396 protein-coding genes and 4 tRNA genes (2 of these 400 cut by a window edge) are annotated in these 461,373 nt (G+C 66.2%); 233 read left to right on the forward strand and 167 right to left on the reverse strand.

The genetic code is table 11. The features are described 5' to 3' along the window. From C8J44_RS13800 to C8J44_RS13840, 8 genes are all read left to right on the forward strand, one after another. A protein-coding gene (locus C8J44_RS13800; protein WP_133029726.1) for a TnsA endonuclease N-terminal domain-containing protein crosses the window boundary here: on the forward strand, positions 1–279 show its 3' portion. 489 nt of this gene lie to the left of the window's left edge; 279 of the gene's 768 nt are visible here — the last part of the coding sequence; its start codon lies beyond the left edge, outside the window; the stop codon is at positions 277–279. A 133-nt stretch (positions 280–412) separates the two neighbouring features. Then, a complete protein-coding gene (locus C8J44_RS13805; RefSeq protein ID WP_121904980.1) occupies positions 413–2,587 on the forward strand; it encodes a DDE-type integrase/transposase/recombinase in 2,175 nt (724 codons plus the stop codon). Then, entirely contained in the window at positions 2,584–3,531 is a 948-nt protein-coding gene (locus C8J44_RS13810; protein WP_121904981.1) for a TniB family NTP-binding protein, read from the forward strand. The genes C8J44_RS13805 and C8J44_RS13810 overlap by 4 nt, the downstream gene beginning before the upstream one ends. Beyond that, entirely contained in the window at positions 3,528–5,375 is a 1,848-nt protein-coding gene (locus tag C8J44_RS13815; protein ID WP_121904982.1) for a TniQ family protein, read from the forward strand. Before C8J44_RS13810 ends, C8J44_RS13815 begins: the two co-directional genes overlap by 4 nt. Before the next feature lie 281 nt (positions 5,376–5,656). Further along, on the forward strand, positions 5,657–6,241 hold the full coding sequence (locus C8J44_RS13820; RefSeq protein ID WP_121904983.1) for a recombinase family protein: 585 nt from the start codon (positions 5,657–5,659) through the stop codon (positions 6,239–6,241). Between the two features lie 576 nt (positions 6,242–6,817). Continuing rightward, the gene (locus tag C8J44_RS13830; RefSeq protein ID WP_121904985.1) at positions 6,818–8,389 is read left to right on the forward strand and encodes a recombinase family protein; all 1,572 of its coding nucleotides are present in this window, start codon (positions 6,818–6,820) and stop codon (positions 8,387–8,389) included. Then, a complete protein-coding gene (locus tag C8J44_RS13835; protein ID WP_121905462.1) occupies positions 8,386–9,285 on the forward strand; it encodes a plasmid partitioning protein RepB C-terminal domain-containing protein in 900 nt (299 codons plus the stop codon). The genes C8J44_RS13830 and C8J44_RS13835 overlap by 4 nt, the downstream gene beginning before the upstream one ends. Positions 9,286–9,359: 74 nt before the next feature. After that, positions 9,360–10,175 carry a plasmid partitioning protein RepB C-terminal domain-containing protein gene (locus C8J44_RS13840; protein WP_259466869.1) on the forward strand — a complete coding sequence of 272 codons (816 nt, stop codon included), beginning with the start codon at positions 9,360–9,362 and terminating at the stop codon, positions 10,173–10,175. Between the two features lie 1,559 nt (positions 10,176–11,734). Here the strand turns inward: C8J44_RS13840 and C8J44_RS13845 are convergent. Further along, positions 11,735–13,036: a UDP-glucose/GDP-mannose dehydrogenase family protein gene (locus tag C8J44_RS13845; protein ID WP_121904986.1), complete on the reverse strand. Its 1,302-nt coding sequence runs from the start codon at positions 13,034–13,036 to the stop codon at positions 11,735–11,737. Between the two features lie 268 nt (positions 13,037–13,304). Here C8J44_RS13845 and C8J44_RS13850 point away from each other — a divergent pair, with 268 nt between their 5' ends. The 4 genes from C8J44_RS13850 to C8J44_RS13865 all read left to right on the forward strand — a co-directional run bounded on the left by C8J44_RS13850 (position 13,305) and on the right by C8J44_RS13865 (position 23,370). Next, positions 13,305–18,413, forward strand: coding sequence for a hypothetical protein (locus C8J44_RS13850; RefSeq protein ID WP_147453209.1), 5,109 nt, complete (start codon positions 13,305–13,307; stop codon positions 18,411–18,413). 184 nt (positions 18,414–18,597) lie between these two features. Beyond that, positions 18,598–20,733 (forward strand): type I secretion system permease/ATPase, encoded by a 2,136-nt coding sequence (locus C8J44_RS13855; RefSeq protein WP_121904988.1) that lies wholly within the window; start codon positions 18,598–18,600, stop codon positions 20,731–20,733. Next, positions 20,730–22,121 carry an HlyD family type I secretion periplasmic adaptor subunit gene (locus C8J44_RS13860; protein ID WP_121885784.1) on the forward strand — a complete coding sequence of 464 codons (1,392 nt, stop codon included), beginning with the start codon at positions 20,730–20,732 and terminating at the stop codon, positions 22,119–22,121. The genes C8J44_RS13855 and C8J44_RS13860 overlap by 4 nt, the downstream gene beginning before the upstream one ends. Positions 22,122–22,299: 178 nt before the next feature. Continuing rightward, positions 22,300–23,370, forward strand: coding sequence for an acyltransferase family protein (locus C8J44_RS13865; RefSeq protein ID WP_060526174.1), 1,071 nt, complete (start codon positions 22,300–22,302; stop codon positions 23,368–23,370). Here C8J44_RS13865 and C8J44_RS13870 read toward each other — a convergent pair. After that, positions 23,363–24,688 carry a hypothetical protein gene (locus C8J44_RS13870; protein WP_060526175.1) on the reverse strand — a complete coding sequence of 442 codons (1,326 nt, stop codon included), beginning with the start codon at positions 24,686–24,688 and terminating at the stop codon, positions 23,363–23,365. The two genes, C8J44_RS13865 and C8J44_RS13870, sit on opposite strands and share 8 nt — an antisense overlap. Further along, on the reverse strand, positions 24,688–25,824 hold the full coding sequence (locus C8J44_RS13875) for an acyltransferase (protein ID WP_121904989.1): 1,137 nt from the start codon (positions 25,822–25,824) through the stop codon (positions 24,688–24,690). The genes C8J44_RS13870 and C8J44_RS13875 overlap by 1 nt, the downstream gene beginning before the upstream one ends. A gap of 285 nt (positions 25,825–26,109) precedes the next feature. On the opposite strand from C8J44_RS13875, the gene C8J44_RS13880 reads away from it, so the two are divergent. The 5 genes from C8J44_RS13880 (at position 26,110) to C8J44_RS13900 (ending at position 30,994) form a co-directional block, all read left to right on the forward strand. Then, entirely contained in the window at positions 26,110–27,426 is a 1,317-nt protein-coding gene (locus C8J44_RS13880; protein ID WP_147453210.1) for a lipopolysaccharide biosynthesis protein, read from the forward strand. After that, on the forward strand, positions 27,423–27,986 hold the full coding sequence (locus C8J44_RS18630) for a serine O-acetyltransferase (protein WP_220683119.1): 564 nt from the start codon (positions 27,423–27,425) through the stop codon (positions 27,984–27,986). Before C8J44_RS13880 ends, C8J44_RS18630 begins: the two co-directional genes overlap by 4 nt. Then, the gene (locus C8J44_RS13890; protein WP_121904991.1) at positions 27,983–29,221 is read left to right on the forward strand and encodes a glycosyltransferase; all 1,239 of its coding nucleotides are present in this window, start codon (positions 27,983–27,985) and stop codon (positions 29,219–29,221) included. Before C8J44_RS18630 ends, C8J44_RS13890 begins: the two co-directional genes overlap by 4 nt. A gap of 31 nt (positions 29,222–29,252) precedes the next feature. Further along, positions 29,253–30,401 carry an acyltransferase gene (locus tag C8J44_RS13895; RefSeq protein ID WP_183128788.1) on the forward strand — a complete coding sequence of 383 codons (1,149 nt, stop codon included), beginning with the start codon at positions 29,253–29,255 and terminating at the stop codon, positions 30,399–30,401. A gap of 125 nt (positions 30,402–30,526) precedes the next feature. Next, the gene (locus tag C8J44_RS13900) at positions 30,527–30,994 is read left to right on the forward strand and encodes a PilZ domain-containing protein (RefSeq protein ID WP_183128789.1); all 468 of its coding nucleotides are present in this window, start codon (positions 30,527–30,529) and stop codon (positions 30,992–30,994) included. Between the two features lie 77 nt (positions 30,995–31,071). On the opposite strand, the gene C8J44_RS13905 is transcribed toward C8J44_RS13900, so the two are convergent. Beyond that, positions 31,072–32,475 carry a cellulase family glycosylhydrolase gene (locus C8J44_RS13905; RefSeq protein ID WP_121904993.1) on the reverse strand — a complete coding sequence of 468 codons (1,404 nt, stop codon included), beginning with the start codon at positions 32,473–32,475 and terminating at the stop codon, positions 31,072–31,074. Between the two features lie 52 nt (positions 32,476–32,527). After that, positions 32,528–33,829: an exopolysaccharide biosynthesis polyprenyl glycosylphosphotransferase gene (locus tag C8J44_RS13910; RefSeq protein ID WP_259466870.1), complete on the reverse strand. Its 1,302-nt coding sequence runs from the start codon at positions 33,827–33,829 to the stop codon at positions 32,528–32,530. Between the two features lie 331 nt (positions 33,830–34,160). On the opposite strand from C8J44_RS13910, the gene C8J44_RS13915 reads away from it, so the two are divergent. Continuing rightward, positions 34,161–35,225 (forward strand): glycosyltransferase family 1 protein, encoded by a 1,065-nt coding sequence (locus C8J44_RS13915; RefSeq protein ID WP_183128790.1) that lies wholly within the window; start codon positions 34,161–34,163, stop codon positions 35,223–35,225. 21 nt (positions 35,226–35,246) lie between these two features. Here C8J44_RS13915 and C8J44_RS13920 read toward each other — a convergent pair whose 3' ends face one another. Further along, positions 35,247–36,452 (reverse strand): glycosyltransferase family 4 protein, encoded by a 1,206-nt coding sequence (locus tag C8J44_RS13920; RefSeq protein ID WP_121904996.1) that lies wholly within the window; start codon positions 36,450–36,452, stop codon positions 35,247–35,249. Between the two features lie 393 nt (positions 36,453–36,845). Here C8J44_RS13920 and C8J44_RS13925 point away from each other — a divergent pair, with 393 nt between their 5' ends. Further along, positions 36,846–37,403, forward strand: a complete 558-nt coding sequence (locus C8J44_RS13925; RefSeq protein ID WP_121904997.1) for a serine acetyltransferase — start codon at positions 36,846–36,848, stop codon at positions 37,401–37,403. Positions 37,404–37,446: 43 nt separating this feature from the next. Next, complete coding sequence (locus C8J44_RS13930) at positions 37,447–38,664, forward strand: glycosyltransferase family 4 protein (protein ID WP_056054080.1); 1,218 nt, start codon at positions 37,447–37,449, stop codon at positions 38,662–38,664. Positions 38,665–38,695: 31 nt separating this feature from the next. On the opposite strand, the gene C8J44_RS13935 is transcribed toward C8J44_RS13930, so the two are convergent. Next, positions 38,696–40,072: a hypothetical protein gene (locus tag C8J44_RS13935; protein WP_147453211.1), complete on the reverse strand. Its 1,377-nt coding sequence runs from the start codon at positions 40,070–40,072 to the stop codon at positions 38,696–38,698. A gap of 307 nt (positions 40,073–40,379) precedes the next feature. Between C8J44_RS13935 and C8J44_RS13940 the strand changes: the two genes are divergently transcribed. Genes C8J44_RS13940 through C8J44_RS13965 form a run of 6 tightly spaced genes read left to right on the forward strand, consistent with a single transcriptional unit; the run spans position 40,380 to position 47,055 of the window. Further along, entirely contained in the window at positions 40,380–41,603 is a 1,224-nt protein-coding gene (locus C8J44_RS13940) for an outer membrane beta-barrel protein (protein WP_183128791.1), read from the forward strand. A 19-nt stretch (positions 41,604–41,622) separates the two neighbouring features. After that, positions 41,623–42,465 (forward strand): polysaccharide biosynthesis/export family protein, encoded by an 843-nt coding sequence (locus tag C8J44_RS13945; RefSeq protein WP_121905000.1) that lies wholly within the window; start codon positions 41,623–41,625, stop codon positions 42,463–42,465. A 43-nt stretch (positions 42,466–42,508) separates the two neighbouring features. After that, positions 42,509–43,903, forward strand: a complete 1,395-nt coding sequence (locus C8J44_RS13950; protein WP_121905001.1) for an ATP-binding protein — start codon at positions 42,509–42,511, stop codon at positions 43,901–43,903. After that, positions 43,900–45,267 (forward strand): GNVR domain-containing protein, encoded by a 1,368-nt coding sequence (locus C8J44_RS13955; protein WP_060526192.1) that lies wholly within the window; start codon positions 43,900–43,902, stop codon positions 45,265–45,267. The genes C8J44_RS13950 and C8J44_RS13955 overlap by 4 nt, the downstream gene beginning before the upstream one ends. Continuing rightward, entirely contained in the window at positions 45,264–45,932 is a 669-nt protein-coding gene (locus C8J44_RS13960; RefSeq protein WP_056054098.1) for a hypothetical protein, read from the forward strand. Before C8J44_RS13955 ends, C8J44_RS13960 begins: the two co-directional genes overlap by 4 nt. A 10-nt stretch (positions 45,933–45,942) precedes the next feature. Next, positions 45,943–47,055 carry a glycosyltransferase gene (locus tag C8J44_RS13965; protein WP_183128792.1) on the forward strand — a complete coding sequence of 371 codons (1,113 nt, stop codon included), beginning with the start codon at positions 45,943–45,945 and terminating at the stop codon, positions 47,053–47,055. Positions 47,056–47,071: 16 nt separating this feature from the next. Here the strand turns inward: C8J44_RS13965 and C8J44_RS13970 are convergent, their stop codons facing one another. Beyond that, positions 47,072–47,713 carry a TlpA disulfide reductase family protein gene (locus tag C8J44_RS13970; protein WP_259466871.1) on the reverse strand — a complete coding sequence of 214 codons (642 nt, stop codon included), beginning with the start codon at positions 47,711–47,713 and terminating at the stop codon, positions 47,072–47,074. 16 nt (positions 47,714–47,729) lie between these two features. Here C8J44_RS13970 and argH point away from each other — a divergent pair, with 16 nt between their 5' ends. Genes argH through C8J44_RS13995 form a run of 5 tightly spaced genes read left to right on the forward strand, consistent with a single transcriptional unit; the run spans position 47,730 to position 52,423 of the window. Further along, positions 47,730–49,097: an argininosuccinate lyase gene (argH, locus tag C8J44_RS13975; RefSeq protein WP_121905003.1), complete on the forward strand. Its 1,368-nt coding sequence runs from the start codon at positions 47,730–47,732 to the stop codon at positions 49,095–49,097. Then, positions 49,094–49,336 (forward strand): hypothetical protein, encoded by a 243-nt coding sequence (locus C8J44_RS13980; protein ID WP_056054108.1) that lies wholly within the window; start codon positions 49,094–49,096, stop codon positions 49,334–49,336. Before argH ends, C8J44_RS13980 begins: the two co-directional genes overlap by 4 nt. A gap of 11 nt (positions 49,337–49,347) precedes the next feature. Then, the gene (gene lysA / locus C8J44_RS13985; protein WP_121905004.1) at positions 49,348–50,610 is read left to right on the forward strand and encodes a diaminopimelate decarboxylase; all 1,263 of its coding nucleotides are present in this window, start codon (positions 49,348–49,350) and stop codon (positions 50,608–50,610) included. After that, positions 50,607–51,473 (forward strand): bifunctional precorrin-2 dehydrogenase/sirohydrochlorin ferrochelatase, encoded by an 867-nt coding sequence (locus tag C8J44_RS13990; RefSeq protein WP_259466873.1) that lies wholly within the window; start codon positions 50,607–50,609, stop codon positions 51,471–51,473. Before lysA ends, C8J44_RS13990 begins: the two co-directional genes overlap by 4 nt. Beyond that, positions 51,470–52,423, forward strand: a complete 954-nt coding sequence (locus C8J44_RS13995; protein WP_121905006.1) for a zinc transporter ZntB — start codon at positions 51,470–51,472, stop codon at positions 52,421–52,423. Before C8J44_RS13990 ends, C8J44_RS13995 begins: the two co-directional genes overlap by 4 nt. Positions 52,424–52,437: 14 nt before the next feature. Here C8J44_RS13995 and C8J44_RS14000 read toward each other — a convergent pair whose 3' ends face one another. From C8J44_RS14000 to C8J44_RS14085, 18 genes are all read right to left on the reverse strand, one after another. Continuing rightward, positions 52,438–52,836 carry a flagellar protein FliS gene (locus C8J44_RS14000; protein ID WP_056054118.1) on the reverse strand — a complete coding sequence of 133 codons (399 nt, stop codon included), beginning with the start codon at positions 52,834–52,836 and terminating at the stop codon, positions 52,438–52,440. Next, positions 52,833–54,281, reverse strand: coding sequence for a flagellar filament capping protein FliD (fliD, locus tag C8J44_RS14005; RefSeq protein WP_121905007.1), 1,449 nt, complete (start codon positions 54,279–54,281; stop codon positions 52,833–52,835). Before fliD ends, C8J44_RS14000 begins: the two co-directional genes overlap by 4 nt. 58 nt (positions 54,282–54,339) lie before the next feature. After that, a complete protein-coding gene (gene flhB, locus C8J44_RS14010; protein ID WP_056054124.1) occupies positions 54,340–55,494 on the reverse strand; it encodes a flagellar type III secretion system protein FlhB in 1,155 nt (384 codons plus the stop codon). A 15-nt stretch (positions 55,495–55,509) separates the two neighbouring features. Continuing rightward, positions 55,510–56,283, reverse strand: coding sequence for a flagellar biosynthetic protein FliR (gene fliR, locus C8J44_RS14015; RefSeq protein ID WP_121885885.1), 774 nt, complete (start codon positions 56,281–56,283; stop codon positions 55,510–55,512). 226 nt (positions 56,284–56,509) lie between these two features. Continuing rightward, a complete protein-coding gene (gene fliQ, locus C8J44_RS14020; RefSeq protein ID WP_055874447.1) occupies positions 56,510–56,779 on the reverse strand; it encodes a flagellar biosynthesis protein FliQ in 270 nt (89 codons plus the stop codon). Positions 56,780–56,901: 122 nt separating this feature from the next. After that, positions 56,902–57,648, reverse strand: a complete 747-nt coding sequence (gene fliP, locus C8J44_RS14025; RefSeq protein ID WP_183128832.1) for a flagellar type III secretion system pore protein FliP — start codon at positions 57,646–57,648, stop codon at positions 56,902–56,904. A 200-nt stretch (positions 57,649–57,848) separates the two neighbouring features. Then, positions 57,849–58,103 (reverse strand): flagellar biosynthetic protein FliO, encoded by a 255-nt coding sequence (locus tag C8J44_RS14030; protein ID WP_056054129.1) that lies wholly within the window; start codon positions 58,101–58,103, stop codon positions 57,849–57,851. 5 nt (positions 58,104–58,108) lie between these two features. Then, positions 58,109–58,399 (reverse strand): flagellar motor switch protein FliN, encoded by a 291-nt coding sequence (gene fliN, locus C8J44_RS14035; RefSeq protein ID WP_056054132.1) that lies wholly within the window; start codon positions 58,397–58,399, stop codon positions 58,109–58,111. Next, on the reverse strand, positions 58,396–59,358 hold the full coding sequence (locus tag C8J44_RS14040; RefSeq protein WP_121905008.1) for a flagellar motor switch protein FliM: 963 nt from the start codon (positions 59,356–59,358) through the stop codon (positions 58,396–58,398). The genes fliN and C8J44_RS14040 overlap by 4 nt, the downstream gene beginning before the upstream one ends. A 3-nt stretch (positions 59,359–59,361) precedes the next feature. Beyond that, positions 59,362–59,988 (reverse strand): flagellar basal body-associated protein FliL, encoded by a 627-nt coding sequence (fliL, locus tag C8J44_RS14045; RefSeq protein WP_121905009.1) that lies wholly within the window; start codon positions 59,986–59,988, stop codon positions 59,362–59,364. A gap of 16 nt (positions 59,989–60,004) precedes the next feature. Continuing rightward, complete coding sequence (locus tag C8J44_RS14050; protein ID WP_121905010.1) at positions 60,005–61,819, reverse strand: flagellar hook-length control protein FliK; 1,815 nt, start codon at positions 61,817–61,819, stop codon at positions 60,005–60,007. A gap of 46 nt (positions 61,820–61,865) precedes the next feature. Further along, the gene (locus C8J44_RS14055) at positions 61,866–62,291 is read right to left on the reverse strand and encodes a hypothetical protein (protein ID WP_121905011.1); all 426 of its coding nucleotides are present in this window, start codon (positions 62,289–62,291) and stop codon (positions 61,866–61,868) included. A 1-nt stretch (position 62,292) separates the two neighbouring features. Beyond that, positions 62,293–63,618: a FliI/YscN family ATPase gene (locus C8J44_RS14060; protein WP_121905012.1), complete on the reverse strand. Its 1,326-nt coding sequence runs from the start codon at positions 63,616–63,618 to the stop codon at positions 62,293–62,295. Next, entirely contained in the window at positions 63,612–64,373 is a 762-nt protein-coding gene (locus C8J44_RS14065; RefSeq protein WP_121905013.1) for a FliH/SctL family protein, read from the reverse strand. Before C8J44_RS14065 ends, C8J44_RS14060 begins: the two co-directional genes overlap by 7 nt. Then, positions 64,366–65,376 carry a flagellar motor switch protein FliG gene (fliG, locus tag C8J44_RS14070; protein WP_056054156.1) on the reverse strand — a complete coding sequence of 337 codons (1,011 nt, stop codon included), beginning with the start codon at positions 65,374–65,376 and terminating at the stop codon, positions 64,366–64,368. The genes C8J44_RS14065 and fliG overlap by 8 nt, the downstream gene beginning before the upstream one ends. After that, positions 65,373–67,046: a flagellar basal-body MS-ring/collar protein FliF gene (gene fliF / locus C8J44_RS14075; RefSeq protein ID WP_056054159.1), complete on the reverse strand. Its 1,674-nt coding sequence runs from the start codon at positions 67,044–67,046 to the stop codon at positions 65,373–65,375. The genes fliG and fliF overlap by 4 nt, the downstream gene beginning before the upstream one ends. 1 nt (position 67,047) lies before the next feature. Next, positions 67,048–67,410, reverse strand: a complete 363-nt coding sequence (fliE, locus tag C8J44_RS14080; protein ID WP_056054162.1) for a flagellar hook-basal body complex protein FliE — start codon at positions 67,408–67,410, stop codon at positions 67,048–67,050. Then, positions 67,407–68,732 carry a sigma-54-dependent Fis family transcriptional regulator gene (locus tag C8J44_RS14085; protein ID WP_121905014.1) on the reverse strand — a complete coding sequence of 442 codons (1,326 nt, stop codon included), beginning with the start codon at positions 68,730–68,732 and terminating at the stop codon, positions 67,407–67,409. The genes fliE and C8J44_RS14085 overlap by 4 nt, the downstream gene beginning before the upstream one ends. A gap of 313 nt (positions 68,733–69,045) precedes the next feature. Here C8J44_RS14085 and C8J44_RS14090 point away from each other — a divergent pair, with 313 nt between their 5' ends. From C8J44_RS14090 to C8J44_RS14100, 3 genes are all read left to right on the forward strand, one after another. Next, a complete protein-coding gene (locus tag C8J44_RS14090) occupies positions 69,046–69,867 on the forward strand; it encodes a flagellin (protein ID WP_056054167.1) in 822 nt (273 codons plus the stop codon). 204 nt (positions 69,868–70,071) lie between these two features. Further along, complete coding sequence (locus C8J44_RS14095; RefSeq protein WP_147453212.1) at positions 70,072–70,710, forward strand: GNAT family N-acetyltransferase; 639 nt, start codon at positions 70,072–70,074, stop codon at positions 70,708–70,710. A gap of 120 nt (positions 70,711–70,830) precedes the next feature. Further along, entirely contained in the window at positions 70,831–74,145 is a 3,315-nt protein-coding gene (locus C8J44_RS14100) for a PAS domain-containing hybrid sensor histidine kinase/response regulator (RefSeq protein WP_259466874.1), read from the forward strand. Positions 74,146–74,403: 258 nt separating this feature from the next. Here the strand turns inward: C8J44_RS14100 and C8J44_RS14105 are convergent, their stop codons facing one another. Together C8J44_RS14105 and acs are read right to left on the reverse strand one after the other, a co-directional pair. After that, positions 74,404–75,027 (reverse strand): response regulator transcription factor, encoded by a 624-nt coding sequence (locus tag C8J44_RS14105; RefSeq protein WP_121905016.1) that lies wholly within the window; start codon positions 75,025–75,027, stop codon positions 74,404–74,406. After that, complete coding sequence (gene acs, locus C8J44_RS14110; protein ID WP_121905467.1) at positions 75,024–76,979, reverse strand: acetate--CoA ligase; 1,956 nt, start codon at positions 76,977–76,979, stop codon at positions 75,024–75,026. Before acs ends, C8J44_RS14105 begins: the two co-directional genes overlap by 4 nt. 164 nt (positions 76,980–77,143) lie before the next feature. Between acs and C8J44_RS14115 the strand changes: the two genes are divergently transcribed. Next, entirely contained in the window at positions 77,144–78,577 is a 1,434-nt protein-coding gene (locus tag C8J44_RS14115; protein WP_183128793.1) for a DcaP family trimeric outer membrane transporter, read from the forward strand. A 49-nt stretch (positions 78,578–78,626) separates the two neighbouring features. Further along, complete coding sequence (locus C8J44_RS14120; protein WP_121905018.1) at positions 78,627–80,294, forward strand: MFS transporter; 1,668 nt, start codon at positions 78,627–78,629, stop codon at positions 80,292–80,294. A gap of 44 nt (positions 80,295–80,338) precedes the next feature. Here the strand turns inward: C8J44_RS14120 and C8J44_RS14125 are convergent, their stop codons facing one another. The 9 genes from C8J44_RS14125 to C8J44_RS14170 all read right to left on the reverse strand — a co-directional run bounded on the left by C8J44_RS14125 (position 80,339) and on the right by C8J44_RS14170 (position 87,203). Further along, positions 80,339–80,866: an AAA family ATPase gene (locus C8J44_RS14125; RefSeq protein WP_121905019.1), complete on the reverse strand. Its 528-nt coding sequence runs from the start codon at positions 80,864–80,866 to the stop codon at positions 80,339–80,341. A 39-nt stretch (positions 80,867–80,905) separates the two neighbouring features. Further along, entirely contained in the window at positions 80,906–81,658 is a 753-nt protein-coding gene (locus C8J44_RS14130; protein ID WP_121905020.1) for a FliA/WhiG family RNA polymerase sigma factor, read from the reverse strand. After that, positions 81,655–83,715, reverse strand: a complete 2,061-nt coding sequence (flhA, locus tag C8J44_RS14135; protein WP_056054189.1) for a flagellar biosynthesis protein FlhA — start codon at positions 83,713–83,715, stop codon at positions 81,655–81,657. Before flhA ends, C8J44_RS14130 begins: the two co-directional genes overlap by 4 nt. 3 nt (positions 83,716–83,718) lie before the next feature. Further along, a complete protein-coding gene (locus C8J44_RS14140; RefSeq protein ID WP_121905021.1) occupies positions 83,719–84,564 on the reverse strand; it encodes a lytic transglycosylase domain-containing protein in 846 nt (281 codons plus the stop codon). A gap of 214 nt (positions 84,565–84,778) precedes the next feature. After that, positions 84,779–85,096 (reverse strand): flagellar protein FlgN, encoded by a 318-nt coding sequence (locus tag C8J44_RS14150; RefSeq protein WP_121885744.1) that lies wholly within the window; start codon positions 85,094–85,096, stop codon positions 84,779–84,781. Continuing rightward, positions 85,083–85,397, reverse strand: a complete 315-nt coding sequence (gene flgM, locus C8J44_RS14155) for a flagellar biosynthesis anti-sigma factor FlgM (RefSeq protein WP_121905023.1) — start codon at positions 85,395–85,397, stop codon at positions 85,083–85,085. Before flgM ends, C8J44_RS14150 begins: the two co-directional genes overlap by 14 nt. Positions 85,398–85,495: 98 nt before the next feature. Then, the gene (locus tag C8J44_RS14160; protein WP_121905024.1) at positions 85,496–85,990 is read right to left on the reverse strand and encodes a flagella basal body P-ring formation protein FlgA; all 495 of its coding nucleotides are present in this window, start codon (positions 85,988–85,990) and stop codon (positions 85,496–85,498) included. After that, positions 85,987–86,523 (reverse strand): hypothetical protein, encoded by a 537-nt coding sequence (locus tag C8J44_RS14165; RefSeq protein WP_259466875.1) that lies wholly within the window; start codon positions 86,521–86,523, stop codon positions 85,987–85,989. Before C8J44_RS14165 ends, C8J44_RS14160 begins: the two co-directional genes overlap by 4 nt. Continuing rightward, positions 86,520–87,203 carry a motility protein A gene (locus C8J44_RS14170; RefSeq protein ID WP_121905025.1) on the reverse strand — a complete coding sequence of 228 codons (684 nt, stop codon included), beginning with the start codon at positions 87,201–87,203 and terminating at the stop codon, positions 86,520–86,522. Before C8J44_RS14170 ends, C8J44_RS14165 begins: the two co-directional genes overlap by 4 nt. Positions 87,204–87,998: 795 nt before the next feature. Between C8J44_RS14170 and C8J44_RS14175 the strand changes: the two genes are divergently transcribed. From C8J44_RS14175 to C8J44_RS14235, 13 genes are all read left to right on the forward strand, one after another. Further along, positions 87,999–88,277, forward strand: a complete 279-nt coding sequence (locus tag C8J44_RS14175) for a flagellar basal body protein (protein WP_060526221.1) — start codon at positions 87,999–88,001, stop codon at positions 88,275–88,277. Between the two features lie 18 nt (positions 88,278–88,295). Further along, positions 88,296–88,691 (forward strand): flagellar basal body rod protein FlgC, encoded by a 396-nt coding sequence (gene flgC, locus C8J44_RS14180; RefSeq protein WP_056054208.1) that lies wholly within the window; start codon positions 88,296–88,298, stop codon positions 88,689–88,691. 2 nt (positions 88,692–88,693) lie between these two features. Next, positions 88,694–89,377, forward strand: a complete 684-nt coding sequence (locus C8J44_RS14185; protein ID WP_056054212.1) for a flagellar hook assembly protein FlgD — start codon at positions 88,694–88,696, stop codon at positions 89,375–89,377. A 31-nt stretch (positions 89,378–89,408) separates the two neighbouring features. Next, positions 89,409–90,689 (forward strand): flagellar hook protein FlgE, encoded by a 1,281-nt coding sequence (locus C8J44_RS14190; RefSeq protein WP_121905027.1) that lies wholly within the window; start codon positions 89,409–89,411, stop codon positions 90,687–90,689. A gap of 26 nt (positions 90,690–90,715) precedes the next feature. Next, a complete protein-coding gene (gene flgF, locus C8J44_RS14195) occupies positions 90,716–91,468 on the forward strand; it encodes a flagellar basal-body rod protein FlgF (protein WP_056054217.1) in 753 nt (250 codons plus the stop codon). Positions 91,469–91,481: 13 nt separating this feature from the next. Beyond that, positions 91,482–92,270, forward strand: coding sequence for a flagellar basal-body rod protein FlgG (flgG, locus tag C8J44_RS14200; protein WP_056054219.1), 789 nt, complete (start codon positions 91,482–91,484; stop codon positions 92,268–92,270). A gap of 2 nt (positions 92,271–92,272) precedes the next feature. Next, positions 92,273–92,968: a flagellar basal body L-ring protein FlgH gene (locus tag C8J44_RS14205; RefSeq protein ID WP_404969214.1), complete on the forward strand. Its 696-nt coding sequence runs from the start codon at positions 92,273–92,275 to the stop codon at positions 92,966–92,968. A gap of 10 nt (positions 92,969–92,978) precedes the next feature. Continuing rightward, entirely contained in the window at positions 92,979–94,070 is a 1,092-nt protein-coding gene (locus C8J44_RS14210) for a flagellar basal body P-ring protein FlgI (RefSeq protein WP_056054822.1), read from the forward strand. Beyond that, a complete protein-coding gene (locus C8J44_RS14215) occupies positions 94,067–94,402 on the forward strand; it encodes a rod-binding protein (protein WP_235529792.1) in 336 nt (111 codons plus the stop codon). Before C8J44_RS14210 ends, C8J44_RS14215 begins: the two co-directional genes overlap by 4 nt. Beyond that, positions 94,399–95,745, forward strand: coding sequence for a flagellar hook-associated protein FlgK (flgK, locus tag C8J44_RS14220; protein ID WP_121905028.1), 1,347 nt, complete (start codon positions 94,399–94,401; stop codon positions 95,743–95,745). The genes C8J44_RS14215 and flgK overlap by 4 nt, the downstream gene beginning before the upstream one ends. A 5-nt stretch (positions 95,746–95,750) precedes the next feature. Beyond that, positions 95,751–96,671 carry a flagellin gene (locus C8J44_RS14225; RefSeq protein ID WP_121905029.1) on the forward strand — a complete coding sequence of 307 codons (921 nt, stop codon included), beginning with the start codon at positions 95,751–95,753 and terminating at the stop codon, positions 96,669–96,671. Between the two features lie 92 nt (positions 96,672–96,763). Continuing rightward, a complete protein-coding gene (motA, locus tag C8J44_RS14230; protein ID WP_056054231.1) occupies positions 96,764–97,627 on the forward strand; it encodes a flagellar motor stator protein MotA in 864 nt (287 codons plus the stop codon). 15 nt (positions 97,628–97,642) lie between these two features. Continuing rightward, entirely contained in the window at positions 97,643–98,545 is a 903-nt protein-coding gene (locus C8J44_RS14235; RefSeq protein ID WP_121905030.1) for a flagellar motor protein MotB, read from the forward strand. A 104-nt stretch (positions 98,546–98,649) separates the two neighbouring features. Here C8J44_RS14235 and C8J44_RS14240 read toward each other — a convergent pair whose 3' ends face one another. Next, a complete protein-coding gene (locus C8J44_RS14240; RefSeq protein WP_121905031.1) occupies positions 98,650–99,141 on the reverse strand; it encodes a MucR family transcriptional regulator in 492 nt (163 codons plus the stop codon). A gap of 221 nt (positions 99,142–99,362) precedes the next feature. Next, the gene (locus C8J44_RS14245) at positions 99,363–99,932 is read right to left on the reverse strand and encodes a TetR/AcrR family transcriptional regulator (RefSeq protein ID WP_121905032.1); all 570 of its coding nucleotides are present in this window, start codon (positions 99,930–99,932) and stop codon (positions 99,363–99,365) included. 57 nt (positions 99,933–99,989) lie between these two features. Between C8J44_RS14245 and C8J44_RS14250 the strand changes: the two genes are divergently transcribed. Beyond that, positions 99,990–100,454: a monooxygenase family protein gene (locus C8J44_RS14250; RefSeq protein ID WP_121905033.1), complete on the forward strand. Its 465-nt coding sequence runs from the start codon at positions 99,990–99,992 to the stop codon at positions 100,452–100,454. 38 nt (positions 100,455–100,492) lie between these two features. On the opposite strand, the gene C8J44_RS14255 is transcribed toward C8J44_RS14250, so the two are convergent. From C8J44_RS14255 to C8J44_RS14275, 5 genes are all read right to left on the reverse strand, one after another. Then, positions 100,493–101,188: a hypothetical protein gene (locus tag C8J44_RS14255; protein ID WP_121905034.1), complete on the reverse strand. Its 696-nt coding sequence runs from the start codon at positions 101,186–101,188 to the stop codon at positions 100,493–100,495. Between the two features lie 75 nt (positions 101,189–101,263). Then, entirely contained in the window at positions 101,264–102,643 is a 1,380-nt protein-coding gene (locus tag C8J44_RS14260; RefSeq protein WP_183128795.1) for an MFS transporter, read from the reverse strand. A 253-nt stretch (positions 102,644–102,896) separates the two neighbouring features. Continuing rightward, complete coding sequence (locus C8J44_RS14265; protein WP_121905036.1) at positions 102,897–103,208, reverse strand: hypothetical protein; 312 nt, start codon at positions 103,206–103,208, stop codon at positions 102,897–102,899. Continuing rightward, positions 103,205–104,293, reverse strand: a complete 1,089-nt coding sequence (locus tag C8J44_RS14270) for a hypothetical protein (RefSeq protein WP_220683120.1) — start codon at positions 104,291–104,293, stop codon at positions 103,205–103,207. The genes C8J44_RS14265 and C8J44_RS14270 overlap by 4 nt, the downstream gene beginning before the upstream one ends. A gap of 114 nt (positions 104,294–104,407) precedes the next feature. Continuing rightward, positions 104,408–104,494 (reverse strand) — tRNA-Leu (locus C8J44_RS14275). Positions 104,495–104,606: 112 nt separating this feature from the next. Between C8J44_RS14275 and C8J44_RS14280 the strand changes: the two genes are divergently transcribed. From C8J44_RS14280 to C8J44_RS14310, 7 genes are all read left to right on the forward strand, one after another. Further along, positions 104,607–105,560, forward strand: a complete 954-nt coding sequence (locus tag C8J44_RS14280; RefSeq protein WP_121905038.1) for a complex I NDUFA9 subunit family protein — start codon at positions 104,607–104,609, stop codon at positions 105,558–105,560. A 60-nt stretch (positions 105,561–105,620) separates the two neighbouring features. Beyond that, positions 105,621–106,430 (forward strand): undecaprenyl-diphosphate phosphatase, encoded by an 810-nt coding sequence (locus C8J44_RS14285; RefSeq protein WP_121905039.1) that lies wholly within the window; start codon positions 105,621–105,623, stop codon positions 106,428–106,430. Between the two features lie 151 nt (positions 106,431–106,581). Next, positions 106,582–108,024, forward strand: a complete 1,443-nt coding sequence (locus tag C8J44_RS14290) for an NAD(P)-dependent oxidoreductase (protein WP_121905040.1) — start codon at positions 106,582–106,584, stop codon at positions 108,022–108,024. Further along, on the forward strand, positions 108,021–108,602 hold the full coding sequence (locus tag C8J44_RS14295) for a DUF2059 domain-containing protein (RefSeq protein ID WP_183128796.1): 582 nt from the start codon (positions 108,021–108,023) through the stop codon (positions 108,600–108,602). The genes C8J44_RS14290 and C8J44_RS14295 overlap by 4 nt, the downstream gene beginning before the upstream one ends. A 2-nt stretch (positions 108,603–108,604) precedes the next feature. After that, positions 108,605–113,119 carry a glutamate synthase large subunit gene (gene gltB / locus C8J44_RS14300; RefSeq protein WP_121905469.1) on the forward strand — a complete coding sequence of 1,505 codons (4,515 nt, stop codon included), beginning with the start codon at positions 108,605–108,607 and terminating at the stop codon, positions 113,117–113,119. 343 nt (positions 113,120–113,462) lie between these two features. Beyond that, positions 113,463–114,137, forward strand: a complete 675-nt coding sequence (locus C8J44_RS14305) for a glutathione S-transferase family protein (protein WP_121905042.1) — start codon at positions 113,463–113,465, stop codon at positions 114,135–114,137. Next, positions 114,124–114,471 carry a tRNA-binding protein gene (locus tag C8J44_RS14310; RefSeq protein ID WP_121905043.1) on the forward strand — a complete coding sequence of 116 codons (348 nt, stop codon included), beginning with the start codon at positions 114,124–114,126 and terminating at the stop codon, positions 114,469–114,471. Before C8J44_RS14305 ends, C8J44_RS14310 begins: the two co-directional genes overlap by 14 nt. 177 nt (positions 114,472–114,648) lie before the next feature. Here the strand turns inward: C8J44_RS14310 and C8J44_RS14315 are convergent, their stop codons facing one another. After that, a complete protein-coding gene (locus tag C8J44_RS14315) occupies positions 114,649–115,323 on the reverse strand; it encodes an OmpA family protein (RefSeq protein WP_121905044.1) in 675 nt (224 codons plus the stop codon). A gap of 183 nt (positions 115,324–115,506) precedes the next feature. Between C8J44_RS14315 and C8J44_RS14320 the strand changes: the two genes are divergently transcribed. Next, positions 115,507–116,808, forward strand: coding sequence for a hemolysin family protein (locus C8J44_RS14320; protein WP_121905045.1), 1,302 nt, complete (start codon positions 115,507–115,509; stop codon positions 116,806–116,808). A 55-nt stretch (positions 116,809–116,863) separates the two neighbouring features. Continuing rightward, the gene (locus C8J44_RS14325) at positions 116,864–118,396 is read left to right on the forward strand and encodes a hypothetical protein (RefSeq protein ID WP_259466876.1); all 1,533 of its coding nucleotides are present in this window, start codon (positions 116,864–116,866) and stop codon (positions 118,394–118,396) included. Between the two features lie 28 nt (positions 118,397–118,424). Here C8J44_RS14325 and C8J44_RS14330 read toward each other — a convergent pair whose 3' ends face one another. Next, complete coding sequence (locus C8J44_RS14330) at positions 118,425–119,195, reverse strand: hypothetical protein (protein ID WP_121905046.1); 771 nt, start codon at positions 119,193–119,195, stop codon at positions 118,425–118,427. A gap of 228 nt (positions 119,196–119,423) precedes the next feature. Then, positions 119,424–120,689, reverse strand: a complete 1,266-nt coding sequence (gene purD / locus C8J44_RS14335) for a phosphoribosylamine--glycine ligase (RefSeq protein ID WP_121905047.1) — start codon at positions 120,687–120,689, stop codon at positions 119,424–119,426. Here purD and xseA point away from each other — a divergent pair. The 3 genes from xseA to C8J44_RS14350 are packed head-to-tail and all read left to right on the forward strand — an operon-like array spanning position 120,688 to position 123,182. Continuing rightward, positions 120,688–122,112: an exodeoxyribonuclease VII large subunit gene (gene xseA / locus C8J44_RS14340; protein WP_121905048.1), complete on the forward strand. Its 1,425-nt coding sequence runs from the start codon at positions 120,688–120,690 to the stop codon at positions 122,110–122,112. The two genes, purD and xseA, sit on opposite strands and share 2 nt — an antisense overlap. A gap of 12 nt (positions 122,113–122,124) precedes the next feature. Continuing rightward, on the forward strand, positions 122,125–122,325 hold the full coding sequence (locus C8J44_RS14345) for a DUF2093 domain-containing protein (RefSeq protein WP_055881745.1): 201 nt from the start codon (positions 122,125–122,127) through the stop codon (positions 122,323–122,325). Beyond that, positions 122,322–123,182, forward strand: a complete 861-nt coding sequence (locus C8J44_RS14350; RefSeq protein ID WP_121905049.1) for a M23 family metallopeptidase — start codon at positions 122,322–122,324, stop codon at positions 123,180–123,182. Before C8J44_RS14345 ends, C8J44_RS14350 begins: the two co-directional genes overlap by 4 nt. Here the strand turns inward: C8J44_RS14350 and C8J44_RS14355 are convergent. Continuing rightward, entirely contained in the window at positions 123,179–123,700 is a 522-nt protein-coding gene (locus C8J44_RS14355; protein ID WP_121905050.1) for a hypothetical protein, read from the reverse strand. The genes C8J44_RS14350 and C8J44_RS14355 overlap by 4 nt on opposite strands. 281 nt (positions 123,701–123,981) lie before the next feature. Between C8J44_RS14355 and C8J44_RS14360 the strand changes: the two genes are divergently transcribed. Then, on the forward strand, positions 123,982–127,110 hold the full coding sequence (locus C8J44_RS14360) for a TonB-dependent receptor domain-containing protein (RefSeq protein WP_121905051.1): 3,129 nt from the start codon (positions 123,982–123,984) through the stop codon (positions 127,108–127,110). Between the two features lie 76 nt (positions 127,111–127,186). Here the strand turns inward: C8J44_RS14360 and clpB are convergent, their stop codons facing one another. Then, complete coding sequence (gene clpB, locus C8J44_RS14365; RefSeq protein WP_121905052.1) at positions 127,187–129,766, reverse strand: ATP-dependent chaperone ClpB; 2,580 nt, start codon at positions 129,764–129,766, stop codon at positions 127,187–127,189. Between the two features lie 180 nt (positions 129,767–129,946). On the opposite strand from clpB, the gene C8J44_RS14370 reads away from it, so the two are divergent. Further along, positions 129,947–130,363, forward strand: coding sequence for a thioesterase family protein (locus C8J44_RS14370; RefSeq protein WP_121905471.1), 417 nt, complete (start codon positions 129,947–129,949; stop codon positions 130,361–130,363). 115 nt (positions 130,364–130,478) lie between these two features. Here the strand turns inward: C8J44_RS14370 and C8J44_RS14375 are convergent, their stop codons facing one another. Beyond that, positions 130,479–131,873, reverse strand: coding sequence for a short-chain fatty acyl-CoA regulator family protein (locus tag C8J44_RS14375; protein ID WP_121905053.1), 1,395 nt, complete (start codon positions 131,871–131,873; stop codon positions 130,479–130,481). A 100-nt stretch (positions 131,874–131,973) separates the two neighbouring features. Between C8J44_RS14375 and C8J44_RS14380 the strand changes: the two genes are divergently transcribed. From C8J44_RS14380 to C8J44_RS14435, 12 genes are all read left to right on the forward strand, one after another. Beyond that, the gene (locus C8J44_RS14380; RefSeq protein WP_121905054.1) at positions 131,974–133,500 is read left to right on the forward strand and encodes an acyl-CoA carboxylase subunit beta; all 1,527 of its coding nucleotides are present in this window, start codon (positions 131,974–131,976) and stop codon (positions 133,498–133,500) included. A 25-nt stretch (positions 133,501–133,525) separates the two neighbouring features. Next, the gene (locus C8J44_RS14385) at positions 133,526–134,095 is read left to right on the forward strand and encodes a hypothetical protein (protein WP_121905055.1); all 570 of its coding nucleotides are present in this window, start codon (positions 133,526–133,528) and stop codon (positions 134,093–134,095) included. Next, a complete protein-coding gene (locus tag C8J44_RS14390; protein ID WP_121905056.1) occupies positions 134,095–134,604 on the forward strand; it encodes a hypothetical protein in 510 nt (169 codons plus the stop codon). The genes C8J44_RS14385 and C8J44_RS14390 overlap by 1 nt, the downstream gene beginning before the upstream one ends. Positions 134,605–134,658: 54 nt before the next feature. Then, positions 134,659–134,967, forward strand: coding sequence for a hypothetical protein (locus tag C8J44_RS14395; protein ID WP_121905057.1), 309 nt, complete (start codon positions 134,659–134,661; stop codon positions 134,965–134,967). After that, complete coding sequence (locus tag C8J44_RS14400) at positions 134,964–135,185, forward strand: hypothetical protein (RefSeq protein WP_121905058.1); 222 nt, start codon at positions 134,964–134,966, stop codon at positions 135,183–135,185. The genes C8J44_RS14395 and C8J44_RS14400 overlap by 4 nt, the downstream gene beginning before the upstream one ends. After that, positions 135,182–135,613: a methylmalonyl-CoA epimerase gene (mce, locus tag C8J44_RS14405; RefSeq protein ID WP_121905059.1), complete on the forward strand. Its 432-nt coding sequence runs from the start codon at positions 135,182–135,184 to the stop codon at positions 135,611–135,613. The genes C8J44_RS14400 and mce overlap by 4 nt, the downstream gene beginning before the upstream one ends. Before the next feature lie 10 nt (positions 135,614–135,623). Further along, positions 135,624–136,409 (forward strand): enoyl-CoA hydratase-related protein, encoded by a 786-nt coding sequence (locus C8J44_RS14410; protein ID WP_121905060.1) that lies wholly within the window; start codon positions 135,624–135,626, stop codon positions 136,407–136,409. 129 nt (positions 136,410–136,538) lie between these two features. Continuing rightward, positions 136,539–138,683, forward strand: a complete 2,145-nt coding sequence (scpA, locus tag C8J44_RS14415) for a methylmalonyl-CoA mutase (protein ID WP_121905061.1) — start codon at positions 136,539–136,541, stop codon at positions 138,681–138,683. Next, positions 138,680–139,762, forward strand: a complete 1,083-nt coding sequence (bioB, locus tag C8J44_RS14420) for a biotin synthase BioB (protein ID WP_121905062.1) — start codon at positions 138,680–138,682, stop codon at positions 139,760–139,762. Before scpA ends, bioB begins: the two co-directional genes overlap by 4 nt. A gap of 38 nt (positions 139,763–139,800) precedes the next feature. Then, positions 139,801–140,142 (forward strand): lysozyme inhibitor LprI family protein, encoded by a 342-nt coding sequence (locus C8J44_RS14425; RefSeq protein WP_121905063.1) that lies wholly within the window; start codon positions 139,801–139,803, stop codon positions 140,140–140,142. Further along, positions 140,139–142,226 carry an acetyl/propionyl/methylcrotonyl-CoA carboxylase subunit alpha gene (locus C8J44_RS14430; protein WP_121905064.1) on the forward strand — a complete coding sequence of 696 codons (2,088 nt, stop codon included), beginning with the start codon at positions 140,139–140,141 and terminating at the stop codon, positions 142,224–142,226. Before C8J44_RS14425 ends, C8J44_RS14430 begins: the two co-directional genes overlap by 4 nt. 543 nt (positions 142,227–142,769) lie before the next feature. After that, positions 142,770–145,196: a DUF3772 domain-containing protein gene (locus tag C8J44_RS14435; protein ID WP_121905065.1), complete on the forward strand. Its 2,427-nt coding sequence runs from the start codon at positions 142,770–142,772 to the stop codon at positions 145,194–145,196. On the opposite strand, the gene C8J44_RS14440 is transcribed toward C8J44_RS14435, so the two are convergent. Continuing rightward, the gene (locus C8J44_RS14440) at positions 145,181–146,218 is read right to left on the reverse strand and encodes a protein CsuE (protein WP_147453213.1); all 1,038 of its coding nucleotides are present in this window, start codon (positions 146,216–146,218) and stop codon (positions 145,181–145,183) included. The two genes, C8J44_RS14435 and C8J44_RS14440, sit on opposite strands and share 16 nt — an antisense overlap. 76 nt (positions 146,219–146,294) lie before the next feature. On the opposite strand from C8J44_RS14440, the gene C8J44_RS14445 reads away from it, so the two are divergent. Together C8J44_RS14445 and C8J44_RS14450 are read left to right on the forward strand one after the other, a co-directional pair. Continuing rightward, a complete protein-coding gene (locus C8J44_RS14445) occupies positions 146,295–147,710 on the forward strand; it encodes a sugar porter family MFS transporter (RefSeq protein ID WP_259466877.1) in 1,416 nt (471 codons plus the stop codon). Positions 147,711–147,785: 75 nt separating this feature from the next. Continuing rightward, positions 147,786–150,503, forward strand: a complete 2,718-nt coding sequence (locus C8J44_RS14450; protein ID WP_121905066.1) for a TonB-dependent receptor plug domain-containing protein — start codon at positions 147,786–147,788, stop codon at positions 150,501–150,503. Between the two features lie 182 nt (positions 150,504–150,685). On the opposite strand, the gene C8J44_RS14455 is transcribed toward C8J44_RS14450, so the two are convergent. Continuing rightward, positions 150,686–152,224, reverse strand: a complete 1,539-nt coding sequence (locus C8J44_RS14455) for an ABC transporter permease/substrate-binding protein (protein ID WP_121905067.1) — start codon at positions 152,222–152,224, stop codon at positions 150,686–150,688. Next, positions 152,221–152,982 (reverse strand): ABC transporter ATP-binding protein, encoded by a 762-nt coding sequence (locus tag C8J44_RS14460; protein ID WP_121905473.1) that lies wholly within the window; start codon positions 152,980–152,982, stop codon positions 152,221–152,223. Before C8J44_RS14460 ends, C8J44_RS14455 begins: the two co-directional genes overlap by 4 nt. Positions 152,983–153,049: 67 nt before the next feature. On the opposite strand from C8J44_RS14460, the gene C8J44_RS14465 reads away from it, so the two are divergent. Then, positions 153,050–153,841, forward strand: a complete 792-nt coding sequence (locus C8J44_RS14465; RefSeq protein ID WP_121905068.1) for an SDR family oxidoreductase — start codon at positions 153,050–153,052, stop codon at positions 153,839–153,841. A gap of 153 nt (positions 153,842–153,994) precedes the next feature. On the opposite strand, the gene C8J44_RS14470 is transcribed toward C8J44_RS14465, so the two are convergent. After that, positions 153,995–154,291 carry a 4a-hydroxytetrahydrobiopterin dehydratase gene (locus tag C8J44_RS14470; protein WP_056054351.1) on the reverse strand — a complete coding sequence of 99 codons (297 nt, stop codon included), beginning with the start codon at positions 154,289–154,291 and terminating at the stop codon, positions 153,995–153,997. A gap of 48 nt (positions 154,292–154,339) precedes the next feature. On the opposite strand from C8J44_RS14470, the gene C8J44_RS14475 reads away from it, so the two are divergent. The 3 genes from C8J44_RS14475 to C8J44_RS14485 are packed head-to-tail and all read left to right on the forward strand — an operon-like array spanning position 154,340 to position 155,995. Further along, positions 154,340–154,765 (forward strand): metallopeptidase family protein, encoded by a 426-nt coding sequence (locus C8J44_RS14475; RefSeq protein WP_404969215.1) that lies wholly within the window; start codon positions 154,340–154,342, stop codon positions 154,763–154,765. 19 nt (positions 154,766–154,784) lie between these two features. Then, positions 154,785–155,357, forward strand: coding sequence for a heme ABC exporter ATP-binding protein CcmA (gene ccmA, locus C8J44_RS14480; protein WP_121905070.1), 573 nt, complete (start codon positions 154,785–154,787; stop codon positions 155,355–155,357). Next, complete coding sequence (locus C8J44_RS14485; protein WP_121905071.1) at positions 155,354–155,995, forward strand: heme exporter protein CcmB; 642 nt, start codon at positions 155,354–155,356, stop codon at positions 155,993–155,995. Before ccmA ends, C8J44_RS14485 begins: the two co-directional genes overlap by 4 nt. Positions 155,996–156,011: 16 nt before the next feature. Here the strand turns inward: C8J44_RS14485 and C8J44_RS18805 are convergent, their stop codons facing one another. Beyond that, on the reverse strand, positions 156,012–156,137 hold the full coding sequence (locus C8J44_RS18805; RefSeq protein WP_259466878.1) for a hypothetical protein: 126 nt from the start codon (positions 156,135–156,137) through the stop codon (positions 156,012–156,014). Between the two features lie 66 nt (positions 156,138–156,203). Next, a complete protein-coding gene (locus C8J44_RS14490) occupies positions 156,204–156,641 on the reverse strand; it encodes a DUF1810 domain-containing protein (RefSeq protein ID WP_404969216.1) in 438 nt (145 codons plus the stop codon). Positions 156,642–156,717: 76 nt separating this feature from the next. Between C8J44_RS14490 and C8J44_RS14495 the strand changes: the two genes are divergently transcribed. Together C8J44_RS14495 and C8J44_RS14500 are read left to right on the forward strand one after the other, a co-directional pair. After that, complete coding sequence (locus C8J44_RS14495; protein ID WP_259466879.1) at positions 156,718–157,266, forward strand: hypothetical protein; 549 nt, start codon at positions 156,718–156,720, stop codon at positions 157,264–157,266. Between the two features lie 4 nt (positions 157,267–157,270). Next, positions 157,271–157,891 (forward strand): YbhB/YbcL family Raf kinase inhibitor-like protein, encoded by a 621-nt coding sequence (locus C8J44_RS14500; RefSeq protein ID WP_121905072.1) that lies wholly within the window; start codon positions 157,271–157,273, stop codon positions 157,889–157,891. Positions 157,892–158,232: 341 nt separating this feature from the next. Here C8J44_RS14500 and C8J44_RS14505 read toward each other — a convergent pair whose 3' ends face one another. Together C8J44_RS14505 and C8J44_RS14510 are read right to left on the reverse strand one after the other, a co-directional pair. Further along, on the reverse strand, positions 158,233–159,288 hold the full coding sequence (locus C8J44_RS14505; RefSeq protein ID WP_121905073.1) for a GGDEF domain-containing protein: 1,056 nt from the start codon (positions 159,286–159,288) through the stop codon (positions 158,233–158,235). Positions 159,289–159,356: 68 nt separating this feature from the next. After that, complete coding sequence (locus tag C8J44_RS14510; RefSeq protein WP_121905074.1) at positions 159,357–159,893, reverse strand: peroxiredoxin; 537 nt, start codon at positions 159,891–159,893, stop codon at positions 159,357–159,359. Between the two features lie 90 nt (positions 159,894–159,983). On the opposite strand from C8J44_RS14510, the gene C8J44_RS14515 reads away from it, so the two are divergent. Continuing rightward, positions 159,984–160,817: an inositol monophosphatase family protein gene (locus C8J44_RS14515; RefSeq protein ID WP_121905075.1), complete on the forward strand. Its 834-nt coding sequence runs from the start codon at positions 159,984–159,986 to the stop codon at positions 160,815–160,817. Positions 160,818–161,311: 494 nt separating this feature from the next. Here the strand turns inward: C8J44_RS14515 and C8J44_RS14520 are convergent, their stop codons facing one another. Continuing rightward, positions 161,312–163,447 carry an AsmA family protein gene (locus tag C8J44_RS14520; protein ID WP_183128797.1) on the reverse strand — a complete coding sequence of 712 codons (2,136 nt, stop codon included), beginning with the start codon at positions 163,445–163,447 and terminating at the stop codon, positions 161,312–161,314. A 168-nt stretch (positions 163,448–163,615) separates the two neighbouring features. On the opposite strand from C8J44_RS14520, the gene rpmI reads away from it, so the two are divergent. The 7 genes from rpmI (at position 163,616) to C8J44_RS14555 (ending at position 171,335) form a co-directional block, all read left to right on the forward strand. Continuing rightward, positions 163,616–163,819 (forward strand): 50S ribosomal protein L35, encoded by a 204-nt coding sequence (gene rpmI, locus C8J44_RS14525; protein ID WP_031395289.1) that lies wholly within the window; start codon positions 163,616–163,618, stop codon positions 163,817–163,819. A 19-nt stretch (positions 163,820–163,838) separates the two neighbouring features. Further along, positions 163,839–164,204, forward strand: coding sequence for a 50S ribosomal protein L20 (gene rplT / locus C8J44_RS14530; protein WP_056054375.1), 366 nt, complete (start codon positions 163,839–163,841; stop codon positions 164,202–164,204). A gap of 209 nt (positions 164,205–164,413) precedes the next feature. Beyond that, on the forward strand, positions 164,414–164,743 hold the full coding sequence (locus tag C8J44_RS14535) for a GIY-YIG nuclease family protein (protein WP_121905076.1): 330 nt from the start codon (positions 164,414–164,416) through the stop codon (positions 164,741–164,743). A gap of 125 nt (positions 164,744–164,868) precedes the next feature. Beyond that, positions 164,869–165,963 (forward strand): phenylalanine--tRNA ligase subunit alpha, encoded by a 1,095-nt coding sequence (gene pheS, locus C8J44_RS14540; RefSeq protein WP_183128833.1) that lies wholly within the window; start codon positions 164,869–164,871, stop codon positions 165,961–165,963. Then, positions 165,960–168,374, forward strand: coding sequence for a phenylalanine--tRNA ligase subunit beta (gene pheT / locus C8J44_RS14545; RefSeq protein ID WP_121905078.1), 2,415 nt, complete (start codon positions 165,960–165,962; stop codon positions 168,372–168,374). Before pheS ends, pheT begins: the two co-directional genes overlap by 4 nt. 186 nt (positions 168,375–168,560) lie before the next feature. Further along, positions 168,561–169,442 carry an aldose 1-epimerase family protein gene (locus C8J44_RS14550; protein ID WP_121905079.1) on the forward strand — a complete coding sequence of 294 codons (882 nt, stop codon included), beginning with the start codon at positions 168,561–168,563 and terminating at the stop codon, positions 169,440–169,442. Positions 169,443–169,766: 324 nt separating this feature from the next. Next, positions 169,767–171,335: a peptide chain release factor 3 gene (locus tag C8J44_RS14555; RefSeq protein ID WP_121905080.1), complete on the forward strand. Its 1,569-nt coding sequence runs from the start codon at positions 169,767–169,769 to the stop codon at positions 171,333–171,335. A gap of 127 nt (positions 171,336–171,462) precedes the next feature. Here C8J44_RS14555 and C8J44_RS14560 read toward each other — a convergent pair whose 3' ends face one another. From C8J44_RS14560 to rpmF, 5 genes are all read right to left on the reverse strand, one after another. Beyond that, positions 171,463–171,849, reverse strand: a complete 387-nt coding sequence (locus C8J44_RS14560) for a MerR family transcriptional regulator (protein WP_121905081.1) — start codon at positions 171,847–171,849, stop codon at positions 171,463–171,465. A gap of 8 nt (positions 171,850–171,857) precedes the next feature. Continuing rightward, on the reverse strand, positions 171,858–172,160 hold the full coding sequence (locus C8J44_RS14565) for an integration host factor subunit alpha (protein ID WP_404969217.1): 303 nt from the start codon (positions 172,158–172,160) through the stop codon (positions 171,858–171,860). Positions 172,161–172,252: 92 nt separating this feature from the next. Further along, on the reverse strand, positions 172,253–173,221 hold the full coding sequence (locus tag C8J44_RS14570) for a beta-ketoacyl-ACP synthase III (protein WP_121905082.1): 969 nt from the start codon (positions 173,219–173,221) through the stop codon (positions 172,253–172,255). Beyond that, positions 173,218–174,246: a phosphate acyltransferase PlsX gene (gene plsX, locus C8J44_RS14575; RefSeq protein ID WP_121905083.1), complete on the reverse strand. Its 1,029-nt coding sequence runs from the start codon at positions 174,244–174,246 to the stop codon at positions 173,218–173,220. The genes C8J44_RS14570 and plsX overlap by 4 nt, the downstream gene beginning before the upstream one ends. 41 nt (positions 174,247–174,287) lie before the next feature. Then, complete coding sequence (gene rpmF / locus C8J44_RS14580) at positions 174,288–174,467, reverse strand: 50S ribosomal protein L32 (RefSeq protein WP_056054400.1); 180 nt, start codon at positions 174,465–174,467, stop codon at positions 174,288–174,290. 237 nt (positions 174,468–174,704) lie between these two features. Here rpmF and C8J44_RS14585 point away from each other — a divergent pair, with 237 nt between their 5' ends. Next, a complete protein-coding gene (locus tag C8J44_RS14585; RefSeq protein ID WP_056054403.1) occupies positions 174,705–175,148 on the forward strand; it encodes an MAPEG family protein in 444 nt (147 codons plus the stop codon). Next, a complete protein-coding gene (locus C8J44_RS14590) occupies positions 175,145–176,770 on the forward strand; it encodes a M28 family metallopeptidase (RefSeq protein WP_121905084.1) in 1,626 nt (541 codons plus the stop codon). Before C8J44_RS14585 ends, C8J44_RS14590 begins: the two co-directional genes overlap by 4 nt. 256 nt (positions 176,771–177,026) lie before the next feature. Here the strand turns inward: C8J44_RS14590 and C8J44_RS14595 are convergent, their stop codons facing one another. Next, on the reverse strand, positions 177,027–177,686 hold the full coding sequence (locus tag C8J44_RS14595; RefSeq protein ID WP_121905085.1) for an MBL fold metallo-hydrolase: 660 nt from the start codon (positions 177,684–177,686) through the stop codon (positions 177,027–177,029). An 80-nt stretch (positions 177,687–177,766) separates the two neighbouring features. On the opposite strand from C8J44_RS14595, the gene pabB reads away from it, so the two are divergent. From pabB to msrA, 4 genes are all read left to right on the forward strand, one after another. Continuing rightward, the gene (gene pabB / locus C8J44_RS14600; protein ID WP_183128834.1) at positions 177,767–179,527 is read left to right on the forward strand and encodes an aminodeoxychorismate synthase component I; all 1,761 of its coding nucleotides are present in this window, start codon (positions 177,767–177,769) and stop codon (positions 179,525–179,527) included. 50 nt (positions 179,528–179,577) lie between these two features. Next, complete coding sequence (locus C8J44_RS14605) at positions 179,578–180,777, forward strand: pyridoxal phosphate-dependent aminotransferase (RefSeq protein WP_121905087.1); 1,200 nt, start codon at positions 179,578–179,580, stop codon at positions 180,775–180,777. A gap of 211 nt (positions 180,778–180,988) precedes the next feature. Beyond that, positions 180,989–181,138: a hypothetical protein gene (locus C8J44_RS18520; RefSeq protein WP_167397741.1), complete on the forward strand. Its 150-nt coding sequence runs from the start codon at positions 180,989–180,991 to the stop codon at positions 181,136–181,138. A 63-nt stretch (positions 181,139–181,201) separates the two neighbouring features. Next, the gene (gene msrA / locus C8J44_RS14610) at positions 181,202–181,861 is read left to right on the forward strand and encodes a peptide-methionine (S)-S-oxide reductase MsrA (RefSeq protein WP_121905088.1); all 660 of its coding nucleotides are present in this window, start codon (positions 181,202–181,204) and stop codon (positions 181,859–181,861) included. Positions 181,862–182,017: 156 nt separating this feature from the next. Here the strand turns inward: msrA and pdeM are convergent, their stop codons facing one another. After that, positions 182,018–182,680 carry a ligase-associated DNA damage response endonuclease PdeM gene (gene pdeM / locus C8J44_RS14615; protein ID WP_121905089.1) on the reverse strand — a complete coding sequence of 221 codons (663 nt, stop codon included), beginning with the start codon at positions 182,678–182,680 and terminating at the stop codon, positions 182,018–182,020. Between the two features lie 124 nt (positions 182,681–182,804). Here pdeM and C8J44_RS14620 point away from each other — a divergent pair, with 124 nt between their 5' ends. Continuing rightward, a complete protein-coding gene (locus C8J44_RS14620) occupies positions 182,805–184,778 on the forward strand; it encodes a potassium transporter Kup (protein ID WP_121905090.1) in 1,974 nt (657 codons plus the stop codon). Between the two features lie 199 nt (positions 184,779–184,977). Here the strand turns inward: C8J44_RS14620 and C8J44_RS14625 are convergent, their stop codons facing one another. The 3 genes from C8J44_RS14625 to C8J44_RS14635 form a co-directional block, all read right to left on the reverse strand. Further along, positions 184,978–186,375 (reverse strand): M20/M25/M40 family metallo-hydrolase, encoded by a 1,398-nt coding sequence (locus C8J44_RS14625; protein ID WP_121905476.1) that lies wholly within the window; start codon positions 186,373–186,375, stop codon positions 184,978–184,980. A gap of 59 nt (positions 186,376–186,434) precedes the next feature. Continuing rightward, positions 186,435–187,259 carry a retroviral-like aspartic protease family protein gene (locus C8J44_RS14630; RefSeq protein ID WP_259466880.1) on the reverse strand — a complete coding sequence of 275 codons (825 nt, stop codon included), beginning with the start codon at positions 187,257–187,259 and terminating at the stop codon, positions 186,435–186,437. Between the two features lie 366 nt (positions 187,260–187,625). Next, positions 187,626–190,049, reverse strand: coding sequence for a ligase-associated DNA damage response DEXH box helicase (locus C8J44_RS14635; protein WP_121905477.1), 2,424 nt, complete (start codon positions 190,047–190,049; stop codon positions 187,626–187,628). A 92-nt stretch (positions 190,050–190,141) separates the two neighbouring features. On the opposite strand from C8J44_RS14635, the gene C8J44_RS14640 reads away from it, so the two are divergent. Together C8J44_RS14640 and C8J44_RS14645 are read left to right on the forward strand one after the other, a co-directional pair. After that, positions 190,142–190,747, forward strand: a complete 606-nt coding sequence (locus C8J44_RS14640) for a hypothetical protein (RefSeq protein WP_121905092.1) — start codon at positions 190,142–190,144, stop codon at positions 190,745–190,747. 246 nt (positions 190,748–190,993) lie between these two features. Beyond that, the gene (locus C8J44_RS14645) at positions 190,994–191,992 is read left to right on the forward strand and encodes a ligase-associated DNA damage response exonuclease (protein WP_121905093.1); all 999 of its coding nucleotides are present in this window, start codon (positions 190,994–190,996) and stop codon (positions 191,990–191,992) included. 278 nt (positions 191,993–192,270) lie between these two features. Here the strand turns inward: C8J44_RS14645 and rpoN are convergent, their stop codons facing one another. The 5 genes from rpoN to C8J44_RS14670 form a co-directional block, all read right to left on the reverse strand. Then, positions 192,271–193,767, reverse strand: coding sequence for an RNA polymerase factor sigma-54 (rpoN, locus tag C8J44_RS14650; RefSeq protein ID WP_121905094.1), 1,497 nt, complete (start codon positions 193,765–193,767; stop codon positions 192,271–192,273). A 102-nt stretch (positions 193,768–193,869) separates the two neighbouring features. Continuing rightward, complete coding sequence (gene lptB / locus C8J44_RS14655) at positions 193,870–194,652, reverse strand: LPS export ABC transporter ATP-binding protein (RefSeq protein ID WP_056054439.1); 783 nt, start codon at positions 194,650–194,652, stop codon at positions 193,870–193,872. Between the two features lie 111 nt (positions 194,653–194,763). Continuing rightward, on the reverse strand, positions 194,764–195,321 hold the full coding sequence (locus C8J44_RS14660; protein WP_056054443.1) for an LptA/OstA family protein: 558 nt from the start codon (positions 195,319–195,321) through the stop codon (positions 194,764–194,766). Between the two features lie 5 nt (positions 195,322–195,326). Further along, positions 195,327–195,995: an LPS export ABC transporter periplasmic protein LptC gene (lptC, locus tag C8J44_RS14665; RefSeq protein WP_060527571.1), complete on the reverse strand. Its 669-nt coding sequence runs from the start codon at positions 195,993–195,995 to the stop codon at positions 195,327–195,329. Beyond that, entirely contained in the window at positions 195,995–196,615 is a 621-nt protein-coding gene (locus C8J44_RS14670; protein ID WP_056054449.1) for a ribonuclease D, read from the reverse strand. Before C8J44_RS14670 ends, lptC begins: the two co-directional genes overlap by 1 nt. Before the next feature lie 303 nt (positions 196,616–196,918). Between C8J44_RS14670 and C8J44_RS18875 the strand changes: the two genes are divergently transcribed. Beyond that, complete coding sequence (locus C8J44_RS18875) at positions 196,919–197,782, forward strand: cold-shock protein (protein WP_121905095.1); 864 nt, start codon at positions 196,919–196,921, stop codon at positions 197,780–197,782. Positions 197,783–197,830: 48 nt separating this feature from the next. Then, on the forward strand, positions 197,831–198,637 hold the full coding sequence (locus C8J44_RS14680) for a glutaminyl-peptide cyclotransferase (RefSeq protein ID WP_121905096.1): 807 nt from the start codon (positions 197,831–197,833) through the stop codon (positions 198,635–198,637). 274 nt (positions 198,638–198,911) lie between these two features. On the opposite strand, the gene C8J44_RS14685 is transcribed toward C8J44_RS14680, so the two are convergent. The 5 genes from C8J44_RS14685 to C8J44_RS14705 all read right to left on the reverse strand — a co-directional run bounded on the left by C8J44_RS14685 (position 198,912) and on the right by C8J44_RS14705 (position 202,613). Next, positions 198,912–199,661: an AcvB/VirJ family lysyl-phosphatidylglycerol hydrolase gene (locus tag C8J44_RS14685; protein WP_121905478.1), complete on the reverse strand. Its 750-nt coding sequence runs from the start codon at positions 199,659–199,661 to the stop codon at positions 198,912–198,914. Positions 199,662–199,771: 110 nt separating this feature from the next. Beyond that, positions 199,772–201,364: a cisplatin damage response ATP-dependent DNA ligase gene (locus C8J44_RS14690; RefSeq protein ID WP_121905097.1), complete on the reverse strand. Its 1,593-nt coding sequence runs from the start codon at positions 201,362–201,364 to the stop codon at positions 199,772–199,774. A 101-nt stretch (positions 201,365–201,465) separates the two neighbouring features. Then, positions 201,466–201,651, reverse strand: coding sequence for a DUF1328 domain-containing protein (locus C8J44_RS14695; RefSeq protein ID WP_056018000.1), 186 nt, complete (start codon positions 201,649–201,651; stop codon positions 201,466–201,468). A gap of 89 nt (positions 201,652–201,740) precedes the next feature. Beyond that, the gene (locus tag C8J44_RS14700) at positions 201,741–202,307 is read right to left on the reverse strand and encodes a TMEM165/GDT1 family protein (protein ID WP_121905098.1); all 567 of its coding nucleotides are present in this window, start codon (positions 202,305–202,307) and stop codon (positions 201,741–201,743) included. Between the two features lie 3 nt (positions 202,308–202,310). After that, positions 202,311–202,613 (reverse strand): hypothetical protein, encoded by a 303-nt coding sequence (locus tag C8J44_RS14705; RefSeq protein ID WP_259466881.1) that lies wholly within the window; start codon positions 202,611–202,613, stop codon positions 202,311–202,313. Between the two features lie 243 nt (positions 202,614–202,856). On the opposite strand from C8J44_RS14705, the gene rpmG reads away from it, so the two are divergent. After that, entirely contained in the window at positions 202,857–203,024 is a 168-nt protein-coding gene (gene rpmG / locus C8J44_RS14710) for a 50S ribosomal protein L33 (protein ID WP_055881863.1), read from the forward strand. Positions 203,025–203,355: 331 nt separating this feature from the next. Here the strand turns inward: rpmG and C8J44_RS14715 are convergent, their stop codons facing one another. Further along, complete coding sequence (locus C8J44_RS14715; RefSeq protein ID WP_121905100.1) at positions 203,356–203,718, reverse strand: response regulator; 363 nt, start codon at positions 203,716–203,718, stop codon at positions 203,356–203,358. A 36-nt stretch (positions 203,719–203,754) separates the two neighbouring features. Here C8J44_RS14715 and C8J44_RS14720 point away from each other — a divergent pair, with 36 nt between their 5' ends. The 4 genes from C8J44_RS14720 to C8J44_RS14735 all read left to right on the forward strand — a co-directional run bounded on the left by C8J44_RS14720 (position 203,755) and on the right by C8J44_RS14735 (position 206,504). Beyond that, entirely contained in the window at positions 203,755–204,024 is a 270-nt protein-coding gene (locus C8J44_RS14720) for a DUF3572 domain-containing protein (RefSeq protein WP_056490061.1), read from the forward strand. After that, positions 204,021–204,647, forward strand: a complete 627-nt coding sequence (locus C8J44_RS14725) for an HAD family hydrolase (RefSeq protein WP_121905101.1) — start codon at positions 204,021–204,023, stop codon at positions 204,645–204,647. Before C8J44_RS14720 ends, C8J44_RS14725 begins: the two co-directional genes overlap by 4 nt. A gap of 201 nt (positions 204,648–204,848) precedes the next feature. Continuing rightward, positions 204,849–205,313 carry a RidA family protein gene (locus C8J44_RS14730; RefSeq protein ID WP_121905102.1) on the forward strand — a complete coding sequence of 155 codons (465 nt, stop codon included), beginning with the start codon at positions 204,849–204,851 and terminating at the stop codon, positions 205,311–205,313. A 42-nt stretch (positions 205,314–205,355) separates the two neighbouring features. Beyond that, entirely contained in the window at positions 205,356–206,504 is a 1,149-nt protein-coding gene (locus tag C8J44_RS14735) for a GNAT family N-acetyltransferase (protein WP_121905103.1), read from the forward strand. Here the strand turns inward: C8J44_RS14735 and C8J44_RS14740 are convergent. Continuing rightward, a complete protein-coding gene (locus tag C8J44_RS14740; protein ID WP_183128798.1) occupies positions 206,464–208,044 on the reverse strand; it encodes a hypothetical protein in 1,581 nt (526 codons plus the stop codon). The two genes, C8J44_RS14735 and C8J44_RS14740, sit on opposite strands and share 41 nt — an antisense overlap. A 36-nt stretch (positions 208,045–208,080) precedes the next feature. Next, positions 208,081–209,871, reverse strand: coding sequence for a hypothetical protein (locus C8J44_RS14745; protein WP_121905104.1), 1,791 nt, complete (start codon positions 209,869–209,871; stop codon positions 208,081–208,083). Between the two features lie 98 nt (positions 209,872–209,969). Between C8J44_RS14745 and C8J44_RS14750 the strand changes: the two genes are divergently transcribed. Beyond that, positions 209,970–211,187: a glycosyltransferase family 2 protein gene (locus C8J44_RS14750; protein ID WP_121905105.1), complete on the forward strand. Its 1,218-nt coding sequence runs from the start codon at positions 209,970–209,972 to the stop codon at positions 211,185–211,187. A gap of 96 nt (positions 211,188–211,283) precedes the next feature. Here C8J44_RS14750 and C8J44_RS14755 read toward each other — a convergent pair whose 3' ends face one another. Next, a complete protein-coding gene (locus C8J44_RS14755) occupies positions 211,284–211,874 on the reverse strand; it encodes a bifunctional 2-polyprenyl-6-hydroxyphenol methylase/3-demethylubiquinol 3-O-methyltransferase UbiG (RefSeq protein ID WP_056054492.1) in 591 nt (196 codons plus the stop codon). Positions 211,875–211,965: 91 nt separating this feature from the next. Further along, positions 211,966–213,207 carry an argininosuccinate synthase gene (locus C8J44_RS14760; RefSeq protein WP_259466882.1) on the reverse strand — a complete coding sequence of 414 codons (1,242 nt, stop codon included), beginning with the start codon at positions 213,205–213,207 and terminating at the stop codon, positions 211,966–211,968. Positions 213,208–213,354: 147 nt separating this feature from the next. Here C8J44_RS14760 and C8J44_RS14765 point away from each other — a divergent pair, with 147 nt between their 5' ends. Then, positions 213,355–213,744 carry an EF-hand domain-containing protein gene (locus tag C8J44_RS14765; RefSeq protein ID WP_060527588.1) on the forward strand — a complete coding sequence of 130 codons (390 nt, stop codon included), beginning with the start codon at positions 213,355–213,357 and terminating at the stop codon, positions 213,742–213,744. A 123-nt stretch (positions 213,745–213,867) separates the two neighbouring features. Here C8J44_RS14765 and C8J44_RS14770 read toward each other — a convergent pair whose 3' ends face one another. Genes C8J44_RS14770 through C8J44_RS14780 form a run of 3 tightly spaced genes read right to left on the reverse strand, consistent with a single transcriptional unit; the run spans position 213,868 to position 216,649 of the window. Further along, positions 213,868–215,094: a cyclopropane-fatty-acyl-phospholipid synthase family protein gene (locus C8J44_RS14770; protein WP_121905106.1), complete on the reverse strand. Its 1,227-nt coding sequence runs from the start codon at positions 215,092–215,094 to the stop codon at positions 213,868–213,870. 50 nt (positions 215,095–215,144) lie between these two features. Then, positions 215,145–215,906, reverse strand: coding sequence for a molybdopterin-dependent oxidoreductase (locus C8J44_RS14775; protein WP_056054501.1), 762 nt, complete (start codon positions 215,904–215,906; stop codon positions 215,145–215,147). Continuing rightward, positions 215,903–216,649, reverse strand: coding sequence for a cytochrome b/b6 domain-containing protein (locus tag C8J44_RS14780; RefSeq protein ID WP_121905107.1), 747 nt, complete (start codon positions 216,647–216,649; stop codon positions 215,903–215,905). The genes C8J44_RS14775 and C8J44_RS14780 overlap by 4 nt, the downstream gene beginning before the upstream one ends. 51 nt (positions 216,650–216,700) lie before the next feature. Between C8J44_RS14780 and C8J44_RS14785 the strand changes: the two genes are divergently transcribed. Next, the gene (locus C8J44_RS14785) at positions 216,701–217,318 is read left to right on the forward strand and encodes a flavin reductase family protein (RefSeq protein WP_121905108.1); all 618 of its coding nucleotides are present in this window, start codon (positions 216,701–216,703) and stop codon (positions 217,316–217,318) included. 73 nt (positions 217,319–217,391) lie between these two features. Here the strand turns inward: C8J44_RS14785 and C8J44_RS14790 are convergent, their stop codons facing one another. The 4 genes from C8J44_RS14790 to C8J44_RS14805 form a co-directional block, all read right to left on the reverse strand. After that, positions 217,392–218,150: a sulfite exporter TauE/SafE family protein gene (locus tag C8J44_RS14790; RefSeq protein WP_310886169.1), complete on the reverse strand. Its 759-nt coding sequence runs from the start codon at positions 218,148–218,150 to the stop codon at positions 217,392–217,394. After that, positions 218,143–219,351: a 23S rRNA (adenine(2503)-C(2))-methyltransferase RlmN gene (rlmN, locus tag C8J44_RS14795; RefSeq protein ID WP_183128799.1), complete on the reverse strand. Its 1,209-nt coding sequence runs from the start codon at positions 219,349–219,351 to the stop codon at positions 218,143–218,145. The genes C8J44_RS14790 and rlmN overlap by 8 nt, the downstream gene beginning before the upstream one ends. A gap of 243 nt (positions 219,352–219,594) precedes the next feature. Beyond that, positions 219,595–220,047, reverse strand: coding sequence for an invasion associated locus B family protein (locus tag C8J44_RS14800; protein WP_121905110.1), 453 nt, complete (start codon positions 220,045–220,047; stop codon positions 219,595–219,597). A gap of 185 nt (positions 220,048–220,232) precedes the next feature. Then, positions 220,233–220,916, reverse strand: coding sequence for a histidine phosphatase family protein (locus C8J44_RS14805; protein ID WP_121905111.1), 684 nt, complete (start codon positions 220,914–220,916; stop codon positions 220,233–220,235). A gap of 140 nt (positions 220,917–221,056) precedes the next feature. Between C8J44_RS14805 and C8J44_RS14810 the strand changes: the two genes are divergently transcribed. From C8J44_RS14810 to C8J44_RS14850, 9 genes are all read left to right on the forward strand, one after another. Then, the gene (locus tag C8J44_RS14810; RefSeq protein ID WP_121905112.1) at positions 221,057–221,710 is read left to right on the forward strand and encodes an outer membrane protein; all 654 of its coding nucleotides are present in this window, start codon (positions 221,057–221,059) and stop codon (positions 221,708–221,710) included. Positions 221,711–221,854: 144 nt separating this feature from the next. After that, positions 221,855–222,973, forward strand: coding sequence for a DNA polymerase III subunit beta (gene dnaN, locus C8J44_RS14815; RefSeq protein WP_056017955.1), 1,119 nt, complete (start codon positions 221,855–221,857; stop codon positions 222,971–222,973). A 54-nt stretch (positions 222,974–223,027) separates the two neighbouring features. Further along, positions 223,028–223,279 (forward strand): type II toxin-antitoxin system Phd/YefM family antitoxin, encoded by a 252-nt coding sequence (locus C8J44_RS14820; RefSeq protein ID WP_121905113.1) that lies wholly within the window; start codon positions 223,028–223,030, stop codon positions 223,277–223,279. Further along, positions 223,276–223,704, forward strand: coding sequence for a type II toxin-antitoxin system VapC family toxin (locus tag C8J44_RS14825; RefSeq protein ID WP_121905114.1), 429 nt, complete (start codon positions 223,276–223,278; stop codon positions 223,702–223,704). Before C8J44_RS14820 ends, C8J44_RS14825 begins: the two co-directional genes overlap by 4 nt. A 52-nt stretch (positions 223,705–223,756) precedes the next feature. Beyond that, entirely contained in the window at positions 223,757–224,566 is an 810-nt protein-coding gene (locus tag C8J44_RS14830) for a Coq4 family protein (protein ID WP_121905115.1), read from the forward strand. A 180-nt stretch (positions 224,567–224,746) separates the two neighbouring features. Beyond that, on the forward strand, positions 224,747–225,967 hold the full coding sequence (locus C8J44_RS14835) for a DNA replication/repair protein RecF (RefSeq protein ID WP_121905116.1): 1,221 nt from the start codon (positions 224,747–224,749) through the stop codon (positions 225,965–225,967). 87 nt (positions 225,968–226,054) lie between these two features. Then, complete coding sequence (locus C8J44_RS14840) at positions 226,055–226,870, forward strand: OmpA family protein (protein WP_259466883.1); 816 nt, start codon at positions 226,055–226,057, stop codon at positions 226,868–226,870. A gap of 519 nt (positions 226,871–227,389) precedes the next feature. Next, positions 227,390–229,921, forward strand: coding sequence for a DNA topoisomerase (ATP-hydrolyzing) subunit B (gene gyrB, locus C8J44_RS14845; RefSeq protein ID WP_121905118.1), 2,532 nt, complete (start codon positions 227,390–227,392; stop codon positions 229,919–229,921). A gap of 85 nt (positions 229,922–230,006) precedes the next feature. Next, positions 230,007–230,252, forward strand: coding sequence for a DUF1488 family protein (locus C8J44_RS14850; protein ID WP_259466884.1), 246 nt, complete (start codon positions 230,007–230,009; stop codon positions 230,250–230,252). On the opposite strand, the gene C8J44_RS14855 is transcribed toward C8J44_RS14850, so the two are convergent. The 3 genes from C8J44_RS14855 to C8J44_RS14865 are packed head-to-tail and all read right to left on the reverse strand — an operon-like array spanning position 230,230 to position 231,906. Next, positions 230,230–230,838, reverse strand: coding sequence for a DedA family protein (locus tag C8J44_RS14855; protein ID WP_121905120.1), 609 nt, complete (start codon positions 230,836–230,838; stop codon positions 230,230–230,232). The two genes, C8J44_RS14850 and C8J44_RS14855, sit on opposite strands and share 23 nt — an antisense overlap. Before the next feature lie 42 nt (positions 230,839–230,880). Next, positions 230,881–231,381 carry a DUF1993 family protein gene (locus tag C8J44_RS14860; protein WP_121905121.1) on the reverse strand — a complete coding sequence of 167 codons (501 nt, stop codon included), beginning with the start codon at positions 231,379–231,381 and terminating at the stop codon, positions 230,881–230,883. Between the two features lie 18 nt (positions 231,382–231,399). After that, complete coding sequence (locus tag C8J44_RS14865; protein WP_121905122.1) at positions 231,400–231,906, reverse strand: DNA-deoxyinosine glycosylase; 507 nt, start codon at positions 231,904–231,906, stop codon at positions 231,400–231,402. Between the two features lie 275 nt (positions 231,907–232,181). Between C8J44_RS14865 and C8J44_RS14870 the strand changes: the two genes are divergently transcribed. After that, positions 232,182–234,215 (forward strand): S9 family peptidase, encoded by a 2,034-nt coding sequence (locus tag C8J44_RS14870; protein ID WP_121905123.1) that lies wholly within the window; start codon positions 232,182–232,184, stop codon positions 234,213–234,215. A gap of 265 nt (positions 234,216–234,480) precedes the next feature. Here C8J44_RS14870 and C8J44_RS14875 read toward each other — a convergent pair whose 3' ends face one another. Continuing rightward, positions 234,481–235,416 (reverse strand): DUF808 domain-containing protein, encoded by a 936-nt coding sequence (locus tag C8J44_RS14875; protein WP_121905124.1) that lies wholly within the window; start codon positions 235,414–235,416, stop codon positions 234,481–234,483. 133 nt (positions 235,417–235,549) lie between these two features. Between C8J44_RS14875 and C8J44_RS14880 the strand changes: the two genes are divergently transcribed. The 4 genes from C8J44_RS14880 to C8J44_RS14895 all read left to right on the forward strand — a co-directional run bounded on the left by C8J44_RS14880 (position 235,550) and on the right by C8J44_RS14895 (position 241,082). Further along, the gene (locus C8J44_RS14880; RefSeq protein ID WP_121905481.1) at positions 235,550–236,560 is read left to right on the forward strand and encodes an adenosine deaminase; all 1,011 of its coding nucleotides are present in this window, start codon (positions 235,550–235,552) and stop codon (positions 236,558–236,560) included. Continuing rightward, positions 236,557–237,525, forward strand: coding sequence for a bile acid:sodium symporter family protein (locus tag C8J44_RS14885; protein ID WP_121905125.1), 969 nt, complete (start codon positions 236,557–236,559; stop codon positions 237,523–237,525). The genes C8J44_RS14880 and C8J44_RS14885 overlap by 4 nt, the downstream gene beginning before the upstream one ends. 87 nt (positions 237,526–237,612) lie before the next feature. Next, positions 237,613–239,772 (forward strand): histidine kinase dimerization/phosphoacceptor domain -containing protein, encoded by a 2,160-nt coding sequence (locus C8J44_RS14890; RefSeq protein WP_121905126.1) that lies wholly within the window; start codon positions 237,613–237,615, stop codon positions 239,770–239,772. A 98-nt stretch (positions 239,773–239,870) separates the two neighbouring features. Then, complete coding sequence (locus tag C8J44_RS14895; RefSeq protein WP_121905127.1) at positions 239,871–241,082, forward strand: MFS transporter; 1,212 nt, start codon at positions 239,871–239,873, stop codon at positions 241,080–241,082. Between the two features lie 290 nt (positions 241,083–241,372). Here C8J44_RS14895 and C8J44_RS14900 read toward each other — a convergent pair whose 3' ends face one another. Then, the gene (locus C8J44_RS14900) at positions 241,373–242,704 is read right to left on the reverse strand and encodes an MFS transporter (RefSeq protein ID WP_121905128.1); all 1,332 of its coding nucleotides are present in this window, start codon (positions 242,702–242,704) and stop codon (positions 241,373–241,375) included. Between the two features lie 213 nt (positions 242,705–242,917). Here C8J44_RS14900 and C8J44_RS14905 point away from each other — a divergent pair, with 213 nt between their 5' ends. From C8J44_RS14905 to C8J44_RS14955, 11 genes are all read left to right on the forward strand, one after another. Further along, positions 242,918–244,138: a ubiquinol oxidase subunit II gene (locus tag C8J44_RS14905; protein ID WP_121905129.1), complete on the forward strand. Its 1,221-nt coding sequence runs from the start codon at positions 242,918–242,920 to the stop codon at positions 244,136–244,138. 10 nt (positions 244,139–244,148) lie between these two features. Next, positions 244,149–246,149, forward strand: coding sequence for a cytochrome o ubiquinol oxidase subunit I (cyoB, locus tag C8J44_RS14910; RefSeq protein ID WP_060527632.1), 2,001 nt, complete (start codon positions 244,149–244,151; stop codon positions 246,147–246,149). Positions 246,150–246,153: 4 nt separating this feature from the next. After that, on the forward strand, positions 246,154–246,792 hold the full coding sequence (gene cyoC, locus C8J44_RS14915; protein ID WP_060527634.1) for a cytochrome o ubiquinol oxidase subunit III: 639 nt from the start codon (positions 246,154–246,156) through the stop codon (positions 246,790–246,792). Further along, complete coding sequence (cyoD, locus tag C8J44_RS14920) at positions 246,789–247,172, forward strand: cytochrome o ubiquinol oxidase subunit IV (protein WP_056063531.1); 384 nt, start codon at positions 246,789–246,791, stop codon at positions 247,170–247,172. The genes cyoC and cyoD overlap by 4 nt, the downstream gene beginning before the upstream one ends. Continuing rightward, the gene (locus C8J44_RS14925) at positions 247,172–247,888 is read left to right on the forward strand and encodes an SURF1 family protein (RefSeq protein ID WP_121905131.1); all 717 of its coding nucleotides are present in this window, start codon (positions 247,172–247,174) and stop codon (positions 247,886–247,888) included. Before cyoD ends, C8J44_RS14925 begins: the two co-directional genes overlap by 1 nt. Then, on the forward strand, positions 247,885–249,198 hold the full coding sequence (locus C8J44_RS14930; RefSeq protein WP_121905132.1) for an ATP-binding protein: 1,314 nt from the start codon (positions 247,885–247,887) through the stop codon (positions 249,196–249,198). The genes C8J44_RS14925 and C8J44_RS14930 overlap by 4 nt, the downstream gene beginning before the upstream one ends. A gap of 8 nt (positions 249,199–249,206) precedes the next feature. Beyond that, a complete protein-coding gene (locus C8J44_RS14935) occupies positions 249,207–249,740 on the forward strand; it encodes a response regulator transcription factor (RefSeq protein WP_056490014.1) in 534 nt (177 codons plus the stop codon). Positions 249,741–249,776: 36 nt separating this feature from the next. Further along, positions 249,777–250,835: a spore photoproduct lyase family protein gene (locus C8J44_RS14940; RefSeq protein WP_121905133.1), complete on the forward strand. Its 1,059-nt coding sequence runs from the start codon at positions 249,777–249,779 to the stop codon at positions 250,833–250,835. Positions 250,836–250,911: 76 nt separating this feature from the next. Continuing rightward, complete coding sequence (locus C8J44_RS14945; protein ID WP_121905134.1) at positions 250,912–251,706, forward strand: class III extradiol ring-cleavage dioxygenase; 795 nt, start codon at positions 250,912–250,914, stop codon at positions 251,704–251,706. A 10-nt stretch (positions 251,707–251,716) separates the two neighbouring features. Further along, positions 251,717–252,289 carry an NADPH-dependent FMN reductase gene (locus C8J44_RS14950; protein WP_121905135.1) on the forward strand — a complete coding sequence of 191 codons (573 nt, stop codon included), beginning with the start codon at positions 251,717–251,719 and terminating at the stop codon, positions 252,287–252,289. Position 252,290: 1 nt separating this feature from the next. Then, a complete protein-coding gene (locus C8J44_RS14955) occupies positions 252,291–253,145 on the forward strand; it encodes a pirin family protein (protein ID WP_121905136.1) in 855 nt (284 codons plus the stop codon). Here C8J44_RS14955 and C8J44_RS14960 read toward each other — a convergent pair. Further along, positions 253,142–253,999, reverse strand: a complete 858-nt coding sequence (locus tag C8J44_RS14960) for a peptidylprolyl isomerase (RefSeq protein WP_121905137.1) — start codon at positions 253,997–253,999, stop codon at positions 253,142–253,144. The genes C8J44_RS14955 and C8J44_RS14960 overlap by 4 nt on opposite strands. Before the next feature lie 88 nt (positions 254,000–254,087). On the opposite strand from C8J44_RS14960, the gene C8J44_RS14965 reads away from it, so the two are divergent. The 8 genes from C8J44_RS14965 to C8J44_RS15000 all read left to right on the forward strand — a co-directional run bounded on the left by C8J44_RS14965 (position 254,088) and on the right by C8J44_RS15000 (position 263,152). Further along, positions 254,088–254,178 (forward strand) — tRNA-Ser (locus C8J44_RS14965). Between the two features lie 1,062 nt (positions 254,179–255,240). Beyond that, complete coding sequence (locus C8J44_RS14970; RefSeq protein WP_220683121.1) at positions 255,241–256,212, forward strand: GTP-binding protein; 972 nt, start codon at positions 255,241–255,243, stop codon at positions 256,210–256,212. Continuing rightward, positions 256,212–257,240: a WD40 repeat domain-containing protein gene (locus C8J44_RS14975; RefSeq protein ID WP_121905138.1), complete on the forward strand. Its 1,029-nt coding sequence runs from the start codon at positions 256,212–256,214 to the stop codon at positions 257,238–257,240. The genes C8J44_RS14970 and C8J44_RS14975 overlap by 1 nt, the downstream gene beginning before the upstream one ends. Further along, positions 257,237–257,479, forward strand: a complete 243-nt coding sequence (locus C8J44_RS14980; RefSeq protein WP_121885637.1) for a DUF1289 domain-containing protein — start codon at positions 257,237–257,239, stop codon at positions 257,477–257,479. Before C8J44_RS14975 ends, C8J44_RS14980 begins: the two co-directional genes overlap by 4 nt. Further along, positions 257,476–258,312 (forward strand): nickel permease, encoded by an 837-nt coding sequence (locus C8J44_RS14985; RefSeq protein ID WP_121905139.1) that lies wholly within the window; start codon positions 257,476–257,478, stop codon positions 258,310–258,312. The genes C8J44_RS14980 and C8J44_RS14985 overlap by 4 nt, the downstream gene beginning before the upstream one ends. Then, positions 258,309–259,475 (forward strand): GTP-binding protein, encoded by a 1,167-nt coding sequence (locus C8J44_RS14990; RefSeq protein WP_121905140.1) that lies wholly within the window; start codon positions 258,309–258,311, stop codon positions 259,473–259,475. The genes C8J44_RS14985 and C8J44_RS14990 overlap by 4 nt, the downstream gene beginning before the upstream one ends. 52 nt (positions 259,476–259,527) lie before the next feature. After that, entirely contained in the window at positions 259,528–261,717 is a 2,190-nt protein-coding gene (locus tag C8J44_RS14995; RefSeq protein ID WP_259466885.1) for a TonB-dependent siderophore receptor, read from the forward strand. Next, on the forward strand, positions 261,704–263,152 hold the full coding sequence (locus C8J44_RS15000) for a PepSY-associated TM helix domain-containing protein (protein ID WP_259466886.1): 1,449 nt from the start codon (positions 261,704–261,706) through the stop codon (positions 263,150–263,152). Before C8J44_RS14995 ends, C8J44_RS15000 begins: the two co-directional genes overlap by 14 nt. Before the next feature lie 115 nt (positions 263,153–263,267). Here the strand turns inward: C8J44_RS15000 and C8J44_RS15005 are convergent, their stop codons facing one another. The 3 genes from C8J44_RS15005 to C8J44_RS15015 form a co-directional block, all read right to left on the reverse strand. Continuing rightward, positions 263,268–264,296, reverse strand: coding sequence for a cache domain-containing protein (locus C8J44_RS15005; RefSeq protein WP_121905143.1), 1,029 nt, complete (start codon positions 264,294–264,296; stop codon positions 263,268–263,270). Between the two features lie 493 nt (positions 264,297–264,789). Further along, positions 264,790–267,780, reverse strand: coding sequence for a TonB-dependent siderophore receptor (locus tag C8J44_RS15010; protein WP_121905144.1), 2,991 nt, complete (start codon positions 267,778–267,780; stop codon positions 264,790–264,792). A 209-nt stretch (positions 267,781–267,989) separates the two neighbouring features. Next, a complete protein-coding gene (locus C8J44_RS15015) occupies positions 267,990–271,046 on the reverse strand; it encodes a glycosyl hydrolase family 28-related protein (RefSeq protein WP_121905145.1) in 3,057 nt (1,018 codons plus the stop codon). 215 nt (positions 271,047–271,261) lie between these two features. On the opposite strand from C8J44_RS15015, the gene C8J44_RS15020 reads away from it, so the two are divergent. Further along, complete coding sequence (locus C8J44_RS15020) at positions 271,262–271,771, forward strand: gluconokinase (protein WP_121905483.1); 510 nt, start codon at positions 271,262–271,264, stop codon at positions 271,769–271,771. Between the two features lie 20 nt (positions 271,772–271,791). Here the strand turns inward: C8J44_RS15020 and C8J44_RS15025 are convergent, their stop codons facing one another. Together C8J44_RS15025 and C8J44_RS15030 are read right to left on the reverse strand one after the other, a co-directional pair. Further along, a complete protein-coding gene (locus C8J44_RS15025) occupies positions 271,792–272,490 on the reverse strand; it encodes a FadR/GntR family transcriptional regulator (RefSeq protein WP_121905146.1) in 699 nt (232 codons plus the stop codon). After that, positions 272,480–273,826 carry a GntP family permease gene (locus C8J44_RS15030; RefSeq protein ID WP_121905147.1) on the reverse strand — a complete coding sequence of 449 codons (1,347 nt, stop codon included), beginning with the start codon at positions 273,824–273,826 and terminating at the stop codon, positions 272,480–272,482. Before C8J44_RS15030 ends, C8J44_RS15025 begins: the two co-directional genes overlap by 11 nt. 255 nt (positions 273,827–274,081) lie before the next feature. On the opposite strand from C8J44_RS15030, the gene C8J44_RS15035 reads away from it, so the two are divergent. Continuing rightward, positions 274,082–274,339, forward strand: coding sequence for a helix-turn-helix transcriptional regulator (locus tag C8J44_RS15035; protein WP_056055970.1), 258 nt, complete (start codon positions 274,082–274,084; stop codon positions 274,337–274,339). A 54-nt stretch (positions 274,340–274,393) separates the two neighbouring features. Further along, positions 274,394–277,393, forward strand: a complete 3,000-nt coding sequence (locus C8J44_RS15040) for a glycosyl hydrolase family 28-related protein (RefSeq protein ID WP_183128800.1) — start codon at positions 274,394–274,396, stop codon at positions 277,391–277,393. Here the strand turns inward: C8J44_RS15040 and C8J44_RS15045 are convergent. Both C8J44_RS15045 and C8J44_RS15050 read right to left on the reverse strand, forming a co-directional pair. Beyond that, positions 277,385–278,782, reverse strand: coding sequence for a sensor histidine kinase (locus tag C8J44_RS15045; RefSeq protein WP_121905148.1), 1,398 nt, complete (start codon positions 278,780–278,782; stop codon positions 277,385–277,387). The genes C8J44_RS15040 and C8J44_RS15045 overlap by 9 nt on opposite strands. Beyond that, positions 278,772–279,437: a response regulator transcription factor gene (locus tag C8J44_RS15050; protein WP_259466887.1), complete on the reverse strand. Its 666-nt coding sequence runs from the start codon at positions 279,435–279,437 to the stop codon at positions 278,772–278,774. The genes C8J44_RS15045 and C8J44_RS15050 overlap by 11 nt, the downstream gene beginning before the upstream one ends. Positions 279,438–279,547: 110 nt before the next feature. On the opposite strand from C8J44_RS15050, the gene C8J44_RS15055 reads away from it, so the two are divergent. The 9 genes from C8J44_RS15055 (at position 279,548) to C8J44_RS15095 (ending at position 294,819) form a co-directional block, all read left to right on the forward strand. After that, on the forward strand, positions 279,548–280,633 hold the full coding sequence (locus tag C8J44_RS15055; RefSeq protein ID WP_121905149.1) for an ABC transporter substrate-binding protein: 1,086 nt from the start codon (positions 279,548–279,550) through the stop codon (positions 280,631–280,633). Next, entirely contained in the window at positions 280,630–282,117 is a 1,488-nt protein-coding gene (locus C8J44_RS15060) for an OprO/OprP family phosphate-selective porin (protein WP_121905150.1), read from the forward strand. Before C8J44_RS15055 ends, C8J44_RS15060 begins: the two co-directional genes overlap by 4 nt. A gap of 218 nt (positions 282,118–282,335) precedes the next feature. Next, positions 282,336–283,637 carry a CitMHS family transporter gene (locus C8J44_RS15065; RefSeq protein WP_121905151.1) on the forward strand — a complete coding sequence of 434 codons (1,302 nt, stop codon included), beginning with the start codon at positions 282,336–282,338 and terminating at the stop codon, positions 283,635–283,637. A gap of 40 nt (positions 283,638–283,677) precedes the next feature. Beyond that, the gene (locus C8J44_RS15070; protein ID WP_259466888.1) at positions 283,678–284,337 is read left to right on the forward strand and encodes an alpha/beta fold hydrolase; all 660 of its coding nucleotides are present in this window, start codon (positions 283,678–283,680) and stop codon (positions 284,335–284,337) included. 32 nt (positions 284,338–284,369) lie between these two features. Beyond that, on the forward strand, positions 284,370–285,776 hold the full coding sequence (locus C8J44_RS15075; RefSeq protein ID WP_121905152.1) for an L-serine ammonia-lyase: 1,407 nt from the start codon (positions 284,370–284,372) through the stop codon (positions 285,774–285,776). Between the two features lie 10 nt (positions 285,777–285,786). Next, entirely contained in the window at positions 285,787–287,823 is a 2,037-nt protein-coding gene (locus C8J44_RS15080) for a M3 family metallopeptidase (RefSeq protein ID WP_121905153.1), read from the forward strand. Further along, positions 287,820–288,881 carry a PLP-dependent cysteine synthase family protein gene (locus C8J44_RS15085; RefSeq protein ID WP_121905154.1) on the forward strand — a complete coding sequence of 354 codons (1,062 nt, stop codon included), beginning with the start codon at positions 287,820–287,822 and terminating at the stop codon, positions 288,879–288,881. The genes C8J44_RS15080 and C8J44_RS15085 overlap by 4 nt, the downstream gene beginning before the upstream one ends. A gap of 7 nt (positions 288,882–288,888) precedes the next feature. After that, positions 288,889–292,428 (forward strand): hydantoinase B/oxoprolinase family protein, encoded by a 3,540-nt coding sequence (locus tag C8J44_RS15090; RefSeq protein ID WP_121905155.1) that lies wholly within the window; start codon positions 288,889–288,891, stop codon positions 292,426–292,428. Positions 292,429–292,515: 87 nt separating this feature from the next. Then, positions 292,516–294,819 (forward strand): glycoside hydrolase family 3 C-terminal domain-containing protein, encoded by a 2,304-nt coding sequence (locus C8J44_RS15095; RefSeq protein WP_121905156.1) that lies wholly within the window; start codon positions 292,516–292,518, stop codon positions 294,817–294,819. 178 nt (positions 294,820–294,997) lie between these two features. Here the strand turns inward: C8J44_RS15095 and C8J44_RS15100 are convergent, their stop codons facing one another. The 3 genes from C8J44_RS15100 to C8J44_RS15110 all read right to left on the reverse strand — a co-directional run bounded on the left by C8J44_RS15100 (position 294,998) and on the right by C8J44_RS15110 (position 299,399). Next, the gene (locus C8J44_RS15100; protein ID WP_259466889.1) at positions 294,998–296,083 is read right to left on the reverse strand and encodes an exo-alpha-sialidase; all 1,086 of its coding nucleotides are present in this window, start codon (positions 296,081–296,083) and stop codon (positions 294,998–295,000) included. A 6-nt stretch (positions 296,084–296,089) separates the two neighbouring features. Continuing rightward, positions 296,090–297,904, reverse strand: coding sequence for a DUF885 family protein (locus C8J44_RS15105; protein WP_121905488.1), 1,815 nt, complete (start codon positions 297,902–297,904; stop codon positions 296,090–296,092). Between the two features lie 412 nt (positions 297,905–298,316). Beyond that, positions 298,317–299,399: a mannose-1-phosphate guanylyltransferase/mannose-6-phosphate isomerase gene (locus C8J44_RS15110; RefSeq protein ID WP_121905157.1), complete on the reverse strand. Its 1,083-nt coding sequence runs from the start codon at positions 299,397–299,399 to the stop codon at positions 298,317–298,319. 161 nt (positions 299,400–299,560) lie between these two features. On the opposite strand from C8J44_RS15110, the gene C8J44_RS15115 reads away from it, so the two are divergent. The 5 genes from C8J44_RS15115 to C8J44_RS15135 are packed head-to-tail and all read left to right on the forward strand — an operon-like array spanning position 299,561 to position 307,124. Then, positions 299,561–300,949 carry a TIGR03013 family XrtA/PEP-CTERM system glycosyltransferase gene (locus C8J44_RS15115; RefSeq protein ID WP_121905158.1) on the forward strand — a complete coding sequence of 463 codons (1,389 nt, stop codon included), beginning with the start codon at positions 299,561–299,563 and terminating at the stop codon, positions 300,947–300,949. A gap of 19 nt (positions 300,950–300,968) precedes the next feature. Continuing rightward, the gene (gene prsK / locus C8J44_RS15120) at positions 300,969–303,026 is read left to right on the forward strand and encodes an XrtA/PEP-CTERM system histidine kinase PrsK (protein WP_121905159.1); all 2,058 of its coding nucleotides are present in this window, start codon (positions 300,969–300,971) and stop codon (positions 303,024–303,026) included. Continuing rightward, positions 303,023–304,402, forward strand: a complete 1,380-nt coding sequence (gene prsR, locus C8J44_RS15125) for a PEP-CTERM-box response regulator transcription factor (RefSeq protein ID WP_121905160.1) — start codon at positions 303,023–303,025, stop codon at positions 304,400–304,402. The genes prsK and prsR overlap by 4 nt, the downstream gene beginning before the upstream one ends. After that, positions 304,395–306,281, forward strand: coding sequence for a tetratricopeptide repeat protein (locus C8J44_RS15130; protein ID WP_121905161.1), 1,887 nt, complete (start codon positions 304,395–304,397; stop codon positions 306,279–306,281). The genes prsR and C8J44_RS15130 overlap by 8 nt, the downstream gene beginning before the upstream one ends. Before the next feature lie 39 nt (positions 306,282–306,320). Next, complete coding sequence (locus tag C8J44_RS15135) at positions 306,321–307,124, forward strand: ATP-binding protein (protein ID WP_121905162.1); 804 nt, start codon at positions 306,321–306,323, stop codon at positions 307,122–307,124. A gap of 1 nt (position 307,125) precedes the next feature. Here the strand turns inward: C8J44_RS15135 and C8J44_RS15140 are convergent, their stop codons facing one another. Beyond that, positions 307,126–308,907, reverse strand: a complete 1,782-nt coding sequence (locus C8J44_RS15140) for an ABC-F family ATP-binding cassette domain-containing protein (RefSeq protein WP_121905163.1) — start codon at positions 308,905–308,907, stop codon at positions 307,126–307,128. 121 nt (positions 308,908–309,028) lie between these two features. On the opposite strand from C8J44_RS15140, the gene C8J44_RS15145 reads away from it, so the two are divergent. The 3 genes from C8J44_RS15145 (at position 309,029) to C8J44_RS15155 (ending at position 311,436) form a co-directional block, all read left to right on the forward strand. Next, positions 309,029–309,340: a hypothetical protein gene (locus tag C8J44_RS15145; protein WP_121905489.1), complete on the forward strand. Its 312-nt coding sequence runs from the start codon at positions 309,029–309,031 to the stop codon at positions 309,338–309,340. 22 nt (positions 309,341–309,362) lie between these two features. Beyond that, the gene (locus tag C8J44_RS15150) at positions 309,363–310,028 is read left to right on the forward strand and encodes a response regulator transcription factor (protein ID WP_056054968.1); all 666 of its coding nucleotides are present in this window, start codon (positions 309,363–309,365) and stop codon (positions 310,026–310,028) included. A gap of 97 nt (positions 310,029–310,125) precedes the next feature. Beyond that, positions 310,126–311,436, forward strand: a complete 1,311-nt coding sequence (locus C8J44_RS15155) for a HAMP domain-containing sensor histidine kinase (protein ID WP_056055981.1) — start codon at positions 310,126–310,128, stop codon at positions 311,434–311,436. Between the two features lie 147 nt (positions 311,437–311,583). Here C8J44_RS15155 and C8J44_RS15160 read toward each other — a convergent pair whose 3' ends face one another. Continuing rightward, positions 311,584–312,486: a prephenate dehydratase gene (locus C8J44_RS15160; protein ID WP_121905164.1), complete on the reverse strand. Its 903-nt coding sequence runs from the start codon at positions 312,484–312,486 to the stop codon at positions 311,584–311,586. 104 nt (positions 312,487–312,590) lie between these two features. Here C8J44_RS15160 and C8J44_RS15165 point away from each other — a divergent pair, with 104 nt between their 5' ends. Beyond that, positions 312,591–313,307, forward strand: a complete 717-nt coding sequence (locus C8J44_RS15165) for a cytochrome c family protein (protein WP_121905490.1) — start codon at positions 312,591–312,593, stop codon at positions 313,305–313,307. A gap of 140 nt (positions 313,308–313,447) precedes the next feature. Here C8J44_RS15165 and C8J44_RS15170 read toward each other — a convergent pair whose 3' ends face one another. After that, positions 313,448–314,332, reverse strand: a complete 885-nt coding sequence (locus C8J44_RS15170) for a TIGR00730 family Rossman fold protein (protein WP_121905165.1) — start codon at positions 314,330–314,332, stop codon at positions 313,448–313,450. 46 nt (positions 314,333–314,378) lie between these two features. Beyond that, positions 314,379–315,032 carry an extensin family protein gene (locus tag C8J44_RS15175; RefSeq protein WP_183128801.1) on the reverse strand — a complete coding sequence of 218 codons (654 nt, stop codon included), beginning with the start codon at positions 315,030–315,032 and terminating at the stop codon, positions 314,379–314,381. A gap of 211 nt (positions 315,033–315,243) precedes the next feature. On the opposite strand from C8J44_RS15175, the gene C8J44_RS15180 reads away from it, so the two are divergent. The 5 genes from C8J44_RS15180 (at position 315,244) to C8J44_RS15200 (ending at position 321,076) form a co-directional block, all read left to right on the forward strand. Next, the gene (locus C8J44_RS15180) at positions 315,244–316,398 is read left to right on the forward strand and encodes a phosphoserine transaminase (RefSeq protein WP_121905166.1); all 1,155 of its coding nucleotides are present in this window, start codon (positions 315,244–315,246) and stop codon (positions 316,396–316,398) included. A gap of 205 nt (positions 316,399–316,603) precedes the next feature. Continuing rightward, positions 316,604–318,181, forward strand: a complete 1,578-nt coding sequence (gene serA, locus C8J44_RS15185; protein WP_056061130.1) for a phosphoglycerate dehydrogenase — start codon at positions 316,604–316,606, stop codon at positions 318,179–318,181. 125 nt (positions 318,182–318,306) lie between these two features. Further along, positions 318,307–318,660, forward strand: a complete 354-nt coding sequence (locus tag C8J44_RS15190; protein WP_259466890.1) for an endonuclease domain-containing protein — start codon at positions 318,307–318,309, stop codon at positions 318,658–318,660. After that, positions 318,657–319,757 carry an ATP phosphoribosyltransferase regulatory subunit gene (locus tag C8J44_RS15195; RefSeq protein ID WP_056054984.1) on the forward strand — a complete coding sequence of 367 codons (1,101 nt, stop codon included), beginning with the start codon at positions 318,657–318,659 and terminating at the stop codon, positions 319,755–319,757. The genes C8J44_RS15190 and C8J44_RS15195 overlap by 4 nt, the downstream gene beginning before the upstream one ends. A 29-nt stretch (positions 319,758–319,786) precedes the next feature. Further along, on the forward strand, positions 319,787–321,076 hold the full coding sequence (locus C8J44_RS15200; RefSeq protein ID WP_121905168.1) for an adenylosuccinate synthase: 1,290 nt from the start codon (positions 319,787–319,789) through the stop codon (positions 321,074–321,076). A gap of 62 nt (positions 321,077–321,138) precedes the next feature. Here the strand turns inward: C8J44_RS15200 and C8J44_RS15205 are convergent, their stop codons facing one another. The 11 genes from C8J44_RS15205 to C8J44_RS15255 all read right to left on the reverse strand — a co-directional run bounded on the left by C8J44_RS15205 (position 321,139) and on the right by C8J44_RS15255 (position 333,739). Further along, positions 321,139–321,585 (reverse strand): hypothetical protein, encoded by a 447-nt coding sequence (locus tag C8J44_RS15205; protein ID WP_121905169.1) that lies wholly within the window; start codon positions 321,583–321,585, stop codon positions 321,139–321,141. Between the two features lie 56 nt (positions 321,586–321,641). Then, positions 321,642–322,709, reverse strand: a complete 1,068-nt coding sequence (gene aroC / locus C8J44_RS15210) for a chorismate synthase (protein ID WP_121905170.1) — start codon at positions 322,707–322,709, stop codon at positions 321,642–321,644. Then, complete coding sequence (locus C8J44_RS15215; protein WP_121905171.1) at positions 322,706–323,059, reverse strand: DUF2442 domain-containing protein; 354 nt, start codon at positions 323,057–323,059, stop codon at positions 322,706–322,708. Before C8J44_RS15215 ends, aroC begins: the two co-directional genes overlap by 4 nt. Next, positions 323,043–323,291 (reverse strand): DUF4160 domain-containing protein, encoded by a 249-nt coding sequence (locus tag C8J44_RS15220; protein ID WP_121905172.1) that lies wholly within the window; start codon positions 323,289–323,291, stop codon positions 323,043–323,045. Before C8J44_RS15220 ends, C8J44_RS15215 begins: the two co-directional genes overlap by 17 nt. Further along, positions 323,291–324,094, reverse strand: a complete 804-nt coding sequence (fabI, locus tag C8J44_RS15225) for an enoyl-ACP reductase FabI (RefSeq protein ID WP_107964572.1) — start codon at positions 324,092–324,094, stop codon at positions 323,291–323,293. Before fabI ends, C8J44_RS15220 begins: the two co-directional genes overlap by 1 nt. 11 nt (positions 324,095–324,105) lie before the next feature. Beyond that, positions 324,106–324,981 carry a YihY/virulence factor BrkB family protein gene (locus tag C8J44_RS15230; RefSeq protein WP_231420838.1) on the reverse strand — a complete coding sequence of 292 codons (876 nt, stop codon included), beginning with the start codon at positions 324,979–324,981 and terminating at the stop codon, positions 324,106–324,108. 82 nt (positions 324,982–325,063) lie between these two features. Then, positions 325,064–326,002, reverse strand: a complete 939-nt coding sequence (locus C8J44_RS15235) for a DnaJ C-terminal domain-containing protein (RefSeq protein WP_082471017.1) — start codon at positions 326,000–326,002, stop codon at positions 325,064–325,066. Between the two features lie 319 nt (positions 326,003–326,321). After that, complete coding sequence (locus tag C8J44_RS15240; RefSeq protein ID WP_056055002.1) at positions 326,322–327,224, reverse strand: transglutaminase family protein; 903 nt, start codon at positions 327,222–327,224, stop codon at positions 326,322–326,324. Between the two features lie 151 nt (positions 327,225–327,375). Further along, positions 327,376–329,814 (reverse strand): circularly permuted type 2 ATP-grasp protein, encoded by a 2,439-nt coding sequence (locus C8J44_RS15245; protein ID WP_121905492.1) that lies wholly within the window; start codon positions 329,812–329,814, stop codon positions 327,376–327,378. 322 nt (positions 329,815–330,136) lie between these two features. Further along, complete coding sequence (gene ligD / locus C8J44_RS15250) at positions 330,137–332,668, reverse strand: DNA ligase D (protein WP_121905173.1); 2,532 nt, start codon at positions 332,666–332,668, stop codon at positions 330,137–330,139. 192 nt (positions 332,669–332,860) lie between these two features. Then, positions 332,861–333,739: a Ku protein gene (locus C8J44_RS15255; protein WP_121905174.1), complete on the reverse strand. Its 879-nt coding sequence runs from the start codon at positions 333,737–333,739 to the stop codon at positions 332,861–332,863. Between the two features lie 109 nt (positions 333,740–333,848). Here C8J44_RS15255 and pdxH point away from each other — a divergent pair, with 109 nt between their 5' ends. The 3 genes from pdxH to C8J44_RS15270 are packed head-to-tail and all read left to right on the forward strand — an operon-like array spanning position 333,849 to position 336,202. Next, positions 333,849–334,427, forward strand: coding sequence for a pyridoxamine 5'-phosphate oxidase (gene pdxH / locus C8J44_RS15260; protein WP_121905175.1), 579 nt, complete (start codon positions 333,849–333,851; stop codon positions 334,425–334,427). Beyond that, a complete protein-coding gene (locus C8J44_RS15265) occupies positions 334,424–335,371 on the forward strand; it encodes a cation diffusion facilitator family transporter (protein WP_056055013.1) in 948 nt (315 codons plus the stop codon). The genes pdxH and C8J44_RS15265 overlap by 4 nt, the downstream gene beginning before the upstream one ends. Positions 335,372–335,410: 39 nt before the next feature. Beyond that, positions 335,411–336,202: a PhzF family phenazine biosynthesis protein gene (locus C8J44_RS15270; RefSeq protein ID WP_121905176.1), complete on the forward strand. Its 792-nt coding sequence runs from the start codon at positions 335,411–335,413 to the stop codon at positions 336,200–336,202. Positions 336,203–336,309: 107 nt separating this feature from the next. Here the strand turns inward: C8J44_RS15270 and C8J44_RS15275 are convergent, their stop codons facing one another. Together C8J44_RS15275 and mnmA are read right to left on the reverse strand one after the other, a co-directional pair. Next, complete coding sequence (locus tag C8J44_RS15275) at positions 336,310–336,558, reverse strand: UvrB/UvrC motif-containing protein (protein WP_121905177.1); 249 nt, start codon at positions 336,556–336,558, stop codon at positions 336,310–336,312. Between the two features lie 36 nt (positions 336,559–336,594). Next, the gene (gene mnmA / locus C8J44_RS15280; protein ID WP_121905493.1) at positions 336,595–337,704 is read right to left on the reverse strand and encodes a tRNA 2-thiouridine(34) synthase MnmA; all 1,110 of its coding nucleotides are present in this window, start codon (positions 337,702–337,704) and stop codon (positions 336,595–336,597) included. A 183-nt stretch (positions 337,705–337,887) separates the two neighbouring features. Between mnmA and C8J44_RS15285 the strand changes: the two genes are divergently transcribed. From C8J44_RS15285 to C8J44_RS15295, 3 genes are all read left to right on the forward strand, one after another. Next, a complete protein-coding gene (locus tag C8J44_RS15285; protein WP_231420839.1) occupies positions 337,888–338,127 on the forward strand; it encodes a hypothetical protein in 240 nt (79 codons plus the stop codon). 103 nt (positions 338,128–338,230) lie between these two features. After that, the gene (locus C8J44_RS15290; protein WP_056055024.1) at positions 338,231–338,530 is read left to right on the forward strand and encodes a DUF1153 domain-containing protein; all 300 of its coding nucleotides are present in this window, start codon (positions 338,231–338,233) and stop codon (positions 338,528–338,530) included. Positions 338,531–338,623: 93 nt separating this feature from the next. Next, positions 338,624–338,881 (forward strand): GlsB/YeaQ/YmgE family stress response membrane protein, encoded by a 258-nt coding sequence (locus tag C8J44_RS15295; RefSeq protein ID WP_056055026.1) that lies wholly within the window; start codon positions 338,624–338,626, stop codon positions 338,879–338,881. 125 nt (positions 338,882–339,006) lie between these two features. Here the strand turns inward: C8J44_RS15295 and C8J44_RS15300 are convergent, their stop codons facing one another. Continuing rightward, the gene (locus C8J44_RS15300; RefSeq protein WP_121905178.1) at positions 339,007–339,753 is read right to left on the reverse strand and encodes an SIMPL domain-containing protein; all 747 of its coding nucleotides are present in this window, start codon (positions 339,751–339,753) and stop codon (positions 339,007–339,009) included. 244 nt (positions 339,754–339,997) lie between these two features. Between C8J44_RS15300 and C8J44_RS15305 the strand changes: the two genes are divergently transcribed. The 4 genes from C8J44_RS15305 (at position 339,998) to C8J44_RS15320 (ending at position 348,515) form a co-directional block, all read left to right on the forward strand. Next, complete coding sequence (locus C8J44_RS15305) at positions 339,998–341,188, forward strand: efflux RND transporter periplasmic adaptor subunit (protein WP_060527282.1); 1,191 nt, start codon at positions 339,998–340,000, stop codon at positions 341,186–341,188. 4 nt (positions 341,189–341,192) lie between these two features. After that, complete coding sequence (locus tag C8J44_RS15310; protein WP_121905179.1) at positions 341,193–344,450, forward strand: efflux RND transporter permease subunit; 3,258 nt, start codon at positions 341,193–341,195, stop codon at positions 344,448–344,450. Between the two features lie 177 nt (positions 344,451–344,627). After that, positions 344,628–345,896, forward strand: a complete 1,269-nt coding sequence (locus C8J44_RS15315) for a DUF445 domain-containing protein (protein WP_259466891.1) — start codon at positions 344,628–344,630, stop codon at positions 345,894–345,896. A gap of 411 nt (positions 345,897–346,307) precedes the next feature. Then, entirely contained in the window at positions 346,308–348,515 is a 2,208-nt protein-coding gene (locus C8J44_RS15320) for a P-loop NTPase fold protein (RefSeq protein ID WP_121905180.1), read from the forward strand. A 183-nt stretch (positions 348,516–348,698) separates the two neighbouring features. Here C8J44_RS15320 and C8J44_RS15325 read toward each other — a convergent pair whose 3' ends face one another. Further along, positions 348,699–349,517, reverse strand: coding sequence for an HAD family phosphatase (locus tag C8J44_RS15325; RefSeq protein WP_259466892.1), 819 nt, complete (start codon positions 349,515–349,517; stop codon positions 348,699–348,701). 62 nt (positions 349,518–349,579) lie between these two features. On the opposite strand from C8J44_RS15325, the gene C8J44_RS15335 reads away from it, so the two are divergent. The 5 genes from C8J44_RS15335 (at position 349,580) to C8J44_RS15355 (ending at position 353,496) form a co-directional block, all read left to right on the forward strand. After that, positions 349,580–350,689 carry an ABC transporter permease gene (locus C8J44_RS15335; RefSeq protein WP_121905183.1) on the forward strand — a complete coding sequence of 370 codons (1,110 nt, stop codon included), beginning with the start codon at positions 349,580–349,582 and terminating at the stop codon, positions 350,687–350,689. Then, positions 350,689–351,585, forward strand: coding sequence for an ABC transporter ATP-binding protein (locus C8J44_RS15340; RefSeq protein WP_056055043.1), 897 nt, complete (start codon positions 350,689–350,691; stop codon positions 351,583–351,585). The genes C8J44_RS15335 and C8J44_RS15340 overlap by 1 nt, the downstream gene beginning before the upstream one ends. Then, positions 351,585–352,550, forward strand: a complete 966-nt coding sequence (locus C8J44_RS15345) for an MlaD family protein (protein ID WP_056055046.1) — start codon at positions 351,585–351,587, stop codon at positions 352,548–352,550. Before C8J44_RS15340 ends, C8J44_RS15345 begins: the two co-directional genes overlap by 1 nt. An 8-nt stretch (positions 352,551–352,558) precedes the next feature. Then, complete coding sequence (locus C8J44_RS15350; RefSeq protein WP_121905184.1) at positions 352,559–353,140, forward strand: ABC-type transport auxiliary lipoprotein family protein; 582 nt, start codon at positions 352,559–352,561, stop codon at positions 353,138–353,140. 65 nt (positions 353,141–353,205) lie between these two features. Beyond that, entirely contained in the window at positions 353,206–353,496 is a 291-nt protein-coding gene (locus tag C8J44_RS15355) for a hypothetical protein (protein ID WP_060527274.1), read from the forward strand. A gap of 140 nt (positions 353,497–353,636) precedes the next feature. On the opposite strand, the gene C8J44_RS15360 is transcribed toward C8J44_RS15355, so the two are convergent. The 8 genes from C8J44_RS15360 to C8J44_RS15400 all read right to left on the reverse strand — a co-directional run bounded on the left by C8J44_RS15360 (position 353,637) and on the right by C8J44_RS15400 (position 365,456). Further along, entirely contained in the window at positions 353,637–354,473 is an 837-nt protein-coding gene (locus tag C8J44_RS15360) for a CoA ester lyase (RefSeq protein ID WP_060527273.1), read from the reverse strand. Beyond that, positions 354,470–355,999, reverse strand: a complete 1,530-nt coding sequence (gene treA, locus C8J44_RS15365) for an alpha,alpha-trehalase TreA (protein ID WP_200912583.1) — start codon at positions 355,997–355,999, stop codon at positions 354,470–354,472. Before treA ends, C8J44_RS15360 begins: the two co-directional genes overlap by 4 nt. Next, the gene (locus tag C8J44_RS15370) at positions 355,999–357,624 is read right to left on the reverse strand and encodes an alpha-D-glucose phosphate-specific phosphoglucomutase (protein WP_121905185.1); all 1,626 of its coding nucleotides are present in this window, start codon (positions 357,622–357,624) and stop codon (positions 355,999–356,001) included. The genes treA and C8J44_RS15370 overlap by 1 nt, the downstream gene beginning before the upstream one ends. Continuing rightward, positions 357,621–359,066: a glycogen synthase GlgA gene (gene glgA / locus C8J44_RS15375; RefSeq protein WP_121905186.1), complete on the reverse strand. Its 1,446-nt coding sequence runs from the start codon at positions 359,064–359,066 to the stop codon at positions 357,621–357,623. Before glgA ends, C8J44_RS15370 begins: the two co-directional genes overlap by 4 nt. Before the next feature lie 211 nt (positions 359,067–359,277). Next, positions 359,278–360,540 (reverse strand): glucose-1-phosphate adenylyltransferase, encoded by a 1,263-nt coding sequence (gene glgC, locus C8J44_RS15385; RefSeq protein ID WP_082471019.1) that lies wholly within the window; start codon positions 360,538–360,540, stop codon positions 359,278–359,280. Between the two features lie 87 nt (positions 360,541–360,627). Continuing rightward, positions 360,628–362,790: a 1,4-alpha-glucan branching protein GlgB gene (gene glgB, locus C8J44_RS15390; RefSeq protein WP_121905188.1), complete on the reverse strand. Its 2,163-nt coding sequence runs from the start codon at positions 362,788–362,790 to the stop codon at positions 360,628–360,630. After that, on the reverse strand, positions 362,787–365,183 hold the full coding sequence (locus C8J44_RS15395) for a glycogen/starch/alpha-glucan phosphorylase (RefSeq protein ID WP_220683131.1): 2,397 nt from the start codon (positions 365,181–365,183) through the stop codon (positions 362,787–362,789). Before C8J44_RS15395 ends, glgB begins: the two co-directional genes overlap by 4 nt. A 186-nt stretch (positions 365,184–365,369) precedes the next feature. Beyond that, positions 365,370–365,456 (reverse strand) — tRNA-Tyr (locus C8J44_RS15400). Between the two features lie 161 nt (positions 365,457–365,617). Between C8J44_RS15400 and rlmB the strand changes: the two genes are divergently transcribed. After that, complete coding sequence (gene rlmB / locus C8J44_RS15405) at positions 365,618–366,361, forward strand: 23S rRNA (guanosine(2251)-2'-O)-methyltransferase RlmB (protein WP_056055070.1); 744 nt, start codon at positions 365,618–365,620, stop codon at positions 366,359–366,361. Positions 366,362–366,526: 165 nt separating this feature from the next. On the opposite strand, the gene C8J44_RS15410 is transcribed toward rlmB, so the two are convergent. Next, positions 366,527–366,844: a 2Fe-2S iron-sulfur cluster-binding protein gene (locus C8J44_RS15410; protein ID WP_121905190.1), complete on the reverse strand. Its 318-nt coding sequence runs from the start codon at positions 366,842–366,844 to the stop codon at positions 366,527–366,529. Between the two features lie 60 nt (positions 366,845–366,904). Between C8J44_RS15410 and C8J44_RS15415 the strand changes: the two genes are divergently transcribed. Both C8J44_RS15415 and C8J44_RS15420 read left to right on the forward strand, forming a co-directional pair. Then, positions 366,905–367,528 (forward strand): DNA-3-methyladenine glycosylase, encoded by a 624-nt coding sequence (locus C8J44_RS15415; RefSeq protein WP_121905191.1) that lies wholly within the window; start codon positions 366,905–366,907, stop codon positions 367,526–367,528. Between the two features lie 314 nt (positions 367,529–367,842). Then, a complete protein-coding gene (locus C8J44_RS15420) occupies positions 367,843–369,159 on the forward strand; it encodes an Nramp family divalent metal transporter (protein WP_121905192.1) in 1,317 nt (438 codons plus the stop codon). Here C8J44_RS15420 and C8J44_RS15425 read toward each other — a convergent pair. From C8J44_RS15425 to C8J44_RS15440, 4 genes are all read right to left on the reverse strand, one after another. After that, complete coding sequence (locus C8J44_RS15425; protein ID WP_121905193.1) at positions 369,156–370,673, reverse strand: lipopolysaccharide biosynthesis protein; 1,518 nt, start codon at positions 370,671–370,673, stop codon at positions 369,156–369,158. The two genes, C8J44_RS15420 and C8J44_RS15425, sit on opposite strands and share 4 nt — an antisense overlap. Positions 370,674–370,791: 118 nt before the next feature. Then, positions 370,792–373,566, reverse strand: coding sequence for a DNA polymerase I (gene polA / locus C8J44_RS15430; RefSeq protein WP_121905194.1), 2,775 nt, complete (start codon positions 373,564–373,566; stop codon positions 370,792–370,794). A gap of 277 nt (positions 373,567–373,843) precedes the next feature. After that, entirely contained in the window at positions 373,844–374,800 is a 957-nt protein-coding gene (locus C8J44_RS15435) for an isopenicillin N synthase family oxygenase (RefSeq protein ID WP_121905195.1), read from the reverse strand. 116 nt (positions 374,801–374,916) lie between these two features. Next, positions 374,917–375,414: a hypothetical protein gene (locus C8J44_RS15440; RefSeq protein WP_121905196.1), complete on the reverse strand. Its 498-nt coding sequence runs from the start codon at positions 375,412–375,414 to the stop codon at positions 374,917–374,919. Positions 375,415–375,542: 128 nt separating this feature from the next. Between C8J44_RS15440 and C8J44_RS15445 the strand changes: the two genes are divergently transcribed. Both C8J44_RS15445 and C8J44_RS15450 read left to right on the forward strand, forming a co-directional pair. Beyond that, complete coding sequence (locus C8J44_RS15445; protein ID WP_121905197.1) at positions 375,543–376,802, forward strand: multidrug effflux MFS transporter; 1,260 nt, start codon at positions 375,543–375,545, stop codon at positions 376,800–376,802. Between the two features lie 79 nt (positions 376,803–376,881). Further along, positions 376,882–377,226 (forward strand): DNA primase, encoded by a 345-nt coding sequence (locus C8J44_RS15450; protein ID WP_121905198.1) that lies wholly within the window; start codon positions 376,882–376,884, stop codon positions 377,224–377,226. Between the two features lie 45 nt (positions 377,227–377,271). Here the strand turns inward: C8J44_RS15450 and C8J44_RS15455 are convergent, their stop codons facing one another. Next, positions 377,272–377,499 (reverse strand): hypothetical protein, encoded by a 228-nt coding sequence (locus C8J44_RS15455; protein ID WP_121905199.1) that lies wholly within the window; start codon positions 377,497–377,499, stop codon positions 377,272–377,274. A gap of 285 nt (positions 377,500–377,784) precedes the next feature. Here C8J44_RS15455 and C8J44_RS15460 point away from each other — a divergent pair, with 285 nt between their 5' ends. Together C8J44_RS15460 and C8J44_RS18820 are read left to right on the forward strand one after the other, a co-directional pair. Continuing rightward, positions 377,785–378,456, forward strand: coding sequence for a hypothetical protein (locus C8J44_RS15460; RefSeq protein WP_060527258.1), 672 nt, complete (start codon positions 377,785–377,787; stop codon positions 378,454–378,456). Between the two features lie 836 nt (positions 378,457–379,292). Further along, positions 379,293–380,081 carry a thermonuclease family protein gene (locus C8J44_RS18820; protein WP_259466893.1) on the forward strand — a complete coding sequence of 263 codons (789 nt, stop codon included), beginning with the start codon at positions 379,293–379,295 and terminating at the stop codon, positions 380,079–380,081. Here the strand turns inward: C8J44_RS18820 and C8J44_RS15470 are convergent. From C8J44_RS15470 to C8J44_RS15485, 5 genes are all read right to left on the reverse strand, one after another. Then, positions 380,068–380,532 (reverse strand): hypothetical protein, encoded by a 465-nt coding sequence (locus tag C8J44_RS15470; RefSeq protein WP_147453215.1) that lies wholly within the window; start codon positions 380,530–380,532, stop codon positions 380,068–380,070. The genes C8J44_RS18820 and C8J44_RS15470 overlap by 14 nt on opposite strands. A 4-nt stretch (positions 380,533–380,536) precedes the next feature. Continuing rightward, entirely contained in the window at positions 380,537–381,085 is a 549-nt protein-coding gene (locus tag C8J44_RS15475; RefSeq protein WP_121905201.1) for a hypothetical protein, read from the reverse strand. A 244-nt stretch (positions 381,086–381,329) separates the two neighbouring features. Further along, positions 381,330–381,881: a hypothetical protein gene (locus C8J44_RS18325; protein ID WP_147453216.1), complete on the reverse strand. Its 552-nt coding sequence runs from the start codon at positions 381,879–381,881 to the stop codon at positions 381,330–381,332. A gap of 4 nt (positions 381,882–381,885) precedes the next feature. Beyond that, positions 381,886–382,938, reverse strand: a complete 1,053-nt coding sequence (locus tag C8J44_RS15480) for a ribonucleotide-diphosphate reductase subunit beta (RefSeq protein ID WP_056060836.1) — start codon at positions 382,936–382,938, stop codon at positions 381,886–381,888. A 60-nt stretch (positions 382,939–382,998) separates the two neighbouring features. Beyond that, complete coding sequence (locus tag C8J44_RS15485; protein ID WP_121905202.1) at positions 382,999–383,202, reverse strand: hypothetical protein; 204 nt, start codon at positions 383,200–383,202, stop codon at positions 382,999–383,001. Positions 383,203–383,258: 56 nt separating this feature from the next. Here C8J44_RS15485 and C8J44_RS15490 point away from each other — a divergent pair, with 56 nt between their 5' ends. Beyond that, positions 383,259–383,519: a DUF2171 domain-containing protein gene (locus C8J44_RS15490; protein ID WP_056055125.1), complete on the forward strand. Its 261-nt coding sequence runs from the start codon at positions 383,259–383,261 to the stop codon at positions 383,517–383,519. Positions 383,520–383,658: 139 nt separating this feature from the next. Here the strand turns inward: C8J44_RS15490 and C8J44_RS15495 are convergent, their stop codons facing one another. The 3 genes from C8J44_RS15495 to C8J44_RS15505 form a co-directional block, all read right to left on the reverse strand. Continuing rightward, a complete protein-coding gene (locus tag C8J44_RS15495; protein WP_056055128.1) occupies positions 383,659–385,578 on the reverse strand; it encodes a ribonucleoside-diphosphate reductase subunit alpha in 1,920 nt (639 codons plus the stop codon). Between the two features lie 410 nt (positions 385,579–385,988). Beyond that, positions 385,989–386,705 (reverse strand): haloacid dehalogenase type II, encoded by a 717-nt coding sequence (locus C8J44_RS15500; RefSeq protein WP_056055130.1) that lies wholly within the window; start codon positions 386,703–386,705, stop codon positions 385,989–385,991. 225 nt (positions 386,706–386,930) lie between these two features. Then, complete coding sequence (locus C8J44_RS15505; protein ID WP_183128802.1) at positions 386,931–389,582, reverse strand: EAL domain-containing protein; 2,652 nt, start codon at positions 389,580–389,582, stop codon at positions 386,931–386,933. A gap of 170 nt (positions 389,583–389,752) precedes the next feature. Between C8J44_RS15505 and C8J44_RS15510 the strand changes: the two genes are divergently transcribed. Continuing rightward, entirely contained in the window at positions 389,753–390,892 is a 1,140-nt protein-coding gene (locus C8J44_RS15510) for a Gfo/Idh/MocA family protein (RefSeq protein WP_121905203.1), read from the forward strand. A gap of 5 nt (positions 390,893–390,897) precedes the next feature. Beyond that, positions 390,898–391,482 carry a transcriptional regulator gene (locus tag C8J44_RS15515; protein ID WP_121905204.1) on the forward strand — a complete coding sequence of 195 codons (585 nt, stop codon included), beginning with the start codon at positions 390,898–390,900 and terminating at the stop codon, positions 391,480–391,482. Positions 391,483–391,742: 260 nt separating this feature from the next. Here the strand turns inward: C8J44_RS15515 and C8J44_RS15520 are convergent, their stop codons facing one another. Genes C8J44_RS15520 through C8J44_RS15530 form a run of 3 tightly spaced genes read right to left on the reverse strand, consistent with a single transcriptional unit; the run spans position 391,743 to position 397,876 of the window. Continuing rightward, entirely contained in the window at positions 391,743–393,350 is a 1,608-nt protein-coding gene (locus C8J44_RS15520) for an efflux transporter outer membrane subunit (RefSeq protein WP_121905205.1), read from the reverse strand. Next, the gene (locus C8J44_RS15525) at positions 393,347–396,643 is read right to left on the reverse strand and encodes a multidrug efflux RND transporter permease subunit (RefSeq protein ID WP_121905206.1); all 3,297 of its coding nucleotides are present in this window, start codon (positions 396,641–396,643) and stop codon (positions 393,347–393,349) included. Before C8J44_RS15525 ends, C8J44_RS15520 begins: the two co-directional genes overlap by 4 nt. Positions 396,644–396,649: 6 nt before the next feature. Further along, on the reverse strand, positions 396,650–397,876 hold the full coding sequence (locus tag C8J44_RS15530; protein WP_259466894.1) for an efflux RND transporter periplasmic adaptor subunit: 1,227 nt from the start codon (positions 397,874–397,876) through the stop codon (positions 396,650–396,652). Between the two features lie 532 nt (positions 397,877–398,408). On the opposite strand from C8J44_RS15530, the gene rpiA reads away from it, so the two are divergent. From rpiA to C8J44_RS15605, 15 genes are all read left to right on the forward strand, one after another. Next, complete coding sequence (gene rpiA / locus C8J44_RS15535) at positions 398,409–399,083, forward strand: ribose-5-phosphate isomerase RpiA (protein WP_121905207.1); 675 nt, start codon at positions 398,409–398,411, stop codon at positions 399,081–399,083. A 69-nt stretch (positions 399,084–399,152) separates the two neighbouring features. Continuing rightward, complete coding sequence (tkt, locus tag C8J44_RS15540) at positions 399,153–401,243, forward strand: transketolase (RefSeq protein ID WP_121905208.1); 2,091 nt, start codon at positions 399,153–399,155, stop codon at positions 401,241–401,243. Next, positions 401,243–402,367, forward strand: a complete 1,125-nt coding sequence (gene tal / locus C8J44_RS15545; protein ID WP_056055156.1) for a transaldolase — start codon at positions 401,243–401,245, stop codon at positions 402,365–402,367. The genes tkt and tal overlap by 1 nt, the downstream gene beginning before the upstream one ends. Before the next feature lie 128 nt (positions 402,368–402,495). Then, a complete protein-coding gene (gnd, locus tag C8J44_RS15550; RefSeq protein WP_056060803.1) occupies positions 402,496–403,479 on the forward strand; it encodes a phosphogluconate dehydrogenase (NAD(+)-dependent, decarboxylating) in 984 nt (327 codons plus the stop codon). Positions 403,480–403,487: 8 nt separating this feature from the next. Continuing rightward, on the forward strand, positions 403,488–404,303 hold the full coding sequence (locus tag C8J44_RS15555; protein WP_121905209.1) for a Cof-type HAD-IIB family hydrolase: 816 nt from the start codon (positions 403,488–403,490) through the stop codon (positions 404,301–404,303). After that, positions 404,300–405,043, forward strand: coding sequence for an HAD-IIB family hydrolase (locus C8J44_RS15560; RefSeq protein WP_056055166.1), 744 nt, complete (start codon positions 404,300–404,302; stop codon positions 405,041–405,043). Before C8J44_RS15555 ends, C8J44_RS15560 begins: the two co-directional genes overlap by 4 nt. A 4-nt stretch (positions 405,044–405,047) precedes the next feature. Further along, on the forward strand, positions 405,048–405,515 hold the full coding sequence (locus tag C8J44_RS15565; protein ID WP_121905210.1) for a GreA/GreB family elongation factor: 468 nt from the start codon (positions 405,048–405,050) through the stop codon (positions 405,513–405,515). Beyond that, positions 405,515–405,697: a hypothetical protein gene (locus tag C8J44_RS15570; protein ID WP_055881387.1), complete on the forward strand. Its 183-nt coding sequence runs from the start codon at positions 405,515–405,517 to the stop codon at positions 405,695–405,697. The genes C8J44_RS15565 and C8J44_RS15570 overlap by 1 nt, the downstream gene beginning before the upstream one ends. A gap of 517 nt (positions 405,698–406,214) precedes the next feature. Next, a complete protein-coding gene (locus C8J44_RS15575; RefSeq protein WP_259466895.1) occupies positions 406,215–407,387 on the forward strand; it encodes an NAD(P)/FAD-dependent oxidoreductase in 1,173 nt (390 codons plus the stop codon). Between the two features lie 56 nt (positions 407,388–407,443). Then, a complete protein-coding gene (locus C8J44_RS15580; protein ID WP_121905211.1) occupies positions 407,444–409,213 on the forward strand; it encodes a DEAD/DEAH box helicase in 1,770 nt (589 codons plus the stop codon). 167 nt (positions 409,214–409,380) lie between these two features. Beyond that, complete coding sequence (locus C8J44_RS15585) at positions 409,381–409,848, forward strand: YaiI/YqxD family protein (RefSeq protein WP_404969218.1); 468 nt, start codon at positions 409,381–409,383, stop codon at positions 409,846–409,848. 54 nt (positions 409,849–409,902) lie between these two features. Beyond that, the gene (locus C8J44_RS15590) at positions 409,903–413,157 is read left to right on the forward strand and encodes a PAS domain-containing protein (RefSeq protein ID WP_121905212.1); all 3,255 of its coding nucleotides are present in this window, start codon (positions 409,903–409,905) and stop codon (positions 413,155–413,157) included. A gap of 289 nt (positions 413,158–413,446) precedes the next feature. After that, entirely contained in the window at positions 413,447–414,739 is a 1,293-nt protein-coding gene (locus C8J44_RS15595) for an Hsp70 family protein (RefSeq protein ID WP_121905501.1), read from the forward strand. Beyond that, a complete protein-coding gene (locus tag C8J44_RS15600; RefSeq protein WP_121905213.1) occupies positions 414,736–415,398 on the forward strand; it encodes a spermidine synthase in 663 nt (220 codons plus the stop codon). Before C8J44_RS15595 ends, C8J44_RS15600 begins: the two co-directional genes overlap by 4 nt. After that, on the forward strand, positions 415,395–416,453 hold the full coding sequence (locus C8J44_RS15605; protein WP_121905214.1) for an AbrB family transcriptional regulator: 1,059 nt from the start codon (positions 415,395–415,397) through the stop codon (positions 416,451–416,453). The genes C8J44_RS15600 and C8J44_RS15605 overlap by 4 nt, the downstream gene beginning before the upstream one ends. Before the next feature lie 159 nt (positions 416,454–416,612). Here C8J44_RS15605 and C8J44_RS15610 read toward each other — a convergent pair whose 3' ends face one another. Both C8J44_RS15610 and C8J44_RS15615 read right to left on the reverse strand, forming a co-directional pair. After that, positions 416,613–417,938: a sigma-54 dependent transcriptional regulator gene (locus C8J44_RS15610; RefSeq protein WP_121905215.1), complete on the reverse strand. Its 1,326-nt coding sequence runs from the start codon at positions 417,936–417,938 to the stop codon at positions 416,613–416,615. After that, positions 417,935–419,719, reverse strand: coding sequence for an ATP-binding protein (locus C8J44_RS15615; RefSeq protein ID WP_220683122.1), 1,785 nt, complete (start codon positions 419,717–419,719; stop codon positions 417,935–417,937). The genes C8J44_RS15610 and C8J44_RS15615 overlap by 4 nt, the downstream gene beginning before the upstream one ends. A 207-nt stretch (positions 419,720–419,926) precedes the next feature. Between C8J44_RS15615 and C8J44_RS15620 the strand changes: the two genes are divergently transcribed. The 4 genes from C8J44_RS15620 to C8J44_RS15635 all read left to right on the forward strand — a co-directional run bounded on the left by C8J44_RS15620 (position 419,927) and on the right by C8J44_RS15635 (position 425,366). Continuing rightward, a complete protein-coding gene (locus C8J44_RS15620; RefSeq protein WP_404969219.1) occupies positions 419,927–421,270 on the forward strand; it encodes a dicarboxylate/amino acid:cation symporter in 1,344 nt (447 codons plus the stop codon). Positions 421,271–421,331: 61 nt separating this feature from the next. Then, on the forward strand, positions 421,332–422,861 hold the full coding sequence (locus C8J44_RS15625; protein ID WP_404969227.1) for an alginate export family protein: 1,530 nt from the start codon (positions 421,332–421,334) through the stop codon (positions 422,859–422,861). Positions 422,862–423,082: 221 nt separating this feature from the next. Beyond that, complete coding sequence (locus tag C8J44_RS15630) at positions 423,083–424,279, forward strand: acyl-CoA dehydrogenase family protein (protein WP_121905505.1); 1,197 nt, start codon at positions 423,083–423,085, stop codon at positions 424,277–424,279. Between the two features lie 4 nt (positions 424,280–424,283). Beyond that, positions 424,284–425,366, forward strand: a complete 1,083-nt coding sequence (locus C8J44_RS15635) for an acyl-CoA dehydrogenase family protein (RefSeq protein WP_121905216.1) — start codon at positions 424,284–424,286, stop codon at positions 425,364–425,366. A gap of 122 nt (positions 425,367–425,488) precedes the next feature. Here the strand turns inward: C8J44_RS15635 and C8J44_RS15640 are convergent, their stop codons facing one another. After that, positions 425,489–425,806 (reverse strand): hypothetical protein, encoded by a 318-nt coding sequence (locus C8J44_RS15640; protein ID WP_056055194.1) that lies wholly within the window; start codon positions 425,804–425,806, stop codon positions 425,489–425,491. Between the two features lie 49 nt (positions 425,807–425,855). Further along, positions 425,856–426,773: a LysR family transcriptional regulator gene (locus tag C8J44_RS15645; RefSeq protein ID WP_121905217.1), complete on the reverse strand. Its 918-nt coding sequence runs from the start codon at positions 426,771–426,773 to the stop codon at positions 425,856–425,858. Between the two features lie 107 nt (positions 426,774–426,880). Here C8J44_RS15645 and C8J44_RS15650 point away from each other — a divergent pair, with 107 nt between their 5' ends. After that, positions 426,881–428,407 (forward strand): CoA-acylating methylmalonate-semialdehyde dehydrogenase, encoded by a 1,527-nt coding sequence (locus C8J44_RS15650; protein ID WP_121905218.1) that lies wholly within the window; start codon positions 426,881–426,883, stop codon positions 428,405–428,407. Positions 428,408–428,500: 93 nt separating this feature from the next. Here C8J44_RS15650 and C8J44_RS15655 read toward each other — a convergent pair whose 3' ends face one another. Continuing rightward, entirely contained in the window at positions 428,501–428,845 is a 345-nt protein-coding gene (locus C8J44_RS15655) for a GIY-YIG nuclease family protein (protein ID WP_183128803.1), read from the reverse strand. An 89-nt stretch (positions 428,846–428,934) separates the two neighbouring features. On the opposite strand from C8J44_RS15655, the gene C8J44_RS15660 reads away from it, so the two are divergent. From C8J44_RS15660 to mmsB, 4 genes are all read left to right on the forward strand, one after another. Beyond that, positions 428,935–430,080: an acyl-CoA dehydrogenase family protein gene (locus C8J44_RS15660; RefSeq protein ID WP_121905219.1), complete on the forward strand. Its 1,146-nt coding sequence runs from the start codon at positions 428,935–428,937 to the stop codon at positions 430,078–430,080. Between the two features lie 107 nt (positions 430,081–430,187). Continuing rightward, the gene (locus C8J44_RS15665; protein WP_121905220.1) at positions 430,188–431,231 is read left to right on the forward strand and encodes an enoyl-CoA hydratase/isomerase family protein; all 1,044 of its coding nucleotides are present in this window, start codon (positions 430,188–430,190) and stop codon (positions 431,229–431,231) included. A 103-nt stretch (positions 431,232–431,334) separates the two neighbouring features. Further along, positions 431,335–432,111, forward strand: a complete 777-nt coding sequence (locus C8J44_RS15670; RefSeq protein WP_121905221.1) for an enoyl-CoA hydratase — start codon at positions 431,335–431,337, stop codon at positions 432,109–432,111. After that, the gene (mmsB, locus tag C8J44_RS15675) at positions 432,108–433,121 is read left to right on the forward strand and encodes a 3-hydroxyisobutyrate dehydrogenase (RefSeq protein ID WP_404969220.1); all 1,014 of its coding nucleotides are present in this window, start codon (positions 432,108–432,110) and stop codon (positions 433,119–433,121) included. The genes C8J44_RS15670 and mmsB overlap by 4 nt, the downstream gene beginning before the upstream one ends. A gap of 3 nt (positions 433,122–433,124) precedes the next feature. Here the strand turns inward: mmsB and C8J44_RS15680 are convergent, their stop codons facing one another. From C8J44_RS15680 to C8J44_RS15710, 7 genes are all read right to left on the reverse strand, one after another. Then, positions 433,125–433,520, reverse strand: coding sequence for an MAPEG family protein (locus C8J44_RS15680; RefSeq protein ID WP_121905223.1), 396 nt, complete (start codon positions 433,518–433,520; stop codon positions 433,125–433,127). Between the two features lie 36 nt (positions 433,521–433,556). Beyond that, on the reverse strand, positions 433,557–433,775 hold the full coding sequence (locus tag C8J44_RS15685) for a hypothetical protein (RefSeq protein WP_056055220.1): 219 nt from the start codon (positions 433,773–433,775) through the stop codon (positions 433,557–433,559). Between the two features lie 85 nt (positions 433,776–433,860). Beyond that, positions 433,861–435,234, reverse strand: coding sequence for an MATE family efflux transporter (locus C8J44_RS15690; RefSeq protein ID WP_121905224.1), 1,374 nt, complete (start codon positions 435,232–435,234; stop codon positions 433,861–433,863). Positions 435,235–435,575: 341 nt separating this feature from the next. Continuing rightward, a complete protein-coding gene (locus tag C8J44_RS15695; RefSeq protein WP_183128804.1) occupies positions 435,576–436,664 on the reverse strand; it encodes a PHB depolymerase family esterase in 1,089 nt (362 codons plus the stop codon). Between the two features lie 122 nt (positions 436,665–436,786). Beyond that, entirely contained in the window at positions 436,787–438,046 is a 1,260-nt protein-coding gene (locus C8J44_RS15700; protein ID WP_056055227.1) for an adenosylmethionine--8-amino-7-oxononanoate transaminase, read from the reverse strand. Beyond that, the gene (gene bioD / locus C8J44_RS15705) at positions 438,043–438,660 is read right to left on the reverse strand and encodes a dethiobiotin synthase (RefSeq protein ID WP_056055229.1); all 618 of its coding nucleotides are present in this window, start codon (positions 438,658–438,660) and stop codon (positions 438,043–438,045) included. Before bioD ends, C8J44_RS15700 begins: the two co-directional genes overlap by 4 nt. After that, positions 438,657–439,778, reverse strand: a complete 1,122-nt coding sequence (locus C8J44_RS15710; protein WP_056055231.1) for an 8-amino-7-oxononanoate synthase — start codon at positions 439,776–439,778, stop codon at positions 438,657–438,659. Before C8J44_RS15710 ends, bioD begins: the two co-directional genes overlap by 4 nt. Positions 439,779–439,898: 120 nt before the next feature. Here C8J44_RS15710 and galA point away from each other — a divergent pair, with 120 nt between their 5' ends. Both galA and C8J44_RS15720 read left to right on the forward strand, forming a co-directional pair. Beyond that, positions 439,899–442,400 (forward strand): beta-galactosidase GalA, encoded by a 2,502-nt coding sequence (galA, locus tag C8J44_RS15715; RefSeq protein ID WP_220683123.1) that lies wholly within the window; start codon positions 439,899–439,901, stop codon positions 442,398–442,400. After that, positions 442,400–443,527 carry a glycosyl hydrolase 53 family protein gene (locus C8J44_RS15720; RefSeq protein ID WP_121905226.1) on the forward strand — a complete coding sequence of 376 codons (1,128 nt, stop codon included), beginning with the start codon at positions 442,400–442,402 and terminating at the stop codon, positions 443,525–443,527. The genes galA and C8J44_RS15720 overlap by 1 nt, the downstream gene beginning before the upstream one ends. Before the next feature lie 206 nt (positions 443,528–443,733). On the opposite strand, the gene C8J44_RS15725 is transcribed toward C8J44_RS15720, so the two are convergent. Continuing rightward, on the reverse strand, positions 443,734–444,369 hold the full coding sequence (locus C8J44_RS15725; protein WP_121905227.1) for a 2-dehydro-3-deoxy-6-phosphogalactonate aldolase: 636 nt from the start codon (positions 444,367–444,369) through the stop codon (positions 443,734–443,736). Then, entirely contained in the window at positions 444,366–445,229 is an 864-nt protein-coding gene (locus tag C8J44_RS15730; RefSeq protein WP_121905228.1) for a 2-dehydro-3-deoxygalactonokinase, read from the reverse strand. The genes C8J44_RS15725 and C8J44_RS15730 overlap by 4 nt, the downstream gene beginning before the upstream one ends. Before the next feature lie 141 nt (positions 445,230–445,370). Here C8J44_RS15730 and C8J44_RS15735 point away from each other — a divergent pair, with 141 nt between their 5' ends. From C8J44_RS15735 to C8J44_RS15745, 3 genes are all read left to right on the forward strand, one after another. Beyond that, positions 445,371–446,084 carry a FadR/GntR family transcriptional regulator gene (locus C8J44_RS15735; RefSeq protein WP_121905229.1) on the forward strand — a complete coding sequence of 238 codons (714 nt, stop codon included), beginning with the start codon at positions 445,371–445,373 and terminating at the stop codon, positions 446,082–446,084. Positions 446,085–446,580: 496 nt separating this feature from the next. After that, positions 446,581–447,537, forward strand: a complete 957-nt coding sequence (locus tag C8J44_RS15740) for a Gfo/Idh/MocA family protein (protein WP_121905230.1) — start codon at positions 446,581–446,583, stop codon at positions 447,535–447,537. A gap of 147 nt (positions 447,538–447,684) precedes the next feature. Beyond that, on the forward strand, positions 447,685–450,870 hold the full coding sequence (locus C8J44_RS15745) for a TRCF domain-containing protein (RefSeq protein ID WP_310886170.1): 3,186 nt from the start codon (positions 447,685–447,687) through the stop codon (positions 450,868–450,870). A gap of 5 nt (positions 450,871–450,875) precedes the next feature. Here the strand turns inward: C8J44_RS15745 and C8J44_RS15750 are convergent, their stop codons facing one another. Then, positions 450,876–451,736 carry an N-formylglutamate amidohydrolase gene (locus tag C8J44_RS15750; protein WP_121905231.1) on the reverse strand — a complete coding sequence of 287 codons (861 nt, stop codon included), beginning with the start codon at positions 451,734–451,736 and terminating at the stop codon, positions 450,876–450,878. A 110-nt stretch (positions 451,737–451,846) separates the two neighbouring features. On the opposite strand from C8J44_RS15750, the gene cpdR reads away from it, so the two are divergent. From cpdR to C8J44_RS15765, 3 genes are all read left to right on the forward strand, one after another. Continuing rightward, positions 451,847–452,224, forward strand: coding sequence for a cell cycle two-component system response regulator CpdR (gene cpdR, locus C8J44_RS15755; protein ID WP_056055250.1), 378 nt, complete (start codon positions 451,847–451,849; stop codon positions 452,222–452,224). 44 nt (positions 452,225–452,268) lie between these two features. After that, positions 452,269–452,343: transfer RNA gene (locus C8J44_RS15760), tRNA-Val, on the forward strand. A 217-nt stretch (positions 452,344–452,560) separates the two neighbouring features. Next, positions 452,561–452,803, forward strand: a complete 243-nt coding sequence (locus C8J44_RS15765) for a hypothetical protein (RefSeq protein ID WP_121885528.1) — start codon at positions 452,561–452,563, stop codon at positions 452,801–452,803. Between the two features lie 595 nt (positions 452,804–453,398). Here the strand turns inward: C8J44_RS15765 and C8J44_RS18525 are convergent. Then, on the reverse strand, positions 453,399–453,566 hold the full coding sequence (locus C8J44_RS18525; protein ID WP_183128805.1) for a hypothetical protein: 168 nt from the start codon (positions 453,564–453,566) through the stop codon (positions 453,399–453,401). Positions 453,567–453,811: 245 nt separating this feature from the next. On the opposite strand from C8J44_RS18525, the gene C8J44_RS15775 reads away from it, so the two are divergent. The 6 genes from C8J44_RS15775 to kdpC all read left to right on the forward strand — a co-directional run. Then, positions 453,812–454,411: an AbiV family abortive infection protein gene (locus C8J44_RS15775; RefSeq protein ID WP_121905232.1), complete on the forward strand. Its 600-nt coding sequence runs from the start codon at positions 453,812–453,814 to the stop codon at positions 454,409–454,411. Positions 454,412–455,115: 704 nt separating this feature from the next. Beyond that, on the forward strand, positions 455,116–456,825 hold the full coding sequence (locus C8J44_RS15780) for an outer membrane beta-barrel protein (protein ID WP_121905233.1): 1,710 nt from the start codon (positions 455,116–455,118) through the stop codon (positions 456,823–456,825). Positions 456,826–456,944: 119 nt separating this feature from the next. Continuing rightward, positions 456,945–457,034 carry a K(+)-transporting ATPase subunit F gene (kdpF, locus tag C8J44_RS15785; RefSeq protein WP_022685962.1) on the forward strand — a complete coding sequence of 30 codons (90 nt, stop codon included), beginning with the start codon at positions 456,945–456,947 and terminating at the stop codon, positions 457,032–457,034. Positions 457,035–457,047: 13 nt separating this feature from the next. After that, positions 457,048–458,751: a potassium-transporting ATPase subunit KdpA gene (kdpA, locus tag C8J44_RS15790; protein WP_056055252.1), complete on the forward strand. Its 1,704-nt coding sequence runs from the start codon at positions 457,048–457,050 to the stop codon at positions 458,749–458,751. A 13-nt stretch (positions 458,752–458,764) separates the two neighbouring features. Further along, the gene (gene kdpB, locus C8J44_RS15795; protein WP_056055255.1) at positions 458,765–460,816 is read left to right on the forward strand and encodes a potassium-transporting ATPase subunit KdpB; all 2,052 of its coding nucleotides are present in this window, start codon (positions 458,765–458,767) and stop codon (positions 460,814–460,816) included. A gap of 10 nt (positions 460,817–460,826) precedes the next feature. After that, on the forward strand, positions 460,827–461,373 hold the 5' portion of the coding sequence (gene kdpC, locus C8J44_RS15800; RefSeq protein ID WP_121905509.1) for a potassium-transporting ATPase subunit KdpC. Its footprint extends 23 nt past the window's final position; the window shows 547 of its 570 coding nt (coding positions 1–547); the start codon lies at positions 460,827–460,829; the stop codon falls past the right edge of the window.

The following is a 461,373-nucleotide window of genomic DNA, read 5'->3' on the forward strand; positions in this document are numbered from 1 at the left end:
CTCCGCCACCAGATCTGGGACAGCCTCGTTCATCGTCGCAATGTAATGCTGTTTTGTTCACGCAGGTTCGTGACGATCCTACCGGAGCATTTGGAGCGTCTGGAAGCTCACGAACGGCTGGTGGGCACGAATGCTACCTTCGGAAGCGCCGCCAAAGCGATCGCGCCTAACTGCCCACGCACTGGCGAAGCCGTGCTTCAGGCGCTGACGGTTGCTCGGCGCATTGAAATCGACCTTACCCGTTCGCTCTTGGATACTACGCCGGTGACCATTCACTGAGGCGGCGGTGTCTGCCCGGGATCCGATCACCTCAATGGTCTGGGCCACTATCCATTCTAGATCCGAAGCGCCTGTCGCCGGCATCATCTCGATGCCGACCACCTACCGGCGCGTTCCAAAAGGTTAGAATTCCATGGCGCACATCCGCTTTTCTCCCGGCGCGATCGTCGACGTTCGCGGAGCCGAATATCATCCTGCCTATGCTCACGGCCGGGTCCAGCTTACCCACCTGATCACGGGCGAGATCCTCAAGTACGAGCAGAAGGACGGATCGCTCGAACTGCCGACCGTCGAGCAATTCCAGCTTATGCAGCACGGTGGAGATGCTGTGACTCGAACGCCGCGTTCATCCGACACAATCCGCAATTACAACGATAGCGCAGAATGGACCCGCGATCAGGCGGGCGCGATCTCTGCCCGCGCTTTGCGTATGGCGACCGCTTGCCAAATGCTGGACGAACGGGGCGTTCCGCAAGGCACTGGTGCCATCAAAGCCGCCCTCGACGACTGCTGGACGCCCGAGTTGGCCCATCGATTTGGACAAAAACCTTCCGCATCGTCGGTGAAGAATTGGCGAAAGAACCGCGGCAGCATCGGAAATCGCCATCCTCGTCACATGGTCCCGCTGTCCGGCAGGCGCATCGTGCATTCGCCGAACGGCAGCATCGATCAGCAGCTCCTCTGGACATGCGTGCTCGAGGGCAGGAAGGCGGGGCGCCACGTCGCGGACATCCATGCCGATTACGCCTATCGGCTCAATCTGGTGAATGACGGGCGTCACCCGTCCATCGACAAGCCGCACGAGCCTTTTGAGGTCTGCTCAGAGCGCACCGTGCGACGCCGTTTCAACGAACTAGAGTCGGACAAGACCTTGGCCACCTCCATAGAGGTAGAGGCCGTCAAGCAGGATTGGTCAGGAGCGGGCAAGCCGCTCGCGGCTGATTTCGTCATGCAGTATGTGATAGTGGATCACACTTGGCTCGACGTACATGTCGTATGTCCGGCCCTGCAGATGGTTCTTGGACGACCGTGGCTGACACTCGCTATCGACGTCAAAAGTCGCGCCATCGTCGGCCATCTGATAACCTTCCAAGATCCGTGCCGATGGTCGGTCAGCGAGATATTGCGGCGCATCGTTCTGCCCAAACGTCCCCCGCCGGCCATGACAAGCCGATATCCGGTTCTTGCGATGCTTTGCGGCAAGCCGGGCTGCCTGATCCTCGATAACGCCGTCGAATTTCGTAGCCACACGCTCGAAGCGGCAGCGCGGGATGCGGGATTTTCCGTTCGGTTCTGCCCGATCAAGCAGCCAACCTACCGAGCGATTGGCGAGCGTGCGATCAAAACTCTGAATGATCAGACAACCCGTCTGCTGCCAGGGCGAGCATTGACGCTGAACGATGCCAGACGTTGGGGTTACGACGCCGAGGCTCAAGCCATCGTCATGCTCGATGAGCTGGAGGCGATCGCGAACCAGATCATAGCATCCTACAATGTCGAGCCGCATGACGGCCTGGGTAGCCAGCAGCCTGCGCTTGTATTCGAACGTGATATCAATCGCTTCGGCATCAATGACTTCGCGGACTTTGCATCGTTTGCGCGCGACGTGATGGAGGTGCGCTCCGGCGCGCAGCTTTCCCCCTCCGGCATTCGTGCCTTCAACCTGCGCTATCATGAGATTCAGGCGGTGCCGGAACTGTTGCGCGACCTTGTACCCATCGAGCCGCGCCGCCAGCGGCGCAGCGATGCCACCGCGACCGTCGAGTTCCGCTACGACAGTATGGATATCAGTCGCATCCATGTCTGGAACCGCAAGACCCGGAAATATGTCGAACTGATGTGCGCCGACGAGAGATACAGCAGCGGCATGCCCTTGTGGCTGCACGAGCAGATCGAACGCGAGGCGCAAAAGCAGGGGTTGGCGTTCAATACGCAGGAGGAGCGGATGAACGCCCGCGGGCATCTCATTGACGCTATCCGTAACATCAGCCCTGGCGACCTTGCAGCTTCACGAAAGCGCCTGGCCACCCTCATCGAAGTGCCACGCATAAGGCAAACTACAGGAAACATCGTTGATCTGGTCCACACGACGCCCTCTTCGGTAACGCTTGGTGATTTCATCGCCAATGACCGCGCAAGGTTGACCTCGCTCGACCAGGACATCCTCTCATCACGACCTGATCCGCGTACCAAACCGGCCAAATCGGCGCTCGAAGGTCGCCGCGAGCATGCCGCGACGGGGCAAATCGAACTCGACGCCCCGGCTCGCAAGCGCCGGCTGCCTATGACCAAGGGGGGGTACCAATGACCGAACGGTTCAGCTCTGCCCCCGAGCAGGAGACGACCGCCAGCGCAGCCACCCGCGTCGGCAAGGCCAAGGCGCGGTTTGATGCCATTCGCGTAGATTACCCACCTCAGACGGCGGTTGTTGCAGCGCTTGATGAGATGCGCATTGCAGCGATAGGCCGCCCGGCACATGCTCCTTGCGGTGGAGCCATGCTTGTCGCGCCCCATGGTTGCGGCAAAACCGAGTCCATCGTTGCACTTCGCCGTCTCCTGGAAGTATCGGCCGACGAGGGCTGCAAACCGTTGCTCCATGTCGAGACAGCTGGGGCAGGGACGACCGACTCCCTGCCAACCTCAATCCTGCAGGCTCTCGGAGCAGCTAGGCCGGATGTTGGCACCGAAAAGGCGCGCTGGCCCAGAGCGATCGCGGAGATGCGGCGCTGCGGTGTGCAGATCGTCGTCTTCGATGAGTTCAACCGCGCCGCACGTAGACCTCGAATGAGCCGTTCGATCGCCACGGCGATCCGCGAAAAGATCATGGACGCTGGTATCGCGCCGGTAGCCTTTGTCGGCTCGGAAGATGCCGGTTCGGTCCTGGCCCAAGTACCCGAATTAATGGAGCGGCTTGACGATGACATCGATCTGTCGCCGCTACGCTGGGACACGAAAGGGGACCGCGCCCTCTTCGTAAGCTTCCTGGCCGATCTGGACGATGCGATGGTGGATGCAGGCATTCTGGCTTGCCTGTCGGGTCTTACGCACGAGGGTATTGCGCGACCGCTTTGGGAAGCATCGGCGGGCAGGGTGCGGCGCATCTGCAAGATCGTGCGTGCCGCCATGGCGGTTGCCCTGCACGATGGCCGGGGCTCTATCGATCGGAACGATTTGGCAGAGGCAGTCGATAGCTACTGCATCCCGCGTGATTTCTGCCTGGGCAACCCGTTTCTCAGGCAGTCTGGGCAATGAGCGCCGCTCTTTCGTCTTGGCGCGTAACGCGCGTTCTTCCGATAATCCCGGGGGAATCGTTGGATGGCTATGTCGCGCGCGTTGCGGCGGCTCATCACATGCCGCGAATGGCGAAGATCACCGAGGTCACGGGTGACATTCAGTCGGACCGCCCTCATGCCTCCTTCTGCGACGATACGGGTCTGGAAATCCTTGCCGACTGTCTGGGGGTCAGTCCTGAAATTACCCGGCTGCATTCCCCGCTATGGTCACCCGATGCAAGAATGCTCAATCTCTTCGGGACGGCCGTACCTCGGGAGTTTCTGCAATTTTCCTACAGGCGCTTTTCACCCAAGGCATTGTCGATGTCCGCGCATCATCGTGGCCTATGGCAGGTCCGCCAACTCCCGATCTGCACTGAAACATGGGAGTATCTTGAAGAGCATTGTCCGAACCCGTGCTGCCGTCGCCGTCAGATCTGGCGACGCACGGCAGGCATCGACCTATGTGATTATTGCGCAGAACCACTTACGCGGGCCCAGGCAATACCAGTGCCCGAAAACCTGCGTGAATGCCTCGGGATGCTCGTCGGCTTGATACACCATGACCCGGACAGGCGACGGATCGCCCGGTGTCATCTGCCACCCGATTTGGCCGAGTTGAACGGTGGACATTTGCTCGAACTCGCTTGCACGCTCGCTCCAGTCGTCGACCGGCGGGTGACTTCCTTGTTCGGCGACAGATCGCTTTGTCTCGACAGTGCTCGGAACCATGTCGTTCCGGCCCTTGCAGCGACATGGCCCTTTCTGGCTGGCTGGCCCGGCGCGATCGAGCAGCATGTCGCCGAAAAGCTTAACGTCGGTGGTCGCGAGAAAGGTGGTAGTACCCGCAAAGCATTTTATCAGGTGCTGTGCGATCGCGATGATCCGCGACTATCGCCTGTCGTCCAGAAGGTTCTCTCCCAACTCGTTGAGCGATGCCGGGCTGCACGCTTAAGTGGCGTTACCATCGCTGAAATGACGAAATTGACCGGTGCGGACCGGCCAACCCTTTTGGAAATGCGCAAGGCGGGCAAGTTGCCTTCGTTCCTGGCGCTTGACGGGATCAGGTTGCAGGTTCTCGTCGATCGAGAAGCGGTGGCGCCAATGCTCACACCCAAAAAGCCTCGCCTGCGTTTAGTTCATGCTGCCGAGATGCTCGGTACGCCGACGTACGCTATCCGCGAATTGGCTCATCTCGGCTTGGTAGCAGTTGCATCCGTACCGCCGGGCCGTGGAGACTCTCAGCAGCTCGCCGTGTGCCGAGACAGTTTGGAGGCTTTCCACGGCAAGTTGTCTCGCCGTTTAATCCCGTCAAAAGGGGGATATCCAATTAGGCTTACCGAGGCAATGCGGGGGATTGGCGGGTATTCAAAGCCTTGGGCGAGAGTGCTTGAAGCGATTGCGGAGGGCGACTTGGCGGCAAGCTCGGTTGATGGGGATGAGCCATTGGCGCAACGTATAACGGTTAGATCTGAGGGCATTCTCTCACTCGAATGTTTTCAGCAGACCAAAGGGATGGATTGGAGCGGCTGCATGGTAACAAAATCCGACCTTGCTGAAATTATGAACATCAGCCCCCCTCATTTTAGTCGCCATTCCGAGTTCCTGCTTGGACCAGGCCCCGCTTTTCGGGAGATAACTATGGATACAGCTCATGAATTAGCCCGAAGGTATATCAGCACGAGTGAGATGAGCCGAAAATTACGCTTGTACCGGCGCGCAGTTGGCAATTTCGCTAGGATCCATGGAGTTAAACCTCAGGCTTCGGGCCTGTTCAGCCGTACTGAGGCCGAACAGCTTTTACCGGGTCTGCTCGTTAGCTGACACTGTGGTAGGAACCACAGCGGCATGATCGTTGCAGCCATTCGTCGCTTGTCCTGATTTTCGCGACATCTGTGCGAGAAACCGCGCTGTGAAACGTCGATAACGATTGGCGTATATTGCGGGCACTAGATGCTATCCGACGTGATGACGGGAAACACATGATAGGCGACACCCCGGCGCCCGCTTTTGCTAAACCCTAGCCGCTCTTAGTTCATAACAGGCGACAAACCCTGTCGCTTTGTTAGTTTGTTCGGAAACATACGTTAGAGGGTTTGTCGTACATGCTGGTCGGATACATGCGGGTGTCGTCGGTCGACGATCGCCAGACGGTTGATCTCCAGCGCGATGCGCTGGTCGCAGCTGGCGTCGATCATCGCCATCTTCATACCGACAAAGCATCAGGCGCGCGGGACGATCGACCGGGGCTCAAAGCCTGTCTCGACTATCTGAATGCAGGCGACACGTTGGTCGTTTGGAAGCTCGACCGGCTCGGACGCTCGCTACCCCACCTTTTGGCGATCGTCACAGACCTGAAGGGGCGGGGCATCGCCTTCCGGTCCCTGACTGAGCAGATGGATACAACAACACCCCACGGCGAGCTACTGTTCTCTCTGTTCGGCGCATTGGCACAATACGAGCGTGCGCTGACGCGCGAACGGGTGATGGCGGGACTATCTGCGGCCAAACGCCGGGGACGCCAAGGCGGCCGCCCGCCGATGATCGACGTTGAAACTCTTGAACGGATTACGGCCGCGTTGGATGGCGGGGCTAGTAAGGCGTCTGTCTGCCGAACCTTCAAAGTGCCGCGCTCGACACTACTGGGGACGCTCGGACGGATCGGCTGGACCGCGCCGGCGAAAACTTGAGTTCGTGATCAGCATTGAGTTCTTCTCGTACGGGCATCTCGCAGCGTAGCCTCTAAAAGGCCCGTGTTCTGATCAGGCGGTTCGATATCAAACCGTGGTATCGATTCCGATGCAGAAGTCGGATGCGATAAAACAGGCTACCGCGTTCCGAGAGCTCGCTGTCGTCTCAGTACCTCAAATGCTCCGCTCGCCTTGGCGAGCGCAACCTCAACGGCATGCAGATCACGTGCAAGCCCCAGCTCAGGTCGCCCGGCCATTGTGAGCACGGCGGAGAGCACGGCATCGGACTCGCGCGCCAGCCTCACTAAATGATGTCCGCTCGGTCCGACATTTCCGTTTAGCCAGTTCCGCGCCGTCCGATCGGACGCTTCCGTCCATCGCTGGATCTGCTTCGCTGCACCGGCGCCTGTTCCGATCTCCGTCCGCAAGGCTTCGCTGATCGCAGCGATATAAGCAGCCTCCGTCAGTCTTCCTCCCTCGTTTTGAAATCTCTTGCCGGTTTTCGGAAACATGTTGCCGCCCCTTTCAGGATAGTGGCGGCTGTGGGCGCGTACGCCCCTTGGTCAGAGGCCGCCGATGGTTATCAACTGGAACACACCGGAGAACGACAAGCCACCGGATCCGCCACGGGTACGAGCTGCCGAATATGTCCGCATGTCGACCGAGCATCAGCAATACTCGACCGACAACCAGGCGATCGCGATCCGGCGCTTTGCCGACATGCACGGCTACGAGATCGTCCACACCTACAAGGACGATGGGAAGAGCGGCCTTAATCTCTCGGGCCGCTCAGGGCTAAAGCTGCTACTCGCCGACATCGAGGCGGGCCGCACCGACTTCCAAGCACTCCTCGTATACGACGTTAGCCGGCTCGGCCGCTTTCAGGATCCGGACGAGGCCGCCACGCACGAATTGCGCATTCGTGCTGCCGGCATCCAAGTCGAATATTGCGCCGAGCAGTTCCGCAACGACGGCAGCATCAGCTCGTCGATCATCAAGACAGTCAAGCGCACCATGGCGGCCGAGTACAGCCGTGAGTTATCGGTAAAGGTGTTCGCGGGGCAGGCCAATCTCATCCGGCGCGGCTACCGCCAAGGCGGTCCCGCCGGCTTCGGGCTGCGCCGGTTGCTCGTCGACATGAATGGCGAACCCAAGGGTGAGCTCGGCCGTGGTGAGCACAAGAGCATTGCGACCGATCGCGTCATCCTTGTGCCGGGGCCGCCAGAAGAGGTGGCGGTGGTCCGAGAAATCTATCGACTGTTTACCGATGCGGGGAAATCGGAGCGCGACATCGCTAACCTGCTCAATACGCGCGGGCTCGTCACCGATCACGGACGTGCCTGGACCAGAGGTACCGTCCACCAGCTGCTCATCAATGAAAAGTATGTCGGCGACAACGTGTGGGCGCGCACATCCTTCAAGCTGAAGCGGCAGCACGTCCTGAACTCCGAAGACGAGTGGATCAGGGCCGAGGGCGCGTTCGCACCCGTTGTCGACCGCGCAGTTTTCGCCCGAACACGCGCCATCATCGACGCGCGCTCGGCAAGGCTAAGCGATGAGTCAATGCTCGCGTTGCTGGCAACTATCTTCAGCACCAAGGGCATGCTTACCGGCCTCATCATTGACGAAGCCGAGGATGCACCGTCGAGCAGCGCCTATCGCAGCCGCTTCGGCAGCTTGCTGCGCGCCTATGAGTTGGTCGGATTCGCTCCCGATCGCGACTATCGCTACTTAGAAATCAATCGAAAGCTGCGGCAGCTCCATCCCGGGATTGTTGCCGATACGAAGGCCGCGCTGGAGCAGGCTGGTGGCACAGTTGTATGCGACGCCGACACCGACCTACTTTCCGTCAACGGCGAGTTCACCGCCTCGCTAGTGGTAGTGCGCTGTGTTCAGACCACGGCAGGTGCACTCCGCTGGAAAGTCAGGCTCGATACCGCGCTCAAACCCGACCTGACGGTTGCGGTACGCATGGCACCAGGTAACGAGCTTCCCCGCGACTACTATCTACTGCCCCGGCTCGACATGGGCGACGCCGTATTGCGCCTATGTGAGCACAACGGCCTATCGCTCGACGCGTATCGGTTCGATGATCTGGCCCCCTTCCACCGCATGGCGGCGCGCCGCTCATGGAAGGCTGCCGCATGAACACTGCCCGCCCCGCTCAACGTGTGGAATGGATTCCGCTCGAGCGGATTACCGTCGTCAACCCGCGTGTCCGCAACAAGCGCATGTTCAGGGAGATTGTCGACAACATCGCTCAAGTCGGCCTCAAGCGCCCGATCACTGTCACACGCCGAGTGGAGGCAGACGGTCCCTTCTACGATCTCGTTTGCGGTCAGGGACGCCTTGAGGCGTACCAAGCACTTGGGCAGGCCGAGGTGCCTGCCCTTGTCGTATCAGCCGATCCTGAGGATTGCTTGATTGCCAGTTTGGTCGAGAACTGCGCCCGGCGTCAGCACAGCGCGACGGACCTGCTCCAAGATATTGGCGGCATGCGAGAGCGCGGCCACAGCCTACCCCAGATTGCCCGCAAGACGGGCCTCACGCTCGAATATGTCAGCGGCGTTGCTCGCCTCCTCGAAAAAGGTGAGCAGCGCCTGCTACGTTCCGTTGAGGCGCGCACTATCCCGCTTAGCGTTGCCGTCGATATCGCTGAAGCGGAAGATCACGACGTGCAGCGCGCACTTCAACTAGCTTACGAAAAGGGGACGCTGCGCGGACGCAAGCTGCTGGCGGCAAAACGCATTGTCGAGGAACGGCGCCGGCGCGGTAAACATCTGAGAAAGCAGACCGGTAAGCCTCCAGCTGGTCAGAAGCTGTCTTCGGCAGCGCTGATCCGAACATACCAGGAAGACGTCGAGCGCAAGCGCGGCCTAATACGGCGTGCTGACGTTGCACGTGACCGGCTTCTCCTTATCACCGAGGCGCTGCGCCGGCTTAAGTTAAGCGAACAGTTTACGGCCCTAATCGAGGATGAGGGGCTCGGGACCATGCCCGAGAACCTTGCATTGCACCTTGATCGCATGGAAGCCTCGTCGTGAGCGGTCGGCACCCGGCCATGCCTGTCAAGTTGGCTTTTGAGGAGGCGAGCCTTCGCATTCCTATCGACTGCATCATGCCGCTTCGCACGATCTCCGCGGCGGTGAAGAAGTCGGTAAAGTACGGCCAGATCGCCGCCTCCATCGCAGAGGTCGGTATCATCGAGCCGCCCGTGGTCGCTCGGGATGCAACCGATTCCGGGCGCTACCACCTGCTTGATGGACATCTGCGTGTTGAGATCGTGCGGGAGCGCGGCGACGCTGAGCTCGTATGCCTGGTTGCAACCGATGACGAGGCCTTCACCTATAACAAGCGTGTCAGCCGGATCGCGACCATTCAGGAGCATCGGATGATTCTGAACGCGGTCAAGAAGGGGGTATCTGAGGAGAGGCTCGCACGAGCGCTGAACGTCGATATTGCCAGCATTCGCAAGAAGCGGAACCTGTTGGTCGGGATTTGCCCCGAGGCGGCGGAGCTTCTCAAAGACCGGCACGTGCCCATCCACGTATTCACCGAGCTTCGTTTCATGAAGCCCGTCCGCCAAGTCGAAGCCGCCATGGCTATGGTCACTATGAACCGGTTCTCGGTAAGCTATGCCCGTTCGCTAGTCGCCTCCACACCCGATGATCAACTCGTCGCCGGCAAGCCGCGGCGCATGCCCGGCCTCACCGAGGATCAGGTGGCGACGATGCAGCGCGAAAGCGAGAACGTCGACCGGCAGCTGCGCGCGATTGAGCAGACGTACAGCTCCGATCAGTTCGACCTGATGCTCGCGGCCGGCTACGTGAACCGGCTGCTCGGTAACGCCCGCATAGTCCGCTACTTGGCGCAGCATCACGCCGATATTCTCGCAGAGTTTCAAAAGTTGAGCGATCTGCAGAAGGCAGCGTAGCCGAAGCCTCGCCTTTCATAGCGGAGTTAAGAGAGGGGGCGACAGCTTCGAGCTGCACCGGCCTTGCATAGGCGAGCGTCATGCCGGGGATGGTAAGGGCGGCACTCGACGCGGCCATCGGGCGACCATCAGGATGATACGGGTCCGTGTCATGCTATCAGCATGCTCCGGCGGACGATCGGAATGGCAAGTGCGATCAGGTGCCGGGCATCAGCTACGGGCTTCAACCTCGGTCAGCCCATGGATCGCGGCGCTGCTATTGTCAGTGAGCGAGAGTACATCGGGGTTCGAAGCCGCCGGGTCGTGTAAGTGTCACCACGCCGCTCGTACCCGGCGCTAACTGCCACTGCTTCGATCCAATAATCCGCCAATCCGGCACGCGGGATGCCGGAGGGCAGGGGCTTAGGTGATTGTCTAGGACAAAACCTTGTCAAAAATTTGCTTGATCGGTCAACAACTCTGTCAGCTGGTTTTGACAGATCACGTTATGTTCTGACGTGAGCGGTCGGGTTTATGTGTCAAAGGACACGATCCTTTTGAAATCGTCGTGTGCTACCGGTGGTGATCGTCGATTGTCGCCTGCTGCTCGAGTGGGGGCGTTTCGATTGCCCAGTCGCGAATCTCGCTTGCGGCTGGTGGCGAACCGCTCCGTGTCGTCCATGACGACATTGCGCTCCTGATCGGGGCGGGGCTCCGTGGCCGATATTTGGTCGGTAATGTCGCCTTAGCCGATAGCGAGCGCTGACGATCGTTCAGCCATGCTTGGCGCATGCGAAGCATCTGCTGCTGATTATCCGCTACGCTTCGAGGCGTGGCATACCGCGTCGGTTCGGCCAGCGGGTCGCGGATAAAATCTATCGGACGTGCTTCGGCGCTGGTCACGTTGAACCACCCGCCGCGCGGGCAGGGGCAGGCGCTGCTACGCGTTCAGGCTCGACACGTGAGCAATGCGCAATCGCAAACGACCACCCGCGGAAATACCGCGGCCGAATCTCAGATCCGGTGGCCGTGTATCACATTCGGTTTGTCACGGGTGCGAAACGACTCGGCGTGGATCTGTGGATCGATTAATGAAGGACGACGAAGCCGATCGCGATCGCCCAACAGGCGGACGACATCGACAATAGTACCAAGGCGCCCTTTGCCTTGCGCGCGTCCCAGGTCGAGCTCAAATGCATCATCTCTCTCCAGCGGCGATTAGCGCCGTCTTGGTAAAAATGTTCTATTGTGAGACAAACATCAAGATATTTTTAGTCATAAAACCGTAACGGCGCGCGATTGTTATCGTCCCTCGGCGGCACCCGAGTTCGGCACGCCCGCGGAACGGGCAAAAGACGGTTTCGTGGGCGGAAAAACCGGCAGGATATCTGGCTCGAAATCCGCGGTGCCGGGCACGCGAAAGGCCCCGCAATACCGGCGAGACAGTGCGAGCGGCCAAATCGGGAGGCGCGTTTGCGCCAAGCCTAAACAGGTTTCACTCTAGTCCGCGATGGGCAATTGTCGGCGGCCCTTCGCGGTAACGCGACCCGGCCGCGGATGTGGCCGGGTCGTTGCAGCGATCAGCGACCGACCGCGATGTATTTGAAGCCGGCGGTCTCGACGACATCGCGCGGATAGATGTTGCGGAGATCGATCAGGATCGGCTCCGACAGCAATGCCTTGACCCGCTTCAGGTCGAGCGCACGGAACGCGTCCCATTCGGTCACGATCACGAGCGCATCGGCGCCTTCGATCGTCGCATAGGTGTCGGGCTTGAAATCGACGTTCTGGAGCAGCTTGGCGGCCTGTTCCATGCCCTCGGGGTCATAGGCCTGGACGCGCGCGCCGGCGTCCTGGAGCAACTGGATCACCGCGATCGCGGGGCTGTCGCGCATGTCGTCGGTATTCGGCTTGAACGTCAACCCGAGCACCGCGACGGTCTTGCCGCGGACGTCCTCGCCCATCGCGGCGATGACCTTGCGGCCCATCGCGCGCTTGCGGTTCTCGTTCACTGCGACCACCGCCTCGACGATTCGCTGCGGCGCTTCGTAATCCTGGCTGGTCTTGAGCAGCGCCAGCGTGTCCTTGGGGAAGCACGAGCCGCCATAGCCCGGCCCCGCATTGAGGAACTTCGACCCGATCCGCTTGTCCAGACCGATGCCGCGCGCGACCTCCTGGACGTCGGCGCCGACCTTTTCGCACAGGTCGGCGATCTCGTTGATGAAGGTAATCTTGGTCGCGAGGAACGCGTTGCCGGCATATTTGGTCAGCTCGGCGCCGCGCCGCGACATCTCGATCACCGGCGAGCTGTTGAGGCTCAGCGGGCGATAGATTTCGCGCATCACGGCCATCGCACGCTCGTCATGGCCGCCGATGACGACTCGGTCGGGGCGTTTGAAGTCGTCGATAGCGGCGCCCTCGCGGAGGAATTCGGGGTTCGAGACGACCGCGAATTCCGCGTCGGGATTGTTCTCGCGCAGGATCCGCTCGACCTCGTCGCCGGTGCCGACCGGAACGGTCGACTTGGTGATGACGACGGTGAAGCCGCTCACCGCGGTGGCGACTTCGGCAGCGGCGGCAAAGACATAGCCGAGATCGGCATGACCATCGCCGCGCCGTGAGGGCGTGCCGACCGCGATGAAGACCGCCTCGGCACCCTTGACGCCTTCGGTCAGGTCGGTGGTGAAGCCGAGGCGACCTGCCTTGACGTTGGTCTCGACCAATGCCTGGAGGCCCGGCTCGAAGATCGGGATGCGACCCGCGTGCAATGCCTCGATCTTGCTCTCGTCCTTGTCGACGCAAATGACGTCATGACCGAAGTCGGCGAAGCAAGCCCCCGACACGAGTCCGACATATCCCGTTCCGATTACTGCGATCCGCATGGTCGTTTACTCACATCTTGCGAAGCCCGCGCGCGGGCGGGCAATCTATGCTGCAAGGCAGCGTGCAGACAGTGCTGGTGCCGCGTCCGGCCGATTTTGGCAAGTGGCGCACAGGGTTCCGTCGTCCGCATGGCGCCGTTCAACGCGTTGCTGCAGCGCGAAACGTTTTTGTAAATATAATACGGTTAATCGGAATTTAACGGCCTTGCTTAGGGTTGGTTGCAGGACTTTCTGCGATTGCACGAGTGACGTCATGGAGATGCAAACCGTGCCCACCACACCCGCTTCCGCTACATCCTTCCTGTCCACGCTGGGCGTCAATGCGCATTCCGGGAACGCCAACAACGCGTACGGCAATGCGAGCTTGACGATCAACAGCCTGAATTATCTCGGCATTGGCACCGTGCGCGACACGTTGCCTGGGTCCGGGATCGGTAACGCCGTCGTCAACGCGATGGCGGCGGCGGGCGTCAAATTCGACTTCGTCACGTCATCGGCGCTGCCCGCGACGGGCGCGTCGGGGCTGGCGAGCTATGTCGCGACGCTGGCGGATTTCCAGACGCGGCATGCCGGCAGCATCGTCGCGGTCGAGGGCTTGAACGAGGTCAACACGCAGCCGTTCAGCTATAATGGCAGCGGTTCGCTGGCGGCAGCGGTCGACTACCAGAAGGCGCTGTATACCGCGGTCAAGGGCAGCACCGGCCTGTCCGGCGTGTCGGTCATCAACCTGTCGGTCGCGTTGGAAAGCCCGTCGGCCTATGCGGCGATCGGCGATCTCGGCGCGTATTCCGATTATGCCAACGCGCATGCCTATACCGCGTCGGGCAGCACCTCCGACAAGGTGATGGAAGCGTCGATGGCGCGCGCGGGCGCGGCGTCGAAGGGCGACAAGGTGGTCATCACCGAAACCGGTTATACCACGCTGTCGAGCGACCCCGGCCTTGGCGTCAACGAAAGCGCGCAGGCCAAGCTGACGGTCAATGCGCTGCTCACCGCGTTCGAGAACGGATCGAGCCAGACGTTCCTGTACGAACTGTTCGACAGCAGCCTCGATCCGAGCGGTGCGGAAAAGGAATTCCACTTCGGTCTGTTCAATGCGGACGGGACGCCCAAGATGGCGGCGACCGCGGTCCACAACCTGACCAGCCTGCTGTCCTATGTCGATGCCGGCACCGGCACCGCGGCGTCTGCCGCGACCGCCTATTCGCTGGGTGGCATGCCCGCGGACGGCCATTCGCTGACGCTGACCAAGGCCAATGGTGCCTATGACATCCTGCTGTGGCGCGATGCCAATCTGTGGAACACCGCGACCCAGTCCGAAACGACGCTGGCGGCAAAGACCGTGACGGTCGATCTCGGTGGCCTGCAGAAGACGGTCTATGTCTATGATCCGCTGAAGGGCAGCACGCCGATCGCGACCTATACCAATGTCAGCCAGATCACGCTGGCGGTCGGCGATCATGCGCTGGTCGTCGAAGTGGGGTCGAAATCGGCCTATACCGATACGGCGACGGCGGTTCCGGCGGCGTTGAGCACGACTGCCGACGGCCTCGTCGCGCAGATCGACAAGCTGGCGGCATCGACCGGGCTGCAGACGATCGCGTTGAGCGACAGCGCGGTGCTGAGCGTCGCGTCGGTATCGACGATGCGGTACATGATCGCGAACTACGGTTCGACGCTCGCGAAGGTGTCGGGCGGCTATTCGTTCCTGGTGACGCAGACCGGCGATGGCTGGAAGGAAGACCAGTCGTTCGACGCGAAGGGCGTCCTCGTGTCGACCGCCGACTACGGCTATGTCGGCGGTGTCGTCTCGAACATCCACACCGAATTCGCGGGTGGCGTGGTCAGCGATCAGAGCTTCACCACCGGCAAGCTGTCGGCGACGATCGTCAACGATCCGAAACTCGGTCGCACCGTCACCAGCTACGACATCACCACCGGCAAGCCGACGACGATGACCGTCACCAACATCGACGGCAGCAGCGCGGCGACGGTATACAAGAACGGGATCGTCTCCACCTACACGGCGATCGCGGCGAACGGCGCCAGGATCACCGACACCTTCGATGCGACGGGCGCGCGGGTCAGCGAAGTGCAGGTCGACACCGGCAACGTGTGGACGACGTTGCAATACGACGCGAACGGCGCGGTCGCGCGCAAGTTCGTCCAGCGCCCGGACGGCAGCAGCGAGAGCTATGGCTATAATCTGACCGGTCTCGCCTATGCGACCGAGCATCAGGTGATGAACGCCAAGGGCGTGGTGACTCTGGTCGAACGGTCGCGCGCCGACGGCACGCTGGTGACCACCGCGCAGGTCCTGGCCGATGGCGGCAAGGTCTCGAGCAGCTTCGGACCCAAGGGTCAATTGCTGACCAGGGTCACCAATGCGGCCGACGGAACGATGACCTCGCTCACCTACGACGCGACCACGGCCAAGCTGGCGTCCAGCGTCGTGCAGACCTCGGCCGGCGCGACGACCACGATCAACTATGTCGCAGGCGTGATGTCCGATCGCACGCTGGTCCGCGCCGATGCCAGCCGCACGGCCGAAACCTTCGACACGACCGGGATGAAGACGCGGCAGGTCGATGTCGACACCGCCAAGACCTACACCACGCAGGTCTTCGACGCGACGACCGGCAAGCCGCAGCGCACCTATGTGCAATATGCCGACGGTCGCAGCATCGTCACCAGCTACAACGTCACCGGCAAATCCTACGTCACCGAGACGCAGACCACCGACAAGGCGGGCAAGGTCGTGTCGGTCGTGCGCAGCCATGCCGACGGCACGCCCGATTATACCGACTCGTACGCGAGCGACGGTGTCCGGACGACGACCGCCTACGACGCCACCGGGCACCGGCTCAACCAGACCATCACCGCGGTCAGCGGCGCGCGGGTGATCACGACCTACGATACGGCGACCGGCGGACTGAAGAGCCGCATCGAACAGGCCGCCAACGGCGCGATCATCAGCAACCAGACCTACAGCGGCGGCGGTCTGGCGAACGAGGAGGTCGCGAGCGATCAGGGCAAGGTCAGCTATACCTATAACAGCGCGGGCGCGAAGCTCTCGCAGGTGCAGACCGCCACCGACGGCACCAAGACCACGACGCTGTACGACGCGACGACGGGCGCGGTCACGAAGGTCTATCTGGCCAATCCGGACGGCAGCAGCGAAACCCGCGCCTATGGCCTGACCGGGCTCGCCTGGACGACGGAAGTCCAGGTCGCCGACGCGGCGGGCAAGCTGGTGTCGCTCACCCGCAGCGCAGACGGTGGACGGCTGGTGTCGACCGATATCGTCCAGGGCACCTCGCGGGTGACGACCGCCTACGACTCGCAGGGACGCCGCCAGATCGAGACGACGGCGACGGGCGACGTGACCAAGGACGGCACGCGGACGATACTGACCTATGATCCGGCGAGCGCGACATTGGTGTCTCGCGTGTTTCAGTCGGCGGCCGGCGGGACGGTCACGACCAGCTTCAAGGCCGGGATCGTCGCACAGATCGTCTCGGTCCTGCCCGACGGCAGCCGTTCGACGATGACCTATGACGCCGCCGGCAAGAAGACCAACGAAGTGACGGTCGATGCCGCCGGGACCTGGACCACGACGGTGCTCGACGCCACGGGGGCTGCGTCGAGGCGCTACATCCAGAACGCCGACGGCAGCGGCGAAACGCAGCTGTTCGGTATCACCGGTCAGGCCTGGACCACCCAGCGCAGCGTGTTCGACGCCAAGGGCAAGGTCACTTTGGTCGTGCGCAGCCACGCCGATGGCAGCGCGGCGTATCAGGAGGCGAATGCCGCCGACGGATCGCGTCTGCTCCAGACCTACGACGCGACCGGCAAGCTCGTTCAGTCGGTGACGATCGCGGTCGGTGGCGAAACGCATACGCAACAGTTCGATGCGACCACCGGGCTGATCACGCGCGATATCGGCCAGCTGGTCAATGGCGACGTCGCGACCTCGCTCTACACCGACGGGAAACTCGCCAGCCGTCGTACGCAACTCGCGGCAGGCGGCAGGATCGTCGAGGCGTACAACACCGACGGATCGCGCACCGCGGACACCTATACCGCTGCGGGACTGCGCACGACGGCGGTGATCGTCGATGCGGCGGGCACCTGGAGCACGACCCTGTATGACGCGGCTGGCAAGCAGACGAGCAACTTCGTCGAACGCGCTGACGGCACCGCCGAGAACACGTTGTATAACCTGACGGGCAAATCCTACGTCACGCAGACGCAGCAGGTCGATGCGAAGGGCGCGGTCGTTTCGGTCGTGCGCTCGCATGGCGACGGCACGCTCGACTACACCGAAACGCGCGATCCCGACGGTACCCGCACGCTGACCTATTACGATGCGAAGGGGCGGAAGACGCAGGCTGCGACTGTCAGTGGGAACACGACGCAGACCAATGAGTACGACGCGGCGACGGGCAATTTGCTGACTCGTACCGAACAGGGCGGCGGCATCACGCACAGCCGCGGGTTCGACTCCGCCGGGTTGCTCACCAAGGACGTCACCGTCACCGCGACGGGGCAGTGGACGACTCTGCTGTACGATCAGTCGGGGGCAGTCACGCGCCGCTATGTGACGGCGCCGGACGGCTCGGCGGTCAACACCGTCTACATGCCCGCGGGCTCCGACTATGCGGTGGGCGTGATCAAGACCGATGCGACCGGCAAGACGATCTCGGTCGATCGCACCCGCGCCGACGGCAGCCGCGCCTATGCCGAGGTGAGCGACGCGACCGGCCAGACGCAGCAATATTTCGACGTCGCCGGCCGCGAGCAGGGCAAGGTAGTGACCGACGCCGGCGGACGTACGACGATGAACTTCGATACCGCGAAGGATCAGCTCTACGCGAGCAAGACCGAGCTGGCCGGCGGGGGCAGCATCGCCCGCAGCTACACCGCGGGCGTCATGACCGGGCGTACGACGACCACCGCGGCAGGCGTCGCGACGACCGAGAGCTTTGCGACCGCGGGGCATGCGATCGCCGATGCCCGCAGTGCGGCGAGCGGCTATGACGCGATCCTGGTCGGCGGTGCGGGCGGGGTCAGCGGATCGGTGGCGGACGAACTGCTGCTGGTCGATCGCAGCGGTGCAACCGTCGCGGGCGGCGGTGGCAACGATCGCTTCCTCGTCACGCTGGGTACCTCGGCGACGATCGCCGATTTCGGTGCGGGTCACGACCTGCTCGATCTCTCGGCGTTCGCCAAATCGGGGTATCAACCGATGATGGAGATTTCGGGCAGCGACCTGACCGTGAAATACGATCAGGGGGCGACGATCACGCTGACCGGGGCGGCGGCACACAAGCTCGTCCAGACCTCGGCGAGCAGCGGCGTTTACGCCTTCGGCTGACGCTTTGCGGCGCGCGTACCGGTTTAAGCGGTGAAGCGCGCCGCACCGCAACATCCGATTAGGATTTAGGGCTTAACCATAAACAACACCGAATCGGTTTTGTGGAAGATGTTATGACCCCAGTCCGTATTCCCGCCGCCCATGCGCCGGCCGGCCGTGTTTCCGCTACGGCCCGGCCTGGCGCATGAAGTATCAGGCGATCCAGGACGATAGCGGGCTGGTCGCGCTGACCGCGGTGCTGGCGATCCACCGCATCGCGGTCGACGCGGATCAGCTGCGCCACGGTCTCGGCCATTTCCATTCGCTCGACGCCGATGCGCTCGTCCGGCTGGCGGGGGGCATCGACGGTGTTCGTGCCAAGACGCGGACCGCCAAGCCCGAGGATCTCGCCCGCCTGCCGCTGCCGGCGCTGGCGGATGGGCCCGAGGGCTGGTTCCTGATCGGCCGGATGCAGGGCGACGAGGTGCTGATCCAGCGCGCGCACCAGCCGGTCGAAAAGATCGATCTCGCGACGCTCGCGACCTTGTGGTCGGGCACGCTCGTGCTGGTCACCACGCGCGAGAGCGCGGCGTTGGCGAGCAAGGGGTTCGACTTCTCGTGGTTCATCCCGCAGATCGTCCGTTACCGGCGGCTGATCGGCGAGGTGCTGCTGATCACGCTGGCGCTCAACCTGCTCGGTCTCGCCGCGCCGCTGTTCTTCCAAAGCGTGGTCGACAAGGTGCTGGTCCACGGCACGCTGTCGACGCTGTCGGTGCTGACGATCGGCTTCGTCGCGGTGTCGTTCTGGGAGACGGCGTTCGGTTGGCTGCGCACGCGGCTCTATTCGGAAACGAGCCAGAAGATCGACGTAGAGCTCGGCGCACGGCTGTTCCGCCACCTGCTGCGGCTGCCGCTGAGCTATTTCGAATCGCGCCGCGTCGGCGACACCGCGATGCGCGTCCGCCAGCTCGAGACGATCCGCGAATTCCTCACCAACGCCTCGCTGACCGTGCTGATCGATCCAGTGTTCGCGGTCGTCTTCCTCGCGGTGATGGCGCTGTATTCGGTCAAGCTGTTCTTCGTCGCGGTACTCGCGATCCCCGCCTATCTCGCGGTCGCTCTGCTCGTGACGGGGCCGCTGCGCAGCCGCCTCGACGACAAGTTCGAACGCGGTGCGGCCAACAACGCATTGCTGGTCGAGAGCATCGCCGGGATCCAGACGGTCAAGGCAGCCGCGGTCGAACCGCAGTGGCAGGACGCCTGGGAGCGCCGGCTCGCGGGCTATTCCGCCGCCAACCAGCGCGTCATCGACCTCGGCAATACCGGCAACAACGCGATCCAACTGATCTCCAAGCTCAACATGGCGGCGATCCTGTATTTCGGCGCGCAGGCGGTGATCGCGCACGACCTGACCGTCGGCGGGCTGGTCGCGTTCAACATGTTCGCGCAGCGCGTGTCGGGCCCGGTGATCCGCATGGCGCAGCTCTGGCAGGAGTTCCAGCAGGTCCGGATCGCGGTCGAGCGGCTCGGCGACGTCCTCAACCACCGCGTCGAACCCGGCGCCGGCAGCCAGACCGCGCTGCCCGCGATCCGCGGCAGCGTGACGTTCGAGAACGTCCGCTTCCGCTATGCCGAGGACGGGCCTTGGACGCTCGACGACATCGACCTAGTCGTCCCGGCGGGCTCGACGCTCGGCATCGTCGGCTCGTCGGGATCGGGCAAGTCGACGCTGACCAAGCTGCTCCAGCGGCTCTACGTCCCCGCCAACGGCCGCGTGCTGGTCGACGGGGTGGACGTCGCGCAGATCGATCCGGCGTGGCTGCGGCGTCAGATCGGCGTCGTGCTGCAGGAGAACGTGCTGTTCAACCGCACGGTGCGCGAGAACATCGCGCTCGCCAACCCCGCGCTGCCGATCGACAAGGTCATGGCCGCCGCCGAGATGGCGGGCGCGCACGAGTTCATCAGCCGGATGCCGCAAGGCTATGACACGATGATCGAGGAGCGTGGCGCCAACCTGTCGGGTGGCCAGCGCCAGCGCCTCGCGATCGCCCGCGCGCTCGTCACGCAGCCGCGCATCCTGATCTTCGACGAGGCGACCTCCGCGCTCGATGCCGAGAGCGAGGAGATCATCCAGACCAACCTCAAGCAGATGGCGGTCGGCCGCACCGTCATCATCATCGCCCACCGCCTGTCCGCGATCCGCCAGTGCGACCGCATCGTCGCGCTCGAGAAGGGGCGTCTCGTCGAACAGGGCTCGCACGACGAACTGCTCAGCCACGGCGGCCGCTATGCCGACCTCTACCGACGCCAGATGGGCGTCCTGTACGGAATCGCCTCATGACCGCGCTCACCCATCACCTGTCACTCGTCCGTCGCGCCTGGATCGAGGACCGCGCCACCCGCCGCGACCGCCGCATCCCGCTCGAGACCGCGTTCCTGCCCGCCGCGCTCGAGGTGATCGAGCGCCCGGTGTCGCCGACCGCGCGGATCACCGCATGGCTGCTGCTCGGCGGGATGGCGGCGAGTGGGCTGTGGCTCACGCTCGGCCATGTCGACATCGTCGCGACCGCGGAGGGGCGGACGATCCCCGCCGACAGCGTCAAGCTGGTCCAGTCGGTCAGCGGCGGTCTGGTCCGGCGAATCTGGGTGCATGACGGCGACGTCGTCAAGCGCGGCCAGCCGCTCGTCGATCTCGATCCCACCCTGTCGTCGGCTGACGAAGCGCAGGCGCGTCAGGCGTTGCTCACCGCCGAGATCGACGTCGCGCGCAACGCCGCGATCGTCGACGGGCTGAGCGGCGGGCGCGGCGTCTTCACGGCGCCGCCCGGCACGCCCGCCGACGTGCTCGACACGCAACGCCGACTGGTCGCGGCGCAACTCGGCAGCGCCCGCGCCGCCGATGCCGGGCTCGCCGCCGCACGGCGCTCCGCGCTCGCCGATGCGGCAGGGGCGGGGGACCAGATGCGCGCGCTCGACGCCAATCGGCCGCTGATGGAGCGCCAGGTCAAGGCGATCGAGACGCTGGCCGCGCGCGGCTATGCCAGTGGCCTGCGCGTGCTCGACATGCAGCGCCAGCGACACAGCGAGATGGGCAGCCGCGACGTCGCCGCCCAACAGCGCACGCGCGGGCTGTCGGAGGCGCAGCGGTTCGGCGAGGAACTCAATCATTCGCGTGAGACGGCGCGGCAGACCGCGCTGGGCGATCTCGCCAAGGCGCAGTCGGATGCGATGCAGCGTCGCCAGGATCTCGCCAAGGCCAGCCAGCAGAGCCGGATGCAGCGGCTGGTCGCGCCGGTCGACGGCACCGTCCAGCAGCTCGCGATCCACACCGTCGGCGGCGTCGTCGAGCCGGTCCGCGCGCTGATGGTGGTGGTCCCCGACGGCAAGCTGACCGTCGAGGCCAAGCTGCTCAACCGCGACGCGGGCTTCGTCCACGCCGGCCAGCCGGTCGCGCTCAAGCTCGAGGCGTATCCGTTCACGCGCTTCGGCACCGTGCCGGGCCGGATCGTCTCGGTCAGCCGCGACGCGGTCCAGGACGAGAAGGGGCCGTCCTATTACATGGCGCGGATCGCGATGGACCAGCGCACGGTCACCGCGGACGGGCGACAGATGATCCTGACCCCCGGCCTCGCGGTCACCGCGGACATCCGCACCGGCCGCCGCCGCCTGCTCGACTATATGCTCGACCCGGTATCGCGCGATGTCTCCGAAGCAGCGCGAGAGCGGTAGGGGTGGGCGCATCCGAACCGGATGTGCCGCATCATCTTGCGCCCATGCTGCAAGATGACCTAGAGGGCCCGCGGCGCGATATCGCGGGCCAGGCCTCTTGGTCCATCGACCGAACGCGGGTTTCCCACAGTCCGTTTCGATCGACTTCGGATGCAACGGGCGAGGCGGATCGGAACGAATGCAGATGACGGATAAGCCCGGAACGGTAGTTCGGCGAGAGCGCGACGTCGCCGCCGATATCTTGCGCGGGTTGGCGATCGTGCTGGTCGTCTATGGCCATCACGCGCGTGGCGTCATGAAGAATCCCGATGCCTCGGGTATGCTGCAGGTGCTCCAGGCGATCGATTTCGCGATCTACACGACGCACATGCCGGTGTTCTTCCTGGTCGCGGGCTACAACGCGTTCTTCTCGATCCGCAAGGTCGCGGCCGGGCACTATCTCCGGTCGCGGGGATGGGCGATCGTCTATCCCTATGTGCTGTGGTCTGCCCTGTTCTGGGCGAGCATGACGGCGGCGCGGCTGATCATCCACGTCAACGGCGACCTCCCTCTCGATGCGCTGCTGCATATCGCGACGCACCCGATCGGCATCTTCTGGTTCCTGTACGCGCTGCTGCTCATGCAATTGGCGGCCTTGCTGTTCGCCGGGCGCGCCACGGTTGCCGCCGGTGCCGCCGCGCTCGCGTTGCTGGCCTTCACGTTTCTGTCCGACGCGCCGCCGACCGACGTCGTGCCGCAGATGATCGTTCACGCGCCGTATTTCGTGGCGGGTCTATGGCTGGCGCAGCATGGCCGCAAACTGATGCACCCGATCCGTTCGCCGATCGGCATCGCCCTCGCCGCGATCCTGTTCGTCGCGGCTGCGCTGGCCTTATGGCGGCGTGGCGATGTCGTGGCGGTCAGCCTGTGGACGATCCCGGTGTCGATGCTGGGTCTGTCGCTGATGATGACGCTGGCCTGTGCGCTGGCACCCGCCGGGCGCGCCGGTCGTCATCTGGCCTGGCTCGGGATGGTATCTCTGCCGATCTACCTGATGCACGTCATCTTCCTGCCGACGGCGCCGCGGCTTCTCGCGACGCTGCATCTGCGTAGCGTTCCGCTCGATCTGGCGTTCGGCACCGCCGTCGGGCTGTATGTTCCGGTCGCCGTCTTCATGCTGGCCGAGCGGCTCGGCATGGCGGACTGGGCCGCGCTGACCGGCAAGTCGCCGTTCAAACGGCACCGGCCGGCCCCGTCACCAATCAGGTAGAGACTGCGGCATCGGTTTCGGCCGAGCGGAGCGCGCGCCGCTGCCAGGGCTTGCCGCGCAGGAACATGTCCGAAAACGCATAGCCGATCGAGATCGTCGCGAACGACGGACCGTAGCACTGCACCGTGATCGTGTAGATGTTGAGGATGAAGATCATCACCAGCTTCGACCGGATCTTGGTGCGGAACGGCGCGATCGCCATGCCGACCATGAAGACCAGCCACGGAACCCCCATCATCAGGTACGTGCTGAGATAGAAATTATCGACCGGTACGGTGTATCCCGACATATCCGTATAGGCCATCGGATAGGAGAAGCAGCCGAGCCCGCAGCCGACGAACAGGCCGGCGGGAAAGAGATCCGACAGGTAGGTGAAAGGTAGCTGCCAGCTGTTGTTGATTCGGTCCTGGAGACTGAACAGGGACGAACTCATCTCGGACAGGTCGACGCCGCCGAGAACCGCGATCAGCACGAACGGAATCGGCACGCACAGGAACGACCATTTGGCGAGATTGCGCTCGATGTCGTATTTCTTCAACGACGGCATCAGGATCTCGGTGGCGAGATAATAGAGCGCGAAGCAGACCGCGACCAGCATCGCCGACCGGCTGGTGCTGATATGGATCGCCCAGTAGATCACCGGCCACAATGCCAGATTGAGCCACTTGGGAATCCGGTGGAACAGCATCAGATACGGAAAGACGACCATGTACGCGGCCATCGTGCTGTCGCCGGCCAGCCCGCCGTATCGCACGACGCCGTCGATCCACCAGACCCGGCCGACTTCCTTGCTGTTGCCGAAATTCTCGAACTCCGCGCCCGTCCAGGGATAATCGAAATAGGGCGCGGCGATCAGGCCGACGATCGAGGCGATCATCAGCCCGATCATCATATACCGCACGAACTTGTACTGCGTGATGTCGCTGCCGCAGAGCGCCAGACCGACGTAGAACGGAAAGAACAGCTTGAGCGACGAGATCAGCGCAAACGGCGATTCGGACATGAAGACATAGCCGACCATCGCCGCAGTGATCGTGTTGAGGACCAGCAGAATGGCGAAGGGCGAGCGGTTTCGAAACGCGATATGCCAGGCGAAATAGCCGAAGGCGCCGATCGAGAGCAGGTCGGGGATGAACCACACCGGCGACAGATGCGTCAGCGCAAGCGCCCAGCGCAGCACCGCGGTCAGCGTATCGCGAAACGCGAACATCAGGAACAGACCAGCCAGCAGCTTGTTGGCCAGTTCCTGGTTCATGCTCGTCGACCAGTTCCGCTGGACCGTCGTCCGGGCGGGAAATGCATCGATCGTGGTAGCCATCAGCGAGTTTCCGGTTCTTCAGTGACGATGACGCCGGCGCGGCCGGGCGCGGGCTGGCCGTCGCCCATACCAGTGCTGCCGAAGCGACTCCAGCGGCGGCTGAGAAACGCGAGCATCGGCTTTTCGATGAAGCGGTGGACGATGACGGCGCCGATCACCGCGCCGACGAACACGAGCGGCAGCAGCAGTTCCGGTGCGCGGTCCAGGATGCCGAGCTTCTGCGCGATCACCTGGGCCAGCTTGATCGCGATCGGATGCGACAGGTACAGCGCGTAGGACGCGTCGCCACCCGCGACCAGCAGACGGGTCAGGCCGGTGGGGGCGACCTGGCGTCCGCCGACCGGCTCCAGCCCGAGGACGGCCGCTGCCATGATCAACGTGGCGGGGATACCGCCGGTGACGATCCGGCCGATCGTGTCGTAGGCGTCGGTCTGATACCCGATCACCGCGAGCACCAGCGCGAACGGGATCGTCGCGAGCGCGATCGGGCGGGGAATGCGGACGCCCTTCAGGAACAGGTGCGCGAGCCCGATCCCCGCGAGGAACTCACCGGTCAGCGGATAGCCCCAGAAATGCAGCATCCGCCAGTCGGCTGGGGCAAGATGCGCGACGGCCATCAGCCCGAGGATCGCGGCGACGATGATCGCGATGCCGGTGGCGCGACGGAACGGCAGCGCGATCGCGAACACGGCGTAGAACATCATTTCGTAGTTCAGCGTCCAGCCCAGCGTGAACACCGGAAAACAATAGTCGCCGCACACCGGCCCCGGCAGGAACAGGTACGAGAACACGATGTTCAGCGCGCCGGGTCGCGGCGCGCCGGTCGCGACCAGTACGGCCAGCGCAAGCGTGGTGAACAGCCAGTAGAGCGGCGCGACCCGGATCAGACGGCGGCGCAGGAAGTCGGCGGCGGCGCCTGCCTTCCCGAACCGGTCGTGCATCATGTAGTACATCACGAAGCCCGAGATCACGAAGAAGACGTCGACCCCCAGTCCCCAGTCGAGCGGAACGAAGCTCCAGTATCCGGCGCGTGCGCCGAGATGATCGACCAGCGCGTGCTGGCTATGCCCGCAGAGTACGAGAAAGGCCGCTAGGAAACGCAGGATCTGGAGGCTGTCTATCCGGCCTAGACGCATCGGGAAAACCTTAGGTTGGGAATCTACTCACTGCTGAATGCACCCTGCAACGTCAATTGCGGAAAATTACGGTGCGGTGCAGCACGCCCCGAAACGAGGCAGGTCTGCCGCCCGAACCGATCGTTTTTCGCGGTCCGCCGGTCGGGAGTAGGGTCGGGTGGGATCGGCGTGGGTGGACGTGCGGGACCGAAATCGCCTAGTGGCATGCTGTAGTGCAGTATGACCCGGCAGTCGGCCGGCGATCGGGTTCTGTGCCGATGTCCTAGCGGAGAGACCGCCCACATCATGTCTGTCTTACTGACACGATTGATCCGCGGTGGCGCGCCGAACATGGTTCTGCGTGGTTCGACGCTGTTCCTTCGATTCGCGCTGTCCTTTTACATCGTCAGCCAGCTCGGTCTGGCGGCGGCGGGCGTCTATGGCCTGGCGATCGGTGCGATCGGCATCGTCCCCGCGACGGTCGGCTGGGGCCTGAACTATTTCGTGTCGCGCGAAGTGGTCGGGCATACCCCCGCGACCGCCGCGCCGCTGATCCGCGACCGGTTGATCATCACTTTCGCGTCGTTGCTTGCGGGGACGCTGATCGCGGTGCCGGTGCTGGTCTGGCAGACCGGCGGGATCACGCAGACGCAGGTGCTGATCCTGATCCTGCTGTGGCTCGAGACGGTCGCGCTCGACATCTACATGCCGATGATCGGGCTCGAACTCGCGCTGTTCGCCAACGTCCTCGTGTTCGTCCGCTCGGCCTTGTGGATCCCGATCGTCGTCGCGATCGGGTTCGCGCTGCCGACGCTGAAGACGCTCGACATGATCTTTATCGGCTGGATTCTCAGTCATGTGCTCGCGATCGCGATGCTGTTCGTCTATCTGCGTCGCTGGCCGATGAAGGCGAGCCTGCGCGAGGAGAAGAAGCTGAGCGTGCTCGTCACGCGGGCCCGCCGCGCCTGGTACATCTATTTCAGCGACCTCGGCATCGTCGGGCTGGGCTATGCTGATCGCTTCATCCTGAACGCGCTGCTCGGGCTGGTCGCGACGGGTATCTACAGCTTCTATTTCTCGATCACCAACGCGCTCCAGACCCTGATCTCAACCGCCGTCGTGCAGCTCGCGCTGCCGCGGATGGTGCGTGCGTTCCGCGGCGGCGATCCGGTCGAGTGGCAGGCCGAACTGCGCCGCCAGATGATGAAGACGATGACCTTCGCCGCGGTGTTCAGCGTCGGCATCTTCCTCGCGACCGAGATGATTTTCTACTTCGCGCCAGCGGGGCGCTTCCCGGTGTTTCGCGTGCTGCTCGCGATCATGCTGCTCGCTGCGACGATCCGTTCGGGCTCAGACCTGCTCAACGTGTCGATCACCAGCATGGGGCGCGACCGGATGTACGCGGTCAACAACGTCGCCGGCGTGATCGTCGCGATCGCGTTCGGCACCGGGTTCATGTATTTCTTCGGGCTGATCGGTGCGGGGCTGTCGGCCGCGGCCACCGCCAGCACGCTGTTCATCGTCCGTTTGCTCTATCTGCGGCATGTGCTCCGCAAGATGAAGCAGCCCGAGCCTTTCTCGCAAACGGGGGGCGGCTCGGCAACGGAGATGCCCCTGCCATGACAGACACGCGTAAGCCCCCTGCTTGGGCTACATTCGCCGAGCATCTTCGCGGCGATCTGGTGCGCGTCGCCAAGGTCGGCGGGCAGCGGCCGGGCGGTGCGTTCCTGGTCTATGCGTGGCTGTTCCTGCCGGGGTTCCGCTTTATCCTGCAGCACCGGATCCAGCGCCTGCTCGCGTCGCTGCCGGTGGTTGGACGGGTCGTCGCGCGGCTCTATTGGGCGCGGACCTGTCGGCGATCGGGATCCGAGATCGCCGCGATCGCGACTGTTGGCCCCGGCTGCTACATGCCGCACCCTTATGCGATCGTGCTCGGCGACTGCACGCTCGGCCGCAACGTCGCGGTCCTGCAATGCGTGACGATCGGCAAGCGCGGCGACGATGCGCCGCGCGGGCCGATCATCGGCGACGACGTCGAGATCGGCGCGGGCGCGACCATCCTCGGCCCGATCACGATCGGTCGCGGGGCCAAGATCGGCGCGAACTCGGTGGTGCTGAAGGACGTGCCCGCGGGCGCGGTCGCCGCCGGATCGCCGGCGCGCATTCTCGGCGGCGCGCGATGAAGGAGACTGCGGCGTCCGGTCGCCGAGCGCTGCAAGTCTTCTATATCGGTGCCGGCGATCCGGTCGATCCGCGCTCGGGCATGGACGTCGTCGCGCGCGCGCACATCGCCGAGCTGGCCGCCTCACCCGCGATCGACCTGACCGGCGTCTTCACGACGTTGCCCGCCGACACCCCGCCGCCCGCGTTCGGCGGCGTTACCGGCTACCGCGCGGATACGAAGACTCCGTCCAAGGCGCGCAAGCTCGCGCATCTGTTGTCGGGTAAGCTGCTGATGAGCATCGGCTTCGTTTCGACTCCGGCGCGGCGCGCGATCCGCGCGGGACTGGCGGCGAAACCCGATCTGATCGTGGTCGACCATATCCAGGCGCTCGCGAACGTGTCGCTGTGGCGGCTCGTGCTAGGGCGCACGCCCTTCGTCTTCATCGCACACAACGTTACGCCGGATACGCTGGTCGACGGCGCGCGGCTGCGGAAATCGCGCGCGGCGGCGGCGTTCCTGCGAGTCGAGGCGGTGCAGGCGTGGTTGATAGAGGCGTTGCTGTTGCGGCGTGCGACGCGGACCGTGTTCATTTCCGACAGCGACGCGCGCCACTATCGCGGGCTGACCGGCGCGAAGGGCGTCGCGCTGTGCCCGGTGATCGAGCGCGCGCCGGTTTCGGCGGTAAAGGCGATCGCGCCGGCATCCAACGACATCGACCACCGCCGCGTCCTGTTCATCGGCAGTCCCGGCTTCCCCCCCAATCGCGCCGCGATCGACTGGATCACGCGGTCGCTCGCGCCGGCGTTGCTGGCACTCGACGCCCCCGCGATCGTGACGTTCATCGGCAAGGGCACGCGCGAGCATATCGGTACGCCCGCCGCCAATGTCGAAACGCTGGGCTTCGTCGCCGACGACGAGATGGAACGGCTGCTCGGCGCGTCGCTGTGCATGCTGAGCCCGGTCGTCCACGGCAGTGGGTTGAAGATCAAGATGCTCGAGGCGTTCGCTGCGGGTGCGCCGGTGATGGCGACGCCGCTGTCGCTCCAGGGCTTCGAATTCATGGGCGTGCCCGCGCTGCTCGATCTCGACCGGCCGGAGACCGCCGCCCGCCACATCCTCGGGCTCGCACAGGACCCGGCAGCGGTCGAGGCGGCACGCACGCACGTCCGCGAGCGCTGGGCCGCGCACAGCCGGCAGCGCGAGGGCGCCTTGGTCGATACGCTGATCGGAGCGCGCGCAGGACGGGCCGGATGATGGCGCCCAAGACGGACAAGGAGCGGGCATCGTGAGCGAGCCGCAGACGCGCACCGAATCGACCGGTCCTTTCGCGACGAAGGTCAGAGTGCTCGATCCCAATTTGTCGATCTATCTCGATCTGCTGCGCCTCGTCGCGGCGTTCGAGGTGGTGCTCGGCCATGCCAGGCATTTCGTCATGCCCCGGCTGCCCGGGTTCATCTCGGGCCACACCGGCGAAGCGGTCGCGGTGTTCTTCGTGCTGTCGGGGTTCGTCATCGCCTTCGTCGCGGAGGAGAAGGAGCACAGCCTTCGCGCCTATGCAACCGCTCGCCTGTCGCGGCTCTATTCGGTGTGCCTGATCGCGCTGCTGGCGGGGTTCGTCTGCGACATGATCACGCAGCGATATGGCGTGGTATCGCTCAGCGATCACCCGTTCTACGATCCCGCCTATCTCACCAACCTGCCGTTCGCGCTGACCTTCACCAATGAACTCTGGTTCAGCCACCGCGTGTTCGGCAGCAACGAGCCCTATTGGTCGCTCGGGTTCGAGGCGGCGTATTACGTCATCTTCGCCGCATTCTTCTATCTCGGGCGGGTGCGGGGCGCGGTGATCGGTGTCCTTCTGATGCTCGCGTTCGGGCCGAAGGTCGTCGCGTACATGCCGATCTGGCTGTTCGGGCTGCTCGCCTATCGTCATGTGCGCGCCGGCCGCGTGACGATGCCGAAGCGGCTGGCACTCGCCGCGTTCGTCGCGACCTTGCTCGTTTATTTCGTCGTCAAGCGGACGCTCGAGCATTGGGCCTGGCCGATGTACGACCAAGCCGACCTTGCGCAGCTAGCGAAGAGCTTCGTCTATTTCGCGCTCGTCGGCGGGCTGATCACCGTCAACATCATCGCGTTCCGGCGTGCGACCGAGGGGCGGACGATCTTTCCCGCCGGCATCGCCCGCGCGATCCGCTGGCTGGCCGGGGCAAGCTTCACGTTGTACCTCGTCCACCAGCCGTTCTTCCTCATGCTGGCATCGGTGTTCCCGAAGCTGCGCGCGAGTGCGCTTGGTGGACCGGTAGCAATCGTCGCCGCGGTAATCCTCGCACTACTGATCGCCGAAGTGTCGGAGCGTCGCAAGCGTGTGTTCCAGCGCGCGTTCGGCAGGCTGCTCGGCACCGGGTCGCCGTCCCGGTCGAAGGTCGTCTTGTAATAATCTTCGGTGCAAAACAAATATTAGTTAAGATCGAAGAAACTATAGAATAACAGCAATTTTTCATTGCATGCCACCTAGATAGAGCGAGGGTTCAGGGTTTCGCCCGCACTAGGGAACAGATGGTGGCAACGGTACACAACGCAGCATTTTTCGCGGATCCAGCCGAACGTCGCGCCGACACGCGAGTGGCGTTGGCGCGTACCGGTACGCTGCGCCTGCATGACGAGACGACGTCGCGCGAGATCCGGATCGCCGATCTCAACCGCGACGGGTGCCGGATCGAATCGGTACTGCCGTTGCTGCTCGATCAGAATGTCGTGGTCGGCATTCCCGGCGTAGGCCAGCGTGAGGCGCAGATCACCTGGGCCGGCGCACGCGATTATGGTTGCCAGTTCGACCTGCCGCTCCCCGCCGGCAGCATCACCGCGGCGATGACCGACAATGTTTATGGTTTGAATACCATCACCGGCGCGATCCGTGCGCCCGCCACCTTCAAATGGCAGCCGCGCGGGCGGTTGTTGCTGCTCGGCGTGATCAGCCTGGCAGGATGGACCGCGATCACCTTGGTGGTCGAGCGTTTGCTAGGCTGACAGTCCGCTAGCTTCGGAGACGTGCGCTGGCCGCCCCTTCCACTCGCGGGAGGGGGCGGCCAGCATTTTTTGTGCGCCTACAGCATGCGGTAGCGTATTCCCGCGCCGCTGCCCGACAGCGACACCACGACCGGCCGCGACCCGACCGGGATCGTCGTGTCGCGCGGGCCGGCGGGCGAACAGATTGGCCGGTAGGGCGTCGGCGCGCCGCCGATTTGCAGCTCAGCCTTCTGCGCGGCACGATCCGTCCACGCGATCAACGTACGCGACTGCCCGTCGTTCATTCTAGCAACGGTCAGGCCAGGCTGCGGCCGATCGATCCGCCAGCTTTTCGCGCGGCCGATCAGGCGGCTGACATCGCGCATCATGCAGGCGGCGGGCTTGGGTTTGTAATCGTAGGTGAACAGCCCGAAATTGGCCTCGTTGTCGGTGGGATCCTGGGCCTGGTCCTTCAACTGATAGATCCAGACGCCGCGCATCCACGGCGTCGCCGCGGACCACAGCAGGAACTGGGCGATGTTATTGCCCGAATCGTTGCGCGCGATATCGCATGGCCCGCCCTGCGTGGTCGGCCAACCGATCTCGGTGACGTAGATCGGCATCGCCCGACCGCCGCGGATCCGCATCTTCGTGGCGAGCGCCTGCATCCGCGTGATCGCTTCGGCAGCAGTCCGGTTATCGGGGCGTTCGCAGTGGTTATAATAATGTACCGACAGGCCGTCGGCGCCCTTCAGCCCGCCGCCGCCGGCCACCGCGTGCACCCACTGCCAGCCGTCATCCGTCCCCGCCGCACCAGCCAGGACGGTGGCGTTCGGTTGGCTCGCGCGAATCGCGGCGGTCGCCTTGGCCGCCAGTCGGGCATAGGCGTCGCCGCCGCGCGGATCGCCGGGCGCGGCGCGTCCGATCAGCTTGCCCATCGCTGGCGCGGCGTTGAGGTTCCACTCGTTCCAGATCTCATAGATCGGGCGTCGGCCTGCGGTCTGGCGTGCGGCCTCGCCGGCAAAGTTCGCAAACGCCGCACGACCCGCATCGGTAACCGGCACGCCGTCGCCGCCGATCGCCGGATTGGGATGATCCAGGATGAACAGCGGCCGCGCCTTGGTCGCGGCCAGGAACGCCGCCAGGCGGGGCCGCATGCTGCCCGGCGCGTTCATGCCCGCGCCCTTGAAGCCCGGCCAGGTCAGGTCGTCGCGGAACGACGATGCACCGACCGTGTCGATCGCCTGCGCCGTCCGGGCGGGGTCATAGCCATATTCGCCACCGATCCCGAAATGCACGCCGACGCCGATGATCAACGGCGCGGCGCGTGGCGTCAGCGGTCCATCGGGCAGCGGCCGCAACGGGCCGGGCGACGACGACGGCATCGGCGCCATCGAGGCGAGCGCGACGGCACCCCCGACCAGGCCGGTCAGCGCCAGCCCGGCACGGGCCACGATCTTCCCGGCCGTCAGGCTGGATTTCGGGGATCGAATAGATGGCATTGGCTTCTCCTCAACCCCCGGAATCGCGCCCTACCGCCCCCGCGGCGCGGGCTCAATAGGCGTTGCTGTGGACGAGAACGGTCATCGTCCGGAACAGGATCTTGACGTCGCGCATCAGGCTCCAGTCATGGAGATATTCGAGATCGGCCTGCAGCCGGTTCTTGAGATCGACGTCGCGGTGGGTCGCGCCGCGGAACCCGCGAACCTGTGCAAGGCCGGTGATTCCCGGCTTCAGCGCATGGCGATGCCAATATTCGCGGTCGACTTCCCAGAACAGCTGGTTGCCCGCGAGCGAGCCGAGCGCGTGCGGGCGCGGCCCGACTAGGCTCATGTCGCCGAGCAGGACGTTCAGGAACTGCGGGATCTCGTCGAGGCTGGTCTTGCGGATGAACGCGCCGACGCGGGTGATGCGCTTGTCGTCGCGCTGCGTCGAGGTTGCGCCCTTGGCGTCGAGGCTTTCGACGCGCATCGAGCGGAACTTGAGGATGTTGAAGATGCGGTTGCCGCGCCCGATCCGCTCCTGGCGGAACAGCACCGGACCGGGCGAATCGAGCTTCACCGCGAGCGCGATCAGCACGAGCGCCGGAGAAATCGCGAACAGCACGATCAGCGTCACGATGATGTCGAGCGCGCGCTTCTTGGCCATGTCGGTATAGCTCAGCGGCCCGCGTGCAACGAGCAGCGTCTGGCGGCCCTTGAAGTTCTGCAGGCCCAGCACGCCGAGCTTGCCGAAACCGGCCGACAGGATCTCGCCGTCGACATTGGCGCCGCGCAGCAGCAGCGACCAGTCGAGCTGGCGATCCACCGGGCAGTGCACCACGACGCGCTCGTACTTGCTGACCATCTGGCCGAATCGATTGAGCATGTGCGGATTGCCCATGTCCGGCTCGATCCCGGCCTCGCCGGCGAAGATCGTGTCGCAGAGCTTCGGCTCGTGCCATTGCGCGCGCGGCACGTCGTCGACGATCAGCAGTTCGGCGACCAGCTTCGGCGCAACCGTGCGCCGGACGACGATGACGATGATCATCCGGAACGTCGCCATCAGGATCGTGGTGCCGCCGAAACCGATCGCGAACGCGACGCGGGAGATGTCGTTACCCGCCTGGACGAAGAAGATCAGCGTCAGCAGCGCGAACCCGGTGATCGCCAGCGGCACGATCGCGCGCATCATCGATTCGGTGCCGCTGGTGATCGCGGGCCGGGAATACGCCTTGTTGTTGAAGGCGATAAGGAAATAGATCGGCAGGACCGGATAGGCGAGATCGATCCCGCTCAGCGACAGCCAATTGTCGCCGCGGACGAAGCTGCCGATCGCGAATCCGATTGCGATCGCGAACAGGTCGGTCGCGATCAACAGGCAATATAGCCGTAGGCGCAGGTTCCGTCGGTGGAGGGCGCCGGCCAACGAAACTTCGCCGAGATGGTCCATGGCTACTTCCATCGCGTGACTTTATCCTTAGAAAATCGGCCCCTGGCCACCCGACCGGTTTTCGCTGCGCTGCAACAGTGATAGCGGGTGGGCCATCGTGGAGCAATCACGGCGATATAACCTTACGATGCAGGATCTAACCTGAACGAAACACTCGAATCAGTTTAGTTCGCCACCCATGGCGGCGCATAGCAGCCTTGCAACAATATGGCGTCACACCGTGCCTATCCCCGGATGGAATTGGAAAATAGAGACAATGATCGCAGTTAATGGTCGTTTTCTGGGACGCTCGGTCACCGGTGTCGAGCGGTTCGCGCGTATGTTGCTGGGGCAGGTTCACGATCGCATCGTGGCGGGCGTCGAGCCACCCCGCTGGACGCTGTTGCTGCCCCCCGGCGTTGCTGCACCGCCAGAATGGCCGCGGTTTTCGGCACGCACCGTCGGTCGCGGCGGTGGTCACGCCTGGGAGCAGATCCATCTGCCGCGGGCGGTACACGGGTCGACGCTTCTCAACCTGTGCAACTCCGGGCCGATCGCACCGCGCCGGTCGCTGACCGTGATCCACGACGCGCTGGTCTACGATCTGCCGGAGAATTTCTCGCGACCGTATCGGACGATGCATCGGACGCTCGGGCATCTCATCGCGCGTCGCTCGCAGATCGCGACCGTCTCGAGCTTTTCACGCGATCGTCTGGCCGCAGTGCTCAAGCTCGACCCCGCCAGGATCCCCGTGATCCCGAACGCAGCGGACCATGTCGATGCGATCGTCCCCGATACCGACATCGTCGCCCAACTGGGCCTGTTTCCGGGACGATTCCTGCTGTTCGTCGGATCTTTCGCACCAAACAAGAACCTCCCACGCGCGCTCGAGGCGTTCGCGCGGGTCGCGCGGCCCGACGATCGGCTCGTGCTGGTCGGCGCGGCGGTCAAATCGTTCGCGCAGAACGGCATCGACGACGTGCCGCCGGGCGTGATCCTGCCGGGCCGGATCAGCGACGAGGCGTTGATGGGGCTGTACCGCGCCGCCCGCGCGCTGGTGTTTCCCAGCCTGTACGAAGGCTTCGGCATCCCACCGCTCGAGATGATGCAGTTCGGCCGTCCGGTGCTTGCCGGCGATATCCCTCCGGTGCGCGAAGTGTGCGGCGATGCGGCGCTGTACGTCGATCCGACCTCGATCGACTCGATCGCGGCGGGGCTGGAGCGGATCCTGCGCGACGACATTTTGGTCGACGATCTGGCGGCACGCACTGCGGCGCGCGCCGACGCCTATAGCTGGTCGGCGAGCACCGACGATCTGATCGCCGCGCTCGCTGCGATCTGAATAGTGAGCAAAAAACGCGGATCAGACCGGGCGGTCGGCGTCGCTGGCGTAGAGTGCGATATAGCGGCCCGCGACCGCCGCTTCGGAGAATTGCTCGAGCAATGCCGGATCGGCGGTGCGGCGCGCGCGCCAGATCGCCGGGTCGTCGAGCGCAAGGCGGATTTGCGAGGCGAGCGCCTCGGGATCGTCCTTGGCGTACATCGCCGACAGCGGCGCCATATGGCCGATCTCGGGCGTGCCGCCGGCGTCCGAATACAAGGTCGGCGTGCCGCGCGCGAGGCTTTCGATCATGGTACGCGGCAGCGGTTCGGGCCAGGTCGAGCCGATGATCAGGACGTCGATGCTGTCGTAGAACGCATCGGCCTCGACAAACCCCATCCAGTCGATCCGCGGATCCGGATGGCGCGCCTTCAGTCCGTCGATATAGTCGGTCTGGCCACCGCCAGCGATGCGCAGTCGCCAGTCGCCTTCGACGCTGGTGATCGCCGCGAGCACCACTTCGATGCCCTTTTCGGGTTCGACCCGGCCGATCACGCCGAACACCAGGCCGGGGGCGTCCTCGCGCCCCGGTCGTTCCGCGCTGGACACCACCGCGTTCACATCGGCGATGTTGAAGATCACGCGGCTCGGCGTATCGTCGAAGAACCCGTGACGCTCGTGCGTATCGATCACGTACTGACTGTTCGAGGCGACCGCATCGACGAGCGGCGTATTGCGCTTCTTGCGGTCGGTCAGCAGCCGGCAATCGGCGCAGCGCTCGACGCAATCCTTGCGGTCGCGGTATAGCGCGGCACGCGCGCACATAAGGCTGTAGTCGCGCAGCGTGTGGACGATCCGGATGTCGTTGGCGCGCGCCCAGTGCCAGATCTCGGTCGAGAACCCCTGTAGATTGTTGGTGTGCAGCACGTCGGGCTTGATCCGCTTGGCAAGCGCGATCAGGTCGCGGGTCGCCCGCCGATTCTTCCGGTCGCGCAGGTGCCACATCAGGCGCACGGGCTTCGACGGACGATGACCGGGGCGGAACGGCCAATAGATGTTGCGGAGCGGCAGGCGGTGCACCGTGACGGGGCCGTCGCGTTCCTCGATGATCCTATCGCCGTCGTGCAGCGACGCGACGTGAACCTCGTGACCGCGCGCGCCGACCGCCCGGCCGAGCAGCGCGACCGACCGCTCGGCGCCACCGACGAGGGAGGGGGGATACAACGTGTTCACGATCAGAATGCGCATGCTACCCTATCAATTCGTCTTTTGCGTATCAGCCGCGACCCAAATACCGCGGAGGAGGCGCACCATGGAATTCAAGGCGGCGTAATTCTTGGGCGACATCCACCCGTTCTGGTCGATCGTTACTGTCGTCGCGATCAAATCCAATGCGGATACTACGCCATCGAACGTTCATCCCGCGTCTGCGATATCGTGACCTCAGCATCTTTCGCAACCGTGAACTTGTGACGGCAAGGGCAGGCACGTGGCCTCGACAGACGATATTTTTACAAAAAACGATACGAGTTCACCGTTATGGCTTTGCGTGACGTCACAATTGCCGCAATGCACAAAAAATTTCTTTATACCATTTTCACCATGCCAAATGGCAGTCTCCAGCAGAGGTAGTGTCCGCCCATGACCAATACGGAATCAGGCGAAGCCGCCGGTTTCCGCGCGGCGGTTCGGCGTGATCTCGCGTTGTTCGCCCATCACGAATCGACCATCGTAACCGCGGGCTTCGCCTTGCGGATGATCCTGGTGACGCAAGGGTTCCAGTTCGTGCTGGCGCGGCGAATCCAGGATCTGTTGGCGCGCATTCCCGTGATTGGTCGTCCGATGCGGCGTATCTGGTGGTGGGGGACGTGCCGCTCGTTCGGTTCGGAAATCGCGATCGGCTGTACGGTTTCGCCGGGACTGTACATTCCTCATCCGTACGGGATCGTCGTGGGCGTCTGCACCTTGGGCGAAAACGTCGCGATCCTGCAGAACGTCACGATCGGCTCGCGCCACTCGCACAGCCCTGGTCATGCACGGATCGGCCGAAACGCCTATCTGTCGGCAGGGGCGGCAATTATAGGCGCGATCTCAATCGGGGAGGGAGCCATGATCGGCGCCAATGCCGTAGTGTTGCGTGATGTGCCGAGCGGTGCGGTCGCGGTTGGCGTGCCGGCCCGGATCGTCGCCGCGTCATGATGCTGCGCGAACTCTCGTCCTATAGCCATTGGAGCGGCACGCGATGCGCATCCTAAGCATTTCCGCCTATTATCCGCCTTATGTGATCGGTGGCGCGGAACTGTGCGCGCACAGTCTGACCTACTGGTTCGCGGCCAATGGCCACGAGGCGGCGGTGTTGACCGCGGCGCCGATGGCCGAGCATGAGAGCTGGGCGACGCCGCAGGACGGCTACACGCTGTACCGGGTCGGCACGCCGCATATTTATCCGGTGTTCAAGACCAGCCAGGCGCCAAGCTGGAAGAAGCCGATCTGGCATGCGCAGGATCATTACGATCCGCGCAACGAGGCTATGTTCGAGCAGGTCATCGCCGATTTCAAACCCGATTTCATCCATATCCACTGGATATCGGGGCTGGGCTATAACGGGTTGAAGGCGATCGGCCGTCACGACATCCCGACCGCGATCACGTTGCACGACCTTGCCTATACCTGCCTGCGTACGACGATGTTCCGCGGCAGCGACGAGTGCGTCGGCCAGTGTACGAGTTGCCGCGTGAGTTCGAAGGTCAAGATGGGGTTCCTGCGTGAGATCCCGCGGCTCGGCTTCATTTCGCCGTCGCAGTCCAACCTCGATACGGTGTCGTCGTTCCTGCCGATCGAGGACTATCCGCGCTTCCACATTCTCAACCCCAACCGCTATCCCACCCCGCGCACCACGCACGTGCCGTCGGATACGGTGCGACTGGTGTTCGTCGGACGGCTGGAAAAGACCAAGGGGATCAATTTCCTCCTCGAATTGCTCGATCCGCTTGCCGCGCAGTATAAGTTCCATCTCACCGTGCTCGGCAAGGGGCCGGAAGATCAGGCGTTGCGCGCGGCGTATGGCGATCGTCCATGGCTGACGATGCAGGGCCATGTGCCGCAGCAGAACGTCTCCGATCTGATGGCCGAAAGCGATATGCTGATCGTTCCGTCGCTATGGGCCGAAAATTCGCCGGGCGTCGTGTTCCAGGCGCTGGTCAACGCGGTGCCGGTGATGGGCAGCGACAAGGGCGGACTGCCCGAACTGATCGAGCCGGGTGTCAACGGCATGCTGGTCCCCCCCGGCGACACCGAGCGCTGGCGCGCGGCGATCGTCGATGTGTTGGAGAATCCCGAGCAATTGCTGGTCCTGCGCGAGCAGGCCGCCAAGCAGACCGACCGGTACGACTATGACGTGCTCGCCAAACAGATGCTCGACGCGTTCGACCAGATCGCGGCCGGCAGCGGAAACCGCTGACCGGCGCGGGGTTCGCGATTTGTCCGGCAGCCTAGAGCAGGCGGGCGTTGACCCCAAGTCGGCTGGCGTTGGGCATGTCGATCACCACCGGCATCTCGCCGATCGTGAGGGTGCGGTCGGAGGCGGCGGCAGCGGTGGCCTGGCAGAGGGTGCGGGTGGTGTACGCGGCGGTGCCGCCGACCGTGATCCGCCCCTGCCGGCCGGCCACCGCGCTCCACGCGACGATCGCCAGACCGCGCGAGGTCGTGACGCGGATCACCGTCAGGCCGTTGTCGACGCTCTGCACCGCCATCGCCTTCGCATCGGCGATCACCGCGCTGGCATCGGCGAACGCGCACTGCGCCGACTTCGCCGCGTAATTGGCGTCGTACAGACCGAAATTATGCTGGATATTGGTCGGATCGACGCCCGAATCCTTGGTCTCGTAATACCAGGACCCCGCCACCCAGGGCAGCGCGGCGGTGTGCAGCAGGAACTGCGGCACGTTTGTCGCGATCTTCGCCGCGCTCACCGCACAGACGTTGGTACCCGCCGGCCAGCCCCATTCGGTGACATACAATGGCAGGTCGCGCCCGCCATTGGCGCCGGCAATCTTCGAATGCAGCAGCGTCAGCCGGCCCAGCGCCTCGGACGCGGTGCGATTGGCGGTACTGGCGCAGTGATTGTAGATGTGCGCGGAGACGCCGTCGGCCTGTGCCGCGGCCCCGCGGGCGAGGACGTCGAGCGTCCATTGCCAGTCGGGATCGTCGCCCGCCGCGCCCACCAAGACCTTCGCAGTCGGTGCGACCTGCTTGATCGCGCTGGTCGCGCGCGCAGCGAGCGGCGCGTAGTAGAGCGACGCGCGATAGTCCGACGCATCGCCCGGACCGACCATCACCGGCTTGTCGCGGACGACGTTGCGGTTCCATTCGTTCCAGATCTCGTAGATCGCATCGCGGCCCGCGGTCGCGGCGACCGCGCGCTGCGCATAGGCGGCGAACGCGGTCTGTCCGGCATCGGCGACCGGCGGCGACGCGCCCGGAATGAACGCGTTGCCGTTGTTCAGGATATACAGTGGTCGTGCGGTGGTCTTGCCGAGGAAGGTCACGAGCGGCTGCGGCAGGTGCGCGCCGTTGACGTCCCAGTCGGGTGCGAGCGCGTTCCAGTAGAGATCCTCGCGGAACGCCCGGATGCCGCTATCGGTAAACCGCTGCGCGACGCTGTCGGGATCGTAACCGGCGAGCGCCGCATAGGAGAAGTGCGTGGCCGCGCCGACGATATAGGGCGACGTGCGCACCGGCAGGTCCGATGCGGCGAATATGATCGCGGTGGCGCCGGCTTCAGTGGGCAGCGCACTGGCGTCGGCGACGGTCGGCGTGGCGGCCGGCGAGGGCGTCGGCGACGGCACTGCAGCAGGAACGGTCGTCACGGCTTCTGTCGAGGCGGAACTGCCGTCCCCGCCGCCGCAGGATGCGAGCAAAATGCTGAATAGTGGCAAAAAACGGCGAACCATGACGGACCCTCGATGAGGACTCATGCTTAATTCGCAGGGTTTTACATGCGGTTAATGAAGGGGACATATAGGAACACTTATGCGGCAGCGCAGCGTGATCGAAGGTGAGTTCGCCTTTTACATCGGTTAGGAGCGTCTTGACGCCGTGGATACGAGAAGGCACGCAGACTCCATGTTCGGTTGTTATTCCTCACCGGTTCGCCGCTCCATGTTGCATTGCAGCATGAATCGCGCGCGAGTCTTCAGCGTCCTTGCCCAGGCAATGGGGGCCGCTGCCTTCGTCGTTCCGCAGGTCGCCGTCGCGCAGTCCGAGCAGCTGGGGAATCCGTTGCTGCCGATCCCGCTGATCGGCGTAACGACGATCGATCAGCCCGGTCTGAGCGTGACGCCGTCGGGGGAGGTCGCCTATGACGACAACATCTTCCGAACCAGCGAAAACCGCGCGGCGCCGGTCGACGACATCATCGTCACGCCCGCCGTGCGCGCGACCTATCAGCGGCAGGTCGGGCATAACGACCTGCGCGTCGACGGCGATTTCGCCTATAGTTTCTATACCCGGAACACCGATCGCAGCCGTGCGCGCGCGGATATAGAGGGGACCGGTACGATCCGAGTCGCCGGCATCTGCCAGATCCAGCCGGATCTGCGATTCGCGCGGCAGCAGGCCGATTACGGCGACATCAACGGCCCGGTCGACAATTTCCAGACGTTCTCGACGGTGGCGGTCAAGGCCAGCTGCCCTCGCGCCGTGGGGTTCTTCCCGCTGGCCGAAGTGTCGCGGCGGACCACGCGCAACACGACGCAGTTCGATTTCGCGGATCAGACGCTGGTCTCCGCGGCGGGCGGAATCGGCTATGCGCGTCCCAGCCTGGGACAGGTGGCACTGTTTTATCGCTATTCGCGCGCAGATCGTCCGACGATCGGCGTCGTCAATCGCATCGACGAGGCGGGTGTGACGTTCAATCGCGCGGTCGTGAGCCGGGTCGAGCTGAACGTCGATCTGCATTACCTCCAGGCGCGAAGCGAGGGGGCCAACGTGCGCCCCTATCATGGCCCCGGCTGGGACGTGGACCTCGTGTTCCGGCCTATTCCGCGGATCATGTTCAAGGGTGAGGCGGGTCGGCGCATCGTCAACGATTCGCTGGTGCCGTCCGGGTTCACCGTCCAGTCCGATTACGCGCTGAACACCGAATGGCGGTTTGCCGAGCGGACGACGCTGCGCGGCGGCGCGATTCTTGGGCGGCGACAGTTCCGCGGCGATCCGCTTGTGATCGCGTCGCCTTTTTCCAGCGATCGTTTTTCCAGCCTGACTTTGGGGCTGACCCGTGCGATGGGCGAGCGCCTCAATCTGACGTTGGATGGCCAGCGCACGTCGCGGCGTACCAATACGGGGTTAAACGATTATGATGCCAACCGCGCCGCGGCCGGCGTATCGTACAGGTTCTGACACAATGACGAGGCACATCATGACAGTTAGCTGGCACTTCGTACGCCTGGCTGGCGCAGTGGCGTTGTCCGCGGTGCCGCTCGTGCAGGCGCAGGCGCAGGTCGCCAATGCACCCGTTGGTCAGACAGGCGTCGGCCAGACAGGCGTGGGTCAGGGACCCGTCACGCCGGCAAGCTCGTACGTGCTCGGGCCCAACGACGAGATTTCGGTCACCGTGTTCGGGCAAGATTCGATGTCGTCGAAGACCCGGATCCGCGCCGACGGCACGATCACCGCGCCGTTCCTCGGCGTTGTCCAGGCGGCGGGCAAGACGACCGCGCAGCTCGGCACCGAATTGTCGCAGGCGTATGTCCGCGGTGGCTATCTGAGCAAGCCCTCGATCAACGTCGAGATCACCGCCTATGCCAGCAAGACCGCGACCGTGCTGGGTGCGGTGCCCAATTCGGGTCTCTATCCGATCGATCGTCCCTATACCGTCTCGGCGATGGTCGCGCGCGCGGGCGGGCCGCGGATCGACGGCGCCAACGCCGTGATCCTGACCCCGGTCGGTGGCCAGCCGGTCCGCATCTCGCTCGCCGATCTGGTAGGCGGCGCGTCGCGCATGGTCCAGCCGGGCGATACGCTGTTCGTGCCGACCGCCGAATCGGTCTATGTCTACGGCGAAGTCAACAAGGGCGGCGCCTATCCGATCCAGCCCGGCATGACCTTCCGCCAGGCGCTGGCGCTCGCCGGCGGGCCGACGCTGGCCGGTTCGGTCAAGCGGATCGAAGTGCGGCGCGGCGGTCAGAAGATCGACAAGCCCGATCTCGACATGGTGGTCCAGCCCGAAGACGTGCTGGTCATCAAGGAAAAGTGGTTCTGATCGTGATGATCCCGTTCCTGATCGAAACGCGGGGGAGCCACGCGTGAGCTTCTTCGCACGCCTCCGTGACTGGCTGTCCGGTCTGCTCGATCCCGAGCCTCCGATGTCGAGCCTGCCCGACCTGCGTATCGCGGTCGGCACGCCCGTTCAGGAAGCCTCTGCAACGGTGCGTCCAGGTGCGCGTCCGGGGTCGGCGACGCAACCGATTCCCGGTGCGGTATCGCAACCAGCGCGCGCGAACGCGGGCATCATGGCGATCAGCTCGCAGCGGACTCGTATCCATGCGGCGTTCGATGCCGGGATGCCGGTCGAGCACCGCGCCGGTCTGGCCGGGCGCGCGCGCGAGCTCGACCGGCTCGTCGAGGCGGTCCTCGAGCATGGCAAGCACGGCATCGTGTTCGGCGCACGCGGGTCGGGCAAGACGTCGCTGTCGCGCGTGTTCGGCGATCTGGCGGACGAGGCCGGGGCGACGGTCCTGTACAACCTGGCCGGTGGCGACATCGATTTCTCCGAGCTGTGCCGTCCGTACCTCGTCGAGCTGATGTCGATCCCCGGCGAGGGCGTGCGGCGGATCGATATCCAGCCGCTGCTCAACGCGCCGTTCGACGCGCGACAGGTGGCCAGCATCCTTGCGGAAAAGGTTCGCCGGCCGACGATCCTCGTGCTCGACGAGTTCGACCGGATCGAGAACCTGGCGACCAAGACCGAGATGGCGACGCTGATGAAGCTGCTGTCCGACATGCGCTCGCCGGTGCGGATCGTCGCGGTCGGCATCGCCGCCAATCTCGAGGACCTGATCGAGGGGCATCCGTCGCTCCGCCGGCATATCGTGTCGGTGCCGATCGGCGGGATCGAGACCGAGCAGCTCAAGGCGCTGCTGCTGCGCTGCTGCGAGACCGCGGGCATGACGATCGACGACGCTGCCGCCACCAGGATCTCGCGGTCCGCGGTTGGGTCGCCCTATCATCTGCGGTTGTTCGGATCGAATTGCGCGATAGCGGCAAGCCGCGCAGGTCAGGATCATATCGACGACGCGGTGGTCCAGCAGGGTCTGGTCGACGCCTATGCCGAGTGGAGTGCGCTGAGCCCGCGCGCCGCCGCGGTGGTCGCCGATATCCAGCGCCTGCCGAAGCAGATCGCGACGGCGGCCGCGGTCATCTGCCTCGCGGCGGCGATGCGGACCCGGATCGAACGCACCGAGGTGGTCCTGGTGCTCGACGAAGACGGCCATGACGATGCGACGATCGCAGCGGCGTTCGCCGCGTTGAGCCCGATCCTGCATGCCAGCGCGATCGAAGGCAGCTATTATTTCGACGATACGCTGGCGCCGCAATTCTATCTGCTTGTGTATAATCGCAGGATCGATCCGACCCGGATCAAGACCCCCGGGCTCGACGATCTGCGAACTGTTCTGGAACGGGGAGTGCGTGATCTGTGATCGGTTTCACTGACTTGGTAAGCGCGATCCGGTATAGGCTCCGGCTTGTCCTGATCGTGGGCGGCCTGGTGTTTCTCGCCATCGCCGTGCTCGGCTTCACGCGTCCCCGCGCCTACACCGCGTCGTCGTCGGTGCTGGTCGATCTGACCCAGCGCGATCCGGTCAGCGCCAACAGCGTGACGGGTTCCGACAATAGTTCGGTGCTCGAATCGGTGATCGGCACGCAGGAGGACATCATCCGCAGCGATGCCGTGCTCGGCGAGGTCATTCGCCGCAGCCCGCAGTTCCAGAGCGCGAAGCTGGGCGATACGCCGGCAGAGCGGACCCAGAACGGCCTTGTCATGCTGCGCCGCGATCTCGCGATCAGCAACGAGAAGGGCAGCAACGTGATCCGGCTCAGCCTGACCGCGAACACGCCCGAGCAGGCGGCCAAGACGCTGAACCTGATCGTCGACACGTTCCTGACCAAGCAGGTGACGCTGCGCAGCGGCAGCGCGCAGGGTAACGCCAAATGGTACGACGCGCGGACTCGCGACGTCCGTGACCGGCTCGAAGCGGCGCAGTCGCGCTTGTCCAACTTCCAGCGTCAGCACGGCATCGTCGGCATGAACCGGATGGACGTCGAGGCCGACCGCGTCCGCAACCTGTCGACCGAGCTGGTCTCCGCACAGGCCGCCGCGGCGGTCGCGCAGTCCAAATCGGGGTCGACCGCGCAGCCCGAGGTCGCGCAGTCGACGATCGTCCAGGACCTTCAGCGCGAGAGCGGTATGCAGGCGGGCAAGGTCGCCGAACTGTCGAAGACGCTTGGTCCGAATCACCCCGACATGCTGGCCGCCAACGCGCAGCTGGCGGCGCTGCGCAGCCAGCTCGAATCGGCGCGATCGATCCAGGCGCAGGCGTTGACCGCCTCGAGCTCGGCAGCGGGCCGGCGCGAGTCGCAGATCCGTGCCGATCTGGCGGCACAGCAGACGCGCATGCTCGCGCTGTCGGGTGTGCAGGACCAGCTGAACGTGCTGCAGCGCGACGTCGATGCGGCGCGGGCGACCTACGACACGGTGCGCCAGCGCTACAACGAGGCGACGCTGCAATCCGAGGTGTCGCAGGCCAATGCGAGCCGTCTCGATCGCGCAGTGGCGCCGACGCTGCCGTCCAAGCCGAACCTGATCCTGTGGGTGATCGCGGCGATCGTGCTGGGTGCGGGTGCCGGGCTCGCCTCGGCGATCGGGCAGGAAATGCTCACGCCGCGGCTGCGGACCCCGTCGGGGACCGCGCGTGCGCTCGATCTCGACGTGATCGCCGACATGACCGACATCGAAAGCGGGACAACGGGCTGGCGAGCCCCGCGCAAGGAGGCAATAGCGTGAGGCTTCGTTCGACCACTGGTCCCGCATCGTTTCGTTCCGACGGCGACGATACCGGATCGTCCCATGTCGCCCCCGGCAGCGTCGATCCGCTGGTCGTCGCGGCCTATGCGGCCGACACGCCCTATGTGGTGGCGGCGCGCGCGATCCGCAGCTCGATCCTGCAGAGCTACGGCGAGACCGATCGCCGGTCGCGCGCGTGTGCGCTGATCGGCGTCGATTGCGACGAGGCGCTCGCCGTGCTGGCCGCCAATATCGGCGTGGTGATGGCGCAGGCCGGATCGCACACGCTGATCGTCGACACCAATCGTGCGCATCCGCGGATCGCGAGCCTGTTCCAGCTGGCCGATCATGCCGATCACCAGGGCACCGCGATCCCGGGCCTGCTGGTGCAGGGGACCGGATCGGATGGCGGCAGCGGCGAGCCGATCGAGCGTCGGTCGCTGCTCGAACAGCATGATGCGGTCGCGACCTCGAGCGGCCAGATGCTGGCCGTCGCCGCGATCCATTCGACCAACGGTGCGACCAGCATCGCCGATGCGATCAGCGGTTTCGACGCGGCGGTGATCGTCGTCCGCAAACACCGGACCAAGCGCAGCGACGTGCGCGGGCTGATCGAAGTGCTCGACCAACACGGCATTCCGATCACCGGCACCGTCCTCGTCTGATCGCATGGCCGTGTCGACCGGACCGCGCGGGGATGGCGCCGCGCCCCGCGTGCTGCATGTGTGCGACAGCATCATCGGCGGGACGGGGAGCTTTCTCGCCGAACTGCTGACCCCGCAGGCAGAGCTTTACGGCCCCGCCGCGCTGACGCTGCTGATGCCCGAGCAGCACCGCGACCATATCGAGCCGCGGCTGCGCGACAGCGAGATCCGGTTCGAATTCTTCGATCGGCCCAACCGGCTGCGCGGGATGGCGAAACTGTTCTTCGCGTATCGACGCGTGCGGCGTGCGACGCGTCCGGACATCGTCCACGCGCATTCGTTCGGCGCGGGCGTGATCACGCGGATCATGCGCTTCGGGCGTCGCCCTCGCGTGCTGTTCTGTCCGCATGGTTGGGCGTTCAGCATGCAGGTCTCGCCGAACGTGCGGCGCTTCATCGTCGCGGTCGAGCGTTATCTGGCAAGGGCGGCGGACCGCATCATCCTGATCTCGCCGCACGAACGTGACGTCGCGGTCGAGGCCGGCTTGCCCGAGCGCAAGCTGGTAACGATCAACAACGCGATCGCCGCGGCTCCGCCCGCGGTCGCGCCGGCGCGCTGGGACGACTCCCGGATCAAGCTGTTGTTCGTCGGGCGGCTCGACCGGCAGAAGGGGCTCGATCTGCTCCTGGAGGCGATCGCCGGACTCGGTGATCGCTATGCGCTGCGAATCGTCGGGCAGGCGGTGCTGTCGACGGATACGAGCAGCCCGAAACCCGATTTCGTCGACTATGTCGGGTGGCGCGACCGCAATGGCGTGGTCGCCGAGATGATGGCGGCGGATGCGATCATCGTGCCGTCGCGCTGGGAGGGCTTCGGTCTGGTCGCGATCGAGGCGATGCGAGTCCGCCGCGCGGTGATCGCGTCGACCGCGGGCGGGCTGAACGACATTCTCGACGGCGGACGCTACGGCGTGAGCTTCCCGGCAAACGATGCGGCCGCGCTGCGCCGGACATTGGAAGCGCTGGACCCTGCCACGTTGCCCGAATGGGGCGAGCGGGGCCATGCGCGCTTCATCGCCGAATATACCGCGGAGAAGATGGTTGATGCGGTCGACCGGGTATATAGGTCCGCGCTCGACGACTGACGCGGCCGCGACCCGATCAGGACGCTTCGGCGATCAGCTTGGCGGCAGCGAGCGTGTTCCATTCGTAGCCGCCGGTCATCCGCCACACTTCCTTGCCCGCCGAATCGTACAGGATCGTGGTCGGCAGGTTCGCCTGATAGGCAAGGCTGAGGCCGAGCTTCGGATCAAGATACGGCTTCAGCGTCGTGAACTTCTTCGCCGCGAAGAACGGCGTCACCTTCTCCGCGCCCTGCATGTCCTGGCTGACCGCGATCACTTGCACCTTGCCGGCGAGCGACTTCGCCGCGGAGTCGAGCGTCGGCATTTCCGCGACGCACGGCGCACACCAGGTCGCCCACATGTTGAGGAGCAACGGCTTGCCCTTGAACGTGGCGAGCGTGACCGACTTGCCGTCCGGCGCGGTGAAGGCGGCGGTCGGGCCGGTCTCGCCCTTGTGGCTGCGGTCGAGCTTTTCGGCGGGGGTGGCGGGGCCGGTCGCCTCGTCGGGGGCAGGGCCGGACGCGACCTCGTCGGCGGACGCCGTGTTCGCCGCAACGACGTTTGCTTGCTCCGGCGCGGGCGATTTCCTATCGCAGCCGGCGACCAGCAGGCCCATCCCCATCACGGCGGCGATCGGCCCAGACTTTAACAGCGAATTGAACACAGGATTCGAGAACATGGACGGTTCCAATTCGATGTGGGGCGGGCGGTTCGCCGAAGGACCGGCAGCGGTCATGCGCGAGATAAACGCCTCCATTCCCTTCGACAAGCGGCTCTGGCAGCAGGATATTGCCGGTTCGAAGGCGCATGTCGCCATGCTCGGCAAGCAGGGCATCGTTTCGGCGGAGGACGCCGCGACGATCTCGGCGGGGCTCGACACGGTAGCGGCGCATTATGCCGAGCACGGCGTCGAGGAGGATCTGGTCCTTGAGGATATCCACATGCAGACCGAGGCGCGGCTGGCCGATGCGATCGGTCCGGTCGCCGGGCGGCTACATACCGCGCGGTCGCGCAACGACCAGGTCGCGACCGATTTCCGGCTGTGGGTGCGCGATGCGATCGACCAGGCGCTGGCGGCGCTCGCCGGGTTCCAGGCGGCACTGCTCGCGCGGGCGGAAGAGCATGCGGCGAGTGTTATGCCAGGCTTTACGCACCTCCAGTCCGCGCAGCCGGTGACGCTGGGGCATCACCTGATGGCGTATCACGCGATGATTTCGCGTGATGTCGGGCGGTTTGCCGATGCGCGCGCAAGGATGAACCGGTCGCCGCTGGGCTCGGCGGCGCTGGCGGGGACGGGCTTTCCGATCGACCGCGCGATGACCGCCGAGGCGCTTGGCTTCGACGGCCCGATGACCAATTCGCTCGACGGGGTGAGCGACCGCGACTTCGCGATCGAGTATCTCACCGCCGCGACGCAGACCTCGCTGCACCTATCGCGCCTCGCCGAGGAGTTCGTGCTGTGGGCGTCGCAGCCGTTCGGGTTCGTCGCGCTCAGCGATCAATGGTCGACCGGCAGCTCGATCATGCCGCAGAAGCGCAATCCCGATGCGGCCGAACTGGTGCGCGGGCATGCCGGGCGGATCCTGGGCTGCATGACCGCGCTGATGGTGACGATGAAGGGCCTGCCGCTCGCCTATTCGAAGGACATGCAGGACGACAAGCCGCCGGTGTTCGAGGCGCACGACCTGCTCGCGCTGTCGATCGCGGCGATGACCGGGATGGTCGAGAGCGCGACGTTCCGCACCGATCGGATGCGTGGGCTGGCGGAGAGCGGCTTTGCGACCGCGACCGATCTCGCCGACTGGCTGGTGCGCGAGGCCGGGCTTCCGTTCCGCGAGGCGCATCACGTGACCGGGCGCGCGGTGAAGCTGGCCGAGGAGCGGAAAGTCGCGCTCGATGCGCTGCCGATCGAGGACCTGAAGGCAATCGATGCGCGGATCGACGAACGCGTGTACGGCGTGCTCTCGGTCGATGCGTCGGTCGCCAGCCGGACCAGCTTCGGCGGCACCGCGCCCGACAATGTACGTGCCGCGATCCGCGCGGCTCGGGGAGAGACGGCATGAAGCGGTGTGTTGGATTGGCGGGACTGGCGTTGGCCTTGTCCGGGTGCGGTGCGGCGGACGGCTTGAAACCGGCCGAGGGCAAGATGCTGCCAGTCGCGCCCTATGGTGCGAAGACCCGGCCGACGCCGGCGCAGTTGCTGACGCCCACCACGCAGCAACGCCCCAAGCGCAGCGACGAGCTGCTGACCCAATCCGACGAGCGGCGTAGCGACGAGTTCGACCTGCCGCCGCCCAATTGAAGACCTGATTCATGGACCATTTCGCCTATCGTGACGGTATCATGCACGCCGAGGACGTCGCCCTGCCGGCGATCGCCGAGGCTGTCGGCACGCCCGTCTACGTCTATTCGACCGCCACCTTCCGCCGCCACGCGCAGGTGTTTCGCGATGCGCTGAAGGGCGCCGGGCGCGTGCATCTGGCCTATGCGATCAAGGCCAATCCCAACGTCGCGGTGCTGCGCGTACTGGCCGACGAGGGCTATGGTGCCGATGTCGTCTCGGCCGGCGAGATGCAACGCGCGCTGGCGGCGGGAATACCAGCGTCGGACATCGTGTTCTCGGGCGTCGGCAAGACGCGGCGCGAACTGGCGCAGGCGCTCGATGCGGGTATCGGCCAGTTCAATCTGGAGCTGGAGGAGGAGGGCGAAGTCCTTGCCGCGCTCGCCCACGCCCGCGGCGAACGCGCGCCGGCGGTGCTTCGCGTGAACCCCGACGTCGACGCCGGCACGCACGCGAAGATTTCGACGGGGCGCAAGGAGAACAAGTTCGGCGTCGCGATCGATCAGGCGGTCGCCATGTTCGATCGCCTGTCGAAGCATGACGGCCTGAACTTGCGCGGCGTCGCGATCCACATCGGCAGCCAGCTCGCTGATCTCGCGCCGCTCGAAGCCGCCTATGCGCGGATCGGCGAGCTGGTCGCGGAGCTGCGTGCTGCCGGTCACACGATCAGCCGCGTCGATCTCGGCGGCGGGCTCGGCGTACCGTACAAGCCCGGCGACGTGCTGCCGAGCCCTGCCGAGTACGGCGCGATGGTCGCGCGCGCGACCGCCGACTGGGACGTCGAACTGATGTTCGAACCGGGGCGCGTGATCGCGGGCAATGCCGGCGTGCTGCTCACCGAGGTGATCTGGGTGAAGCCCGGCGTCGTGAACCCGTACGTGATCGTCGATGCGGCGATGAACGACCTCGCGCGCGTCGCGATGTACGACGCGTATCACGACTTCGTCGCGGTCGCGCCGAGCGGGGAGCGGATGACCGCCAACATCGCCGGGCCGGTGTGCGAGACCGGCGACACCTTCGCGATGGGGCGCGATATCGACGCGGTGAAGTCGGGCGATCTCGGCATCTTCCGTACCGCGGGCGCGTACGGTGCGACGATGGCGTCGACCTACAACAGCCGTGCGCTGGTGCCCGAGGTGCTGGTCGATGGCGACCGGTTCGCGGTGGTCGCCGACCGCATCCACCCCGAGACGATCCTCGCTGCCGAGCGCGTGCCGGAATGGCTCAAGCGGTGACGGCTTCCGTCCCGCTACAGAGCCTGCCGCTGTTCGTCAGGCTGGCGGGTCGCCCGGTGATCCTGCTGGGCGAGGGCGAGGCGGCGGATGCGAAACGGCGGTTGCTCGATCGCGCGGGGGCCGATGTGGTCGGCGAGGATGCTGCGGCATCGCTCGCGATCGTCGCGATCGACGATGAGGATGAAGCACTGGCGGCGGTGGCGCGGCTGAAGGCGCGCGGCATCCTGGTCAACGCGGTCGATCGTTCGGCGCTGTGCGACTTCACGCTGCCGGCGATCGTCGACCGCGCGCCGGTGTTGATCGCGATTGGGACGAGCGGGGTGTCGGCGGGCCTCGCGGCGGCGGTGCGGCAGCGGCTGGAAGCGATCGTGCCCGCCGATCTCGGCAAACTCGCGCTGGCGTTGCAGGCGGCGCGCGGCGCGTTGCGCAAGCGCTGGCCCGACATGGGCGAGCGTCGCCGGGCGCTCGCGACCGCGATGGGGGTGGGCGGTGCGCTTGATCCACTCTCACCAACACACGACGTCGACGCATGGCTGGCCACACCAGACTCCCCTCCCTGGAAGGGAGGGGCAGGGGGTGGGTCGGCCGCTGATGCACGCGCCGACTCCCAACTGGCCTACCCACCCCCAACCCCTCCCTTTCAGGGAGGGGAGCAGGTTGCGATCCGCCTCACCTCCACCGATCCGGACGACCTGACGTTGCGCCAAGCGCGTGCGCTGGCGAGCGCCGACCGGGTCTATCATAGCCCTGACGTGCCCGCGGCGATCCTCGATCGCGCGCGTGCCGATGCGGCGCGGCACTGCGCGGCAATGCCCGCCGATCCTGGCACTGGCCTGTCGGTCGCGATCGAGATGGCGCGATGAGCGGCTTCGGATTTCGCATCACCAATGGCGAAGCGACGCGCGTCGATGTCAAGGAAGCGCTCGACTGCATCGCCGACCTCGTCTGGGTGCATCTGTCGACCACTGCCGAGCATGCGCAGACTTGGCTGCGCGACGAAGCCAAGCTGCTCGACTATGTCGTCGATGCGCTGACCGCGACCGAGACGCGGCCGCGCTGCGAGGCGGTCGGCGACGGCGCGTTCGTCAATCTGCGCGGGCGATCGAAGGAGGAGCTCGACACCTCCGACCTGCTCGCCTCGGTGCGGATCTGGGCGGTGAAGGGCCGCGTGTACTCGGTCACGCGGAAGCCGCTGATCGCGGTCGCCGAGGTCGAAAAGATGGTCGAGCGCGGCGAGATCCGCGATCCGGGCGATCTGATCGCCGCGTTCGCCACCGCGATCACCACCGATCTCGATCCCGACGTGGCGACGCTCGGCGATGAACTCGACGATTGCGAGGAGCAGCTCGACGCCAACCGCGTGTTCGAGCTGCGCCGCACGGTCAGCAAGGTGCGCGTGGCGGCGATCGGCTACAAACGCTTCCTCAATCCGCAGCGTGCGGCGCTGGAGAGGCTGGCGGCGCTGCCCGGTGATTGGCTCGCCGACGACGATCGCCTGCATCTGGCGGCGGCGGCGGATCGTGCGGCGCGGATGGCGGAGGAGCTCGAATCGATCCGCGAGCGCTCGGCGCTGGTCCACGAGACGCTGACCGATCTGCGCGCCGAGCAGATCGACAATCGCTCGCTGATCATCTCGATCGCGGCAATGGTGTTCCTGCCGCTCACCTTCCTGACCGGGCTGTACGGGATGAACGTTAAAGGGCTGCCCTATGCCGAGGAACCCTGGGCGTTCGACGCGATCGCAGTGGCGTGCCTGGTGATCGCGGTCGGCGTCGTGGGATATTTCTCCGCCCGCCACTGGTTCCGGCGGTAGGATAATCCTCGAGCCTACGCCGCGCTGACGGTCCGCCAGGCCTGCGCGATCTCGTCGAGCATGTCGGCCGAATCGCGGAACGGGCGGGGATCGAGGCCGATCGAGGCGTTGATGATGGTTTTCCGCGCGCCGCCGTACAGCCGCGCCAGCGTTTCGGCGACCGCGCCGCCATTTTCGAAATCGAGACCCGATTCGAGCGCGAACAGGATCGCGGTGGCGCGCGTGACCCGCTCGCTCTTGATCGCGAGCTTGCCCTTTTCGGCGGCCCAGGCGGCGGCCCGCAACGCGGCGACCAGCTCCTTGTACAGCAGCTGGACGAGCGCCGGGCCGTCCGCGGTCGCGGTGCGGCCGACCGCATCGATCTGGCGATAGGTCGCGAACGGGTCGCGGGTCAGGGTCGTTGCGTAGGTCACGAGTCGCTCTTGTTCCACTGGGCGATCTGGCCGGCGAGGAAGGTCTGCGTCGACTTGTACGCCGACACGCGCGAATTCATGCTGGCATATTGCTGGGTCAGGCGGGTGTTCATCTGGGCCGACTGGTCGGTGACCTTGTCTTGCTGGTCGGTGACGACGGACTGTGCCGCGGTGTAGCGCAGCGCCGACGCACCGAGCCCCGTCAGCGTGCTGGTCGCGCCGGTCGTCAGCGCGGTCAGCGTCGCGGACAGGCCGAGCGCATTGGTCCCCGACGGCGCGAACATCGATTCGATCGTGTCGGGGTTCGCCGCGATCTGTTTGGCGAGCAACACCGCATCGACGCGCAACGTGCCGTCGGTGCTGGTCGCGACGCCGATCTCCGACAGCGTGCGCGGGATACCCGAGACCGCACCGCCGACGAGCGCCTTGGACGACAGCGCCTTGAACGATCGCAGCAGGCTGGTCGCGGCGGGATCGGAGCGGAGATTGCCGGTGATCGGATCGGTCTGTGCGGTGATCGCGGCGAGCACCTGGTTGTAGGTGTCGACGACATCGTTGACCGCCTGAGTCAGCGCGTCGGTCGGCGGGGTGCTGCCCAGCGTGACCGGGACCGTCGAGACGGCGTTGAGCTGCAGCTTCACGCCATCAACCAGATCGCTGATGGTGTTGCTCGGCCGCTCCACGGCGATGCCGTCGACCGTCAGCTGCGCGTTCTGCGCGGTCGAGACGAGGCTGGTTTTCGTCGCGCCGCCGCCGATGTCGACCGCATCGCCGGTGGCGCCCTTCAGCGTGAACGCCTGCGCGTCGCCGGTGCCGCCCTTGACCGACAGATAGGCGCCGCCGTTCGCATCGGTGACGACCGAGGCAGTGACGCCGGTCTTCGCGGCGTTGATTGCCGATGCGATCGAATCGATGCTGCCGTTGCCGACGGCGATCGATACCGGGGTTCCGCCGCCGATCGTCAACGTCAGCGCGCCGGTGCCGAGGTCGGCGGTGCGATCCGCGACCGCGGTCGTCGTCCGCGCGACCTGCGCAGTGGCGAGGCGCGTGACGGTAACGCTGGCCGCCAGCGCCGATAGTTTCGCGCCGGGCAGTGCGGTTGCGGACAGGATTGTGGTGTTCGAGCTGCTCGGTTGCGTCTGGAGACTGCCGCTCTTCACCAGATTGGCGAGCGCGGTAGAAAACCCGGTGATCGCGCTTTTGATCGTACCGATTCCCGAGATCTGCGCGGTGAGCGTGTCGGCCTTCGCCTTCAACGTCGCGGTCTTGGTCGCGAATTGCGCGTTGACCAGCGCAGGGACCAGCGTGGAAGTATCGATCCCGGAGCCGGTGTTGAGCGACGTCAGCAGCGCCTGGGTCGCCGACTGGATGACGCTCGTCGCGCTCGGCGTGGGGGTCGCAGTGGGCGTCGGCGTGGCCGTCGTGCTGGTGGTCGAAGTTACCATGGCGAAATCCCTGCACTGCGCACGCTTACGATCAGTAACGGCCGGGCCGCCGCGATGTTTAGGCCTGTTTCATCCCGTTTTCGTCGAATCGCGCGTCCTTCGGCACGGTGACGAACGGCTGGACCGGCGCGGCTGCCCCGCCCCCGGTACCGCCAGCTGCGACGTTGAGCCCGAACACGAACGCGAGCACGGTTGCGATCGCCATGTAGAGGTCGTCGCGGACCTCCTGGTTTTCCTTGCTGGTATAATAGATCGCCCGCGCCAGCATCGGATATTCGAGTACCGGCACGCGGCCCTCCGCGGCGAGTTCGCGGATCGCCAGCGCGGTTGCGCCGCGGCCTTTTGCGACCACCACCGGCACCTGATCCTTGCCGCGATCGTAGCGCAGCGCCACCGCGAAGTGCGTCGGGTTGGTCAGCACGACATGCGCCTCCGCGACCGACTTGCGTAAGCCCCCGCTCGCCATCGCGCGCATCTTGGCGCGCATCTGGCCCTTCGCCTCGCCATTGCCCTCGGTAGACTTGTGCTCGTCCTTCACCTCCTGCTTCGACATCCGCATCTTGCCGAGGCGGCGGATGATCTGGATCGGCAGGTCGATTCCGGCGATCGCGCACAGCCCGAACGCCATCGCGATCAGGATCGCCTTGAACGTGCCGCCGAGCGACGACAGCGCCTGGTTGAGATCGGCGGACGAGGCGAGCCCCATCGTCGTATGCGCCGCCTTCCACAGCATCCAGCCGCCGATCGTGCCGAGCAGGATCACCTTCAGCAGCGACTTGCCAAGCTCGATCCAGCCGTTCGATCCGAAGATCCGCTTGAGACCCGCGGCGGGATCGACCCGGCTGTATTTGGGCGCCATCAGCTTGCCGTTGAAGCCGAGCGAGCCGAGCCCTGCCTGGCTGAGGATCGCGGCGGCGATGGTGACGACGAACAGGCTGATCAGCGACGGCGCGAGCTTGCCGCCGGCGTCCATCAGCGGCCGCCACGGCGAGAAATCCTCGACGTCGGCGTGGGTGAACTGGAAGCTCGATGCCATCACCTGCTTGCAGGCGGTGATCAGCGTCGGGCCGGCGTAGATCAGCCAGCCGACACCCGCGACCATGCTGAGCGCGGTGGCGAAATCGCGCGATCGGAGGATGTCGCCCTTCTCGACCGCATCCTTCTTGCGCTTGGCGGTTGGCGATTCGGTCTTTTCACCGCTGTCCTCAGACATGGGCCGCCGCCGCCATCAGCCGAGCACCAGGTTTTCGGTCGCCGATAGCCCTTCGCGGACGATGACGAGCATGTAGTCGCCCATCGTCGGGAACGCGATCGCCAGCGTGATGACGCCGACCGCGAGGCTGGCGGGGAGGCCGACCGCGAACAGGTTGAGCGCGGGCGCGGCGCGGCTCAGCATGCCGACGACGATGTTGAGGCAGAGCAGCAGGAAGCCGACCGGGAGCGCAAGCAGCAGGCCGGCGAGAAACGCATAGCCGCCGAAGAACGCGATCGCCTTCAGCCGCTCGACGCCGATCCACGCGGCCCCCGGGGGGAGAACGTCGTAGCTGCGGACGATCAGGTCGATCAGGATCAGATGGCCGTCGACCGACAGGAACAACAGCGTCAGCATGATCGAGAAGAACTGGCCGAGCGCGGGGCTCGACTTGCCGTTCTGCGGGTCGATCGAGGAGGCGAAGCCGAGCCCCATCGCGCCGCCGATGACTTCCGCCGCGATCATCGGCGCGGCAAAGGCGATCTGGAGCACGAAGCCGAGCGCGAGCCCGACCAGCGCTTCGGCGGCGGCGGACAGCATCGTCGGAACGCTGAAGATGTTTTCCGGGGGCACGATCGGGTGCGCCGCGAGCACGAGGAACCCGATCGCGCCCGACAGCGTGACGCGCACGGTGACGGGCACCGAGACGTTGCCGAACACAGGCGCGGCGATGAACGTCGCGCCGATCCGGATCATCACGAAGAAGAGCGCCCAGAGCTGGGGCTCGATGCTGAGCCCGAAGCCTAGCATGGCGCAGACCGCGAGAGCGCGCACGCTGCGCGCCACGCGGGTAAGCCCGGCCGGCCTCGGCAGGGCCGAGGACCGACGACGCGGCTTTGCCGTGGCGCAATGCTGTTCGAATTCCTGTTCAGATTATGTGCCACGCCGCGGCAAAGCCGCGTCGTCGGACGGGAGCTTTGCCCCGCCGGCCGGGCTTGCGCTAGCAGCGCGGGCGTGGCCGCGCTGGCGCTGCGCCTCACTTCACCAGATCCGGGATGCGCTCGAAGATCCCGATCGTGAAATCGCTCAGCAACCCCAGGATCAAGCTCCCGAAGATCAGGATCGACACCGCGACCACCACCAGTTTCGGCACGAACGACAGCGTCTGCTCGTTGATCGACGTCGCCGCCTGGATCATGCCGAGGATCAGCCCCGCGAGCAGCGCCGGAATCAGGATCGGTGCACTGGCGAGCGCCAGCACCCACATCGTCTGGTTCGCGACGGTCAGGAAATATTGCGCGTCCATGGCTTACAAAACTGCCCTTCGTGCTGAGCGAAGTCGAAGCACAGGAGTCTCAGGCCCTTCGACTTCGCTCAGGGCGAACGGTAGGTGTGGGGCGAACAGGAGTGCAGGACGGTTCATCGGCTCTACGTCGCGAACGAGTTGGCGAGGCTGCCCATCGTCAGCGCCCAGCCGTCGACCAGCACGAACAGCAGCAACTTGAACGGCATCGAGATGATCGTCGGCGAGAGCATCGCCATGCCGAGCGACATCAGCACGGTCGCGACGACCAGATCGATGACGATGAAGGGGAGGAAGATCAGGAAGCCGATCTGGAACGCGGTCTTCAGTTCGGACGTGACGAACGCGGGGAGCAGCACGGAGAAGGGGATGTCGAGCGATGACGCGTAGGGGCCGGACTTGGCCATCTGCGCGAACATCGTGACGTCCTTGACGCGGGTCTGCTTGACCATGAACGCGTGCAAGGGCACGCCTGCGGTAGTGATCATCTGCGTGCCCGCGAGCTTCCCCGCAGCATAGGGCTGGATCGCGGTCGTGTTGATCTGGTTGATCGTCGGCGCCATGATGAAGAACGACAGGAACAGCGAAAGCCCGAGCAGCACCTGGTTCGGCGGCGTCTGCTGGAGGCCGAGCGCCTGGCGCAGGATCGCGAGCACGATGATGATCCGCGTGAAGCTGGTCATCATCAGCAGAATGCCCGGCAGGATCGTCAGCAGCCCCATGATGATGAGGACTTGCAGCGAGAGCGACAGCGAGCCGCTCTGGCCGGTATTGCCCGCGGCCTGGCCACCGAGCTGGCCGAGCGCGCGATCGACCGCGTCGCCGACGGCGGGATTGGTCGGGGCGGGGACGCCTTGCGCGAAGGCCGGCATCGCGAGGAACAGTGCGAGGAGGACGGCGAGGCCTATCCACACTAAACTGTTTCCCCGCGAACGCGGGGATCCAGGGTTACGGATCGCGCCGTTCGTGGCTCCTGGATTCCCGCGTTCGCGGGAAAACGGGGAGCGCTTCGGCGCGGTAAACAGGGCAGGGCCCGAGCCTTTCCGCGTAACCGTCGGACGAGCGACCGCGCTCATGCGTCGACCTTGTCGATCAGGTGCACGCCGCCGCGGCCGACCGAGACGAGCAACCGGCGGCCTTCGAAATCGATCACCGCCAGGCGCAGGCCCGGCGAGATCATCATCGTTTCCTTGACGCCGATCAGCCGAGTCGATGGCTTGCCCGGGATCCGGCTCTCGAACTTGCGCCACAGATACAGGCAGCCGAACATCAGGCCGCACACCAGTGGCAGCAGGATGACGAGCTTGAGAATATAGGTCCAAAGCATCGGGTTCAGCCGCGCTTGTCGGGCGACACGAGCTCGGTCATCCGCACGCCGAAGCGCTCGCCGACCGTCACCACTTCGCCGCGGCCGATCAGGGTGCCGTTGACGAATACATCGAGGAGTTCGTTGGCCTGGCGATCGAGTTCGATCACGCTGGATTCGCCGAGCGCGAGCAGTTCGCGCAGCGTCAGGCTGGTCGAGCCGATCTCGACGGTCAGCTTGACGTCGACATCCTGGAGCAGCCGGAAATTGGCGGCCACGGCGGCGTCGACTGGGAAGCCTCCGGTCATGTCGTTCATGCTGCAAATCCTTCGTCGAAACTGGTAATCGAGGTGAGCTGGATGGCGGCGAAGCCGTTCGATGTGCCGACCGTGCCGCAGCCGAGCCGGTTGTTGCCGACCATCACCGGCACGTCGCCCGAGATGGTGATCGGGATCACGTCGCCGGGCTTCAGGTCCATCAGCATCGTCAGCTTGACGACCGGCTCGGCGAGCACCGAGCGGATCGGGAAGCGCACGTTCATCGCGGCCCGCGTCAGCTCGGTGCGCCAAGCTGGATCGGGCTCGGCCGACTTGCCGACGACCTTGGCGGTCAGCGACGGCGCGTGCGGCTTCAGCGCGGAAACGGGATAGACGAGATCGAGGAACACCGGCTTGGCGGCGCCCGCGGCGATGCCGAAGCGCGTGACGATCATCGCATCCTCGCCATCGAGATCGGCGATCATCGCCGGGTTCACCTCGACCCGCGTCGGCAGGAAGTCGAACCGCGCCATCGGCTCCCACGCGGTCTTGAGTGGCGCGGCGATCATCTGGCCGATCCGCGCGACCATCGCCTCGGCGGCGGGCGAGAATTCGGTCGGCAACGTGTGCGGCGCTGCACCGGTACCGCCGAAGAACATGTCGAGCATCTCGAGCACGAACTTGCCGTCCATGATGCACAGCGCCTGCGCCATCCCCGGCGTCATGATCAACGGCAACCACGCGGTCAGCGCATCGCTGCGCTCGGCGCGGTAATCGGTGAAGCGCTGGACCACCAAAGGCTCGGCCCAGCAGCGGACCTCCTGACGCAACAACGGCTCGAACACCCCGCGCAAACCGCGCGCGAACCGTGCCGAGAGATGCTGCAACGAATGCAGGTCGCCGAACGGATTGAGCTTGGCCCCGCCGAGCACGCCTTGATGCAGCACGCCCCCTTGGGGCGCCGTGGAGCGATCCCGGTCGCGTCGCTCGCGTGTCTTTGCTGGGGCCTCGTTAACCATGCCTCACTGAACAACGAAACTGGTAAAGTAAACGTTACCGATGCCGCCGAAGCCTTCCTTCTGCTTGAGCGTATCGTTGATCGCTTTCGCCAAGCGGACCTGCAACTGGCGCTTGCCGTCGCTGCTCATGACCTGCTCCTCGGTGGTGTCGCCGAGCGCCATCAGGATCGCCGAACGGACCGCGATATCGTTGGTTTTCAGGTTGGTGATGACGGTGTCGTCATACGGCGTGGCGACCGCGATGCCGACCTGGACGAAGTGCGACGAGTCCTGGAGATTCGAGGTGAATTCCTTCTCCATCGGGTAATAGGTCGACGCGTATTTGTCGCCGCCCTCTCCTGCGGGGGGCTTCATCCCGTGATTTTCGGGTGCGGCTTCGTCGCCACCGTGACCGCCGCCTTCACCGCCTTCGGTGGGATGCTTCTGCTCGCTTTTGGGGACGAGTTTGGGCTTGCCGTCGTCGGCCGCCGCGGCGTGACCGCCGCCGAGCAGGCCGGCGTTCGACGCATACACGCCCGCGCCGACGCCGCCGCCGACCAGCACGATCAGCGCGACGCCGCCGATCAGGATCGTCTTCATCTTGCCCTTTTTCTTGGGCGTGGCGTCGGCAATATCTTTCTTGTCGCTCATATCAGGGTCCTTCGGGTCAAGCGATTCGGGTATCTTCGGGTGCGTCGACGGCGACCGTGGTGGTCGCGGTCGTCGGGCGATTCGGCGTGTGCGGCGCGGTGGGGGTGCGCTGCTGGCTGGAGCTGGCATTGCCGTCACTGACCATGCCTTGGCCGAGCTTCAGCCCGCGTGCTTCGGCGAGTTCGACGAGACGCGGCTGTGCGTCGTGCAACAGCGTGCGCGTCGCGGCCTGTTCGGCGGTGAAATGGACGTGGACGGTATCGCCGTCCTTGCGCATCGAGACGTCGATCGCGCCGAGCGCGTCGGGGATCAGGCGGATCCGCGTATCGGTTGCATCGGCGGCGTCGCGCAGGATTTCGATCCGCTCGATCATCGCATGCGGCCAGCGCTCCTGCCGCATGTCGAGCGGGGCCTGCTGTGCCTCGGCGGTCTTGATCGCCAGCGGCGATACCGGCGCGCTAGCGGCGATCGACGGCGCGGTCGGATCGGTCGCATCACGCTCGTCGCGTGCCTTGGCGGCCCGGATCGCGGCGCCGAACACCTGGCTGGCCGAGGCGACGGTGCCGGGTTGCGGCTGGACCGCAGCGGGCTGCGCGAGCGCGAGCGCGACGGGGGTGGTCGCCTCGGTCGCGGTCCAGCGCGGCGCGGCCGGCGCGGTGTCGGCGGCCGGTGCTGGCACCGACGATTGCGCGGTCGAGCCGGGTTCGCTCGCAAGACCGAGTGGGGGACTCACGCTTGAGATTTGTGGCGCGACGGGCACGGTCGCCGCTAGCGCTACGATCTGCAACGGCGGAGTCGCGACGGCCGTGGTGGTGACCGAGGTGGCGGGCGTCAGGGCGACCGGCGCGACTTCCCGCTGTAAGATCTTGCTACGATCTACCACCTCTACCGCAGGTCGCGGCGAGGCTGTCGCGACGGGCAGGGCGCTGGGCTGCGCGACTGGGCGTGGCCCGATCGGGATTTGCAGAATTGCGGGTGGCGCGACGGGGATCGCCGTTGGCACAGCCGGTTCGGCCTGTGTGAGCTTCGTCGCGTTGCGGGATTGCCGTGGGGCCGGGGCAATCGAGGTCGTGAGGTCCGGTCCCGCCGCCACGAGAGGCTTTGCGTCTGCCGCCCCCGTAGCGAAAGGCTTCGCGGAACCGATCACCGATCCGGCTGGGGCGACGGCAATCTCGGCCAGGATCATCTTGGTGGCTTCGGGGGGCAGCGCAGTTGCGGGGGACGCGACGAGCGGGATGTCCGGGTTTGCCTGCGCAAGGGGCGGAACGAGCGTGGTCTGCGCGATCATGGGCTGAGCGGGCAGCGCCGCTTGATCGGCGGGCGTCGCGTCGGCGGTGTCGTCCGATGGGGTCGTCGGGGTGTCGTTCTTGGCCTTGCCGCCGCGGGGCGCGATCGCGAACGCCGCGGGCCGCGCTGCATTAGGGCTTGGACGCGGGGCGATGGTGCTTTTGGCGACCTCAGGCGTCGCGGGCTCCGGAGTTGCCGGGATTGGCGGCTGCACCAGCGTTAGCGATGTCGGGCGCGGGCCTGCCGCGAGCGGTTCGGCGAGAAGGGTGACGATCGCCGGGACGATCGGCTGTGCGGCCTCCGTCACGATCGGGGTCGGCAAGGTGTTGCCGGTCGCGGCGGCGTCCTGCCGGACGATCGTGCCGGGCGACAGCGGCGGGATCGCGACGATCGAAGCCGGTGTCGTCGGCGCACACTCCGCGGTAGCGTCGTCGTTCGCCTGCGCGAAGGAGCCCGCGAAATCGCCCGGCGTCCGCCCGTTCTGCACGGTCGTCGACCGCGCCGGGGTCGGCAGCGTGGGAGATAGGGTCGCGGTCGGGATCATGCAGGATACTCGTTCGGGCGGCGGCACGGCGCCGGTCCGCTAGCGCTCAGCAAGGATCGTGCCGAACCTTACGGAAGGCGGGCGATTCTTCCATCGCGCGGATCGCTTTCAGCACCGCGTCGGCGTCGGCACGCGCGAGCAGCTTTTCGACAGCACTCTGGTCTCGCTTGGCGGCGCGGGTCGCTTCGGCAGCGCGGCCGACATGATGTTCGGCGGCCTGCATCCGCTCGACCGCGGCATCGGCGGATTTCTGCAGGCGTTCGCGGTAATGCGCGGCGGCGCCGAGCGACACCGCGACCTGTGTCTCGTGGACCGGCGCGACCGCCTCGACGAGCAGCGCGATACGCCCGGACAGGACCTGCTCGCTGGCAAACTTGTCGTGGGCGCGCGCTTCGTCGGCGCGGGTCAGGCCGAGCTGGAGCGTGCGGACGCGGTGGATGCGCGCCAGCGTCTTGCCGCGAGCATCCGCCATGTCAGCCGCCGAAGACGCCGGTCAGTTCGGCGACGGCATCGTCGAGCGAGACGTTTTCGTCGGCGTCCTGGCGGATATATTCCATGACCGCCGGGTGGCAGGCGATCGCGGCGTCGATCGCGGGATCGGCGCCGTGGCGATACGCGCCCATCAGCACGAGATCGCGGTTCTCCTCGTAGGTGGCGAGGTGGCGGCGGAGCGTCCGCGCGGCCGCGGCATGAGGGGCGTCGACGATGTCGGTCATCACGCGGCTGACCGACGGGCCGATGTCGATCGCCGGGTACACGCCGCGCTCGGCGAGCTGGCGGTTGAGGACGATATGGCCGTCGAGGATCGAGCGGGCGGAATCGACTACCGGGTCGTTGCCGTCGTCGCCGTCCGCGAGCACCGTGTAGATCGCGGTGATCGAGCCCCCGGTGTGGACGTCGACGCCCGCGCGCTCGATCAGGTTCGGCAGCATCGCGATCGCGCTGGGCGGATAGCCGCGCGCGGACGCGGGTTCGCCGAGCGCGAGGCCGATCTCGCGACCGGCATGCGCGACGCGGGTCAGCGAATCCATGATGAGCAGGACCTTCTTGCCCTCGTCGCGGAAGGCTTCGGCGATCGCGTGCGCGCGGAGTGCACCGCGGATGCGGAGGACGGGCGAATGGTTGGCGGGGACCGCCACGACGACCGAGCGCTTGCGCGCTTCGCCGGCCACTTTGGTCTCGAGGAAGTCGGCGACTTCGCGGCTGCGCTCGCCGATCAGGCCGATCACGATGACGTCGGCCTGCGCGGCGCGAACGATCATGCCGAGCAGCACCGACTTGCCGACGCCCGAGCCGGCCATGATGCCGACGCGCTGGCCCTGGCCGATCGTCAGCAGGCCGTTGATCGCGCGCACGCCGACGTCGAGTGGTTCGCGCACGCGACCACGATCGAGCGGCGACTGTAGTTTCCCCGCGAGCGGCCAGCGCGCCGCGCCGCGGATCGGGCCGAGCCCGTCGATCGGCTTGCCGGCACCGTCGACGACGCGACCAAGCAACGCAGGTCCGACCTCGGCCTCGCCGGGCGCACCGATCGGCTTGACTGGCGCCCGCGGCAGCAGCGCGGCGGCGCCGCCGAGGTTCATCATCAACGTGCGGCCGTTGCGGAAGCCGATGACCTCGGCCTCCACGCTCGCAGCACCTTCGCCGACCTGGCAAACGGTGCCGACGGGCAACGTCAGCCCGACCGCTTCCATCAGCAGGCCGTCGAACGAGGCTAGGCGGCCCGATACCTTGGGCTTGGCGACGAAATCGGCGTTGGAGAGGGTTTCGAGATAATCGGCGGTGAAGCGGTTCAACATTTGGGCACCGGCACGCGGTCGATCGCCAGTGCCAGCTGATCGAGCCACAATTCCGGACCGTCCTCGACGATTGTCGAGGCGCTTTCGAGGACGAAGCTGCCGCGCGCGACGCCGGGGTCGCCGGCCGCGAAGATCGATTTCGGCAAACGGCCCTCGAGCAGCGCGACGTCGTCGGGGTGGACACGGAGCAACGCCGATTCGGCACCGTCGGCGAGCAGTTCGGCGGCGTTTTCGATCCGACCGGCGAGCACGTCGGGTGCGATCCCGACTTCGCCGACGACCTTCGACACGAGGAACAGGACGGTCTGGCGGAGCTGTCCGGCGATCCGCTCGCGGTCGATCCGATCGGCGCCCAGCGCGGTGGCGAGATCGCCGAGCAACGTCGCGTCCCGCGCCCCGGAATCGCGCGCGGCTGCCGCAGCGGCGGCAAGCCCCTCCTCGTAGCCGGCGGCATGCGCGGCCGCGAGCGGGTCGATGAACGATGATTCGCTGACCGGATCGAGCGGATCCCAGCCGGCGGTCGGGTTCACGTCCTTGTCGGCCGGGCTGAAATGACGGGGTGCGCCGGCATCCCCCGCGGTGTCGCGAACGGATTCGGCGGTGAACGCGTGCCCGAAATCATTGGCAGGCCGTATCGTCGCGCGCGCGCGGATATCCGCCGCGGCGAACCCCGAAGGCGGCGCGAACGCGCTGGCGAGGACGTTGGCCGCGGTGGTGTGGCGCGACGCGAAGCCCGCGGTGAACCCGTTAGACATAATCGTCCTCGCCTCCGCCCATCTGGATCGTGCCGTCCTTCGCGAGCCCGCGGGCGATTGCGATCATCGCCTTTTGCGCTTCGAGCACCTCGGCGAGCTTCATCGGCCCGCGTGCCTCCATCTCGTCGCGGATGCCGTCGGCGGCGCGCGCCGACATGCAGCCGAGGAAGCGGTTGCGGATCGTCTCGTCGACGCCCTTCAGCGACTTGGTCAGGATCTCGCTGTCGACGTTGCGGATCAGCGTCCCCAGATTCTTGTCGTCGAGATCGAGCAGATTGTCGAAGATGAACATCGCCTCCTCGATCGCCTTGGCGACGTCGCGGTCGATCTTGAACAGCTTCGGCATGACGCGCTGTTCGGTCGCCTTCCGCGCGCCCGAGAGAATCTTGGCGGCTTCGCGCGTGCCGCCGAGCGTGACGCCGGCGCCCGCCGACGACGTGCTGGTGCGGTTGGCGAGCAAGGTGCGCAGCGTATCGACTGCCTCGGGCGTGATCGGCCCGAGCCGCGCGATACGGTGGAGGATATCGGGCTGGACCGCGTCGGGCAGCAGTTCGAGGACCTGGCCGCCGATCGACGCATCAAGATTGGCGATCAGTACCGCGGCGATCTGCGGATGCTCCTTCTCGATCATCGCGGCGATCTCGGGCGCATCAAGCCAGTCGAGCAGTTCGAGTTCGCACGCGGCCTCGGCCGGCGTGATCCGCGCGAGTACGCTCTCGGCTTTTTCGCGGCCGAGCGCGCGGTTCATCACCGCCTCGATCTTGGGCCGCGGGTCGAAGCCGATCGCGGTGCGTTCGCGGGCATGCCCGACGAAATCGTCGAGCACGTCCTCGACTTCCTGCTCCGACACGTCGGCGACCTTGAACATCGCCGCGCCAAGCTGACGCACTTCCTCGGGCTCGAGCTTCTGGAGGATGGCCGCAGCCTCTTCCTCACCGACCAGCATCATCAGGACCGCTGCGCGCTCGACGCCGGTGTAGGTTCTGATGGCGACTTCGCTCACTTCGCGTCCGCCTTGATCATGTCGCGTACCGCCAGCGCGGCGCGGGTCGGATTGTCGCGGGTGAAACCGCGCACCGCGCCGATCCGGTCGTCATAGCCACGCGTGTTCTCGAGCTGGTCGAGGCTGACGGGGGCGGCCACGCCGATCCCGGCAGGCGCGCCGTCGCCATCGACCTCGCCGATCGGCTGGCCGAAGGCGGGACGCGTCGTGGCATCCTCGCGCTTCTTCATCAGTGCCTTGGCGATCGGGCGGACGCCGAGCAGCAGCACCAGCAGCGCGATGACGATCGCGGTGCCGTTGCGTGCGAGCACCGGCAGCCAGGCGTTGTCGTACCAAGCGGGGCCGCTCGTCGCGGACGCATCGGCGCCGGCGAACTTGCGGCTGATCACCGTGACGTTGTCGTTGCGCGCCGCATCGAAGCCGACCGCGCTCTTCACGAGATCGCTGATCTGGGTGATCTCCATCGCGGTGCGGCGGGTCTTGTCGGGATCGCGGAGCAGGACGGCGACCGACAGGCGCTTGACCCCGCCCGGCGTCGCGCGCGTGACCGAGACTTCGCGGCCGAGATCGTAGGCGCGCTGATACTGGTCGGACTGCTTCATCGGATCCGGGGCCGGACCGCCCGCGACCGGAGGGCCGGGGTTGCCGTTCTGCGCCTGCGGGGTCGACAAGGTGCTCGCCGAGGGCGGGGTGTTGCTGAGTGCGCCGGGAATACCGCCTGGGCCAGCGGCGGCACCTTCCTTCTGGTTACCCGTCCAGTTGCCCGTCTCGGCGCGCAATACGCCCTGCTTCTCGTAGCTTTCACGCGTCGCCTGGCTCTCGTCGAGATTGACGTCGGCCTGGACCTCGGCGGTGAAGTTGCCCGCGCCGACTAGCGGCGTGAGCAGCGCGATCAGCTGGGTGCGATACTTGTCCTCGATCCGGCGCTGGATATCGATCCGGGCGTCGCTTGCGGCGCCGGCACCATCGCCGCCACCGCTCTTGGTCAGCAACGCGCCCATCTGGTCGACGATCGTCACCGCCTCGGGCTTCATCCCCGGCACCGACGAGGCGACGAGGTTGATGATCGAGCTGACCTGAGCATCGCTCAGCGAACGGCCGCCCTGCAATTTCAGGATCACCGACGCCGACGGTGCGGCGTTGTCGCGGACGAACACCGATGCTTCCGGCATCGCGAGATGCACGCGCGCCTCGGCGACCGCATCGATCTCCTCGATCGACTTGGCGAGCTCGGATTCGCGCGCCTGACGAAGGCGTTCGCCCTCGACCGCACGGCTCACGCCCATCGGCAGCTGGTCGAGGATCGCATAACCGCCGGGCGCCGCCTTGGGCAGGCCCTGGCCCGCGAGCAGCATCTTCGCGCGGCTATAGTCCTCTTCGGACACCGTCAGCGCGCCGGTACCGTCGTCGATATGGCTCTTGATGTTGGCGGTGGTCAGCGCGGAGGTGACCGCGGCCTTGTCCGAATCCGGCAGCCCGCTGAACAGCGTCTTCTGTGTCGGCGTCGACAGGCTCATCCACGCAAGCGCGGCGGCCGCGATGAGTCCGACCATCAGCGCCATCGGCAGCGAACGGCGGACCGCCGGCTGCGCGAACGCGCTCTTGATCTGCTGGAGAGGGTTGGCGAACCGTTCTGTGCCGCCGGGCGATGGGATGAGTGCGGTGCTCATGTCAGACCGGCATGCTCATGATATCCTTGTAGGCGGACAGCAGCTTGTTGCGGACCTGCAACGTCGCCTCGAAACCGACCGACGCCTGCTGGCGAGCGAGCATCACTTTCGCGATGTCGACCGTCTCGCCGCGCTCATAGCTTTCGCTGACCTTGGCGGCCTGGGTCTGGCCTTCGTTGACGCTTTTGAGCGCCGATTCCATCGTGTCGACGAAGCTGACCGGCTTGACCGCTTCGGTCGGCGCGGCGTTGCCGGTGGCGCCGGCACGCGACAGCGCCTGGTTGCGTTCGAGGATCTGCGACCGCAGCGCCATCACGCGGTCGACGCTCATCGCGCCGCCACCAATGCCCGAGACGCCGCTCATGCCGAGGCCGCCCAGTTATGGACGCTGCCGATATCGTCACCCTGCTCGCGCGCCTTGGCGAGGCGGTAGCGCAGCGTGCGTTCGGAGATGCCGAGACGCTTGGCGGTCTCGATCCGGCTGCCGTTGCACGCCTTCAGCGTCTCGCGGATCGCGGCGAACTCGCTCATCTGGACGATGTTGCCCAGGGTGTCGGGGCTGCCCCGGGTTTCGGGCTCGGCCGGTGCGACGACCGCGGCCGGGATGATCGACGCCATCGGCACGCTGCGCTGGAAGGTCAGCGACACCGGACGATCGAACACGATGTGGTTCGCCTCGATCGTGTCGCCGCCGCAGAACAGCAACGCGCGCTGGATCACGTTCTCGAGCTCGCGGACGTTGCCCGGCCAGTCATGGTGCATCAGCTGTTCGATCGCGGCGTGGCTCGGCCAGGGAATGAGCGTGCGGTTGCCGGCGTGGCGCAGGATCAGCGTGGCGGCGAGCGCGGGAATATCGTGCGGGCGGTCGGCCAGCGGCTTGGTCGCGAGCGGGAACACCGCGAGACGGTAATAGAGATCGGCGCGGAACCGGCCGGCAGCGACTTCGGCGTGAAGATCGCGGTTGGCACACGCGATCACGCGGACGTCGATCGGCTGCGGCACCGAGGCACCGAGCGGCACGACCTCGCGCTCCTGCAACACGCGCAGCAGCTTCGCCTGCAACTGGAGCGGCATCTCGGCGATCTCGTCCAGCAGGATCGTGCCGCCATTCGCTGCACGGAAGAAGCCGTCGCCACCGCTCGACGCGCCGGTGAACGCGCCCTTCTGGTGGCCGAACAGCAGCGCCTCGAGCATCGATTCGGGGAGCGCGGCGCAGTTGATCGCGATGAACGGCTTGTCTTTCCGCGCGGAGCCGTTGTGGATGGCACGCGCGAGCACTTCCTTGCCGGTGCCGGTCGGGCCGTTGATCAGCACGGTGATGTCGGCGGCGGCGACGCGCTCGGCAAGCGCAAGCAGCGCGAGTGATTCGGGGTCGGCGGCGGTCGGCATCTCGGGCCCACCGATCAGCGCGCGCGCGAAGCCGTTGCCGACTGCGGCGTCCTCGGCGGTGAAGCTGATCCGGGCCGGCGTGCCGTCACGCGACGGGGTCACCTGACGCCCCTCGCAGCCGATCACCACGGTACGGGCAGGGGCGGTGATGCCCTCGCCATCCGCCACCAGGAACAGGTCGTTCGCGCCGGGCTGGCCGGTTTCGAACGAGCCCACGCCGAAGCCCTGCGCGCGCAGCGACGAGACCAGCGCATATTTTCGCGAAGTGACTGCGGCTGATGGAAAAATCGATCGCATGGTGTTCCCCTTGGACGAGTCGGGGAATGCCGCATTGCTGGTAAACTACTGGTTAAATGCTGCCGCCTGCCGGCAGAATATTTCCGGGCGTGGCTGCGCGGACACGTGCGACCGCGTTCGCGCGCGTGCGCCCGCGTAGAAGGCTTGGGCGGACGGCGGTCGGGACGGCGTGATTGCCGATTCGATCCCGCTGTAATTTCCGGCGCGATTTTTTTCTAAAGCCCGCGCGGACCCGGCCGTTACTCATTTCGATAGATCGGCACTTCGCCACGGGGGCGGCGCGGATCGTCTGAAAATTTACGGAGATTTCGCAATGACTGTCATCGGTACCAACATCTCGGCCATGCGCGCCGCGAACGCTTCGAACGCCGCCAGCATGGCGCTGTCGACCTCGATGGAGCGCCTGTCGACCGGCAAGAGCATCAACTCGGCCAAGGACAACGCAGCCGGCATGGCGATCAAGACGTCGATGACGTCGCAGATCAAGGGCATGAACCAGGGCATCCGCAACGCCAATGACGGCATCTCGATGGCGCAGACCGCTGAAGGCGCGCTCGACGAGGTCACCAACAACCTGCAGCGTATGCGCGAACTCGAAGTTCAGAAGGGCAACGGCACGTATTCGGCCAGCGACATCCTGAACATCAAGGCCGAGCAGGACGCGCTGTCGACCCAGATCACGAACGTCCTGACGAACACCAAGTTCAACGGCGTGGCGCTGTTCGACGGTTCGGCGGGTACCGGCGGCACGGTGAAGATCCAGGCCGGTGCGAACTCGACCGACGCGATCGATCTCGCTCTCGGCGGCGACCTCAAGGCTGCGGGCACGGGCCTCGGCACGGTCGTGACGGCAACCGGTTCGGCCGGCACGCTGTCCGACTACGACACGGCGATCTCGAACGTCTCGAACCGTCGTGCGAACCTTGGTGCGGCGCAGAACCAGCTGCAGTCGGCGGTCAACAACCTGACCTCGAACTCGACCAACCTGTCGGACGCCAAGAGCCGGATCGAAGACACCGACTTCTCGTCGGAGACGACCGCCCTCGCCAAGGCACAGATCCTGAGCCAGGCATCGACCGCGATGCTCAGCCAGGCCAACCAGAGCCAGCAGAGCGTCCTGAAGCTGCTTCAGTAATCCGAAACGGCACCGGCACCGCCCCCCCAAAAGGGTGTCGGTGCCGATCGGACCCGTCCGCCGATGCGGACGGACAGAACCCCGGTGGCTTCGGCCGCCGGGGTTTTGCGGCGTTCGCGGTCGGCGCCTGTATAGAGTGTGACGTCTTGTCAGGCCACCGTCCGCCTTCGATACCGGCGTGCAGCTGTTGCAACGCGAGTGACGATGAACACCAGAGGCGTCGATCCCGACAGTGTGTATGCGTGGCTTTGCGGCCGGTCGCTGGCGCGCGTGGTGCCGCAGCCTGTTGCCGACCAGGGCGGCTTCCGGGTCGATACCGGCACCGAGGCGGAGATCAGCCGCTGGGTGTTTCCGATGGTCGGGCCAGGATTGGTGGCGCTTGCCCGCGGTCTTCAGGATCCCCGCTACTTGCTGAAGCTGTGTGGAGAGGCCGACGAACTCCGATCGATCCTCCCCGGCGGCTGGCAGGTCGAAGGTGGCAATTTCTTCATGCAAAGCAGCGGCGCGCGCTTCGAGGCCGCCCCGGTCGACGCCTACGCGATCGACGTCGTGCGCAATGATGCGGTGATCGCGGTGCGGATATTGGCGGAGGATGGCACGCTGGCGGCGAGCGGCTACGCGGGCGAAACACCCGACGCCTTCGCCTATGACCGGATCGCGACCGCGCCCGCGCATCGTCGGCAGGGGTTGGGCCGCGCGGTGATGGCGGCGCTTCAGGGTGCGCGGCGCTATCCCGGTACGCCCGAACGGCTGGTCGCGACCGAAGCGGGGCGCGCGCTGTACGAACGCCTGGGATGGCGGACGCTCTCGGCCTATTCGACGGCGACGTTCGTGCGGCCGTAAGATCGCTCGCTGGCGTGCATCTGCCGTCATGTTGCATTGCAACAGCAGGGCGAACGCGTAGGCTGATTCTTCCACGACGATATCGAGCAGACCGGGAGCGGGGCCATCAGCGGGCCGAATGTGATCTTTGCGATCATCGCCTATTGCGCGGTGCTGTTCGGCATCGCCTGGGTGGTCGATCGGCGAGGCCTGTCGCAGCGGCTCGGGCGGATCGCCTATCCGCTGTCGCTCGCGGTCTATTGCAGCAGCTGGACGTTCTTCGGCGGGGTCGGCACCGCCGCCACGCGCGGGTGGGATTACCTCGCCATCTATCTCGGGCCGGCGTTGGTGTTCCTGCTCGCGCCGAAGTTTCTCGCGCGGCTGGTGAAGCTCGCGCGCGACGAGGGATCGAGTTCGATCGCGGACTTCATCTCGGCGCGGTACGGGCGCAGTCGCAGCACCGCGGCGATCGTCGCGGGCACGGCCTTGCTAGCATCGGTGCCGTATATCGCGCTCCAGCTGCGGTCGGTGACGCTGAGTTTCGGCGCGATCGCGGGCGTCGGCAGTTCGGCGGAGGTCGGCACGTTCGTCGCGCTGCTGCTGGCGGTGTTCGCGATCGTCTTTGGCGCGCGGCGGTATGAGGTGGCGGGGCGCAATCCCGGCGTGATCGCGGCGATCGCGGCGGAGTCGCTGATCAAGCTGCTCTGTTTCGTCGTGCTCGGCGTGGTGACGATGGCGTTGCTCGTCGACGTACCGGCAGCGACGCTGGCGCCGTCCTTGGCGCGGCTCCGGGCGGGCTTTACCTGGGGGGCGCTGTCGTCGGATTTCTGGGTGCGGACATTGCTGTCGGCGCTCGCGATCCTGTGTCTGCCGCGGCAATTCTATGTCGGGGTGATCGAGGCGCGCCGACCCGACGCGGTCGCCCGGGCGCGGGGACCGTTCATCGCGTACATGGTGGTGATCTCGCTGCTCGTGCTACCGCTGGCGCTCGCGGGCATGACGCTGTTGCCGGGCGATGCCGAGCCCGATCTGTACGTGCTCGCGGTGCCGTTGCAGCAGGGTCAGCACGTCGTTGCGTTGCTCGCGTTCCTGGGCGGGTTCTCGGCGGCGACGGCGATGGTGGTGGTCGAGACGATCGCGCTGTCGACGATGGCGACCAACGATCTGCTCGCACCGCTGCTGCTCCGGCGGCACGGCGAGGCGGGCGAAGGCGAGCTCGGGCGGCGGATGCTGCGCGTGCGGCGCCTCATCATCGCGGCGATCGTCGCGGTCGCGCTGGTGTATGGACGGAGCCTCGGTGCGGACCTGCCGCTCGCGTCGATCGGGCTGATCGCGTTCGCCGGCGTCGCGCAGTTCGCGCCCGCGCTGATCGCGACGGTCGGCTGGAACTTCGCCAACCACACCGCCGCGCGCGCGGGGCTGGTCGGTGGCGTTATCGTCTGGATCTACTGCCTGTTGCTGCCGTCGATCGGCGAGGGCGTCGGGTCGGCGCTGGCGCAGTTCACGCGCGGGTGGCTCGATCCCGATGCGCTGCTCGGCTGGCGGATCGGTTCGCCGCTGGTCAACGGTACGGTGTGGAGCCTCGGCGTCAACGTCGCGCTGATGGCGGGTTTGCACGTCCGCGAACGCCAGCGCGGCAACAGCGCGCTCGATCACGTCACGACGCTCGGCGAGTTGAAGTCGCTCGTGGCTAGGTTCGTCGGCGATACCGAGGCGCTGGCGCTGGATCTGGTGTCCGCCGATCCGCGCGCGCCGATCGACGGCCCCGCCGCGCGCACCGCCGAGCGGTTGATCGCGGGCGTGATCGGCGCGCCGTCGGCACGGAAGATCGTCGCGTCGAGCATTGCCGGGTCGGCGATCGACGTCAGCGACGTGGTCCGGCTGCTTGACCAGCGCGGGCGCTCGCTGCGGTTCTCGCGCACGCTATTGTCCGCGACGCTGGAGACGATCGATCCGGGCGTCAGCGTGATCGACGCGGACCTGCGGCTGGTCGCGTGGAATCCGCGCTATGTCGAGATGTTCGACTATCCGGAGGGGTATGTCGTTGTTGGGCGCTCGATCGCCGACCTGATCCGCTACAATGCCGAGCGTGAAGGTATCGCCGGCGATATCGCGGCGCATGTCGGTCGGCGGGTGGCGCACCTCGCGCGCGGCACGCCGCACAGTTTCGAACGGCAACGGCCGTCGGGGCGGTGGATCAAGATGGTCGGGCGGCCGATGCCGGGTGGCGGCTACGTTCAGAGTTTTACCGACATCACCGCGGAGAAGGAGGCGCAGGCCGATCTCGAGGCGCGGGTCGCGGCGCGGACGCAGGACCTCGCGCGGTCGAACCACATGCTCGACGAGGCGCGCGCGATCGCCGAGACCGCGACGCGCGACAAGACGCGGTTCCTGGCGGCGGCGAGCCATGACCTGTTGCAGCCGTTGCATGCGGCGCGGCTGTTCTGCGCAGCGCTGGCCGAAGACAGGGCGCCGCATCAGGCGGAACTGGTGCGCGCGATCGATGGCGCGATCGGGTCGGCGGACACGTTGCTGCGTGCGCTGCTTGATGTGTCGCGGCTCGATGCCGGGGGCGTGGTCCCAAAGGTCGAGCGGTTTGCGCTGGGGGCGTTGATCGAGGAACTGGCGGTGCAGTTCCGGCCGTTGGCGGGGGAGCGCGGGCTGGTGCTGGCGGCGCATCCGGGGGCGTTCAGCGTGGCGACGGATCGGTCGTTGCTGCGGTCGATCCTGCAGAATTTCCTGTCGAATGCGGTGCGCTATTCGGCGGATGGGCGGGTCTGGATCGGGGCGCGGCGGCGTGGCGACGATGTGCTGATCGAGGTGCGCGACAACGGACCGGGGATTGCTGCGGCGGACCGCGAGCGGATCTTCGAGGAGTTCGAGCGGTTGGAGAGCAAGGGCAGCGCGGGGGGCGGCGTCGGGCTCGGGCTGGCGATCGTGCGGCGGATTGCGCGGTTGCTTGGCGTGGCGGTGGAGTTGCGGTCGGACTTGGGGCGGGGGACGACGTTTGCGGTGCGGGTTCCGCTTGCGCCTGCCGGGTTGGACGTGGCGTTGCCGACGCCCTTGGCGACGCGCGCGCTGGTGCCGGGGTTGCGGGTGCTGTGTCTCGATAACGATGCGACGATCCTGGCGGCGCTCGATGCGGCGTTGCGCGCTCGGCGGTGCGTGCCGTTGCTAGCCGCGACGATCGCCGAGGCGATGGAGCTGGCGGCGGACGAGGAGCCGGATGTGGCGCTGGTCGACTTTCATCTGGACGAGGCGGAGGATGGGCTGGATGTCGTGGCACGGCTGCGGGCGATGGTGCCGGCGCCGGCGATTGCGCTGGTGACGGCGGATCGTACGGTTGTGGATGATGTGCGGTGTGTTGGGCTTGTCGTGCTGACGAAGCCGGTGGTGCCGGCGGATTTGTGGCGGTTTATCGAGGATGCGTCCGCGGCGGCGGCGCTGGGAAGTTGAGCCTGCTTGATCCTCCCCCGCCAGGGGGGGGCAGGCGCTTGCCTGACGGAGGGGGAGGAAAGGAGGAACTGCTGTTGCGTGTTCCTCCCCCTCCGTCGCCTCCGGCGTCACCTCCCCTTGCGGGGGAGGATTGGGGGCACGGGCACACTTCGTCATCCTGACGAAAGTCAGGATCCAGAGCCACGATCGGGGTGGGTGGTATCCTGGGTCCTGACTTTCGTCAGGATGACGGTTGGGGGAGGGGGAGCCGGCGCGCGGCTAATCGGCGAAGTGGATGTCCATTGCCCGTGCCGCGAGGACGGCTTGCGTGCGGTTCTGGACGCCGAGTTTGCGGAGGATGGCGGTCATGTGGCCCTTCACGGTGCCTTCGGAGATGCCGAGGTCGAAGGCGACTTGCTTGTTGAGGCGACCGGCCAGCACGCCGAGCAGGACTTTGAGTTCGGTCGGGGTGAGGCTCGCAACCCGCGTCGCCATGTCATCGACGGAGGCGCCTTCGATCGGTGCGTCGCGTTCGCCGGCGAGGGCTCGGGCAACCGCGTTTTCCAGCGTGGCGAGGTCGGCAGTCTTGGAAACGAAGCCTATCGCGCCATACGCCCTCGCACGCGGTGCCGCCTCGGCTTCGTCGGCCGAGGAGATCACCATGATCGGCGTGTCGGGGCGTTCGGCGTGGAGCAGCGCCACGCCCGCAAAACCTTCCGAGCCCGGCATGCGCAGGTCGAGCAGGATCAGGTCGAGACGCTCCGCCGCGCGCACCGCGTCGACCGCCTCGCAGAGTTGCCCCGCCTCGATCACCACCGCGTCGGGCGCGGCGCGGCTGACCGCCAGTTTGAGCGCCTGGCGGAACAGCGGGTGATCGTCGGCGATGAGGATCGTGCGCGTCATGCCGGTACGGGGATAGCCTCCTCGCGGCCGGCGATCAGCGCGTCGACCACCGCGGGATCGGCGAGCGTCGAGGTATCGCCGAGCTGGTCGAGCTGGTTCTCCGCGATCTTGCGCAGGATGCGGCGCATGATCTTCCCCGAGCGCGTCTTGGGCAGCGCGGGCGCGAACTGGAGGATGTCGGGGGTCGCGATCGGGCCGATCTCGCGGCGGACCCATTGGACCAGTTCCTTGCGCAGTTCCTCGCTCGGCTCGGCGTTCGCGTTCAAGGTGACGTAGGCGTAGATGCCCTGGCCCTTCACGTCGTGCGGCATGCCGACGACCGCGGCCTCGGCGACCTTCGAGTGCGCGACGAGCGCGCTCTCGACTTCGGCGGTGCCCATCCGGTGGCCGCTGACGTTGATGACGTCGTCGACGCGGCCGGTGATCCAGTAATAGCCGTCCTCGTCGCGGCGGCAGCCGTCGCCGGTGAAATACTTGCCCGGATAGGTCGAGAAATACGTCTGGAAGAAGCGCTCGTGATCGTTCCACACGGTCCGCATCTGGCCCGGCCAGCTGTCGGCGATGACGAGATTACCCTCGACCGCGCCGTCCAGCACCTTACCGTCGGCATCGACCAGTTCGGGCATCACGCCGAACAGGGGTTTCGTTGCGCTGCCGGGCTTGAGTGCGGTGGCGCCGGGCAAAGGCGAGATCATGTGCCCCCCCGTTTCGGTCTGCCACCAGGTGTCGACGATCGGGCAGCGGCCGTCGCCGACGACGTTGTGATACCAGTTCCACGCCTCGGGATTGATCGGTTCGCCGACCGAGCCGAGCAGGCGCAGCGACTTGCGACTAGTGCGCGTCACCCAGTCGTCGCCCTCGCGCATCAGCGACCGGAGCGCGGTCGGTGCGGTGTAGAGGATGTTGACCTGGTATTTGTCGACGATTCTCCAGAAGCGGCTGTGATCGGGGTAGTTCGGCACGCCCTCGAACATCACGGTGGTCGCGCCGTTGGCGAGCGCGCCGTACAGCGAATAGGTGTGGCCGGTGACCCAGCCGACGTCTGCCGCGCACCAGAAGATCTCGCCGGGGCGGTAGTTGAAGACGTATTCGTGCGTCATCGACGCCCATACCAGATACCCGCCGGTCGAGTGGAGCACGCCCTTGGGCTGGCCCGTGGAGCCGCTGGTGTAGAGGATGAACAGCGGGTCCTCGGCGTTCATCGGTTCGGGCGCGCAATCGGTCGACTGGCCTTCGACGCACTCCGAATACCAGCAGTCGCGGCCTTCGGTCATCGTGACCTTGCCGCCGGTGCGGCGGACGACGATGACGGTCTCGACCGCGAGATCGCCGTGGTCGAGCGCGGCGTCGACGTTTGCCTTCAACGGGACGGTCTTGCCGCCACGCAGACCCTCGTCAGCGGTGATGACGATGCGGCTGTCGCAGTCGTGGATACGATTGCACAGGCTCTCGGGCGAGAAGCCGCCGAACACCACCGAATGAATTGCACCGATCCGCGCGCACGCGAGCATCGCGAACGCCGCCTCGGGGATCATCGGCAGGTAGATCGTGACGCGGTCGCCCTTCTTGACGCCCTTCGCCTTCAGCGCATTGCCGAGTTTCGACACCTCGTCGCGCAGTTCGGCATAGCTGATCTTGCGGTCGTCGGCGGGGTCGTCGCCTTCCCACAGGATCGCGGTCGCGTCGGGGCGCGTCTCGGCGTGGCGATCGACGCAGTTCGCGGCGACGTTGAGCTGGCCGTCCTCGAACCAGCGGATGTGGAAGTCGCTCTCGTCGAACGACGTGTCCTTGATCTTGGTCGGCGGCACGATCCAGTCGAGGCGCTTGGCCTCCTTAGCCCAGAACGCGTCGGCATCGGTCGCGGCCTCGGCATACATCCGGTCATAGGCGGCGGCGTCGATCAGGGCGTCCTTCGCCCATGCCGCGGGGACGGGATAGCTTGCCTCGGTCATCTGGCTCTCCTTTTGCCGCGCTGTACGCGGTCGTGTCGGCACGATCATCCCTAACCAAAGTAAGGGATGTGTGCGTCGTCGCAATCCGTCATGGTGGCAACGATCCTATAGTAGAACGTCGAATAGACGAACTGGGACGGAGACGGGTGGGGATGGAAACGGGCATGAAGCGATTGGCTTTCAGGACGCTGCTGGTGAGTAGTGCGTTGGCGGGCTTGGTGCCGACTGCGGCGCAGGCGCAGACCGCGCGCGAAGTCGAGCTCGAGACACGGTTGAAGGCGCTCGAAGCCGCGGTGCAGGATCTGCGCGGCGAGCTAACCGCGGCGCGGGCGACGGCCGCAGCGCCGATCGCCCCGACCCCCATGAACACCAATCCTATGACCGCGTCGTCGATGAGCGTGGCATCCGAGTCGCCAGGCCGATCGCCCGGCGCGACCAACGTGGCCCAGGCCAAGCCTGTCGCGACAAATTCGGCACCGACCGACGGTTTTCGCGTCGGCAACACGACGGTCAAGCTGGGCGGCTTTGTTCGCCTCAACGTCATTGCCAGCCGCTACAGCGATGGCGAAGCCGCGGTCGGGGGGCTGGGCAAGGAGTTCTTCCTGCCGCAGCAGATTCCGGTCGGCGGCGGGTTCTCCACACAGGATCTGCTGCTCTCCGCGCGCCAGACCCGCCTGCAGTTCAGCACGTCGACCCCGATGAACGGCACCGACATCAAGACGCTGGTGGAGTTCGATTTCGCGCTCGCGACGGCACCGGTCGGCGCGCAGCGCGCCACCAATCCCTACACGCCCACCTTCCGTCGCGGCTTCATCGAATATGGCAATTTGCTGGTCGGGCAGGAATGGTCGACCTTCCAGAACATCGCCGTACTGCCGGAGACGACGGACTTCGTTGGACCGCTGGACGGCACCGTGTTCAACCGCCAGGCTCAGGTCCGCTACACCATCCCGTTGCGATCCGGGCTGACGTTGCAGATCGCGGCCGAGAACCCCGAAACGGAAACGGCATCGCCGGCCAACGCCGCGCTGGTCGACACGGATGACGATCGCCTGCCCGACGTGGTGGCACGCGTGAACTGGAAGCCGAAATTCGGCGATTTCGCGCTCGCCGGCCTCGCGCGCGAGTTGCGCACCGATACGCTGGGCAGCGGCGATACCGCCTTCGGCTGGGGCGTTTCCGGGTCCGGCAAGATTCCCATCGGCAAGCGTCACGACCTGCGCTTCATGGCGACCTACGGGCAGGGCATCGGCCGGTACCTGGGATTGGGATACGTCCCCGACGCGATCTACGGCGGCGGCGCGACCCAGCTCGAGCGGATCGACAATTTCGCGGGCTTCGCGGCGCTGCGAATCGGCTGGACCGATGCGATCCATTCGACGCTCATGGGCAGCTACCAGTCGGCCAATTATCCGGCCGGGGTGATCGTCACGGGACTGGCCAACGCCAAGTCCTATGGCGGCGCAGGCAACCTGTTCTGGTCGCCGGGCAAGGGCTTCGACATCGGGGTGGAATATCGCCACGCGGTCCGCGAGCTCGTCTCGGGTGACACCGGCGCGCTCGACCGCCTCGAATTCGCATTCAAATACGGCTTCTGACGGCCCAACGCCGCAGAATCCCCACCCACCCATCTGAGAGGATACCGCCATGGCGACGATAACAGGGGATGCTTCGCCCCTTGGGCACGTGAAGCAGAGCCAGCCGCTGATCATCATCGCGTCGTCGCTCGGCGCGGTGTTCGAATGGTATGATTTCTACCTCTACGGCCTGCTCGCGACGATCATCACCGCGCAGTTCTTCTCGGGCGTCAACGAGACCACCGGGTTCATCTTCGCGCTCGCGGCGTTCGCGGCCGGGTTCGCGGTGCGGCCGTTCGGTGCGCTGGTGTTCGGGCGGATCGGCGATGTCGTCGGCCGCAAGAATACGTTCCTCGTGACGATGGCGATCATGGGCCTGTCGACCTTCCTGGTCGGCCTGCTGCCAAGCTACGCGTCGGTCGGCGTCGCCGCGCCGATCGCGCTGGTCGTGCTGCGCCTGTTGCAGGGCCTCGCGCTCGGCGGCGAATATGGTGGTGCCGCGACCTATGTCGCAGAGCACGCGCCCGACAAGAAGCGCGGGCTGTTCACCAGCTTCATCCAGACGACCGCTTCCCTCGGGCTGTTCGCGGCGCTGTTGATCGTCATCGGCGTGCGGACTCTGGTCGGCGAAGAGGCATTCGCGGCATGGGGCTGGCGTATCCCGTTCATCGTCTCGATCGCGTTGCTCGCCGTGTCGCTCTGGATCCGCATGCAGCTCGAAGAGAGCCCGGTGTTCCAGAAGATGAAGGACGAGGGCAAGACCTCGAAGGCGCCGCTGACCGAGGCGTTCGGGCAGTGGAGCAATCTGAAGGTCGTGCTGATCGCGCTGTTCGGTGCGGTCGTCGGCCAGGGCGTCGTGTTCTACACGAGCCAGTTCTACGCATTGTTCTTCCTCGAGAAGAATTTGCGCGTCGACGGGCCGACCACCAACATCCTGATCGCGATCGCGCTGTTGATCGCCACGCCGGCGTTCATCTTCTTCGGCTGGCTGTCGGACAAGATCGGGCGGAAGTACATCATCCTGACCGGCTGCGCGCTCGCGGCACTGACGTATATGCCTCTGTTCCACGCACTGTCGAAGGCCGCCAACCCGGCACTCTATGCGGCGCAGGCCAACTCGCCGGTGACGGTGGTGGCCAACCCCGACGAGTGTTCGGTGCAGTTCGATCCGGTCGGCAAGAACAAGTTCGACAGCAGCTCGTGCGACATCGCCAAGGCGTATCTGGCGAAGGCCGGCATCTCCTATGCCAACGTGATCGCACCTGCAGGCACCGTCGCGCAGATCCATATCGGCGGCGCGACCATCCCGGTCGTCAACCCCGCGGTCGTTACCGGTCCTGACAAGGCGGCGGCGATCAAGGCGTTCGGTGCGGAAGTAAAGACCGCACTGACCGCGGTCGGCTACCCTGAAAAGGCGGACCCGGCGCAGATCAACAAGCCGATGGTCGTCGCGATCCTCGTCCTGCTCGTGCTGTACGTGACGATGGTCTACGGGCCGATCGCCGCGTTGCTGGTCGAGCTGTTCCCGACGCGGATCCGCTACACCTCGATGTCGCTGCCCTATCATATCGGCAATGGCTGGTTCGGCGGGTTCTTGCCGACCGCGGCGTTCGCGATGGTCGCGGCGACCGGGGATATCTATTACGGGCTCTGGTACCCGATCCTTGCCTGCGCGGTGACGGCGCTGGTGGGTCTCGTGTTCCTGCCCGAGACGTTCCGCCGGTCGCTGCACGGCTGACCGAATGGTCCGGACCCCTCAGGATACGGGGTCCGGATCGACGTTCAGCGGCGCAAATCGTTCGACCGGTAGAAGGCGGCAAGCGCGCCGGTCGACTTCAGCGCCACCTTCGGCAGGTGGATCTGCTCGAACATCCGCGCATAGCGGGCGCGGTTCGCCCTGGTGGCGATCGTGATGTGGCGGATCATCGCCCATTTGACCGTGTCGCGACCGCCCTCGAGCGCGCCGCGGCGATCATAATCGAACCAGCAGCGTTTCAGATAGCGATAGAGGCTGACCGCGGTGGGCACATCGAGCAGGATGACCCCGGTGGCGCGCTCCAGCCGACGCGGGAGAAGCCGTGAATAATTGCCGTCCATCACCCAGCATGCGCCCAGGATCGCAGCGTCATGCAACGCGGCGAATTCGTCTGCGGGCCGCGGGACCCAGTCGGTATGCGGCAGATGGTGAAGCTGGTCGAGGTGGATCGCGGTGAGCCTTCGCGCCTGCGATAGGGCGTCCGCCAGCGTGGACTTGCCGCTGTTGGATGGCCCCATGATGCAGATGCGCGGTCCGAGGTCGTCCAACGTCATCCGCGCCGATTACTCTTCCACGCGCTGAAGAAACAGGGCTCAGGCGATCTGGCGAGCCAGTGCCTTCTTCAACTTCGCATGCGCGGACGCCTTGATCTGGCAGACGCGCGCGGAGCCTACGCCGAAGACTTCGCCGATCTCCTCGAGGTTGAGTTCCTCGACATAATAAAGCTGGATCACCTGCGCCTCGCGTTCGGGCAGCGCGGTGATCGCCTTGATCAAGGCCTCGCGCATGTCGCTGTCGGCGAGCTGTTCGAACGCATCGGGCGTGTCGTCGGCGAACCACGGCAGGTCGTCCGCATACATCTCGTCGATCGAGTCGAAGCGGATCGAGTCGGCGGTGACGTAGTCGGTGCGGAGTTTTTCGATCGTCACGCCGATATGCTCTGCGATCATGTCTTCTCCTGGGGCTTTCCCGGTGCGGGCGGTGAGCGTCGAGATCGCCTCGGCATATTGGCGACGGCGACGCATCGCGCCTCGCGTCGACGTCGCCTGGCGGCGGAGTTCGTCGATCATGCTGCCGCGTAACCGCGTGATCAGGTAGGTCTTGAACGGAAGCCCACGCTCGTCGAAATTCGCGGCGGCCTCGACCAGCGCGACCAGGCCGACCTGTATCAGGTCCTCGACCTCGACGCTGCTGCTCATGCTGCCGTGGACGTGCCAGGCGATCCGGCGGACGAGCGGGAGATGCTGTTTGACGAGCTGGTCCGCGTCGCCGCCAGGGCGCTGGTGCGGACGGTACGTCAAAGGCTGGGCGTCTTCGAATGCGCCACGCATCGGGAGCGCGCTCATGCCGCCAGCGCCTGTTGAGAGGCGCCGATGACCGCGACGACTTCGACGGCCTTCTCCTCAGGCACTTCGAAGAACGACATGACCGGGGTGTCGGGCAGGCACGTCCGCACGAGCTTGCGGATGGCGATGCGGATGGTCGGCTGGACGACCAGCGCGAACGGTTTCGCCTCGGCGATCAGCGGTTCGGCGGCGCGTTGCAGCGCCTCAACGATGCGGCGGCCGAGATCGGGTTCGATGACGTGGCGGCGCGATTGATCGGCGCGCATCGCCTGGCCGAGCAGACCTTCCAATTGACCCTCCAACGTCATGACGCGCAGCGGTTCGCGCACGCCGCACAGTTTCTGGATGATGAGCGCGCCGAGCTCGGGACGGATCGTCTCGATGATTTCCTCGGCGTCCTGCGTGCGCTGCGCCGCGACCGCGATCGCGCCGGCGATGCGGCGGAATTCCTTGAGCGGCACGTTCTCCGCGAGCAGGCCTTTCAGGACCTGCGTCAGCGTCGTGATAGGCAGCGGTGCGAGTGCTGCCACCAGTTGCGCGGCGCGCTCCTTGAGGCCGTCGAGCAGCGCCTGCACTTCGTCCTGGCCGAGCAGCTCGGACGCGTTCTGGCCGAGCAGGTGGTTGAGATGCGTCGCCATCACCGTGCCGGGATCGACCACGAGATAGCCTGCACCGGTCGCGGCATCGGCATCGCCCGCATCGACCCAGGTCGCGTCGAGCCCGAAGGTCGGATCCTTGACCTTCTTGCCGAACAGGTCGCCGAACGCCTGCCCCGTGTCGAGCGCGAGCATCTCGTCAGGCGACACGGTGTCCTCGCCGACGACGACGCCGTTGACGAGGATGCGGTAGACGTACGGCGCGAGGTTGATGTCGTCGCGGACGCGGACCTGCGGCACGACGAAGCCCAGTTCCTTCGACAGCTGGCGGCGCACGCCGGTGATCCGCCCCATCAGCGGCGACCCGCGACGCTCGTCGGCGAGCGGCACCAGGCCGTAGCCGATGTCGAGATTGACCTGCATCCCGTCGGTGACTTCCTCCCAGCCGATCTTCGACTGGTCGATCGTCTCGACGGGGACGACGACGACGGGGGCAGGGCGGCGCTCGATCTGGCGCAGCTTCCACGCGGCGAACCCGGCGATGGCCGCTGCCGGCAGGATCACCATGTGCGGCATGCCGGGCAGGATGCCGAGCAGCGCGAGGATCACCGCGACCGGCGTCCAGGTGCGCGGGCTCCCGAACTGGCCGCCGATCTGGCCGGCGAGATCCTTGTCGGAGGTGACGCGGGTGACGATCGACGCGGCGGCGATCGACAGCATCAGGCTCGGCAGCTGCGCGACGAGCGCGTCGCCGATCGCGAGCAGGATGTAATTGTGCGCGGCGTCGGCGATCGTCATGCCGTGGCTGACGGGGCCGAGGATCAGGCCGCCGATGATGTTGGCGGCGAGGATCAGCATCGCCGCGACCGCATCGCCCTTCACGAACTTCGACGAGCCATCCATCGAGCCGTAGAAATCGGCTTCGGTGGAGACTTCGACGCGGCGTGCTTTGGCTTCGTCGGGGGTGATGAGGCCGGCGTTGAGATCGGCGTCGATCGCCATCTGCTTGCCGGGGAGCGCGTCGAGTGTGAAGCGCGCGCTGACTTCGGAGACGCGGCCGGCACCCTTGGTGACGACGATCATGTTGATGATCATCAGGATCGCGAAGACGAAGATGCCGACGACGTAATCGCCGCCGATCAGGAACGTGCCGAACGCCTCGATGACGTGACCCGCCGCGCTCTCTCCCTCGTGGCCGTGGACCAGCACGATGCGCGTGGAGGCGACGTTGAGGCCGAGACGGAACAGCGTGGCGAACAGCAGCACGGTCGGGAAGGCGGAGAAGTCGAGCGGCTTCTGTGCGTTCAAGGCGACCATCAGCACCGCGAGGCTGATCGCGATGTTCGCCACGAAGAAGATGTCGAGCATGAACGCCGGGATCGGCACGACCATGACGAGCACGAGCAACAGGATCGCGAGCGGCAGGACCGACGCGCGGGCGTTGGAGAGGATGCGGTTCATCGCTTAGCCGCCCAGCCGTGCGAGCATCATGTACGCGAGCCGCGCGGTATCGGGCGTCGGGCGCAGGATGCTCGCGGCGGCCTGCGTCGTCTTGCCGGTGAACCTGCCCATCGCGGTAGTCGCCCAGGCGAGCGCGTCGTCGGCGCTTTCGTTGTTGCCGGTGATGACGGTGCTGCCGTTCATGTCGAGCGCCTGCGCGGCGTAGTTGGCGGGCGTGGCGGTCGCGCTTGCCCCGGCGGCGGCACTGCCGAGCTTGTCGGCGAACCGGTCGTAGATCGCCGACAGCGTGCGCGGCTGGTTGTTCGAATCGTAGAAGACGTTGTGGTTCGCGCGGGCCGCGGCCGGAAATAGTGCCGCGCCGCTCGCCTGCGGGTTGGACTGCATCGTCTTGAGGAACTTGGTCGCGCCACCGAGCCCCATGAAGTGCGCCATATACAGGTCGGTGCCCGACGCCGGGCGGTTCAGCGTGCCTTCGAGCGAGGCCTTGTTGTCCGACGCGTATTCGGCGGCCATCAGCGAGGCGGCATTGGGATCGTTGCGCAGCGCGAGGATCGCAGCCTTGGTGCCGGCATCGCCGACCGAGAGGCGGCCGCTCGACGACTGGCCGATGCTGTTCGCGGCCCAGGCCATGCCGTGCTCCGCGCCGTGCTTCTTGACGACGGAGAGCCAGCTCTGTTCGATGAACTGGTAGAGGCCCGATGCGCTCGACGTGCCGGCCTTGGCATTGGCGTTCAGCCCGCTCTCGAGCTTCGCCTGGCCCAGCAGATAGTCGAAATCCACGCCCGTCTTGCTGCTCGCAAGCGCGATCGCGGACTGGATCCGGCCGGTAGTGATAGGATTGACGGTCATGCCCGTGTGCGGTGCCCCTGATTCAGGGGATACTCAGCAAGGGGCGTGCCAGTTTTGGCGTTTGGTTCCACCGCCAATCGTCATTCCCGCGGAGGCGGGAACCCATACTGGCTAGCCGTGCGGTAGAATCGCATGCGCTGGAGGATATGGATCCCCGCCTGCGCGGGGATGACGAAGCTGAGATGGCGGAGGTTAGGAAGAGTGGGCGCGCTACTTAAGCGTATGCCGCGCGCAGGCCTGGGCGATACCCGGCAACGGCACCGTCGCCGGTCAGGGTTTGCAGGCGGCGGCGGACATTTGCCGCCATCAGATTGGTGTAGATCCGGCACGTCTCGTTGAGCCGGTTCGCCTCGTCGGCCAGCTCGCGGATCTCGGTGCCGGCGGGGCCGGTGCCCAGCAACGCGACCTGTTCGATCCCGGCGAGCTTGTCGGCGGTCGCGCGCTCGAGGCTGGCGACGTCGTTCGACTTCAGCGCGGCGATCTCGGCATGCAGCGAGTCGATCACGCGGATCAGGGCTTCACGCCGCTTCATTGGAATTCCAGGCGAGGCTGAGCGCCATCAGCCGGTCGGCGATGGTCGCGGGAAGGATGGGGAAGGTGCCGCTGGCGATCGCCTTCTTGATCTCGGCGACGCGCGTCGCGTTGACCGGGGGCGACGAGGCCATCGTCTTCGCCAGTGCCAACGAGTCCGAGAGGACCGAGGGCTGGGCCGATGCCGACGACGATGCCTGCTGTACCGGCGTCTGAACGGCCGTCGTCGGCGTCGCGGCGGCGACGCGCGCGACGGAGCGATCTCCTGCTACTGACGGCCTCGCGCCGATCGAATCCACCATGTCCGCATCCTTTGGTTTGCGCTGACATCAGGAGATACGACCGCACGCTCGAAAGCTTTAGCAAAATTAAACCGTTCGAAAATCCGGGTCGACCGGGCTCAGTTCGACCAGCCGGGCAGCGTGGCGTGGCCAGCCTCGACCGCGATCGCCTGGACCGGCGTGCGGGTGTCGTCGACCTTGACCATGAACCGGCCGCCCGGCGCGGCATCGCCCATCGCGACGCCCTCGCGGCTGATCGAAAAGCCGTCGGTGCCGGCCTCGATCACGATCGGATCGCCGCGCTTGATCACCGGCGGGGCCTTGGCGACGGAAACGAACGACGCCGCGATGGCTGCGGGTGCGCTTGCCGGCCGGATGACGGGGACGAAGATCCGCCATGCCGGTCCGCCGCACGAGACGACCACCGCATCATGCTGTTCGGAGCGCCACGACAGCGAGACGGTCGGGCAGGTCGCGAGCCGCAGCCGCGCGTCGACCGGCGTGCGCGCGCCACCCTCGGCGCCGGTCGGGCGGCCGGTGAATGCCGCGACCGAGGCGTCTAGCGTGGTGGTGTCCTGGAAGCTCGCGGCGACGAGCAGGAGGGGAAGAATCATGGCATGGTCCTCATCGGAGCGGTCTTCTGCGGCTCGCCGACGAAGGCGAGCGAGACGATGGCGGCACGGCGGCCGGGTTTGGTCGTGGTGACGATCGTCACGCGCGATGGCGCGACCGCCGAGAGCGCGGCGGCGACGGTGCGGGCGCGGTCGGCGGCGAGGATCGCGGCGCTGCCGGTGGTGGGGTCGACATCGGCGGGGGTGCCGTCAGTCGAGCCGGTGACGGTCAGCATCATGCGCGGATCGCGCCCGGCCTCGCGCGCCCAGGCGACGAGCGCGCCGGGGCTGGTTGGCATGATCGCCGAGCCGGGCGCGAAATCGAGCATGCCCGCCGCGGCGACCGGCATCGGCGTCGGTTCGGCGACGGTCGCGCCGAAACCCTTGCGGATGCCCTTCGCCAGATCGCGCGCACCGAGATGCTGGCTCGCCTGGACGAGCACGAGGAAGCCCACGAGCAGCAGCGCGAGATCGGCGAGCGTCATCAGCCACAGCGGCTTGCCGGGCGGCGTCTCGGGATAGTCGCTCGTGGTCATGCCGCCGAGACCGCCGGGACCAAGGTCGGCAGCGGGCTTGGTGCGACATAGCCGCGCGGCGTCTCGCGCTCGGCGAGCGCCACCAGCGGCGCTTCGATCCGTGCGCGTTCGAACGCCTCGGTGCGGCCTTGCGCACGGAGGCGGTTGGCGATCGGCATGAACACCAGATTGGCGAGCAGCGCACCATACAGCGTCGCGAGCAGCGCGACCGCCATCGCGCCGCCGATCGCGTCGGGATTGTTCATCGTCGCGAACATCTGCGCGAGGCCGATCAGCGTGCCGACCATGCCCATCGCCGGCGCGGCCTCGGCGGCGCCCGCCCAGACATCGGCGGCGGCGACGTGGCGCTCGATCCGTGCGCGACGACGATGCTGGACGAGAGTCGCGACGCTGTTGGCCGTCCCGCCATCAACGATCGCGGCAATCCCGGCGGCGACGTCATTGTCGGTGATAACCGAGCGATCCAGCGCCATCACGCCGTGGCGCTTGGCGATCCGCGACAGCGCGGTGATCTGTTGCAGCAACGGATCGGCGTCGAACCGGGCGCGACCCAGGATGGTGACCGCGGCGAGCGCGCGGCCGAGGTCGCGGGCGGGCGTGCGCAGGACGACGGCGAGCGCGGTGCCGCCACCGACGATGGCGAGCGCGACGGGATCGAACAGGAGGTCGGGGGTGATCATACGCGCGATCTCTGCAAGGTGTGGGCCAGTTTGTGGGGGGTGTTGTGCTGCGCTTCTTTGTGAAGGGAGGTGCTGGACGCGTTTGTTGCGAGCTGCGGTGCTTGCCAAGCGGCCTACCCACCCCCGGCCCCTCCCTTCATCAGGGAGGGGGGAAGTAAGGTGTGGGTTGATGGGGGTGGGGCCCAATCCTTCCCTAAGCCACCACCCCGGCGAAGGCCGGGGCCCAATTGGGAAACGTCGCTAACTTAGGGCGCGTTTCGTTACTGCGACCTTGCCAATTGGGCCCCGGCCTTCGCCGGGGTGGTGAAACTGACTGGCTGGCGTATCCGCTAGGGGTGGGGATGGGAGCGGGGTGGCTCCTCGTTGTTCTCCCGCGAAGGCGGGAGTCCAGTCTGGGTCCCCGCCTTCGCGGGGAAACATTGGGTGTAGCGGGATGTTCGCCGAAGCCTTCTCCCCCCCCCTCGTGAAGGGAGGGGCTGGGGGTGGGTGGGCTGCTTGGCTGCCGTTCCCGCCGAACATTCTCTAACCCCTTCACAAACTGGGTAAGCTGCGAACCGGCAACCGCGTTGCCGCCCGCCACTGCCGCACCGGCAAGCCGTTGCCGTTCGCCCTGCCGCTTGCTTGCCGCCCGCCTGCCGTCGACCGGCAAAGCCACATCCTCCACCCATACCGCAAAAACTGGCACGGGCATTGCTTATGTCCGGTTGCGCAACGGTTGCGCCAGGAGACGGGTCTGTGTCAGGCGACACGCTTTTCGGAGTTCATGGGGCGGCACTCGAGGTGCGCTCGCAGCGCATGGGCGTGCTCGCGTCGAACATCGCCAACGCGTCGACGCCGGGCTTCAAGGCGCGCGACATCGATTTCAACGCGGCGCTCGCGTCGGTCGAGAACGACGGGAGCACGAGTGCCGCGACCAAATACCGCGTCGCGACGCAGACCTCGCTCGATGGCAACACCGTCGAGCTGAGCCACGAGCAGACCGCGTTCGCCGAGAACGCCGTCCAGTATCAGACGACGCTGTCGTTCCTGAACGGGCGGATCAGCACGATAACCCGCGCGCTGAAGGGGGAATAAGACGTGTCCAACCAGCCCATGACGATCTTCCAGGTGGCCGGCCGCGCGATGTCCGCGCAGCTCGTCCGGATGAACACGACCGCGTCCAACCTCGCCAACGCCGGCGGCACGACCGGATCGGCCGAGACCGCGTACAAGTCGATGCGGCCGGTGTTCCGCACCAGCTTCGACGCGGCGAGCGGAATGTCGACGGTCGACGTCGAGCGCGTCGTCAGTGCCGGCGAAGCGCCGACCAAGCGCTACGATCCCGACAATCCGATGGCCGACAAGGATGGCAACATCTTCGAGGCGTCGGTCGATGAAACCCGCGAGATGGTCGACATGATGGAGACCGCCCGCAGCTACCAGAACAACGTCGAAGTGATGAACACGGCCAAGTCGCTCATCATCGATACCCTCAAGCTAGGCCGCTGATCATGGCGACATCTTTCGATTCCACGCTGAACAGTCTCGGTATCGCGCGCACCTCGACGGCGGCGGCCAAGACGGCGACCCCATCGGGCTCGTCGAACCTCGGCCAGTCCGATTTCCTGAAGCTGATGACCGCGCAGATGCAGAACCAGGACCCGTTCAACCCGGTCGACAACACCCAGATGGTCGCGCAGATGGCGCAGATCTCGACCACCTCGGGTATCTCCGAGATGAATTCGACGATGAAGGCGATCGCCGACAAGCTAGGCGTCACCAGCACCAGCGAAGCGATGGGCTATGTCGGCAAGACCGTGCTGACCGCCGGCACGACCGCCTATGGCCGGACCGGCGGCGGGATCGCCGGGTCGGTCGAGCTGGCCGCCGCGGCGTCGGGCGTCAACGTGACGATCAGCGACGCGAGCGGCGCCGCGCTCAAGACGATGGCGCTCGGGCCGCAGGCCAAGGGCACGGTGGGCTACGACTGGGACGGCAAGAATGCCGCCGGGGTCGATGCCGGCAATGGCCCCTTCACGATCAGCGTCGCGGCACAGAGCGGCGGCGCCGCGGTCGGCGCGACCAACCTGGTCTGGGCGCCGGTCCAGTCGGTCTCGACCACCACCGGTTCCGCCGTCCTTACTCTCCCCGGCATCGGCGAAGTGCCGGCCAGCGCCATCCGCCAGATCGGCTGATCGCATCCCCTAATTTCAAGGAGTTCACCGCATGTCTTTCTATACCTCGCTTTCCGGTCTCCAGGCTTCGCAGGCCGAAATGGCGACGATCTCGCACAATCTGGCGAACGTCTCGACCAACGGCTTCAAGAAGAGCCGCACCGATTTCGCCGACGTGATCGCCTCGAGCGTGTCGGTCGCGCCGTCGCAGCAGGTCGGCTCGGGCGTCATGGTCAAGGGCAACCGCCAGCAGTTCGGGCAGGGCAATCTGCTCCAGTCGGCGAGCGCGCTCGACCTCGCCGTGTCGGGCGACGGTTTCTTCGCGGTCAAGCCCGATCCGAGCTCGGCGACGGTCAACTACACGCGCAACGGCTCGTTCCTGGTCGACGCCAACAACAACGTGACCGACGCGAACGGCAATTTCCTCCAGGTCTATCCGGTCGACGGTTCTGGCAACGTCATCCAGGCGAGCATGAACACGCTGCAGAACCTGACGCTGCCCGCGACCAGCGGCGCGCTGAAGGCGACGCAGGACGTCAAGCTGGGCGTCAACCTGAACGCCAACACCGCGCAGCCGGCCAATGCGACGTTCAACCGCCTCGACGTGTCGTCGTACAACCAGGCGACGACGACCTCGGTCTATGACTCGCAGGGCAATCCGATGGCGATGACGAGCTATTACGTCCGCGATACGGCACCGATCGCAACGCCCCAGGGCGGCACCGCCGACCTGTCGTCGACCTGGTCGGTCTACAGCTTCGTCGGCGACAAGCCGATGACGGCAGGCGGCAGCGACAGCGTGAAATTGCAGTTCGGCAGCACCGGGCAGCTGACCGCTCCGGCGGCCAAGACCACGTTCGACGCGTTCACCCCGGCCAGCGGGTCGGCGCAGGCGATCAGCCTCGACCTGACCGCGAGCACGCAGAGCGCGGCGTCGTTCAAGGTCGCCACGCAGACGCAGGACGGCCTTGCGGTCGGCCAGTTGCAGGGCGTGACCGTCGACGATGCCGGGATCGTCAAGGCGAGCTTCTCGAACGGCGACGTCAAGGCGCTGGGCCAGGTGGCGCTCGTCAACTTCTCGAACCCGTCGGGTCTGCGCCAGCTCGGCGACAGCGGCTGGGCATCGACCGGCGTCTCGGGCAGCCCGATCGCCGGCACTGCCGGTCAGCGTGGCCTCGGTAACCTGATGTCGGGGACGATCGAGCGGTCGAACGTCGACATCACCGAGGAGCTGGTCAATTTGATCGCGGCACAGCGCAATTTCCAGGCGAATTCGAAGGCCCTGGATACCGCCAGCCAGATTTCGCAGACCATCTTCAACATCCGCAGCTGACCGAAAAAGCGCGCAGGGGACCCTGAATGGACAAGCTGGTCTACACCGCGGCGTCGGGCCTGCGTGCGCACATGGCGGCGCAGGCGGCGATCGCCAACAACATGGCGAACGCGTCGACGACCGGGTTCCGCGCCGATCGCGTGGTGTTCGACCGGATGAACCTGAAGGGCGACGGCACCACGCTGGAAGCGCGCGCGCCGACCTCCGAGGAGGTCACCGACGCGGACCGGTCGCCGGGGGCGATCCAGCAGACCGGGCGGCCGCTCGACGTCGCGATCACCGGCACCACCGCGTGGCTGGCGGTGCAGGCGTCGGACGGCTCCGAGGCGTACACTCGCCGCGGCGATCTGGAGGTCGCGCCATCGGGCGTGCTGCAGACCGGCGACGGGCATCCGGTGATCGGCTCGGGGGGGCCGATCACCCTGCCGCCCTACCAGTCGTTGTCGATCGCTGGCGACGGGACGATCTCGATCGTGCCGCAGGGTGGCGACGCGAAGAACCCGCAGGTCATCGACAAGCTCAAGCTCGCCGACACCAAGGGGTCGGAGACGGTCAAGGGCCTCGACAACCTGCTGCGCGTCAAGGGCGGGGGGACGCTGCCCGAGGATCTCGATGCGAAGGTGCAGGGCGGGGCGATCGAGGGATCGAACGTCAACATGACGCAGGCGCTGGTCGACATGATCGAGAACCAGCGCAGTTACGAAGTCCAGGCCAATATGTTGAAGTCCGCCAAGGACATGGATGAAAGCGGCGCATCCGTGATGCGCCTGCCGAGCTAGAAGGAACCGACGAATGTCATCCGCAGCCATGCATATCGCGCGTACCGGGCTCGACGCCCAGGATATGCGCATGCGCGTCATCTCGAACAATCTCGCCAACGTGAACACGACGGGCTTCAAGAAAGACCGCGCCGCGTTCGAGACGCTCGCCTACCAGGTCGTGACGACGCCGGGCGCCCAGAGCACGTCCGAGACCAAATACGCGACCGGGCTCAATCTCGGCACCGGCGTCAAGATCCAGGGCACCGCGCGCGTCGATACGCAGGGCGCGATGCAGACGACCGGCAACAGCCTCGATCTCGCGCTCGACGGCGACGGGTATTTCCAGGTGCAGATGCCCGGCGGGACGCTCGGCTATACGCGCTCGGGCAATTTCTCGCGCTCGGCCGAAGGCTTGCTGGTCACCAGCGAGGGCTATCAGGTGCAGCCCGGCATCACCGTGCCGCAGGGCACGACCGCGATCACGATCGGGTCGGACGGCACCGTGTCGGCGACCGTCCCCGGCCAGACCGAAGCGACGCAGCTCGGCCAGATCCAGGTGGCGAACTTTCCGAACGGCGCCGGCCTTCAGGCGACCGGCGACAATTACCTGGTCGAGACCGCGGCAAGCGGCGCGGCCAATGTCGGCGTCGCGGGCCAGGACGGACGCGGCAACATCAAGCAGGGCATGCTCGAGGCATCGAACGTCAACGTCGTCGAGGAACTCGTCGACATGATCGAGACGCAGCGCGCGTACGAGGTGAATTCGAAGATGATCTCGGCGACCGACGACATGCTCAAATACGTCAACCAGAACATCTGATCATGACCCGCACCGCTTCCCATTCCGTCGTCGTGATGACCGCGATCGCGCTCGCCGGGTTCGCTTCGTCCGCGGCCGATGCCGGTATCTTCGGCAAGAAGCTGCCGCCCGAGGATTTTTCGGTCGCGCGGCCTCTTCCGGTGGTGCCAGTGCCGGTCGTCGCGACCGGCTCGATCTTCCAGGCGCAGGACGGCTACGCAGCGCTGTACGAAGGCTGGCGCGCGCGGAAAGTCGGCGATCCGCTGACGATCGTGCTGGTCGAGCGGACCGCCGCGTCGAAGACGTCGGGGTCGAAGCTCGACAGCAATGGCGGCGCGAGCATCACGCCGCCGACCACCGGCGCGCTCAACCTGTTCAACAAGAGCGATGCGGCGATCAGCGGCGGGCGCAATTTCAACGGCACCGGTGCCGCCGACCAGACGAACTCGCTGTCGGGCGAAGTCAGCGTGACGGTCGCGCAGGTCTATCCCAACGGCACGATGCTGGTGCAGGGCCAGAAGCGCGTGACGCTCAACCGCGGCGACGAGTTCCTGAAGATCAAGGGCCTGGTCCGCACCGCCGATGTCGACGCCAACAACCGCGTGCTGTCGACCCGCGTGGCCGACGCGCAGATCTCGTACACCGGCAAGGGCGACGTCGCCCGCGCCGGCCGCCAGGGGTGGCTCGGCCGCTTCTTCTCCGTCGTCAGCCCGTTCTAAGGCCGTGACCATGCGCTTCCTGCTCGCCCTTTTCGCATCGCTCCTGATCGCAGGCCCGGCCTCGGCCGACCGGATCAAGGATCTGGGCGGGTTCCAGGGGATCCGATCGAACCAGCTGACCGGCTACGGCATCGTCGTCGGCCTGCCCGGCACCGGTGACGACAATCTCGAATACACCGTGCAGTCGCTGAAGGCGGTCGCGTCGCGCTTCGGCCTGCAGCTGCCGCCGACCGCGAACCCGGGGATGAAGAACGCGGCGGTCGTGATGATCACCGCCGAACTGCCGCCGTTCGCCAAGCCCGGCCAGCGCCTCGACATCACGGTCGCGTCGATGGGCAAGGCGAAGTCGCTCCGCGGTGGCAGCCTGATCATGACGCCGCTGCTCGGTGCGGATAATCAGATCTATGCGATGGCGCAGGGCAACCTCGCGGTCGGCGGGCTCGGTGCAGAGGGCGCGGATGGGTCGAAGATCGTCGTCAACGTGCCGTCGACCGGTCGCATCCCCGAGGGGGCGACGGTCGAACGTGCGGTCGCGACCGGGTTCGACAGCGCGCCGATGCTCACCTTCAACCTCGCGCGCGCCGATTTCACGACCGCGCAGAACGTCGCGGGTGCGATCAATTCCAAGCTCGGCTTCGGCAGCGCGCAGGCGATCGACGCGGTGTCGGTCTCGGTGCGTGCGCCGATCGGCGCGGATGTCCGCGCCACGCTGATGTCGACGATCGAGAATCTCGACGTCGTGTCTGCCGAACCCTCGGCCAAGGTGATCGTCAACGCGCGTACCGGCACCGTCGTGATCAACTCGGCGGTCCGGGTCGGCCCGGCGGCGATCACGCACGGCAAGATGACGGTGCGGATCGATGAGAAGCCGCAGGTCAGCCAGCCCGCCCCGTTCAGCCAGGGCCAGACCGCGATCACCCCGAACAGCCGCGTCGCGGTCGAGGAGGAGCGTCGGCCGATGTTCCTGCTCGCACCCGGCCCCAAGCTCGCCGACATCGTCAAGGCGGTCAACGCGATCGGCGCATCGCCGGCCGATCTGGTCGCGATCCTCGAGGCGCTGAAGGAAGCCGGCGCACTCAAGGCCGAGTTGATCGTCCTGTGAGCGCGATCACCACACCCACGCTCGCGACGACCGCGACCACCGGGATCTCGACCGATACGAGCCGGCTCAAGTCGAAGGACAATCTCGACAAGGCCGGGCAGAAGTTCGAGGCGGTCTTCACCGGCATGATGTTGAAGAGCATGCGGCAGGCGAAACTGGCCGATCCGATCTTCGATTCGAAGGCGATCGATACCTTCACCGACATGCAGGACGGGCTGATCGCGAAGTCGATGGCAGAGCACACGCCGCTTGGCATCGGCAAGGCGATGACCGATTTTCTCAGCAAATCTCAATCGGATATTAACCCGGCGGCGACAGACTCACCGCCATGAGCGATCTCCTTTCGATCGGCGCGTCGGGCGTCCGCGCGTACCAGACCGCGTTGTCCACGGTATCCGAGAACATCGCGAACACCGGCACCGCGGGCTATACCCGGCGGACGACGACGCTTGGCGAAGTGGCGTCGATCGGTGGCGGGATCGCCGCGCGGACGTCGTCGAACGGCAGCGGGGTGGTCGTCGTCGGCATCGGTCGCAGCGCCAATGCCTATCGCTCGCAGGCGGTGCGCAGTGCCGGCACCGATCTCGCCAAGACCGAAACCAGCATTGCCTGGATGAGCCGGATCGAGACGTCGCTGGGCGACAACAAGCTCGGCGACCGGCTCACCAGCTTCTTCGGCGCGGCGCAGACGCTGTCGGCCGATCCCACCTCGATTCCGGCCCGTGCGGCGATGCTCGAATCGGCCGGCAGTGCCGCCGCCGCCTTCGCGACCACCGGCAAGGCGCTCGATACCGCGACCGCCGAACTCGATGCGACCACCTCGCAGGCGGTCGATTCGCTCAATTCGCTCGGCACCGCGCTCGCCAAGATCAATGACGGTATCGCGCGGTCGCAGCCGGGTTCGTCGAGCGCGGCGCAGCTCGCCGACCAGCGCGACCAGGTGCTCGACCAGATGAGCACGCTGACCGACGTGAGCACGTCGTTCGACGGTCTCGGCCGCGCGACGGTGCGGCTCGGCGGTGCGGCCGGACCGGCGTTCGTCGTCGGTTCCGACAGTGGCCAGGCGGCGTACGCCCGCAACGACGAAGGCGCGGTGCAGTTCACGGTCACGCAAGGCGGCGCCACCTCGACGCTGTCGCCGTCGGGCGGCGCGCTCGCTGGGTTCGCCGACGGAGCGCAGCGGCTCGTCGCGGCCCGCGACGGGCTGAACGCGATCGCCAAGGATTTCACCGCGCAGGTCAATGCGGTCCAGGCACAGGGCCGCGATCTCGATGGCAAGGCCGGTGCCGCGCTGTTCGTGACCGGCGATACGCCGACCGACATCTCGGTGGCACTGACCGACCCGCGCGGGATCGCCGCCGCGGGTGCGAACGGCAGCATGCGCGATGCGTCGAACCTGGCCGCGTTGCAGACGGTCCGGTCGAGCGGCGGGTTCGAGACGCGCACGGTCAACCTGATCGCCGGCAATGCCGCCGCACTCCAGCAGCGCACGACCGTGGCCGATGCGCAGAGCGCGATCCGCGACGGCGCGGTCAGCGCGCTCGCGTCGGCGTCGGGGGTCGATCTCGATAGCGAAGCGGTCGATCTGCTGCGCTTCCAGCAGGCCTATCAGGCGTCGAGCCGGGTGATCCAGACCGCGCGCGACACCTTCCAGTCCATCCTCGAGATTCGGTAACGCCCATGCAGATCCCGACGAGCCTTTTCTACGACCGGTCGTCGGCGGCTATGACGTCGCTGTCCAGCAAGGCGGATGCACTCAATGCGCAGATCTCGACCGGCAAGCGGTTCACCGCGCCGTCGCAGGACAGCGTCGCGTATCAGCGGCTGGCCGGGCTCGCGCGCGATACCGCCAACGACAAGGCCTATGCCGCCAATCTCGGCACCGCCGAATCGGTGTTGAAGCAGGGCGATACCAGTCTCAGCGCGATGTCCGATCAGTTGCAGAACGCGACGGTGCTGGTGACGCAGGCGAAGAACGGGACGCTGAGTGCGCTGGACCGCAAGGCGATCGGCGAGCAGATCGCCGGGATCGTCGCCTCGCTGACGAATATCGCCAACGCGAAGGACGCGCGCGGACAGCCGCTGTTCGGCGGGTCGGACGGGGCGGCGGCGGTCGCGACCGATGGCAGCTACGCGCTGGCGTCGAAGCCGGTCACCGGAATCCCGATCGGCGACGGCCAGAGCGTGCAGGCCAACGAGACCGCCGCACGGATCTTCACCGTCGGCGGAAAGGCCAACGCGGATGGCAGCGTCGGCGGGGGCACCAACACGCTGGCGATGCTGTCGGCGATCGCGACCGCGCTGCAATCGGACGATTTCAAGACGAGTTCGCTTGATACGTCGCTGGCCGATATCAGCGCGGCCTCCGATCAGGTGTCGACCGTGCAGGCCTCGCTCGGCGCACGCGCGGCGCGAGTCGATCTGGAGAGTTCGCGGCTGACCGATGTCGCCGCGGACCGCGAGGAGACCCGCTCCGGACTCGAGGACACCGATGCCACGACCACGTTCATCGAGCTGCAAAAAACGATGACGATCCTGTCGGCGACACAGGCGAGCTTTACGAAGCTGTCGGCGTTGTCATTGTTCGATTATCTTCGCTGACGGCTGCGTTCGGTAACCGGATGGCTACGAAATCCGGTTAATTCCCTGGCTACGCACTTGCCATCGTCGGCCCAGAGGGAATTTCCAGCACCATGTTTCCGGTAATCGGCATCGTCGTCCTGCTCGTTATGGTGTTTGGCGGATTCGCCTTTACGGGCGGCGCGCTCGGCCCCGTCCTGGAGGCGATCCCGCATGAGATGCTGATTATCGGCGGCGCCGCCGCCGGCGCGCTGATCATCGGCAATTCCGGCAAGGAACTCAAAGCGCTCGGCGCCGGGCTGGGCAAGGTCTTCAAGGGCCCGAAATACAAGAAGCAGGATTATCTCGACGTCATCTTCCTCGTCAGCAAGCTGATGAAGATGCTGCGGATGGACGGCCCGATCGCGCTCGAGCCGCATGTGGAGGATCCGCAGTCGTCGGCGGTGTTCGCCGAATATCCCAAGCTCCTGAAGAACCACGCGCTCGTCAACCTGATCGCCGATACGCTGCGCCTCGTCGTCGTGTCGTCGGGCACGCTCGACGTGCACGCGGTCGAGGAGGTGATGGACCAGTCGATCAAGACGCATCACCACGAGGAGGAGAGCGCGCATGGGACGCTGACCAGCCTTGCCGACGCGTTGCCCGCGCTCGGCATCGTCGCGGCGGTGCTCGGCGTGGTCAAGACGATGGGGTCGATCGACAAGCCGCCGTCGATCCTCGGCTCGATGATCGGCTCGGCGCTGGTCGGCACGTTCATGGGCGTGCTGCTGGCATACGGCATGGTCGCGCCGCTCGCCAACCGGTTGCGCCAGGTGCTCGATGCCGACGCGGCGATCTACGGCGTGGTCAAGCAGATCATCATCGCCTCGCTCCATGGTCATCCGCAGCCGCTGGTGATCGAGGCCGCACGCTCGGGGATCGCGCACAAGAACCAGCCGGGCTTCGCCGAAGTCTTCGACGGGCTTCGCGGCAAGTAGAGCGGCGACAGACACATGGCCCGCGCCCCTCACGGCAACATCCAGCCGCCGAAAATCATCGTCAAGAAGATCTATATCGAAGGTCATGGCGGGCATCACGGTGGCGCCTGGAAGGTCGCCTATGCCGATTTCGTGACCGCGATGATGGCGTTCTTCCTGCTGCTGTGGATTCTTGGCGCGACCACCGAGAAGCAGCGCAAGGGGATCGCGGATTACTTCGCGCCGACGCTGCTCGATACGCGCTCGCTCGGGATCGGCGGCGGCGCGCTGTTCGGCGGTGAATCGATCCTCGACAAGAACAAGATCGGACCCAAGGCGGGCCAGACCAGCATGCCGCAGATCGCGGTACCCGATGCGGGGAAGGGCGGCGCCTCGACCGGCACCGGCGAGCAGGGCACGATCAAGAACCGCCAGGCGCTCGCCAACGAAGATCGGAAGAACTTCGAAGCGATGCGCAAGCGGGTGCTGAGCCAGATCGCCGCCTCGCCCAAGCTGTCGCGGCTCGCGAGCCATGTCCGCTTCGTCCCGACGCAGGACGGCATGCGGATCGATCTGGTCGACGATGCGGATTATTCGATGTTCGCGCTCGGCACGACCGCGCTCGATCCGCAGGCGGGCGACCTGATCGGGATGATCGCGAAAACGATCGAGGGGATGAAGAACCCGATCATGATCCGCGGCCATACCGACAGTGTGCCGTATGGCGACCCGCGCGCGATGAACAACTGGATGCTCTCGTCGGGCCGCGCCGAGGCGACGCGTCGCCGGCTGCTGATCGGCGGCACGCCCGAGGCGCGGTTCGAGCGGATCGAAGGCGTTGCCGACCGCGAACCGCTGATCGTCAAGGATCCGAGCGATCCGCGCAACCGCCGCGTTGCGATCACGTTGCTCTACCGGCGCGGCGTGTTCGGCAAGTAATCGCGGACGGGCACTGAGTAACATGAAAAAGGCCCGGCATCGCGTGATGCCGGGCCTTTTTCATATTGGTCGAGGCTGCATGACAGCGCCGATGATCGTGGCGATTACTCGGCGCCAGCGGTGTCCGATTTGCGCTTGCGCGGGGCGGCCGGCGCGGCTTCGGGCTTGCGGGCGCCGGGCTTGCGACCCAGACCGATCTTCTTCGCCATCGCGCGGCGGCTCTCCGAATAGTTCTCGGCGACCATCGGATAGTCGGGCTTCAGGCCGTAGCGCTCGCGATATTCGGCGGGCGTCATGCCGTGGGTGGCGAGATGGCGACGCAGCGTCTTGTAAGACTTGCCGTCGATCATCGAGATGATGTGATCCTTCGACGCGAGCGATTTGCGCGCGGTTACTGCCGGCGTGTATTCGGTCGCGGTTTCGACCGGAGTCGTATCGGTCGTACCACCAAGCAGCATAGAGACGGTCTCGTGCATCTTTCCCAGAAATGCCGGAACGTCTTCGGCCGAGCTGCGCGTGTTCGGGTTGCCCAGCCACGCGATCGTCAGTTCGGTCGCGAGCTCTACAGCATTCAGGTCGGTGGTATCTTCGGCCATGCTACACTCCATTGTCTATTGCTCCCGTAACGAGCTTCGACAACGTATTCAACCACATGGGACGTAATTGGGCCGTTTAATCTAGGATAGTCTAAATGGGAAGTCGTCGCACGACGAGATAAGTCCATTTTGATTGCTTCAGATCAGGCTGGCGTTGCGCACGAAGGCCGGCCGTCGCGTTGCGCCGATTTGCCTATCCGTAACGCACGGGTAGGAAACAGTTATCCGGAATCGAGTCCATCGCTGTCGACTTTTGACCCAGCGAGGCCGGTCACGACTAGGGTAAGTGCCGCGCGCTCGTGGGGCGAGCCGCCGGCGGGCAGGCCGCCGTCGAGCACCAGCGTGGCCATGCCGTGGACGGCCGCCCAACAGGCGAGCGTCGCCACCTCCGGATCGGCGGGCGCGAGGTCGTGCACCCGCCGGACCATCACCCCATAGGCGTTGTCCTCGACCGGCGGCGGACCATCGTCGTGACCCGCGAACATCAACCGGAACAGCGCCGGGCGCTGGCGGGCAAAGGCGATATACGCCTCGCCCTGCGCGATCAGCGCGGCCCGCGCATCCGGCTGGGCGTCGGCTGTCAGCAGCGCGGTTCGCAGATCGTCGAAACCCGCCATCGCCACGGCGCCCAGCAGGGCGGCCTTGTCGCGGAAATGACGGTACGGCGCCATCGCCGACACGCCGGCGGCGCGCGCGACTGCGCGCAGGCCGACGTCCTCGCCGCGCTCCAGCGCCGCCAACGCAGCGGCGATCAGGCGCGCGCGTAGATCGAGCGTATTTTCATCAGCCATGTTTACATCGTACACCAAACGTCTAGGTTTACGATGTAAGCAGAAAAGGACTCGACGATGCAACCTCCTATCGATCGCCGGTCGGTCGACCTGTCCGCCTATCCCGATCTCGTGATGATCATGCTCGGCTTTCGCATGAAGGGGTGGCGCGGGGTGCTCGCGATGCACCGGATCGGGGTTGGGCTCGCCGAGATCGCCCGCCACGAGCCCGAGGGCCTGCTGGCGCACGAAGGCATGATGTTCAGCCTGACGCATTTCGGCTTCCGGCAATATTGGCGCGATCTCGAAGCACTCGAGCGGTTCACGCGCAGCGAGCCGCATGCCGACTGGTGGCGCCGCGTCCGCGAGCTGTCCGCGGGGGCGGGCTTCTGGCACGAGACCTATCACGCCAGGGGCGGCGTCGAGGCGCTGTACGTCGCGATGCCCGATCCGGTCGGGCTGCAGCGGTTCGCGCCCGAGCGACGGCCGGTCGGACCGTTCATGTCCGCCAGAGCGCGCATCCAGGGCGCGCCGGCGGGTTGATCGCCCGCACCCACGTTCAGGTCCGCCTGTCTCCGTGTTCAGTCCTGGCGGGCGGGCGGCGCGAACGCGAGCACCTCGCGCGTGTAGGTTTCGACCACTTCGCTGATCGGGGTTCCGGCGGCGGTGACCAGTAGGGCGCGGTTCTCGATGACATGCGGGGGAATGTCCAACGCCGGCGCCCCGCGCGGGATCGGCGCGTCGGCATCCCAGCCGGCCGGCAGCGGCGACCACAGCAGCCGCGCCGACACGGTTTGGCGACGGAAATGGAGCGGCTGCACCACGCGACCGAACGGCGTGTCGCTGCCGTCGAGTGCGGCATTCATCTGCGGGGTCAGTCGCGACGGGACGTACCAGTTGTCCGCCTCCGACAGGACATGCGACCCGCACCGCAGCCGCACCCGTCGATAGCGGATCGGCTCGTCGTCGCTGACGCCCAGGCGGCGGCGTTGCTCGGCGGTCGGCGTCTTCGTGATCGTCGGATTGCGGTCGGCGACGATCTTGCTGCCCGGCGCGGCAAGGTGATGGTCGGCGCACCAGTCGTCGAGCACCAGCGTCGCACTGTCGCGGGTGAGCAGCAGGATCTCGAGCGACTGGAGCGCGGCGAGACTTTCCGCCCGGCCGATGATGTCCCCCGGCCAGATGTGTGAGCGGGGTTGTTCTGACGGACTCCCGGCGGTCGAAACAACCGACGCGAGCGTCGGGGCAAACACTGGGGCGAATACGGGGGCGATCATGCAATCCTCCACGAAAAATACGATGCGCCGGGTACGTCGGCGCGTCCGATCGGCTCGGCGAGAAGCGAGACGTCTTCAGGCAGCGATGTCTTCCAGGGCGCGATTGGCCGTGGCGGGTCCGAACACGCCGATCGCCCCGATCACGACGATGTACGCGGCGGCGATGAAGCCGAACACGCCCGCGACGCCGCCCTGTCGCAGGACGAAGGCGATCAGAAACGCGTTGAGCATCGCCGAGATCCGGCTGAACGCATAGACGAAGCCGATCGCCTTGGCGCGGATCCGCGTCGGAAAGATCTCGGCCTGGTAGGCGTGATACGCGAACGAGATCGTGTTGCCGGCCACAGTCAGCACAATACCGAGCAGGATCAGCAGTACCGGGCTGGCGGAGGCGGCGAACAGCCCGCCCGCCGACACGACCGTCGCCGCGCCGGCAACGATGATCCACTTGCGTTCGAACCGATCGCCGATCGCGAGGCCGAGCATCGGCCCGACCGGGGCGGCGAGCGCGATGATCGCGGTATACGCCATGCTCTTGGTGACCGGGATGCCGTGCTCGATCAGCAAGGTCGGAACCCAGTTGGTGAACCCGAAATAGCCGATCGTCTGGAAGACGTTGAAGACGATCATCATGATCGTCCGGCGGCGATAGGGCGCACGAAACATCTCGCCGAACTGTCCGTCCCGCACCACCGGGCGCTCGGCGGAGGGGGCAGGAAGCGATGCGCCGCTCTCCAGCTCGATGCGCCGTTCGAGCGCGGCGACGATCGCCTCGGCTTCGACCAGCCGCCCCTGCTGCACCAGCCAGCGCGGGCTCTCGGGCAGGCGCCGGCGGATATACCACACCGCGACCGCGCTGCTCGCGCCGATCAGCACGACCCAGCGCCAGCCCTCCAGTCCGAGCGGCGTCAGCGGGACGAGTATCCAGGACAGCAGCGCGACGACCGGGACTGCGACGAAGCCGATCGTCTGGCTGAGCGCGATCGCCCGCCCCCGGACATGCCCGGGGACGAGCTCGCAGATGAAGGTGTCGATCGTGATCATCTCGACGCCGAGCCCGACCCCTGCGCAAAACCGCAGCGCGTTGATCGCCATCGCGCTCGACTGGAACGCCATCGCCACCGATGCGGCCGAATAGCCCAGCAACGCCCAGGTGAAGACCGCACGTCGCCCGAAGCGATCGTTGAACGCGCCCGCGATCATCGTACCGACCGTCAGTCCGGCGAACAGCGCCGCGATGAACGACGCGATACCCTGGGTGCCGAAAAGACCCGCGGTCGTCGTGGTAAAGAGGCCGCTGCTCACCAGGCCGGGTGCGATATAGCCCGACAGCAGCATGTCGTAGAGTTCGAAGAAGAACGCCAGGCCGAGCAGCGCGACGATCGTCCATACCGTCCGCGTGGCCGGCAGCCGGTCGAGCCGGGCGGACACATCACCGCTGGTTGCGATGGTCATTGTTCGTAAGGGTGGCAGCACATCGCTCTCCGATCGCGAACGCATGAGACGCTCGAACCGTGCCGGATACCGACCTCACATGTCGATAGAATGACGACGCGCAAACGCCACGACTGGCCGCGAATACAGGTCGGCGCTGTGCAGGCTCCGGTCTGGAGCAGGTGTTTGGGTCCGCGCTCGATGGGCGCTCTAAGGACGCTGATTACGTGGCGTGGGATTCGCTGATCGATACGTGCGCTGGCATTCCCAGCACTCAATCCCTCGCGTCGCGTAACGCCTCCAACTCCGCCAGTCTCACCGGATCGTCGGCGGCCAGTTCCTCTTCGAGATAGAAGCTATGTGCGATATCACGCACCAATTCCTGCGCTTCGCCGCTAAATTCCAGAGCGATCACCGGAAAAGCGTCGACCAGCTCGCGAAGAAATGGCTTGTCCAAAGACTCGAGGCCGTCTGCCAAATCCTGCATTGCATCGACCGAGGCATCGACATCGAGCAAATCCTCGTCGGTGAGATTGAGGAAAACCATAAAATGCGCAATGATACGCGCGACTTGTATGGCTATCATGGCTTTACCACCCTGACCTTGATGTTGGTGACGTTCATCTTCTTGAACAACTTCAGGGTTTTGGCCCTTTGGGCAGGTGTAGGGACCTCCCATGTTCCGAAGAGACGGTGTTGATCCAATACCTGGGATTGTCGCAAGAGCTGAGCGCGAGCATGTGGCGCATCAACGACTTTCGATTTCCTGTCGATTACGAAATCGCCTTGAACGCCGTCGAACTTCACCGGCCTCTTCGAGCCGTCGGCCATGGTGCGTATTAACGTCGGCGCTTGGCCGGGCCGCGACCCCGTTGCCGAATCATTGTATCGCTTCGCCGGACTGTCGCGACCCAGATTTTCCTTCACCCAGCCGATCTGCGGCGGATCATAGGTCGTGCGTGGGCTCGCCATGCGTAGGCTGCGAAACGCGGAGACCTTGGAGAGCGCCGCCCCAGGCGCGACTGCCAGCGCAACATTCCCTGCGACCGATCCCGTGGCTCGACCGATATCCCTCGCCGAGGCTTTGGAGACGGCCGCTGCTGCACGCGGAATCTGTACGCGCGCGGGCGTATCCTCGGCAGCGATCGCAGTGTCGATCATGCTCGCTATCCCGCGGCCGGCGTCGCGAACGGTGGTGACCGGATTTGTCGTCAGCGCAGCACGGACCCCCGCCACCGTTTCTTCCCCGACGTCGTACAGTCCCTGGCCGACGCCACCGACGAATTCGGCGACGGGGTTCGGCTGATCATCGGGCCGCAGTCCCGGAATGCGCGTGGATTGCGCCTTGGCCGACCTGCGCTCTACCGACTTTCGGTCGTCGCCCGCGAGCGGTCGGGCGCGCGGCACTTCCGCTTTCGGCGGTGTCGAGGTCCGCGACGTATCACGATTCCCGACGCTTGGAGCGCGATCGTTCCTGGCGCTAGTGGTATCGGCCTCGCTCGATCCCTCACGGCGTCCCGCGCCTGCGAAGGTAAACCGGCCGTCCGCCGGATCATGCCATGGATTGAATTTGAGTTCGAGACCGTCAGGACCCAGCGCCGATGGCACCTTACCCGTTCGCAGCCACCGTGAAAACGCGTTCCGCTCACTGCTGCCAGATGTCTGGACCATTGCCATCCCCCGCCTGTCATTGCGGTGAGAACATCTGAGCAACATTATCCTACAAGTCAAGCGCTACGCGAGCGGATCCTGAAATCCGCCTCGCCCTAACGCGCTTCTGTAGTGTGGTGCCCGGAAGAGGACTCGAACCTCCACGACCTTGCGATCGCCAGCACCTGAAGCTGGTGCGTCTACCAATTCCGCCATCCGGGCACGGGGTAGGAGGGCGCCTCTAGGGGAGGGTCGCGATGCTTGTCAACACGCCTCTTGCTGGGGCAAGGGGTTATTCGTGATTGGCAGGCAAAACAAAGTGGACGGACGCGCGATGAACGACAAACTGGTGACGCTGATCGGGGGCGGCGGTTTCGTCGGCCGCTATGTCGCACAGGCGCTGCTGGCGACGGGCGCACGCGTCCGCATCGCACAGCGCGATCCGCGGCAGGCGTTCTTCCTGAAACCGCTTGGCGGGCTCGGCCAGACGCAGTTCGTCGGTGCCGACGTTACCAAGCCCGAGACGATCGCGCATGCGGTGCGTGGCTCGGACGTGGTGGTGAACCTGGTCGGCGTTCTCGCGGGCGATTTTCAACGCGTCCAAGCGCTCGGCGCGCAGACGGTGGCGCAGGCTGCGGCGAAGGCCGGCGTCGGTGCGCTCGTGCATGTGTCGGCGATCGGCGCAGATCCTGAGTCCGCGTCGGCATACGGCAAGTCGAAGGGGCAGGGCGAGGCAGCGGTGCTCGAGGCGTTCCCGAACGCGACGATCCTGCGACCATCGATCGTGTTCGGCCAGGAAGACCAGTTCGTGAACCGCTTTGCGGGCATGATCGCCAAGGCGCCGGTCGTGCCCGTGCTGCGCGCCGGGGCGAAGTTCCAGCCGGTGTTCGTCGGCAACGTTGCCGATGCGGTGGTCGCCGCAGCGTCGGACCCCGAGACGTTTGGCGGCCGGACGCTCGAGCTGGGCGGCCCCGACATCATCACGATGGGCAATCTGATCCGCTGGATAGCCAGCACGATCGGCCGTAACCCTTCGATCGTCGAGCTTCCCGATTTCGCCGGTTCGCTGATCGCCAAAGCAGGCTTCCTGCCGGGCGCGCCGATCACCAAGGATCAGTGGACCATGTTGCAGAGCGACAATATCGTCACCGGCATTGATGGGCTAGCGGCCTTCGGGATCGAGGCGACGCCGCTGTCGACCGTTGCGCCGGGCTGGCTGGTGCGCTTTCGCAAGGCCGGGCGGTTCGGTCGTCGCGCCGAAACGCGTGCGGATACGAGGACGGCCTGACATTTACGCGCTAAAGGCGTGCTGACGTACCGACCCTGACCTACCGCGCCGGAGCCTCGCTTGACCGATCTTCTCACCGTCATCCTCCTCGGCATCGTCGAGGGGATCACCGAATTCCTGCCCGTGTCGTCGACCGGGCATCTGATCCTCGCAACGCGGCTGCTCGGCTATGACGCGGGGCGCTGGGAGGTGTTCAACGTCGTGATCCAGCTCGGTGCGATCCTCGCGATCGTGGTGCTGTACTGGCGCACGTTCTGGGCGGTCGGCATGGGGCTGGTCCGCCGCGAGCCGAAATCGTGGCTGTTCCTGCGCAACCTGATCGTCGCGTTCATCCCGGCGGCGGTGATCGGCTTGGCGCTGCACAAATATATCGAGGCGCTGCTCGGTAACGCTGAGGTCGTCGCGATTGCGCTGATCGTCGGCGGCTTCGCGATCCTTGCAGTCGAGCGGTTCGCACCGCGCAGCGACATCAGCGGCGTCGCGGACATTCCGCTGAAGACCGTGATCGGCATCGGCTTCCTTCAGTGCCTGGCGATGGTGCCGGGCGTCAGCCGGTCGGGCGCGACGATCCTCGGCGCGCTGGCATTGGGCGTCGACCGACGCACCGCCGCGGAGTTCAGCTTCTTCCTCGCGATTCCGACGATGCTGGGCGCGAGCGCACTCGAACTGCTCAAGAATCGCGACGCGATCGCGAGCGGTGGGGGCGTCGGGCTGGGCGCGATCGCGATCGGCGCGGCGGTGTCGTTCGTCGTCGCCTTGCTGGTGGTGAAGTGGTTCGTCGGGATCGTTACCAAGCACGGGTTCGTGCCGTTCGCGTTGTACCGCGTCGTTGCCGGGTCGGCTGCGCTGATCTGGCTGCTTAGCAAGTAAGACCGAATCGGACTCAATAAGCTTAGTTGAGAATGGCTCTCACGAAATCGAGCTTCAAGTCTACGTTAATATGGCAGTCTAGCTGACTTATTTGCTGATTTGGTCGTGACAAGCCTTCGATCGCGCAATAACGCGGCTGTCGGAGGCTATCATGGCGAACGATTCGATGCTCAAATTTGTCGGCCGGGAGCAATCCTATCCCGACAAGCGCACCGCAGATGAGCGGCAGGACGATTTTCGCGAGATCGCACAGCGATACGCGGTCGAGCCCGCCGAGGAACAGGCCGGACGCTGTTCGCAGTGCGGCGTTCCGTATTGCTCGGTCCATTGCCCACTGCATAACCATATTCCCGACTGGCTCCGGCTGACAGCGGAAGGGCGGCTGCGCGAGGCGTATGAGCTGAGCAACGCGACCTCGACCATGCCCGAGATCTGCGGCCGGATCTGCCCGCAGGATCGGCTGTGCGAAGGCAATTGCGTCATCGAATTCACCGGGCACGGCGCGGTCACGATCGGTTCGGTCGAGAAGTTCATCACCGATACCGCCTGGGAAAATGGCTGGGTCGAACCGCTGGTGCCGGGCAAATCGCGCGGCCAGTCGGTCGGCGTGATCGGTGCGGGGCCGGCTGGTCTCACCGCGGCGGAATATCTGCGCGGGCATGGCTACGACGTCCACGTCTATGACCGCTACGACCGCGCGGGCGGGTTGCTCACCTATGGCATCCCCGGCTTCAAGCTCGAAAAGCCGATCGTCATGCGTCGCGTAGAGCGCCTCAAGGCCGCTGGTATCGTCTTCCACGAAGGCTTTGCGGTCGGTCACGATGCGAGCCTCGACGATCTGCGCCAACGCCACGACGCGATCCTGGTCGCGACCGGCGTCTACAAGGCGCGTGCGATGGACCTGCCGGGTGGCGGATCGAAGGGGGTGGTGCCGGCGCTCGACTTCCTCGTCGCGTCGAACCGCAAGGGCTTCGGCGACGCGGTCCCGGCGTTCGACGACGGCAGCCTCAATGCCGAGGGCAAGGACGTCGTCGTGATCGGCGGCGGTGACACCGCGATGGACTGCGTCCGCACCGCGATCCGCCAGGGCGCCAAGTCGGTGAAGTGCCTCTACCGTCGCGACCGCGCCAACATGCCGGGATCGCAGCGCGAAGTCGCCAATGCCGAGGAGGAGGGCGTCGAGTTCGTCTGGCTTTCCGGACCGCAGAGTTTCGACGGCGGCGACGTGGTGTCGAGCGTCAAGGTCCGGAAGATGCGTCTCGGCGCCCCCGATGCGAGCGGCCGCCGCGCCCCCGAACCCGATCCCGCCGGCGACTATTCGGTCGACGCCGATCTCGTAATCAAGGCGCTCGGCTTCGACGCCGAGGACCTGCCGACCTTGTTCGCAACGCCGGAACTGGGCGTGAGCCGCTGGGGCACCGTATTGGTCGACGGCAAGACGCTGATGACCTCGCTCGACGGCGTGTTCGCAGCGGGCGACATCGTCCGCGGTGCGAGCCTCGTAGTCTGGGCGATCCGCGACGGCCGCGACGTCGCCGCGACGATGCACAAATGGCTGAAGACCAAGGCGCAGACTGCAAAGGTCGCGGCATGAGGCACGGGTTTCTCGGGGCAGTGCTGCTGGCGGGCGCGATGTTGCCGTCGGCGGTGCATGCGCAGGCATCGCCAGTCGCCGTCACGGCCCCCGATCCGGCCCGCCTCGCGGCAGCGCGCGAGCTGATTAACGTGCTGATGCCGCCCGAATCGCGTGAACGGATGATCGAGAGCATGATCGCGCCGATGCTCGGCAATCTGCAGCAGGGCATGGCGCAGAGCCCGATGTTCAGCAGCGCGATGGCGGACCATCCGGAGATGCAGACGCGGTTTGCCACCTTTCTGGAACGGCAGCAGGCGCGCACGATGACGCTGATGCGCGACGGATTGCCGGGCATGGTCGAGGCGATGGCGCGCGCCTATGCGCGCCGCTTCGATGTCGCTCAATGCCGTGACATCAAGGCGTTCTTCGCGACGCCGAGCGGTCGCGCGTACATGCAGCAATCGCTGACGATCATGGCCGACCCAGACGTCGCCGCCTGGCAGCGGTCGATGATGCAATCCTCGATGGCGCACATGCAGGCCGATGTCGCCGAATTCGCCAAGCAGGCGGCTACGCCCGAAGAGAAGAAGAAGTGACGATGACCGATTTCATCACCGATCAACGCGCCCGTCTCGCCGAGCACGGCATGTACCGCCCCGAATTCGAGGGCGACGCGTGCGGCGTGGGCCTCGTCGCCGCCACTGATGGCCGCGCGTCGCGCCGCGTCGTGCAGTCCGCGGTCGATGCGCTGAAAGCCGTGTGGCACCGCGGCGCGGTCGATGCCGACGGCAAGACGGGAGATGGCGCAGGGCTGCACATCGACCTGCCGCTGCGCTTCTTCGACGACGCGGTCGCGGCCTCGGGCCACAAGGTGCGCCCGAACCGCCTGGCCGTCGGCATGATCTTCCTCCCGCGCACCGATCTCGGCGCGCAGGAGGATTGCCGGACGATCGTCGAGAGCGCGATCATCGAGGCCGGGTACACCATTTATGGTTGGCGGCAGGTGCCGGTCGACGTGTCGGTGATCGGCCAGAAGGCGCAGGCGACGCGCCCCGAGATCGAGCAGATCATGATCGCCGGGCCCTTGCCCGAGGAGCAGGACGCCGCCGAGTTCGAGAAGACGCTGTACCTCGTCCGCCGCCGGATCGAGAAGCGCGTCATCGCGGCGCAGATCCAGGGCTTCTACATCTGCTCGCTGTCGTGCCGCTCGATCATCTACAAGGGGCTGTTCCTCGCCGAATCGCTGTCGGTGTTCTACCCGGACCTGTGCGACCAACGCTTCGAGAGCCGCGTCGCGATCTTTCATCAGCGCTATTCGACCAACACCTTCCCGCAATGGTGGCTGGCGCAGCCGTTCCGCTGCCTCGCGCATAACGGCGAGATCAACACGATCCGCGGCAACAAGAACTGGATGCTCAGCCACGAGATCCGGATGGCGAGCCTCGCGTTCGGCGACAATTCGGAGGACATCAAGCCGGTGATCCCCGCCGGCGCGTCCGATACCGCTGCGTTGGACGCGGTATTCGAGGCGATCTGCCGCTCGGGCCGCGATGCGCCGACCGCCAAGCTGATGCTCGTCCCCGAAGCCGCCAGCCCGGACATGCCGCCCGAGCATACCGCGATGTACCAGTATCTCGCGTCGGTGATGGAGCCGTGGGACGGCCCCGCCGCGCTGGCGATGACCGATGGCCGCTGGGCGGTCGCGGGCATGGACCGCAACGCGCTGCGTCCGCTTCGCTACACGCTGACCTCCGACGGCCTGCTGATCGTCGGCTCCGAGAGCGGCATGGTCGTCGTTCCCGAATCGACGATCGTCGCCAAGGGCCGGCTCGGGCCGGGCGAGATGATCGCAGTCGACCTCGACGAAGGTCGCCTGCTCCAGGATCGCGAAGTGAAGGATCGCATCTCGGGGGAGGCGGATTACGCCGCGATGATCGGCGAATTCCATACGCTCGCCGACCTGCCCTCGGTCGAGGACGCGATCGTCCGCTACGACCGTGCCGAACTCGCGCGCCGTCAGGTCGCGGCGGGGCAGACGATGGAGGACATGGAGCTGATCCTGTCGCCGATGGTCGAATCCGCGAAGGAAGCGATCGGGTCGATGGGCGACGACACGCCGCTCGCGGTCATCTCGGACAAGCCGCGGCTAATCAGCCAGTTCTTCCGCCAGAACTTCTCGCAGGTCACCAACCCGCCGATCGATCCGTTGCGCGAGCGCCACGTGATGTCGCTCAAGACGCGGTTCGGCAATCTCGCCAACATCCTCGACGTGCGCGACCAGCGCGAGCGCGTCCTCGTGCTCGATTCGCCGGTCCTGACGGGCGAGCATTGGTCGCGGTTGAAGGCGCATTTCGGTAACGCGGTCGCCGAGATCGACTGCACGTTCGACGTCGGCGGCGGCCCCGAGAAGCTCCGGGCAGCGATCCAGCGGATCCGCAACGAAGCGGAGCAAGCCGTCCGCCAGGGCAAGAGCGAGATATTCCTCACCGACGAGGCGATCAGCGAAGACCGCGTCGGCATCGCCGGCGTGCTCGCGGTCGCCGCCGTCCACACGCACCTCGTCCGCCGCGGCCTGCGCTCCTATGCGTCGATCAACGTCCGCTCGGCCGAGTGCCTCGACACGCATTATTACGCGGTGCTGATCGGCGTCGGCGCGACCACTGTGAACGCCTATCTCGCCGAAGCCGCGATCGTCGATCGCCAGTCGCGCGGGCTGTTCGGCGATCTCGACCTCGCCGAATGCCTCCGCCGCCACCGCGTCGCGGTCGAGGAGGGGCTGCTCAAGATCATGTCGAAGATGGGCATCGCGGTCATCTCGTCGTACCGTGGCGGCTATAATTTCGAGGCGGTCGGTCTGTCGCGGAGCCTCGTCAACGACCTGTTCCCCGGCATGCCCGCTAAGATCAGCGGCGAGGGCTATGCCTCGCTCCACGTCAACGCGACCGACCGGCACGAAGCGGCGTTCGACCCGGCGGTGGCGACGCTGCCGATCGGCGGCTTCTATCGCCAGCGGCATACCGGCGAGACGCACGCCTATTCCGCGCAGCTGATGCATCTGCTCCAAACCGCGGTCGCGACCGACAGCTATACGAGCTACCTGCAATTCTCGCGCGGCGTGTCCGATCTGCCGCCGGTGTATCTGCGCGATCTGCTCCAGTTCAACTTCCCCGCGGAGGGCGTTCCGGTCGACCAGGTCGAGGCGATCACCGAGATCCGCAAGCGCTTCGTGACGCCCGGCATGTCGCTCGGCGCACTGTCGCCCGAGGCGCACGAGACGCTGGCGATCGCGATGAACCGGATCGGCGCAAAGGCCGTGTCGGGCGAGGGCGGCGAGGACAAGTCGCGCTTCGTGCCGTATGCCAACGGCGACAACGCCAACTCGTCGATCAAGCAGGTCGCGAGCGGCCGGTTCGGCGTCACCGCGGAATATCTAAACGCGTGCGAGGAGATCGAGGTCAAGGTCGCACAAGGCGCCAAGCCCGGCGAGGGCGGCCAGTTGCCCGGCTTCAAGGTCACCGAGTTCATCGCCAAGCTGCGCCATGCGACGCCCGGCGTGACGCTGATCTCGCCGCCGCCGCATCACGACATCTACTCGATCGAGGATCTCGCGCAGCTCATCTACGACCTGAAGCAGATCAATCCGCGCGCCCGTGTGTGCGTGAAGCTCGTCTCGTCGGCGGGGATCGGCACGGTCGCGGCGGGCGTGGCGAAGGCGCATGCCGACGTGATCCTGATCGCCGGCCATGTCGGCGGCACCGGCGCGTCGCCCCAGACCTCGATCAAGTACGCCGGCACGCCGTGGGAAATGGGCCTGTCGGAGGTCAACCAGGTGCTGACGCTCAACGGCCTGCGTGGGCGCGTGCGGCTGCGCACCGATGGCGGGCTGAAGACCGGGCGCGACATCGTCATCGCCGCGATCCTGGGCGCGGAGGAGTTCGGGATCGGCACGCTGTCGCTGGTGGCGATGGGCTGCATCATGGTGCGGCAATGCCATTCGAACACGTGCCCGGTCGGCATCTGCACGCAGAACGACGCGCTCCGCCAGAAGTTCGTCGGCACGCCCGAGAAGGTGATCAACCTGATGACCTTCATCGCCGAGGAGGTCCGCGACATCCTCGCGCGGCTCGGCGTGAAGAGCCTCGACGACGTGATCGGCCGCACCGAACTGCTGCGTCAGGTCAGCCGCGGGGCGGAGCATCTCGACGATCTCGATCTCAACCCGATCCTGGCGAAGGTCGATGCCGACGATTCGCAGCGCCGGTTCAGCCTGTCGACCTTCCGCAACGAAGTCCCCGACAGCCTCGACGCGCAGATCATCAAGGACGCGTCCGCGGTGTTCTCGCGCGGCGAGAAGATGCAGCTGACCTATTCGGTGCGCAACACGCACCGCGCGGTCGGCACGCGGCTGTCGAGCGAGATCACGCGGAAGTTCGGGATGTCGACGCTGGCGGACAACCACGTGACGATCCGTCTGCGGGGGTCGGCTGGGCAGTCGCTCGGCGCGTTCCTGTGCAAGGGCATCACCTTGGAAGTGTTCGGTGATTCGAACGACTATGTCGGCAAGGGGCTCTCGGGCGGCACGATCATCGTCCGCCCGGCGGTGAGTTCGCCGCTCGCGTCGCAGGACAACACGATCATCGGCAACACCGTGCTCTATGGCGCGACCTCGGGCCGGCTGTTCGCGGCGGGGCAGGCGGGCGAACGTTTCGCGGTCCGCAACTCGGGCGCGATCGTGGTCGTCGAAGGCTGCGGCGCGAACGGGTGCGAATACATGACCAACGGCATCGCCGCGGTGCTCGGTGCGGTCGGCGCGAACTTCGGCGCGGGCATGACCGGCGGCATGGCGTTCGTCTACGATCCCGACGGCGTCTTCGCGAAGCGCGCCAACCCGGAGAACATCACCTGGGATCGCGTGAAGTCGCTCCACTGGGCTGACGTCTTGCTCGACCTGGTGCGCGATCATGCGGATCACACCGACAGCAAATGGTCGAAGGGCCTGCTGGAGGACTGGGACCGGGTGGCCGGCCATTTCTGGCAGATCGTGCCAAAGGAAATGCTCACCCGTCTGAGCCACCCGCTCGACGACAGCGCGGAGTTGGTGGCTGCAGAGTAGCCTCGGCTGCAATGTACCACCCCGGCGAAGGCCGGGGCCCAATTGGCAAGGTCACAATAACGGAGCGCCGTCCTTCGTTAGCGACGTCCCCCAATTGGGCCCCGGCCTTCGCCGGGGTGGTGTAGTAAGTTGGTTTCGCGCAGAGGCGCAGAGGCGCGGAGGGGGTTTCGCCCAGAACGGTTGCTTGCACTCCAACGCGCGTTGCAGAAATGCGGGCTTCGCAACAAGCGCAACACCTCCGCGCTCTCTGCGCCTCTGCGCGAACAAATCTTATCGCCACAAACGCCACGCCACCCAACCGGCGCTAGTGACACACCCGCCCCCCACAGCCTAAACGGATGGCATGTGGCAGCTTTATCAATTCCCCCTGTGTCCCTTCTCGCGAAAGGTGCGCCTGCTGCTGGGCGAGAAGGGGATCGGTTACGAACTCGTCCGCGAATCGCCCTGGGATCGCCGCGACGAGTTCATGGACATGAACCCCGCCGGCCAGACCCCGGTGATGGTCGACGCGTCGCGCGGCGTCGCTCCCCTCATCGATTCGATGGCGATCTGCGAATTCTTCGAGGAAACCGTCGAGAAGGCGGCGATGATCAACGGCACCGCGACCAACCGCGCCGAAATCCGCCGGCTGGTCACGTGGTTCGACACGCATTTCTACCGCGACGTCACCGGACCGCTGCTTCACGAACGCATGGTCAAGCGCCTCGCCCACCGTACCGCACCTGATGCCAAGGGGCTCCGTGAAGCGATGAAGGCCGCGGTCGGGCACCTCGATTATATGGATTACCTGCTCGATCACCGGAACTGGCTCGGCGGCGCGACGATGAGCCTAGCCGATCTTGCGGCTGCCGCGCAGATCTCGGTCACCGATTATCTCGGCGGGATCGACTGGAAGGGCCACGACCAGACCGCGCGCTGGTATCGCGGCTTCAAGAGCCGTCCGAGCTTCCGCCCGCTGCTGTCCGAACGGATGGAGCTGATCTCACCCCCGGCGCACTACGACAATGTCGATTTCTGAAGTGATCGCGTTTGCGGACTTCGAGAAGGTCGACATCCGCGTCGGCACGATCGTCGAGGCCGAACCCTTCCCCGAGGCGCGCAAACCCGCGATCAAGCTGCGGATCGATTTCGGCGATGAGATCGGCGTGAAGCGCTCGTCCGCGCAGATCACCGAGCATTACACGCCTGAGACTTTGGTCGGGCGGCAAGTCGCCGCGGTCGTCAACTTCCCGCCGCGCCAGATCGGCCCGATGATGTCCGAAGTCCTGACGCTCGGCTTCCCCGATGCGGATGGGAAGGTCGTGCTGATCTCGCCGACCGGACCGGTCCCGAACGGCGGGCGACTGTTCTGACCGCGGCGTCTTTCGCGCTCTACTCACCCGTCATCCCCGCGCAGGCGGGGACCCATACTGGCTAGCCTGTCGGCTAGAACCGCTGACCGCCGAGGATATGGATCCCCGCCTGCGCGGGGATGACGATGTGTGGGGAGGGCCGACGGACCTAAAACGCCCGCAGCCCCCTAAAGCCCCTTACTGGCGCAGGTCGTTCTGCGTGATCGGCACGATCTTGACCTCGACGCGACGGTTCGCAGCCCGGCCCGCATCGGTATCGTTCGACGCGATCGGCTGCGTCTTGCCGTAACCACGCGTACCGATACGTGCCGCCTGTACGCCGTGGCCCGACAGATAATCCGCGACCGACCGCGCACGACGCTCCGACAGCGTCTGGTTGTACGCATCGCTGCCGGTCGAATCGGTGTGGCCGTACACGTCGACATAGGTCTGGTTGTACTGCGCCAGCGTATCCGCGACCTGGTCGAGCGTCCGCTGGAACTGCGGCTGCACGTTGGCGCTGTCATACGCGAAGGTGATGCCCGACGGGATGTTGAGCACCAGATCGTCGCCCTGACGGATGACCTGCACGTCGGTGCCCGCGGTGCGCGCGCGCAGATCGCGCTCCTGCTTGTCCATGTACGCGCCGATGCCCGCACCCGCGAGACCACCGATGCCTGCGCCGAGCAGCTTCTCGGTCCGATCATGCCGCCCGCCGACCACGTCGCCGAGCAGATAGCCGCCGAGCGCGCCGCCGATACCGCCCAGGGCTGTCTTCGAGATGGTTTGGCGACCGGTCTCCGGATCGGTGGTGCAGCCGCTGGTGGCGATCAGCGCGGCGAGTGCAGCGCCTGCGAACATCTTGGTTTTCATCGATAAACTCCCTGAGACATGACGAATGACGGCCTAATGCCCGATACGGCCGATAACCCGGTGTCGCGACGATTGTTCCGCCTGCGCACCGAACCGAGCCAGATCATCTTCGGCGCGTAATGTCGAGCATGCGCAAGGACGGTTGTGCGACGGACCGTTGTCCTGCAAAGAGCGCGTGAGCCAATGGCACCGCTTCCCCCCTTCCCCTGGATCGACGTCGCGATCATTCTCGCGCTCGTCGCGTTGAACGGCGTGTTCGCGATGAGCGAACTCGCGATCGTCTCCGCGCGGAAAGCGCGGCTCGAGGCGATGGCGCGCCAAGGCAAGAAAGGCGCGCGCGCCGCGCTGGTGCTTGCCGCCGACCCGGGCAAGTTCCTCTCGACCGTCCAGATCGGCATCACGCTGATCGGCATCCTCGCGGGTGCGTATTCGGGCTCAAGCCTCGGCATGCCGACCGCCGCACGGTTGCAGGCCTGGGGTCTGTCCGCCTCGACCGCGGAAACCGCCGGGTTCGCGATCGTCATCGGCCTGACGACCTATGCGTCGCTGATCATCGGCGAGCTCGTGCCGAAACAGTTCGCGTTGCGCGCGCCCGAGGCGATCGCGTCGTTCATGGCGCCCGTCATGCGCTGGCTCGCGATCGGCACCGCGCCGATCGTGCTGGTGCTCGATTCGACCAGCGCGCTCATCTTTCGCGCGCTTCGGCTCAACCGCGAATCGGAAGAGCACGTCACCGCCGAAGAACTCCACATGATCGTCGCCGAGGCGTCGAAATCGGGGATCATCGAGGAGCACGAGCGCTCGATCATCTCGGGCGTCGTCCGCCTTGCGGATCGCCCGGTGCGCGAAGTGATGACGCCGCGTACCGAGATCGACTGGCTCGACTGCGACTGGGGGCCCGACGAGATCCGCGAGACGCTGCTCGCCTCGCAGCACACTCGCCTACCTGTCGGCGAAGGCTCGATCGACGCGGTGAAGGGCGTCGTCCAGGCGCGCGACATCGCCGCGGCGCTGTTTCGCGGCGAGCCGATCGACCTGCGCGCGCTGATGCGCAAAGCGCCCGTCGTGATCGACCAGATCGACGCGATGGACGCGTTGCTCGCGCTGCGCGAGGCCGAAGTGCCGATGGCGCTGATCCACGACGAGTACGGCCATTTCGAAGGCATCGTCACGCCGGCCGACCTGCTCGCGGCGATCGCCGGCGAGTTCAAGTCGGACTCGGATCCGGACGACGCGCCTTCGGTCGTGGTGCGCGACGACGGCTCTTTGCTGGTGGCAGGCACGATGGCGGCGGATTCGCTCGCCGACCGGCTCGGTATCGACCTTCCCGAGGATCGCGACTACGCGACCGTCGCGGGCCTCGCGCTGTCGGTGTTCCGTCACCTGCCGGGCGAGGGCGAAAGCTTCGTCGAACAGGGCTGGAAGTTCGAGATCGTCGACCTCGACGGCCGCCGCATCGACAAGTTGTTGGTGAGTCAGACCTGACCTGTTGGCGCGCCCTGGCGCCGTCGGCGGGCGGCGGCGTCTGCGCGATCGAACCTTGAGCACCGGTATGGCAGAGCTGTCGGCAACCAAGCGGGCGCCAGCGATGGCGTACCGTCTCGCGATCCTCGTCGCGGTGGCGATCGCGACGCGGTTGATTACGCTCGGCAACCCGATCCTGTATACCGACGAGGAATTCTACTTCGCCGCGGGCCGCGCGATGATCGACGGCGCGCTGCCGTTCGTCGACATCTGGGATCGCAAGCCGATCGGCGTATTCCTGCTCTACGCGGTACCGGGCGCGCTGCCCTTTGCTGCGGGGATCTGGCTGTACCAGGCGATGGCGCTCGCCTGCGCCGCCGCCACCGCGGTGATCGTCGCACGGCTCGCCGACGTCGCGGGCTGGACACGCGGCGGGACGCTCGCGGGGATCGCCTATCTCGTCTGGATCACGATCGCCGGGGGGCAGGGCGGGCAGACGCCGGTCTTCTACAATCTGGCGATGGCGCTTGCCGTCTGGCTGATCGTCGATCGGCGCGGCGCCACGTTCTGGCGCGCGGCGGTCGCCATGCTGCTGGTCGGACTGGCGATCCAGATCAAATACACCGTTGCGCTCGAGGGGATGTATTTCGGGCTATGGCTGATGCTCGACGATTGGCGACGTACGCGAGAGACCCCCGTGCCGAAGATTGGGGCACGAAAGATCGGTGCCGTTCTCGGTCGCGGCGCAGTGCTCGCAGGTCTGGCGGTGCTGCCGACGATCGTCGCCGTCGCCGTCTATGCGCATCTCGGCGCGCTAGCCGCCTTCACCTTCGCGAACTTCGAATCGATCTTCGCCCGCAAGCCGGATCCGATCGCGGCCGAGTTGGCCAACCTGGCGAAGGCCGCCGTGATCTTGTTCCCGTTGCTGGCGATGGCGGCGGTAGGGCTGGCGACGGCAAAATCCCCGACGGCGCCTGCCGAGCGCATCGCCGGGTCGCGCGTTTTCCTGACCGGATGGCTGCTCGCCGCGCTGCTGGCGTTCGCGCTGCTGCCGCCGTGGACCGATCATTATACGTTGCCCGTGATGCTGCCCGCGTCGGTGATCGCGGCAGGGCTGCTCGCCCACCCGCGCGGTCGCGTCGTCGGGATCGTGCTCATCCTGATCGCCGCGGTGGCGGGGCAGGCGTCCTTGGTGATCGATCGCCAGCGCCGCGGCACGCCCGCCCAGTTTGCCGCGCTCGTCCGCGCAGTCGGTCGCGGGCCCGGCTGCCTCTACGTCTATTCGTCGTCGAGCATGCTGTATCCCGCGACGGGGCGATGCGCGGTCTCGCGCTACGTCTTCCCCAGCCACCTGACGCGCACGCGCGAAACCGGCGCGATCGGCGTGGATCAGGGGGCGGAACTCGTCCGGATTTTCGCTCGCGCGCCCGAGATCGTCGTGATGGGGCCGGCTTATGACGGCGAACGACCCGATATCCGCGCCGCCGCGGTTGCGCGTCTCGTACGCGACTATCGATTGGCCGCGCAGATGCCGCTCGGGCGCAAGCGGGTCGCGGTCTATCGGCGTCGCACGCCGTCGGCGCCCGGATACCGCCTACGCTTCGACTGAGGTGCGTGCGCCTGGTGCGGCGGCGCGATCAGAGCTTGCCGAACTTCGCCTCGAACCCGGCCTTGTCGCCCGCAGCGAGCAGGCGCGCCTGTTCGATCCACCGATCGCGGTGCATCCGGCCGGTGAAGTTGCCGAGCTGGGCGTCGATCGACTGAGCCTCGCTCTCGGTCAACGCCGCCATCTGGTCGATCGTGGACACGCCGAGTTCGCCCAGCCGCGCCGCGACCTTGGGGCCGAGCCCCTTCAGCTGCGTCACCGGATCGCCGCCATAGGAGTGGGCCGGGTCCGGTGCGCGCGTCTCGACCGGAGCGTCTTCGACCGGCGGCACCGCCGCCGGCAAGGGTTCCACAGCCGGGCTCGCGTCCAACGGCGGCGAGGCGGGCGTCGGGTCGGCGGCCGGACGGTCGGGCGTCTTCGGCAGGTCGTCGGCGCGCGCGACCGGGGTCGGCTCGGGGGCGCGACGTGCTGGCGACGCCGGTTCGGGCGGCGCGGCAACGCGAACGGGCTCAACCGGCTGCGCCTGCTTCTGCGTCTGCGTTTGGGAGGGTTCGGCGTCGCGCGCTTCGACCGCAGGGTTCGCCGAGACGGGCTCGGGGGGAACGCCCGCCTCTTCGGCGTTGGCGATCACGTCGTGTGCGGCCTTGGTGCGGCTGCGCTTGGCGCGGATGCCCCAGATCAGCCCGATCACCACGAGGATCGCTACCACGGCGATGATCGTGAAGTGGATCGCGGTCAGCGTGGCGATGCCATCGGGCAACAGGCTCAGGCCCGAGGCGGAGGTCGCGGAAGTTTCGTTCATTCCCATACCGTAGCGATGCGAGCGGAGGGCGGCGAGACCTAATTGGCGGACGGATAGCGACCCTGTCCGGTTCTCTCCTTCGATCACCCAACTCTTCGTCATCCCCGCGCAGGCGGGGATCCATACACTTGGAATCTTGCGATCTTAGGGTGAGGTTCGCCAGTATGGCTTCCCGCCTGCGCGGGAATGACGGGTAGGAGCGCTGTCTCGCTGATCAGCGTTCTACCCTCAAGCCCCGCGCGCGATCTCGCGCCAGCCGATGTCGCGGCGGTAAAAGCCTTCCGCGAAATCGATCGCTTCGACCGCGCGGTAGGCGTTCGCCTGTGCCGTCGCGACGTCGTCGCCGGTCGCCGTCACGGCGAGCACGCGCCCGCCCGAGGCTACGAGCCCGCCATCTTCCAGCCGCGTGCCGGCATGGAACACCGTGCCCCCCGCAGCCCGCGCGGAATCCAGCCCGACGATCGCGCCGCCAGCCTTGGGAGTCCCTGGATAGCCCTCTGCCGCCATCACCACCGTCAACGCGGTCTCATCGCTGAACTGCGCCGCCGGCATCTCGCCAAGCCGACCTTCCGCCACCGCCAGCATCGTTGCCAGCAGGTCGCCGTGGAAGCGCATCATGAGCACCTGCGTCTCGGGATCGCCGAACCGCGCGTTGTACTCGATCAGCTTCGGCCCTTGCGGCGTCAGCATCAGCCCTGCGTACAGCACGCCGGAGAACGGCATGCCCTCCGCTGCCATCGCCGCCACGGTCGGCGCGACGATCTCGTCGATCGCGCGCTTCTCCAAGGCGGGCGTCAGGACGAGCGCAGGGCTGTACGCGCCCATACCGCCGGTGTTCGGCCCGGTATCGCCTTCGCCGACGCGCTTGTGGTCCTGCGCGGAGCCGAACGGCATCAGCGACACGCCGTCGGTCAGCACGAAGAGGCTCACCTCCTCGCCTTCGAGGAATTCCTCGATCACCGCCTCGGCTTCGCCGTCGGCGAACAGCGCGTCGAGCGCGGCATCGGCTTCGGCCGCGCTGAATGCGATGACGACGCCCTTGCCTGCCGCGAGGCCGTCCGCCTTGATGACCACCGGCAGCGAGAAGGTGCGGGCAAGCGCGATATCCGCCTCTTCGCGGCTCTTCACCCGGACATAGCCCGCGGTCGGGATGTTCGCGCGGAAACACAGATCCTTGGTGAAGCCCTTCGACCCCTCCAGCTGCGCCGCCGCCTTCGAAGGCCCGAACACGGGGACGTCCGCTGCGCGCAGCGAGTCCGCCAGTCCGTCGACCAGCGGCGCCTCGGGGCCGATCACGACCAGCCCGACCTCATGCTCGCGGACGAACGCCACCACCGCGCTATGATCCGTCGCATCGAGCGGCACGAGCGTCGCAACGCGCGCGATCCCGGGGTTGCCCGGCGCGGCATACAGCGTATCGAGGCCGCGAGATTGCACCAGCTTCCACGCGAGCGCATGTTCGCGACCCCCCGAGCCCAGCAGCAGGACGTTCATGCCCGATCCCTTTTCCGATGATGTGTCCAGCGACATGGGGCGGCTGGTAGCCGAGCCGGTCGCCGGCGACAACGCACTCGCCATGTCGGTCGGCGAACTCGCCTTCAAGCTGAAGCGGATGGTCGAGGGCGAATTCGGCCATGTCCGCCTGCGCGGCGAGATATCGGGCTGGAAGCGCGTCGCCTCCGGGCATTGCTACATGTCGCTCAAGGACGACCAGGCGGTGATCGACGGCGTCATCTGGAAGGGCAATGCGTCGAGCCTCGCCTTCGTGCCGCAGGACGGCATCGAGGTGATCGCGACCGGCAAGCTCACGACCTATCCGGGCCGCTCGAAATACCAGATCGTCATCGAACGGATGGAGCTGGCGGGCGCGGGCGCGCTGATGGCGCTGCTTGAGAAATTGAAGGCTAAGCTCGCCGGCGAGGGGCTGTTCGACGGCACGCGGAAGAAGCGCCTGCCGTTCATGCCGAAGGTGATCGGCGTCGTCACCTCGGGCACCGGCGCGGTGATCCGCGACATCCTCCACCGGCTTGAGGATCGCTGCCCGACGCACGTCATCGTCTGGCCGGTCAAGGTGCAGGGCGAGGGTTCCGCCGCCGAGATCGCCGCCGCCGTCCGCGGGTTCGACGCGATCGTCCCTGGCGGCCCGGTGCCACGCCCCGACCTCGTGATCGTCGCGCGCGGGGGCGGTTCGGTCGAGGATCTGTGGTCGTTCAACGAGGAGGTCGTGGTCCGCGCGGTTGCCGCCTGCACGATCCCGATCATCTCCGCCGTGGGGCATGAGACCGATACGACCTTGTGCGATTTCGCCGCCGACCTGCGCGCACCGACGCCGACCGCCGCGGCCGAGATCGCGGTGCCGGTGCTCGCCGACCTGCGGCTGACGATCGACAGCCACCGCAACCGCACCGAGCGGTGTGCGCGGCGTCACGTCGAGCGTGGCCGCGAACGGCTAGACGCGCTGGCGCGGTTGCTGCCGAAGCGCGACCAGTTGCTCGGGCCGCAGCGCCAGCGCGCCGACGACTTCGGCCAGCGTCTCGACCGCGGTCTCGAACGTCGGCTGACCCTCGCGCGCGGCAGTCTCGATCGGTCGGGCGCAGCGCTCCGTCCCGCTACGCTGGAACGCAAGCTCGAAGCCAAGCGCGCGCAACTCGATGCGACGTGGCGCTTGGTCCAGTCGCTCAACCCTGACGCGATCCTCGACCGCGGCTATGCCCGCGTCACCGCCCGCCCCGGCGGCGAGACGCTCGCCTCGGCCACATCGGCGCGCGATGCGGGGACGCTGACGCTTCACTTCCGCGATGGCGTGGTGGACGCGGTAACGGACACCGGCCTTGAGCGCCCCGCCGCCAAAACCTATGCTGCCGCCAAGGCGAAGGCCGCGCCCGATCCGGCGCCGCGCCAGCCGACCCTGCTGTAGAGAAGACCCGCCATGCTGATGTCCAACTCCGATCGCGCCGCGCGCCTGCATTATATGGCGAACGGTTTCCGCGTGCTCAGCCCCGGCGACCACGTCGCCTGCGCCGCCACCGGCCACCGTATCGCGCTCGAGGATCTGCGCTACTGGAGCGTCGCGCGCCAGGAAGCCTACGCCACCGCCGCCGCCGCCAGCGAAGCGATGGCGCCACGATGATCCGCGCGGCGGCGCTTATTTTGCTGGCAGCAACGACCGCGACCGCCCAGCAAGCGCCGCCCCTAAATACCGCAAGCCAATCCACATTCCGCTGGACCGGCACGCTCAGCCAAGGCGGGCTGATCCTTGGCACCGCCCCCGCCGGCGTGCGCACCGTCACGTTGAACGGCAAGCCGGTCGCGCTGGCCCCAGACGGTCGCTTCGTCGCCGGCTTTGATCGCGATGCGGGGCCACAAGCGTCACTCACGGCAACCTTGGCCGACGGTCGCATCGTTACGCAAAGTCTCACGATCGCGCCCAGAGCCTGGCGGATCGAACGGCTCGACACGCTCCCCAAATTCCCTGCACCGGACCCCGTGTTCGCCAAGCTCCGCCCGCCCGAACTCGCGCAGATCGTCGCCGCCCGCGCGCGTACCACCGACGCGCAAGGCTGGCGACAGTCCTTCGTCTGGCCAGCGACCGGCCGCATCTCGGGCTTGTTCGGATCGCAGCGCGTCTACAAGGGCGAACCTGGCAGCTATCATTCGGGCACCGACGTCGCGATCCCGACCGGCACGATCGTCACCGCGCCCGCCGACGGCGTCGTCATCCTCGCGGCCGATCACCCGTTCACGCTGGAGGGCAATTTGCTGATGATCGACCACGGCATGGGCCTCAACAGCGCTTTCCTGCACCTGTCACGGATCGACGTCAGGCCCGGCGACCATGTCCGCCAAGGCCAGCCGATCGGCGCCTCCGGCATGACCGGCCGCGCCACCGGCCCGCACCTTCACTGGGCGCTACGCTGGAACGACGCCAAGCTCGACCCGATGCTGGTAACGGGGCCGATGCTGGTAACAGGCCCGATGCGCCCTTAGTTCTGGCGCTTGGCCTTCACGCCGGGTTGGCCGCCGACGCTCAAGCGGAAGCTGCCGAGCGCGGCGCGCTTGATGATCACCTTGTCGTTCGCGCGCGGGCGGCGGGCGATGATATTGTCGTCGGTCTGGGTCCAGCGCGCGCCGTCCGCCATGACGAAGCTCCAATGCCCCGCGCCATCGTCCGCAGCGCTTGTCAGCGTCGTTTCGATCTGCGGCAAATCGTCGCTGCCGAACAGGCCGAGGTTCGGAAGGCTGATCCCGAACAGGTTTCGTTTCGTCTCGCGGACCTGTTGCTGGTCGACCACGACGACCGCCTGGCTACGCTCGGCGACGTCCAGCGCAGCGACCGATGCGTCGAAGCATTTCAGTCGCGCGGCGGATTCTGCAATTGCGCGACACTGCGTTACCGCCACCAACAGCGGCGCGCGCTCGGTCTTGCGCGACTTTGCCCCCGCCGCTGCCGGTCCAGCCGACGTGACCAACAGTCCCGATGCCACCACAATCGCCGCGATCCGCATATCTACTCATTCCCCTTGCCTGCCTCGGAATAGGCCGGCGCGGGGAGGGCGGCAAGGACGCGCCGACGCTCCCGCTGTCGTACGCCAATGCAGCATCGGAGCGGGTTGTTGCTATTTGGTGACATCCGCCGCGCAATGCGACGCATCGAGGCCCATTTGTAACTTTCTTTTGGACAACGGGGTCCGGTCTTGCGACATCGCGCGCAGCGGCGACCACGCGGTCGCACAATGGATCGTATCGGGCGGAAACATTCGCCGATTCAAAAGGGATCAAGATAACCATGCGCAACCACATGTTCCGCGACTGCCTGATGGCGTCGACGATGATCGCAGGCGCGATCGTCGCTCTGCCAGCCTTCGCGCAGACCACGCCGGCACCGGCTCCCGCGCCGCAGGGCACCAGCAGCGACGACGGTGCCGCCGCGACGACCCCGGCAGTCTCCAACACGCCGAGCCAGGACCCCGCCGCTGCGGGTACCGCGGCGGGCGGCGACATCGTCGTGACCGGTTCGCGCATCTCCAACCCGAACCTGACCTCGGCGAGCCCGATCACCGTCGTCAACGCAGCAGACATCAAGCTGCGCGGCGCGACGCGTATCGAAGACGTGCTGAACAGCCTGCCGTCGGCCTTCGCGTCGCAGACCTCGTCGGTGTCGAACGGTTCGACCGGGACCGCGACGATCAACCTTCGTAACCTCGGTGAATCGCGCACGCTGGTGCTGGTCAACGGTCGCCGTCTGATGCCGGGCAACCCGTCGTCGAGCAGCACGGCCAGCGCGGCCGCCGACGTCAACATGATCCCGACGTCGCTGCTCAAGCGCGTCGACGTGCTGACCGGCGGCGCTGGTACGGTCTATGGTTCGGACGCAATCGCCGGCGTCGTCAACTTCGTGCTCGATACCGATTACGAGGGTTTCAGCATCGATACCTCGGGCGGCATCTACAACCACAATAACGACAGCGCGCGCTTCAAGGCGCTGAACACCGCACGCGGCTATCCGGCGCCGACCGGTCAGTCGTTCGACGGCACGCAGTTCGACATCAACTTCAAGGTCGGTGCGGGTACCAGCGACGGTCGCGGCCATGTCGTCGGCTACGGCGGCTACCGCAAGATCGGTGCGATCCTGCAGGGTTCGCGCGACTACAGCTCGTGCGGTTTCAATACCCCGGGCGCCGGTGGCAACGACTATGTCTGCGGCGGTTCGACCACGGCAGCGCCAGCGAACTTCTCGCTCGGCGATTCGGTCGTCAACGGCGCAGCAAGCGGCCTGCAGCAGCAGTACACGCTGAACGGCGCAGGTGCGCTGACCCCCGGTCGTACGCTCTACAACGCCAACCCGCTGAACTATTACCAGCGTCCCGATACGCGTTACACCGCGGGCTTCCTGGCCAACTACGAAGTCAGCAGCGCGTTCAAGCCGTACGCCGAGTTCATGTTCATGGACGATCGCTCTGTTGCGCAGATCGCCCCGTCGGGTGACTTCAGCAACACTGACACCCTGAACAGCAATAACCCGTTCCTGTCGGCGGCGCAGCAGGCGACCTTCTTCCGCAACACGAACCTCAAGCGGGATGCCAACGGCAACGTCATCAACCTGACCAACCCCGACGGCACGCAGTATCAGCAGGCGAACGTCACGATCGGTCGTCGCAACGTCGAAGGCGGCGGTCGCCAGGCGGATCTCCGTCACACGCAGTACCGTTACGTCCTCGGCGCCCGCGGCGACATCGACAAGGGCATCTCGTACGAGGCGTACGGCCAGTTCGGCAGCACCGTGTTCAACCAGGTGTACCGCAACGAATTCTCGATCGCGCGGACCACGCGTGCGCTCGATGCGATCACCGACACTCGTCCCGGCTCGGCGACGCTCGGTCAGGCGGTCTGCCGCTCGGTCGTCGACGGTACCGATCCGAGCTGCGTCCCGCTGAACATCTTCGGCGCGGCAGGCATCACGCCGGCGGCACTGGGCTACGTCCAGACCCCTGGTTTCCAGTCGGGCGAGAACAAGGAAAAGGTCGTCAACGCGTCGATGACCTTCAGGGGCGGTGAGTACGGCGTCCAGTCGCCGTACGCGAGCGAAGGCATCGCGCTGAACGTCGGTGGCGAGTACCGCAAGGAGTCGCTGAGCCTCGAAGTCGACAACGGCTTCCTGAGCGGCGATCTCGCCGGCCAGGGCGGCGCGACGTTGCCGATCCGTGGCAGCTACGACGTCAAGGAAGCGTTCAGCGAACTCATCGTCCCGCTCGTCAGCGGTCGCCCGTTCTTCAACGAACTGACCGTCAGCGGCGGTTACCGCTATGCGAGCTACAGCACCGCAGGGTCGGCAAGCTCGTACAAGGGTGAACTGGTCTGGGCGCCGATCTCGGACATCCGCTTCCGTGGCGGCTACAACCGTGCGGTTCGTGCGCCGAACACGCAGGAATTGTTTGCGCAGCAGTCGGTGCAGATCGACGGTGCGACCGATCCTTGCGCAGGTCTGGCCGTCAACGGTCTGGTCAACGGCAACACGGCGGCACAGTGCGCCCGCGCAGGTGTCCCTGCAAACCGCTTCGGTCTGGTCCAGGACAACCCCTCGGAGCAGTATAACGGCCTGGTCGGCGGCAACCCGAACCTGAAGCCCGAAAAGGCCGACACGGTCACCATCGGCGCCATCCTGCGTCCGTCGTTCCTGCCGGGCTTCAACCTGTCGGTCGATGGCTTCCGGATCAAACTGAACGATCGCATCGGTACCATCGGTGCCGACACGATCATCGCACAGTGCATCGCGACGGGTCAGCAGAGCTTCTGCGGGGCGATCAACCGCGACGCCAACGGCACGCTGTTCCAGGGCACGAACGGGTTCATCGTCGATACCAACGTCAATGCCGGTTCGCTGTTGACGCAGGGCATCGAGACGTCGGCTGGCTACACCTTCCGTTCGGACAGCATCGGCACGATCGGGCTCTCGTTCAACGGCACGTATGTCGACAAGTTCACCTCCGACAAGGCTGGGGCGAAGTTCGATTGCGCAGGTCTGTTCGGCGCTCAGTGCGGCTATCCGATGTCCAAGTGGCGTCACCAGGCGCGCATCTCGCTGAACACCCCGAACGGCATCGGCTTCTCGGGTAACTGGCGTTACCTGTCGGCGACGAAGTTCGAGCGCACCAGCAGCGATTCCGATCTCAGCGGTCCGTTCTTCGTCCGTGATGCCCGCGTGAAGGCCCAGAGCTACTTCGATCTCGCCGCAACGGTGCGTGTCGAGGACAAGTTCACCTTCCGCATGGGTGCCAACAACGTGTTCGACAAGACGCCGCCGATCCTCAGCGCGACGGCATCGCCGATCGGTTCGTTCGGTAACGGCAACACCTATCCCGGCATCTACGACGCTGTCGGTCGCTACCTGTTCGTTGGTCTGACCATCGACATGTAAGCGATCCTTCGGGACCAGGAAAAAGGGGCGGCAGATCATCGATCTGCCGCCCCTTTTTTTGTCGGGCGAAGACGGCTCAGGCGACCTGGAGCACGAGCTTGCCATCGCCTTCGTCAATCTTCACGGTCGCGCCGTCCTTCACCTCGCCGCGTAGGATCATGTCGGCGAGCGGGTCCTGCAGATACCGCTGGACCGCGCGCTTCAGCGGCCGTGCGCCGTAGACCGGATCATAGCCGACGCGGCCGAGCCACGCGCGCGCCGCATCGGTCAGGTCGAGCACGATCTTGCGGTCAGCGAGCAGCTTGTCGACGCGCGACACCTGGATGTCGACGATCGGCGCCATGTGCGCCTGACCGAGGCGGTGGAACAGGATCACCTCGTCGAGCCGGTTGAGGAATTCCGGCCGGAAGTGCGACCGGACGATCTCCATCACCTGCGGCTCGACCGACGACACGTCGTCGCCCTCCGCCATGTTCGCGAGATACTGGCTGCCGAGGTTCGACGTCAGAATGATCAGCGTGTTGCTGAAATCCACCGTGCGGCCCTGGCCATCGGTCAGCCGCCCGTCATCGAGCACCTGCAACAGCACGTTGAACACGTCGCCGTGTGCCTTCTCGACCTCGTCGAACAGGATCACCTGGTACGGACGCCTGCGCACCGCCTCGGTCAGCACGCCGCCCTCCTCGTAACCGACATAGCCCGGAGGCGCGCCGATCAGCCGCGCGACCGCGTGCTTCTCCATGAACTCGCTCATGTCGATGCGGACCATCGCCGACGGATCGTCGAACAGGAATTCGGCGAGCGCCTTGGTCAGCTCGGTCTTGCCGACGCCGGTCGGCCCGAGGAACAGGAACGACCCCAGCGGCCGGTTCGGATCCTGCAACCCCGCACGCGCCCGCCGCACTGCGGTCGAGACCGCCTTCACAGCATGCGCTTGGCCGATCACGCGCTTGCCGATCGTCGCTTCCATCGCCAGCAGCTTGTCGCGCTCGCCTTGCAACATCCGCTCGACAGGGATGCCGGTCCAGCGGCTGACTACCCCGGCGATATCATCCGCGGTCACTTCCTCGCGCAGCATCGCGCCCTTGGTCGCCCCCGCCGCCTCGTCGAGCTGGCGCTGCAACCCCGGAATCGTCCCGTAGGAAAGCTCGCCCGCCTTGGCGAGATCACCAGACCGCTGCGCCTGCTCCAGCTCCAGCCGCGCGGCATCGAGCTGTTCCTTGACCCGCGCCTCGGCGTTGATCTTGTCCTTCTCGCCCTTCCACCGCGTCGTCAGTTCGGCGGATTGCTCCTCCAGGTTGACGAGTTCGCCCTCCAGCGTGTCGAGCCGGTCGACCGACGCATCGTCGGTCTCGCGCTTCAACGCCTCGCGCTCGATCTTCAGCTGGATGATCCGCCGGTCGAGATTTTCGATCGCCTCGGGCTTCGATTCGACTTCCATGCGGATCCGCGACGCGGCCTCGTCCATCAGGTCGATCGCCTTGTCGGGGAGGAAGCGGTCGGTGATGTAGCGGTTCGACAGCGTCGAGGCGGCGACGATCGCGCCGTCGGTGATCCGCACGCCGTGGTGGAGCTCGTACTTCTCCTTTAGCCCGCGCAGGATCGAGATCGTGTCCTCGACGGTCGGTTCGCCGACCATCACCGGCTGGAACCGCCGCTGCAACGCGGGGTCCTTCTCGACGTATTTGCGGTATTCGTCGAGCGTGGTCGCGCCGACGCAGTGCAATTCGCCGCGTGCGAGGGCTGGCTTGAGCAGGTTGCCGGCGTCCATCGCGCCCTCGGATTTGCCCGCGCCGATCAGCTGGTGCATCTCGTCGATGAACAGGATGATGTCGCCCTCGGCGGCCTTCACCTCGTCGAGCACGCCCTTCAGCCGCTCCTCGAACTCGCCGCGATATTTCGCCCCTGCGATCAGTGAGCCGAGGTCGAGCGACATCAGCCGGCGATCCTTGAGCGTGTCGGGCACGTCGCCATTGGCGATGCGCAGGGCGAGGCCCTCGGCGATCGCGGTCTTGCCGACGCCGGGTTCGCCGATCAGCGCGGGGTTGTTCTTGGTGCGGCGCGCGAGGATCTGGATCGTGCGACGAATTTCCTCGTCGCGACCGATGACGGGATCGAGCTTGCCGTCGCGTGCTGCCTGGGTGAGGTCGCGCGCGAACTTCTTGAGCGCATCATAGCGGTCCTCGGCGCCCGCGGTGTCGGCAGTGCGGCCTTGGCGCAGACCGTTTATCGCGGTGTTGAGCCCCTCGGGCGTCACGCCGCCGGCCTTCAAGGCCTTGCCCGCTGCGGTGTTGAGCGACAGCGCGAGCGCGACCAGCAGTCGTTCGACGGTGACGAAGCTGTCACCCGCCTTGCTCGCGATCTGCTCGGCCTGGTCGAGCACGCGCACCGCGTCGTTGTCGATCCCCGGCGTGGTCTGCGCGCCTGAGCCCGACACGACCGGGATCTTCGCGAGCGCGAGATCGGTCTCGGACGTCGCGCGCTTGGCGTCGCCACCAGCGGCTGCAATCAGACCGGCGGCCATGCCCTGCTCGTCTTCCAGCAGCGCCTTCAACAGATGCTCGGGGGCGATCCGCTGATGGTTCATGCGGATCGCGACGGTCTGCGCGGATTGCAGGAAGCCCTTCGCGCGGTCGGTGAATTTGTCGATGTTCATGACGAATTCCTGTGGGATTGGTTCGGTGTTGGCCGAAAGATGGTGTTGTATTTGGGCAACACAAGAGGCGGGCGCAGGTGGATGCTAGGGCCGGCGCGGCACGACTGGAATAGCGTTTATTGTCGGTATCGAAGCGCCGCCGTCATCGCTATGTTCAGGTTCGCATGCTATATATCACGCGTGACAACAGCGATTCCCCATACCTACGCCATCGGCATCGAGCCGGCCGACATCGACTTCATGGGTCACGTCAACAACGCGAACTATCTGAAGTGGGTACAGGCCGCGGTGATCGACCACTGGCAGCGCCTTGCGCCCGCCGAGGCGGTGGCCGGGCACCTGTGGGTCGCATTGAAACACGAGATTACTTACCGCAAGCCCGCGTTCCTCGACGACGACGTCATCGCGACCGTTCTGCTCGAGAAGGTTCAGGGCGCGCGCGCGTTCTACGAGACGATCATCAAGCGCGGCGAGGACGTGCTTGCCGAGGTGAAGTCGAGCTGGTGCTGTTTGGATGCGGAAACGCTGCGGCCGTCGCGGTTGGCGAACAGCGTGGTCGAGCATTTCTTCCCGAAGGACCCGGCGGCGGCTACCTAGTTCGTCATTCCCGCGGAGGCGGGAACCCATATTGGCTGACGTTTGCGATCGTCAGGACCGTCCGAGGGTATGGATCCCCGCCTGCGCGGGGATGACGGATTTAGGGGTGCGAAGGTTAGATGACCTCGTACGGCACTGCTCCACGCCTATCTGGATCGACTCGTATCCCGCTTGCCGCCGGCGGAAACGCCCGCTGGTCGCAATCCGTCCGCAGACAGACGCGGCACGAAGACCCGATCGGCGTCGCGATCCCGCCCGTTCCCAGCGCATCGGCATAGATGAACTCCGACGCGTTCGCCTCTTCGCACCCGAGCGCCACCGCATAGCGCCGCGCCGGCCGCGTGTACGTCTCGGACGGCTTCACCAACCCCTTCGCCATCGAGACGTAGCGGATGCCGTCGGTGGTCTCGATCAACTGCGTCAGGATCCGGTCGGGGATCGCCACCGCCTCGTGGACGATCCACAAAGGACACGCCCCCCCGAACCGTGCGAACTGGAGCCGCGTGGCGGAGTGACGCTTGGTGATGTTCCCGGCCATGTCGACGCGGCAGAAGAAGAACGGAATGCCCAGCGCGCCCGGCCTCTGCAACGTCGAGAGCCGGTGGCAGGTTTGCTCGAAACTCGTCCCGAAGATCCGCCGCAACCGGTCGATGTCATGGCGGACACTCCGAGCCTCGGTGCGGAAGCGCGTATAGGGCATGACGATCGCCCCGGCCGCGTAGTTGGTCAGCCCCGCGGTCAGCAGCGCGCGCGCCGTTTCCGACGCCATTTCCGACGCCGCGACGATCCCGCCGATGACGTCGCCGAACTCGTGCCGCGCGACTTGGTGCGCGAGCGAGAACAGGGTAGTCTCGCCCGGTTGCGATCCATCAAGCCGCAAGGTCGCGCCGTCGTAATCGCGCAACGGAGCGGCGAGCGCGCCGGAGATCGCCACCGATACGCCACGCGCCGCAAGCCGCGCTTCAAGTGTCGCAACCCGGTCCGCGCCGAGTGTCTCGCCGATCTCCTCCGCCCGCCGATCGAGCGCATCGACATAATTCCCCGCCGCATGAAACCAGTCGCGCACATCCTCCCACGGCAGCAACCCCGGCGCCCCCGATCCCGCCACCAGCCGGTCGTCCAGCGCGCGCAACTGCTCCTGCGCGCGCCGATACGCGTCGTGCATCGCGACGAGACGCTGCGCCAGCAACGGCTGGTGCTTCACCGCGCGCCGCACCGCCGTCTCGTCCAGCGCAGGCGCCTCCACACTCGTATCCGACACCGCCTCCAGCGTCGCGATCAGCAACGCAGTATCATCCGCCGCATCGATGCTCCCCCAATCCGCCGGAAACTCGCGCGCGAGCGTGATCAGCACACCCTCGGTCACCGGCCGATCGCCATTCTCGATCTGCGAGAGATAGCTCACCGACAGCCCGATCCGCGCGGCCATCGCCGCCTGGCTGATCCCGAGGACGCGGCGCAGGTCGCGCAGGCGGTGTCCGACGAAGAGGCGACGTGCGGGGAGGGTCATGCCTCCGTCTAGTTTGCAAACATCACGTCAGCAAGTTTGCAATATTGCATTTGCGCATCGCATCCCGCTCTGTGAAGGCCAGCAACAGGACGGAGAGACGATGTCATCGACGATCGAAGAGCTTGAACGCCGCCGCGAAGCCGCCAGAGTCGGCGGGGGCCTCAAGCGGATCGCAGCGCAGCACGCCAAGGGTAAGCTCACCGCGAGGGAGCGCCTTGACGTGCTGCTGGACGAGGGTTCGTTCGAGGAGCTCGACATGTACGTCGAGCACAATTGCGTCGATTTCGGCATGCAGGACCAGGTGATCCCCGGCGACGGCGTGGTCACCGGCTCGGGCACGATCAACGGCCGCCTCGTCTTCGTCTTCAGCCAGGACTTCACCGTCTTCGGCGGCTCCCTGAGCGAACGTCATGCGCAGAAGATCTGCAAGGTGATGGACAGCGCGATGAAGGTCGGCGCGCCGATCATCGGCCTCAACGACAGCGGCGGTGCACGCATCCAGGAGGGTGTCGCCTCGCTCGGCGGCTATGCAGAGGTGTTCCAGCGCAACGCGCTCGCGTCCGGCGTCGTGCCGCAGCTTTCGCTCATCATGGGACCGTGCGCAGGCGGCGCGGTCTACAGCCCCGCGATGACCGACTTCATCTTCATGGTGAAGGATTCGAGCTACATGTTCGTCACCGGCCCCGACGTGGTCAAGACGGTGACCAACGAGGTCGTGACGCAGGAGGCGCTCGGCGGCGCGGTGACGCACACCACCAAGACGTCGGTCGCCGACAACGCGTTCGAGAACGACATCGAGGCGTTGCTCGCGGCGCGCGATTTCTTCGATTTCCTGCCCGCGTCGAACCGTGACGGCGTTCCCGAACGCCCGACCGCCGACGAGTGGGACCGGATCGAGGAGAGCCTCGACACGCTGATCCCGGCGTCGGCGAACCAGCCCTACGACATGCACGAGCTGATCCGGAAGACCGTCGACGAAGGCGATTTCTTCGAGACTCAGCCGGCGCACGCAGCCAACATCATCACCGGCTTCGGTCGTATCGAAGGCCGCACGGTCGGTTTCGTCGCGAACCAGCCGATGGTGCTCGCCGGTGTGCTCGACATCAATTCGTCGAAGAAGGCGGCGCGGTTCGTGCGGTTCTGCGACGCGTTCGAGATCCCGATCGTGACCTTCGTCGACGTCCCCGGCTTCCTGCCCGGCACCGCGCAGGAGCATAACGGCATCATCAAGCACGGCGCGAAATTGCTGTTCGCCTATGCCGAGGCGACCGTGCCCAAGATCACCGTCATCACGCGGAAGGCGTATGGCGGCGCGTACGACGTGATGGCCTCGAAGCACCTGCGCGGCGACCTCAACTATGCATGGCCGACCGCCGAGATCGCGGTGATGGGCGCGAAGGGCGCGGTCGAGATCATCTTCCGCGGCAAGACGCCGGAAGAGATCGCGGAACGGACGGCAGAATACGAGGCGCGGTTCGCCAACCCGTTCGTCGCCGCGTCGAAGGGCTTCATCGACGAAGTGATCCAGCCCCACTCGACCCGCCGCCGCATCGCGCTCGGCCTACGGAAACTCCGCGGCAAGGCGCTGGAGAATCCGTGGAAGAAGCATGATAACATCCCGCTGTGACGATCCAGTCGCTCGGGAGGCGATCTTGAAGAAACTGCCACTGTCGAAACAGCTCATATTCGTCGGCATCGTCTTCGGCGTGGCGATGCTCACGTCGTTCGTGCTGGCCTTCTTCGCAGCCGCCGCGGCAGGACGAAGCGGTCAGCCGCTGCCGTCGCCGATCATCGGTCTCTCGCTGGGTGTGGTAGCCGGAGCCATCTATCTCGGGCTTGCCGGCAACAGGCGTGTTGCGCTTGCGAGCGGCACTGCTCGGCAAGCGGCGCTGGCCCCAGTGGTCGATGGTTCGGCGCGATTGATCGTCTTCCGCCGCGGCTTTGTCGGCAAGCTGGCTGGTGTCGACGTGTATCTCGACGGCGAGGTGCGGACGCAGCTCAAGAGCCCGCGCTTCGCCGCGCTCACCGTGACGCCGGGCGTTCATGCGCTGGAGACCAGGATGCACAACAAACCTTCCGCTTCGCTCACCGTCGAGGCGATCGCCAACGCGACGACGATCATCGAGGTCGAGGTCGCCATGAAGCAGGCGACGCCCGTCCAGCGCGGTGACGATGCCGATCTTCGGGCGGTGCTGGCCGGTACGCCGATGGTGGTCGCGTGATGCTCGGTCTACTTCTGCTCCAGGCAGCGATCGTCGCACCCGCGCCGGTCTGGAAGCTCGCCGACCGTGCCAACCCGGCGAGCGTGCGCAGCATTTCGGCCTCGGTCACCGGCAATGACGGGCTCTCGCGGTTTGTCGTGAAATGCGATGTCGCGTCCGAACCGATCGTGTCGATCCAGTTCATCCAGCCGCAGCCGCTCGGGTCGGGCGCGGATAAGCCGGTCGCGGTGCGCTTCGATGGCGGCCCCGCATTCACCTATAATTGGCAGTTCCCGGGGACAGGTACGTACATCGCCGATCCCGCCGCGATCACCAAGCTGACCAGTTTTCTAGTGAAATCGAAGACGGTGCGGGTCGAGACGACCAACGGCGCCAACTTCGCGGTGCAGGCAAACTTCGTCGCGCCGACCGGGGATGCGATGATCCGGCAGGTGCTCGGCGTCTGTGGCTATACACTCGGCGTCGTCCCGCCGGTGCCGGCCAAGCCCGCCGCGGAGCCAGCGGAATGACGCGTTGTATCACGATCGTCCGCACATTATCATGTCATGATAAGGAGTCGTGACATGCAGACTGAACGCGTGACGTTTTTGACCTCGCCCGATCATAAGGCAGCGCTTGATGCCTTTGCTGCCAGCAATGGTAAATCCGTCGGCCATGTCCTCCGGGAAGCTTCGACGCGATATATCGCGGTAGAGGATCGCGCCGACGGGGAGGATGAGAAGGCGTTTGCGCTGATCCTGCCGGAGATCGAGGCGATGCTGCCGCAATGGCATGCGAAGATCGATTCGATGGAACAGTCGATCGACCGCGCGCTGGAAGCGATCGATCGTGCGCTGGCGGGCGATCCAGTCCCGATGAGCCACGCCGCATGAGCGCGACCGAAAAGGCGTTCGGCGTCGTCAAGGCGTTGCTGACGTATCAGGAGCGGCTCGATGGGCTCGACGCGAAACTCACGGGGCTGAGTGCGGGGCTCGCGCGTCTTGCCGACAGCCACGTCGCCTTGCGCGAACGCGTCAGCCGCATCGAAGGCCTGATCGAGGGCGCGGCCATGGCGCGCCGTGCGCCTGACAGCCCGAGGATCGAAGGATGACCGCGACGCTGGGCCGCCTCAACCATGTCGGGGTCGCGACACCGTCGATCGCGAAGTCGGTCGAGACGTATCGCCTGCTGCTCGGCGCCACCGCGATCGGCGAGCCGTTCGACCTGCCCGCGCAGGGCGTCAAAGTGTGCTTCGTCGATGCGCCGAACACGCAGATCGAGTTGATCGAGCCGTATGACGAGCGTTCGCCGATCGCGGGATTCCTGCGGAAAAATCCGGCCGGCGGGCAGCATCATGTCTGCTTCGAGGTGGCCGATATCGCCGCCGCGGTCGCCGACCTGAAGGCGAAGGGCGCGACCGTGTTGGGCGAACCGCGGATCGGCGCGCATGGCACGCCGATCGTGTTCGTGCACCCGAAGGACTTTGGCGGCATGCTGGTCGAGTTGATGGAGACGCCGGGCGATACCGGCGCGCACTAGGAGAGATCTGATGGCCGCGTACGAGCATATCCTGAGCGAGCGGCGCGGCGACGTGTTGGTGCTGACGCTGAACCGGCCCGACCGGCTGAACGCCGCGCCACCGGCGATGTTCGAGGAGTTGCGCGCGGCGCTGAGCGATCTGGATGGTGCGCGCGCGGTGCTGATCGCCGGTGTTGGCCGCGCGTTCTGCTCGGGGGCGGACGTCGGGGGCGGCGCGCTCGGCTCGGACAATCCGGGCGAGGCGACGTTCGCGGCGCTGACCGGCAGCTATAACCCGACGATGGCGGCGATCGCCGAGCTGTCTGTGCCGGTAGTGAGCGCAGTGCGCGGACCGGCGGCGGGGATCGGGTGCAGCCTCGCGCTCGCCACCGATTTCTGTGTCGCCAGCGAGAGCGCGTATTTCCTCCAGGCGTTCGTGAACATTGGGCTGGTGCCGGATGGCGGCGCGTCGTGGATGCTGCCGCGGCTGATCGGCAAGGCGCGGGCGACCGAGATGATGATGCTCGGCGAGCGGGTTCCGGCGGCGAAGGCGCTCGACTGGGGAATGGTGCATAAGGTCGTGGCGGACGACGCGCTGGATGCCGAAGCGTTCGCGCTGGCCGAGCGGCTGGCGGCGATGCCGACGGTCGCGCTGGGGTTGATGCGGCGGGCGATTACGGCTGCGTACGAGACAGATTACGCAACCGCGATGCAGGCCGAGGCAGCCAACCAGCGAGACGCGCGCGGGTCTGCGGACTCGATCGAAGGCGGTCGCGCGTTCCTGGAAAAGCGCAAGCCGGTGTTCACGGGGAAATGACTTTCTTGGAAGGCACCACCCCGGCGAAGGCCGGGGCCCAGTTGGGCAACGGTCGATTGGCTGGTGCCGCGCTGCCTTACCTCGACCTTTCCAACTGGGCCCCGGCCTCCGCCGGGGTGGTGCAAACTTATGACTGACAAACCGAACCCCACTCTCGCCGATTGGCAGGCGCTCGCCGCCAAGGAAGTCAAAGGCGCCGACCTCACCTGGCCAACCCCCGAAGGCATCGACGTCAAGCCGCTCTACACCGCGGAAGACGTGCGCGAAGACCCCGGCCTCCCAGGTTTTGCGCCCTTCACCCGCGGTGTCCGCGCGTCCATGTACGCCGGCCGCCCGTGGACGATCCGCCAGTACGCCGGCTTCTCCACCGCAGAAGCCTCGAACGCGTTCTACCGCCGCAACCTCGCCGCCGGCCAGAAGGGCCTGAGCGTTGCGTTCGATCTCGCCACGCACCGCGGCTACGACAGCGACCACCCCCGCGTCACCGGCGACGTCGGCAAGGCAGGCGTCGCGATCGACTCGGTCGAGGACATGAAGATCCTCTTCGACGGCATCCCGCTCGACAAGATGTCGGTCAGCATGACCATGAACGGCGCGGTGATTCCAATCCTCGCCTTCTTCATCGTCGCCGGCGAGGAGCAGGGCGTCGACCGAAAACTGCTCGACGGGACCATCCAGAACGACATCCTCAAGGAGTTCATGGTCCGCAACACCTACATCTACCCGCCCGAGCCGAGCATGCGGATCATCTCGGATATCTTCGGCTACACCAGCCGCGAGATGCCCAAGTTCAACAGCATCTCGATCAGCGGCTATCACATGCAGGAGGCGGGGGCGACGCAGCTCCACGAGCTCGCCTTCACGATCGCCGACGGCATGGAATATGTGAAATACGGCGTCGCGTCCGGGCTCGACATCGACAAGTTCGCCGGGCGTCTGTCGTTCTTCTTCGCGATCGGCATGAACTTCTTCATGGAAATCGCCAAGCTCCGCGCCGCCCGCGTCCTCTGGCATCGCGCGATGACGCAGCTCGGCGCGCAGGACGAGCGCTCGAAGATGCTGCGTACGCATTGCCAGACCAGCGGCGTCTCGCTCACCGAGCAGGATCCGTACAACAACGTCATGCGCACGACGATCGAGGCGATGGCGGCGATGCTGGGCGGCACGCAGTCGCTCCACACCAACGCGCTCGACGAGGCGATCGCGCTGCCGACCGACTTCTCGGCACGGATCGCGCGCAACACGCAGATCGTGATCCAGGAAGAGACGGGGATGACCAAGGTCGTCGATCCGCTCGGTGGCAGCTATTATATCGAGAGCCTGACGCAGTCGCTGGTCGACGGCGCATGGGCGCTGATCGAGCGGATCCAGTCCGAAGGCGGCATGGCGAAGGCGGTCGCCGCAGGCTGGCCCAAGGCGATGATCGAGGAAGCCGCCGCCGGCCGCCAGGCGCGCGTCGATCGCGGCGAGGACGTCATCGTCGGCGTCAACAAGTACAAGCTCGCCGAACAGGACGCGATCGAGATCCTCGACGTGGACAACGTCGCGGTGAGGGCGGGCCAGATCGAACGAATCAACCGCGTAAAGGCCACGCGCGACGAGGCGGCGTGCCGGGCTGCGCTCGATGCTTTGCGTGAAGGGGCGAAGGGCTCCGACAACCTTCTCGCGCTCGCCGTGGAATGCGCCCGAGCCCGCGCTACGCTCGGCGAAATCTCCTCCGCGATGGAGGACGTGTTCGGCCGCTATGGCACGCAACCCACCCCCGTCTCCGGCATCTACGGCGGCGCCTACGAGGACGACGCGCGCTGGACCCGCCTCACCGATGGCGTCGAGGCGACCGAGCGCCGGATGGGTCGCAAACCGCGCATGCTCGTCGCCAAGATGGGCCAGGACGGCCATGATCGCGGCGCCAATCTCGTCTCGTCGATGTTCGGCGACCTGGGCTTCGAGATCGTCCCCGGCCCGCTGTTCCAGACCCCCGCCGAAGCCGCCGCGCTCGCGCTGGAGAAGGATGTCGACATCGTCGGCGCCTCGTCGCTCGCCGCCGGCCACAAGACGCTGATCCCCGAGCTGATCGGCTATCTCCGCGAGGCGGGCCGCGCGGATATCAAGGTGATCGCGGGTGGCGTTATCCCGGCACAGGACTATCAGGCGCTGCGCGATGCCGGGGTCCAGGCGATCTTCGGCCCCGGCACCAACCTGATCCAGGCCGCCGAGGAGGTGCTGAAACTCCTCGGCCACAACATGGGCCCGCAAGAGGAAGCCGCCGAATGACCGATACCCTTCTCCGTTCTCCTGCGCACGCAGGAGCCCAGTGTTCAGAGCGGAGCGTTCGCGACCCTGGGCTCCTGCGTGCGCAGGAGAACACGCGGATCGACTGGACCCGTCCGGAAATCGCCGCGCTGTTCGATCTCCCCTTCGACGAACTCATGTTCCGCGCGCAGACCGTCCACCGCGCGCACCACGCGGTCAGCGAGGTCCAGTTGTGCACGTTGCTCTCGATCAAGACCGGCGGCTGCCCCGAGGATTGCGGCTATTGCTCGCAGTCCGCGTCGTCCGACTCCGGCCTGAAGGCGGAAAAGCTGATGGACGTCGATGCCGTCCTTGCCGATGCCGCGCAGGCCAAGGCCGCCGGCTCGCAGCGTTTCTGCATGGGCGCCGCGTGGCGCAACCCCAAGCCGCGCGACATGCCGAAGGTCGTCGCGATGGTCGAAGGCGTCCGCGCAATGGGGCTCGAGACGTGCATGACGCTCGGCATGCTCGACGCGGATCAGGCCAAGCAGCTCGCCGACGCTGGCCTCGATTACTACAACCACAACATCGACACCTCGCCCGAGAATTACGGCAACGTCATCACCACGCGTACCTTCGGCGATAGGCTGGAGACGCTGGCGAACGTGCGCGATGCAGGGATCTCGGTCTGCTGCGGTGGGATCGTCGGGATGGGCGAGACGCGCAGCGACCGTGTCGGCTTCGTCCACGCACTCGCCACGCTGCCGCGCCACCCCGAGAGCGTGCCCGTCAACGCGCTGGTCCCGGTCAAGGGCACGCCACTCGGCGACATGCTCGCCGGCACGCCGATGGCGCAGATCGACGACATCGAGTTCGTCCGGACGGTCGCCGTCGCGCGGATCACGATGCCGCTGAGCATGGTGCGATTGTCTGCGGGCCGCGAGAGCATGTCCGAGGCGACCCAGGCGCTGTGCTTCATGGCGGGCGCGAACTCGATCTTCACCGGCGACAAGCTGCTGACCACCGGCAACGCCGGCGACAGCGCGGATGCGACGCTGCTAGCGAAGCTGGGAATGAAACCGATGGTCGGCCCCGAGCCGATGCGGGCCGCGGCGGAGTGATAGGAGTCGTCGCGATCGTTCTGGCGCAGGTTGGGGGAATGCCTCCCAACACCTGTGCGAACCCGCTCGATCAATCGACGATGACGCGGTGCGCGTACGAGGATTACTATAAGGCTGATGCGCAACTGAACGCTCAGTGGCGCAGAACTTTGGCCCGGCGGCGTGATCTCGACAAAGCGAACCCGATGGATGGTGTGACGACCTATGTGGCGGCGTTGACCGCCGCCCAGCGCGCCTGGATTGCGTATCGCGATGCGCAATGCGCCGTCGAAGGCCAGGAAATGAGGGGCGGATCCGGTGAACCGATGATCGCCGGGCAGTGTCTTGCACGCCTCACCCGCGAACGGACTGCATATTTAAAGCGAGTGGAACACGAGTGATGTTCAAGAAAATCCTGGTCGCCAATCGTGGCGAGATCGCATGCCGCGTCATGCGGACCGCCAAGGCGATGGGCATCAAGACCGTCGCGGTCTATTCCGACGCCGACGCGCGCGCGCCGCATGTGCTGATGGCCGACGAGTCCGTCCGGCTCGGGCCGGCACCCGCCGCCGAAAGCTATCTCAAGGCCGAGCTTATATTGCTCGCGGCCAAGGAAACCGGCGCGGACTGCATCCATCCGGGCTACGGCTTCCTCTCCGAGCGCGAGAGTTTTGCGCTGGCGTGCGCCGAGGCCGGGATCGCATTCGTCGGCCCGCCGCCGGGCGCGATCGCCGCGATGGGCGACAAGATCGAGTCGAAGAAGCTCGCCAAGGCCGCGGGCGTCAACGTCGTCCCGGGGTATCTCGGCGAAATCGACAGCACCGATCACGCGGTCGAGATCGCCGGCGGCATCGGCTATCCGGTGATGATGAAGGCGTCGGCCGGCGGCGGCGGCAAGGGCATGCGGCTGGCGTACAGCGAACAGGACGTCCGCGAAGGCTTCGAGGCGACCAAGCGCGAGGGGCTCGCCAGCTTCGGCGACGACCGCGTGTTTATCGAGAAGTTCATCGAGAGCCCGCGCCATATCGAGATCCAGCTGATCGGCGACCAGCACGGCAACATCGTCTATCTTAACGAGCGCGAATGCTCGATCCAGCGGCGTCACCAGAAGGTCGTCGAGGAGGCGCCGTCGCCGTTCGTCACGCCGAAGATGCGTAAAGCGATGGGCGAGCAGGCGGTCGCTCTCGCGCAGGCTGTGGGCTATTATTCGGCGGGAACGGTCGAGCTGATCGTCTCGGGCGCGGATACGACGGGGGAGGGGTTCTACTTCCTCGAGATGAACACCCGGCTTCAGGTCGAGCATCCCGTGACGGAGGAGATTACCGGGCTCGATCTCGTCGAACTAATGATCCGTGTCGCTGCGGGTGAACCGCTCGGGTTCACGCAGGATGACGTGAAGCTCAACGGCTGGTCGATCGAGAACCGTGTGTATGCGGAGGACCCGTATCGTGGGTTCCTGCCGTCGATCGGTCGCTTGGTCCGTTACAATCCGCCCCTTCCGTTCGCCCTGAGCGAAGTCGAAGGGTATGCCCCGAGCGGAGGTGCTTCGACTTCGCTCAGCACGAACGGGGAAGGGGTGGCGGAGTCCGCGGAACCCCGAGTCCGTGTCGACGACGGCGTCCGCGAGGGCGGCGAGGTCAGCATGTTCTACGACCCGATGATCGCCAAGCTCATCACCTGGGCGCCCACCCGCGAGGGCGCGATCGCCGCGCAGATCGCCGCGCTCGACGCGTTCGAGCTGGAAGGTCCGGGCAACAACATCGATTTCCTCTCGGCGATCATGCAGCACCCGCGCTTCCAGTCGGGTGCGCTCACCACCGGCTTCATCGCCGAGGAATATCCCGACGGCTTCCACGGCGCCCCCGCGGATGCCGAACTGCTGAAGACGCTCGCCGCGGTTGCCGCCTTCGCCGCGACTGCGGAGGCCGACCGCGCCCGCCGCATCGATGGCCAGCTCGGCAAGCGCCTCCGCCCGCCCGCCGACTGGGTAGTGACGATCGACAAGATCGACCATGCGGTGACAGTCTCGACCGACGGCATCGCGGTAGACGCCGAGGACCTCGACCTGTCGCTCGAATATACGCCCGGCGATCGCATGGTGGTCGCCGATGGTCATGGAGCCGATGGCGACGAGCATCTCACGATTCGCATCGCCAAGGCCCGCGCCGGCTTCAAGCTTACCGCGCGAGGGGCGAGCCATGTCGCCCGCGTGCTCCCCGCTCGCGTCGCGCCCTACACCGCGCACCTGATCGAGAAGGTCGCGCCCGATCTGTCGAAGTTCCTGATCTGCCCGATGCCGGGGTTGCTGGTGCGGCTCGACGTCGCGGCGGGCGACAAGGTCGAGGCGGGGCAGGCGCTCGCGGTGGTCGAGGCGATGAAGATGGAGAACATCCTGCGTGCCGAGAAAACGGGCACGGTGAAGTCGGTTGCGGCAAAGACGGGGGATAGCTTGGCGGTGGATCAGGTTATCCTCGAGCTGGACTGAGCGAGGCGCCGTCCAGTTCTGCTCCAGCTAGTACCCCTCCCATCCCGTCATGCCGGACTCGTTCCGGCATCCACCGTTCCGCATATCCGATAAAACTGAGTATGCGGGTCGGTGGGCCCCGGCCTCCGCCGGGGTGACGGACTAGGGTGGAGGGCGCGTTCCTGATCGTGACCACGTGGCCATGGACGGCGCCGTGGTTTCCCCGCGAAGGCGGGGACCCAGTCTGGGCCCCCGCCTTCGCGGGAGAACAAGGGTGCACGGGTGACGATCGTATGCGCGCGCTTGCGTTCCCCTAACTCCACCCCGGCGAAGGCCGGGGTGGAGTTAGGAGCGGCCGGTGATCGAGGACGCCGCTCTGTTACTGCGACCTCTCTAACTGGACCCCGGCCTTCGCCGGGGTGGTATATCTCTTCGTTGAGTTGGGCGTGTGATGGGCAAGCGCTCATCCTGAGCCACTCCCGAAAACAGCGGCGGCCGTGCTGCGTCCCAACCCGATCTCTGCACCCCTCCCGTTTCCCGCCCCATCGCTGTACAGCACCCCGGATGACCCTCCTCCGTTACCTCGCCGCACTCCTCCTCCTGATAACCGCGCTCCCCGCGATCGCGCAGGACGAGCCCAAGGTCGCGACCGTCGCTGCCAGCCTGACGCAAGCCTCGGCCGAGCTCCAGGCGATCGACGACGCCACGCCCGCGGCGCGTGACGACAAGGCGCGGCAGGCGTTGCGGGATCGCGCGCAGGCGGTCCAGGCGACCGCCGCCGACGCGGTCCGCACGCTCACCCCGGAGATGGCGCTGGTCCAGGCGCGCGTGACCGAACTCGGCGCCGCCACCCCCGGCGTCGTCGAAGCGCCCGAGATCCGCCAGCAACGCAAGCTCCTCGCGCAGAGCCAGTCGGCGATCGACTCGGCGATCAAGCGCGCGCGCCTCATCGGGATCGAAGCCAAGCAGCAGATCGACGACATCGGTGCTGCCGAGGCGGAGGAACTCGGCCAGCAATTGTCCGAAAACACCGGCTCGCCGCTGTCGCCGACCTTGTGGGCGGCGATCGTCGATCACCTGCCGCGTGATTCCGCGCGGCTGATGCGGTTCGTCAATACCGAGGTGCGTCAGTTCTCGTCGCGGTTCGGCATGCACGCCGTGACCGGCCTGCTGGTCGGGATCCTCACCGCTTTGGTGCTGGTCGTGCCGCTGCGGGGCTGGTTGCACCGTGTCGGCCGCCGCTACGCGACCAACCATGCGCCCGGCGGTCGCCTGCGACGCTCGGCCTATGCGTTGTGGCTGGTGGTGATCGGCACCGCTTTACCCGGTCTCGCCGCCTGGGCAATCGTCGCGTCGCTACGCTGGGGCGGACTGGTCTCGCCCGCCTGGAGCCGGTTCGGCGCGATCTTCGTCGGCCTGGCGTGGTTCTGCGCGTTCGTGTCGTCGCTCGGCGGCGCGCTGCTGTTGCGCGGTCAGTCGACGTGGCGGTTGCTGCCGATCGGCGATGCCGCGGCGCAGGCGCTTCGGCCGTATAGCTGGATGGCGGCGGCGCTGATCTTCTTCGGGCAGTTGCTGATCGCGACCAACCTGCTGATCGGCATCAGCGCGCCCGCGTCGAGTGCGGCCAACGCGGCCGTCGCGCTGCTCCATATCATGGTGCTCGGCGCAATCCTGGTGACGCTCGGCCGGTTGCGCGCCGCGGCGTTGCCCGACCCGACCAAGCCCGCGCGCAACACACTGCTCGCGATCGTCGCGACGCTGGTCTGGCTGGTCCTGCTCGTGACGCTGATCGCCGGCCTGATCGGCTACGTGAATTTCGCGTTCAAGGTTGCGACGTGGCTGCTGTGGGGGGCGATCGTCGGTGCGACGCTGTACCTGATGATGACCTTCACCGACGATGCGTGCCGGACGTTGCTGTCGAGCGGCAACCGTCTCGGGCGCTCGGCGAACAGCGGGTTCGGGGTCGACAACAAGACCGTCGACCAGATCGGCGTGCTGCTGTCGGCGGTGCTGCGGCTGTTGCTGATCCTGCTTGCGGTCGGCGCGGTGATGGCGCCGTTCGGGGCGGGCGTCGGCTCGGCGTTCGAGCTGTTCGGGACGGTCGCGAACGGTATCACGGTCGGCCAGGTCACGATCTCGCCGGGCGCGGTGTTGCGCTCGCTGGTCGTGCTGTTCGTCGCGCTGGCGATCATGCGCGGGCTGCAGCACTGGCTGGTGAACAGCTATCTGCCGACCACCGCGATGGACGCGGGCGCGCAGAATTCGGTGACGATGGTCGCGCGCTATGCGGGAATCATCGCCGCGGTGCTGTGGTCGCTCGGCGCGCTCGGGATCGGCATGGAGAAGCTGGCCGTCGTGCTTGGCGCGCTGTCGGTCGGGATCGGCTTCGGTCTTCAGGCGATCACGCAGAACTTCGTCTCGGGGCTGATCCTGCTCGCCGAGCGCCCGGTCAAGATCGGCGATCTCGTCCGGATCGGCAACATGGAGGGCGACGTGAAGCGGATCAACGTGCGCTCTACCGAGATCCAGGTGGCGGATCGCTCGACATTGATCGTGCCGAATTCGGAACTGATCACCAAGACGATCCAGAACATGACGCTGGCCGCGCCGATCGGCCGGATCCAGCTGCAATTCTCGGTACCGCTCGAGGAGGATCTCGATGCGGTGCGGGCGATGCTGTTCGCCGCATTCGCCGAGAAGCACGAGGTGCTCGACGATCCCGAAGCCAAGGTCTTCATCGATTCGATCGATGCGGGGCGCGCCAAGTTCAACTGCTTCGCGTATGTGGCGAGCCCGCGCGATGCCTATCCGATCCGCAGCGAGTTGTTGTTCACGCTGCTCCGCCAGTTCCGCGAGGCGGGGATCGAGGTCGGGACGACCGCGACCAAGATGGAACTGGTCGGGTCGCTGCCGTCGATCGTCGGGACCGATCCTGCGGCGCCGCAACCCGATCAGACGGCGGATCAGGCAGGGGTTCAGAACAGGACGTAGGGCAGCGACACGCTGAAGCTCGATCCCGCCGCCATCGTCCCGCGTGGGCGAACGCGGACGTTGGTGACCGCCTTCGGCGTCGTGGTCGGATCGTAGGTCCAGCTGGTGCCGCCGTTCTCCGAGAAATCGACATCGTCGGTGGTGCTCGCAGGCGTGCTATAGGTGACGGCGAGCGACGAGGCGGGCGATCCCTCGGCAGTCTTGACGAAGGTGGGCGACGCGGTGCCGTCGCCGTCGAGCGCCACGGCGCCGCGGTTCGGCGTCGGCAGGACGATGTTGAGCGAATTGGCATCGATCGCGATGATATCGGGGTTGGTGAGCGTGATCGTCGTACGCTGTTTGCTGCCTGGGATCGCGCGCGGGTTGCCGGTCGTGGATTGGGGATCCCATGTCGTGTGCGTGACGATCGACACGGTGAACGGCTTGGCCGTGACGATCATCGTCACCGCCACGTTGGCGACGGGAATCGTCGTGGGACTGGCGTCGAGAGTGCCGACACAGAGTCCCAGCGCGCCGAGCAGATCGCAGAAGCGCCATTCCCAGGCGATCTTGAAATTGCCCTTGTAGGTGCCCGGCGCGACCGCGGCGGCGGACGATGGACGGACATAGACCTTCACGTTGCGCGCCGATCCGCCGAGCAGCCCGAGCAGGTTGACGAGCGTACCGTTCATGTAGACGAACGGGGTTCCCGCGGTGAACGGGTTCGCGCCCGCGCCATCCGCGGCAATGACGTATTTCGCGGTGACCGTATTCAGGGGGTTGGTCGAGGTCAGCTTGAAGCCGTCCGCGCTCGTGACGGTCGCGCGCAGGAAGTTACCGGACAGCAGCGAGATCGTCGTGGCGGGGCAGTCGAACCCTCCCAGTACCGGTACATAGGGTGGCGCGCCGCCGAGCAGCGCATTGGGCGAAAAGGTGCCGAGCGCGGTCGAGGCGGGATCGGCGACCGTGCAGGCTGCCCATGCCGACGACGGCATCGCGAACGCCGCCGTGGCGATCAGCAATCTGGTGAACCCGGTCCTCAATGTCGCGCCCTTTCCGCTAGTTACGCGACGGGGCTAGGCCGGCATTCGTTAATGCGTTTTGAAGAACCTGAATCGGGTGTTTTCGCGTGTCGAAACGGCGTGCATCGGCCTTGCCGCGATCGGCGAAGTGTTCGACACGGGGATCATGACGCCAACGACCCGACCGCCGCGCACGAGCGCCTCCGCCTCTTCCTCGCCGCATACCGTCCTGATCGCCAGCGTCGCCACCGCCGCGCTCGCCGGGCTGTTGTTCGGTTTCGACACCGCGGTCATCGCCGGTGTCACCGGGGCGTTGAAGGCGAAGTTCGCGCTCAGCGAAGCGTGGCTGGGCTTCACCGTGTCGTCGGCGCTGTGGGGGACGTTGATCGGCGCGATGTTCGTCGGCACGCTCGGCGATCGCTACGGCAGTCGCAACGTGCTGCGGATGCTGGCCTTCCTCTACATCGTCACCGCGCTGGGCTGCGCGCTGGCGTGGGACTGGTACAGCTTCATCGGCTTCCGCTTCGTCATCGGCATCGCGATCGGTGGGTCGTCGGTGTTGGCGCCCGCCTATATCGCCGAGCTCGCCCCGCCTGCGCAGCGCGGGAAGATGGTCGGCGGGTTCCAGTTCGCGGTGATCCTCGGCATCCTGCTCGCCTATGTCTCGAACGCAGTGATCGGCGCGCTCGATCTCGGCGATACCGAATGGCGGTGGAAGCTCGGGATCGTCGCGTTGCCGTCGCTGGTGTTCTTCGCGCTGCTGTTCCGCATCCCCAACTCGCCGCGCTGGCTCCTGACCAAGGGGCGCGATGCGGAGGCGAAGGACGTGCTCGCGACGATCGGCATGAGTCCGGACGTCGCCAAGGCCGAACTCGATGTGCCGAAGGGCGACGGGCACTTGTCGTGGACGCGGCACCGCAAGCCGATCACGCTCGCCTTCCTGGTGGCGATGTTCAACCAGTTCAGCGGGATCAACGCGTTCCTCTATTACCTCAACGACATCTTCAAGGCGTCGGGCGGGAGCCTCTCGCCCGATCTGCAGGCGGTGATGATCGGTGTCGCCAACATGGTGTTCACGCTGCTCGGGATGCTACTGATCGACCGGATCGGTCGGCGCACGCTGCTGCTCTGGGGCTCGGCCGGGATGACCGCCGCGTTGACGGTCGGGGGGCTTGCATTGCTCGGCGTGCTGCCGAGCTGGCTGCTGTTGCCGTCGCTGATCGTGTTCATCATGTTCTTCGCGCCCGGCTCCGGCGCGGTGATCTGGGTCTATATCTCCGAAGTGTTCCCGCAGAACGTCCGTGCGCGCGGGTCGAGCATCGGCTCGTCGAGCCATTGGGGCTGGAACGCGGTGATCGCGCAGGCCTTCCCGATCGCCGCGGCATGGTCGGCCGGCGTGCCGTTCCTGGTGTTCGCGGCGATGATGGCGGTGCAGTTCGTCACGGTGTTGCTCTATTTCCCCGAGACCAAGGGAATCGCGCTCGAAGACATGGACGCGCACATGACGCGCTGAGCCGGCATATTCCTGCGACAATTGGCGGCTAGGCGCTGCATGCGATCAGTCGATCGGTCGAAGGGGTGTGACGGTATGCGTATTATGGGTCTGATGCTGGCGGCGAGCATGCCCACGCTGGCGATGGCGCAACAGGCACCCGCGCCTGACGCGCCCGCATTGACGTCAACGGCTGCGGTGCCGACCGCGGCACAGTCTGCTCCGCCACAATCTGTTGCGCCCCAATCTGTTGCGCCAGCGCCTGCTGCTGCCGAGGCGCAGGCGGCGGAACAGGACGAGGCGGCCGATTCGGAAGAGATCGTCGTCACCGGATCGCGCAAGCCACGCGGGTCGGTGATCGGCGATATCCCGCCCGACCAGACGATCGGCCAGTCCGAGATCCGCTCCTACGGCGTCAGCTCGATCTCCGACCTGTTGAGCGAACTCAGCCCGCAGACGACCAGCGGACGCGGCAGCGGCGGCGCGCCGGTCGTGCTGCTCAACGGTCGCCGCATCTCGAGCTTCTCCGAGATCCGCGACATTCCGACCGAGGCGATCCAGCGCGTCGAGATCCTGCCCGAGGAAGTCGCGCTCAAATACGGCTATCGCGCCGATCAGAAGGTCGTGAACTTCGTCCTGCGCCGCCGCTTCCGCGCGGTCACCGTCGAGGGCGTCGACACGATGCCGACCGAGGGGGGCAGCAATTCGCCCGACGGCAAGCTCGACCTGCTCAGCATCGCGCGCGATCGCCGGGTCAACCTGCACGCCGAATACACCTCGTCGTCGGCCCTGACCGAAGCCGAGCGCGATATCGTTCCGACGTCGACCGGCACAGGCAGCACCGCGGTCGGCGCCAACGGTGCAGTCGTCGACCCGACCCCGTATCGCACGCTGCAAGCCGCGACGAACACCTTCACCGCGAACAGCGTCTATGCGCGCAACATCTTCGGTAACGTCGGCGCGACGATCAACGCCCGGCTCGAATCGACCGACAGCCGCGGCCTCAACGGGCTGCCCATAGCCAGGCTCACGCTCGCCGACGGCACGACCGTCAACCGGGCGCTCGACGACGAAGGCTTCCTGCCGCTCGCGCAACGCGTCTCGTCGATCTCGGCGCATCTCGGCACCACGCTCAACGGCGACCTCGGCACGTGGCGCTGGAACGTCACGGGCAATTACGATCGCAGCGATACGCAGACCTTCACCGATACGGGCGTCGATTCGAGCGCATTCCAGGCGCGACTGAACGCCGGCGATCCGACCGGCAACCCGTTCGCACGACTGTCGGCGAGCGACATCGGCGCCGCGCCCGGCAATCGTGCCTATGCGACGCAGAACACCGGCGAGATCGACGCGGTGCTCAACGGCACGGTGTTCAACCTGCCCGCGGGGGCCGTCTCGACGACGATCAAGCTCGGCGGCCAGACCGCGGACTTCGACAGCCGCTCCTACCGCGCCGGCCTCGCGCAGCGCGGGCAGGTGTCGCGCGACACCGTTGATGGCCAGGTCAACATCGACGTGCCGATCTCGAGCCGCGGCAAGGATGTGCTGCCGTTCCTCGGGACGTTGTCGGCGAACTTCAATCTGGCGGAGGACCATCTGTCGGACCTCGGGACGCTGACGACGCTCGGCTATGGTGCGAACTGGTCGCCGATCGATGGCGTGCGGCTGATCGCGTCGGTCACCGATACCGACGAGGCACCGACTGCGCAGCAGCTCGGCAATCCGTCGATCACGACGCCCAACGTCCGCATCTTCGATTACGTCCGCGGCACCACCGCGACGGTCACGACGATCAGTGGCGGCAATCCGGCGCTGGTCTCGGACAACAACCACGTCCGCAAGCTCGGCCTGACGCTGAAGCCGTGGAGCAAGAAGGACCTCACCTTCACCGCGAACTATGTCTCGAGCCGCGTCGACAATCCGATCGCCGCGTTCCCGAGCGCGACCGCATCGATCGAGGCGGCGTTCCCCGATCGCTTTACCCGCGATGCGAGCGGCAATCTGCTCCAGGTCGATAGTCGTCCGATCAATTTCGCGCGCAGCGAACGCTCCGAATTGCGCTGGGGGATCAATTTCTCCGCGCCGCTCAAATCGAAGATCCAGAGGGAGCTGGAGGCGTATCGCGCCGGCACCGGCCCCAATCCGTTCGAGGGTCTGCAGCCCCCCGGCGGCTTTCGTCGACCCGATGGCGCGGGCGGCGATGGCACGCGAGGCGCCGGACCCCGCGAAGGTGGCCGTGGCGGCGGCCCCGGTGGTGGCGGGCCCGGTGGCGGCGGTCCTGGTGGTGGTGGCCGTTTCGGTGGCGGCGGGCGCGGGCAGGCGGGCGGGCGACTGCAATTCGCGTTCTACCACACCTGGCATTTCACCGACCGGGTGCTCGTCGCGGATGGCGGACCGAGCCTGAACCTGCTCAACGGCGATGCGATCGGCAGCAGCGGTGGCCAGTCGCGCCACGAACTCGAGGCGCAGGCCGGCTACAGCAACAACGGCGTCGGCGTCCGGCTGTCGGCGCAATATGCGAGCGGGACGCGCGTCAACGGCGGCACGCTGGCCGCACCCGAGACGCTCAACTTCGGCGGGCTCGCGACCGCCAACGCACGGCTGTTCGCGGATCTCGGGCAGCGTCTCGAATGGGTAAAGGTGCATCCGTGGCTGCGCGGCATGCGCGTGAGCCTTGCGGTCACCAATATCCTCAACACCCGCCAGCGCGTCACCGACGCGACCGGCGCGACGCCGAACAGCTATCAGCCGGATTACCTCGATCCGCTAGGCCGCACGGTAAGGCTCAGCATCCGCAAGCTGTTCTTCTGATCTGGCGGGGGTGAAGCTCTGCGCCCGGTCATTCCAACCAACCCCGTCATCCCCGCGGAGGCGGGGACCCATATACTCAGGTGCTCGCGAGTATTCAGGACCACCAGCCAGTATGGATCCCCGCCTTCGCGGGGATGACGGTGGTGTGATTCGAAGTTGCGATGTCAAAGTGGGGCGGCCTTTTAAAGCCCGACCTTCGCCGCCAGACACCGTGCCGCGGCTTCGGGCGTCTGCTTGTCCACATCGCGGTCGACCTGATAATTCGCCGTCCGCATCGCTTCGACCGGAATCCGCCCGACCAGCGGCGTCAGCGCGGCGAGGAACTTCGCATCCCCCGCCCGCTTCGGCGCCACCATCAGGATCGCGTCGTATCCCGGTATCGCGTGCCGCGGATCGCTCAGCACGGTCAGCCGATCCGCCGCGATCCGCCCATCGGACGAGAACGCCGAGATCACGTCGACATTCCCGCTTTCGAGCGCGCGGTACATGAAGGTCGGGCTGTACGGCGTCGTCTTGGCGAACCGCAGCGGATAGGCGCGCTTCACCGCCGCCCATTCGGGCCGCTCGAGAAACTCCAGGTCGCTGCCTAGCGTCATCGTCGGCGCCGCCCTGACCAGATCGTCGAGGCTGGCGATCCCCTTCGCCTTGGCCGCATCCGACTTCATCGCGAACGCATAGGCATTCTCGAACCCGAGCGACCCGACCAGGCCGACCCCATGCTCGCGCTTGGCCCAGGCCCCGATCGCCGCGACCATCGGCCGACGCTCGGGCACGTCGTGCCGCTTCATCTCGTTCGCCCAGATCGTCCCGGCGTAATCGACATACACATCGATATCCCCGGTCGAGAGCGCCCCGAACACCACCGCCGAGCCCAGCCCGTCGCGGTACTGCACGGTATATCCCGCATGCTCCAACCGGTCGCCGATCAGCCGCGCGAGGATATATTGCTCGGAGAAATTCTTCGCCCCGACCACCACCGTCCGGTCGCCGCCGCTCTTCGGCCATAGCGGCGCGGTCGCCACGGCGGTCCCCGCGACCAGCATCGCGGTGCACGCGATCCACAGCCAGCGCCGCCGCGCGCGGATGCCGTATTCGATCCCGCCGATCAGCGCATCGACCGCCAGCGCCAGCGCCGCCGCCGACACGCAGCCGGCCAGCACCAGCGCCCAGTTCTGCGTCTGCAACCCCGCGAAGATCATGTCGCCCAGGCTCGGCTGGCCGACCGTCGTCGACAGCGTCGCGGCACCGATCGTCCACACCGCCGCAGTGCGAATGCCCGCGATCAGCACCGGCGCGACCAGCGGCGCCTCGACCAGCCGCAGCTTTTGCGCGGGCGTCATCCCGACCGCATCCGCCGCCTGGATCACCGCGGGATCGAGCCCGTGCAAACCCGCCACCGCGTTGCGCAGGATCGGCAGCAGCGCATACAGCGTCAACGCGATCAGCGACGGCAGGAAGCCGAGCGCGGGAATGCCGCCGCCGACGAGCGCGGACAGGCTCAGCAACAGCGGGTAGAACAGCGCGAGCAAGGCGAGGCTCGGGATCGTCTGGACGAGGCTCGCGAACCCGAGCGACACGCGCGCGACGGTGGCGTTGCGCGCCGACCAGATCCCCAGCGGCAGGCTGATCGCGATCCCCAGCAGCAGCGCCGACGCCGACAGCAGGACATGCGCAGCGAGCAACGGCGGCACGCGGCCGAGCGCATCGAGAAACGCGCTCACGAAACCAACGCCTGCAAGCGTTCGGCTTGCGCGCGCGGCACCTGCACCAGCGCCTGCGCGTCGTCGCCGCCCTTGCCCGACACCAGCTCGCGCGGGGTCGCGTCGGCGACGATCCGCCCGGCCTTCATCACCAGCACGCGGTCCGCGAGCAACAGCGCCTCCGCCATGTCGTGAGTCACCAGGATCGTCGTCAGCCCGAGCCGGTCGTGCAACTCGCGGATCCGCGTCCCCAGCGCATCGCGCGTGACCGGATCGAGCGCGCCGAACGCCTCGTCGAGCAACAGCAGCTTCGCCCCCGGCGCGAGCGCGCGGGCGATCCCGACGCGTTGGCGCTGCCCGCCCGACAGCGCGTCGGGCATCCGCCCGGCGATATCGCGCGGCAGGTCGACCAGGTCGAGCAGCTCGCCGACCTTGGCCTCGTCGCGTCGTCCCGCGATCCGCAGCCCGATCGCGATATTCTCGGCGATCGTCATGTGCGGGAACAGGCCGATATTCTGGAACACATAGCCGATCCGCCGGCGGAGCTCCGGCGCAGGCTCGCCCGTGACGTCGGCACCGTCGATCGTCACGCGGCCTTCGCTCGGCTCGACCAGCCGGTTGATCGTCTTGAGCAACGTCGACTTACCCGATCCCGACGTCCCGACCAGCGCGACGAAGGCGCGGGGAGCGATCTCGAGCGAGACATGATCGACGGCGACCGTCGACCCGTACCGCTTGGTGACGTGTTCGAAAGTGAGCGCTGGCAAATTGTCTGGCATCTGCGCGCAGGATGCGGGAAACATACCGTAAAATCAAATGACCAAAAATAATAAGGGGAGCGATGTCATGACGCAGCAGAGCATTTTCATCACCGGCGGCGGATCGGGGATCGGCCGTGCGACCGCGGTGCTGTTCGCGCGGAAGGGCTGGCGGGTCGGGCTCGCCGACGTCAACGTCGCGGGGCTTGCCGAGACCGCGGCATCGCTGCCCGACGGCATGGTGAGCACCTACCGGATGGACGTGCGCGACCGTGATGCATGGACAGCCTCGCTCGACGCGTTCGTCGCGACCACCGGCGGCCGGCTCGACGTGCTGTTCAACAATGCCGGGGTGGGCTCGGGCGGACCGCTGGCGGAGACCGATTTCGCCGAGATCGACCGGGTGATCGCGATCAACCTGGTCGGCGCGTTGAACGGCGCGCGGATCGGCTATGCCTATCTCAAGCGGACGCCGGGCTCGTGCCTGCTCAACACCGCGTCGGCGTCGGCGATCTACGGCTCGTCGGGGCTTGCGCCGTACTCGGCGACCAAGTTCGGCATCCGCGCGATCACCGAAGCGCTCGACGGCGAATGGGCGGCGGACGGCATCAAGGTTCGGTCGATCGTGCCGAGCTTCATCGACACGCCGTTGCTCGATTCGGCGGCGGGGAACAGCAATCACTCGATCCGCGAGACGGTGACGGGCGCCGGGCTCGAACTGACCGGAGTCGACAAGGTCGCCGACGCCGCGTGGGAGGCGGTCCACGGCGACAAGGTCCACACCTATGTCGGCAAGACCGCGCACCGCATGGCGTTCGCGGCACGGTGGATGCCGGGCAGCCTGCGCAAACGGATGCGCCGCAGCATGACACGAGGCTGAGTCCGATCCTCCCCCGTCAGGGGGAGGTGGCTGGCGCTTGCCAGACGGAGGGGGAGGAAAGGGGTAACCGCCGTTCCGTGTCCCCCCTCCGTCACCTTCGGTGCCACCTCCCCCTTGCGGGGGAGGATTGATTGGACGCCGTTGTGCAGCCGATCAGGCGTCGCCGACGATCGCGTCGATCGCTTCGGCCATCTCGATATCCCGCGGGCTTAAGCCCCCCGCGTCATGCGTGGTAAGCAGGATTTCCACCCGGTTCCAGACGTTCTTCCACTCCGGATGATGGTTCGCGCGCTCGGCGATCAGCGCGACCTGCGTCATGAACCCGAATGCTTCGACGAAATCGGCGAACACGATCGTCCGCGTGATCGCGTCGCGCGCATCGTCGTAATCCCACTCGTCCAGCCCATCGAGCGCCTCGGCCCGCTCGGTTTCGTTCAGCGCTTCGACCATCCGCGTATCCCTTGCCGCTATCGTTGCCCACCGCGTATGGCTGCTCGCATGAGCGGGCAAGCGACATTCTCCGGCCAGGCACCAGATGCCGACGCGATCGAGGCGATCGCGCGGGCGACGATCGCCAGGCTTCCCGTGCAGTTCGCCGCGCATCTCGGCGACATCGTCTTCGCGGTCGAGGAGTTCGCCGACGACGAGACGCTGGCCGCGCTCGGGCTCGAGCATCCGCTCGACCTGTCCGGGCTCTATCACGGCCGCCCCCTCGGCGAGAAATCATCGATGGACTCAGGCACCATGCCCGACCGCATCGTGCTCTACCGTCGCGCGATCCTCGAGGAATGGATCGAGACCGGCGTTCGCCTCGACGACCTCGTCGCGCATGTCACGATCCACGAGATCGGCCATCATTTCGGTCTCAGCGACGATGACATGCACGCGCTGGAAGAGTCCGTGCCCGACGATAGCGGTTCATGAGCGCGACCGGGCGGGCGGCATGACGCTCGTCTTCGACGCGGTGGCGTGCGTGCGCGGCGGGCGGCCGCTGTTCGCCGACGTGTCGTTCGCGCTCGCGCCGGGCGATGCGGTGGTCGTCACCGGGCCCAACGGGATCGGCAAGTCTAGCCTGATCCGCATCGCCGCGGGCCTGCTCGCGCCGTCAGAAGGCACGGTGTCGTGCTATGCTGGGATCGCGTTGCTGACCGAGGCAAGCGCGCTCGACGTCGACCAGACATTGAGCGCGGCGCTGCGGTTCTGGGCGATGCTCGACCGGACGCCCGATCCCGCCGGCCGCGTCGCGCGTGCGATCGCCGCGCTCGACCTGACCGCGCTGTCGGACATCCCGGTACGCCTCCTGTCGACGGGCCAGCGCCGCCGTGCCGCGCTGGCACGCGTCGCGGCGAGCGGCGCGCCGGTGTGGTTGCTCGACGAACCCGCCAACGGGCTCGATGCCGAGTCGATCGCACGGCTGCGGGCATTGCTCGCCGAGCACCGCGCGCAAGGCGGCATCGCGCTGATCGCCACGCACGTCGCGCTCGACCTGCCGCATGCCGCCGAGGTGGCGTTGTGATCGCGCTGATCCGCCGGGATCTGCGCCGCAGTGTGGCGAGTGGTGGCGCCGTCCTGGTGGTCGCGTTCTTCCTGCTGGTGGCGATCCTGTTCCCGCTCGCGATCGGCCCGGACGGTGCGCTGCTGGCGCGGATCGGTGGCGGCGTGATCTGGACCGCGGCGCTGCTGGCGGCGTTGCTACCGGTCGAGCGGCTGATCGCGCCGGATCTCGACGCGGGCGTGTTCGATCAGCTTGCCGTGCGCGGGCTGTCGATGGCCGCGGTCGCGACCGCCAAGACTATCGCGCACTGGCTGAGCTTCGGTCCGCCGCTGATGCTGGCGGCGGTGATCGCCACGGGTTTGTTCGACCTGTCGCTCGATACGCTGGTCCGCGTCGAGCTTGGGTTGCTGATCGGGACGCCCGGCTTGGCCGCGCTCGCCGTCGCGACGAGCGCGCTGGTCGCAGCGGTGCGCGGCAGCGGCGCGGTGGTCGGGCTGGCGATGCTGCCGCTCGCTGTCCCGCTGTTGATCTTCGGGGCGGGCGCGCTCGATCCCGCAGGCGGGGCCGGCGCGATGAAACTGCTCGCTGCGGTCAGCCTTGTGCTGGTCGCAGGCGCGCCGTTCATCGCTGCCGCCGCCATTCGTGCCGCGCTGGACTAGCGCCGCACGCCGCAGGTTAGTTGAGCGTGGTCATTTCCACGGCCTTGCCCTTGCTGGTCGGGTTCGACGCATTGGCTTTCGGCGCCTTTTCGGCCTTGGGCTTGCGGACTTCCTTGTTCGACTTCTTCTGGCTCTTCGCCATGACGACACCTCAGGGAGCGGAACGCCCCGCCGTCATGGTACACGGTTACTGCGTCATGCGCCCGTCTTATCGCGCCTGGTCCTGGTCGAGCAACGCGATCGTCGCGGGATCCTCGGCCCCGCCGAAGAACCGGTCGAGCGCGGCGCGAAACGGCGTCGGATCGTCGGCGACGCGCGCGAACAGCGTCATCGACGAGCGCAGCTTCACGGCATCGATGCAGCCGAGGATCGTTTCCGCCGAACCACGCGCGCGCGTCACCGTTTCGGTCGCATCGATCAGGCGAGGCCCGAGCACGGGATGCGCAAGATAGCCGCGTGCCTCGGCCGCCGAGGCGATCGCATAGGTCCGCGCCATCGCGCTGTGGCCGAGCCCGGCGATCTGCGGAAAGACGAACCACATCCAGTGGCTGCGTTTCGCACCCGCGCGCAGTTCGGCGAGCGCCTGTGGGTAGATGCCGTCTTGCGCCACGACGAACCGTTCGAAATTCTGTACCATGTGGAGCATGGTGGTCTTCGGAGGCTCCGACCGCAACCGGTTTGCCCGCAAGCGCGTTGGATGCGTAACGAACGAGGACAATGCCATGACGATGCCCATCAAGACGGTGATCGCGGTCGCACTTTTCGCGACGCCGCTCCTGCTGGGGGCGTGCGGCAAGAACGACGATGCGGCGAACGCGCCCGCGCCGAGCGGCTTCACACCACCCGAGACGCGCGCACCGACGCCGATTCCGGGGCAGGCGCAGACCACGCCGATCACCGCCTATGTCGGCAAATATCCGCACGATGCCGTCGACGGCGTCGGGTTCTTCGACCGCACCGAGGTCGCGACCGGGCTGGTCGAAGCGGTCGGCGATGCCAAGCTGCGCGAGACAATCCGTGGCCGGACGGGTCCCGAGACGCCGATCTTCACGATCAAGCGCGCCGGCACCACCGGCGACGGGACACGGATCGCCGCCTGGGGATGCGAGGAGCATAATTGCAGCGATCGCAACTGGACGGTGCTGGTCGACCCCAAGGGCGGCAAGACCCAGGTCTGCTATCACGACGCCGACAAGATGGGCGCGAAAAGCGAATGGTACGCAGGCGGCGCCCCCGAGCGGCGCGACGACACCTGTCCTTCGGAGGGCTGAACCGATGCTCGAACATATCCCTGCATGGCTGGGTCAGGCGATGAGCGGTCTGCGCGCCGGCGAGGATAAGCTGGCCGTCTCGCAGGTCTGCGGCGACACGCCGGCGTCGATCGACCTTTCCAGCCCGGCGTTCGCGCATGGATCCCGCCTGCCGCCGCGCTTCACGCTGGACGGCGAGGGCGTGTCGCCGCCGCTCGTCTGGAGCGACCCGCCGGCCGGGACGGCAACGATGGTGCTGATCGTCGAGGATCCCGACGCCCCGGCGCCGCAGCCTTTGGTCCACGCTATCGTCTGGGATCTCGATGCGGATGCTGGCCGTCTCGCGGAAGGCGCGATCGTCGCCGATGGCGCGGGGGAACCGGGGGGACGCGATGTGGGCCGCAATTCCTATCTCCGCGAAGGCTGGTTGCCGCCCGATCCGCCGAGCGGGCACGGTGAGCATCGCTATGTCTTCCAGCTGTTCGCGGTGGGTGAAGGCGCGGGCGATCCTGGAGCGACTCCGGGACGGTCTGCGGTGATCGAGGCTATCACGGGCCATGTGCTGGCGGCGGGGGTGTTGATCGGGACCTATTCGCGCGATCAGGCGGCGCCGGTCGGACCGATCGGGGATGCGGCGGTGGCGTGAACGACGTCTCGTTCTGCGCACGCGTCTCGCGGTCGAGGAATAGACGTAATCGCGATCAGGCGATCGGGATAATCGGTGCGGCGGTGGTGATCGCGACGGCGGCGAAGAACAGTGCGCCGACGAACGAGATGGCGATACGCTGAGCGGTTTCGAAACGGAGCGACATGGGGATTTCCTTCGGTTTTTCGGGGAGCCGGACCATCCGGCCTCCGATACCGAAAGCTTTGCATGCACCATGCCAGTTTCTTAAGTCATTGCGCTGGCTGGAGTTTTTCTAGAGCGACCCACGCCATTGGGAAATCGCACCAGATCGCGTGCGCAAAACACGCCATTTTACGGGATCAGGCGGCGCAGATCCGATCGCGGCCCTGTTCCTTGGCCGTATAGAGCAGGCGGTCGGCACGCGAGAACGCGATTCCCGACGTTTCTTCAATATGGATCGCGGTGATGCCCGCCGAAAAGGTGATGCTTCCCAGCGGCGCGTCGGTCTCACGGTTGCGGTATCGCTTCGCCGCCACCGTCGCGCGAACGCGATCGAGCAACTTGGCCGCATCCGACAGGGTTTTGCCCTTGATCAGCAGCGCAAACTCCTCGCCACCGTGGCGGACCACCAGATGCGGTGCGCATTCGCTCGACAACGCCTGTCCGATCGCGATAAGAACGCGGTCGCCGACGCCGTGCCCGTGGAGGTCGTTGACGCCCTTGAACCGGTCGATGTCGCACACCGCCAGGCAATAGGGTCCGGCATCGAGGTCGCGCTCGGCGAACGCCTCCTCGAACGCGCGGCGGTTGGGCAGGCCGGTCAGCATATCGCGCCGGGCGATGTCGTGCGCCTCGACCAGCTTGGTGCGCAGGATATCGGCTTCGGCGGTGGCGGCGGCGAGTCGCACTTCGCTGTCGTGGATCCGACCGATCATCATGGTGGTGATCTGCGTGATCTCGTCGATCTCGGCGATCTGCTTGATCGCAGCGGCGCTCTTGGCGAGATCGCGGCCGAAGCCCCGCGTTTCGTCCTGCATCGTCCGCATGATCTGCGTGAAGTCTTCGACATGGTGCTGCGTTTCGACGACCAGCGAAATCGCGCTGTCGACGCCGGTTTCCGCGGCGACGTCCGACGCCTGGACGGAGGCGGGGCGGTGCGCCGCCGGGGCGCCGGCGACGACCTGACCGCCGAGTCGCTCGATATCGTTGCGACTCAGGCGGACCCCGCCATCGGTCAGCCGCGCGACCGCGATCGCCAGCGGCTGGTCGGGCGCCGATAGAACGGCATGCGCGAAGTGGTAATGCGCGGGGTCGGGGCTCAGGCGATGCTCGTCAAGGAACCTCCCGATACGCTCGTACAGCGAGTTTCTTGGGTCTGCCCCCGATACCGGCTTGGCCGCTTGCGCGTCCCCCATGACTTCCTCCGCATCCCCACCAAAGGCATAGACCCGAAAGCGTTAGCATATTGTCACCAGAACGGCAGCTATTTGCCGGTCAGCTTTTCCACTGCCGCCAACGTCGTCGCGACATGCTGGGCGGGGTTCATGTCGTCATGCACGAACGCGACCCGGCCGTCCTTGGCGATCACGTAGCTGGTGCGCTTGGTCACCGTGCGACCCATCACCGGCTTGCCGAGTGCGACGTCATAGCCCTTGACCACGTTAGGCCCTGCGCTCGCGACCGCGAACTTGCCCGCGCACTTCTCGGCCGAGAACTTGCTGAGCGTCTCCACGTTGTCGGCCGACATGCCGATCACCGTCGCGCCGGCTTTGGTGAACGCAGGGATCGCCTCGGCGAACGCGTGCGCCTCGGCGTTGCAACCGCCGGTGTAGGCGGCGGGGAAGAAGTACAGCACGACGGGGCCCTTCTTGAGCTGTTCGGCGAGATGCACGGTGAAGATCTTGCCGGCGATCGCCCCGCGAGTCGTGAAGTCGGGCGCCTTGGCGCCTGGCGCGAGTGCGGCGAACGCCGGCGTTGCGACGAGCAGGGCGGCGGCGGCAAGGGTCTGGACGAGGCGCATGGACGTTACTCCGGTTGGATTGCAGCGACCTACGCGCACGCGGATGATCCGTCCATTGCTCGCGACGGCTGCGGCCGATAGGCAGAGGGCATGCCAGTCACCCAAGCCGATATCGACCTCGCGCACCGCCTCGCGGATGCTGCGGGCAACGTCATCCGACCGTATTTCCGCCATGAGCACGGCGTCGAGATCAAGGACGACCAATCCCCCGTCACGCGCGCCGACCGCGAGGCCGAATCAGCGATGCGCCGGCTGCTCGACGCCGAACGTTCGGGCGACGGCATCGTCGGCGAGGAGTTTGGCGAGAAGCCGGGCGTCACCAACCGCAAATGGGTACTCGACCCGATCGACGGCACGCGCAGCTTCACCGTCGGCCGCGCGATCTTCGGCACGCTGATCGCCTTGGTCGAGGATGGCTGGCCGGTGCTCGGGATCATCGACCAGCCGGTCCAGCGCGAACGCTGGGTCGGAGTCGCGGGCCGCCCGACGACGCTCAACGGCGTCCCCGTCCGCACGCGCGCCTGCCGCGAACTGGCAGGCTCGACGATCGCCACCACCAGCCCGCATCTGTTCGACGAGGTCGACGTCCCGCACTATTTGGCGCTGGTCGCGGCAATCTCGGGCGGCAACCCGCGGCAGGGGCCTGTCTATGGCGGCGACTGCTACAATTACGGGCTGCTCGCGAGCGGGCATCTCGACGTGGTCTGCGAGTCGGGGCTCAAAATCTACGACTTCGCCGCGCTGGTGCCGGTGGTCGAAGGGGCAGGCGGCATGATGTGCGACTGGAATGGCGACCCCCTGACCGCGGCGAGCGAAGGCCATGTTCTCGCTATCGGTGACCCCGCGCGGATGGACGACGTGCTGGAAGCGATGCACCGGGTGCGCGATGACGGGCACGATCACACCAGCCACGATCACGGATAAGAATTCCCCTCCCGCCTGCGGGAGGGTCTAGCGGAAGTGCCCAGGCCGTCGGGGGCATGTCTCCCCTCCTCCAAGCGGCAGGGGAGCAGCAGGGCGGCATCGCAAAGCGCAACGCCCCCACATCACCACCCCCCATCCGTCATCCCGGCGGGCGCCGGGACCCACGGACACGGCACGTTGGTCGTCGGAGCTAACCCTACCATGGGCCCCGGCGTCCGCCGGGGTGACGGGGTGGGTGCGGTGAGAAGACGATGGTCTTGCGGTGATCGCGACCCAACCCAGGCACCGCGCGCTATTCGAACGGGCGGCCTGTAATCGGCCTCCTGCGTCTCCACCGCCATGCCACGCTCACTCCCCTATCCGTCATCCCGGCGGACGCCGGGACCCATGGATCCGGCACGCCAGCCGTCGAAGCAGGTCCAACCATCGACCCGGACGTCCGCCTGATCCCCGACCGAGCAAGCTAGGGAAGGGGCGCTAGTTTCGCGCGCCCCTCAGAAAATCCCGAGAAACTTCTTCCGCTGACCCTTCTTCTCCGCCGCAGACGTCTTCCCGTCCTCGGCCTTGGCCGTCGTCCCATGCCCGACGTCATCGCGCGGCTGGCCCTTCGTCGTTCGCTGCGCCGCCGCCGTCGCCCCGGCCAGTACAGGACCGCACGCCGTCGACTTCGCATCGCCGACATCGACGAACGCCAGGATCCCCGCAACCGGCGTCGCGACCAGTGCCAGCCCGAGCCCGCTGCCGACCCGCGTGAGCAGATCCTTCGAGATCACGTTCAGCTTCGGCGCGGCGAACATGCCGCCGACCCCGATCGGCGACTGCCCCGCGAACAGGCTGAACTTCTTCGAATCCGCACGAAATGCGAGATCGACCGCCTCGTTGCGGAAACTGAACCCGCCGCGCCCGACGATCACGTTCTTGCGCGTGTCGATCAGGATCGGGTCCGCCGCCGCAACGCCGCCGCGCACGGTGAAGCCGATCAGCCCGCAATTCATCTGCACCGGCTCGTTCAGCTGGCCCTGGAACATCCGCTGCGCGAACGTGCCGATATCGAGCTCGGCGAGCTGCACGTTGCGGACCGACAGCGCGCCCGACGGCAGCACGAACGCGATCCGGCCGCGTGACGATGCGAGCGAATCGTGGATCGAATCGCCGCGTCCGTCGAGCTTGATGCGACCCTTGACGGTCCCGGTCGTCCCGGCTTCGGTCAGGCCATAGCCCTTGAGCAGACGCCCCAACGGCGTCGGCGCGAGGCGGATATCGTACGAGACCGCGCTCGGCCGTGCGCGCGTATCGAAGATCACGTCCGAAGCCACGTTGCCGCGCGCCATCGAGAAGGTCAGCGGCGACAGCGCCAACCGCCCACGCTCCAGATCGAGCGTCAGATCGATGTTTGAGATCGGCAGGTTGCGCGACTTCACCACGCCGATCGTCCATTTCAGGTCGGCATCGAAGATCTGCATCGTCGCGACCGGCAGGTTCCCGTCGGGGAGCAGGCGCTGTGGTGCGGCGCCCGTCGCCGCTGCCGCCGCGACAGCCCCCTTCGATTCGACGATGTCGGGATTGAAGCCGATGAACGGTGCCGCATCGATGATGTCGAGGCTCTTGGTCGTGAGCACCGAATCGAGATGGATGCGCTCGCCGTTGATGATCGTCAGCTTGCCCGCGAGATCGGTTCGGCCTGCAAAGCCACGCAGATGCGTGAAGGCGTATTCGTCGCCCTGCTTGATCAGCTGCGCGCGCAGTTTGTAGGTCCGCGTGTTCGGGATCGCGACGTCGATCACACCCAGCAGCGTCGAGAGATTGGCGCCGCGCGCGGTCACGGCGAGCGGTACGTTCTCGACATCGGCGATACTTGGCAGCGTCCCCGCGACGTCGATGATGTTCCCCGCCGCCCGCGCCCGCGCGACCAGCTTGTTCTGCCCGCGATTGGCGGTCGCGTCCGGCGACAGGAGCTGCGCGGTCACGGTGAACGGCGTCTCGCGCAACCGCCCCTTGCCGGTCAGCCCGACCGCACGCCCAATCGTCGCATCCACCGAGCGGATATCGGCGATGTTGAGGTCCGCGACGATCCGCATCCGCGGGTCGAGATAGCGCACCGACGTGCCCGTCACCGTGGCCACGTCGATCCGCGGAAACTCGAGCGGCTTGCCGCCCTTCTTCTCGGAGAACGTCCAGGTGTTCGCGCTATGCGGCTTGTTCCACTCCAGATCGACCGCGCCGTTGACGAGATCGAGCCAGTACAGCCGCCGCTTGCCGAAGATCAGCGACAGCGGCGCGATCCGCGTGTCGAGCTTGTCCGCGCGGAACAGGTTCGGCCGGCTTGCCCAGTCGGGGTTCGAGAGCGTGAAGTTCTCCGCGTACAGCTTGATGCGGAACGGCGCGAAATAAAGCTGGAAATCGCCGCGCACGGTCAGCGTCCGGTGCGTCAGCGACCCGACGACGCGCTCGAACGGATGCTTCAGGAAGCGCCCCTTGGTGATGTACAGCACCAGCCAGATCGCGACGATGACCGCGACGATCCCGAGCAGGATGTTGCGCAGTATCCGCCGCTTGCGACGTTTTTGCGCAGGGGCTGCTTCCGGGGCCGCGGGAGGGGTCTCGATCGGCTGCGTCGGGCTGTCGTCCATGCTTGGCCTATCGCACGACAGCCGCGTCAGTTCCACAACGGTTGATATGGCGGATCATTGCGTCTATGCGGCCCGCTTCCTCGAAGGGAACGCGTTCGACGAATCGCCCGGCCAGTGTGGGCTGCCGCGGCGATTTCAGCGTCCTCCTTCGTAACCGAAAGGATAAAAATGCCCAAGCTGAAGACCAAGAGCGGCGTCAAGAAACGCTTCAAGCTCACCGCCACCGGCCTGCTCAAGCACGGCGTCGCCGGCAAGCGTCACCGTCTGGCGCATCACAACGGCAAGTACATCCGTCAGAACCGCGGCACCAAGCTGCTGTCGAAGGCCGATACCGCAGCAGTGAAGGCCTGGGCGCCTTACGGCCTGCGTTGAGCTGAGAAGGAATTAGACAATGGCACGCGTAAAACGGGGTGTTACCACCCGCGCCAAGCACAAGCGTATTTTGGTTCAGGCGAAGGGCTATTATGGCCGTCGCAAGAACACCATCCGCATCGCCCGTCAGGCCGTCGAGAAGGCCGGACAGTACGCATATCGCGACCGCAAGGTTAAGAAGCGCACGTTCCGTGGCCTCTGGATCCAGCGCATCAACGCCGGCGTTCGCGCCGAGGGTCTGACGTATTCGCAGTTCATGCACGGCGTGAAGCTGGCAGGGATCGAACTCGACCGGAAGGTCCTGGCCGACATCGCCATGCACGAGGGCGCTGCATTCAGCGCCATCGTCGCCCAGGTGAAGGCGGCTCTCCCCCAGGCTGCGTAATTCGCGACTGAGGCGAGTTTCGGGAGGGCGTCGGTGGAGATACCGGCGCCCTTTCTGCGTTTGGAGGCGGAGCACTGCCCGCCCTCAAACCGTCATTCCCGCGAAGGCGGGAACCCATAACCTTCGAACCGTTGTGATTACCCCCAACGTCAGCCAGTATGGGTTCCCGCCTACGCGGGAATGACGAAGTTGTAGCGAGGGGATAGCGGATGGACTGGCAGCCGTGCGTCTACATCCTAGCCAGCGGCCGGCACGGCACGCTCTATATCGGCGTCACCTCCAACCTGCTCGGTCGCATCCACCAGCACCGAGAAGGCTTGATCAAGGGCTTCACCTCCCGCTACGGCATCCATCGGTTGGTGCACTACGAAATCGCCGATACGATGGAAGCGGCGATCACGCGCGAAAAGCAGCTGAAGAAGTGGAACCGCGACTGGAAGCTGCGGTTGATCGAAGAGAGCAATCTCGATTGGGACGATCTGGCGATCGGGCTGGGATTCCCCCCACTCCGCCATTCCCGCGCAGGCGGGAATCCATAACCGCTACGGTGATGACGACCGACCCGGTAGCGCATATGGATCCCCGCCTGCGCGGGGATGACGAGTAGAGCGATAGAGACCCGCGAAATTAGGATGGCGAAACAGTGACGCAAGACCTGAACCAGATGCGCGACCACATGCTGACGGCGATCGCCACCGCATCCGGGCTCGACGCGCTCGACGCGTGCCGGGTCGAGGCTCTCGGCAAGCAGGGCACGATTACCGCGCTGCTGAAGACGCTCGGCAAGATGACGCCGGACGAGCGTCTCGTCCAAGGCCCGCTGATTCAGGGGCTCCGCGAAGCCGTCGCCAACGGCATCGCCGAGCGCAAGGCCACGCTCGAACGCGCCGCGCTCGACGCGCGCCTCGCCAGCGAAACGCTCGACATGACGCTCCCCGCGGATGCGACGCCCGCCGGCACGATCCACCCCGTCAGCCAGGTCATGGACGAACTCGCCGAGATCTTCGCCGACCTCGGTTTCGCGGTCGCGACCGGTCCCGAGATCGAGACCGACTGGCATAATTTCACCGCGCTCAACATCCCCGAGACGCACCCCGCGCGGGCGATGCACGATACTTTCTACCTGCAGCAGGGGATCGACGCGAAGGCTGCCGGCACCGCCGACGAGAAGACGACCTTCTCGCTGCTCCGCACGCACACGTCGCCGGTCCAGATCCGCACGATGTTGAGCCAGAAACCGCCGATCCGCGTCATCGCGCCGGGCCGCACCTACCGTTCGGATTCCGACGCGACGCACACGCCGATGTTCCACCAGGTCGAGGGCCTCGTGATCGACAAGGGCATCACGCTCGGCCACCTGAAGTGGACGCTTGAGACGTTCGTGAAGGCGTTCTTCGAGCGCGACGACATCGTCCTCCGCCTGCGCCCCAGCTACTTCCCGTTCACCGAGCCCTCGGTCGAGATCGACGTCGGCTATACGCTGGTCAAGGGCAAGCGCGTCGTCGGCGGCGCCGAGCCCGATGGCTGGCTCGAGATCCTCGGCTCGGGCATGGTCCACCGCAAGGTTATCGAAGCCTGCGGACTCGACCCCGACGAATGGCAGGGTTTCGCGTTCGGTTGCGGGATCGATCGCCTGGCGATGCTCAAATACGGCATGGACGACCTCCGCCCGTTCTTCGACGGCGATATCCGCTGGCTCAAGCATTACGGCTTTTCGAGCCTCGACGTCCCCACCTTGTCCGGCGGAGTCGGCGCATGAAGTTCACGCTCAGCTGGCTCAAGCAGCACCTCGAAACCACCGCCACGCTCGACCAGATCGTCGAGGCGCTGACCCGCATCGGCCTCGAAGTCGAAAGCGTCGAGAACCCCGGCGAAAAGCTTGCCGCGTTCAAGATCGCAAAGGTCCTCAGCGCCGAACGCCATCCGCAGGCCGACAAGCTCCAGATCCTGTCCGTCGATGCCGGTAACGGTCCGCTCCAAGTCGTCTGCGGCGCCCCCAACGCGCGCGCCGGGCTGGTCGGCGTGTTCGGCGCACCCGGTGCCTATGTCCCCGGCCTCGACGTGACGCTCAAGCTCGCCAGCATCCGCGGCGTCGAATCCAACGGCATGATGTGCTCGACGCGCGAGCTGGAACTCGGCGAGGATCACGACGGCATCATCGAACTGCCCGAAGACGCCCCGATCGGCACGCCGTACCCCGACTATGCCGGCCTGACCGACCCGGTCATCGACGTCGCAATCACGCCCAACCGCCAGGACTGCATGGGCGTCCGCGGCATCGCACGCGACCTTGCCGCCGCGGGCCTCGGCACGCTCACCCCGCTGACGTTCGATACGTTCACGAGTGAGGGCGCAGGTCCCGACGTCCGCACCGACGACACAGCCAGCTGCCCCGCGTTCTTCGCCCAGACCGTCACCGGCGTAACCAACGGCGAATCCCCCGAGTGGATGCGCCGCAGCCTCATCGCGATCGGCCAGAAGCCCATCTCCGCGCTCGTCGACATCACCAACTATCTGATGATCGACCTCGGCCGTCCGCTCCACGTCTACGACCGCGCGAAGCTCTCCGGCGGCCTCGTCGCGCGCAAGGCAAAGCACGGCGAACAGGTCGTCGCGCTCAACGGCAAGACCTACACGCTCGACGCGACCATGACCGTCATCGCCGACGACGCGGCCGTGCACGACATCGGCGGCATCATGGGCGGCGAGCATTCGGGCGTCTCGGCGGACACTACCGACGTGCTGATCGAATGCGCGTATTTCGATCCCGACCACATCGCGCGCACCGGCCAGAAGCTGACGCTGACCTCCGACGCGCGCAGCCGCTTCGAACGCGGCGTCGACCCCGCCTTCCTCGAAGACGGCCTCGCGATCGCCACCGCGCTCGTGCTCCACATCTGCGGCGGCACGGCGAGCGACGTCACCCGCTCGGGCGAACCCCCGCTAGACCCCCGTGTGATCCACTACGATCCGCGCTTGAGTGCAGACCTCGGTGGCCTCCACGTCGCCCCCGAACGCCAGGCGCGGACATTGTTGTCGCTCGGCTTCACGATCGGCGCGATCCAGTCGGCCGACGCGTTCAGCGACGCGCTGTTCTCGACGATCGAGGGCAAATGGCCGGTCATGATCCCGAGCTGGCGGCGCGACGTCGACGGCCCCGCCGACCTCGTCGAGGAAGTCGTCCGCATCGAGGGCATCGACAATATCCCCTCGACGCCGCTCCCCCGGATGCCCGGCGTCGCGAAGCCGACCGCCACGCCCGAGCAGAAGCTCGAACGGCGCGCGCGCCGTGCCGCCGCCGCCCGAGGGCTCGACGAGGCGGTAACGTGGAGCTTCCTCTCCGAAGCCGAAGCAGCCGCCTTCGGTGGCGGCGCGTGGACGCTCGCCAATCCGATCAGCGAAGACCTGAAAGTCATGCGTCCGTCGCTGCTCCCCGGCCTGCTCGCCGCGACGGGACGCAACCTCAAGCGCGGCCAGCAGAGCGTCCGTCTGTTCGAGATCGGCCGCCGCTATCTGGCGGACGCCGAACGCGCGACGCTAGGCGTAGTCCTCGCCGGCGACCGCCGCCCCCGCGGCTGGCGCGATGGGAAAGCGGCGGCCTTCGACGCGTATGACGCGAAGGCCGAAGCGCTGGCGCTTCTCGCGGCATCGGGCGCGCCCGTCGATAACCTGCAAGTGATGGGTGAAGCGGGCGACGCATGGCACCCCGGCCAGTCCGGTACGCTTCGCCTCGGGCCGAAGACAGTGCTGGCGAGCTTCGGCATGCTCCATCCGACGGTGCTGAAGGCGTTCGACCTCGACGGCGCGGTTGCCGCGGTAGAAGTCTACCTCGACGCCATCCCGCCCAAGCGCGCTATCGGCTTTGCCCGTCCGGCTTACACGCCGCCAGCGCTGCAAGCCGTCCGCCGCGATTTCGCCTTCCTCGTGCCGGCGGCGCTCGCCACCGACACGCTGGTCCGCGCGGTCAAGGGGGCGGACAAGGTCGCGATCGTCTCGGCCCGCGTGTTCGACGTGTTCACCGGGGCAGGGGTGGAGGACGGCCACAAGTCGGTCGCGGTCGAGGTCGTCCTGCAACCGACCGCCAAAAGCTTCACCGACGAAGAGATCAAGGCGATCGCCGACAAGGTGGTAGCGGCCGCCGCAAAACAGGGCGCGAGCCTGAGAGGATAACGCTCCCCCAACACCACCCCGGCGAAGGCCGGGGCCCAAGTGGAAAGGCCGGTGTAACGGAGCGATGCCCTTCGTTATCACCGTCCCCCAATTGGGCCCCGGCCTTCGCCGGGGGGGTGTGAGGTGAGGTGGAGTGAGGTGAGCGTTTTGAAGCCTCGCGCGTTTGAAGCTCACGGAAGGAATCCCATGACCGACCTGATCACGATCGCCAACGACCACCTCACTGCGCAGATCAACCCGCACGGTGCCGAGCTCACGCACCTCCACGACGCCGACGGCCGCGAGCTGATGACCAACGCCGACCCGGCCTTCTGGACCGGTCACGCCCCGATCCTCTTCCCCGTCGTCGGTGTCGTCAACGAAGGCGTCATCCGCCTCGACGGCCAGGCCTACCCGATGCAGAAGCACGGCTTCGCGCGTCATTCGACGTTCGACATCGTCGCGCAGTCGGAAAGCTCCGCCACCTTCCGCCTCACCGACAGCGAGGAAACCCGCAAAGCCTACCCGTTCGCGTTCGCACTCGACATCGTCTTCACGTTAGACGGCGCGACGCTGACGCTCGAGGCGCACATTCACAACCGCACCGACGCTGCGATGCCGGCAAGCTTCGGTTTCCACCCCGCCTTCGCCTGGCCGCTCCCCTATGGCGAACCCCGCGCCGATCACCGCATCACGTTCGACGCCGACGAGCCCGGCACGCTGAAGGCGATCAGCCCCGACGGCCAGATCGCCATCGACGAGCGTCCCTCGCCGGTCGAGGACCGCGTCATCGCCCTGCGCGACGAACTGTTCGCCAAGGACGCGCTGGTCTGGGACCCGATCCACTCCGACGCCGTCACCTACGGCGCCAAGGCCGGCCCGCAGTTGAAGATCGCTTTCCCCGATACGCCCAAGCTCGGCATCTGGACCAAGCCCGGCGCGGCCTATGTCTGCGTCGAACCCTGGCACGGCATCGCCGACCCCGAAGGCTATACCGGCGACTACCGCGACAAACCCGGTGTGTTCGAGATCGCTGCGGGCGGTACGAAGCGCATCGAAATGAGGGTGACGCTGGTCCAGGAGCACTGACGAACCCCCCTCCCTGAAAGGGAGGGGCAGGGGGTGGGTCGGTGTCCGCATCACGGCACGGTTGCGACCAAAGCTGACCGACCCACCCCCCCCTTCCAGGGAGGGGAGAGCGTTGCCTTTGGGGAGCAGAGTCGCTCCTGCCACCGGTCCTCATCGAGGCCCCCTCTGTCCTACACGCCCCGCATCTGCCAATAGCACGCGATGATCGCTGCATGCCTCCTCCTCCCGATCCCGCCGCGTCCCGCGCGGGAAGGGGATTGCGAGCGGCACGTAGCCTGAACTTCCTTACCTTCCGAGCCCAGCTCGGCGCACTGGACCCACGCCATGACCCAATTTCCCCGCCGCACCTTCGCGATCATCTCGCATCCCGATGCCGGCAAGACCACGCTGACCGAGAAGCTCCTCTATTTCGGCGGCGCGATCCATCTCGCCGGAGAGGTGAAGGCGCGCGGCCAGACCCGTCGCGCGCGCTCCGACTGGATGAAGATCGAGCAGCAGCGCGGCATCTCGGTCACCTCGTCGGTGATGACGTTCGAGCGGCAGGGGATCACCTTCAACCTGCTCGACACGCCGGGCCACGAAGACTTCTCCGAAGACACGTATCGCACGCTGACCGCGGTCGACTCGGCGGTCATGGTGATCGACGCCGCCAAGGGCATCGAGCCGCAGACGCGGAAACTGTTCGAGGTCTGCCGCCTGCGCAACGTGCCGATCATCACCTTCGTCAACAAGGTCGACCGCGAGGGGCGCGATCCGTTCTCGCTGCTCGACGAGGTGGCCGAGATGCTCCAGCTCGATGTCTGCCCGATGAGCTGGCCGGTGGGCATGGGCGGCGAGTTCGAGGGCGTCTATGATCTCTACGCCAACATGCTGAGCCGCCCCGAAGGCGACAGCCGCGAGTTCATGGGCAAGGCGATCCCGTTCACCGGCATCGACGATCCCGCACTCGCCAAGATCCTCAGCCCCGAAGCGATGGTCCGCCTGAACGACGAGGCCGAACTCGCACAGGGCGGCTATTCGAGCTTCGATCCCGAGGCCTATCGCGCGGGCAATTTGACGCCGGTCTATTTCGGCTCGGCGCTGAAGGACTTCGGTGTCGCCGAACTGATCGCCGCGCTCGCCGACTATGCCCCGCCGCCGCGCGCGCAGCCTGCCGAGCCAGCCCCCGTCTCCCCGGATGAGCCCGAAGTCACCGGGTTCGTGTTCAAGGTGCAGGCGAACATGGACCCCAACCACCGCGACCGCATCGCGTTCATGCGGCTGTGCTCGGGCGTGTTCAAGCGCGGCATGAAGCTCACGCCGACCGGCCACGGCAAGCCGATCGCGGTCCATTCGCCGATCCTGTTCTTCGCGCAGAACCGCGAACTGGCGGACGAGGCGTTCCCCGGCGACATCATCGGTATCCCCAACCACGGCACGCTCCGGGTCGGCGACACGCTCAGCGAGAAGGCCGCGATCCGCTTCACCGGCCTGCCGAACTTCGCGCCCGAAATCCTGCGCCGCGTCGTGCTGAAGGATTTCACCAAGACCAAGCAGTTGCGCAAGGCGCTCGACGACATGGCCGAGGAGGGGGTCACGCAGGTGTTCTACCCCGACATCGGCTCGAACTGGATCATCGGCGTGGTCGGACAGCTCCAGCTCGAGGTGCTGCTCTCGCGACTGGATGCGGAGTACAAGGTCGCGGCCGGGCTCGAACCCGCTCCCTACGAGACCGCGCGCTGGATCACGGCGGAAGACCCGCTCGAACTCAAGACCTTCGCCGAGATCAACCGCGGCGCGATGGCCAAGGACCGTGACGGCAACCCCGTCTTCCTAGCCAAGAGCGCCTGGGAAGTGAACTACATCGCCGAGCGCTACGCCAAGATCCGCTTCGCGGCGACGCGCGAGCGGTAAGCCCCCTTCTTGCCCCCCTCCCTGAAAGGGAGGGGCCGGGGGTGGTTAGGCCGGCTCGTGCCACTGCCGTGCGAGCTTGTGGAAACCGACCCACCCCCGACCCCTCCCTTCCAGGGAGGGAAGAATGTCAGTCGGCCGCGAGCGCTTCTGCCAGCATGTCGCGGATCGCGCGCAACGCGGTCATCGGCGACTCCGCCTGCGCGACGATCTCGCCCGGTCCAGGAATGGCGGGTGCGCGCTTCTCAGCCCCCAGCAACTGCTGGACGCCGCGCACGGTATAGCCCTCGCGGTTGAGATACTGGTCGATCCGCCGCACCAGCGCGACATCCTCGGCGCGGTAATAGCGCCGGTTGCCCGCGCGTTGCAGCGGCTTCAGCTGGGGAAAGCGCGTTTCCCAGTAGCGCAGGATATGCTGCGGCAGGCCGGTATCGCGCGACAGTTCGCCGATCGTCCGAAACGCCGCACCGGCCTTTTGCCCCCCGGCATCGGGTAGTACGTCGTCGGTATCAGGCATGTCGGGCGTCAGTCCGCCTCGACGATGCGTTCCCGCATCATCTGGCTGGCGCGGAACGTCAGGACGCGGCGCGGTGCGATCGGCACCTCGATGCCGGTCTTCGGGTTGCGGCCGACGCGCTCACCCTTGTCGCGGAGCACGAACGTCCCGAACCCCGAAATCTTGACGTTCTCGCCCTGCGACAGCGCCCCACACATCTCGGTCAGGATCTGCTCGACGATCTTGGAGGAATCGGAGCGCGACAGCCCGACCTCCTTGTGGAGCGATTCGGCCAGATCGGCCCGCGTCAAAGTACCCGTCGTCATGTTCATCAAGCTCCCACACTCGGCGAACCTCCTACACAAGCGCGGGAGCGACCGGAAGAACTTTTGTTCTACAAGTGAATCGAGATGTTTCGAAAGGATTAGAAGCGGATAACCGCGGCACCCCAGGTGAACCCGCCGCCCATCGCCTCTAGTACGACGATCTGTCCTTGTCGGACACGTCCGTCGCGCACGGCGACGTCCAACGCGAGCGGAACAGAGGCCGCCGAGGTGTTCGCGTGCTGGTCGACCGTGACCACGACCTTCTCCGGCGCGAGGCCGAGTTTCCGCGCAGTCGCGTCGAGAATCCGTGCATTCGCCTGGTGCGGCACGACCCAGTCGACCTGATCCGACGACAGCCCGGCCATCGCCAGCGACTCGGTCATCACCGAAGCCAGGTTGGTGACTGCGTGGCGGAACACCTCACGGCCCTTCATGCGAAGCTTGCCGACGGTGCCGGTCGTCGAGACGCCGCCATCGACATAGAGGAGTTCGTTGTGGCGGCCATCGGCGTGCAGCTTGGTCGTCAGGATGCCGCGACCGCCGTCATCGGCCGTGTCCTGTGCCTCCAGCACGATCGCGCCAGCGCCGTCGCCGAACAGCACGCAGGTCGTCCGGTCTTCCCAGTCGAGGATGCGGCTGAACGTCTCGGCACCGATCACCAATGCGCGCTTGGCGACGCCGCTGCGGATCATGCTGTCGACGACCTGGACCGCGTACAGGAAGCCCGAGCAGACCGCGGCGACGTCGAACGCGACGCAATCGTTGATGCCGAGCATAGCCTGCACCTTGGTGGCGCTGGCGGGGAAGGTCTGGTCCGGTGTCGCGGTGGCGAGCACGATCAGGTCGATGCTGTCGGCTTCGATCCCAGCCGCGGTCAAAGCCGCGCGGCACGCGTCCGCGGCCAGCGTCGCGGTCGTCTCGCCTTCGCCGGCGATGTGACGGAAACGGATGCCGGTGCGCTCGACGATCCACTCGTCGCTGGTATCGACCTGCTCCGCGAGCTCGGCGTTGGAGACGCGGCGCGCGGGCAGGGCGGAACCGGTGCCGATGACCACAGACCGGATCATGCCGCCTTCTCCACGCTGCCGAGATCGTCGGCGATGCGCCGGATCAGGTCGTTGCGGACCATCTTGGCGGCGTTGCCGATCGCCGTCGCGACGCCGCGCTCGGTGGCGCCGCCGTGGCTCTTCACGACGATGCCGTTGAGCCCGAGGAAGACCGCGCCGTTGTGATTGTTCGGATCGAGGTGATCGCGCAGCAGTTCGGTCGCCGGTCGCGAGATCAGGAAGCCAAGCTTCGACCGGACCGAACTACGGAACGCGCGCTTGAGCAGGTCGGCGACGAATCGCGCGGTGCCCTCGGCAGTCTTCAGCGCGATGTTGCCGGAGAAGCCGTCGCACACGACCACGTCGACTTCGCCGCGCGACAGCCGGTCGCCTTCGATGAAGCCGTTGAACTGCATGTCCACGGCCGGCGTCGCGCGCAGCTGAGCGGCGGCATCGCGGATCTCGTCCGTGCCCTTCATGTCCTCGCTGCCGATATTCAGCAGCGCGACGCGAGGATGCGGGATGTCGAGCGCGGTGCGCGCATAGGCGGCGCCCATGATCGCGAACTGGACGAGGTTGCGCGCATCGCACTCGGTGTTCGCGCCGAGGTCTAGCATCACCATGTCGGTGTCGCCAAGCGTCGGCAGACGCGCCGCGAGGGCCGGCCGGTCGATCCCGGGCAGCATCCGCAACGACAGCTTCGCCATCGCCATCAGCGCGCCGGTATTGCCCGACGACACCGCGGCGGCGGCGCGACCCTGTTTCACCAGGTCGATCGCGATGCCCATCGACGTCTTCTTGGCGCGACGAATCGCCTGGGTCGGCTTGTCGCTCGACCCGACGACTTCCGGCGCGTGGACGATCTCCGAATGCTGCGACAGGTTCGGATGAGCCTTCAGCCCTTCGCGAATCGCAGCTTCGTCGCCGACCAGCAGGAAGCGCATGCCCTCGAATTGATGACGCGCGCGCGCGACACCGGCGAGCATCACTGCCAGCCCGTCATCGCCACCCATCGCATCGACCGCGATCCAGCCGCTGTCGGGCATCGCTTATCCTTCGTTCAAGTTAGAGGTTCCGGACGGAAGCCTCAGCCCTCGATCGAGAGGATTTCGCGACCGTTATAGTGACCGCACGAACCGCACAGGTTGTGCGGACGCTTCAGTTCGCCACAGTTGGGGCATTCCTGGAACGACGCGATCGTGAGCGAGTCGTGGCCACGGCGCATGCCGCGCTTGGAGGGCGAGGTTTTTCTTTTGGGGACGGCCATTTCGGCACCTTGTTCAATCTAAAGGTCGGGGCTCCGAGTACGTCCGGACACGGGACACAGGCAACCGACAAGAATGCCGGCCGCCTGAAGCAACCCATGCGGCCTGACGCTCGCGAAGCGTGGCGCTATAGCGATTTCACCCCGCGTTGCAAGCTTTGGCCCCCCACGTTGCAACCCCTGATGTCCAGTGGCAGGGCATGCGCCTGACAAAAGACCTGATATTCGAGGGGCAACGCCGTGATATTACCCGTAACGCTGACGATCGCCGCGGCCGCCGCCGTCGTCAACCTGTGGCTCGCCTTCCGAATCGTGCCGATGCGCGTGAAGGATAACGTGCTGATCGGCGACGACGGCAACCAGCGGCTGCAGGCGCGGATGCGCGCGCACGCCAACTTCACCGAATACGCGCCGTTCATCCTGATCCTGATCGGGCTGATCGAGCTTGCCGGCGGATCGACGCTGTGGCTGTGGATCGCTGGTGCGGTGTTCGTGATCGCGCGAATCGCTCATGCGTTCGGGATGGACCGGACGACATCGAGCGTGCCGCGGGCCGGGGGTGCGCTGGCGACCTGGGCGCTGATGGCGGTGCTCGCCGGCTGGGCACTGACGATCGCGTATCAGGCGAACAGCGTGCCCACTGCCAAGACCTTCCAGGTCGTGCCGTCGGGTGGCCGGGCATGAGCGCGCTTCGCTATCTTACCGTTGCCACGCTGCTGGCTGCCTCACCGGCCGTCGCGCAGGTATCGCCAGAGCGGTTGTCCGCCGACGTGAAGACGCTCGCCTCCGACTCGTTCGAGGGCAGGGCGCCCGGCACCCCCGGTGAGACCAGGACGATCGCCTGGCTGATTGCGCAGTTCAAGGCGATGAAGGCACAACCCGGCGGCCCGAACGGTAGCTGGACGCAACCCGTGCCGCTCGTTCACACGCGGATGGGCGCGGGCACCGTCCGCGCTGGCGACACCGCGCTGGTGCAGGGCCGCGACGTCTATCTCAGCACCGTCCGCGGCGTCGACCGCGTCGTCATTGCAAACGCACCGATGGTGTTCGTCGGCTACGGCGTCAGCGCGCCCGAGCGCGGCTGGGACGACTTCAAGGGCCTCGACCTCAAGGGCAAGGTCGCGGTGTTCCTCGTCAACGATCCCGATTTCGAGGCGGTCCCAGGCGACGATGCGAAGGGCAAGTTCGGCGATCGCCGGATGACCTATTACGGCCGCTGGACGTACAAATACGAGGAGGCCGCGCGACGTGGCGCGGTCGGCGCGCTGATCGTCCACGACACGGCGGGCGCGGGGTACGGCTGGAACACCGTCACCGCCCCCGCCGGCGAGAATTACGACATCGTCCGGAAAGACCCCGAATCGCGGGTGATGCTACAGGGCTGGCTCGAAGGTGGCACAGCGACGCGGTTGTTCGCGGCTTCGGGCCTCGACCTGGCGGCGTTACGGAAAGCGGCGCGGCGGAGCGACTTCCGCCCGGTCGCGCTGAAGCAGGCGTTCACCACCGACTTGCCGGTCAAGCACGACACCGCCGTGAGCCAGAACGTGTTGGCGAAGCTGCCGGGCAAGACGCATCCCGACGAGGTCGTGATGTTCGGCGCGCACTGGGACGCTTACGGCATTGGCGCGCCCGATGCGCAGGGGCGCACCATCCGGCCCGGCGCGAACGACGACGGCCTAGGCGTGGCGGGCGTCCTCGAACTCGCGCGCAATTTCGCCAAGGCCCCGCGCACCGACCGCAGCCTCGTCTTCGCGCTGTGGAGCGGCGAGGAGCGCGGGTTGCTCGGTTCGGAGACCTATGCGGTGAACCCGGTCTATCCGGCCGCCAAGACGGTCGCCAACCTGACGCTCGACATCCTCCAGACCGCAGGCCCCGCAAAGGACGTCATGCTGGTCGGCGCCGGCCAGAACAGCCTCGAGGACATGCTCGGCGATGCGGCGAAAGCGCAGGGCCGCGTCGTGACGCCGGAAGCGCTCCCCGAACGCGGGCTGTTCTACCGCGCCGACCATTTCTCGGTCGCGCGGCGCGGCGTGCCGACCTTACTGCTGATGGCGATCAGTGGGGCGCCGGATCTGGTCAAGGGTGGCCGGACTGCGGGGCAGGCGTGGCTCGACGGCTATATGAAATGCTATCACCAGACGTGTGACGCTTGGGGCGCCGACTGGGACCTGCGCGGGGCGGCGCAGGACGTGGAGTTGTTCAAGACGATCGGCACGAAGCTGGCGAACAGCCGGTTGTGGCCCGAGTGGCGCGACGGGTCGGAGTTCAAGTCGGTGCGGGCTGAGACGGCAGCGGAGCGAAAGTAAGACCAGCCCTCACGCTCGCAACCACCCCGGCGAAGGCCGGGGCCCAGTTGGAAAGGTGGCAGTAACAGAGCGCGACGCTAGCCAAACCTCGTCCCCCAACTGGGCCCCGGCCTTCGCCGGGGTGGGGCCGTTGAATGGTGGTGCTTCTGTTTCTTGTTCCCCCGCGAAGGCGGGGGCCCAGGGGCCAAGCGTACCACCCTTGGTTGAATCTGGGCCCCCGCCTCCGCGGGGGAACAGCTAGGGTTGCAAGCGGACGCTACCCCGCCAAAGCCCGATCGCTAACGAACATATTCGTCGCCCGCTCATGCGCAAACGTACTCGCCGGCCCATGCCCCGGGATAAAGCTAGTATCGCTCCCCAGCGGCCAGAGCTTCTCGACGATCGACTTCACCAGCGTCTCATGATTCCCCCCAGGCATGTCCGATCGCCCGACCGACCCCTGGAACAACACATCCCCCACCTGCGCGAACTTCGACGGCGCGTGGTGGAAGATCACATGCCCCTCGGTATGTCCCGGCGTCTCGTACACATCGAGCACCAGATCCCCGACCGACACCGTATCACCCTCGACCAGCCACCGGTCCGGCTCGAAATTCACCCCCGAAATCCCGTATTTCGGCCCGTCCTGATCGAGCCGCTGTAACCAGAAGCGATCCGCCTCGTGCGGCCCCTCGATCGGCACGCCGAGATCGTTCGACAGCCGCTTGGCGCCTCCCGCATGATCGATATGCCCATGCGTCAGCAGGATCTTCTCGACCGTGACCCCCGCCTGTTCGACCGCCGCCATGATCCGCGGCAGGTCGCCGCCCGGATCGATCACCGCCGCCTTCATCGTCGCGGTGCACCAGATGATCGTGCAGTTCTGCTGGATCGGCGTAACGGGCACGATCGCGGCGCGGAGTGGTGGATTTGTCATGCCGCCGAAATAGGATGACGCGGCGGTTGGAGCAATCGCCGCTTGCGGTTTACCCCATCGCCCGTGCAACAGTGAAGGCGATGTGGACCGCGCCCTACGTGTTGCTCGATGACGCCCGCGCGGCAGGCGCCCCGGCGCGAGTGTACCGCGATCCCGTCCGGATCGTCCGCGCCGATACGCTCGCCGAAATTCTCCCCGCACTCGACGCCCTCCGCGACGCCCGCAAGGAAGGGCTGCATGCCGCCGGGTATCTTACCTACGAAGCCGGCGCCGCACTCGCCTCGAGGCCCGTCGACGTCGGCACCGAAGGCCCGCTGCTCTGGTTCGGCCTGTTCGCCGAGTACCAGACGATAGCACCCGAAGACGTCGCCGCGTTGCTCCCCGACCCTGCTGGCGCGTGGACCGGTGCGCCCGAGCCGCTGATCGACCGCGCCACCTACGACGCCAGCCTGTCGCGCGTGCTCGACCTGATCGCGGCGGGCGACATCTACCAGGCCAACCTCACCTTCGCCGCCACCGTCCCGTTCGTCGGCGACCCGCTCGCGCTCTACGCCCGGCTACGGAGTCAGGCGAAGGCGGGCTATGGCGCGCTGATCGACACTGGCGAGACGCGCTTCCTGTCGCTGTCCCCCGAACTCTTCTTCGCGCTTGACGGCGACACGCTCACCTGCCGCCCGATGAAGGGCACCGCACCGCGCGGCGACACGCCCGACACCGACCGCGCGCTCGCCGAAACACTCGCCGCCGACCCCAAGCAGCGCGCCGAAAACCTCATGATCGTCGATCTGATGCGCAACGACCTGTCGCGCGTCGCCACCCAGGTCGCGGTCCCCGACCTGTTCACCGTCGAGACCTATCCGACCGTTCACCAGATGACCTCGACGGTCACCGCAACCCTGAAACCTACGTGCGATGCGGTCAACGTCCTGACCGCGTTGTTCCCCTGCGGATCGATCACCGGCGCGCCGAAACAACGCGCGATGGAGGTCATCGCCGAGGTCGAGTACGCGCGCACCCGCGGCATCTACACCGGTTCGATCGGCCGTTTCGACGCGAACGGCGACGCGATCTTCAACGTCGCCATCCGCACATTGGCAATCCAGGACGGCGCGGCGACGATGAGTCTCGGCTCGGGCATCGTCGCCGACAGCGTGGGCGATGCGGAGTGGGACGAATGCCATGCCAAGGGCGCCTTCGTCACCGCCGGCCAGCGCCGCTTCGACCTGATCGAGACGATGGCGTTCGACCCCGAGGCCGGCCTGACCCGTCTCGAAGCGCATCTCGCGCGGATGAAGGCTAGCGCCCAGGCCTTGGGCTTCACCTTCGACCGCCACACCGCGCGCAACGAACTCCAGGCCGCGACCTTCCGGTTGCGCGGACCCCGCCGCATCCGCTTGTTGCTCAGCCCGTCCGGCGCGATCGCGATCGAGGCGGCGCCGCTCCCGCACTCGCCTGCGCAAGCGACCGTTGCGATCGTTCCGCTGCCGGTGGCCGCGACCGACTTCCGGCTCCGCCACAAGACAAGCGCCCGCGCCTTCTACGACGACGCGCGGAAAGCCGCGGGGACGTTCGAGGTCGTGTTCGAGGATGCGGAAGGCTTCCTGACCGAAGGCAGCTTCACCTCCCTGTTTGTCCAACGCGGCGCAGCACTCGTCACGCCGCCGCTACGGCATGGCCTGCTCCCGGGCATTCTCCGCGCCGACTTGCTCGAATCGGGCCGCGCAACCGAGGCGCCGCTGACCAGAGCCGACCTGACCGCCGGATTCTTCATCGGAAATGCGGTCCGCGGGCTCATTCCTGCCATCGTTACGGTTGCGAATTCGGCCGATCGGCGCGTATAGCGCCCGCGAATTCCGCGGCGACGCTCGCGGACAACCGCAAAGGTTACACCATGCACGCATCCGCCGCGCTCGGCCGCATCAGCCCCTCGCCGACGCTCGCAATCACCTCGCGCGTTCTCGAACTGAAGCGCGCAGGCGTCGACGTGATCGGCCTGGGTGCGGGCGAACCCGATTTCGACACGCCGGACTTCGTGAAAGAAGCCGCGATCCAGGCGATCCGCGACGGCAAGACCAAATACACCAACGTCGACGGCACGATCGAGCTGAAGCAGGCGATCGTCGCCAAGTTCGCACGCGACAACAACCTCACCTACACCACCGATCAGATCAGCGTGAACGTCGGCGGCAAGCACACCCTGTTCAACGCGATGGTCGCGACGATCGATCCGGGCGACGAGGTCGTCATCCCCGCGCCGTACTGGGTCAGCTATCCCGACGTCGTGCAGTTCGCCGGCGGCGTGCCGGTGATCGTCAAGGCGGGTCCCGAGGTCGGCTACAAGCTCGATCCCGCCGCGCTCGATGCCGCGATCACGCCGAAGACCAAGTGGGTGATCCTCAACTCGCCGTCGAACCCGACCGGCGCCGGCTACACGATCGACGAGCTGAAGGCGCTCGGCGCGGTGCTGGCGAAGCATCCGCACGTGTGGATCTTCGCCGACGATATGTACGAGCACATCGTCTATGACGGCTTCAAGTTCGCGACGATCGCCGAGGCGTGCCCCGAGCTGTTCGAGCGCACGCTGACCGTCAACGGCTGCTCGAAGGCCTATGCGATGACCGGCTGGCGGATCGGTTACGGCGCCGGCGCGTCGTGGCTGATCAAGGCGATGGCCAAGCTCCAGTCGCAGTCGACCTCGAACCCGTGCTCGATCGCGCAGGCCGCCGCTGTCGCCGCCCTCAACGGCGACCAGTCCTTCCTCGCCGAGCGCAACACCGCGTTCCAGGGCCGTCGCGATCTGGTCGTGTCGATGCTCAACGAGATCGACGGCATGCACTGCCCGACACCGGAGGGTGCGTTCTACGTCTATCCGTCGTTCGCCGAACTGATCGGCAAGACGACGCCGAACGGCCGCCTGATCGACACCGACGAGGCGATGGTCGGCTATCTGCTCGACGACGCCAAGGTGGCGGTGGTGCAGGGCGCCGCGTTCGGCCTCTCGCCGGCGTTCCGGATCAGCTACGCAACGTCCGATGCGCTGCTCCGCGAAGCCTGCACGCGTATCCAGACGGCCTGCGCCGCGCTGAAATAAACGCCGGCAACATTCGAGACACGCGGCGACATCTCCCGGCAACGCTGTCCGGCGATGCCTGCTGCACGATGAACGCGTCGGCCACGGCGCGTTAATCGAGAGTTTCTAAAAACGACATTGTGGTTGGCCGGCATCTCTACGACATGCCGGTCCGTAACTGACGCTGACCTATCCGGTCGGCGCCATCGCTGGGTTTCATTGGGATCGCATCATGCGCAGCATCGTAAAGTCGAGTTTCTTCTGGCAGTTCAGTGGCGGTTTCGTCCTCGGCGCTATCGGCTTGCTCGCCCTCCAGCCCGCCGAAGCCCGCCAGACGTTCGCCAGCCATTTCGAGCACAGCGCCTCCGCCACCGCGCGATAACTGCCACCTGGTAACTGCGGCGACGGCCTAGCGAAGCGCAAGCGCAACCCCATGTATCAAAACATGAAAAAGCCGCTTCTCGCCACGCTCGCCGCCATCGGTATCGCCGGTGCGTTTATCGCCACCGGCACCGCGCAAGGCGCACGCGCCGTCGTCATCCCCGCAGTCAAGACCGACCTGCCCGCGGCACCCGGCCTGCAGACCGCGGTACTTGCAGGCGGCTGCTTCTGGACGATGGAAGCGGTGTTCGAGCATGTGAAGGGCGTGAAGGCGGTCACGACCGGCTATGCCGGCGGCACCAAGGCGACCGCGACCTACGATCAGGTCTCCGCCGAGACGACTCGGCATGCCGAAGCGATCAAGATCGCCTACGACCCCCGCGTCGTGAGCTACGGCACGCTGCTCCGCGTCTATTTCTCGATCGCGCATGATCCGACGACGTTGAACCGCCAGGGCCCGGACAGCGGCACCAGCTATCGCTCGGCGATCTTCCCGCAGTCACCGGCACAAGCACAAGTCGCCCGCGCGTACATCGCGCAGCTTGGGGCGACGCATGCGTTCTCCGGGCCGATCGTGACGAAACTAGAGACCGGGACGTTCTATCCGGCCGAGGCGTATCACCAGAATTTCTACGATCGCAACCCGACACATCCGTACGTCGTGATGTGGGACAAGCCGAAGGTAGCTGCCTTCCGTGCGGCGTTCCCGACGATTTCGAGCTGAGGGCGACCTTCTCCGGACTGCCACCACCCCGGCGAAGGCCGGGGCCCAATTGGAAAGGTCAAAGTAACGGCGGACGAACCTCCGTTATACGCCGCCCGCAATTGGACCCCGGCCTCCGCCGGGGTAGTGGTTTACCTACTTGCGCGGCGACGAGCGTCAGGCAGCAACCGGAAACCGCAGCATCCGGTCCGCCACCGGCACCATAGCCTCTGCGCCGACGCCCACAGCCCGAACGATCTCCGGATGGTCCACGTCCAGCCCTCCGGTCAGCGATCCAAACGCCGGTAAGATGAGCTTAGTGGTCGTCGCCACGAAACACCGCCGCGCAACCGATTTCCCCCGTACCCTTAGCCGAAGCTTGGGATGGAAATGCCCCGACAGTTCCGGCCGCGTTTCCGCCCGGTCGGCTTCATGCCGCAGTACCAGCCCGTCGACGACCGCCTCGTCGACGACCTCTCCGCCACACCGATCGAGGATCGCCGGATCGTGATTGCCCGTGATCCACGTCCAGCGTGTGCCGTCGGTCATAGCCCGCAACATGTCCTGCGCGCGCTGCGGCAGCCGCTCGCACCCGTCGCTGTCGTGGAAGCTGTCACCGAGGCACCAGACTTCGCGCGCGCCCGTTGCGGCGACCAGCGCATTGAGATCGGCCAGCGTCGCGATCGAATCATAGGGCGGCAGCATCTGGCCGCGCTTGGCGAACCAGCTCGCCTTCTCGAAATGCAGGTCGGCGACCAGCAGCGCACGCCGCTCCGGCCAGAACAGCGCGCCTTGTGGCAACGCCAGAAGCGCATGTCCGCCGAACGAAAAGGGAACCATTTCCTCGCAATGCCGGTGCACGCCCGGTGAATCAACCCGCCATCGCCCCGAACCGGCGGGACTTGCGCATGCCCCCAATCGGCGTAAAGCGCGCCGTCCCCTCAGGAGGAGCGCTCTTCGCGCCATGACGTCCGTCGCCGGAACACCCCAAACTGCCGCTGTACCGGAAACGCCTGGCGATCTGTCGGCGGCGCATCTGCATCCGCACCCCGCACTCGCCGCCTTGACCGTCGGCGCGATCGGCGTGGTGTTCGGCGATATCGGCACCAGCCCGCTCTATGCGTTCCGCGAGGCGCTCGGCCAGACGTCCGCGGGCGGCATCGATCCGAGCGAAATCCTCGGCGTGCTGAGCCTCGCGCTCTGGTCGTTGTTCCTCGTCGTCACGGTGAAATACGTCATCTTCCTGATGCGAGCCGACAATCAGGGCGAGGGCGGCGTGCTGGCGCTCGCCGCGCTCGCCCGGCGTGCGCTCGGCATGCGGTCGCGGATCGCGATCGTGCTCGGCGCGGCGGGCGCGTCGCTGTTCTACGGCGATGCGATCATCACGCCCGCCTTGTCGGTGCTCTCCGCGATGGAGGGCCTGCGGACGATCCCCAGCGCTGCGCACATCTTCAACGAAGGCGTCGTCCGCGCGCTGACGATCGCCATCCTGATCGCGCTGTTCCTGATCCAGTCGCGCGGCACGGCGCAGGTATCGAAGCTGTTCGGCCCGGTCTGCATCCTCTGGTTCGTCGCGATCGGTGCGCTCGGCATCTGGCACATTGCCGACGAGCCCTCGATCGTCCGCGTGTTCCTGCCGACCTACGGCATTTCGTTCCTCGCGACGCACGGCGTGACCGGGCTGTTCGTGCTCGGCGCGGTGTTTCTGACCGTCACCGGCGCCGAAGCGCTGACCGCTGACATGGGCCATTTCGGCAGGCTGCCGATTCGAATCGGCTGGTTCTTCCTCGTCTTCCCGGCGCTCGCGCTCAACTATCTGGGGCAGGGCGCGTTCGCGTTGTCGCGGCTCGAGGATGCAGCGGCGCGCGGCGTACCGTTCGTCAATCAGGACTGGTTCTTCCTGATGGCGCCCGAATCGCTGCGAGCGCCGCTCATCATCCTCGCCGGCTTCGCGACCGTGATCGCCAGCCAGGCGGTGATCACGGGCGCATTCTCGCTGACGCAGCAGGCGATCCAGCTCGGCCTGCTGCCGCGGCTGCGCATCCGCCAGACCTCCGCCGTGTTTGCCGGCCAGATCTATCTGCCCGCGATCAACTGGCTGTTGCTGATCGGCGTGCTGGTGCTGGTGATTCAGTTCAAGACGTCGTCGGCGATGGCGGCCGCGTACGGCATCGCGGTCACCGGCACGATGGTGGTCACCACCTTGCTCGCGTACATCGTCGTCCGCCACCGTTGGAACTGGTCGCGGCCGTTGGCGCTGGCGGCGATCCTGCCATTCCTGACGCTTGACCTGATCTTCTTCGGCGCGAACATCCTGCGCGTGATCGAGGGCGGTTGGGTGCCGCTCGTCATCGCCGCCGCGATCGGACTGATCATCTTCACCTGGGTGCGCGGCAAGAAGATCGTCAGCGCGTTCGAGAAGCGCCAGAGCATCCCGCTCAGCGATCTCGCCTCGGCACTGGAAAAGCGCCCGCCCGAGCGCGTGTCGGGGACGGCCGTGTTCCTGACCGGCAACCCGCACGCGACGCCGGGCGCGCTGCTGCACAATCTGAAGCACAACAAGGTGCTCCACGAGCGCAACCTGATCGTCAGCATCCGCACCGCGGACCGGCCGTTCGTCGAGGAGTCCGCGCGCGCGAAGGTGGAACGCGTCGACGAGAATTTCTCGATCGTCGTGCTGACCTACGGCTTCATGGAATCCCCCGATGTGCCGCGCGACCTGGGGATCGGGACCAAGACCGAGCAGCTCGGGCTGGACCCGATGCGCACCTCGTTCTTCATCGGTCGCAACACGCTGAAACCCGATGCGGAAAAGGGCATGCCGCCCTGGCAGGACCGGATTTTCATGTTCCTGCAACGCAACGCCAGCGACCCCACCGACTTCCTGAAGATCCCGCCGGGCAAGGTGCTCGAGCTAGGCGAACAGGTCACAGTGTAAGCCGAGAGCGGGGCAGACGGTTTCCGGGGGAGAATCGCGTGCTCCCTCGCCCCTCCGGGGAGAGGGAAGGGGCCCGCGGCGCTTGCGGTGGGAAGGGAGAGGGGCGTTGGGATGCACGGTCTCGAGCCTCACGCCCCTCTCCCTTCCGTCGCCTGCGGCTCCTCCCTCCCTCGCCCCGAAGGGGCGAAGGAAAAGACGTTCACCCAGCAAACGCTTTCACGAGGTCGAAGAGGTAGTCTCGGCCGTCATACAGGGAATTCACACGAATTCGCTCGTTGAGGCCGTGGATGCCGCCCATGTCCTTGTCGATGAAGACGCCCGGCGCGCCGTAGACCGGGATCCCGATCGCCTCGAAGAAAATGCCGTCCGTCGCGCCGGTCGACATCAGCGGCAGGATCGGGATGCCCGGAAAGTGCTTCGCGGCGACCTTGGTCACTGGTCCCATGATTTTCGGATCGAGCGTCGGCGGGATCGCGGTCGGCCGCACCGGCTGGTTCGCCGTCACCGTCACCTTGGCCCCCGCCAGTTCCTTGAGCTTGGCGAGCGTGCCCTCGACCGTCTCGCCCGGAAAGATCCGGCAGTTGATGTTCGCGGTCGCGCGCTGCGGCAACGCATTCTCGGCATGCCCCGCACTTAGCAACGTCGCCACGCACGTCGTGCGCAACGTGGAGTGCATCGCCTTGTCGCGGCTGACGATCGCATCCGCCGTCTTGTCCTCGGGGTTTGCGAGCAGCTTCGTGATCGCATCTCCCATCTCGCCCGGCATCGCCTTCGCACTCGCCGCGAAGAACGCCTTGGTGGTGTCGGTCAACTTCACCGGGAACTCGTAGCCCTGCACCGCCTTCACCGCGTCGGCGAGCTCATAGATCGCGTTCTCGGGAATTGGCTGCGAGCTGTGCCCGCCTGGGTTGGTCGCAAGGAACGTGTAGTTCTGCGCAGCCTTCTCGCCGACCTGGATCGCCAGCAGCTGGCGCTTGCCGTTGTCGTCGATCCGCCCGCCGCCGCCCTCGTTCAGCGCGAACTCGGCCGCGATCAGGTCGGGTTTCGACTTCGCCAGATACTGCGCGCCGTTCCACGCGAAGGTCGTCTCCTCGCCGCAGGTCAGCGCGAGCTTGATCGTCCGCTTCGGCTTGTAGCCGCTCGTCTTGAAGCGGATCATCGCGTCGGACCAGATCGCCGCCTGTGCCTTGTCGTCGACGGTGCCGCGCGCGTAATAATAGCCGCCTTCCTCGATCAGCTTGAACGGATCGCGCACCCAATCCTCGCGCTTGGCCTCGACCACGTCGAGATGGGCGAGCAGCAGCATCGGCTTGATCGACGCGTCCGACCCCTTCAGCACCGCGACCAGCCCGCCGTCCTTGGGATGCTCGGGCACCGAGAAATAGGTTATGTCGGCATCGGCATAGCCCGCCGTCTTCAGACGCGCGCCGATCTGCGCCGCCGCCTGCGTGCAGCTGCCGGCGGACAGCGTCGTGTTGGTCTCGACCAGTTCCTTGTAGAGCCCGAGGAACGCCTTCTGGTCAGGGCGCGACTGCGCCTGTGCGGTGACGGGTGTGGTCAGAATCGCCGCCGTGAGTAGCCAACCAGTCGCGCGCATCGTCTTCCCCTTTTTCGTTTGCGGACGAAGAGTTGCAGCGAACGCACGCGGACGCAACCTCAGCGGCGCTGCTCTCCGCGACGACGCGTATCGCGCGGTAGCGTGAGCCGCACCTCGCGGTTAGCGAAGTCGATGTCGACGCGCCGAAACAATTGCAGCACGTCCATCCCCAGCAGCATCGCGGGCCGCTCGGCGAGGCCGAACAGCCGGAACGGCGGCGCGTCGACTGCAGTGAACGCCACGGGCAGGTCGCCGAGCGTGAGGCTGCCGATCGTCACGCGATCGATCGTCGTGTACTCCGCCATCACCGTCTCGCCGGTGACCCCGGTCAGCGATACCGGTTGCGACGCGCCCGCGCTGCCCAGTCCCTTGCGCGTCACCCGCCGACGGAGCGCGCCATTGGCCATGCTGATCGACGTACCGGTGTCGAGGATCACGCGGATGCGGATGCCGTTGCAATAGGCGTCGGTGACGACGAGCTGCCCGAACAGGCTGCGCGCCCGGATGACGATCTCATCGGGGGCGGCGCGGTCGCGATCGCGGCGTTTGCGCGAGGGCGTGACGGTCATCGTCTTGGTGTCGAAGTCGATCGTCACGGCATGATCTTGCAATGTGTCGATCCCGAGCAGCCCCCGTGCGCCGAGGTTGATCGCGCTGATCGCCGGCGCCTCGATCGCCTTGCTGCCGATGACGCTCACCTTGAGCGAGGGGATCATGACAGTGCCGATGCTGTCCGAGCCGGTCATGCCGGTCACGCGGACGACGCGGCCAGGCGCAAGCCCGAGCGTGGCCGCAAGTTCGCGCGCAATCACGGTACGCTGCGCGCCGGTATCGACGATGAAGGGGAAGGGGCCTGCGCCGGCGATCGTGACGGGCACCGTCATGCGGGTCTGGTCATCACCGAACAGGAGCGTGGCGGGGTCGGGGTCTGTTGCGGATGCTGCACTGGGCAGGGGTGCAGCATTGGGGCGTGGCAGGGCGGCGTCCTGGGCGTTGGCCTGGGCGGCGATTGCTAGCAGTAGAGGGGCTAGCCATCTGCGCATAATGCAAATGCTGCGCCTGATTTTGCGCGCGTGCAACTATAGTTGTTCGGGAAGAAAGCCCCCGCACAAACGCTGAAACCCCGGCAAAGGCCGGGGCCCAATTGGGGGACGTTGCTAATGGAGGGCAGCGCTTCGTTACGGCCACCTTTCCAATTGGCCCCCGGCCTTCGCCGGGGCGGTGCTTTCAACGTGGGGCAGCGCTACGACTCAATCCGGCCGCATCGCGTCGGCGATCATCGCTTCCGCCTCGATCAGCAGCGCGTCGTCCGAGCTGTTCGTGGCCACCTTCTCGCGCCCGATCAGCGTCAGGACCGGCACGGCGAGCGGGGTCACGCGCTCCAGATCGACATGCACCATCGTCGCCGCGGCACGATCGAGCAGCGACGCGAGCCGCCCGACATCGGTCATTCGCGCGCGCGCATCCGCCCACGCCGCCTCCAGCAGCAGATGCGTCGGCTCGTACTTTCGCAGCACGTCGTAGATCAGGTCGGTCGAGAACGTCACCTGCTTGCCGGTCTTGCGCTTGCCCGGATGCTGGCGCTCGACCAGCCCGCCGATCACCGCGACCTCGCGAAACGCGCGCTTCAACAGATGCGATTGCTGCACCCATTCGACGAACTCGTGCTCGAGAATATCCGCCGAGAACAGCGACGCCGGATCGACGATCTTCTCCAGCCCGTACACCGCCAGCGCATAGTCATTGGCGACGAAGCCGAGCGGTTTCAGTCCCTGCGTCTCCATCCGCCGCGTGATCAGCATGCCGAGCGACTGGTGCGCGTTCCACCCCTCGAAACTGTACGCGACCATGTAATGCCGCCCCTCGCGCGGGAACGTCTCGACCAGCAGCTGGCCGGGCTCGGGCATCACCGATCGATACGCCTGCATCTCCAGCCATTCGCGGACGTCGTCGGGAAAGCGCGCCCAGTCGCCGGGCTGCGCGAGGAACCCGCGGACGCGGTCGGCGAGGTTGGTCGACAGCGGCATCCGGCTGCCCCCGTAAGTCGGAATCCGCGCGGGCTTCGACGTCGCGCGCACGACCAGATCCTCGAGGTCGATCTTCATCACCTCAAGGCTCAGCCCCGCGAAGAAGAACGTGTCGCCATGGCTCAACTGCGCCGCGAACGCCTCCTCGACGCGGCCCAGCACGCGGCCATTGCCAAACCGCACGTTGAGCATCGTCGCCTCGACGATAATCCCCGCGTTCAGACGGTGCTGGCCGATGAATTTGGGGTGGCTGACACGCCACGTCCCGTCCGCATCCTTCGTCAGCCGCTTGAACCGGTCGTAAGCCTTCAGCGAATAGCCGCCGTCGCTGATGAAGTGCAGCACGCGCTCGAACGTCTCGGTCGGCAGCGCGGAATAGGGGAGGGCGGAGCGGATCTCATCGAGCAGATCCGCCTCGCGGAACGGCGCCGCGCATGCGCACGCCATCACGTGTTGCGCCAGCACGTCGAGCGCGCCGACACGGAAGATGTCCGCATCGAGTTCCCACGCCTCGACCGCGTCGAGCGCCGCGCGCGCCTCGAGATATTCGAAGCGGTTGCCCGGCACGACGATCGCCTGAGACGATTCGTCGAGCCGGTGGTTGGCGCGACCGATCCGCTGCAGCAGCCGCGACGACCCTTTCGGAGCGCCCATCTGGATCACGCAATCGACGTTGCCCCAGTCGACCCCGAGGTCGAGGCTCGACGTCGCGACCAGCGCGCGCAGTTTGCCCTCGGCCATCGCATTCTCGACCTTTCGACGCGCCTCCTTGGCCAGGCTGCCGTGATGGACGCCGATCGGGAGATTGCCCGAATTCACCTTCCACAGATCCTGGAAGATTAGCTCGGCGAGGCTGCGCGTGTTGCAGAACACGATCGAGGTCTCGTGCGCTTCGATCTCCGCCATCACCTGCGCGGCGGCATAGCGGCCCGAATGCCCCGACCACGGCACGCGACCCTCGGGCAGCAGGATCGCGATGTTGGGCTCCGCACCCGCCTCGCCGCGGACCATCGCGACCTGATCGATATCGCCGTCGGGCGCGAGCCACGCGCGATAGCCGTCGGCATCCGCGACCGTTGCCGACAGCGCAACGCGGCGCATCCCCGGCGAAATCTTCTGGAGTCGCGCCATGCAGAGGGAGAGCAGGTCGCCCCGCTTGCCGGTCGCGAAGGCGTGGACCTCGTCGACGACGATCGTGCGGAGGTTTTCGAACATCGTGATGCTGTCGGGATAGCTCAGCAGGAGCGACAGCGATTCCGGGGTCGTCAGCAGGATTTGCGGCGGCTTGATCCGTTGTCGCGCCTTGCGGTCGGAGGGCGTGTCGCCGGTGCGCGTCTCGACGCGGATGTCGACGCCCATCTCGTCGATCGGCGTCAGCAGGTTGCGCTGCACGTCGACCGCGAGCGCCTTCAACGGCGAGACGTAGAGCGTGTGGAGACCCGTCGTCGGCGCCTCGATCAACTCGGCGAGCGTTGGCAGGAACCCGGCGAGCGTCTTCCCCGCGCCAGTTGCCGCGACCAGCAGGGCATGATGCCCCGCGCGGCCTTCCGCCAGCATTTCCAGCTGATGCCGCCGCGGCCGCCAACCCCTCGCGACAAACCAGTTTTCCAAGGGGGAGGGGAGGTCGCTCACGGCCTGTTCACGCATTAGCGTCATATGGGGGCGTCGCGCCGCACCGCTATGGACCGCGTGCGCGATGGCCGCCATTTCGGCCAAAGCTCTGTTGTGAAAGACGATCGGTGTCGCTTTTTCGTTATCTCCTGCCCCTGCCGTTGCTCGCACTCCTGCCGTTCGCCAATGCCACCGCCGCCGACAAGTCGTTCGTCGGGGGCGGCGGCATCGTCCGATTGTCCTACGCCTCCAGCCTGACGCCGACGCGCAATTTCGCCGGCCGCGCGCTGATGAACCGCGGCTGGCGCCAGATGTGGGACGGCGCGCCGGTCGGTCGCGGCGTCGGCATCGTCCGTTTCTGGGAGGTCGCCCGGCCGACCAACGGCCAGGGGCAAGTAACCGAGCTGATCCAGGTCGGCTTCAGTCGGAGTGCCGACGTGGTCGCGACGTGCGGCACCGCGGGACTGGTCTCGGGGAGCGCCAGGCGCCTGCCGAACCGGATGCTCGGCGGCCACCGCTGGACGGTCTATACCAACGGCGACGCCGGCATGAGCCAGCAGGTGAACGCGACCAACTGGCGCAGCGTCATCAACGGCGCCTGCTACGCGATCGACCGCGTCACGTACGCCGTGAAGGCGGCCGCCCCGGCCAGCCGCAACGCGCCGACCCAGGCTGTCGCGGCGGCGCGGATGGATGCGATCCTGGCGACGATCAAGGTCGGCGGGCGGCGGTAATCGATCCTCCCCCGCCAGGGGGAGGATCGTTTGGGCTTGGGATTTGCACCTGAAAGTCTGATCCACCCTTCACTCCGTCATTCCCGCGGAGGCGGGAACCCATAATGGCTGGCCAAGCGGAAAGACTGCAGGCGCGCGTCTGGATTCCCGCCTGCGCGGGGATGACGGCTTAGCATGTACGTCGAATAGAGCGGCCGTTCGGTGCTACCAACGGCACCGCATCCTGGCGTCACGCGTTACCTGATCATGGCAAAACTCGGCGACTGGCTCGAACCGCATCCGCACGGCATCCTCGTCAAGCCGATCGACGCCTGGATCGACCCCTCGATCCCGACCGCCAAGGCGCTCGTCACGCACGGCCACGCCGATCACGCGCGCGGTGGTCACGAGGCGGTCTGGGCGACGCCGGAGACGCTCGCAATCATGGATGCGCGCTACGGCCCGCAAGCCGGCAACCCGGTCGCGTACGGCGAGACGATCCGCATGGGAGAAGTCGACATCGGCTTCGTCCCCGCCGGCCACGTCCTCGGCTCCGCGCAGATCGTGCTCGATTACCGCGGCGAACGGATCGTCGTCTCGGGCGACTACAAGCGCCGTGCGGACCCGACCTGCACGCCGTTCGAACCCGTCAAATGCGACGTCTTCATCACCGAAGCCACGTTCGGCCTGCCGGTGTTCCGCCACCCGGACACCGGCGACGAGATCGACAAGCTGATCGCCGCGCTGCACGCCAATCCCGATCGCTGCGTCGTCGTCGGCGCCTATGCGCTCGGCAAGGCACAACGCGTGATCGCCGAACTGCGCGAGCGTGGCCACGAGGCGCCGATCTACATTCACGGCGCGCTGCAAAAGCTGTGCGACCTGTATGCGGAACACGGCGTCAGGCTCGGCGAACTGCTCCCGGTGGCCGACGCGAAGAAGGCGGACATGGCCGGGCACGTCGTGATGTGCCCGCCCGGCGCGCTCAACGATCGCTGGTCGCGGCGGCTGCCCGACCCGATCACCGCGATGGCGAGCGGCTGGATGCGCGTTCGAGGCCGTGCGCGACAGAAGAACGTCGAACTCCCGCTGATCCTGAGCGATCACGCCGATTGGGACGAGCTCATCGCCACGCTCACCGAGATCGCGCCCCGCGAGGTATGGGTCACGCACGGCCGCGAGGACGCGCTGGTCCACTGGTGCATGACCCGCCAGATCAAGGCCCGCGCGCTGGCTCTGGTCGGCTTCGAAGACGAGGACGATTGATCCACGCTAAGCCTGTCCTGAGTTTCGCCGAAGGGGCGCGAAGGCGCCAAGAAGAGCTTTTGCGCGCAGAGGCGCAGAGGACGCGGAGATAGTGACAGAGAGTCGAATTTCGTACTTTCGTCAGCGGTCGTTATCTTGAGTTGGCCATATCGGTGAAGGTCTCGCAAACGCGAGACGGCGGTCCAGTCCACAACCCTCCGCGCTCTCTGCGCCTCTGCGCGAACCAATCTTCTACTCTTAAAGCCCCTTCGTCGAAGCTCAGGGCAGGCTTGCGTGAATCAGCCGCCCTCGAGCGCCCGCGCACGCCGCCGCTGCACCGAACTCCCGATCCCCAGCGCTTCGCGGTATTTCGCCACCGTCCTGCGCGCGATGTCGAAGCCCTTGGCGTTGAGCAACTCTACCAGCGTATCGTCGGACAGGATCTTCGCACCCTCGGTATCGATGAGCGCCTTGATCGCGGATTTCACCGCCTGTGCCGACACCGCCTCGCCGCCGTCCGCGGACTGGATCGCGCTCGTGAAGAAGTATTTCAGCTCGTACAGCCCGCGCGCGCACGACACGTATTTGTTGCTCGTCACGCGGCTGACGGTCGATTCGTGCATCTCGATCGCATCCGCCACCTGGCGCAGCGTCAGGGGCCGCAGATGCGCGACGCCCTTGAGGAAGAACGCCTCCTGCTGCTTCACGATCTCGGTCGCGACCTTGATGATCGTCCGCTGGCGCTGATCGAGCGCCTTCACCAGCCAGTTCGCGCTGGCGAGGCAATCCGACAGCCACGCCTTCGATGCCTTGTCCTGCTGCCCGCCCGACAATTCGGTGTAATAGCTGCGATTGACCAGCACGCGCGGCAACGTGGAGGCATTGATCTCGATCGCCCAACCCGCCTTGGTGCGCGCCACGAACAGGTCCGGCGTCACCGACTGCGCCGGCTCGCCGCCGTATCGACAGCCGGGCTTCGGGTCATAGCCGCGCAGTTCGCGGATCATGTCCGCCATGTCCTCGTCGTCGACGTCGCACATCCGCTTCAGCCGTGTCAGTTCGCCACGCCCGAGCAGGTCGAGATTGTCGATCAGCCGCGCCATGCACGGATCGTAGCGATCGGCTTCGCGCGCCTGCAATGCGAGGCATTCGGCCAGATCGCGCGCGCCGACGCCGGTCGGATCGAACGTGTGGATCGTCGCCAGCACGCGCTCCACGCGCACCAATGGCACGCCGAGCCGGTTGGCGATGTCGAGCAGCGATACGGTGAGATAGCCCGCCTCGTCGATCTGGTCGATCAAATGCGCGGCGATGAATGCGTCGTCGTGGGGAATCGCCGGACCGGCCTGCGCGAGCAGATGATCCGCCAGGCTGAGGCTGGTATCCGCGAACGCATCGAGATCGGGTCCGTCCTCGCCGCCCGCACCGCCCGCGCTCGCGCCGGTCATCGACAGCGCGCCGTCCATGCCGCTGCCGCCGTCGGCGACACTGTCCTGCTGATGACTTTCGGTGGCGTAGTCGACGTCGAGCGTTGGTTCGTCGCCCGCGCCGGTGCCCGCCACAAGCTCGTCGGCGGCGACGCGTTCGTCGCGGACTTCGGCGACGGGCTCGCGGTCGGGCGCGTCGCTATCCTCGGCGGCGCTGGCTTCGAGCAACGGATTGCGCTCGACTTCCTCGGCGATGAACCCCTCGATCTCCAGGTTCGACAGCGCCAGCAGCTTGATCGCCTGCTGGAGCTGCGGGGTCATCACCAGCGACTGCGACTGGCGGATGTCCAGGCGAGGGGCGAGGCTCATGACACCTCTTCCGTTCGTGCTGAGCGAAGTCGAAGCACCGGCTCGCGCGGCAGCCCTTCGACTTCGCTCAGGGCGAACGGAGAAAGGGGCGTGTCCATCGGCTTAAAGCGAGAAGCCTTCGCCGAGATACAGCCGGCGCACATTGGCGTCGGCGACCAGTTCCGCGGGTGAGCCCGAGAACAGCACGCGGCCATCGTAGATGATGTACGCGCGGTCGACGATCTCGAGCGTCTCGCGGACGTTGTGGTCGGTGATCAGCACGCCGATGTCGCGGCGCTTCAGATCCTTCACCAGATCGCGAATGTCGGCGATCGAGATCGGATCGATGCCCGCGAACGGCTCGTCGAGTAGCATGATCGACGGATCCGCCGCCAGCGCGCGGGCGATTTCCGCCCGTCGCCGCTCGCCGCCTGACAGTGCCATCGCCGGCGCCGCGCGGAGCCGGGTTAAACCAAATTCCTCGAGCAGCGTGTCGAGTTTGCGCTGCCGTGCCGCCTTGTCGGGCTCCGACAACTCCAGCACGGTGAGGATGTTTTTCTCGATCGTCAGCCCGCGGAAGATCGACGTCTCCTGCGGCAGATAGCCGAGGCCGAGGATCGCACGCCGGTACATCGGCAGCTTCGTGATGTCCTCGCCATCGAGCATGATGCGGCCCGAATCGGGTTTCACGAGGCCCATCACCGAATAGAAGCAGGTCGTCTTGCCCGCACCGTTGGGCCCGAGCAGCCCGACGACCTCACCGCGGCCGACCGACACCGACACGTCAGTCAGCACGACGCGCTTGTCATAGGACTTGGCGATCGAGACGACCTGCAAGCCGTTGCTGACGGGCGGCTCGGCGATCGGCTCTACGACCTCGATCGGGGGCAGCGTGGTGGCATCCATGGGATCAGGCCTCGCAAGAATAGATTGCCGAACGCTTTACGCAGTCGCGGGTTGGCAGGAAACATGCATGAGCGCGCCGCCGGAGGGAAGCCCCCGCGGCACGCCTGCGCGTCAGTTGCGCTTGGGAACCGAGAAGGTGCCGCTCACTCGGCCGCCCGACTGCGTCACGGTGCCGCCACCGTTGGTCGCACCGCTGCTGCCGCCGACCGACGAGCCGTCGATCACCGCGCGTCCGGTATCGAGGTTCATCGTCAGCCGTCCGCCATTGACGACGTTGCCGCCCTGATTGAGCGTCACGGCGCCCAGCATCGTGATCACGCGCTTGTTCAGATCGTAGATCGCATATTGGCTCTTGGCGGTCTGGTCGGGCCGCTTCACCGTCACGCCGCCCGACGCGTCGAGCCGCGAGACCTGCGGGTTTCCGCCGATCACCTGGCCCGTATACGCTACCGTCATCCGCGCCGAGTTCAGCGTCATCTCCGCCTGCTTGACCGCGACGTTGCCGGACAGCACGGCGCGGTTCGCCTTGTCCTGCAATTCGATATGATCCGCGCTGAAATTGATCGGCGCATTCGAATCGTGCGGCTGCTGCGCGACCGCGGTCGTCGAAAGCAGCAGGAGGGACAGTCCGAAACCGGCTGCTCCGAGCAAAGATGATGTGGCGCGCATGGCGGCTATTTCGGCCCTCTGGGTACGATCCGCAAGCGGGCATTGCCATCGAGCGTCACGGTGCGCTCTTCCAGGTTCGCGCGCAGCTTGTTCGCGCTGAACGTCCCCTGCTGGACGGTGCCGGTCGCAGCACCCCCGCTTTCGAGCGTCCGTGCCTTCATGTCGATCGTCGCGTTGGTCGTCTTCAGGTCGTAGCCGCCGGCCGCGGTGGCGTTGAGCGGCCCGAACAGTTGCACCTTTTCGGTGTCCATGTCGTAGCGACCGGTGTTCGCCTTGATGTTGGCAGGGCCATCGGTCAACTGAATCTGTGCGGCGAGCTGATTGAGCTGGACGATCGGCTCGGCCGAACTCTTCTGGATCGCAGACTTGGCATCCAGCGTGAACGCCTGGCCCTTGGCATCCTCGCCGCGATATTGCGCCGATTGGATCTTCATCCGCTCCTGCGCGACGTCGACCTTGTTCTTGTCGAGCAGGAACGACACATCGCCCCCCGCGGTCAGCGGCGCCATGACCATCAAGGCCGCCAGCACGCCGATCGCGGTCGGCAGCGCGACGCGCGCAATCGCGACGAAGCGGTCGTGGCTGCCACCGGGCGCGGCCCAGTCCTGCCGCGCGCTACGCACGCGGCGGGCGACGGGGGAGGGCGGCAGTCCCGTGGCGGAGGGCGCGTCCATCAAGCGTGCGCGAAAATGTCGATTTCGGGCCAGCCGGCGAGATCGAGCGCGGCGCGGGTCGGCAGGAAGTCGAAGCACGCCTGTGCGAGCTCCATCCGGCCCTCGCGAATCAGCCGCTTGTCGAGTTCGGTGCGCAACCGGTGAAGGAAGCGCACGTCGGACGCCGCATAATCCTTTTGTGCCTCCGACAGCTCGGGGCTGCCCCAATCCGACGATTGCTGTTGCTTCGAGATATCCTGGCCGAGCAGCTCGCGCACCAGTTCCTTCAGGCCATGGCGATCAGTGTAGGTGCGTATCAGGCGCGAGGCGATCTTGGTGCAATACACCGGTGCCGCGACGACGCCGAGGTAATGCTGGACCGCGGCGATATCGAATCGCCCGAAATGATAGAGTTTCACCCGCGCCGGATCCGCGAGCAAAGCCTTCAGGTTGGGCGCATCATAGCCGGCACCCGCGGCAAACCGAACGAGATGCTCGTCGGGCCCGCCATCGGAAAGCTGGACGAGGCACAACCGGTCACGAGGCGTGATCAGCCCCATCGTTTCGGTATCGACGGCGATCGCGGCACCGGCCGCGAACAGATCGGCGGGGATATCGCCTTCGTGGAGATGAACTGTCATGCCGTGGCCGTAGCGGTCCGCGACTGAACGCTCAATGGCCCAGTCACAGGCAGCGATGTCGAATCGGGCGATAACATGGCCCACGTGCCGCGCGTGCGACGAGTCGTGGCTTACAAGCGACACTTGCGTCAGTATCGATCCAAATCGCTCGCCTAAAGATCAGAATCTATTCGCGACGGCTTGTATTTTGCGCTACGGGTGTCCTCAAGGCGCAAAAGGTTTCGCGCTGGAAAACCTGCGTTCGTCGTCCGGCACAAGGGTTTTGAGAAATTTGCGGGCGAACCGGGAAGACGAACAGAGCTTATGGGTTTCGATAAAGGTGGCCGCGGGAACCGTGGCGGGCGTGGCCGCGACAAGCGCGACAGCTTCGGCGGCGGCGACAATGAGTTCGGCGGCGGCAGCAGCTTTGGCGGTGGCGGCGATCGGTTCGGCGGCGGCAGCAGCTATGGCGGCGGCGGTGGCTCGAGCTACGGTGGCGGCGGTGGCAGCAGCTACGGCGGCGGCAGCAGCTTCGGTGGCGGCAGCGGCGGTGGCGGCGGTGGTTACCGCGGCGGCGGCGGTGGCGGCGGCTTCTCGGGCGGTGGCGGCGGCGGCGGTGGTCGCGGCATGCCCCCCCAGGTGGTCGGCGAAGGCACGGGCGTCGTAAAGTTCTTCAACGCGCAGAAGGGCTTCGGCTTCGTCGTTCGCGATGACGGCGGCGAGGACGTGTTCGTCCACATCAGCGCGGTCGAGCAGGCCGGTATGGTCGCGCTCGCTGAGGGTCAGCCGCTCGGCTTCACGCTCGTCGACCGCGGTGGCCGTATCTCGGCGACCGACCTGAAGATCGACGGCGAGCCGATGGCCGTCACCGATCGCGGCCCGCCGCGTGACCGTGATGCCGGCCCGGGCGCGCCCCGTGGTGGCGATCGCGACCGTGACGGTGGTGCAGGTGGCGCACAGCGTCAGCTCACCGGCGAGAAGGCGACCGGTACGGTCAAGTTCTTCAACGCGATGAAGGGCTTCGGCTTCATCCAGCGCGATGACGGACAGCCTGACGCATTCGTCCACATCTCGGCCGTCGAGCGCGCCGGCATGGCGACGCTGAACGAGGGCGACAAGCTCGAGTTCGAGCTCGAAGTCGATCGTCGCGGCAAGTACGCAGCGGTAAACCTGAGCGCAGGCGGCTGATCCAGCTGACTGACTCAGAACGCTGATCGTACCGTGTTCGGTAGGATAATGATTGCGGCCGGTCTTGCTTTGGCGGGATCGGCCGTTCTCGTTTCATCATCTTTGGTGTCGTCCGCAGCGCCCGCGCAAACGCAGCCCCCGCCCGAAACTCGTGTGCCGGTGCTGTCGGCGACGATCGTCGCCCGCTACCCTCACGATCGCACCGCGTTCACCGAAGGACTGCTCTGGCACGACGGCGCGCTCTACGAGAGTACGGGGCAGGAGCGGCAATCCGACGTCCGCCGAGTCTCGCTCGCGGATGGCAAGATCCTTGCCAAGGCCCGAATCGACCCTGCGCAGTTCGGCGAAGGCCTCGCGCTGTGGAAGGACCAGCTCGTCAGCCTCACCTGGCACGACGGCATCGCGCATCGCTGGGACGTCCGTACGCTGAAGCCCAAGGGGCAGAACCGCTACACCGGCGAAGGCTGGGGTCTGACCAGCGACGGCGTCTCGCTGCTCCAGTCGGACGGCAGTTCCGACATCATTGTCCGCGATCCGCTGACGCTGGCAGAACGCAAGCGCGTAGCGGTGACGATCGATGGCCGCCCATTACGCGACATCAACGAACTCGAATATGTCCACGGCGCGCTGCTCGCCAACGTCTGGCACACCGGCTTCCTGGTCCGCATCGATCCCAAGACCGGCAAGGTCGGCGCAGTGATCGACCTCCGCCCGCTGGTCGCAGAGGTGGCTGCGACCGACCGCGAGGCGGTGCTCAACGGGATCGCCTGGGACGCCAAGGCCGACCGGCTGTTCGTAACGGGCAAATACTGGCCGACGCTCTTCGAGATAAAGATCGCCGCGGAGCCGCGTTAAGCGGCTGCCCCGCCTTCTACAGTACCTGCCCTCTTGTTCTCCCGCGAAGGCGGGAAACCAGACTGGACTCCCGCCTTCGCGGGAGAACATGCAGGGCCACCGACCGCATCCTGAACGCCGTCTCCAACCGCTGTCATCTGAACGTCGTCATCCTGACGAAAGTCAGGATCCAGAGCCACGAGAGCTAGCCTGTTTTACCCTGGATCCTGACTTTCGTCAGGATGACGAAAGCGAGCCTCTCTGGAGAGGGGCGCTACGTAGATGGCGAGTTCCGCTAAAGCCCCCGTCCAGCCCCCGGCGCGACCGCACGGATCGCCGCCAGCACATGCCGCAGCAACCCATCCGCATCGTGATGGATATTATGCCCCCCCGGCATCCCGACCTTCCGCGCGTTCGTGGTCGTCAGCAGCGGGCACAGGCTGTCCGTCTCCTCCAGCCCGTAGATGCACGTCACCGGCGCCCAGGTCAGCCGAGTGCCGGTCGTCGCCCCCATGCTGTCGGGCGTGCCGTGATCGTAAAGCAGGCTGGACGGATCGGCGCGATAGAACACCGTGTCCCCCGGCAGGATCAGCACGATCGCGGCAACGCGCGTACGCAGGTCGGTGGGCAGGTTTGCCAGCCCGGTCTGAACGATGTCGGCGCCGTACGATTGCCCCATCACCACGACCCGCTTCGCCCCAGTCCGCGCCAGCGCCGCACGCACGCCGTCCGCAATGATCGCATCGAGTTCCTGTCGCGTCCGATGATGCGCGAACAGCGCTGGCGTCGTGATCCCGACCACCGGGATGCCGTGCTCGGTCAGCCCGCGCGAGGTCGACGCGCCGAGCAGGAACCGCAGCCCCATATCACCCGAGAAGTTCACGACTGCGATCGGCGGCGCGCCCGACGCCCGCACACCGATCGCCGGATACACATGCACCGGGTCGCGGTCGAAATAGCCGGCAAGGTAGACGAACAGCACGACGATCGCGGAGATGATCCCGAACACCCACGCGCCGCGACGGACCCGACGTCTGGTCTTCATGCGCGTAACGTTCATGCGGATCTCCCAAATGCTCATGGCGAGGCCAGACCGCGGCGATAGCGCCGAAATTCGATCCGGCAACCGCGTGATGCCGTTGCGGGATCAGCCGATCAGGTGATCATCCGCTTGAGCGTCTCGATCCGGTCCGCCTCCGCCGCGGGCTTGTCGGTCCGGATCCGCGCGATCCGCGGAAAGCGCATCGCCACGCCCGATTTATGCCGCTTCGAATCATGCAGCGAATCGAACGCGATCTCCAGCACCAGTGTCTTCTCCACCTCGCGCACCGGGCCGAACCGGTTCTGCGTATGGTTGCGGACGAAGCTGTCGAGCATTTTGAGCTCTTCGTCCGTGATCCCGGAATAGGCTTTCCCGACGGGAAGCAATTCGCCCTCCTCGGTCCAGCAGCCAAAGGTATAGTCCGAATAATAGGACGATCGCCGCCCGGAACCACGCTGTGCGTACATCATAACGCAGTCGGCGGTCAGCGGATCGCGCTTCCATTTGTACCAGAGCCCCGCGCGCCGCCCGCCCACATAGGACGAATCCCGGCGCTTGAGCATCACCCCCTCGATCGCGGCATCGCGCGAGGTCGCGCGGATCGCCTCCAGCGCCGTGAAGTCGTCCGCCTCGATCACCGCGCTCAAGTCGAACCGCTCCGGATCGAGCTGCGGCACGAACGCCTCCAGCCGCGCGCGACGCGCCGTCCATGGCAGCGTCCGCAAATCCTCCTCGCCGTCGATCAACAAATCGTACAACCGAACGAACGCCGGATAGTCCGCCAGCATCTTCGCCGACACCGTCTTGCGCCCAAGCCTCTGCTGGAGCGCGTTGAAGCTCGCCGCGCCGCCGCCATCCTCGAGCGTACCGCCCTGATGCTCACCCTTCACCAGCAATTCGCCGTCGGCCGTCCCCGGCGTTCGGAACGCCGCCGCGATCTCGGGGAAGCTGGCCGTCACGTCGTCGCCGGTCCGGCTGTAGAGCCGCGTCTCGCCGGCAACATGGACGATCTGGACGCGGATTCCATCCCATTTCCACTCGGCGGCATAGTCGGCGAGATCGACGCGCAGGTCTTCGAGTCCGTGCGCGAGCATGAACGGCCGAAATACGGGGACGTCCGCCGGCGTCGGCTGCTCTCCGGTCCCTTCCGCCCATGCGAACAAGCTCGGATACGGCGCATCGAGTCCGTGCCACACCTCCTCGACCGCATCGACATCGAGTCCGAACGCGTCCGCCAGTGCAGTCTTGGCCAACCGTGCCGACACACCGATCCGCAATGCGCCGGTCGCCATCTTGAGCAGCGCGAACCGCTCCTCGGCATCGGACCGGTCGAGCATGTCCGCCAGCGCAGCGGGAGCATCGGCACGCGACAGTGCTGCCAGCCGTTCGACGACATCGGTTATGGATAGCGGCGTCGGATCGACCGGAACCGTGGGCGCGGGCCAGAGCAGCGCGACCGTCTCCGCGGTGTCACCGACATAATCGCGGCTCATCCGGAACAGCACCGGGTCGACTCGCTCCTCGATCAACCCACGGATCACCGCCGACTTCACGCCCTTGAGATCGAGATCACCGGTCAGCGCCGCCATCGCCCAGCCGCGATCGGGATCGGGCGTCGCGCGCAGGTAATCCGCGATCAGCTTCAGCTTGGCGTTACGCGACCGGGTGTAGGTGAGCGAGTCGAGCAGGGCGGCGAAAGCGTGCATCCCCGTTCAACGCGCTTGCTGGCCGAAGGGATGCAGACGCGAAACGACCGCCGCCGGATGTGCCCGACGACGGTCGTTGATGCTCTCTACAAATTCTGGCGTCAGTCGATCGCGTTCTTGATCCCCTTGCCGGCGAGCAGCCCGAGCACGAGAAAGACCACGAACAACGCGATGGCGATGAAGAACAGGATCTTGGCGATACCGATAAAGGCGCCGCCAACGCCGCCGAAGCCGAGTAACGCCAGCACGAGGCCGATGACGAGAAAAGTAACCGCGAGTTTCAGCATGTCGGCCTCCGCAAAGTGAGTTGGACTCGGTCAACCGGTCGGGGGGTAGTTGGTTCCAGTATCGTAACGAACCCTACCGAGGCGCCGGTCTAGACCAGGCGTAGCGCGCTGAGCGCGAGGACGATGCCGGTAACCAGGAACAGCACGCCGACCGCGATGCGCAGCGTCTTCAGCGGCAATTTGCGCCATGCCCTCTCCCCCATCATCGCGGCGGGAACGATCACCACGAGCGAGCCGAGAGTCACGCCGATCGCCGCGAACGCTGGAACCGGAGAGCGTGCCGCGAGTGCAAGCGCGATGAACTGGATGCCGTCCCCGAACGCGAGGATGAACAGCCCCAGGAACGCGGTGGCGACCGCGCCGATCTTCCATCGGTCGAGCCGTTCGGGAACCTTGGCCGGGAAAAACGCGCCGCCACCCTGCAACAGCAAGGCGAGCGCGAGCATCAGTTGCTGAGCGTTAGGCGCGAGCTTCGGGCCGATCACCGTGCCCAGCGCCGCCGCCACACTGCTCGCGGCGAAGATCGCCAGCGCCGCCATGGCGATGACGAGCCCCGGCCGACGCAGCCGGTCCGCCAAGATCGCGGCCAGCCAGGCGGTCCGATCGCCGATCTGCGCCAGGGCGGCGGCGACCAATGCCGCCATCAATGCATCCATGCGCTATCCGGCCAGTCGGACCGAGCACGCCGCGGCAAAGGCATGACAGGCCTGAACGTCTTGGCGTTCGCAGCCGACCGCATCGCGCAGGATGCCGAGCCAGCCATGCACCAGCGCGCCATGCTCGCCGCGGGACAGCGCCGAATCGACGAAATGCGCGACCGTGACCGCGGGGTTGAGGCCGTTGGTATGCGCGATCACGCGAATCGCATCGACTTCGGCGGCGATGTCGCAGGGGCGGGCGTAAGGCGCGCGGACGTCGATCGCCGCGATCCGGGCGGCGAGATCGGCCTTTACGGCGATCATATCGTCGATTCGCGCTGCCACGTGTCCCGTTGCGTTTCGTACTGCCTGCCCCATGATCCCGCTCCTTTTCTGTGCATGGACGTTGCGCCCAGGCGGGTAAAGGCGCAGTTAAGTGCGTCGTCGGGCGTCGTTCTGTGCGGCAAAGCTTGACTTCGCGTCGTGCGTCCGCCATGCGCCCAGCCTGATCGAGCGGCGGCATGAGTTCGCCGCTTTCGCATTTTCAAGCCATAGGAATTTGGGCTCATGGCCAAGCCGACCACCGTCAAGATCAAGCTGCTCAGCACCGCTGACACCGGCTTCTTCTACGTCACCAAGAAGAACCCCCGTACCAAGACGGAGAAGCTCTCCTTCTCGAAGTACGATCCCGTCGTGCGCAAGCATGTCGAGTTCAAGGAAGCCAAGATCAAGTAATCCGGCCGGCGGTGCAAACCGTCGTCCGATTGCGACGATTCGAAAAGCCGCGGGCAGCCCCTGCGGCTTTTGGCGTTTGTGCCCCTTTCCCTGCGTTCGTCCGCCTGCTCCCGTTCGTCCTGAGTAGCCGTCGAGTAGTCGCCGTAGGCGGCGTATCGAGATGGCGTATCGAAGGACAGGTTGGCGCGCGGAACGCATGCTTCGATACGAGCCCTCGATACGCTCCTGGCGGAGCTACTCGGTCTCTACTCAGCACGAACGGAGTAGGGTAAGGCACCGGACTATGGGTCGATGTGGCATGCCGGGCCGTGGCGCGAGGCGCTTTCCTGCTTCAGACCAGCGTCCTCACCGCATCCATGAACCGCGCCAGGCTGATCGGCTTGGACACGTACGCATCCGCGCCCGCAGCCCGGATCCGCTCCTCGTCCTCGCGCCCGGCATAGGCCGTTACCGCCATCACCGGGATCGCGCGCAACGCCTCGTCGGCCTTCAGTTCGAGGATGATCTCGTAGCCGGTGACGTGCGGCATCTGGATGTCCATGATGATCAGGTCGGGCACGAATTCCCGAGCGCGCGCAACGGCTTCGCGGCCGTCGCGCACGGGTTCGACGGCGAACTGATGCGCACGCAACAGGTCGCAGAATAGTTTGAGGTTGAGTTCGTTGTCCTCGACAACGAGCACCTTCTTTGCCACCGATCCACCTTATCCGGAAAGAAGGCACGATAGGCAATGCGCGACCGCGATTCAAACGAAGACGCCGAAGCGCTCGCCCTGCGCGCGCTGGTATGGACGCTGGTCGAGCCCGACCGCGCGATGCGGCTGTTGTCGGTGACCGGCCTGGAGCCGCACGACCTCCGCGCGCGGGCAAGCGATCCGACGGTCTTGTCGGCTGCGCTCGGCTTCCTCGAAAACCACGAGCCCGATCTGATCGCCTGCGCGGAGTCGCTCGGCGTGAAGCCCGAGGCACTGGTCCGCGCGCGAATGGAGCTCGAAGCATGAGGCCGCTGCTGATCAGCGATTGCGACGAAGTGCTGCTGCACATGGTCAAGCATTTCGGCGTCTGGCTCGACGAGCGCCACGACATTGATTTCCAGATCCAGCACGGCGATTTCTCGACCGCGATGACCCGCCGCGACGGTGGCCCGCCGCCGTCCGTCGCAGACATGTGGGCGATGCTCGGCGAGTTCTTCCCCGCCGAGATGCACCGCCAGACGCTGGTGCCGCACGCGGTCGAGGCGCTCGAGCGGTTGGCGCAGGTGGCCGACATCGTCATCCTCACCAACCTCCAGGACGAATGCCGCCAGCCGCGGATCGAACAGCTCGCCAAGTTCGGCATCGTCCACCGGGTCGAGTGCAACCAGGGCGGCAAGGGGACGCCGGTGTCGCGGCTGGTCGAGGAATACGGGTCGCCGGTCACGGTGTTCGTCGACGATCTCGCGGTGCATCACGAGTCGGTCGCGAAGCACGCGCCGGGAGTGCACCGGTTACACATGATCTCGGAGCCGACGCTCGCAGTGAGCGTACCGAAGGCGCCCGAGGCCCACGCCCGGATCGACGACTGGCGCGAGGCCGCGGACTGGATCGCGGCGCGGTTCGAGGCGGGTTTGCCGGCGGACGCCTGATCCCCTCGATCCTCCCCCGCCAGGGGGAGGTGGCGCCGCAGGCGACGGAGGGGGAGGCACACGCAACACGGGTTTCCCTTACCTCCCCCTCCGTCTGGCGAGGGCCAGCCACCTCCCCCTGGCGGGGGAGGATTGCTCGAACGGCGGTTCGTACCAAGGCCCACTTGACCCATCCCCCACCGCTGTGGTGATACCTCCGCCATGACCGATCGTATCGACCGCAAGCTCGAAGAGCTGGGCCTCACCCTCCCACAGGCTGCCGCGCCCGTCGCCGCCTATGTCCCGACCGTGCTGGCGAACGGCATGCTCCACATCTCGGGCCAGCTACCGTTCAAGGACGGGGCCCTGGTCAAGGGCCGCGTCGGAGACGACGTCTCGCTCGAAGACGCGCAGGAGGCCGCCAAGCTTTGCGGCCTGATGCTCGTTGCGCAGATGAAGGCGGCCCTCGGCACGCTCGGCCGCGTCGAGCGGATCGTGAAGCTCGGCGTGTTCGTCAACTCGACCGTCGACTTCACCGATCAGGCCAAGGTCGCCAACGGCGCGTCCGAACTCATGGTCGCGCTGTTCGGCGATAGCGGCAAGCACGCGCGCTCGGCAGTCGGCGTCGCCGTCCTCCCGCTCGGCGCGGCGGTCGAGATCGACGCGATCGTCCAGGTTTCCGCCTGACCGTCTTGGAGGCGCGCCCTCGCGTCTCTACCTAAGGCGGCAATGAACGCCGTCACAGCCCGCATCGCCCAAGGCGTCACCTCGATCGCGGCCGAGGATTGGGAGGCGTGCTCCGGCACCGCCAACCCGTTCGTCGGCCACGCCTTCCTCTCCGCGCTCGAAGCCTCGAAAAGCGTCGGTGGACGCTCCGGCTGGCAGGCGCTGCCGGTCATGGTCGACGGCCCTGACGGCAAGCCCGTCGCGATCGCTCCCGCCTACGCCAAGAGCCACAGCCAGGGCGAATACGTGTTCGACCAGGGCTGGGCCGACGCGTGGGAGCGGGCAGGGGGGCAATATTACCCCAAGCTCCAGATCGCCTCACCATTCAGCCCGGTACCCGGTCCGCGCCTGCTTCTCCGTGACCCCGATCAGGCCCCCGCGCTGATCGCCGCGCTCGAAGCTGTAACCGACCAAAGCGGGCTATCCTCCGCACACGCCACCTTCATCGACCCAGGCGAAGTGGCGCTGTTCGAGGCGGCGGGCTGGTTGATCCGCCAGGGCACGCAGTTCCACTGGAAGAACGAGGGGTACGCCAGCTTCGACGACTTCCTCGCCGTCCTCGCCAGCCGCAAGCGGAAAGCGATCCGCAAGGAACGTGCCGCCGCCGTCGAAGGTCTGACGATCCGCCACCTCGTCGGCGCCGAAATCACGCCCGAGCATTGGGACGCGTTCTGGGTGTTCTACCAGGACACCGGCAGCCGCAAATGGGGCCAGCCCTACCTGACGCGCGCGTTCTTCGACCAGATCGGCGAGACGATGGGCGACCGCGTGCTGCTGATCCTCGCCGAGCGCGACGGCATACCGATCGCCGGCGCACTCAACCTGATCGGCGAGGAGACGCTTTACGGCCGGTATTGGGGCGCGACCGAGGAGGTGCCGTTCCTCCACTTCGAACTCTGCTATTACCAGGCGATCGACGCTGCCATCGCGCGCGGCCTGAAGACCGTCGAGGCGGGCGCGCAGGGCGAACACAAGCTCGCGCGGGGGTATGCCCCGGTTGCGACCTATTCCGCGCATTACATCCCCGACCCGAGCTTCCGCCGCGCGATCGCCGACTATCTCGTCCGCGAGCGCGAGGCCGTCGCCGAGCAGCAGGAATATCTCGGCGAGCTTACTCCGTTCCGACGGGGCGAGCAGCAGCAGCCCGGTTGACGCGGTACAGCAGGCTGGTGCCATCGCGACGGATCAGCGTCAGATCGCGGACCAGCGCCGGATCGAACTTCGGTGGGTGGATCAGCCAGACATAGTCGAATGCATCGCGCGGAAATTTCTCCAGCGCCATCGAGATCGGCCGCCAGAACTGGCCACGGCACTTGATGTCGCTGACGATCTCCGAGGGATCGTGCGCAAAGCCCTTCGCCGCCGGATACTGCGTCGTCATCAACTGCGCGCCGGCCATCGACCACTGATCGTTGGTGAACGCCAATCGCCGCTCCAGCAACAGTGCGGGGACATGCTCGAGTCGCGAATAGGCCCAGTCGTCGCGACAGCGTCGCCCGACGAACGACACGACACGAGACCGCTCGGGTACCGTATCGATCGCCGCGATCGCCTGGTCGTAGCTGCGATCGTACATCAGGTAGCTGACCGTCGTCCCCGCCAGCCGCACGCCGAAGAACGCAAACCCCAGCACCGCGAGGACGGCCGCGCCGCGCAGCGACAGCCCGTGGCGCGGCCGCAGCGCGATCACCGCGATCCCGAGCATGAACGGCGCGAGCCGCATGTCGGCATAGGCCGAGCCGAACACGATCCGCGGCAAGAGGATATACACGATCGCGAGGAACAGCGCCGACAGGCTCAGGTTGCGCGAATACTCAATCGTCTGGTCGCGCACGCCGCGGAACAGGATCACGAACAGCACGGTGACCGACGCGATGTCGAACGTCATCCAGCGATCGCGCAGGACCATCGTGATCCAGTTCATCTTCCAGCGCCAGTTGAACCAGTCCTGCGTCTTGCCGCCGACATGATCGCCCGACCGCCAGACCACCATCATCACCATCGGCAGCGCGAGCGGCAGGCAGTTCAGCCCGGCCTGGATGCACGCCTTGAACCAGCCATGCGCCCAGCTCTTGGGATCGCTGTCGCGACGGATGTCGTGCTGGCGGATCAGCTCTGCGGAAAAGGCGAGCACGCCCAGCACGCCCCAGCCGAACGTATGGCACAGCCACAACAGGCACGAGATCGGGATGAATATGGCGGTGCGCAGCCGGGTGCGCTTGAGCCGCCCCATCCGCAGCCACAGCGCGAACAGGTTGAGCGCCAGCGCCATCGCCAGCGCGAAATTCACGAATCCGAACTGAAAGGGGTAGCTGTAGGCCAACGGCAACGCGAACAGCGCGGTCGCAGGGATTCGCCCGTGCACCTCGCGCGCGATCCACAACAGCCCGGTTACGGTCAGCGCCGGGATCGCCATGACGATCAGCTTCACCGCCAGCTGCAACCCGAAGATCGGCGCGAGTGGCTCGATCAGCAGGTCGATGCCGAGGTTGCCGATCATCTGCCAACGGAAGTTATACCACTGCGAAAGCCAGGGATTATCGCCGATCGCCAGCTGGACGCGGTATCGGCCCATATGCCCGGGCAGGTCGACCAGCGGCGGGATCTCTGGCCACAGCAACGGTATGATCGACGCAAGCGCCACCGCCACGACGAACCCGCGCGTCTGCCACCACTTCAGCCGCCCCGTCATGCCGTCGTCCACTCGTTCCCCGCTACCGCAACGTCGTTACCGAATGCGATAGAGGCGGAGCCTCGCCCCGCGCAAGGGAAGACGTTCGAAGCCCGCCGGGGCATGGCCGGATTGCAACATCGTTGCGAGGCTGCTCGGATAGCTGTGGGTCACGTCGATCTCGGAGAAATCGCCGGGGCAAAAGGCGACATAGGTAACGTTCCATGCGCGGGCGATTGCCGCGCTACGATCGGGGCGGCTGAGGAAATAGCGATACATCGCCATGTTGCCGCGGTTGTTGCGATGATACCCGGCGCCGACCGTCGACAGATGCGTCGCGCCGATCAGATAGGACGCCATGTTCGTCGGCGCCATCACGATACCCGGCGGATAGCGATCGACCTGCGCCCAGGCATCGCCGGTATTGCAGAGGATCTGCGGTGTCATCGGCGGCGGGATCCGTACGCCGGGAGCAAGGATACGGAGCGCCAGGGTGGGGGCTTCGGAATAGGCGATGCCCGACGATACCAGCCAGGCGCTGATCAGCGCGGGCGCAGCCAACGTCGTTCGCCGCCGTGCCGCGAGGATCAGGCCGGCCAGTACCGGGACGACCGTCGGCGTACCGATATAGGTTCCCCGCGCCTGCGATAGCGAGACGAGCGCCGAGATGCCGATCACGCCGACCAGCGGCATCGTCACGGCCCAGCGCTTTGGTGCACGCGCGACCATCCAGACCGACGCGATACATCCGGCGAGCAGCAGTCCACCGATCGAGAGCGTGCGCGCAAACGGTTGCGCGAAGATGCTGTTCGCTTCGTCGATGTGCGGCAGGAAGGCCGCGCGCAGGAAGGGATCGACCATCCCATACGGCCCGGTCAGACATCCGGGATAGGCGGCCAGCGTGCCACCTAGCGCAAGCGCACCGAGCACGCCGCCCGCGACGATCCGCAATCGCCATGTGCGCAGCCACGGCGTCGCCACGGCCAAGGCTCCAAGCGCCGCGGCGACAGCGAGCGTGCCCGTGGCGGATGCAGGCGTGAAGGCATCGCACAGCGCGGCTGACCAATAACTGGGCCGCATCGCCACCAGGAAGACGCCGGTTGTCGCGGCCAAGGCCGCCGCGAACGCGGCTAACCGCAACCGTTCGCGGTCACCGGAGACGACCCAGAACATCGCCAGCGTGGCGACGAGTGCGGCGACTTGCGGCGCAGTTTCCAGCCCGATGACCAGACTGGCCGCAACGGCTATCCCGGTGATGACGCCGCTGACGATCGTCGGTCGGCGCATCATCATGAGGATGGCAATTTCGATGACGACGATCTGCAGCGCGTGGTGGTCGATCCGTCCCGGGAGGAACAGCGTGATGCCGGGATAGGCGATGCCCGCCAGAATGGCCGCTACGACGGCCGCCCCGTCTCCCCATAACCGGCGGGCGATCCGTACCGACAGGACGATGTTGCAGGCGAACAGCAGCGCCGGATACAGTAGCACCGCGGTCAGTTCGGCGCCGTGACGGCCGATCAGCGGCGTCGCCGCGAGGATGATCCCCGCGATCCCGAAATCGTTCAGCCGCGACCAGTGCATCGGTGCGCCGAGCGGGGGCGCCATGCGATATTGCGTCCAGTCGTCGAAGGCCTGGCCGTTGAGCCAGTCGCGCACCTGCGCCAGCCGCATCATGTCGTCGGCATCGGGCAGGATCAATTGCCCGACGCGGTGCCAGTCGGTGATCGCCCAGCAGGTCGACAGCAATGTCGCCAGAACCACCGCGACGATAATGTCGAAGCGAATCGTGTGTGCGCGGCGGGCATCGGGACCGGGCGCGTCTTCGAATGGCGGCGGGTTTGGCATGCGGTCATCCTGAAGCGAACCTCGTCGGCTTAGCGGCGAATAGTTAACCCTCTTTTTAGCGTTGCCTCCGTATGCCTTCGGGCAAGGGAGGATCATCCATGCCGACAGTGCTGGCCTATCAATCGCCGATCGTCGAACGCGATACGTCGGGCACCGAAGCGGAGGATGCGCTCGAACTGTCGATCGTCATGCCCTGCCTCAACGAAGCGGAGACGCTGGCGCTGTGCATCCGCAAGGCGCAGGAATTCCTGCGGACCAGCGGGATCGCCGGCGAGGTGGTGATCGCCGACAACGGATCGACCGACGGCTCGCGCCAGATCGCCAATGCCATGGGCGCGCGCCTCGTCGGGGTTGAGGCGAAGGGCTATGGCGCTGCGCTGCTGGGCGGGATCGCCGCCGCTCGCGGCCGTTTCGTGATCATGGGCGATGCCGACGACAGCTACGATTTTCTCGCGCTGATGCCGTTCGTCACCGCGCTGCGCAACGGCGGCGAACTGGTGATGGGCAACCGGTTCCAGGGCGGGATCGCACCCGGTGCGATGCCGCCGCTGCATCGGTATCTGGGCAATCCGGTCCTCAGCTTTCTCGGGCGACGCCTGTTCAACGCGCGGATCGGCGACTTCCATTGCGGCCTGCGCGGTTTTCGCCGCGACTCGGTCCTGGGTCTCGGATTGCGATCGTCGGGGATGGAGTTCGCCAGCGAGATGGTGGTCAAGGCGGTCATGCACCGGCTCGACGTCCGTCAGGTGTCGACGACCCTGTCGCAGGACGGACGTAGCCGCCCGCCGCATTTACGGACGTGGCGCGACGGCTGGCGGCATCTGCGCTTCCTGTTGACCTACGCTCCCCGGTTCCTGTTCGTTTATCCCGGCTTGCTTGCGGCGGCTGGCGGCACGGCGGGCGTCGCGGTGCTCGCGACCGGCGGTGTCGAACTTGGCGGTATCGAACTCAGCGCGACGACGATGCTGTTCGCGGCGATGGCGATGCTGCTGGGCAGTCAGCTGATCGGCTTCGGCATCCTCGCACGGCTGTACGGCGTCGCCAGCGCCTTGTGGCCGACCAGCATGCGGGTCGAGCAATTCCGCCGCCACTTCAGCGTCGAACGCGGCTGCATCGTCGGCGGACTGCTCCTGCTGCTTGGCATGGCGGGGAGTGCAGGTCTGCTCGCACAATGGGGGCGGGCGGGATTCGGGCCGATGGAGCCGGTCCATCTCATGCGTCTGGCGATCCCCACGATGGTGGCGAGCGTCATCGGGTTGCAGACGATGTTCACCAGCTTCCTGATCGGATTGATCGATACCCGATCCGATCGCTGACGGCGCGACAGGCATGAAAAAGGGGAGGATACGATCACCGTATCCTCCCCTTTTTCATGTCCGATGGTTTTTCGATGCCAGGCGGTGCGCTTCTGTTCAGCGCGAGAGCACCGTGACGAAATGCAGCCCGCGATCGAACAGCCACGAGAACGGACGGGGATACAGCGACAAGCGCGTGGCGAACCGGCTGCTGCCGAGGTCCAGCGTCCGCCAGATGTTCGTCCATTCTTTGCGCGACAGATAATTATACGGCAATCGGACGCCGTGGGCTGCGTTGCCGACCCAATCCATGAATCGCAACGTGGTGTTCGCCGCGATCCCGTCGCGCAAGTGGTCCTTGATGATCACCATCGGCGCGATACGCGCGATTTCGGCGAGAACGGCTTCGGGATCGTCGGTATGATGCAGCACGTCGACCACGATCGCCGCGTCGAACGCGTTGTCGCCAAACGGGATATGCGCGCCGTCAAAAGCGTGAACCGGGATCGCAGTATCGGGGCGGACCAGCACGTCGATGCCCTCGATCACGACATCGGGGCGCTTTTGCATGATCAGCACGGCCAGATCGCCGCTCCCGCATCCGACGTCGAGCACCCGTGCGCCGTCCGGCAGCCGTTCCGCGATCACGGCCGCCAAGCGACGCACCCGGCGCCCGAACACCAGTTTATCATGAACTGCAGCCAGCACGTCGCATCTCCCCAATCAGAAATGCGAGCCTGCCCTCAAGTCGATGACATTTGGTTAACGCGCGATATCGAACGAGGTTCGCGACCGACCGTTACCGGTCGCGCCGCCCCAGCAAGCGCAGCCGCAATGCGTTCAGCTTGATGAAGCCTTCCGCGTCGCGCTGGTCGTAGGCGCCCTGGTCGTCCTCGAACGTCACGACCTTCTCCGAATACAGCGAGTTCGGCGATTTCCGCCCCACCACGTACACGCCGCCCTTGTAGAGCTTCAGCCGGACCGTGCCCGATACCTTTAGCTGGCTATGGTCGATCGCGGCCTGCAGCATTTCGCGCTCCGGTGAGAACCAGAAGCCGTTGTACAGCAGCTCGGCATAGCGCGGCGCCAGTTCGTCCTTCAGATGCGCAGCGCCGCGGTCTAGCGTCAGCTGCTCGATGCCGCGGTGTGCGAGCTGATAGATCGTGCCACCGGGAGTCTCGTACATGCCGCGGCTCTTCATGCCGACGAAGCGGTTCTCGACGAGGTCGAGACGGCCGATGCCGTGGCGGCGGCCGTATTCGTTGAGCGTCGACAGCAGCGTCGCCGGGCTCATGCCCTCGCCGTTGATCGCGACGCCGTCGCCGCGCTCGAAATCGACCGTGATGTACTCGGGGACATCGGGCGCATCCTCGGGGTTCACGGTGCGCGAGTAGACGTAATCCGGCACCTCGTCCCACGGGTTCTCGAGCACCTTACCCTCGGACGAGGTGTGGAGCATGTTCGCATCGGTCGAGAACGGCGACTCGCCGCGCTTGTCCTTGCTGACGGGAATCTGGTGCTGTTCGGCGAACTCGATCAGCTTGGTGCGGCTGGTGAGATCCCACTCACGCCACGGCGCGATCACCTTGATGTCGGGCGACAGCGCGTAATAGCCGAGCTCGAAGCGGACCTGGTCGTTGCCCTTGCCGGTCGCGCCGTGGCTGACCGCGTCGGCGCCGACCATCTTGGCGATCTCGATCTGGCGCTTGGCGATCAGCGGCCGCGCGATCGACGTGCCGAGCAGGTACAGCCCCTCGTACAGCGCGTTCGACCGCATCATCGGGAACACGTAGTCGCGCACGAATTCCTCGCGCAGATCGTCGACGAAGATGTGCTCGGGCTTTACGCCCATCATCTCGGCCTTGGCGCGCGCCGGCTCGAGCTCCTCGCCCTGGCCGAGATCGGCGGTGAAGGTCACGACTTCGCAGTTATACGTCTGCTGGAGCCATTTCAGGATCACGCTCGTGTCCAGGCCACCGGAATAGGCCAATACGACGCGGTTGATTCCGGCGCCGCCGGCGGGGTTGCTCTGATCGGTCACGGGCAGGATCCTTCGGGCAATATCCAATGCCCGCGCCCCTATGCGTTGAGGCGCGTTCGCGCAACCGCCGGACGCCTGACACGCGTTAATGGCGCGTACAACCGAATCCCGCTATTCGCGCCGCACATCCACTGGAGTGTCCCGACCGTGCTACGCCAAAGCCTCACCCTTCTCGTCCTCGCGGGTCTCGCAACCCCGGCGCTCGCGCAGGAAACGCGCGCCTCGGCCGCTGCCAAGTTCAAGACCGAGTTCGCCGCATCGGATACCAACAAGGACGGCGTCCTGACCCGCGCCGAAGTGCTGGCACGGATCGACAACATGAAGGTTGGGGCAGGGCGTCCTGATCCGGTCCATGCCAAGCGTCTCGCCGACCTGTGGTTCACCAGCGCGGACAAGAACAAGGACGGCAAGGTCACGCAGGCCGAGGCACAGGCGCTGCTGGCGGCGACGTTCGCGAAATACGACGCGAACCACGACGGCAAGATCGGCGGCGACGAGCGCGCCGCTGCGAAGGCTCAGATCCAGGGGCCGCGCTAAAGCGCAACCGGTCCCCCTCCCTGGAAGGGAGGGGTTAGGGGTGGGTCGGCCCGTTTTGCGCGCGCCGCTCATCCCAAGCAACCGACCCACCCCCAGCCCCTCCCTTCCAGGGAGGGGAGCAGGTCAGCGCTCGCGCAACGCCCGCTCGCCCTCGATCATGTAGTCGCGGGTCAACGGCAACGTCATCCGGCTCTTCGACAGCTGGATCTGGTAGTTGACCATCCCGCCAGTCCGGAACGCCGCCGCGGCGCCCGCCAGATAGAACGTCCACATCCGATAGAACCGCTCGTCGTACAGCGCGACGATCGCGTCCTTCGCCGCCACCGTCCGATCATACCATTGGTCGATCGTCAGCGCGTAATGGACGCGCAGCACCTCGATATCGGTCGGGAACATCCGCAGCCCCTCATACCCCTTCACGATCTCCGACAGCGCCGGGTTATACCCGCCCGGGAAAATATACTTGGTCGTGAAGGTGTCGGTGACGCCAGGCCCGCCCATCCGGCCGATCGTGTGGAGCAGCATCACGCCGTCCTCGGTCAGCAGGTCGCGGCATTTGCGGAAGAACGCCTTGTAGTGCGCCGGGCCGACATGCTCGAACATCCCGACCGAGACGATCCGGTCGAAACTTCCCGTCAGCGCGCGGTAGTCGATCAGCTCGAACTTCACCTTGTCGGCGACGCCTGCTTCCTGCGCCCGCCGCCGCGCGACCTTCAGCTGCTCCTGGGAGAGCGTCACGCCGAGCACTTCGGCACCGGTCTTCGCGTGCAGGTACAGCGCCATGCCGCCCCAGCCGCAGCCGATGTCGAGCACGCGCATCCCCGGCTGGATCGCCAGCTTGGCAGCGATGTGCGCCTTCTTGTCGTTCTGCGCCTGCTCCAAGCTGTTGCTGGCATCCGTGAAGTACGCGCAGGAATATTGCCGGTCCGCATCGAGGAACAGGTCGTAGAGCCGGTCGGACAGATCGTAATGATGCGCGACGTTCTTCTTCGACCGGCGCGCCATGTTCACGCGGTCGACGCGGTGGACCACCTTGTCGAGCAGCTTGATCGGCAGCGACGGATTGAGACCACCGCCCCGCTCCCACGGGCTGTTGCCCTTGAGCAGATTGACCAGGTCGCGAATGTCGCCGCGTTCGATCACGAGGCGCCCGTCCATGAACGCCTCCGCCGCGCCCAATGCCGGATGGCGGATGATCGCCCCCGCGACACCAGGCTCGGTCAATCGGATCGTGACGGGGTTGTACGCAGGGTCGGGCTTGCCGAAATGCTTGGCCGTGCCGTTGGCATGGATGAGGGTAAGTTCGCCGGTTTTAACCTGCCGGGCCAGGAAACGATCGAAAAGAGCCATGTCGCGTTAGCTAATGACTGGTACGGAATTGCGCCACCCCTCGGCGCGCGTCAGATCCCCGCGTACCAGTCATAATCCACGTTATCTTCCCAATAGCCCCCTTTGCCCTTGCCGATCCCAGCGAGGCTGGCGACCGCGTCGATCGCCATGACGTATTTGGCGTGCTTGTAGCCGAGCTGCCGTTCGACCCTGAGCCGGACGGGCGCGCCGTGCGCGACGTCGAGCACCTGATCGTTCAGCGCCCAGGCGAGAATCGTCTGCGGATGGAACGCGTCGACCAGGTCGACCGACTCGTAGTAATTCGCGCCGCGGTAGAGGTCGGCGCAGGTGAAGACGATATAGCGGGCGGTGTCGCGGATCTTCGCGGCGGTCAGCAGCGCGCCGAGCTTCGGCCCCTGCCATTTGCCGATCGCGCTCCAGCCCTCGACGCAGTCGTGCCGCGTGATCTGCGCCCGCGACGGCATCTGGCGAAGTTGCGGCAGCGACACCGACAGCGGGTTATCGACCAGCCCGCCGACCTTCAGCCGGTAATCCGCGAAGTTGTTGACGACCATCGCGGTATAGTCGGCCGTCCCCGGATTGCTCGTGCCGTTGGAGCGGAAGATCGGCGACATCTGCGCGGGGCTGAACTCGGGCGCCAGCGCGTTGCGGTTGGTCAGCGCACGCTGCAACCCACGGTTCATGTCCTCGCCCATGAACAGGATCTTCCGCGCCTCGGGGTTCGCGGCGATCTTGTCGCAGCCGGTCAGCAGAACGCCCGCGCCGACCGCGGCACCCGTGACGAGCGCACGGCGGGTAATGATCGTGCTCATGTGACGTCCTCCTCGGCATGAGCGGGTACGGTCCAGCGCCCGGTAATCATCGACCGCACTTCGTTCCACGTCCCCGCGAGGATCACCAGCGCCAGATGCGCGATGATGAACAGCACCAGCCCGGTAGCGGCGATGAAGTGGATCGAGCGCGCCGATTGCCGCCCGCCGAACACCTCGAGCAGCCACGGCCATGCCGCGTCCATCCCCGGCGACATCGTCAGCCCGGTCAGGATCATCACCGGGATCAGCACGAAGATCGTCGCGACGTAGGACAGCTTCTGGAGGATGTTGTACGCGCCCGGCCGCTTGGGATCGTGAAAGCGGAACGCGAGATGTTCCTTCACGTCATGCACGACCTCGCGCGGCGACAGTTCGACGGCTCGCACGCGTAGGTCGCGCTGGAAATGCTTGTTGACCAGGCTGACGATCATGAACCCGAGCAGCGCGAAGGCAAGCACCAGCGCGAACAACAGATGCCAGCGCCGCGACAGCGCGAGGTTGTAGCTCGCCGGGATCGTCAGCAGGTTGAGCAGCGACACCAGCCAGCTCGGCCACTGGTCGAGCGTCGTCCACGCGGTATCGAAATTCGCGCCGTACCGTCCCCAGTACAGCCGCGGATGCGCCTTCAGGATGCCGATCCCGCTGCCGATCATGATGAACATCGTCACCACCGTCACCCAGTGCCAGATGCGCGTCGCCAGTTTGTGGCGCTTGATAATCGGGATGGGTAGGGGATCGTTCATGCTCGACCTTCGCTCTAGGCAGTCGAAACGTTGCATAGCAGGGATAAGCGTATGACCGAATGGCATTCTTACGAGCCCACGAACGGCCATCGCCTGCCGCATGATCCCCTCAATGCGATCGTCGCGCCGCGCCCTATCGGCTGGGTCAGCACCGTGTCCGCCGACGGTGTGGCGAACCTCGCGCCGTACAGTTTCTTCAACCTGTTCAACTATAGCCCGCCGCTGATCGGCTTCTCGTCGATGGGGTGGAAGGACAGCGTTGCCAATATCGAGGCGACCGGCGAGTTCGTCTGGAACCTGGTATCGCGCGATCTCGGCGAGGCGATGAACACGACCGCCGCGAACGTCGCCGCCGACGTCGACGAGTTCGCGCTCGCCAAGCTCGATATGGCCGCGTCGACCAAGGTGAAACCGGCGCGCGTTGCCGCGTCGCGCGCGCAGTTCGAGTGCAAGCTGACGCAACTGATCCGTCTGGAAACCAAGGAAGGCCGCGAGCTCGACCAGTGGTTGGTGCTCGGCGAGGCGGTCGCGATCCACATCGACTCCGCGATGCTGGAGGACGGTGTCTACCAAACGGCGCGCGCGCAACCGATCCTGCGCGGCGGCGGGCCTGCGGATTACTTCGAAATCACCGAGGACGCGCTCTTCAAGATGCGCCGGCCGGGATGAGCGAGCAAACTTGTTCACCCGCGAAGGCGGGTGCCCAGACTGGGTCCCCGCCTTCGCGGGGAAACATCGTGGTTCAGGCGTACGCTCGGTAGAAGAATACGACCGTCGTCGTCGCGGTCACGAACAGCGTCCAGGCGCGGATCACGCCGTCGGGCAGCTTCCGCCCGAACCGCGCGCCGAAATACCCGCCGACCACGCCGCCCGCCATCATCGGCAGGCACAATGTCCACGCGACCATCCCCGTTGCCGCGAACACGATCGTCGCGGCGGCATTCGCGGTCGCCAGCATCAGCGTGCGCGGCGCGGCGAGCTTGGCGGGCGAGGCGCCGGCCAACAATCCCCATGCGGCGGTCAGCATCATCCCGACGCCACCCCCGAAATAGCCGCCATAGATCCCCAGCAACGTCTGCGCGGCGATCAGCGAGCGCGATCCGATCGCGACGCGTGCGTGGAGCCAGGTCGACGCGGGCTTGCCGAACGCGATCGCGAGCGTCGCCGTCAGCAATAGCCACGGCACGATCACGTCGAACGCGGTCGCCGGGGTAAAGAACAGCAGCAGGCTGCCGACCAGCCCGCCGACGAACGTGATCCCCGCCAGCGTCCGGATACCGACCCCGCCGACCGGTCCCAGATCGCTGCGATACGCCCATGCGCTCGCCATCGCCGCCGGCTGCACCGCGACGTTGCTGGTCGCATTGGCGATCGGCGAGGGTAGGCCGAGCGCGATCAGCGACGGCATCGTCGCGAAGCTGCCACCGCCCGCCAGCGCGTTCATCGCGCCGCCCAGCATCCCCGCCCCCGCCGCCAATCCCAGCGAACCGAGATCAGACAAAGGCGGCATCAGCCTCGGCAGCGGCCTCGCGATCGATCTGCGCGCGGCTCTTCTTTTCCGAGGCGGTCTTCAACTGTCCACATGCCGCATCGATATCGCGTCCGCGCGGCGTCCGCACCGGCGCCGAAATCCCCGCGCCGAACACGATGCTGGAGAACGACTTGATCCGCTCGGGCGTCGAGCACTCGTATTGCGCGCCCGGCCACGGATTGAACGGAATAAGGTTCACCTTCGCCGGCAGCTCGTACTTCCGCAGCAACCGGACGAGTTCGCGCGCGTCGTCGTCGGAGTCGTTCTTGTCCTTGAGCATCACATATTCGAACGTGATGCGGCGCGCGTTGTTCGTGCCCGGATAATCCGCGCATGCCTGCAACAGCTCCTCGATGCCGTACTTCCGGTTGAGCGGCACGATCTCGTCGCGCACTTCCTTGGTAACCGCGTGCAGCGACACGGCGAGGTTCACGCCGATCTCCGCGCCCGCGCGCGCCATCATTGGCACCACGCCCGACGTCGACAACGTGATCCGGCGGCGGCTCAGTGCGAGCCCCGCGCCGTCCATCACCAGCTTCAACGCATCGCGGACATTCTCGAAATTATACAGCGGCTCGCCCATCCCCATCATCACGATGTTGGTGAGCATGCGGCCCTCGGGCTGGCTCGGCCATTCACCCAGCGAATCGCGCGCCAGCATCACCTGTCCGACGATCTCGGCGGGCGTCAGGTTGCGCACCAGTCGCATCGTGCCCGTATGGCAGAAGGTGCAGTTCAGCGTGCAGCCGACCTGGCTCGACACGCACAGCGTGCCCCGATCCGCGTCGGGGATGAACACCATCTCGTAATCCTGCGCGTCGTCCGATCGCAACAACCACTTCCGCGTCCCGTCGGTCGACACCTGCGCCTCGACCACATTGGGCCGGCTGATCACGAAGCGCTGTTCGAGCCACGGGTGCATCGTCTTCGAGATATCGGTCATCGCCGAGAACTCGGTCGCGCCGCGATTGTAGATCCAGTGCCACAGCTGCTTGGCGCGCAGCTTGGCCTGCTTCTCCTCGAGCTGCGACGTCTCCAGCGCCATCCGCAGATCGGTGAGCGACAGCCCGAGCAGGTCGATCCGCCCATCGCTGCGCGGCACGAAGCTGCGGGGAACGGGCACGGGATCGATGTGCCCAGGAATAGGCATGAGGTTCGCGGCGGTCTGCATGCGCGAGCCCGTAGCGGAATTTTCGTGATTTTTCTACTGGCTGCGGGAGAGGGAGGTAGACACCCTTCCGATCCTCCCCCGCCAGGGGGAGGTGGCAGGCGTAGCCTGACGGAGGGGGAGGCCTGCGCTCACGTTCGTTCCGTGTCCTCCCCCTCCGTCACCTGCGGCGACACCTCCCCCTTGCGGGGGAGGATCGTGAAGGTTCGTTCGGAACGTCTATTGGAAACGCGGGGCAGCAAAACGTCACCCCCCGCTACACGCCAACACGGCCGCATCGATCGCAGTCGCCGCCCCCGACAGCGCATACACATCCGCAAACGGCCGCCCCCCGAGGCCGACCGCCTCGACGCTCATGCTCCGCCCCGACCGCATCGCCGCGACGATCGCCCGGTCGCTCGGCGCATCGCTCGCCCAGGCGTCCAGACCGTTCGCGACCAAGGTGAACCGACGCTCGCCCACCGTCAGCGTCACTCCGGCCGACCGATCGCGCTCGCGACTCAGCCGCACATACAAGGATGCGCGCAAACCCCGCTTCGGCCACGTCGCAACGCTCGCGAACCCGGACGAACGCCCCCCCGCCATCACCGGACGCGATATCGCGAAGCACCGCGCGGGGCTCGCATCGCGAAACGCGCCCCACCCTTGGTAGATGCCGATCGTGTCACGCGCCGCGGCGGGAGCCGCAATCGCGAGCATCCCCAACGCCAACACCAAACGCCACAGAACTCCCCTCCCTGGAAGGGAGGGGTTGGGGGTGGGTAGGCCTGCTCGAGCCCCAACGGTTCGAACGCGCGGAAGCCGACCCACCCCCAACCCCTCCCTTCCAGGGAGGGGGGCAGAAGTGCTTGAGCCCGATGAGAGGCCTTCGACCCACGCGAATTTCACGCCGGAGCGAATCCCGTACCCCGATGCGGCACCGTCGCCCGCCCATTCTCCACCAGCGTGACCGACCCCTGCGGCAAGCCCTTCGCAACCGGCGCGCCGAGCAACGGATCGACCGCCGCCCCGGTCATCACGCCGAGCATCACCCGACTCGAGATCCCGTGCATGATCACCAGCCGATCGCCCGGATCTTCCGCGGTATCCGCCAGCCACCCGCCAACCCGCGCAGCAATCTCTGCATACGTCTCGCCATCGGGCGCAGGCTTCAGCGTGCCCCCCGGCAGCATCACCGACCCGACCTCATCGACGACGTCCGCATAATAGCGCCCGCCCCACGACCCCATGTCGATCTCGACCAACCGGGCATCGGTCCGCGCATCATGCCAATCCAGCTCCAGATGTTCGCAGATCACCGCGAGCGTCTGCAACGCCCGCCCGGTCGGCGATGCCCACAGGGTCAGCGCCGGCTTCGCCCCCAGCTCTTCGCGCAACGCCCGGCCCAGTTCGTCCGCCTGCGCGAACCCCGCCCGCGTCAACGGCGTATGTGCCGCATCCCCCTGCAACCGATGCGCCGCATTGAACACGGTTTCGCCGTGCCGCGCGACGAAATCGCGACCCTTGCGAAGGGCCGGACTATCGGTTGATCGGGCGTCGCCTTCACCCTGCCGTTGGCTTGGAATCATGGCCCGCGTTTCAACCCCCTGTGGCGCAAAAGCAACGGATTTCCGTGTTTATCTGGGGTTCATGCAACGCCCGCGCGGTTGGTCCATTGAAGCGGTCCGCCCCGCGTAACGGGGCGCCAGATCAGTAAGGAGTAACCCCAATGCGTACGCTCATCGCCGTCTCGCTGCTCGCCACCACCGCAGTGGCCGCACCCGCCCTGGCGCAGACCAACCCGACCTTCACCGGCCCCCGCATCGAAGGCACGCTCGGCTACGACCACACCGGCGCCGGCAGCAGCGTGTCCAACAACAACGGACGCGACGACCAGAAGATCGACGGACTGCTGTACGGCGGCGGCATCGGCTACGACATCGCGACCTCGGACAACATCGTGCTCGGCGCCGAAGCCGAGCTGACCGGCTCGACCTCGAAGAGCGACCGCAACGACTACACCAGCGACTTCGGCTTCGGTCGCGTCAAGCAAGGCCGCGACATCTATGTCGGCGCGCGCGCAGGCTATGTCGTCGCACCGACGACGATGCTGTACGTCAAGGGCGGTTACACCAACGCAAAGCTGAACGTGCTAGCCGGCGATACGAACCAGACGACCGACACCGATTTCAATCTCGACGGCTGGCGCGTCGGTGCCGGTGCCGAGCACGCGGTCGGTCCAAACAGCTATGCCAAGCTCGAATACCGCTATTCGAAGTATGAGCGCAGCAACATCGACTATGCGACCGGCGGCACCAGCGGGCGCTTCGATGTCGACACGGATCGCCATCAGGTGGTCGCAAGCTACGGCTTCCGCTTCTGATCGAAACGGTGCCCGCGCTTTAACGCGACGTTTACCGTGATCAAAGAAGGGTCGGGGCGCTTGCTCCGACCCTTTGTTGTTGGGTAAGCCATCTGCGGATTGCCCCCAGCCCCGATTCTGGCTGTGGTGGCGGGGGGAATTACGATGAAGGCGACGATCGAACGCGCAACGCTCCTCAAGGGGCTGAGCCATGTCCAGTCCGTGGTGGAGCGGCGCAACACCATCCCCATCCTGTCGAACGTGCTGATCGAGGCGACCGCCGAGGGCACGCTCAAGCTGATGGCGACCGACCTTGATCTCCAGATCAACGAATCGATCGCAGCCGCGGTCGACCAGCCCGGCGCGACCACCGTGTCCGCGCACACGCTGTTCGACATCGCGCGCAAGTTGCCGGAAGGCTCGCAGGTCCAGCTCGCCGCGTCGGAAGGCCGGATGAGCATCGTCGCAGGCCGCGCGCGCTTCTCGCTCGGCACGCTGCCGCGCGACGATTTCCCGGTGATCGCCGAGGGCGAACTGCCGACCCAGTTCGAACTGCCCGCCGAGACGCTCAAGCAGATCATCGACAAGACGCGCTTCGCGATCTCGACCGAAGAGACGCGCTATTATCTCAACGGCATCTTCCTGCACGTGGCGGATGGCGACAGTTCGAACCCGGTGCTGAAGGCCGCCGCGACCGACGGTCACCGTCTCGCCCGCGTCACGCTGCCGCGTCCCGAGGGTGCCGAATCGATGCCCGACGTGATCGTCCCGCGCAAATGCATCGGCGAGCTGCGCAAGCTGCTCGACGAGGTCGACGGTTCGGTCGGCGTCTCGCTGTCGCCGACCAAGATCCGCTTCGACCTCGGCCAGGCGATCCTGACCTCGAAGCTGATCGACGGTACCTTCCCCGATTACAGCCGCGTGATCCCGACCGGCAACGACAAGATCCTCAAGATCGACCCGAAAAGCTTCATGGAAGGCGTCGATCGCGTCTCCACGATCGCGACGGAGAAAACGCGTGCCGTGAAGATGGCGCTCGACCGCGACAAGATCACGCTGTCGGTCACATCGCCCGAAAACGGCACCGCCGCGGAGGAAGTCCCCGGCGATTACGTCGCGCTGCCGTTCGAGATCGGCTTCAACAGCCGCTATCTGATGGACATTCTCGCGCAGATCGACGGCGACATGGTCGAGGTGCATCTGGCGGACGCCGCCGCGCCGACGCTGATCCGCGAGAACGACAAGTCGCCCGCGCTGTACGTGCTGATGCCGATGCGCGTGTGATTCGGTCTGCCTGTCGCGCCGTGGTATAGCGGCGCGACAGGCAGGAGCCGGATCATGGACTCGATCAACATCGCGGATCTGAAAGACGAGCTAGGCACACTGATCGACCGGCTCGAAGCTGGCGAGGCCGTGCAGATCACGCGCAACGGCCAACCCTTCGCCCGCGTAACGCCCCAGGCGCCGCCGCTCCCGCGCCGCAAGCCCATCGACGTCGACGCGTTAGAGGCGCTGGCGAAGTCGCTACCTCACGATCCGACGTCTGCACGTGACCTCGTCCGGCAGATGCGTGACGGCTCGCGGTATTGACCCTCTACTGCGACACGGCGGTGATGGTGTCGGCCTTCACCGCCGAGGCGCAAAGCGAGGAGGTACGCGCGTGGCTATCGCGACGGGCTGATACTTTGGCGGTCAGTCATTGGGTCGTCACCGAGTTTTCCGGTGCGCTTGCGATGAAACGGCGACTGGGTGTCATCGATACCGTTGGCTGGAACGGTGTGATGGACGTGTGGCAACGGTTTTGTGCCGAAGAACTTCACGTAGAGTCAGTCACCGAAACCGATTTTGCGTTGGCAGCGACGTTGCTCGATCGCGGTGATCTTAAGCTGCGCTCTGGAGACGCCCTTCACCTCGCGATCGTAGTCGCGCGCGGTTGGTCCTTAGCAACTCTCGATCACGACCTTGCGCAAGCGGCTACGCAAATGCGCGTCGAAGTAGATGCCGTCCTCGATTGACTCCTCGCCAGTCGCTCAATACTAACAGTGATGTCAGTAAGGAGTCGACTCGATGGCGAAGCTTCCTCCGTTTCCCGGTACGACCGGTCGTCGCGATTGGCGTACGGCGTTCGATGCGATCAAGAAATTGCTCGCGAATGGCGACGACACGACGCAGGTGTTCCGGATCATGCGCGCGCTCAACGTCGGCAATGCGCCGATGAACTACGCGCGGCTGATCGCTTCCGAGCAGGGTGGCCGGATTGCCTATGATCGCGTCGAACTGGCGCAGCGTTTCTCCGACCCCGCGTTCGTCGCGAGTTTCGCGCCCGGCACGGTCGGGGCGGCGTATCGCACTTTCCTCGAGACGACGGGCTATTCCGCCGACGGGCTGGTCGAGGTCTCGCGGCTCGTGCCATCCGAGGACGACCTGGCGCACCCTTATGCGTGGTTCGGCCGGCGGGTACGCGACACGCACGACATCTGGCACGTGCTGACCGGCTACAAGGCCGACGAAAGCATGGGCGAAGCGGCACTCGTCGCGTTCAGCTATGCGCAGGTCGGCGGGCTCGGCTGGGCGCTGATCGGCTCGGCCGCGGCGTTAAAGAGCATGCGCGTTACCGGCAGCAAGCTGTTCGCCAAGGCGGTTTGGGAAGGCTATCGCAACGGGCGCAAAGCGAAGTGGGTATCGGGCGAGGATTATCTCGAACTGCTCCACGAGCCTCTCGATGCGGCGCGTGAACGGCTCGGGATCGTCACGCCTGTCGCGTATTTGCGGGCGCAGCGCGAACTCGGACCGGCGCTCGCATCGTATCTCAGCACGCAGAAGGCCGCGACCGCGGCAGCTGCACCCGTGATTGCGGCGGAGCGGATCGCCGCCTGACGCGCTGCTCGATAGTGGACCGGGCGTGTCGCTCGCGCAGATTGGTCAGATCGGTCCCTTACTCCGTTCGTGCTGAGCGAAGTCTAAGCACTGGTGCTCGTGCCATGCCCTTCGACTTCGCCCGCGGCGAACGGAAAAGGGCGATGCAATCAGTTTCGAAACTGCTCTAAGGCCGAGGCAATGCTCTCGCGCCTCGTCCTCACCGATTTCCGCAATCACGCCGACCTGACGCTGGCGCCGGGACCAGGGTTCGTCGTGCTGACCGGCGAGAACGGCGCGGGCAAGACGAATATCCTGGAGGCGGTGTCGCTGCTCGCCCCCGGCCGCGGACTGCGGCGCGCGGCGCTGGGCGAGATGGCGCGGCAAGGCGGGGCAGGCGGATTCGGCGTAGCGGCCACGCTGTTTCCAGAGCGCTCGCAGAAGAACGCGGCAGAATTCCCCTCCCGCGTGCGGGAGGGGTTAGGGGAGGGCGCGACGTACGTACTGGCGTCCGCTCCCGAGGAAAACGCGCCCCTCCCCCGACCCCTCCCGCAAGCGGAAGGGGAGAAGAGTGCGGATGGGCAAACACCCGCAGTTGGCGAAGTCGACGTCGCAACCGGCACGCTCGCCTCTGCCCCGGAACGCCGCATCGTCCGCATCCAGGGCGCCACCACCACCGCCAACGCGCTTGCCGAGTGGCTCACGATCCTGTGGCTCACCCCCGCGATGGACCGCCTCTTCGTCGCCCCGGCGGGCGAGCGTCGCGGCTTCCTCGACCGCCTCACGCTCGCGCTCGCCCCGAGCCACGCCCACCACGCCGCCCGCTACGACGCGGCGATGCGCGCGCGAAACCGCCTGCTCGCCGACGAAGGCCGCCCCGACGGCGACTGGCTCTCCGCACTCGAAGCGCAGATGGCCGAGCACGGCGCCGCCGTCGATGCCGCCCGGCGTGAGACGGTGACGCTGCTCGGAACACGACTAACGGAACAAGACGACGGCCCGTTCCCACGTGCCGGCCTCACGCTTGAAGGCTGGAACGGCGATACCACTCGCCTGCAAGCCGACCTCGCCCAGGGCCGTGCGCGCGACGCCGCCGCCGGGCGCACGCTCAGCGGCCCCCACCGCGTCGACCTCATCGTCACGCATCTCGACAAGGCGCGCGCCGCGTCGCTCGCTTCGACCGGCGAACAGAAGGCGCTCCTGCTCGGCATCGTCCTCGCGCACGCCGACCTCGTTGCCGAGCGGACCGGCCAGTCCCCCGTCCTGCTCCTCGACGAGGTCGCCGCACATCTCGATCCAGCCCGCCGCGCGGCGCTGTTCGCCCGCCTCTCAGGTCGCGGCCAGGTGTGGATGACCGGCACCGAAGACGCGTTGTTCGATGCGATCGGCGGTCAGGCAACGCGCATCGCGGTCGGGCGTTAGGCTGAACGCGCGCTGTCGAGCAGGCTCACCGCGCGTTCAAGCGGGCGCGGGCAAAGCTCCGTCCATCGAAGACACGGAGAGATCATAATGACCCGGAATTTCACGCGCGCAGCCCTTGGCGTATTGATGGTCGCAGCAACCACCGCCCCCGTTTTCGCGCAAGTCCGAGACGGCGGACGGCCCGAGGGGCGTTACGACATGAGCCGCGCCCCCTGGTTGCGCCCCGGCTACCGCCTCGAAGGCGCCGGCGTGCCGGTGCTCTACCCCGAACTGCGCAATACGCGGCGCGGCATCGCATTCGTGATGCCGAACTTCGACGCGAACGGCGATGGCCGGATCAGCCCGCGCGAGGCCGACGACGCCAACCGCGAATTCGCGCGGATCGCAGGCCCCCGTCGCGACCGGTTCGACTGGGATGCGTATGGCCGTGACCCGGGCGGCTATCGCGGTGACCGCGGCGGCGGCACCACGGTGGTCGAGACCACCACGACGTGGGATCGTGGCGCGATGCGCAATTACGGATTCCGCCAGACCCCACGCGGCGCGACTCTGACGCTGCAGGAGGACGTGCTGTTCCGCACCGATAGCGACGTGCTGCGTCCCGGCGCGATCGAAAAGCTGCGGCCGCTCGCCCGCTATTTGCGCGGCAACCCCGGTGTCCGCGTCGCGATCGACGGGTTCACGGACTCGCGCGGGACGGACGCGCATAACCAGGACCTGTCCGAGCGCCGCGCGGCCAGCGTCCGCCAGGCGTTCGACGACATGGACGTGGTGCGCGCGCGGTTCAGCGTCGTCGGCCACGGCGAGCGCGACCCGGTCGCGACCAACGCGACGCCGGCCGGCATGCGCCTCAACCGCCGCGTCGAAGTGACCCTGCTAGGTCAGCGCGCCGACCGCTTCTGAGGGCCGCCTCCCTCGCCCCTCCGGGGAGAGGGAAGGGGCCCGCCGCGCTTGCGGTGGGAAGGGAGAGGGGAGTGAGGCTCGCAAGACTGATCCCAACTCCCCCTCACCCTTCCGTCGCCTACGGCTCCTCCCTCCCTCTCCCCAAGGGGAGAGGGACAAGCCCGCCTCCTCTAGATTACACCACCCCGGCGAAGGCCGGGGCCCAATTGGGGGACATTCCTGACGAAGTGCAGTTCGTCCTTACCGCGACCTTTCCAATTGGACTCCGGCCTTCGCCGGGGTGGTGCTACCTTCGCCGACGCGGTGCTAGGGTGCGCGCTGTCCTACACAGCCCACCCCTGTCACCATCCCCGCATGGCGCTCCCAACCCCCTCGAAACCGACTCGCCCGACCCTCGAAGTGCACACCCGCACCAAAACGCTCCCAGCGTCTGCACTTCGTGCACTTCCGGCGCGGCACGCCTCGCCCCTACAGGCCATTTCGCTTCCGTTTCGGCCCCCGAATGCCTATATACTCGGCATGGCATCCAACCCCGAAACCAACAATCCCAACCTCCCGAACATGGGCGACTATGGCGCGGACTCGATCAAGGTCCTGAAGGGCCTCGACGCGGTCCGCAAACGCCCCGGCATGTACATCGGCGACACCGACGACGGTTCCGGTCTCCACCACATGGTGTTCGAGGTCAGCGACAACGCGATCGACGAGGCGCTGGCGGGGCATTGCGACCGGATCGACATCGTCCTCAACGCCGACGGCTCGGTCTCGGTCACCGACAACGGCCGCGGTATCCCGACTGGCATCCATACCGAGGAAGGCGTGTCCGCAGCCGAGGTCATCATGACCCAGCTCCACGCCGGCGGTAAGTTCGAGAACACTTCTGACGAGAACGCCTACAAGGTTTCGGGCGGCCTGCACGGGGTCGGCGTCTCGGTCGTCAACGCGCTGAGCGAATGGCTGGACCTGACGATCTGGCGCAACGGCGAGGAGCATTACATGCGCTTCGCGTTCGGCGACGCGGTCGCGCCGCTGAAGGTCGTCGGTCCCGCCACCGAAGGCCAGAAGGGCACGCGCGTCACCTTCTTCCCGTCGCCCGCCACCTTCAAGATCACCGATTTCGACTTCGACAAGCTCGAACATCGTTACCGTGAGCTCGCCTTCCTCAACTCGGGCGTCCGCCTGTTCCTGAGCGACGCGCGCAGCGAAGAGCGCAAGACCGTCGAGCTCTATTACGAAGGTGGCATCGCCGCGTTCGTGAAGTATCTCGATCGCGCAAAGCTCCCGCTGATGCCCGAGCCGGTCGCGATCAGCGGCACGCGCGACGACGTCACGATGGACGTCGCGCTCCAGTGGAACGACTCGTATTACGAGAACGTCCTCGCCTTCACCAACAACATCCCCCAGCGCGACGGCGGCACGCACATGGCCGCATTCCGCGCCGCGCTGACGCGCACGCTCAACAACTACGCCGAGAAATCGGGGCTGTTGAAGAAGGAAAAGGTCCAGCTCACTGGCGAGGACATGCGCGAAGGCCTGACCGCGATCGTCTCGGTCAAGCTGCCCGATCCGAAGTTCAGCAGCCAGACCAAGGACAAGCTCGTTTCGTCCGAAGTCCGCCAGCCCTTGGAAAGCCTGATGGCCGACAAGATGGCGGAGTGGCTCGAAGAGAACCCCGCGCACGGCAAGGCGATCGTCGCCAAGATCATCGACGCCGCCGCGGCGCGCGAGGCTGCCAAGCGCGCCCGCGAACTGACGCGGCGCAAGGGCGTGATGGACATCGCCTCGCTGCCCGGCAAGCTCGCCGACTGCCAGGAGCGCGATCCCGCCAAGTCCGAGCTGTTCCTGGTCGAGGGTGACTCGGCCGGCGGCTCGGCAAAGCAGGGCCGCGACCGCCATTTCCAGGCGATCCTCCCCCTGCGCGGCAAGATCCTGAATACGGAGCGCGCCCGCGAGGACCGGATGCTGTCCAGCCGCGAGATCGGCACGCTCATCACCGCGATGGGCACCGGCATCCGCGACGACTTCAACGCGGACAAGCTGCGCTACCACAAGATCGTCATCATGACCGACGCAGACGTCGACGGCGCGCACATCCGCACGCTGTTGCTGACGCTGTTCTACCGTCACATGCCCAAGATCATCGAGGGCGGCTACCTCTACATCGCCCAGCCGCCGCTGTATAAGGCGACCAAGGGCCGGTCCGAGGTCTACCTCAAGGACGACGCGGCGCTCGACGAATATCTGGTCGATGCCGGCGTCAATACGATGGTGCTCGACGGTCCCGGCGGCGGTCGTTCGGGGCGCGACCTCAAGGACCTGGTCGATCACGCGCGCCGGATGCGGTCGCTGATGCGCTACGTTCCCAAGCGCTATGATGCCGGGATGATCGAGGCACTCGCGCTCGGCGGCGTGTTCGATCCGGAAGCGTCGGTCGAGGACCGCACGTCGCGGCTGCAAGTCGTCACGCACCGTCTCGAACTCGACGACGGCGATGCTCGGTGGACCGCGGTACTGACCGAAGACGGCGGCATTCATTTCCAGCGCGCATGGCGCGGCGTGACCGACCATCACATCATCGAGGCGAGCTTCCTGGTGTCAGCCGAGGCGCGCAAACTGCACGCGCTGTCGGGCGAGCATGCCGAAAGCTATGCCCACACCTCGAACCTCGTCCCCGCGAGCAAGGCGTCGCAGGCCGAAGAGCCAGAGGCCGAGGAGGGCGCGGAAACCGGTGCCGGCGTTATCGGCTCCGCCACCGTCGTCGCGACACGCGGCTCGACGCAGGTCTCGCGTCCGAGCCACCTGCTCGACGCGATCCTGACCGCGGGGCGCAAGGGTCTCGCGATCCAGCGCTACAAGGGCTTGGGCGAGATGAACGCGGAACAGCTCTGGGAAACCACGCTCGACCCGTCGGTCCGCTCGATGCTCCGCGTCACCGCGGTCAACGCCGAGAGCGCGAACGAGATCTTCACGCAGTTGATGGGCGAAGTCGTCGAACCCCGCCGCGAGTTCATCCAGGACAACGCGCTCAACGTCGCCAACCTCGACGTCTGAGCGCGGAACATCGAGGGTCCAACCGCGCTTAACGGCCATCTATCTAGGAGCGTAGAACATGGCCGTAGACCGGTTGGACATCGATATGAAGACCCTCGAGGACAATAGCGACCTGCGTCAGGTCGAGTTCGAGGGCGAAGTCAGCGAAGAACGCTATCAGTTCGCGGTGCAGTACGACGTGCTCGAAGCGCTCAGCACGGTGGCACCCGAGGGTGATGCGGTGGCGATCTTCCGGCAGCATCTCGACGAGATCGCCGATCTCGGCGTCGTCGCGCTGGCCCGTGACCCCGACCAAGAAATCGTCGTGATCAGCGAGAACGATCTGGACTGACGGTTGGCTGAGGCGCGGCCTTGCGGGCGTGCCGGCCTCGCCAGAAGCGGATCGCGGCGATCACCAGCGCCGCGACCGCAACCAGGATCGCCACCCCGACCAGCTTCTGCTTCGGCATGACCTTGTCGACCAGTTCGATCAGCCCGTCGCCGAACACATAGCCGATCGCGGTAAAGACCACGCCCCACACCAAGGCGGAGATCGCGTTGAGCACGACGAATGTGCGCGCTGGGATATGCGAGGTGCCGATCGCAATGGGACTGATCGTGCGCAGGCCGTACAGGAATCGAAAGCCGAGGATGAATATCGTCGGATGCCGGTCGAGCGTGTCGAGAGCCTTGGCGAAAGCGGGTTTCTCGGCGATCCGGCGGACCCGCTTGGTATCGCGGTAATGGCGCCCGGCGAAGAAGAAGAGCTGGTCCGCAAAGAACGACCCGGTCACCGCCGCCACCGCGCTGCCGACCAGCGGCAGCAAATGCTGGTGCGCGAGCAGCCCGCCGGTGACGACGCTGGTCTCGCCCTCAAATGCCGCACCGAGAAAGATCGCGGCCAGGCCGTACTGCGAAATGAAGCTTTCGATCGACATCCGCCGCCCTTGCCGGACCGCACCGGGTTTGGCCAGCCGTCGCTATCGGCCGAGATAGTCCATCTTGCCGATCGGCACGCCGCGCATCCGCAACAGCGCGTAGGCCGTTGTAATGTGGAAATAGAAATTGGGCAGGACGAAGCCGAGCACATAGCTTCGGCCGGTGAAATCGACGCTTCCGCCCGACGTGACCAGCGTGACGGGGGCGTCCTCCTTGCCGTCGATCGCGGCGCGGGGAACGGTGTCGAGAAACGCTAGCGTCGCGGCGATGCGCTGCTGGAGCGCGGCGAAGCTGGCCTCGTCGTCCGCCATCGCGAAATTGAGGATACCGCCGATCCGCACCATCGCGCCCTTGGCGGTGTCGCTCGCGCGTTGCACCTGCGCGGTCAGCGGCGCCATGTCGACGACCAGACGGGTGTCGAGCATGTCCGCTTCGGCGATGCCATGGTCGCGGGCGAACGTCTCGCCGGCGGTCAAGATGGCCGAGAGGCTGGCAAAGCCGCGGCGAAAGGCGGGGACGGTGAGGTCGTAGAGGCTGGTCATGCGCGAAGGCTAGGCGCGCTAGTCCGGCGGGTCGAGCAGGAACGCGGCCAGTGCGCTCCACGCGGGTTGCTTGGCCGCGAGCCCGACGGTGTGGAGCGGACTGCTCGACGGAAGCGCGACGATCTCCGCGCCGATAAAGTCACGTCCTAACAGCATCATGCCCTGCTTCAGCGCGGTGCCGCCGTTGAACGCGATCGCACGAAGATCGGGGAGGGTGGCGACGAGGCCGGCGACGTCGTTGCCCTCGGTATCGGCGATCGCCGCATCGGTGCTGCCCGCGCGGCGGGCCGATCCGATCACGTCCCAGAGCGCGACTCGGCGCGCGCGCAAGGTGGCGAGGCGATCGTCATAGCCTAGCGCGGCGAGATCGCGACCGACGACGGGCGACATCAGTTGCCAGAACTGGTTCTGCGGATGCGCATAATAACGCTGCGCGGCGAGCGAGCGGTCGCCGGGGAGACTGCCGAGAACGAGCAGGCGCGCGTCCGGGGCGGCGATCGGGGGGAAGGAGTGCTTGAGGGGCATGGGGTGGACTTACCCTGGCGTAATGCATTGGCCGAGGGCGAACTTCGCAGCCTAAAGGTTGACCACCCCGGCGGAGGCCGGGGTCCAGGTGGGTGACGTTGCCAACTGCCCACTTCGCTCGGTTATTGCCACCTTTCCAGCTGGGCCCCGGCCTTCGCCGGGGTGGTGCGCTGGATAGGCGACGGTATCCTCTGCTCACGCTTAAGAAGGACGATTCGCCCGCCAACAAACCCCGGTGATTGCGCATAATCCCGCAAGCGTCCTATCACACGTCGATGAAGATCATGCTCTCCGCCAGCCTCGCCGTGCTCGCCTTTGCGAGTGCCCCTGCCGCCGCCCGGCAACTCACCATCGACGACGTGACGATGCTCAGCCGCGTCGGTGCGCCGGCCGCGTCGCAGGACGGGCATTGGCTCGTCTGGGCGCAGCGCGAGACCGATCTCGCGGCGGACAAGGGGCGCTACGATCTCTGGCGTCTCGATCTGAGTACGCAGGGTGCGACACCGGTGAAGCTGCTCGCCGACCCGCAGGTCAACGAGAACGAACCGCAGATCGTCGGCAACACGGTGTATTTCACGTCGGACAAGGGCGGCGAGGATGCGGTCTGGTCGGTGCCCGTCACCGGCGGCACACCGCGCAAACTGACGAGCTTCAAGGGTGGGTTCAGCGGCTTCAAGGTCGCGCCGACGGGCGACAAGCTGCTCGTCTGGGCGGATCGCAAGCCGAGCGCGCCGAGCCTCGAGCCGGCGATGGTGAAGAAGGATTCGAACGCGGGTGCCGGGCGGACGTACGACCAGCTGTTCGTGCGGCATTGGGATACGTGGGCGGACGGCACGCGCTCTCAGCTGTTCGTCCTGCCGCTGACCGCCGCAGGTGCGACCGGGAACGGCGTTCCATTGGTCGGCGCGTTGGTTGGCGATACACCATCGAAGCCCAATGGCGGCGGTGAGGAAATCTCGTGGAGCCCGGACGGCCGCACCGTCTATTTCGCGCTGCGCGAAGCCGGCCGGATCGAGGCACTGTCGACCAATCTCGACATCTTCTCGGTGCCCGCGGACGGCTCGGCGGCACCGGTCAACCTGACCGCGGGGAACAAGGCGACCGACAACCTCCCGACCGTATCGCCCGATGGCCGCACACTCGCCTATTTCGCGATGCGCCGGCCGGGGTTCGAGGCGGATCGCCAGGTGCTGACGCTGCGCGATATCGCCAGCGGCAAGACGGTGTCGCTGACCGAGCGCTGGGATCGGTCGGTCGGCTCGATCGCGTGGGCGCCGGACTCGAAGTCGCTCTACGTAACGGCGGACGACACGCAGGAGACGCCGCTGTTCCGCGTCGATGCGAAGAGCGGTGCGGTCACGCGGCTGACGCAGGAAGGTCACGTCAGCGCGGTCGCGATCACGCCGCGGGGGCCTGTGGTCGCGATGGATAGCCTTATCGCACCGGCCGACTTCTACCGTGTCGCGGGCACCGGCACACCGCAGCGGCTGACGCAGGTCAACGCCGCCAAGCTCGCCGGGATCGACATGCCGACGGTCACGCGGTTCAACTTCAAGGGCGCGAACGCGGACACCGTCTGGGGCTATGCGGTGAAGCCGTACGGTTCCACCGGCAAGGTGCCGATCGCGTACATGGTCCACGGCGGCCCGCAGGGATCGAGCAACAACAGCTGGTCGTATCGCTGGAACCCGGCGGTGTTCGCAGGCGCTGGCTATGGTCTGGTCGCGGTCGATTTCCATGGGTCGACCGGGTACGGACAGGGCTTCACCGACGCGATCAGCAACAACTGGGGCGGCTGGCCGCTCGAGGATCTGAAGAAGGGGCTGGCTGCCGCGACCGACAAGTTCGCGTGGCTCGATGCCGACAATGCGTGCGCGCTCGGTGCGTCGTACGGCGGCTATATGATGAACTGGATCGAGGGGCAGTGGCCCGATCGCTTCAAGTGCATCGTCCAGCATGACGGCGTGTTCGATGCGCGCGCGATGGCGTACGAGACCGAAGAGCTCTGGTTCGACGAGTGGGAGCATGGCGGGAAAGCCTATTACGAGGACCCGCAGGCGTTCGAGAAATGGAACCCGGTCAATTACGTGGCGAAGTGGAAGACGCCGATGCTGGTGATCACCGGCGAGAAGGACTTTCGCATTCCCTACACGCAGGGGCTGGCGACGTTCACCGCGTTGCAGCGGCGCGGGATCCCTTCGCGGTTGTTGGTGAACCCGGGTGAGAACCACTGGGTGCTGAAGCCGAAGAACTCGCGGCAATGGTATGGGGAAGTGCTGGGCTGGATGGGGAAGTGGACGGCTAAGTAGGGGGCGTCTCTTTCCCTCCGAAGCTGCCACACCGGCTAAATGAGCACCACCCCGGCGAAGGCCGGGGCCCAATTGGAAAGGTCGCAGTAACGACGGGCTGTCCATCGTTACCTCCGTTCCCCAATTGGGCCCCGGCCTTCGCCGGGGTGGTGTTTTGTGGTGGTGCTAGCGCCTTACAACTAACCGCGATGTGTTTCCCCGCGAAGGCGGGGATCCAGACTGGGCTCCCGCGGGAGAACAAGGAAGGGCGGGGAACGCCTGTTGGTCAGTGTGCCTTCGGCTTCTTCACCGCATGCAAGCCCAGCGCGATCGCGCCGCCCAGGATCAGACCGACGATCCCCGAGAAGAACGCGTTCATCGCCCAGTTCACCGCGCCCTTGGCGAACGGCACCGCGTGCGAAGCCGCCTCCGCCGTATCGTGGATCCAGTGCGGCAAAGCGGTGAATCCGAATTCCTCGATCCCGTGAACGATGATCTGCCCCCCGACCCAGACCATCGCTGCGGTGCCGATCACCGACAGTGCCGACATGACAAGGGGCATACCCTTCACCAGACCGCGCCCGATCGCCTGCACGACCGCGCTGCTGCGCTGCGCCAGATGCAGCCCGATATCGTCCATCTTCACGATCAGCGCGACCACGCCGTAGACGCCGATGGTGATCACGATCCCGACCAGCGCGAGCACGATCGCCTGCTCCCAGATCGGCTTGGTCGCGACATCCGACAGCGCGATCACCATGATCTCGGCGGATAGGATGAAGTCGGTGCGGATCGCGCCCGAGACCTTCTGTGCCTCGAGCGTCGCTGCATCGACCGACGCCTCGACGACCTCCTCGGCATGACCGCCGCCGAATGCCTCGAGGATCTTCTCCGCGCCCTCGAAGCACAGATACGTACCGCCGATCATCAGCAACGGTGTCAGCAACCACGGCGCGAACGCGCTCAGCGCCAACGCGGCTGGCAGGATGAAGACCAGCTTGTTGCGGAACGATCCCAGCGCGATCTTGCCGATCATCGGCAGTTCGCGCTTCGGCTCGAACCCGACCATGTAGCGCGGCGTGACGGCGGCATCGTCGACCACCACGCCGATCGCCTTGCTGCCCGCCTTGCCGGTGGTCGCGGCGATATCGTCGAGGCTGGCGGCGGCGAGCTTGGTGATCCCGGCAATGTCGTCGAGTAGTGCGACCAATCCTGTCGGCATCGATGGTGTCCTTCGCGTAAGTATCGCCGCTCGGTAACGTGACAGGATTGTCATGCAACGGCTTTCGCACTTGCGGTAGTGCGTGGCGGGCGGAATGGTTGCAGCCACCGCGACCCAAGCGACAGGACGGATCATGACCGACGACTTCATCACGAACCTGCCGAAGGCGGAGCTTCACCTCCATATCGAGGGCAGCCTGGAGCCCGAGCTCATGTTCGCGCTGGCCGAGCGCAACAAGGTCGCGATCCCGTTCAAGAGCGTCGAGGACGTCCGCGCGGCATACAGCTTCACCAATCTCCAGACCTTTCTCGATATCTATTACGCGGGGGCCGCGGTGCTCCAGACCGAAGAGGATTTCCGCGATCTGGCGGTCGCCTATTTCGACCGCGTCGCGCAGGACGGTGTGGTGCATGCCGAGATCTTCTTCGATCCGCAGACGCACACGCACCGCGGCATCCCGTTCGACGTCGTCGCGCGCGGTCTGTTCGCGGGGATCGACGAAGCGCAGGCCAAGCACGGCATGTCGGTCGGGCTGATCATGAGTTTCCTCCGCCATCTCGACGAGGAGGACGCGTTCAAGACGTTCGCGCAGGCGGAGCCGTGGCTCGACCAGTTCATCGGCGTCGGGCTCGATTCGTCCGAGGTCGGCCATCCGCCATCGAAGTTCGCGCGCGTGTTCGCGGCGTCGGCGGATGCCGGGCTGATGCTGTGCGCGCATGCCGGTGAGGAGGGCCCGCCCGCCTATATCCACGAGGCGCTCGACATCCTCCAGGTCGATCGGATCGACCACGGCAACCGCGCGCTGGAGGATCCGGCCTTGGTCGCGCGCCTCGCACGCGATGCGATGACGCTGACCGTGTGCCCCTTGTCGAACGTGGCGCTGCGCAACGTCGACCGACTGGAGAACCATCCGATCGACCGGATGCTCGATCTCGGCCTGCGCGCGACGATCCATTCGGACGATCCGGCCTATTTCGGCGGCTATATCGGCGAGAATTTCCGCCAGACGGCGCGCGCGAAGAACTTGTCTCGCGAGCAGATCGTGACGCTCGCGCGCAACAGCTTCCTCGGCAGTTTCCTGGATGACGACGCGCTCAGCGGCCACCTCGCGACGCTCGACGCCTATGTGAAGGCGCATCCATGATCGGGCGGTTCCTCTCCGTCTTCGAGCCGTTCATCCTGATGCTGCTCGGCACCGTCGTGCTGGCGAGCCTGCTGCCCGCGCGCGGCGAGATGGCAACGATCGTCGGTTACGCGGCGGATATCGGCATCGTCCTGCTGTTCTTCCTCCACGGCGCGAAGCTGTCGCGCGATGCGATCTGGGCGGGCCTGCGCAACTGGAAGCTGCATCTGGCGGTGCTGGCCATCACCTTCGTCGCGTTCCCGCTGTTCGGACTCGGGCTGACCGCGTTGCCGTTCGTGACCGGGCCGCTTGCCGCCGGGCTGTTGTTCCTGACCTTGCTCCCCTCGACCGTGCAGTCGTCGATCGCCTTCACCGCGATTGCGCGCGGCAATGTCGCGGCGGCTGTGTGCAGCGCGTCGTTCTCGAACCTGCTCGGCATCCTCGTGACGCCGGCGCTGGTCGCGCTGCTGATGAACACTTCGGGCAGCGGCGGAATCTCGATCGAGAGTATCGAGGCGATCGTGTTGCAACTGCTGGTGCCGTTCGTCGCAGGACATCTGTTGCGGCCTTGGATCGGTGCGTGGGTGACGCGCAACAAGGGCCTGCTGACGGTGGTCGATCGCGGGTCGATCCTGCTGGTCGTCTACAGCGCGTTCGGTGCCGCGGTGGTGGAAGGCCTCTGGACCAAATTGTCGATCGGCGACCTGATCCTGATCGGACTGCTATGCGCCGCGCTGCTCGCGTTCGTGCTTGGGCTGACGTTTGCCGTTGCGCGGCTGATGAAGCTGCCCCGCGAGGATGCGATCGTGCTGCAGTTCTGCGGTTCAAAGAAGAGCCTCGCGTCGGGCGTGCCGATGGCGGGCGTGCTGTTTCCGCCCGCGCAGGTCGGCGTGATCCTGCTTCCCGTGATGCTGTTCCACCAGTTGCAGCTGATCGCCTGCGCCGTGATCGCGCGCCGCTATGCCGGGTCCGCGCCGCCGTCCTGATCCTGATCAATAGGCCCATTGCGAGGGTATTTGCTTTGTTCCGCAATGACCGCCACAGCGGTTTTGCTGACAAGGGGGCCTTGGCCGATGACTGCGCAGAACGATGTAGACGCTACTGCGCTCGATCAGGCGCAGACCCAGGACAGCGGGCTGGACCTGACCGCGTGCGACCGCGAGCCGATCCATATTCCGGGTTCGATCCAGCCGCACGGCCTGTTGCTCGTTGCAGATCCGGCGTCGCTGAAGATCGTCGCGGGGGCGGGTGATATCGAGGGGCGGCTGGCAGCAGAGTGGCTCGGTGTCGGTCTTGCGCAGGTGTTGGCGCAGGTTGTCCCGACGGACGACGTGGGGCCGGGGGGGATGGTCGGCGATCCGGTGATGGGATCCACCGAACGCTTCGAGGTGACGATCCACCGCAGCGGCGATTATCTGCTGGCCGAGCTCGAGCCGGTCGAGGCCGCGCCGATGACCGCGACGCAGATGCTCGGTCGACTCAACCCGATGATCACGATATTCGAGCGCGCGACCGATCTGAGCACGCTGTGCGACCGCGCCGCCATCGCGTTCCGCCAGCTCACCGGGTTCGACCGGGTGATGATCTATCGCTTCCTCGACGACGACGCCGGCCGCGTCGTGGCAGAGGACAAGGCCGTCGGCCTCGGCACTTTCCTCAACCATCATTTCCCGGCATCGGACATTCCGAAGCAGGCGCGCGCGCTGTACGTCCGCAACCGGACGCGGACGATCCCGACGATCGCCTATGCGCCCGCCGTGCTGCGTCCCGCTGGGTTCGAGACGCTCGATCTGAGCGACGTGACGGTACGCAGCGTGTCGCCGATCCACCTGCGCTATCTCGCCAATATGGAAGTTGCGGCCTCCGCGTCGATCTCGATCGTCAAGGACGGGCTGCTCTGGGGCCTGATCGCCTGCCACAACGCCACGCCGCGCGGCCTGAGCCCCGACGTCCGCGCCGCATCGGCGACGCTGGCCAGCGGGCTGGCACGCCAGATCCGCGCGAAGGAAGAGGCCGAGATCTACCGCGAACGACTGCGGCTGCGCGGCGCCGAGGATGCGGTGGTCGCCAAGCTCGCGACCGAACCGGCGCCGCGCAGCATCGTCGTGACGTTGCGCGACGACCTGCGGCGGATGCTCGACGCCGATGGGTTCGCGTTCGTGCAGGGAACGATCGTCGACACCGACGGAGTCTGCCCCGCGCATGACGAAATCCGCGATCTCGTCGCCTGGGTCTGCGCGCGCAGCGGGATCGAGCCGCTGGCGACGCACGAGCTCCCCTCGCTGCTGCCGCGCGCGGACGCCTATCGCGCCTGCGCTAGCGGGGTGCTGGCGATGCCGTTGATCGACGATGGCGCGATGCTGTTCTGGTTTCGTGCCGAACAGGCCGAGGAGGTCGAATGGGCGGGCAATCCGCACAAGGCGGTGTCGCTCGATCCGACCGCGGTGCTCACCCCGCGCACCTCGTTCCAGTCCTGGACCCAGGTCGTGTCGGGCCGATCGCGCCGCTGGACGCTGGAGGAGATCGAGGCTGCGCATCGCCTGCGCCGCGCGTTCCACGACGCGCATATCAATCAGCGGCTGCGCCTGCTCAATGCGGATCTGCAGCGCACGCTCGCCGACAAGGACGTGCTGATCGCGCAGAAGGACGTCCTGATGAAGGAGGTCAACCACCGCGTACAGAACAGCCTCCAGCTGGTCGCCGCGTTCCTCGCGCTCCAGGCGAAGGCGTCCGACGATGCCAAAGTGAAGGAGCATCTCGCCGAGGCGCAGGCGCGGCTTTCCGCGGTCGCGCTGGTGCATCGCCGGCTCTACCGCGACGATCAGGTCGAGTCGGTCGACCTCTCGCGCTATCTGGAGGAACTGGCGGGCGACATGAAGACTTCGCTCGGCGCGGAATGGGCGGCGCAGATCCGGCTCGATCTCGCGCCGATCCTGGTGCCGACCGACCGGGCCGTGAACATCGGGCTGGTCCTCACCGAACTCGTCATCAACGCCAGCAAATATGCCTATGGCGGGCAGCCCGGGCCGATCCTGATCGCGCTCGAACAGCATCGCAACCGCCTCCGCCTGATCGTCGCCGACGATGGATTGGGCAAGGTCGGGACGCGCGAGGGGTTCGGCAGCCGGATGATGAACGCGATCGTCGCCGGGCTGTCGGGTACGATCGAGCATGACGACAACATGCCCGGCCTGCGCGTGATCATGACCGCGCCGATCGTCGATATCGTCTGATCGGGCGGCTTGCCGGCGAACGCATGCTTGGGCGCGGCTGATATTTGCTCGGGCGCCCGCGGGTTGAAGCTTTATGCTGCACCTGCGAAATAAACCGGATGATCGATACCGACCAAACCGTTGCCGACTCCGCCGTTCCTCAGGTTAATGCGCGGCTCGCATTGCTCGCGCTCGCGGTCGGTGGCTTCGCGATCGGGACGACCGAGTTCGCTGCGATGAGCCTGTTGCCGCAGTTCGCACGCGGACTCGGGATCGACGAGCCGACCGCGGGGCACGTCATCAGCGCCTATGCGCTCGGCGTCGTCGTGGGTGCGCCGACGATCGCAGTGCTGGCGGCGAAGATCGAGCGGCGGGTGTTGCTGATCGGGTTGATGACGTTCCTCGGGATTGCCAACGGCCTGTCCGCGCTCGCGCCGACCTATAACCTGATGTTGCTGGCCAGATTCCTGAGTGGCCTACCCCATGGCGCGTATTTCGGGGTCGGATCGCTGGTCGCGGCGTCGATGGTGCCGCGCGAGAAGCGGTCGCGCGCGGTGTCGCGGATGATGCTCGGGCTGACGATCGCGACGATCGCGGGTGTGCCGCTCGCGAACGGCATCGGCCAGTGGTTCGGCTGGCGCTGGGGCTTTGGGATCGTCGCGATCATCGCGGTCGCGACGGTGGCGATGCTGTTTCGGTTCGCGCCCGTCTTGCGCCCCGCTAAGGATGCCAGCCCGCTGGGAGAACTCGCGGCGTTGCGTAACGGGCAGGTTTGGCTGACTCTAGCGATCGGTGCGGTCGGGTTTGGCGGGATTTTCTGCGTCTACACCTATCTCGCCTCGACGCTGACCGAAGTGACGGGCGTATCGTCCGCGTTCACGCCCGTGGCGTTCGCGCTGTTCGGCGTCGGCATGACGATCGGCACTTTGGTCTGCGCGAAGGCCGCGGACGTGGCGCTGATGCCCGCCGCGGGGATCACGTTGCTGTTCGGAGCGGGGGCGCTCGCGCTCTACGCGCCAGCGACGCCGCATCTCTGGGCGATGTTGCCGGTGGTGGTGTTGATCGGGTGCGGCGGCGGGCTCTCGACGATCCTGCAGACGCGACTGATGGATGTCGCGGAGGAAGCGCAGACGTTGGCGGCGGCGCTCAACCATTCCGCGTTCAATACCGCCAACGCGCTTGGCCCCTGGCTTGGCGGCCTGGCGATTGCGGGCGGGTATGGGCTGCCGTCGACTGGGTGGGTCGGGACGGCGCTGGCGCTGGGCGGGTTTGCGATCTGGGCGGTGTCTTGGGGATTGGATCGCCGGCGGGTTTCAGTGATGACCCGCTGACTACTGTTCTCCCGCGAAGGCGGGAGTCCAGGGTTACTGGCGGTGGCGCTGGTGGCTCCTGGACCCCCGCCTTGGCGGGGAACGGTCATGTGGAGCGCCCGCGCTGCCCTATTTCCCCACCCCGCCGAAGGCCGGGGCCCAATTGGGGGACGGTGCTAACTAGCGGCAGCGCTCCGTTATTGCAGCCTTACCAATTGGGCCCCGGCCTTCGCCGGGGTGTTGCTCTTCAGTTCGTGAGATGTCGTGGGTGCGGAGAGGGGCTAGGCGGTAAGTCCGTCAGCCCCGACCAATCACCGCGCGATGTCGCGCTTCGCCAGCTGCTTGTTCAGGCCCAGTGCGATCAGCGTGAACACCGCGCCCGAGAACAGGTACGCGCCACTTGCTGCCAGCCCAAGCTTGCTCGTCAGCAACAGCGCCGCCAGCGGAGCGAACCCCGCACCGAACAGCCACGCCAGATCGGTCGTCAGCGCCGACCCCGTATAACGATGCTGCGGCGACAGGCTCGAGGCGATCGCGCCCGAGGACTGGCCGAACGACAGGCCGAACAGCAGGAAGCCGATGCCCATGAACAGGCGCTCGCCGATCTCGCCGCCATCGAGCAGCGACGGTGCGGCGATCGCGAACAGCGCGATCAGTACCGCGATCGTGCCGAGCATCGTGCGACGACCGAACCGGTCTGCGAGCAGCCCCGATACCAGCATCGCGCCGATCCCGATGATCGCGCCGATCACCTCGACAACGAGGAAGCGACCTGCCGATTCACGCGTGAACAGCACGACCCACGACAACGGGAACACCGTGACCATGTGGAACAGCGCGAAGCTCGCCAGCGGCACGAACGAACCCAGCCAGATCGCCTTCCACTGCGACTGCACGGTCTCGACCACCGGGGCGGGCTCGAGCTCGCGCTTGGCGTACATGTCTTCGAATTCTGGCGTCACCACCAGACGAAGACGCGCGAACAGCGCGACGACGTTGATCGCGAACGCCACGAAGAACGGATAGCGCCAGCCCCAGGCGAAGAAATCTTCGGTCGGCAACGCGGCGACGAAGAACGCGAACAGGCCGCTCGCGACCAGCAAGCCGATCGGCGCCCCGAGCTGCGGCAGCATCGCGTACCAGCCGCGATGCTTTTCCGGCGAGTTCAGCGACAACAGCGAGGCGAGGCCGTCCCAGGCGCCCCCGAGCGCGATGCCCTGGCCGATACGGAGCAGCGCGAGGATCGCGACCGACCAGTTGCCGACCGAATCATAGCTCGGGATGAACCCCATCGCGACGGTCGAGGTGCCGAGCAGGAACAGGGAGATCGTCAGCTTGACGCTGCGGCCGTACGCACGATCGACCGCGATGAAGATGATCGAGCCGATCGGGCGGGCGATGAACGCCAGCGCGAACACCGCGAACGAATACAGCGTGCCCTGCAACCGGTCGACATACGGGAAGACCAGGGTCGGGAACACGAGCACCGAGGCGATCGCGTACACGAAGAAGTCGAAGAATTCCGAGGTGCGGCCGATCACTACGCCGATCGCGATCACGCCGGGCGTGACGTGCTCGCCGTCGCTGTGGATACTGCGAGCATCGGCTTCGAAGCTCGTCTCGGGGATCGTGTTTGCACTCATTCTTCAACTCGCTCTTCAGGGCGCGAACCCGATGATACGCTGTTCCGGCGGATACGGGCAGATATATTCCGTCCCAGTCCTCCGCGCCCAATGCGGGCAGTGGTGATCTATGCTAATCTTGGTAACGATAAAGCCATGCCGATGTTGCAGTGCAGCGCCCATTGGACAAATTGTCCACTGTAGCGCGGCGAAAGTGAGGCGTAGGGGGTCCGCATGATCGTTGAGAAAACCGTTTCCCGCGCGAAAAAATGGCTGGCCGTGCTGCCGCTTGCGCTGCTCACCAGCGGCTGCAACTGGGTCGTGATGTCCCCCTCGGGCGATATCGCAGTGCAACAGCGCGACCTCGTGCTGATCGCGACCGGGCTGATGCTGCTGATCATCGTCCCGGTGATCGCGCTGACGCTGCTGTTCGCGTTCCGCTACCGCCAGGCGAACACCGAAGCCAAGTACGAGCCCAACTGGGATCACTCGGTCGGGCTCGAGCTACTGATCTGGGGTATTCCCCTGCTGATCATCATCGCGCTCGGCGCGCTGACCTGGACCAGCACGCATCTGCTGGATCCGTACCGTCCGCTCGGTCGGATCAAGCCCGATGCGCCGACGCTCGCGAACAACGTGCCGGTCGGCAATCTGGTCGACCAGCAGCAGTTGGCGAACGGCGTCGGCAAGCCGCTCGAGGTTCAGGTCGTCGCGCTCGATTGGAAGTGGCTCTTCATCTATCCGGAATACGGCATCGCCACGGTCAACGAACTGGCCGCGCCGGTTGATCGTCCGATCCGTTTCTCGATGACCTCGTCGTCGGTGATGAACGCGTTCTACATCCCTGCGCTCGCCGGCATGATCTACACGATGCCCGGCATGCAGACGACGCTGAACGCGGTGATCAACAAGCCCGGCAACTACGAGGGCTTCTCGTCCAACTATAGCGGCGCTGGCTTCTCGGGGATGCGCTTCCGCTTCCACGGCGTCAGCGACGCGGGCTTCCAGGCCTGGGTCAACCAGGTCAAGCAGCGCGGGGGCGGTCTCAATCGCGCGAGCTATCTCCAGCTGGAGAAGCCGAGCGAGAAGGTTCCGGTCCGCTATTACAATGCGGTCGAGGCGAACATGTTCAAGCTGGTCGTCGAGCAGTGCGTCCAGCCCGGCAAGGTCTGCATGTCGCAGATGATGCACGGCGGCAGAGGCGGGGGGGACTCGCACGCCGGCATGGCGATGCCCGGGGTCAATGGCGGCAAGGGCCCGCAGGAGACCTCAGATCGCGTCAAGGGCGCGTTGCTCAAGGACGCGGACGAAAAGGGAAGCGGCAACCACTGGACCGCGCCGGCCGACATAAAACAGGACGGCGCCAACAGCGCGCCCGGCTCGCAGTCCAACCGCAATCATACGATGCTGACCCCCTCCACCATGCCGGGCACGCGCCCCGTCGCGAACGGCTAGAGAAACCATCATGAACGACACCCTGTTGAAGACTATCTTCGGCCGCCTGACCCTGGAGTCGCTGCCGCTGCACGAACCGATCGTCGTCGCCACCTTCGCGATGGTGGCGATCGGTGGGCTCGGGCTCGTCGCCGCGCTGACCTATTTCAAGGTCTGGGGCTATCTGTGGAACCAGTGGTTCACGAGCGTCGATCACAAGAAGATCGGCATCATGTACATCATCCTGGCGATCGTCATGCTGTTGCGCGGGTTCTCCGACGCGATCATGATGCGCGCGCAGCAGGCGATGGCGTTCAACGGCTCGGAAGGGTACCTGACCGCGCATCACTACGACCAGGTGTTCACCGCGCACGGCGTGATCATGATCTTCTTCGTGGCGATGCCGTTGGTCACGGGCCTGATGAACTACGTCGTCCCGCTCCAGATCGGTGCGCGCGACGTGTCGTTCCCGTTCCTCAACAATTTCAGCTTCTGGATGACCGCGGCCGGTGCCGTGATCGTCATGATGTCGCTGTTCATCGGTGAGTTCGCACGGACAGGCTGGCTCGCGATGCCGCCCCTCTCAGGGTTGGCGTATTCGCCAGACGTCGGTGTCGATTACTATATCTGGGCTTTGCAGATCGCGGGCATCGGGACGTTGCTATCCGGCGTTAATCTGGTCGCGACCATCGTCAAGATGCGCGCACCCGGCATGACCATGATGAAGATGCCGATCTTCACCTGGACGTCGCTCTGCACCAACATCCTGATCGTCGCCGCCTTCCCGGTCCTGACCGCGGTTCTCGCGATGCTGTCGCTCGATCGCTACATTGGCACCGCGTTCTTCACGAACGACTCGGGCGGCAACCCGATGATGTACGTCAACCTGATCTGGATCTGGGGTCACCCCGAGGTCTACATCCTGGTCCTGCCGGCGTTCGGCATCTTCTCGGAAGTCACCTCGACCTTCTCGGGCAAGCGCCTCTTCGGCTACAGTTCGATGGTCTATGCGACGCTCGTCATCACGATCCTCGCTTACCTCGTCTGGCTGCACCACTTCTTCACGATGGGGTCGGGCGCGAGCGTGAACTCGTTCTTCGGCATCACCACCATGATCATCTCGATCCCGACCGGGGCCAAGATCTTCAACTGGCTGTTCACGATGTACAAGGGCCGGATCCGGTTCGAACTGCCGATGATGTGGACGATCGCCTTCATGGTAACCTTCACGATCGGCGGCATGACCGGCGTGCTGCTCGCGGTGCCGCCCGCCGACTTCGTGCTGCACAACTCGCTGTTCCTGGTTGCGCATTTCCATAACGTGATCATCGGCGGCACGCTGTTCGGCATGTTCGCCGGCATCAACTACTGGTTCCCGAAGGCGTTCGGCTTCAAGCTCGACAAGAAGTGGGGCACGGTATCGTTCTGGTGCTGGGTGGTCGGCTTCTACTTCGCGTTCATGCCGCTCTACGTGCTCGGCCTGATGGGCGTCACCCGCCGGATGCGCTATTTCGACGATCCGAACCTGCAGATCTGGTTCGTCATCGCCGCCTTCGGTGCAGCCCTGATCGCAGCCGGCATCGGTGCCTTCCTGCTCCAGATCTTCGTCAGCATCCGCAACCGCGAGGCGCTGGCCGATCACAGCGGCGATCCCTGGGGTGGCCGTACGCTGGAGTGGGCAACCTCGTCGCCGCCACCGGAGTACAACTTCGCGTTCACGCCGATCGTCCACGACCTGGACGCCTGGTACGACATGAAGGAGCGCAAGCACGAGCGGCCTGTGACCGGCTTCAAGTCGATCCACATGCCGAGCGGCACCGGAACGGGCGTCGTGCTCGCCGGTCTCAGCGTGGCGTTCGGGTTCGCGATGATCTGGTATATCTGGTGGCTCGCAGGGCTGGCACTCGCCGGCATCTTCGGCACCACGATTTTCCACACGTTCAACTACAAGCGCGACTTCCACATCCCGGTCGAGGACGTGATCGCCACCGAGAACGCGCGCACCCGCCAGCTCGCGACCCAGGGAGCCTGACGCGATGTCCGCAATACCCATGAAGGATGGCCTGAACGAGACCGAGAAGGTCTCGTTCTACGACATCGACGAGCATGAGCATCCCGACGGCGGCAGCACGATGCTGGGCTTCTGGATGTACCTGATGAGCGATTGCCTCATCTTCGCGGTGCTGTTCGCGGCCTATGCCGTGCTCGGCAACAGCTATGCCGGCGGTCCCAGCCCGAAGGAGATCTTCGAACTGCCGCTGGTGGCGGTGAACACCGCGATGCTGCTGTTCTCGTCGATCACCTACGGCTTTGCGATGCTGTCGATGGAGGAAGGTCGCCAGCGCGTCATGCAGATGTGGCTGGTCTTCACCGGCCTGTTCGGCCTCGCGTTCCTGTCGATCGAAATGTACGAGTTCGCCAACCTCATCCATGAGGGTGCGGGCCCGACCCGCAGCGCGTTCCTGTCGTCGTTCTTCACGCTCGTCGGCACGCACGGCCTTCACGTTACGATGGGCCTGATCTGGCTCGTCACCCTGATGGTCCAGGTCCAGAAGCACGGCCTGATCGCCGCGAACAAGCGCCGCCTGATGTGCCTCAGCATGTTCTGGCATTTCCTCGACGTCATCTGGATCGGCGTCTTCACCTTCGTCTATCTGATGGGCACCCTGCGATGAGCGATCCCCAAGCACCGGCGAACAATCCGCACGCCGATCACGACCATGACAATGGCGCCGCACACGGCACGCGTGGCAGCTACCTCAAGGGGTTCTTCCTCTCGGTCATCCTGACCGCGATCCCGTTCTGGGCTGTGATGACCGGCGCGTTCAAGGATCCCTCGACCGCCGCGCTCGTCGTGATGGTCTTCGCGGTCGCGCAGATCGTCGTCCACATGATCTACTTCCTGCACATGAGCGGCAAGTCGGAGGGCGGCTGGACGATGATGGCGCTGATCTTCACGATCATCCTCGTCGTCATCACGCTCAGCGGATCGATCTGGGTGATGTACCACATGAACACGAACATGATGCCGATGCAGGCCGCGGCAGACATGTGATGCAGACGCGATCGGGCCCTGCCGTCTACGTCGCAGGCCTGGTCGCGCTGCTGCTGTTCGCCGGGTTCATGGCGCTCGGCATCTGGCAGATCGAGCGCCGCACCTGGAAGCTCGACCTGATCGAACAGGTCGCGGCGCGCTCGCACGCCGCGCCGGTCGCCCCGCCCGGACCCGCTTCCTGGAACGCGATCACAGCCACCACCGACGCCTATCGCCGTATCCGGCTCGACGGCACCCTCGATAACGCACGCGAGACGCTGGTCCGCGCCGCAACCGCGCTCGGTAGCGGCTATTGGGTCGTGACCCCCTTGCGGACCGCCCAAGGCTTCACCGTCCTCGTCAACCGAGGCTACGTCTCACCCGAACAGCGCGTTGCGCATGCCAAGCCGACCGGCCCGGTCGCGATCACCGGCTACCTCCGCATCACCGAGCCAGGCGGCGGCTTCCTGCGCCACAACGACCCCGCAACCGGCAAATGGTATTCGCGCGACGTCGCCGCGATCGCCAGCGCGCGCGGCCTGTCGAACGTCGCCCCCTATTTCGTCGACGCGGACAAATCGGGCACCGCGGCCCCGGTCGGCGGCCTGACGATCATCGCTTTCCCCAACAACCACTTGGTCTACATGCTGACCTGGTTCGCGCTCGCCGCCATGACGATCGGCGCATTCGTCGTGTTCGTCCGCCAGGATGCGCGGAAGCGGCGGGGGGCGGAATGACCTCGGAGGCGGCACGCCAGGGCTGGCAACGCTGGCTCGCGCTCGCCACCGCGCGCACCGACGCGACCGGCAACGCCAACATGCGCCAGCTGGTGACGCTGCGCTGGATCGCGGTCGCCGGCCAGTTCGTCACCATCTTGTTCGCGCGCTTCGGCCTCGGCTTCGACCTCCCGCTCGTGCCGATGATGGCGGCGCTCGCCGCCGCGGTCGGGCTCAACCTCGCGAGCATGCCGCTCTACGGCTGGCGCAAGGGCGCGAACATCCAGCTCCTGCTCGCGCTCCTGTTCGACGTCGGCTTGCTCACCACGCAGCTGTATCTGGCGGGCGGCGCGACCAACCCGTTCATCTCGCTCTATCTGCTCCACGTCGTGCTCGGCGCAGTGCTGCTCGATCGCTGGTCGAGCTGGGCGATCGTCGCCGTCACCGCCGCCTGTTTCGGCGTGCTCACGCTCTATTACCGTCCGCTGATCCTCCCCCCCGACTACAGCGGCGAGTATTTCCTGCTCTACACGATCGGCTCGCTGCTCTGCTTCATGCTGATCGCGACGCTGCTGATGCTGTTCATGACCCGCATCACCGGAAACTTGCGCGCCCGCGACACGCGCCTCGCCGACCTTCGCCAGCAGGCCGCTGAAGAGGATCACATCGTCCGCATGGGGCTCTTGGCATCCGGCGCTGCGCACGAACTCGGCACGCCGCTCGCATCGATCGCCGTGATTCTCGCCGACTGGCGCCGCATGCCGACGCTCGCACAGGACGCCGACCTCCAAGCCGAGATCGTCGAGATGCAGTCCGAGGTCCAGCGCTGCAAGGCGATCGTCACCGGCATTCTCCTGTCGGCCGGTGAAGCGCGCGGCGAAGCGCCCGAGATCATGCCGCTTCACCAACTCCTCGACGGAATCGTCGACGAATGGCGCGCGGTGCACCCGTCGGTCGATTTCGACTATACCACCCGAGTCGGCGACGATCCGCAGGTCGTCTCCGACCCCGCGCTCAAACAGGTGATCGCCAACGTGCTCGACAACGCCGCCGAAGCCTCGCCGCACTGGGTCGCCTTCCGCGGCGAACGCACCGACGGCAACCTCGCGCTGATCGTCCGCGACCGCGGCCCCGGCTTCAGCGACGAACGCCTCGCCAGTTTCGGCAAACCCTATCAGTCGAGCAAGCGCGAACCCGGCCATGGCCTCGGCCTGTTCCTCGCGGTCAACGTCATGCGCAAGCTCGGCGGCGGCGTGTCCGTCGTGAACTGCGAAGGTGGTGGCGCCGAAGTCACGATCACCATGCCCCTCTCCGCCATCGCCCTGTCATGACCGGGGACATGACCGAACCGAAACTCCTGGCGATCGTCGAAGACGACGAGACCTTCGCCCGTACGCTGCGCCGCTCGTTCGAACGCCGCGGCTACGAGGTGATGCAGGCCGCCAGCCACGAGGAACTCGTTGAGCAACTGGCCGAGCGCACGCCCCGTTACGCGGTCGTCGACCTCAAGCTGGGCGGCGCGTCCGGCCTGGTCTGCGTCCAGACGCTCCACGCGCACGACCCCGAGATCCTCGTCGTCGTCCTCACCGGCTTCGCCAGCATCGCCACCGCGGTCGAGGCGATCAAGCTCGGCGCGTCGCACTACCTCGTCAAACCCTCGAACACCGACGACATCGAAGCCGCATTCGATCGCACCGAGGGCAGCGTCGACACCGAACTTTCCGAGCGCCCGACCTCGATCAAGACGCTCGAATGGGAGCGCATTCATACCACGCTCGCCGAAACCGACTTCAACATTTCGGAGACCGCGCGCCGCCTTGGCATGCACCGCCGCACGCTTGCGCGAAAGCTCGAAAAACGCCCGGTAAAATAGCCGCAACGCATAGGGGAGGGCCGACGTTGTCCTCCGATGCGTTCGCAAAAACTCTGGCAACCTCGCCGCCTGCTGGCGACTCCGTCCGCACTGACCTGGGAGCACGGTGCCGAGATTGTCGCGCGCGCAACCGCGCTCGGCGTACCCGTCACGACGCTGCCAAGCGACCGTCTCAAGCTCGATTTCCCCGACGACTCCCGCCGTGCCTATGCCGAAGCCAAGGCGACACTCGCGCTCGTCGTTGCACCACCCTCGAAGCGGAAGCTCCAGCCGATCGCCCCCAGCGCGGACTGGCGGATCGACCTTGCCGAGGGCTGCCCCGCGCATTGCGGCTATTGCTACCTAGCCGGCTCGCTCAAGGGGCCGCCCATAACGCGCGTCTACGCAAACCTGCCCGAGGTCCTCGCCGAACTCCCCGCGCATCTCGGCCAGGGCACCGTCACGTCGCGCTCGACCGCCCGAGCGCATGAAGGCACGACGTTCGAGGCGTCCTGCTACACCGACCCGCTCGGCATCGAGCACGTCACCGGATCGCTCTCCGCGCTGATCGCGCATTTCGGCGCCTGGGAAGCCGACGTGCAGTTGCGCTTCACCACCAAATTCGACGCGGTCGAGCCGTTGCTGGCTCTAGACCACCGCGGCCGCACCCGCATGCGCGCCTCGATCAACCCCGCCGCGTATGCCCGGTTCGAGGGCGGCACCAGCCCGGTCGCAGCCCGCCTGCTCGCGCTACGAAGAATGGCGGACGCAGGCTACAGGATCGGCCTGACCGTCGCCCCGATCATCGCCGCCGAAGGCTGGCGCGAGGCGTATGGCGAATTGCTCGCAGAGGCGGGCAGGGTGCTCGCCGACGTGCCCGACGTGACGATCGAACTGATCACCCACCGCTACACCCCCGGATCGAAGGCGGTGCTCGAAACCTGGTACCCCGGCTCGTCGCTCGACCTCAGCATGACCAACCGCACCGAGAAACGCACCAAGTTCGGCTCGGTCAAATATGTCTACGACGCCGACACGATGCGCGCGCTACGCACTTTCTTCCAGGATGAGATCGCCGCCAAGCTTCCGCATGCCCGTATCCTCTACTGGACCTGATCGCCGCGCTAGCCGGCAACGCAGCGTTGCCATTCGCGGCCTTCCGGTCGCCGCCATCGCCGCCTACCTCAAGACCATGACAAACTCCCGCCAGCCAACCCTCTTCATCCCGCACGGTGGCGGACCCTGCTTCTTCATGGACGACCCCGCCGGGAACTGGACCGGCATGGCCGCATACCTTCGGTCGATCGCCGCCTCGCTGCCCGAAAAGCCCAAGGCGATCCTCGTCGTATCCGGCCACTGGGAAACGCGCGGCTTCGCCTTCACCGGCGCCGTAACGCCGCCGCTGATCTATGATTACGGCGGCTTTCCCGCGCATACCTACGAGTTGCGCTACGACGCGCCCGGCGATCCCGTCTTGGCCACCCGCGCCGCCGACCTACTCCGCGAAGCCGGCCTTACTGCCACCGTGGACCCGACGCGCGGTCTCGATCACGGCGTCTTCATCCCGATGAAGGTCGCGTTCCCCGACGCCGACATTCCGGTCGTCGAGATGTCGGTCGACCGCGATCTCGACCCGGCACTCCACGCCGCCGCCGGCCGCGCGCTCGCTCCCTTACGCGACGAAGGCGTCCTGATCGTTGGCTCGGGCATGAGCTTCCACAACATGCGCGGCTACGGCGACCCGCGTTTCACCGCGCCGTCCGAAGCCTTCGACCAATGGCTCACTGCGGCGGTCGAGGCCGAACCGACTGCCCGAGCAGAAGCGCTAGCCGGCTGGGCCGAAGCCCCCGCCGGCCGCCTCTCGCACCCCCGCGAAGAGCATCTCCTCCCGCTGATGGTCGCCGCCGGCGCCTCCGATCAACCCGGTACGCAGCTCTACAACGAGCGCGTGCTGCAAACCGCAATCTCCGGCTACCGCTTCAACTAAAGGAAACTCCATGGCCCTTCCCGTCCTGCTCGCGATCTCCGGCAGCCTGCGCCGCGGCTCGTACAATACCGCGATCCTGACCACGCTTGGCGAAGCGATCACTGACAAGGCCGCGCTGACGGTCTTCGCGCTGAACGACGTGCCCCTCTATGATCAGGACGCCGACACCGACACGCCCCCCGCCGCCGTCGCAGCCCTGCGTGCGGCAATCGGCGCGGCCGACGGTATCATCATCGCCTCCCCCGAATACAACCACGGCATGTCCGGCGTCCTGAAGAACGCGCTCGACTGGGCTTCGCGACCGCACGGCAAGGCGACGCTCACGGGCAAGCCCGTCTTCACGCTCACGTCGTCGCCCGGCGCAGTCGGCGGCGCACGCGCCCACGCGCAACTGAACGAGACGCTGGCCTCGATCGGCGCCCGCACCGTCCTGCGCCCACAAGCCGTCGTCGGCGCGGTGCACGAGAAGATCGCCGACGGTCGCCTGACCGATCAGCGCACGCTCGACTTCCTCGTCGATGGCATAGACGACCTACTCGCCGACATCGCGCGGCCCACCACCGCCGACCGTGAGGCCTCCTGACATGCGCCACGTCCTCAACCAGTACCCCGCCCAGCGCGACGATATCGCCGACCTGGTGACACGACGCCCGCTGCCGGGCCCCGGCCTGCCGCAGGTCGATCCGTTTCTGTTCCTCAACCATCACGGGCCCCAGACCTACCGCCCCGGCAACAGCGGCCTGCCGTTCGGCCCGCACCCGCACCGCGGCTTCGAGACGGTCAGCTTCATCCTCAAGGGCGAGATGGCGCATCTCGACAGCGGCGGCCACGAAAGCGTCATCCGCGCAGGCGGCGTCCAGTGGATGACCGCGGGCTCGGGCCTGATCCATGCGGAGATCTCGCCCGCATCATTCAAGCGCGAAGGCGGTCCGCTGGAGATCCTGCAACTTTGGGTGAACCTCCCCGGTCGGCTCAAGATGACCAAGCCCGCCTATACCGGCCTCCAGCGCGAGGACATTCCCGCGATCCCGGTCGACGGCGGCACTGTGAACCTGATCTCGGGCAGCTTCGGAGACCAGCGCGGCCCGATCGAATCGCTGACGAACGTAGCGATGATGACCGTCGAACTCGAAGCCGGCGCCAAACTCGACTTACCAGCCCCAACCGGCCGCGCGGTCTTCTTCTACGTCGTCGCCGGCGCCCCCACGGCCAACGGCACGCCGATCAAGCCCCACCACCTCGCGACATTCGGCAACGAGGGCGACACCATCACTGTTGAGACTGAAGCCCCCGCCACGATCCTCTACGGCCATGCCGACCCGGTCGGCGAACCCGTCGTCTCCCACGGTCCCTTCGTCATGAACACCCGCGAAGAGATCGTCCGCGCGATCGAGGACTATAACGCCGGCCTGTTCGGCAAGCCGCCCGTCATCCGCTAGGGCGCCTTGCGCACCGGGGGCAGCGCGGCACAGATGTCGGCGCCCCCGGCAGGCACCGTAAAGAACGGCCCCGCCCGGTTCTCGCGCGAGGCGATCCACGCCACGAACCGCGCATTGTCCGCCGCGCGATACTCGAAACGCGGTCGCTCGGCGGCGGGCAGTTCGCTCGCAAGGCGTGCGGACACGATCGGGCTGCGCTCGCCGTCGGTCTTGTAGAACCCCAAATCCCCCGTCCCGCGCGGCAGCGACGACAGCCACTCGACCCCGTCGATCACCCGCCCGACCACCGCGATGTTCCGATCCAGCGCACGCGGCGAATGCCCGATCACGGTATACAGCTCGGCGCCACTCCCCGTGCTCGGCGCCAGATCGCGCGCGACGCCGACCATACCATAGCAATGCGGCACCCACTCGGTCGCACCATTGCCCGCGAGCGGCCACCCGTCGCGACTATACCCCGCCCATTCGGCATAAGGATCGCGCTGCGACAGCCGCGCCACCGTCGTCGGCCCGGCATGCGAATATTCCGCGGGCGGATTGGCAACGACGCCAGCGACAAGCGGCTTCTTCTCGGTCGCATCGCCCCATTGCGCGACATAATTGTCCTGCAATCGGTAGACGCTCGTCCCAGCATCCCACCAATGCGCCCGCGCCAACTTGCGTATGTTCGCGACGTGCACCGGCGCATAGCGAGGCGCGAGCCGCACTGTGAACCGGTGCCCATTGGCCAGCGTGAACACCATTAGTTCGTCGTCCGGCACCGCCACCCAGTCCGCCGCAACCGGATCGGACGGGAGCGTCGCGGCGGCCGGAACGGCCTGCGCAAGCATGGCGGCGATAAGGATATTCGACATCCCCGCAGACTGCCCCAGCCGATCACCGCACGCAATTGCTTGCGCGCGGGCGAAACCCGCACTAGCAGACCCGCTTCCAGAGCAATGCGGAGCGGTGGCCGAGTGGTCGAAGGCGCTCGCCTGGAAAGTGAGTATACGTCAAAAGCGTATCGTGGGTTCGAATCCCACCCGCTCCGCCACCCCCACGCGCAAGTCATTGTTTTGCATGGATTTTAAAATCATTGAGGTTCCTATGCCTCAGTCCGTCCGACGTAACTAAATGCGTCTCTTGACGCCGGAGGCATCCGGCAGCGCCCGGGACCTATTCGCTGATCGACAGTGGCGGTTCGGTTCACCACGTCCGACGCACACGGAACCTGCGGCAGCGATTACGCGCGCATTGGACTGCAAACCATAATTCGGCGTCATTCGCGTTCAAACCAGCACGAAGGCAACCAGGGATTGTAGCCTCCGATACAGAGACGAGATCAGGCGCGGCGCCACACGCTGGCGAGATATTTGGAGCGCGCTTTCGCCGACACGCTGATGCGGTATCAGCGATGATGGTGAGGTTCCTGTCGGTCGCTGATCCTATCGACCGATACCTGTTGGAGCTCTATGCCTTGCTAGAACGCAATATGCCTCTGGACGAATTCGACACGCACTGGTGACACGGGGGCGACACTGCCGCGCCTCGTTGGGTATAGCCCGAAGCAGCAACTAAATTGGTACACTACAACCCGTTCAAACAGGCCGGTAATATAGAAACCGGACACCTGATAACGACGTCTGAAGCCTGCATGAACAGATAAGGCATAGGCGTATGGCTCGGCCGCTCGGACTGGCCACTTCGGCCTCAATCGTCAGCCGGCAATCGCATGCGGTCTTTGCAAGCCGCGCTTGTCTGCACTAGGTTCATCCCGAACTGAGCCATAACCGCCGATGCGTCGAGGACAGCGGATGTCATTGTGCGGCTTGGTCATTGCCATCGCCCGCCGGCTCAACGGGAGCTTTGGCCTTTTGGTCACTAACGAAATCGCGATAGTCTGACTTGGTCGTCCGCACTGAAGCAGTTCATCGCTGCTTTATGAGGCCAGTCATCTGGTGCCCGCTCATATCGTGACCGCGAAATTCATCGCGTTACGGTGAACCGGGCTCCTCTAGTTGATGCCGCTACCGCAGGGGGAACGCCTTCACCACCGTTGCCGCGTTCGAAAATAGGCCATATAGGTGATGCTATATCATCGCATAGGATTCGCTCAGTGGCATCACCGACCATCCCCGTCACCGTTCTCACCGGCTATCTGGGCGCGGGCAAGACGACGCTCCTGAACCGCATCCTCAGCCAGAACCACGGCCGGAAATATGCGGTCATCGTCAACGAATTCGGCGAGATCGGCATCGACAACGACCTGATCGTCGACGCCGACGAAGAGGTGTTCGAGATGAACAACGGGTGCATCTGCTGCACCGTCCGCGGCGACCTGATCCGCATCATTGAGGGGCTGATGAAGCGCAAGGACGGCTTCGATGCGATCATCATCGAGACCACCGGCCTCGCCGATCCCGCCCCCGTCGCGCAGACCTTCTTCATGGACGACGACGTGCGCGCCCGGGCGAGCCTCGATGCGATCGTGACCGTGGTCGATGCGCGCCATGTCCTCGCCCGGCTGGAGGACAGCCATGAGGCCGAGGAGCAGATCGCGTTTGCCGACGTCATCCTGCTCAACAAGACCGATCTGGTGACCGCGCAGGAGCTTGAGGTGGTGCGCCAGCGCATCCGCACGATCAACGGCCAGGCGCGGTTGCACGAGACGCAGAACTGCGTCGTACCGCTCGAGGAGGTGCTGGAGCGCGGTGCCTTCGACCTCGACCGCATCCTCGAGATCGAACCCGATTTCCTGTCGGACGACGATCACGAGCATGACGATTCGATCACCTCGGTATCGCTGAGTTCGGCGACGGCGATCCGGCCCGAGCTGTTCATGCCATGGTTGCGCAACCTGACCGCGGTCCAGGGGCAGGACATCCTGCGGCTGAAGGGCGTGCTGTCGTTCCCCGACGAGGACCAGCGCTATGTCGTGCAGGGCGTCCACATGCTGCTCGACGGCAATCATCAGCGCGACTGGAAGCCGGACGAGGTCCGCACCAGCCGGATGGTGTTCATCGGCCGCAACCTCGATCCGGTCGCCTTGCGCGCCGGGTTCGAGACCTGCGCGGTTCCTGCCAACTGATGATCGACGCGATGCGTGAAACGCTGGTGCAAAGCCATGGCCGCCGTGTCGAGGTTGGCGCGGAGCCGACCGCGATCCTGTGGCTCGGGGACGACGCGTTGCTGACGCTCGGCGACGGCAGCGTGCGGCACATGACCGATGCGGGCGAGGTCGCCGCGCATCCGGTGCACGGCGGCGCGATCCTGGCGGCGTGCCGTCACCCCGACGGACGCTCAATCGTCACCGGCGGCGACGATGGCCGGGTATGCCGCGTGACGGCGGATGGCGAGGTTCTGGAGTTGGGCCGCTTCGACCGACGCTGGGTCGAGCATCTGGTGGCGAGTCCCGCCTCGGGCCTGATCGTCGCCGGCGTCGGTCGCGAAGCGGTGGTCTGGACGCCCGGCGCCGCCGGACCCTCGCACCGCTATGCGATCGGTTCGACGATCGGCGGCCTGGCACTCGACGGTAAAGGCAAGCGATTGGCCGTCGCGCGTTATGGCGGCGTCAGCCTGTTCTATGCCGCGACCGCCGGCAGCGGCCGCGTCGCGCTCGATTGGATCGGCTCGCACCTCGCCTGCACGATGAGCACGGACGGCCGCTATGTCGTCACCGCGTTGCAGGAGACTGGGCTCCACGGCTGGCGGCTTCCCGATCTGCGCGACATGCGGATGTCGGGCTACGTCGCCAAGACGCGTAGCTTCTCGTGGGATCGCCGCGGCAAATGGCTGGCGACCAGCGGCGATGCGTGCGCCGTCCTATGGTCGTTCGACGGCAAGAACGGCCCGATGGACAAGCCGCCGTTGCTGCTGGCTGAGCGGCGGGGCGCGATCGTCACGCGCGTCGCCTTCCATCCCCGCAGCGACTTGCTGGCGATTGGATATGACGATGGCGTCGTCGTCCTCACGCAGACCGGCGACGATAGCCCGCTGCTGGTCGATGAAGAGGGCGCCGCCATTACCGCGCTGAGTTGGAACGATGCCGGCACCCGGCTCGGCTGGGGCGACGAGGACGGCCGGATCGGCATCCTCGACATGGCCGCGCGCGCATGAAGAGCCCGTGCGTCGATATCTGCCGCTTCGATGGGCGCACCGGCTGGTGCGTCGCCTGCGGGCGCACGCAGGTCGAGTGTCGCGGCTGGCGCAAGGCGGCGCGGCCGACCCTGCTGGGGATCCAGGCGGAGTTGCCTCGCCGCCTCGCCAAGCTGGCCGCGCGTGGCATCGTCGCCTCGGAACCGGCGCCCGACCCAATTTCGGAAGACCCCGACACTATCTCGGAAGACATGGCATGACAGATCCCTCGTTCGCACTGCCCACGCTGGGCCTGATGTTCGTGCTCGGCCTGCGCCACGGGCTCGATCCCGATCACGTCGCGGTGATCGACAATATCGTCTTCCGCATGGTCGAAGAGCGGCCTCGATTGTCGCCCTGGACCGGCACGCTGTTCGCGCTCGGCCACAGCCTCGCGGTGGCGGTCGTGGCGATCGGGGTGTCGTTGTTCGCGCACTGGATCGTCGTGCCGCGCTGGACCGCGACGCTGGTCGATACGATGGTGATCGCGTTGCTGATCCTGGTCGGCACGCTCAATCTCGTCGCGCTGCTGCGACACCGTGCGTATGCGCCGGTCGGGTGGCGGGCAGGGCTGGTGCCGCGCTCGCTGCGGTCGAGCACGCACCCGGCGGCGGTCGTCGCGATCGGCGTCGTGTTCGGGCTGGTGTTCGACACCGCGACCCAGGCGGCCGCCTGGGGCGCGGCAGCCACGACGCGGGGCGGGCCCGCCGCCGCCGCCGGTATCGCGCTGGCCTTCACAATCGGCATGGTGCTCGCCGATACGCTGGACAGCCAGATCGTCAGCCGCTTGCTGCGCTCGAGCCAGCGGGCGGGTCGCGGTGCAGGCGGATCGGTCATGCGGTATCGGCGCGCGGTCGGCTGGCTGATCGTCGGTCTGTCCTACGGCATGGCGCTGTTCGCGGCGTCGGAGGCCGCGGGCTTCGCGCTCGACCTCGACGACCGGACCTTCACCGCGATCGGCGTCGGCGCTGCCACCATCGTCGCGGTGCTGCTCGCCCGCGGTGCCTGGATCGCCCGCAAGGCCGGTCGTCCCGCTCTGGAAGGCGCGGCATGACCGGTCTGGTCACCGGACCTGGTGCGCTGATCCCGGTCTCGGTCCTCACCGGCTTTCTCGGCAGCGGCAAGACGACCGTGCTCAATCGGCTGGTGCGCGATCCGCGGATGGCGCGCGCGCTCGTCATCATCAACGAATTCGGCTCGATCGGGCTCGACCATGACCTGATCGTCCGCAGCCAGGACGACATGGTCGTCGAGATGATGGGCGGCTGCCTGTGCTGCACCATCCGCGGCGACCTGTTGCGGACGCTGCGCGAGGCGCCGTGGCGGTTCGCGCGCGACGGCAAGTGCTGGTTCGACCGGGTGGTGATCGAGACGACCGGTCTCGCCGATCCGGCGCCGATCCTGCATACGCTGATGACCGACGAGCGCCTGCAGACGCTGTACCGGCTCGACGGTGTCATCACCACCGTCGACGCCGCGACCGGGATGGCGACACTCGATGCGCAGGAGGAATCGATCAAACAGGCGGCGGTCGCCGATCGGCTGCTGCTGACCAAGACCGATCTGGCCGGTGCGGACGCGCGTGCTGCGCTGGAAGCGCGGCTGCACGCGCTCAACCCCGCGGCGCCGATCACGGTGGCGATCGATGGCGCGGTCGATCCGGACCTGCTGTTCGAGGCCGGGCTGTATGATCCGACGACCAAGAGCCACGACGTCCGCCGCTGGCTGAACGCCGAAGCCTATACGAGCCCGGCCCCCCACCATCATGACGACCATCATCACGACCACCATCACGGGCATAACGATCACGCCCACCATCATCACGACGTCGATCGCCACGGCGACCGGATCCGCTCGGTCTGCCTGACCTTCGACGACCCCATTCCAGCCTTGGCGTTCGAGCGCTGGCTGGGCATCCTGACGATGTTCAAGGGCGCCGACATCCTGCGCGTGAAAGGCATCGTCAACGTCGAGGGTGTCGATCGACCGATGGTGATCCACGGCGTCCAGCACATCTTCCACCCGCCGGTCCGGCTCGACGCGTGGCCGAGCGAGGACCGCCGCAGCCGGATCGTGTTCATCACCCGCGATCTCGACGAAGCCGATCTGCGCGGCACGCTGACGCTCATGACGCTGGGGCTCGAGCATTTCGGTCTGGTCGGAGAGGACGCGATGACCCTAGGGGCAGAGGGTGGACTGATCCCGGACAGAGGCTGACGACCACGACGACCGCAGGGGCGGGGCGACTACACGACAACGGGGGATATCGGTGCGCACGACGATCATGGATTCATGGGTACGCGGTGCCGCCGCGGCCGCCTTGTGCGGCGCCTCGACGGCGGCGATTGCCGAGGACACCACGCCGACCGCGCCGCTGTCCGTACCGGCCGCGGGCGAGGAGATTACCGTAACCGGCTGGCGGCTGCGCCAGCTCGACGTCGCGACGCCGACCGCGAGCCGCCTCGGCCTGTCGATCCGCGAGACGCCTGCCACGATCGACCAAATCGGTGCCGACGAGATCCTCACGCGTGGGTTCCGCACCGTCGACGAGGCGACGGTCAGCCTGCCGGGCGTCACCTCGGGCGGCTCGCCGGGCGATCCCTCGTTGTTCTCGATGCGCGGCTTCACCGGCGAGCAGATCACGGTGCTGCACAACGGGCTGTATCTCGGGCCGGCGAACATGATTAATCGCCCCGGCAACACCTTCAACATCGCCAGCATCGACGTGCTCAAGGGGCCGGCGTCGGTGCTCTACGGGCAGGGCGCGATCGGCGGCGCCGTCAACATCGTCAACAAGAGCCCGGACTTCACCGCCGACAGCCTCCAGGCGCTCGCCTCCTATGCGTCGTTCGACACCGCAAGCATCGGGCTGGGTGGCAATCACCGCCTCGGCGACACGCTCGCCGCCCGCGCCGACGTCAGTTATCATCGCACCGACGGCTTCGTCGATCGCGCCGGTTCCACCTCGTTCAACGCCACCGGCGCGGTGCTGTTCAAGCCGCGCGACACGCTGTCGATCGAATTCAGCGTCGATTATCTCAAGGACACTCTGTCCACCTATTTCGGCACGCCGCTGGTCCCGGCCTCGTTCGCCGCCGATCCGATCGGCGGGATCCTGTCGACCGGCAACGGCTATGTCGTCGATCGCCGCACGCGCTTCACCAATTACAACGTGGCGGACAACCGGGCCAAGAGCTGGCAGGTCTGGCCGCGGCTCGTCGTGAACTGGTCGCCCTCAGAGCACCTCACGCTGTCGAACACCGCCTATTATTTCCATGCCGAGCGGCAATGGATCAACGCCGAGAACTATGTGTTCAACGCGGCCACCAAGTTGATCGACCGCGATCGCTTCTTCGTGTTCCACAACCAGGATCTGTTCGGCGATCAGTTCAGCCTGACGCACAAGGACAAACTGTTCGGCCTCGACAACACGCTGGTCGCCGGCATCGACTACAGCCATCTCGACTTCATCCGCAGCCGTGGTTTTCCCGATGGCGACAGCGTCGATCCGCTGAACCCGAGCCCGGGTCTTTTCGGCGCGATCGACAAGCGCGTGTCACCGACCCGCTGGGACCAGATCGCGCTGTTCGGCGAGGATGCGCTCGCGCTCACGCCCTCGCTCAAGCTGGTCACGGGCCTGCGCGCCGAGCGGCTGTATCTGACGCGCGAGAATTTCAACGTCGACGGCAGCTTCAACGCCGGGTCGAGCTTCGATCGCACCTACCGGCTGTTCAACTGGCGCGCCGGGCTGGTGTATGACGTCACGCCAAACGTCACCGCGTACGCGTCGTACAGCACCGGCAAGGATCCGGTCGGCGCGAACATCTTCCTGGTCAACGCCAACCAGAATTTCGGCCTGAGCACGTCGCGGCAGTTCGAGGGTGGGCTGAAAGCCGATCTGCTGCACGGCCGCGGAACGCTGACACTCGCGGCCTACGACATCAAGCGCGAGAACATCCTGACGCTGGTCGCGGTCGATACCGTCAGCAATATCGGCAGCCAGCGCTCGCGCGGGATCGAAGCGTCGGGCGAACTGCGCGTGACTCCAGCGTGGGCGGTGATCGCCAGCGGCACCTATGTCGACGCGAAATACGCCAATTTCGTCGATCCGAACTACGGGATCGCCGCGTCGGGCAACACGCCGCCCAACGTCCCGGCCTGGGTCGGCAATATCTGGACGACGGTGCAGCATATCGGCGGACTGCCGCTGGAAGCGGGCGGCGGCGTCAAATATGTCGGCAAGCGCTACGGCAACACCGCCAACGACCTCGTGCTCAAACCCTATGCGACGGGGATCGTCTACGCGACCTATGCGCTGACGCCGCGCTGGTCGCTGACCGGGCGGATCAACAATGTCTGGAACAAGACGTTCGTGCAGTGGGCAGACATTTACTACCCCGCGCAGGTCATGCTGGGCGAACCGCGCAGGTTCGAGGTCAGCGTCCTTGCCCGCTTCTAGGGCGAGCGCGCGGCGGCGTCAGGCGATCAAGACGCTCGTCTGGTTCCACCGCTGGCTCGGCGTCGCGACCTGCCTGATCTTCGCGCTCTGGTTCGCGAGCGGGGCGGTATTGCTGTTCAAGCCGTTTCCGTCGCTGTCGCACGCCGACCAGGTGCGACTGGAGGCGCCTATCGACTTGGGCGCGGTGGCGATCTCGCCGCGTGGTGCAGCGGTCGCCGCCGGCCAGCCGACCGCGTTGCGTCTCGTCCAGCGGGGCGGGGCGCCGGCGTATATCGCCACCACGCCGGGCGGGACGATCGCGATCGATGCGCGATCGGGCCAGCGGCTGGGCGATCTTACCCCCGAAGACATCGCTGCGGACCGACGTTCATCACCCGGCACGACGACCCCGGTCGCGATCACCTACGACCAGTGGGTCGTCCACAACCGCTTCGATCCGCTCCGCCCCTTTTACCGTCTGGACCTCGCCGACGGACGCGGGACGAGCCTTTATCGCTCGGCGAAGACCGGCGAACTGGTCCAGCGCACCACGGCCGCCGATCGCGGCTGGAACTGGGTGGGTGCGGTGCTGCACTGGGCGTATTTCACGCCGCTGCGGTCGAGCTTCACCGCGTGGGACCGGACGGTCTGGATCCTGTCGTTCGTCGCGCTGCTGGTGGCGATCGCCGGCACGATCCTCGGCATCATACGCATGCTCGCGGCGCGCCGTCTGCGCACGCCGTCGCTGACCCCGTACCGCCAGCGCTGGATGCGGTGGCACCATCTGCTTGGCCTGTTCGCGAGCGTATTCGTGCTGAGCTGGACGCTCAGCGGCTGGCTGTCGATGGACCACGGCCGCCTCTTTTCGCGCGGCCAGCCGAGCGCCGAACAGGCAACGCGCTATGCTGGAGCCCCCTTGGCGACCGCGCTGCCGAACGACCTGCCGATGGCCATTCCGGCGGGCACCAGGCAACTCGACTACACGGTTGTCGGCGGCCGGAGCCTCTCGGTCGCGCGGCAACCCGACGGAACGGCACTGACCTATGATGGCGACTATACGCGGATAGCGCCCGCGACGCTTCAAGACAGGATCGGCAAGGCGGTGCTCGTCGCATTTCCCGACGCGTCAGGTTTCAGCGTCTCCCCGATCGATCCGACCGCGACCTATGCCTTGGCGGAGGGCTGGCCCGCGACCGCCGTGCGCGTGACGCTAAGGGGCAATGCGCTTCCCGATGTCTACGCGGATGGCGTCGACGGTCGATTGCTGACGGTGATGGATGACAGCCGAGCCCGCTACGCCTGGATCTATTATGCGCTCCACACCTTCAACGTGCCCGGCCTCGCCACGCGCCCGTTGCTGCATCGGATCGTCGTGCTGATCCCGTTGATGCTCGGCTTGCTGTTTAGCCTCACCGGCGTCTTGCTGGGCTTCCAGCGCCTACGCAAAATCCATTAGGCGCCGGCTTCGCTCGAAATGCCCCCGATCGCGCTTTCATTGGTGATCCGAGGCCAAGGTCGAACGAAGATTTCGATAGGGAAAGGCTGCAATATGGTTCGGCGTCGCATGCGGCCTATCCCATCAATGCCCGGCTGATTTCGTCATCCGTCGCGACATGCTCCTCGATGACGCATCTCAGATCGATCCCGCTGATACCGTAGCTGGATACGACGGCTGCCTGGGCGATGTTGAGACCGTCGGACGACTGGACCATTGTTCCGCCAGCGGCGATCGGATGGGGATAGGTGCTGTGGTAGGCGTAGCGTCCCGTCGTTGCGACGACGCGGTCGGCGCGGTCTATGATGGTGGCGACGGCGTTGGCAGCGGTGCGATTGATGACGTTCATCACCGCCGCCGCCTGGCCCTCGAAATCGAATTCGAGATAGCAGGCGCCGATCGTCACCTCTTCGATCCGGATCGGCGCGACGTAGATCAGCACGTTGCGGTCGCTCGACCACGGGTTCCTCCACACCGCGTCGGTCATCCATTCGGTGGTGAGCGGCGCGGACATGGCGCTGCGAAACTGGTCGTAATTCTTGAAATTCACCGTGCGGACGGCAGCGTTCGCGTGCGCGCAGACCGCGACATGCCCCTCCGCGTCGACGACGAACGCGTTCAGGAAATAGGGCGAGCAGTTCAGCAGCGACTGCAACCGCTTCAACGCGCGCGCCTCGATCTGCGGCGACGATCGGCCGAGCAGCAGCGCTTCGCTGATCGAATGGTCGGTGGCCAGCATCCGAACGTCGATCGAGCGGTCGTACAGCGTGCGCGCCAGCGTATCCGCGATCGACTGGGCAAGGTCGGCGAGCCGCCCGCATTCCATGTCCTTCGCCAGTTCGCTCGCGATCACCGCGCCGTGCTGAAGATAATGCAGGACCTCGTCGCGAAACGCGCGGGCCGAACTCCGCGCGCTTGCCGCCAGATGCTTCACTTCCTGCGCGACGACCGTGAACCCGCGTCCCGCCTCGCCCGCGCGCGCGGCTTCGATCGTCGCGTTCAGCGCCAGCAGGTTGGTCCGCCCGGCGATCGCCTCCGCCTGATCGGCATGCGCGGTAACCTTGTCGCTCAGCGCGTTCAGCAGGGCACGTATGCGTCGGGGCATCGTATACTTTCTCAAAGTCCGACTGCGGCCCTACCCGGCGATGGTTAACGCATCATGGCGATTCTCTCCGATCCTTCCGTAGATGCATGGTATCGAACGGAAATATCGCCCATGTCGTCGGGACGGTGCCGACCGCGTAGCCGTCCTCGGAACTGGACGCCTGACCAACCAGCACAGGCTCGGACACAGGTTTTGCGTCGGTGCGGTCGGTCAGGACGGTACGCCATAGCCCGCAATCAGCCTCACGGTCTTGCCCTCGCAATCCCCGAACCGCCGCGACCATGTCGTCTTGGGATCGGCCGGCACCAGCCCGCTAGTCCCCTTGGTCGGCGGGACATACCGGTCGCCGACCTGGGAGCGGCGCTGGGGCGGATGAAGGCGTCGATCCGGCAGGCGACCGACATCGCCGCGGCGCAGGAGGTATTCTTGGGTATTTCTCCGCCTGAAAGGAGGCCGCAGTCGGCGCGGGATACGCCGACTGCGGCCCCGGCCTTCAGAACCGTGCGCGGACGCCGATGCGGTAGAAGCGGCCGAGCGTGTCGTAGAGCGCCGGGTTCACGTCGAGCCCGGTGTTGGTCTGCGGCGAGGGCTCGGGATCGTGATCGAACAGATTGTCGACCTTGAAGAACATGCTGACCTGCTTGGTGACGTTTACCGCGCCGCCGATGTCGAAGTAGAACGCGCCCTTCATCTTGTTGTAGTCGATCGTCGGGTTGTTGCCCGTCGATACCGGGCAGTTCCCCGCCGAGCAGACGACGTACTGGTTCCCGAACACGCCGTCGCTGAACCAGCGCTGTTGCAGCGTCAGGCTGAACTGGTCGGTGTCGTAGCTCTGCGTCGCGAGCCATTTCCAGCTGGGGGTCGCGCCCGAGTTCGCGCCCGCACTGTCGACCGGGATCGTGCCGGGCAGGCCGGGATCGGTGACGAACTTGATGACGTGCGTGGCGAGCGCGCGCACGGTCAGGTTGCCGGCGATGCCGAGCGGCCGGCGCCATTGATAGCTGCCCTCGATATCGAACCCGTTGGTCTTGATCGAGGCGAGGTTGAACGACTGGACGTTGACGAAATTGGGGCCCGCCGTGTTCTGCAGATTGAAGCTGCCGCAGGTCTCCGTATTGCCCTGGAAGCAGAGATTGACGATCTGCGCCGCCGACAGGCTCGAGACCACGTCGTTCAGCTTGATCGTGTAATAGTCGAACGACAGGCTGAGCCCCGGTGCCCATTTCGGCTTGGCCAGGACGATGCCCGCCTCGGTGCTGCGCGCGATTTCGGGGCGCAGCGCCGAATTGCCGATCGTGTTCTGGATGATCAGCACCTGCGTGTTGCGGAACGGGTCGGTGAAGTTCGGCACGGTCGTCGTCGTCGGGGCGGCGAACAGTTCGGACAGGTTCGGCGCGCGGACGTCGCGCGAGGTGACGGCGCGCAGGCGGAAGCCGTCGAACGGGGTTTCCCAAGTGCCGCCGACCTTCCACGCATAGACGTTGCCCGACGTCGAATAATGCGTCGCGCGGCCCGCGGCGTTGACGTTCGCCCGGCCCAGCGTGTCCGAATTGAGGACCGGCAGGTTCAGCTCGAGGAAGCTTTCGACCACATCGTACTTGCCGGTGCCGTTCTTGTAGTTGCCCGCATACCAGTTGTTGCCGGCGGGCAGCAGCGACGGATCGGACGGATACAGCGTCGAATTCGGGCTGAGGTCGGACACGCCCGCGCCGTAGGGATCGGCGTTCACGCGGTAGAATTCACGGCGGTATTCGGCACCGGCAGCGACCGCGAGTGGCCCCGCCCACAACGTCAGGGGCTCGCCCGAGATGCTGACCGCGGCGGCGTCCTGCGTCTGCTTGGTGTGCTGGAACGGCCCGTTCGCGGGGACGATATAGGCAAGCGCCGCCGCCGACGGCGTGGTGCCGCCGAAGATGTTGATCGGCTGGCATCCGCCGGCGCGCGCGGCGGCATTGGCGCAGACGATCTCGCCGTTCAGCCGGACCGCGTTGATCGCCTGGTTGTAGCGTCCGGTCAGGCTGATGTTGTCGACGCGGATGTCGGTGGTGTTGATGCCGTGCTCGTACGACGCGTCATAGGTCCAGCTGGTCCCGAAGATGCTCGCCTTGCCCTTCACGCCGCCGACGAAGCGGTACTGCCGCCGATCGGTATTGACGTGGATGTTGGGCAGGATCGCGTTGCTCAGGCCGTATTGGAAATTGGTGATGCCGTTGGCGGCGCACGCGGCGCTGATCGAGGCGGGCAGATACGGGTTGGCGCACTGGATCGTCAGCCCGGTCTTCGATGCGCCGGGGTTGGGCTGGTTGTCGGATTTCACCTGCGCGATGTTGGCGGTGAAATACACTTCGTTGTCGGGGGCGAAGTCGTAGCCGATCCGCGTATAGCCGTTGAGGCGTTGCAGCCCCGATTGCAGCGAGGTGCCCGATCCGACATGCCCCGACTGGTCGCCGCCGACGCAGAACCCGACATAACAGCCGTTGACGGTGCCGGCCGCGTTCTTGGCGGGGACGCCGTTCGACCCGTACTGGAACTGGAAGGGCTGGCCGTTGGCGTCGAACGCGGTGCCCTGGAGCGGGCCGGCGCTGATCAGGCCGTATTTGGTGTATTGATAGGCCTGGCCGTGATCGCGGTAGAGGAACTGCGGCGAGCCGTTGTTGCGGATGCCGGTGTCGACCAGCGTGGTGGCACGATACCAGTCGCGGCTGCCGGCGAGATCTTCGCCGAAATTGCCGGGCCCGACGCCGTCTTCATGCGCATATTCGCCGCTCAGGATGACGTGGAGCTTGTCGCCGGCGAAGCTCTTGCCGACCGCGGCCTGGACCAGCACCTGGCCGTCGTCGCCATAGGTGGTGACGCCGGTCTGGATATTGCCCTTGAACCCGGTGAAGCGCGTATCGGTGATGAAGTTGATGACGCCGCCGACCGCGTCCGAGCCGTAGGACGCGGATGCGCCGCCGGTGACGATGTCGACCCGCTTGATCAGCAACTGCGGAAACTGGCTGATGTCGGGTACGCCGGTGACGTTCGCGCCGACGACGCGCTGGCCGTCGAGCAGCGTCAGCGTGCGGATCGTGCCGAGCCCGCGCAGCGAGAACGAACTCAGGCCCTGCGATCCGCTCGACGTGCTGAAGGTACCGGTGCTGGCGCCGGTCGAGCCCTGCAGCGACGGCAGCTGCGCCACGGTGGTGAAGATGTTCGGCTGGGCGTTCTTGAGGATCTGCTCCTCGCCGATCACCGTCGTCGGGGTCGGCGCGTTGAACCCGCTCGAGGTGATGCGCGTGCCGGTCACGACGATGTCGCTGGCCGACGCGGGCGACCGCTCGGCGTCGGCAGCATCGGCGGGTAGCGACTGCGGCGTGGCGGCGGGCGCCTCGGTTGGGGCGGGGGTCGCGGTGGCAGCCGGGGCCGGGGTTGCAGTCGTGGCAGGCGGGACGGTCTGCGCGATCGCCGGCGCGCACAGCAGCGCCGTCGCGAGTACCGCCATGCTAGTAGCGCTACCAAACAGGCTTCTGCTCAAGCGCCGGTCGTGCGTGACCAATTCCATCATCCGTCCCCTTGTTGCACTTCGCATTGGCCGTGTTCGGCTCGGCCAAAGCTCGATTGTCGCGGCGTTCTACCGCATGCGGTGCAGCCGGGCATCTACGACCATCGTCGCATTTCGCCTGGGTTGGGAAGCTTGGCTGGCAGGGGCGATCAGGGGCGAGCGGTGTAGAGCGCGTGGTGCGTGAGGATGTAGAGCGTCCGTCCGTCGGCACCGCCGAACAGCAGTTGCAGCGGCCGTTCGGGAATATCGATACGGCCCTGTTCGCGACCGTCCGCCGCGTAGACGAACACCTGCCCGTTGGCGACGTAGACGCGTCCGTCCGGGCCGGTCGCCACGCTCTCCCCGCCGCGGGTCGCGAAGCGCTTCAGGTCGGTGATCGCGCCGCCGCGGCCGAGCAGGCCGGTATAGGTCGTGTCCTCGGATCCGTTGACGATGTGCACGCGCGCGCCGACCCGGCCGGTGACGAAGCCGTAGGTGTCGAGCGTATCGGAAAAGCGCCAGCCGAGATGGTTCGCCGGCCCCTGCTGCCAGACGCGGTAGGCGGGCAGTACGAGGCTATTGTCGGGCGAGACATATTCCAGCGGCTTGGCGACCGCGGCATCGCGCGCGAACATCTCCGCCAGCGTCGTGAAATGGTCGGTCTCGGCGTCGTATTGATCGCGGAATTCACCGTTGTTCCAGACGCTGCCGGGCAATGCGACCGCGGTGCCGGTGCGCGCGGCGACCGGTGTCGGTGCGATCACGCGCACGTCCTGCGGTTTAGCCGGGTCGATCGCGTAGACCGTGCCCGCCGGGCCTGCGGAGGAGAGCACCATCAGCGTACCCGACCGATCGATCGCCAGGTTGACGGGATCGAGCGGCGCATCGGCGACGATCGACAGGCCGTCCTTTTCCGACCAGCCATGAATGCGCTGGAACTGACGGTCGACGAAATACAGTTTGCCGGCAGCGTCCACCGCGCCGCCGCCGAGCGAATAGAAGCCGTCGGCGACCTGTTTGACGGGAACGAGCGGGGCAGGAGCAGCTGGGGCCGGCGTATCGGTCACGTCGAGCACCGCGAACTCGCGCTCGCGCATCTCGGTGCCGCGCGTGACATCGACGATCGCGTTTTCGTACGGATATTTGCTCGCGCGCAGATACGTGCCGCAACCGTTCGCGTCGCAGGTCGAAAAGCCGCTCTCGGCGTTGACGTGGACGTTGCGGAACCGGATGTCGGTCGAGCCGTACAGCGTCACCGCTGCCTTCGCCGGTTCGAGCGACCGCGTAACGCGGTAGGCGTGGAGATTGGCGAACAGGATGTCGCGCGAATTGCGCACCTCGAGCGCCACGGTCGCCCGGCTTTCGCCCGCTTCCTCTTCGGTCTGCGGCGCGAGGAACTGCCAATTGCGCACCCCGTCGAGGACGATTTCCGCGCGCCGGTGATGCTCCGCCGACATCTGGTAGACATAGCCCGGCGTGCTGGTGTTCGACACGTGGAGCCCGGCGGCGGCATAGGTGTCGGGCGTCCACACGCCGTTGAATGTGCCGCCGCCGCCGTCGGTGACCCACAGGCTCGCATATTGCCCGTCCCAACGCTTGGCCGGATCGATGTCGGCGGTATGCGTCGCGTTGTAGGGATCGAAGCGGCTGCCATCGGCGGCAAAGGTACCGTGGCCGCCCTGGAACTTCACGTCGTCGACCAGCGAATGCTCGCCCGCGCGCCACAGCAAGGCGGTCGCGCGCGGATTGCTGCCGCCGGTGAACAGCCCGAGCCCCGAGACGATCGCGGCGCCGCCCTTCGCGCTTTCGATCAGCGCGCGGGGGCTGCCGACGCCGCGATACGCCGGGCTGTTCTCGGCGAGGACGATCTGCGTCAGGCTGGGGTGGAGGCCGATCAGGACGCTGTCGGCGCGCAGCTTCAGCGTGTCGGTGACGCGGTAGAATCCTGCCGGGAAATACAGCACGCGGTGGCCGTCGATCGCTCGCTGGAGCGCGGCGGTGTCGTCGGTCGCATCGTCGCCGCGTACACCGAGATCGCGGACGTTGGTCCAGGCCGATACGGGCGGCAGTGCGCGGATCGCGGCGTCGCGCGGACGATCGATTTTTGGCAGCGGCGTCGCGTCCATCCGCGTCGCGAAGCTGCCCGTGGTGCCGAGCGCGGGAAGAGTGAGACCGTACGTAAACCCGCGGACGCGGTAACGTGCGGCGGGGCCGGCGACCGTGCGGCCGCTGTCGCGAAAGCGCGCGAAGGTCGGCGTATTCTGACCGACCGCGTTGTCGAAGCCGATCTGCGTATAGGCGTTGCCCTCGTTGCTGATGACGATGCCGGCCTTGGCGACGTTTTCGAACCGGACGTCCTTGCCCCACAGCCAGTCGCCATAGCCGCGATCGATCTCGATCCCGACGGGGACGTTGCGGATCACGGTGTTGACCAGCGTCAGCCCCGCCTCGTGCTCGCGGATCGCCGCGTCGCGCTGACCCTCGAAGACCGAATCGAGCAAGGTGAACTGCCATGCCGGCGAGGTCTTCTCGGTCAGGATCCCGTAGCGGCCCCCGAAGAACTTCAGGTCCTGAGCCAGATTGCCGACCTGGTAGACCCCTGCCAGCGCCGATCCCAAATGGAAGTCGATATGGCTGAGATAGGCGTGCTGCGCCGCGTGGAAGCGGACCGCGGTCGCGGCCGGATTGCCCTCGCCGATCTCGAAATCGACGTTCGACAGCGCGGTATAGAAGGTGCCCGAATTGGCATCCGCGATCGCCGGATCGAACGGCACGCTGGTCGGCGGCGGGACCGGAACGGGGGGTGCCGGCGGTGCTCCCGGAGTTGCAGCGGGGGTGCCGGTGAAGAAGACCATGCTGCCGACGCCGCGCTGGAACCCGGGGGTCGAAGGCGCGAGCAGGAGTACCGGGCGGGCCTTGCCGACCCCGAACAGGCGGACGCCCGGCCGCATGTAGAGCGTGCGCGTGATCCGGTAGCGGCCCGCTGGCAGGAAGACGATGCCGCCCGCGCCGGTGTTCTTCGACGCGGCGGCGGCCGCATCGATCGCGCGCTGGATCGCCACGCTGTCGTCGGTGACGCCGTCGCCGCGCGCCGCGACCGTGATCGCGCGCGAATCGACGGGTGCGGTGGCGAACACCGAGGTCGAGGCAAGCGCCGGGGCGGACACCCCGACCAGCAGCCCGACCAAGAGAGGGGCTGCGAAACCGGCGGTAAATCTGGCCGTCATGACTGTGCGTCCTTCGATGAGGGCCGTTTCCCGCTGTACGGGAAGCGATAGGCTGCCGCGTCGCGCGCGACGATTGCGACAAAGGTCGTAATGGCCAATCCGGAACATCTGATCGATAGCGGCGTATCGACACCCGGCCGTTCGGTCGTTGCGAAGGATATCGACGGCCGGTGCCAGATCGTGTGAACACCCAGAAGTCCTACGGAATCGTCGTGATGGGTGTCAGCGGCAGTGGCAAGTCGACGCTGGCGGCGCTGCTCGCTCGGCACTTGCACAGCCCGCTGCTCGAAGGCGACGATTTCCATTCCGCGGCGAACGTCGCCAAGATGGAGTCGGGGCATCCGCTCGACGATGCCGATCGCTGGCCGTGGCTCGACCGGCTCGGTGCCGCGATCGGCGTGGCGGCGGAGGATCGGGCCAATCAGACCGGAATTGCGGTGGCCGCCTGCTCGGCGCTGAAACGCAGCTACCGGGAGCGACTCTCGCAAGCCTCCACGGTGCCGCTCGCCTTCGTGCTGCTCGACACCGCGCCCGACGAGATCGCCCGGCGTCTCGCAGGCCGCACCGGCCATTACATGCCGCCCAGCCTGCTCGACAGCCAGCTCGCGACGCTCGAACGGCCGTCGGAAGGCGAATGCGCGATCACGCTCGATGCCGCGCTGACGCCAGAGCGATTGAGCGAGGACGCGCTCGCTTGGCTGGAGGCCCAGTTTCCGCGACCCTAAGCCTTCGCGATACTGAGTGGTCACGGCATTAGTCGCTTGCGGCCCTGCGACAGGTGCCAGCGCATCGCCAGTGCAGCGCCGTCTGCGTCCTGCGCACGGATGGCTTCGATGATCGCATCATGCTCCTCCATCATCGCACCGATCACTTCGGGCGGCCGCGACCGCGAGATATCGACGCCTGCGCGCAGAATCCGCATCACCTCGTCCTGGAGATGATCGAACACCGGCAGGAAGGCCGCATTGCCGGTCGCCTCGGCGATCGCGCGGTGAAGCTGCCAGTCCTCGTCATGCGCGGACGCGTTCGACAGCAACGCGCTCCGCAGTGCTTCCAGCGCGTACTCGATCGCGTCGAGCTGGCGATCGGAGCGCCGCTGCGCCGCGAGGCGTGCCGCTTCCGCCTCCAGCACGAAGCGGACTTCATAGGTGCCAAGCGTCGTCGCGAGCGCATCCATCGGCATGTGCGTGCCGAGCCGCGCGGACGGCCGGCGCTTGACGAACGAGCCCGCACCGAGCCGCGCTTGCGTAATGCCGTCCGAGGCGAGCCGCGCCAGCGCCTCGCGCACGATGGTGCGCGACATCCCGAACGTCGCCGCGAGCTTGGCCTCCGACGGCAGGCGGTCGCCGATCGCCAGATCGTCTTCGGTGATGATCCGGACGATTCCGGTATAGGCGCGATCCGCCAGCCGGCCTTCGGTCGAGGGTGGTAGGTCAGACGACATAGCTGAGCGCCATCACGAGGACGAGGCCGACCACCGAGATCGCGGTTTCGAGCAGCGACCAGGTCCGGAACGTGTCGGCGGTACTCGTGCCGACATAGCTCTTCACCAGCCAGAATCCCGGATCGTTGACGTGGCTGAAGAACACCGAGCCCGCGCCGATCGCGAGCACGACAAGCTCCGGCGACACGCCCGAACTCGCGACCACGCCCGGCATGATCCCCACTGCAGTGATCGTCGCGACGGTCGCCGAGCCTGCTGCGAGCCGGATCGCCACCGCGACCAGCCAGCCGAGCAGCAGCGGCGAGATCGAATACATCAGCACGGTCCGCGCGAGCAGGTCCGAAAGCCCCGCTGTCACCAGCACCTGCTTCAACGCCCCCCCCGCGCCGATCGCGAGCAGGATCGCGCCCGCCGCGCCCATCGTCTCGTGCCATACCGCATCCTGGATCGCGACCTCGCGCAGCCGCCAGCCGAACAGCAGCGGCAGCGCGATCAGGTTGGTCAGCAGCAGCGCGACCACCGGGTTGCTCGCGGCGACCAGCCACGCCGCGCCCTTCCACGTCGGCACCATCTGGCCAAGCTCGCCGGTCGCGATCATCAGCACCGGCAGCAGCACGATCAGCAGCGACAGCGCGCGAGGGGGCGGTGCGATGTCGAGCCCGGTGTCGCGGAGTACCGGCGATACCAGCCGCACGCCTCGCGTCGTGAACTTCGCCAGCAGCGGTCCGGCGATGACCGCGGTCGGGATCGCGATCAGGATACCGTACAGCATCGTCCGACCGAGATTCGCACCGAGCGCTTCGACCGCGAGCAGCGGCCCGGGATGCGGCGGCACCAGCGCATGGACCACGCCGAGCCCCGCGAGCGCGGGCATGATCAGCCGCAGCTTGGCGGCATCGCGCGCTGCGCCATCCTTGCCGGTCATTTCCTCCGCCGCGGCGACGACGATCGGCAGAAGCAGTACGAGGCCGGTTTCGAAGAACAACGGCAGGCCGACGACGATCGCGATCCCGAGCGTCGCCCAGGGTGCGGCGCGCACGCCGGTCAGGCGCAGCGCGCCCTTCGCCAGCGACGCGGCGGCGCCCGACAGATGCAGCATCGCGCCGAGCGACAGGCCGAGCGCCACGACGAGTCCGGTGCCGCCGATGATATCGCCGACGCCCTTCTGGACGGCCTTCGCCACATCGGGCAGCGGCAGACCGGCGAGCAGGCCGACGGTGAACGCGCCACATAACAACCCGATAAAGGGGTGCAGGCGCCCTTTGACGATCATCAGCACAGCGAGCAGGATGCCGGAGAGCGCGGCGATCACCAGCCGCAGGTCGCCACCGATCATTGCACCGCGCCGATCGGGGCTACGCCGCGACGTGCTGGCTGACGGTCTGGTGCTTGCGCCTTCATCATCGCTCCCCGCTCGATCCGGCGGCGTTTCTCGCCTGCCGATATAGCTCTAGCTGTAGGACAGGTTTTTGCCCGCCGCCAACAGAAAAGGCTTGATTGCCGATAAATCCGGGGCGCATACGGAAAACCTGTCCAACCGAATCCATTCAAATGGATCGCACCCACGGGCCGAAACAGGAGGAGGATGACCATGCAAGGGACCACCCAGACCGTCTCGCAGCACCGGCAGCTACCAGCCATCCCGGTATCGCCGCAGCTCACGCCGACCCAGATCAAGGTGCTGCACGGCGTCCATTCCGGACTGCTCAACAAACAGATCGCGTACGACCTCGGCATCGCCGAGGCGACCGTGAAGGCGCACATGACCGCGCTGATGCGCAAGCTGAACGTCCGCAACCGGACTCAGGTCGCGATCGTCGCGCACGGCCTGGTGTTGCACGCCGCCTGAACGTTCGGCTCGCGAGCGATCGACGGGCACACTGCATTTACGGGGAGACGGACGATGGACGCGAGATGGCTGCTTGGCGCCGCGGTGCTACTGCTTTCGACGCCGGTCTCGGCGAAGACGACCTCGGTCTACCTAACCGCTCCCGCCGATCCGCGCGCGATCACCGTCAAGGGCGTCGGCGATGGCCGCGCCGACGACAGCGTCGCGCTCCAGCAGGCGATCGATGCCGCCGCAGCCGGGGGGCATGGCGGGGTCGTGTTCCTGCCGTCCGGGCGCTACCGGATCAGCCGGACGATCTTCGTCCGCTCCGCCGTCCGGATCTTCGGCGTCGGTCCGACCCGCCCTGAAATCGTGCTCGGCGACAACAGCGCGGGCTATGCGTCGGGCGTCGCGGCGATGGTCGCGTTCACCGGCGAGGACCAGTACCGCGTCGGCAAGGCGCCGGTCCCGCCGCGCACCAGCGTGCCGTTCGACCCCGCGATCTTCGACGCGACCTCGAGCACCTTCTATTCCGCATTGTCGAACGTCGATTTCCGGATCGGCTCGGGCAATGCCGGCGCGGTCGCGGTGCGGTTCCGCGTCGCGCAGCACGGCTATCTGCGGCACGTCGATTTCCATATCGGCTCGGGCCTTGCAGGGGTCTATCAGGCGGGCAACGAGTTCGAGGATCTGAAGTTCTTCGGCGGCCGCTACGGCATCCTGTCGGAGAAGACGTCGCCCGCGTGGCAGTTCACGCTGATCGACTCCGACTTTCAGGGCCAGCGCGACGCCGCGATCCGCGAGCACGAGGTCGACCTGACCCTGGTCAACGTTGCGATCCGCGACACGCCCGTCGGGATCGAGATCGATCGCGGCTATTCGGATTCGCTGTACGGCAAGGACGTCCGCTTCGAGAACGTCGCAAAGGCGGGCGTCGTCGTGTCGAACGAAAGCAGCGTCTTCACGCAGATCGGGTTCGACAATGCAGTGGCGGTAAACACGCCGACGTTCGTGCGGTTTCGCGACAGCGGCAAGACCGTCGCCGGGGCAGGGGCACGCTACCGGGTCAGTGATTTCTCCTACGGCCTGAAGCTCGCCGGGCTCGGCCAGATCGGTGCCTATGCGACCGATATCGTCATGGCGCCGCTCGCGCGCCTGCCCGAGCGACGCAAGCCGGCGATCGCCGCGCTGCCGCCGGTGCGCGACTGGGCGAACGCGCACGATCTGGGCGTGAAGGGTGACGACACGACCGATGACACCGCGGCGTTGCAGCGCGCGATCGACACGCACCGCGTGGTGTATCTGCCGGTCGGTCGCTACCGCGTCACCGACACGATCAGGCTGCGGCCCGACAGCGTGCTGATCGCGCTGCATCCGAGCCTCACGCATCTCTATCTGCCCGACGAAACGCCCGCCTATATGGGCGTCGGCGGGCCGAAGGCGCTGCTGCAAAGCGCCAAGGGCGGCAACGCGATCGTCTCCGGCCTCGGTCTGTGGACCGGCGGCGTGAACCCGCGCGCGACCGCGCTGCTGTGGAAGGCCGGCGAGGCGTCGATGGTCAACGACGTCAAGATCCAGGGCGGCGGCGGCACGGTGCTGACCAAGGGCAGCCCGATCGGCTTCGGCGATCAGCGCGCGCGCTTCGACGGCCAATATCCGAGCATCTGGGTCACCGATGGTGGCGGCGGCACCTTCGCTGCCCTGTGGTCGCCGAACACGCTCGCTTCGGCCGGGTTCCACGTCTCGAACACCAAGACGCCGGGCCATGTCTACGAGCTGTCGGCCGAGCATCATTACCGCGCGGAAATCGTCCTTGATCATGTCGAGAACTGGGAGTTCCTGGCGCCGCAGACCGAGCAGGAGGTGCGCGACGGCGTCAACGCGATCTCGACCGAGATCCGCAACTCGCGCAACATCCTGTTCGCCAATTATCACGGCTACCGAGTCACGCGCTCGATCAAACCGATGGACGCGGCGGTGAAGCTTTATAATTCGGGCGATATCCGCTTCCGCAACGTCCATGTGAACGCCGAGAGCGGGTTCGCGAGCTGCGATGCGAAGGGCTGCGGCACCTATCTGCGCGCGAGCAAATTCCCGTTCGAGAACAGCATCAAGGACATGACCCGCCAGCAGGAGGTCCGCGAACTCGAATTCGCCAAGCTCGACGTTTCGCCTGCGCCGACCGTCGCCGCGACGGCATCGGCGGTGCCGGTATCGCCGGGCGTCGAGAAGCTCGCCGAGGGCTTCTATTCGATCGCCGGCGGCGCGGTCGATGCCAAGGGCAAATTGTACTTCATCGATCGCCAGTTCCAGCGAATTCACGGCTGGTCGAAGGCGGAGGGCCTGTCGATCGTCGCGGAGGCGCCGCTCGATGCGGTCAATCTGGCGGTGGATCGTTCGGGCAACCTGCTCGTGTTGTCCTCGGCGGGCCGCGACGGCACCGTGTACAGCATCGATCCGGCAAAGCCCGCGGAGGTTAAGGTGATCCCGCCGACGCCGGTCCGCGCGCGCCGCGACGCCGCGACGGTGCTGCCCGTCAACGTGTGGGCGAACGGCGAGTTTGCCGACCGGATCGATCCGACGACCTACCAGTTCCCGACGATGACCGACTTCTTCACGACCAAGATGGCCGAGGCCAAGCCGCAGGAATATGTCTCGCCCGACGGATCGCTGGCGTTGCCCGCGTTCCGCGTGTGGAACCAGGGGCCGGACGATCATCAGGGTTGGCGCTGGTCGGATACGCTCGACGCGAACGGCTTCGTTGCCGCCAAGCCCGGCGAGCGCGTCGTGCTTACGAACGCCTCCGAAGGGCGGACCTATTCGGGCCTCGTCGGCGATCAGGGCCGCGTCACCGATCTCAAGATCGTCGCCGATCGTGGCGGCGAGAGCGTCGCGCGCGATGCCGCCGGCAATCTCTACGTCGCGAACGGGCAGGTGTTCGTCTACGATCCCGCCGGCACGCTGCTGCGCCGGATCGATGTTCCCGAACGGCCGCTCCAGCTCGTGATCGGCGGGGCCGACGGGCGCACGCTCTTCATCCTCGCGCACCACGCGCTGTACGGCGTCTCACTCTGACGGCACGCGCGGGAAGCGCAGGATGAGCGTGGTGCCGCGCTCGACGTCGCCGAAGCCGATCGTCGCGTTCAACCGGGCTGCAGCCGAGCGGACGATGGCGAGGCCGAGCCCGCTTCCTTCCGGGCTCGCGCCGCCGCCGAGACGCACGAACCGGTCGAACACCGTGTCGCGGCAGGCGGGCGGGATACCGGGGCCGTCGTCCGCGACGACGACCGCGGTGTCCGATGCCGACGTTACCAGCTTGACCGAGACCGTGCCGCCGACCGCGTTGTAGCGGATTCCGTTGTCGATCAGGTTCGACAGGATCTCGAAGATCAGCGTGCGGTGGCCCGAGACGATGTGACGCGCGTCGTCTTCGCTATCGAGCGTCAGGTCGACGCCGGCCTCGATCGCCTGGTTGATCCGGCGGGTGATGACGGCGGCGACGACCTCATGCAGGTCGACCGCCTCGAGTGGCGCGGACACCCCGGCCTCCTCGGCGCGCGCCAACGCCAGCAACTGCGTCACCAGGCGTTCGAGGCGCACCACCGCGTCGGCGATCTCGTCGAGCGCGACGCTGCGTTCGGGGCCCGAGCCGCGGCGGGCAAGTGCGACCTGGACCTTCAGCACCGACAGGGGCGTACGCATCTGGTGCGAGGCGTCGGCGGTGAACCGGCGGACGCCGACGGTCGCGGTGTCGAGCTGCGCCAGGAGTCGGTCGAACGCACCGGCGAGTGGGCGCAGCTCGCGGGGCAGGGGACCCGTGTCGAGCGGGGAGAAATCGGGACGAGCCCGTTCGTCTCGCGCCTCGATCGCGCCGCGGAGGCGGGCGAGCGGGCGGAGACTCCAGCCTAGCGCGGGTCGCAGCAACAGCGCGGCGGCGCCGACGAGAACGCATTCGCCGATCAGCAGCGCGAGCATCAGCCGGCGGGTGAGTGCGCCGCGGTTGTCGAGCGTCTCGGCGATCTGGACGATCACGGGCGTGTCGATCCGGGGGAGCGAGCGACGGACTTCGGCGATGCGGATCTGCTGGCCGCGGTAGCGCGCGAAGCGATAGCGCGGCACGTCGATGTCGAGCGTCGCGGGATCGGGCGCGGGCAGGTCGGCATAACCGGTGAGTAGAACCGAGCCGACGGCGACGCGGTAATAGACGTTGTCGCGTTCGGTATTCTCCAGCATCCCGAACGCGGCGGAGGGAAGATCGAGCGTCACCTCGCCGCGTTCGACCTGCACCGTCTCGGCGATCGCGCCGAGCGCACCGCCGAGCACGCGATCGTTGGTGCGGCGGACGACGTCGGCGATCAGCGTCGCGCCGACCACGCCGATCAGGATCGCCGCCGCCAGCAACGGCCCGAGCACCGCGACCAGCAGGCGCGTGCGTAGCGCGGGAGTCCGCGTCTCAGTCGGCATCGAGCATATAGCCGACCCCGCGGACGGTGCGGATACCGGGGCCGTCGGGGGCAAGCTTGGTCCTCAGGCGGGTGACGTGGACTTCGATCGCGTTGTCGCCGACCGGCTCGTCGAACCCGAACACCTCCCCGATCAGCAGCGCGCGCGGGACGACTCGGCCTGCACGCGTTGCCAGCGTCTCCAGCACCGCACGCTCGCGCCGACGCAGGTCGAGCGCACGGCCGGCGATGTCCGCGTCGCCGGTCGAGCGGTTGATCGTCAGCGTACCGACGCTGAGCACCGGCAGCGGATCACCGCCGCGCCGCCGGCCCAGCGCCCGGACCCGCGCCTCCAGTTCCTCGGGCTCGAACGGTTTGCGTAGATAATCGTCGGCACCAAGGTCGAGCCCGCGCACCCGGTCGTCGAGCGCATCGCGGGCGGTGAGCATCAGCACTGGCACGCGCTCGCCGCGACGGCGCAGCGTTTCGAGCACCGAAAAGCCGTCGATCCCGGGCAGCCCGACGTCGAGGATCACAAGCGCATAGGGCTCGCCGGCGACCACCGACAACGCCTCCTCACCGGTCACGACGTGATCGACCGCGTTGCCGCCTGCGCGCAACAATGCCCCGATACTGCGCGCGAGCGCGGCGTCGTCCTCGATCAGCAGGATGCGCAAAACGGTTCATCCCTCGCCCGATCGGCGTGAAAGGTTGGTGACAGGTTCGGTTCGTACTCCACGACTGCAGTCTATCCGAACAGCGAGGCGGAAGGCGAGGAGAGGTGATTATGGCCCATATATTTCTGAGGATCGCGCTGCTCACCGGCCTCGTCGCGTCCGCCGTTCCCGCCGTCGCGCAGCGTCCGACCGGTTACCCGCGCTCCTACGACCAGTTGATCTCCGACGCGCGCGCCGAACGCCAGGTGCGGATCTATGGCAATGCCGACCGCGCCGAATTGCTGCCGGTGGTCGCCGCGTTCCGCAAGCGCTACCCCGGCGTGACCGTGCTCTACGCGGATCTCGGCTCGACCGAGATGTACCGCCGCTTCGTCACCGAGACGCGCACGCACCGGATGTCCGCCGATCTGGTCTGGTCGTCGGCGATGGATCTTCAGGTGAAGCTGATCAACGATGGCTTCGCGCAAGGCTATGCCAGCCCCGAGAAGCCCGCTTTGCCGCCGGTATCGGTGTGGAAGAACATGGGCTTCGGCGTCACCGCCGAGCCGATCGGGATCGTCTACAACAAGCGTCTGATCCCCGCCGCGCGCGTGCCGCGCACGCATGCCGCGCTCGAGGCGATGCTGCGGCAGAACCCGCGTGCCTTCACCGGCAAGGTGACCACGTTCGACCCCGCGCGCTCGAACGTCGGCTATCTGTATCTGACGCAGGACATGGCGACGACGCGCGATACGCGGTCGCTGCTGGAGGCGATCGCCGCCACCAGGCCGGTCCTGTCGCTGACCACCGGGCCGATGCTGCGCGGCGTCGCCGAGGGGCGGCAGGCGATCGCGTACAACGTCATCGGCTCCTACGCGCTGGAACTCGCGCGCACCGATCCGCGGCTCGGCGTGGCGTTTCTCCAGGATTATACGCTCGTCACCTCGCGGATCGCGTTCATCGCGCGCGAGGCGGCGCATCCTGCCGCGGCCAAGCTGTTCCTCGATTTCCTGCTGTCGCGCGAGGGCCAGTCGCTGCTCGCCAAGCGCAGCCTGTGGCCGGTTCGCACCGACGTCCCCGCCCGCCGTCTTCCCGCAGCCCAGGCGCGACCGATCCGCGTGGGGCCACAACTTCTCGTCAACCTCGACCGCGTCAAGCGCCAGCGTTTCCTGCGCGACTGGACCGCGATTCTCGCCACCGGAGCCAAAGCCCCATGATCCTCTTCCGTACCGGCTGCGCCGCACTCGCGCTGATCGCCGCCACCCCCGCGCTCGCGCAGACCCCGAGCGATGCCGATCTCGGTGCGCTGGTGCGCGCGCAGGCCGCCGAGATCGCCGCGCTGAAGTCGCGGCTCGATCGCTTGGAGAATGCCACCGCCGTTGCGCAGGCCGCCGCGCCGGTCGCTCCGCCACAAGCAGTCGCGCCTCCACAGGCTGTGGCGCAGAACACCGAACCGCGTCGCACGGTGCCGTTCGCGCCGCAGCTCGCCCCTCCCGGCCCCGCCGATCGCAGCGTCGCGCAGGCGGTTGCCGCACGCGACAATCCGTCGGGCGTGACCACCGAATGGGGTGCGGGCCTCCCGGTCTTCCACTCCGCGGACGGCGTCTACACGTTCAAGCCGCGCGGTCGCATCCTGACTGACGTCAGCTCGAGCTTCGGCTCGAAATACGACGGCCGCAACATCACCACGACGGGTATGCGCGCGCTGCGCCTTGGCCTCGAAGGCGGCGTCGGCACGCATTTCTTCTACCAGTTCGAGAGCGACTTTTCGGAGAACGAGGTCGACGTCGTCACCGCGTTCGTCGGCTGGCGCAACAAGATCAAGCCGGGCCTCGACTACGACGTTCGCGCCGGCCACCTGTTCAACGATCGCGGTTTCGAAGGCTCGACAGGCTCGGATTCGACGCCGTTCCTCGAGCGCACCACGGTCGCCACCGCAATCATTCCACAGCGCGGCTTCTACGGGATCGGCGTGATGCCGCGCGTGTTCTGGAAGACCGGCCACGCCTCGCTGACGGTCACCGGCGACCGGATCGACGGCACGCAGACCGTCGGCGACAGCCGCACGGTGCTCGGCCGCGCACACTGGAACCCGATCAAGTCCGATACCGGCGTGCTCCATCTCGGTGTCTGGGGCTTCGACGAGTCGCTGTCGTCGGTTGCCGGCACGCTGACGCGCAACACGGTTATCGGCGGCCGCTTCAACGGTGCGCTCCGCGTGTCGACCGGGCCGCTGATCGGCGGCACGGGCACGACCGGCTACGGTGTGGAGCTCGGCGGCTATCGCGGGCCGTTGTGGGTGATGGGCGAGGCGGGCCGCCGCAACGCACGGCTCGACGGCGGGCGTCCCGATTTCGTCAGCAAGGCGTGGAGCGTCTCGGCCGGTCTGTTCCTGACCGGCGACCTGCCGCCGTACAACCCGCGGCTCGGCAGCTTCGGCCAGCCCAAGGTGCTGAAGCCAACGTTCGACGGCGGAGTCGGCGCGATCGAACTCACCGCGCGCTACGAAAGCCTCGATTTCGACAATCTGCTGACCGGCGGCGATGGCTGGGCGGCGACCGTCGGGGTCAACTGGTATTTGAACTCCTTCACCCGTTTCCAGGTGAACGCGATCCAGTGGAACACCGACAACCGCGCCGGCGACTATGTCGGCAACGACAGCGGTCAGACGGTGAGCGCGCGTGTCGGGGTTACGTTCTGATGCTGGCTGCTGGTCCTGTTTTTGGCGCTGCAAGCAGTATCCCGCCTCCCGTCATCCTGACGAAAGTCAGGACCCAGGGTTACAGGGTGCAGCGCTGCGTGGCTCTGGGTCCTGACTTTCGTCAGGATGACGGAGTGTTCGTGGCGGCCCCCGCGACGGTAACTGCGGCGATGCCTGCCACCACCCCCCCTATTCACGCCCTTTCCTAGGACGAAGCGATGAACCTTGCCCTGCTCGGCTTCCTGATGGTCGCCACGTTCATGACGTTGATCATGACCAAGAAGATGACGCCGCTGGTCGCGCTCATCGTGATCCCGTCGATCTTCGGCGTGTTCGCGGGCGAGGCCGCGGGTCTCGGCCCGATGATGATCGACGGCATCAAGAACCTCGCGCCGACCGGCGTCATGCTGCTGTTCGCGATCCTCTTCTTCTCGACGATGACCGACACCGGACTGTTCGACCCACTCGTCGGACGACTTATCCGGATGGTCCACGGCGATCCAATGCGGATCCTGATCGGTACGGTCGTGCTGTGCGCGCTCGTCAGCCTCGATGGTGACGGCTCGACCACCTACATCATCACGATCGCCGCGCTGTTGCCGCTCTACAAGCGTTTCAACATGAACCGGCTGTACCTGGTCTGCCTGTTGATGACGACGAGCGGCATCATGAACCTGACGCCCTGGGGCGGCCCGACCGCGCGCGCCGCTAGTGCGCTGAAGCTCGATCCCGCCACGCTGTTCCTGCCGCTGATCCCCGGCATGATCGCTGGTCTCGCCTTCCTGATCGGTCTCGCCGTCTATTTCGGGCGCAAGGAGCGCGTACGGATGGGTGAAGCCGGCATCACCGCCGACACCGAGTTCACCGGCATGGCTGTCTCACAGTACCCTGAAGCCCGCCGCCCGAAGCTGATCTGGTTCAACGCCGCGCTCGTCATCACGCTGCTGACGTTGCTGGTTTGGGGCATTCTGCCGCTGTCAGTCCTGATGATGCTGGCATTCGCGATCGCGATGATCGTCAATTACCCCGGCGTCGCCGACCAGAAGGAGCGCATTTCCGCGCATGCCGGCAACGTGCTCGCGGTCGTTTCGCTGATCTTCGCGGCGGGTATCTTCACCGGCATTTTGGGCGGCACCGGCATGGTCGAGGCGATGAGCAAGGCCGTGGTCGGCGTGATCCCGCCCGCGCTGGGGCCGTACATGGCACCGATCACCGCGGTGCTGAGCATGCCGTTCACCTTCTTCATCTCGAACGACGCGTTCTATTTCGGGATGCTGCCGATCCTCGCCGAGGCCGGCGCGCATTACGGCGTCGCGCCCGAGGCGATCGCCCGCGCGTCGCTGATGGGCCAGCCGGTCCACCTGCTCAGCCCGCTGGTGCCGTCGACCTACCTGCTGGTCAGCCTCGTCGGCATCGACCTCGCCGATCACCAGCGCTTCACGCTCGTGCCCGCGATCGGCGTCTGCACGGTGATGACGCTGGTCGGCATGATCGCGCTCGCCTTCCCGTTCGTCGCCTGAGGTGAGCATCCCCGCAACCCGCCGCTACCGGAGCTTCCGCATGATCCGACCGCGTACACCGTTGATGCTGCTCCCCGCGATGGGCTGCGACGGGCAGCTCTGGGCCCGCCAGATCGTCGACCTCGCCGCCGTCGCGCAGGTCGAGTTCGGCGACCTGTCGCAGGACGATACGCTGTCGGCGATGGCCGCGCGCGTGCTCGCCAGCGCACCGCCTCGGTTCGCGGTCGCGGGCGTCAGTCTCGGCGGCTACGTCGCGATGGAGATGGTCCGCCAGGCGCCCGAGCGGATCACGCGGATCGCGCTGTTCGGCACGCGCGGGTCGATGGACGTCCGTCCCCGTACCGTCGCGGGGCAGGGTATGCTCGCCACCGCGCCGCATGCCGACCCGCGCCTGTCCGCGATCGTCAGCGGCCCGGCGCAGGCGATGGCCGACCGAGTCGGCCCGGTCGTGTTCGAACGCCAGCAACGTGCGCTGCTCGCTCGCCCCGATATCAGCGAGGCGATCGCCGCGATTCACGTGCCCACCCTGGTCGCGGTAGGCGATCGCGACCGGATCTGCACCCCCGACGACGCGCTGTCGCTGAGCCTGCGGATTCCAGGCGCGCACTTCCACCTGCTGCGCGGCTGCGGGCATCTGTCCCCGCTCGAACGTCCGGGCGAGGTTACCGCGGTGCTCCGCCAGTGGTTGAAATCCGGCTGACATCGCCGCGTTGGCGGTGCATGGCGCAAGGCATGGATCCGCTGACCTTCGATCGCCCCGACGAGCGCACGCGAGCGCGGCCCGATTGCCACCAGGCGATCAGCATCCTCGACCTGTTCACGATCGGGATCGGGCCGTCGAGTTCGCATACCGTCGGGCCGATGCGTGCTGCATGGTTGTTCGCCGATCTGGTCGCGGACGAGAAGCCGGTGGCGGTGCGCGTCGACTTGTATGGTTCGCTGGCGCTGACCGGGCGCGGGCATGCGACCGACAGCGCGGTGATGCTGGGCTTGAGTGGCGCGCAGCCCGAGACGATCGATCCCGACCTGATCCCGGTGCGGCTGGCGGCGATCCGGTCGAGCGGGCGCCTGATGCTCGCCGAGCGGGTTGAGATCGGGTTCGAGGAGAGCCAGCACCTCCTGTTTCATTCGAAGACCTTCCTGCCGGGGCATCCCAACGCGGTGACGTTCACCGCCTCGTTCGGTGACGGGCGCAGTGTCGAGCGGACGTATTTCTCGATCGGCGGCGGGGCGATCGTCGAGGCGGGGTCGGGGCCGGTCAAGGCGAACATCCTGTTGCCGCGGCCGTTCTCGTCCGGCGCGGAACTGCTCGCGACCGGCGATGCGACGGGGATGACGATCGCCGATATCGTCCGCGAGAACGAGATCGCGTGGCGGCCGGAGAGTGAGACGGATGCGTTCCTCGATGCCGTCCGTGGCGCCATGTTCGCGTCGATCGATCGCGGGTGTCGGCAGGGGGGTATATTGCCGGGTGGGCTGAAGGTGCCGCGTCGCGCGAAGGCGTTGTTCGAGGGATTGCAGGCGCGCGATACTGCCGCTGATCCTTCCGCGGTGTTCGAATGGGTGAGCTTGTATGCGCTCGCGGTGAACGAGGAAAATGCGGCGGGTGGCCGCGTCGTGACCGCCCCGACCAACGGCGCGGCGGGTGTGTTGCCGGCGGTGCTGCGCTTCTACGAGACCTTCACCAAGGACCCGACGCCGAAGGGCGCGCATGATTTCCTGCTGACCGCGGCGGCGATCGGGTTTCTCTACAAGAAGCGCGCGTCGATTTCGGCGGCGGAGATGGGGTGCCAGGGCGAGGTCGGCGTCGCGTGCTCGATGGCGGCGGGCGCGCTGGTCGCGGCGCTCGGCGGGACCAACGAACAGATCGAGAATGCAGCGGAGATCGGGATGGAGCATAACCTCGGCCTGACCTGCGATCCGATCGGCGGCCTGGTCCAGATCCCGTGTATCGAGCGCAATACGATGGGTGCGATCAAGGCGATCAACGCGGCGTATCTGGCACTTCGCGGGGACGGTCGCCATATCGTCAGCCTCGATGCGGTGATCGAGACGATGCGCCAGACCGGTGAGGACATGCGCTCGCAATATAAGGAGACGTCGCTTGGTGGCCTGGCCGTCAACGTCGTCGAATGCTGAAGGATTATCCATGACTGCCCCGACGAACCCGCTTCTCGATACGCTGTCGCTGCCCCGTTTCGCCGAGCTGTCGCCCGACCAGATCGCGCCCGCGCTCGACGAGGCGATCGCGCGGCATGAGGCGATGGTCGAGGCGCTGACGACCGCGCGGCCGACGGATTTCGCGGGCGCGTGGCTGCCGTACGAGCGCGCGAATACCGAGATCGGCGCGATCTGGTCGGCGGTGTCGCATCTGCACGGTGTCGCGGACACGCCCGAACTGCGCGCGGCGTATTCGGAGGGGCAGAAGCGGCTCGTCGAGAACGACATGAAGGTCGGGCAGAACCGCGACCTGTACGAGGTGTTCGTGGCGCTGAGCGTGTCGCCCGAGTTTGCCGACCTACCCGTCGAAGATCGGGTCGCGGTCGAGCAGGCGATCCGTGACTTCACGCTGTCGGGCGTTGCGCTGGAGCAGGAGGCACGCGACCGGTTCAGCGAGATTTCGGTCGAGCTGTCGGGGTTGTCGAACGAGTTCGGCAGCGCTGTACTCGATGCGACCGATGCGTGGTCGGAGCTGGTGACGGACGAGGCCGATCTCGCGGGGATTTCGGACGCGGACAAGGCGATGTTCGCGGATGCCGCCAAGGCGAAGGGGCAGGCAGGCTGGTTGGTTACGCTGCAACAGCCGAGCGTCAACGCGGTGCTGACCTTCGCCGAGAACCGTGAGCTGCGGGCCCGCATGTACCGCGCGTTCGCGACGCGCGCGTCGGACCAGGGGCCGAACGCGGGCGAGTTCGACAACAGTGCGCGGATCGCGCGTATCCTCGAGCTGCGGCACGAGGGCGCCAAGCTGCTCGGCTTCACCGATCCGGTCGCGTGGTCGCTGGAGACCAAGATGGCTCCGAACGGCGCCGAGGTGATAGCGTTCCTGCGCGATCTGGCGCGGCGGGCGAAGCCGGCGGCTGAGCGTGATCTCGCCGAACTGAAGACGTTCGCCGCCGAGCAGCTAGGGATCGCCGATTTCGAGCCGTGGGATGCGGGCTTCGTGTCGAACCGGTTGCGGCAGGATCGCTACGCGGTCGATGCGCAGGTGGTGAAGGCGTATTTCCCGGTCGAGCGCGTGATGGAGGGCTGGCAGACGCTGATGCAGCGCCTGTTCGGCATCAAACTCGTCGAGCGTGACGACGTTTCGCTGTATCATGATGATGCGCGGTTCTTCGACGTGGTGGACGAGAGCGGGACGGTGTTCGCCGGGCTGTATCTCGATCTCCACGCGCGCACCGGGAAGCGTGGCGGCGCGTGGATGGCGCAGGCGCGGCCGCGGTTGCACGACGGCAATACCGTGACGGTGCCGGTCGCGTATCTCGTCTGCAACTTCGCGCCGGATGGCGGCGAGACGCCGTCTTTGCTGTCGCACAACGACGTGACGACGCTGCTGCATGAGACCGGCCACTGCATCCACCTGCTCTTCACCAAGGTGAACCGGCCGAGCATCGCCGGCACCAACGGCTTCGAGTGGGACGCCATCGAACTGCCGAGTCAGCTGATGGAGGATTTCGCCTGGGACAAGGACGTGCTGACCGGCATGTCCGGCCACTACAAGACTGGCGAGACGCTGCCCGCCGACCTGTTCGAGCGGATGGTGAAGGCGCGGCATTTCCAGGCGGGGATGTTCATACTGCGCCAGGTCGAGTTCGCGTTGTTCGACCTGCTGCTGCATCTCGGCACGATGGGCAGCGATCCGATCGACGTGATCGAGGCGGTGCGCGACGAGGTGGCGGTGATCCGCCCGCCCGCATGGCACCGCTTCCCGCACGCGTTCAGCCACATTTTCGCGGGCGGCTATGCGTCGGGCTATTACAGCTATCTCTACGCGGAACTGCTCGCGGCGGATGGCTTCGAGGCGTTCGCGGAGGCTGGCCTGGTCGATCGCAAGACCGGCGACCGGTTCCGCGAGGAAGTTCTCGCGCGCGGCGCTACCCGACCGGCGGCTGAAAGCTTCCGCGCGTTCCGCGGGCGTGATCCCGAGCCGACCGCGATGCTGGTCCGTCACGGGCTGCAAGGGTGACGAAACGCGTCGACCGGCGCTGGTTGTCGGAGGCGGTGCGGCGGATCGAGGCGGACTATAACCGGTCCGCCGACACGCATCTGATCCGCGTCGACCTGCTGCGGTACCCCGGCATCGTGCTGTACCTGAAGGACGAGAGTTCGCACCCGACCGGCAGCCTCAAGCACCGGCTCGCGCGCTCGCTGTTCCTGTACGCGCTATGCAACGAATGGATCGGGCCGGAGACGACGGTGATCGAATCCTCGTCGGGATCGACCGCGGTGTCGGAGGCGTATTTCGCCAGGATGCTGGGGCTGCGGTTCATTGCCGTAGTGCCCGCGACCACCGCCAAGCCCAAGCTCGACGCGATCCGCTTCCACGGCGGCGAGATCCACATGGTCGACGATCCGCGCACCGTCTACGCGGTGTCGCACCGCTTGGCGGCGGAAACCGGCGGGCATTATCTCGACCAGTTCACCTACGCCGAGCGCGCGACCGACTGGCGCGGCAACAACAACATCGCCGAGAGCATCTTCGCGCAGATGGCCGAGGAGGAGCATCCGTGCCCGTCCTGGATCGTCTGCGGCGCGGGGACGGGCGGCACGTCGGCGACGATCGGGCGGTTCATCCGGTACTGCCGGCACGACACCAAATTGTGCGTTGCGGACCCGGTGCACTCGGTGTTCCATCGGCATTTCGAGGACCGATCGGTGGTCGCGTTGCCGGAAGGGTGCGCGTCGCGGATCGAGGGGATTGGGCGGCCGCGCGTCGAACCGAGCTTCGTGCCGAGCGTCATCGACCGGATGATCGCGGTCGAGGATGCCGACAGCATCGGCGCGATGCGTGCGCTGTCCGACCGGCTCGGCCGGCGCGTCGGCGGCTCGACCGGGACCAACCTCTGGGCGTGCGCGCAGATCGTCGAGGAGATGGCGGCGGCGGGCGAGACGGGGAGCATCGTCACGCTGTTGTGCGATGGCGGCGATCGCTATGGCTGCACCTATTACGACGATGCATGGCTCGACGACCGCCAGGTGGCGTGGACCGATGCCGCCGCACGGATGACGCAATTTCTGGGCTGAGTGACCGATGACCTCATGGCAGTTCTGGATCGACCGCGGCGGCACGTTCACCGACGTCGTCGCGCGGCAACCGGACGGGCGGATCGTCACCGCCAAGCTGCTGTCGGAAGATCCCGAGCGCTATGATGATGCCGCGGTCGAGGCGATCCGGCGGCTGACCGAGGGGGCGGATGTGTCGCTCGAACTGCGGATCGGGACGACGGTCGCGACCAACGCGCTGCTCGAACGCAAGGGCGAGCCGACGTGTCTCGCGATCACCCGCGGGTTCGGCGATGCGCTGCTGATCGGCCACCAGGAACGATCCGACATTTTCGCGCGCGACGTGAACCGTCCGCCGCCGCTGTTCGCGCATGTCGTGGAGATCGACGAGCGGGTCGGCGCGGAGGGCGACGTGCTCCGGCCGCTCGACGTGGATGCAGCGCGCGCGGGCTTGCAGGCGGCATTCGATAGCGGGCTGCGCGCTGTCGCGATTGTTCTCGTGCACGGCTATCGCTTCACCGCGCACGAGGAGGCGCTGGCGGCAATCGCGGCCGAGATCGGCTTCATGCAGATCTCGGTCAGTCACCGCGTCGCGCCGTTGATCAAGCTGATCGGGCGCGGTGATACGACCGTCGTCGATGCGTATCTGTCGCCGGTCGTCGATCGCTATGTCGCGGGCCTGAGCGACGCGTTGGGGCAGGGCGCGCTATTTATGCAGTCGTCGGGCGGACTGGTCAACGGCGCAGGCTTTCGCGGCAAGGACGCGATCCTGTCGGGGCCGGCGGGCGGCATCGTCGGCATGGCCGCGACCGCGCGCGAGGCCGGGTTCGAACAGATCATCGGTTTCGACATGGGCGGCACCTCGACCGACGTGTCGCACTACGCCGGGACATATGAGCGCGACACCGAGACGCTGATCGCCGGCGCCCGCATTCGTGCGCCGATGCTGCGGATCCATACCGTCGCGGCGGGCGGCGGCTCGATCTGTCGGTTCGATGGCGAGCGGTTGATCGTCGGCCCGGAGAGCGCGGGCGCGGTGCCGGGGCCCGCGTGCTACCGCCGCGGTGGGCCGCTGACGGTGACAGACTGCAACGTGATGCTCGGCAAGGTTCGCCCCGAATTCTTCCCGGCGCTGTTCGGACCGGAAGGCGACCAGCCGCTCGATGCCGAGGCGGTGACCGCCCGGTTCGCGGAACTGCCGCTCGATCCGCAGGTCGCGGCCGAAGGGTTCGTTGCGGTCGCGGTGGCGAACATGGCGAATGCGATCCGGACGATCTCCGTCGCGCGCGGGCATGACGTGACGCGTTACACGCTGGCATGTTTTGGTGGGGCCGGGGGGCAGCATGCGTGTCTCGTCGCGGATGCGTTGGCGATGGACCGGGTGATGATCCACCCGCTGGCCGGGGTGCTGTCGGCGTATGGCATGGGACTCGCCGATCGCCGTGTCCTCCGCGAGGCTACGTCGGGCGCGGCGTTCGCGAATTACGCTGAGATCGTCGCTGCGTTGGACGAGCTAGCGCAGGCTGCCCGGGAAGCACTGGTCGCGCAGGGTGTCACGGCGGACGAGGTTAGGATCGAACGCCGCGTGCATCTGCGCCGAGGCCAGACCGACCACACCATCGAACTCGATTTCGACGAACCGCCAGCGATGATCGCCGCATTCGACGCCTCACACATCGCGCAGTTCGGGTTTGCCAGCGAAGCGCCGCTGATCGCCGACCGGATCGTCGCCGAGGCGATCGCCGAGAGCCCGCCGCTCGACGCAGCGTTCGTCGCGTTCCCCGAAGAGCCAGCCGCGCCCCTGTCCGTCGCCCCCGTCTACATGGCCGGCGCGTGGCACGACACGCCGGTACTCGCTCGCGAAGGCGTGCCCGCCGGCCACGCCATCGACGGCCCCGCGCTGATCCTCGACAGCGTCTCGACCACCATCGTCGAGCCCGGCTGGCGCGCGCGCGTCGATCCGATCGGCAATCTGATCCTCGACCGCATCGCCCCGCGCGTCGGCGCGAGCATCGGCACCGAGTCCGACCCGGTCCGGCTGGCGATCTTCGCCGGTCTGTTCATGAGCATCGCCGAGGAAATGGGCGCCGCACTCCAGCGTTCGGCCGCGTCGGTCAACATCCGCGAACGACTCGACTTCAGCTGCGCGCTGTTCGACGCGCACGGCAACCTCGTCGCCAACGCACCGCACATCCCGGTACACCTCGGCTCGATGGGCGAGAGCATCCGCACGATCATCGACGCGCGAGGCGGCGGCGCAGACGGCCGCGGTATCCGCCGCGGCGACGCCTACGCGCTCAACGCGCCGTATCGTGGCGGCACGCACCTCCCCGACATCACCGTCATCATGCCGGTTTTCGCGGATGACGGCGATGCGCCCGCGTTCTTCGTAGCCGCTCGCGGTCATCACGCAGACGTCGGCGGGATCACACCCGGATCGATGCCGCCCGAAAGCCGCTCGGTCGAGGAAGAAGGCGTGCTGCTCGACGACGTGCTGGTGGTCGACGAAGGGCGTTTTCTCGAAGCCGAACTCCGCGCCGTGTTCGCCGGCGGACCCTATCCCGCACGCAACGTCGACCGGAACATCGCCGATCTCGCCGCGCAGTTGGCCGCCTGTACGCGCGGCGCGACCGGTCTCACGCGGCTGGCTGACGAGTACGGCACGGACGTCGTCGCTGCGTATATGGAGCACGTCCAGGCCAACGCCGACGCCGCTGTCCGCCGTCTGATCGCGACGCTTAACGACGGCGCGTTCGCCTACGAGATGGACGACGGCGCCGTCGTCCGCGTGGCGATCCGCGTCGATCACGGCGCCGCGACAATGGAGGTCGACTTCGCCGGCACCAGCGAGCAGCGGCCGACCAACTTCAACGCCCCCGTCTCGATCGTCCGCGCGGCCGTGCTCTACGTCGTCCGCGCGCTGATCGACGAGGCGGTACCGCTCAACGACGGCTGCCTGCGCGGCGTGACGATCGGCGTGCCCGAGTGCTCGATGCTCAACCCGCGCTATCCGGCCGCGGTCGTCGCCGGCAACGTCGAGACGAGCCAGGTCGTCACCGACGCGCTGTTCGGCGCGCTCGGCGCGATGGCGGCGAGCCAGGGGACGATGAACAACTTCACCTTCGGCAACGACACGCACCAATATTACGAGACGATCGCCGGCGGCGCAGGCGCGGGCCCCGGGTTCGACGGCGCGTCGGTGATCCAGACGCACATGACCAACAGCCGGCTGACCGATCCCGAGATCTTCGAGACGCGCTTCCCCGTGTTGCTCGAAGAGTTCTCGATCCGCGCCGGCTCTGGCGGGGCGGGCGCGCACCACGGCGGCGACGGGGCGACGCGGCGCGTGCGCTTCCTCGAGAACATGACCGCCTGCATCCTCGCCAACCGCCGCCGCGTAGCCCCGTTCGGGGTGGCGGGCGGCAAAGACGGTGGGCTAGGCTCTGCCACTGTCGAGCGCGCTGACGGCCACGTCGAGCACCTTGGCTCCACCGCCAAGGTCGATATGCGGCCGGGCGACGTGTTCGTGATCGAAACACCCGGTGGCGGTGGTTTCGGACCCATTTGATCCGCCCCCCGATACGACGACCGGTTGCAGCGACGGGACGGACGCGTCACACACGGTCCGCACAAGATCACCGTGAAAGTGAAGCCCATGACCGCATCCCGTTCCCGCGCCCTGTTCGTCCGATTGCTCGCGGGATCGGTTCTCGCGATTGCCGCGCCGGTTGCCGCGCAGACGACCAACAACGCGCCTGGCGCGGCGGTGGCGAAGACCGCGGCCCCCAAGGCGCGGCCTTGGATGAACACCAAACTCAGCGCAGATGCGCGCGTCGAGATGCTCCTCAAGGAGATGACGCTCGACGAGAAGCTGCAGCTTACCTTCGGCTATTTCGCTACCAACGCCGACTGGCTGAAGACGCCGGTCAAGAACTGGGTCTATCCGAAGGACGGTCTGCCCGCGTCCGCCGGGATCGTCCCCGGTATCCCGCGGCTCGGTATCCCGAACCAGTGGGAGACCGATGCCGGCGTCGGCGTCGCCAGTCAGCGCGGGCCGACGCCGCGCCTGCGCACCTCGCTGCCGTCGGGGATCGCGACCGCGGCGACCTGGAACCCCGAGGTGGCGCAGGCCGGCGGCGCGATGATCGGCCGGGAGGCGTTCCTGTCGGGCTTCAACGTGCAGCTCGCGGGCGGCATGAACCTCACGCGTGAACCGCGCAACGGGCGCAACTTCGAATATGGCGGCGAGGATCCGCTGCTGGCCGGCGTCATTACCGGGCACGAGATTAAGGGGATCCAGTCGCAGCACGTCGTCTCGACGATGAAGCACTACGCCTTCAATGGCCAGGAGACGAACCGCAACAACATCGATCACAAGATCGGCGAACAGGCGGCACGCCAGTCCGATCTGCTCGCGTTCGAGATCGCCAACGAGGTCGGCCAGCCCGGCTCGGTGATGTGCTCGTACAACCGCGTGAACGGCCATTACGCGTGCGAGAACGACTGGTTGCTCAACAAAGTCCTGAAGCGCGACTGGGGCTTCAAGGGCTATGTCATGTCCGATTGGGGCGCGACGCATTCGACCAGCGAGGCCGCCAATGCCGGGCTCGACCAGCAGTCCGGCTGGGCGTTCGATCGCTCGGCGTACTTCGCGGATGCGCTGCGCGAGGCGGTCAATAACGGCCACGTCAGCGAAGCGCGCGCGACCGACATGGCGCGGCGCGTGCTGTGGGGAATGGTCTCCGTCGGGGCGTTCGACACGGTGGTGAACGGCGACCAGGCTACCAAGATCGACTACGCTGCGCATGCCGCGGTGACGCGCGCCGATGCGGAGGAAGGCATCATCCTCCTCAAGAACACCGCGGGTCTGCTGCCGATCGCCAAGTCGGCCAAGTCGATCCTGCTGATCGGCGCGCATGCCGATGTCGGCGTGCTGTCGGGCGGTGGATCGTCGCAGGTGTATTCGCACAATGCGCCGACCAACGGCCTGATCGTACCCGACGAATTCCCGAGCGGTTTCCCCGGCCCCAAGACCTATCACGCGTCGTCACCGATGAAGGCGCTGCAGGCGCGGACTGGCGCGACCGTGACCTATCTCGACGGCAAGGACGTCAAGGCCGCTGCCGCGGCGGCGCGGAATGCGGACGTCGTCATCGTGTTCGGCGAGCAGTGGACGGGCGAGTCGTTCGACGTCCCCGACCTGAACCTGCCGGCTGGCCAGAACGCGTTGATCGACGCGGTCGCGCGCGCGAACCCGAAGACGGTGGTCGTGCTCGAAACCGGCGGTCCCGTCGTGATGCCGTGGCTCGGCAAGGCCGGCGCGGTGCTGGAGGCGTGGTATCCGGGCACGGCGGGCGGCGAGGCGATTGCGCGCGTGCTGACCGGCGAGGTCAATCCGTCGGGGCATCTGCCGGCGACCTTCCCCGCGTCACTTTCGCAAATCCCGCGGCCCAAGCTTGAGGGCGACCCGAAGCTCGACCGCGATTCGCATCCGATGGGCAATTACGACATCGAGGGCGCGGCGGTCGGTTATAAGTGGTTCGACAAGACCGGCGCGAAGCCGCTGTTCCCGTTCGGCTATGGCCTGTCCTACACGAATTTCGCGATGACCGGGCTGACCGCGGCGCCCGCCGGCAAGGGCGTCAAGGCGGACTTCATTGTCCAGAATACGGGTGCGGTACAGGGCAAGGCGGTAGCCCAGGTCTATGTGTCGGGTGCAGGCTGGGAAGCCCCCAAGCGGCTCGGCGCATTCCGCAAGGTCGATCTGGCCCCCGGCAAGAGCCAGACGGTGTCGGTGAAGATCGACCCGCGCCTGCTCGCGACGTTCGACGTCGCCAGCGGCGGCTGGAAGATCGCGGGCGGCGACTACAAGGTGATGTTGGCGACGTCGGCTGCTGATATCGTCCAGACGGCGACAGTCCGCGTGGCCGCGCAGACGCTCGACGCCCGGGGACGTTGAGCGGGCTCGGGGGGCGCGCGGCTCGGCGCGAACCCTTGGGATTAAAGACATGTTTCCCCGCGAAGGCGGGGATCCAGACTGGGCTCCCGCCTTCGCGGGAGAACAAGGGCATGGTGCCGTACGATTGTTATTCCAAAGCTGAACCTCGACACGTCCTGACCTTTGCTTCCGGTCCAGATCAGCGCAGTCTCCGCGGGTCGACCACGACGTATTTGATGTGCTTGCGATCATAGGTGTAGGTGATCCGGACCAGCCCGTCGCGCGTCTGGATCACCGCGGGATAGGCATAGCCGTCGGGCAGCGGCTTGCTCTCCAGCGTCAGCACCGGATGCCAGCGCACGCCATCGTCCGACAGCGCGAGATTGAGCGGCCAGCGCGGTCCGTCGCCCGGACGGTCGGGCCAATGACCGGCATGGTTGTAAACTATCAGCTGTCGCCCATCGCGCAACGTCACCGCATCGGTGCCCGCGTTCGGGTTGGGAAGGTCGATCGCGGCGAGCGGCGACCAAGTGCGGCCGGTGTCCTTCGACCAGCTCATCGCGAGCGCGCCCTGCCGCGTGCGGGCAACGAGTTCGAGCCGCCCGTCGGGGTAGGACAGCACGCTGGGCTGGATCGCCTCGATATGCATCGGCGAGGGAATCGGCGGCTCGACCGTCCAATGCGCGCCGCGATCGGTGCTGCGTTCCATGCGGAGCGACCAGCGATTGGCCTCCGTGGTGCCCTCCTCGCGGCTCGACGGCGATAGCCAGCTGCCATCGCGCAGCACGACGGGCTTGTTCTTGATCGGGCCGAGCACGCCATCGGGCAGGCGCTCCGGCTTGCTCCAGCTGCGACCATTGTCGGTCGAGCGGAGCATCATGCCCCACCAGTCACGCGGATTCGGCCCGACCTTGTAGAACAGGCGGAGGTCACCGGGTGCGGGCTGGAACAAGACCGGGTTCCAGGTGGGAAAGCGGCGACCATCGGCGCCGATCCCGCTCGCCACCGGCTCGGGCGCGGTCCAACCGTCGCCCACGCCGCCGCCGTTGCGCGACGTCCAAATGCGGACATCGGCATTGCCTTCGCCCGATCCGGCGAACCAGGCCGCCATCAGGCTGCCGTCGGCGAGCTGCACGATCGTCGACGCGTGCGCCTGCGGGTAGGGGGCTTGCGCATCGATCAGTTCGGCCTCGAGGATCGCATCCGCTGCGGCTGGTCGCGCGCTGCTGTCGGGAGCGCCAGCCCCCGACAGCAGCGCTGCCAGCCCGATGATCGCCGCCTTCACGGGGACTTACGCCCGCCCGCGGATCGCGGCGATCCGTTCGTCGACGCGCCGTTCGAGGATGGTCAGCGGCATCGCGCCTTCGAGCAGGATGTCGTGGAACTGCTTCAGGTCGAACCGGCAGCCGAGCGCCGCCTTCGCCTTGGCCCGCGCGCGCGTCCACGCCATGTGGCCGACCTTATAGCTGCACGCCTGTCCCGCCTGCGTGCAATAGCGCTCGACCTCGCGCAGCGTCCGCGGTCGGGCAAACCCGGTGGTCGCGACCATATAGTCGGTCGCCTTCTCGCGGCTCCACTGCTTGGCGTGGATACCGGTATCGACCACCAGCCGCGTCGCGCGGAACAGGAACGACTGGAGATAGCCGGCACGCTCCAGCGGCGTCGCATAGGCACCGAGTTCGTCCGCCAACTGCTCGGCATACAGCGCCCAGCCTTCCGAATAGGCCGAGAAGAAGCCGATCTTCCGCAGCGTCGGGATGTCCTTCGATTCCTGCGCGAGGCTGATCTGGAGGTGATGCCCGGGCACGCCCTCGTGATAGGTCAGCGACGGGAGCGTGTATTTCGGCCAGTCGCCGACGTCCTTCAGGTTGACGAAGTAGATCGCCGGGCGGCTGCCATCGAGCGAGGCGCGGTTGTAATAGCCATTGGCGGCGCCGTCCTGGATCTCGACCGGGACCGCGCGGATTTCGAGCGGCTGCGTCGGCACGCGCGCGAATGCCTTGGGCAGCTTGGTGTACATCGCCTTGATGCCCTCGTTCAGCCCGGCGATCAGCTCGGTGCGCCCTTCCGCGGTGTTGGCATAGAGCTGATCGGGCATCACGTTCAGCTTGGCGAGCCGCTCGCCGACCGTCCCCGTCGCATAGCCCTGCGACTTGAGGATCGTGTCGAGCTGCGCGGTGATCTCGGCGACCTGCGCCAGGCCGATGCGGTGGACCTCGTCGGGGCTCATCGTCGTGGTGGTCGCCTGGTTGAGCGCCATCGCATAGATCGCGTCGCCGTTCGGTACGCGCCAGATCCCGTCGCCGGGCTTGGTGGTCGGCTTCAGTCGCTCGATCAGCGCGATCTGACGGTCGAGCGCGGGATAGACCTTCTCGTCGACGATCTTCGCGGCGCGCGTCTGCCAGTCGCCGGTAAGGCCCTTGGCGGCGGCGCGCTTGACGAGCGACTGGACGATGCTCGACGTCGCCGCCGGCTGACCCCGCAGTTTCCGCATCTGGCCGAGCGTCAGGTCGAGCGACCAGCCGGGTGCGAGCAGGCCGCGTGCTGCCTCGGCTTGCTGCATCGCGCTTTCCTGGTCGAGCACCGTGCCGAACTGGTCGAGCCGCGCCAGATACGCCTCCGCATCGGGTGTCGCCGCGATCGTGTGCGCGGTGTTGAGGAAATCGGGCACCTGGAAATAGGCGCCGCCCTGCTGACAGATCCGGTAGGGGCGGATCGGGCTGTCCATGCCGAATTTTTCGGGCGCCGCGATCTGCGTTTCGAGCGAATAGCGGACGACCTCGAGGTTCAGTTTGGCGGCCGGCGACAGCCCTGCGCCGTCATAGCGCGCAAGGCTCGCGATCGCGGCCTTGGTCTCGGCGACATCGCTCGCGCGCTTCTCAGGAGTCCGCGGCGAGAGCTGGCTCTTCAGCGCTGCCAGCGGCCCCTTGTCGAGGCCGAGCGACGTCGCGAGCTCGGGCGATCGCGCGACGCTCTGCTGGAAGATCCGTTCGAAATCGGCGTTCAGCGTGGTGTCGCCGGTGGGTTTCGAGAAAGCAGCCGAGGGAAGCAATGTGGTCGCGAGTGCTGCGACACCGCCCGATGCGAGAAACTGACGACGATCCATGACGAACTCTCCCGTGATATGGCGCGCATCGTAGGCGAACAGGACACGGCTTTGCCAGTGCACGTCGTCCGAATCTCGTCGCGACCACGGGAACCACATCTGATGCTGGCGGTTCAAACAGGGAGACCGGCGGTGTGGTTGATCCACCCCCAACGACCCGTCGGTCGCCCGTGTGCGTATCGAGACCAGCCGTGCGAGATAGATCATCCAAGCCGTTCAACGATGGGCGCTTGCACGCGGTTGGCGAAACCTTGCGCAGTTCGTGGCAGACGCCGACGGATACGATGATTACCGACGACCTGCCGACGTTGCTGACGCTGCTGTCGAAGGTGCCGAGCCGTCGCAAACGCCCGTGATGGATCTGTAACGAAAGCAGGTGCGGGCCGTCTTCGGTGCCCGCACCCGCTTTCAGTTACGCCTTGGCCTTCATCGCCTCGATCAGTTTCTTGACCTCCTGGCTGCGGCCGCGCGGCATGATCAGCACGTCGTTGCCGCTGGCGACCACGATCAGATCCTCGACGCCGACCAGCGACACGCGGATGCCGTCGCTGCGGACGAAGCAGTTCTGCGTGTCGATCGCCAGCACATGCCCGTCCTTGTCGCTGCGATGCGCGTTGCCGCTGGCGTCGCGATCGCTGATCGCGTGCAGCGCGTCCCAGCTGCCGACGTCGTTCCAGCCCATCGCGACCGGCACCACCGCGACGCGGTCGGCCTTTTCCATGACCGCGTAGTCGATCGAATCGTCGGGCGACGCGGCGAACGCGGCCGCATCGGGATAGACCCGCGTGCCCTCGATCCGGGCCTTGTCCATCGCCTCACGCGTAGCGACCAGGATGCCGGGATGGAACTGCGCGAGCGCCTCGAGATAGGCGTCGGCGAGAAACAGGAAGATCCCGCCGTTCCAGGCATGATCGCCGCTCGCCAGCATCGACCGCGCCTTGTCGAGCGGGGGCTTCTCGACGAACCGCGCGACGCGGTTGATGCCGGGCTGGAGCTCGTCGCCGATCTGGATCCAGCCATAGCCGGTCTCGGGCGCATCGGGCGCGATCCCGAAGGTTACCAGCCAGCCTTGTGCCACGAGCGGCATCGCCGCCTCGATCGCGGCATGGAACGCGGCGACGTCGCCGATCACATGGTCGGACGGCATCACCAGCAGCGCGTCGCCACCGCCGCCCGCCGAGGCGGCCTTCGCCGCCAGCGCGGCCAGCGCGATCGCAGGGGCTGTGTTGCGGCCGGCGGGTTCGAGGATCAGCGCCTGTGGTGCGGCGCCGGCCTCGGCAAGCTGCTGCTCGACCAGCTCTGCATGCCGCGCATTGGCGACCACGATCGGCGCGGCGTAGCGCTCCCCCAGCGCGCGCCCGGCGGTCAGTTGCAGCATCGTCTCGTCCGCGGTCAGCGCCAGCATCTGCTTGGGCATTTCGGGGCGCGACATCGGCCAGAGGCGGGTCCCCGAACCACCCGACAGGATAACGGGAACGATCTTACGTACGGTCATGAATCCTCCAGATTGCGCCGAGCTATAACGACGAGTCCGTGCCTGCCAATCGTATAATCGGTCAATTCGCTGCACGGTCTTCAGGGTTTTTTGGTATTTGATCGCGTAGCACTGGCCAGGTGTCGGTAGCATTTACAGATGATGTGTCGGGATAGCGTGCGATGATACGGCTCTTCAAACACTATGTGCCGCATGCCGTGCTGCTGCTCGGACTGGTCGATCTTGCCCTGCTGATCGCCTCCGCGGAGATCGGCTGGGTCGTTCGTGCGCATCAGATCGGCATGGCGGTCGCGCCGATCCATACGCGGATTGCGCAGTTGCTGACCTTCGCGATCGCGCTCCAGGTGTCGCTGGTCGCGGTCGGCGCGTACGGGGTGGCGTCGTTCCTGTCGCTCCGGTTCGCCGCCGCCCGGCTTGCGGTGGCGCTGGCGCTCGGCGTGATCGCGCTGTCGTTCATCTTCTTCCTCGTGCCCGCACTGAGCTTCTGGCGGTCGAACCTGCTCTATTCGACGATCATCGCGACGGTGCTGCTGGTCACAGTCCGCGCGCTGCTCGGCAAGACGCTGGGGGGCGATACCTTCAAGCGCCGGATCGTCGTGCTCGGTGCGGGTGCCCGCGCCGCGCGGATCCTCCAGCTGTCCGAACAGCCGGGCATCAACTTCATCGTCGCCGATTTCGTTGCGATGGGCGAGCCCAATCAGGTGATCGGCAAGGCCAGGCCGCGCGCGGAAATTCCCAATCTGTCGGCGCATATCGTCGATCGCAACGCGAGCGAGGTCGTGCTCGCGCTCGACGAACGCCGCAACGCGCTGCCGATGAAGGATCTGCTGCGGGTCCGCACCACCGGCGTCCAGGTCAGCGAGATCTCGACCTTTCTCGAGCGCGAGACGGGACGGATCGACCTCAAGAGCGTCAATCCGTCCTGGCTGATATTCTCCGACGGCTTCGCCTCGAGCCGGATGCTGTCGAGCGTCTTCAAGCGCGCCTTCGACATTTTCGCGAGCGGGCTGCTGCTGCTGCTGACACTGCCCGTGATCCTTCTGACCGCAGTGGCGATCAAGCTCGAATCCAAGGGGCCTGCGTTCTACCGCCAGCGTCGTGTCGGGTTGTACAATGAGGGGTTCGACATTCTGAAGCTGCGCTCGATGCGCCAGGATGCCGAGGTCGCGGGCACCGCGGTCTGGGCGGCGGAGGACGATCCCCGTATCACCCGGATCGGCCGGTTCATCCGGAAAGTCCGGATCGACGAACTGCCGCAGACCTGGACCGTGCTCAAGGGCGAGATGAGCTTCGTCGGCCCGCGTCCCGAACGGCCGCAGTTCGTCGAACAGCTCGAGGAGCATCTGCCGTTCTACGCCGAGCGCCATATGGTGAAGCCCGGCATCACCGGCTGGGCGCAGATCAACTATCCGTACGGCGCGTCGATCGAGGATGCCCGGCACAAGCTCGAATACGACCTGTATTACGCGAAGAATTATTCGCCGTTCCTCGACATGCTGATCCTGTTGCAGACGTTGCGCGTGGTGCTGTGGCCGACCGGCGCGCGATGAGTGCCCCGATGAGCAAATCGTGAGCGGCGCGCTGATCCTGTGGGCGCACGCGCTGACCGCGCTGCTGTTCGGAACGCTGGGCCTTGCGCAACTGCGCGGCGGGCAGGGTGCGAACTGGGGGCTGGGGCGCTGGGCGCATCGTGCGTTCGTCGCCGCGCTGTTCGCGACCAGCCTGTGGGCGTTGGCGGTGGCGGGGATCGATGCGCGCGACGTCGCGACGCGGATCGCCGAAAGCGTCCGCAACATCGCCTGGCTGCTGTTCATGATGGCCCTTGTCCGGCACGATCGCGTCGGCAGCGTCTCGCTCGGCGCGGTGTACGGCGTGGTGATGATCATCGCCGGCGGCAGCGCGGTGCTCGCGGTGGTGCAGCTGGCGCCGCTCGACGCCGATGCGCGGGTCGCGCTGGAGTCGGCGCGGCTCGTGTTCCGGATGATGGCGGCGGTCAGCGCGCTGGTGCTGGTGCATCACGTGTATCAGGCGGCGCCGGCATCGCGCGGCGGCGTCCGGCTCGTGATGCTGGCGGTGGCGGCGATGTGGGGTGTCGACCTCCTGCTTTTCGCCGCGCGCTATGTTCAGGGAGACTGGTCGACCGGCCTGATGATCCTCCGCGGCGTGGCGATGGCGGGCGTGGCAGTGCTTCTCGCGATCGCGGTCCACCGGCGTGGCGACTGGACGCTGGCGCTGTCGCGACCGATCGCCGTCCGGGCCTTGTCCGCGATCGCGCTCGTCCTGTACGCTGGCGCCACCGCGCTCGCGACCAGCATCGCGGCTAGCTATGCCGGTGGCTCGCTGCGGATCGTCCAGACCGCGATCGTGTTCGGCGCGACCGCCGCGGTGCTGGCGCTGATCTGGACGCCGTGGCTGCGCGCCTGGACCAAGGTGAAGGTCGCCAAGCATCTCTTTCGACACCGCTATGATTATCGTGCCGAGTGGCAACGCTTCACCGACACGCTCGGCAAGCCCGGCGCCGATGCGGAGTCGCTAGAGACCCGGGTCGTGAAATCGATCGCTGACCTGACCGATTCGCCCGGCGGGCTGTTGCTCGTGCCTGATAACGCCGCGCTCGTCATGGGTACGGGGTGGAACTGGACCGCAGGTTCCGACGGCCCGCCCCATGAAGAGCTGGCACGCTATCTGTCGGAGGACGCACGGATCGTCGAGTTGGACGGCGTCCGCGCCGGAACATGTTCCGCGGACGAGGCGGCGAGCGTTCCCGACTGGATCCGCGCATGTCCCGAAGCGTGGGCGATCGTGCCCCTGGTCCACGGCGGCGCGCTGGTCGGCGCGATCGTGCTCGCGCGTCCGCCGGTCGACCGCGCGCTCGACTGGGAGGATTTCGACCTGTTGCGAGTCGCCGGGCGGCAGGCGGCAAGCTATCTCGCGGAAGACCGCGCGCATGCCGCGCTGGCGGACGCAGCGCGGTTCGACGAGTTCAACCGCCGCTTCGCGTTCATTCTCCACGACATCAAGAACCTCGTCAGCCAGCTGACGCTGGTCGCCCGCAATGCCGAGCGCCATGCCGACAATCCCGCGTTCCGCGTCGACATGGTCGCCACGCTCAAGGATTCGTCCGATCGCATGAACGCGCTTCTCGCCCGCCTGTCGCAGCATGGCCCGGTCCGCAACGAACCGCTCCAGCCGATCGACGTCGGCGCGATCGTCGATCGGGTAGCGGCCGGTCGCCGCGCACAGCATCCTGTCGCCGCGCATACGATCGCGGCGTGCGCACTCGGTCATGTCGCACGGCTCGAACAGGTGCTCGGTCACCTCGTCCAGAACGCGATCGAGGCGAGTGGCGCGGGGGATGCCGTCCTGCTGTCCGTCGAAACCATCGGCGATCACGTCGCGATCGATGTCGTCGATCGCGGCTGCGGCATGACGCCCGGGTTCGTTCGCGATCACCTGTTCCGACCGTTCGTCTCGTCCAAGCCCGCCGGGTTCGGGATCGGCGCATTCGAGGCCCGCCAGCTTGTCCACGCGATGGGCGGCACGCTCGAGGTCACCAGCCGCGAAGGCGAGGGGACCCGGTTCCGCATCCTGCTTCGCGTCGCCGATCGGCTTGAGGCAGCGGCATGAGCGACGACCGGACTTCGCGCGGCGCTACGCCCTTGCCCGTGCTGCTGATCGTCGAGGACGACGCCGGTCTGCAGCGTCAGCTCCGCTGGGCGTATGAGGGGTATGAGATCGTCGTCGCCAGCGACCGGGCGCAGGCGCTCGACGCGATCCGCGCGCATGAGCCCGCGGTGGTGACGCTCGACCTCGGCCTGCCGCCCGATCCCGATGGGGTGACCGAAGGCTTCGCGACGTTGCGCGATATCCTCGCGATGAAGCCCGATACCAAGGTCATCGTCGCGTCGGGGCACGGCGCGCGCGAAAGTGCGCTTCAGGCGATCGCCGACGGGGCGTGGGATTTCTACGCGAAGCCGATCGATATCGACGCGCTCGGCCTGATCGTCAGTCGCGCCTTCCACGTCCATGCGCTGGAGGCCGAGAACCGTCGGCTCGCCGCGCGGATCGGTCCCGGCGGTTTTGGCGGCCTGCTCGCCGCGTCGCCCGAGATGGCGGTGGTCACGCGGACGCTGGAGCGAGTCGCCCCCGCCAACGTGTCGGTGATGCTGCTGGGTGCGAGTGGCACCGGCAAGGAACTGCTTGCGCGCGGCCTGCATGACGCCTCGCCGCGGTCGCGTGGCAATTTCGTCGCGATCAACTGCGCGGCGATTCCCGAAACCTTGCTTGAAAGCGAATTGTTCGGTCACGAAAAGGGTGCGTTCACCGGCGCCGTCAAGACCACCGAGGGCAAGATCGAACAGGCCGCCGGCGGCACGCTGTTCCTCGACGAGATCGGCGACGTCCCGCTGGCGCTCCAGGTGAAGCTGTTGCGGTTCCTGCAGGAGCGCGTGATCGAACGCGTCGGCGGGCGCAAAGCGATCCCGGTGGACACCCGGATCGTGTGCGCGACGCATCAGAATGTCGACGCGATGGTCGCCGCGGGACGGTTTCGCGAGGACCTGTATTACCGCCTCGCCGAGATCGTCGTCCGGATACCGCCTCTGGCCGAACGGACCGGCGACGCGGTATTGCTCGCACGACATTTCGTCACGCGCTACGCCAAGGCGATGAACCCCGTCGTCACCGGCCTTGCTCCCGACGCACGGGCTGCCATCGACGCCTGGGGCTGGCCCGGCAACGTCCGCGAACTCGAGAACCGGATCAAGCGCGCGGTCATCATGGCCGACGGCAAGCTCGTCACCGCCACCGACCTCGATCTCGACGGCAAAGGCGATGAGGCCGCCGCGCTCAATCTGCGAAGCGCGCGCGAGCAGGCCGACCGCAAGGCGATCCGCCAGGCGCTCGCCCGCGCTGATGGCAATATCTCGAGCGCCTCGCGATTGCTGGGGATCAGTCGGCCGACGCTGTACGATCTGCTGAAAAGCTACGATCTTCATGGCTGAGTCGATTTATCCGCTGCTGCGTCGGCGTCGCCGCAAACGCCGATTGCGGATGCCCAAGGCGTTTGCAGGCAACCGCGCGCGCGTGCTGGCGATCGGCCTGCTGTGCGGCGTGGTCGTGCTGATCGGCCTTGCGACGGCGATGCGACCGTCGCCGCCAACCGCCGGTCAGTTGCTCGCCGACAGCCTGAAGACGCTCGATGCGGGCAATTACAGCGCGGCGCGGACCAATGCCCAGAAGGCGATCGCCGCGGACCCGAATCTGGCGATCGCACATGCCGTCCTGGCACGTGCATTCCTGGAACTCGACGACGGCGTTGCGGCGCAAACCGAACTCGCCGTGGCGATCGCCGCCGGGTTCCCCGTCGATCGCCTGCACCAGCTTTCGGCGCATGCCCGCCTGTTGCGCGGCGATCCCGCCGGCGCGATTGCCGAAGCAGCGCAGGCGCAACCGCGCTATGCAGGGTACGCGACGCGCATTCGGGCACGGGCGCTTGCTGCACAGGGACATCCCGGCGACGCGGTGGCGGTTCTCCAGGCGTTGCTCTCGCGCGTACCGACCGATGCGGCGGCTTGGACCGATCTCGGCCGCCTGAGTTTGACCGGTGGCGACGTCGGCGGCGCGACGATCGCGGCGGCGAATGCGGTATCGCTGGACCGGCGCAGGCCCGCAGCGCTGATGCTCCAGGGTGACGTCGTCCGCAGCCGCTACGGCCTCGTCGCGGCGCTGCCGTGGTTCGAGGCGGCGTTGCAGCGCGATGCCTATTATCCGCCGGCGCTGATCCACTATGCCGCAACGCTGGGCGATGCGGGGCGCAATGCCGACATGCTCTCCGCTACACGCCGCGCGCTGCTCGCGCGTCCGGGCAGCCCGATGGCATTGTATCTCCAAGCCGTGCTCGCCGCGCGCGCCGGGCGGATCTCGCTCGCCCAGGCGCTGCTGGAAAAGACCGATGGCGCGGTCGACGACATGCCTGGCACGCTCTTGCTCAAAGGGGACCTGGACTATGCGCAAGGGCGGTTCGCGCAGGCGGCGGTGCAGTGGCGCAAACTCGTGCAGATGCAGCCGTCCAACGTCGCCGTGCACCAGTTGCTGGGTCTCGCGTTGCTTCGCGCGGGGAATGCCGGTGGCGCGATCGCTGTCCTGCAACCCATCGCTGCCCGTCCCGACGCCGACACCTATTCGCTCACCCTGATCGCGCGCGCGCTCGAGGCGATCGGCGACCGGGCAGGGGCAGCGGTGTTCCTCGATCGCGCGGCCGCGGCGCCGGTATCGTCCCCGCCGATCGCTCTGGCGGGTCGTCCCGTCGCGCGCGTTGTCGCGACGCCCGGCGCGCCCGCGGCGCAGCTTGCGCTCGGCGATTCGCTAGCGGCGGCCGGACGCTATGGAGACGCTGCGCGGGCCTACATGCAGGCGGCCGACCTGTCGTTCGACGAGCCGACGATGCTGCGGCTGGTCGATGCGCTTGCTCGTGCCGGCCGCGCGCAGGACTCCGCGACGACGCTCGTCCTGTACCTGTCGCAGAACCCGCAAAGCCTCATGGGCGCGCGGATGCTCGGTCATCTCCAGGTGGCATCGGGCGAATGGGACCGTGCGATCGAAACGCTCGAAAGCGTCCGCGTCCGCGTCGGCAACCAGGACGGCGGCGTGCTCGCCGATCTCGCGCTGGCCTATGCTGGCAGCGACGACGGCGCGATCGCGGTTCGCTATGGCCGCGCCGCCTATGCGCTGTCGCCGATGCGCGCGGCGGCCGCTGATGCCTACGGCATTGCGCTCGCCGCGAACGGCGATCTGGTCGGCGCCCGCCAGTTGCTGGTCAAGGCGACGCAGCTCGCGCCCACCGATGCCGCGATTGCCGGACATCTTCGCCAGCTCGGATGAATGCTTGTCTCCAACGTTTCGCGCGGCCAATAGCGGCACATGATCGACCCGCTGGACCGTATCGCCGCCGCGTTGGAGCGCCTCTCGCCACCCCCGCCGCCCGTTGCCGATCCGCGCGCGAACGCCGCCTATGTCTGGCGGGGCGGCGCCCTGGTCCCCGTGCTTGGCTTCGCGCCGCTGCCGCTCGACAGGCTGGTCGGGATCGACCGCCAGAAGGCCGCCTTGCTCGGCAACCTTCGCCGTCTCGCCAGCGGATTTGCCGCGCAGGACGTGCTGCTGTGGGGCGCGCGCGGGACCGGCAAGTCGGCGCTGGTCAAAAGCGCGGTCGCGGCGATTCAGGCTGAGTCGGGCGATCTCGCGCTCGTCGAAGTCTCCGACCTGACTGGCCTGCCGATGTTGTTCGCCGCGCTTGCCGGGGTGGACCGCGCCTTTGCGGTGTTCGTCGACGATCTCGGTTTCGACGTACCGGCCGAGGCGCGCGCGCTGCGCTCGATGCTCGAAGGGGGCAGCGAGCCGCGGCCGCACAACGTCCGCCTGCTCGTAACCGCGAACCGCCGGCATCTCGCCCCTCGCGACATCGCCGAACAGGAGAGCGCGATCAACCCGCGCGACTCGGCGGACGATCATCTGGCGTTGTCGGATCGCTTCGGGCTGAGCCTCGGCTTCCACGCGCTCGACCAGGAGGGGTATCTGGCGATCGTGGCCGGTTATGCGGCGGCGCACGACCTGACGTTCGAACCCGCGGACGCGATCGGCTGGGCCACGCGCCGCGGCAGCCGGTCGGGCCGCGTCGCGTGGCAGTTCGTCGTCGACCTGGCGGGACAGGCCGGCCGCAGCCTTTGACCTAGCTGCTGCCCTCGACCTGTTCCGCCAGTTCGAGCCAGCGCAATTCGGCGGCCTCCTTCTCGGCGCGCGCCACTTCGATCGCCTTGGTCAGCTTCGCGAACGTCGCATTGTCGCGCATGTAGAGATCGGGCTTGGCGAGCTTGACCGCATCGGCCGCCATCTGCGCGTCGAGTTCCTCGATTCGCTTGGGCAGCAGCTCATAGTCGCGCTGGTCCTTGTACGTCAGTTTCGCGCGCGGTGCCGAAACGGCCGGGGCGGTGGCCGCAACCTTCTTCGACGCGCGCTTGCCGGTGGTCGTCGACACGCGACGCTTTTCCCAATCCTCGTAGCCGCCCGCGACGACGTCGACCGTGCCCGAACCATCGAGGCCGAGTGTGATCGTCACGGTCCGGTCGAGGAAGTCACGGTCATGGCTGACGATCAGCACGGTGCCGTCGTAATCGCCGATCACCTCCTGCAGCAGGTCGAGCGTCTCGAGATCGAGATCGTTGGTCGGCTCGTCGAGCACGAGCAGGTTCGACGGCTTGGCGAACTCGCGCGCCAGCAAAAGCCGCGAGCGCTCGCCACCTGACAGCGAGCCGATCTTCGCGTCGACCATGTTCGGGTCGAACAGGAAGTCCTTCAGATACCCGTGGATGTGCTTCCGAACGCCGAGCACGTCGATCCACTCGCCGCCATCGACGACGACTTCGCGGACCGTCTTCTCGGGCGCCATCAGGCTGCGTTGCTGGTCGATCACGACCGCGTCCAAAGTCTGGGCCAACTTGATCGAGCCGCTGTCGGGCTGGATCTCGCCGGTGAGCAGCTTGAGCAAGGTCGACTTGCCGGCGCCGTTGCGACCGACGATGCCGATGCGGTCGCCGCGAGTCACCCTCAACGTCAAGTCGCCGATGATCGTGCGGTCGCCGTAGACCTTGGTGACGTTCTTCGCGTCGATCACGACCTTCGACTTCGTGTCGTCGCTCGCGGTGGTGAGGTTCGCCGAGCCCTGCGGCCCGATCATCGAGGCGCGTTCGGCGCGCATCTCGTGCAGCTTGGTCAGCCGACCCTGGTTGCGCTTGCGCCGGCCGGTCACACCGCGGAGCAGCCAATGCTCCTCCAGCTTGAGACGCGCATCGAGCTTCTCGGCCTGGCGCTGCTCCTCGGCATAGACCTGCTCGGTCCACGCCTCGAACCCGCCGAAGCCGATCTCGGCACGCCGGATCGCGCCGCGATCGAGCCACAGCGTCTGCTTGGTGAGGCGGGTGAGGAAGGTGCGGTCATGGCTGATCACGACGAACGCACCGCGGAAGCGCTTGAGCCAGTCCTCGATCCATTCGATCGCGCCGATGTCGAGATGGTTGGTCGGCTCGTCGAGCAACAGCACGTCGGGGTCCTGCGACAGCGCCCGGACGATCGCCGCGCGGCGCCGCTCGCCGCCGGACGCCGAAGCGGCCTCGCGCGACAGGTCGATGCCGAGCTGATCCGCGATCGAATCCGCCTCGTAGTTCACCGGCGCATCGTCGCCCGCCATCACGTAATCGCGCAGCGTCGCGAAGCCGCGCAGGTCGGGCTCCTGCTCGAGGATGACGACGCGGGTGCCGGGGACGATCGTCCTGCGGCCCTCGTCCGCCTGGACGCTGCCGCCGAGCAGTTTGAGCAAGGTCGTCTTGCCGGCGCCGTTGCGGCCGATCAGCGCGAGCCGGTCGCGCGGTCCGATATGGATGTCGAGATTGCGAAAGAGCCATCCCGAGCCCTGGACGAGCCCGAGGCCTTCGAATGCTAAGATTGGTGCTGCCATGTTCGCGCCACGTAGGGGCGACGGGTGATGCAGGCAAGTTACACCGTTATGCTAACCTGCGTCAGTACCTTGCGCGGGGCCATTCACTGGCTGTTCAATGCCGGGCCGCTATGCCACGGCCATGAAGATGTTGCTCCTCCTTGCGACCCTGGCCTCGGCGCCGTTCCTGATGGCCGCGGCACCGATGATGGCGGGCGCGGATCAACGCCGTAGCGACCAGATGTCCGCGTTCCAGGCGCGCAAGACCGGCGGGCTGTCGCTGCGGGAAATTGAGGGACGCGTGATCCCGACGATGAAGGGCGCGCAGTATCTCGGTTCCGACTATGATTCAGGCAGCGCCATTTACACGCTGAAATTCCTGCGCGATGGAACCGTCATCTGGGTCGACGTCGATGGCCGGAGCGGCCAGATCGTCGGCCGCACCGGTCGCTGACCCCTTAATCGAGAGGACTATCATGCGCGTTCTGATCGTCGAGGACGAGCCGAATCTCGGCCAGCAACTGAAGAACACCCTTGAGGGGGCCGGCTATGCGATCGACCTCGCGGTCGATGGCGAGGAAGGGCATTTCCTCGGCTCGACCGAGAATTACGACGCGGTCGTGCTCGATCTCGGGCTGCCGGAGATCGACGGGCTGACGGTGCTCGATCGCTGGCGAAAGGAGGGCAAGACGATGCCCGTGCTCGTGCTGACCGCGCGCGATAGCTGGTCGGACAAGGTCGCCGGTCTCGATGCTGGTGCCGACGACTATGTGGCGAAACCGTTCCAGAGCGAGGAACTGATCGCGCGTCTGCGGGCGCTGATCCGCCGTGCGTCGGGCAATGCCTCGTCCGAGCTGACCGCGGGCGATATCCGCCTCGACACGCGCAGCGGCAAGGTCACGCGCGCCGGCGAGCCGGTCAAGCTGACCGCGCAGGAATACAAGCTGCTCAGCTATCTGCTCCACCACAAGGGCAAGGTCGTCAGCCGGACCGAGCTGATCGAACATATTTACGACCAGGATTTCGATCGCGATTCGAACACGATCGAGGTGTTCGTGACGCGCATCCGCAAGAAGCTCGGCCAGGACGTGATTACGACGATCCGCGGCCTCGGCTACAGCCTCGAAGACCCGGCTGCCTGATCAGCTGACGATGGATACCGCGCCGCCGACAGACCCACTCAAGACCGACACGCCGATCCGCGTGCCGGCGGCCGTGAAGGGGTCGCTGTCGCGGCGGATGATCCTGATCGCGGCGGTATGGATCGGCGTGCTGCTCAGCGGCGGCGGGTTCGCGCTCGATAGGGTGCTGTCGGCGGCGGTGACGCGCAATTTCGACGACCAGCTCGAATATGTCCTGCGCTCGCTGCTCAACTCGTCCGAGATCGGCCCCGACGGCGAAGTGATCTTCACCCGCGACGCCGCCGCCGATCAGCGTTTCGTCGAGCCCTATTCGGGTCTGTACTGGCAGGTGTCGGGCAAGGGGCACGAGGATTTTCCGTCGCGGTCGCTGTGGGACCGGCATCTGGCGTTCGGCGGGACGCATGACGACCGCAACGCGCATTTCTACGACAGCTCGCAATTCCCCGACGAGCAGCTGCGGATCGTCGAGCGCGACGCGGTCATCCCCGGCTCGAAGGTGCATTGGCGGTTCCAGGTCGCGCAGAGCCGCGACGGGCTCAACGCGCAGATCACCACTTTGCGGCGTACGCTCGTCCGCAGCTTCGCCTTGCTCGGGCTGGGGTTGATCGTACTGGCGGCGCTGCAGACGTTCTACGGTCTCTGGCCGTTGCGGCGGGTGCGCGAGGAGATCGCGCGGATGCGTGCGGGGCAGGCGAACCGCGTGTCGAGGGCGATGCCGGTCGAGGTCGCGCCGATGGTCGAGGAACTGAACGCGCTGATCGAGCATAACGAACGCCAGGCGGAGGAGGCGCGGCGCCACGCCGGCAACTTGGCGCATGCGCTGAAGACGCCGCTGACGGTCATCATGAACGCCGCCACCGCGCAGTCCGACGACCTCGCCGACACGGTCATCCGCGAGGCGCGGACGATGCGGCGCCAGGTCGATCACCACCTCGCGCGCGCGCGCGCTGTCGGGCGACGCGGGTCCGCGCACAGCCGTGCGGAGGTATGGCCGAGCCTCGAATCGGTTGAGCGTGCGGTCGGGCGACTGTATCGGCATGTGCGGATCGACGTGACCGGGCCGCGCGGGTTGCAGGTCCATGTCGAGCGGCAGGATCTCGATGAGATGCTCGGCAATCTGATCGAGAACGCGGCCAAATATGGTGGCGGCAGCGTGTTCGTGACGGTCGGCGCGCAGGCGGGGTTTGTCGAGTTCCTGGTCGAGGACGACGGCGTCGGCATTCCTGAAGAGGAGCGGGTGCGTATCTTTGATCGCGGCGTGCGGCTGGATACGGGGAAGCCGGGGACGGGGCTTGGGTTGGCGATCGTGCGCGACGTGGCGGAGATCTACGAGGGGACGGTTGCGCTCGAGGAGAGCGAAGATCTCGGTGGGTTGCTGGTGCGGTTAAGGTTGCCCGCGGCGAATTAAGCCGGCGTCAACTACGTTTGCGCTCACCTAAGTCATCCCCGCGGAGGCGGGGACCCATATCCTCAAACGGTCGCGATCACGCCGCAAAGCCTGCCAGTATGGGTTCCCGCCTTCGCGGGAATGACGACCGGTTGCGGAAGCGGCAGGCTACCCCCGCGATCTTGCCTGGCGATACGTCCCCAGCACGCGCAGCCACTTCGAGTGGAACCCCAGTTCCTCCAGCGCATGGTCGAGGTTCGCGTCGCCCGGCTTCCCCACCACGTCCGCATAGAATTCCGTCGCGGAGAAGCTGCCGTTGCGCTGGTAGCTCTCCAGCTTGGTGATATTCACCCCGTTGGTCGCGAACCCGCCGACCGCCTTGTAGAGCGCGGCGGGGACGTTCCGCACCTCGAAGATCAGCGTCGTCATCCATTCGCCGCCGACCGGCTCCTGCGCCGCGGGCGGCTTGCCACCCCGCGCGAGGACCACGAACCGAGTCGTGTTGTGGTCCGCATCGGCAATGTCGGTCGCGAGCAACTCCAACCCGTACAGTCCGGCCGCAGCAGGGGGCGCGAGCGCGGCGATTGCCGGATCTCCAAGCTCGGCGACCTTGGCGGCGGCCCCCGCGGTGTCGGGATAGCTCACCGGCTCGATCTCGTGCGCCTTCAGCCAGTGCCGGCACTGCCCGAGCGCCTGCGGGTGGCTCATCGCCTGACGGATACCGTCGCGCGGCCCTGCGCCCATCAGCGCATGGCGGATCGGCAGGAAATGCTCGCCGGTGATCACCAGCCCCGATTCGGGGAGCAGGAAATGGATGTCCGCCACGCGGCCGTGGAGCGAATTCTCGATCGGGATGATCGCACAATCGGCACGGCCGTCCTTCACCGCATCGATCGCGTCGGAGAAATCGAAGCAGGGCAGGGGGAGGCCGTCGGGGAACGCCTCGACCGCGGCGACATGGCTGTTCGCGCCCGGCGCTCCCTGGAACGCGACCGCGCGCGCAGGGTCGGCGGCGGCGGCGTCGGTCATCCGCGCGACGATCGGGCGGGCGGGTGCGGCGAAGTTTTCCATGCGCTGGCCGCGTAAAGGGCCGCCGTCCGCCATACAAGCGCGGCTTGCGGTGCGCGCCTGCGTTTTCTATGGCTATCCCAAACAGAACAGGGCGGATGCACAAGATGGACAATCGGACCAATACGATCGCCGGCTGGGTGCTCGCAGGCTGTGGTGCGGCGCTCGGGTTGTCGATCGTCGGCGGGATGATGTTCCACGGCGAGCGCCCCGAGAAGATGGGCTATGCGATCGAGGGTGTCGTCGCCGAGGGCGGCGAGGGTGCCGCCGCCGACGTGCCGATCGCCTCGCTGCTGCCGACCGCCGACGCCGCCAAGGGCGCCGAAGTGTTCAAGAAGTGCGCCGCCTGCCACACCATCAACCAGGGCGGCGCGAATGGTGTCGGCCCGAACCTGTACGGCACGGTCGGCGAGGAGATCGCCAAGGGCAAGGCCGGGTACGCGTTCTCGTCGGCGCTGGCCGGGATCGGCGGCAAGTGGGACTTCGACAAGCTGAACGCGTGGCTGACGTCGCCGCGCAAGTTCGCTCCGGGGACGAAGATGACCTTTGCGGGGCTCGGCAATGCGCAGGACCGGGCGAACGTGATCCTGTATCTCAACCAGCAGGGTTCGAACCTGCCGTTGCCAGCGGCGCCTGCGGCTGGCGCTGCTCCGGCGGCTAAGGGTGCGGCGGCTAAGGATCAGCCGGCGACGGCGAATGCGGCGGAAGCGGCGGCTACCAAGGGCGCGCCGACTGCGGACATCGCCAACACCGGAACGCCCGCGTCGGGTGCGCCATCGGTGGATCCGGAAGCAGCTCGCAAGGGCGCCCGCTCGGAGAAGTAATCTTCCTACTCCCTCTCCCCTCCGGGGAGAGGGTCGGGGTGAGGGGCTGCCAAGCAGTGCGGCGCCTGGAACAGCCCCTCACCCCAGCCCTCTCCCCGGAAGGGGGAGAGGGAGCAGAAGGGTTCCCCTCTCCGGATGGCTCAGCCCTCAGCCGCTTCCTTCTCCGCCCGCTCGCGATAGAACGACTGCACCGCGTCCCAGGCCTCGTCCGCGGTCTCGACGTAGCGGAAGATCCCCAGGTCCTTCTCGCTGACGACGCCTTCCTCGACCAGCGCGTCGAAGTTCACGACCCGCTCCCAGAACTGACGCCCGAACAGCAGCACGGGGATTGGCTGGATCTTGCCCGTCTGGATCAGCGTCAGCAGCTCGAACAGTTCGTCGAACGTCCCGAACCCACCCGGAAACGCCGCCAGCGCCCGCGCATGCAGCAGGAAGTGCATCTTGCGCAGCGCGAAATAGTGGAACTGCACCGACAGCGACGGCGTGACGTACGGGTTCGGCGCCTGCTCGTGCGGCAGGACGATGTTCAGCCCGATCGACTCGGCGCCGACGTCGTCAGCCCCGCGGTTGGCGGCTTCCATGATCGACGGACCGCCGCCCGAGCACACCACGAACTGCCGCCAGCCACGCTCGTCGCGCGGCAGCACGCTGACCTTGGCGGCCAGCTCACGCGCGACGTCGTAATATTTCGACTTCTCTACCAGCCGCTCGGCGATCTTCTTCGATTTCTCGTCGGTCGCGAGCGTCAGCAGCGCCTGCGCCTTCGACGGCTCGGGAATGCGCGCGGAGCCGTAGAACACGAACGTCGAGCCGATCTTGGCCTCGTCGAGGACGAGTTCGGTCTTCAGTAGTTCGAGCTGGAACCGCACCGGCCGAAGGTCTTCGCGCAACAGGAAATCCATGTCCTGGAAGGCGAGCCGGTAATGCGGGTGCTGCGTCTGGGGGGTGGAAACGGAGTCGCGAGCGGACTCGGCATCCTGGCTGGCGTTCGGAAAAACGCGCGATGGTACTCGTGTATCGGTCATTCAGGCGCGATTAGAGGAAACGCGCGGGGAGGGCTAGAGCGGTGCGCTAGCGGCAGAAATTGGCGTGATCGTCTTCGAGATGGAGGTGGTTGCGGTGCGCGGCGTTGTAGTCGGGGCTGAGCACCGTCCCGAACCGCTTGCACGCCGACGCGCGGATCGTCTGGAGGAACTGGCGGACCTGCGGATCGGACGAGTTCCAGTCGTTGAGCACGGTGATCCGTCGCCCGTCCTTCAGCACGAACCCGCCGATATCGATCGCGTTGGCGATCGCGTGGCCCGAGCGGCGGACAGGACCGCGCGTGGAGCCGACGACGTTGCGGCAGGCGTAACTCCCCATGCTGTCGACCCGCGCGAGTTCGCTGCCGAGCATCTGGTACGCGGCCGGCGCGACCGCATTGCGCGTCCAGCCGATGAACGCGCGTGCCGCGCCGCAGCGGACCGCGGTGAGATTGGCGACGGGTACGCCGATATCGACCAGCTTCACCGTGCCGTTCAGCCCGCAACCGGGCCCCGTTTCGCGGTCGGGCAGGACTTGGAACGAGACGTGCAACTCGCGCAGGTCGGCGAGGCACTGCGCGGTCTCGCGGTTGCTCGGGACGGAGAGGTTGGGGCGGGTCTTGGTCGGCGCGGTGGGGCGATCGGCACGTCCGCACGCGGCAAGCGTGAGGATGACGAGAAGGGGGTAAAATACGCGATACATGCCCGTATAATCTCTGCCTTGGCCCTACTTGTCACCCTTTCTCCGTTCGTGCTGAGCGAAGTCGAAGCATCCGGTAGTGTGGGAGGGTACCCTTCGACTTCGCTCAGGGCGAACGGAGAAAGGGAAGGTTGACACCCCCGCGAACGCCGTTAGGGCCGGCGGCGGGCCACGCGGTCCCAACGCCGCGCGTGCTCTCTGTGAGGAGAGATACATGACTGATACGACCTACGCACCCGCTACAGATGCGCCTGCGCTGCCCGCTACGAAGCCGGCACGTCCCTTTTTCAGCTCCGGTCCCTGCGCGAAACCTCCGGGTTGGTCCGCGGACAAGCTCGCCACCGCATCGCTTGGTCGCTCGCATCGCTCGAAGATCGGCAAGACCCGCCTCCAGTACAGCATCGAGCTGATGCGCGAACTGTTGAAGCTCCCCGATACGCACCGCATCGGCATCGTCCCCGGCTCCGACACCGGCGCGTACGAGATGGCGATGTGGACGATGCTGGGCGCCAAGCCCGTCACCGCGCTGGCGTGGGAAAGCTTCGGCGAGGGCTGGGTCACCGATGCGGTCAAGCAGCTCAAGATCGACCCCACGGTAGTGCGCGCCGATTACGGCCAGCTGCCCGATCTGGACGCGGTCGACTGGTCGAACGACGTGCTGTTCACCTGGAACGGCACCACCAGCGGCGTTCGTGTGCCGAACGCGGACTGGATCCCGGACGACCGCGAGGGTCTCTCGTTCGCCGATGCGACCTCGGGCGTGTTTGCGTACGATATCGACTGGACGAAGATCGATGTGGCGACCTTCTCGTGGCAGAAGGTGCTCGGCGGGGAGGGCGCGCACGGCGTGCTGATCCTCGGGCCGCGTGCGGTCGAGCGGCTGGAGACTTACACGCCGGCATGGCCGTTACCGAAGGTGTTCCGCCTCGTCTCGAAGGGCAAGCTCACCGAGGGTGTGTTCAAGGGCGAGACGATCAACACGCCGTCGATGCTGGCGGTCGAGGACGCGATCTTCAGCCTCGAATGGGCGAAGTCGCTCGGCGAGGACGGCCTGATCAAGCGGTCGGATGCGAATGCGGCGGCCTTGGACACGATCGTGGCGGAGCGCGACTGGCTGGGGCATCTTGCGGTCGATCCGGCGACGCGGTCGAAGACCAGCGTGTGCCTCACGGTCGAGGGTGCGGACGAGGCGTTGATCAAGGCGATGGCCTCGGCGCTCGAAAAGGCTGGCGCGGCGTATGACGTGGCGGGTTACCGCGATGCGCCTCCGGGGCTTCGTATCTGGTGCGGCGCGACCGTCGATACCGCCGATATCGAGGCGCTCGGCCCCTGGCTCGACTGGGCCTACGCGACCGCCAAGGCGGCCTAACCAGCTACCGCGTCTTTTACGTCTTCCTTCCAACAACCACCCCCATTCCGTCATCCCGGCGCACGCCGGGACCCATGGACACGGAGCGCCCGCTCATGATGCGGACCGCAACCGTGGGTCCCGGCTTCCGCCGGGATGACGGGGAGGGGGCAGGATCGGAACGGAAGGCGGCACCCCAATTCACCGAATTCCCAGGAGCAATCCCATGCCAAAAGTCCTTATTTCCGACAAAATGGATCCCCGCGCTGCCCAGATCTTCCGCGAGCGCGGCGTCGAGGTCGACGAGATCACCGGCAAGACGCCCGCCGAGCTGATCGCGATCATCGGCGAGTATGACGGCCTCGCGATCCGCAGCTCGACCAAGGTCACCAAGGAAATCCTCGAGCACGCGACCAACCTGAAGGTCGTCGGCCGCGCGGGCATCGGCGTCGACAACGTCGACATCCCCGCCGCGTCGGCAAAGGGCGTGGTCGTGATGAACACGCCGTTCGGCAACTCGATCACCACCGCCGAGCACGCGATCGCGCTGATGTTCGCGCTCGCCCGGCAACTGCCCGAGGCCGACGCCTCGACCCAGGCCGGCAAGTGGGAGAAGAACCGCTTCATGGGCGTCGAGTTGACGTCGAAGACGCTTGGCCTGATCGGCGCGGGCAATATCGGTTCGATCGTCGCCGACCGCGCGCGCGGCCTCAAGATGAAGGTCGTCGCGTTCGATCCGTTCCTGACGCCCGAGCGCGCGATCGAGATCGGCGTCGAGAAGGTCACGCTCGACGAACTGCTCGCGCGCGCCGACTTCATCACGCTGCACACGCCGCTGACCGACCAGACGCGCAACATCCTCTCGGCCGAGGCGCTCGCCAAGACCAAGAAGGGTGTCCGCATCATCAACTGCGCGCGCGGTGGCCTGATCGACGAGGTCGCGCTGAAGGCGGCGCTCGATTCGGGGCAGGTCGGCGGCGCCGCGCTCGACGTGTTCGTCGAGGAGCCCGCCAAGGCGTCGCCGCTGTTCAACACGCCGAACTTCGTCAGCACGCCGCATCTCGGCGCGTCGACGACCGAGGCGCAGGTCAATGTCGCGATTCAGGTCGCCGAGCAGATGGCCGATTTCCTGATGTCGGGCGGCGTCACGAATGCGCTCAACATGCCGTCGCTGTCGGCCGAGGAAGCGCCGAAGCTGAAGCCGTATATGGCGCTGGCTGAGAAGCTCGGGTCGCTGGTCGGGCAGTTGACGACCGGCGCGGTGTCGCGGATTTCGGTCCATACCGAAGGCGCGGCGGCCGATCTGAACGCGAAGCCGATCGTGAGCGCGGTGCTTGCCGGCTATCTCCAGACGCAGACCGCGACCGTCAACATGGTCAACGCGCCAGTCCTGGCGCGCGAGCGTGGTCTCGAAGTTCGCGAAGTGCGTACCGAGCGTGAGGCGGATTACCACACGCTGCTGCGCGTCGCGGTGAAGACCGAGGATGGTGAGCGGTCTGTGGCCGGCACGCTGTTCGGCGATTCGGCGCCGCGGTTGGTCGAGCTGCTCGGGATCAAGATCGAAGCCGATCTGGCGGGGCCGATGCTGTACGTCGTCAACGAGGATGCGCCGGGGTTCATCGGTCGTCTGGGGACTGCGCTTGGCGAGGCTGGGGTGAACATCGGGACGTTCCATCTTGGTCGTCGTTCGGCTGGTGGCGAGGCGGTGTTGCTGCTGTCGGTCGACGAAGCGGTGACGCCGGACCTGCTGACGAAGGTCCGCGCGCTCCCCGGCGTAAAGACCGCAATGGGCCTCAACTTCTAAGCCTGCTAGGCTTCTTGCTTAAGCCCTCTCCCCTCCGGGGAGAGGGTTGGGTGAGGGGCAGTTGGGAAGGGCATCGTTTGCGGCGCCCCTCACCCCGACCCTCTCCCCGGAGGGGAGAGGGAGCAGTGAAGGTCGACGACCTACTTCTCGATCGCGCCAAGCGGATGCGGCGGGAGCCAACTCCTGCGGAGGCTAAGCTCTGGCGCCATCTCCGTGATCGCCAAATCTCGAACACCAAATTCACCCGCCAGTTCGTTATCGGCCCGTACATCGCCGACTACTGCGCCCGCGACGCGAAACTCGTCATCGAGGTTGACGGCGATACGCATAGTGACCAAGCGCGCGACGCAAGCCGAACGGATTGGCTCCAAAGACAGGGATATCGCGTGATACGGTTCAGCAACGCCGACATCATGTCCGGGATGGACGGGGTCTGGCACGTTATATCGGCAGCCCTCACAGCGGAGTCTGCGAAGTGACCGCACTCCTCCCCGAAGGTTTCCGAGATCGCCTCCCCCCGTTCGCCGATTCGGCCGCGGCGCTGGAAGCCCGCGTACTCGAAGCTGCTCGTCTCCACGGCTACGAGCGCGTCGATCCGCCGCTCGCCGAATTTGCCGATGGGCTTGAGATGCGCCTCAAAGCCGGTGGCCTTCACGACGCGGTGCGCTTCGTCGATCCGGTGTCGCAACGCACCCTTGCGATCCGCCCCGACATCACCGCACAGGTCGCGCGGATCGCCGCCACGCGGATGGGGCATCACCCTCGGCCGGTCCGGCTGAGCTATGCTGGCTCCGTGCTGAAACTACGCGCGTCGCAGCTCGCGCCCGCCCGTGAGACCCGGCAGATCGGCTGTGAGTTGATCGGGCTCGACTCAGTCGCCGCTGCGCAGGAGCTCGTCGCAGTAGCAGTCGACATGATCGCCGCCGCCGACGTTACCGGTGCGTCGATCGACTTCACGCTGCCCGACCTAGTGCCGACGCTCGCCGCCGGCCCGCTTCCCGTCGCACCTGAGCAGATCGCCACCCTGCGCGATCGCCTCGACGCCAAGGACGCCGGCGCCGTCGCCGCACTCGCGCCCGCCTACCTCTCCCTGATCGAAGCCGCCGGCCCGTTTGACCAGGCAATGGACCGCCTCCGGGCGTTCGACACCACCGGCGCTCTCGCTTCGCGCCTCGACGGCCTCGCGCGCATCGCCGAAGCACTCGACGGCCGCGTCGCGCTGACGCTCGACCCGACCGAGCGTCATGGCTTCGAATACCAGACCTGGCTCGGCTTCTCGCTCTTCGCCGACGGTAGTGCGCGCGAAGTCGGTCGCGGTGGCACCTACACCATTGTTCACGAAACCGGCGCCGAGGAAGCTGCTACCGGCTTCTCGCTGTTCGCCGACGCCTTGGTCGAGCGTGTCGCCACCGTCGATCGCCGCCGCCTCTTCCTCCCGTTCGGTACCGCTGCCGGCGAAGGCGCAGCGATGCGCGCGCAAGGCTGGGTCACCGTCGCCGCTCTCGACGCCGGCGACACCCCCGAAGCACAAGTCTGCACGCATCTATGGGTAGCAGGCGAGCCCCGCGCGCTGTAGGCGCTGCGCGTAATCTCAGGAGATAGAGTTTGGCCAACGTAGCAGTCATCGGCGCGCAATGGGGCGACGAAGGCAAGGGCAAGATCGTCGACTGGCTCGCCGAGCGTGCCGACATGGTCGTGCGGTTCCAGGGCGGCCACAATGCCGGCCACACGCTGGTCGTCGGCGATAACGTCTATAAGTTGTCGCTGCTGCCGTCGGGTATCGTCCGCGGCACGCCGTCGTTCATCGGCAACGGCGTGGTGCTCGATCCCTGGGCGCTGAAGGACGAGATCGCGCGGTTGGGCGCGCAGGGCGTTGTCGCGACACCGGAGACGCTGCGGATCGCCGACACCTGCGCGCTGATCCTGCCGTTCCACCGCGATCTCGACGGTCTGCGTGAAGACGCCAGCGGCGCCGGCAAGATCGGCACGACCCGCCGCGGCATCGGGCCTGCGTATGAGGACAAGGTCGGTCGCCGTGCGATCCGCGTCTGCGACCTCGCGCACCTCGATGATCTCGGGCCGCAGCTCGATCGCCTCACCGCGCATCACGATGCTCTGCGCGCAGGCTTCGGCGAGCCGCCGATCGATCGCGCCCGCCTGATCGCGGAACTGCGCGAGATCGCTGGCTTCGTGCTGCCGTTCGCCAAGCCTGTATGGCGCGACCTCAATGCCGCGCGTTCGGCCGGCAAGCGCATCCTGTTCGAGGGCGCGCAGGGCGTGCTGCTCGACGTCGATCACGGCACCTATCCGTTCGTCACCTCGTCGAACACGATCGCGGGCGCAGCGGCTGGTGGTTCGGGCCTGGGGCCATCGGCGGTCGGTTTCGTGCTCGGGATCGCCAAGGCGTACACGACGCGCGTCGGCTCGGGGCCGTTCCCGACCGAGCTCGAGAACGAGACCGGCGAGCGGCTCGGCGTACGCGGGCACGAGTTCGGCACCGTCACCGGGCGGAAGCGCCGTTGCGGCTGGTTCGATGCAGTGCTGGTGCGCCAGGCGGCGGCGGTGGGTGGTATCACGGGGATCGCGCTGACCAAGATCGACGTGCTCGACGGGTTCGAGACCGTGTCGATCTGCACCGGCTACAAGTTGCGCGGCGAGACGCTCGATTATTTCCCGGCGCACGCGGCGGACCAGGCGCTGGTGGAGCCGATCTACGAGACGATGGAAGGCTGGCAGGAAACGACTGCGGGTGCACGCAGCTGGGCCGACCTTCCGGGGCAGGCGATCAAGTATATCCGCCGGATCGAGGAGTTGATCCGCTGTCCGGTGACGTTGGTGTCGACCAGCCCGCAGCGTGCCGACACGATCCTCGTCCGCGATCCATTCTCGGACTGAGCTGGCACGAAAAAGCCGGGCGATCGCTCGCCCGGCTTTTCATTTACTTCAACGAGGTCAGATCAGCGCGGGGTGGTCGTGCCGGTCGTCCCGCCCGTGGTCGAACCCATCGTGCCGGTGGTCGTGCCACCCATCGTGCCGGTGGTGCCCGTCGTACCACCCATCGTGTCGGCGCCCATCGTGCTGCCGGTCGTGCCCGACATCGTGCTGCCCGTCGTACCAGTGCCGCTCATCGTGCCCGACGTCGTGCCGTGTGTACGGCTACGCGCCTTCGTGCCACGCTGGGTGCGCGTCGTCGTGGTCGATTGGGTGCTGGTCGAGGGGCTCGCCTGATCCATCGTACCGGTCGACATGCCGCCGGTCGTGCTGCCTGCGGTCGAACCGCCCATGGTGCCGCCGCTCATCGTGCCACCCGTGGTGCCGCCCATCGAGCCGCCGGTGCTCGTCTGTGCCAGTGCCACGCCCGGAATGATCAACGCTGCCGCTGCGATCGAAGTCAAAATACGCATTTCGCTCTCCTATGTTATTGAAGAGCAAGCGCTTAAGTCCTGCTTATGTTCCGTCGTCAGCCACACTGGCCCCGATGCAGCAGCGCCTGATCGGCCAGCACGAGCGCGACCATCGCCTCGACCACCGGGACCCCGCGGATGCCGACGCAGGGGTCGTGCCGGCCCTTGGTGGCGATCGTCGCGGCTTCGCCGGTCGGGCTGATCGTCTCGACCGGGGTGAGGATCGAGCTGGTCGGCTTGAACGCCACGCGGAGCCGAATCGGCTGGCCGGTCGCGATCCCGCCGGCGATCCCACCCGCATGGTTGGCGAGGAACTCCGGGCCATCGACGCCCGGCCGCATCGGGTCGGCATTCGCCTCGCCCGACAGTGCGGCAGCGGCGAACCCGTCGCCGATCTCGATGCCCTTGACCGCATTTATGCTCATGCAGGCGGAGGCGAGTTCGGAATCGAGCTTGGCATAGAGCGGCGCGCCCCATCCGGCCGGCACACCGGCCGCCTCGCACGCGATCACCGCGCCTAGCGACGAGCCTGATTTCCGCGCCGCGTCGACCAGCCCCTCCCAGCGGAGTGCGGCCTCGGCGTCGGGGCAGAAGAACGGGTTCTGGTCGATCTGCGCGTCGTCGAAGTTGGCCGGATCGATCGCATCGCCACCGATCGCCTCGACCCAGGCGCGAACGCGGACTTGCGGCACGACGAGCCGCGCGACCGCACCGGCCGCGACGCGTGCGGCGGTCTCGCGCGCCGACGAGCGGCCACCACCGCGGAAATCGCGGAATCCGTATTTTGCGTCATAGGCATAGTCGGCGTGGCCTGGGCGATACGCCTTGGCGACGTCCGAATAGTCCTTCGATCGCTGGTCGACATTCTCAATCATCAGGCTGATCGGCGTGCCCGTCGTGCGCCCCTCGAATACGCCCGAAAGAATGCGCACCGTATCCGGCTCGCGCCGCTGCGTCGTGAAGCGCGAGGTGCCGGGACGGCGCTTGTCGAGCCAAGGCTGGATGTCGGCTTCGGTCAGCGGAATGCCAGGTGGGCACCCGTCGACGATCGCCCCCAGCGCAGGCCCATGCGACTCGCCCCAGGTGGTGAAGCGGAACAGCCGTCCAAACGTATTGAAGCTCATTCCGCTGCGACCGCGTCCCAGGCGGAGCCGAACCGCTCTGCCATATAGCGCGCCGTGCCGAAGCGGCCGGCCATCAGTCCGGCTACGGTAAAGTCCGCGTCGAGCGACTCCCAATGCAGACCAAATCCGACACCCAGAATTTCGACTTCCGCGATCTGGTCCGGGGTCGCGCGATCGAAGCCCTGCAACAGCTGCGGCGGAAACGCGAACGTCGATCCATTCACCAGATCGACCACGATACGATCTTGGTCGCGATCGTAGCGCGCGCTCTTCGCCCGGGGCTTGGTCGCCATGGCGATGCGACCGCGTTCGTTCGCAGCCAGGATGTCTTCGTCAGTCAGCTCGGTCATGGATTTCGACCCATTTCATCAGCAGCATTGTCTGGTTCCGAGCGACGGCGGTTAACGCGCGCCGCTGCATCGCTCCGCTCAGTCCTTCCGCATATATCATGCGCGGAGACCGCCCGTCGCCTCCGATCTCGATCTTCGCTTCGCCGTCTCCAAATACGTGGACATTAGCCGGTGCGTGATCGTCGAGGAAGATCATGAACCGCAGGCCATGTAGCCGGAGGACGGTGGGCATCAAGCCAAGGCGATATCGGGGGCGTCTTCGGCTTTCATGCCGATCACATTGTAGCCGGCGTCTACATGGTGCGTTTCGCCCGTGACGCCCGAAGCCAGGTCGCTCAGCAGGTATAGCCCAGCACCGCCGACATCGTCGATCGTCACGTTGCGCTTGAGCGGCGAGTTCAGCTCGTTCCACTTCAGGATCAGGCGGAAATCGCCGATGCCGCTAGCCGCCAACGTCTTGATCGGCCCCGCCGAGATCGCATTCACGCGGATATTGTCGCGACCCAGATCGACCGCGAGATACTGCACGCTCGTCTCCAGCGCCGCCTTCGCGACCCCCATCACGTTGTAATGCGGGATGACCTTCTCGGCGCCATAGTAACTGAGCGTCAGCATCGCGCCGCCCTCGGTCATCATCTTCGCAGCACGCTGCGCCACCGCGACGAACGAATAGACCGAGATGTTCATCGTCATCAGGAAATTGTCGAGGCTGGTATCGACGAACCGCCCGCGCAGCTCGTTCTTGTCCGAAAAGCCGATCGCGTGGACGACGAAGTCGATCGTCGGCCATTCCTCGGCGAGCTTGTCGAAGGTCGCATCGAGCGCACCCATGTCCGACACGTCGCAATCGAACAGCCGCGCCACGCCCAATTGCTCGGCGAGCGGGCGGACGCGCTTCTCCATCGTCTCGCCCTGGTAGCTGAACGCGAGCTCGGCGCCCGCTTCGGACAGCTTCTTGGCAATCCCCCAGGCCAGCGACTTGTCGTTCGCCAAGCCCATGATCAGCCCACGCTTGCCCGCCATCAAACCGTTCACGCCGTCCCCGCCTATACCTGCATATCCGTAGCAGGCTGCTCTAGCGTTGTTTCGGGTGGTTCCGCCAGTGCTGCGTTCAGATGCGCACCGAATACGAGACCGAGCCCGATGACATAGAAAAACAACAGCATGATGACGACACCCGCCAAGCTGCCATAGGTGAGGTCGTAGCCGCCGAGCCGCGACAGGATCACCGGGAGCAACGCGGTCGCGCTGACCCACCAGGCAGTGGTGAACAATGCGCCCGGCCATTTGCGGCATTTCGAATAGCGATAACGCGACGGCGTCACCGAATAGAAGAGCAGGTACAGCGCGCCGAACATCAGCAGGCCGGGGATGAGGCGAGAGAGCCCGACCCAGCCGGCTGCGTCCTGCGCGAACGGCACGAGCCGGTAGATGAACTGCTCTGCGGCGGTGAGGATACCCTGGACAAGGAACGACAGCAGCGCGATTACCACCGACAGGATGATCACGGCGGATGACCCTAACCGCGATTTCCAGAACGGCGCGGTCGCCTTGATCCCGTAGGCGCGGTGGAAGATATCGCGGATCGTCTCGACGAAGCTGCCGACCGTCCACAGTCCGACCAGCGCGCCGAGCCACAATAGCGACCCGGTCCGCGCGGCAAGCACGTCGGCGATCGGCTTGCGCAACAGGTCGCCGACGTTGGGCGGCAGGACGTTCAGGAACGACTCGACCGCGCGCAAAGTCTCGACGCTCTGCCCGAAGATCGACAGGATCGCCGCCGCAACGATAAAGAACGGAAACACCGTCATCAACGCGAGATAGGCGAGGTTTCCCGCGTGGATGAAGCCATCGTTGAACACGCCGACGGCTGCACGTTTGAAAACCTCGAACGCGTAACTGCCTGGCCTGACCTTCGCCATGCCACGAGTGAGACGGGCGCGCGTCGCACTATGATCATGCGCGCGCGCTTCGGGCGTTAGGGTATTATCATTCACAAGGCGTTCAGACGCCCATGGCCCCCCGCGGGTTCCCCGCGTTGCGCCCATCCCAGCTTTCGACGAACGCGGTAAGCGCCGCATCGCTCGCGGGAATGTCGATCATCAGCGTGACCAACTGATCGCCCCGCGTGCCGCCCTTCTTGTGGAAACCCTTGCCCTTGAGGCGCAGCGTCTTGCCCGACGTCGTACCCTTGGGGATGGTCAGCATCACCGGCTTGTCGACCGTCGGAGCCTTGACCGAGCCGCCCAGCACCGCTTCGGCGAGCGTGATCGGCAGGTCGAGGCGGACGTCGTCGCCGTCGCGCGTGAAGAACTTGTGCGGCTGGACCTCGATCGTCAGGATCGCATCGCCTGCGCCGCCCGGACCCTGCTCGCCCTTGCCGGCCAGCTTCATCTGCGTGCCGGTCTCGACCCCGGCGGGGAGCTTGAGATCGAGCGTCTTGCCGTCCGCGAGCGTCACGCGCTGCGGCTCCAGCGTCGCCGCCTCGACGAAAGGCACCTGCAGGCGATACGCGGCATTCTCGCCCTTGGGCTGCGGCCTACGACCGAAGCCGCCGGAGAACCCGCCGCCACCGCCACGCTGCGCGCCACCGAACAGCCCTTCGAAGATGTCGCTCATGTCGGCCCCGCCGGCGCCGCTTTCATAGCCCTCGCTGCGGAAGCCGCCACCGGGCTGGGGTCGCCCGCCGCCGCCGCCGCCGAACCCGAACGGCGACGCGGGATTGCCGTCGCCGTCGATCTCGCCGCGATCGAACCGCGCGCGCTTGTCCTTGTCGTTCAGCAGGTCGTACGCGTTGGTGACCGTGCTGAACCGCTCCGACGCCTTCGGGTTGTCCTTGTTGCGATCGGGATGAAGCTCTTTCGCGAGCTTGCGGTACGCCTTCTTGATGTCGGCTTCGGTCGCGTCGCGCGCTACACCCAGAGTCTTGTACGGATCGGCCACTTACGTCCCCATTCTAACTTGCGCGTCTATGTGGGGCGGTGCGCAGCGCAACGCAATTGCGCGCGGGGTGTTTGGTTGCACGAGAGGAACGATCATGACCAAACAACCGATGCAGGGCGTGCCGAAGAACGACGATGGCGCGAAGGAGAAGGACGGCGAAAGCGGCGGCGGCTCGTACCCGAACCCGCACGACGAGAAGTAAGGCGCGTTCCGTCATTCCCGCGCAGGCGGGAACCCATACTGGCAGGCCTGCGAGATAAGCGCGAACGTCTGCCTATATGGGTCCCCGCCTCCGCGGGGATGACGAACGTGGTCCATGCTACCTAGCGATCGGCGGCTCCGTCTCGTCCAACGGCGCAACATCGACGCTGACGTCCATATTCTGCGCCCCTGACCCGAGCACCACCCCGTCCACTGGCGCAATCTCGGCATAATCCCGCCCGACCGCCATCACGATGTGATCGCTCGCCATCCAGATTCCGTTGGTCGGATCGACCCCGACCCAGCCGCGCACCGGCCCGCACCACAGCAGGACCCACGCATGCGTCGCATCCGCCCCGACCAGCCGCGGCTGACCCTCGGGTGGGATCGTCCGGATATACCCCGACGCATACGCCGCGGGCAGCCCCGCCGCGCGCAGGCCCGTGATCATGATCTGCGCGAAATCCTGGCACACGCCCTTGCGCTGGAAGAACGCCTCGTGCGGCGGCGTATCGACCAACGTCGCGTCCGCATCGAATTCGAACTCAACCTGGATCCGGCGCGCAAGCGCGATCCCGGCTTCCAGTGCGCCCCGGGAAGGATCGAGATCCACCGCGCAATAGTCCGCGATCGCCTGGTCGAGCGGGATCAGCGGCGAGGGATAGATGTAATTCGCCGGGCTCGCCGCGGAGAGGTCGGTGCTCGCCCGCGCCATCGCCGCGATTTCACCCAGCGTCGGATCGCTCGCGTCGGGCACGGGCACGAGGCGATCCACCGTCATCCGCGACCGGCTCTCGATCGTCAGGTGGCGGACCGGACTGTCGACCACCAGCCGCGTGACATTGGCGAGCCCCGCTTCAGCGCGCGCCGGACTGGTACGCCCAGCCGGATGTACCGACAGCGCGTAGCTATCCAGCCGCTGACCCGGCCAGTCGATCGGCTTCAACCGCAGATTGCACCGCGCGAACTTGACGCTCGCGCCGTAATCGAACGTCGTGACGTGGCGAATATCGTAGATCATGCAAATCCTCCCCGGCACGGGGAGGGGGACCGCCAGCTTGCTGGTGGTGGAGGGGGGGCGCCACGAACGGTGCGCTGGTGGAGAGCCCCCTCCACCATGCGCTGCATGGTCCCCCTCCCCGTACCGGGGAGGATTTGCACGGTCACGCCCCTCACGCCAACGTCAGCCCGCTAGTCCGCAACGGCTCAGCACCCTGCAGGAAATACCGCCGCGCCAGCGCATCCGACACCGCGCCAAGCCGCCGCTCGATATCCCCCAAGGTCTCCGCGTCTAGCTCCGCCGCCGTTGCGGTCATCACGATCGCCTGCAACCCGGTCGCTTGCGCCTGTTGCGGCTCCGCCATCTCGTCGTCGCTCAGTACCGGCAACTCCGCCAACCGCGCCGCGATCCGCTCTGCCGAAAAGGCGAGACTGCGCGGATTGCCCGGATCGAGCGCCACCAGGTCCATCACCGGCACCCGCGCGATCCCGGTCGGATAGCGCTGGCGATAACTGATCTGGCTGTCGGCAAGGTCGAGCAGCACCGACAGATCGTCCGGCGACGCGCCCGGCATCCCGAACAACCGGATCGCGCGCGCCATCGCCATCGCCCGCTCGATCCGCCGCCCGAGATCGTGAAAGCGCCACGCCGCCGTCCGCCCCATATGCTCCGCCGACAGCCCGGCGATCGCCGCATAGCGCCGTTGCAGCGAGCCGGCCCGCTCCAGCATGCCACGGTGGGTGGGGAAGGGCGCCTCGAGCAGCCGCACCATGTCCGCCGACAAGCGATCGCGCGAGCCTTCGCCGATCTCACGCGCGTGGCGGTTGAGCGTCAGGATCGACTGCCAGCGCTCGTCCTCCATTGCGGTCCGGGCGAGCGCGGTCAGATCGGCGCGGCGGAGCGACGGCGGGTGCGGCGCGCTGCCCGCCCCGACGATCAGCCCGACCAGCTTGCCGACCGTAGTCGGCGACAAGACTGCACCCCCGTCGACGTCGATCGAATTGCCGAGCATCACGCGGATCGCGCCGAGCAGCGCTTCGCCGCGCTCCAGATACCGCCCGAGCCAGTAGAAATTGTCCGCCACCCGGCTCGGCAACGTCCCCGGATTGCGCCGCACCTGGAGCGAGTCCGCGGCGGTCAGCAACGACACGGGCGCGACCGGCTCGGCACCATAGATGCAGACGTCGGCGGACCAGATGCCTTCGCCCATGACGGCCGCCCGCGCGTCGGGATGCTCGCCGATCCGCGCGAACCCGCCGGGGAGGACGGTCCATTCGCCATCGCCGTTACGCGCCGCGAAGACGCGCAGGGTGAAGGGGCGGGGGACCAGCGCATCGCCGACCACGACCGGCATCGTCGAGAGCTGGACCAACTCCTGCCCGACATAATCCTGCGGCCGGTTCGCCATGTCGGCGAGCAGACGCCCCCTGTCTCCGCCGGTGATGTCGGCGCCTGTGGTCGGTGCACCGGTCATGCCGAGAGGCCGCGCGTGGAACGCCGGACCGATCAGCAGACGGTCGAAATTGGCTTCGACCTGCGCGCGCGCGCCGTCCTGCCCGCACCACCACGTCGCGATGTTGGGGAGCAGCAGCTCCTCTCCAAGCAGCGACTTCGCGAGTTGCGGCAGGAACGCCGAGAACGCAGGCGCTTCCAGCACGGCCGAGCCCGGCGCGTTCGACAGCACGACGTTGCCCGCCGCGTAGGCGTCGATCAGCCCTGGCACGCCGATCTGCGAATGCGTGTCGAACGCCAGCGGATCGAGCAGCCGCGGGTCGAGCCGCCGCCACAGCGCATCGATCCGCTTGAGCCCACCGATCGTGCGGACATAGACCTTGTCCTCGAGCGCGGCGAGATCGGCGCCCTCGACCAGCAGCAGCCCGAGATAGCGCGCGAGATGCGCCTGTTCGGGATAACTCGGGTTGAACCGGCCGGGCGTCAGCAGCCCGATCCGCGGGTCGGTCCGCTTGCACATCGCCGCGATCCCGGCGCGGAAGGCTGCAAAGAACGGCGCATGTCGCTGGACGTTGAGCCGGTCCTGCAATCCGCCGAGCGTGCGGCTGACGGCGATCCGGTTCTCCAGCGCATAGCCAGCGCCGGCGGGTGCGCGGAGGTGATCGGCGAGCACGCGCCATTCGCCGGTCGGCCCGCGACCGAGATCGATCGCGATGAAATCGAGATGCCGGCCGCCGGGCGGGTCTAGCCCGACCATCGGTCGCAGGAAGAACGGACTGCCGGTGACAAGCGCGGCGGGGATTTGGCCGTCCGCGACCAGTTTGCCCTCGCCGTAGAGGTCGGCGATCACTGTCTCCATCAACGTCGCGCGCTGGATCACGCCGCGCTCGATGCCCGCCCATTCGCCGGCCTCGATCAGCAGCGGGACGGGCGAGACGGGCCAGGGGCGCTCATCGGGTTCGTCGGCGATGCGGAAGCCGGTGCCGATGTCGACCGCATGCCGCTGGACGCGCTCGCGGATATGGCCGAGGTCGTCCGAGGCGACCATCGCCAGCTCGGCAAACATCGCTGCCCAGGCCGGGTCGGCATTCTTGCAGAGCACGTCGGCGCCAGTGGTGCGCGCGCAATAGTCGGCGATCCAGCGCTCGGCATGGATCATCGCGTCGAAAAGGGGCGCGGTGTGCGTCGCCGTGTCCAATGCCTCAAGCCCCCGAATACAGGCGGCGGTGTTTCACCTTTCAACGCGGCGGTGCAACATAAATTGTTACGGGGGCCGCGCGTTACTCCTGTTCCCTCGCGAAGGCGGGGGAGCAGTAAGGGGGCGAGCTGTCGCCTCCACGAACCACCACCCCGGCGGAGGCCGGGGCCCAATTGGGGGACGGCGCTAATGACGGGCATCGCGCCGTTACCGCCACCTTCCCAATTGGGCCCCGGCCTTCGCCGGGGTGGTTACGGTTGTGATTGTGGGGAGGGGGAATGGCTCACAAATCCGGCAGCACCTGATTCGCCACACCCCAACCCGCCAGCGCCCGCGACTCAGCCCGCGCGATCAATTCCGCCCCATCCTTCACACCCCACCGCGCGGCCATCTCGATATCCCGCAACTCGGTCCAAGACACCGGTGCCGCCACCGGCGCGCCCGCTCTCGCCCGCGCCGAATACGGCATCACCGCGGTCGCCCCGCGCTGGTTCCGCAGCCAGTCGATGAAGATTCGCCCCTTGCGCTTGGCCTTCGCCATCGTCGCGACGAAGCGGTCGGGATCTGCGCCCGCCATCGCCCGCGCGAAGCGATCCGCGAAGTCCTTCACCGCAGGCCATTCCGCCTCCGGGGTCAGCGGCACGACCACGTGCACGCCCTTGCCGCCCGAGAGCATCGGGAAGCTGACCAGCCCCAGTTCGGCCAACTGGTTCTTCAGATGCTCCGCCGCCTTCTTCGTGTCGCCGAAATCGAGCCCCTCGTCTGGGTCGAGATCGAATATCAGTCGGTTGGGCTTCTCCAAGGTCGCGTTCGACGACCCCCAGCCGTGGAACTCGATCGTCCCCATCTGCACGCACGCGACCAGCCCGTCCGCATCGTCGACATACAGATAGTCCTCGGTCGAGCCGTCCTTCTCGCGGATCGGCACTTTGTGGACCGCGTCGCCGAAGCTCCCCGCGTCATGTTTCTGGAAGAAGCACGCGCGCGATCGACCTTGCGGACACCGCACGAGGCTGATCGGGCGGTTGCCCGCGACCGGCAGCATGATCCCCGAGACCGCGACGTAATAGTCCGCGAGATCGCCCTTGGTGACGTCCGACTTGTCGAAGATCACGCGGTCCCGGCTGCTGACCTTGATACTGGTTGCCGGCGCGGCGCTGTCCTCCACATCGGGCAATGGCGCGGGCGTCTCGGCGACGACGTCCTTCGCCGCCTTGTCCTCGCGGAGGCCGATGAAGCTCGAATGCCGCAGCACACCGTCGGGCGTGACTTCGGCGAACGCGACCTCCGCGACCAGTTTCGGCGTCACCCATTTCGCGCCGCGGACCGCTGCCTTTGGCGCCTCGACCGTTGGCGTCTTGCGATCGAGCGCGACGAGCTTGTCGCGAATCTCGTCCATCAGCGCCTGGTCGAAACCGGTGCCGACTTTCCCGGCGTACCGATAGCCCTTGCCCTCGTGGACGCCGAGCAACAGCGACTTGAACCCGCGTTTTTTGTCGGACGGCAGCCAGCCGACGATCACGAATTCCTGGCGGTGCGTGCATTTGACCTTGAGCCACGCCTTGGTCCGCTTGCCGGCATAGGGCGCGTCGGCGCGTTTCGAGACGATGCCTTCGAGGCCCTCGCGGCACATCGTCTCGAACAATTGCTCGCCCGCGCCGATCACGTGGTCGGAGTAGCGGAGGCGGTCCTCGTCCTCGGGGATGAGCGGTTGCAGCCGCGCCTTGCGGTCGAGGTTGGACAGGCCGGTCAGGTCTTCGCCGTCGAGTGCGAGCAGGTCGAACGCGAACAACGTCATGTCGCCGCCGGCGGAGATCGCGTCCTTCAGCGTCGAGAAATCGGGGTGGCCGTCCTTGAACGCGACGATCTCCCCGTCGATCAGCGCGGATTTTACGGGGAGCTGCGCGGCGGCGTCGGCGATCGCGGCGAACTTGTCGGTCCAGTCGAGGCCGGTGCGGGTGAAGACCTTCGCCTTGCCGTTGGCGACGGAGATCAACGCGCGGTAGCCGTCGTATTTTACTTCGTGGAGCCAGGCGGAGCCGGTCGGGACGGCGTCGACGAGGGTGCAGAGTTGGAGGTCCTGAAAATCCTCCCCGGCACGGGGAGGGGGACCGCCGCGACCTTTCGCGGTGGTGGAGGGGGGCTTGCCCCGAACGTTTCCCGTATTTCGAGCGGTACTCTTGCGGGCCGCCCCCTCCACCAGCTTCGCTGGTCCCCCTCCCCGTGCCGGGGAGGATTTGCCCTCCTCTACCTCGATCATCGTGCGGCCGGTCGAGACGCTGGTCAGCGCTTCTTCGACCAGCGTGTCGGTGCCGCCCGCCGCGGCATCGTCGATCTTGCGGAGGAGCCAGTTCTCGCGCTTTTCCTTCGCGCGGGGCTTCAGGCGGATGAGCAGCCATTCGCCCTTCATCCGCTCGCCATCGAGGACGAAGTGGAGGTGGCCCTTGTCGAGGTCCTTGGCGGACTTGCCCTTGATCGGCGACCAGGTCCCACGGTCCCACAGCATCACCGTGCCGCCGCCATATTCGCCGGCGGGGATCGTGCCTTCGAAGGTGGCGTAGCTGAGCGGATGGTCCTCGGTGCGGACGGCGAGGCGCTTCTCATTGGGGTCGAGGCTGGGGCCGCGCGTGACCGCCCAGCTTTTGAGGACGCCGTCGATTTCCAGGCGAAAATCCCAGTGGAGGCGGGTGGCGTCGTGCTTCTGGACCATGAAGCTGTTGCCGTTGCCGGGGGCCAGCGTGCCCGCGGGCTCGGCGGTTTTGGTGAAGTTCCGCTTGGAATTGTAGAGGGCTAGGGGATCCGGGGGCGTGGCCATCAATAGCGTCCCGTCTTCGTCATCCCGGCGAAAGCCGGGACCTCGCGCGGCGAGGGGGCGGGCTGCAACCGGGAGATCCCAGCTTTCGCTGGGATGACGGGGTGGAGCATCGAGAGGTCAGCAAGTTTGTGCTCCCGCGAAGGCGGGAGCCCAGTCTGGCCCCCCGCCTTCGCGGGGGAACAAGGGAGGGGGTTACGCACGTTTCTTCGCGGGAGCTTTGGCCGCCGTTTTTGCCGGCGCCCGCTTGGCGGGGGCCTTCTTCGCCGGCGCCTTCTCCGCACCCCCGCTCTTCTCCATCGACTTCTTCAACGCCGCCATCAGGTCGACCACGTTCGAGCCGGTCTTCCCGCCGGTATCCTTGTCCTCGATGATCTTCTTCCCGTTCGCCTTGCGCTTGCGTTCGATCAGGTCCTTCAGTGCATCGACATAGCGATCGTGGAACTCCTGCGGGTGAAAGTCGCCGCTGCGCTTCCCGATCAGCGCCTCGGCCAGTTCCAGCAATTCCTCGGACGGCTTGTCATCGGGAATATCCCGGAAATAGCCCTGAGCCTTGTGCACCTCGTCGGCGTAGCGCAGCGTCTCCAGCACCATCCCGCGCCCGCACGGTTTCAGGCTCACGACATATTCGCGCCCGCGCATCGCAAGCTGGCCGAGCCCGACCTTCTTGGTCCGCTTCAACGCCTCGCGCAAAACGATGAAAGCCTCCTCCGCGAGGTCGTCCGCGGGCACCACGAAATACGGCTTTTCGTAATAGAGCACGTCGATCTCGCTCGCATCGACGAACTGCGTGAGCTCCAGCGTCTTCTTCGACTCGAGTTTCACCGCATCGATTTCGTCCTGCTCCAGCAGGACGTATTCGCCCTTCGAGACCTCATAGCCCTTCATGATCTCGTCGGCGTCGACCGGGCCGACGCCGGTGACGACCTTGTCGTAATGGATCGGCTGGCCCGACGGCTCGTGAATCTGCTTGAACGACACCGCCGCGCCGGACTTCGTCGCGGAATAGATCTCGACCGGGATCGAGACGAGGGCGAGACGGATCTGCCCCTGCCAATACGCGCGCGCTGCCACCCTGGATGTTCCTTCGTTGCGGAAACGATTCGATTACCTGGGTCAATCATCGGCACGGTAGAGTCGTTCCAAAGTTTCGTTCCGCGCCAAATCCCGCTAAGGCGCGCGCATGTCAGACGATCCCTTCACGCTGTTCGACAGCTGGTACGCCGAAGCCAAGCAGTCCGAGCCGAACGACCCGAATGCGGTCGCGCTCGCAACCGCCGATGCCGAGGGGCGGCCGTCGGTGCGCATGGTGCTGTTGAAGGGTCACGGCCCGGACGGTTTCGTGATCTACACCAACCGCGAAAGCCGCAAGGCGGGCGAGCTGGCGGCGAATCCGCAGGGCGCGCTGCTGTTCCACTGGAAGTCGCTGCGCCGTCAGATCCGCATCGAGGGTCCGGTGACGCTTGCGACCGACGCCGAATCGGACGCCTATTTCGCCTCGCGCGGTCGTGATTCGCAGCTTGGCGCCTGGGCGTCGGAGCAGTCCCGGCCGCTCGACAGTCGCGAGGCGTTCGAGCAGCGCTTTGCGGAAATGACCGCGAAGTTCGAAGGCCAGGACGTGCCAAGGCCGCCGCATTGGGGAGGCTACCGCGTGACGCCAACGCGGATCGAGTTCTGGCAGGACCGCGCGCATCGTCTCCACGAACGGCGGCTGTTCGTGCGCGAAGACGGCAACTGGAGCGAAGGGCTGTTGTTCCCATGACGCAGGACGAACGGCGCAGGGTCATACCTCTCGCAACCCGCGCGGCGCTCGCCAGCGTCGCGATGGCGTGTTTCCTGCTGCTGCTGAAGGGCTTTGCGGCGTGGTCGACGGGTTCGGTGGCGATGCTCGGCTCGCTCGCCGATACCGCGCTCGACCTGCTCGCGTCGCTGGTCACGCTGTACGGCGTGCGGCTCGCGGCGACGCCGGCGGATCACGACCACCGCTTCGGCCACGGCAAGGCGGAGGCTCTCGCCGCGCTGTTCCAGGTCATGCTGATCACCGCGTCGGCGGTCGGCATCGCGTGGCGCGCGATCCTTGCGTTCGGCGATCCGCAGCCGACCACCGGGGCCGATTTCGGCATCGGCGTGTCGGTGATCGCGATCGTCGCCACGGTGTTCCTGCTCTCCTATCAACGCCGCATCATCCGCCAGACGGGTTCGGTCGCAATCCTCGCGGATAACGTCCATTACCAGTCGGACGTGCTGCTCAACGGCTCGGTGATCGTCGCGCTGGTGCTCGATCAATATGTCGGGTGGAGCGGCGCGGATCCGATCTTCGGCATCGTCATCGCTTTGTGGCTCGCCTGGGGCGCGTTCCAGGCGTCGTCGAACGCGATCGACCAGTTGATGGACAAGGAATGGCCCGAGGATCTGCGCACGCAGTTCCTCGACGTCGCCGCGCGCCAGCCCGGCATCCGCGGAATCCACGATTTCCGCACGCGACGCTCGGGCAGCCACGACTTCGCGCAGTTCCACATGGAGGTCGCGCGCGACCTGACCGTGGAACACGCGCACGACATCGTCGAAGCGGTCGAGCGTAACCTGCGCACCGCCTTCCCCAAGGTAGAGGTGTTGATCCACCTCGATCCGGAAGGGCATGTCGACACCGACAATCCGCTGGTCGAGGCGGACGTGACGCCGCATTGGTTCGGCAAGCGGGTATAGTCCGCTCGAAATTCGGCAAACGCGTTTGAGGATTCAATCATGAGAATACCGTTCGCGCAGATCGATGCGTTTTCCGACACGCCGTTCGGGGGCAATCAGGCGGCGGTGATGCCGCTGTCGGCCTGGCTCGACGACGCCGTGCTGCTGAACATCGCGCAGGAGAACAACCTGAGCGAGACCGCGTTCATCGTCGCCTCGGATGACGACGGCGTCGATTTCGACCTGCGCTGGTTCACGCCGGGTGCGGAAGTCGCGCTCTGCGGTCATGCGACGCTGGCGAGCGGGCATTTCGTGCTGTCGTCGGATACCGCGCTCGACCGGGTGCGGTTCCGGACGCGGCAGGCGGGGATGCTCGAGGTCGCTCGGGCGGACAGCGGCTACACGCTCAAGTTGCCGGCATGGGGACCGAGCCCGAAGGCGATCCCGGAGATCGTCGCGGCGTTGAACGTCGCCGAGCCCGTCGAAACCCTGTGGCACGACAAGGGCTATGCGCTCGTGATCGTCGACGACGAGGCCGTCGTGCGCGACCTGAAGCCGGACTATGCGGCGCTGGCGAAGTTCCCGATCGTCGCGATCGTCGCGGCGCGGGGCGAGGCGACCGACATCGTCAGTCGCGTCTTCACGCCCTATTACGCGATCAACGAGGATCCGGTGACGGGTGCGGCGCACGCGGTGATGGTGCCGTATTGGGCGCCCACTTTGGGGAACAGCTTCACCGCGTATCAGGCGAGCGCGCGTGGCGGGAAGTTGACGTGTCGGCTTGAGGGCGACCGCGTGGTGCTCGGCGGATCATGCGTGACGACGATCGAAGGCACGTTCTTGCTGCCGTAAACGCAGCTAAAATACCTCCGTCATCCTGACGAAAGTCAGGATCCAGAGCCACGAACGTCATCGTTTGATATCCTGGATCCTGACTTTCGTCAGGATGACGGGGTGCCTTACCGCTTCCGCCCCTTCGTCATCGGATCGGGCTTCTTCGGTTTCACCCAGCCCGGCGGCGGCGTCATCCGCTGCTGGCTCGTCCCAAGCCCCATCGCGCCGGGCTGTTGCCGCGTCAGGCCCGCGGTGTCCGCAACGTCGCCGCCCCCGCGTAACACGCTGATCTGATCGCGCAGGCGACCCGCGGTCTCGAAATCCATCGCCGCGGCGGCGGCTTCCATCTGGCGGCGTAGATCTTCGATATCCATACCGCCCCAACGCACCAAACCCGCAAAGGGCACGCGTCAGGCGGCTACGAGTGCCGCTTCGGTGTCCGCGATCCAGCCGCCGCCGAGCACGCGCTCGCCTGCATACAACACAGCAGCCTGCCCCGGCGCGACGCCGTATTCCGGCGCATCGAACACCACGCGGTCGCCGACCAGACGGGCAGGGACGGGCTTCGCCATCGACCGTACCTTGGCCGTCAGCGGCCCGGTGAAATCGCCGCCCAACCAGTTGATGTCGGTCATCCGGGCAGCCTCGACCGCGAGCGCACGCCGCGGACCGACGACCACGCGCTTCGTGGCGGGCTCGACTCGCACCACATAGAGCGGCTCGGGACTGCCGCCGATCTCCAAACCGCGGCGCTGGCCGACGGTGAAGTGGATCAGCCCGCGATGCTCGCCGAGCTTCGCGCCGCCGAGATCGACGATATCCCCCGCGGTCTCCGCCGCTTCGGGCCGCAGCTTCTTCACCAGCCCGGCGTAATCGCCATCCGGCACGAAGCAGATGTCCTGGCTGTCCGGCTTGGCCGCGACGCCGAGCCCGAGTTCGGCTGCGATCTCGCGCACGCGCGCCTTGGGCAGCCCGCCCAAAGGAAAGCGGAGGTAATCCAGCTGGGTCTGCGTGGTCGCAAACAGGAAATAGCTCTGATCGCGCGCCGGATCGGCGCCGCGGTGGAGTTCAGCCCCGTGCGCGCCCTCGACTCGCCGGACATAATGCCCCGTGGCCAGGCAATCCGCGCCGAGATCGCGCGCGAGCTTCAGCAGGTCGGTGAACTTCGGCCCCATGTTGCACTGGACGCACGGGATCGGCGTGCGGCCCGCGAGGTATTCGTCGGCGAACTTGTCGACGACCTGCTCGCGGAAGCTGGTTTCGTGATCGAATACGTAATGCGCGATACCGAGTCGGTCGCACACCGCGCGGGCGTCGCGGATATCGCGGCCCGCGCAGCACGATCCCGCGCGGCCGACCGCCTCGCCGTGATCGTAGAGCTGCAACGTCACGCCGATCGTCTCGGCCCCGGTGGCGTGCGCGAGCGCGGCGACGACCGAGCTGTCGACGCCGCCCGACATCGCCACGACGATGCGCTTTCCGGCGGTGTCCCGCCCGAGCTGAAAATCGGTCTGATCCATCGCCATCACATAAGCGCGACGGCGTGCGGTTGCAAAAAGATGCGGCGATTGACGTGGATCAGGGTGAAGCGAATAGAAAACGCGACCAGCGATTGGAAAAAAGCGACAGGTTCACGAAGTCTTTCACGACGTTTTACGGTCCATTCACCCCCTTGCGCTACACCGGGCTTCCCAGACGTTGTCGTGAGTATCCCGTTGGACCTGAGTTTCTCCCGTTTCGATCGCGATGCCGAGCTTACCGTTCTTCCCGGTGAGCTCGCTGTCCTGATCGTCGGCATCGCCGCCCGCCAGGCGGCGAGTCCGACGGCGGCGGTGCAGGCGGGGTTCGTGCGAACGACCGTCGATGCGACGCTGTTCGCGCCGCTCCACGGGGCCTTCAACGGTCCGATGGCAAAGGCCTTAATCCGGTGGAAGGACGAATGAAGATGCTGTTTACTGCGGCGTTTCAGCCGATCTTCAAATCTAGCGACTATCTTTCGCGTGTGCGTATCGAGAGGGGGCCCCCCGCCCCGATCAGAGGTTTCAAATGATCGAGAACCAGAAAATCCGTCCCGGCAAGGTCATCGGGCCGCTTGGCGAGCAACTCACGCTGGACACGCTGCCGCCGCCCGGCACCACGCGCTGGGTGGTGCGGCGCAAGGCCGAGGTGGTCGCCGCGGTGAATGGCGGGCTGCTCAGCGTCGACGACGTCTGCGCCCGCTACGGCTTGACCGTCGAGGAGTTCGCCAGCTGGCAGCGCGCGATCGATCGCTCGGGGATGCCGGGCCTGCGCGTCACCCGCATCCAGCACTATAAATCGCTGTACGAGCGCCAGCAGAAGTATTGAGCGGCAAAACTCAAAACGCGGGCGGAACAAATATCGCCGCTCGCACGTCTTTCCGCCATCGCCCCGGCAACGGGATAAACGGAGGGAAATACAATGGGTCTCATTCTTTGGCTGATCATCGGCGGCGTCATCGGCTGGATCGCTAGCATGATCATGCGCACCGACGCGCAGCAGGGCATCCTGTTGAACATCGTCGTCGGCATCGTCGGCGCGTTCATCGGCGGCCTGATCCTGTCGGGTGGGTCGATCAACAGCGCACCGCTGACGCTGACCTCGTTCCTCGTGTCGCTGGTGGGTGCTGTCATCCTGCTCGCGATCGTGAACCTCGTCCGTCGCGGCAGCGTTCGCTAAGCTTCGCTCTCGTCACGCGAAACGAAGGGCCGTCCGGGCAACCGGGCGGCCCTTTTTTTCTTGCGCGGCGATGGTCGCCGGATCGGTCGCGATCCTCCCCCCCCCCGAGGGAGGATCGCAGACCTTTAGTTCAGCAGGAACCGCACCGACACCGTCACGGTCACGTCCTTCTCGCCGGGCGCGATCTGCGTGCTGTCCTTGGCCAGCGACGCGCGGGCCATCATGAACATCGGCTGCGCCGGGCCGCCCGCATCCTGGCCCGATTCGGCGATCGACACGATCCGCGACACCCGCAGCCCCGCCGCCTTGGCGTACAGATCGGCGCGGCGCTTGGCCTGCGCGATCGCATCGGTCCGCGCCTCGTCGAGCGCCGCGTCGGGCTTGTCGATCGACAGGTTCGGCCCGTCGATCTGGTTCGCGCCCTGCGCCACCAGCGCATCGAGGATCGTGCCCGACTTCGCCACGTCGCGGAAGCGGATCGAGACGGTGTTGGTCGCCTGGTAGCCGGTGATCACCGGCGGCTGGTTGTCCGCGTAGCGATACTGCGGCGAAAGCTGCACCGACGAGGTCGCGATATCGCGCGGCGCCACGCCGGCGCGCTTCAGCGCCGCGAGAACCTTCGCCATCCGCTGCGCATTGTCGGTCAGCGCCGCCGCGGCGGTCGACGATTGCGACACGACGCCTGCGCGAATCGTCGCGAGATCGGGCACGCGTGTCGTGCGGCCCTCGGCGGTCACGTCGAGTACGGTGCCCGCGGCCGGCACCATCGGCTCGACCGTGGTCGGCGCGGCCTGCGCGAGCGCGGCGCCTGGCAGGACAGCCCCCGGCACGGCGACGACGGCAAGGGCGGCAAAGAACGAGGCGGTCTTCATGATATCTCTCCCGGGTAACACTGGTGTGCGTGTCGCGCGGATCAGGTCAACGCAAGCTGAACGTCGCGCAAACTCTTCGCACCGCCAACTCTTCGCACCGCATTGCGAATAGATCGAATTCGAAGCATGTCTTCGTTCCATGCTCGTCGAAGGGCTTGAGCATGGTGACTTATTCAGATAACACAGCGTGCGAACGGCGAAGCGGGTCGAAACAAGACCGGTCGAAATGGGGATTGTGACGCGCATGAATTACGAGACGAAGATGGCGGGTCACCTCGGCGCCAGCGAGAGCGAAGAGCAGCTGGCCCTGCCGGATTACACCGCGCCATCGCATCGCCGTCGTAACATCATCATCGCAGTCCTCGTCGTGCTGGCGATCGTCGCCGCGGTGGTCGCATTCAAGTCGGGGAAGAAGGAGGCCGCCGCCGGCCCGGTGATCGAGCAGGTGCCGACCGTCTCGGTGGTCGTGCCCGGTCGCAAGATCGTCGACCGGACGATCTCCGCCACCGGTACGATCGCGGCGCGTCGCGAGATGCCGGTCGGGGTCGCGGGCGAGGGCGGGATGATCACGCGCGTGCTGGTCGAGCCGGGCCAGTGGGTCGCGGCGGGACAGGTGCTCGCGACGGTCGATCGCTCGGTCCAGACCGAGACCGCGGCGTCGCTGGCGGCGTCGGTCAACGTCGCGCGATCGGACGAGACGATCGCTCAGGCCGAACTCGATCGCGCGCAGCAGCTGGTCGATCGCGGGTTCATCTCGAAGGCCGACCTTCAGCGCAAGGCCGCGACGCGCGATGCCGCCGCCGCCCGCGTGAAAGTCGCGCAGGCGTCGCTCGGCGAAGCGCGCGCGCGCAACGGTCGGCTCGACATTCGGGCGCCCGCCGCCGGGTTGGTCCTGACCCGCGGCGTCGAATCGGGTCAGGTCGTCGGCGCCGGGACGGGCGTGCTGTTCCGCATGGCCGCGGCAGGCCAGATGGAGATGCGCGCGCAGTTGAGCGAATCCGATCTCGCCGGTCTGCATCCCGGTGCGCGCGCGACCGTCGTGCCCGTCGGCACGACCCAAGGTTTTCCGGGTGAAGTGTGGCAGGTGTCGCCGGTGATCGACCCGCAGAGCCGCCAGGGCATCGCGCGGATCGCGGTAAAATACGATCCCGCGCTGCGTCCTGGTGGTTTCGCGGCGGCGACGATCGTCGGCGGGGCGACCCAGGCGCCGCTGCTTCCCGATTCGGCGTTGCAGAGCGACGAGAAGGGCAGCTTCGTGTATATCGTCGGCGCCGACGACAAGGCGGTGCGCCGCGCGGTCAAGATCGGTCAGGTCTATGACGAAGGCGTGACAATTCTCAGCGGGCTCGACGGGTCCGAACGCGTTGTTTTGTCCGCCGGCGGATTCCTCGCCCCCGGACAAAAGGTGAAGCCGGTCACGAAGAAAGCGAGCTGATCGCATGAACTTCCGCAACATCTCGGCCTGGGCGATCCGCAACCCGGTGCCGCCGATCGTGCTGTTCCTGGCGCTGACGCTGGCCGGCATCGTCAGCTTCATGCGGATGGACGTGAACAACGATCCGGACATCGATTTCCCGATTGCGATCGTCGTCATCAGCCAGCCAGGCGCGGCGCCGACCGAACTCGAGACGCAGGTCACGCAGCGCGTCGAAGCCGCGGTGCGGTCGATCCAGGGGATCGACGAGATCACCTCGACCGTGACCGAAGGCCAGTCGCAGACCGTTGTCCAGCTCAGCATCGGCACGCCGATCGACCGCGCCGTCACCGACGTCCGCGATGCGATCGCGCAGATCCGCAGCAACCTGCCCGAGGGTATCCTCGAACCGCAGGTGTTCCGCGCGAACACCACCGACAACGATCTCGCGAGCTATTCGGTGATCGCCAAGGACATGACGGTCGAACAGCTCAGCTGGTACATCGACAATAACGTCGCCAAGGAACTGCTGTCGGTCCCCGGCATGGCCGCGGTCAACCGCAACGGCGGCGTCAGCCGCGAAATCCGCATCATCCTCGATCCGCTCAAGCTCCAGAGCCAGGGTCTGACCGCGAGCGAGGTGAATAATCAGATCCGCCAGGTCAATCTGAATGCAGCCGGCGGTCGCGCGGAAATCGCGGGTTCCGAGCAGTCGGTTCGCGTGCTTGGCAACGCCAAGGACGCGGTCGCGCTTGCCCAGACCCAGATCAGCGTCGGCAACGGTCGCACCGTGCGCCTCGCCGACATCGCGCAGGTCCGCGATCTCTATGCCGAACAGCGCAGCCGTGCGGCGATCGACGGTCGCCAGACGATCAGCTTCGATTTCCAGCGCTCGAAGGGCTCCTCGGACGTCACCGTCTTCAACGAGGCGGTGAAGAAGCTCGCGGCGATGGAAAAGCGCAACCCGAACGTGCATTTCGTGCTGCGCTCGAACAGCGTCAAATACACCGAAGAGCAATATGAGAGCGCGATCCACGCGATGATCGAGGGCGCGGTGCTCGCGGTGATCGTCGTGTTCCTGTTCCTACGCGACTGGCGCGCAACGGTGATCTCGTCGCTCGCGATTCCGCTGTCGGCGATCCCCGCCTTCTGGTTCATGGATCTGCTCGGCTTCAACCTCAATCAGATGACGCTGCTTGCGCTCAGTCTGGTCGCGGGCGTGCTGGTCGACGACGCGATCGTCGAGATCGAGAACATCGTCCGGCACATGCGGATGGGCAAGTCCGCCTATCAGGCGTCGATCGATGCTGCCGACGAGATCGGTCTCGCGGTGCTGGCGACGACGATGGCGATCGTCGCGGTGTTCCTGCCGGTCGGCCTGATGCCGGGTATCTCGGGACAGTTCTTCAAGAATTTCGGCCTCACGGTCGTCGCATCGGTGCTGATGAGCCTCGCGGTCGCGCGACTCGTGACACCGATGCTCGCTGCCTATTTCCTGAAGTCCGCCGGCCCCGCCACGCATGGCGAGGGTATGCTGATGGACGGCTATATGGCCACGCTCAAATGGACGCTGGAGACGGGCAGGGCAAAGGCATCCGCCGCTCGGGGTGGTTTCCGCCGCCTTACCAGCCGTGTCTTCGACCACCGGTTCTGGGTGCTCGGCCTCGGCGTGTTCGCGTTCCTGCTGACGATCGTCATGTTCGGCGTCCTGCCGATGACGTTCCAGCCGGCGCAGGACAGTGACACGTCGATGGCGGTGATCGACATGGTCCCGGGCACCACGCTCGCGCAGACCGAGGCCGTCGTCACGAAGGTCGCCGCGCTGATCGGATCGCAGCCCGACGTCCAGTCGGTCTATGCGCGCAGCGGCGCCAACGGCTCGGTCAATGCCGGCCGGGTCACCGCGACGCTCAAGGACGACCGCAAGATGAAGAGCACGGAGTTCGAGCGCAGCCTCGCGCCCCAGCTCGCGGCGATCCCCGATGCACGCGTCTCGTTCCGTTCACAGAATGGTTGGGGGGGCAGCACACGCGACATGAGCGTGACGCTCGGTGGTGACGATCCCAAGCTGCTCGACGAGACCGCGCAGAAGATCGTGACCGAGATGTCGCGCCTGCCGACGCTGGTCGCGCCGCGCGTTGCCGGTAACCTTCAGCGTCCCGAAATCGTCATCAAGCCGCGCTTCGACCTTGCCGCCAATCTCGGCGTGACGACGCAGGCGCTGTCGTCCGCGATCCGGATCGCGACGCTGGGCGACATCGACCAGAACTCGGCACGCTTCTCGCTGTCGGATCGTCAGATTCCGATCCGCGTCGCGCTCGATCAGGGTGCGCGCAGCGAGCTGTCGACGATCCAGAACCTGCCGGTGTCGACCGCGACGGGTGGGTCGGTGCCGCTCAACCTCGTGGCCGAGATCACGCTCGGCTCGGGCCCGACCAAGATCGACCGCGTCAATCAACAGCGTCAGCTGACGATCGGCGCCGATCTCGCCCCCGGTATCGTTTCGGGCGTCGCGCAGAAGCAGATCGACGCGCTGCCGACGATGATGAACCTGCCGACCGGCGTGAACAGGCTCGTGCTCGGCCAATCGAAGTTCCAGGCGGAGATGGTCAACAACTTCATCCTCGCGGTGATCGCGGGCACGTTCCTCGTGTTCGCGGTGCTGGTGCTGCTGTATCGCCGCGCGCTGCCGCCGTTCGTCAACATGGGGTCGCTGTTGCTGGCCCCGCTCGGCGGTCTGCTGGCGCTGTGGGCGACGGGTAATCCGGTGTCGATGCCGGTATTCATCGGCATCCTCATGCTGCTCGGCATCGTCGCCAAGAACTCGATCCTGCTGATCGACTTCGCGCTGGAGGAAATGAGCAAGGGCGTCGACGTCTGGACCGCGGTGGTCGACGCGGGCCACAAGCGCGCGCAGCCGATCGTGATGACCACGGTCGCGATGGTCGCAGGCATGATCCCGACCGCGCTGTCGCTCGGCGGCGACGGATCGTGGCGCGCGCCGATGGGCATCGTCGTGATCGGTGGCCTGATCCTGTCGACCATCCTGACGCTGTTGATCGTTCCCGCGGCGTTCAGCCTCGCGGTCGGGATCGAGCGGTATATCGGCCCACGCCTCGGCCGCAGCCTGCTGACCTATCGGCCCGGCGACGACGGCAGCGACGTGATCGGACTGGCGGGCCCGCACCCGTCGGGGCCGCCCTTGTCCGGGCCGCATTCGCCGGGACCGCGTCTCGGCCCGGCGACCCCCAAGCTCGGCGACGGCACGCAGCCGGCCGAGTGATGCGCACTCCGCGTTCGTGTTGAGCGAGGTCCAGCCAGCCCGTTTCGGCGTGGTGTTGAGACCCGGCCCGGCGCGAACGCGACTTGAACGGCTGGAAACGAGACGAACGGGGGGCATCGGAGCAGGATTGGTAAAGCCCGGCGTGAACTATCCCTGCGTTGGGGGATTGTTTCGGGCATGACGCTTTTCACCCGTACGCGCCCGATCGGCGAAGCCCCGCCGGCCGCTCTCGTTCGCATGCGGATCGTCGCCGGCGGCCTGCTGGTGGTCATGGCCGCGACGTTCTTCGTCAGCCGCGCACTGATCCCGGTGCACCCCGCGTTCGCGTTCGTCCGCGCGTTCGCCGAGGCGGCGATGGTCGGTGGCTTGGCCGACTGGTTCGCGGTGACCGCGCTGTTCCGCCATCCGCTCGGCCTGCCGATCCCGCACACCGCGATCGTCCCGCGCAATAAAGACCGCATCGGCGACACGCTCGCGCAGTTCCTCCGCGCGAACTTCCTGATCCCCGTCGTCATCGCCAGGCGAACCCGTCGCCTCGACGTGGCGGGCGCGATCGCCCGCTGGCTGACCGATCCGCCCGAGGGGGCAGGGGGGCGCTTTCGCCAGGGCGCGTCGAAGCTGGTCGCGCAGGTGCTCGAGGGTCTCGATCCGGCGCGGCTCGGCGGGATGGTCAAGGCGGGGATCGGCGCCCGCCTGCGCGCCACCGAGGTCTCGCCGATCCTCGGCCAGTTGCTCAAGGCCGCGATCGCCGAGCGTCGCCACGCGCCGTTGCTCGAAAGCGCGATCCGCTGGGCAGCGAAGACGCTGGCCGCGAACGACCACCTCGTTCGCGCGATGGTCCACGACAAGGCCGGGTCGATCCTGCGCTGGACCGGGCTCGACACCACCGTCGCGGACAAGCTCATCAGCGGCTTCGACAAGCTGCTCGCGGAGATGGCCGAGGATCCCGAGCATCCGTTGCGGCTGAAGGCGGAGGAGGGGCTCGATCGGCTCGCCTGGGACCTCCAATATGATCGCCGGATGCGCGAGCGTGTCGAGACGATGAAGAACGACCTGCTCGACAATCCGGCGATGCAACGCTGGCTCGACGGTCTGTGGGAGCAGGCACGCGGCGCGCTACTCGCGATCGCGCGCGATCCGGAGCGTGCGATGGCGGGCAAGCTCGGCGACATCCTGCGTCAATTAGGCGAGACATTACAGCACGATCCCCGCATGTCGCGGACCATCAACCGCTTCGTCCGCCGCGCCGCTGTCGGCGCCGCCGCAGACTACGGCGACAACATCGTCAAGCTGGTCTCGGAAACGGTCCGTAGCTGGGACGCCGACACGATCACCCGCCGCCTGGAAAACGCCGTCGGCCGCGACCTGCAATATATCCGCGTGAACGGCACGATCGTCGGCGGGCTCGTCGGGCTGGTGATCCACAGTGTCGATGTGCTGTTGTGATGGGGATGGTGCGGGATTGAGATAGCGCTGGATAGCAACATTTTCACCGATAGTTTGTGGCTGTATGATTATAGTAAGACTTGGAGAGGTTGGTTCCAAAACACATCGAGATGGGACGGCGTTTGCCGACATCGAATGTCCACGTTGGGAAGGATCGCGGCCTGGTCGCTTTCAAGCGGTTACCGGGGATGAGCAGATGCCTGTTCATGCGCGTCGGCCGCTCGCAAACTATATCTGAATGATTAGCAGGTAACGGCAAGCGCGTCAGCGACAGCGGTTGGCCGCATTTTGGTCAGATGAAAGGAGAATGCTGCGTGTACGTTGGGCGGTCACCCCGCCCGCCATACAAACCTTGCGCCCCTGTATTAGAAAGCATTGCCCATTCGCTGGCAGTCGACCACCATAACCCATATGACTAGTCATACTGATGCGACCACGATCCGCGGCGAGCGGGCACTTACGGTGGGTGAGAGCGACCGCTTAGGCTTTAGCGAAGTAGCCAAGCGTATTGCTACCGCGCTGGTCGATCACGCTTCGGATAGTGGCTTTGTAATTGGTCTCGATGGCCAATGGGGCTCAGGCAAATCAAGTTTGCTGGCCCTTATCGCTGCCGAGTTAGAGCAGCTACCCGAAGAATCAAAGCCCACCCTCATTCGTTTTCAACCTTGGCTGATCGGACATCGCGACGCGCTGCTAACAAACCTATTCAACCAACTCGTGGAGAACATCGCCAGCGTCGAGCTGGCCCGGGGCGATGCGACCAGCGAAACGAAGCGTCGCGCCCGTAAGATTGCCGAGAAAGCCCGCACATTTGCCATGTCGGTGAGTAAGGCGGGCGATCTGGTCAAGGCCGTGCCAATCGGCATCACGGCTCAAGTCAGCGGTGCGGTATTAAACGGGCTCGGCAAAATGCTTGGTAAGCCGGAGGCACTCGAAATCAATAAGCAGAAGTCGGCATTGATTGCCTCTTTGCGCGATCTCAAACATCGGTTTATTGTAACCGTGGACGACGTTGACCGTCTCGAACCAGCCGAGGTCGTCGAGGTGCTTCGCCTTGTCAGGTCAGTGGCCGACTTTCCCAACATCGTTTACCTGCTCTGCTACGATAGTGGCATTCTCGCAGAGAGTGTCCGGCGAGGCGCCGACGTCCCCGACGGCGCAGCCTTCTTGGAGAAGATCGTCCAGCTGACCGTCATGGTTCCGCAGCCAGAACCGTTCCAGTTACGGCAATGGTTTGGAGACGAGGTTCTTCGTATCACGGGCGGCTTACCTGACGTGCAACTGCGCCGGCTGCGCGCCGTGATTGATCACGAAGGGGGTAAACGTCTGCAAACGCCGCGGGCAGTTGTCCGAAGTCTCGATTCGTTGCGGTTCTTCTGGCCGGCGTTGCGGGAAGAAAAAGTTGACGTTGCCGACTTGGTGTGGCTGCTGCTTATTAAGGATCACGCGCCGAAGCTGTACCGATGGGTTGAGTCCTATCTTGCTACCGCCGCTGTGGTTTCGACGGGTATTGGCACGGTATCCGAGACGAGCAAGGCCATGGAGATAAAAACGTTAAAGGCTTTGGTAGGTGAGAACCACTTCGACGACCTCGCTTACCGTCATTCATTCGCCGAACAGCTTCCAGGCGTCGAGATCGACTATGCCAAGGATGGCAGCGGACTGAAACTATTCGAAAGTGTCAGCGACAATGATCAGAGCGCGGCAATCACCGGACGCAGATTAGCAAGCCCCGACCATTACCGATTGTATCTCGCTTTAATTGGACCGGGGCATGCGATCACACAACAGCAGCTCGCCGGCCTCTGGAGCGCGGCATCCGAAACACCGATTCGTACGGCTAAAGCGATTATTCCGCTAGGACAGCAGCCAATTTCGCCGGAATTGACAAAGGCTGACTTGTTTCTTGAGCGTTTACCCAATGTCGAGCCGGAGACGATAACCGAAACGCAGGCAACCAACCTGCTCATTGCTTTCAGCGATGTAATGGACATGTTCGACCGACCAGGGTCAGATCATGCATTCATGCTCTCAACGACATGGGACCGTGCCGAAAAGGCCGCGCAGATGCTTATCGATCAGATCGGCATAGAGACGCGGGAAGCATTGCTAAAGACGATCTTCGAAGACGGTAGAGCGCTTGGGTGGCTTACGCATCTACTCCGGCGGGAGACCTTTGCGCACGGCCGCTATGGCGACCAGCGGCGTCCAGAGCAGGACTGGATCCTCTCTGAAGAAGAATACGACAGAATCGCCGAAATCATGGTCGTCCGCTACCGGGCGCTCTCGATCTCCGACCTACTAGCCAAATCGCGGCCTCTGAATATGTTATTCGCTTGGGCGCAGGCAGGCGACCCAGACGGACCAAAGGGTTTGCTGACGCGTGGCGTGGAAAGCGATGAAGGCCTGATTTCCGTCCTTTGCGCTTTCATAACGGTGACGAGCAGCAGTGACCGTGGCAGCTACGAAGTTATAGCGCGTGATAACGTTAAATATTTTCTCGATTTTGACGCGCTTGTAGAGCGCGTTCGTCAGCTAAATCCAGATACTTGGTCCGGTCAGGATGCCGCTAATCTTAGGCGGGTGCAGGCTGCATTAAAGAATAGAAGAAGCTTCTAGGCAGTTAGAGCCGTCGTATTCGCTAATCTGCTAAGGTCCGATCCGCATCGGTACAGGCGCAGGCGTTGACGCCGACGTGGACGGGTGGTCGAAGTTGCAGATCAAACTTGGATTGCGAATGTCGTTTTATGAGCGATACTTACCGACCAAGTTTGTTAGTTGCGTATTCGTCACGCAACGGAGCTACCGCTCCCAATCAGGCATTGCCCAACCCTTAGCCTTCGCCAACAGCCGCAAAGGCCCATGCGCATTCACCGCGAAGGGTTCGTCGGCCCATTCGAAGGTCGGGGCGTCAGAGACGTGGTCGGAATAGAAGCGGATGTGGGCGTGGTCTCGGGCGATGCCTTCGCGGTCCATCCAGGCCTGGATCATGCGCAGTTTGGCCGGGCCGTAGCAATTCTCGCCTTCGATCCCGGCGAGCAGTACGCCGTCGCGGTCGCGCAGGCTCTCGGTGCCGATCACCGCGTCGAAATCGAGCCGTCGCGCGATCGCCTCGACGTAGAATCGGTACGATGCGGTCGCCATGACCAGTCGGTAGCCGGCGGCGCGGTCCGCCTCGATCTGCCCGCGGGCGCTGGTGAAGACGCCGTCGCGCATCACGCGGTCGGCGAAGGCTTCGGCAGCCCGGCGTTCCTCGGCGGGCGTCATGCGCTTGCCGAGCATCATCCGCTGCATCAGATATTTGAGCCGGCCGCGGCTGATCAGCTTGCCGACATAGCCGAGCGCCGCCACCCCCGCGAACGGGACGAGCGCCAGCCGCCACGGCGCGCCGCCCTTCTTCGCGGTGTGGAGCAGGAACGGCGTCCAGGTCGGCGCGTGGGTGATCGTCTTGTCCATGTCGTAGATCGCGAGCCGGATCGCCGGTGTGGTCGAGGGCGCGGTCGGCGGCAGGGTTGCCGGTTCGGCCGAGGGGGAGGGACTGGCAGTCGAGGCGGCAGTCGAGGGGGCGGTCGAGGGCGCGATCGAGGTGGGGGGCGAGGGGGCCGGGGAAGAAATAGTCATCGTCGCGACTTACGCCGCATTCACCTTGCCGATCCAGTCGGTTTGCCGCAAAGGTGCGGCCGATGAGCGCGATGGCCGATTTCCAACAGGACGGTGCCGATACCGGCACGCTTCGGTTTACCGGCGATCTGTCGCTGGCCACGATCGGCAATCTGCCCGATCGACTCGAAAAGATCGATGCGTCGTCCGTCCGCCACATCGATCTCAGCGGCGTCGACCGGATCGATACGATCGGTGCCTGGGTCGTTCACCGCTTCGCCGCGCGCAACGACGCGACGATCGACGGGCTCGACCCGGATGACCAGACGCTGTTCGACCAGGTCGTCGCCTCCGATCAGCCGATCGCGGCGAAGCCCGCCAAGGTCAGCGCGCTCTCCCGTGTGGTCGGCGAGATCGGCGACGCGGTCGTGCTGTCGGGCAAGACGATGTTCGGCCTGCTCGGGTTCCTCGGCGCGACGACGATCGCGTTCGGCAGCGTCATCCGCCACCCGCGCCGCTTTCGGTTCAACGCCGTGGTCCAACGATTCGAGGTCGTCGGCGTCGCCGCGCTCGGCATCGTCGGGCTGATGAGCTTCCTGATCGGCATGGTCATCGCGCAACAGGGTGCGGTCCAGCTGCGGCAGTTCGGCGCGGAGGTGTTCACGATCAACCTCGTCGGCCGCCTGACGATCCGCGAACTCGGTTTGCTGATGACCGCGATCATGGTCGCCGGCCGCTCGGGTTCGGCGTTCGCGGCGCAGCTCGGTACGATGAAGCTGACCGAAGAGATCGACGCGATGCGGACGATCGGCGTGTCGCCGATGGAGGCGCTGGTGTTGCCCCGCGTGCTCGCCGCGATCGTGATGATGCCGCTGCTCGGCTTCTACGCGTCGATCATCGCGATCATCGGCGGTGGGCTGCTGTGCTGGATCCAGCTCGGTATTCCGCCGGTGACGTTCATCGCGCGCATTCGCGAGGTCGTGCCGATCACCGATCTCTACATCTCGCTGATCAAGGCACCGGTGTTTGGTGCCATCATCGCGATCGCTGGGTGTTTCCAGGGCATGCAGGTCGAATCGGACGCCGAACAGGTCGGTCTCCGTACGACGTCGGCGGTGGTCCAGGGCATCTTCCTGGTGATCGTGCTCGACGCGTTCTTCGCGGTGTTCTTCACCTGGTTGGGTTGGGACTGATGCCCCGCAAGCAAGACGATATCATCATCTCCGTGAAGGGGCTGAAGAACGCGTTCGGCGATTCGGTCGTGCACGACGGGCTCGATCTCGACGTGCGGCGTGGCGAGATTCTCGGCGTTGTCGGCGGCTCGGGCACCGGCAAGTCGGTCCTGATGCGCTCGATCATCGGCCTTCAGATGCCGGTCGCCGGCGAGGTTACCGTGTTCGGCGAGCCCAATATCGGCCGCGAGGAAACCGAGGCCACCGAGATCCGCAAGCGCTGGGGGGTGCTGTTCCAGGGCGGCGCGCTGTTCTCGACGCTGACGGTCGCGGAAAACGTCGAAGTGCCGTTGCGTGAATTCTATCCCGACCTGTCCCCCGCGCTGTTGGCCGAGATCGCCTCGTACAAGGTGGTGATGACGGGGTTGCCAGCGGACGCCGCGAACAAGTTTCCGGCCGAACTGTCGGGCGGCATGAAGAAGCGCGCCGGGTTGGCGCGGGCGCTCGCGCTCGATCCGGAACTGCTGTTTCTCGACGAACCGACCGCGGGGCTCGATCCGATCGGTGCGGCGGCGTTCGATGGCCTGATCCAGTCGTTGCAGAAGACGCTGGGGCTGACCGTGTTCCTGATCACGCATGACCTCGATACGCTGTATGCGATCTGCGACCGGGTCGCGGTGCTGGCCGACAAGAAGGTCATCGCGGTGGGCACGATCGACGAGCTGATCGCGCTCGATCATCCGTGGATCGAGGAATATTTCAAGGGGCCCCGCGGTCGTGCCGCGGTCGCGACGCAGGAGGCGCATGAACGCGCCGACCAAGAAGCAGCCCAACATCCTACCGAAGTCCAGTCCAAGCAGTCCGCGCCGGACGACGCCGACGCGACATACGCCGAGAAAGAAGCAAGGACGCGCTGATGGAAACCCGTTCGAACCACGTCCTAGTCGGCGCCGTCGTGCTGATCCTGCTGGCCCTGCTGGCGCTGTTCACGGTGTGGATCGCGCGGCTGGGTGGCAAGGAAGAGAAGGAATACGACATCTTCTTCCGCCAATCGGTCGACGGCCTCGCGCGCGGGTCCGCGGTGACGTTCTCGGGCGTGCCGTCGGGGCAGGTGAAGACGATCTCGCTGTGGAAGAACGATCCGCAGTTCGTCCGCGTCCGGATCAGCGTCGACGAGGCCACGCCGGTGCTGCAGGGTACGACCGCGTCGATTTCGGGCGTCGGTTTTACCGGGGTCAGCCAGATCTCGCTCGACGGTGCGCGCAAGGGTGCACCGGCGATCGGCTGCCCAGAGACCAAGACGCCTACCGAATGTCCATACGGCGTGCCGGTGATCCCGACCAAGCTCGGTGGTCTGGGCGCGATCCTGAACTCCGCGCCGCAGTTGCTCGAGCGACTGTCGACGCTGACCGAGCGGCTGACCGGTCTGCTCACAGACAAGAACCAGGCGTCGATCGCCGGCATCCTCGCAAATACGAACCGCCTGACCGACGCGCTCGCCGATCGCGGTCCGGAGATCGCCGCGACGCTGGCGCAGACGCGGATCGCGATCCAGCAGGCGGGCGATGCTGCACAGCAGTTCGGCGTGCTCGCCAAGACCACCAACGGCGTGCTCTCGGAGGACGTGAAGCCGGCGATGGCGAACCTGAACAAGGCGATCGTCTCCGCGCAGCAGAGCGCCGACACGCTGAATTCGGCGATCGGCGACGCGCGACCGGGGTTACAGGCGTTCTCGAAGACGACGATCCCCGAGGCCAACCGTCTGGTGCACGATCTGCGGACGACCGCGGCGGCGCTGTCGTCGGTCGCCGAGAAGGTCGACCAGCAGGGTGCGAGTTCGCTGATCGGGCAGCAGAAGCTCCCGGATTACAAGGGTAAGTGAGGCACGCCATGAAGACACCGCTCATCCTGATCGCGATGCTGCCACTCGCCGGGTGCATCAGCTTCGGCGCGAAACCGCCGCCCACATTGTTGACCCTGACGAGTGCATCGTCGGTGCCAGTCGGTCAGAACCAGGATTCGGCGACCGCGAAGTCGATCACGATCCAGATCCCGGTCGTGCCGCAGGCGCTGGCGACCGCGCGCGTACCGGTGCAGGCGACGCCCACCTCGATCGCGTACGTGACCGACGCGCAGTGGGCGGAACCGCCGGCGCGGCTGTTCGCGCGACTGGTTTCGGATACGGTGGCGGCGCGGACCGGGCTGGTCGTGTTGTCGACGGCGCAGTCGGTCGGTGATCCGGGCGCGTCGCTGGGTGGCGAACTGCGCAACTTCGGGCTTGATGCGACGGCGCGACAGGCGGTGGTGACGTTCGATGCCTCGCTGACGCGCGCAGGCAAGGCCACGGTCGAGAAGCACCGCTTCGAAGCGCGCGTGCCGGTATCGACGATCGATGCCGCGTCGGCAGCGGCGGGGATCAACCAGGCGGCGAACCAGGTCGCGACCGAAGTGGCGGACTGGATCGGTCGGTGAACGCCCCTTCGTTCTGAACGCGGGGTCGGCCTGAGCGTTGACGCTCTCTGATGAGGAGAGCGGCGATGCCACAGGGCGACAAGAGCGCGTATACCGACAAGCAGAAGCGCAAGGCCGCGCATATCGCGGACGGCTATGAAGAGCGCGACGTTCCCGAGAAGGAGGCCGAGGCGCGGGCCTGGGCTGCGGTGAACAAGGATTCGGGCGGGGGCAATCTGTCCGGCTCGGGGCGCGGCAAGCCCGATACACATGCGTCGTCGAATGAGGGCGGGAAGCGGGCGGCTGGGCGTAGCGATGCGGCGAAATCGGCGGCGGCGAAGAAGGGGTGGGAGACCCGGCGGAAGAACTCGGGGTGACGTTGGAGCGCCTCATCGAAACGATCCGTCATCCTGACGAAAGTCAGGATCCACGGTAACGCGAGTTGCGCTTTATGGCTCTGAATCCTGACTTTCGTCAGGATGACGGGCGGTATTTGCGGACCGTGCTTGTCAGTCCTTCAGCGTGCCAGCGTCGCTTCCGCCTCGGCTAGATGCAGGCGCTCTACCATCTGACCATCGAGGCGGATGGCGCCCTTGTCGGCATTCTCCGGTTTCGCGAATGCGGTGACGATCGTGCGGGCCCATGCCAACTCTTCCTCGCTCGGCCCGAAACCGGCATTCGCCGCATCGATTTGGGACGGGTGGATCAACGTCTTGCCGTCGAACCCTAACGTTGCGCCTTGGATGCATTCCGCCGCGAACCGGGTCGGGTCGTCGAGCGCGTTGCAGACGCCGTCGAGCGCGACGATGCCGGCGGCGCGGGCGGCCATGATTGTCGCCGTGAGCGCCGGGATCAGCGGCATGCGATCGGCTCCGAGCCGGCAGCGCATCTCCTTGGCGAGGTCGTTGGTGCCGACAATCAGCGCCGTGAGTTGCGTTTCGGCGGCTGCTGCGGAGAGCGAGGGGAGCGCGAGGATCGCCGCACAGGTCTCGATCATCGCCCAGACCGGCGGGCCGTCTTCTCCTAGCAATGCGCGGACACGGGTAAGGTCGGAGACCGACGAGACCTTGGGGACGAGCACCGCATCGATGCCGCTGCCGTGGATCGCGGCGATGTCGTCGGCATACCAGGGGGTGTCGAGACCGTTGACCCGTACGACCAGTTCGCGCGTGCCGAACCCGCCTTCGCGCACCGCTTCGACGACGCGATCGCGGGCCGCGGCCTTTTCGTCGGGGGCGACGGCATCCTCCAGATCGAGGATGACGACGTCGCACGCGAGCGTTCTAGCCTTGGCGATCGCCCGCGCGTTCGACGCGGGCATGTAGAGCGCGCTTCGGCGATGCCGGATGGTCATCGGCGGTCGGCCATCAGCGCCCGCGTTACGCCGTTGGTCCAGCCGAAGCCGTCCTGGTTGGGATATTCGCCGCCGCCGCCCGGCTTGCGCTCGACGACGTCGTATTTCTCGAGCAGCTTGCCACTCGCCTGATATTCGCGGTCGACCGACGCGAGCCAGGCTTTGGTGATCTGGTCCGCGAGGGCTGTTTCGCCGTAACCGCTCAGGCCTTCGATCGCGATCCACTGGAGCGGGGCCCAGCCATTGGGGTCGTCCCATTGCTGACCGCTGCCGATCAACGTCGTGCGGAGGCCGCCTTGGCCGACGAACGGGCGTAGGGCGGTGGCGGTCGCCTTGGCCTGGTCGGGCGTGGCGACCTTGGCGAACAGCGGGAAGGCCATCGCGGCGCTCGCGAAGGCGTTCGCGCGGTTTGTGTCCAGGTCGTAGTCGGCGAAGAAGCGGCCGTTCCAAAGATGCTTGCGGATCGCAGCGGCGCGGGCGTTCGCTTGGGCCGTGTAAGACGTTGCGCAGGCGGTGTCGCGGAGCGTCCGGCAGTTGGCGGCGATCGCCTGCTCCATGCCGACCATCAGGCTGTTGAGATCGACCGGCGCGAACCGCGTGGTGCGGATGGTGGCCAGCGTGCGGCCGTCGGCGAGCCAGCGGGAGGAGAAGTCCCAGCCGCTCTCCGCCGCCGCGCGCAGATCGCGGAAGAGTTCGCCGCGGTTGCGCGACGGTGTGCGGTCGGCCAGTTCGGCGTCCTCGCGGTAGCTTTCGTCGCGCGGATCGGCGCGGTCGTCCCAATAGCGGTTGAGCAGCGCGCCGTCGGGGAGGCGCACGGCGCGGCGCGATTGCTGGCCGGGCTTGAGCGTATCGGCGCCCGCCATCCAGAACGCGTGTTCAGCGCGAAGCTGGCGAGTGCGGGCGGCGAGCGTCATGGGAGCGCGCGAGAGGCCGGCGATCAGGTAGAAGACCGGCGGTTGTGAGCGGCTGAGATAGTAGGTGCGCGTGCCGTTGGGGATGTGGCCGTAGCGGTCGATCAGGCTGCCGAAATCGACGACCATGTCCTCGACGAGATCCTGCCGGCCGGAGCGCTGGACGCCGAGCAGCGTGAAATAGCTGTCCCAGTAATACATCTCGCGGAAACGGCCGCCGGGGACGACATAGCGCTTCGGCAGGGTCAGCGCGGAAGAGCCGGGGGGGACGGTCGTTTGGGTCCGCGTAAGTTGCGGCCAGAGTGCGTCGATATGCGCCGTGAGGGTAAGGCGCTCGGTGGAAGGGCGCGCGGCTGGCGTAGTCGGGATCGTGAAATTTGCCTCGACGAACTGGCGTAGTGCTGGCTCCGCATCGCACCGGCATTTGGCGTAGTCGGCCAGAATCGCCTTCGCCGGACGCTTGGGTGTCGCGTCGGCGAAAGTCTTCGAGTCCGGGAACAGGGCGCGCATCTGGACGGCTTTGTAGAGCGGGCCGAACAGTTGCGCGGGGGACTGCGGCGCGGGCGATGCCGCGACCAGCAGCGACGAGAGCGCGAGCAGGCCGAGGCGGCGCATCAGGTGACGACGTCCGGCGCGCTACGGCCGGTGTGCTCCGCGATCCTCGCGATCGACTCCGCAGCGGCGACGATGCTGGCCAGCATCTCGCCGGTGTCGCGGTCGAGGTCGCCGCCGACGCCGACGGGCTCGTAGCGTTCCAAGTACACGCGGAGCGTGGCGCCGGTGGTGCCGGTGCCCGACAGGCGGAACACGACGCGGCTGCCGCCTTCGAACAGGATGCGGACGCCCTGGTTGCGGCTGATCGAGCCGTCGGTCGGGTCGGTATAGGCGAACTCGTCCGCGGTTTCGACGGTGAGGTCGCCGAACTGCTGGCTGGGGAGGGTGGCGAGGCTCGCACGCAGCGCCGCCATCAGCGCGTCGGCACGCGGGGTTTCGACACCTTCGTAATCGTGGCGGGCATAGTAGTTGCGGCCAAACTTCGCCCAGTGATCGCGGGCGATCGTGTCGACGCTTTCGCCGCGGACCGCGAGGATGTTGAGCCAGAGAAGGACCGCCCACAGGCCGTCCTTCTCGCGAACATGGTCGGAGCCGGTGCCGGCGCTTTCCTCGCCGCAGATCGTCGCCATGCCGGCGTCGAGCAGATTGCCGAAGAACTTCCAGCCGGTCGGGGTCTCGTAGGCTGGGATGCCCAAAGCCTCAGCAACGCGGTCGGCGGCGGCGCTGGTCGGCATCGAGCGGGCGATGCCCTTGAGACCGCTTGCGTAGCCGGGTGCGAGGTGCGCGTTGGCCGCCAGCATCGCGAGGCTGTCCGAGGGGGTGACGAAGCGGTGCTTGCCGATGATCAGGTTGCGGTCGCCGTCGCCGTCCGACGCTGCGCCGAAATCGGGCGCATTCGGCGCCGTCATCGTCTCGTACAAGGCGTGCGCGTGGACGAGGTTCGGGTCGGGGTGGTGGCCGCCGAAATCGGGGAGCGGTTCGCTGTTGCGGACGGTGCCGGGCGCGAAACCGAGGCGGCGTTCGAGGATCTCGGTGGCGTAGGGCCCGGTGACCGCGCTCATTGCGTCGAATGCCATCGTCAGCTTGGCGGCACGGATCGCGTCGAAGTCGAACAGCGTCTCCATGAGCGCTGCGTAATCCTCGACCGGGTCGACGACCTCGACGGGCATATCGCCGACCGTGACTTTGCCGTCGGTGTCGAGGTCGATATCGTCGGCGTCGACGGTCAGCCAGCGGTCGATCTCGAGCGTGCGCGCGTTGATCGCGTCGGTCACGGACTCAGGGGCGGGACCGCCGTTGGCGATGTTGTACTTGATCCCGAAATCCTCGTCGGGGCCGCCGGGGTTGTGGCTTGCCGAGAGGATCAGCCCGCCGATCGCGCCACGCTTGCGGATCATGTGGCTGGCCGCCGGGGTCGAGAGGATGCCGCCGCGGCCGACGATCACGCGGCCGAAGCCGTTCGCTGCCGCCATGCGGATCGCGACCTGGATGACTTCGCGGTTGAGGAAGCGACCGTCGCCGCCGATGACCAGAGTCGCGCCGGCCTTGTCCGCGACGACGTCGAACACGCTCTGGACGAAGTTCTCCGCATAATTAGCCTGCTGGAAGACCTTCACCTTCTTGCGCAGGCCCGAGGTGCCGGGCTTCTGGTCGGTGTAGGGCGTGGTCGAAACGGTGCGGATCATGCGGGCTCCAGGAGCTTGGCGTAAAGGTTTGCGTAGCGGCGGCCGCTCTCGTCCCATGAGAAGTCCGCGCGCATCGCGTTGCGCTGCAACATGGACCAGCGATCGGGGCGTGCATAGAGGGCCATCGTTCGGCGCAGCGCGTGGCTGAGCGCTTCGGGCGTGACGCCGTCGTGCTGGACGCCGGTGGCGACGCCAGCGGCGATCGCGGCTTCGTTGGCGTCGATCACGGTGTCGGCTAGCCCGCCGGTCCGTGCGACGACCGGAATGCAGCCGTACGCGAGGCCGTAGAGTTGCGTCAGGCCGCAGGGTTCGAACCGCGACGGGATCAGGATCGCATCGGCGCCGCCTTGGAGCAGGTGCGAGACGGGTTCGTCATAGCCGATGCGGACGCCGATGCGGCCGGGGTGGCGTTCGGCCGCGGCGAGGAAAGCGAGTTCCAGGGCGGTGTCGCCCGAACCGAGCAGCGCGAGACGACCGCCGAGCGCGACGAGTTCGTCGACTGCGCCGGCGAGGACGTCCATGCCCTTCTGCCAAGTGAGGCGGCTGATGACCGTGAAGATCGGGCCGTCCTCTGTGTCGAGGCCGAACAGGGTTTCGATCGCGCGCTTGTTGGTGCGGCGGCGGGCGAGCGCGCGCGCGGTGTATCGGGCGGGGAGGGACGCGTCGGTCTCCGGGTTCCAGACGGCGGGATCGATGCCGTTGACGATCCCGGTGACGCGGCCGGCGCGGTCGTTGATCAGGCCTTGGAGGCCCATGCCGAATTCGCCGCGGCGGATTTCGGCGGCGTAGGTCGGGCTGACGGTGGTGATCGCGTCGGCGGCTTCGAGCCCGGCTTTCAGGAAACCGACGCCGCCGTAATATTCGACGCCGTCGACCGCGAACGCTTCGTCGGGGAGCGCGAGGTCGGCGAAGATGTCGTGGCCGTAGCGCCCCTGGAACGCGATGTTGTGGATCGTGACGACCGTCTTCGCGGGTTTGGCGGGGCCGGGCGCGTAGCGGAGATAGGCGGGGGCCATCGCCGCCTGCCAGTCGTGCGCGTGGAGGATGTCGAAGTCGTAGCCGGGGACCGCGCCCGAGGCGAGATCGGCGGCGGCGCGGCTGAAAGCGGCGAAGCGACGCCAGTTGTCGGACCAGTCCGCGCCGGTCGCGTCGCCGTACGGGCCGCCGCCTCGGGCGAACAACGCGGGGGCGTCGAGGACCAGCAGCGGGTGGTCGCCGATCTTGGTCTTGAGAATTCGGGCTTCGGTGCCGAGCAGGTCTGTGTAGCGGTGGATTACCTTCGCGCGCTTGGTGACCGCGGCGAGGGCTGGGTAGCCTGGGAGGAAGGTTGTGAGCGCGACGTTATGTGGCGCGAGCGCGGCCGGGAGCGCGCCGACGACGTCCGCGAGACCGCCGGTTTTTATGAGGGGATAGGCTTCGGAGGCTACGGAGAGGACACGCATCAGATCCTCCCCGGCACGGGGAGGGGGACCATGCATGGCGTGGTGGAGGGGGGCTTCCGCAGACGGTACGCGTTCGATCGCAGACGGCATGCTCTTGGTCGAAGACGGTTCGCTCGCATTCGCAGACGGTACGCTTGCGGTGAGCCCCCTCCACCCTTCGCCGATGGCGAACGGTCCCCCTCCCCGTGCCGGGGAGGATTTGCGTTGGTCATCACGCGGTGAGCCGGTCGATCATGGATTTGGTCACCAGCACGACGCCGTTGTCGGTGCGGCGGAAGCGTTGGGCGTCCGATTCTGCGTCCTCGCCTACGACCAGGCCGTCGGGGATTTCGACGCCGCGATCGACCACCACTTTCGAAAGCCGCGCGCCGCGGCCGATCACGCAGTGCGGGAGGATCACCGCTTGATCCAGCATCGAGTAGCTGTGCGCGCGGGTGCCGGTGAAGATCAGGCTGCGGTGGATCGAGGAGCCCGAGATGATGCAGTCGCCCGAGACCAGCGACGACACCGCCTCGCCGCGGCGGCCGTCATCGGCGTGGACGAACTTCGCCGGTGGCGTGACCTCCGAATAGGTCCAGAGCGGCCAGCTGCGGTCGTAAAGGTCGAGCTTGGGCACGACATCGGTGAGGTCGATGTTCGCCTCCCAATAGGCATCGACCGTGCCGACGTCGCGCCAGTATGCGTCGACTTCGCTGCCCGACCGGACGCAGCTGTCGGAGAAGCGGTGCGCGACCGCCTTGCCGTGCTTGACGAGGTACGGGATGATGTCCTTGCCGAAATCGCGCGAGGAACCGGGCGTCTCGGCATCGCGGCGCAGTTCGTCGAACAGCAACTTGGTATGGAAGACGTAGATCCCCATCGACGCCAGCGCGATGTCCGGATTGCCGGGGATCGCGGGCGGATCGGCCGGCTTTTCGACGAACGCGGTGACGTTGTCGTGTTCATCGACGGCCATCACGCCGAAGCCGACCGCCTCCATTCGCGGCACTTCGAGGCAGGCGATGGTGACGTCCGCGCCGGTCTCGCAATGCTGCTGCAGGATCAGCTCGTAATCCATCTTGTAGATGTGATCGCCCGCCAGGATGACCATGTATTCGGGCGCGTGGCTCTCGATGATGTCGATGTTCTGGTAGACCGCGTCGGCGGTGCCTTCGTACCATTGGAACTCGCTGATCCGCTGCGACGCCGGCAGGATGTCGAAGCTTTCGTTGCGTTCCGAACGCAGGAAGTTCCAGCCGCTCTGCAGGTGGCGGATCAGCGAATGTGCCTTGTACTGCGTCGCGACGCCGATCCGGCGGATGCCCGAGTTGATCGCGTTGGACAGCGCGAAATCGATGATGCGCGCCTTGCCACCGAAATATACCGCGGGTTTCGCGCGCGTATCGGTCAGCTCCATCAGGCGACTGCCGCGGCCGCCGGCCAGCACATACGCCATCGCGTCGCGCGCCAGTGGCTGTCCTCGCCGTTCTACCATCGTAATCTCTCCATAATCGTCGGTGGTATAACCTCCCGGCACCCGCGGGTTGTTCCGTCGTTGCGCCGGATCGGTCTTCGAACTCGATCAGCCTTCGTATTCGAGCATGATCGTCGCGAGCGGCGGCAGCGTGACCCAGGCCGCCCCGTTCTCGGCGACGACGCCACCGAGATTGCCGAGCCCGCTGCCCCAATAGTCATGCGCATCGCTGTTGATGATCTCGCACCAGCGACCATCGATCGGCAGCGGGATGCGGTAGGGCGCGCGCGCGATCGGCGTCATGTTCGCGATGATCGCGACCGGCTTCGCGCCGGGGGCCTTGCGCAGCCATGCGAACACCGAATTGGCGGCGTCGTCGGCGATCAGCCATTCGAAGCCTTCCGCCTCGCAGTCGCGGGCGTGCAGCGCCGGCTTTTCGCGGTAGACGGTGTTCAAGTCGCGGACGAGGTTGCGGATGCCCTCATGACTGCGGGAGTTGCGCAGATCCCAGTCGAGCGCGCGTGCTTCCGACCATTCGCGACGCTGTGCGAACTCCTGCCCCATGAAGAGCAGCTTCTTGCCCGGATAGCCCCACATGAACGCGTAATAGGCGCGCAGGTTGGCGAATTGCTGCCAGTCGTCGCCGGGCATCTTGGTGAGGAGCGAGCCCTTGCCGTGGACGACCTCGTCATGGCTCAAGGGCAGGACGAAATTCTCGCTGAACGCGTAGACGAGGCCAAAATTGATCTCGCCGTGATGGTGCTTCCGGTGCAGCGGATCGCGCGCCATGTATTGGAGCGTGTCGTGCATGAAGCCCATGTTCCACTTGAACCCGAACCCGAGCCCGCCGCTCTTACCGTCGTCGCTCACCGGCGCGGAGACGCCCGGCCAGGAGGTCGATTCCTCGGCGATCGTGAAGACGCCGGGATGCTGGCCGTAGATCTCGCGGTTCATGTCGCGGAGGAACGCGACGGCCTCCCAGTTTTCGCGGCCGCCGTCCGCGTTGGGGATCCATTCGTCGGCTTTGCGCGAGTAATCGCGGTACAGCATCGACGCGACCGCATCCACGCGCAGGCCGTCGATATGATAGCGCTCGGCCCAGAACAGCGCATTATTGACGAGGAACGACGTCACTTCGCGGCGCCCGAAATTGTAGATCGCGGTGTTCCAGTCGGGGTGGAAACCGAGCCGCGGGTCCTCGTGTTCGTACAGCGCGGTGCCGTCGAACTTCGCCAGCCCGAACGCGTCGGTCGGGAAATGTGCCGGCACCCAATCGAGCAGCACGCCGATCCCGGCGAGATGCGCGCCATCGACGAACCGCGCGAAGCCATCGACGTCGCCGAAGCGCGCGGATGGCGCGTAGAGGCCAGTGGTCTGGTAGCCCCAGCTCGGGTCGTAGGGGTGTTCGCTGATCGGCAGGAATTCGATGTGCGTGAAGCCCATCTCGACCACGTACGGGATCAGACGATCGGCGAGCGCGTCCCAAGTCAGGAACCAGCCGTCGGCGTCGCGGTCCCAGGAGCCGGCGTGGACCTCATAAATGCTGATCGGCACGCGGCGCGGATCGACCGAAGACCAATGTTTCCGATGATCGGTGTCGGCCCACTCGTGCGCGAGTTTCCGCGTGATCGAGGCGTTGGCGGGTCGAAGTTCGGACGCGAACGCGAACGGGTCGGCCTTGAGCGGTTGCAACTGGCCATCGGGGCCGACGATCTCGAATTTGTACGCGCGGTATTCGGCGATGTCAGGAATGAAAATCTCCCACACGCCGACGTCGCCACGCTTGCGCATCGCGTGGCGGCGGCCGTCCCAGTCGTTGAAGTCGCCGACCACCGACACGCGCTGTGCGTTGGGGGCCCAGAGCGCGAAGTGGACGCCGTGCGCGCCTTCGTGCTCGATGAGGTGCGCGCCCATCTTGTCGTGGAGGCGGCGGTGCGTGCCCTCCGCCATGAGCAGATCGTCGATCGGGCCGAGGACGGGGCCGAAGCTGTAGGGGTCGGTGACCCACCACGAGGTGTCGCCCGCCTCCGCATGGTATTTCACCGGCTGTTGCGTGCCGTCGATCGGCCCCTCGAACAGGCCGCGATCGTCGATGCGGGGGAGGGTGCCGAGCGCGGTGCCGTCGAGTGCGTGTGCCTCCGCCGTGTCCGCGCCGGGCAGCCAGACGCGGGCGAACACGCCGGTCGGGCCGCTGTGGACGCCGAGCAACGAGAACGGATCGTCGTGACGCCCTTCGAGGAGGGCAACGATGGCGCCTTCGGGTGGCTTCACATCACCGTCCAGATCTCGCGCGCGTACTCGCGGATCGTGCGGTCGGACGAGAACCAGCCGACGCGCGCGACGTTGCGGACGGTCGAGGCGACCCACGCGTCGCGATCGTTCCAGCGTGTGTCGACCGCGCGCTGGGCGGTGGCATAGCTGTCGAAATCGGCGGCGAGCATGAACCAGTCGCCCTCGTACAGCCCGCCCATCAGGCCGGCGTAGCGCGTCTTGTCGTCGGGGGAGAACACGCCGGATGCGATCGCGGACACCGCCTGGCGCAGTTCGTTCGAGCCGTCGATCACGCTGCGCGGATCATAGACGTTGGCGCGCTTCGCCTCGACTTGGTCCGCGGTCATGCCGAAGATGAAGATGTTGTCGTCGCCGACACGGTCCTTAATCTCGATGTTCGCGCCGTCGAGCGTGCCGATCGTCAGCGCGCCGTTCATCGCGAACTTCATGTTGCCGGTGCCCGACGCTTCGAGGCCGGCGGTCGAGATCTGTTCGCTGAGGTCGGCGGCGGGGATGATCTTCTCCGCCAGCGACACGTTGTAGTTGGGCAGGAACGCGACCTTGAGCAGGCCACCGACCGACGGGTCCGCGTTGATCCGGCGCGCGACGTCGTTCGCCAGCTTGATGACGAGTTTCGCGTTATGATAGCTCGACGCCGCCTTGCCCGCGAACAGCTTCACGCGGGGCGTCCAGTCGCGCTCGGGGTGGCTGCGGATCTGGTCGTAGAGCGCGACCGTCTCGATGATGTTGAGCAGCTGCCGCTTATACTCGTGGATGCGCTTGATCTGGACGTCGAACATCGCGTCCGGGTCGACGCGGAGCCCCATGCTTTCCTTGATGTGATTTGCCAATGCCACCTTGTTCGAACGCTTCACGCTCGCAAAGCGCTCCCTGAAACCGGAATCGTCCGCGAAAACATCCAGATCGACCAGCTTTTCGGCATCGTCGAGGAAGTCGTCGCCGATCGCGTCGCGGATCAGCGCGGTGAGGCCGGGGTTGCATTGCTGGAGCCAACGACGCGGTGTGATGCCGTTGGTCTTGTTGTTGATCCGCGTCGGATACAGCCTGTGCAGATCGGCGAAGACCGTCTTCTTCATCAGCTGCGTATGGAGCGCGGCGACGCCGTTGACGCTGTGCGAACCGGCGAAGGCGAGGTTCGCCATCCGCACGCGCCGCTCGCCACCTTCGTCGATCAGGCTGATCGCCGAGATCGCGCGGTCGTCTATGCCTTCCGCCCCGCGCGCCTCACGCAGCAGCTTGGCGTTGATGGCGTAGACGATCTGCATGTGGCGCGGGAGCAGGCGCTCGAACAGCGGCAGCGGCCAGCTCTCCAACGCCTCGGGGAGCAGCGTGTGGTTGGTGTAGCCGAAGGTCGCCCGCGTGATCTTCCACGCCTCGTCGAACGCGAATTCGTGGTGGTCGATCAGCAGCCGCATGAGCTCTGCGACCGACACCGCGGGGTGCGTGTCGTTGAGCTGGATCGCGGCCTTGTCGGGCAGCGTGCGGATGTCGCCGAAATACTGGATGTGGCGGCGGACGATGTCCTGGATCGACGCGGACGAGAAGAAATACTCCTGGCGGAGGCGGAGCTCCTGGCCGGCGGCGGTGGAGTCGTTGGGGTAGAGGACGCGGGTCAGCGTCTCGGCGCGCAACTGGTCGGCGAGCGCACCGGTAAAATCGCCGGCATTGAAGCGGTCGAGCTTGATCGGATCGAACGCGCGGGCGGTCCACAGGCGGAGCGTGTTGACGTGCTTGCCGCGCCAGCCGACGACGGGGGTGTCGACGGCGGTCGCTTCGACCGCCTCGGAGGGGCTCCAGTGGACCTGGCCGTTGTCCGCCGCCGTCACTTCACCGCCGAAGCCGACGAAATAGGCGCTCTCGCGGCGTTCGAACTCCCAGGGGTTGCCGTGCGCGAGCCAGTTCTCGGGCATCTCGACCTGCCAGCCATCGTCGATCCGCTGGCGGAACATGCCGTTCACATAGCGGATGCCGTAGCCGTAAGCGGGCAGCGCGAGGCTCGCCATGCTCTCCATGAAGCACGCTGCCAGCCGACCGAGGCCGCCATTGCCGAGCGCCGCGTCGGGTTCGATCTCTTCGAGTTCGGCGAGGTCGACGCCGTGGAGCTTCAGCGCCTGCGTGACCTCGTCGTTGCGCTGGAGGTTGGTCACCGCGTCGCGCAGCAGCCGGCCGATCAGGAATTCGAGGCTGAGATAATAGACTCGCTTGGCGCCGGCCGCATGCGCCGCCTTGGTCGAGGCCATCCAGCGTTCGACGATGTCGTTGCGGACGGTCAGGATCGTCGCGGCGAGCCAGTCGTGCGGGCGAGCGGCCTGCGCATCCTTGCCGATGCGGTGGACCAGCGTGTCGAGGATCGAGTCGGCCAGATCCTGGATGACGGGTGTTTGAACGGGCGGCTGTACGGCAGGATCTGAGGTCACGCGGTTTCCGAAATCGTTACGGTCGCCGTGATCCTAGCCGCCCGCGAGCCGATGTCACGCGGACTTCCTTCCCGTGATGGAAAAGAAGCTTGTCGATCAATGCTTTGAATTTGGGATGATCCATCACCGCACTGGGGGCGGTGGTGGACAGGGTAGGGTTCGAACCTACGTAGGAGAAACTCCGGCAGATTTACAGTCTGCTGCCTTTAACCACTCGGCCACCTGTCCAGGCCGCTTTTGCAAGCGCCGCTCTTTCAAGCGAGGCGGCTCAATGGCGAAGCGCGCTCGGTGTGTCAACGCAGGTTTTGCGAAGTTTCGTGGTTCATAGTTGCCGCGGGAGCGGAATGCCGACAAGGACGCGGCATACACAGACACGATAGAGAGCGAATATGGCACGCAAGGGACACAGGCCGAGCAAGGCACCGGCAGGCCGCCCCCGCTTCTGGGGCAAGCACGCGGTGGGCGCTGCGCTCGCCAATCCGGAGCGCACGGTGCGCAAGATCCTCGGCACACGCGAGGCGCTGGCGGGGTTCGACCTGCCGGCCGACGTGCCGGTGACCTATGCCGAGGCGATGGATCTGGCGCGGCTGGTGCCGGGCGATGCGCCGCACCAGGGCGTGGTGATCGAGGTCGAGCCGCTCGAGGACATGTGGCTGGCCGACCTGCTCGAGCACGGCAAGGACGACAATCGCCCGCTGGTGATCCTGGACGGGGTCACCGATCCGCATAACGTCGGCGCGATTCTGCGCTCGGCGGCGGCGTTTGATGCGCTGGGGATCATCACGCCGGATCGCAACGCGCCGCCGGAGTCGGGGACGATCGCACGGGCTGCGTCTGGGGCGCTTGAGAGCGTGCCTTGGATCCGGGTCGTGAACCTGGCGCGCGCTCTGGAAGAGATTGCGGCGGCGGGGTTCTGGCGGATCGGGCTTACGGGCCACGCGACGCAGACGTTGTCGGAAGCGATGGGCACGCAGCGGATCGCGATCGTGCTCGGCGCCGAGGGCGAGGGCATGCGCCAGAATACCGAGCAGCATTGCGACGAGCTGGCGAAATTGCCGATCTCGGAGAAGGTGGAAAGCCTGAACGTGTCGAACGCGGCGGCGATCGCGTTGTACGCGATAACGACGCGGTAACCTGAACTCCCTCGCCCCTACGGGGAGAGGGAAGGGGCCCGCCGCCCTTGCGGTGGGAAGGGAGAGGGGAGTGAGGCTCGGGACGGTTCATCCCAAATCCCCTCTCCCTTCCGTCGCCTACGGCTCCTCCCTCCCTCTCCCCGGAGGGGTGAGGGACAAGCGGAATCAGTCCTCTTCGGCGATCCGGACCTTCAGGCCATCCAAGCCGTCGGTCAGCTCGATCTGGCACGACAGCCGTGAAAACTCGTCACGATCACTCGTCGAATCGAGCAGATCATCCTCGTCCGGGCTCATCGGCTTCAGTTTGGCCGCAAAGTCCGGGTCGACATGGACGTGGCAGGTGGCGCACGAGCAACAGCCGCCGCAAAGTGCCAGGATCTCGTCGATCCCGGCGTCGCGGATGACTTCCATCACCGAAAGGCCCGCCTCGCCGATGATCTCGCGTTCTTCCCCTTCGCGCGTCACGACGATAAGCTTGGGCATGTCATTCTCCGAAAAATATTCGTGCGTTCATGCCGTTGCGCGGGCCAGGGATCAAGCATCATGGGCCTGAGCGCAGAGCAACTCGAAACCGCGATGGCGGCGTTGTGCGAAATCGAGCCGGCGTTCGCGGTCGCGATCGGCAATGCAGGCCACCCCGCACCACGGATCAGCGAGCGGGGCTTTGCGACGTTGCTGCGGACGATCGTTGGCCAGCAGGTGAGCGTCGCCTCGGCTGCGGCGGTGTGGAACAAGCTCGACGCGGTGGTCGGCGGCGCGGGCGATCCGGCGAAAATCGCTGCCGCCAGCGACGAGTTGCTGAAGAGCGCGGGCCTGTCCCGCCAGAAGCTCGGCTATGCACGCAGCTTGGCCGACGAAGTGACAAGCGGCCGGCTCGACCTCACCAACCTGCCCGAGGACGACGAGGAGGCGATCGCCGCTTTGGTCCGCGTGAAGGGCATCGGCCGCTGGTCGGCGGAAATCTACCTGCTGTTCGCGGAAGGGCGGACGGACATCTGGCCGGCGGGTGACCTTGCGATCCAGATCGAAGTAGGACGTATTCTCGGCCACGAAACCCGGCCGAGCGAGAAACTGACGCGCGAAGTGGCGGAGGCCTGGCGTCCCCACCGCGGTGCTGCGGCGATCTTCGCATGGCATCATTACCAGGCGGACATGAAGGTGATCTGACTTCCTTCTCCCCTCCCTGGAAGGGAGGGGTGGGGGTGGGTCGGCTTCCGCATGGTCTGACGGTGGTGGCTCAATCGGGCCGCCCCACCCCCAGCCCCTCCCTTCCAAGGAGGGGAGACGCTTCCCATATATTCGTTGCGTACACACGCACACGTCGGCCCGGCGAAAGCTTGGACCGCCCCGTTTAAGTCGAGACACCCGGCCCCCGGATGCTCCGGCTTCCGCTGGAGTAACGGAAGTCGGCGAACGCATTGTCGCCCGACGTGCCAGCCACGCCTTGTCCCCTCTCCCTCGTTCCGGCAAAGCAGCCCCCGATGTCAGCCCCCAATCTCCCCGCGTCCGACTTCGCCAATTCGCTCGCAGAGAGCCACCGCACCGTCGTCGTCCCCGAAGGCGCGTCCTTCTGGCGGCGGCTGTTCGCGTTCGTCGGACCGGGGTATCTCGTCGCAGTCGGCTATATGGACCCCGGCAACTGGGCGACCGACATCGCCGGCGGCTCCGCATTCGGTTACACGTTGCTGTCGGTCGTGCTGCTGTCGAACCTTATGGCGATGGTCCTTCAGGCTCTGTCCGCAAGACTTGGCATCGTCGCCGGGCTCGATCTCGCCCAGGCCTGCCGCGCGCATTATTCGAAGCCGGTCTCGGTCGCGCTCTGGTTCCTGTGCGAGATAGCGATCATCGCCTGCGATCTTGCCGAAGTGCTCGGCACGGCGATCGCGCTGAAGCTGCTGTTCGGGCTGCCACTGGTCTACGGCGTCGTCCTCACCGCACTCGACGTGTTCCTGATCCTCGCGCTGCAACGCTTCGGCTTCCGCAAGCTCGAAGCGTTCGTCGTCGCCCTCCTCGTGATCATCGCCGGCTGCTTCATCTTCGAGCTGTTCCTGGCGCGGCCCGAATGGGTGGGCGTGCTTGGCGGCCTCGTCCCGACGACGCAGATCGTCACCAACCCGGCGATGCTCTACATCGCGATCGGCATCCTTGGCGCGACCGTGATGCCGCACAATCTCTACCTGCACTCGTCGATCGTCCAGACCCGCGCCTTCGCCAAGGACACCGCGGGAAAGCGCGACGCGATCACGATGGCGACGATCGACGGCACGGTCGCACTGGGGCTCGCCTTCTTAATTAACGCGGCGATCCTGATCTTGGCGGCGGCGACCTTCCACGTCGCTGGCCGGACCGATGTCGCGGAGATCGACCAGGCGTATCAACTTCTCGCGCCGATGCTCGGGATGGGCGCGGCGAGCGTATTGTTCGCGGTCGCGCTGCTCGCGTCGGGGCAGAACTCGACGGTGACCGGCACGCTCGCCGGCCAGATCGTGATGGAGGGTTTCCTCAACCTGCGCATGCCGGTCTGGGCACGGCGTCTGGTGACGCGGTTGCTGGCGATCGTGCCCGCGGTGTTCGTTGTCGGTGCGTCGGGCGACGCCGGGGCGACCAAATTGCTGGTGCTGAGCCAGGTCGTGCTGAGCCTGCAGCTCCCGTTCGCGGTCGTGCCGCTCGTCAAGTTCACCGGCGATCGCACGATCATGGGTGAGTTGGTCAGCCCGGCCTGGCTGAAGATCCTCGCCTGGGTGATCGCCGCGGTGATCATTGGGCTCAACGGCACGCTGCTGTACGGGATGCTCTAGGCGACCGGCGCGCCCGCGTTAGGCAGGGACGGGTCGTCGGCCTTCGGCTTCTTGGCGAACAGCGCGCGGTCGGCGGGGCCGAACGCGTATTTCCACAGGATGTAGAGATAGGTCGCAGCGATCGCGGGTTCGCCGATCGCGAGTTCGACCCATTCGTAGCGCTTGGGGAGTGCGGTGAACCCGGCCCCGACGACGATGGCGGCGAGCGCAGCCCAAACCAGCGGCCAGCGCCACGGCGACACGTTCGCGCCGAGGAGGTGGCCGAGCAGCTTCGACTTGATTATCGAGGTTAGGCCTACCGACAGCATCAGCGCGATCGCCGGGCCGGCCGCTTGGTAATTGACCGGATAGCCTAGCGCTCGGATCGTGAAGATCAGTGCGAAGCTCAGGCCAACCTGGAACGCGAGCATTGCGGCCGAGATCATCAGGTTGCGGTGGCGGGCGATGTAGACGAGTGCGGATTCGCTGACTGCGCCGGTCGAGGCGAGCACTTCGGCGGTCAGCAGGAACGCGAGCGCGGCGGTGCCGGCGACGAACTGCGGGCCGACCACCCCCATCACCGCTTCGCCGGGGATCGAGCCCATCAGCGCGAGTCCGCCTTGCGCGGCCATGATCCAGAACGCGACCTGGCGGACCTGGTTGGCGATCGCGGCGCGGTCGTTGATCGCGAGGCTGTGGGTGATGACGGGGCCGAGGATCGGGTCGAAGCTGGTCTTGAGCTTCTGCGGCAAGCTCGCGACCTGTTGTGCCATGTAATAGATACCGACGACCTTGGGCTCGAACATCACGCCGAGGATGAAGCGGTCGACGTTGCGGCTGCCCCATTCGAGGATGTCGGCGCCCGCGAGCGGTACGTTGGCGCGGGCGAGCGCGTAGAGCGGACGGAGCTGCGGCGACCAGCCGCGCGGGATGCCGTAGCTGCGCAGGAACGGCACGAGGCTGGCGATCAGCGCCGCGGTCATCGACGCGACGTAGCTGAGCACAAGGCCGTCGCGGATCGTGAAATAGGAGAACGCCCAGGCGGCGATCGAGATCGTCCAAGGCTCGACCACCGCGCGGGCGGTGACGGCGGCCTTGACGTTCAGCCTGTACGCAAGTGCTGCGAGGCTGACATCGGACCATGCAATCGCGACGATGATCAGCGGCAGGAACCGGTCGAGCCCGGTGATCGCGCTGTTCGGATACATGATCTGCGGGAAGGTGCAGAGCACGGCGCTGGCGATGAGCGACGCGACGAACGCGACTGCCATCGCGTCCCAGACGACGTTGGCGTGGGGGCGATCGGCGCTGCTGAGGGCCTGCGCGAGGCCGCGCTTCAGCCCGAGCGTCGCGAGAAGCGCGGCGAGTTCGACCACCACGACCGCGATCGCGAAGCGGCCGACGAGGTCAGGGCCGTAGATGCGGCCGGCGATGAACAGGAACGGGATGCGCGCGGCGAGGCGGAGGACGAAGCCGGCGATGTTGGTCCGACCGCCCTTGGCGAGCGTGTCGATATCCTGCGTGGCCTCGGTCACGCTGCTGCGCCATTCGTGGATCGCGCCGCGGCAAAGCCGCGTCGTCGGTCGGAGCGAACGCTCCGCCGGCCGCGCTGGTGCGAGTCAGCCGGACATGGCCGGCTGCCGCCCTGCGCGTTCAATGTGCCGCGCCCCAGCTAAGGCCGGTGCCAATTTCGATGCCGAGTGGGACGTCGAGCGTCACCGCGGGTTGCGCGGCGTTCGCCATGACCTGCTCGATCACGGGCTTGGCCGCGGCGACGTCACCTTCCGGCAATTCGAACACGAGTTCGTCGTGGACCTGTAGGAGCATGCGGACATTGGGCAGACCCGCTTCGAGCAGCGCCGGCCCCATGCGGACCATCGCGCGCTTGATGATGTCAGCGCTCGTCCCTTGGATCGGCGCGTTGATCGCGGCACGCTCGGCGCCCTGGCGTTCGTGCTGGATCTTCGAGCGAATGCGCGGGAAGTGGGTCTTTCGACCGAACAGCGTGGTCGTAAAGCCGCTCGCGCGGACGCTCTCGGTGGTCTCGACGATGTAGGTGGAGATGCCAGGGAAGCGGTCGAAATAGCGGTCGATCATCGCTTGCGCTTCGTCGGCGCTCACGTCGAGGCGACCGGCGAGGCCCCAGCGCGAGATGCCGTAGAGGATCGCGAAGTTGATCGTCTTCGCACGGCCGCGGGTGTCGCGGTTTACCTCGCCGAACAGCTCTTGGGCGGTCAGCGAGTGGATGTCGTCGCCGTTCGCGAACGCGGCCTTCAGCGCAGGGACGTTGGCCATGTGCGCGGCCAGCCGCAGCTCGATCTGTGAGTAATCGGCGGCGAGGATCACGTTGCCGGGCTCGGCCACGAACGCGTCGCGGATCTGGCGGCCGATCTCGGTGCGGATCGGGATGTTCTGCAGGTTCGGATCGGTCGACGACAGCCGGCCGGTCTGTGCGCCGGTCAGCGAGTAGGACGTATGCACGCGGCCCGTCGCCGGGTTGATCTGCGCCTGCAACGCGTCGGTATAGGTCGATTTCAGCTTCGACAGCTGGCGCCAGTCGAGCACTTTCCGCGCGATCACGGCGCCGGGCGAATCCTTGTCCGCCGCGATCCGCTCGAGTTCGTTGACGTCGGTCGAATAGACGCCGGACTTGCCTTTGCGGCCGCCCTTGATGCCCATCTTCTCGAACAGCACGTCGCCCAATTGCTTGGGGCTGCCGATCGTGAACGGCGCGCCGGCGAGCGCGTGGATTTCTGTCTCCAGGCTCGCCATCTGGCCGGCGAATTCGGTCGAGAGCTTCGACAGTTTCGCGGCGTCGACCTTGATCCCGTGCATCTCCATCTGCGCGATCACGGGGACGAGCGGACGGTCGACCATCTCGTACACGCGGGTCGAGCATTCCGCGGGCAGGCGGCGCTTGAAGCGGCGCCAGAGACGGAGCGTCACGTCGGCATCCTCGGCGGCGTAGCGGGTCGCGGCCTTGAGATCGATTTCGTTGAAGGTCCGCTGCGTCTTGCCGGTGCCGACGACGTCCTTGAACGCGATGCAGCTGTGCGAGAGATGCGTGGCGGCGAGTTCGTCCATGCCGTGGCCGTGCAGGCCGGCGTCGAGATCGAAGCTCATCACGATCGTGTCGTCGAATGGCGCGATGGTCACGCCGCCCGTCGACGCGTAGGCGCGGCCGAGGACGATCATGTCGTATTTGAGGTTGTGGCCGATCTTCAGGACGCTCGGATCCTCCAGCAACGGCTTCAGTTTCGCGAGCACGAGCGCGCGATCGAGCTGGACCGGGTTTTCCGCGAGCAAATCCGTGCCGCCATGCGCGATAGGTACGTAGCAGGCGAGGTTCGGATGCAGCGCCATGCTCACCCCGACGAGGTCCGCGCGCGTCGCGTCGATGCCGGTGGTCTCGGTGTCGATCGCGATCCAGCCTTGGTGTTTCGCCACGGTGATCCAGCGATCGAGCGCGGCTTCGTCGACGACGGTTTCATAGTCGTCGTGCTTGCAGGGCTCGTCCTCGTCGAACTCGGCCGTGCTCGCGGGCTCGGCGACGGGGGCTTCGGCGACCGCAGAGAGCTTGGCGATCAGCGACTTGAAGCCGTGATGTTCGAGGAACGCGCGCAAGGGCGCGTCGGGGATGCCCTTGAGTTCGAGATCCTCGAGCGGTTCGGGCAGCGCGACGTCGCATTTGAGCGTGACGAGAACCTTCGACAGGCGCGCCATCTCAACATGCTCAATCAAATTGTCGCGCAGCTTGCCCTTCTTCATGCCGTCGGCGGCGGCGAGCACGGCTTCGAGATCGCCGTGTTCTAGGATCAGCTTCGCGGCGGTCTTCGGGCCGACGCCGGGGACACCGGGGACGTTGTCGACGCTGTCGCCCATCAGCGCGAGCACGTCGCCGAGCTGCGCGGGGGTGACGCCGTGGAATTTCTCCGCGACATGTTCCGCGCCGAGCCGGCGGTTGTTCATCGTGTCGTACATGTCGAGACCGGGCTCGATCAGCTGCATCAGATCCTTGTCGGACGACACGATCGTGACCTCCCAGCCTTGGGCGAGCGCGGCCTTCGAATAGCAGGCGATGATGTCGTCGGCTTCGAGTCCCTCGGTCTCGATGCACGGCAGTGAGAACGCGCGCGTGGCGTCGCGGATCATCGGGAACTGGGGGACGAGATCTTCGGGCGGCGGGGGACGCTGCGCCTTGTACTTGTCGTAGAGATCGTTGCGGAACGTCTTCGACGATTTGTCGAGAATGACCGCCATGTGCGTGGGGCCATCGGCGGCGTGGACCTCGTCGGCGAGCTTCCACAGCATCGTCGTGTAGCCGTACACCGCGCCGACCGGCTCGCCATGCTTGTTGGTGAGCGGCGGCAGCCGGTGATAGGCGCGGAAGATATAGCCGGAGCCGTCGACGAGATAGAGATGGGGCATCGCGCGCGGTCTAGCGGATGCGGGCGCGCGCACCAATGGGCGAAGCGTGGTTGTTGGGTATCAGGTGGGGAGAAAAGCGGTGGGGTGTTTTGCTCCGCTTTAACCGATCAGAATAGGCTCCACCCCGGCGTTCGCCGGGGTGGAGGTGTGGTGGAAGATACCTGACCCACCAAGCTCTCAAGTGTCTCCCGCGAAGGCGGGAGCCCAGTCTGGATCCCCGCTTTCGCGGGGAAACATGCTTGTGTGGTCGAGGGGAGTATGAAGCGGGTCGAAGTCCCTACTTCTTGATCAGCCCGATCTCGACCAGCCGCTCGTACAGGTAATCATGCGCGGTGATCGGGTTCGGATAGCGGTTCGCGTTGTCCGGCGTGATCGTGCCCGGCAGCGTCTCGATCAGGAAGTCCGGCGCGGGGTGGAGGAAGAACGGCATCGAATAGCGCGAGTGGCCGCGGCGCTCGGGGGGCGGGTTGACGACGCGGTGCGTGGTCGAGGGCAGCACGTTGTTGGTCAGCCGCTGGAGCATGTCGCCGACGTTGACGACCATCGCGCCCTCGGGCGGCTTGATCGACAGCCAGCGGCCGTTCGCGCGGTCGAGCAGTTCGAGGCCGGCTTCCTCGGCGCCGAGCAGCAGCGTGATGAGGTTGATGTCCTCATGCGCGCCGGCGCGGACGCCTTCCGCATCGGCGGGGATCGGCGGGTAATGCAGCAAACGAAGTATGCTGTTGCCGTCCTTCACCGCGGGATCGAACCAGTCGGGCTCGAGCTTCAGGTGGCGGGCGATCGCGGACAGCAGCTTGTCGCCGGCGCGGTCGAACGCAGCGAAGAGTTCGAGGAAGACGGGCTTGAAGCCCTCGGGACGCGTCGGCCAGACGTTGGGGGCCATCGTGTCCGCGTAACGATGACCCTCGGGGAGCTCGCGGCCGACGTGCCAGAATTCCTTGAGGTCGACGACCTTGGCGTCCTTGGCGATCTCGGTCTTGAACGGCGTGTAGCCGCGCGCGCCGCCGCCGCCGGGGATATGATAGCCGCGCTTCTCGTCCTCGGGCAGGTCGAACAACAGCTTGGTTTCGGCCCAGGCGCGCTCGATCAGGTCGGCGGGGATGCCGTGATCGGCGACGATCGCGAAGCCGTACCGCTCGAACGATTCGCCGAACGCGGCGGCGAAACCGTCGGGGTCGGTATCCTGCGTGGCGAGGCTGAGCGTCGGGACCTGGGCGGCGGGCGTATCGAGCATGAGGTGCGTGTCCGGTTTGGGGGATGCCCGATATAGGCGATCGGCGGTGGCGTGCCAAATGCCTGGGTTAGGGTGGGGCGAGATTTCAATCCTCCCCTTGGGCGTGCGATTGTAGACTAGCCGCTGATGACGATCGTGCCGGTCGCCTTGTCTTTGCCGTCGGGGGTGAGTTCGAGGCGGAAGGGTTTGTTCTCGTCGGTCGCGCCGATCAGGTTCGCGCCCTCGGGGTGGACCTGGTAGCCGACCTTGCCGAGCCGCTGTGCGAACCAGTCGCGGACGATAGTGGGTGTTGCTGGGCTGGCGAAGGCGACGCGCAAGCCGCCGGCCTTGTCGTCGCCGACGATGTTGAGGGTCTTGATCGACGACCCCGGATACAGGCGTACGCCGTTGAGATCGAAATTGCTCGTGTCGATCTTGATCTTCGGCAGCTTCACCGAGCCCTGGAAGCCGGGGACGTCGATCTTCATCTCGCCGGTCTCGCCGTTGATCGCGCCGAGGACGTTGCCGCCATCGGCGTTGATCGAGACCGATGCGCCCTCGTTCGAGCGATCGCAGGCGGACAGGGCAAGCACGCTGGTAAGGCCTACAGCAGCGGTAAAGAGCGGACGGATCATGGCTGTCTCCGAAGTGTGTTGTTCTAGCAATACAGATAGGGCGCGTCGACGCATCGCGCAATCATCACGGGACGACGCCGGTTAGCGGGTTCCGCAAGACCGGCCGAGCGGGTACAGGCGCACGCATCATGCAGACCCAGGATCCCCAATCCGACGCGCCAGCGATGCGCGGCGCGCCGATCGGTTTCGTCGAGTTCGTCGCGCTCGTCGCCTCGCTGATGTCGCTGACCGCGCTCGGCATAGACTCGATGCTGCCCGCGCTGCCGGCGATCGGCGACTCGCTCGGCGTCGCGACCGAGAACGGACGACAGTTCGTGGTGACCGCGTTCGTGATCGGCTTCGGCGTCGCGCAGCTCGTCCACGGGCCACTCGCCGATCGGTTCGGGCGGCGGACGGTGCTGCTGTGGTCGCTCGTCCTGTACATCATCGCCAACGTTGCCTGCGCGACCGCGGGCAGCTTCACGCTTTTGCTAGCGGCGCGCGCATTCGGTGGCGCGGTGATCGCCGCGGCACGCGTGGCGACGATCGCTTTGGTCCGCGATTGCTATCACGGGCGGGCGATGGCGCGGGTGATGTCGATCGCGTTCATGGTGTTCATGATCGTACCGATCCTCGCGCCGACGTTCGGCTGGACGGTGCTGCAGTTCGGCGACTGGCGCGCGATCTTCTGGACAGTCGCGGTGCTGACGCTGGGCGTGCTGGTCTGGTTCTATCTGCGGATGCCCGAGACGCTGGCGCCCGAGAACGTCCTGCCGATCACGCCGGGGCGCATCTTCAGCGACTGGCGCCAGACGCTGAGCGATCGCAATTCGCTCGGCTACACGCTCGCGTCGACCGCGTTGATGGGCGCGCTGTACGGCTATCTCAATTCGATCCAGCAGATCATGGCGGACGTGTTCCACAAGCCGACGCTGCTCGCGCTGATCTTCGCGACGACGTCGGTGACGATGGCAGCGTGCAACCTGCTCAACTCGCGGATCGTGATGCGGCTGGGGACCCGGTTGATCAGCCACGGCGCGCTGTCGGTGCTGATCCTGGTGTCGCTCGTCCACCTGTTCGCGATTCAGATCGGGTTCGAGACGTTGGTCAGCTTTGCGGTTTTCCAGGCGTTGACGCTCGGGTGTTTCGGGCTGGCGACGTCGAACTTCTCGGCGATGGCGATGGAGAATATGGGGCGGATCGCCGGTACCGCGTCGAGCGTGCAGGGGTTCCTGAGCGTCACTGTCGGCGCGGTGTTCGGCGCGCTGATCGGGCAGGCGTTCGACGGCACCACAGTGCCGCTGGTCGGCGGGTTCCTCCTCGCGGGGTTGGCGGCGCTGGTCGCCATTCTAGTGACCGAACGCGGTCGCCTGTTTCGGCCTGCGTCGACGGCACCGGTCCGCGCTTGAAGGAACCACGGCGCACGTCCACCGTTCGCATCTGGTAGGCCCGCAACGTGCGGGCGTCCTGGAACGAGGGAGTGTGACCATGGGCGGACATCAGGTGCCGAGTGCCGGATCGGGCGACGACGGCTACGACGAAGAGGGCTATGACGAGAGCCAGCGCGCCGAGATCCTCGAGGCCACGCGCAACGGGCCGAGCGACGGCATCATCCTGACCGACCTCGAACCCGATCTGGGCGAAGACGACACCGACGACGAGGCGATCGACGAGACCAAGATGGACTCCGAAGAGGTCGGCGAGACGGACTCGTCCGTCACGATGGACGAAGCCGACATGGACGAGGACGACGTCCAGGACGAGCTCGACGACGACACGATCGACGACGACGAAGACCTGAAGGACGCCGACGACGTCGCGCTGAAGCCCTGAACGAACTGCGGACTGGCGGGCATGGGGAGAATATCCCCGGCACCGTCAGCCCGCGTTGGCGAGAATTTGCAGATCGTGCATGTCGAACCCCGAGCCGGTCGCATCTTGCGTGGCCGGCTCGCCCGCAGCGGTTTGTGGCGCGGTGGCGTTCGGCGATGCCGCTTCTGGGGCTGGAGCAGGCGCGGTGTCGGCGACGTCATACGCCGTCCACAGGATTCCCGCGGACCAGAACACCGCCGCCCAGCGACTGCGGAAAAGACGCGCGAAACCCATGCGGATGGCCTATCCGCTGATCGTTGCGACGATCTTGAGCGACACGGTTAACGACTACGCTACCGTGCCGATCGCTGCATTTCTGCCACTATTGCCTTGAGTTCGCCACGATATGTTCATCGCGGGGACAGGAAGCGTTGCTGCATTGCAACACCTTTGGAAGGTTCCGTTGCCCGCGTTCTTTTTGTTGCAACAAAGCGGACGCCCGCCGGTTTCGACTTGCCTGGACCAAGCCGCACATCGTCGGACGGGGGCCACGTAATCAACGATAAAAGGTCTATTTCCATGCGTACGCTTTCCCTGGCTCTCGTCCTCGCTGCCACCGCATTCGCAGCGCCTGCTTTCGCCCAGGACATGGCAGCCCCCGCGCCTGCGCCGACCGACAACAGCGCAGCCCCCGGCGAAGCAGCCGCTCCCGACGGCTCCAAGGCGTTCGGGATCGAGCCTTATGTCGGCATCATGGGCGGCTGGGAGCAGTTCGACAACGTCGGCAACCACGGCATCCCGCGCGCGCTGAACTCGGACGGCTCGGTCCGTAACAACTACCGCGCAGACGGCGCGCTGGTGCAGGGCGTCGTCGGCGTCAACGTGCCGCTCGGCCCGGTCTTCGTCGGCGTCGAAGGCAACGTCATCAAGGGCGTCGATGGCAACATCGATTGGGAATATGGCGCAGCAGGCCGCTTCGGCTTCCGCGCCGGCGACAGCGGCATCTTCTACGGCAAGGTCGGCTACCAGTGGGTCAATTTCGACCACTTCGCGCAGTTCTCGACCAATGGCGGCCGCACCAACCGTGACTACAACGCCGTGACCTACGGCATCGGCGCAGAAGTCGGTCCGCAGAGCATCGGCCTCAAGGGCATCACCGGCAACGCAGGCTTCCGCATCCGCGCCGAGGTCAACACCTTCGGCACGGCGCAGAGCTTCCGTCCGATGCTCGGCATCATCACGCACTTCTGAGCCTTGCGCCCGGCAACGGGCAAGGCCTGACGTGACGGCATGGGGGCGGGGAGTGGCAACACTCCTCGCCCTTCATGTATCTGGCGTTTTCAACGGGTTGGGCGCTGGAAGTGCACGAAGTGCAGACGCTGGCGCGATACTGTGCATGTCCTGCACGCGGTGTCGATCGGTTGGGGGGCGATCGGTTGGGGAGGGTTCGGGGCCATGCGCCGATCTGCGCACGGTCGCGGGGTGTAGGACAGCAGAACCTCGTCACGCACTGGGGGCGCCGATGCCCCTCGGTCTGTCAGCCTTTTGTGGCCGGCACATGCGCTCGCCATTTAGAGCTGCCTCTCGCAACGTGTCCCGCACCCTTTCGGCGTCGTTGCTGGCGAAGATCAGGGCCAGCCGGAGAGGGCGGCTGACCGGCGCGCTGTCGTCGCCGGCACCGTTCGCACACTGGACGTGGACCGTTGTCGAGCGGATGCACTGGGGGCGCAAGGCGTCATTTCCGGATCGCGACCGCGCTTCGACCCGATTTGCACGCGTCGTTCCCTTATGAAGCGTGGTGGCAGTTTCGCCATATACCTTCCTGCTTTGGAGAACAGCGGCTTCCCGCCTTGACGGCCGCTTTGGGCGGGCATGGCAAAGGGCGGGCGGGATGCTTGCGAAGCCATGAGGATTGATGTCGGATCGGTGTGGCGGGAGCGGTTTGCCGTCGGCGACGGACAGCGCGCGATGTTCACGATGCGTTCGCCTCGTTTCCGACTCCGCTCGGCGCATTGCGACGGGGGTGAGGGTGACATCCTCGCGCGCGCGCGTACGCGCGACGGACGATGGAGTATGTGTTTGATTTCATGCGGTTGCTCAGTGGCGATCGTGCCGGTGCCACGCGCCGCGGTGGCTCGGGCCGCAGTGCCGCGCCGGGGGTGCTGCTGCAGCTCCGCCTGGTGTTCTACGGCGTGCTGCTGGGGCTGATGATGCCGGTGATCCGCCAGATCGACTGGTCGGCGCTGGTACCGCCCGGATTGAAGATCGAATGGCCGACCGGGTTCGGCATCGCCTGGCCTGCGGGACATCTGCGCGTGCCGGGTGGCTGGGGTTGGGGTGCTGATGCTGCCAAGGCGGAGGCGTCGTCGGCTGCGGCGCCCGCTGCCGGCGCAGCGACCAATGCCGGTGCCGCCACCACCGCGACCGGCGCGCTCGCCACCGCGGCGGGTGTCGCCAGTGCGGCGTCGACCGTTGCGGCGGCGGCGTCCGCGCTGTCGGGGGGCAAGGCGGTCTCCGCGCGCTTCACGATCTGCGGCCACGCCAAGCGGATCGACTGCATGGTCGACGGCGACACGTTCTGGATGGCGGGCACCAAGATCCGCATCGCCGACATCGACACGCCGGAGACCCACCCGCCGCGCTGCGCCCGCGAAGCGCGGCTGGGGCAGGCGGCGACGCTGAAGATGCAGGCCCTGCTCAACGCCGGCCCCTTCACGCTGACCCCGATCAAGCGCGACGTCGACCGCTATGGCCGCAAACTGCGGATCGTTGATAGGGGCGGGGAGTCGCTGGGCGCGGTATTGGTCCGCCACGGACTCGCGCGGCGTTATGGCGGCGGCAAGCGGGCCGGGTGGTGCGCGGTCAGCCGGGTGTAAGCGTCAGCGGTATCTGGTCCGACCAGAGTTTGCCGGCCCACATGCTGCCGCCATCAAGCGAAAAGCACAATTGCCCTTGTCGATCGGTAATGTCGTCGAAGATCGCCACGTAGCTGGCCGGCGAAGAGGGGCGGGGCCGGCGTTGGACGCGACCATCGTCGCGAAGATAGCCTGCCCGCTGGGCCACGACCTCACTCGCCAAGGTGTCGCCGGTGCGGCAGTCCGACAACTTTGCTCTGATGAATCCGGCACGCTTGCGCTTCAGTATCGCCTCGATCGGGGTCGGTGTCGAGAAGATGACCACGATCCGTGGCGGTGCGGTAGTGCGACGAGCGTTCTCTACTCTCAGTCCGGAAATGGGTCCCCAAGGGAACAGCAAAGCGATTGCTATCACCAGCCCCGCCGCCAGCAATGCCAGCGCTACAGCTACGATACGTGCGACACGCGCCATGCGACTAGACGCCATGGCCGCCGAGCAGCGACTTTCCGCTGATACCGTTCGAGGTGGAAGTTCGCATCATTTGCGAGAACGCACCATGGGTCGCGTCCGCCGTCAAGGCATAGGTGGGAGCGCCCGGTTGGCCCGGTGCGGGTGGGGGCGGGTATTTGCCGCCAAGGCTTGCGATCGTATCGTCGGTTGAGCGATTCCCTACGGACGGTTCCGCTCGAACGTTTAGCCAGGTGAGGCAGCGTCCGCTGATCGTGGCCCAAGCAGGTCGAAACCGGCCGACCGGATCGATGCTGATCAACGTGTTGACTGGGCGCCCACGCTGGATTGCGGAAAATGCGGTATCAGCGCCGTAGCTATGACCGATCACTGTGATGAAGCTGCCCTTTGCAGCGTTTTCCAGTGTAGAAACGATTCCGCTACCGGCGGTCCAGCTGAAATACGGACATTGATACGTCGGATTGCTCTTGCGGTATTGCTCCGCATAGCTTTCTACGATGTGACTGAACCAGTCGTCGCCGCCACCTCCGATGAAGATCTTGTAAACGTCTGGCATCGTCGTCTTCTCCCATAAACGTGGTGCCGTAAGTGAGTTCAGCGAGTCAAGCTTCGGCTTGGCGGCCGAGTGCTAAATACGCGGGATCGGCGAGTGGTCGTGTCACTACGCTGTTGCGTGCGATCACATCGGCCGCGGATCAACTGGCAGTACGGTCGTTTAAAAAGCTCAACAGTAAAGTTGCGCTATCTTTCACCGAGGCCTGCGCCAGCGATTATCTCCAGCGGCAATAGGTTAATAGGCGCTAAGATTTCAATTTATCATGCTCATCGGCTTTTAGTATTAATTTCGAGAGTCCAAAGGCCTCTAATTTTCGATCGTCGTGACCCAAATCCTGACGAAACGCTTTGAGAAGACTTTCGACATTTCTAAACTGGTCTAATGGACTTTTGGGAGGGTTAATCACATTTCGCATAAACTGGTTATATTGATTTATCGTTCTTGCGCTCCCCCATACCATCAATCCTTTCGTTATATTATGCATTCGCTCTATCAGATCATCATCGCTATGCTCGATCCCTTTCTTTTGAGCCGAGAATATCTCAAAAAGAAAGTCAAAAAACTTTTGATAGGCTTCCCGTTTGTCGGAAAACTGTCTCGAATTTATCTCACGTGTCTGCTGACGAGAGTTATTAAATACAAACGTTAATACAGATACCGCCGCGGTCAAAACGCCAAGGCGGACGGTGGCTGGAGCGGCAATGAACAAATCAATCGAAACATGGCCAAGCCAAAAAATGGCCGCCAGTATTATTGCTGCGCCCGCATATCCAAGCCACCGCCCTACCTTGATCACCTGATTACTCTGCCGCAACCGAATCGCTGAACATATCCCGAACCTCGCTCAGGTCCACATTCGCGGCAGGCCCCTTCTTCGCGGTCTGGCGCTTGTCGAACGAGTCCCAGACGTCGTTCCACTGGCCCTTCGTCGCGGCCTTCGAATATTCGGTGGCGCGCTGTTCGAAGAAGTTGGCGTGCTCGACGCCGTTGAGCATCGGGGCGAGCCAGGGCAGCGGGTGCTCGTCGATCATGTAGATCGGCTTCAGGCCGAGCTGAGTCATGCGCCAGTCGGCGATGAAGCGGATGTACTTCTTGATCTCCTTGGGGGTCATGCCGTTGACCGGGCCCATCTCGAACGCGAGATCGATGAAATTGTCCTCGAGGCGGATCGTCGTCTGGCAGACGTCGGCGATGTCGTCCTTGACCGCCTTGGTCAGGCACTGGCGCTCCTGACAGAAGGTGTGGAACATCTTGATGATGCCCTCGCAGTGGAGGCTCTCGTCGCGGATCGACCAGGTGACGATCTGGCCCATGCCCTTCATCTTGTTGAAGCGCGGGAAGTTCATCAGCATCGCGAACGACGCGAACAGCTGGACGCCCTCGGTGAAGCCGCCGAACATGGCTAGCGTGCGGGCGATGTCCTCGTCGTTGTCGACGGTGAACTGCTGCATGTAGTCATGCTTTTCCTTCATCTCGGCATATTCGAGGAAGGCGCCGTACTCGCTCTCGGGCATGCCGATGGTGTCGAGCAGATGGCTGTAGGCGGCGATGTGGACCGTCTCCATGTTGCTGAACGAGGTCAGCATCATCTTGATCTCGGTCGGCTTGAACACGCGGCCATACTTTTCGTGGTAGCAATCCTGCACCTCGACGTCGGCCTGCGTGAAGAAGCGGAAGATCTGCGTGAGCAGGTTGCGCTCGTGGTCGCTGAGCTTCTGCGCCCAATCGCGGCAATCCTCGCCCAGGGGCACTTCCTCGGGGAGCCAGTGGAGCTGCTGCTGGCGCTTCCAGAACTCGAACGCCCAGGGGTATTCGAACGGCTTGTACTGCTTGGAGGCGTGAAGGAGGGACATGGTAGGCCTTTCGGAAGATGGGTTTTATAGCGGGAAACTGGTGGGATCAGGTCGCGTGTTTCATGTCTCGGTGCTCCACTGCCACATCGCGGCGGCGGACATCGCGAGGACGATCGCGCCCGAGGTGAGCATGATGCCGATCATGCGGAACGCGTAGGTCTGCGGTTCGGAGATGCTCGGGCTGCGCAAACGCAGCAGCATCGCGGTGCCGACGATTCCGAGCACGCCCGCGACCACGAACATGATAGCTGAACCATACGTCATGCGACCAACTCGCCCGGCGCGCGTTCAGCACCCGAACCCCAAACAGGAGAACGACCATGGTCGATGCAACCAAGATCCAGGAACATGCCGAAGTCATCGGCGCGGACGGCGTCCATGTCGGTACCGTCGACAAGGTCGAAGGCAACCGCATCAAGCTGACCAAGAAGGATTCGGGCGCGCAGGTCGTCGAGGGCACGGGCAGCCATGAAGGGCATCATCACTTCATCTCGCTCGGGCTGGTTGCGGATATCGAGGACGGCAAGGTCCGGCTTTCCGCCAACGCCGACGTGGCGGTGACGTTCGAAGAAGAGGCCTGACGCGCTGGCGGTGCGTTCGACACGCGCCGCATAGCTAGTCCGAGCCCCGGTCCGCTTCGCGCGGGCCGGGGTTTTTTGCGTCAGGCGCGCCCCGGTCCGTGATTGACGGGCCGGGGTCACGCTTGAACGCCGAGAGGCCTTACTGGCAGGCAAGGCACTCATCGTAATCCTTCGACTCGACGTCGATCTGGCGCAGGTCGATGGTGTTGTCCGCCTCGACGCCGCCGGCGAAGCCCGCGCGCTGGACCGACTTCGAACGGAGGTAATAGAGCGACTTGATGCCGAGCTCCCATGCGCGGAAGTGGAGCATCAGGAGGTCCCACTTTTCGACGTCGGCCGGGATGAACAGGTTCAGCGACTGCGCCTGGTCGATGTAGGGCGTGCGATCGGCGGCGAGTTCGAGCAGCCAGCGCTGGTCGATCTCGAACGACGTCTTGTAGCAGTCCTTTTCCTCGACCGAGAGGAAGTCGAGATGCTGGACCGAGCCGCCCTGCTCGAGGATCGAGTTCCACACCGCGTCGCTGTTCTTCGACTTCTCGCTCAGCATCTTTTCGAGATACGGATTCTTGATCGAGAAGCTGCCCGACAGCGTCTTGTGCGTGTAGATGTTCGCCGGGATCGGCTCGATGCACGCCGACGTGCCGCCGCAGATGATCGAGATCGACGCGGTCGGGGCAATCGCCATCTTGCAGCTGAAGCGCTCCATCGCGCCGACGTCGGCGGCATCGGGGCAGGGGCCGCGCTCGATCGCGAGCTGCATCGAGGCTTCGTTGGCCTGGCTGCTGATGTGCTTGAACATGCGCAGGTTCCACGACTTCGCCATCGCGCCCTCGAACGGGATGCCGCGTGCCTGGAGGAAGCTGTGGAAGCCCATCACGCCGAGCCCGACCGAGCGTTCGCGGCCCGCGCTGTAGGCGGCACGCTCCATGCCGGGTTCGTGGCGATCGATGTAATCCTGCAGCACGTTGTCGAGGAAGCGCATGACGTCCTCGATCAGGCCCTTCTCGTCCTTCCACTGATCCCACGTCTCGAGGTTCAGCGACGACAGGCAGCAGACCGCGGTCCGCTCGTTGCCGAGGTGATCCTTGCCGGTCGGCAGCGTGATCTCGGAGCACAGGTTCGAGGTCGAGACCTTGAGGCCGAGTTCGCGGTGATGCTTCGGCATCGCCTTGTTCACGTGATCGGCGAAGACGATGTACGGCTCGCCGGTCTGGAGGCGCGTCTCGACGAGCTTCTGGAACAGCGAGCGCGCGTCGACGGTGGCGCGGATCGCCTGGTCCTTCGGCGAGCGGAGATGCCATTCCTCGCCGTTGCGGACGGCTTCCATGAAGTCGTCGGTGATCAGCACGCCGTGGTGGAGGTTCAGTGCCTTGCGGTTGAAATCGCCCGAGGGTTTGCGGATCTCGAGGAATTCCTCGATCTCGGGGTGCGAGACGTCGAGATAGACCGCGGCCGAGCCACGGCGGAGCGAGCCCTGCGAGATGGCGAGCGTCAGCGAATCCATGACGCGGACGAACGGGATGATGCCGCTGGTCTTGCCGTTGAGGCCGACCGGCTCGCCGATGCCGCGGACGTTGCCCCAATAGGTGCCGATGCCGCCGCCGCGCGAGGCGAGCCAGACATTCTCGTTCCAGGTGTCGACGATGCCGCCGAGGCTGTCGGGGACCGAGTTGAGGTAGCACGAGATCGGCAGGCCGCGGCCGGTGCCGCCGTTCGACAGAACGGGGGTGGCGGGCATGAACCAGAGCTTCGAGATCGCGTCGTAGAGACGCTGTGCGTGACCGGCGTCATCGGCGTAGGCCGACGCAACGCGGACGAACAGGTCCTGATAGCTTTCGCCCGGGAGCAGGTAGCGATCCTTGAGCGTGTCCTTGCCGAATTCGGTCAGCAGCGCGTCGCGGCTGTGATCGACCTCGACCGGGTAGATCTGCGCGCGCACGGAGTGGCTGTCCTGCGCCTGGCGCGGGGCCTTCGGAGCCTCGGCTTCAGGCGTTGCGATGGTCTGTTCGATCGTGTTCGTGGTCATGTCGCTATCCCGGCTGCTGTCTCTGAAATCCATCGAAACCGCTCCTAGTGTTCTGTATTCGTTCGAATCGGCGTCATGTCACCATGCTACCATCGGACGCCCCCTAACGGGAGAACAAAAAGTGACCATCGCGGCGGTGGAAGGCGCGCTTACGGTCATATCGCATATGACTATGCGAGGGTTGTTCTACCAGCGATTGGGTCCGCCCCCGAACGCAACCCCAAGAGATTGTGCCAAAGCGCGAAGAGACGCAAGGGGGTGCGGGGATGGTCGGGGGCTCGGTTCGTCGTGTTCGGGTGCGGGTTGGGCGAGCGGGATATTCGCGACGCGTGGACTTCTGCGGGGTTCGCGAAGCGCAAGGGGGCGAAGCGGGAACGAAAATTTATTTAGAGCGGAAAGATGGCAAATGTTGCTCGCGGGATCTGCGCGCGCTGTCTGAGGCTCTAGGCTCCGACGAGGCGGTCGGCGAGCGCTGTAATGCTGGTGGCGGCATGATCCCAGTCCTGTGCCTGATCCGCGTCGGGTGCGGGGCGGCCGCCATATTCCATCGGCCGATCGATATACGCGGTCACCAACCCGCAGGCGCGCGCTGCGGCGAGGTCGCTGTGATGCGCGGCGACGAGGCAGAGTTCACCGGGATCGAGGCCGAGCAAGCGCGCGGTGGCCAGGTAGGCTTCGGGTAGCGGCTTGTAGACGCGGCTGACCTCGGCGCCGAGGATCGCATCCCAGGGGAGCGCCGCACGCCGCGCCATCTCGACCATCAGCGCGATGTTGCCGTTGCTGAGCGTGACGATCGGAAACCGCGTCTTGAGGCGGGTCAGGCCCTCGACCGAGTCAGGCCACGGATCGAGCCGGTGCCAGGCCTTGGTCAGATGCACCAGTGTCGCCTCGTCGATCGTTGTCGGATCGATCGCGTACTCACTCAGCAGATCCTCGAGCGCCTCTCGGTGGAGCGTGTCGAGGATGACGAACGGTCGCCGCCCGCTGCGGACCTGTTCGAGCGCTGGCTGATAGCGATGCCGCCAGCCGTCCGCGAAGCGATGCGGGTCGATATCGGATCGGCCGAGAGCTGCCAGAACTGGGCCTGCATCGCGCGCGATCCCCGAACGCCAGTCGACCACCGTGCCGAACACGTCGAAGGCCAAGGCTTTGATCGGCATGGGCAATCTCCTTCGGCACCTGTACCGTTCGACCCTGTATCCGTCATTCCCGTGCAGGCGGGAACCCATACGGGCATGCCTCGCGGTTAAAATGCTGGCGCTACAGAATATGGGTTCCCGCCTCCGCGGGGATGACGATGGGTTACATATCCGACGGCGACCGGCGCCGTTTCCTTCAAGGCATATGGGGCACCCGCAGTTCCGCCTTCGGGTTGCGCGGCCGGCTTACCCTGTCCGGCGCAGACGGAAGCCCTGCGTCTGGTTCAGCTTCGCGAGATTGAATGCTTCGTGAAACTCGATCCCGGCCTTGCCGTTATGCGCCCAGCGAATGCGCGCCGGCACCATCTGGTCCTCGACAAGTTCGATCAGCATTTCGAGACCGTCGGGATCGCCATCTACCGCGATGCCGTCGATCATCGCGCCCGAGGTCGAGATATCGCGGATGCGGACGTCGCCGCGGACGCCGTCGATCAGGATGCCGGCCGAGCGCAGCATCTTGGTTCGCGGCGCGCGACTGACCTTGAAGCCGCTCGGGGTGGCGATCCCGTTTTCCGCGGCCAACTGGAGCAACGCGTCCTCGGCGCTGACCGGGCGGCCATAGACATAGCCCTGGATGTGGCTGCACCCGAGGTCGCGGATCAGATCGATCTCGTCCTGGATCTCGACGCCTTCCGCCGTTGTCTCCATCCCGAGCGTGTCGGCGAGCGTGACGATCGCCTTGATGATCGCGGCGTTGCGATTGCCGGGTTCGGCGGCGCCCTTGACGAACGACTGGTCGATCTTGATCTTGTCGAACGGTGCGTTGCGCAGGTAGCCGAGCGACGAATAGCCGGTGCCGAAGTCGTCGAGCGCGAGCCGGACGCCGATGCCCTTCAGCGATTTGAACATCTGTTCGGACGAGCTGGTCTCGTCGAGGAAGACGCCCTCGGTGATCTCGAGTTCGAGGCGGTTGGCGGAAATCCCCGACTGGGCGAGCGCACTGGTGACGAGCGCGGGCAGGACCGGGTTGGCGAACTGGATCGGCGACACGTTGACCGCGACGCGGATGGCGTCGGGCCAGCGCGCGGCCTCGATACAGGCGGTGCGCAGGACCCATTCGCCGATCGCCTCGATCAGCCCGCACTCCTCGGCGACCGGTATGAAATCGGCGGGGGAGACCAGGCCGCGGGTCGGATGGTTCCAGCGGATGAGCGCCTCGTAACCGACCACCCGGGTCGTCTTCGTGTTGACGACGGGCTGGTAACAGAGGTGGAACGCGCCCGTCGCGACGGCGCTGCGCAGATCGTCTTCGAGCAGTTTGCGCGTCTTGGCGCCCGCGAGCATGTCGTCCGAAAAGAAGCGGTGGACGCCGCGGCCGTCGGCCTTGGCGGCATACAATGCCAGGTCGGCATTGCGGACGAGCGTTTCCGCATCGTTGCCGTCGCCGGGTGCGATCGCGATGCCGATCGAGCATCCGATCGTGACGGCAGTGCCGGCAACCGAATAGGGCTGCGACAAGGATGCGATCAGGTCGCGCGCCAATGCCGCCAACGTGTCGCGATTGTCCATGCTGGGCAGCACGACCTCGAACTCGTCGCCGCCCAGACGCCCGACCAGACCGGCATCGCCGACCCCGCGTTGCAGCCGTTGCGCGACCAGCTTGAGCAGCGCGTCGCCGGCCTGATGACCCAGCGTATCGTTGACCGCCTTGAACCGATCGAGATCGATCAACAGCAGCGACGTGGCGCGGTACGGCCCGGCCAGCTGCGCCAGCGTCTTGTCGAGCGACAGCCGCATCCGCTGGCGATTGGCGAGCCCGGTCAAGCCGTCGAACAGCGCCAGCCGCGTGATCTCGGCTTCGGACCTGCGCTTTTCGGTCAGGTCGCTGCCCGAGCCGATGAACCCCTGGAAGCGGCCGAGCTCGTCGACCACCGGGCGTCCTGAAATCGACCACCATTGCTCGCCGTCGGACGTCGCCGAACGGACCGAATAGTCGGAGAACGAGGTTCGCGATGCGATGTGGAAGGCCAGCGTGCGCTCGGTGCCGGGGGCATCGCTGTCCATCTTGAACAACCCGGTGAGCGGCTGGCCGATCGCGCCGCCGGCAAGACCCAGATCGTCGACGACCTTGGCCGACAGATAGGTGATCTTGCCCTGACGATCGGCTTCCCAGAACCAGCCGGTGCCTTCGCCCTCGAACTCGGCGATCATCCGGACCGCGAGATCGCCGGCGCCGGCCTGTTCGGCGCGATCGAGTTCGCGATCATGGTCGACCTGTGCAAGCTTGCGGGTGACGACCGCGAGACCGACGAGGCCCAGCAGCGCCATGACGAGCGCAACGCCCGGCCCGGTCAGCGCCGCCACCGCGAGGACCGCGCCGACACCGAAGCCGAGGGTCGCCGCGCGGACCGCGTGGATGCTCACCGCGGAGACGAGGATCGTCCCGGCGACCGCCGTGAAACAGGCGATCTGGAGCGGGCCTGTCGGCATCCGCATGGTGGTCCAGAGCAGCGACGCCAGCAGCGCCGACATCGCGACGACGCCGAGCGTGATCATCCGGTTGCGCCGGAACGGGCGCCATCGCCGCAGCGCCGGGACGCGCAGCGCGCACAATAGCGCGACCGACACCGTGGCGACGACCGCCACGTGGATCCCGACGAGCGAAGCGAACGCGGCTAACCCGGCGCTGGCCGGTGCGCAGACGCACATGGCGATCAGGATCGCGCCCGCGACCACCTGCATCGCCAGCGTATACGGCCACACGGCGGCGACCTGATCGATCTTGCGATCCTGCAATGCGGCGATCTGTTCGCGCGTCTCCTCTGCCAGACCGAACAGCGCGGTCGCGGGCGCTCGATCTCGGGCGCGGCGATCGGCAACGGGGAGGGGAGCATACATAGACCCGGTATGGCGTGGATACCTTGCCGAGATGGTCTTCGATCTAGGTTAACGAACCATTCTCGATCAGCGCCGGACCGCCGCCAACCGTAGGCCGATGTGAGGGCGATGGGATAGCTATCGCGGCTGCCGCGTTGAGCGGGGGACTTCCAGCATCACGAGGTATCCCCATGAATACGGTTTCGACGATCGCGTCCGCGCTCGGTCTCGGCAAGAAGAAGGTCCGTTATGCGATCGTCGGGCTCGGCGACATCTCGCAGGCGTCGATGATGCCCGGCGTCGCGCATACCGGCAATTCGGAGATTGCGGCGCTCGTTACAGACGATCCGGTCAAGGCGCGCGAGCTTGGCAAGACATACGGCGTCGAGGCGACCTATCGCTACGACCAGTTCGACGAGTTGCTCGCCTCGGGGCTGATCGACGCGGTCTATCTCGGGACGCCGAACTGGCGCCATGCCGAGTTTGCGATTCCCGCGCTGAAGGCGGGAATCCACGTGCTGTCGGAGAAGCCGTTGGAGATTTCGGTCGAGAAGGCCGAGGCGATCCGCGATGCCGAGCGCGCGTCGTCGGCCAAGCTGATGACCGCGTACCGGCTGCATTTCGAGCCGTCGACGCTCGACGCGATCCGCCGCATCCGGGCCGGTGAACTCGGCGAGCTGATCGCGTTCACTTCGTGCTTCACGCAGAAGGTCGATCCGGCTAACCACCGCGTGAAGAACGGGGTCATTGCCGGGCCGCTGTTCGACATGGGTCCGTATCCGATCAACGCGACGCGCTATCTGTTCGGGGCGGAGCCGACCGAAGTGGTCTCGGCTGTCGCGATGCGGCATCCCGATTTGGGGCTGGGCGATCTCGACGATACGTTCGCGGTGACGTTGCGCTTTCCCGGCGATCGGCTGGCGCAGTTCACCGTCTCCTACGCGGCCAACAACGTCGACAGCCTGACGATCTCGGGCACCCAGGGCAGCATCCACATGGACCCGGCTTACGGCTTCGGCGATGCGATGGAGCAGCGCGTGACGATCGGCGAAAAGAAGAGCCATGAGAGCTTCAAGCCGACCGACCAGTTCGGCGGCGAGATGCGCTATTTCTCCGACTGTATCCTCGAAGATCGCGATCCCGAGCCCGATGCGGAGGAGGGGCTTGCCGATCTTCGCGTCATCGAGGGTGTGCTGGAGGCGCTGAAGACGCGGGGGCCGGTGACGTTGCCGCCGTTCGTGCGCTCGCGGCGGATTTCGGGGGACCAGGAGCAGACCTTGTCGCCGATCAAGGAGCCCAAGCTCGTCAACGCCGCCAGCCCGACCGGCTGAGCGGCATGCTCGCCTTCCTCGATTTCGAAGCGTCGTCGCTGGGGAAGGCGAGCTATCCGATCGAGGTGGCGTGGGTGTTCGAGGACGGTACGTCGGAGAACCACCTGATCAAGCCTGCGCCCGATTGGACCGACTGGGATCCGGCGGCGCAGGCTATCCACCGGATCGAACGGCGGGTTTTGGAGGAGGAGGGCGAGGATCACGTGGTCGTGGCGACGCGGATGGTCGAGGCGCTGGCGGGACATGACCTGCTGGCGAGTGCGCCGTCCTGGGATGGCAAATGGCTGAGCGCGTTGTTGCGTGCCGGCGGGCAGCCCCGGCGTGTGCTGCGGTTGCGCGATAGCGACGAGGCGCAACTGGAGGCGGCGCGGGCGTGCTTGGCGGATGTTGCGCCGGCGGCAGTGCGGGAGGCCCTGGCGCGGGAAGTGGTCGGCGCGGTGTCGCAGCGGCGGAATGGGCGGGTGCCGGATCATCGGGCGCTGGCCGATGCGGTGGCGGAGCGCGAGCAGTGGCTGGAGGTGCAGGCTGAGGCGCAGAGGCGGGCGACGTTGTGGACCTCTACTACCGTGGAAGCTGCGGACCCGACCTAAGCTTGTTTCCCCGCGAAGGCGCGGACCCAGACTGGGCTCCCGCCTTCGCGGGAGAACAAGGAGGGGGTTGCTACGATTATCAGGACCATTACGCCACCCCGGCGAAGGCCGGGGCCCAGTTGGGGAACGTTGCTAACGAAGCGCGGTCCGTCGTTACTGCGACCTTTCCAACTGGGCCCCGGCCTCCGCCGGGGAGGTGGCAGTTGGTCGAGGGCAACGAGGCCCGACGGGCGCCGGTACCTCTACGCGATACCCTTGCGTCAATTCGTCTCAGCTCGCGGTGCGCCGCTCATCGCCACCGGCTGCGGTCCGCCTGCGGTGGCCTCCAGCGTCGAGTCTCCACCGAGGACGCGGTACAGCGTCACGCGGTTGCTCGCGCCGACGAGTTGCGTCGCGACGAGGTTACGCTGCGCCGTGTACAGCGAGCGCTGCGCGTCGAGCGAGTTGAGGAAGGTGTCGATCCCGCCGCGATAGCGCGCGTCGGACAGGCGGTAGGTATCGAGGGCCGCTTCGGAGAAGTTCTGGTTTGCCTTCAACTGGTCCGCGATCGTGCCCTGGCGTGCGAGTGCGTCGGCGGTCTCCTGGAACGCGGTCTGGATCGTCTTCTCATAGGTGGCGAGTGCGGCGTCGCGTTGCGCCTTCGAATAGGCGACCCCGGCGATCCCGGCGCCGGCGCGGAAAATCGGATAGCTGACCGAGGGCGCGACCGAGTAATTGAACGCACCGCCGCTGAACAGCGAGGTGAGCGACGTGCTGGCAAACCCGAGGATGCCGGTGAGCGAAATCTTCGGGAACAGTTCCGCACGCGCCGCGCCGATCTCGGCGTTCGTGGCGCGGAGCTGGTATTCGGATTCGACGACGTCCGGTCGGCGCAGGAGGATGCTGCTGTCGAGCCCGGCCGGCAGCGTGGCGACGGTCGGCAGCGCCTGTTCGATCGAGGCGGGCAACAGGCTGGCATCGACCGGCGCGCCGACGAGCAGTTGCAGCGCGTTGACGTCCTGCGCGAGCGCGGTGCGTTGCTGCGCGAGGTCGGATTGCGCGGTGAACAGGATCTGCTGCGCCTGACGGAGATCGGTGCGTGGGGCGACGCCGCCGCGCAGCCGCGCGTTGGTCAGCGTGACGCTGCGCTGCGAACTCGACACCGTGTCCTGCGCGATCTTGAGCAGGCTCTGGTCCGACGCGTAGGTGAGCCATGCATCGGCAATGTCGCCGACCAGCGTCAGGCGGGTGGCGCGCGCGGCGGCTTCGGTCGCGAAATAGCGGTCGAGCGCGGCGCTGGTGAGCGAGCGGATGCGACCGAAGAGGTCGAGCTCGAACGCGGTGGTGCCGAGGTCGACCGAGAAGGCGCTGTTCGAGCTCGACGAGCTGACGACCGATCCGGTGCCCGTACCTGTCCCGCCTGTACCGACGCCGCCCGTGCCTGTGCCGGTCCCAGTGTTGCCGGTACCCGTTCCAGTTCCGGTCCCGGTATTGCCACCCGTTCCCGTACCGCCCGTTCCGCTCGTAACGGTGTTGCGGGTACCTCTGCCGCCGCCGGAATAACTGTAGCGGCCGCTGGCATCGACCTGCGGCAACAGGTCGGCGCGCTGGATGCGGTATTGCGCGCGGGTCGACGCGATGTTGGCGGCGGCGACGCGGAGATCGCGGTTGTTGGCGAGCGCCTGGACGATGATCTGCTGGAGTCGCGAGTCCTTGAAGACGTCGCGGTAGGTGATCGCGGGAAGCGTCGCCTCTGACTGGCGCAGATACGCGTCGCCGACCGGAAGCGACGGCGGCACGGGGAGTTCGGTTCGCGCGTATTTCGGCGCGAGCGAGCAGCCGCCGAGTGCGGTCGAAGCGGCGAGGATCAGGACTAGCGAGCGCATCATGCGGGCTCCGGCCGGTGAGGGCCCTGTGGTTCGGGTGGTTCGAGCGGTTCGTTGTGATCGCCATCGGATCCATGGCCGTCATGGCCGTGGTCGTCGTCATGGCCCTGGAAGCCTGTCGGCTTGCCCCGCAGCTTGGCGATGCCGTCGCGTGCGCCGCGGCGGACGAGGACGAAGAACAGCGGGATGTAGAAAATGGCCAGGATCGTCGCGGTCAGCATGCCGCCGACCACCGCGGTCCCGATCGCGATGCGGCTGTTCGCACCGGCACCGGTCGATAGGGCCAGCGGCAACACGCCGAGGATGAACGCGAACGACGTCATCAGGATCGGGCGCAACCGGATCTTCGCCGCAGACAGTGCCGCCTCGATGACCCGCTTGCCCTTCCTCTCCTCCTGTTCGGCGAACTCGATCATCAGGATCGCGTTCTTCGCGGCAAGACCCATCGTCGTGAGCAGGCCGATCTGGAGATACACGTCGTTGATGAGGCCCCGCAGCGTCACTGCGAGGATCGCGCCGACGAGGCCCAATGGGATTACCAGCAGCACCGCGATCGGAATCGACCAGCTTTCGTACAGCGCGGCGAGGCACAGGAACACGACCAGCAGCGACAAGCCGTAGAGGAACGGCGCCTGACCCGAGGACAGGCGTTCCTGATACGACAGGCCGGACCAGGCGATCGAGGTGCCGGGGATCTGGCCGGCGAGCTGCGCGATCTTCTCCATCGCGTCGCCGGAACTGACGCCGGGCGCGCCCGAGCCCTGGATCTCGTACGACGCGATGCCGTTGAACCGCGACATCGTCGTCGGGGCCTGGCCCCAACTCGTCTTCGCGAACGACGAGAACGGCGCCATCTGGCCGTTGGATCCGCGCACGAACCATTGGCTCAGGTCGGAGGGCTGCGCACGGAACTGCGCGTCGCCCTGGACATAGACGCGCTTCACACGGCCACGGTCGATGAAGTCGTTGACGTACTGGCCACCCCAGGCGGTCGACAGCGTCGAGTTCACGTTCGCCTGCGTCAGCCCGAGCGTCGACAGCTTCTGCTGGTTGGTGTCGACGTGCAGCGTCGCGACATCGGGCAGTTCGGTGAGGCGGATCGCGGTCAGCGACGAATCCGCACGCGCGAGCGCGAGCAGCTTGTCGCGCGCGGCATTGAACTCGGTCTGGCTGAGGCTGCCGCTGTTCTGCAACTCCATCGTGAAGCCGTTCGACGAACCGAGACCGCGGACCGCCGGCGGCACGAGCGAATAGACCTGTGCGTCACGGAAGCCGGCGAACGCCTTCGACGCACGACCGGTGATCGCGTCGGCGGTGTTTTCCTTGCCCTTGCGATCGTCCCACGGTGCGAACGCGATGAAGCCCTGGCCCGTGTTCTGGCCGCTCGCGCCGCCACCGCCGCCACCGCTGACGGTGAACATCGTGCGGACGTTGGCCTTCTCGTTGGTGTAGTAATATTGCTCGATCTGCTTTTGCAACGCGAAGGTGCGGCCTTGCGTGGCGCCGGCGGGCAACTGGAACTGGACGATACCCGAGCCCTGGTCCTCGGTCGGCAGGAAGCCCGTCGGCAGTCGCAGGAACAGCACCGCGAGTACCGCGACGACCACAGCATAAATGAGCAGGAACAGCCACTTGCGGTCGATCACCGACTGGACCGCACTCGTGTATTTCTGCGTGCCCTTTTCGAACCCGCTGTTGAACTTGTCGCCCGCGCGCGTGAAAAAGTGCGCGACCTTGGGGAATTTGCGTTCGCCCCAGCTCTTCTCGTGATTGCCGTCGGCGTCCTTCTGCTTCTGCTTGAGCAGCGTCGCAGTGAGGGCGGGGGAGAGGATCAGCGCGACCAGCACCGACAGGACCATCGCCGACACCATCGTCAGCGAGAACTGGCGGTAGATCACGCCGGTCGAGCCGCCGAAGAACGCCATCGGTAGGAACACCGCCGACAGCACCAGCGCGATCGCAACCAGCGCGACGGTGATCTCGTTCATCGATTCGATTGTCGCCTCCCGAGGCGTCATCTCGGGATTTTCCTCCATCAAGCGCTCGACGTTCTCGACCACGACGATCGCGTCGTCGACCAGCAAGCCGATCGCGAGCACGAGTCCGAACAGCGTCAACGTGTTGATCGAGAAGCCGGCGAGATAGAACACGCCGAACGTGCCGAGCAGCACGACCGGCACGGCGATCGTCGGGATCAACGTCGCGCGCCAGCTTTGCAGGAACACGAACATCACGATGACGACGAGGATGACGGCCTCGATCAGCGTCTTGACGACCTCGTCGATCGACAGCTTGATGAAGTCGGTGGTGTCGTTGGCGTAGGCGAATTTCAGGCCGGGTGGGAAGCTCTTGGCGGACTTGGCGACGAACGCCTTGACCAGCTCGGCGGTCTTGAGCGCATCGGCGCCGGGCGCGAGCAGCACCGCGATACCGGCGCCGGGATGCGCGTTGACGCGGCTGCGCGCATTGTAGTTCTCCGCGCCCAGTTCGATCCGGGCAACGTCGCGCAGCTTGACCACGGCGCTGTCGTTGGTCGTCTTCAGGATGATGTTGGCGAACTGCTCAGGCGTCTGGAGGCGCGACTGCGCGGTGACGGTCGCGTTGAGCATCTGCGTGTCGGGCTGGGGCTGGCCACCGAGTTCGCCGGCGGCGACTTCGGTGTTCTGCGCCTGGATCGCGGTCGTCACGTCGCTCGGGATCAGCTGATAACTCGCGAGCTTGTTCGGGTTCAGCCAGATCCGCATCGCGTATTGCGCGCCGAACACGTTGCTGTCGCCGATGCCGGGAATACGGCCGAGCGGGTCCTGCAGGTTCGAGACGAGGTAGTCGGAGACGTCCTGGTTGGTCAGCTTGTCGGTCTCGTCATAGACGCCGACGATCAGGAGGTTGTCCGGGTTCGACTTGCGCACCACGAGGCCCTGCTGCTGGACCTGCGTGGGGAGGCGGGACAGCGTCTGCTGGACCTGGTTCTGGACCTGGACCTGCGCGATGTCGGGATCGGTGCCCTTCTCGAACGTCACGGTGATCGTCACCGACCCGCGCGACGACGAGGACGAGCTGAAATAGATCAGCCCGTCGATGCCGGTCAGCGACTGCTCGACGACCTGCGTGACGCTGTTCTGGATGGTCTGGGCGTTCGCGCCAGGGAAGGTCGCGCGGACGGTCACCTGCGGCGGCGCGACGTCGGGGTACTGCGCGATCGGCAGGCTCATGATCGCGCCGATGCCGCCAAGCATCACGATGATCGCGAGCACCCAGGCGAAGATCGGGCGATCGATGAAGACACGGGACAACATAAGGGCTTAGCCGGCCTTTTTCTGGCTGGAGTCGCCACCGGAGGAGTCATCCTTGGGCGCTTCGATCTTCTGCGCGGTGTTTTCCGGCACCGGCTTCACGCCCTGGTTCGGCGCGATCTTCGACAGGCCTTGCGTGATGATCCTGTCGCCGGGATTGAGCCCGCTGGTGACGACCCAGAACGCGCCCTGCGTGCGGTCCGCCTTGATCTTCTTCTGCACCGCCTTGTTGTTCGCATCGACGACATAGACCGTTGCATTGCCCTTTGCATCGCGCGAGACGCCCGCCTGCGGGACGAGGAACGCGCGCTGGTTGATCGCCTGCGCGAACTTGGCCTGGACGAACATGCCGGGCAGCAGCAGCCCCTGTGGATTGGGGAAGCGCGCGCGCAGCGTCACGGTGCCGGTCTCGGTGTTGACCAGCGCTTCGGCGAACTCGACAGTGCCGGTCGCGCCGTATTCGCTGCCGTCCTCGAGCGTCAGGCGGACTTCGGCGCGGGTCGCGACGATGCCGTTCTGGCCGAGCGAGCGGCGTAGCGCGAGCAGATCCCCGGATGACTGCTGGATATCGACGAACATCGGATCGAGCCGCTGGATCTGCGCGAGCGGATCGGTCTGTGTCGCGGAGACGAGCGCGCCGACGGTGAACAGCGAGCGGCCGATGCGCCCGGTGATCGGGGCGGGTACCGTCGTGAACTTGAGGTTGATCTGCGCGGTTTCGAGCGCCGCGCGGGTCTGCGCGACCGAGGCAGTGGCCTGGCGCGAGGTGGCGACCGCGTTGGTGTAATCCTGTTTGCTGATCGCCTCCATCTCGGCGAGCGGCTTGTAGCGCTGCGCGAGGATGGTCTGCGCCTGCTGGTTGGCGCGTGCGCTCTGGAGGTTGGCCTGCGCTTCGTTGGCGGCGGCGCGGTAGAGGCGCGGGTCGATCTCGTAGAGCGGCTGGCCCTTCTTGACGAGCGTACCCTCGGTGAAGAACCGCCGGCGGATGATGCCGGTAACCTGGGGGCGGACGTCCGAGCTTTCGAACGCGGTGGTGCGGCCGCTGAGTTCGGTGGTCATCGCGACGCTGGTCGGCTGGACGACGACATAGCCGACGGTCGGCGTGCCCTGGCCCGGCTGGCCGCCGCGGCCTGCCTTGCCCTGGGCCTTGTCGCCGCCGCCGGAACAGGCCGCGAGCGCCAGTGCCGGCACCAGCAGAATGGCGCACCGCCGCGCAGAAATTCGTGTGGCTATCAAGTTTGGTAATCCGCGATCAGGTGTTGGTCGGGCTAAACCACGAGGATGTACCAGAAGTATGTCAGTTGAAAAGCGGGGGTGAGAAATAGGGAAGAAAGAGTAACCTGTTTCGCTGCTGAGGGATGTTTCTGCCTTCGCTGCCGAAGAGATTGTTTCCCCGCGAAGGCGGGGATCCAGACTGGGCTCCCGCCTTCGCGGGAGAACAAGGAAGGGCTTACTCCCGCATCCACACGCACCACCGTGTATCCACTGCACCACCCCGGCGGAGGCCGGGGTCCAATTGGAGAGGCCGTGGTAGCGAGGGACGGCGCTTCGTTAGCAACGTTCCCCAATTGGGCCCCGGCCTCCGCCGGGGTGGTGGGTGGGGGGGCTCGCCCCCTTGCGCGCATCCCGTCATCCTGACGAAAGTCAGGATCCAGAGTTGCGAGGGGATCGTTTGTGGCTCTGGGTCCTGACTTTCGTCAGGATGACGAGTGGTTCGCCATGGCAACGCGTGGTTCGTCAGGATGACGAGTATTTTGGGGCAGCGGCGATGATCGATGACGACAAGAAGGCCGCCGCGGTTGCTGCGGTGGCGGAAGTTCGAGATGGGATGCTGGTCGGACTTGGGACCGGATCTACCGCCGCGTTCGCGATCCGGACGCTTGGCGAGCGGGTCGCCCTGGGGCTGCAGATCCGCGCCGTCGTCACCTCCGAAGCTTCCGGCAAGCTCGCCCGCGAGCTCGGCATCGAGATTCTCGACTTTGCCGCCATCGCCCAGGTCGACCTCACGATCGACGGCGCGGACGAGATCGACGCCCGCTGTTTCGCGATCAAGGGCGCAGGGGGGGCGATGTTGCGGGAGAAGATCGTCGCCGCAAGCTCGGCACGGATGGTCGTGATCGCGGATGGCTCCAAGCGTGTCGACCGGATCGGCGCGGCCAAGCTGCCGGTCGAGGTGCTGCCCTTCGCCAGCGCGTATGTTATGCGCGCCCTCACGGATACCGGCGCTGCGCCCGTCATCCGCCACAACTACCGGACGGACCAAGGCAATCTCGTCGTCGACTGCCACTTCGCGACCCTCGAAGATCCCCGCGCAACCGCCACCACGCTCGCCGCGATCCCCGGTATTCTCGGCCACGGGCTGTTCCTCGACGAGGTCGATGCCGCGTATATTGCAACGAGCGGCGTCGTTACGCGACTGGAACGGACGGGTGCATCCGACTAAAGGCATCCTATGTTGGCAACCAGATCGGATGCGCGGCGTTCGGTCACCGTCTAGAGCGAGGCTTCTTCCATGACCGATACCGCAACCGCCCCCACCAAGGCGGACCCTATGCTGCACGAGGACGGCTCCCCCGAGCGTCTGGCGATCGATACCATCCGCACGCTGTCGATGGACGCGGTGCAGAAGGCCAATTCGGGCCATCCCGGCACGCCGATGGCGCTCGCGCCGGTCGGCTACACGCTCTGGTCGAAGTTCCTGCGCTACGATCCCAAGCACGCCGACTGGCCCAACCGCGACCGCTTCGTGCTGTCGGTCGGCCATGCGTCGATGCTGCTCTATTCGCTGATCCACCTCGCCAAGATCGAAGAGATCGACGCCGAGGGTAACAAGACCGGCAAGGAGGCCGTCAGCCTCGCCGACATCGAGCAGTTCCGCCAGCTGTCGTCGAAAACCCCCGGTCACCCGGAATATCGTCACACCACCGGCGTCGAGACCACGACGGGTCCGCTCGGCCAGGGTTGCGGCAATTCGGTCGGCATGGCGATCGCCGAGCGCTGGCTCGCGGCGCGCTACAACAGGGACGGCTTCACGCTGTTCGACCATGACGTCTACACGATCTGTGGCGACGGCGACATGATGGAGGGCGTCTCGGCCGAGGCGGCGAGCCTCGCCGGCCACCTCAAGCTCAGCAACCTGTGCTGGATCTACGACAGCAACCACATCTCGATCGAGGGCGCGACCGATCTCGCATTCGACGAGGATGTCGGCCTGCGCTTCGACGCCTATGGCTGGAACGTCATCCACATCGACGACGCGAACGACACTGCTGCGCTGAGCCGCGCGATCGAGACGTTCAAGGCGACCACCGACAAGCCGACCTTCATCGTCGTGCATTCGGTGATCGGTTACGGCAGCCCCAAGGCGGGTAGCGAGAAGGCGCACGGTGAGCCGCTCGGCGAGGAGAATATCCGCCTCACCAAGCAGGCGTATGGCTGGCCCGAGGACAAGTCGTTCTACGTGCCGGACGGCGTGATCGAGCATTTTAACGGTGCCATCGCCGAGCGTGGCGCCAAGCTGCGCGACGAATGGGTCGCGCTGACCGACAAGTATCGCGGTGCCTATCCAGAGCTTTCCGCGGAACTCGATCTGCTGCTCAAGGACGAGCTGCCCGAGGGCTGGGATGCCGACATCCCGACCTTCGAGGCGGACGCCAAGGGCGTCGCCAGCCGTGATTCGGGCGGCAAGGTGCTCAACGCGATCGCGGCGAAGGTGCCGTGGCTGATCGGTGGTTCGGCCGATCTCGCGCCGTCGACCAAGACCGACATCAAGGGCCAGCCCTCGTTCGAGGCGGAGAATTACGCCGGCCGGAACTTCCATTTCGGCATCCGCGAACACGGCATGGGCGCGATCGTCAACGGCATGGCGCTGTCGCACCTGCGCTCCTACGGCTCCACCTTCCTGGTGTTCGCCGACTATATGCGCGCGCCGGTGCGCCTGTCGGCGATCATGGAGGTCGGCGCGATCTGGGTGTTCACGCACGATTCGATCGGCGTCGGCGAGGACGGCCCGACGCATCAGCCGATCGAGCATCTTGCCACGCTGCGCGCGATTCCCGGCCTCGACACGATCCGTCCGAGCGACGCGAACGAAGTCGTCGCGGCATGGAAGGCGGTCCTGAAGGACGCCAGCACGCCCGCCGCGCTGATCATGTCGCGCCAGGCTTTGCCGACGCTCGACCGGACCAAGTACGCAAGCGCCGATGGGCTCGAAAAGGGCGGCTATGTCCTCGCGGATAGCGACGGCACGCCCGACGTGATCCTGATCGCGACCGGCAGCGAAGTGTCGCTGGTCGTCGAGGCGCACGAGAAGCTGACCGCGGACGGTGTGAAGAGCCGGGTCGTGTCGATGCCGAGCTGGTATCGCTACGAACTGCAGGATGCCGCGTACAAGGAAAGCGTGCTGCCGCGCGAAGTGCGGGCGCGCGTTGCGGTCGAGATGGCCGGGTCGATCGGTTGGGACCGCTATGTCGGGCTCGACGGCGCGACCGTGACGATGTCGACGTTCGGGGCTTCGGCACCGCTCGCCAAGCTGCAGGACAAGTTCGGGTTCACCGTCGACAATGTCGTCAAGGTCGCCCGCCAAGTGATGGAGACCAAGTGATGGGTGCGCTCAACGATCTCGAAGGCTTCGGCCAGGCGGTATGGCTCGATTTCGTCGACCGGAAGTTCCTGGAGGCCGGTGGTCTCCAGAAGCTCGTCGACGAGGACGGACTGACCGGCGTCACGTCGAACCCGTCGATCTTCGAAAAGGCGATGGGTCACGGCGATGCCTATGACTCGACGCTGGCCGAATACGACAAGCAGCATGCCGGCGCGGCGACGATCGACCGTTACGAGCATCTGGCCATTCAGGACATCAAGGCGGCGGCAGAGACGCTGAAGCCGGTCTACGACAAGCTCGACGCCAAGGACGGCTATGTCAGCCTCGAGGTGTCGCCGTATATCTCGGACGATACCGACGCGACGATCGCCGAGGCGAAGAAGCTTTGGGCTGCGGTCGACCGGCCGAACCTGATGATCAAGATCCCGGGTACGCTTGCGGGCGGTCCGGCGATCTCGTCGACGATCGCTAGCGGCATCAACGTCAACGTCACGCTGCTGTTCGCGCTCGACGCGTATATCCGCGTTGCCGAGGCCTATGCCGCAGGGCTTGAGGAGCGCGTCAAGCAGGGGCAGCCGATCGACAAGATCGCCAGCGTCGCCAGCTTCTTCGTGAGCCGGATCGACTCGTCGATCGACAAGGAGATCGATGCACGCCTCGAGAAGGGCGATGCCGAGGCCGAGGCGCTCAAGGCGGTGCGCGGCAAGGTCGCGATCGCCAACGCGAAGATGGCGTATCAATGGTATCTCGACTTCCTGAAGTCGGATCGCTGGCAGGCGCTTGCCGCCAAGGGCGCGCAGCCGCAGCGTCTGCTGTGGGCGTCGACCGGGGTGAAGGATCCGAGCTATCCCGACACGCTCTACATCGACACGCTGATCGGCAAGGATACGGTCAACACGATGCCGCCAAAGACGATGGACGCGTTCCGCGACCACGGCACCGCGGCGGAGACGATCACGCAGGACGTCGAGGGTGCGAAGCATATTCTGGCGGAAGCCGAGCGGCTTGGGCTCGACCTCGACGGCGTGACCGGCAAGCTGGTCGAAGAGGGCGTCGCGTCGTTCGTCAAGGCGTTCGACGACCTGCTCGGCTCGATCGCCAAGAAGCAGCCCGCGACGGCCTAACAAACTGCTCCCTCTCCCCTTCGGGGAGAGGGCCGGGGTGAGGGGCTGCCACATGCGCCCCCGCCTGGAACTGCCCCTCACCCCGACCCTCTCCCCGGAGGGGAGAGGGAGAAGACAAGGATTTTACCATGAAGATCGGACTGATCGGCCTCGGCCGGATGGGCGGCAACATCGCGCGCCGGTTGATGAAGAACGGCCATGAGGTCGTCGCGTTCGACCGCGATGCCGAAGCCGTGAAGAAGCTCGCTGCAGACGGCGCGATCGGGGCGGATTCGCTCGACGACATGCACGCCAAGCTCGACACCCCGGCGATCTGGTGGGTCATGGTCCCCGCCGGCGAGCCGACCGAGAGCACCGTCCAGGCGATCGCCGCGAAGTCGAATTCGGGCGATATCATCATCGACGGCGGCAACAGCTTCTACAAGGACGATGTCCGCCGTGCGAAGGAACTCGCCGAGAAGGGCATCCACTATGTCGACGTCGGCACGTCGGGTGGCGTGTGGGGGCTGGAGCGCGGCTATTGCATGATGATCGGTGGCGACAAGGAAACGGTCGACCTTCTCGATCCGATCTTCGAGACGCTGGCGCCGGGCATGGGGACGATCGTCCGCACGCCGGGCCGCGTCGAGGGTCAAGCCGATCCGCGCGCCGAGAAGGGCTATATCCACGCAGGCCCCTCGGGCGCGGGGCACTTCGTCAAGATGGTCCATAACGGCATCGAATACGGCCTGATGCAGGCCTATGCCGAGGGCTTCGACATCCTCAAGGGCAAGTCGGGCGAGCATGTCGTCGAGGAGGAGCGCTTCGACATCAACCTGACCGACGTTGCCGAAGTCTGGCGTCGCGGCAGCGTGATCTCGTCGTGGCTGCTCGACCTGTCGGCGATCGCGCTGGCGAAGGACGGCACGCTCGAAGGCTTCAGCGGCAGCGTCGCGGACTCGGGCGAGGGCCAGTGGACGATCGACGCTGCGATGGAAGAGAAGGTGCCCGCCAACGTGCTGAGCGCGGCGCTGTATGCGCGCTATCGCAGCCGGGTGGACCATACGTTCGGCGACAAGCTGTTGTCGGCGATGCGCTATGGCTTTGGCGGTCATGTCGAGATGCCCCAGTGAGCGCCCAAGTGAGTTCTGGTATCAAGCTCCTCGTCTCCGATGTCGACGGCACGCTCGTCGACAAGGAGAAGAAGGTGACGCCTGCGACCGTCGATGCGGTCAAGCGGCTGAAGGCGGCCGGCCTCGGCTTCACGATCATCAGCGCACGCCCGCGCTCGGGGATGATGCCGATCGCGGATCTGCTCGGCATCGACGAGCCGATGGGCGCGTTCAACGGCGGGATCGTGTTCAAGCGCGACGGCACCGTGATCGAGCACCACATGATCGACGTCGACGTCGTCCGCGGCGCGATGGAGATCATCGGTGACGCGCCGGTCGACACGTGGTTCTTCGCGGATGATGTCTGGTACGCCAGCACCGACCAGGGCGGCCATGTCGGCAGCGAGAAGAAGGCCTCCGCGCAGGACCCGGTGATCGTCTCCGACTTCACCGCTCTGCTCGCCAAGGCAGACAAGGTGACGTTCGTCAGCGACGACGAGGATTTGTTGCGCGATCTGCACGCGAAGGTCGCGGCGAAGTTCGATACGCAGGCGACGATCGTCCAGTCGCAGACCTATTATCTCGACATCACGCCTGTCGCCGGCAACAAGGGCAGCGGGATCGAGGAACTGGCGGACGCGTTCGGCATCAGCTTGACGCAGACCGCGGCAATCGGCGATCAGGCCAACGACATCGCGATGCTCAAGCGCGCCAAGCTGGCGATCGCGATGGGCAACGCACCGCAAGCCGTTCGCGACGTCGCGCACGAGATTACCAGCGCGAACGATGCCGACGGCGTCGCGCACGCGATCGATACCTTCATCCTTACCGGAGTTTCCGCATGAAAGACCTCGTTGCCTTCGACCTCGACGGAACGCTGGCCGAGAGCAAGCAGCCCTTGCAGGAGCCGATGGGCGAGGCGTTGGCGAACCTGCTCGACGTCGCGCATGTCGCGGTGATCTCGGGCGGCGACTGGCCACAGTTCGAAAAGCAGGTCGCGTCGCGGCTGCCCGAGCGGGCCGATCGCACCAAGCTGTGGCTGATGCCGACGACGGGGACCAAGCTGTACCGGTTCGATGGCGAATGGCGCGCGGTGTATGCCGAGCTGTTCGAGGACGACGAGAAGCAGAAGATCCTCAAGGCATTCGACGAGTCGTTGGAAGCCACTGGCTTCGTGCCGGAGAAGACCTGGGGCGAGCGGATCGAGGATCGTGGCAGCCAGATCACGTTCTCTGCGCTTGGCCAGGAAGCGCCGATCGACGCGAAGCACAGCTGGGATCCCGATTTCGCCAAGCGGAAAGTGATCCAGGCCGATCTGCAGAAGCGCCTGCCGGGGCTGTCGATCAACATGGGCGGCGCGACCTCGATCGACATCACGCGTGAGGGTGTCGACAAGGCGTACGGGTTGAAGAAGCTTAACGAGGCGAGCGGCATCGCGCTCGACAAGATGATGTTCATCGGCGACGCAATCTTCCCGGGTGGCAATGATTATCCGGCGGAACAGCTTGGGCTGGACGTCGTGAAGGTGAAGAACGTCGACGGCACGCTGGCGGCGATCGCTGGAATCGTCGCGTGTCTGAAGTGATGGCATGAGCGTCGCGTTTCGTCGCGAGAGTGACGAGGAACATCTCGAACCGAAGTTCGAACAGCCGATCGCGCCGGGGCCCAATCTGGTCACGGCGCGGGGGCTGCGGTTGCTCGGTGAGCGGGTGACCGAGATCGAGGCTGCGGTTGCTGCTGAGACGGACGAGGAGGCGCGCAAGCTGTTGTTGCGCGATCTGCGCTATTGGCACACGCGCCAGACGACCGCCGAACTCGCACCTTCGCCGGAAGAGGAGGAGGTTGGGATCGGGTCGCGCGTTCGCGTTCGGATGAACGGGGCTGAGCGGGTTATTTCGATCGTCGGTGGTGACGAAGCCGAGCCCGGCGAGGACCGGCTGGCGTTCTCGGCACCGTTGGCGCGTGCATTGATGGGCGCGGCGGTTGGCGAGACGGTCGCGTTCGCGGGCAAGCCGGACGCGATCGAGGTGCTGGCGATCGATAAGGATGATGGCTGATGGCTGAGGCGAAATTCGAGCGGCATCGTCAGGCGTGGACGCAGGACGAGATCCAGAAGCTGCATACGCTGGCGAAGAAGGGCATGGCGCTGAAGGCGATCGCCAAGGCGCTGACGCGGAGTGAGGAGTCGGTGAAGGTGCGGGCGAAGGAAGACTCGTTGAATATCGCCAAGCTGCGGTAGGCTTTTTGCTAGAAGCCCTCTCCCCTTCGGGGAGAGGGTTGGGTGAGGGGCTGTTCCTGGCGACGCACTGCTTGGCGGCCCCTCACCCCGACCCTCTCCCCGGAGGGGAGAGGGAGCAGAAGGGGGCAAGCGTTAGCGTGCTCTACCAGACCATCGGACGCTGTGGCTTCTCCATTTGGCGCCACTCCGAATGGCGCCACCGCGAGAGACACCACCCCGCCCAAATGGCACCACCCCGGCGAAGGCCGGGGCCCAGTTGGAAAGGTCGCTGTAACGAGGCGCAACTTGCGCCACTGCCGTCCCCCAACTGGGCCCCGGCCTTCGCCGGGGTGGTGCTATCTGGAATATGGGTTTCGTAAACTTACGAACGCCTCACCACCTATGTGGCACACCACGAACACGCTACAGCGGCCACCCCTTGTTCTCCCGCGAAGGCGGGAGTCCAGTCTGGGTCCCCGCCTTCGCGGGGAAACACTCTTAATTGGCGGCTGCTGACCGAAGCCGCACGGAGCCACACTTGTCCGAATACGACGCGATAATCCTCGGCGCAGGAGCCGCCGGCCTCATGTGCGCCGCCGTCGCCGGCCAGCGTGGCCGAAAAATCCTGCTCGTCGATCACGCCGAGCAGGCGGGCAAGAAGATCCTGATCTCCGGCGGCGGGCGGTGCAATTTCACGAACGTCGACACCGCCGCCGACCGCTACATCTCCGCCAACCCGCATTTCGCCAAGTCCGCACTCGGCCGCTACACCGCACAGGATTTCCTCGCGCTCGTCGAATCCTACGGCATCGCGTGGCATGAGAAGACGCTCGGCCAACTCTTTTGCGATGGCTCCGCGAAGCAGATCGTCGAGATGCTGCGCGACGAATGCGACAAGGGCCGCGTCGACCTGTCGCTCGGCCGCGCGGTCACCGGGGTGGAGCATGCGGACGGCCGCTATCGCGTATCGCTAGACGGCCGCACCGTCATCGCCCCAGCGCTAGTCATCGCTACCGGAGGCCCATCGATTCCGAAGATGGGCGCAACCGGGTTTGCCTATGACCTCGCGCGGCAGTTCGGGTTGAAGGTCGTCGAGCCACGCCCCGCACTCGTCCCGCTGACGCTCGGCGGCGACGAGACGCTGTTCCGCGAACTGTCCGGAGTCGCCGCCGAAGTCGTCGCGACCGCCGGCAAGACCGCCTTCCGCGAGGCCGCGTTGTTCACGCACCGTGGGTTGTCGGGCCCCGCGATCCTCCAGGTATCGTCCTATTGGCGCAACGGTCAGCCCGTCGGGATCGATTTCCTCCCCGATCGCGAGTCCGGCTGGCTCCCCGCCGCCAAGCGTACCACGCCGCGCGCGACTCTCCGGAAACTGCTCGGCAGCACGCTTCCGGACCGACTCGCGGAGACTTTGAGCGAGCGATTGGGGATGACGAGCGAGATTTCCGCGCTCACCGACCGGAAACTCCAGGACGCCGAACGCGCGCTAAGTCACTGGCAATTCACGCCGAATGGTTCCGAAGGCTATGCCAAGGCCGAGGTCACGGCGGGCGGAATCAGCACCGCGGAACTGTCATCGCAAACAATGCAAGCCAAACGCGTACCAATGCTGTATGCAGTCGGCGAAGCGGTCGATGTCACAGGGTGGCTCGGCGGCTACAACTTCCAATGGGCATGGGCGAGCGGGTGGGCCGCGGGTCAAGTCCTGTAGGGACCACCACGCCAGTGCCTTGCCGTTGCGTAAGCCGGCCACCAATTAGGACGTACATGCCTTTTACAAATATTCCGTCGCTTCTTTCCGAGGCGCTCGAAGCGCGCGGCTATACCGCGCTCACCCCCGTCCAGGCTCATGTGATCGAGGACAATGCGATCGGCCGCGATCTCGTCGTGTCGGCGCAGACCGGCTCGGGCAAGACCGTGGCGTTCGGCCTGGCGATGGCCGGCGAGCTGCTGGGTGAAGCCGGCGAGGACGGCGTCCAGCGCCTGCCCGCGCCGCACAAGCCGCTCGTCCTCTGCATCGCGCCGACTCGTGAGTTGGCACTCCAGGTCAGCCGCGAGCTGATGTGGCTCTACGCCAAGGCCGGCGCGCGCATCTCGACCTGCGTCGGCGGCATGGACGCCTCGAAGGAGCGTCGTTCGCTCGCGCACGGCGCGCATATCGTCGTCGGTACGCCGGGCCGTCTGCGCGATCACCTCGAGCGGGGCGCGCTCGACCTGTCGGCCTTGAAGGTCGCGGTGCTCGACGAGGCCGACGAGATGCTCGACATGGGCTTCCGCGAGGATCTCGAGCAGATCCTCGACGCGTCGCCTGAAGCACGTCGCACGCTGTTGTTCTCGGCGACGATGCCGCGGCCGATCGTCGCGCTCGCCAAGCGCTACCAGAAGGACGCGCTGCGGATCTCGACCGTCGGCGAGGATCGCGGTCATGGCGATATCTCGTACCAGGCCGTCACGGTCTCGCCGTCCGAGATCGAGCATGCGGTGATCAACCTGCTGCGCTTCCACGAGGCGGAGACGGCGATGCTGTTCTGCGCGACTCGCGATAATGTGCGTCATCTGCATGCGAGCCTGGTCGAGCGTGGCTTTGCCGCCGTCGCGCTGTCGGGCGAGCATTCGCAGAACGAGCGTAACGCGGCGCTTCAGGCTCTGCGCGACCGCCGTGCGCGTGTCTGCGTCGCGACCGACGTTGCGGCTCGCGGTATCGATCTGCCGACGCTGAGCCTCGTCGTGCACGTCGAACTGCCGCGCGATGCCGAGACGCTCCAACATCGCTCGGGTCGTACCGGTCGCGCGGGCAAGAAGGGCACCGCCGTCCTGATCGTGCCGTTCCCGCGTCGCCGTCGCGTCGAGATGATGCTCCGTGGTGCGAAGATCAACGCGGAGTGGGTCAACGCCCCGACCGCCGAGGACATCCGCAAGAACGATCACGAGCGCCTGATCGGCATGCTGTTGCAGCCGGTCGAGGTCGAGGAGGAGGATCGCGCACTCGCCGTCCGCCTGATGGCCGAGAAGACCCCCGAGGATATCGCCGCGGCGCTGGTGCACATGCACCGCGCGACGATGCCGCAGGCCGAGGATCTGATCGACCAGAGCAAGCAGCCGGCCCAGGACGAGCGTTCGCAGGGTCCGCGCGCGGGCTTCGAGGACACCGTCTGGTTCCGGATGGATATCGGTCGTCGCCAGAACGCCGATCCGCGCTGGATCCTGCCGCTGATCTGCCGTCGCGGTCACATCACCAAATCGGAAATCGGTGCGATCCGCATCGGGCCGAACGAGACGGCGTTCGAGATTCCTCGCGCCGTAGCGTCGCGGTTCTCGGCGGCGATCCAGCGTACGGCGCAGGCTGGCGAGGAAGAGAGCGGCGTCGCGATCGAGGCGATGCAGGGTGCGCCCGAGAGCGGTGCGCGGCATGATGGCGGCGGCGGTGGTCGCAGCAATGCGAGCGGTCCGCGCTCGACGCTGCACCGTGCGGCACCGCGTGGCGGTCCGGCTCCCGCGCGGAAGCCTCCGTACCGTGGCAATCGCGAGCGTAGCTGAGGGACTCGCGCGTGCTTCCCACAAGGAGAGAGCGCGTCGCTCTCAAGAACTCCGTCATCCTGGCGAAAGTCAGGATCCAGAGTAACGAACGCCGCCCTGCTTGATCCTGGATCCCGACTTTCGTCAGGATGACGGAGTGGGTGGGGCGGTTTGGGATGTGTACGATGATGAGCGTATCTTCCAACACGATCCGTATTCTCGTCGACGCCGACGCGTGTCCCGTCAAAGACGAGATCTACAAAGTCGCATGGCGTCACGAAGTCCCCGTGACGATCGTCGCCAACGGCCATTTCCGCATCCCCGTCCATCCGCTGATATCCCGCGTCGTGGTCAGCGACGGGTTCGATGCGGCCGACGACTGGATCGCCGAACAGGCCGACGCGAAGTCGGTCGTGATCACCGCCGACATCCTCCTCGCCGATCGCTGCGTGAAGGCCGGCGCGACCGTGCTGGCGAACACCGGCAAGCCCTTCACCACCAGCTCGATCGGCGGCGCGATCGCCACCCGCGCGATCATGGCCGACCTGCGCGCGGGCGGCGACATCATCGGCGGCCCCGCGCCGTTCTCCAAGACCGACCGTTCGGCGTTCCTGTCCGCGCTCGATGCCGCGCTCGTGCGGCTGAAGCGGCGCTAGCCATACCGCTTCTATCGCTCGACTTATCGGAGCGGTTTGGGCAGGTATCCCAGCATGCAATCGCATCTTCTCGACCGTGACGAATTGCTGGCACGGCAGGCGTTTCAGCTGGCCCTGGTCGATCTGTTGCGCGGGCTCGACGGCCCCGACCTGATCATGGCGGCAGCCGCGGCGACGCTCGGGTCGCATCTCGGCGTGGCGCGGTGCGGTTACGGCGAAGTGGTGCCCGACGGCACGGCGATGCATATCGCGGGCGACTGGACGAGTGGTGCGCTGCACAGCCTGGCGGGCGAAACGCGTCTGCTCAGTGCGTTCGGTACGGGGCTGCTCGACGATCTGCGTGCGGGCAAGACGGTGATCGTCGACGATTGCCATACCGATCCGCGATCGAGCGATCCCGATTACGGCGCGGCGTGGACGAGCATCGGGGCGTGCGCGCTGATCGTGTTTCCGCTCGTGCGGCACGACGAACTGACTGCGATCCTGTACGTCCATGAACCCGCCCCGCGGATCTGGACGCCCGCCGATATCGCGCTGGTCGAGGACGTCGCGCTGCGGACTTCGGACGCGGTCGAGCGGAGTCGTGCCGATGTTGCGCTGAAGGCGAGCGAAGAACGCTTCCGGTCGCTGTTCAATTCGCTCGACGCCGGGTTCTGCCTGATCGAACTCGCTTTCGAGGGCGCGCGCGCGGTCGACTATCGGTTCATCGAGACCAACGCGGCGTTCGAGCGCGAGACCGGGCTCAGCGACGTCGTCGGCAAGTGGATGCGCGATCTCGTGCCCGATCTCGAGGAACGATGGTACGCGATCTACGCGCGGGTCGCGACCACCGGCGAACCCGCCAGGTTCGAGGATCATGTCGAAGCGTTCGACGGACGCTGGTACGATGTCCACGCCTACCGGGTCGATGAGTCGGGGACCAACCGGGTCGCGGTGCTGTTCAATGATATCAGCGAGCGTCGTCGCAAGGATATCGCGCTCGCCGAAAGCCAGAACGAACTCGAGCTGGCGACGCGGGTCGCGCAGCTTGGCCGGTTCGACTATCGGCCGATCGAGGGCACGCTGACCTGGGACGACCGCTGCCGCGCGCTGTTTGGGATCTCGCCGGGCAAGCCGGTCGATTATGCGTCGTCCTTTCTCGCCAATCTCCATCCCGACGACCGGGTCGCCGCCAATGCCGCGGTCCTAGCGTCGCTCGATCCGCAGGGCACGCGCACGTTCGAGGCCGAATACCGCACGATCGGGCAGGAGGACGGCGTGGAGCGTCATGTGTCGGCGCACGGTGCCGCGTTCTTCGACGACGACACGCCGATCCGGTTGATCGGTACCGTGCAGGACGTCTCGCGCGATCGGCAGGCGCAGGCGGCGCTTCGCGAGACGAGCGAACGGCTGCGCCTCGCCGCCCGCGCGACCAACGACGCGATCTGGGACTGGGATCTGCGCCGCAATTACGTTTTGTGGAACGAGGCGCTGACGACGGCCTATGGCCATGATCTTGCGAGCGTCGACCCGACCGGCGACTGGTGGATCGACCACATCCATCCCGAGGATCGGGGGCGGATCGATCGCAGCATCCATGCGGTGATCGACGGCGGCGGCACCGAATGGACCGAGGAATACCGGTTTTTGCGCGCCGACGGCCACTATGCCGATGTGCTCGACCGCGGCTATCTGATCCGCGATGAAGCCGGCCAGCCGCTGCGAATGATCGGCGCGCTGCTCGACCAGTCCGCGCGCAAGGCCGTCGAGCGACAGCTGCGCGCGGTCAACGAGGGGCTCGAAGAGGCGGTCGTGGCATCGAAGGCGGACCGCGACCGGCTGTGGGACCTGTCGACCGATATCATGCTGCGCGCGGAATATGACGGTACGATCGTCGCGGTAAACCCGGCCTGGACCGAGATGCTCGGCTGGGACATGGAGGAGATCATCGGTCGGCCGCTGTTCGCGCTGCTCCATCCCGACGACGTGGATCATACCAGCGAGGGCGCGGCGGGGATCGCGCGCGGTCAGATCATCACGCGGATCGACAATCGCTATCGCTGCAAGGACGGGAGTTACCGCTGGATCAGCTGGGCCGCGCAGCCGGGCGACGGGATGATCAACGCGGTCGGCCGCGACATCACCGAGGAGAAGGAGAACGAAGCCCGGCTCGCGCGCGTCGAGGATGCGCTCCGCCAGGCGCAGAAGATGGAGGCGGTCGGCCAGCTCACCGGCGGGATCGCGCACGACTTCAACAACATGCTGACGGGGATCATCGGCGGGCTCGACATGGTCCGCCGCAATCTTCCCGAGGTCCGACATGAGCGCGTCGATCGGTATATCGAGGCGGCGACGGTGTCGGCGAACCGTGCCGCCGGCCTGACGCAGCGCCTGCTGGCGTTCTCGCGGCGCCAGTCGCTCGATGTGAAGGCAGTCGATGTTGGCGATCTGGTCGACGGGATGGAGGATCTGCTGCGGCGGACGCTCGGCGAGAATGCTGGGCTGGAGGTGCGGCGCACGCCGGGGATCTGGCCGGCGCATACCGACGCGAACCAGCTCGAAAGCGCGCTGCTCAACCTGGCTATCAACGCGCGCGACGCGATGCCCGAGGGTGGCCTGCTGACGATCGAGACCGAGAACGCGCATCTCGACGCACATTATACCGAGACGATCGAAGACCTCGAGCCGGGCGATTTCGTCGTGATCGGCGTGTCGGACACCGGCACGGGCATGAGCGCATCGGTGATTGCCAAGGCGTTCGATCCGTTCTTCACGACCAAGCCGATCGGGCAGGGCACCGGGCTCGGCCTGTCGATGATCTACGGTTTCGCGCGGCAATCCGGCGGCCATGTGCGGATCTATTCGGAGGAAGGGCAGGGCACGACCGTCAAGCTGTACCTGCCGCGGTTCCGCGGCACGGTGGAGGCGCCGGTCGAGATCGCCGATGCCGAGCTGCCGCGTGCCGACGGCGAGCAGGTGCTGCTGGTCGAGGACGATCCGGCGGTGCGGATGCTGATCGTCGATGTGTTGCAGGGACTGGGGTACGGCGTGCTCGAGGCCGCGGACGGGCGGGCGGCGGTGCCGTTCCTGGAAAGCGAGCAGCGGATCGATCTGCTCGTCAGCGATGTCGGCCTGCCGGGGATCAACGGCCGGCAGGTCGCCGAGATCGCGCGCGTGCATCGGCCGGGACTCAAGGTGCTGTTCGTGACGGGCTATGCGGAGAAGGCGGCGGTGCGCGGCGATTTCCTTGGCGAGGGGATGGACATGATCACCAAGCCGTTTGCGCTGGATGTGCTGGCGAACCGGATACGGGCGATGATCGGGCGGTAGTCGGAACGGGTTGATACGATGTGTCGGCGTACGACCATACCTCCCCGGCGAAGGCCGGGGTCCAGTCGGGGAGCGGTGCTGACGGAGGCCAGCCCGTCGTCATTGCCACCTTTCCACCTGGACCCCGGACTCCGCCGGGGAGGCGCTTTGGGGACGGCGGCGAGGTTATTTGGGCGCATCGGGGATCGGCTTTGGGCGGGTAGAAGTGGCCCGAAACCGACTTTACCGGTTGCCATCTCGCCCTCCGCATCGGCATAGGCGCGCGTTCATTGAAGGACGACGCATGCAGATGGACGCTGGCGGCCCCGCCTTGGGGCTGGACTTCGGCACGACCAACAGCGTCGTGGCGCTTGGGACCCAAGGCGGTTCGCCGGAGCTGGTGACGTTCGCCGCCCCTGCCGAGACGAGCCCGGTGTTTCGCTCGGCGCTGTGTTTCTGGCAGGACGACAGCGGCAAGGGGCTCGCGTCGGATGCTGGGCCTTGGGCGATCGCCGAATATATGGAGTATCCGCTCGACAGCCGGTTCATCCAGTCGTTCAAGTCGGTCGCGGCGATGAAGACGTTCGAGCAGGCATCGGTCTTCGACAAGCGCTATCGCTTCGAGGAAATGGGCCAGCTGTTTCTCGAAAAGCTGATTTCGCATGCAGGCGGCAAGCTCGATGCGCGGCCGCACCGGATCGTGGTGGGTCGCCCGGTCGAATATGCAGGTGCGCGGCCTGACGAGGCGCTCGCCCGGACGCGGTATGACGCGATGTTCAAGGGCTTCGGGGCGGAGATCCATTACGTCTACGAACCGCTCGGTGCGGCATACAGCTATGCGACGCGGCTGACTGAGCCGGCGACGATTCTCGTGGCCGATTTCGGCGGCGGTACGAGCGACTTTTCGGTGGTGCGCGTGGCCGAACCGGGGGCTGCGCGGCGGTGTACGCCGCTGGGTCATGCCGGTGTCGGGATCGCGGGGGATCGGTTCGATTACCGGATCCTCGACCGGCTGGTGCTGCCGATGCTGGGCAAGGGTGGCGCGTACAAGTCGTTCGGCAAGGAATTGGAGATTCCACGCGCGTATTTCGCCGATTTCGCGGATTGGTCCAGGCTCGCGCTGATGCGTAATCGCAAGACGATGACCGAGCTGGAGCGGTTGCAGAAGACGGCGGTCGACCCGGACGCGATCGGGCGGATGATTGCGGTTATCGAGAACGAGCTGGGGTACCCGCTGTACGATGCGGTCGGCTCGCTCAAGCGCGCGCTGTCGAGCGGCGAGGATGCGCATTTCCACTTTGCAGGCGCGGGGCTGGAGATCGAGGCGGATGTCACGCGGGCGCAATTCGAGGGCTGGATCGCCGATGATGTCGTGCGGATCGAGGCGGCGGTCGATCGTGCGTTGGAGGTCGCGAACGTCGGTGGGGGTGAGATCGATCGGGTGTTCCTGACCGGCGGATCGTCGCTGATCCCGCGCATCCGGCGGATCTTTGTCGAGCGGTTCGGCGAGGCGGCGATCATGAGCGGTGGCGAGCTGACCTCGATCGCGCACGGCCTCGCGCTGATCGGAGAGCAGGACGATATCGCGGCTTGGTCGGCATGATCCCGCGCATGCTTCTCGGGACGGCGCAGGTGCCGGGTGGGGGTGAGCTTCGCTTGCTGCAACGTGGCGCCGAGTTCTCGATCATGCTCGGCGCGAACGAGTTGATGAACAGCCGGTTGAGCGGGTCGGAAGAGGCGCTGGCGGAGCAGGCTTGCGACCGGATCGGTGGGCGGCCGGGCGTGCGGATGCTGATTGGCGGGCTTGGGATGGGGTTTACGCTTCGCGCGGCGCTGGCTCGGCTTGGGCCTGACGCGGAGGTGGCGGTTGCGGAGATCGTGCCGGCGGTGATCGAATGGGCGCGCGGGCCGATGGCGGCGCTGCACGGCGATAGCTTGACCGATCCGCGGACCCGGATCTTCGAGGGCGATGTCGCCGCGGCGATCGCGGAGGGTGATTGGGACGCGATCCTGCTCGACGTCGACAACGGGCCCGACGGCATTTCTCGGCCGGGCAACGACCGGCTTTATGGCGCGCGTGGATTGTCTCTGGCGCGATCGGCTTTGCGGCCGGGCGGAGTGCTTGCCGTGTGGTCGTCCGCGCCGAGCAAGCCGTTTTCTACCCGGCTTGCCGAAGCGGGGTTCACGGTCGACGAAGTGATCGCGCGGGCGACGCGGAAGGGCGGCGCGCGGCACACGATCTGGTTCGCTACCAGGGCATGATCGGGCGGTGGGCCGTCTTGATCGCGCTGTCGGCGGTGATTGCCGGGGTGCTCGAAGTCGTCGGGCTGCCTGCGGGGTTGCTGCTCGGGCCGATGGTCGCCGCGGTCGTGCTGGCGGTGCGGGGATGGTCTCTGAGCGTGCCGACTTCGGCGTTTCGCGGGGCGCAGGCGGCGGTCGGGACTTTGATTGCGGGGTCGATCACCACGGGGATCGTCGCGACAGTGGCGGATCACTGGCCGGTGTTCCTGATGGTCAATTTCGTCACGCTCGCGGCGAGTAGCGTGCTCGGATATTTGCTGAGCCGGTGGCAGGTGTTGCCGGGCACCGTCGCGGTGTGGGGATCGACGCCGGGTGCGGCGAGCGCGATGGTGTTGATGGCGCAGGCCTACGGCGCGGACTCGCGGCTGGTCGCAGTGATGACCTACACGCGGGTCGTGAGCGTGGCGGTGGTCGCGTCGGTGTTGGCGGCGATAATGGTCGGCGGCGGGAGCGGGCATCATGTCGCGGCCACGTGGTTCGCATCCGTGGACCCGGTCGCCGTGCTGCGGACGATCGCGATCGCTGGTGTTGGCGCGGGTGTCGGCGTCGTGCTGAAGCTTCCCGCCGGCGCGCTGCTTGGGTCGCTGGTGGCGGGGGCGGCGCTCAATGTCACCGGCGTCGCGCAGCCAGTGTTGCCGCAGTGGCTGCTCGCGATCAGCTATGCGGTGGTCGGGTGGCGGATCGGGCTGTCGTTCACGCGCGATACGTTGCGGGTGGCGGGGAAGGCGATGCCGCGGATCCTGTTGTCGGTGGCGTTGCTGATCGCGTTCTGCGGCGGGATCGCGGCGGCGTTGACGCGCTGGTGGGGGATCGATCCGGTTACCGCGTATCTGGCGACCAGCCCCGGCGGGATGGATTCGGTCGCGATCATCGCTGCGTCGAGTCCGGTGGATGTGCCGTTCGTGATGGCGTTGCAGGTGTTGCGGTTCCTGGGGGTGCTGTTGATCGGGCCGCCGCTCGCGAAGTTCGTGGCGACGCGGCAGGGCGGTGTGCCGCCGCCGGTCATTCCGACTTAGCGCGGCGCTTGCCGCCGTAGCCAAGTCGTGATCCTCCCCCGCAAGGGGAGGTGGCTGGCACTTGCCAGACGGAGGGGGAGGCATACGAAACCACTGTTCCGTGTCCTCCCCCTCCGTCACCTTCGGTGCCACCTCCCCCTGGCGGGGGAGGATTGAGAGTTAGCTCTTGGTCGGGCGGTAGGCCTCGACGTCGATGTCGTGGCGCTTGAGCTTGTCGTAGAACGTCTTTCTCGGGATGCCGAGTGCGGCCAAGGCCGAGCGGACGTCGCCGCTGACCTGTTGCAGCGTAGCGCGGATCGTCGCTTCCTCGAACTTGTCGACGCGGGCGGGGAGGGGGATGTCGCTGTCCTCGTCGACCGCCTCTTCCGCCTCGACTCGGAGCACGAGACGCTTGGCGAGGTTGTCGAGTTCGCGGACGTTGCCGGGCCAGTCGTGCTGGCCGAGATACGCTAGCGTCGCGGTGTCGATCGTCGGGACCTCGCGGCCGAACCGTTCCGCCGCCTGGTGGAGCAGGTGGCCGAACAGCAGCGGGATGTCGTCGCGGCGTTCTCTGAGCGGTGGGATGCGGAGGCGTACCGCGTCGAGGCGGAACAGGAGATCGGCGCGGAAGCGGCCCTCCTCTACCGCCTGTTCGAGACCGGGTTTGGCGGCGGCGATCACGCGCAGGTCTAGCGCGCGGGGGAGATCTCCGCCGACCGGCATCACCTCACGTTCCTCGAGCACGCGGAGCAGCTTCGCCTGGAACGCCGGCAACGTGCTCTCGATCTCGTCGAGGAACAGCGTGCCGCGGTTCGAGGCCTCGATCCGGCCGGTGCGGGGGAGGCGTGAGTCGCCGTCATGGCCGAACAGCTCGATCTCCGCGACCGCCTCGGGCAGCGCGGCGCAGTTGACTGCCACGAACGGGCGGGAGCGGCGGTTGCTCCAGCGGTGGAGGAGGACCGCGACAAGTTCCTTGCCGGTGCCGGTCTCGCCTTCGACCAGCACGTCTATGTCGGCCTGGGCGATCTGGCGCATCGTTTCGCGGAGGCGGACCATCACCGGGGTCTCGCCGATCAGCGGTTCGGCGCCGATCGTTTCCTCCGCCGCGGCGCGGAGGCGGCGATTGTCGAGGACGAGGCGGCGCATTTCGAGCGCCCGGCGCGCGCCGGCGATCAAGTGGTCCGTGGCGAAGGGTTTCGGGATGAAGTCGAACGCGCCGTTCTTGAGCGCGGCGACCGCCATCGCGACGTCGCCGTGGCCGGTCATCAGCAGCACCGGGATTTCGTGGTCGATCGCGGCGATCCGGCGGAAGAGTTCGAGGCCGTCCATCTTCGGCATGCGGATGTCGGACACTACCGCGCCGTCGAACCCTGCGGTTACGCGGGCAAGCGCGACGGTCGGGTCGCGCTCGGCGATCACCGCGATGCCGGCGAGTTCGAACGATTGCTCGAGCGCACCGCGGAGGACGTCGTCGTCGTCGACGAGCAACACCGCTTGCTCGCTCATGCCTTCACCAGGATCATACGGAAAATGGCGCCTTCTGGAGCTGGGACGAGGTCGAGCGTGCCGCCGAACTCGGTCATGATGTCGCGCGCGATACCGAGGCCGAGCCCGAGGCCGTCCTTCTTGCTGGTCGCGAACGGGGTGAAGAGGTGGTCGGCGATGTCGGCCTCGATGCCGGGGCCGTTGTCGGCGACGGTCAACACGACGTCGCGGCCTTTCCTGCCGACCGTGACGCTCACGCGAGCATCGCGGCGGTCGGCGACCGCGTCGAGGGCGTTCTGGAGTAGGTTGACCAAGACCTGCTCCAGGCGGACGCGACCGGCGATCACCGTCAGTCGCGCCTCGGGACCGTTCGGCAGGTCGAGCGTCACGCCTTTCGCGCGGAAGCGGTCGCCGATCAGCAGGCGGACGCCGTCGATCGCTTCGTCGAGCGCCACCGGGCCGATCGAGCCTGCACCGCGCCGGGCATAGCGCCTCAGCCCAGCGGTAATCGTGCCGATTCGGCTGGTGAGGTCGACGATCGACTGGAGATTGGTCGCGGCCCGCGCCGGTTCGCCGCGGTCGAGGAACGCTGCGGCATTGTCGGCGAAGGTGCGGATCGCGGCGACGGGCTGGTTGATCTCGTGCGCGACGCTGGCGGTGATCGTGCCGATCGAGCCGACGCGGTTGGCGTGCGCCAGTTCCTCGCGGGCCTGGCGGAACCGCTGGTCGGACGCCTCGCGCTGCTCGACCTCGATCTGGAGTCGGTCGGCAGTCGCGCGGAGTTCGGCGGTGCGGCGGGCTACCTCCGCCTCGAGTTCCGCCCGCGCGCCGACGTTGCGCTTGCGTCGCTCGTACAGCCACCACGCGCCGAGCATCGTCGCGATCGTCAGCATCGCGGCGATCGCGGTGGCCCAGCGCGTGCGCGCGGCGGCCGTCCGCAAGGCAGCGTCGAGCGGCTCCATGTGCACCAGCCGCCAGCCCGAGATCGGTACCGGCAACGACACGGTGATCGCGGGCGATCCGTCGGGCAGCCGTGAAACGCCCTCGGCAAGCGTCAGTGGGGCGGGGGCCAGCGGCGACGATCCGAACTGGCGCGTCTCGACCAGCTCGGTGCGACGCGAAGGCGAGAGTGGGCGGGTGGTCCTAAATTCGAGCTTCGGATCGCTGGAGATCAGGATGACGCCGTCGGGATCGGTGACGAAGGTCGCCATCCGGTCCTGAATCCACGCCCGCGCGATCTTCTCGAACTCGACCTTGACCACGACCACGCCGAGCGGTCGACCGGCGCGGTCGATCCGTCGCGACAGGTATAGGCCCGGCCGCCCGCTGACGCTGCCGAGCGCGAAGAACTCGGTTGCGCCGGAGGCCATCGCCTTAGTGAAATAGTCGCGGAAGCGGTAGTCGTGGCCGAGGAAGCTGTCGGGGCGCCCGGCGTTCGAGGCGGCGATCGTCATGCCCTGCGTATCGAGCGCGTAGATCACGGGGGCGCCGGTGCGCTCGGCCAGCAGCGCGAGCTTGGTGTTGAGCGCGGGGTCGACCTTGCCCGAGGCCAGCGCCGCGCGGACGTCGGGGTATTCGCCGAGCATGATCGGCAACAGGCGGTAGGTCTGCAACTCGGCTTCGAGCAGGCGAAGGTTGCTCCGAGTCTGCTGGACCGCGCGCATCCGCACGCCCGCACGCGCGTCTTCGGCAGCGCGCTGGCCGTAGATCGAGGCGACTCCCGCGACGATCGTGCCAAGCGCCGCGAACGCCAGCAGCACTGTCAACGCCGTGACGAAAAGGGGAGATCGGAGTCGCGTCATTTTGTGCGGATTATCACACACGCACTGGCCGCGCCATTGGTGAAACGCGGCGATTTCCACACGTCCGAACAAAGGGTATGCTGATAAATGGCTAAAAACCAACGTTCTAAGCGCTGAAGGTGCCGCTCTTGTAGTCCTGGGTTCGGCCCGGCATTACCGTCGCACACAACGTCCCGCGTGAGTGGACGAGAAGACCAGGAGGCGATGTTGACCCTACCCACCCAGACATATGGCGTCGCGGAAACGCCCGCGCGGAAGCGCTGGAGCGGCCAGCTCTATATCCAGGTCCTGATCGCGATCGCGCTCGGCGCGGCGCTCGGGCATTTTTATCCGACGTACGGCGCGGCGCTGAAGCCACTCGGCGATGCGTTCATCAAGCTGGTGAAGATGATCATCGCACCGGTGATCTTCCTGACGCTCGTCACCGGCATCGCCGGGATGAAGGAGCTCGGCTCGGTCGGTCGCGTCGCGGGCAAGGCGTTCGCCTACTTCCTGTTCTTCTCGACGCTGGCGCTGATCGTCGGGCTCATCGTCGCCAACGTCGTCCAGCCGGGCGCGGGGATGAACATCGACGCCGCCACGCTCGATACCAAGGGCATCGCCGACTACACGGTGAAGGCGCACGAGACGACGATCACCGGGTTCCTGATGAGCATCATCCCGGACACGATGGTCAGCGCGTTCACGGAAGGCAACATCCTCCAGATCCTGCTCGTCGCGATCCTGTTCGGTATCTCGCTGAGCCTGGTCGGCGAGCCTGCCAAGCCGGTGCTGAACTTCCTCGAGCGCCTCAGCCTGATCGTCTTCAAGCTGGTCGGCATCCTGATGCGCGCAGCTCCGCTCGGTGCGTTCGGCGCGATCGCGTTCACGATCGGGAAGTACGGGATCGGCAGCCTTGCCAATCTCGGCGCGCTGGTCGCAACCTTCTATCTGACCGCGGCGCTGTTCGTGATCGTCATCCTTGGCACCGTCGCTCGGCTCACGGGCTTCTCGATCTTCAAGCTGATCAAGTATCTGAAGGCCGAGCTGCTGCTGGTGCTCGGGACGTCGTCGTCGGAAGCCGCGCTGCCGAACCTGATCCAGAAGATGGAAGCGGCAGGCTGCGAGAAGTCGGTCGTCGGGCTGGTCGTGCCGACTGGCTATTCGTTCAATCTCGATGGCACTAACATCTACATGACGCTGGCGGCGCTGTTCATCGCGCAGGCGACCAACACGCACCTGACGCTCGGCCAGGAACTGTTGCTGCTGGTCGTCGCGATGATCTCTTCGAAGGGGGCGGCGGGTGTCACTGGTGCTGGCTTCATCACCCTGGCCGCGACGCTGTCGATCGTGCCGACCGTGCCGATCGCCGGCATGGCGCTGATCCTCGGCGTCGATCGCTTCATGAGCGAGTGCCGCAGCCTCACCAACTTCATCGGCAACGCGGTCGCGACGATCGTGGTCGCCCGTTGGGAAGGTGGTCTCGACCGCGACAAGCTCGATGCTGCGCTGTCGGGCACGCTCCCCGAGTTCGTGCCGGCGGCAATCCCCGCCGCTGCTACCGCCCATTGATGCCGGCGGGGACGGCCAGTCCGTCCCCGTTCGCCAGTACCGGAACTTGTTTATGACCTCGATGACGATGCGCCGCTTGCGGCACGCGGCTGGCCTTGCCACGTCTGCACTCTCGATCTTCGCGTTCGCGAATGTCGCCACCGCGCAGGCCGAGGCGCCGCCTTCGCGCCCTGCCAATATCGGCGCCAAGGATGTATCGAGCACCGCCGAAGCGTCGCCGATCGCGGAGAGCTATCCCAATGCCGCGGTCGGCGACGGCGTGACGGCAGGCGGCTACAACCAGTCGCGTTGGGCCGAGGACTGGTCGAAGCTGCGTGATCCGAAGAAGCGCAAGGACATCGTCGACCAGCTGAAGTTCATTTCGCTGGCGGGCGACGGCGACGTCTATCTGACGCTGTCGGGCGAGGCGCGGTTGCGCGTCAACGAGACGACCAACCCCAATCTGCGCAATGCCGAGGCACAGCGGCAGGATATCCTCCGCCTGTTCGGGGGTGCCGATCTGCACGTCGGCCAGCATCTTCGCTTCTACGGCGAACTCGCGCACGGCACGCTGGAGGGCGAGAATCTCGGCACCGCGCTGCCGAACCTGCGCAACAAGCTGGCCGTGCAGCAGGCGTTCGTCGACCTGACCGGGACGGTCGCCGATGTCGATGTCGGCGTGCGCTATGGTCGCCAGACGTTTGCGGACGGTCCGAACTTGCTGGTCGTGCCGCGTGACAACAACACGTTGTTCTTTGGCTTCAACGGCTTCCGCGCCTGGGCGCGCGCCGCCGGCGTCCGTGCCGACGTGTTCGACTTCAAGCCGACCGCGTATGGCAATGGCGGTACGCAGGATGACAATGCGGAGAGCGCGCGGCGGTTCTCGGGCATCTCGACGGGCATCGTCGTGCCGGAGACGCTGTTTGGGGGCTCGAAGCTGTACGTCGATCCGTTCCTTTGGCGCCTGCGCAATCGCGCGGCGGTATGGGGCACGGACAATGCGCGCGAAGTCCGTAATTTCTACGGCCTGCACGTCTGGGGCGATGCGGGGCCGGTCAATCTCGACTGGACGATCAATTACCAGGGCGGTTCGTACGACAACCGCTCGATCAAGGCGTGGCTGATCCTGCTGGCGCAGACCTACAAGCTCGGCGAAGGCAAGTCGGCACCGCGCGTTGGCTTCCACGCGGATTATGCAAGCGGCGGCGGCGCGTACGGTAAAGGCACGTTGCGCAACTCGCTCGCGCCGTTCGGCAACAACATCTATTACAGCTATCAGCTGTTCGCGACGCCGACCAACCTGATCGCGCTGGCGCCGAACGTGACGTTCAGCGTGTTCGACAAGCTGCGGCTGACGGCGGAATATCAACGCTCGTGGCGCGATACGACGAGCGATGCGGTGTACCGTGCGAACGGCTCGGCGTTTGCCGGCACGCAGAATTTCGGGGGCAAGAAGATCGCCGATACGCTGCGATTCCAGGCGGTGTATCCGTTCACCTCACGGCTGTCGTTCACCGGGCGCTACGAGCATCTGATCGCGGGGCCTGCGCTGACGAATGCGGGGTACAAGAACTCCGACTTCCTCGCCGGCTGGATCAGCTATCGGTTCTGATCAGCTCCGTCATCCTGACGAAAGTCAGGACCCAGAGCCAGGACCGTTAGCGCCTGTTACCCTGGGTCCTGACTTTCGTCAGGATGACGAGTGGGCGGCGATACCGCCCGGATTAACCTGCGTCGTTCAGCACCGCGTTTTCTTCGTTTTCGACCATACCGGTACTTCAATTCTCCGATCGACTGTGGCACACAGGCTCCAACATCAGGAGTCACATGGCCATGGATCTCAGCTTCACGCCCGAGGAAGAAGCCTTCCGCGACGAAGTCCGCAGCTTCTTCCGCGACAAACTGCCCGCGCGGCTCTCGACGCTGGTCCGCGAGGGCAAGCGGCTGCGCAAGTCGGACATGGAGGAATGGCACGCGATCCTCAACGAACGTGGCTGGCTGGCGAACCATTGGCCCGAGCAATGGGGTGGTCCCGGCTGGAGCGTGATCCAGCGCTTCATCTTCGATAACGAGTCTGCGCTCGCACACGCGCCCCGCGTGGTCCCGTTCGGCGTCAACATGCTCGGTCCCGTGCTGATCAAATACGGTTCCGAAGAGCAGAAGAAGCAGTGGCTGCCGCGGATCCTCGATGGCTCCGACTGGTGGTGCCAGGGGTATTCGGAGCCGGGCGCCGGCTCCGATCTTGCGGGCCTCAAGACCACCGCGGTCAGGAAGGGCGACGTCTATGTCGTCAACGGCCAGAAGACCTGGACGACACTTGGCCAGCATGCCGACATGATCTTCTGCCTCGTCCGCACCGACGCGACTGCGAAGAAGCAGGAGGGGATCTCGTTCCTGCTGATCGACATGAAGTCGCCCGGCATTGAGGTACGCCCTATCACGCTGATCGACGGCGAGCAGGAGGTGAACGAGGTGTTCTTCACCGACGTCGAAGTGCCGGTGGCGAACCTTGTTGGCGAAGAGAATATGGGCTGGACTTACGCCAAGTACCTGCTGACTTATGAGCGCACCAACATCGCCGGCGTCGGCTTCTCGATCGCCTCGTTCGAGCGGCTGAAGGAAGTCGCGCAGATGCAGAAGAAGGGTGGGCGTGCGCTGGCCGACGATCCGTTGTTCGCGGCGCGGATGGCACGGGTCGAGATCGATCTGGCCAACATGCAGACGACCAACCTGCGCGTGCTCGCGGCGGTCGCGGGTGGCGGTGCGCCAGGCGCGGAAAGCTCGATGCTCAAGATCAAGGGCACCGAGATCCGCCAGGAGATCACGTCGCTGACGCGTCGCGCCTACGGCTCGTACGCGGCGCCGTACATACCCGAAGCTCTGGAGGCCGGGTGGAACGGCGAGGATGTCGGCCCGGAGGACGCGGCGATGGCGGCGCCGAGCTATTTCAACAACCGCAAACTGTCGATCTTCGGCGGGTCGAACGAGATCCAGAAGAACATCATCTCCAAAGCCATCCTGGGTCTGTGATACCATGAACTTCGAACACACCGACGACCGCCGCATGCTCGCCGACACGCTCGTGCGAGCGTTGCGCGACGGCTATCCGATCGAGACGCGCAACGCGGGCGCGTATGGCGAGGCGGGGTATGACCCTGCGATCTGGCAGCAGTTGAGTGAACTCGGCATCGTGTCGGCGCTGTTCGACGAGGCGGCGGGCGGCTTCGGTGGCAGCGGGTTCGACATCATGGTCGTGTTTGAGGCGCTCGGCCGCGCGCTCGTGGTCGAGCCGTTCCTGGGTGCGCTGATGGCGGGGCGTGCACTGGCGAAGGCCGGCGGGCATGACGAGACGCTCGCCGGGATCGTGTCCGGCGAGACGATCGCCGCGTTCGCGCACGAGGATGGCGCGACGTCGGTGACTGCTACGAAGAGCGGCGATGGCTGGACACTGAGCGGGACGAAGGCGGTCGTGCCGCAGGCGGGCGCGGCGTCGGTGTTCGTCGTGGTGATCGAGCAGGACGGCGATCCGCTGGTGCTGCTCGTGCCGGCGGATACGGCCGGGGTGTCGGTCCGCAGCTTCAACGTCGTCGAGGGTGGTGCAGCCGGGGACGTGACGTTCGAGAACGTCACTGTCGGCGCCGATGCGCGTGTCGGTGGCGAAGGGCAGGGTCAGGCTATCATCGATGCGGCGGTCGGGGCGGGGTTGCTCGCGCTGTCGGCCGAAGCGGTCGGGGCGATGGAGTTCGTCAAGGAGGCGACGCTCGGCTACCTCCGCGACCGTAAGCAGTTCGGCGTGCCGATCGGCAAGTTCCAGGCGCTACAGCACCGCATGGCGACGGTGTTGCTCGAGATTGAGCAGGCACATTCCGCGGTGATCAACGCGGCGTCGGCGTTCGACGGCGATGATGCGAAGGCACGGGAACGAGCGCTGGCGGCGGCAAAATACACGATCGGGCGGACCGGCGCGCTGGTCGCCGAAGAGTCGATCCAGCTTCACGGCGGCATCGGCATGACCTGGGAGTACGCCGTGTCGCACTACGCCAAGCGGTTGGTGATGATCGATCACCAGTTGGGCGACGAGGATTATCACCTGCAGCGGTACATCGCGCTGGGCTGAGTGCCCGTTACCCTAACGCGCTCCGTCACCCTGACGAAAGTCAGGGCCCAGGGTTACGGGCGTCGTCCTTTGTGGCTCTGGGTCCTGACTTTCGTCGGGATGACGTTGGGGGATGACGCGAGTTATCGCCGGCGCTTCCCGATCATCGGCCGCAGTCGCACACCGAGACAGATCACCGTCGGCCACAACAGCGTATTGAGGATGTCGAGCGAGGTATCTTCCCACCGCCACGACCCGAACGTCAGGCGGTCCATGATCTCGTTGAACGCCTCGCCGGCAACGACCACCCACCACGGAATGAACGTCCCGAACGACCGGCGGGTCACCAGTCGCGCGAGCATCAACAGCGCCATGCCGGCATGAATATGCAGGATCGTGTCGGGCAGTCCGGTGCCGTCGCCGATCCAGTCGATCATCTTGTGGTACAGGGTCGGGGTCACGCTGTTGCTCCGGACGAGCGGAATGCCGCCGTCGCGCGCTATACTTGGGTCACTCCGGCGCGGCAAACGACCGGGAGGTGTCGCCCAGCATCAACGGTTTAAGCTCGCCGATCGTCGCGTCCAGCCAGCCGATGAACCGATCGATCCGCGCGATCCGCCGGACGTCGCGGTGGACGACGAGCCAGAACGAGCGCTGGATATTCACCGCTTCGGGCAGCACGCGCACCAGTCCTGGCATTTGGTCGCCTATGAAGCACGGGAGTATCCCGCATCCCGCCCCCGCCGCGATCAGTTCGGCCTGCGCGACGATGCTCGAACTACGGATCGAGGCATCGAGCCGCCCGTCGATCTCCGCCAGATAGCGGAGTTCGGGGGCGTAGATCATGTCGGGCACGTATCCGATCAGCCGGTGCCGAATCAGGTCCGCGGTGGTCGCGATCGGCCCTGTCCGCGCGAGGTGATCCGGATGCGCGTACAGGCCGAGGTGATAGTCCGTCAGCTTTCGCGCCACCAGCGGGCCGCTTTTCGGCCGCGCGAGCATCACCGCGATATCCGCCTCTCGCCGTGAGGGATTGAGGAAGCCGGTCGACGCGATCAGGTCGACTGCGATCCGCGGATGCTGGTTCGTGAACGACGCGAGCCGCGGCGCGAGGATGCGGCTGCCGAACCCTTCCGAGACGCTCAATCGGATCGGCCCCGCGAGCACGCCCGCGTCATTGCCGACCACCTCCTGGATGCCAAGCGCGGACGCCTCCATCGTCTCGGCATGGTCGAGCAGCGCCGCGCCGCGCTCGGTCAGCGCGTATCCCGCCACGGTCTGTTCGAACAACGTCGTCTGGAGTCGCCGCTCAAGCCGCTGCAGGCGCCGCGACACCGTCGTCGCGTCCTGCCCGAGCAGTTTTGCGGCTGGCCCGAGCCTGTGCGTGCGCGCCAAAGCGAGGAAATACCGGACGTCGTCCCAATCCATGAACGCCTCACCCTATGCTGCATATTTGCAGAGCGTATCTGCAAACAGCCCCACTTGGCTGCGAAACGCTTATGGCGGACGATGCGGGCAACTAGAAGAGGATGCCCATGCGGACGATCGAGAATTTCGTGAGCGGTGCGGCCAGCACGGCCGAGCGCTTCGGCGACGTGTTCGACCCGAATTCGGGCGAGGTGCAGGCGCGCGTGCGGCTGTCAGGCGCGACCGATCTGGATGCGGCCGTTGCCGCGGCGCAGAAGGCGCAGCCGGGGTGGGCCGCGACTAACCCTCAACGGCGTGCTCGCGTGATGTTCGAGTTCAAGCGGCTCGTCGAAGCCAATATGGACGAACTCGCGCGGCTGCTGTCGTCCGAGCACGGCAAGGTGATCGCAGACTCTAAGGGCGATATCCAGCGCGGGCTTGAGGTCATCGAGTTCTGCTGCGGCATCCCGCACATCCTCAAGGGTGAGTATACGCAGGGCGCCGGGCCAGGGATCGACGTCTATTCGATGCGCCAGCCGCTCGGCATCGGTGCCGGCATCACGCCGTTCAACTTCCCGGCGATGATCCCGCTGTGGATGTCGGGCGTCGCGATTGCGACGGGCAATGCGTTCATCCTCAAGCCCAGCGAGCGCGATCCGTCGGTGCCGGTGCGGCTCGGCGAACTGTTCGTCGAGGCGGGGCTGCCCGAGGGCATCTTCCAGGTCGTCCACGGCGACAAGGAAATGGTCGACGCGATCCTCGATCATCCCGCGATCTCGGCGGTGAGCTTCGTCGGGTCGTCCGACATCGCGCATTACGTGTACCGTCGCGGCGTCGAGGCGGGCAAGCGCGTCCAGGCGATGGGCGGCGCGAAGAACCACGGTATCGTCATGCCCGACGCGGACCTCGACCAGGTCGTCGCCGACCTGTCGGGCGCGGCGTTCGGCTCGGCGGGCGAGCGCTGCATGGCGCTGCCGGTGGTGGTGCCGGTCGGCGAGAAGACCGCCGTGGCTCTGCGCGAAAAGCTGATTCCGGCGATCGCGGGGTTGCGCGTGGGCGTGTCGACCGACAACGACGCGCATTACGGGCCGGTGGTGAATGCGGCGCATCGCACCCGGATCGAGACCTGGATCCAGACCGGCGTCGACGAGGGCGCGGAGCTGGTCGTCGACGGCCGCGGGTTTGCGTTGCAGGGGCATGAGAAGGGCTTCTTCATCGGGCCGTCGCTGTTCGATCACGTGACGACGGACATGTCGGCGTACAAGGAGGAGATCTTCGGACCGGTGCTCCAGATCGTCCGCGCCGCCGATTTCGAGGAGGCCGTGCGCCTGCCGAGCGAGCATCAATACGGCAACGGCGTCGCGATCTTCACCCGCAACGGCCACGCGGCGCGCGAGTTCGCGGCGCGGGTGAACGTCGGGATGGTCGGCATCAACGTGCCGATCCCGGTGCCGGTGGCGTATCATACCTTTGGCGGGTGGAAGCGCTCGGCGTTTGGGGACACCAACCAGCACGGCATGGAGGGCGTGAAGTTCTGGACCAAGGTCAAGACGATCACGCAGCGTTGGCCGGACGGGTCTGCGCTGCCGGCGATGGCTGAGGATGGTGGGCCTGCGCGGAATAACGACGCGTTCGTTATCCCGACGATGGGGTAGGAGGTTGCCGTCCCCACATGCCGTCATCCTGGACTTGATCCAGGATCCAGAGTTACGAAGCGCGACGCTCTTGGCTCTGGATCCTGACTTACGTCAGGATGACGGGCGGTGGTTGGGTGAGGGGTCGAAGCCCCAATCCTCTGCCAGGTCGCGCCACGTCGGGTTATCCGTTTCAATCAATTCGATTTTCCACGAGCGCTTCCAGACCTTGAGCTGTTTCTCGCGCGTGATCGCCGCCTCCATCGTGTCCGCCATCGCGAACCACACCAGCCGGTTGACCGCGTATCGTTTTGAGAAGCCAGCGAATGTACCCTCGCGGTGCTGAACGATCCGCGCCATCAGGTCGGACGTTACGCCGATGTAGAGCGTTCCGTTACGCCAGCTGGCCATGATATAGACCGCTGGTTGCCTAGCCACATCATTCCCCCAAGTCGTCATCCTGACGAAAGTCAGGATCCAGAGCCACAGGTTTCGGCGTTCCTGGCTCTGGATGCTGGGTCGAGCCCAGCATGACGGAAGAGAGATTTATGACCAACCAGTTCGACCTCACCGACGACCAGCGCGAGATCCAGGAGCTGGCGCGCCGTTTCACTGCCGACCGGATCACGCCGCATGCGGCCGAGTGGGACGAGAAGCACATCTTCCCGCGCGAGACGATCAAGGCGGCGGCCGAGCTCGGCTTCGCGGCGATCTACGTCAGCGAGGAAAGCGGCGGGATTGCGCTGGGGCGGCTCGAGGCTGCGCTGATCATGGAGGCGATGTCGTACGGGTGTCCTTCGACGTCCGCTTTCATCAGCATTCATAACATGGCGGCTTGGATGATCGACCGGTTCGGGTCGGCCGCGGTGAAGGACAAGTACCTCCCCGATCTGGTGACGATGGATCGGCTGGCGAGCTATTGCCTGACCGAGCCGGGTTCTGGGTCGGATGCCGCAGCCTTGAAGACGCGCGCGGTTCGCGACGGCGGCGACTGGATCGTGACGGGCTCGAAGCAGTTCATCTCGGGTGCGGGCGAGAACGAGGTGTATGTGACGATGGTCCGCACCGGTGAGGACGGGCCCAAGGGCATCTCGTGCCTCGTGATCGAGAAGGACATGCCGGGCGTGTCGTTCGGCGCGAACGAGAAGAAGCTCGGCTGGCATTCGCAGCCGACGCGGCAGGTGATCTTCGACGGCGTCCGCGTGCCGGCGGCGAACATGGTCGGGGGTGAGGGCGAGGGCTTTCGGATCGCGATGATGGGGCTCGATGGCGGGCGGCTCAACATCGGTGCGTGCTCGCTTGGTGGTGCGCAGCGGTGTCTCGACGAGGCGATTGCGTATACCAAGGATCGCAAGCAGTTCGGGAAGGCGATCGCGGACTTCCAGAACACGCAGTTCATGCTGGCGGACATGGCGACCGAGTTGGAGGCGGCGCGGGCGCTGCTTTACATGGCAGCGGCGAAGGTGACGGCGAACGCGCCCGACAAGACCAAGTTCGCGGCGATGGCGAAGCGGCTGGCGACGGATACCGGCTCGTCGGTGGTCGACCGCGCGTTGCAGCTGCATGGCGGGTACGGGTATCTGCAGGACTATCCGATCGAACGTTTCTGGCGCGACCTGCGTGTGCATTCGATCCTCGAGGGGACGAACCAGGTGATGCGGATGATCGTCGGTCGCGAACTGACCCGGCAGTGAGTCCGCGCAGCTACAAGTCTTTCTTCTGCTCTGCGCCTCTGCGCGAAAAAGAATCTTGTTCGCGCAGAGGCGCAGAGGCGCGGAGATGATGTTCGGGAGGTGAACGCGTGACCGATGATCTGATCGTCGAGAGTGAAGGGCCTGTCGGCCGTATTCGGTTGAACCGACCGAAAGCATTGCACGCGTTGAATTTGGCGATGTGCGAAGGCGTGCTTGAGGCACTGGAGGCATGGCGGGGCGATGCGGCGGTCGAGGCGATCGTGGTCGATCATGCCGAGGGGCGTGGGTTCTGCGCTGGCGGGGATATCCGCATGCTTGCCGCGTCCGGTGCGACCGATGGCGTCGAGGCGCGGGCGTTCTTTCATGCCGAGTATCGGATGAACCACCGGCTGTTTACCTATGCCAAGCCGATCGTCGCGTTCATGGACGGGATCACGATGGGCGGCGGCGTCGGGCTGGCGCTGCCGTGTCGATATCGGGTGGCGACCGAGAATACCAAGTTTGCGATGCCGGAGACGGGGATCGGGCTGTTCCCGGATGTCGGCGGCGGTTGGTATCTGTCGCGGTTGCCGGGGCGGATCGGGCAGTATCTCGCGCTGACCGGGCACCGGCTCGATGGCGCGGAGTGCCTCGCGCTTGGGTTGGCGACGCATTTTCTGGCGAGCGATAGGCTTGATACGGCCAAGGCACGGGTCGCGGAGACGCCACAGGATATCGCTGGCGTGCTCGATGGGTTGGCGGTGCCGGCGCCCGACGCGAAGATTCTCGCGCGCAAGGACCAGATCGACCGGCTGTTCGCGTCGGACGTGCTGGAGGAAATCTACGCCGCGCTCGAAGCCGATGGCGGCGAGTGGGCAACGCAGACGCTCGCGACGCTGAAGACCAAGTCGCCGCAGACGATGAAGGTGTCGCTCCGGTTGCTCCACGAAGGGGCGGCGATGGCGAGTTTCGCGGACGAGATGCGGCAGGAATATGCGGTCGGCGCGCATGTCGTGCAGCGGCATGACTTTATCGAGGGCGTGCGGGCGGTGATCGTCGACAAGGACAATGCGCCGCGCTGGGATCCGGCGACGCCCGAGGATGTGACCGATCACGTGATCGACCAGATCTTTGCGCCGTTGCCTGAAGCGGAAGCGTGGACACCGGGCTGACCCGTCATCCTGACGAAAGTCAGGATCCAGTGTTGCAGGCAACGACGTTTGTGGCTCTGGATCCTGGATCAAGTCCAGGATGACGTAGTAATTGGAGAACGACATGGCCGAATACGAAACGATCCTGGTCGAGCAGCGCGGTGGCGTCACGCTCGTTACGCTAAACCGGCCTCAGGCGCTGAATGCGCTGAATTCGCAGGTGCTTGCCGACCTGATCGCCGCGTTTGCCGCGTTCGATGCGGATCCGTCGCAGAGCTGCGCGGTGCTGACTGGGAGCACGAAGGCGTTCGCGGCGGGGGCGGACATCAAGGAGATGCAGTCGCAGGGCTTCGCGGAGATGTACGCGAGCAACTTCTTCGCGGGCTGGGAGAATTTCACGCGCACACGCAAACCCGTGATCGCGGCGGTCGCGGGCTATGCGCTCGGGGGCGGGTGCGAGCTGGCGATGATGTGCGACTTCATCCTCGCCGCCGATACTGCCAAGTTCGGGCAGCCCGAGATCAAGCTCGCGGTGTCGCCGGGCATGGGCGGATCGCAGCGGCTTACGCGCGCGGTCGGCAAGGCCAAGGCGATGGAGATGTGCCTGACCGGGCGGATGATGGATGCCGAGGAAGCTGAGCGCGCGGGGCTGGTCTCGCGGATCGTGCCGGCGGACGAGTTGGTCGAGGAGGCGGTTAAGACGGCGACCACGATCGCTGCGATGGCGCCGCTGGCGGTGCTGGCGAACAAGGAAATGGTCAACGTGGCGTTCGAGACGGGGCTGGCGATGGGCGTCCAGTTTGAGCGGCGGCTGTTCCACGGGTTGTTCGGGACCGCGGACCAGAGCGAAGGTATGGCGGCCTTCGTCGAGAAGCGCGCCGGGACCTGGACGGGGAAATGATCGTAGTCCCCCTCCCGCTTGCGGGAGGGGCTAGGGGAAGGGCGCGACGTACGTACCGGCGTCCGGTCTGTGAGGCACGCCCCTCCCCCAACCCCTCCCGTGAACGGGAGGGGAGCAAAATTAGGAGAGAGAACATGGCACGGATCGGTTTCATCGGGCTCGGCAACATGGGCGGCGGCATGGCGGCGAACCTTGCCAAGAAGGGTCACGACGTCCGCGCGTTCGATCTGAGCGCGGACGCCTTGGACAAGGCGAAGGCCGCTGGCTGCCTACCGGTCGCGTCCGCTGCCGAAGCCGCCGATGGCGCCGAGGCGATCGTGACGATGCTCCCCGCCGGCAAGCATGTCGCGGAGGTCTATGACGCGCTGTTCGGCATCGCGTCGCCCTCCGCCATCCTGATCGACTGTTCGACGATCGACGTCGCCACCGCCAAGCAGGTTGCCGCCGCGGCGCAGGCCAAGGGACTCGTCGCGGTCGACGCGCCGGTCTCGGGCGGGATCGGCGCGGCGAATGCGGGCACGCTGACCTTCATGGTCGGCGGCTCGGCGGAGGCGTTTGACCGCGCGCAGGCGATCCTTGCCGACATGGGCAAGGCGGTCATTCATGCGGGCGCGAACGGCGCGGGGCAGGCGGCGAAGATCTGCAACAACATGATCCTCGGCGCGACGATGATCGCGACCTGCGAGGCGTTCGTGCTGGCAGAGAAGCTCGGGCTCGATGCGCAGGCGTTCTACGATATCGCCAGCGTATCGTCGGGGCAGAGCTGGTCGATGACCACCTATGCACCGCTGCCCGGCATTGGTCCCGATACGCCTGCCGACCACGATTATCAGGGCGGATTCGCGGCGGCGCTGATGCTGAAGGACCTGCGGCTCGCGATGGAAGCGGCAAAGGACACCGGCGCGGATACGCCGATGGGCGCGAAGGCGGCCGAGCGCTACGAGGCGTTTGCCGAGGCCGGGCAGGGTAGCCTCGACTTCTCGGCGATCATCCGCACGCTGCGAAACTAGGTTTTAGAGGAAGCGGATCAGCATGAGCAGCAGGCCGAGGATCGACACCGTCCAACACAGGCTGCGCACATATTTGATGCCGAACAGATAGAGCGGGATGTAGGCGATCCGCGCACCGAACCAGAGCCAAGCCCCGATCGCACCCAGCCCGCCGGTGCGATCGGTCACTGCCAGCCCCAGCGCGAGCGCGATGAAGACCGGGTAGGTTTCCTGGAAATTCTTGAGCGCACGTTCGGCGCGGCCGGCCATCTCGCCGAGCGGCTTCTGCACGCCGTCGCGGGGCCCCGCGTTCCAGCCGAGCCCGCGGTCGCGCGTCGCGGTCTGCCCCTGGATCATAATGTAGGCGAACAGCAGGACCGTCGACCAGCCAAACAGCAGCATTTCGGTAGGCAGCGTCATGATCGATCTCCGCGGGGCAGCGGGTCTCGAACGCCGCTATGCGCGCGAGGTTGCGCTCTGTCGCAAAGGAATGGCAAGCTGCTGCGCATCGCGGGCGCGGTGGAACGCGCGGTCGGCGTCGTCGATCGCACCGAGCAGGCTGCCGAAGCACGGCATCTCGTCGATCGGATAGACGCGCGACAGGTCATGGCCAAGCGCGAAGACGTCGCGCTGCGTGAGCAACCCGATCGCGACGATGCGGTCTTGATCAGGCATATGTCACGCTCCTATGGTTTAACACACGTTAACACATTCGCGCGATTATGTATCCTTATTGTCGGACAAAGAGGCCAGCCGAGCCTTAGCCGAGGCCAAGTCGTTCGCGCGCCTGCCAACGGGCGATCATCAGTACCGATACTACGGCTAATCCAGTCGCCAGCCCGGTCCAGATGCCGACTCCGCCCCAGCCTCGGCCGAACGCGAGCCATGCGCCCACGCCGATTCCTATGCCCCAATAGCCGATCGCGGCGAACAGCATTGGCACCTTGGTATCGCCCAGCCCGCGCAACATGCCTGCGCCGATCACCTGCGCGCCGTCGACCACCTGGAACACCGCGGCGACCGCGAGCAGCGAGATCGCCAGCGCGACGACGGGTGCGTTGGCGGGCGCGTCGACGTCGAGGATGATGCCGATCAGCATTTGTGGGGCTAGGATTAGCAGCGTTGCGGTCAGCACCATGAAGCCTTCGCCGATCGCGAACGCCGCCCAGCCGGCGCGGCCGATGCCGGCACGGTCGCCGCGACCCGAGGCGAGACCGACGCGGACGGTGGCAGCTTGCGCGATGCCGAGCGGGACCATGAACGTGACGCTGGCGATCTGGATCGCGATCGCATGCGCCGCAAGTGGCACGGTGCCGAGCAGCCCCATCAGGAACACCGCGGCGATGAACACGGTGGACTCGAACCCGAGCGTGATCGCGATCGGCAGGCCGAGTTTCCAGACCGCGCGGTAGCGTGGCCAGTCGGCGCGCCAGAACCGGCCGAGCAGGCGATAGCGGCGGAACGGCTTGGCGTAGACGATGACCGCGGCCATCGCGACGAAGCTCAGGCCGTTGGCGATGCTGCTCGCCATGCCCGAGCCGAGCAGGCCGAGCGCGGGGAGGCCTGCGTGGCCGAAAATCAGCAGCCAGTTGAGCCCGGCGTTGACGACCAGCAGCCCGACCATCACCACCAGCGACCAGGCGGGTTTCTCGAGCGCCGCGACGAACGCGCGGAGCACGAGGAAGCAGAGGCTCGGGAGCATTCCCCACATCACGGCGCGGACGAACCTTGCGGCTTCGTGCGCGAGCAGCGGATCCTGGTCGAGCAGGTGGACTAGGATCGGCTCCGCATTCCACAACACGATCCACGAGGGCACGCAGAGCGTGGCAGCGACCCAGATCGTCTGGCGCACGGTCCGCCGGATATCACGCACCGCGTGCGGGCGTGCGCCGCGCTCGCGCGCGATCATCGGGACGGCGGCGGTGGTGAGGCCCATCCCGAAGATCAGGAAGACGAGGTAGAGGTTGAGGCCGAGCGTCGCCGCCGCCAGCGTGTCCGACCCGAGCCGCCCTAGCATCGCCACGTCGGTCGCGCCGACCAGTGCCTGCGCGAGATTGGTCGCTACCAGTGGCCAGGCGAGTTTCAGCGTGGCGGCGAATTCGGTGCGCCAGGGGCGGGGCGGGGTGGACGTCATGCGCTGGCTTTAGCCGGGTTGGGTGGCTTGTCGATTACTAGCGTCGATCCTCCTCTTGGTAGGGAAGGCGACGCATGGGAGGAGATGCAACGGATGCCGTCCATGCCGCCCCCTCCGTCAGGCGAAGTGCCTGCCACCTCCCCCTAGCGGGGGAGGATCAGGGCGCGATGCGGTGTGAACGGGCTCTGGCCGCGCGACCTTTCCCAACCACTCCGTCATCCTGACGAAAGTCAGGATCCAGGGTAACGGATGGTGGTCCATATGGCTCTGGATCCTGACTTTCGTCAGGATGACGGGTGGGAGTTGGCGGGAGTGCACCCAACAGCTAGCCGATGCCTATCCTACCGCATTAAACCGGCCGCCCGGAGCGCGTTCTCGATCGTCGCTTGGATACCGGTGGGCGCTTCGGCGCGTGGCCTCGCCGCAGGCTTTGGCAGCACGGGTATTGCGATCTTGGCGACGCGTTCGACCGGGGCCGGCTTGGCCGCAGTCGCCGTCCTCCCAGCCGCAACCAGGCCCCAGGACTTCGCGATCACCGCCGTGCTCGAAAGTCCGACGTCGAGCATGAACGGCCCTGCGGCGCCCAAGCGCTCGCCGTGCAACGGATTGATCGGCGTGCCGTGGCCCATGCCCGGCACGGTCCAGTCCTCGACGACGTCACGCCCGTCCGCGTCGGACCAGATCCGGTGGACGGCGGTGCCTACCCGCTCCGTCCGCACGGCCTTCGCATCGACGTCGTGGATGCCGCGCCATTGCCGCGCGATCGTGTCCGCGTTCGCCACGCTCACCGTCGCGTCCGCGCCGCCGTGCCAGATCGCGAGCGTCGGCCAGCGCCCGTTATGGCCACGCGCGCCGCTGCGGACCAGATCGACCAGCGCTGTGTCGCTGGTATCGCCGTGCCCGCGCATCCGGTCGAGTGCCTGCGACACGCCGGTGGCGGTGCCGTAGGCGAGGCCGCCGATCACCGCGCCACCCGCGAACAGGTCCGGCCGCGTGGCGAGCATCGCCATCGTCATCGCGCCGCCCGCCGACAGGCCGGTAACGTACACGCGGCTGCGGTCGAGGCCGTGGTGCGCGATCATCGTCTCGGTCATCTGCGCGATCGATTCGGCCTCGCCGCCGGCTTGTGCAGTGTCCTCCGATGCGAACCAGTTGAAGCAGAGGTTAGGGTTGTTCGCACGCGTCTGCTCGGGGAAGACCAGCGCGAAGCCCGCGCGATCGGCGAGCTTCGACCAGCCTGCACCGTGGTCATACCCGGCCGCGGTCTGCGTGCAGCCGTGCAGGACGACGACCAGTGGCGCGTTCGCTGGTAGGTTGGCGGGAACGTAGCTGAAGCCCAGCAGGGCACCCGGGTTGGTCCCGAACTCCACTAGCGGCGTCAGGCGACTCTGTACGGTGTCGCGCGGGGTCGGTGCTCCGGCGCGCGCCATGCGGGCGAGGGTATCGGCGATGTTTCTCACGTGACTCGAGCCTTTCGTCGCCAGCGTACTCGGCCGCGATCTTATCTCAACGTTGCATGTACATCATTTGTTGCTGCAATGCAGCAATAGCGTCAGGAGTCTTGCCTGATCGTGTCGCATGCTTCGGCGATCGCCGCGTAGATTCGGTCGAGATCGGAATCGTCGATGCAATAGGGCGGCATGACGTAGACGGTGTTGCCGAGCGGGCGGAGCAGCAGGTCGCGGTCTCCGAAGAACGCGAGCAGGCGCGGGCCGATCTGCGACAGATAGCCGTCCTCGCCGCGGAGTTCGACCGCGGTGATGGTGCCGATCTGGCGCGCGTTGGCGATGCGGGGGTGGCGAGCGAGGGTTTCCAGGCGCGAGGCCTGGCGTGTGCCGAGGTCGGCGATCCGCTCGCGCACCGGTTCGTCGCGCCAGATCGCGAGGTTCGCATTGGCGGCGGCGCAGGCGATCGGGTTGGCGGTGTAGCTTGACGAGTGGAAGAACATCCGCGCGCGGTCTGTGCCGTAATGCGCCTGGTAGATCGCCTCGGTCGCCATCGTCACCGCGAGCGGGATCGCGCCGCCCGTCAGCCCTTTTGACAGGCAGAGGATGTCGGGCACCACGCCCGCCTGCTCGCACGCGAGCAAGGTGCCGGTGCGGCCCCAGCCGGTCATCACCTCGTCGGCGATGAACAGCACGTCGTGGCGCGCGCAGATCCTCCGCATCTCGGCGAGGATGTGCGCGGGATAGATGTGCATTCCGCCGGCGCCGAGTAGCATTGGCTCGACGATGAACGCGGCGGGGTGTGCGGCGCAGGCTTTCTCCAGCGCGTCGAGCGTTGCTTGCGCGCATCCGGCGGCGGGGAAGGGGATCGTGCCGACGTCGAACAGCAGCGGCGCGTAGGCACGGTTGTAGACGCCGCGCGCGCCGACCGACATCGCGCCGATCGTGTCGCCGTGATAGCCGTGTTCGAGCACGAGGATGCGGTGGCGATCCTCGCCGCGATCGAGCCAATAGCCGAGCGCCATCTTCAGCGCGCACTCGACGCTGGTCGAGCCTGAGTCCGAGAAGAAGACTCGCGTAAGGTCCGGCGGCATGATCGCGGTCAGGCCGCGTGCAAGGTCTTCGGCAGGCTGGTGCGTCCAGCCGGCGAAGATGATCTGGTCGAGCTTGCCCGCCTGTTCGGCGATCGCCGCCATGATCTTCGGGTTGGCGTGGCCATGCGTGGTGACCCACCAGGACGAGATCGCATCGACGATCCGCCGTCCGTCCGACGTGTAGAGCGCGGCGCCCTCGGCATGCGTGACGAGCGGGATCGGCTCGCGCAGGCCGTGCTGCGTGAAGGGATGCCAGACGGGGGAGTCGATCATCGGAACGCTTCCAGGTCGAAGTTCGCTGCGAACGCTTCGGCCAGGGTGGCGGCGTTCAGCGGATCGAGGCGGGGCAGGCGGCCCAGCCGACGGACTTTGCCGAGCGTGGCGATCGTCGCCTCGCTATCCTCGACCGCATCGCCGACGAAGGCGATGCCGAGGATGGGGACAGCGCGGCTGCGCAGTGCCTCGATCGAGAGCAGGCTGTGGTTGATCGTGCCGAGCCCGGTGCGCGCGACTAGCACGACCGGCGTGTTCCACCGCGCGAACAGGTCTGCGAAGATCAACTCGCGTGTGACGGGGACCATCACGCCGCCCGCGCCTTCGACCACCAGCGGACCATCGACCTGGGGTAGCGCAAGCCGGTCCGGATCTATCGTCACGCGGTCGATCTCGGCGGCGAGATGCGGCGAGCATGGCGTCGTCAGCCGGTATGCTTCCGGCAGGACCCGGTCCGCGGGGACGCCGAGCGTTACGACCGAGGCTGCATCGCTGCCATCGGCGAGCCCGGCCTGCACGGGCTTCCAGTAGCGTGCGCCGAGTGCGGCGGTGAGCCCGGCGGCGAACACGGTCTTGCCGATATCGGTGTCCGTTCCGGTAACGACGATCGTCATTGCAATGCCTCTTCCATGACCTCGGCCAAAGCCTCGATATCCGCGACCGTGGCGTTGAGCGTCAACGAAATCCGCAACCGCGATCCGCCCTCGGGCACTGTCGGCGGCCGGATCCCGCGCACGTCGAACCCGGCCGCCTGAATCGCGCCGGCGACGCGCATCGTCCGCGCGGCATCGCCCAGCACCAGCGGCAGGATCTGCGATCCCGTCGCCGCGACGCCGTAGGGTGCGAGCACGCGCTCCGCCGTGGCGATCAACGTCCAGAGCCTCTCCCGGCGCGCCGGTTCGTCTGCGACGATCCGCAGTGCCTCGCCGACCGCCAGTGCCATCAGCGGCGACGGTGCGGTCGAGAAGATGAACCCGCGGCCGCGATTGACGATGAACTCGCGCATCACAGCGGGCCCGCACAACAGGGCACCCTCGCACCCCAGCGCCTTGCCGCAAGTCCTCAAGGTGATGACGTTCTCTCGGCCGTCGAGCGCTTCGGCCAGTCCGCGGCCGTCGGTGCCGAACACGCCTGTTGCGTGCGCTTCATCGATCAGCAGGACGGCGTTGTGCCGATCCGCGATCTTGGCGAGCGCTGCGAGCGGGGCTTGGTCGCCGTCCATGCTGTAGAGGCTCTCGACCGCTATCCACACGCGACCTGTGCCGCCCGACGCGCGCCACGCGGCGATCGCATCCTCGAACGCATCGGCATCGTTATGCGCAGCGGCGACGCAGGTCGCTCGCGTGAGACGCATGCCTTCGTGCGCGCTGGCGTGGATCAGCGCATCGTGGACGATCAGGTCGCCGCGCTGCGGGAGCGTCGCGAACAGGATCGTGTTGGCGACATAGCCGCTCGCGAAGAACAGTGCAGCCTCGGTCCCGAAGAACCGCGCGGCGTCCGCCTCCAGCGCCTCATGCTCGGGCGCATTGCCGCGCAGCAACCGCGACCCACCCGAGCCGACGGGTACGCCGCGCGACAGGGCCTCGATCATCGATGCCCGCAGCCGGTCCGATCCGGCGAGACCGAGATAGTCGTTCGAGGCGAAATCGATGCCGCGGCGGGGGGCGAGCGTTCGGCGACGATCCGCTGCGGCGAGGTTGGCAAGGTCTCTGACGTGGTCCGCGAACATCATCGTGTCGCCCTAGTCGCAACGTCGGCCGAAGACGATCCCGCGATGCGCACGTCGGCGCAAATCACGCTCGCGCAATCGCCTGACGTAGTTTATCCGATAAATAAAACCGGGAGAGACTGATTGCCACATCCTACTCGCCGTGCGGTGCTCGGCCAGAGCGCCGCTGCGCTCACCGTTGCCGCCACGCCAGCATTCGCGGGTGCGGCGGCGCAAGCGCCTGTACCGCGCTCGCCACGATCGACGGAGCGGCTCGACGTCTGGCGTTTCCATCTCGGCCATGCGGCGGATCTCGACCGCGATTTCGGCTTCGGACGCAATCAGCGGACCTTCGCCAAGGCGGGCGCGGCGACCGCGGATGCGGCGCTGCCGGCGTTCGACGACGGCGCGTGGCAACAGGTGCGCGTGCCGCACGACTGGGCGGTGGCGCTCCCGTTCGCACCGCCTGCAACGCCGGCGTCGAAGGATACCGAGGACGCCGTCGCCGCGCACGGGTTCAAGGCGATCGGCCGCAATTTCCCCGCCAACAGCATCGGCTGGTATCGCTGCCCGATCGCAGTCACCGCTGCGGATCGCGGACGTCGGCTATGGCTCGAATTCGACGGCGTGTTCCGCGACTGCCTCGTCTTTGTGAACGGCCATATCGTCGGGCGCAACGAGAGCGGCTATGCGCCGTTCCGCGTCGAGATCGATGATTTCCTCGATTACGACGGCGGCCGCAACGTCGTGACCGTCCGTGTCGACGCGACGCTGGGCGAGGGCTGGTTCTACGAGGGCGCGGGGATCTATCGCCACGTCGACCTGGTCCGCGCCGATCCGGTCCATGTCCCGCAATGGGGGACCGTGGTCCGCGCCGAGGTGCGGTCGGACGGCGCGCAGGTGTCGACCGCGACCGAAATCCTCAACAGCGGCGATGCGGCGGTCGAGGGCGTGGTGCGCCAGCGGATCGTCGGCCCGGATCGCCGCCCGGTCGCGGACTTGCCCGAAACCGGCTTTACGCTGCCGGCTGGCGAACGGCGCGTGCTCGACCAGCAGGCGCACGTCGCGACGCCGGTGCTGTGGTCGGTCGAGACGCCTAAGCTCTATACCGTCGAAGCCGAGATCGTCATCGGCGGGCGGGTGGTCGACCGGTACGACACGCACTTCGGTATCCGCACGATCCATTTCGACGGTGCGCGTGGGTTCCTGCTCAACGGCATGCCGGTCAAGTTGCTCGGCAGCTGCAATCATCAGGATCATGCGGGGGTCGGCACCGGCATCCCCGATGCGCTGCATGCGTGGCGCGTCGCGCAACTGAAGGACATGGGTTCGAACGCGTGGCGGAGCGCGCACAACCCGCCGGCGTCCGCGCTGCTCGATGTGTGCGACGCGGCGGGCATGATGATGATCGTCGAGGCGCGGCTCAACAGCAGCGACGACGAGGCGATGGCGCAGCTCGACCGGATCGTCCGCCGCGATCGCAACCGGCCGAGCGTGATCGCCTGGTCGCTCGGCAACGAGGAGCCGCAACAGGGCTCGGCGAAGGGCGCGCGGGTTACGTCCGAGATGCAGGCGGCGGTGCGGAAGCTCGATCCGACCCGGCCGACGACGTTTGCGTTCGACAATAGCTGGGACAGCGGTGCGGCGAAGGTCGTCGACGTGGTCGGCTTCAACTATCGCACCGACAAGATCGAGGCGTTCCACCAGCGCTTTCCCGACGTGCCGACGATGGGCACCGAGACCGGCAGCACCGTCAGCACGAGGGGGGCGTATTTCAACGACGCGGCGGCGCATGTGGTGCGCGCGTACGATACCGAGCATCCGTGGTGGGCGTCGACCGCAGAGGGCTGGTGGTCGGTGGCGGCGACGCGGCCGTATATCGCGGGTGGGTTCATCTGGACCGGATTCGATTATCGCGGCGAGCCGACGCCGTTCGCGCAGTTTCCGAGCATATCGAGCTATTTCGGCGTGCTCGACACGTGCGGCTTCCCGAAGGACAATTTTCACTATTATCGCGCGTGGTGGCGACCGGATCTGCCGCAGGTCCATCTGTTGCCGCATTGGACGTGGCCGGAAAAGATGGGGCCCGGCCGCGAGGGCCAGCCGATCGAGGTCTGGGCGCACGGCAATTGCGACGCGGTCGAGCTGCTGCTCAATGGGCGGTCGCTCGGGCGGAAACCGATGCCGCGCAACGGGCATCTCGCGTGGAGCGTGCCTTACGCGCCGGGCAGACTCGAGGCACGTGGCTTTAACAAGGGGCGGCGCGTGGCGTCTTCGGTGCGGGAGACTGCGGGGGCGGCGACAGCGGTGCGGCTGACCGCGGATCGGCGCGTGGCGAAGGCGGACGGCAACGATGTCGTCATGCTCAAGGCCGAGATCGTCGATGCGCGCGGCCGGCCGGTGCCCGATGCGGATACGCTGCTGCGGTTCGAGACGAGCGGCGGCGCGGCGGTGATCGGGGTCGGCAACGGCAATCCGACCAGCCTGGAGCCCGACGTCGCGACGCAGCGCCGCGCGTTTCACGGGCTCGCGCAGGCGATCGTCCGGGTCGGCGAGCAGCCGGGGCCGTTTGCGGTGCGGGTGAGCGGCGAGGGGATAAAGCCCGCTTCGTTGCGGATCATGGCGATGCCCGCGGGAGACCGTTGATGCGTCGTATCGCTCTCGGCCTCGCGCTGTTCGCCTCGACTGCGACCGCGCAGCCGCTTGCGCCCAAGCCGGCCAGCGGGCTCTATCTCGGTGCCGACCTGTCCTACGTCAACGAGATGGAGGCGTGCGGCACGGTCTATCGCGCGAACGGCAAGCCGGTCGATCCGTTCGTCCTGATGAAGGGGAAGGGCGGCAACATCGTCCGCGTCCGCATCTGGAACGACGCGAAGTGGACGAAATACAGCGATCTTGCCGATGTGACGAAGACGATCCGGCGCGCGAAGACGGCGGGGATGCAGGTACTGCTCGATTTCCATTATTCGGACGATTGGGCGGACGGCGAGAAGCAGATCGCGCCCGCCGCCTGGGCGAAGCTCGACACCGCGGCGCAGGCCAAGGCGCTGTATGCGTACACGCGCGACGTGTTGGGCACGCTCGATGCGCAGGGCTTGATGCCGGAGATGGTGCAGGTCGGCAACGAGACCAATCCTGAAGTCATGGGGCCGTTGCCGAACGGCAATCTGAAGGATCGCAAGATCGACTGGACGCGCAACGCGACGTTGCTCAACGCCGGGATCAAGGCGGTGCGCGACGCGGGAAAGGTTGCGACGATCAACCCGCGGATCATGCTCCACATCGCGCAGCCCGAGCATGTCGCGGCGTGGTTCGACGCGGCGGCGAAGGCGGGCGTGCGCGATTTCGACGTGATCGGGATCAGCTATTACCGCAAATGGTCGACGCGTACGCCCGCCGAACTGGGCGCGACGATCGCGGCGGTGAAGGCGCGGTACAAGGCGGACGTGATCGTCGTCGAGACCGCCTATCCGTTCAGTCCGGTCGGCGAGGACGCGTCACCCGACCTGCTGGGTGCGGATTCGCTGCTGCCGGGCTATCCCGCGACGCCGATCGGGCAGCGCGACTATCTCGTCGACCTGACGCAGGCGGTGGTCGATGCGGGCGGGATCGGCGTGGTGTATTGGGAGCCGGGCTGGGTCTCGACCGGGTGCAAGACGCGCTGGGGGACGGGGTCCAACTGGGAGAACGCGGCGTGGTTCGGGCTGAAGCGGCACGAGGCGCTGCCCGCGTTCGATTTTCTGGGGCGGCGGTATGTGAGGCGGGGTAAGTAGCGTTACCCTCTGCAGGGTTATCCTTTTTCCGTTCGTCCCGAGTAGCCGTCGAGTAGCGCCGTAGGGAGCGCATCGAGACGGCGTATCGAAGGACAGGTTGGCGCGCGGAACCTGTACCTCGATACGCGCCCTCGATACGCCTTTTGCAGGGCTACTCGGTCCCTACTCGGCACGAACGGGGGCGGGGGCGGAAGGCGGAAGGCGCGTTACTCGGCCTTCAACGCTGAGATGAAGGCGGCTGCGCGGGCGCCGACATCGGCTGCGGTCATTCCTGGGGCGTACAGGGCGGAACCGAGCCCGAACCCGGCTGCGCCCGCCTGAGTCCAGGCCGCCATGCCTTCCGGCACGATTCCGCCGACTGGCAGCACGCGCGTATCCTTCGGCAGTACCGCGCGCATCGCCTTCAGGACGGTCGGGCTGGCGGCTTCGGCGGGGAACAGCTTGAGCGCGGCGGCGCCTGCGTCGAGCGCGGCGAACGCCTCGGTCGGCGTGGCGATGCCTGGCAGCGCGACATAGCCGCGCTCGGCCGCCGCGGCGATCACGCGCAGGTTCGCGTTGGGGGCGATGATCAGCGTTCCGCCCGCCGCGCCGACGGCTTCGACGTCTTCCACGCGCAGCACGGTGCCGGCACCGACCACCGCGCGACCCTCGAGCTTACGCGCCAGCCGGGCGATGCTGTCGAGCGGATCGGGTGAGTTCATCGGCACTTCGAGGATCGTGAACCCGGCCGCGACCAGTGCCTCGCCGATAGCCTCGACCTCGTCGGGCTTCACCCCGCGCAGAATCGCGATCAGCGGGCATTTGGCGAAGGCGGCGTCGAAGGCCTGGCGGTGGTCGGTCATGCGGCAAGGTCCTGGATGCGAGTGATGCCAGCTACGAATGCGGCCTGACTATCTATATGGTGTGCGGTGCCGCCGAGCGCATCGATCGCGCTGGCATACAGCGCGCCGAGCGCGGGATCGGCGAGGATATGGACGGTCGCGCCCGGCTCGATCCGCGCGGCGGTATCCGCGCCGATCAGCAGTCCGCTCGCGAACGAGGCGGCGTGTGCGTCGTCGGCGATCCCGAGCACGCCGCGCGCGCGGATCGCGAACAGGCTGGCGGCGAGATCGCGTTTCGCGCCTTCCGCGACGCCGTCGAGAAACGCCGCCCCCGACGCGACCGGGTGGCCCAACTGGCGCGAGAGGACACCGTGCGCGCGGAGCAGCGCGAACATCTCGCCGGTCATCGCGGTGGTGAACCGGACGATCGCGCCGGCTTCGACGGTCGCCCATTTGCAGTGCGTGCCCGGCTGGCACAGCAGCGCGTCGGGTGGGACGAGCCCGGCGGCGACCGCGCCGAGCAATTGAACCTCCTCGCCGCGCATGACGTCGGCATGCAGGCCGTCACGGTACGACAGGCCCGGCACGATCGCGGTGCGCGCGTCGATTCGGTCGAGTGCGGCGGCGATCTGCGGCAGGCCCGCGGGCGCGGCGACATAGGGTACGCTGCGCCAGCCGATGTTCGATCCGACCATCCCGGCGAGCAGCATCGGCAGGTCGCCGAGCCGGTCGCGAATGCCCGCGACCTCCGCGTCATACTCGTCGGTAGCGACGGTCGCCGCGCCGCGATCGTCGCGTTCGGTCGCCACCACGCTGCCGTTCTCGATCCGGAATGCACGGCGGTTGGTCGTGCCCCAGTCGACGGCGATAAATGGGCTCATGGTCACGCTCTCGATTCTAGCCCGATCTTGCGATCGCATCTGGCCAGATATTTATACGATAATAGGAGCAAGTCCAGTAAGGAGCCTGGAAACGTGACAGCAGGGGCATGTTGCGTCAGAACCCGGGCGATGGCTACCGACATGACAGACAGCGAGACATTTCCGCCCGCCGCCGTCGCGGGTCGCAACCTCACCCACGGCATGCTCGATACGCTGGGGCGGGCGATCGTGACCGGGCGCTACGAAACGCGGCCGTTCCCGACCGAGGCGGAGATCGCCAAGACGCACGGGGTCAGTCGCTCTGTCACGCGCGAGGCGGTCAAGATGCTGACCGCCAAGGGTCTGGTGAGCGCTCGGCCGCGTCAGGGCACGGTGGTGCAGCCGGCCAGCGCCTGGAACCTGTTCGATACCGACGTGCTGCGCTGGACACTCGAGCGCAAATTCTCGGTCGAGTTGTTGCGGCACTTCAATCAGCTGCGCGTGGCGATCGAACCCGAGGCGGCGGCGCTGGCGGCGCGGTTTGGCGACACGGCGGACCTGCAGGCGATCCGCGGCGGGCTGACGCAGATGGAGGCCGGCGAAGCGGGGCTGACCGATCCGCTGGAGGCCGATATCGCGTTCCATGTCGCGATCCTGCGCGCATCGAAGAACCCGTTCTACGCGCAGTTCCAGTCGGTGGTGTCGACCGCGCTACGTACTTCGATCCGCTTCACCAACCGGATCAAGGGGCGGTCGGCGAACATCGCCGACCATGCCGCGGTGGCGGACGCGATCATCGCGCGCGATGCGGGTGCGGCGAGGGTGGCGATGACGCGGATCATCGGCGACGTGCTGGTGCTGATCGGCGAGGACTGAGGCGTATCGACGTTCGGTTTTAACCGCCAACTCCGCTTTTTCTTTGCCATGCCGGACCATTCGGGTTTGCTTGGGAGAGGCTGAACCCGGCAGTCGCGGTGCTGCGAAATCCATGAGATTTGGCGTATGGAACGGACCCCGGAACTCGTCGACAGGTATACCTCTGCGACATGCCATGCTCCGTCATCCCCGCGGAGGCGGGGATCCATAAGCTCAAACGGTCGCGATGCTATCGCGAGGCTTGCCAGTATGGGTTCCCGCCTCCGCGGGAATGACGGTTACAGGTTTGACGGGAATACGCGTCGAGCCAGTTCGAGGTGACAAAGTGTTAGGACGGCGCGCCCAGCACGCTGCATGTCGGCCCGTCCTGGCGAAAACCTTGGTGAAAGCGTTTCGCCAGTCGTGACGTTTCGCAAGACGGAGTGATGCGGGTTACCGTTGATCGCCGCCCTCCTGCCCCCTATGAAAAGTAAGACAAATCTTAGAGGATTCCTGCATGGCTGCTGACCTGTCGTCCCTAAAGCCGATCCGCCTCGCCATCGTCGGGATCGGCAAGATCGCTCGCGACCAGCATCTGCCGGCGATCGCGCAGGATCCCCGATTCGAACTGGTCGCTGCGGTCAGTCGCAACGCGGTCGTCGACGGGGTCCCGAACTATCACGATATCGCCGAACTGGTGGCGGCGGGGCATAACCTCGATGCGGTGTCGCTGTGCACGCCGCCGGTGGGTCGCGCCGAGATCGCGATGGCGGCGATCGATGCCGGGCTCGACGTGATGATGGAAAAGCCGCCCGCCGCCACGCTGTCGGAGGTCGCCCGGATCGAGGCGCATGCGGTCGCCGCGGGCCGGACGCTGTTCGCGACCTGGCACTCGCGCGAGGCGGCGGGCGTCGCGCCGGCGCGCCAATGGCTCGAAGGGCGGCGGGTCGAGCGCGTTACGATCGACTGGCGTGAAGATATTCGTCGCTGGCACCCCGGCCAGGACTGGATCCTGGAGGCCGGCGGGTTCGGCGTGTTCGATCCGGGGATCAACGCGCTGTCGATCGCGACCGAGATCCTGCCCGGCGGCTGGACGGTCGACGATGCCGAGATGCACGTGCCCGAGGGGCGGATGTCGCCGCTCGCCGCCGACCTGCGCCTGTCGTGCGACGGGCTGGTGGGGGCGCGCGTGCCGGTAACCGCTGCATTCGATTTCCTTCACGAAGGACCGCAGCAATGGGACATCGTCGTCGACACCGATGGCGGTCGGCTCACGTTGCGGATGGGCGGATCGGTGCTGGAGGTGGATGGGCAGGTCAGCGAAGCGCCCGATGCCGAATATGCGCGGTTATACGGCAAGTTCGCCGATTTGGTGCGGGCGCGGTCGAGCGCGGTCGACGTCACGCCGTTGCGGCTCGTCGCGGATGCCTTCCTGGTCGGCCGCCGCACGATCGTTCCCGCGTTCGCCTGGTAATTCCGCGCGAAGGATCGATTTTGCGCGCCCAAGTAACGCAGGATACAAATGCCTTGATCGACGATAAGCAGTCAGGAACGCGCCGATAGGCCTCACGTTCTGTCCTTATGCGAGCCCGGCAAGGGCCGAGGATAAGGATGCGTATCGGTGCTTCAGGTCAGTCCGCAGGTCGAGCAGGAATACGGCATCGCGATGGAGGCGATCGCGGTGGCGCCACTGGCGACCGCGATCGCCGAGCGACTGGCGGACGCTAACCTCGTCTACATCGCGTCCGACGATCGGCGCGCGACCGAGATCGCCGCGATCGTCGCTGCGCTTTCGCCTGCCGCGCTGGTGATCCATCTGCCGTCGAGCGATGCGCTGCCCGGCGACGACGCTCCCGCATCGCCGGCCAATGTCGGTCTGCGCGTGGCGGCGTTGCGGCGGTTGCGCGCAGGCGTCGAAGCGGGGCGCGCATCGATCCTGCTGGTAACGACCGCGGAGGCCAGCGCGGTGCGCTATCCGGCGCCTGCGATGTTCGACGTCGTCCCGCCGAGGCTCGCGCCCGGCGATACGATTGATCTCGATGCGTTCGCCGCGACCACCGCGGAGATCGGCTATGTCATCGACGATCGCGTCGACGAACCCGGTGAGATCGCGGTGCGCGGCGGTGTCGTCGACATCTTCCCGGTCGATCGCGATTTGCCCGTCCGCTTGGAGTTCGCCGATGGCAGGATCACGTCGCTGCGCCGTTACGATCCCGTCTCGCAATTGAGCCAGGGCGATTTGGACGCGATCGAGATCGGTCGTGCGACCGAGCCCGCCGTCGAACAGGGCGAGACGATCCTCGCGCACCTGCCCGGCGCGGCGGTTGCGCTCGATCCCGATGCCGGACGACGTCGTGAGCGCTTTCTCGCGGTCGCCGCCGATGGTCTGCCGCGGCGCAAGGCGGCTGCCGAACTGGTCCTCGACAAGGCCTGGGCTGCGGCGATGGCGGAGCGCGAGACGACCGCGTTTCAGATCTCCGACGATCTGCCGCCGCGCTTCATCGAACGCCGCGATCCGACCCGCGCCTTTGCCCGGTTTGCCAAGGATGTGCTCGCCGACGGGTGGCTGGTGATCGCCGGGTCGTCGCGCGATCTGCGGTTCCTGCGGCCTCGGCTGGAGCGCGCCGCGAAGACCGGGTTCGATCCGGTCGACGATTGGGCCGGTGTACTCGCCACCAAGCCGGGACAGGCGCTGCTGCTCGACGCGCCGATCGATCGTGGGTTCGTCGTCGGCGGGATTACCGTCGTCGCGGCCGCCGATCTGCTCGGCGGGCGGGCCGGCAGCCATGAGATTTCCGACGGTCGGATCGCGCAATCGATCCTGTCGAGCGAGCTGCGGTGCGGCGACGTCGTCGTCCACGAGACGTTCGGGATCGGGATCGTCCGCGGCTTGCAGGCGCTTCCCGATACGGCCGGCTTGGATACGGGCGGCGACGCGATCGTCCTCGAATATGCCAAGGGCGGGCGGCGGCTCGTGCCGGTCGCGGAGGCCGACCGGATCTGGCGTTATGGTGCCGACGAGGACGCGGTGACGCTGGATACGCTCGATGGCGCGTCGTGGCAGAAGCGCCGCGGGGCGATCGACGCGACGATCGCCGAGAGCGCGCGCGATCTGGCCAAGCTGGCGGCCGAGCGCGATGCCCGCACGACCGACCCGATCGAGCCCGACCGGGCGGCCTATGAGCGCTTCGCGGCCGGGTTCGCCTTTACCGAGACGCCCGACCAGGCGCGCGCGATCGCGACGACGCTGTCCGATCTGGCGAGCGGCAAGCCGATGGACCGGCTGGTGATCGGCGATGTCGGCTACGGCAAGACCGAAGTCGCCTTGCGTGCGGCCGCCGCCGTCGCGCTCGCCGGGCGGCAGGTCGCTATCGCCGCACCGACGACGGTGCTGGTCCGCCAGCATATCGAGACGTTCACCAAGCGGTTCGAGGGCACCGGGATCGTCGTCGCGGGCCTCTCGCGGCTGTCGAGCAGCGCGGACAAGGCGCGCGTCCGTACAGGCCTCGCCGACGGATCGATCGGCGTCGTGATCGGGACCGGCGCGATCGCCGGCAAGGGCGTGACCTACCGCGATCTCGCGCTGGTGGTGATCGACGAGGAACAGCGGTTCGGGACCGCAGACAAGGCCAAGCTCCACGACCTGGGCGCCGGGCATGTCCTGACGCTGAGCGCGACGCCGATCCCGCGCACGCTGCAATCGGCGATGGTCGGTCTGCAGGGCCTGTCGATCATCGCGACACCGCCCGCACGCCGCCAGCCGATCCGCACCGCGGTCTCCAGCTTCGACGACAGCGTCGTCCGCGCGGCGTTGCGGCGCGAACGCGCGCGGGGCGGGCAGAGCTTCGTCGTGGTGCCCCGGATCGAGGACATGGCGCCGCTCGCCGCCAGGCTCGCCAAGCTCGTGCCCGAACTCGGACTGGTCCAGGCGCATGGCAAGATGCCCGCGGCCGAGATCGACGAGGCGATGGTCGCGTTTGCCGCGGGCGACGGCGACGTGCTGCTCGCCACCAACATCATCGAGGCGGGTCTCGATGTACCGAGGGCGAACACGATGATCGTCCATCACGCCGACCGGTTCGGCCTGTCGCAGCTTCACCAGTTGCGCGGGCGGGTCGGTCGCGGCGGGCGGCGTGGCCAGGTAATGCTGTTGACCGATGGCGACGCCACGATCGCACCGGCGACGTTGAAGCGGCTGAGCACGCTCCAGGCGTTCGACCGGTTGGGCGCGGGGTTCGCGATCAGCGCGCGCGATCTCGATCTGCGCGGCGCGGGCGATCTGGTCGGCGAGGCGCAGGCCGGACACATGAAGCTGATCGGCATCGACCTGTACCAGCATCTGTTCGCGCGGGCGTTGCAGCAGGCGCGGATCGACCAGGACGGCGGGGAGCCGATCGACGACTGGGTGCCTGAGCTGCATCTCGAGTTGGGCGGCAGCCTGCCCGAGGACTGGATCCCTGAGGAGGAGGTCCGGCTGGCGCTGTACGGGCGGCTCGCGCGGATCTCCGACGTGGCGACGCTCGATCGGTTCGAGGCGGAACTCGACGACCGCTTCGGCGCGATGCCCGATCCGGCGCAGCGCCTGCTGCACGTCGCCAGGATTCGGATGCTCGCGCGGCAGGCTGGTATCCAGCGGATCGATGCGGGGCCAGCGGCGATCGCGTTCACCCCGCATGATCGACACGCGGCGAAACCGCTGGTGGAGCTGGTCGAGAAGACCGGACGGTGGATCGCGCGCGAGACGATTCCCAATCCGGTCGAGCGCGGCGCGAAGATCGCCGATCTGCTGGGCGCGATGACCGACTGACCCGGTTACTCCGCGGCGGCGGCCAGCGGCGTGAGGCGGGCTTCCTCCGCCAGCGCGTCCAGCATGACGCGGACGAGGTCGACGACGCGCGCGAAACCGGCGCCCGGCGCATGATGCTTGCGATCGAGATACAGCGTGCGGTCGAGCTCGAGCTGGATCGCGTGGATGCCGGTGCCGGGCGCGGCGTGCCGTTCGAGGATATGTCCGCCTGCATAGGGTGCGTTGCGCGCGACCGAAAAGCCGTGCGCGACGCAGGCCGCTTCGACGACCTCGACGAACCGGCCGTCCGCCGCATGGCCGAAGCGGTCGCCGATCACGATGCGGGGACCGCCGGGCGCGAGTGGCGGCATCGAATGCACGTCGAGCAGCACAGCGATCCCGAACCGTGCGCGCGCCGCCTGGAGCGCGGCGCCGACCGCGTCGTGATACGGGCGATGATCCTCGACGATCCGCGTGGTGATCTCGGCATCGGTAAACCGCCGCGCCCAGAGATCGCCGGCAGCCGATGTCCTGCGGGGGACGAGGCCGAGGCCGCTGCGCAGCTTGGCGGATTGCTGCGCCAGCGGAGTCGTCGTCGCCCCCTCGTCGATCAGCGGATCGCGTTCGTCTTCGCTGCGGTTCAGATCGATCCACGCGCGCGCGCGCAGTTGGACGATCGTGGTCTGATGCGTGCGTGCCGCCTTGGCCACCGCATCGACGAGCCGATCTTCCAGCGGTAGCAGGCCGGACAAGGGCACGCGCAACGCCGTTTTCAGCGCAAGCGGATAGTCGCGGCCCGCATGCGGCACGGAGATCACCACCGGGCTCGACGGGGGCGTCGTGCCGAAGCGTTCGAATGGCAGCGAGGTAAACGGGGCGGATGGCATCGATCCACGCTAGGGCGACCGCGCGATGCGGGCAATCGATCTGGAAATCTTAACCGCTTTGCGGCTAGGTCGACTGCAACGATGCTGTGCGAAAACGGGACTTTAGATCGATGTTGCGAATCCTGCTGGCCGAAGACGATCAGGTCATGCGCGAATATCTGACGCGTGCGCTCGAACGGTCGGGCTATGCCGTGACGGCGGTCGACCGTGGCACCGCGGCGATCCCGCTGCTCGAAACCGAGACGTTCGACCTGTTGCTGACCGATATCGTCATGCCCGAGATGGACGGGATCGAGCTTGCGCAGAAGGCAGGGGAGATGTGCGCGGACCTGCGGGTGATGTTCATCACCGGCTTCGCGGCGGTCACGCTGAAGGCCGGGCGGGCGATGCCGAACGCCCGCGTCCTGTCGAAGCCGTTCCATCTGCGCGACCTCGTCGCCGAGGTCGATCGGCTGTTCGAGATGGATAATGCGACGGGCATGCATTGAACGCTTGCACGCCGCGATAACCGCGGCTAGTGGAGCCGTCCGGCGGGCGTGTAGCTCAGTGGTAGAGCACTGTGTTGACATCGCAGGGGTCGCAAGTTCAATCCTTGCCACGCCCACCATTAAAACCCCGCCATTCCAGTTGGGATGGCGGGGTTTTTGTTTTTTAGAGCCGCCACTTGTGTTGACGACTTGCGTGCGTTTTGCGTGAAGCGGAACCGTCGCTTTCTGCAGCAAGTCGGCAATCAACTCCTCCAGCATTGCGCGGACGCTCTCTAGGTAGCGGGGGTCTTCAGGGTCGAGCGTCGCATAGCGCTCGGTTGTCGTATTGAGCGCCTGATGGTCCAGGGCGACTGCGAGTTGATCCTTGTCGACGCCTCGACGCCTGAGGATGGACGCCATGGAATAGCGGATCCGGTCATGCTGTCCCGCAACGGGCTCCGCGATCTCGAAGTCCCATCGGTCCCCAATCGTCTTGGCCGGTCGGTCATGACAAGCGATGTGCAGATGACCATTGCGGCGATCATTATGGTGATCAGGCGCATGGATCGCTGCTACGTACATCATGCCGATGGTTTTTAGTTCCGAGCACATCGCTTCGGTGACCGCCCGCCGACCGGCGGCATCAAGGCCATCTGGAAACTCCGCCGTCAGCCGATAATGAAACTGTCCACCATACGCTCCGAAGCCCGTCCGCGCCTTGCGGAAATCCACGGGTTAATGGTTTAGTATGGCACAATTGTCCCAGAAATACCCCAGTCGGGCCAATAAGCTCGACAAGGCGTGTGATCCTGCCCTCCCTAGCCCGGAAGTACCGTCTTCCGACGGTCGAACGACGGAGGTTGTAGACATGAGGCTGATATTACAAGCATTAACGGTTGCAGGAATGCTTTCTGCACCGCAAATCCTCCTTGCGCAAACATCCGGAAATACCGGACTGTGCAACCGCATTAACCGCAACTGTTCAGGGCCGGAATAAGGCGGGTACGAGTCCTTCAACGAATGTTGGGCGGATCAAGGCGCGCCGTATTGCCGTGAATACCAGCCCGATGCTTTTGATCCCCATGACTACAGCGGCAATCCATACGGAGATATCACGAATCCGCAGCCTCCGAGGGGCATAGTTGTAGTTGAGTGATGTACGCTGCGGCGGAGGGGATCTCCGCCGCACGAACACCTATTCGGCAAGAACCAAGAGCGCACGTTCGTCGCGGTACTTCTCGCCGAGCGTCGCATAAACTGCCGCTTGATCTAGATGGCGTCGCCGCTCGCCAGCGGTTTTTGCGCGCGATGCGACAGCTAGCTCAATCTCTGTCAGCAGCTCGTAATTGATATTGTGGGGCACAGCAGGTTCCATCGTTCGCGCCGAATTTGTAGTGTCGTAGCCACGATCAAATTGCTAAAAAGACGCGGGTCCGAGATCGTTTTTTGCACCCATTATGAATGTATCGCATCCGCGCCGCCCTGCAGGGGTATCGTCGGGGTACATCGCCGCTGTAGCACGTCGAGAACGCTGTATTTTCGCGGCCTAGGGAAGCCTGCGGCGGAGGAGGTAACCTTCGCTGCGTTTTGACATTTTGGGGACTGACGGTGACTGACGAAGACGTCCAACTCCTTATTCCGATCATGGAAAACTTTGGGCGCTTGACCGACGATGCCACTCATCTGGTTAAGGCTAGCAGCTTTCCGAGCGCATTCGTTTTAAACGTCATCGCACTTGAGGAGCTTGGAAAGGTCATTCAGCTAAGATGGAGCCAGCTCGGGGTTAAGACCTCTAGCCAGAAACGATCAGCCCATCTGCAAAAACAGTGGGCGGTCGCGTGCGTGTTGATCGCCGGTAACATGCTGCCTTCGTATAAACGGATGATCTTAGGTGAAGTAAGCAACCAAGAGGGCATGATCGAACTGGCAACCGCATTCATCGACTCCGATGAACGACGGTTTTTCGAACGCATCGCCGCTGTCGAACTCGACCGGTCAAAACAGGTTGGGCTCTACGAAGATGGCGTAACGATCGCGACGCACGCGCGTGATCAGATCGATGCTGAGTTCGTGCATGGATTAACCCAGATGACGTTGGCGTGCCTGCCGTTGGTGCAGGATGATTTGTCATTGCAGCTTGGCGGAGTGTTCTTCGAACATCTCCCATCGTTAAAGGATCAAATTCTAGCCGACCGAGATAAATACTGAGGGCGCGAGCTGCGTCAGATGCGGGGGGAGTTTCAGCGGAGGAGTTTAAATCGTCTTTGCCGATGGGTCGACTTTGCGGACTCCGGATGCTGCGTCGTCCTAGCTCTCGCGGGCTGGGGTATCGACGGGGTACATTGCCTAAATCGGTCCCGAAATTCTCGGTTATCTGCGGGTATCGGGCGCCTGCGGCGGAGGGAATATCCGCCGCCATGTTTTAAGGGGGCTGCATGTTGACGCGCGGCCGGCACGCGGCGCGCGGAACGAGCCCGGCATAACGAAGAAAAGCGCTTTCATACTTAAGGTCGATCCGAGCTTGGCAGCGGCATGCGGCAACCGTCCCAGCGTGACGGCGGCAGCGGGCAGGGACGTTTAGGGCATCCAGCACTCTGCGTCACATCGCGCGTGCGATCGAGTTGCGGGTGCTGCGTATCGTCGCTCGACTTCATTCGCGATCGATCTGGGTGATACCCGGGATCACGCATCGCTGATCGCCGTGCCGGTTAACTGCGTGCGACCTGGGTGTCCGACCTGAGCGTCGGGTCCGATAATTCGGCTGCGCGGGCCCGACTATACGCCGGCTATACGCGAAACGCTGGAATCGGTCTCGAATTGCTATGGGCCTTACGCCAGATGCGCTGCCCTCAACACCGTCGCCACGTCGTTCAACGGAGGCCGTTCAACGGTGGTCGATCAAGGGGGAAGTAATGAAGAAAGCTTTTGCTGCGTTCCTGTGCACCTTCGGGCTGCCGACCGTAGCAGCGCACGCGCAGACGGTCGGCGATGCCGCGGTCGCCGCGCCTGCCGACTCGCCCGCCGGCGTGCCCGCCAACGTATCGAGCACTAACGTATCGAGCACCAACCCGTCGAGCGCCGACCTCTCGAGCGCGGGCGCGTCGAGCGCAAGCGGGGCCTATACGACGGACAATCTCGGCGACGGTGTGCTTACCCGGTTCACGCGCTATTATGCGCTGGAGATGGGGCATGCCAGTGCGCCGTCGGATCCCAATGCGCCGGCGTCGCGTCGCGAAGGATGGCCGGCCCAGCCTGCGACGACGCCGCCCTTGCCGTTTACCGAATGGCCCTATGGCGGTGCGACGAGCATCGGTGCGAACCGGCCAGCGTCCGTCGACAGCCCGTTGATGACCGCGATCGCCCCCACTGGCATCGGCCGGGCGCTCGCGAGCGCGCATGTCCAGGTCTATGGCTGGCTCGATGTCGGCGGCAATTACAGCTCGTCGTCCGTGCCGGGGGGCAATGCGCCCGCGGCATATGACTATCAGCCTCGCCGTATCCAGCTGGACCAGGCTGTCGTCTATGTCGAGCGCACGCCCGATACGGTGCAGCAGGACCATGTCGACTGGGGGTTCCGCGTCGCCGGGATCTACGGCGTCGATTACCGCTACACCACCTCGCTGGGTCTGTTCAGCAACCAGCTGCTGAAGCACAACAACGACTATGGCTACGATCTGCCGATGGTCTACGGCGAGGTCTATATTCCGAAGATCGCGCAGGGTCTGGTGATCAGGGTCGGCCGGTTCATCGCGGCGCCGGATATCGAGGCGCAGCTCGCGCCGAACAACTACATGTATTCGCATTCGATGACGTACACGTTCGACAACTATACGAACACCGGCGTCATGGCGACGCTGGCGGTGACGAAGAACTGGTTCGTCCAGGGCGCCGTCACCGATGGCAGCGAGACCGCGTTGTGGAATGTCGGCAAGCGGGTGACGAACCCCTTTCCCAATCCGCTCTACCCCGGCACGACCTATCGCAAGGATCCCGGCGCGCAGGCCTCGTTCACGGGCTGCGTCCGCTACCAGTCGAATAGCGGACGGGACTCGTTTTACGTCTGCACCAACGCGATCAACAACGGCGAGTGGGGCTACAACAATCTGCAGTGGAGCGGTCTGACCTATTATCACCGTTTCACCGACAAGTGGCATGTCGCGTTCGAAAGCTATAATCTCTACCAGAAGAACGTGCCGAACGGGCTGAACCCCGTCGTCCAGAACGCGTATGCGATGGGCGGCACGCCGTTCAGCCCGCAGCGTCTGCCGTTCAACGCCCCCAGCTTGGCGCAGTGCAACAGCGTCGACGTGTTGCGGTGCTCGGCGCATGCGCAATCGGCGCTCGCCTATCTGAACTTCACGCCGACGCCGCTCAACAATATCACCTTGCGCGGCGAGTATCTCGACGACGAGAAGGGGCAGCGTACCGGTGCGAAGACTCGCTACGTCGCGGGTGCGATCGGCTATCAACACTGGTTCTCGCCCCAGATCGAGATACGACCCGAAGTCGCGTATTACCGCGCGCTCGACGCTAACGCCTTCAACGGCAACTCTAATTTAAGCATAGTCGCGAATAAGCGGTATCTCGTTGCCCTATCGGGCGATGCGATCCTTCACTTCTAGTCGACACGAGCAGGAGGGCCTAAAAATGGAAGACCTTATTTGGATCCTCGTGATGGTCGGGCTGGTGGCGGCGACGCTTGCTTATGCCCGCCTGTGCGACAACGCATGAGGGGGATGCGATGACTCTCGATCTCTGGCTCGCGGCACTGACCGCACTTGGCCTGCTCATCTACCTGGTGGCGGTCCTGATCCGCCCCGAACGCTTCTGAAGGAGGCGGCATCATGACATTCCAGGGCTGGTTCCTGATCCTCGGCTTCGTCGCCATCCTCCTCGCGCTGACCAAACCGGTCGGCCTGTGGCTGTTCGCGCTGTACGAAGGCCGCCGCACCCCGCTCCACGTCGTCCTCGGACCCGTCGAGCGCGGTTTCTACAAACTCGCCGGGGTCGATCCGCAGGCCGAGCAGGGCTGGCGGCGGTACGCGCTGCACATGCTCGTGTTCAACGTCGCGTTGATGGCGTTCACCTATGCGGTGCTGCGTCTGCAAGGTGTGCTGCCGGGTAACCCGCAGGGGCTCGCCGGGCTGTCGCCGAACCTCGCGTTCAACACCGCGGTGAGCTTCACCACCAACACCAACTGGCAGAGCTATTCGGGTGAGTCGACGATGTCGAACCTCAGCCAGATGCTCGGGCTGACGATCCACAATTTCCTGAGTGCGGCGACCGGCATTGCGCTGGCGTTCGCGCTGTTCCGCGGGTTCGCGCGGCGTGAATCGAAGGCGATCGGCAATTTCTGGGCCGATATGACGCGCATCACGCTGTATCTGCTGCTGCCGTTGTGCGTCGTCTATACGGTGTTCCTGATCGCCAGCGGCGTGCCGCAGACGCTGGCCGCGACCGTCAACGTGACCACGCTCGAAGGCGTCAAGCAGGTCCTCGCGATCGGGCCCGTCGCCAGCCAGGAAGCGATCAAGATGCTCGGCACCAATGGTGGCGGCTTCTTCAACGCGAACTCGGCGCATCCGTTCGAGAACCCGACCGCACTCGTCAACCTGATCCAGATGCTGTCGATCTTCCTGATCGGCTTCGGCCTGACCTGGACGTTCGGCAAGGCGGTCGGCAACACCAAGCAGGGCTGGGCGATCCTGTCGGCGATGGTGATCCTGTTCCTCGCCGGCGTCACCGTGACCTATTGGCAGGAAGCCGCCGGCAACCCTGTGCTGCATCATCTCGGCGTCGCGGGCGGCAACATGGAGGGCAAGGAGGTCCGCTTCGGGATCGCCGCGTCCGCATTGTTCTCGGTCGTCACCACCGCGGCCTCGTGCGGCGCGGTCAATTCGATGCACGACAGCTTCACGGCGCTCGGCGGGATGATCCCGCTGTTCAACATCCAGCTGGGCGAGGTCGTGATCGGCGGCGTCGGCGCCGGCATCTACGGCTTCCTGCTGTTCGCGATCCTGGCGGTGTTCGTCGCCGGGCTGATGGTCGGTCGTACGCCCGAATATGTCGGCAAGAAGATCGAGTCCCGCGAGGTCAAACTCGCGGTGCTGGCGATCGCGGTGCTGCCGTTGATGATCCTCGGGCTCACCGCGCTGTCGTCGGTGCTGGCGCAGGGGCTGGCGGGGCCGCTCAACAAGGGGCCGCACGGCTTCTCGGAGATCCTCTATGCCTTCACCAGCGCGGTCGGCAACAACGGGTCGGCGTTCGCCGGGCTGAGCGCCAACACGCCCTATTACAACGGTCTGCTAGGCGTTGCGATGTGGGTCGGCCGGTTCTTCATCATCGTGCCCATGCTGGCGATCGCCGGCAGCCTGGCCGCGAAGAAATACACGCCGGAAAGCGCGGGTTCGTTCCCGACGACCGGCGGCCTGTGGGTCGGCCTGCTCGTCGGCATCGTGCTGATCCTGGGCGGCCTGACCTTCCTGCCGAGCCTCGCGCTCGGTCCCATCGCCGATCATCTCGCGATGATCCGCGGCACTTTGTCCTGACGGGGGCGCCATCATGGCCCAGAATTCGCAAAGCCGTTCGCAGAGCAAGAGCCTGTTCACCGCCGATCTGGTGGTGCCGGCGATCACGGCGTCGTTCGTCAAACTCAACCCGAAGGAGCTGATCCGCAACCCGGTGATGTTCGTCACCGCGGTCGTCGCCGCGCTGATGACCGTGCTGCTGGTCGTCGGCCACGACAGCCTGAGCATCGGCTTCAAGCTGCAGCTCGTCATCTGGCTCTGGCTGACGGTGCTGTTCGGCACCTTCGCCGAAGCGCTCGCCGAAGGACGCGGCAAGGCGCAGGCGGCCTCGCTGCGTGCCACCAAGGCGGACCTCGTTGCCAAGCGCCTGAAGGGCGACGGTCGCGAGCATGAGAGCGTGCCCGCCAGCGCGCTGAAGGTCGGCGACGTGGTGCTGGTCGAGACCAACGACCTGATCCCGTCCGACGGCGAGGTCGTGTCGGGTGTCGCGTCGGTCAACGAGGCGGCGATCACCGGCGAGAGCGCGCCGGTGATCCGCGAGGCGGGCGGCGATCGCTCGGCGGTGACCGCGGGGACGCGAGTCATCTCCGACGAGATCCGCGTCAAGGTGACGGTCGAACCGGGCAAGGGCTTTCTCGACCGCATGATCGCGCTGGTCGAAGGCGCCGAGCGGCAGAAGACGCCGAACGAGATCGCGCTGACTCTGCTGCTGGTCGGCCTGACGATCATCTTCCTGATCGCGGTCGGCACGATCCCCGGCTTCACCAGCTATGCGGGTGGCTCGATCCCGGTCGCGATGCTCGCGGCGTTGCTGATCACGCTGATCCCGACGACGATCGCCGCGCTGCTGTCGGCGATCGGCATCGCGGGCATGGACCGTCTGGTTCGGTTCAACGTGCTGGCCAAGTCGGGTCGTGCGGTCGAGGCGGCGGGCGACATCGATGTCCTGCTGCTCGACAAGACTGGCACGATCACGATCGGCGACCGCCAGGCGAGCGAGTTCCGCGCGGTCGGCGGCGCGAGCGATGCCGAGATGGCGGAAGCCGCGCTGATCGCCAGCCTCGCGGACGAGACGCCCGAGGGCCGTTCGATCGTCGTGCTGGCACGCGAGCGGTTCGGCGTCACGACGAGCGTGTTGCCCGATGGCGCGGAAGTGATCCCGTTCACCGCGCAGACGCGGATCTCGGGCGTACGGACCGCGGACATGCTAGTCCAGAAGGGCGCGGTCGACTCGATCCTGAAGGCCAATCCAGGGGTCGGCCAGACCGCGGCGGCGACCGAACTGCGCCGCATCACCGACGAGATCGCGCGTGCCGGCGGGACACCGCTGGCGGTCGCGAAGAACGGCCGGTTGCTCGGTGCGATCTTCCTGAAGGACGTCGTCAAGGCAGGGATCCGCGAACGCTTCGGCGAGCTGCGGACGATGGGCATCCGCACGGTGATGATCACCGGCGACAACCCGCTGACCGCGGCGGCGATCGCGGCCGAGGCGGGGGTCGACGACTTCCTCGCGCAGGCCTCGCCCGAGGATAAGCTGGCGCTGATCCGCCAGGAACAGCAGGGCGGCAAGCTCGTCGCGATGTGCGGCGACGGCACCAACGACGCGCCCGCACTGGCGCAGGCCGATGTCGGCGTGGCGATGAACACCGGCACGCAGGCGGCACGCGAGGCGGGCAACATGGTCGATCTCGACAGCGATCCGACCAAGCTGATCGAGGTCGTCGGCCTTGGCAAGCAGTTGCTGATGACGCGCGGCGCGCTGACGACCTTCTCGGTCGCCAACGACGTGGCGAAATACTTCGCGATCATCCCGGCGATGTTCGTCGTGCTGTATCCGGGGCTCGGCGTGCTCAACGTGATGCGGCTGGGGTCGCCCGAAAGCGCGATCCTGTCGGCGATCATCTTCAACGCGGTGATCATCCCGTGCCTCGTGCCGCTGGCGCTGCGGGGCGTGAAGTACACGCCGATGGGGGCGGGCCCGCTGCTCGCGCGCAACCTCGCAATCTACGGACTGGGCGGGCTGATCGCGCCGTTCGTCGGCATCAAGATCATCGACCTTGTGGTCGGTGGCCTCGGCCTCGCATAAGGACAATACCATGGGCAAGGATCTCACCTCCGCACTGCGACCCGCGATCGTCATGACGATCCTGTTCGCGGCACTTCTCGGGCTGGCGTACCCGCTGGCGATGACGGGGATCGGCCAGGCCGTGTTTCCGTCGCAGGCAAACGGCAGTCTGGTGACGCAGAACGGCCAGGTGGTCGGCTCGACGGTGGTCGGTCAGGCGTTCGTCGGGGACCGGTATTTCCAGACCCGCCCGTCCGCCGCGGGCAAGGGCTATGACGGGCTGGCGTCGTCGGGGTCCAATTTCGGCCCGGCCTCGCACGCGCTGGTCGACCGGGTGACGCCCGACGTCGCCAAGCGCCGCGCCGAAGGGGTGACCGGGCCGCTGCCCGCCGACCTCGTCACCGCGAGCGGATCGGGGCTCGATCCCGATCTGTCGCCCGCCGCCGCCGCCGTCCAGGCACCGCGTATCGCGCGGGTCCGCCGCATCCCGGTCGACCGGGTGAGGACGATCGTCGCCACCGCGACCGAGACGTCGATCCTGGGCGAACCGCACGTCAACGTGCTGGCGATGAACCGCG

This window comes from Sphingomonas sp. PP-CE-3A-406, assembly GCF_003688625.1.
Lineage (GTDB): Bacteria > Pseudomonadota > Alphaproteobacteria > Sphingomonadales > Sphingomonadaceae > Sphingomonas.

Excerpts from the sequence above, each read along its gene's own strand:
- C8J44_RS15660 (WP_121905219.1), top strand. The coding sequence starts at position 428,935 with ATGACCAACCAGTTCGACCTCACCGACGACCAGCGCGAGATCCAGGAG.
- C8J44_RS15005 (WP_121905143.1), bottom strand. The coding sequence starts at position 264,296 with ATGCCCCGACGCATACGTGCCCTGCTGAACGCGCTGAGCGACAAGGTT.
- C8J44_RS14945 (WP_121905134.1), top strand. The coding sequence starts at position 250,912 with ATGACAAACTCCCGCCAGCCAACCCTCTTCATCCCGCACGGTGGCGGA.
- C8J44_RS15700 (WP_056055227.1), bottom strand. The coding sequence starts at position 438,046 with ATGATCGACTCCCCCGTCTGGCATCCCTTCACGCAGCACGGCCTGCGC.
- C8J44_RS14245 (WP_121905032.1), bottom strand. The coding sequence starts at position 99,932 with ATGGCTGATGAAAATACGCTCGATCTACGCGCGCGCCTGATCGCCGCT.
- C8J44_RS15035 (WP_056055970.1), top strand. The coding sequence starts at position 274,082 with ATGCAAGGGACCACCCAGACCGTCTCGCAGCACCGGCAGCTACCAGCC.
- C8J44_RS18820 (WP_259466893.1), top strand. The coding sequence starts at position 379,293 with ATGCGGTTGCTCAGTGGCGATCGTGCCGGTGCCACGCGCCGCGGTGGC.
- C8J44_RS15245 (WP_121905492.1), bottom strand. The coding sequence starts at position 329,814 with ATGATCCATGCCGAGCGCTGGATCGCCGACTATTGCGCGCGCACCACT.
- xseA (WP_121905048.1), top strand. The coding sequence starts at position 120,688 with ATGCCCGATCCCTTTTCCGATGATGTGTCCAGCGACATGGGGCGGCTG.
- C8J44_RS14890 (WP_121905126.1), top strand. The coding sequence starts at position 237,613 with ATGACTGCGCAGAACGATGTAGACGCTACTGCGCTCGATCAGGCGCAG.
- C8J44_RS14165 (WP_259466875.1), bottom strand. The coding sequence starts at position 86,523 with ATGACCACGAGCGACTATCCCGAGACGCCGCCCGGCAAGCCGCTGTGG.
- C8J44_RS15480 (WP_056060836.1), bottom strand. The coding sequence starts at position 382,938 with ATGTCCCTCCTTCACGCCTCCAAGCAGTACAAGCCGTTCGAATACCCC.
- C8J44_RS14800 (WP_121905110.1), bottom strand. The coding sequence starts at position 220,047 with ATGCTCGCGATTGCGGCTCCCGCCGCGGCGCGTGACACGATCGGCATC.
- C8J44_RS13995 (WP_121905006.1), top strand. The coding sequence starts at position 51,470 with ATGAGCGGCTTCGGATTTCGCATCACCAATGGCGAAGCGACGCGCGTC.
- C8J44_RS15720 (WP_121905226.1), top strand. The coding sequence starts at position 442,400 with ATGCGTCGTATCGCTCTCGGCCTCGCGCTGTTCGCCTCGACTGCGACC.
- C8J44_RS13870 (WP_060526175.1), bottom strand. The coding sequence starts at position 24,688 with ATGGCTACCACGATCGATGCATTTCCCGCCCGGACGACGGTCCAGCGG.
- C8J44_RS15340 (WP_056055043.1), top strand. The coding sequence starts at position 350,689 with ATGCCCCGCAAGCAAGACGATATCATCATCTCCGTGAAGGGGCTGAAG.
- fliD (WP_121905007.1), bottom strand. The coding sequence starts at position 54,281 with ATGGTAACTTCGACCACCAGCACGACGGCCACGCCGACGCCCACTGCG.
- C8J44_RS15080 (WP_121905153.1), top strand. The coding sequence starts at position 285,787 with ATGACTGCCCCGACGAACCCGCTTCTCGATACGCTGTCGCTGCCCCGT.
- C8J44_RS13865 (WP_060526174.1), top strand. The coding sequence starts at position 22,300 with ATGCAGATGACGGATAAGCCCGGAACGGTAGTTCGGCGAGAGCGCGAC.
- C8J44_RS14310 (WP_121905043.1), top strand. The coding sequence starts at position 114,124 with ATGTCGATTTCTGAAGTGATCGCGTTTGCGGACTTCGAGAAGGTCGAC.
- C8J44_RS15735 (WP_121905229.1), top strand. The coding sequence starts at position 445,371 with ATGACAGACAGCGAGACATTTCCGCCCGCCGCCGTCGCGGGTCGCAAC.
- flhA (WP_056054189.1), bottom strand. The coding sequence starts at position 83,715 with ATGAACCGCATCCTCTCCAACGCCCGCGCGTCGGTCCTGCCGCTCGCG.
- C8J44_RS14570 (WP_121905082.1), bottom strand. The coding sequence starts at position 173,221 with ATGATCCGGTCTGTGGTCATCGGCACCGGTTCCGCCCTGCCCGCGCGC.
- C8J44_RS14175 (WP_060526221.1), top strand. The coding sequence starts at position 87,999 with ATGGGCGTGCTCGCGTCGAACATCGCCAACGCGTCGACGCCGGGCTTC.
- C8J44_RS13880 (WP_147453210.1), top strand. The coding sequence starts at position 26,110 with ATGTCTGTCTTACTGACACGATTGATCCGCGGTGGCGCGCCGAACATG.
- C8J44_RS14160 (WP_121905024.1), bottom strand. The coding sequence starts at position 85,990 with ATGATTCTTCCCCTCCTGCTCGTCGCCGCGAGCTTCCAGGACACCACC.
- C8J44_RS14805 (WP_121905111.1), bottom strand. The coding sequence starts at position 220,916 with ATGATTCCAAGCCAACGGCAGGGTGAAGGCGACGCCCGATCAACCGAT.
- C8J44_RS14085 (WP_121905014.1), bottom strand. The coding sequence starts at position 68,732 with ATGCGATCGATTTTTCCATCAGCCGCAGTCACTTCGCGAAAATATGCG.
- C8J44_RS14880 (WP_121905481.1), top strand. The coding sequence starts at position 235,550 with ATGACCGACGACTTCATCACGAACCTGCCGAAGGCGGAGCTTCACCTC.
- pdxH (WP_121905175.1), top strand. The coding sequence starts at position 333,849 with ATGTCAGACGATCCCTTCACGCTGTTCGACAGCTGGTACGCCGAAGCC.
- C8J44_RS13890 (WP_121904991.1), top strand. The coding sequence starts at position 27,983 with ATGAAGGAGACTGCGGCGTCCGGTCGCCGAGCGCTGCAAGTCTTCTAT.
- C8J44_RS14095 (WP_147453212.1), top strand. The coding sequence starts at position 70,072 with ATGAACACCAGAGGCGTCGATCCCGACAGTGTGTATGCGTGGCTTTGC.
- motA (WP_056054231.1), top strand. The coding sequence starts at position 96,764 with ATGTTTCCGGTAATCGGCATCGTCGTCCTGCTCGTTATGGTGTTTGGC.
- C8J44_RS13815 (WP_121904982.1), top strand. The coding sequence starts at position 3,528 with ATGAGCGCCGCTCTTTCGTCTTGGCGCGTAACGCGCGTTCTTCCGATA.
- C8J44_RS14495 (WP_259466879.1), top strand. The coding sequence starts at position 156,718 with ATGACGATGCCCATCAAGACGGTGATCGCGGTCGCACTTTTCGCGACG.
- cyoB (WP_060527632.1), top strand. The coding sequence starts at position 244,149 with ATGAACGACACCCTGTTGAAGACTATCTTCGGCCGCCTGACCCTGGAG.
- rlmB (WP_056055070.1), top strand. The coding sequence starts at position 365,618 with ATGGCACGCAAGGGACACAGGCCGAGCAAGGCACCGGCAGGCCGCCCC.
- pabB (WP_183128834.1), top strand. The coding sequence starts at position 177,767 with ATGTGGACCGCGCCCTACGTGTTGCTCGATGACGCCCGCGCGGCAGGC.
- C8J44_RS15055 (WP_121905149.1), top strand. The coding sequence starts at position 279,548 with ATGGCCCATATATTTCTGAGGATCGCGCTGCTCACCGGCCTCGTCGCG.
- C8J44_RS14190 (WP_121905027.1), top strand. The coding sequence starts at position 89,409 with ATGTCTTTCTATACCTCGCTTTCCGGTCTCCAGGCTTCGCAGGCCGAA.
- C8J44_RS14685 (WP_121905478.1), bottom strand. The coding sequence starts at position 199,661 with ATGAAGACCAGACGTCGGGTCCGTCGCGGCGCGTGGGTGTTCGGGATC.
- C8J44_RS14355 (WP_121905050.1), bottom strand. The coding sequence starts at position 123,700 with ATGCGGATCGCGGCGATTGTGGTGGCATCGGGACTGTTGGTCACGTCG.
- C8J44_RS15445 (WP_121905197.1), top strand. The coding sequence starts at position 375,543 with ATGCAGACCCAGGATCCCCAATCCGACGCGCCAGCGATGCGCGGCGCG.
- fliE (WP_056054162.1), bottom strand. The coding sequence starts at position 67,410 with ATGAGCGGCGTCTCGGGCATTGGTGGCGGCGCGATGAGCGTCGACCGC.
- C8J44_RS15370 (WP_121905185.1), bottom strand. The coding sequence starts at position 357,624 with ATGATCCGCACCGTTTCGACCACGCCCTACACCGACCAGAAGCCCGGC.
- C8J44_RS14235 (WP_121905030.1), top strand. The coding sequence starts at position 97,643 with ATGGCCCGCGCCCCTCACGGCAACATCCAGCCGCCGAAAATCATCGTC.
- C8J44_RS15065 (WP_121905151.1), top strand. The coding sequence starts at position 282,336 with ATGAACCTTGCCCTGCTCGGCTTCCTGATGGTCGCCACGTTCATGACG.
- C8J44_RS15015 (WP_121905145.1), bottom strand. The coding sequence starts at position 271,046 with ATGACGGCCAGATTTACCGCCGGTTTCGCAGCCCCTCTCTTGGTCGGG.
- msrA (WP_121905088.1), top strand. The coding sequence starts at position 181,202 with ATGAAAAAGCCGCTTCTCGCCACGCTCGCCGCCATCGGTATCGCCGGT.
- C8J44_RS14770 (WP_121905106.1), bottom strand. The coding sequence starts at position 215,094 with ATGGCTCTTTTCGATCGTTTCCTGGCCCGGCAGGTTAAAACCGGCGAA.
- ccmA (WP_121905070.1), top strand. The coding sequence starts at position 154,785 with ATGACGCTCGTCTTCGACGCGGTGGCGTGCGTGCGCGGCGGGCGGCCG.
- C8J44_RS14785 (WP_121905108.1), top strand. The coding sequence starts at position 216,701 with ATGACCGAATGGCATTCTTACGAGCCCACGAACGGCCATCGCCTGCCG.
- C8J44_RS14205 (WP_404969214.1), top strand. The coding sequence starts at position 92,273 with ATGACCCGCACCGCTTCCCATTCCGTCGTCGTGATGACCGCGATCGCG.
- C8J44_RS15155 (WP_056055981.1), top strand. The coding sequence starts at position 310,126 with ATGATCCTGATCGCGGCGGTATGGATCGGCGTGCTGCTCAGCGGCGGC.
- C8J44_RS15355 (WP_060527274.1), top strand. The coding sequence starts at position 353,206 with ATGCCACAGGGCGACAAGAGCGCGTATACCGACAAGCAGAAGCGCAAG.
- C8J44_RS13940 (WP_183128791.1), top strand. The coding sequence starts at position 40,380 with ATGAATCGCGCGCGAGTCTTCAGCGTCCTTGCCCAGGCAATGGGGGCC.
- C8J44_RS14635 (WP_121905477.1), bottom strand. The coding sequence starts at position 190,049 with ATGCGTGAACAGGCCGTGAGCGACCTCCCCTCCCCCTTGGAAAACTGG.
- C8J44_RS13925 (WP_121904997.1), top strand. The coding sequence starts at position 36,846 with ATGACCAATACGGAATCAGGCGAAGCCGCCGGTTTCCGCGCGGCGGTT.
- C8J44_RS14870 (WP_121905123.1), top strand. The coding sequence starts at position 232,182 with ATGAAGATCATGCTCTCCGCCAGCCTCGCCGTGCTCGCCTTTGCGAGT.
- prsR (WP_121905160.1), top strand. The coding sequence starts at position 303,023 with ATGAGCGACGACCGGACTTCGCGCGGCGCTACGCCCTTGCCCGTGCTG.
- C8J44_RS13855 (WP_121904988.1), top strand. The coding sequence starts at position 18,598 with ATGAAGTATCAGGCGATCCAGGACGATAGCGGGCTGGTCGCGCTGACC.
- C8J44_RS15130 (WP_121905161.1), top strand. The coding sequence starts at position 304,395 with ATGGCTGAGTCGATTTATCCGCTGCTGCGTCGGCGTCGCCGCAAACGC.
- C8J44_RS14980 (WP_121885637.1), top strand. The coding sequence starts at position 257,237 with ATGAAGAGCCCGTGCGTCGATATCTGCCGCTTCGATGGGCGCACCGGC.
- C8J44_RS14720 (WP_056490061.1), top strand. The coding sequence starts at position 203,755 with ATGCGCGACCGCGATTCAAACGAAGACGCCGAAGCGCTCGCCCTGCGC.
- C8J44_RS15270 (WP_121905176.1), top strand. The coding sequence starts at position 335,411 with ATGAGAATACCGTTCGCGCAGATCGATGCGTTTTCCGACACGCCGTTC.
- C8J44_RS15455 (WP_121905199.1), bottom strand. The coding sequence starts at position 377,499 with ATGGGTTTCGCGCGTCTTTTCCGCAGTCGCTGGGCGGCGGTGTTCTGG.
- C8J44_RS15335 (WP_121905183.1), top strand. The coding sequence starts at position 349,580 with ATGAGCGCGATGGCCGATTTCCAACAGGACGGTGCCGATACCGGCACG.
- C8J44_RS14410 (WP_121905060.1), top strand. The coding sequence starts at position 135,624 with ATGGCCGCGTACGAGCATATCCTGAGCGAGCGGCGCGGCGACGTGTTG.
- fliN (WP_056054132.1), bottom strand. The coding sequence starts at position 58,399 with ATGAACGACATGACCGGAGGCTTCCCAGTCGACGCCGCCGTGGCCGCC.
- C8J44_RS14400 (WP_121905058.1), top strand. The coding sequence starts at position 134,964 with ATGAGCGCGACCGAAAAGGCGTTCGGCGTCGTCAAGGCGTTGCTGACG.
- C8J44_RS14360 (WP_121905051.1), top strand. The coding sequence starts at position 123,982 with ATGCGCAACCACATGTTCCGCGACTGCCTGATGGCGTCGACGATGATC.
- rplT (WP_056054375.1), top strand. The coding sequence starts at position 163,839 with ATGGCACGCGTAAAACGGGGTGTTACCACCCGCGCCAAGCACAAGCGT.
- C8J44_RS15625 (WP_404969227.1), top strand. The coding sequence starts at position 421,332 with ATGACGATGCGCCGCTTGCGGCACGCGGCTGGCCTTGCCACGTCTGCA.
- C8J44_RS14605 (WP_121905087.1), top strand. The coding sequence starts at position 179,578 with ATGCACGCATCCGCCGCGCTCGGCCGCATCAGCCCCTCGCCGACGCTC.
- C8J44_RS14320 (WP_121905045.1), top strand. The coding sequence starts at position 115,507 with ATGGCACCGCTTCCCCCCTTCCCCTGGATCGACGTCGCGATCATTCTC.
- C8J44_RS14240 (WP_121905031.1), bottom strand. The coding sequence starts at position 99,141 with ATGGCCGAAGATACCACCGACCTGAATGCTGTAGAGCTCGCGACCGAA.
- C8J44_RS15650 (WP_121905218.1), top strand. The coding sequence starts at position 426,881 with ATGCGGACGATCGAGAATTTCGTGAGCGGTGCGGCCAGCACGGCCGAG.
- C8J44_RS14290 (WP_121905040.1), top strand. The coding sequence starts at position 106,582 with ATGGCGAACGATTCGATGCTCAAATTTGTCGGCCGGGAGCAATCCTAT.
- fliF (WP_056054159.1), bottom strand. The coding sequence starts at position 67,046 with ATGAGCACCGCACTCATCCCATCGCCCGGCGGCACAGAACGGTTCGCC.
- C8J44_RS13840 (WP_259466869.1), top strand. The coding sequence starts at position 9,360 with ATGCCGCTTCGCACGATCTCCGCGGCGGTGAAGAAGTCGGTAAAGTAC.
- C8J44_RS15320 (WP_121905180.1), top strand. The coding sequence starts at position 346,308 with ATGACTAGTCATACTGATGCGACCACGATCCGCGGCGAGCGGGCACTT.
- C8J44_RS15525 (WP_121905206.1), bottom strand. The coding sequence starts at position 396,643 with ATGTTGTCCCGTGTCTTCATCGATCGCCCGATCTTCGCCTGGGTGCTC.
- C8J44_RS14515 (WP_121905075.1), top strand. The coding sequence starts at position 159,984 with ATGCCAGTCACCCAAGCCGATATCGACCTCGCGCACCGCCTCGCGGAT.
- glgA (WP_121905186.1), bottom strand. The coding sequence starts at position 359,066 with ATGCGTGTCCTCTCCGTAGCCTCCGAAGCCTATCCCCTCATAAAAACC.
- C8J44_RS14735 (WP_121905103.1), top strand. The coding sequence starts at position 205,356 with ATGAACGCCGTCACAGCCCGCATCGCCCAAGGCGTCACCTCGATCGCG.
- C8J44_RS14125 (WP_121905019.1), bottom strand. The coding sequence starts at position 80,866 with ATGACGTTGGACGACCTCGGACCGCGCATCTGCATCATGGGGCCATCC.
- C8J44_RS15300 (WP_121905178.1), bottom strand. The coding sequence starts at position 339,753 with ATGAAGACCGCCTCGTTCTTTGCCGCCCTTGCCGTCGTCGCCGTGCCG.
- purD (WP_121905047.1), bottom strand. The coding sequence starts at position 120,689 with ATGAACGTCCTGCTGCTGGGCTCGGGGGGTCGCGAACATGCGCTCGCG.
- C8J44_RS15205 (WP_121905169.1), bottom strand. The coding sequence starts at position 321,585 with ATGCGTATTTTGACTTCGATCGCAGCGGCAGCGTTGATCATTCCGGGC.
- C8J44_RS15710 (WP_056055231.1), bottom strand. The coding sequence starts at position 439,778 with ATGATGTTCGCGGACCACGTCAGAGACCTTGCCAACCTCGCCGCAGCG.
- C8J44_RS14985 (WP_121905139.1), top strand. The coding sequence starts at position 257,476 with ATGACAGATCCCTCGTTCGCACTGCCCACGCTGGGCCTGATGTTCGTG.
- C8J44_RS15645 (WP_121905217.1), bottom strand. The coding sequence starts at position 426,773 with ATGGATTGGGACGACGTCCGGTATTTCCTCGCTTTGGCGCGCACGCAC.
- C8J44_RS13970 (WP_259466871.1), bottom strand. The coding sequence starts at position 47,713 with ATGTTCTCGAATCCTGTGTTCAATTCGCTGTTAAAGTCTGGGCCGATC.
- C8J44_RS14395 (WP_121905057.1), top strand. The coding sequence starts at position 134,659 with ATGCAGACTGAACGCGTGACGTTTTTGACCTCGCCCGATCATAAGGCA.
- C8J44_RS14780 (WP_121905107.1), bottom strand. The coding sequence starts at position 216,649 with ATGAACGATCCCCTACCCATCCCGATTATCAAGCGCCACAAACTGGCG.
- C8J44_RS14550 (WP_121905079.1), top strand. The coding sequence starts at position 168,561 with ATGACCGACCTGATCACGATCGCCAACGACCACCTCACTGCGCAGATC.
- C8J44_RS13860 (WP_121885784.1), top strand. The coding sequence starts at position 20,730 with ATGACCGCGCTCACCCATCACCTGTCACTCGTCCGTCGCGCCTGGATC.
- C8J44_RS14690 (WP_121905097.1), bottom strand. The coding sequence starts at position 201,364 with ATGCACGCTTTCGCCGCCCTGCTCGACTCGCTCACCTACACCCGGTCG.
- C8J44_RS15075 (WP_121905152.1), top strand. The coding sequence starts at position 284,370 with ATGGATCCGCTGACCTTCGATCGCCCCGACGAGCGCACGCGAGCGCGG.
- cyoD (WP_056063531.1), top strand. The coding sequence starts at position 246,789 with ATGAGCGATCCCCAAGCACCGGCGAACAATCCGCACGCCGATCACGAC.
- C8J44_RS14875 (WP_121905124.1), bottom strand. The coding sequence starts at position 235,416 with ATGCCGACAGGATTGGTCGCACTACTCGACGACATTGCCGGGATCACC.
- rpmI (WP_031395289.1), top strand. The coding sequence starts at position 163,616 with ATGCCCAAGCTGAAGACCAAGAGCGGCGTCAAGAAACGCTTCAAGCTC.
- C8J44_RS14270 (WP_220683120.1), bottom strand. The coding sequence starts at position 104,293 with ATGGTCCAGACATCTGGCAGCAGTGAGCGGAACGCGTTTTCACGGTGG.
- C8J44_RS15020 (WP_121905483.1), top strand. The coding sequence starts at position 271,262 with ATGGGTGTCAGCGGCAGTGGCAAGTCGACGCTGGCGGCGCTGCTCGCT.
- kdpB (WP_056055255.1), top strand. The coding sequence starts at position 458,765 with ATGGCCCAGAATTCGCAAAGCCGTTCGCAGAGCAAGAGCCTGTTCACC.
- C8J44_RS14935 (WP_056490014.1), top strand. The coding sequence starts at position 249,207 with ATGACCGAACCGAAACTCCTGGCGATCGTCGAAGACGACGAGACCTTC.
- C8J44_RS15220 (WP_121905172.1), bottom strand. The coding sequence starts at position 323,291 with ATGCCCACCGTCCTCCGGCTACATGGCCTGCGGTTCATGATCTTCCTC.
- flgG (WP_056054219.1), top strand. The coding sequence starts at position 91,482 with ATGTCATCCGCAGCCATGCATATCGCGCGTACCGGGCTCGACGCCCAG.
- C8J44_RS14185 (WP_056054212.1), top strand. The coding sequence starts at position 88,694 with ATGGCGACATCTTTCGATTCCACGCTGAACAGTCTCGGTATCGCGCGC.
- C8J44_RS15595 (WP_121905501.1), top strand. The coding sequence starts at position 413,447 with ATGGACGCTGGCGGCCCCGCCTTGGGGCTGGACTTCGGCACGACCAAC.
- C8J44_RS15725 (WP_121905227.1), bottom strand. The coding sequence starts at position 444,369 with ATGACCGACCACCGCCAGGCCTTCGACGCCGCCTTCGCCAAATGCCCG.
- mce (WP_121905059.1), top strand. The coding sequence starts at position 135,182 with ATGACCGCGACGCTGGGCCGCCTCAACCATGTCGGGGTCGCGACACCG.
- rpmG (WP_055881863.1), top strand. The coding sequence starts at position 202,857 with ATGGCCAAGCCGACCACCGTCAAGATCAAGCTGCTCAGCACCGCTGAC.
- C8J44_RS15230 (WP_231420838.1), bottom strand. The coding sequence starts at position 324,981 with ATGGCGAAGGTCAGGCCAGGCAGTTACGCGTTCGAGGTTTTCAAACGT.
- C8J44_RS14425 (WP_121905063.1), top strand. The coding sequence starts at position 139,801 with ATGCCTCCCAACACCTGTGCGAACCCGCTCGATCAATCGACGATGACG.
- pheS (WP_183128833.1), top strand. The coding sequence starts at position 164,869 with ATGCGCGACCACATGCTGACGGCGATCGCCACCGCATCCGGGCTCGAC.
- C8J44_RS14750 (WP_121905105.1), top strand. The coding sequence starts at position 209,970 with ATGCCGACAGTGCTGGCCTATCAATCGCCGATCGTCGAACGCGATACG.
- C8J44_RS14345 (WP_055881745.1), top strand. The coding sequence starts at position 122,125 with ATGCTGATGTCCAACTCCGATCGCGCCGCGCGCCTGCATTATATGGCG.
- C8J44_RS14990 (WP_121905140.1), top strand. The coding sequence starts at position 258,309 with ATGACCGGTCTGGTCACCGGACCTGGTGCGCTGATCCCGGTCTCGGTC.
- C8J44_RS14225 (WP_121905029.1), top strand. The coding sequence starts at position 95,751 with ATGCAGATCCCGACGAGCCTTTTCTACGACCGGTCGTCGGCGGCTATG.
- C8J44_RS15505 (WP_183128802.1), bottom strand. The coding sequence starts at position 389,582 with ATGTATGCTCCCCTCCCCGTTGCCGATCGCCGCGCCCGAGATCGAGCG.
- C8J44_RS14850 (WP_259466884.1), top strand. The coding sequence starts at position 230,007 with ATGAAGACCCTCGAGGACAATAGCGACCTGCGTCAGGTCGAGTTCGAG.
- C8J44_RS15515 (WP_121905204.1), top strand. The coding sequence starts at position 390,898 with ATGCTCGCCTTCCTCGATTTCGAAGCGTCGTCGCTGGGGAAGGCGAGC.
- aroC (WP_121905170.1), bottom strand. The coding sequence starts at position 322,709 with ATGAGCTTCAATACGTTTGGACGGCTGTTCCGCTTCACCACCTGGGGC.
- C8J44_RS15060 (WP_121905150.1), top strand. The coding sequence starts at position 280,630 with ATGATCCTCTTCCGTACCGGCTGCGCCGCACTCGCGCTGATCGCCGCC.
- C8J44_RS14255 (WP_121905034.1), bottom strand. The coding sequence starts at position 101,188 with ATGATCGCCCCCGTATTCGCCCCAGTGTTTGCCCCGACGCTCGCGTCG.
- C8J44_RS14930 (WP_121905132.1), top strand. The coding sequence starts at position 247,885 with ATGACCTCGGAGGCGGCACGCCAGGGCTGGCAACGCTGGCTCGCGCTC.
- C8J44_RS15025 (WP_121905146.1), bottom strand. The coding sequence starts at position 272,490 with ATGTCGTCTGACCTACCACCCTCGACCGAAGGCCGGCTGGCGGATCGC.
- C8J44_RS15475 (WP_121905201.1), bottom strand. The coding sequence starts at position 381,085 with ATGCCAGACGTTTACAAGATCTTCATCGGAGGTGGCGGCGACGACTGG.
- C8J44_RS18630 (WP_220683119.1), top strand. The coding sequence starts at position 27,423 with ATGACAGACACGCGTAAGCCCCCTGCTTGGGCTACATTCGCCGAGCAT.
- C8J44_RS15325 (WP_259466892.1), bottom strand. The coding sequence starts at position 349,517 with ATGACTATTTCTTCCCCGGCCCCCTCGCCCCCCACCTCGATCGCGCCC.
- C8J44_RS14680 (WP_121905096.1), top strand. The coding sequence starts at position 197,831 with ATGATTGCGGCCGGTCTTGCTTTGGCGGGATCGGCCGTTCTCGTTTCA.
- C8J44_RS15565 (WP_121905210.1), top strand. The coding sequence starts at position 405,048 with ATGAGCGTCGCGTTTCGTCGCGAGAGTGACGAGGAACATCTCGAACCG.
- pheT (WP_121905078.1), top strand. The coding sequence starts at position 165,960 with ATGAAGTTCACGCTCAGCTGGCTCAAGCAGCACCTCGAAACCACCGCC.
- C8J44_RS15420 (WP_121905192.1), top strand. The coding sequence starts at position 367,843 with ATGTCAGCCCCCAATCTCCCCGCGTCCGACTTCGCCAATTCGCTCGCA.
- C8J44_RS15765 (WP_121885528.1), top strand. The coding sequence starts at position 452,561 with ATGGTCCAGGGCGACTGCGAGTTGATCCTTGTCGACGCCTCGACGCCT.
- C8J44_RS14260 (WP_183128795.1), bottom strand. The coding sequence starts at position 102,643 with ATGACCATCGCAACCAGCGGTGATGTGTCCGCCCGGCTCGACCGGCTG.
- mnmA (WP_121905493.1), bottom strand. The coding sequence starts at position 337,704 with ATGGATCAGACCGATTTTCAGCTCGGGCGGGACACCGCCGGAAAGCGC.
- C8J44_RS14470 (WP_056054351.1), bottom strand. The coding sequence starts at position 154,291 with ATGGTCGAAGCGCTGAACGAAACCGAGCGGGCCGAGGCGCTCGATGGG.
- C8J44_RS14905 (WP_121905129.1), top strand. The coding sequence starts at position 242,918 with ATGATCGTTGAGAAAACCGTTTCCCGCGCGAAAAAATGGCTGGCCGTG.
- C8J44_RS14330 (WP_121905046.1), bottom strand. The coding sequence starts at position 119,195 with ATGAACGAAACTTCCGCGACCTCCGCCTCGGGCCTGAGCCTGTTGCCC.
- C8J44_RS14725 (WP_121905101.1), top strand. The coding sequence starts at position 204,021 with ATGAGGCCGCTGCTGATCAGCGATTGCGACGAAGTGCTGCTGCACATG.
- glgC (WP_082471019.1), bottom strand. The coding sequence starts at position 360,540 with ATGGTAGAACGGCGAGGACAGCCACTGGCGCGCGACGCGATGGCGTAT.
- C8J44_RS15635 (WP_121905216.1), top strand. The coding sequence starts at position 424,284 with ATGAACTTCGAACACACCGACGACCGCCGCATGCTCGCCGACACGCTC.
- C8J44_RS14975 (WP_121905138.1), top strand. The coding sequence starts at position 256,212 with ATGATCGACGCGATGCGTGAAACGCTGGTGCAAAGCCATGGCCGCCGT.
- C8J44_RS15605 (WP_121905214.1), top strand. The coding sequence starts at position 415,395 with ATGATCGGGCGGTGGGCCGTCTTGATCGCGCTGTCGGCGGTGATTGCC.
- kdpF (WP_022685962.1), top strand. The coding sequence starts at position 456,945 with ATGACTCTCGATCTCTGGCTCGCGGCACTGACCGCACTTGGCCTGCTC.
- C8J44_RS14885 (WP_121905125.1), top strand. The coding sequence starts at position 236,557 with ATGATCGGGCGGTTCCTCTCCGTCTTCGAGCCGTTCATCCTGATGCTG.
- C8J44_RS15410 (WP_121905190.1), bottom strand. The coding sequence starts at position 366,844 with ATGCCCAAGCTTATCGTCGTGACGCGCGAAGGGGAAGAACGCGAGATC.
- flhB (WP_056054124.1), bottom strand. The coding sequence starts at position 55,494 with ATGTCTGAGGACAGCGGTGAAAAGACCGAATCGCCAACCGCCAAGCGC.
- C8J44_RS14955 (WP_121905136.1), top strand. The coding sequence starts at position 252,291 with ATGCGCCACGTCCTCAACCAGTACCCCGCCCAGCGCGACGATATCGCC.
- ligD (WP_121905173.1), bottom strand. The coding sequence starts at position 332,668 with ATGGCCACGCCCCCGGATCCCCTAGCCCTCTACAATTCCAAGCGGAAC.
- dnaN (WP_056017955.1), top strand. The coding sequence starts at position 221,855 with ATGAAGGCGACGATCGAACGCGCAACGCTCCTCAAGGGGCTGAGCCAT.
- clpB (WP_121905052.1), bottom strand. The coding sequence starts at position 129,766 with ATGAACATCGACAAATTCACCGACCGCGCGAAGGGCTTCCTGCAATCC.
- C8J44_RS14460 (WP_121905473.1), bottom strand. The coding sequence starts at position 152,982 with ATGCCAGACAATTTGCCAGCGCTCACTTTCGAACACGTCACCAAGCGG.
- C8J44_RS14265 (WP_121905036.1), bottom strand. The coding sequence starts at position 103,208 with ATGATAGCCATACAAGTCGCGCGTATCATTGCGCATTTTATGGTTTTC.
- C8J44_RS14115 (WP_183128793.1), top strand. The coding sequence starts at position 77,144 with ATGAAGCGATTGGCTTTCAGGACGCTGCTGGTGAGTAGTGCGTTGGCG.
- C8J44_RS13920 (WP_121904996.1), bottom strand. The coding sequence starts at position 36,452 with ATGCGCATTCTGATCGTGAACACGTTGTATCCCCCCTCCCTCGTCGGT.
- C8J44_RS14140 (WP_121905021.1), bottom strand. The coding sequence starts at position 84,564 with ATGACCGTCAATCCTATCACTACCGGCCGGATCCAGTCCGCGATCGCG.
- gnd (WP_056060803.1), top strand. The coding sequence starts at position 402,496 with ATGAAGATCGGACTGATCGGCCTCGGCCGGATGGGCGGCAACATCGCG.
- C8J44_RS14350 (WP_121905049.1), top strand. The coding sequence starts at position 122,322 with ATGATCCGCGCGGCGGCGCTTATTTTGCTGGCAGCAACGACCGCGACC.
- C8J44_RS15290 (WP_056055024.1), top strand. The coding sequence starts at position 338,231 with ATGATCGAGAACCAGAAAATCCGTCCCGGCAAGGTCATCGGGCCGCTT.
- C8J44_RS15585 (WP_404969218.1), top strand. The coding sequence starts at position 409,381 with ATGAGCGTATCTTCCAACACGATCCGTATTCTCGTCGACGCCGACGCG.
- C8J44_RS15560 (WP_056055166.1), top strand. The coding sequence starts at position 404,300 with ATGAAAGACCTCGTTGCCTTCGACCTCGACGGAACGCTGGCCGAGAGC.
- C8J44_RS15510 (WP_121905203.1), top strand. The coding sequence starts at position 389,753 with ATGAATACGGTTTCGACGATCGCGTCCGCGCTCGGTCTCGGCAAGAAG.
- C8J44_RS14835 (WP_121905116.1), top strand. The coding sequence starts at position 224,747 with ATGCTCTCGCGCCTCGTCCTCACCGATTTCCGCAATCACGCCGACCTG.
- C8J44_RS14595 (WP_121905085.1), bottom strand. The coding sequence starts at position 177,686 with ATGACAAATCCACCACTCCGCGCCGCGATCGTGCCCGTTACGCCGATC.
- C8J44_RS15295 (WP_056055026.1), top strand. The coding sequence starts at position 338,624 with ATGGGTCTCATTCTTTGGCTGATCATCGGCGGCGTCATCGGCTGGATC.
- C8J44_RS15750 (WP_121905231.1), bottom strand. The coding sequence starts at position 451,736 with ATGCCATCCGCCCCGTTTACCTCGCTGCCATTCGAACGCTTCGGCACG.
- C8J44_RS15730 (WP_121905228.1), bottom strand. The coding sequence starts at position 445,229 with ATGAGCCCATTTATCGCCGTCGACTGGGGCACGACCAACCGCCGTGCA.
- C8J44_RS15215 (WP_121905171.1), bottom strand. The coding sequence starts at position 323,059 with ATGACCGAGCTGACTGACGAAGACATCCTGGCTGCGAACGAACGCGGT.
- C8J44_RS15160 (WP_121905164.1), bottom strand. The coding sequence starts at position 312,486 with ATGGAAAACTTCGCCGCACCCGCCCGCCCGATCGTCGCGCGGATGACC.
- fliR (WP_121885885.1), bottom strand. The coding sequence starts at position 56,283 with ATGCTAGGCTTCGGGCTCAGCATCGAGCCCCAGCTCTGGGCGCTCTTC.
- C8J44_RS15305 (WP_060527282.1), top strand. The coding sequence starts at position 339,998 with ATGAATTACGAGACGAAGATGGCGGGTCACCTCGGCGCCAGCGAGAGC.
- C8J44_RS14820 (WP_121905113.1), top strand. The coding sequence starts at position 223,028 with ATGGACTCGATCAACATCGCGGATCTGAAAGACGAGCTAGGCACACTG.
- C8J44_RS14855 (WP_121905120.1), bottom strand. The coding sequence starts at position 230,838 with ATGTCGATCGAAAGCTTCATTTCGCAGTACGGCCTGGCCGCGATCTTT.
- flgC (WP_056054208.1), top strand. The coding sequence starts at position 88,296 with ATGACGATCTTCCAGGTGGCCGGCCGCGCGATGTCCGCGCAGCTCGTC.
- C8J44_RS14435 (WP_121905065.1), top strand. The coding sequence starts at position 142,770 with ATGACCCTCCTCCGTTACCTCGCCGCACTCCTCCTCCTGATAACCGCG.
- C8J44_RS15490 (WP_056055125.1), top strand. The coding sequence starts at position 383,259 with ATGGTCGATGCAACCAAGATCCAGGAACATGCCGAAGTCATCGGCGCG.
- C8J44_RS14040 (WP_121905008.1), bottom strand. The coding sequence starts at position 59,358 with ATGGTTAACGAGGCCCCAGCAAAGACACGCGAGCGACGCGACCGGGAT.
- C8J44_RS14535 (WP_121905076.1), top strand. The coding sequence starts at position 164,414 with ATGGACTGGCAGCCGTGCGTCTACATCCTAGCCAGCGGCCGGCACGGC.
- C8J44_RS15580 (WP_121905211.1), top strand. The coding sequence starts at position 407,444 with ATGCCTTTTACAAATATTCCGTCGCTTCTTTCCGAGGCGCTCGAAGCG.
- C8J44_RS14625 (WP_121905476.1), bottom strand. The coding sequence starts at position 186,375 with ATGCGCGCGACTGGTTGGCTACTCACGGCGGCGATTCTGACCACACCC.
- lptC (WP_060527571.1), bottom strand. The coding sequence starts at position 195,995 with ATGGACGCGCCCTCCGCCACGGGACTGCCGCCCTCCCCCGTCGCCCGC.
- C8J44_RS14565 (WP_404969217.1), bottom strand. The coding sequence starts at position 172,160 with ATGAACATGACGACGGGTACTTTGACGCGGGCCGATCTGGCCGAATCG.
- C8J44_RS14150 (WP_121885744.1), bottom strand. The coding sequence starts at position 85,096 with ATGAAGCGGCGTGAAGCCCTGATCCGCGTGATCGACTCGCTGCATGCC.
- C8J44_RS15010 (WP_121905144.1), bottom strand. The coding sequence starts at position 267,780 with ATGGCGGTACTCGCGACGGCGCTGCTGTGCGCGCCGGCGATCGCGCAG.
- C8J44_RS13980 (WP_056054108.1), top strand. The coding sequence starts at position 49,094 with ATGAAGCGGTGTGTTGGATTGGCGGGACTGGCGTTGGCCTTGTCCGGG.
- C8J44_RS13805 (WP_121904980.1), top strand. The coding sequence starts at position 413 with ATGGCGCACATCCGCTTTTCTCCCGGCGCGATCGTCGACGTTCGCGGA.
- C8J44_RS14620 (WP_121905090.1), top strand. The coding sequence starts at position 182,805 with ATGACGTCCGTCGCCGGAACACCCCAAACTGCCGCTGTACCGGAAACG.
- C8J44_RS14660 (WP_056054443.1), bottom strand. The coding sequence starts at position 195,321 with ATGCGCGCCACATCATCTTTGCTCGGAGCAGCCGGTTTCGGACTGTCC.
- C8J44_RS14520 (WP_183128797.1), bottom strand. The coding sequence starts at position 163,447 with ATGGACGACAGCCCGACGCAGCCGATCGAGACCCCTCCCGCGGCCCCG.
- C8J44_RS14865 (WP_121905122.1), bottom strand. The coding sequence starts at position 231,906 with ATGCCCCTCAAGCACTCCTTCCCCCCGATCGCCGCCCCGGACGCGCGC.
- C8J44_RS14390 (WP_121905056.1), top strand. The coding sequence starts at position 134,095 with ATGCTCGGTCTACTTCTGCTCCAGGCAGCGATCGTCGCACCCGCGCCG.
- C8J44_RS14705 (WP_259466881.1), bottom strand. The coding sequence starts at position 202,613 with ATGATCGCCGTAAAGGCCGATCTCGCCGCCCGGATCGCGGCGATCGAC.
- C8J44_RS15105 (WP_121905488.1), bottom strand. The coding sequence starts at position 297,904 with ATGGATCGTCGTCAGTTTCTCGCATCGGGCGGTGTCGCAGCACTCGCG.
- C8J44_RS14065 (WP_121905013.1), bottom strand. The coding sequence starts at position 64,373 with ATGTCTAACGGGTTCACCGCGGGCTTCGCGTCGCGCCACACCACCGCG.
- C8J44_RS14210 (WP_056054822.1), top strand. The coding sequence starts at position 92,979 with ATGCGCTTCCTGCTCGCCCTTTTCGCATCGCTCCTGATCGCAGGCCCG.
- C8J44_RS15045 (WP_121905148.1), bottom strand. The coding sequence starts at position 278,782 with ATGCCGACTGAGACGCGGACTCCCGCGCTACGCACGCGCCTGCTGGTC.
- serA (WP_056061130.1), top strand. The coding sequence starts at position 316,604 with ATGCCAAAAGTCCTTATTTCCGACAAAATGGATCCCCGCGCTGCCCAG.
- C8J44_RS14745 (WP_121905104.1), bottom strand. The coding sequence starts at position 209,871 with ATGCCAAACCCGCCGCCATTCGAAGACGCGCCCGGTCCCGATGCCCGC.
- C8J44_RS15315 (WP_259466891.1), top strand. The coding sequence starts at position 344,628 with ATGACGCTTTTCACCCGTACGCGCCCGATCGGCGAAGCCCCGCCGGCC.
- scpA (WP_121905061.1), top strand. The coding sequence starts at position 136,539 with ATGACTGACAAACCGAACCCCACTCTCGCCGATTGGCAGGCGCTCGCC.
- C8J44_RS14630 (WP_259466880.1), bottom strand. The coding sequence starts at position 187,259 with ATGACGGTGCCCGTCACGATCGCCGGCGCAGGCCCCTTCCCCTTCATC.
- C8J44_RS14055 (WP_121905011.1), bottom strand. The coding sequence starts at position 62,291 with ATGGCGGATGCTCGCGGCAAGACGCTGGCGCGCATCCACCGCGTCCGC.
- C8J44_RS13945 (WP_121905000.1), top strand. The coding sequence starts at position 41,623 with ATGACAGTTAGCTGGCACTTCGTACGCCTGGCTGGCGCAGTGGCGTTG.
- acs (WP_121905467.1), bottom strand. The coding sequence starts at position 76,979 with ATGACCGAGGCAAGCTATCCCGTCCCCGCGGCATGGGCGAAGGACGCC.
- C8J44_RS15275 (WP_121905177.1), bottom strand. The coding sequence starts at position 336,558 with ATGGATATCGAAGATCTACGCCGCCAGATGGAAGCCGCCGCCGCGGCG.
- C8J44_RS14130 (WP_121905020.1), bottom strand. The coding sequence starts at position 81,658 with ATGAGCGCGCTCCCGATGCGTGGCGCATTCGAAGACGCCCAGCCTTTG.
- C8J44_RS15495 (WP_056055128.1), bottom strand. The coding sequence starts at position 385,578 with ATGGATTTCAGAGACAGCAGCCGGGATAGCGACATGACCACGAACACG.
- C8J44_RS15140 (WP_121905163.1), bottom strand. The coding sequence starts at position 308,907 with ATGGCAGCACCAATCTTAGCATTCGAAGGCCTCGGGCTCGTCCAGGGC.
- C8J44_RS14280 (WP_121905038.1), top strand. The coding sequence starts at position 104,607 with ATGAACGACAAACTGGTGACGCTGATCGGGGGCGGCGGTTTCGTCGGC.
- kdpA (WP_056055252.1), top strand. The coding sequence starts at position 457,048 with ATGACATTCCAGGGCTGGTTCCTGATCCTCGGCTTCGTCGCCATCCTC.
- C8J44_RS15415 (WP_121905191.1), top strand. The coding sequence starts at position 366,905 with ATGGGCCTGAGCGCAGAGCAACTCGAAACCGCGATGGCGGCGTTGTGC.
- C8J44_RS15485 (WP_121905202.1), bottom strand. The coding sequence starts at position 383,202 with ATGACGTATGGTTCAGCTATCATGTTCGTGGTCGCGGGCGTGCTCGGA.
- C8J44_RS18520 (WP_167397741.1), top strand. The coding sequence starts at position 180,989 with ATGCGCAGCATCGTAAAGTCGAGTTTCTTCTGGCAGTTCAGTGGCGGT.
- C8J44_RS15350 (WP_121905184.1), top strand. The coding sequence starts at position 352,559 with ATGAAGACACCGCTCATCCTGATCGCGATGCTGCCACTCGCCGGGTGC.
- C8J44_RS15435 (WP_121905195.1), bottom strand. The coding sequence starts at position 374,800 with ATGCTCGATACGCCCGCCGCCCAGGTCCCGACGCTCAGCCTCGCCACG.
- C8J44_RS14840 (WP_259466883.1), top strand. The coding sequence starts at position 226,055 with ATGACCCGGAATTTCACGCGCGCAGCCCTTGGCGTATTGATGGTCGCA.
- C8J44_RS13915 (WP_183128790.1), top strand. The coding sequence starts at position 34,161 with ATGATCGCAGTTAATGGTCGTTTTCTGGGACGCTCGGTCACCGGTGTC.
- C8J44_RS15615 (WP_220683122.1), bottom strand. The coding sequence starts at position 419,719 with ATGACGCGACTCCGATCTCCCCTTTTCGTCACGGCGTTGACAGTGCTG.
- C8J44_RS14170 (WP_121905025.1), bottom strand. The coding sequence starts at position 87,203 with ATGATCACCCCCGACCTCCTGTTCGATCCCGTCGCGCTCGCCATCGTC.
- C8J44_RS14590 (WP_121905084.1), top strand. The coding sequence starts at position 175,145 with ATGAGCGCGCTTCGCTATCTTACCGTTGCCACGCTGCTGGCTGCCTCA.
- C8J44_RS14380 (WP_121905054.1), top strand. The coding sequence starts at position 131,974 with ATGTCATCGACGATCGAAGAGCTTGAACGCCGCCGCGAAGCCGCCAGA.
- cpdR (WP_056055250.1), top strand. The coding sequence starts at position 451,847 with ATGTTGCGAATCCTGCTGGCCGAAGACGATCAGGTCATGCGCGAATAT.
- C8J44_RS13835 (WP_121905462.1), top strand. The coding sequence starts at position 8,386 with ATGAACACTGCCCGCCCCGCTCAACGTGTGGAATGGATTCCGCTCGAG.
- C8J44_RS14960 (WP_121905137.1), bottom strand. The coding sequence starts at position 253,999 with ATGTCGAATATCCTTATCGCCGCCATGCTTGCGCAGGCCGTTCCGGCC.
- C8J44_RS15610 (WP_121905215.1), bottom strand. The coding sequence starts at position 417,938 with ATGAGCGAGCAAGCGGTGTTGCTCGTCGACGACGACGACGTCCTCCGC.
- C8J44_RS13905 (WP_121904993.1), bottom strand. The coding sequence starts at position 32,475 with ATGCCATCTATTCGATCCCCGAAATCCAGCCTGACGGCCGGGAAGATC.
- bioD (WP_056055229.1), bottom strand. The coding sequence starts at position 438,660 with ATGACGATCGTCGTTACCGGAACGGACACCGATATCGGCAAGACCGTG.
- C8J44_RS15070 (WP_259466888.1), top strand. The coding sequence starts at position 283,678 with ATGATCCGACCGCGTACACCGTTGATGCTGCTCCCCGCGATGGGCTGC.
- C8J44_RS14830 (WP_121905115.1), top strand. The coding sequence starts at position 223,757 with ATGGCGAAGCTTCCTCCGTTTCCCGGTACGACCGGTCGTCGCGATTGG.
- C8J44_RS15590 (WP_121905212.1), top strand. The coding sequence starts at position 409,903 with ATGCAATCGCATCTTCTCGACCGTGACGAATTGCTGGCACGGCAGGCG.
- C8J44_RS13875 (WP_121904989.1), bottom strand. The coding sequence starts at position 25,824 with ATGCGTCTAGGCCGGATAGACAGCCTCCAGATCCTGCGTTTCCTAGCG.
- C8J44_RS15685 (WP_056055220.1), bottom strand. The coding sequence starts at position 433,775 with ATGCCTGATCAAGACCGCATCGTCGCGATCGGGTTGCTCACGCAGCGC.
- C8J44_RS14950 (WP_121905135.1), top strand. The coding sequence starts at position 251,717 with ATGGCCCTTCCCGTCCTGCTCGCGATCTCCGGCAGCCTGCGCCGCGGC.
- C8J44_RS14940 (WP_121905133.1), top strand. The coding sequence starts at position 249,777 with ATGCGTTCGCAAAAACTCTGGCAACCTCGCCGCCTGCTGGCGACTCCG.
- C8J44_RS14730 (WP_121905102.1), top strand. The coding sequence starts at position 204,849 with ATGACCGATCGTATCGACCGCAAGCTCGAAGAGCTGGGCCTCACCCTC.
- C8J44_RS15695 (WP_183128804.1), bottom strand. The coding sequence starts at position 436,664 with ATGGCGCGCGCCGGAGCACCGACCCCGCGCGACACCGTACAGAGTCGC.
- C8J44_RS15470 (WP_147453215.1), bottom strand. The coding sequence starts at position 380,532 with ATGGCGCGTGTCGCACGTATCGTAGCTGTAGCGCTGGCATTGCTGGCG.
- pdeM (WP_121905089.1), bottom strand. The coding sequence starts at position 182,680 with ATGGTTCCCTTTTCGTTCGGCGGACATGCGCTTCTGGCGTTGCCACAA.
- C8J44_RS15165 (WP_121905490.1), top strand. The coding sequence starts at position 312,591 with ATGGACAATCGGACCAATACGATCGCCGGCTGGGTGCTCGCAGGCTGT.
- C8J44_RS15175 (WP_183128801.1), bottom strand. The coding sequence starts at position 315,032 with ATGTATCGCGTATTTTACCCCCTTCTCGTCATCCTCACGCTTGCCGCG.
- C8J44_RS15570 (WP_055881387.1), top strand. The coding sequence starts at position 405,515 with ATGGCTGAGGCGAAATTCGAGCGGCATCGTCAGGCGTGGACGCAGGAC.
- C8J44_RS14060 (WP_121905012.1), bottom strand. The coding sequence starts at position 63,618 with ATGTTGAACCGCTTCACCGCCGATTATCTCGAAACCCTCTCCAACGCC.
- C8J44_RS15135 (WP_121905162.1), top strand. The coding sequence starts at position 306,321 with ATGATCGACCCGCTGGACCGTATCGCCGCCGCGTTGGAGCGCCTCTCG.
- polA (WP_121905194.1), bottom strand. The coding sequence starts at position 373,566 with ATGCCCCATCTCTATCTCGTCGACGGCTCCGGCTATATCTTCCGCGCC.
- argH (WP_121905003.1), top strand. The coding sequence starts at position 47,730 with ATGTGGGGCGGGCGGTTCGCCGAAGGACCGGCAGCGGTCATGCGCGAG.
- C8J44_RS14695 (WP_056018000.1), bottom strand. The coding sequence starts at position 201,651 with ATGCTGAAACTCGCGGTTACTTTTCTCGTCATCGGCCTCGTGCTGGCG.
- rpoN (WP_121905094.1), bottom strand. The coding sequence starts at position 193,767 with ATGAGCCTCGCCCCTCGCCTGGACATCCGCCAGTCGCAGTCGCTGGTG.
- flgF (WP_056054217.1), top strand. The coding sequence starts at position 90,716 with ATGGACAAGCTGGTCTACACCGCGGCGTCGGGCCTGCGTGCGCACATG.
- mmsB (WP_404969220.1), top strand. The coding sequence starts at position 432,108 with ATGATCGTAGTCCCCCTCCCGCTTGCGGGAGGGGCTAGGGGAAGGGCG.
- cyoC (WP_060527634.1), top strand. The coding sequence starts at position 246,154 with ATGTCCGCAATACCCATGAAGGATGGCCTGAACGAGACCGAGAAGGTC.
- C8J44_RS14740 (WP_183128798.1), bottom strand. The coding sequence starts at position 208,044 with ATGACGGGGCGGCTGAAGTGGTGGCAGACGCGCGGGTTCGTCGTGGCG.
- C8J44_RS14030 (WP_056054129.1), bottom strand. The coding sequence starts at position 58,103 with ATGCTTTGGACCTATATTCTCAAGCTCGTCATCCTGCTGCCACTGGTG.
- rlmN (WP_183128799.1), bottom strand. The coding sequence starts at position 219,351 with ATGCAGACCGCCGCGAACCTCATGCCTATTCCTGGGCACATCGATCCC.
- C8J44_RS14105 (WP_121905016.1), bottom strand. The coding sequence starts at position 75,027 with ATGACGCGCACGATCCTCATCGCCGACGATCACCCGCTGTTCCGCCAG.
- fliP (WP_183128832.1), bottom strand. The coding sequence starts at position 57,648 with ATGCCGGCCTTCGCGCAAGGCGTCCCCGCCCCGACCAATCCCGCCGTC.
- C8J44_RS15690 (WP_121905224.1), bottom strand. The coding sequence starts at position 435,234 with ATGACGTCCACCCCGCCCCGCCCCTGGCGCACCGAATTCGCCGCCACG.
- C8J44_RS15170 (WP_121905165.1), bottom strand. The coding sequence starts at position 314,332 with ATGACCGATACACGAGTACCATCGCGCGTTTTTCCGAACGCCAGCCAG.
- C8J44_RS14775 (WP_056054501.1), bottom strand. The coding sequence starts at position 215,906 with ATGAGCACGATCATTACCCGCCGTGCGCTCGTCACGGGTGCCGCGGTC.
- C8J44_RS15655 (WP_183128803.1), bottom strand. The coding sequence starts at position 428,845 with ATGACGACTTGGGGGAATGATGTGGCTAGGCAACCAGCGGTCTATATC.
- C8J44_RS14475 (WP_404969215.1), top strand. The coding sequence starts at position 154,340 with ATGAGCGGGCAAGCGACATTCTCCGGCCAGGCACCAGATGCCGACGCG.
- C8J44_RS15630 (WP_121905505.1), top strand. The coding sequence starts at position 423,083 with ATGGATCTCAGCTTCACGCCCGAGGAAGAAGCCTTCCGCGACGAAGTC.
- C8J44_RS15090 (WP_121905155.1), top strand. The coding sequence starts at position 288,889 with ATGACCTCATGGCAGTTCTGGATCGACCGCGGCGGCACGTTCACCGAC.
- flgM (WP_121905023.1), bottom strand. The coding sequence starts at position 85,397 with ATGGTGGATTCGATCGGCGCGAGGCCGTCAGTAGCAGGAGATCGCTCC.
- C8J44_RS15780 (WP_121905233.1), top strand. The coding sequence starts at position 455,116 with ATGAAGAAAGCTTTTGCTGCGTTCCTGTGCACCTTCGGGCTGCCGACC.
- fliL (WP_121905009.1), bottom strand. The coding sequence starts at position 59,988 with ATGAGCGACAAGAAAGATATTGCCGACGCCACGCCCAAGAAAAAGGGC.
- bioB (WP_121905062.1), top strand. The coding sequence starts at position 138,680 with ATGACCGATACCCTTCTCCGTTCTCCTGCGCACGCAGGAGCCCAGTGT.
- plsX (WP_121905083.1), bottom strand. The coding sequence starts at position 174,246 with ATGCCCGACAGCGGCTGGATCGCGGTCGATGCGATGGGTGGCGATGAC.
- C8J44_RS14645 (WP_121905093.1), top strand. The coding sequence starts at position 190,994 with ATGGCAAAACTCGGCGACTGGCTCGAACCGCATCCGCACGGCATCCTC.
- C8J44_RS15345 (WP_056055046.1), top strand. The coding sequence starts at position 351,585 with ATGGAAACCCGTTCGAACCACGTCCTAGTCGGCGCCGTCGTGCTGATC.
- C8J44_RS15680 (WP_121905223.1), bottom strand. The coding sequence starts at position 433,520 with ATGACGCTGCCTACCGAAATGCTGCTGTTTGGCTGGTCGACGGTCCTG.
- C8J44_RS15310 (WP_121905179.1), top strand. The coding sequence starts at position 341,193 with ATGAACTTCCGCAACATCTCGGCCTGGGCGATCCGCAACCCGGTGCCG.
- C8J44_RS15150 (WP_056054968.1), top strand. The coding sequence starts at position 309,363 with ATGCGCGTTCTGATCGTCGAGGACGAGCCGAATCTCGGCCAGCAACTG.
- C8J44_RS14900 (WP_121905128.1), bottom strand. The coding sequence starts at position 242,704 with ATGAGTGCAAACACGATCCCCGAGACGAGCTTCGAAGCCGATGCTCGC.
- C8J44_RS14250 (WP_121905033.1), top strand. The coding sequence starts at position 99,990 with ATGCAACCTCCTATCGATCGCCGGTCGGTCGACCTGTCCGCCTATCCC.
- C8J44_RS14555 (WP_121905080.1), top strand. The coding sequence starts at position 169,767 with ATGACCCAATTTCCCCGCCGCACCTTCGCGATCATCTCGCATCCCGAT.
- C8J44_RS15180 (WP_121905166.1), top strand. The coding sequence starts at position 315,244 with ATGACTGATACGACCTACGCACCCGCTACAGATGCGCCTGCGCTGCCC.
- C8J44_RS14295 (WP_183128796.1), top strand. The coding sequence starts at position 108,021 with ATGAGGCACGGGTTTCTCGGGGCAGTGCTGCTGGCGGGCGCGATGTTG.
- C8J44_RS15030 (WP_121905147.1), bottom strand. The coding sequence starts at position 273,826 with ATGATCGGTGGCGACCTGCGGCTGGTGATCGCCGCGCTCTCCGGCATC.
- C8J44_RS14810 (WP_121905112.1), top strand. The coding sequence starts at position 221,057 with ATGCGTACGCTCATCGCCGTCTCGCTGCTCGCCACCACCGCAGTGGCC.
- C8J44_RS15440 (WP_121905196.1), bottom strand. The coding sequence starts at position 375,414 with ATGATCCGTCCGCTCTTTACCGCTGCTGTAGGCCTTACCAGCGTGCTT.
- C8J44_RS14895 (WP_121905127.1), top strand. The coding sequence starts at position 239,871 with ATGATCGATACCGACCAAACCGTTGCCGACTCCGCCGTTCCTCAGGTT.
- C8J44_RS15115 (WP_121905158.1), top strand. The coding sequence starts at position 299,561 with ATGATACGGCTCTTCAAACACTATGTGCCGCATGCCGTGCTGCTGCTC.
- C8J44_RS15500 (WP_056055130.1), bottom strand. The coding sequence starts at position 386,705 with ATGCCGATCAAAGCCTTGGCCTTCGACGTGTTCGGCACGGTGGTCGAC.
- C8J44_RS15740 (WP_121905230.1), top strand. The coding sequence starts at position 446,581 with ATGGCTGCTGACCTGTCGTCCCTAAAGCCGATCCGCCTCGCCATCGTC.
- C8J44_RS14860 (WP_121905121.1), bottom strand. The coding sequence starts at position 231,381 with ATGACCAGCCTCTACGACCTCACCGTCCCCGCCTTTCGCCGCGGCTTT.
- C8J44_RS15240 (WP_056055002.1), bottom strand. The coding sequence starts at position 327,224 with ATGATCTACGATATTCGCCACGTCACGACGTTCGATTACGGCGCGAGC.
- C8J44_RS15460 (WP_060527258.1), top strand. The coding sequence starts at position 377,785 with ATGCGTACGCTTTCCCTGGCTCTCGTCCTCGCTGCCACCGCATTCGCA.
- C8J44_RS14090 (WP_056054167.1), top strand. The coding sequence starts at position 69,046 with ATGACTGTCATCGGTACCAACATCTCGGCCATGCGCGCCGCGAACGCT.
- C8J44_RS15110 (WP_121905157.1), bottom strand. The coding sequence starts at position 299,399 with ATGACCGTACGTAAGATCGTTCCCGTTATCCTGTCGGGTGGTTCGGGG.
- C8J44_RS14490 (WP_404969216.1), bottom strand. The coding sequence starts at position 156,641 with ATGCTCCACATGGTACAGAATTTCGAACGGTTCGTCGTGGCGCAAGAC.
- C8J44_RS14510 (WP_121905074.1), bottom strand. The coding sequence starts at position 159,893 with ATGCGCCTCGTCCAGACCCTTGCCGCCGCCGCCCTGCTCGTCGCAACG.
- gltB (WP_121905469.1), top strand. The coding sequence starts at position 108,605 with ATGACCGATTTCATCACCGATCAACGCGCCCGTCTCGCCGAGCACGGC.
- flgK (WP_121905028.1), top strand. The coding sequence starts at position 94,399 with ATGAGCGATCTCCTTTCGATCGGCGCGTCGGGCGTCCGCGCGTACCAG.
- C8J44_RS15670 (WP_121905221.1), top strand. The coding sequence starts at position 431,335 with ATGGCCGAATACGAAACGATCCTGGTCGAGCAGCGCGGTGGCGTCACG.
- C8J44_RS15095 (WP_121905156.1), top strand. The coding sequence starts at position 292,516 with ATGACCGCATCCCGTTCCCGCGCCCTGTTCGTCCGATTGCTCGCGGGA.
- C8J44_RS15145 (WP_121905489.1), top strand. The coding sequence starts at position 309,029 with ATGAAGATGTTGCTCCTCCTTGCGACCCTGGCCTCGGCGCCGTTCCTG.
- C8J44_RS15265 (WP_056055013.1), top strand. The coding sequence starts at position 334,424 with ATGACGCAGGACGAACGGCGCAGGGTCATACCTCTCGCAACCCGCGCG.
- C8J44_RS15600 (WP_121905213.1), top strand. The coding sequence starts at position 414,736 with ATGATCCCGCGCATGCTTCTCGGGACGGCGCAGGTGCCGGGTGGGGGT.
- lysA (WP_121905004.1), top strand. The coding sequence starts at position 49,348 with ATGGACCATTTCGCCTATCGTGACGGTATCATGCACGCCGAGGACGTC.
- C8J44_RS14120 (WP_121905018.1), top strand. The coding sequence starts at position 78,627 with ATGGCGACGATAACAGGGGATGCTTCGCCCCTTGGGCACGTGAAGCAG.
- C8J44_RS13930 (WP_056054080.1), top strand. The coding sequence starts at position 37,447 with ATGCGCATCCTAAGCATTTCCGCCTATTATCCGCCTTATGTGATCGGT.
- C8J44_RS14315 (WP_121905044.1), bottom strand. The coding sequence starts at position 115,323 with ATGAAAACCAAGATGTTCGCAGGCGCTGCACTCGCCGCGCTGATCGCC.
- C8J44_RS14500 (WP_121905072.1), top strand. The coding sequence starts at position 157,271 with ATGCTCGAACATATCCCTGCATGGCTGGGTCAGGCGATGAGCGGTCTG.
- C8J44_RS15040 (WP_183128800.1), top strand. The coding sequence starts at position 274,394 with ATGGACGCGAGATGGCTGCTTGGCGCCGCGGTGCTACTGCTTTCGACG.
- C8J44_RS13810 (WP_121904981.1), top strand. The coding sequence starts at position 2,584 with ATGACCGAACGGTTCAGCTCTGCCCCCGAGCAGGAGACGACCGCCAGC.
- lptB (WP_056054439.1), bottom strand. The coding sequence starts at position 194,652 with ATGGATGCCACCACGCTGCCCCCGATCGAGGTCGTAGAGCCGATCGCC.
- C8J44_RS14700 (WP_121905098.1), bottom strand. The coding sequence starts at position 202,307 with ATGGATGCATTGATGGCGGCATTGGTCGCCGCCGCCCTGGCGCAGATC.
- tal (WP_056055156.1), top strand. The coding sequence starts at position 401,243 with ATGGGTGCGCTCAACGATCTCGAAGGCTTCGGCCAGGCGGTATGGCTC.
- rpmF (WP_056054400.1), bottom strand. The coding sequence starts at position 174,467 with ATGGCCGTCCCCAAAAGAAAAACCTCGCCCTCCAAGCGCGGCATGCGC.
- C8J44_RS14305 (WP_121905042.1), top strand. The coding sequence starts at position 113,463 with ATGTGGCAGCTTTATCAATTCCCCCTGTGTCCCTTCTCGCGAAAGGTG.
- C8J44_RS13830 (WP_121904985.1), top strand. The coding sequence starts at position 6,818 with ATGGTTATCAACTGGAACACACCGGAGAACGACAAGCCACCGGATCCG.
- C8J44_RS13845 (WP_121904986.1), bottom strand. The coding sequence starts at position 13,036 with ATGCGGATCGCAGTAATCGGAACGGGATATGTCGGACTCGTGTCGGGG.
- C8J44_RS15450 (WP_121905198.1), top strand. The coding sequence starts at position 376,882 with ATGGGCGGACATCAGGTGCCGAGTGCCGGATCGGGCGACGACGGCTAC.
- C8J44_RS14670 (WP_056054449.1), bottom strand. The coding sequence starts at position 196,615 with ATGACAGTTCATCTCCACGAAGGCGATATCCCCGCCGATCTGTTCGCG.
- gyrB (WP_121905118.1), top strand. The coding sequence starts at position 227,390 with ATGGCATCCAACCCCGAAACCAACAATCCCAACCTCCCGAACATGGGC.
- C8J44_RS13820 (WP_121904983.1), top strand. The coding sequence starts at position 5,657 with ATGCTGGTCGGATACATGCGGGTGTCGTCGGTCGACGATCGCCAGACG.
- C8J44_RS14050 (WP_121905010.1), bottom strand. The coding sequence starts at position 61,819 with ATGATCCCGACCGCGACCCTATCTCCCACGCTGCCGACCCCGGCGCGG.
- C8J44_RS14505 (WP_121905073.1), bottom strand. The coding sequence starts at position 159,288 with ATGGGGGACGCGCAAGCGGCCAAGCCGGTATCGGGGGCAGACCCAAGA.
- tkt (WP_121905208.1), top strand. The coding sequence starts at position 399,153 with ATGACCGATACCGCAACCGCCCCCACCAAGGCGGACCCTATGCTGCAC.
- C8J44_RS14925 (WP_121905131.1), top strand. The coding sequence starts at position 247,172 with ATGCAGACGCGATCGGGCCCTGCCGTCTACGTCGCAGGCCTGGTCGCG.
- C8J44_RS14375 (WP_121905053.1), bottom strand. The coding sequence starts at position 131,873 with ATGACCCTCCCCGCACGTCGCCTCTTCGTCGGACACCGCCTGCGCGAC.
- C8J44_RS14465 (WP_121905068.1), top strand. The coding sequence starts at position 153,050 with ATGACGCAGCAGAGCATTTTCATCACCGGCGGCGGATCGGGGATCGGC.
- C8J44_RS15520 (WP_121905205.1), bottom strand. The coding sequence starts at position 393,350 with ATGATGCGCTCGCTAGTCCTGATCCTCGCCGCTTCGACCGCACTCGGC.
- fliQ (WP_055874447.1), bottom strand. The coding sequence starts at position 56,779 with ATGGACGCGCAATATTTCCTGACCGTCGCGAACCAGACGATGTGGGTG.
- C8J44_RS18805 (WP_259466878.1), bottom strand. The coding sequence starts at position 156,137 with ATGGCGAAGAGCCAGAAGAAGTCGAACAAGGAAGTCCGCAAGCCCAAG.
- C8J44_RS15360 (WP_060527273.1), bottom strand. The coding sequence starts at position 354,473 with ATGACCATCCGGCATCGCCGAAGCGCGCTCTACATGCCCGCGTCGAAC.
- C8J44_RS14560 (WP_121905081.1), bottom strand. The coding sequence starts at position 171,849 with ATGCCTGATACCGACGACGTACTACCCGATGCCGGGGGGCAAAAGGCC.
- rpiA (WP_121905207.1), top strand. The coding sequence starts at position 398,409 with ATGATCGATGACGACAAGAAGGCCGCCGCGGTTGCTGCGGTGGCGGAA.
- C8J44_RS14450 (WP_121905066.1), top strand. The coding sequence starts at position 147,786 with ATGCGTATTATGGGTCTGATGCTGGCGGCGAGCATGCCCACGCTGGCG.
- C8J44_RS18875 (WP_121905095.1), top strand. The coding sequence starts at position 196,919 with ATGGGTTTCGATAAAGGTGGCCGCGGGAACCGTGGCGGGCGTGGCCGC.
- treA (WP_200912583.1), bottom strand. The coding sequence starts at position 355,999 with ATGCGCCGCCTCGGCCTGCTCGCGCTCTCGTCGCTGCTGGTCGCGGCA.